The sequence below is a fragment of the Viridibacillus sp. FSL R5-0888 genome, from assembly GCF_038009105.1.
GTDB classification, from domain to species: Bacteria; Bacillota; Bacilli; order Bacillales_A; family Planococcaceae; genus Viridibacillus; species Viridibacillus arenosi.
This window is the reverse complement of sequence record NZ_JBBPAU010000001.1, coordinates 2,768,233-3,229,605: the sequence shown is the minus strand read 5'-3', so window position 1 is coordinate 3,229,605 and position 461,373 is coordinate 2,768,233. Positions and strand designations below refer to the sequence as shown.

Genomic DNA, 461,373 nt, shown 5'->3' with positions numbered 1-461,373 from the left:
TGTTCGGTTGATTACACCTGGGACAATTATGGAAGGCAAAGCGTTGGATGGAAAAACAAATCACTTCATAGCAGCTGCAGAGCAAATAAACCCTATAGTATATGCTTTTTGTTATTTAGATTTATCAACTGGTGAGGCAACTGTTACTTATGTCGAAGGCGATGGTCTGGTCTTATTACAACAACTCCAATCATTTGGTATTCGAGAAATGGTTGTTTCAGAGCAATTATTTGCAGAGCTGACTGAACAGGCAGAAGCATTATCCATTGTCTTATCAATTGAAGAAGAGGTAATGGATGAAGCTAAAAGTACACAGTATTTAGAAGAGGCACCAAGTAATTTGCATGGTGCTGGACGAAAGCTTCTGCACTATATTGAACGTACTCAAATGCGCTCACTTTCTCATATTCAACCATTCCAATACAATGAAAACAAAAATTATCTAAATATAGATACAAACTCAAAACGTAATTTAGAACTCATTCAATCACTACGTGGTGGTGACCAAAAAGGAACACTATTATGGTTACTAGACGAAACTGTTACTGCAATGGGTGGTCGAAAATTAAAACAGTGGTTACATCAACCGTTAGCAAACCGTCAACATATTGAAAATCGCTTGAGCATCGTTACAGATTTGTTGGAAGAATATTTTGTTCGAGCAGAATTACAGGAATTATTCAAACAAGTGTATGACTTAGAACGCCTAGCAGGGCGTGTTGCATTTGGAAGTGTTGGGGGACGTGATTTAGCCCAATTAAGAGAATCATTACGTCAAGTGCCTGTCATTCAAGAGCAACTACTAAACTCTTCAAAAGCAAATCTACAAAATTTAGGGAAAGCACTTGATTTATGTAGTGATGTAGAAAGTTATTTAAGTCATGCGATTACAGATCACCCACCAATCTCTATTAAAGAGGGCGATGTTATCCGCGGTGGCTATAATGCGAAATTAGACGAGCTTCGTTATGCCTCTCGCAACGGTAAAGACTGGATTGCAGCACTTGAACAACAAGAGCGTGAAAAAACAGGAATTAAGAATTTGAAAATTGGTTATAACCGAGTGTTTGGATATTACATCGAAATCACGAAATCGTATATCCATTTAGCTGATTTAGAAAGATATGAACGTAAACAGACGCTAGCTAATGCAGAGCGTTACATTACAGATGAACTAAAGGAAAAAGAAGCTATCATACTAAATGCTGAAGAAGAAAGTTTGGCGCTCGAATATACTTTATTTACTCAAATTCGTGAAGAATTAAAGCAATATATCCCGAGATTACAAGGACTTGCTTCTGCTATCAGTGAATTAGATGTCTACGTAGGTTTTGCAACTGTTACGGAAAAGTATCGTTTCACAAAACCGGTCTTCCATGAAGGTCGTTCACTTAAAATTGTTAATGGTCGTCATCCGGTTGTCGAGAAAATGATGAATCAGCAATTATATGTGCCAAATGATTGTATATTGACTGATGATCGAAATATGATGCTAATTACAGGACCGAATATGTCTGGTAAAAGTACGTATATGAGACAAGTGGCGCTTATTACAATTCTTGCACAAATGGGCTGCTATGTACCAGCAGATGAAGCGGAATTACCAATAACGGATCAAATTTTCACACGTATTGGTGCAGCAGATGATTTAGCAGCAGGACAAAGTACATTTATGGTAGAGATGTTGGAATCACAACATGCCATTACAAATGCTACCGAGAAGAGCTTATTGCTCTTTGATGAAATTGGTCGTGGTACATCAACTTATGATGGTATGGCATTAGCACAATCTATGATGGAGTTTATCCACAATAAAATAGGCGCTAATACATTATTCTCTACTCATTATCATGAATTAACAGATTTAGAAAATGACTTAAATCGCTTGCAAAATGTCCATGTATCAGCAATGGAACAAGATGGGAAGGTGGTCTTTTTACACAAAGTTAAAAAAGGCCCGGCAGATAAAAGTTACGGTATTCATGTAGCAGAGTTAGCAGAATTACCGGCAGAAATTATTTCTAGAGCGCGCATTTTATTGGAAGAATTTGAGGCAACTAATGCAGTCTCAGCTGCAACGGTTACAAAAGCAGAATCAGCACTTAATGTTAAAGATGAACAAGTAGACATTATGAAGGACGAATCAGCACAACTTTCTCTATTTGCAGAAGAAGAGCCGAAAGAAGTAATTCAATTAGCTGTTTCTAAATTAGAACAAGAAGTACTTGAGCAAATTCGATCAGTAAATGTATCTGGCACAACGCCGATGGATGCATTGCAACTTGTTTACGCATTGCAACAATCTTTAATAAAAAAGTAGGAGGTGCAACAGATGGGTCATATTCATATAATGGATGAATTTCTGTCCAATAAAATCGCAGCAGGTGAAGTAGTCGAGCGACCTTCATCTGTTGTGAAAGAACTAGTCGAAAATGCCATTGATGCAGGAAGCACCTCGATTGAAGTAATTTTAGAAGAAGCCGGACTAACTTCCATTCAAGTAATTGATAATGGTAGTGGGATGGACGAAGCTGATGCACTGAAATCTTTTCAACGACATGCTACAAGTAAGATTGAAAATGAACATGATTTATTCCGTATTCGTACACTAGGTTTTCGCGGAGAGGCATTAGCCAGTATCGCTTCAGTATCAAAAATTACCCTGGTCACATCAAACGGGCAAGTGGGTATTGAAGTGCAACTGGAAGGTGGTCATGTTATTGACAAAAAACCAGCGCCATTACGTAAAGGGACGGATATGAAGGTATCCCAACTTTTTTATAATACACCAGCACGATTGAAATACATGAAGACGATTCAAACTGAATTAGGTCACACAATTGATTTGATGAATCGATTGGCTCTTTGTTACCCAGATATCGCATTCAAATTACGTCACCATGACCATATATTATTACAAACGAATGGACGTGGTGATTTACGCCAAGTATTAGCGGCAATTTATGGTATTGCCAATGCGAAAAAAATGGTGCAATTTGAAGGCGAATCACTAGATTATAAAATTTCAGGGTTTGCAACAATTCCTGAAATTACAAGAGCATCTAAAAATTACATGTCTATTTTCGTTAATGGTCGATGGGTGCGTCATTTTACTGTACAAAAAGCAATGATTGATGCATATCATACATTCTTACCGATTGGTCGTTTTCCGATTTCAGTTATTAACATTGAAGGCGATCCATTTTTAACAGATGTTAATGTACATCCGTCAAAGCAACAAATTCGTTTAAGCAAAGAAGCAGAATTAATGGACTTAATTGAAAAAACTTTGCATAAGGTAATTCGTCAGTCAATGCAAGCACCTGAAATTGCAGAAAAGAAGAAAAAAGTTCCGCAAACCGGGGAGCAAATTAATTTTTGGAAATCGATGAATTATAATAACACGAGTATGCCTCAATTTAATGAAAAAACTAAGCAAGAAGAAGGTTCAACTCTTTATTCAGAACCATTTCCACAAGATGATTTAAATTCATCACCCAATTCAGGTTTTGTAAAGGAAGCAACATGGGAACAAGTAAATAGTACACACGATTTGTCGGAATCAGAATTGTCTGCAGAGCAAGCTAAAAACGATGAAGATTATAAAATGCCACTAGAAGAAGTTGACGAGCAAGAAACGAAAGAACCATTTCCTGAACTTGAAGTTGTAGGTCAAATTCATGGGACGTATATTGTCGCACAAAGTGAGGATGGTTTTTATTTAATTGACCAGCATGCTGCACAAGAACGAATTAAATATGAGTTTTTCAAAGATAAAGTAGGAGAGGTCGATCCAAATGAACGACAAACACTACTATTTCCGCTAACATTCCATTATTCTGCTGATGAAGCATTAGTGTTAAGAGAAAATATGGCCTATTTAATAGATGTAGGTGTTATTCTTGAGGAATTTGGCACAAACTCATTTGTAGTTAGAGAACATCCCGCTTGGTTCCCAAAAGATTTTGAAGAGGAAATCATTGAAGAATTAATTGAACAGGTGCTACGTGAACGTAAAACGGATATACGAAAATTACGTGAAGACGCAGCTATAATGATGAGCTGTAAACGTTCGATTAAAGCAAATCACTACTTAAATACTCAACAAATGGAAGTCTTAATACAAGACTTAAAAAAAATGGTCAATCCGTTTACATGCCCACATGGAAGACCTGTAATCGTCCATTTTAAAACGTATGAAATTGAAAAAATGTTTAAGCGAGTTATGTGATTTTTACGAAATAAAGGAGGAAGATAATATGTTTTCATCTGCACAACGTGAAAGTTTTATTGAAACACTGGATGCTTATTCTTTTGATGTGTTGGTAATTGGTGGTGGCATTACAGGTGCAGGAATTGCGCTAGATGCTGTTTCTAGAGGATTATCTGTTGCCCTAATTGATATGCAGGATTTTGCTGCTGGTACTTCTAGTCGCTCAACTAAGCTAGTACATGGTGGTTTGCGTTATTTAAAACAACTACAAGTAGGTGTTGTTGCTGAAGTTGGAAAGGAACGTGCCATCGTTTATGAGAATGGGGTACATATTACAACTCCGCAATGGATGCTACTTCCATTTTACAAAGGAGGATCATTTGGACCTTATTCAACTTCATTAGGCTTAAAAGTGTATGATAAATTAGCTCAAGTTAACAAATCAGAACGACGTAAAATGCTAAATGCTAAAGAGACTTTACTAAAAGAACCTTTACTCAAAAAAGAAGGATTATTGGGTGGGGGATATTATGTAGAATACCGCACTGATGATGCACGTCTAACGATTGAGGTTATTAAGAAAGCTGTTGAACTTGGTGCGGTTTGCTTAAATTATGTAAAAGCAGAAGAATTTAATTATGAAAACGAGAAAATTACAGGAGTAGTCGTTCGCGATCAAATTTCATCTCGCACTTGGACAATTCAATCGAATTCAGTTGTAAATGCTACAGGACCGTGGGTAGATGAAGTACGTAAAAAAGATCAAATTAGTAATAATAAACAATTACGTCTCACTAAAGGTGTACATATTGTGATTGATCAATCCCGTTTCCCACTTCAACAATCTGTTTACTTTGATACACCTGATGGCCGTATGGTCTTTGCAATACCTCGAGATGGAAAAACGTATGTCGGTACCACTGATACATTTTACGAGGAAAATCCCATAAATCCAGTTGCAACTGATGAAGATATTACTTATTTAATAGATACAATTCACTATATTTTCCCGGATGTCCAAATTACTCAAAAAGACGTAGAATCGAGCTGGGCTGGAGTTCGTCCACTTATTTTCAAAGAGGGTAAAGATCCTTCAGAAATTTCTCGTAAAGACGAGATTTGGGAATCTCCGAGTGGATTGTTGACAATTGCAGGTGGGAAATTAACAGGTTATCGTAAAATGGCTGAAAATATAGTCGACAAGATAGTAGAAAAAAAACAATTTAAAAAGTCTGGACCTTGTGTTACAGAGCATTTGTCCCTTTCAGGATCTAAAGGTATAAATCCTATAAATTTTGGCCCTTATGTAAAAAATAAAACATATGAAGGAACGAAATTAGGTTTAACTAAAGAAGAGGCGAATATGCTCGTATCTAAATACGGTACGAATATACAAGCCATATTCAACATTATTCATACGCTGAAAGTCAATAATTCAATTGAGGATTTACCGATTGCTATACATGCGCAGCTACTATATGCTATTCAATACGAATTGGCACAAACACCAACAGATTTTTTTGTTCGCCGTTCAAGTCGATTATTATTTGATATAGATAGTGTCTATAATCATAAGGAAGCAGTAATAAAATTAATGAAAAAATACTTGTCCTATTCAACAGCACAGGAAGAGCAATATCGCTTGGAATTAGACCAAGTTCTATTCGAAGCGTCGCATTTTGCTAAAGAGGGAATTTATGAATAAAAATACACATTTAGTTAAAGTCTCAGATGGTCACCTTATTTCGGTGACTGTCTATTTCCCTAGTGAAGAGCCGAAAGGACATATTCACATTCTTCATGGTATGGCAGAGCATAGTGCAAGATATGAAGATTTTGCAAAATTCCTCATAGGCAATGGTTATGTTGTTTCTATGCACGATCATCGTGGTCATGGGCAAACAGCGTCTGTAAACGAGTCACCTAAAGGTTTTTTTGCTGAACAGCAAGGCTTTGAGCGAGTTGTGTTAGATGTACATGAAGTGCTTGACTTCGTTCGGGTTGATCAACATTTACCTCCTGTTATTTTATTTGGTCATAGCATGGGTTCGTTTATAGCACGACGTTATACAGAGCTTTACAGTGATACTCTATCCAAAGCAATTTTCTGCGGAACAGGTGCTGCAAGTGTGACACATCAAGCTGGCCATGTACTTGCTAAAAGTCTTGCTAAATTAAATGGGAAAACGAAGGAAAGTCCATTATTAGATAAATTGTCGTTCGGAAATTTCAATCGTGCATTTTCAAATACCCAAACTGATTTTGATTGGTTATCATCTGATTCAACTGAAGTCGCTAAATATATTGCAGATGAAGATTGCGGATTTTTAGCGACTAATCAGTTTTATGTTGATTTAACTGGTGGTATTTTAACTTTATCGAAGGAAGAGGAAATAAATAGAATTCGAAAAGATTTACCTATCCTCTTAATAAGTGGAGCGGATGATCCTGTTGGTAGTTTTAGTAAAGGTATTTGGAAGGTGGCAAAAAGCTATCAAAGTTGTGGTTTAACAAATGTTACCGTACAGCTATTTGAAGGAAAACGACATGAAATTTTAAATGAAGTAAATCGACAAGAGGTTTATAACAAAATCATATGGTGGTTAGAAAAAGAATGAGACAACAAGATTTAGAGGTAATCGCCATTGTTGGCCCTACAGCTTCAGGCAAAACTGCTTTAAGTATAGAGCTAGCAAAAAGGTTAAATGGAGAGATTATAAATGGTGACTCCATGCAGATTTATAAAGAATTGAATATTGGAACAGCTAAGATAACAGAAACTGAAATGGAAGGTATACCACATCATCTTCTAAGTATTAAAGAGCCTTCAGAATCTTTTTCAGTTGCTGAATATCAGCAACTCGTGCGTGAACGTATAGACTTTATTCGTGCGAAAGGAAAGTTCCCCATCATAGTTGGCGGCACTGGTCTATATATTCAAGCTGTACTTTTTGACTACCGCTTTACAGATGAAAAAGTTGATGAAGCTGCGAGAGAAGCCTATTATAAAGAACTTAGTGAAATTGGACCTGAGGAAATGCATGCAAAATTAGTAGCGCTTGACCCTAAAACTGCTGAAACGATTCATCCAAATAATACTCGTCGAGTAATCAGAGCACTTGAGATGATTCAGCATGGTGGTGTAGCCAAATCTTCTGATGAGCAAAACCAAGGTGATAAACCACTTTATAACCATATTATCATTGGATTAAATATGGACCGTGAGCTGTTGTATGAAAGAATAAATAAGCGTGTTGATATAATGATGGAACAAGGACTGCTAGCTGAAGTAGAAGCACTTTGGCAAAAGGATATTCGAGGTGTACAATCGGTACAAGCTATTGGATATAAGGAACTTTATGCATATTTTGATGGTAAACAATCACTAGAGAATGCGATAGAGCAGTTAAAACAAAATTCAAGACGATATGCAAAACGTCAATTAACTTATTTCCGTAATAAAATGGACGTTAAATGGTTCAATAGTTTGGACGACACAGAAAAAATAATCAGAGAAATGTTGGAATAATAAAGGGTTTTTCGTAAATGAAATCGAATACATGGTATTGAGGAGATTTATTTAAAACAGAAGAGGGAGTGGCTTTGCATGAAATCTATTAACTTACAAGATGCGTTTCTAAATCAAATGCGTAAAAATGGGGTTTTCGTTACCGTTTTTTTGCTAAATGGTTTTCAACTAAAAGGTCTTATTAAATCTTATGATAATTTCACGGTACTACTGGAATCTGATGGGAAACAGCATTTGATTTATAAACATGCCATTTCGACATTCGCCCCTTCAAAATCCATTAATATCTCACAAGATAACGAAGAGTAAAATGAATTCGGCTAGTATAAAGACTAGCCGAATTTTTTATTTCTAGCTATACTTATAGAGATATTTGATATGTTTAATTGATAATGGAGGATTATAATGATGAAAACTATTACAACAACTGAACTTTTAGAAAAAGTTGACGCAAATGAAGATTTATTCTTAGTAGACGTTCGTGAAAATGAGGAAGTAGCAAATGGTATAATCCCAGGGGCTATCCATATACCACTTGGTTCACTACCTGAAAGAATTGATGAATTAGATAAAACAAAACCTTATATTTTCATCTGTCATGCAGGTGGGCGTAGCGGTAGCGCGTGCTCTTATCTGTCTGGTTTAGGATATGATGTTACGAATATGGAAGGTGGCATGCTCGCTTGGGAAGGTGAGTTGGAATTTTAAGGTAATAAAAAAGACGAATCGTAAATTGATTCGTCTTTTTTATTTGACTGAATTTTGTCCCCCTAATGATTTAAAGGGTAATCGCCAATGTTTCATGTATGATAATACACGAAGAGCGGTCATACTAACGAATAATATGTATAACCATAAATCTTGTTTAAAGATGCCTAGGCCAACAACTATACCGGCAACTGCTGCCCAAACGGCATATACTTCCTCGCGTAAAACAAGAGGCTTACGACCGGCTAGTACATCCCGGATAATACCGCCGCCAGAACCAGTTAATACCGCAGCTACAATAGCAGCGCTAACGGGCAAATCTAACTTTACAGCAAAAAGTGCTCCTTGAATCGCAAATGCTGATAGGCCGATAGCATCAAAGAAATTGCCCCATTTATGCCAATGTTCCAATAACTTTTGCGGGAAAATAAAAACGATAGTAATAGATATAAGTGCAATTTGAAACATCATATCTTGTTCCCAAAGAGCAGAGACAGGAACACCTATTAGTGAGTTTCGAATGGCTCCACCACCAAATGCAGTTACAATCCCGAGTAAATAAACACCAAACAAATCATATTCTTCTTCCATTGCCACAATTGCTCCAGATACAGCAAAGGCAATTGTACCAACAATACTTAATACATCCCACGCCATAATAGATCCTCAACTTTCTCATAACGTCCTTGAATTGTACCAAATATAGTGATAATTACAAGTTTTACTGATTGAGTGATTGACTCTTAAGTTGTTATTGGTAAGATAGTAATGGAAAAATAAAAAGGGAGCCGAAAAAATGACGTATTCTACAACAATTAGTAATGAATTATTAATAAAAGCAAAAGAAATTGAAGCACAAGTTAAACCGTACCATGATCACGTCGATGAAGTGGCTTTCTTCAATCAACAAAAAGTTTTAGCAGCTTTTCGTAATCATCAAGTAAGTGATTTTCATCTACACCCATCAAATGGCTATGGCTATGATGATGAGGGACGCGACAATTTAGAACGCGTTTATGCAGAAGTGTTTGGTGCAGAAGCTTGTATCGTTCGTCCGCAAATTATATCTGGCACACATGCCATTACTTTAAGCCTCTTTGGTGTATTGCGTCCTGGAGACGAACTTATGTATATTACAGGGCAACCATACGACACGTTACAATCAATTGTTGATGGTGGTGACAAAGATACAGGTTCATTAAAAGACTTTAATATTAGCTATCAACATATTGACTTAGAGAATGATAAAGATGTTAACTGGGATGCAGTAACAAAAGCAGTATCTGAAAAAACAAAAGTAATCGCAATTCAACGTTCAAAAGGCTACGCATCACGACCTTCCTTCACAGTAGAACAAATCGCTGACATGATTAACACAATTCGTGAAATTCAACCATCAGCTATTATATTCGTGGATAACTGTTACGGTGAATTTGTTCAAGAAATTGAACCAACAGATGTTGGAGCAGATTTAATGGCTGGCTCATTGATTAAAAATCCGGGTGGTGGCTTAGCTAAAATAGGTGGCTACATTGCTGGACGTGCAGATTTAGTTGAACAATGTGCATTCCGTATGACTTCCCCAGGAATAGGTGCTGAAGCTGGACCGACTTTAAATGCTTTAGCAGACTTTTATCAAGGTTTCTTCTTAGCGCCACATGTTGTTGCGCAAGCTTTAAAAGGTGCGATATTCACATCTGCAATGCTTGAATCAATTGGCATGACGACTTCGCCACATTATTCGGCATCAAGAACTGATTTAATCCAATCTGTATCATTCAAAACGGCAGATCAAATGATTGCGTTTTGCCAAGCTATTCAAGCGAGTTCCCCAATAAACGCTCATTTTGCACCTCAACCAGCCTATATGCCTGGTTATGAAGATGATGTCATTATGGCAGCTGGAACATTTGTACAAGGTGCAAGCATTGAACTATCAGCGGATGGACCAATTCGTCCACCATACACTGCGTATATTCAAGGTGGTTTAACTTATGAACATGTTAAGTATGCAGCTTTAAGTGCTGTACAAAAATTAAAAAAATAATTTACTGAAAATAGTGTGAAAAAACACATAACTAAAACAATGAAAAAGCTTTGAAAACCAGACGGCTCTAAGCTTTTTTCTTTATATAATAGTTCGTGTTAACTTATATAACATGGTATTGACAGAAAATCTAACATGATGTATTATTTGAATTGTAAAGGGGAAGGTGAATGATATGAGTCGTGAAATACGAAGATCAATGCCATTACTTCCAATTAGTATAGTCATGCAACTGACAGACTTAACGGCTCGTCAGATTCGATATTATGAAGAACATAATTTAATCGAACCTGCAAGAACAGAAGGCAATCGTCGGATGTTCTCCTTAAATGATGTCGATTCATTGCTAGAAATTAAAGACTTGTTGGAGCAGGGTATTAATATGGCAGGTATCAAAAAAGTATTTGCTTTAAAAAATGAACCAGCAATCGCGAATTTAGGTAAAAAAGACATTACGGATGCAGATTTACGCCGCATTCTAAGAGAAGAGATGCAGCAAGCACAACGTCTTCAAAAAACATCTATCCGTCAAGGGGATTTATCACGTTTCTTTCAATAAGAAACTGAGTAAAATATAAAATTTATTACATGGAGAGTGAATCGAGTGGGGAAATTTACAAAAGAAGATATTAAGAAATTAGTAGCTGAAAAAGAAGTAAAGTTTATCCGTTTACAATTTACTGACATTTTAGGGACGATTAAAAATGTTGAAATTCCTGTAAGTCAATTAGATAAAGCATTAGATAACAAAATGATGTTCGATGGTTCTTCTATTGAAGGTTTCGTTCGTATTGAAGAATCAGATATGTACTTATATCCTGACCTAAGTACTTTCATGGTATTCCCATGGACTACTGGTAAAGGCACAGTATGTCGCTTCATCTGTGACGTATATAATTCTAATGGTACTCCATTCGCAGGTGACCCACGTAACAATCTACGTCGTATCCTAGGACGCATGGAAAAAATGGGTTTCACAAGCTTCAACTTAGGACCTGAGCCAGAATTCTTCTTATTCAAATTAGATGAAAAAGGCGAACCTACATTAGAATTAAATGACCACGGTGGTTACTTCGACTTAGCGCCAACAGACCTTGGTGAAAATTGCCGTCGAGATATCGTGTTAGAACTTGAAGAAATGGGATTTGAAATCGAAGCTTCTCACCACGAAGTTGCTCCAGGACAACATGAAATTGACTTCAAATACGCTGATGCAATTACTGCATGTGATAACATCCAAACATTCAAATTGGTTGTTAAAACAATTGCTCGTAAGCACGGCTTACATGCGACATTCATGCCAAAACCAATCTTCGGTTTAAGTGGTTCAGGTATGCACTGTAACGTTTCTCTATTTAACGGAAAACAAAACATGTTCTTTGATGAACAAGCTGAAATGCAATTGTCTGAAACAGCTATGCAATTTATGGCTGGTGTTTTAAAACATGTTGAAGGTTTTACAGCAGTAACAAACCCTACAGTAAATTCTTACAAACGTTTAGTACCAGGATACGAAGCACCATGCTACATTGCTTGGTCAGGACAAAATCGCTCACCACTAGTACGTATTCCAGCTTCTCGTGGCTTATCAACTCGTATTGAAGTTCGCTCAGTTGACCCAGCTGCTAATCCGTACTTAGCTATGGCTGTTATTTTAGAATCAGGGTTAAATGGTATAGAACAACAATTAACACCACCACCAGCAGTAGATCGTAACATCTATGTGATGAGTGCAGAAGAACGTGAGGAAGCTGGTATCGGTAACTTACCAGTCAACCTTGATGACGCACTACAAGCATTAGCGAAAGATAAAGTAATTCAAGAAGCACTAGGAACTCATATTTATGAAAACTTCCGTGAAGCAAAAGAAATTGAGTTTGATATGTTCCGCACACAAGTTCACCAATGGGAACGTGACCAATACTTGAAAATGTATTAATAGTTAAAACCGTTGAGGCTCTAAGCTTCAACGGGTTTTTTATTTACCACGATTCATACTCCCGTGGTAACACATTTGAAAAGTTACCACATTTTTACCACGAAATTTTTACGATATATCATTTCACTGATTTTTTCTGCATGTATTCATCGAATTTCTCAATTGATTTATTTTCCATTTTTCTCGTAACGTGAGAATAAATATCTGATGTAATTTGAATAGATCCATGACCTAAACGTTCCTGAACTAGAGTTTGTATTAATCATGTGCATTCTTTTGACAAACGTTTATCGATAAGAATGTATTTTTGATTTTCATAAACTATCGACTGGCTGTTATGTTCAAAAAAGTAGAAATAGCTTTGTTGGCAATGGATAGAGAAATGTTAGGTGCTATCAAACCACGTACTGGAGGGTTAAACGGAACCATACCATTTGTAAATCCAAAAACTAAAATAGTTGTGGGGGCGTGATTTTTGAGATTAAAAAAATTGGAATTTGACTCCCGAAATATACTGAAATTAGATATAATAGGGCTACCAAAGTCGTGTGTCATTGTACTTAGTGAAGGGGAAGTAAAACTTGCTGAATTACCTCCATTCGCTGAAACAAAGATTTATACGTATCAAGGGAAAGTACAGCGTGTTAAGTGGGGGAGACGTTTTGAATATAGATCTTGAAATTGATAAGCTTGTAAAAGTTGTACAAAAACAAGAAGAAATATTCGAAGAAGCAATTGAGGTATTAAAAAGTCGATATAAAATCTTGCCAGATGATACTGTGCAGGTAATTCTATTATTTAGTAAAATAACAGAAAAATTAGATGCCATTTTTATCTTATTAGAAAATGCTTCTGAAAAAATCTGCTGAATCAATTAGTAGAGATTTGTTTGAAAATTTCTTGTATTTTAAATATATCATTGACCCAAATGGAAATAGTGACCAAAGAGCACGTGCTTATCATTATTCGTATTTACAGGATCAATTGCATTTAAGTGAATTACTTCTATCTAAAAAAGAAAAAAACTTAATAAGCAAGTTAATAACACTAGAAGATGAAAAATTATTAGAAGTTATAAGTAAACAAAAGAACATAAAAGATGCTTTAAACAGGGAGTATTTTAAAAATATTCAGGTTGAATGGAATTACAAGGTGAAAAAAGAAGGAATAAGATATCCAAAGTGGTACAATTTGTTCAAAGGACCTAAAAATATAAGAGAACTTGCTAGAAAATATGACTATGAGGCAGAATATGTACTTATTTATAATTTATTTTCACATCAAGTACACACAACAAACGCATTTGGTCAGATTGAAGATGTTAATGGGCTAGGCGGGATAAAGAAATTAAGAATTAGAGAGCATTCAGAAATGATTATACCTTTTGCAAGAACAATAGGTTTTGTAACATTGTTGGAATTTACTAAATTTTTAGATTTAGAATTGCAAGTGGAAATACAAGAATGGTTTGGAAATTTAATCAATTAGTCCCACCGATAACCTGGAGGACAACATTTGATAACGGTTAAGTCCGTGTTATGTGTTGTCCTTTTTTATTTTAGAAATGTGGCTTTGTTATTGATACTTTGGTAATATTTATTAACAAGACTTAGGGTTTATGTATTGTTCGAATGATATATGATAATTATACTATAATTGATTGTGTTAATTGATAATTGAAGGTGGTTTTTTCGTGGAAGAAAATGAGTTAAGCTGGGATAGAAGTAGGTTAGACCAAATAAAAAGAAATACTAAAAATTCTTATCAATACATCCAAAAGGTCGAGAAAGAATATTTAAAAGGAAATACATTAGTTGACAAAAAGAACTATATAGACGATTTTGCAGAAATACATAGTTGGGAAGATGTTGAGTATCTAAGTAGTGATTTACATTCAATAAAAGAAAATAACGTAAGGTTGGTAAAAGGTTTCTTTGATATTTCAATACCAGTATATGCTATATTATTTTCAATATTTATAAGTAGTATAACCATAATACTTACTTTTTCTAAAGATACTCTTTTTAAAAGTTTGGACGAAAGATTATCAGATAAATTAATAAATGATAATTTAATTAACTTTACCAATTTTTTATCAGAAAGTATCTATTTTTTAGCTGGCACTCTATTCCTTTTATTTTTTACTTTACTTGCTTTATTTTTTATTTATAATCTAAAATCTTCAAGATGTGAAAGCTATATTTCTTTTCTAAATTATATTAAAAATAAAGAAGAAAAAAAATAATCAGTCCCACCAGCAATCTGGAGGACAACATTTGATAACAGCAATACGCTGTGTCATTTGTTGTCCTCTTTTTTATTGTCAAAAAAGGAGATGGAGAGAAGGAAGAACTGGGCAGATAAATTATTAGTTGAATATAAAGAAGGTAGAAATGCGCTGAACCAAATGAAAACGAATCTACATGAAGATAACTTTGAGGATGAAACGCAAATCAACAGCATGATTGAGAGCATGACATTTGCTATGGATTGGAAAAAAGCGCTTGCTTATGAGGTTTACTTAAGATATAACGAAGAAGAAGTTTGTATCAGCAACAAAGCGGAGTTTCAACATCTGTATATAATCTGATTCAAATGATAAAAGTAAAAGACTGTTCAATTCCATGTAGGGCAAAAAAATCAAGTTACGTTTTTTCAGATTATGTTTATTCAGATGTTTTTGTGATTGAGCATAACAAAGTTTCAACTTTAACACTTAATACTGAAAACAATAAAACGTTATATGAAAATGACACATTCTTAATTGACGGATCTGCAATTGACACAGATAACGGAAATATCGTAAACATTAAATATTCACTTGATGGCGGAACAGTTCGCGCAATTAAAACCAATATTTCAAATGGATCTACACCGATTCCATTTACCAAGCAATTAACCTTTAAAGGTGGCAAATTTTATGATGGGGATACAGCTATCACTGAGGCTTTGCAAGAAGGTTTTGCACACCAATTAAAAGTTTTTGCCGAAGATGACCAGGGTGGTAAATCAGCAGAACAAACTCGCTCGTTCTTTGTTGTTCCTAACCGTGCACCAGCTATTGTTATAAATCCAATCGAAAAGTCAACCGAAGTAATTGATTCTGATAAATTCCCAATCACAGGAACTTGTAGTGATCCAGACGGCAACAATGTGATTGTGAGTTATAAAATTAATACGAGTCTTGCTACAGAGATTTATCGGGGCAAAGGTGATTGTCGATATTGTCAAGATTGGTAATACGTATCGCTTAAAGACAAAGAGTGGTCTGTACATCACAGCAAAAAATGAATATTGAACAACTGCCCTTAAAACAATATCTCGAATGCACTCTCACAAAGATTTATTTAATAATTATAATAATATATAAATTCAATGCCCTGTTCTTAATTGAAAGGGGCTTTTTTATTGATTGTTTTTAATATGATAAATAGTTTTATATGTGGAAAATAGTTAAAAAGTACTTTTTTATATCATTTCTTATTTCTTGTTAGTAAAAAAGGGCTGTATTTCATAAAAAGGGTTTACTTTGCAAAATAACAATGAGAAGCTATATAAGGATAATATTTCTAAAAATTACAGAAGAGGTGTAGAAATGAAAAAAATAATGTATTTATTATTTATGTCGGTAGTATTTCTAATTGGATCAGTAGGAATTTCGGGATCGGCAAGTGCTGCAAGTACTTCAACATCAATTAAAATGAACAGTGAATTTCCTTGGGGTGGTACAGCAAATATTACAACATCTGAAACTCATTTAAATGTTAATGCTACATTTGAAGCTGCTTACGACTCACATGTTAATGTAAAATTAACGTTACAGCGTAATAATAATGGTACTTGGTCAGATGTTGCTACTAAATCTGGGCTAGCTCGTAATTTATTTATGGATAAATCGAACCTAAATGTTTCATTTACTAATATTTCTAACGTACTTAATAAATCACATCGTATAAAAGTTCAAATTTATAATAGAACTAATGGTAATCATATGCAAACAGCATATTCTAAAACTTGGGTTAGATAGATACAAAAAACTAAAGAACGATAGTGCTGCCTATCGCTCTTTTTTAGTTTCCTCTATAATATAATGTTGAGGATAAAGTACTCAATCATGTATGACGCTGATAATAATTAGAATTTCATTTATTGTAGACATCTCTAAGACAAGACTTACCACGAGCACTCATAAATCCATACCACAAACTTACCACGGTTTAGTGATGGTGCATGATTTTATATGAGTGGATAAATCATTAAAACGTTGATATATCAATGTTTCTTTGGGGTATTAATAAGGCGTTAGTTTATAGCACTTGTTCCGCACACAAGTACACCAATGGGAACGTGACCAATACTTGAAAATGTATTAATAGTTAAAACCGTTGAGGCTCTAGGCTTCAACGGTTTTTTATTTGTCCACCAAATCTCCCCTTGTGGGCAGTAATTATTTATTTGCCCACAATTTGTCTACGCGCTACACAATAGCAAGTTGAAAAGATGTTTGAAGTCGTTAACTACTGTTATTTAAAAAATAAGCCGTTTCTAATTAGTAGTGAGTTAGGATTTGATGAAATGTTTGCGATTAACGAAGGACTCTGTACACGTATTTTTGAAATGTGTCAGGACTACATTGTCACGATCGATAAGGATATTAAGTTAAATCATCGAGTTAAGAAGATGTTTAAAAATGCTTGAACAACTACAAACAGAATACTAAGAGCTGGCGGTGGAATTGCAGCAGTTGCGTATAGATCTTATAAACACATTGGAGGGATTGGAGAATGAGCGAGAAACGCAGATAAGTAAATGTGGACGTTTAAGTGTTAATACTTCTCGCTACAAAAGGAATTACTATACGTCAATTGGAGAAAATAGATGTGAATTAACTAAACGATTCAATCTATTAGGAGTGTAGCATATGACATATGAAGAGCACGAATTTATTATTGCCCAACAAGATGAATATTTCACAAGTATGGAACGCAAGTATGAAAACGGACAGTTATCGAATAAACAATTTGCAAAATTATCGTTGAAAATAGCCGAATGGACACAGCATCTTATTGGATTGGAGGTAATGGAAGATGAGCGAGATTGAAAAAGCAGTAAATCATATTGCAATAGTTATTGGCATCATTAAACGTTTTGGTTATACGGCAGCACTCGAACAACAATTTGAATCACATTTAAACACAATCATGAGCCATACAGGGCTTTGTAGAGATAAGGCAACAGATTTTAGCCATTGAAGTAGCTGGACGGTTAAATATCCAGGGTAAGGAGCTGGTGCCATGATGGATGAAATTAATTGGATTACTGTAATAGTTAGTGTAATCATTTCAACTATTACAGCCATAGTTATCGCAAAATTATTGTTAGATAAAATGCTCTTAGAATTAGAAAAAAGTGACGATAAGTTTTTAATTCAATTAAATATTATAAAAAACCCATCAATATTCTAAATAAATTTTAAACAAGTTGTAAGGAGATTAATCCCAAAATGGGTGATTTGAATTATTCCAGGTTTTATAATAGCTGTAGCTTCAGGATTCTTCGGTGAATAATCTTGAGCTAGTGGACGAAATTCTTCTGTTTTGAAAAGCGACATATTTTGCGCATCCAATGATGATAAATTCTTTATTATTTCCACGAATGAATGATGAGCGTAATTTGATTTACTGCTATCCATTGAAGAGGAAACTAATTTAGCAAACATACTTCTTAGACTATCTTCCTCGAAATAATACTATGAAGCTTCTAAAGCAGGGCCCACAATACTTAAAGGCGGTTCAATTAAATTTTCTTCAGGAATAGCGGATATTTCTTGTACTAATTCATTTTTATAAGATTCTAAAAATTCTTCATGCTTTGCACGTTTTTGGTCTGAAAATAATTGTAATCTTCCAAAGGCAAGATACCAAATATCGTTTAGTGTTTTAATAGTTTCGCTACCTCCCTTAGTGGCGAAACTAGTAATTAACGTAGTACCAATAGTAATTGGATCCAAAAAGATACGGGACAAGTTTCAGAAAGATTCAATAAAAATAAAAATAAATTTAGAGGTGTAGCGATTGGGAGAAAAACAATTTCGAGATGATATGATTGCTGAAGTTAATCTATATGAAGATGCATTATACTTTGTAAGTGATGGACAATTTAAAGCAGTTGATCCACCTCCAACAGGGTTCGGAAAACAGGAGATTAGCTGACAGAATGGGAAACCTACTCATAGTGAGATTAAGTATACTCAAAGGTATTAATTTTGATTTATACAAAAATGATATTGATCACCTCTATGTTTTTCTTAGAGGTGATTTTTTTGTTGGATATTTATGTTAAAATCACTATAAAGATTGTGAAGAAATGTGCTTAAACTAAGGGGTAGTTTAGTGGAAGAAAGAATTTGTTTATAAATAAATTGTACCGGTAATTAAAAGGAGATAGGTTCAACGGGTAGAAATGTGAAATTACTTTATTGTATTTTAGGAAGTGCTGTACTTGCTTTATTAAATAGTCCTATACTTTGTTACGCTAAACTTGGAATGTTCCCTGGAGGTTATGGAGGACATGTATTTGGACATTTGTTAGTTCTAATTGCAGATATATTGTCTTTGGTTGGATTTTTACTTTTAATAATCTTTTCTTTTATCTTAATAATAAATAATATTAATTTAAAGAAAAACTAAATATTTTGAAGTCTAATATTCAACTGACAGGTGATTAAGTAGAAGAAGGACTTTGAGCTGTTCAGACAGCTCTTTTTTTATTCAACTAACAGGGCAGATTAGTTGAACAGTGTTATTTAACTTGTATTCAACAATCGGGCCATAATGTGGAATAATAAAATTTGTCATTAATTTAATGTGTAGTAGACTTAGTAACTACAGTTTTTTCCTTCTATTTACTAGGAATGAATTTTTTTGATTTTTTAAACAAAGAGGAGAGTCAATATGGAAGTAGTATATTTTGCAGGTGGATGTTTATGGGGAGTACAAGCTTTTATAAAAACTTTACCTGGAGTTAAGTTTACAGAAGCAGGAAGAGCTAATGGAACAAGTCATACACTTGAGGGTGAGTATGATGGATACGCCGAATGTGTAAAAACAGGATTTGATCCGACAGTTGTAACAATCAGGGAATTAATGGGGTATTTATTTGAAATCATTGATCCATACAGTTTGAATAAACAAGGACAGGATGTTGGCGAGAAATACAGAACAGGAGTATATAGTGAAAAGCCTGAACACTTAAAAGGGGCGAAGGCGTTTCTTAGTGAGAGAAATGATTATGACCTTATAGTTGTTGAAGTATTACCTCTTACAAACTATATGAGAAGTGCAGAAGAACATCAAGATAGGTTAGCTAGATGTCCAAATGATTATTGTCATATTCCAGAAGAAATATTAAGTAGGTATAAGTAAGGGAGAATATTAAAAGATGGTTTATGGGATCGGGGAACAGAACTGTTTAATCATTTTCAACGATCGGGCCCGATTGTTGAAGAAGCGTTTCTTTTCTTATTGAACTAACGGGGCAGGTTAGTTGAACAAGAAGTACATTTATATGGTAATATTTATGTGAAAAGTATGGAGGGAATTATGAGTAATTCTATTAATTGTAAAATATGGACTGTTTGTATGATTCAAAGTGAAGAGAAGGTTTTACTTCTGGATAGACAACACGACAATTTCAAAGGATTTATTCCACCGGGTGGTAAAGTTGAGTTTCCTGAAAGTATTGTAGAGAGTACTATCAGAGAAGTGAAAGAAGAAACTGGGTTAGAAGTTAAAAACCTTATTTATAAAGGGCTTTATGAATATGTTAATCCAGTCGCTAAAGATAGATATATGATATTTAATTACATAACAAAGGAATTCGAGGGTGAACTCTTGGAAGATGCTCCAGAAGGAAAAGCAGTTTGGGTAGATATAGAGAAAGCATATAAACTTCCTATGCAGACATCAATACGGAGAAGATTTCCTTTGTTTTTTAAAGATGGAACATTTGAAATTCAAGTTGAATGGAACCACGAAGAAAATAAAGAAGGGAAAGTTACTATACGTAACACATAAAACTTCTTCTTCAACTAAAGGGTGCTTTACTTTAATAAGGAGTAGAGCCTTTTTCTTATTGAACTAACGGAGCAGAATAGTTTAATAAGAAAATATAATCTTGAATGATTATCAGCAGTTCAATAAATTGAAAGGAGACTTAAGTTTGATTGATTATTTTGAACGTAAAATTAGATTAAGGGACTTTGAAGTGTGGGATGTTCAAATTGGGGGCCAACATTATGCTTTCGCCATTTTAGATGAATTTCGACCTGCCACATTAGATGATTTTGAAATTCCAGATTTAATTTATGAAGAAGATGACCAGCGTGTAAACTATGTCTCTGCTACATATTTCTCTGATAAACCTGTTAAAGATGAACATAGAGAAATACTCGGGGAATTTGCTCGGATGCTTACAGAACACTTAGCATTGTCACATTGTGAAGTAATTATTAAGATTTATCAAGAGAACCCTGAAAAAGCGATAGAACGAATGATGATAACGAAATACGGCTTCAAAGAATCAGAGATACCTTTAGATAAGTTATTGCATTTTAATCAAGAGTAGAGACCTTAAGCTCTTTTTCAACTAACGGGTGCTTTAGCAATAGATTATAGAGCTGCATAGACAGCTTTTTTTTTATTGAACTAACGGGGCAGGTTAGTTCAATAAGGTTACACGAAAAATTCTAATTAATCTATCTTTTTTGTGGAGTTGATAATATTAATTTAGGAAAACTTAGTGTTTACACGTGTATTTTGTAAAGTTACCATTATTTGAAATGTTAGTTATTTTAATTCGAAGAATAGGGGAGAGAGATGTTAAAACAACAAATAGGGGTTGAATTTAAGCAAATATTTACGTTTAATAGGGTTCTAACTTGGTTTCTTATTATTACTTTACCTGTATGGATACAATACTTAATAATCCAAGATGGCTATTCCTTCACTGACAATATCGATCTCTACGGGCGTTTGCTCAATGGTATAGGTGCAATGATTTTCCCGATTTTAGTATTATTCGTTTTTGCGGATACAATAATTCATGAAAGAAATAATAATTATTTAACATATACCAAGATAAGAATAGATTTTAATACATATTTGAACGCTAAAATCATGGTAAATGCACTTCTTTCATTTGGGGTTTCATTTTTATATGCGTTTTTACCGTTCTTGTTTGCTCAATATATAAACCCTCAAGTTGCATTTATCTCTAATGTTGGGATTAGTGGGAATCCGCATGGTACGGTGACTTTCGATCAATTCTTAGTTTTCGGGCCTTTTGTGTATGGATTTATATACTCCCTCTGGGTAGGAATCAATGGAGTTTTATATGCTACTTTGCCTTTAATCTTATGCCTGATCTTAGATAATTCATTTGTTGCTTTATCAATACCATTTGTATGGTATCAAGGTATGAGCTTTGTCTCTGCGGTGTTAGGTATTTCAAAGTTTGCACCATTATATACAGTTTTCCCGTACTCTATAAGGCAACAAGAATTATGGACTGTATTTGTACCATTTACGATTTTATTAATAACTGTGATAGTGAGTTATGTATATCTTAAGAAAAGGAATTCGACAGAATGGTCATTTTGAGAAGTCTTATTAATGAGTTGCTGCAGTTAAGATGGATTATATTGGGTTTTGTTATTTTTATCTTTTGTTTTGGAATTAGAAAAACAATTATCGAAAGTAATGCATCAGTTAATGCTTGGGATCTGCTAATTACATTATTAAGTGATGTTAACTTGATTATTTATTTCGTTTTACCATTCCTCTTATATTTCAATTTGACTTTTTTAGTAAAGGAATTTGAATATCATTTATTGATCAGATTAGGCTCATATAAAAAGTGGGTACTCATGGTTTCTAAGAAAATTCTAATGTATTTAGCTTTGACGATTATCGTTTGGTTATTAGTTGCATTCATCATGACTATAGGGTTCCCCTTTGCAAACGAATGGAGTTCAGGAAGTAACTTACTTGAACCTACTGCCATTATGAGACAGTATTTTGATTTCCCTGTTCTTGCTCTTACATATCAAATAGGTATGTTCTTTATTACGACATTAATTATTTTAGCTTCGGTTACTACTATATATGTCTTTCTTCAGTCGTGGAGATGGATAAGCTTGGTTGTTGCGATTTTATATATATTTTCTTTTGTTTCCTGGAAGCTTTTCCCTGAGAACTTAGCAAAATTGTCTTTATCAAACTATGTCGCTATGTTTCAAACATTAAATCTTTGGAAAACCACATTCACTATCCCTTTAATCGCAATCTTTTCGCTTGGAATAATCTATTTAGCCTTGCAATTTAAAGATGGAAAACAAATAGTCAGCTTTACTGCTTTTCAGACGGGCATCGCCGTATATCTTTCTGTATTAGTATTAGGAACTTACTTTATGGCAGACAGCCGAAGTAATACTGTAATTGATCTATTTCTCCTTAATTTTTTCGGTACATCATCTGAGGGTTATACTCTCTTGTCGTATATGTATTACATAATAGTATTCTTCGGCTTTTTATATTTGGCACAAGTCTATTTAGCAAGAGAATTTTCAGAGTTGAGCTACTACAAAATTATTCGCTACACCTCTATGTTTAAATGGATGGGCGAATGGTTCCGTAATATTTTATTAATGGCAATAATGTATTTGATTTTTATATTTATTTTGACTTTAACAGTGGCATATTTTAAAGGAATGGAATTTTCTTTACGAGTGACAGTAGTGGAAGATATGAACTTCACTTCTCTGCTATATCACTTTTTTATCAATGGCTTTCTACAAATAAGCATTTACCTTCTGCTGTTGATCACGTTACAAATAGTTTTAAAAAGCAGTTCAACCACTTTGGTTACAATAGGCATCTTTATCGCATTATTATTCCCTGGTTATAAATACATTCCAGTGGGTTTAAATGGGTACAGCCATTTGATATATGGCACATCACCAATGACTATATCATTGTATTTGATCCTCATAGTTTTGGTTGAAGGGATATGTATATTTTATTTACTTAAAAAAAAAATGTATTTGAGGGAGTATGACTATATATGAGCCTTATTGAAGTAAGAAATGTCCAAAAGTCCTATAAGGGCTTAACTATATTTCAAGATATAGATTTAACTATTGAAAAAGGAAAAATATACGGAATTGTAGGTCCTAACGGCTCTGGAAAATCTGTATTATTTAAGTTGATTTGTGGATTTGTTAGACCCGATCACGGTGAAATATTAATCGGAGGAGAATATTTACATAAGGATATTACTTTTCCAAAGAACTTTGGAATCATAATTGATAGGCCAGGATATCTAGGAAATAAAACGGGTTTTGAAAATCTAAAATCTCTGGCCATGATACAGAATAAAATTGATGATGAGCAAATCATTAAAACAATGAACTTAGTTGGACTTCAGCCTACAGCTGAACAGAAAGTACGGAAGTATTCATTAGGTATGAAGCAAAAGCTGGCTTTAGCACAAGCCTTCATGGAAAATCAAGAAGTGTTAATATTAGATGAACCATTTAATGCTTTAGATTTTGAAAGTGTAGAAAAATTACGTAGTCTCTTACTTAATTTTAAAAAGGAAGGGAAAACAATTATTATGACCAGTCATAATCAAGAGGATATCGATCTTCTTTGTGATGAAGTCTATAGAATAAATAAATTTAAGTTAGAAGAGTTGTAATAGTAATCTTATTAAGGATTCTGAAAATTAGTCGAAGGCTGCAATTAGAAGAATTAACTTCTGAAAACTGTATGGAAATAGAGTACCGTTCTCAAATAGCAATTAATTATGAGGGTTTAAAACATGATGAAGATTTTTATGCAGACACTATATGAATTGAAGTCAGACATTGAAGAAGCGTTAAAAGCGGTACTAAATTAAATAACTTAGGATAATGTCTCGTTCAACTAAAGGGGCAGGTTGGTTAAAGAAGAAAAATCTTTATAAAGATAACTGGTGTATAATTGGAAAATATAGGGGGTGGACTGATGGATGATGTAATTGGTTATGTAGTAGTTATCTTATTAATTATCGGTTTCACATACGGCTTATTTAAACAAGTTCAACATACTTTACCTATCCAAAAAACTAATAGACCAGATGTATCTAATTACAGAAGGTTGTTATTCGGCACTTATTTAACGTGTGCTTCATTTTTTGGTTTTCTCGTTTCTTATATATTAAACGTTTTAGTTGCGATGCAACTTATCCAGTTAAATTTACTTACAAGTGATAATACAGGTTTTAGTTGTTTTGTATTTTTACTGATTCTTTTGATTGCTAAATTCGGCATTATTCCTAAAAATTGTAGCCGAAACGAGTTATTAAATTGATAAAAGGTTAAATTATGTTTAATTAATTTGACTCTTAAACTAACAGGGGCTTTAGTTGAAGAAGAGCTACTAAATTTACAAAACTAGATTTAAGTGTGTTAAAATAAATAAAAATAAATAACCGCTTACGAGAACAACTCGGAGCACTGAATTTACGCAATTACTGTGTTTATTTGGTGCTCCTTTTTTATTTATCTAAAAGGGGCGATATATATGGATAACTGGGCTGATAATTTACTTACAGAATCTAAAGAAGGTAGAAATGCGCTGCACTAAATGAAAGCTAATTTACATGAAGCTAACTTTGAAGATGAAACGCAGATCAACAGCATGATTGAAAGCATGACGTTTGCTATGGACTGGATGGAGACGGGAAGACAACCAGATACATACAACGGGGTTGATGAGTGTAATGTGATAGATTAGTAATATGTCTTATTAGCGCTAAAGTGATAGAATAATCTGAAAATAGTCTATATGTAATGACTTTAGGTATTCCCATTTGTGCTATAATTAGCTCTAAGAGAGTTGGGTGCTTATGGAAGAAAATATAAATAAAGCATTGTCAGATGAGCATAATAAGAAGTGTCGAAAATTAATTGAGTTAGCTAAGAAAGAATTGAAGTTAATCGATAATAACGAATTAACCGAATTAGAAAAGATTAGAGAAGAAAAGATTAAACTACAACAAGAAATCAAAATAATAGAACAAATGTTATTTTAAAAACAAAGTCACATCTAACCGGTGTGGCTTTTTTATGTCTGTAAACTTAATAATTTTATCAAATATGCATTACAGACTTGCAGTCTTATCCAACTTATAATTGTTGTGGGTGGTGGTAGAAATGGATGATCAAAAAATGAATGATTTAATTTTAAATGCTGTAGAAGAAAAAGGGGGCATCACAGTAGTATTTTCAGCAGTAACATCATTAGCGGGACTTCTACATGATAAAGGATTAATAAATTACGATGAGTTTGCTATAGCATTTCTAGAAAATTTAGAAGATAAAGGTTGATGAGTTTAAACATCCTTCGGGGTGTTTTTATTTTGCTCTGACACAAACGAATGCCTAGTTGTCCAAATTCCCTTATTGGATGGAGTTCGTTTGTTTGAGGGTGAAGTGCGCCAAATAAAAAAACCACTATAAAGTGGCAAATGATTAAAAACTATTATCTCTAGTATAGTTTTAGTAATCGCATGCCCATGCAGTACCTAACCATACGCAATTTACTCCTAAAGTAGAGGTATCAGTAGTAGTTGCGGACGCAGATGCAGATGTTGCACCGAAAAGTGCTGCAGCAAATAGAAGCATTCCTAGTTTCTTTTTCATATCAATCACCTCCCTTATTAGTATTATACTTAATAATTTAGAAAAATATATAATAAATTGATTATTCTGTTTATTCGTAATATATAGATTACTAAATATGTAATATATTTACTTTTAGTGGTTGTGGGTGGTGAGAAATATGGAATGGATTAAACAGTTGTCAAGCGAATCTGCACTAGCGTTAATTGAAGAAGTGGAAGCGAGCATTCAACACTACTCTCAAGAAACGATTGATGCAGCTCAGAAACAAATTGATTTAGAAACAATAAGGAAAGTCCTTAGTTTTTCTCATGAGAAATGGGTTATTGATGATATGGAAAAATAGGAGGGATTAGTTGAATACTACAGACGAATTCACAAAGGTAAAAACATATATAAAGAAACATCCTGATTACAATGATTCTGATATTCAACGGGTTGATTATGAAAGGTTATATTTACACATATAAATTACTGGTTCAATTGGAGAAAGATAATAATTAAGCAATTAGCATAATAAGGTGAGGCTATTGGGCGTACTTACAATTAAACAACAATCATTTGCAGATTTCTATATTGAGTTAGGAAATGCAACAGAGGCTTATTTAAAGGAGTATCCTAATGTAAAAGAAAAAATTATGAAGTAAGGGGGAGTTTGAAAATGTTTGGACAAATTAAATTAGGAGTAGTTGGAAATTGGTTGATGTGAAGGGAATGAAAAAACGAACACCTTAAGGTGCTCGTTGAGAGGGATTATTTTTCGGTTGCTATATTTCCCATTGCAATAGAAATTCTATTCCAACTGTTGATTTGATTGATGATTAGCACAAGGTCAACGTATTCTCTATCGTTATACAGTTCACGAACTCGCTTATACAGATCTTCAGGAACTCTTTTAGTAGGGATTAAAGTAATATGTTCAGATAGTTCTAGAGCAACTTTTTCTTCAAGTGTATAAAAAGTACATTCATTCCAAGCATTTAAACAATAAATTCGTTGTTCCGTTTCACCCATCTTACGAGCATCGGAAGTATGAGTATCTATACAAAAAGCACAACCGTTAATTTGTGAAACTCTAATTTTGATAAGTTCTCTAGTAGTTCGATTAATAGTAGACTTTTTGGTGTACTTCTCCATATCCATCATGATTTTCAAACCATCAGGTGCAACAGTATAATAGGGAACTCTTTGACTCATAAGACAAAACTCCTTTGATTTTTAAGATACGTCAATTATAACTTTATACGAATATTTGTACTATTAATTAGATTGTATAGTATTCAAATTAATTGGAATTTAAAATGTAATAAGCCTTCTGGCAAAAGTACGAGATCAATCAATAATCAATCAACAAAACGGTTACTGTGGTGAGATGACATGGAACTACGTACAAGATGCAGCCGACCATCGAAGTCGAAGAAATTCGTAGAGAATGGCATTGGTCCTGTAAGCACGGTTCCACCACATTATAAATCGAGCTAAAAATAAAGTTTTAGAACTTATTGGATACTTTTTTGTAATACGTTGTCATCCGAAGCCTGCATTTATGAGGGGATAATAGGGGGCATCTTTAAACCGCACCTACCATTCTTCCTCTCACTTAACCTTTAACCTAAAAGAATAAAAAAACAGACCGACCGACCCAAGAAGATAAATTCCAAACTTATACTTAGCTAAGATGGAATGTGAAATAAAGGTATTTCGTTAGATGGAATGTGCGATTATACAAATAATATATTATGTTTATGTATATAAAAAAAGATTGCAAGAATCAAAAAATTCATTGATTATTGCAATCTGATATTATTGTCATTTATAAAACGTTACGATACAAACCAACTACTTTTCCTAAAATGGAAACTCGATCTACAATAATTGGTTCCATAGAAGAGTTTTCTGGCTGTAAGCGGAAATAAGATTCCTCTTTAAAAAATCGTTTTACAGTTGCTTCATTGTCCTCTGTCATCGCTACAACAATTTCGCCATTACTCGCGGTTGCTTGTTGTTTCACGATTACATAGTCTCCATCTAATATACCAGCTTCGATCATAGATTCACCCATAATTTCAAGCATGAAAATTTGATCTTCAGTTGTTCCATAAGAATCTGGGATAGGGAAGTATTCTTCGATATTCTCAATTGCAGTAATAGGAAGGCCTGCAGTAACTTTACCAACTAGTGGTACATGTACAACACCTTGTTTTGCGATTGTAGAATCTTGTTGATCTAAAATTTCGATTGCACGAGGTTTCGTTGGATCTCGTCGAATCAGTCCTTTGCTCTCAAGTCTAGCAAGATGTCCGTGGACTGTAGAACTTGATGCAAGACCAACTGCTTCACCAATCTCACGGACGGAAGGTGGGTATCCTTTAGTGCGAACTTCCTCTTTGATGAAAGACAATATATCTTCTTGTCTTTTCGATACTTTTTTCAATCCAATCACCTCTTTATCTCATACTATGTAAAAGTTATTAATAGTATAGCATTAGCGAACAAACAATGCAAACATAAGTTCGAAAAAACCGTTGACAAAAACAAACGTTCGGTTTATATTGAGAACATACATTCCGAACAGGTATTCGAAAAAAGGGGAGAATAAGTGTGAGTTGGTTCAAAAAAAATCAATACATTACATTGCTTTTTGGATTTTGCGTAATGTTTACAACAGTTTTAGTGGTTGCAAATAGTGGGAATACATCATATAAAGAAATTAAAGTTCATGATGGAGATACTTTAATTTCTCTTGCAGATAGATATAAAGGTAAAATGGCTGATCATGAATGGATAGCTAAGGTTAAAAATGAAAATAATTTAATTGACGATACTATTTATGCGGGGCATACTCTAATAGTTCCGGAACATGATAATATAAAAGTTCCAAATATAGGAGTAGAAGTGGCGAGTGATAAAAAATGAAACAAAAAATAGCAATACTCTATTGCCGTGTAAGTACCGAAAAAGATACACAAGATACTTCGCTTGAAAGGCAAGAGATTGAGTTAAGGGAATTTGCAACGAGTAAAGGATATGAAGTTGCACAAGTCTTTTCAGATCGACATAGCGGATATGATATTGATCGGGAAGGTTTACTTGATCTACTTGAGTGTGTGAAGGAATATGAACAACCGGCACTATTTGTTCAAGATGAGACGCGCTTAGGGCGTGGAAATGGCCGAATGGCGGTACTTCATTTACTGCAAAAAACGAATACAGATATTTTTACATTAAGTGATGCAGGTCACGTCCGGCTAAATGAGATGGATGCTATGTTGCTAGAAATACTAGCGATAGTTGAAGAGTATCAACGTAAATTACATAATGCGAAAATCCGTAGAGGGATGAGACGAGCTGTACAGAACGGATATAGACCAGAAAAGAATTTAAAAGATCGAGGGAATCCTGAGGGACGAGATCGCATAGATGTCCCGATTGAACAAATTATTCAACTTAGACAAAAAGGTATGACATTTGAAGAAATTACAGATACTTTGAGAGGATTGGGCTTTCAAGTTAGTAAAGCGACAATTCATCGAAGATTTATGGAATTAAAGGAGAAAAATAAAGACTAAAAGCTTGCGCTTGCGGTCTTTTTTGCATACCTTTGTATTAAGGTCTGTATGAAAGGTGAGAAATAAATGTTATCAAAAGAAAAATTACAACGTATAAGTGAACTTTCGAAAAAATCAAAGTCACAAGGTTTAACTGTAGAAGAAGCAAAAGAACAAACAACACTTCGTAAAGAGTATTTAGACACATTCCGATCTTCGATGCGTGAGACGATTGAAAATGTCCGTGTTTTCGACCCGGAGGGAAATGAAGTAACGCCTGAAAAGTTACGTCAAAAACAAAATAAGAATAATCGATTAAATTAAACACATATTTATAGAGAAAACATTGTTTTATATAAGAATGTTGACTAAAATATAATAGTACACTATTTAGCTTAAGAAAGGATGTCTATTAAAATGACTCAACAAGCAGATCAGCTTGCAATTAACACTATTCGAACTTTGTCAATTGATGCTATTGAAAAAGCTAATTCAGGTCACCCAGGATTACCGATGGGGGCTGCTCCAATGGCTTATACTCTTTGGACAAAACAACTTCGTCACAATCCTTCAAACCCTAAATGGTTTAACCGCGATCGCTTTATTTTATCAGCAGGTCATGGCTCTATGCTTTTGTATAGCCTATTACACTTAGGTGGATATGATTTACCAATGGAAGAAATCAAAAGTTTCCGTCAATGGGATTCAAAAACACCTGGTCACCCAGAATATGGTCATACAGCTGGAGTTGAAGCAACAACTGGACCACTAGGCCAAGGTATTGCAATGGCTGTCGGTATGGCAATGGCGGAAAGTCACCTTGCAGGCGTTTATAACAAGCCGGAACATGAAGTAGTAGATCATTATACATTTGCACTTTGTGGTGATGGAGATTTGATGGAAGGTGTTGCTGCTGAGGCAATTTCTTTAGCTGGTCACTTACAACTTGAAAAACTGATAGTGCTATATGATAGCAATGACATTTCGTTAGATGGCGATTTAAATAAATCATTCTCTGAAAATATTCAAAAACGTTTTGGATCATATAACTGGAACTACATTCATGTAGCTGATGGTAATGATATTGAAGCAATAAATACGGCTATTGAACAAGCCAAAGCACATAAAGGCCAACCTACTATTATTGAAGTAAAAACAGTTATTGGCTACGGTTCACCAAACAAATCAGGTAAATCTGACTCACACGGTTCGCCACTAGGTGCTGATGAAGTGAAACTTACTAAAGAACACTACTCATGGCCTCATGATCCATTCCATGTACCAGAAGAGGTATATGCGACATTCGAACAAGCAGCTGAAGTTCAAGGAACACTTGCAGAAGCTACTTGGAATGAACAATTTGAAACATACAAAAAAGCATATCCTGCTCTTGCAGAACAGTTTGTAAATGCGATGAATGGGGAACTTCCTGAAGATTTCGCATCTGCAGTACCTGTTTATGAAGCAGGTAAATCTATTGCTACACGTTCGTCTTCTGGTGAAGTAATCAATGCACTTGCAAAAAACACCCCTTCATTCTTCGGAGGAAGTGCGGATTTAGCTGGATCAAATAAAACATACATGAAAGATGCTGGCGATTTCACAGCAGAAACTCCAGAAGGTCGTAACATTTGGTTCGGTGTTCGTGAATTTGCTATGGGTGCAGCTCTAAATGGAATGGCACTTCATGGTGGTGTAAACGTCTTTGGTGGTACATTCTTCGTCTTCAGTGACTATGTACGTCCAGCAATTCGTCTATCTGCATTAATGGGACTACCTGTAACGTATGTATTTACGCATGACAGTATCGCTGTTGGTGAAGATGGTCCAACGCATGAACCTGTTGAACATTTAGCTGCATTACGTTCTATGCCAAATCTTTCTGTTATTCGTCCTGCTGATGCAAACGAATCTGCTGAAGCTTGGAAATTAGCCGTTTCGTCTAAAAACCAACCAACAGTATTAGTACTTTCTCGTCAAAACTTACCAGTGTCTGAACACTCAGCTTCACTTGCAGCTGAAGGTGTTTCAAAAGGCGCTTATGTTGTTTCAAAAGCAACTAAAGAAGTAGCGGATGCACTAATTTTAGCAACTGGCTCAGAAGTTAGCCTTGCTATAGAAGCTCAAAAGCAACTAGCAGCTGAAGGTATCGATGTATCGGTTGTTTCTATGCCATCATTCGATCGTTTTGAAGCTCAAGATGCAGCATATAAAGAAGCGGTATTACCAAAAACAATTACAAAACGTTTAGCAATTGAAATGGGTTCATCATTCGGCTGGCATAAATATACTGGCTTCGAAGGTGATGTTCTAGCAATTGATAAATTTGGTGCAAGTGCGCCAGGTGAAATTGTTATGAAAGAATATGGCTTTACTGTAGAAAATGTTGTTTCAAAAGTAAAAGCATTATTTGCTTAAAAAAATAGCGATAATATTGAAAAGTAGAGGATTTTTTCCTCTACTTTTTCTTTTTTGACAAATAAAGTGCTTTAAATCGGACGTCAATTGACAAAATGTTCTTGCAATCTTTGCTATACTGTTTACAAGAGAGGAGTGGTAATCTTGCGAATGTACTCAATCTTTCATGTGAAAAAGAAACATCAGGCTTTTGTTTATGGTAGAGAACGTTTACTATTCGATTTAATTCAATCCTCAAATTCGTATGAGCATGCAATACATCCGACGCAAGAGATCTCCTATTTATGTGAGCCTTTGGATATGATGGAAATTGAACTAATCATTCAACAACAATTAGGTAATAGCTTTTCAGGCATTCAAACGAAGGATCACCAAATCTTTTTGATGAATGAATTTAAAGGGGAAATCCAAATTGATATTTTTCCTTATTACATAGCTGTTGTCTGTGTTGGGTCACGCATGCTAGAGTTAGACTTATTTGCAACATTGTCAAAATTAAGTGATTGCTTTATCGGATTTAATAAAGATGAAATGGAATGTGGTTGGTTAAAACCACTTAAATTCCATTCTCACGAAAGACGATAAATCTTGTCAAACAGTAGTATGTAGTGGTTTTTTATTGTATAATCCTTGTTGGAGATAGTTTTCTCGCATAAGAAACTTGGAGGAGGAAAACCAGTGAATACTACGTTATGGATTATACTTGTTATCGTGGCATTAATAGCAGGAGTAGCTATCGGTTTCTTTGTTGCCCGTCAATATATGATGAAATACTTAAAAGACAACCCACCTATTAACGAACAGATGCTACGAGTAATGATGTCTCAAATGGGACGTAAACCGTCTGAAAAACAAATCAAACAAATGATGAACTCAATGAATAAATTAAGCGGTAAATAAAAAATAGCACTCAATTGAGTGCTATTTTTTTGTCTTTGTCTTTAAAGACAAACTCTTTTAAAAAGTCTGCGACCAACATTTCATAGGCTTCAGGGTTCATATTAAAGGATTGTGCATGAGGACCTACATCAAAAAGCTTTAACTTTTTAGGGCCAGGCTTTAAGCTATACATTTCAATTGTCATTTCAGGTAAGATGAAGTCATCTGGAAGGCTATGAATAAACAGTACTGGCTTTTCAATTTTAGTTACAGCCTCTTTAGGTGAAATGCTCTTTAAAGAGTATCCATCACGCATCCTTAAGAAGATACCAGCAAGTTTAATTGCTATGCTGTTACGTAGTGGTGTTTGTTTCATCATTAAGTAGTATAATTGCTCTGAAAAATCGGAAAAGGCGCAATCGGAAATGTAGAAGTCGGCTTCGTCTTCTAATGTACCTGCGTATAATAATGTAGTAGCAGCGCCCATAGATTCTCCTTGTACACCAATTATACCTTCACCACCTAGCTTCTGCTTTAAAGTTTTCATAACTGCTTGTAAATCATATTTTTCGTAATATCCGTAACTTGTTGTTTTGCCACCAGAGTCACCATGTCTACGATGATCATAAACGACTGAGTTAAAGCCTAAGCGCTCGAAAAGACGAGCGTATTTTACGGAATTAATTTTATTTTCCGTAACACCATGGCAAATAATAATCGTATTATTTGTTTGCAAAGGCTGGAAGTGGATGGCTTTAATTGAATAGCCATTCGGGGAATCAACCCACATCTCTTCCTTATTTACATGCTCAAACCAAACTTCGTCAAAACGCTTTGCTTCCTTTTCTCGTTGTAATATGAAGGCTGCATCTTTGTTCTTCATATACATAATTCGACTTGAAAACAAGTATCCGAGAATGGCTGTAATGGCGCCAAGTGTACCCGAAATAAGCCCGAAAATCCAAAGCACACGTTTTTTCATGATCATCACTCCTCTACTTTTGCTTAAAGAGCCGGAATTGACCACTATCAATTGTTCCGGATATTAAAGGTTCGACAATTTTTGCTGCTTCGCAAATTTTTTCGACATCAATCCCTGTGTGAACTCCTATACTTTCTAGCATATGTACAACATCTTCTGTTGCAACATTTCCTGTAGCACCTTTTGCAAAAGGACAACCTCCAAGACCACCCGCTGATGTATCAAATCGGTCCACACCAGCTTGTAATGCAGCATATATATTTGCTAGAGCCATTTTTCGCGTATCGTGAAAATGGGCAGTCAAAAGTAAGTTAGGTAATTCTTCTTTCAAAAGCTTAAATAGGGTATAACTTTCTACCGGATTAGCCATGCCAATAGTATCTGCAACACTTAGCTCATCCACACCCCAACTCGCAAATACTTTACATAAAGAAATTGTGTCTTTAACTTCAATTTTCCCTTCATATGGACAATAAAAAGCTGTTGAAATACATGCGCGTACAAATTTTCCTTGCTCTTTCAGTTTTGCCACGACAGGTGCTAAACTATCCATGGCTTCGTCAGTATTTTTATTAATATTTTTTTTATTAAATGTATGACTAACACCAACAAAAACGGCAATGGCATCTGCACCGTTCTCCATCGCACGCTCCACACCTGTAGCATTCGGTGCTAAGACAAATTGTCTACCTACTTTAGCAGTGTTCTTAATAATATTTTCTGCATCAGCCATTTGTGGCACCCATTTAGGTGAGACAAAAGAAGTTAACTCCATTTCTGTAATGCCGGCATCTTGCAAGCATTTAATGAATTTGAGTTTCTCATTAGTCTCAATTAAGTTTTTTTCATTTTGTAATCCATCTCTTGGACCTACCTCGATAATTGTCGCATTATTTGGTAAACTGAACATAACATCCCCTCCTATATTCCATTGTAAGGAAGGGATGTACATATTAGCAAATAAATTCGTACTTAAACATGGGGGAATAATTATGACAACTGAAGTTGTTATTGTAAGTGCTGTACGTACAGCAATTGGGAGTTTCCAAGGAGCGTTAAAGGATGTACCTGCAACAAAACTTGGTGCAATTGTTATAAAAGAAGCGCTGTCAAAGGTAGGGGTGCCTTTTGAACAAGTAGATGAAGTGATTATGGGTAATGTATTACAAGCTGGTCTAGGTCAAAATCCAGCTCGTCAAGCAGCTATATTTGCAGGCCTTCCAAAAGAGGTACCTGCCTTAACTATAAATAAAGTTTGTGGATCAGGTCTTAAAGCTGTTCATTTAGCAACACAAGCCATTATTGCAGGCGATGCAGATATCATTGTCGCAGGCGGGATGGAAAATATGAGCCAAGCACCATATTTATTGAATAACGCACGTGATGGCTTCCGTATGGGCGATCAGAAGGTGATTGATAGTATGATTACTGATGGCTTATGGTGTGCATTTAATGACTATCATATGGGAATTACAGCTGAAAATTTATGTGACCAATATGCAATTTCTCGTGAAGAGCAAGACAGCTTCTCAGCTCGTTCCCAAGAAAGAGCGACAACAGCAAAAGAAGCGGGGAAATTTAAAGAAGAGATTGTTGCAGTAGAAATTCCTCAACGTAAGGGTGAACCAGTCGTATTTGATACAGATGAATATGTAAAGCCGGGAACTTCAGCTGAAAAGTTAGGAAAGCTACGACCTGCATTTAAAAAAGAAGGATCTGTGACAGCGGGAAATGCTTCTGGTATTAATGACGGTGCAGCCGCACTTGTAGTAATGTCAAAAGCTAAAGCCGATGAGTTGGGCATTAATTCAATTGCAACAGTTGTTTCAAACGCATGTGTAGGTGTAGATCCAGCTGTAATGGGAAGTGGTCCTGTTAGGGCGGTGCAAAAAGTCTTAACGAAAGGGCAACTAGAGTTAGGACAAATTGACTTGATTGAAGCGAATGAAGCATTCGCAGCTCAGTCAATTGCAGTTGATCGAGAATTGCATTTTGACCATGAGAAGTTAAATGTCAATGGGGGTGCAATTGCTTTAGGTCACCCAATTGGTGCAAGTGGTGCTAGAATACTAGTAACACTACTTCACGAAATGGAGAAGCGAGATGTTAAAACGGGTCTTGCTACACTCTGTATAGGTGGAGGGCAAGGTGTTGCAACAATCGTAAAAAGAACGTAAGAAGGAGATTGACCATGGCTAAAAAGAAAAAACAACAAAGACAACAACCAGCACAACAACAATCCGCAAAAAGTGAGGCACTAACATTAAAAGACCAACTTAATGGTGATGTGTTAGAGAAACTAAAACTTGCTAAAAAAGACCTTGTTGCAAAAGAACAAGCAGCACAGGATGAACGCGAGGCAAAGTTAGCATTTGAACGTAAACAACGTGAGAAGAACAAATCGTTTGCAGAGTTATTGAATGAGTACGGAGATAAGGGCTCAAAGTTTAATAGTTAACAAAAGACATAGTTGGATTGCTTAAAGCGGCATTGTACAAATGAATTATGGAAGTTTCATAATTTAACTATATAAAAAGGTCATTGTAGTGCGTTATAGAAGGTAGTTTTGAAAGATTTCTTTCAGAGCTACCTTTTATTCTGTACCAACATATGGTGAAATTTCACACTAAATGTTTAGTATAATAATTCTTTTTTTTTACATTGATAACTTATAAATAGCTTCAGAATAATAGGGGTGAAGTATGGAAGTTTCTAAAATTAAATTACTTATATGGATTTTTCCTCTTGTTTTTTTAATTCATGATTTGGAGGAAATCGCAACCATTGAAAATTTCACTATGAAATTCCCCTTTTCCGTTTCTACTGAGGAATTTATTATCGCATTTATTTTATTATGGATTATCGTAGTGATTGGCTGTGTGAAAGCGGCTAATAATAAACGATTTATCGGAATACTGCCCATAAAATTCTTTGCCTTATTAGTCGCTGGTGTATTCCTTGCGAATGGAATAGGGCATGTTGTGCAAAGTATAATCTTAAAAAAATATGTACCTGGTGTCATTACCGCTGTTGCCATCTTAATACCATTTTGTCTATTTAGTATTAGAAAGCTATTATTAGAAAATTTAATCACACCTAAGCAGGTGGGAGTGTATTTACTAGTTGGTTTCATATTACAGACCCCATTTGCACTAATCGCGCTACTAATTGCAAAATTCATAGTATAAGTTTATAAGGATTGTTAAAAATAAGTAAAATATATAGTTAGTGTCATTTTGTTGTAAAAAAAGAAGGATTCGTGATGTTGAATCCTTCTAGTAAAATTATCGATGTGCGTTATACGTATCTATTTTTGTTAGTTTCTCTAGTTCTTTAGCATAAATCGGTGCTGCATTATTGTAAGCTGAAATTGTTGCTTCCAATTGTTCTTTTGAACTTGCTCCAATCACTGCAGATGCTACAATAGGTGATTGTAATACATAAGCAAGTGCTGCTGCATGTACATCTTTTGTATTGTTTGCTACTTCTTCTAGAGTAGCTTGAAGTTCATATTGACTATAAGTTTGGTACCCATCTAATTTTGCTAAGCGGTCTGACCATTCATTTGTTAGTAAACCTTTTGCTAAAGAGCCACGTGTCACAATAGATGCGTTATTAACTTTTAGCACATCAAACCATTCTTCAGGTCTGCGGTCTAGCAAGCTATATTGCATCATGACAGATACTGCATCGCTTTTTGGTAAAAATTCCTTAATAACATTTGGGCGGATTGATGAAATACCGTATGCCCGAATGATACCTTCTTTTTTTAATTGATCAAATGCTTCGGTTATTTCATCCCAAGGGTCACCAATTGTTCCACCGTGTAGTTGGTATAAGTCAATATAATCTGTTTGTAAGCGACGCAAACTTTCTTTTACTTGATGTTCGATATTTTTCTTTGAAGGGTCCCAGTGCCATCCTTCTCCGTCCTTGTCCCAAACATTGCCCACTTTAGTAGCTAGTATAATATCTTGTCGTTTTCCATTTAGTGCCTTACCGACAAGTTCCTCATTGATGCCCTTATCATATAGATCCGCGGTATCAAAATAGGTAATACCATGATCTACCGCCGAATCTACTATCCATTTAGCAGTTTTTTCATCAGTTGGTAGAGACATACAACCAAGGCCGATTTCTGAAATAATTAAATCACTATTACCTAATTTTCTACTCTTCAAAAATATCACTCCTCATATGATAATGGTACAATGATTAATAACAAAAGCACAACGGAGAGGGTTATAATCATGAAAAAATTTGAAGAAAAAACGACTAGTTCTAAAAAAATTTTTGAGGGTCGAGTTATTTCAGTCAAAGTGGATGAAGTCATATTACCAAATGGCAACACATCAACTAGAGAATTAGTAACTCATCCAGGAGCAGTAGCAATTATTCCTATAACAAACGAAGGTAAAATTGTTCTTGTGGAGCAATATCGTAAACCTTTAGAGCGTAGTATTATCGAAATTCCCGCTGGTAAATTAGAAAAAGGTGAGAAACCTGAGTATACAGCTATCCGCGAGTTAGAAGAAGAAACAGGGTATGGCTCGAAAAACTTCACGTTTGTTCAATCTTTTGCCACATCTCCAGGCTTTGCAGATGAAGTTATTCATATATATGTTGCGAGAGATTTATATAGAATTGAGAATCCTGCTGGTCTAGATGAGGATGAATTTGTCGAATTATTAGAAGTTACGTTAGAAGAAGCTGAACAAATGATTCGTGAAGAAAGAATTTATGATGCTAAAACAGTGTTTGCAATTATGTGGATGAAAAATATCTTGTAAAATAAGTTATGAAATAGGTCGGGACAAGCATAGGTTGTACGAAGTAAAGGAAGGTGACCTATATGAACCGATCATTTCAAATTATTTACTTTTTCTTAATTATTGCAATTGGCTTTATCGGAGGAATTTTACTGTTGCAACTTTCTACTGTTGAACAAGCAGAATGGCTCATTCGTAAAATGGATAGTAGGGTACTCCTACAAGGGAAGCCGTCAATTTGGCAATCTTTATTGCCAGTTGTCATTCCATTTGCTATTGTTTCGTTGCTCGCATCTCATAATTATTTAAGACATGTGGCGAGGGTTGTTGTTGTATTAAAATCGGCATTTTTTGGATACAGTGCAGGTTATTTAATAGACACACAAAACGCATTTTGGTCATATGCTGCATGGTGGTTTCCTTTTCAATTGCTTTACAGTATAGTATTAATGGTATTTTGCATAGTACTTGTACCTGAACCAGTTTATGCTGTCAGGAAGAAGTTACCGATTTTACCCCGTGTAATAGTAGTTCTCATAGCCACTCTAGTAATTTTAGGGGGCGAATTGCTTGCAATTCACTTTATCTATAAATTAAAATAACTATCAAATAATAATTATTATAATTATAATCAATTCAATCTTGTAATGAGAATTGACTTTTTGGTATAATGAAAGAAGTTTAGGGGGGCGTCGTATGGAAAGCCGTATTGATCGAATAAAAAAACAATTACATGGTGCGAGCTACAAACTGACGCCGCAGCGTGAAGCGACAGTAAGAGTGCTTTTAGAGAATGAGGAAGATCACCTGAGTGCTGAGGATGTTTATTTACTCGTTAAAGAAAAAGCACCAGAAATCGGACTTGCAACAGTGTATCGAACATTGGAGCTTTTAACGGAGCTTAAAATCGTCGATAAAATCAATTTCGGCGATGGTGTATCTCGTTATGATTTACGTCAAGAAGGAGCTGCTCACTTTCATCATCACCTCGTTTGTATCGAATGTGGTGCTGTTGATGAAATTCAAGAGGATTTACTTGAAGACGTTGAAGCAGTCGTTGAAAAAAGATGGAATTTTATTATTAAAGACCATAGATTAACATTTCACGGTATTTGCTGGCGCTGTCATGTTAAAGAGTCAGATAACAATAGCAATCAATCATAAGTTTATAGCTTACAAACAAAGGATGGCGGAGGTGCTGTCCTTTTTTATTTACCTATTTTTAAGGAGGGAACCAAAATGAACCAAGATGTACTAGATGCAATCCAAGATTATTTACACTTTTTACGCGTTGAACGCCAGCTTTCTGATAATACATTACAATCATATAAAAGAGATATCACTGCTTATACTAAGAATATTTTTGTAAGTCAAGGTGTACATTATTTTGATGATATAGACAGAGTGAATATATTACATCATTTGCAAATGTTAAAAACATCAGGGAAGTCTGCACGAACTATTTCAAGACATATTTCATCAATCCGTTCATTCCATCAATTTTTGTTAAGAGAAAAAAGAGCTAGTGGGGATCCGACAGTGCATTTAGAAATGCCGAAGTTAGAGAAAAAATTACCAAAAATTTTATCGATTGAAGAAATTGATAACTTAATAGCCATGCCCAATCTTGCAAAACCTCAAGGAATTCGCGATCAAACGATGCTTGAGTTGTTATATGCAAGTGGTATGCGAATAAGTGAGTGTATTGCACTGAATTTAGAAGATGTTCATACTACAATGGGCTTCGTACGAGTCTTTGGTAAAGGTGGTAAAGAACGTATTATTCCACTTGGACGAAAAGCTTTAGAAGCATGCTTGGCATATTTAGAAAAGGGAAGACCAATACTAGAAGATAAGCTACATAAATCAGAGGCTTTTTTTATCAACCAAAGGGGAGATCGCTTAACACGACAATTTTGTTGGAAATTAATGAAGGATTATGCAGAGAAAGCGGGTATAGATAAAGAAATCACACCACATATTTTACGTCATTCTTTTGCGACGCATTTAATTGAAAATGGTGCTGATTTACGTGCAGTTCAAGAACTGCTTGGACATGCTGATATTTCAACAACTCAAATTTACACACATATTAGTAAGACGCGATTATCGGAAGTATATAAGCAGTTCCACCCACGTGCATAAAAAAAAATTTTAAATGTCAGAGGTCTGACATTTATTTTTTCGTATAGTTTGGTAAAATGAATGTAAAGATAAAGGAGGAACACAAATGAACACAAAACCATTTAAACGCATTCACTTAATCGTTATGGATTCAGTAGGTATTGGAGAAGCACCTGATGCTGAAAAGTTCGGTGATGTAGGTGCAGATACATTAGGTCATATTGCAGAAAAAATGAATGGCTTAACTATGCCCAATATGGGGGAATTAGGTTTATCAAATATCCGTGAGTTACCTGGTATTACTCCAGTCGAAAAACCTGCAGCTTATTTCGGCAAAATGCAAGAAGCTTCAGTTGGGAAAGATACAATGACAGGACACTGGGAAATTATGGGTTTAAATATTGATAAACCGTTCAAAGTGTATCCTGAAGGCTTCCCACAAACTTTAATCGAGCAATTAGAAGAACGTACTGGTCGCAAAGTACTTTGTAACAAGCCAGCAAGTGGTACGCAAGTGATTGACGATTACGGTAAAGAGCATATGGAAACCGGCGCTATTATCGTCTATACATCTGCTGATCCAGTATTACAAATCGCGGCACATGAAGAAATTGTTCCATTAGATGAATTGTATAAAATATGTGAAATCGCTCGCGAATTGACTTTACAACCTGAATATTTAGTAGGCCGTGTAATTGCTCGTCCTTTCATTGGAACTCCAGGTAACTTTGAACGTACATCGAATCGTCATGATTATGCGTTAAAACCATTTGGACGTACAGTGATGAATGAATTAAAAGATGCTAGTTTTGATGTCATTGCTTTAGGTAAAATTTCAGATATCTTTAACAATGAAGGTGTAACAGAAGCAATCCGTACAAAGGATAATACAGATGGTATGGACAAGGTATCACAAGTTGTACGTAAGGATTTCCATGGTTTATCATTTTTAAACTTAGTTGACTTTGATGCAGCTTATGGTCACCGTAGAGATCCAATTGGATATGGTGAAGCGTTAGAAGAATTTGACCGTCGTTTACCAGAAGTTTTGGAAGCGTTATCGGAAGATGATCTGTTAATAATAACAGCTGACCATGGAAATGATCCAACTTTCCCTGGAAGTGATCATACACGTGAATATGTGCCATTAATCGCTTATTCACCACGCTTTAAAGAAGGTCATGAATTACCATTAAGACTTACATTTGCTGATATTGGTGCAACAGTTGCAGAAAACTTCAATGTGAAATTACCGGAATTTGGCACAAGCTTCTTATCAAATTTAAAATAAGTGAGGGAGTAATAAAATGCGAATAGTTGATATTATTGAAAAAAAACGTGATGGTGGAGAATTAACTACGGAAGAGATTCGCTTTTTCGTAGAAGGATATACAAACGGTTCAATTCCAGATTATCAAGCAAGTAGTTTATTGATGGCTATTTATTTTAAAGATATGAACGATCGTGAACGTGCAGATTTAACAATGGCAATGGTTGAATCAGGAGATCAGATTGATCTATCTAAAATCGAAGGTATTAAAGTTGATAAGCATTCGACTGGTGGCGTTGGTGACACAACAACGTTAGTATTAGGCCCTTTAGTAGCAGCTGTCGGTGTTCCTGTTGCTAAAATGAGTGGACGAGGTTTAGGGCATACAGGAGGCACTATTGATAAATTAGAGGCTATTGAAGGCTTCCATGTTGAATTGACGACAGAGCAATTTATTGAGCAAGTAAATGACATTAAATTAGCCGTTATTGGTCAAACTGGTAACTTAACACCTGCTGACAAAAAACTATACGCTCTAAGAGATGTGACAGCAACAGTAAGTAGCATCCCTTTAATCGCGAGCTCAATTATGAGTAAAAAAATTGCCGCAGGTGCAGATGCTATTGTACTTGATGTAAAAACGGGTGAAGGTGCCTTCATGAAGACTGTTGAGGATGCTAAGAATTTAGCACATGCAATGGTCCAAATCGGCAATAATGTCGGTCGTAACACAATGGCTATTATTTCTGATATGAGCCAACCGCTTGGTTTTGCGATTGGTAATGCATTAGAAGTAAAAGAAGCAATTGATACTTTAAGAGGAGAAGGTCCGGAAGATTTAACGGAGCTTTGCTTAACACTTGGTAGTCAAATGGTGGTTCTAGGTGGTCACGCGAAAACAATTGAAGAAGCGCGTGAACAATTACTTGAAGTTATCAAAAATGGTAGCGCATTAGAAATCTTCAAACAATTTATTGAAGGTCAAGGTGGTAACCCTGCAGTTGTGGATGATACTTCATTGTTGCCTCAAGCTCAATATACTTTCGAAGTACCAGCAAAAGAAGATGGCTTTGTATCATTTATCGAAGCTGATGAAGTTGGAACAGCTGCAATGATTTTAGGCGCAGGTCGTGCTACGAAAGAATCAACTATCGACTTAGCTGTTGGTTTAATGCTACGCAAAAAAGTTGGCGATAAAGTAACGAAAGGTGAGTCTCTCGTAACAATTTATGCAAACCAAGAAGATGTCTCTTCAGTGATTGATAAAATCTATTCACATATTAAAATTTCCAAAGAAGCACCTCAAGCACCGAAATTAATCGAGGCTATCATAACAGAATAATTTTTTAAGAGCTGGTACTCATTTAATTGAGTACCAGCTTTTTTTGTTGATTAAATGTTGAAAAAAATAAATTTTGTGGTGGTGGAAGAATGCGTTTACTGAAAGAATAACTAGGCTGTTTTCTCTAAGGGTATTGTTAATCAAATCATAAGGTTCAAAATAAAAAAATAGATAATCTACAAGATGTGAACTGCCATTATCTATTTGACAGAGTGCAGTCCACTTTTGTCTTATAATTTTCATTTATTCTATTGAAAAAAATTTACATTTCATTCAATGTAAATTTTTCTAAGAACATGTATGCCATCTTGTTTTTCTTTTTGATATCCTTGCTCCAGTCTTTCAACTTTGCAACATGTACAATATCAGTTTTGTTAATTAGACATCAAATTATTCTCTCAAAATATTATTCTGCTATGTTCAATGATTCACAAGCGCATATCAGGTATTGGCCGTGAAACTTACAAATCAATATTAGATGCATACACACAAACTAAAAACATCTTTATTAACACGAAAGAAGATGTAGATGGGTTGTACTAAATAACGAATGTTAGCTAAGATCATTAGATTCCTTGCTAAATAAATAGGATTTTAGTGCAACAAAATATTAAATTAGGACTACACATTTATCTATATGTGTAGTCCTTTTAATATCAACTATTAAAATCATCTAACCTAAATATAATCATCTCGTATATTAACTTTTTTATGTTTTAACAGAAATAACAATCTTTTAGAAAACAGCCAAAAACTAAAATACTGTGAAATGAGATCTATATTAAAAAAGATCACATTACTTGTTGACCTAATTTCTTGATTTTCTCCATTTTCCACCATTCAATTTTGTTTTTATAAAAATAGAGATTTTTTTTGATTAAAATTTCCTCGAATCTCCAATACTTATGGATAAAGATGACATCCATTTACTGTCGATTTAGTTCTAAATTTAGAAGGTTTCTTCTTAAATTGTCATGCAGAAGGATAACGCAAAACAAATGTGGAATATGCTTGTGAAAAGGAGGTATGACTATGCAACAACTAATTCAACTGACAGTGGATGGCATTGCCGTTATTCGTTTACAAGGTGATTTAGACCATCACGCTGCAAACCGTATTCGAGAAGACATTTCACAAGCAATATACCAAGGTAGCGTTCACGCAATTGTTTGGAACTTAGGTGACCTACAGTTTATGGATAGCGCTGGCATTGGTTTAATTTTAGGAAGAATGCGTGATTTAGCGCCAATCAATGGACAAACAGTCATCTTAAATCCGTCTGCTACAATGCAGAAAATATTCCAGTTTTCAGGATTGTCCAAATATATTTGGCAAGGTACAGAAGATGAAGTAATTCGAACTTTAGGGGGGATTTTGAATGGATAATGAAATGACTTTATCGTTTTTAGCGGTCAGTGAAAATGAAGCACTAGCGCGTATGGCGATGACGAGTTTCATGACAGTGCTAGATCCAACGATTGAGGAATTGTCTGAGGTAAAAACTGTCATTTCAGAAGCGGTTACAAATGCAATTATTCATGGCTATGAGGAAAATCGCACAGGCATTGTAACTGTTTATGCTACTCGTGTTGATAGAGAAGTAACAGTGACGATTTCAGATCAAGGATGTGGAATTGAAGACGTACAGCAAGCAATGGAACCTTTATATACGACAAAGCAACAAATGGATCGCTCTGGCATGGGCTTTACAATTATGGAAAGCTTCACGGATCAGTTATCTGTTAAGTCCGAACGCGGGAAAGGGACAACGGTCACCTTCAAGAAGCAATTTCAACCAGTAGGTTCACCGTTTGCCGCTAGGTGAGAAAATGACATCTAAACCACAAGCCTCTTCTATATTACTGACACAGGAGAAAATGCGAGAACTCATACTGCAGTCTCAAGCTGGCGATGCAAACGCTAGAAAGGAGATGGTAGAGGGGAATACGCGTCTTGTTTGGTCAATCGTACAGCGTTTTGCTTCACGCGGGGCAGATTTAGAGGATCTTTTTCAAATAGGCTGTATTGGCTTAATGAAGTCGATTGACAAATTTGATCTGTCATACCAAGTGAAATTTTCAACGTACGCAGTACCTATGATAATTGGTGAAATTCAACGTTTTTTAAGAGATGACGGTATGGTTAAAGTAAGCCGATCTATTAGAGAGCTTAACTATAAAATTCGGCATGCCACAGATGATTTTCTTAAAATCAATGAAAGACCCCCTACGATGAAGGAATTGGCCGATTTGTTGGAAGTCACAACTGATGAAATAGCAATGGCTTCGGATGCTCTAAGGGACCCTGCATCACTACATGAACAATTATTTGAAAGTGATGGTGATCCAATTACGTTAATGGACCAAATGAGAGATGCTACCTCTGAAAGGCCGTTTGAGCATATACCACTTCGAGATATTTTAACAAGACTTGGTAAAAGGGAACAATCTGTTATTTATTTACGCTATTACTTAGATTGTACTCAAAGTGAAATTGCTGAAAGACTTGGCATTTCACAAGTACAAGTATCGCGACTAGAAAAACGAATCTTATCACAGTTGAAAATTTGGCTAGCACCAGGTCAATTGAAAGGATTAGAAAAGGCGGCAAAAAAATGACTGAAGAACAAAAACCTATTTTCGCAAGTATAGAAGAAGCAGAAAAGTTTATGATTTCAAAATTCGGTGAAAGCGAAAGCTTTGATATAGGAATGAAACATTTGCATTTATACAAAATGCCGGTGTTCTCTATTTATATTAATGGGCTCGTTGATAGTGCCAACTTCACAGAAATTCTTGTCAATATTCAACCGACTCAAGAGGTGGAAGGATATACACCTGAAACTGAGCCGGAATTTTTCCAATTTTGCTTCCCGTATTTTGCTTGGGAGCCGATGACGAATCAGGAACAGCTATTAACTGCGATATTAGGGGGCCAGGTGGCGTTTATAACTCCATCTGGCTATGCTTTTATAGCGGATTTAAGGGCTTATCCTGGTAGACAACCTGAGGAACCTGATAATGAAAAAGTTATTAGGGGGTCACGTGATGGATTTACAGAAAATATTGTACAAAATTCAGGGCTTATAAGAAGGCGAATTCGAGATGCATCCTTGCGGTTTGAATTGCATCAAATCTCTGATAAAGGCAAGACAGATACAGCAATCGTATTTATGAAGGGTATTGCCAATGAGGACCATCTCAATTATATACGCCAGCGTATGAAGAAAATCCATCATGATGGTTTAACAATGGCGGATAAATCAATAGAGGAATGGTTATTTAAACAAGGTTTCCATCCACTACCTTTTGTACGCTACACTGAGCGACCTGATATTACCGCCGCTCATTTATTGGAAGGTCATATCGCGATAATTGTCGATACGTCACCTTCAATTATTTTAGTACCCGTAACATTTTTTCATCATTTACAACATGCAGAGGAATATCGTCAGGCCCCTTTTATTGGAACAGCTGTCCGCTTCTTACGCTTCTTCGGGACTTTTTTAAGCCTCATAGTATTACCTTTTTGGTATTTATTAATCAAGCATCATGAATTGATTCCTACGTTTTTAGATTTCGTCGGAATAGATAAGAAGTCCGCCATACCGATATTACTCCAAATATTAATAGCAGATGCAGGGATAGAATACTTGCGGCTTGCCTCCATTCATACACCAACTCCACTTTCCACTGCGATGGGATTAATTGCAGGTGTTATTATCGGGAATATTGCAATTGATGTTGGACTTTTTTCACCTGAAGTTGTGTTATATACAGCAATTACTGCCATTTTCACATTTGTAATTCCTTCGTATGAATTGAGTATCACCATTAAAGTATTTAGGATCTTTTTGTTACTCATAACCGCATGGCTCGGAGTTAATGGATTCTTCCTAGGTATATTAGGGCTTTTCTTATATATTTGTTCGTTACGACCAATGAAAGTACCTTATATGTGGCCAGTTGTTCCGTTCTTCCCACAAGCTTTTTTACGTATATTCATACGATTCCCTATGACGAGCGATGCTTTAAGACCGTATATTGTTGGTGCAAAACAGCGAAAACGTTCATGATATGCCATTGCATACATTTCTCATTCTATGATAAAGTTCAATTAGTTATAGAAAAATTCCGTGAATTCTTTTGGGTGATACGGATAAAGGGAGAGATTTGATGCATTTATATGGTACTCAAAACGTAACTGAAAATGGTCATTTAACAATTGGACAAGTAGACGCTATTGATTTAACAAAAACATATGGTACACCTTTATTCGTTTACGATACAGCCCTTTTTCGAGAGCGAGCGCAAGGATTTATTAATACTTTTAAAAATGCAGGGGTGCAAGCACAAGTTGCTTATGCTAGTAAGGCGTTTTCAAGCGTTGCAATCTATCAATTAGCGGCTGAAGAAGGACTATCAGTCGATGTTGTTTCTGGTGGGGAGCTTTATACCGCTTTAAAAGCAGGTTTCCCAAGTGAACGCATCCATTTCCATGGTAATAATAAAAGCTACGATGAATTAAATCTTGCTTTCGATTCGAAAATTGGATGTATTGTAATTGATAATTTTGATGAAATTGATGCCTTGAAACAACTATCTGAAGCACGTCAACAAAAAATGCACGTCCTAATCCGTGTAACTCCAGGAGTAGAGGCACATACGCATGACTTTATAACAACAGGTCAAGCAGATTCTAAATTTGGTTTTGACTTAAATAATGGACAAGCGGACCGTGCATTTATGCTATTGCAAAATCACCCATATTTAGAATTACAAGGAATGCATTGTCATATTGGCTCACAAATCTTCGATACAGCGGCTTTCAGCTTAGCAGCAAAAAAAATAAGTGATAAAATGGGCGAATGGTATAAAGAATCCGGCTTCATTAGCCAAGTATTAAATTTAGGTGGAGGATTCGGAATTCGTTATACAGAAGAGGACACACCACTTCAACCAGCAGTTTATGTAGATGATATGATCAAAGCAGTACAACAAGAGATGGCTGTTTTTTCAATGCCGATGCCTGAAATTTGGATTGAACCAGGTCGTTCGTTAGTTGGAGACGCTGGTACAACACTTTATACAGTCGGTTCTCAAAAAGAAGTTCCTAATACGAGGAATTATCTTGCGGTTGATGGTGGGATGTCTGATAATATACGTCCAGCTCTTTACGACGCAAAATACGAGGGTGTCATTGCCAATAAAATGAATGACGAATTAGTTAACACATATACGATTGCTGGTAAGTTATGCGAGTCTGGTGATAAACTGATTGAGGATATCAAGTTGCCAAAAGCAGAATCAGGGGATATTTTGGCTGTGTTCTGTACAGGTGCGTATGGTTATTCAATGGCGAGTAACTATAATCGTATTCCAAGGCCTGCTGTCGTTTTTGCGGAAAAAGGCGCACATCAATTAGTTGTAAAGCGCGAAAGTTATGAAGATCTTGTGAAGCTTGACCTTCCTCTAACGATTGGGAAGGAGGTAAATCGTTAATTGAAGAAAAGTAATATTTTATTACTTCTGTTATTCCTAATATTAACAACAGCATGGGGCGTTATTTATTGGCTTTATATTGCTCCATCAAATATAGGTAAATAATGTGAATCTATTTGCGTAATTTTTGCTTTTCGTGTAGGATGTTGAAAGATACTTAAAGGCAAAAAGAGGGATCATATAAATGTTATGTCGTTATAAGAAAGCATTCGAAAAAATTGCGATGGGGCTCTTGTCTTTTATGCCAGATCAAAAAGATCTGAAATTACTACAAGAAACGATTCGACAATACGATACAGATCCAAACTGGCAACTGTTTTTATGGAAACAAGAGGACGACTTTATTGGTTTAGTTGGCGTAGAGATTGCTGATGACGAATGGATTGTTAGACATATATCGGTTGACCCTTCACATAGAGGTGAGGGACTCGGTAAAGAGATGGTTAAACAGCTTTCTAAAATGGATATGGATTGTGTGATCGCAGCTTGTGATCAAACTGCACCGTTCATACAGAAATGTAAAGCGATGCTAGAAGAAGCAGACAAAGAAATTTAATGTCTGCTTCTTCTTTTTTCGTCTCTCGCCAGGAGAATATCCGAGCGGTCACGTAGCATATGCTTATGTTGTAGGTAATGAGCATCTGTTTCTTTCAATAAGGCAATTGATGTGAAAACTTGGTTCTCTAGGGTTACTGAGGTAATTGGTAGAATAAATTTTTGGAAAGGCTCTTTTTTTTCTACTGCATGTTGAATTTTCTGCATAGAGTGTAAAATTGCAATACCGTCCACTTCTTCCATAAATGAAGAATTGACGGACTGCTCTAAAGTAATATATGCTTTTTTTAAGATTGTTTTGGCTCCACTAAAATTTTCTCGGCGCCAATGGTATAGGCCGGTTGCTAGTTGAATCCATCCTGTTAAGGGGTGAGTTTTATCTCTTGGAGCTATTTCTTTCCAATACTCCTCTAACACTTCGTGACATTCAAAGTAATCTTGATTGCCATTGAAATATGTTAGAAACTGGACAAATAATGGGTGGTACATCGGATGCATTTCGAACACCATTCCTCTATACTGTATTTTGAACATAAACTGTCAGGTGGTTGACTATGTCATATGAAGTAAAACTCGAGGCCTTTGAAGGACCTCTCGATCTATTATTACATTTAATTCATCGCTTGGAAATTGATATATATGATATTCCAATGGCGGAGCTTACGGCTCAGTATATGGAGCATATTCGTGCAATGCAAGTACTTGAATTGAATGAAGCAAGTGAATATTTAGTTATGGCGGCATCTTTACTAGCGATTAAGAGTAAAATGCTCTTACCAATCCATGAAGGGGAGTTAGATGAAACGGAATTCGACATGGATGAGCCCGATCCACGTGAAGAGCTCGTTGCCCGATTAATTGAATATAGAAAATTTAAAGATGCCGCAGTGAATTTAAAAGACTTAGAGTCGTCTCGTGCGCAATATTTTACAAGACCGCCAGCGGATCTTTCAGCATTCGCTCCAGCAGAGCAATTAGCATTATTTGAAACGTCTGTGAATGTGTTTGATATGGTCGGTGCTTTTCAAAAAATGCTTAGACGAAAACATCTAAAAGCGCCATTAACGACTAAAATTACTAGGCACGATGTTTCCATAAAGGATCAAATGAAAACTATGATGGGTGTGCTAAAATTAGCAGGTGGACGCTCAAGCTTTTTCGATCTATTCCCTTATGAAGATAAATCAACTTTGGTTATTACATTTTTATCATTACTAGAATTGATGAAACGCCAAATAATAGCAGTAGAGCAGAATAATAACTTTGAAGATTTAACGGTAATATTACGGAAGGAAGATTTGAACGATGAACAACTTGAATCAATTGATGAGCAAAATTGAAAGCTTACTTTTCGTAATTGGTGAAGATGGTTTAACTATCAGACAACTAAGTTTCTTAACAGAGGAGCAAGAAGAGAAGGTAGCACAAGCTTTGGAACAATTAGCTCATCATTACAACACAGAAGAAGGGCGTGGCATTACACTGAAAGAATTAGCTGGTACCTACCAGCTTACTTCAAAACCTGCCCTTGCAGATACGATTCAGCGACTTGTTGAAAACCCGCCTAGTCAATCATTATCACAAGCCTCACTAGAAGTCCTTGCCATTGTTGCATACAAACAACCCATTACTAGAGTAGAAATTGAAGATTTACGTGGTGTAAAAAGTGAACGACCGCTACATACTTTAAGCTCAAAAGGTTTAGTACAGGAAGTAGGTCGAGCTGAAGGAACTGGCCGAGCAATATTATATGGCACAACAAAGGAGTTCTTAAACTACTTTGGCTTGAAAGATTTAAACGAATTACCAGATTTACCTATGGGTGAAACTGATTCATCTAATGAAAACCCAGATTTATTCATGTCTAAGTTCCAAGAAGCTTTCCAAGATTCAGATTCAGAATAGAAGAAAGGTGTGGGCGATTGCTTCGCCGATATATAATCGGATTATTGATGGTAGTTTTACTACTAATTACTACGACGCCTAGTTCCGCTGCATCAAGTTCATATGCAGTCATTGATGCAGAGACAGGGAGATTACTAGCGGGGTCTAACGAAAATGTACCCTTACCAATTGCTAGTTTGACGAAAATGTGGACTGCGCTTGTTGCAATAGAGAATTTGGATTTAAAAACACCAGTTACCATTTCTCAAAGAGCAGCAACGAGTGAAGGGTCTTCCATTTATTTAACTGCTGGAGAAGAGACAACATTAGAAACATTACTCTATGGACTATTGTTACGTTCAGGTAATGATGCAGCTGCGGCAATAGCAGAAGCTGCAGGTGGATCTCTAGAAGGTTTTTCTAAAATGATGAATGATACCGCACTCTTTTATGGTTTGGAAAATACGCATTTTGAAAATCCGTCAGGACTCCACAATGAAAAGCACTTAGCTTCTGCATATGACACAGCTCAAATGTTACGAATTGCCATGAAAAATGAAAAATTTGAGAAGATAGCTTCTACAAAATATTTTAAAGGTACTACAGGGAACGGGACACTATGGGAAAATAAGCATAAGCTCGTTCGTAATAACAAATTTGCGATAGCTGGTAAAACAGGCTATACAAAAGTAGCAGGACGAACACTTGCTACTTATTTTGAAAAAGATGGAAAAAAGGTAATTGTAGTAACGATCAATGAGGGTAATGATTGGGTTGTCCATAGTAATTTTGCTGATTACGTGTTTAAACATTATACGAATGAAGTAATAGCAAAAGAAGGTACGTATTCTGTACAATCAGATATTAATATTAAATTAACAGAGCCACAGCACTTACTTCTGACGAAGAAAGAAGTAAAAAAGGTAAAACATATCTTACAGTTACCTAGGTCCAAAACTAAAGACTCGATAGGTAGATGGTCATTTTATATAGATGACCAACCAGTTAAGGATGCTATTGTTGATGTACAGTGGAAATAAATGGTTGAGTAGAGAAAAGGCTGCTTATATTAGCAGCCTTTTTCGATTTTATATAAAAAAGTGATATAAAAAGCAGATAAACTGTTTACAAACATATTAGTTAAGGACTTAATTAAGGTACTAATACTTTTCTTATAGTAGAAAGTGTGCCATAATTTTGGACAGGCTAATAGTATTTAACTTATGAGGTGAACGAATGGAAAGACTACAAAAAGTAATAGCGTATGCAGGTATTGCATCACGTAGAAAAGCAGAAGAAATGATTAAGCAAGGCTTAGTTAAAGTCAATGGACAGGTAGTTAGAGAGCTTGGCACAAAAGTCTCTCCTTCTGATTCAGTAGAAGTAGAAGGAGTTAAATTAGAAAAAGAACGTAAAGTATATCATCTTCTATATAAACCAAGAGGTATTATTTCAGCTGTAACAGACGATAAAGGTCGTAAAACAGTAACAGATTTATTCCCCGAAGTTGAACAACGCATTTTCCCTGTTGGTCGTTTAGATTATGAAACTTCAGGCTTGCTACTTTTAACAAATGATGGTGAATTTTCTTACCAACTTACACATCCAAAATTCAAAATTGATAAAACATATGTAGCACGTGTAAAAGGAATTCCTACAAGAGAAGCATTAAGACAATTAGAGCGTGGCGTTATGCTTGAGGATGGAAAGACTGCACCAGCACGCGTGAGACTAATGTCTTCAGATAGCAAATCAGGCAAGGCGATTGTAGCAATAACAATTCATGAAGGCCGTAATCGTCAAGTGCGCCGCATGTTTGAAGCAGTAGGTTACCCAGTACAAAAATTAAAACGTGAACAGTTTGCTTTTTTAACATTGCATGGATTGAATGCAGGTGAGTCAAGAGAATTGACACATCATGAAGTGAAACAATTAAGAGTATTAGCTGAGACAGGTAAGATAGGTTAAACCTAATGTATGTCAATAACCGTTAACATTCCAAAATAGGTACAAGGCGTTTAGTTAGTATTTTCTAGACGTCTTAACCAATTTTACATAGCATAAAACAACACGAGGCAACCTACAAAAAAATGATATAAAAACACTATGCTCAGAATGGAAACGTTCACAAACACTTCAAATATTCAAAATTTCGTCATTCAAAACTTTGCTATAATTAGGTAGATTGTTTCGGATGTTTTTTAGGAGGTCTACTTCGAGTATGGATAAAAAGAAAAAGAGATTTTATGTAAGAACGCTGATTTTAGCAATTCTTGTAGTAGCAATTGGTTATACCATATATACAACAGCTACGAAGGATGAAGTTCGATTATTAAAAGTTGGGGCAGAAGCACCAGATTTTTCTCTAGTGGATTTAAATGGTCAAACACATCGCTTATCTGATTATAAAGGTAAGGGTGTCATGTTGAATTTCTGGGGTACTTGGTGTAAACCTTGTAAAAAAGAAATGCCAGCAATGAACAATCAGTATAAGGTGTTTAAAGACCAAGGTATAGAAGTATTATCTATTAACCAAGCACAAACAGTTTTTGAAGTAGAAAATTTCATTTCTGACTTCGATTTAAAATTCCCAGTTGTAATCGATAAAACAAAAAGTGTCACAAGGGCTTATAATGTAAATAACTTACCAGCTTCTATATTTATTGATCCAACAGGTAAAGTTGTTCGAGTACATGAAGGCGAATTGACAGAAGAAATGTTAGCTGAATTCTTTTCAAGTATCAAGCCAGAGTAAGGAGTTCTAGAAGATGAAAAAAATTATTTGTGAATGCGGTCACGAGAACCCAGAAGGCACAACTTTATGCGAGAAATGTGGTAGCCCACTTACTGAAGAAGAAAAGAGCAGAAAATTAGCAGATATGCGTTATGAAGGAACCGCGATTCGTTCAAAAACGTATAACACAACGATTATTGATAAAATTTGGAACTTCTTTTCAAGTGTAAAAGTTGGAGTTGCAATTATTATTATCACGTTAGTTGCCGCGGGCATTGGTACATTTCTACCTCAAGTGATTTATGTATCTCTTACAGAATATCAAGACGCTGCTGCTGCATATAAAGCTGCTTATGGTACTTTCGGATCGATTTACTATAAATTAGGATTAGCAGATATTTATAGTTCATGGTGGTTCCAGACGTTAATCGGCATGCTTGGTATTTCGATTATTGTTGCCAGTCTTGACCGAGGAATTCCACTATACAAATCTCTAAAAAATCAACGAGTAAAACGTCATGAAAACTTCTTGAAACGACAACGTATTTTTGCTTCTGGTGAAATGTCATCAGAAGAAGCTGATAAAGCATTTGATCTAACAGAAGCGAAAATGAAAGAAATGAAATACAATGTTCGTCGTGAAGATGGCGCGTTATTAGCTGAAAAAGGTCGTTTTGCTAGATGGGGTCCATATATCAACCATGTTGGTTTAATCATTTTCCTATTTGGTGTTATGCTTCGCTTAATGCCAGGTTTTTACATTGATAAAACACTTTGGATCCGTGAAGGCGAAACAATGGCTATTCCAGGAATGGAAGGCTTTTATTTAGAAAGTAAAAAATTCACTTTTGAAACGTATTCAAAAGATGAACAAAAAGAAGAATTTAATGAATCTAAAAAAGCGGTCAACGCTGTTGCGAAAAACTATCAAACAGATGTTAAGTTATATAAAGCACCAGAAGACTCAGTTCCTGGTGATACATCTAATTTAACTCTAGTGAAAGAAATGCCGATAATCGTAAATAAGCCGTTGAAATATGATGGTTATGCACTTTATCAAATGGATTTCCGCTTGAATGAGTTAAAGACGATGCACTTTGATTTAATTGATAAAAAGTCGGAGAAATCCCTAGGATCAGTAGCAATTGATTTAACTAATCCTGAAAAAGAATATAAAGTTGGAAAAGATAGTAAAGTTGTCTTGAAAAAATACTTCCCAGACTTTGCAGGTTTTGAAGACGGAGAACCACAAACAGCTTCACCATTACCAAATAATCCAGCATTTATTTTTGATATGTATACACCTGAAACACCAAAAGGCGAAACAAGCTTTGTAGCTATTAAACAAACACTTGAGCCATTAGGTGAAACTAAGTATAAAATGAAATTTAGTGCTGTTGATACACGTAACGTATCAGGCTTAACAGTCCGTAAAGATAAAACACTTATGATACTAATGTTAGGTGGCATAATCTTTATGTTAGGTGTCACAATCGGTTCTTATTGGAGCCACCGTCGCTTATGGCTATTAAAAACAAAAGATGGTCGTTTATTAATGGCATCGCATACAAACAAAAACTGGTTCAGTATGAAAAAAGATTTGGATGCAGTTACGGAGTACGCTCATCTTCCGGTTTATGTAGATCAACATGATGAAGATCAAAAAGCAGAGGATGCTGAGAAGAAATTGAAAGACAAAGAAAAGGAAGGTGACAACATCTAATGAGTTTAATTGACTTAAGCGGAAATCTACTATTTGTAGCGTTCGTCGCATACCTAATAGCTACTTTACTTTTTGGTGGTGCAGTCAAAGGTGGTTCAAAAGACGAATCAGCTGATGCAGGAAAAAAATGGGGTTCATTAGCGATTATCATTACGCTAGTTGGCTTCATAGCAAATCTAGGTTATTTCATTACTAGATGGGTGTATGCTGGACATGCACCTGTTAGTAATATGTTTGAATTCACGACAGCATTCGGCATGTTCGTTGTAGGAGCATTTATCTTAATTTACTTTATCTATAAAGTGCCGGCACTTGGACTCTTTGCCTTACCTATCGCAATTATTATTATTGCTTACGCTAGTATGTTCCCTCGTGAAGTAAACCCATTAATTCCAGCGTTAAAAAGTTACTGGTTATATATTCACGTAATTACAGCAGCAATTGGAGAATCTATTCTAGCAATAAGTGCTGTTGCAGGTTTAATTTACTTACTAAAAAATATTGACTTAACAAAAAAATCTAAACAAAGTTTCTGGATAGAAGTTGTTATGTACGCCTTAGTACTAGTACTAGGTTTCGTAGCAGTTACAACGACATTTAACGTAACAGGCTATGAAGCGGAATTTAGCTACGTAGATAAAGATGGTAATACTAAAGAAATTACGTATAACACACCGGCGCTGTTCGGGATGCATCAATCTGAATTATTAACCGCAGATAAAATGCAACCAATTGCAGACGTACCAGCAATTGTTAATGCAAAAAAATTGACAACAGTAGTTTGGTCAATCCTAATTGGTACGCTTTTATACGGTTTAATTCGTTTAATCATTCGTAAACCAATTGCGGTTATTATGCAACCGTTCGCAAAACGTGCAAACTCACAATTGATGGATGAAATTGGTTATCGTTCGGTATTAATTGGCTTCCCAGTATTTACGCTTGGTGCATTAATCTTCGCGATGATTTGGGCACAAGAAGCATGGTCTCGTTTCTGGGGCTGGGATCCTAAAGAGGTTTGGGCACTTATCACATGGTTATTCTATGCAGCATTCTTACACTTACGCCTTTCAAAAGGATGGCAAGGTGGGAAGTCAGCTTGGTTAGCAGTAATTGGTTTTGTTATCATTATGTTCAACCTAGTTGCTGTTAATTTAATCATAGCAGGTCTTCACTCTTACGCTGGTTAATAATCAGCTTGGGATTGTTGCAAAGCTAAAGCCTTTTCCTTTATAGGGAAGGGCTTTTCTTTTCATTTCGATAGGCTGATTGTACAATAGACATATAGATGGTTTTGGGAGGAATAGTTGTGAATGAACAAATTTCAATTTTAGTAGTAGACGATGAGGATAGAATCCGCCGTTTGTTAAGAATGTATTTAGAACGTGAAGGGTATGTAGTAGAAGAAGCTGAAGACGGAGAAGAAGCAGTGGAAAAGGCATTAGCAAATGAGTACCATTGTATTCTCCTTGATATAATGATGCCTGAAAAAGATGGCTTACAAGTATGTGAAGAAATTCGTGATAAAAAAACAACGCCAATTATTCTATTAACGGCAAAAGGTGAAGAGGCAAACCGAGTATCAGGTTTCGAACTAGGAGCTGATGATTATATTGTAAAACCATTTAGCCCACGTGAAGTGGTTTTACGTGTAAAAGCTATTTTACGTCGTTCTGCAGCATTCTCACCAATTACAACAACTTCTGCATCAAAAGATTTAGTCGTCTTCCCACATTTAACAATCGATCATGACGCACACCGAGTTTCTGCTGATGGTGTAGAAGTCAATTTAACACCAAAAGAATACGAATTATTGTACTTTTTAGCAAAATCACCAGATAAAGTATTCGACAGAGAGCAATTATTAAAAGAAGTATGGCATTATGATTTTTTTGGAGATTTACGTACAGTTGATACACATGTGAAACGTTTACGTGAAAAACTAAACCGTGTTTCTGAAAATGCGGCAAAAATGATTGTAACGGTATGGGGCGTTGGCTATAAATTTGAGGTAGTCAATGAATAGAATGTGGAACAGCGTTGTCGGGAAGCTATGGGTAACCATATTGCTTCTCGTTTCTTTTGTATTGTTTGTTTTCACTGTACTAATGCTCGAATTTTTATCAAACTACCATACTAAACAAACAGAGTCCTCATTACGTCAAGAAGCTTCCACAATTGCTCGTATTATCAATGACCGTGAAACAACGGACTCTACAAAGGCTATTATTTCAGATGTTCTGAGTGATGAAACAAATGCATTAATCGCCGAGAAACCAGGTAAAGTTTCTTTTTCATTACAAGAGGGACTTAATCAAGAGGGAATTAAACAACAAATTCTTAATGAAAAAGCATTTGATAAAGTATTTACATCGAATGCACCAGTTGTAAAAGAAATGATGCTTCCTTCAACAACGAAAAAAGAACATATGGAGTCTTACATCGTTTTAGCTTTTCCTATAGATGTTGAAAGCGAACTACACGGAGCCATATTTATTTATCAAAGCCCAGACGCTATACATAGGACGACAGAAGAAACGACTAAAATTGTCTTTCTAGCGGCGGCAATTGCTTTGATGTTGACAACTTTCTTTGCGTTTTTCTTATCAACTCGAATTACGTCTCCTCTTCGTAAAATGAGAGAAGCAGCATTTGAATTAGCAAAAGGTAATTTTGAAACAAAAGTACCTGTTTTACAAAATGATGAAATTGGTCAATTAGCGACTGCTTTCAATCAAATGGGCAAACAACTTAAACACCACTTAGAAGTAATTAACCAAGAGAAAGAACAGCTATCAAGTATATTGACATCGATGACAGACGCAGTAATTACGTTTAATCGTGACCGTACCATTTTGGTCAGCAATCCACCTGCGGAACTTTTACTACAAAAATGGTTTATCAATAAGAGTGCCAATAGTGATAAACCTATTCCTGCTGAAATTTATCATATGCTTGACCACGTTTTAGACTTGGAAGAAGAGCTGGAAGTAGAGCTTGAAATTGAAAGATCCTATTATGCGATTTCAATTAGCCCGTTATATAGTGGAAATTCCGTGCGCGGTGCAGTAGCTGTGTTACGAGATAAAACGGAAGAGCATCGTTTAGATAAATTACGTTCAGACTTTATAGCGAATGTCTCACATGAATTACGAACTCCAATAGCGATGCTTCAAGGCTATAGTGAAGCGATTATGGATGATGTCGTCTCAAGTGAAGAAGAACGTAAAGAAATGATTAAAATCATCTATGATGAGTCGCAACGAATGGGGCGTTTAGTCACAGACTTGCTTGACTTAGCTCGTATGGAATCAGGACATATGCGTTTATATAAAGATTCTGTTCCAATATCACCTGTTATTGAAAGAATTACGCAAAAATTTGTTCAAGTAGCAAAAGAGAAACACGTAAATCTGACATTTAATACAACAATCGAAGATACACTTCACTTAGAAATGGATGAAGACCGTATAGAACAAGTATTAACAAACTTAATTGACAATGCCATACGTCATACACTAGTCGAAGGAAGTGTAGAAGTTATTGTAGACCGTCAGCTATCCTTTGCACGCATTCAAGTAAAAGATAACGGTGCAGGGATACCTGCCGATGATTTGCAGTATGTATTTGAGCGTTTCTATAAAGCTGATAAAGCTAGAACACGTGGTAAGGGTGGGACTGGTCTAGGTCTTGCCATTGCCAAAAATATTGTTGAAGCACATAAGGGTAGAATTACAGTGGAAAGTGAAGTTGATAAAGGAACTACATTCACATTCTATTTACCAATTGAAAAAATGTAAATTAAATGTAAAACACGGATTGTAAGTTAGAAGACTTTACAATTCGTGTTTTTTTGCATATAGTTATAGTGTATTACAATTAAATTATGGTTCATCTTCGGGGCAGGGTGAAATTCCCGATCGGCGGTATTAGAGAACTAAGCAATACTCTTGAGCCCGCGAGCCGCAAGGCAGGATTTGGTTAAATTCCAAAGCCGACAGTATAGTCTGGATGGGAGAAGGTGAAGGTACGGTCGTCTTTCAATTTGAGTATCAATAAGACGCTTATTTGACTATGCCTAAATTCTCCCTTAAGTACACTATGTGCTTAAGGGTATTTTTTTGCATAGCAACAACGACTATACCTTTCCTCTTTTTGAAGTGGATCTACAAAAGGAGAGAAAAGTATTATGAAGAACATGAAGTTGCAGAAGAGGATTGCAATTGCAATGTTAAGTAGTATTTCTTTTGTTTTAATGCTATTTAACTTCCCTCTACCACCGTTTCCGGCATTTTTGGAAGTGGACTTTAGTGATGTGCCAGCCTTAATCGCAGCAATCACCATGGGGCCACTAGCAGGTATTCTAGTTGAGTTATTTAAGAACGTGTTAGATTGGATTTTCTCAGGGAGTCCTACAGGTATGCCAGTTGGCCATATTGCAAACTTTACAACAGGTGTATTATTTATCATGCCGGTATATTTTGTTTATAAACGACTTTCAAGTACAAAGGGCCTAACTACTGGGTTTGTCATTGGTACACTATCGATGGCAGTAGGTATGAGTTTACTGAACTATGTACTATTCTTACCTATGTATACGTACTTTTTAAATGTCCCAGCTACAACTGGAACAGCATTAACGAAAATGATTGTACTAGGTGTTTTACCTTTTAATATTATAAAAGGATTCATTGTCATGATTATATTCATGCTATTGTTTAATAGCATGAAAAAATGGATTGAAAAACAACGAATGCATTATTTAAATTAAACCTTCAGCCGATGTTTGTAAAAAGACATCGGCTTTTATAATTGAATAAAACGTTGAATGAATGTATAATACTGTTAATAAATAGAATATTCAGTACATTGAGTAAGATAATGATGTAAAAACGAGAATATATAACTTGTGATTTTACAATGTTATATAATTTATTCGATATATCGAGATTAACTTCCATAAAAGAAAGGATGTATGTGAATGGCTGAACGAAAATTATTAAGCTCCTTTTTTACATCAATAATTGCCTTTTTTACATTACCTTTATTATTTATGCAAACAGATGAACATTTTCTACACAGTGCATTTGCATTAACCGTATATGTCGTTCCAATTATTTTTACATACGGTTTATTAGCTTCGTATATAGCAGATCGAATAGCAGAGCGTAAAATGAATGTGAGAGGTTACTCTCTACTATTGCATATGGCTTTCGGAACAGGAATTGTCATTCCGATTACAGTTGCATATTACTCACAAGGTGGAGTTTGGTCACTTCAAATAATAACAGCTGCTACTGCTGGCTTCATTTTAGGAAGCGTTTTCTTTTTCGTAGATTTAATGTTACGTAAAGTCGCTATTCGTATGACGCAATATTCTTATGAAGAGCAGAATATTTGAATTTAACATCAATTAGCAATGAGGCCCTATATCTCATTGCTTTTTTTATGATAACAATAAAGTGAAAAAAAGCTAAAGAAACAGGATTACTAATAGCTGTAGGAAGAAAAAGAAGTGCCGATATAAATTGTTCGGTTATACTTTGAGAGCATATTTTGACAACAATAATCAATTTATGCTCTTATCATTATCTATTCATTAATTCTTTTAATAACACGTTGTAACTTTATTATCCGCTCACTTATCATTATATTTTCAAGGGAAAAGGTGGGAAAAGAATTTAGTGATTCTCTTACATTTATATTAAACAAAGAAAAGAAAAAAACCTGAGCATAACGCTCAGGCTTTCATCATTCTTTATGAGTTAAGGTCATTATGAAACTTACTATTAAAATTAATATAATTGAACCAAGTAAAGCTGGTAGGATATAGAAATCGCTTAAGGCTGGTCCCCATTGACCAAATAAATTACCACCTATCCAAGCTCCAATAATACCTGCAATAATATTGCCAATAATTCCTCCGGGGATGTCTTTACCTATAATTAGGCTTGCTAACCACCCCAAAATTCCTCCAATAATCAAAAACCAAATAAAACTAAACATATGTAAACCTCCCTATAATCTTAAGGTACTAATTCCCTGTAGACTAAATATGAAACCTGTAAAAGCCAATTAATACTGTGGTGTAAATTTGAGCAAGTGATAAAGAATTACTATATTCAAATGTAGCACTGTGTAATAAAGTGAAATTAGGCCTCCTTGGATTAGAATATGCTAAAGAGCGGTAGCTACGCTATATTATTTAATTAACAACCCTGTTTCCATTATTCCTTCAAAAGTCCCTCAATCGTCTCCCAACAAAAAACAGAATAATGATGTATAATGATAGAGGTGCTCTTTTTGAAAAGTACTATTAAACAACAAATGCAAGAATAATGCTATACATTAAAACCCTATAACTATATCTTGCAAATATACTCGATAGGTGGAAACAACATTGAATTACCGCGTTTTACTTTATTACTTTTACACAACGATTGAAGACCCAGAGGCATTTGCTGTAGAGCATTTAGCATACTGTAAATCAATTGAGTTAAAAGGTCGTATTTTAGTCGCTTCAGAAGGTATTAATGGAACAGTCTCAGGAAATGTGGAACAAACAGATGCTTACATGGCTCATATGAAAGCTGATCCTCGCTTTGACGGTATCGTTTTCAAAATTGATGAATCAGAGCAACATGCTTTCAAGAAAATGCATGTACGTCCAAGACCTGAACTTGTAAATTTAAGCCTAGAAGACGATGTTAACCCGCATGAAATTACAGGTAATTACTTAGAGCCAGCAGAATTCTTAGAGAAGATGCAAGAAGAGAATACAGTAATCGTTGATGCACGTAATACGTACGAATTTGATGTAGGCCACTTCAAAGGCGCGATTCGCCCAGATATCGAAACGTTCCGCGATTTACCAGACTGGATTCGCGACAACAAAGAACTACTAGAAGGTAAGCAAATTTTAACTTACTGTACGGGTGGAATTCGTTGCGAAAAATTCTCAGGTTGGTTAAAACGTGAAGGTTTTGAAGATGTGAGTCAATTACACGGTGGTATCGTTACTTACGGAAAAGACCCTGTAGCTAAAGGTCAGCTTTGGGACGGTCAATGTTACGTTTTCGACGAACGTTTAACTGTACCCGTGAATCAAGTAGAGCATGTAATCGTAGGTCGTGATCATTTTGATGGCGAACCTTGTGAACGTTATATTAATTGTTCAAACCCTGAATGTAACAAGCAAATTATCGCTTCAAAAGAAAATGAAGATAAGCATTTAGGTGGCTGTACTCATGAATGTCGTGTACATCCTCGTAATCGCTATATCCCTCGTAATGGTTTAACTGAGGTTGAAGTAAAAGAACGTTTAGCACAAATTGGCGAAGTAATCGCTTAAACAAATTTATAGAAGGCTGCCATATGTCGGGATCTCCCATACACTGGCAGCCTTTTATCCGTTTAATATGCCAAAAAAGCAGAAAGGAATTTACTATGCCGACTTTAAAAGGAACAATTATTATTCAAAAAATGAAAGGACCCAATATCCTTTACATAGATAAAACTGCGCTCGCAAAATACTTTATTGATTTTGATGGGGAAGACGTACAAATGAACCTACATTTGCAAAAGTCTCAATTACAAGAATATAGAGGTACAGCTGAAATCTTCTGCTTTGAAGGAAAAGATGGTTATGGTGGCATTAAATTTGCCAATGATTTTTATATAGATGATCATGACATCTTGGAATTATTAGAAGAACATGAAGGAGAAATAGTTGAACTAGCAGTTGAGTTAGAATAATAGATATTATTGAAGTTAAATCTATCTTTATACCAAAGTAAAAGCAGCAAAAGGGCCTATTTATGCTCTTTTGCTGCTTTTTTTCGTGCCTCAAAGAAATCCAGTATGAATTTTTGAAATTGCTTTGCAGCAGGGGATAAATAGCGCCCCTCTGCCCAGGCCATGCCAATAATACGTTCACATTTCACATCACTGATATGAATTTTAGCAATTTTCCTAGGATTAATTTCCTCACCGTCCGGTAACAATGAAAAGCCAAGTCCATTTGCTACAAACCCTGCAACAGTCCCTACCTCATCACCTACAAAAGTGATTTTAGGTGTAATTCCGACCTTCTCAAAAATTTCATCAACCGTAATACGTAAAGCGTACCCTTTTTTTAACAAAATAAATGATTCATCAGCTAGTTCTTTAAGTGTAATACTCTTCTTCATAGCTAGTGGGTGATAAATCGGCACAATCAGATACAACTCATCTCTCCATAATTCAGTCCATTGGATAGGTTTTTCGACTTCCATCGCTGCTAGCAAAGATAAATCAAGCTCGCCTGATTTTAGTTGTTTTAATTGTGTATGTGTATGATTTTGAATAAGTTGAAAATGGATATCAGGGAATTCTTTGCGGAATAGCCGTATTAAATCAGGTACTACATTTGTACCTAGTGTATGTAAAAAGCCAAGTGAAACTTCACCTTGATTTGGGTCGACGAGCTCTTGAATCTCATGTAAACCATCCTGATATTCCTGCATAATATTATTTACACGTTTTAAAAACATAGCGCCGTAACGATTTAAAATAATAGAACGTCCTTGTCTTTCAAATAATGGTACTCCTAACTCATCTTCAAGTCGTGCAATAGAGCGACTAAGTGCAGGTTGTGATATAGATAAAAGCTCAGCTGCGCGGGTCATATGTTGAATGTTAGCTAGTTTTTGGAAGTATTCGAGTTGTTGCCATTCCATGAAAAGACCACCTTTTTTATAGTGAATCAATTGATACCTTTTATGCATGATAATGATAAGAATTATAAATTATACATTATTAATCGTCAATGTTAATATGAGGTAGACATAAAATAGACACAACAAAAATATTGACATTTTTAAGGGGATATTTTATTGCGAAAGTCTGTTTTTAAATAGAAATGAAAACATTTCTAATACTCTATAGAGTTTTTAAAGAAAATTAAATTAAATATGTTTTACATAAACGGAATGGCGAAAGCCAAAAATTAATTACTTGTCGATTACAAAGGAGATAGTCAAAATGAAACTAGTCGCACCTAAATCTTTTACACTTGAAGGAGGAAGTAAAGCAGTATTATTACTTCATGGCTTTACAGGAAGTACAAAGGATGTAAAAAGATTAGGAAAATATTTGCAAGATCGAGGATATACAGTTCATGCACCGATGTATAAAGGTCATGGTGGATCACCTGAAGAATTACTTGAAACAGGTCCTGAAGACTGGTGGAATGATGTTGTTGCAGGCTATAACCATTTAAAAGACCAAGGGTACGAAGATATTGCAGTAGTTGGTATTTCACTTGGTGCAGTATTCTCATTACGCGTAGGTGAAGAGTTCCCAGTAAAAGGCGTAGTATCAATGTGTGCACCAATCAAACGTGAAAATACTGATGGGCTTTTTGATCGCCTATATGACTATGCTAAAATATATAAATCATTTGAAGGTAAAACAAGAGAACAAATCATTGCTGAACTTGAAAGTTTAAAAGCAACGCCAAAAGGCTCTTTAAATGATATTCAAAAAATCACAGAAGAAACTTGTGAAGACTTACATGAAATTACAGCACCGACATTAGTTATGCAAGGTGCTCTAGATGCGCCGATTTACCAAGAAAGTGCACCTTTTATCTATGAACAAGTTGATGCTGAAGAAAAAGATATCATCTGGTATAAAGAATCAGGACACATCATTACAACAGGTAAAGAACGCGATAAAGTGTGTGAAGATGTAACGGATTTCCTTGATCAAATTGATTGGTCTATCGCCAACTAATAATTTCTAACCTAAGAGAAGTACTCGAGTTATTATACTAACTCGAGTGCTTTTTCATTTGTTTTGCTTTCATAAATGTAACAGTTCGCGCTGTTGAATCATATAGACACCATTCTCTAGAACCTATTACAGCACCAACATTAACCCCGTATTTTTTTTGCTTCAATTGAATAGGTTTACCATAAGTAAAAGATTTTCTTTTACCTTTTTTATAAAATGCGGAATCATGGCTATGACCAAAAAAGAAGACGGATTGTTTAGCATCTGTTAACAGGGGTTTCCAATCTAACGACCACTTAAATTGATGTCCATGTATAATGTGCGCACCGTCAATTTTTAGAATCTCCGGAAGTTCATGAAAAGTTCGGAGACCCGTTACTTGCATAATGCGTTCCTCCTGATTTCCTCGAACAGAAGGGAACTGTAGCAAATTGCTAAAGTGCTCTGAATGCTCAGCAGCCTCGTCAAATGCTAGTCCCCTAATGTTTTTTGCTCTTTTTTTACCTATTTTACATTCAAATAAATCACCTAAACCAATGATTGTGGCATCTTCAGCCGTTTGATTTATATGCTGTAAAACTGCGTTAGTATCTTCAAAACACGAGTGCAAATCTCCAATCAATGCATACTTCATTTAGGTAATCATCCTTTCAAAAATATAGTAGAAATAATAGCATACATTAAATTGCTGGTAAAATAATTATTAACAGTTAAAAATAGTATAGCTACTTGTCGATAAATGTAATCACTTTATAAAGCATTTATTAAACACATGTGTAAGGTACCGATATTAGTAAGGTGACAAAATTACCTAATTGTTACAAAAACATGACACGAATTACGCTTTTATTAAGGTTGGGATATTCAGTGCCCATTTTTTTCAAGTCATGGTAGAATAAATGAGTGAGAAAATTGGGATATGAAATAAAGATTAGAGAAATGAGTTGACTAAGTTTGAAGATGAATACGAAATGGGGCCGCACAGCGGTTATGACATTAGCGTTAACAAGCGGCTTTATGTACACCGCGCAACCTCTACAAGCAGATGCAGCAACATCACAAGAAATGACACAAAAAAAAGTAAAGATAGATAAGAAAATTAAAAAGCTAGATAATGAGATTAAAGATTTAAAGAAGAAATTACAAAAAAAGACGGAAGACTACAAAGTAACTCAAAAAGACTTGAAAAAAGTTAATGCATCTATTGTGGAAACTGAAGAGCGTATAGAAAATCGTTCAGAAATAATCGACGATCGACTTAAAGCCTATCAAAAAAATGATAGCACAGTTAGCCCATACATAGAGGCAGTGCTTGGATCTGACAGTATTACAGACTTAGTCAGTAGAGCAATGAGTGTTAAAACAATTATTGATGCAGATCAAAACTTGTTAGAAGAACAGGAAGCTGATAAACAAGAATTGGCTGATCAAAAAGATGATTTAGAAAAAACACAAGCAAAATTGCAAAAACAATTCCAACAAATGCAAGAGGAAGAAAGCGCACTTGAAACAAAAAAGGCTGAAAATAAAGTTAAATCATTAGAGCTAAAAAGACAAATTGCCTCTAAAAAAGAGGAAGAACGTATTGCAAAAGAGCTCAAAGAAAAAGAAGAAGAAGCTCAGAAGTTAAAAGACCTTCAGAATACACGATTTGTAAGTGATGATAATAATGTTGGTAATGGAAATAACTCTGGGAATGGCAGTAATGGTGGTAGTCCAAATGACAGCAATCAATCTAAACCAAATGTTTCAGGTTCAAAAGCTGCAACAGAAGCCATTGCAGAAGCTAGTAAATATTTAGGTACTTCTTATGTATGGGGTGGGAGCAATCCAACTTCAGGGTTTGATTGTTCAGGTTTAACACAATGGTCATTCAAGCAAGCAGGATACTCTCTTCCAAGAACAGCAGCACAGCAGTATCTAGCAACTGAAAAAATTGATCGTAGCAGTGCGAAAGCTGGGGATTTAGTATTCTTTAGTTACGGTTCAGGTGTTGCACACGTTGGAATATACTTAGGAAATAATAGAATGCTAGATGCACAAAATAATGGTGTAGTTGTTGAATCTTTAGATTGGTGGAACCAATATTTAGTAGGATTTGGCCGTGTCTCTGGTGTAAACTAAACAATTCTAAAAGCTCTTTGTTCATAAAAGAGCTTTTTTTATGAGAAAAGTAATAAAATAAAGTGATTTTTTGTTTATCTGGATATGTAAAATAGACTTCACTAATCGTACGTGCATATCCGTGGCCAGCACTTCATAGCTAAAATGATCAATAATTAATTTTTCCTGAAATTTGTTATGAATGAAAAGGTTTCTTATTGGCTTTGGCTAAATTTTAGTAGCTGAGAAAAGAACTTGACGCAAAATGGTTGAGGACTTTGGTTTATTAATAAAATAATAGGGTATATGACTAGGGGAAAATAGATTTCTTTTAGCGAAATGATCATTGAGTTTAAAAATCAAATATTATATTTAGGTATCACGAAAATACCATCTTTTGATTCAAGATATATAGTATCATGTGGTGATTGGCTAATGCGAGGAAATTAATCGTTATCCAATATTGGATAATGATTAGATTTTTTAGGTATTAAGACATACTAGGTGTGAGTTTAATAGTTTATAAAATTATAAACATGCTATTGTAGCTATAATATTATTTTACTTATTAATCAAATAGGAGGATAAAAAGTACTTTGGATATGTATTAATTTGTCGATTATTTAAGAGATTTTCGCTATACTAGTAATTGTAAATATTCAATAGAGAAAGTAGTGAACGATTATGGCAACAGCGTCACATGCAGTAGAAATTCCATTACCAGCAACTGAAGTTTGGGACTTTGTAAGCAATATGGAGAAATGGGCAACACTTGTACCTGGATATAGAGAACATGAAATCATCAATGATCGTCAATCTACTTGGACATTTGCTGGAAATGTCGGTGTCTTGAAAAAAACTGTGAAAGTACAAATAGATATTATTGATTGGATAGAGCCAACTAAAATTACATTTAACCTTATTGGTTTAACAGATAAATTTACTGGAAACGGATATTTTGAAGCAACAGCATTAGAAGCTGAAAAAACCGAGATGGTCGGTTTCTTAGAAGTAAATGCTGGTGGTTTAGTAGCACCAGTCCTAAATCCAGTATTCAAAGCGGTACTACCAAAAGCAACAACTATGCTAACTGAACGTGTAGCTAATAAAATCAGATTAGTTCAAGTTTAATAGCTAAAACCGTCAAAAAGTCTCTCCATTTGGAGAGGCTTTTTTAGATTTCTGCTTTCAGCACTTTTTCTGAAAAATAGCTGTTAGTAGTCCGTCTATACCAAAAACGGGTTCATTTGATTCGGCTACTCTCATATTTCGTACTTCAATACACTCAAAGTCTTGAAAAACCCTTCTTAGCTTTTCTTCTGTAAATCCTAAGCCGCCCTGTAAACTTTTTATCCTATACACTTCCCAATCTGAAATACTAGAACCTCCAATAGGTCCATCTTCGATAAAACAGTTAATAGCAAAGTATCCGTTTTGCTTAAGCGATTTTTTAATTAAATCTATGTAATCCATTCTCCTATGTGGTGCAATATGATGAAAACAACCTGAATCATAAACTAGATCATATTTTGAATCCTCTATATATAAATCAAAAATATTATGATTAATAAAATTGATTGTAATATTTTTTTCAATCATTCTATCCCTAGCCCATTTCAATGATTCTACAGATAAGTCTACTGCATCTACCTTATAGCCTTTTTCAGTTAGGTAAATTGCATTTCTACCAGGTCCACATCCTAACTCTAATGCATGACCAGAGTTTAAAAGTTTTCGATCAAAATAACTGACTAGGTTTTCATCTGGTTTATTTTCAAAGAAGGGAATCCTCTTTTCACGATTTGAATAAAACTCATCCCAAAATTGTTCGGGTTCTCGTAGTAAACTGTCTAACATATTTTTTAAATCATCATAATTCTTAATGTTCTCCATACTTTCTCCCCTTTCAATTGGTTTATCTTGCTAATTTATCTTATCAACAATTGGGTGTATTATGGTTACAAATACATTAATTGTATATTAAAAGTAAAGGGTGTTAACTGTAGAGAGTACAACTAAAAGCTCTTTAAATAATCATAGGGTATCATGAATGCTACTCAACAGAAAGTATAGATGGATTGTACGATGGTTTTATAAAACTAAAATAGAACATGTTTAAATGGGTTTTAGGTGGTTTCCTCTTAATTAACAAGAAAATATTTTTACAATTATTACAATAGTATTTCAGCGGAAGTTCTAAAATATTTTAAGTATTCGAAATGATACATGGACATATACTCTTTTGTCTTTTTAGAGAAATCTCCAAAAACAACAAGAGAATTTCATGTTTTACACTATATCAATATCACTTATTATTCATTATCATTTAAATATTCAGAAAAAGGGGGTTTTTGATGACGAAAACGATGAACGAAAAGCCAAAAAAGAAGATAATTGAACGATTTTTAGATGGAGTAGAGAAAGCGGGAAATAAATTACCTGATCCTGTGACGCTCTTTGTTATAATGGCGTTTTTGATCTTGGGATTGTCATGGATAATGGCTAAGTTCAATGTTTCGGCTGTGAAACCCGGAACAGATGAGAGTATTGCCGTTATCAATTTACTTAATCAAGAAGGATTAATACGTATTTTAGGTGAAATGCAGTCAAATTTCACATCATTTCCACCTCTTGGAATGGTTATTGTTTCAATGCTTGGTATCGGTTTAGCAGAGCAAACAGGTTTAATCGCAGCATTGATGAAAAAATCTGTGATGAGTGCTCCACAGAAACTGATTATTCCATTTTTAATATTAACAGGATTGGTTGGAAACTTAGCAGCAGATGCAGCATTCATAGTTTTACCACCAATTGCTGCTTTAATCTTTATGAGTATTGGACGAAATCCACTTGTTGGTTTAGTCGTTACATATGCCGCAATTGCGGGTGGCTTTAGTGCTAACTTGTTAATTAGTTCTCTTGATGTTCTGTTACTTGGAATCACAGAATCTGCAGCACATCTAGTAGATCCTGAATATACTGGTCGTGCAACAATGAACTATTATTTCCTAATTGCTTCAACATTTGTTTTAGTAGGTTTAGGAACATTTGTAGCACATAAATTTACGATACCACGTTTTGGAGAATTTAACGGTGAGTTGGAAAAACTTGAACCTATTACTCCTATTGAAAATAAAGGCTTAAAATGGGCAGGTATCGTAACCGCAATATATGTTATTATTCTATTAATTACGGTTGTACCATCTAATGGTATTTTACGTGATCCTGAAACAGGTGGTTTCTTATCTTCTCCATTTATGACGGGTATTGTACCAATCATGTTATTTTTCTTCCTGTTACCAGCTTTAGCTTATGGGATTGTCACAAAGAATATTAAGAGTGACAAAGATGTTGCAGAGAAAATGTTTAAATCTGTTGCAGATATGGCTTCATTTATTGTATTAGCTTTTGTAGCAGCCCAAATGATTGCTTATTTTGGATGGAGTAATATAGGTCCAATTTTAGCGATTAAAGGTGCTGAAGTATTACAAGCGATGGATTTTACAGGTTTACCAATGATAATTGGCTTTATCGTAATATGTGCAAGTATAAACATGCTAATTGCAAGTGCTTCAGCTAAATGGGCATTATTAGCACCAATCTTTGTTCCAATGTTCATGTACTTAGATTATAGTCCAGCATTAACACAGGCAGTTTATCGTGTAGGGGATTCGATAACGAATCCTATAACACCAATGCTTGCATACTTTGCAATTCTTTTAGCCTTTGCTAAAAAATACGATAAAAATATCGGTATTGGAACATTGATTTCCGCTTTACTACCATACTCAGTTATCTTTGCGATTGGATGGATTTTGTTGTTTAGTATTTGGTTCTTATTAGGATTGCCACTTGGACCTGGTGATTCAATTTACTTAAAGTGAGGGAAATTATATGGAAAAATTATATGATTTATTGAAAGAGAATTATGGAGAAATGATAGAAATTAGACGTTTCCTACATGAAAATCCAGAGTTATCATTTGAAGAAGTAAATACACCGAAATATATTGCTGAATATCATCGTAACCTTGGACATGAAGTGACTGAAGGCGTCGGTGGACGAGGTGTAGTTGCTAAATTGCATGGTGCAAAACCAGGTAAAACTGTAGCACTTCGAGCAGACTTTGATGCCTTAGCGATTCAAGAACTAAATGATATCCCTTATAAATCCAAAGTAGATGGCGTTATGCATGCATGTGGACATGATGGACATACAGCAACACTTTTAGTATTAGCTAAAGTGTTAAACAAGCTTCAAGATGAGTTGGAAGGAACAATCGTTTTTATCCACCAACACGCTGAAGAACTTGCTCCTGGTGGGGCAATTGCAATGATAGAAGATGGTTGTTTAGACGGAGTAGACGTTATATTTGGTACACATTTATGGGCCCCTGAACCATTAGGGAATTTAATGATAAAAGATGGTCCTTTAATGGCAGCAGCTGATGGAATCTATATTACTGTAAAAGGAAAGGGCGGACATGGTTCTGATCCAAGTAATACAAAGGATTCGATCGTTATTGCTGCTCAATTTATCACAAATATACAGCAACTAGTAGCTCGCCGTGTAGACCCGATTAAACCAGCTGTAGTATCAATAGGACATATCGAAGCACTAAATCCCTTTAATGTAATTGCAGATTCTGTTTATATGAAAGGTACGGTTCGTACATTTGATGAGGATACACGTGATTTATTGGAAAAAGAAATTGAAGAAGTTTTAAAAGCTTCATGCTATTTAACAAAAGCAGATTATGAATATAACTTTGTACGTGGGTATCCTGCGGTTGTTAATCATACGAAAGAAACGGAATTCATTATGGACCTAGCAACACAAGTTCCAGGTGTGGATGAACTTCGTGTATGTGAGCCAGTAATGGGTGGTGAAGACTTTGCCTATTATCTAAATCATGTACCGGGTACTTTCTTCTTTACAGGTGCGAAAGATCCGAATTGGGAAGAGGTTTACCCTCATCATCATCCTAGATTTAATATTGACGAGCGTTCTATGTTAATAGCTGCAAATACTTTAGGTGCTGCAACACTGAAATATTTGCTTGAAAACAAGAACAACTAATAGAATATATAGAAATGACAATCCACGAGAGTTTTAGTCTCGTGGATTTATTATGGTTGCTGGTTATATAAAAATAAAGCAGCTTGTATATTCATGGCATGTTGAATATCGTTTAAATCGAGTTGGAGTTTTTCTTCTATTTGTTGGATTCTATAATAGACTGTATTTTGGTGCATATGCATTCGTTCTGCAGTTTGAGCAACATTTTTATGACAATGAAAATAATTAATAAGTGTATCTAATAAGTCGTTTTTAGTACGTTGGTTATCTTGAGAGGGTAAAATAGGATTCAATATTTCTTCAACAAAATATTGTTTTTCTATGGAAGACATGGATAGTAGATAACGATATATTCCAAGTTTTTTATATGAAATAATTGTTCCATCTATTAAGTGTTGAGTATTTTGTAAAAGTTCTAGATCCTGATAAGACGCAAATATCCCTTCAATATTTGCGATAACTCGACCAATTAAAATTCGTTCATTATTTTGTAGAGTAATATATTTATTAAGGGAGCTTTCGATATTCTCGTGTTGATCTCTTAAGGCAATTAAAATGATTAAAGAATCTTTATGTGGGAAAAATATGCAGTTCCCAATTGGTCGGAATTTATTTTGATATTGTGACTCTAGATTTAATGTGTTTGCATAATTCGCCTCGTTAAAACCTTCCTGCTTATAAGAAAGTAAGCAGTACGCTTGAAAGTATGTATCATCAAACATCGTATTTAATGTTTGATCTGATTGAGAAATCAGTAATTGTTGAAAGAGTGCCATTCTTTCTTGGACTTTTGATTCTAAAAATTTTTGCTCCTTCATTTGTTCAATAGCCATTATTGCAGTGCCATGAGATAGTGTTAATTTTGAATAGACATCTAGTGAATTTGCTGGGCAAATAACTAGAAGATAACCGGTTATACCATATAAAGAGGATATTTTAAAAATGTATCCAGTCAATTCATTTGGCAAAGAAACTTGAAAATACTGTTTTTTTGATGGGAATTGATAAAGTGATAGTTCTATCCAATCTATTATCGTCGGGAGATTCATATTAGTACTACTATGGCTACCAAACAAATAGTGACCCTCTGCATCAAAATACAGAAGTTCTTTGTCAATCATACTAGCTAATGATAAAATAATCTGTTTTGTATCACGTGCATTTAAAATAATTTCATTTAAACTATGGTGAGATGCTAAAGTTGAGCTCAAAGTTTGTGCACGTTTTTCTTTTTCCTCAAGATTTTGGCTAAGGATGAAGACTATTGCAATTTGAGTAGCAATTGCTTCAACAAACCCTATTTCTTCTTCAGTGAAATAATCATTAGAGAAAAAATTATCTAAAGTTAAGACACCTATTTTTTTATCCTTATAAGTAATAGGTACTGAAAGGCAGCTTTTTGGTGGGACCTGCTGAACGGAAGACTTTAAGTAATATTGATAGTTAGGTTCTTTCATATTACTCATTGCTTTCTTTACTGCGCTTTCACCATGGATAACTAACGTTTTTCCAGTTTTAAACACAGTGCCAGATATCCCTTCTCCAGAAGCGAGCCTGCTCTGAATATAATATTCTTCTTTAAAATTAACAGCAGCTTCAATAATGAGAGTTTCTTGTGTTGCATCCCATAAAAGTAGGAATCCTCCGTCTGCTTTATCGATTGTGTCGATAACGACTTCAATTATTTTTTGAACATCTGTAGTGTTTTCGATGTTTTTGGTGATTTCTATAAAGGCTTGCCATTGCTTTATTAATCCATTTTCTCTAACATGCATATTATGAACTCCATTTATGTAATTAGTTTATTTATAAGACGCTGAAATAGATTTAAAAAGTAGGAACATCTTATGAATGAAATGAGATTTCCTAAGACACTTTAAACTGATAGACTGTTTAAGAATATTGATTTACAACCAGAGATATACCTTGAAAATAAGTTGAATATATATGAATTCTCCAGCTTCGTTTTCACAATAATTCAATGGATGTAGCTTCCAAGAGCTCAAATTTAATATAATACCTAGAATATCCAAGAATATAGCTTGTATTTATTATTTTATCATAATTATTCCGATAATTTAGAAAATAATTGAAAAAGGTTACTGAAAATGACTAAGATAGTGATTCCAGCAATGTTAGTTTTCCTGATAAAATATAAATCTTGGAATTAGGGGGGATGAATAAGAGAAGATGTAGAAAACCACTTGAATTTCTATTGTCTTGAATAAAATCTTCAAAAATCCTTAATAATTTCCTTTATTTCGCCTTTATAAGTAAAGAAGTTTGAAAGATTTACAAGTTCGCCTTCAGGAAGAAATAGTGTAGTTTTGATACATAAAAATAGTGAATATCAGCTGTAGAAGAAAAAAATATTTTTGCTATGAGGATGGATAAATAACACCCCCTATGGGGAATAGGGGGTGTTATTTTTTTCTATTATATTGTATAAAATATCAAGAGAAAGAAACGACAAACAAATTAAAAGTAATAGAAAATGGAGACATTTAATACTCTAAAAAAACAAAATATAAACCTATACCGGTAATGATACAACTAAATATCTCCCTTGAAATTAATTTTTTCACATTTTAGCCTTCTTATAAATCCAAGGTCATATCTTCGATGTAATAAAATAAAAATCTGCTAATTAGCAATCTAAACAAAAAAAGGAATTGAAGTAAAGATTAATCCTCAAACAACTCTTCCATCAAATCAGCTACTTCTTTTCCCAATTGTTCTTTTCCTTCTGAATCAATTGTGATCTCTCCATTTTCAAACAGTAGTACATCTCCAGCTTGAACACCTTTAGGTAATTGAGTAAGTGAAAAATCTTCCAGACTATTTTCAAATTCAACAACAGCAATGTCCCCTTCAAAACGATCAATGATTCCTCTTTTCATGCTGAGCCACTCCTTAAAAATAGAATAAAAACAAAATAACTTTAGGGCTTATTTTTGATAATCGATAAAGTAAGTATCATAAGATTCTTTAAAAATGTATCCGAGCTTTTGAGCTAATTTAACAGATTCTATATTAGCACCATCCCAACTAGGATAAATTCCTCTGTTAAGACAATCTAATATCAAGGCAGAAGCTGTTATTGTTGCTAAGCCTTTTCTTATATGATCAGGGTGTGTAGCAACTTCAATCTCAATCCCATCATCATAAATACTATATGATGTGGCCCCACACACAGCTTTCCCTTCAATTAAAATAGCAAAACCAACACCTCTATCTAAAAAATCTTCTATAGAATTAAACTGACTTATAAAGTCTTCAGAAAGCTCATGAAAAGATGGTTCATTCACTATAGTTTTATCTATTTTTTTTAGTTCATAACCTTCTGGTAGTGTAGATAATAAGTTCTTTATATAGCTCACATCTAGATGTTCAGGAACCTTTTCAAATCTATATCGTTGGAATTTTTCTGTAGATCCTTTATGTACTTTTTCAATTAGTAGTTTCCATTCATCATTATTAACAATTGCAAGTGTATAATCAGGTAGATTGAATAATAGTTCTTCTGCTTCCTTTGTATTAGGATTTCCAGCATAAAATACAAAAATCCCCACAGTTACTTGTGCTACTTTAGGATTTTCAAGGTTGTCAACCCAAGCGGTTCCCATATGTCCTTGTAGACATGAGAGAACAATAGTACTATCCATATTTTCGAACATAGGTACTAACTTTTTTCTTACATTGATATCAGCTTCATAAATCATTGAATTCCTACTTTCTCTACAAAATATTGTAAATAACTCTTTTATCGATATTACCATTATTTTTCCAATTTGTATAATTGAATTTATTTTTTTATATGATGATTACAAGTACATATTAAAAAATAAAAATATATCGTATTGCATTTTCAACTAAAATTGTAGAGAAAATGAATAATAAAATGTAATTTTAGCTGAGAATTGTAAAGGACATATAAATGATAAAGTATTGACAGTTCGTTATAATAAATTTGATGGAAAGCCATACAGAAAGAATGTGATGATATGAATCGCAAAATAGTAGGGTCCATTATATTATTCATCGGTATACTAACTATAGCAGGGAAATTTTTCTTTCGTAATTTTGAGTACAGTGAAGCGTTATCTTGGGGGGGATTAGCGCTGACGATATTAGGTGCGTTAGTAATAAGTGAGAAAAAAACATAAAGGGGAGTCAGTAATGGAATCTTTGTTTGTTCAAAATATTTTAGGGATAGATAAACCAATCTTACAAGCACCAATGGCTGGAGTGACGACGCCTGAATTTGTAGCAGCAAGTGCAAATGCGGGTATTTTAGGTTCTATTGGTGCAGGGTATTTAAATGCGGAAGCGACTAGAAATAGTATTCGAGAAGTAAAAACTTTGACTGACAAATCATTCTCAGTAAATTTGTTTGTCCCAGAACAGGTTGAGGCAACTGATGAACAGATTGCACAAGCGTACGAGGCATTAAAGCCATTTCAACAAGAACTTGGGTTGTCGGAAGAAAAGGTTGTTTTATCTTTCAGTGAGTTCGCCGAGCAGGTAAAAGTAGTCGTTGATGAGGGTGTGAAAATTTGCTCTTTTACTTTTGGAATACCAGATCAAGAAACAATATCCTATTTACACAAACATGAGACTTATTGCATTGGCACTGCTACGACTGTAGAAGAAGCAATTGCGGTGGAACAAGCTGGATTAGACGCTGTAGTTTTACAAGGTGGAGAAGCAGGTGGCCACCGTGGGACGTTTTTAGAGCCTCTTACGTTAATTCCAACAATGGAGCTACTTAAAAACACGATCGGCAAAATAAAGATCCCCATCATTACTGCTGGGGGTATTATGACAAAAAAGCATATGCTTGAATTACTTAATGAAGGTGCAGAAGCTATTCAGATTGGTACGGCGCTTCTAGCAACTGAAGAAAGTGGCGCACATCCACTACATAAAGAAGCAATTTTAAAATCAGAAAAAGATAAAACAGCTTTGACAACCGCTTTTTCAGGGAAAGCTGCTAGAGGGATTGTAAACGATTTTATGACTTACATGGCAAATCAACCGATTGCTCCTTATCCAGTTCAAAATGATTTAACAAAGGAGTTACGTAAAGTAGCAGGCCAGGAAGGAAAAGCAGAATATCTATCAATGTGGGCTGGAGAAAATATGTATTTAGCTAAGCCCGGGAAGGTAGCGGATATTGTGCATCATTTTATAAGTGAAGACTATTGATTTAGATTAATTATGAGGCGTACTACATTTTTGTAGTGCGCTTTTCGTTTAATGAATTGTTGTATTTTCATAGAAAACTAGAATAGTTATTGGTTGAACTTTACGTTAACGTCAATGATATACTGCTTCTAAGTTCTTGTTAGGATGGTGGCGCTATTGAGGACAATTACAGATATTGCAAAAGAATTCGATGTAACGACACGGACAATTCGCTATTACGAGGAACTTGGTTTATTGTCTCCACAACGGACAAATGCAAAAAAAAGAATGTACACAAATTCAGATTATGCAAAGCTAAAACTGATTTTCAGAGGTAAGAGATACGGGTTTTCACTCGAGGAAATCAAAGAAATGGTTTTACTATTTGACAAGGATAGAACAGGTAAAAAACAACTTGAAAGAACCGTTGCATATGGAAAATTAAAAATGGCTGAAATCGATGAGAAAATGCGGGAGTTACAGGAAATTCGAGATGAGTTGGAAACTCTACATCTTGATTTTACTGAAAAGTTAAATAGTTTAAAAGGAGGCAGTTATATTGAATAGTTCACAATTATTAACGCGCAATGCAAGAAAGTATCCACATGGGGAAGCTATTGTAAGTCAAGGCAAGCGAATCAATTTCAAAGAGTTAAATCAACTAGTTAATCAATTTGCTAATGCTTTACAAGAAAAGCAAATTAAACAGGGGGATAAAGTTGTCTTATATATGCCGAATGTTGTGGAATTTATGATTAGCTATTTTGCCGTACAGCGTCTAGGAGCTGTAATTGTTCCAATCAATGCAAAGTTTTCAATAAAAGAAGTGGAATATATTGTTGAACATTCAGATGCAATCGCTTTCATAACTCATGAGCTTTTATTTCCTGTAGTCGAAAAATTACAAAATCCAGGTTTACTAATTAAAACAGGTGCTGAAGAAGATGGATGGTTAAGTTTCGAGCATTTAGTAGCTACTAGTAAAGATAAAGAAATAAATTGTTCTTTAAAAGAAGATGATGAATCAACTATTCTCTATACTTCTGGTACGACTGGTAATCCAAAGGGTGTACTATTTAGTTATCGAAATATATTAACAGTTGCCCAGATGATTTGTGTAGAAATGGAGATGAAGCCAGAGAGCAGATTACTCCTTATGATGCCACTTAGTCACTCTGCTCCCTTACACTTATTTTTAATGGCTGGAATGATTGTTGGAGCAACCGCGGTATTAACACCAACTTTCACACCAGATCTTTTCATCGATACGGTTATTGAAGAGAAGACGACGCATTTCTTTGGAGCTCCGGTAGCCTATCTATTAACAGCACAAAGTCCAAAGTTAAGTGATGCTGACCTTTCTTCAATGAAATGGTGGGTATATGGTGGTGCACCAGTATCTAAAAAAGAAGTAGAGTTCATACAACACGCTTTTAAAACTGACAATTTGGTATGTGTTTATGGTTTAACAGAAGCAGGGCCAAGTGGTTCGATTTTAATGGCACATGAACATGAAAATAAGGCAGGGAGCATAGGGCACCGTGCACCACTCCATACAGAACTACGTATAGTTAACGATATTGGTGAGGATGTAGCAGGAGGAGAAGTAGGGGAAATTGTTCTATTAGGTGAAGGTAATATGCTAGGTTACTATAAAAATGAAGAGGCGACTAAAGCAGCATTTATAGGTGAATGGTTGAAAACTGGTGACTTAGCTAAGTTTGATGAAGACGGGTACATTTGGGTTGTTGATAGAAAAAAAGATTTAATTATTTCAGGTGGGGTTAATATCTATCCAAAAGAGATTGAAGAACAAATATTGCAATATGTTGGTATTCATGAAGTTGCAGTAGTAGGAGTCCCTCATCCTGAATGGGGGGAAACTGTAAAAGCTGTATATGCTTCAGCTGAACAAGTCGATGTAGAGGAGTTGAAGTCTTATTTAACTGAGCATTTAGCGAAATTTAAAGTGCCAAGGCTATTTGAACAAGTCGAAGCACTACCAAGAAATGCATCAGGAAAAATATTGAAACAACCTCTAAGAAATGTAGGTGTAGTTCAATGAAAGTATTACAGGATGTAACTGAGCAAACAGCACGAAACTTCTTTCATGATAACCAAACTTTACAACTTATACTAGAAAAAACATTAGATGCAGATTTTTTAGATTATGCTAATCGAGAATTGAGCGTTTTTGGTGAATTATGTGCTAACGAAATCAACTTACGTGCAAAACATACTGATCGTGAAGGCGAACCGAAATTGAAACGATATGATAAATATGGGGAAGAAGTTTCTGAAGTATGGGTTAATGATGGCTATAAAAAAACTATACAGGAGACTTATGATACGGGGATTGTGGGCTATGTGCATAAGGAGATTCCTGCGCTTGGTGTGAAAGGGAATTACACATATAGCTTTGCACAAGGATATTTATTATCCCATGCTGAGCCGGGCTTTTATTGTCCTGTCACTTTAACTATGGCTACAGCTTATTTATTAGACCATTATGCAGATGAGTCATTAAAAGAGCGTTTTTTAACACCTGTTTGTTCTACAGGGGAAGGTCCATTATTTGAAGGGGCTACGTTTTTAACAGAAAGACAAGGTGGTTCAGACGTTGGTGCCAATGTTGTAAAAGCAATAAAAGAAGGCAACAACTACCGATTATATGGTGAAAAATATTTCGCATCGAACGCAGGAATGTGCGGAGTTGCAATGGTGCTTGCCCGTATTGAAGGGGCCTCAGGAGGTTCAAAAGGATTAACATTATTTGCAGTACCTTGGCGTAAGGAGAACGGAGAAGTCAATCATTTACGTGTGCGCCGTTTGAAAGATAAACTAGGTGTTAGGGCAGTACCTTCAGGTGAAGTAGAATTTGATGGAGCTGAAGCTTTTGTTGTGGGAGATCCTACTAGAGGATTTTACTATATGATGGAAGCTTTAAATCTCTCACGGATTTGTAATGCGGTTGCATCTATTGGCATTATGCGCAGAGCATTACTTGAGGCAAAAGACTATGCAACCCGTAGAAATGCATTTGGCAAGAGATTGGCCGATTTTCCTATGGTACGAGATACATTAGGTAAGCTTGCAGCAACACTTCATGTGGAAGTAGCAACCGTATTTGATTTGATTGGACTTTATGAAAGAGTGACAGCGGGTGAAGCTACGGAAAAAGAAGTGATATTGAACCGCTTGTATATCGCTATTATGAAAAAGGAAACAGCTGAGCAAGCAATTCATTTTGCACATGAAGCAATTGAAATGCATGGTGGAAATGGCTATATTGAGGATTTTGTGACACCAAGATTATTACGTGATGCCCAAGTTCTTACGGTTTGGGAAGGGACTGCGAATATTCTAGGATTAGAATTAATCCGTCTAGTAAATAAATACTCAGCACATACTGTATTCACGGATGTTATGCAAAAACGTCTACAGCAAATTACAAATAATGAGCAAAAACAAATTGTCGTTATTCAGCTAAAATTATTAACAGAAGAACTTTCTAAATTCGCGGGTTTAGATGCCGATTTACAAAGTTTTGAGGCGAAAAAATTAGCAAAGAAAATGGCGCATGTTTATGAAAGTGTAGTAGCGATCGAATGGGCAGTAAAACATGGTGGACGATATGAGAAACTTGCTGAAGTGTATTTAGATGAGGTGTGGTCCTTAAGGGAAATAGGGGACCCGATGAAAACAGTGCAATATTTTGAAGAGATTGTATAAGGGAAAACTGCGAGGAGTACTCTCGCAGTTTTTTTGTTCATATTTACTAATATCAAAAAAAGCGCCTCAAATAGAAAATTAGCAGCAGTATTTTTAGAATGTTAATGTGGTAATTTTGAAAATATGGGACAATAAAAAAATGGAAGATTATTAGGGGGAAATTTACATAAGTACTGGTAGATTGATGAATCAAAAAGATAAAAGGAGATATTAAATTATGTCAATAAAACACAATACAGAAGAATATGATAATCCAGTATTATACGATAAGGAAAATAACCGTTACACAGATGATATTCCATTTCTACAAAAATGGGCGTCAAAGGCTGAAGGTCCAATTCTTGATATTGCATGTGGAACTGGCAGGGCAACGATACCTCTAGCCAAAAGTAGTCATAAGATAGTAGGAATAGATTCACATGAAGGTATGCTAAATGAAGCGAAGAAGAAAGCTAGTAAAATGAAATTACCAATAAAATGGATTTAGCAAGACTGTACGAAGTTAGAATTAAATTTTAAAACCGACTTTGCATTCTCTGTTGGGAATTCTTTTCAACATTTTCTAAAGAATGAAGATCAAGATGGCTTATTTTCATCGGTTAATAGACATCTTTTTCAAAATGGCATTTTCATCTTTAATACGAGATTTCCAAGTGCTGAAGAATTATTACAGCCAGAAACAGAAGAACACTGGTATACGTATATTGATATTGACACGCAACATAAAGTGGATGTATCTACAATTGCAAAATATGATGCGCTCAATCAATTGCAATATTATACAACAATTCGAAAATATAAAGATGAAACAAATCATATAGTAAATGAAGTGAGTACTAATATTACATTAAGGTATGTTTACCCAAAGGAGATGGAACGAATGCTTGCGAATCATGGGTTTGAAGTTATTCAAATATATCAAGATTGGCAAGAAAACCTAATAACGAATGATAGTTATTCAATGATTTTTGTGTGTAAGAAAGTTAGTGAATCATGTAAGTGAAGTGATTATATTTTATCAGTAACAAATAACATTATAGAGGAGAGAATATGTGTCTGTTATTCCTTACTATCATTATTTCGCTCTATTGATTGTGTTCATTTCAAGCTTTATTGGGGTTTTTAAACACAAAAGTATCTTTTATTCATCTGTCGTTACAATAATATTATTAGTAGTTCCTAATATTTTACCGATTTTCGAAGTTTACGAAAAGAAAGAGTCTGTTGTGTATGCTATTTTTTATGCTATTAATGCAGTAGTTCTTTCACTAGTTTTATTACAATTGCAAAGAGGTTTTTTGAGTAGCCATGAAAAAAATCTGGAATTATGAAGCTCAATTGAAATAAAAGTTCGCAATAAACATTTAGGGGTGAGAGTAATTGCAAATATTTAATATAACTAAAAGAAGGATGAATGCGTTTGATTCGGATTTTCAACTATCGCATATTTGCCAAACTTCAACATCAACGAATATTAGTTTAATGACTTTAGAAGAGGATGGTGTGATAGGTAACCATCAAACAGTAACGAATCAATTGCTTATAGTATTAAACGGAGCAGGTAATGTTGCTGGTAAAGAAGGCGGAAAAACGGTAGGTCCCGGTGATGTTGTGTTTTGGGACAAGGGTGAATGGCATGAAACTACTAGTGAATGTGGTATGCAAGTGATGGTTATAGAGAGTGATGAATTGAGAGCATCTGATATGCTCTCATTAAAAGGATGGACGATTTGAGTATTTTCAAGATGAAATGAAATTTAATATAAAAAGGACTAGCCTAGAAATTCAGCTAGTCCTTTTTATATGCCTATTTTGTATTTATTAAACTTTAGTTTCCGATATTTAGAAAATAGCGAAGAGGTATCAAATAGGAGCAACTTTACTTTCTCATTATTTTCACTTAATTATGGTGTAGTCCTAACCATATTTTAAAGCTAAGATTTTGGAATAATTGTTACTGCGACTGTACGTGTAGGGATATTTTGGTTGTTAATTTTTTTATTGTAATACTTGATCATTAAACTATTTAATTCTTGCTGGAAATTATCAAAATGTTCATCGTCAATTTTTAACTCTAAAAGTGAAAAGGTTGCCTTGTCTTCTTTAGATCCGTCTAGTTCTAATCCTGATAAATAACTTTCATATTGAGTCATTAAAGATAATTGATAATAAGATAAATAATTAACCTTTTCTTCTTTGGATAATTTTTGCCATTCTTCTGAGTCAAGTCGAGCAGCTTCCTCGTTTAGTGAATAGTATTTCTCAAATACAGATCTGACTTTTTTCTCTTTTATAATTTGGATAATACCAGCATCTAATAGCACTTGAATATGTCTATATAGAGTGGCTTGTGGCACATCTTCTATAATCTTCACCATTTCAAGTGGAGTGAGACCAGTTTCTTTATTTCTCATAAGAGCTTGAGATATTTTCATTCTTACAGGGTGAATTAAAACTTCAGCTTTATTATTCATTATTTCTCCTTTGAAAAAAATTTTCATTATCCATATTGATAATATTATCAACATGAATTATAAAAATTACAAGTACAATATTTATATTATTTTTAATTCACAAAAATTGGTTGAAATAAAAATAATTTGAGAAAAGTCTATACAAATGTACTACAATTATATTATCATTATCGATAATGATAATGAATAATAAATTCAAGAGAGGGGATATAAAATGCAATTACATTATAATCTGGAAGATTTAAAGGATATAGATTGGATGGGAGTTTTACCAATCATATTACCTTTTATGGCAGTAGGATTTATTTTAATTTTGATTGCTTTATTAGATTTATATCGTAATCGTAAGACTAGGGAAAATGTATTTATTTGGACACTTGTTATTTTATTTTGCAATACAATAGGTCCTATTTTATATTTCGTAATAGGAAGAAAGGATAGTAGAGCATAATGAAACTAGAAATTAAAAATGTAACAAAAAAATTTAAGGAAAAGAAAGCGGTTAGTCAATTTTCAATGGTATTAGAAACGGGTCAATGCGTAGGATTAATAGGACCTAATGGAGCGGGAAAATCGACATTAATTAAGATAATTGCTGATATCCTTCATACAGACGAAGGTGAAGTACTTTTAGAAGGTAAAAACATCTCGAAAATGAAGCGTGAAATAGGTTACCTACCTCAGTATCCAAATTTTTATGAATGGATGACGGCGAAAGAAACACTTTTTTTTATGGGGCAACTGTCGGGTATTTCAAAAAAAGAATTGAATAGAGATGTACCGATAATATTAGCTAAAGTGGGGCTTTCAGATGAAGAGGATGCCAAAGTTCGAACTTTCTCAGGTGGTATGAAGCAAAGACTTGGTATAGCACAGGCGTTGTTACATAAACCAGCTTTTATCGTAATGGATGAACCGGTCTCGGCCTTAGACCCGATAGGTAGAAGAGAGGTTCTAAATTTGATTCAAGAAATTAAGCAAGAAACAACAATATTATTATCAACCCATATTTTAAGTGACGCAGAGGAAATTTGTGAAAGATTCGTTGTCATTAAAAATGGTATAAAAATTGAAGATACAACAATGCTTGACCTGATAAGTCGTAATAGTAAACCTGTTGTATATTTAGAAATCACACATAATGATAAATCTTGGGTAGATACAGTGAAAATGCTCCCGTATGTAAAAGATGCAGAAATGACTGGCCATAAAGTAAAAGTTACATTAGATGATGTTGTAAAATATAAAAATTCTCTTATCCAGAATGCATTAGAAAATAATGTTGATATTATACGTTTTGAAATTGATGAACACGAAACCCTTGAAGAAATATTTTTGAAATTGGTGGTGGGTACATGAATTCTTTAGCTGTACTAATGAAAAAAGAATATAGTCAAGTGTTGAATGATTTCAAATTAATCTGGTTGCCCCTTGTTTTTATCTTTTTAGGCGCGACGCAGCCAATCATGACATATTACTTACCCTCAATTTTAGAAGCACTTGGTGGTACACAAGGAATTTCAATTGATCCATCTATGACTGAACAGACAGGAGGGCAGGTTCTTGCAGCAACGTTGGGCTCACAATTCGATCAACTTGGCATAATGATAATTGTCATTGCTATGATGGGGTTAATTCAATCAGATAAATCGAGTGGAATGTTAGCATTTATTTTAACAAGGCCAGTTACTGTTAGCTCTTATATTGGTGGAAAGCTCCTTTCTAATTATTTATTAGTCTCAATAAGTGTGGGGATTGGTTATGTCGTTTCTTTGTTATACATTCATTTCCTGTTTACCGGTATAGAGTTATCACTAATGATTACTGCGCTTTTTTGTTATTTATTGTGGATCCTTTTTAGCTTATCGTTCACTACAATGCTAAGCGCAGTGTTAAATAGCCAAGCGTTAATTGCATTAATAGGTATTATTACGTTACTAATTTGTAGAATGTTAGTAGGGCTTCATCCAGTCTTAGATGTGGTAAATCCAGCTGGAATGAGCAAACATGCGATGAATTTGCTTATAACTGGCTCAGTGGGGGCAAACTTTTCTATTAATCTATTTGCAACAATTCTTTGGGTAATTCTAACAGTCACATTTACGTATCATTGGATCGTGAAAAAAAAGTTCCAACCTAATTAGATTAAGAAAGTGTTAGAAGTTTGGAAATATAAAAACGATAAATTAACGAATTTTAACTGGAGAGGTAACATACTATGACTTGTATAGATGACAGTAAGATGTTGCAATTTATTGCACTCGGAGGTGGCAACTTTTCAACAAATATAGATAATCCATTACAAGAACAATATATATTACAGCAAGCAGTAAATATAAAACCTAGCATTTGTTTTATAGCAACAGCGAGTGAGGATAATGAAAGGTATATTAAAGATTTTTATAAAGTTTTTTCTATTAAGAAATGTAAGCCTACACATATTACGATTTCTGACATGAATGAAAAATGTCTGAATTCCATAATAGAGAAACAAGACATTCTTTATATTGGTGATGGTAACTTGAATTTTATGATCAATATATGGAGAAAATTTAAGATGGAAGAGAAACTTAAAGAAGCCTATCATAAAGGAAAAATCATAGTTGGAGCAGGTACGAGCGCAATATACTTGTTTGAAGAAGGGGTATGGAAGGACGAATCCTTAGTATACAAAATTTCCGCAGGCTTAGGTTTAATAAAAGGAGTTTTATGCCCTTACTACAATGATGAAGAGAGTAAACAAGCACTATTTAAGCTTATAAGTAATGGAAGAATTTCATCTGGATTAGCAGTAGATGATGGCGCTGTTGTCCACTTTAAAAATGGTGAATTAGCAAAATGTGTTGTTTCAAAGATAAATTCATCAGCATATTCGCTGTCAACAGATATCAAATTTACGAAAGAACATATGGAAGTTGTTATGCTCGGTTAGCTTGTTAAGTTTAGGAAATGTAAGTATCTAAAGTCAACATCATTTCTCTTAATTAATACTCTTATTGTTTATAAAAAGTATGTTGAACATATTCACTCTAATATTTTTTTGAATTAGATGGTTTTGATAAAAGGAAAAAGACTAGCTGAAATTAGTTAGTCTTTTTTATATTAGATGTAATTATTTTGAATATATAGGATAATGATGTATAGATGTTAGAGAGAAGTGAAAAGGGGGTTTTTATGGACAACAAAATGAAAAGGATGCTGTGGATAATTCCTAATATATGTTTTTATTTAACAGTAATCTTTTTAAGCATTTGGGTGGTCATCAATATGGAGGCCCTAGATGAAATAAATAGATTAGATATATTTAGAATCTTGATTATTTTGATACTTGGCGTTTCGATATCGGGATCATATCGGATAGTTTTTTGGATTAGATCCGGACAGTTATAGGAAGAGTTGATGAAATCTGGTTGCTATTTAAATTGAATGCTAGGCGAAGAAATCAATAAAATTTATATGGAGAGGGGCAATAAACGATGGTGATTTATTATGAAGTAATCTGTGGTTTGTGTAAAGAACCTTATAAATTGATAGAAGGTACGAAGCATTACAAGCTATATAAAGAGAGAAAAGCAAAAAACTTTCATTGTGTAAGTTGTACAAAGAAATTAGAGCATGTGGCAAAACGGAAGAGATACTAATAAATGTTATCTTTGTAGAGTTAGAAAAATGGGTTATTAGTCCATCGTATATTAGGGAGTGAGCCGATTTATGCAGAGACTAGAAAAGGTTTTACAACTACGAGAGAAAAATTTATTAAGAGATTCTAATCAATTAATGATGGATATTCATCGGGATTACCCGGAAGATGGATTAGTAAATTATCAAACTGCATGGAGCTTAGATGTTCTAGGTCTTGAAAATGAAGCCATACTTTACTATGAAAAAGCTATTTTACTAGGATTAAATAATCAAGATGAACCTAATGCTTATCTAGGTTTAGGTAGCACGTATCGAACAATTGGGGAGTATCAGAAGTCAGAAAAAGTATTTCAAGAAGGTATCACAAAATATCCGAATTTTAAAGCGCTCCAAGTATTTTACGCGATGACTTTGTTCAATTTGAAAAAGCACGAAGATTCTATTGGGCAATTACTTGATGTGATTATCTCGTCTACTAAAGATGAAAGTATTAAGGAATACGAGCGCGCTATTCATTTTTATAAAGATAAACTTCACCTAGTTTGGTAGTGAAAGGAGTTATAGAACAGTGTTTTTCATTCAAATGTCTGGATTTCCTGGATCAGGTAAATCCACACTTGCGCAAGCTATTGCAAAGCGTACTGGTGCGATTATAGTAGATCATGACATTATCAAATCAGCCTTATTAGCGAGTTGTAAAGAAATATTAGATAGAAAAACATCAGGTTCTATTTCTTATGAAATGGATTGGCAGCTAATAGATTATTATCTTGGGCTAGGCAATAGTGTGATTTTTGATAGTCCATGCTTATATGATGAAATGATTGATAGAGGTCTTTCACTACAGAAAAAGCATAATGTAACTTATAAGTATGTGGAGTGCTTACTAAATGATTTTGAAGAAATTAATCATCGGTTAGCTTCAAGAAATCGTAAGATGAGTCAGATCGCTTCTATAAATTCAAAAGAGGATTTTTTATATACAATTCAAAATAGTAAGAAGCCAGAAGAAATAAACTGTTTAAAGATAGATACTTCATACCCTTTAGAATCTTATATTGATCAGGTAATCGATTATATTCAGAATGATCATATTGAAATCTTTTGAATAAGAGTGAGATATAAGTGATTTTAAATGGAAGATATGGTGTGCTTTCGTTATGGATTGCTTCTTGGATAGTAAGTTTTTGGTTAGGTATTAAAGGTGTAAAATCAAAAGAAAGTGGACCCTTAAAATATTTTGGTATGAGTACTATTTCAATTGTTGTGCTAGGTTGTTTATTAATCATTGTATTAGTGGGCATTCGCGGTTTTGGTGCATAAATTATTTGAGGGTAAGTATTGACTATTTTGACAGGATGAAAAAGTAACGTAATAACGAGAAAAACGCACCCCTAAGAGTGCGTAATATTATTAAATTCCCATAATATTATAGCCACCATCAATATAAATCGTTTCGCCAGTGACGCCACGAGATAAATGACTAAGCATAACAATTGTCATATCAGCTACTTCAGCTTGTGTAACATTACGTTTTAACGGTGCGCTTTCTTCAATACGGTTTAAAATTTTGTTGAATGAAGGTACGCCTTTTGCTGCTAAAGTTTTAATCGCACCAGCTGAAATCGCATTAACACGAATATTATCAGCACCGATATCCGCTGCTAAATATCTTACAGATGCTTCTAGGGCAGCTTTAGCTACACCCATAACATTGTATCCTTCTAAGACACGTTCAGCTCCAAGATAACTCATTGTTACAATTGAACCGCCTTCAGTCATATAAGGATGTGCAGCTTTTGCAGCTGCAATTAGTGAATAGGCACTTGTGTCTTGTGCAAAAGCATAGCCATCACGGGAAGTTTCAAGGAAACGGTTTTTTAAATCCTCTGCGTTTGCAAATGCAACTGAATGTACGATACCATGAATTGTACCAACTTTAGCACCAATTGTATCGAAAGCAGCTTTAATACTTTCATCACTATTCACATCACATTGGATGAAAGTAGCCTCTTGGTCTTCATAACCTGCCATTAACTTTTCCAATTTCATTAAAGAGCGTTCTTTTCGATAAGTAAAGATGACGTTAGCGCCGACGTCGAAAAGAGATTTTGCGATTCCCCATGCAATGCTACGATCATTTGCCACGCCCATTACGACGATATTTTTATTTTTTAATTGTAGTAAGTTCTCCATAATAGCCTCCTGTATATAGTTACTATTAGTACCTGATACTAAAATTCTACCTTAAATTAGTAGTTAATGCAACTAGTGATTTAGCTACTTTGTATAACCACATAGTTGACAATCAAACCATTCCAATATATAGTAAATGTAGCTATTTTGTAATACAAAATAGTGTTTTATTTATATAGCTATCTTGTCATGCAATGTACTGTACTGAGGGGTGTTGAATAGGGTGTCTATAAGAAGTCAATTGCTAAAAGGCATATTAGATGGCTGCGTATTGGCAGTAATTGAAAATGAAGTTGTCTATGGCTACGAGCTATCAAAAAAGCTACAAACAATAGGCTTATCTGATGTCAGTGAAGGCACAATTTATCCAGTTCTTCTACGGCTTCAAAAGAATGAATTAATTACAGGAGAAATGAGACCTTCAGATTATGGCCCTAATCGTAAATATTATAAACTTACAACAGCGGGCAAAGAAGCATTAGATGATATTCGATCTGAATGGCTTGGTATTTCTGATGCTGTAGGAAAACTAATGAAAGAGAAGGGTTAGTAAGTAAGGATTAATTCTATATCTTATAAAATTCTAAGTGGTGTGAACGACTACCGAGAGGGGATAAGCGGAAATGGTTATAGTGAAGAAGTTAATAGCAGATAATAATGAAAAACGTAAGCTATTAACGAAAGAAAATGAAATCTATTTTGATAAATTAATTGTCTATATTAGAGCGCATTTATTACTCTCTGAACGTCAATCAGAGGAAGTATTAACAGAGATCCTCGACCATTTATTATTAGCTCAAGCGGAAGGGAAAACAGCAAGTGATGTGTTTGGTTCTAATCCAAAATTGTACGCTGAAGAAATAGTGGAGGCATTGCCGAAAGAAAAGAAGGGAAGTCTTGTTACTTTCGGTGTCGAAATTTTATGTGACATAATTGGTTGGTTCATTATTATTGGAGCTATTGGTCGCTATTTAACAAAATCAGATCAGATTTATTTATATTCATCTATAATAAATGTCGTTGCAGTTGTTGCAATAGGCTCAGGCTTACTTTATCTAATATTGAAGCAGTTAAAACAAAGTGCATTTGAAGAAAAAATGTCGAAAAGAACTATCGTTAAATCAGGAGTTTTGGGAGTAGTAACTTTTGGCTTGTTTATAGCTATTCTTTACCTTACTGATGAGCTAGGTCCCCTTGTTAATATTACTTGGTTTACTCAGCTAGGTGCAGGATCTGCATTATTACTTATTAGTTATTTAATGAAACGTGATCGGACGAAAAGTTATTAAAAAAACTGCAGAAGCAATTCTGCAGTTTTTTCTCTATTCGTAATGAAATACATTTATAAGCAATTCAGATGATAACATACCTAACATAATAGCTATAAAGATGAATATGATTTCGCTCACATCGTAATCAAATGACATTAGAGGACCAGCCTCTGAAAATATCTTAATATATACAAAGATAAAAAAGGTGGATAGTGCAAATTTTATCAGTCCTATGAGTAAGTTTTTCAAAGTATCAGCCCCTTGAACTTAAATAGTTTTAATATAAATTATTATTTGTCAAAAAATAAACATAATAAATTATAATTCGAATAATGGCAGGACAACTTTTACTCAATATACGGATAAGTTGTGCAACATATGACTACAACAAAAAAAGACTATTTCCACTTAGTGAAAATAGTCTCTGTACTTTAATACTATTCGTATTTTAATGCATCGCCTTCGAATGACTCGTCAGCTACTTTAATTGAATCAGTAGGACATCCTTCGAATGCATCTTGCATATCTTCCATTAGATCATCTGGAACTTCTTCAGTTCCCATGTTATCATCTAGAATAACGAAGGCAATACCCTCGTCGTCATAATCATAAATATCTGGTGCAGCAGCGCCGCAAGCACCACATGCAATACATGTATCTTTATCAACAATGGTAAATTTCGCCATGCTTCTCTCTCCTTTTTACAATCGCTCCTAATTAGCTTCCTTTTCATTCTAAAGTGCTTTTCAACACATTTCAACCAAAATTACTTATTCATGGGGGAAATCGCATTGTACATACAACAAATTTTGTTACAGATTTTTCATAAATTTGGAGGTGAACGCTCCGTTTCAGCGGGTTTTCATTTGCTAAAAGGAAAACGTTCAGGACAAACAATTCAAGATGTAGGAAATTTTAATCTCCATTCTTTTTTCGGCTTAACACCTAAACTCACAAAAGAAATATATATGGAGTATGCAGAACAACTAATTGACTTAGGCTATGCTACATATAGAGATGAACAGTATTTTATACTAACAAATACCGGTTTAGAGGTACTTGGAAAAAGTAAACCTATGTATTTTAATGGCTGGTATTATCGAGGGAATGAGCATATCTTTTTCAAAAGATTATCATTAGTCGTACAATCATTGTCATATTCAGTACAGGAAATAAAATCGTTTGCTCCAATCCAAAAAGATGAAGATATTCAATTATGGGTAAAAAAATTTTTAGTAAAAAATAATTATAAATCAGACATGTTTTATCATGCTATGAGAGTTGAAATCTCAGATTCTCTTAATAAGTTGGATGTTGAAGATTCCTCATTAAATCTTTTACTCTATCGTTTAAGTGGATTTAATACACCTGGCTGGACGTGGCAACAGCTTGCTAGGGAACAAAATCGTTCTTTGTTAGATATTCAACTAGCTTATATAGAAGCACTGCATATGTGGTTAGATACTTTATATGAAGAGCCCAAGCACTATTTGTCACAACTTGCTGAAGGAGTCCGTATTGAACAACTCTTAACAGAGTCATCTCAAAAGACTGCAAACTTATTTCAACAAGGTTTTACGTTAGAACAAATTGCTACGATGCGTCGTTTGAAAGAAAGTACGATTGAAGATCATTTCGTAGAGATGGCGATGACTATGTCGCAGTTTCCACTTGAACAATTTGTTGAGTCTCAAAATGTTGAGGCAATTGTACATGCTGTAAAACAAGTAAATAGTAAAAAATTAAAAGTATTGCGTGATGTTGTTCCTGAACTTTCTTATTTCCAAATCAGGCTCATTCTTGCGGCGAAAGGAGAAATGTGAAATGACAAATTTGGAGAAGCTATTACAACAACATTTTGGTTATTCAACATTTCGCTCTGGTCAAAAGGAAGTAATAGAAGCACTCATTGAAAGTCAAGATGTGATTGCTCTATTACCAACTGGAATGGGAAAGTCGCTCTGTTATCAATTACCTGGTTATATATTAAATAAACCGATATTAATCATTTCTCCATTGTTATCGTTAATGCAAGATCAAGTAGAGCAATTAAAACGATATGGAGAAAAGCGTGTTGTAGCATTAAATTCATTTTTGCAAATGTCTGAGAAACGAAATGTATTACAGCATTTACAGCAATATCGATTCATTTTTACATCACCGGAAATGTTGATGAATCCACAAGTACAAGGCGCACTTCGTGAAATGCAGTTAGGACTAATTGTTGTAGATGAAGCGCATTGTATTTCACAATGGGGGTTTGATTTTAGACCAGATTATTTAAAAATTACTGACTGGCTAGATGATACGAAACGCCCACCGATTTTAGCATTAAGTGCTACTGCAACAGAGCAAGTTGTAAAAGATATGAAGAATTATTTGCATATGAGAGAGCCATTTGAATATATTCATTCTGTGGACCGTTTCAATTTACACTATGATGTAGTACAACTTGAAAACACCGCTGAAAAAGCCCCATGGATAGTGGATCATGTCTTAAAAACTTGTGGTCCAGGGATCATATATACACAGTCCCGAAAAAAAACGGGTGTCTATGCTGAGCAACTTTTAGCAAATGGTATTCGAGCAGCAGCATATCATGCGGGGATGGAGGCAGAAGATCGACAATTTATCCAACAGCAATTTTTGGCTGGGCAGCTCGAATGGATTTGTGCAACTAACGCTTTTGGTATGGGAGTTCACAAAGATAATGTTCGTCAAATCATTCACGATCATATACCATCTACTGTAGCCAACTATATGCAAGAGGTAGGGCGTGCAGGACGTGATGGACAGGAAGCACTGTCAATATTGCTTTATGTTCCAAATGATGAGGATATGACGAAATTTATCGTCACAGAAGATTTACCTCAGCAACGCCATGTCGAACAGTATGTAGCATACATGCAGCAAGGTGGAAACCCAGCAATTATGCTAGATCAACATCAAATAAGTGAAACTGGGTTTCGTGTACTTTCTTATTGGATGCAAAGTTTGATGCCAGAAGAAGTGCAACAAAAGCTTACTGCAATTCGTTTTAGTAAAGTTCATCAAGTAGATGAAATGAAGGAACTTGTAACAGCAGAGAAATGTATACGTGAGCAGCTACTACATTATTTCGGGCAGTCATTAGAAGAAAAACCTGCTCATTGCTGCCATTATTGTGGAATTGAAATTTCTTCAATTTTAAAAAGAAGGAAGCATTTAGAAATGAAGGGAAATATAGGTTCGTGGAAAGAGAGGTTGACTGCTTTATTGCCGAATCTTTAACAGAACGTACATTTACTTTTATGTTTTATTTCGTCATAATATAGAATAGTACTAGTGAAAAAGGAGTGGTTAAGATGGCTCAAAAGGATTATCGCGAAAAAATAGAAGAGCATCGTCAAACCATTAAGTTAAAGCTCGATTCTGAGAATAACGAAAACCCTTCGAGAATGACCCGTAGTCAGCTTCATGGTAATAATAATAAGAAAAAGAAACGACGTATTAATCCGTTACCAACGATTTTAGCCGTTATCTTTATATCAATTCCTATATCCATCCTTATTTATGTTGGTTTTTTCTATGACAAGGGTGGTAATGAAGAAACGGAATTAGAAAAAGACCATGTGAAATTTGAAACCAATACAAAAGCAAATACACAAGCAAAAGCTGAAGAAAAAGCGGAAGACAAGAAGGAAAAAGAAAAAGTTAAAGAAGAAAAGACAGCAACTAAAGAAAAAGTGGATACATCCACAAAGAAGGATGACAATGCAGCGGTAGAACCTCCAAAGGATACTGTTACAACGACTCCAAATAATAACGGACAGACTAATGAAACCAATACAACCTCTCCTAATGAAGCCTATCAACAAGCGCAGGTGAGTGGTCGTTTACATACTGTTCAAACAGGGGATACACTTTATAACATAGCCATGAAGTATTACGGTAGTATAGATGGCATTGCGAAGATTAAACAAGCAAATGGCTTGACTAGTGATAATGTTGTAGTTGGATCGAGCTTGGCGATCCCTCAATAACTATGGTTATAAAATTGAATAGATATCTGAAAAAGATTGGTAAAGTGGAATGATTCTAAAGAATACTAGTACTCTTACCTTCCTAACATTGTGGTTGTTTCATTATTCACCAACATTCTATTGCAGACAGTGACGTTTTAATCATTGTCTGCTTTTTTTGTCGAATGCTATATTCGTATTTTAGTAAAGCAGGTATATTTGGAAGCGTGTCGAATCAATTAAGTATGAAATTTATTTATTTGATAAATGTAGGTCAAATGAAAGTGACTCGAAAGTAATGAATAATTGAGGGATATTTAATTTACAAATAGCCAGGTTTTGAATAAGGAGGCTAGAGATGTTAAGGCTTATAGATGACTTAGCTGGTGCTATCTATGATTTCTTTAAGTTTATTTTAACAAGCATTTCTTATATTGTTACAGGTATGTTGATTGTTGGAATACCACTTTATATAATTGCATCAGTACTTGAATGGTTTCTTTAACTGGTTGCTTTTCTATAATCAAATGGATACGCTTTTTCTTACTTCAAGTTGTGGTGACTATCATTAAATCTAATCTGGTCTTTTGGGATACTTAAATCAGATTATAATAATAAAGTAACATATGAAGGGACAGATCACATTTTTCATTGCTACTTTAAAGCAACTTGAGCGAGGGCGGTTTCCCGAGTGAGCATATGGAGCGGAAAGGCGTTGACAATTCGAATAACCAACAGTAAAACTGAGCTGATTCTACCTATTTGTAGAGCCAGCTCTATTTTTGTAGAAAAAAGCAGTTAAATTTAACATAACCTTGTCGAAAAAAGTGCAAGAACCAAGAAATATTTAATGGATGAGCGTATAATAGAGATGATAAAAGAGTATACAGTGTCACATCTCCATGTTTATAGGAGATGTTTATTTATGAGGAGTGAAGGTTCATGCGTCAAATAGATGCAATTATCGTAGGTGGCGGCCCATGTGGTTTAGCAGCAGCGATTTCATTACAAGAAATTGGGTTACAACCAATAGTGATTGAAAAAGGAAATATTGTAAATGCCATTTACAATTATCCAACACATCAAACATTCTTTAGTTCAAGTGAAAAGTTGGCCATTGGAGATGTACCATTTATCATTGAACAGCCTAAACCGAAACGAAATCAGGCTTTAGTATACTACCGTGAAGTAGTAAAACGTAAAAACATTCAAATTAATCGCTTTGAAACGGTTCTTAATGTAACACCAAACAACGGTACATTCGAAGTTAACACAGATAAAGATCAATATATAACTCCATATGTCATTATCGCAACGGGTTATTATGATCATCCAAATTACATGGGGATTGAAGGGGAAGAACTACCTAAAGTCCATCACTATTTTAAAGAAGCTCACCCCTATTTTGATACAGATGTATTAGTAGTTGGTGGGAAAAACTCTTCAATTGATGCTGCATTAGCTCTTCATAAAGCGGGTGCTCATGTAACAGTTGTTTACAGAGGTGCAGAATACTCACCAAGTATTAAACCGTGGGTACTGCCAGACTTCGACGCCCTTGTGCGTAATGGTGAAATAGAAATGATGTTTGAGACTAATGTTATTGCCTTCAAGGAAGATGAAGTTATCCTATCAAAAGAAGGCAAAGAATTTGCAGTAAAAAACGATTTTGTCTTTGCTATGACAGGTTACCATCCAGATCATGATTTCATTCGAGCAATGGGCGTTACAGTTGACAGTGAAACAGGACGCCCAACATTTAATCCAGAGACAATGGAAACGAATGTTCCTGGCCTATTTATCGCAGGTGTTATTGCTGCAGGTAATAATGCAAATGAAATCTTTATAGAAAATGGTCGCTTCCACGGTGACCAAATTGCCAGCTATATAAAAGAGAAATAAAAAAAGCTGTCTCACTAGTCTTTTTGACTTAGAGACAGCTTTTACTATATTTGGTATATGGAATTCGTAATTAGGTTTAAAGGTAATATTTTTGAGGAGAAAATAAGAAAATCAATACCTTCAGTTATTACAATAATTACTCTGAAAAAGAGCCAGTCAAACTATTAAAGAAGGAGACTGGCTCTTTTTATATGGCTTTTTCCTCTAGAGCTAACCTCACCCCAATAAAGACGAGCATTACACCTGTTGTTTTGTTAAATATATTTTGAACGACTGGTTTCATAAACCATTTTCGAATAATGTTTAATACATAGACAACAATGATAAACCATACAATTGCTAAAGCCATTAATATTGCTGCAAGAATACATAATTGAAAAATAATATTACCATTCGTATTTATAAATTGAGGCATTAGTGTCATATATACAATTAAGGTTTTTGGATTGAGTAAATCAGTTAGTATTCCTTGGTAAAAACATGATTTATGCGCCTTATTGGAATACTCAGTAGTTCCAACTTCATTTTCTTTACCAGATAACTCAATTGGTGAGGAGCCTTTTGATAGCCAAGCTTTGATTCCCATCCATACTAAATAAGCAGCCCCTAAATACTTAATTAAATTAAATAAAAATAATGATTTCGCTACAATCGCAGCTAAGCCTAATACAGCGATTAGTGTCCAAACAAATAAGGCTGCTACAATACCTAATGTCGTAAAATGACCTGCTTTTTTACCGTATAAAATAGTGTTTTTGATAACCAATAATAAATCTACTCCTGGGACCATTACTAATAACGCAGATATAAGAACGAACATGAAGATGTTTTCCATATGACCCCCCTTTGTATAAATATGAAATATATATCATGTTAGCATTACTAATCTACCGCTGCAAAGTATAGTTTTTTTAAATAGTGGAGCTGAGGATTGGAGAATGATCGCAAAAAGCTCTTGGAAGCAACTTATTAATAGGCTGTAAATCAAAAAACTAAGTATAGTAAAGAGCAACTAGTTCTTAAGTAAGACAAAAATAAAAGCGTTTTCAAAATGTTTATTAATGTTAGTGTATAATTTCGCACAATTTCATCTCAAAAATATAAAAATAATTAAGAGAATATATTTTAGTAAGTAAAAAATATAAAAGGATGTGTATTAAGGTGGATAGCAAAAACATTATTCAAGAGTTTGATAAAACACAGACCCAGTTAAAAATAATTCAAGAGATAAATGGAATTAGTTTAGCCCTTAATAATAATTTATGGTTAAGAGGGGGGTGGGCTATAGATTTTTTACTTGGGAGGATTATTCGACCACACTCTGATATTGATTTTGTTACATGGATACAATATCGAGAACAGTTAGAAAAAGCCCTTGAACATGCGGGCTTTCAGATAATCTCAGTTAGCGAGTTTCAAACTGATTTTATAAAAAATGATGTTGATGTGAGTATAGTATTCGTAAAGCGTTCAGAAGATGGGGACATTATAGCAAATGGTTTTCCAGATTGGGTATGGAGGTCTGATGCTTTATCTACTAAATTTTATAAATTACAGGGTGTATCAGTTTGTGTGTTGAGTCCACACCAATTACTTGAAGAAAAGAAAATTCATGAATTAGGAACAGGAAGAAAACTTAGACAAAAAGATATCGAGAGTATGAAAATAATTCAACAGATTATAAATGAAGTAAATTAAAGGGAATTGAAAGTTAGTTCATCAAAATTAGAACTAATAATATTGAGAAAGCTTTAAAAAATATATGGTCTATCCAAAGGGTTATATCATCCAAAAAGAACTAAATGAAAAATCAAGAATGCTGTTAAATCAACATTCTTGATTTTCAAAAGGGATCGTCAATGAGTAGAAATCAGATTTATTAGTCAGCTCGCTTTTATTTAAATATTTTCGTTAAAGATAAAAGTGAAAAATTCATTAAAAGAAATGTGCAACTTCAATAGGGGAATGCACTTGATTTAAGCCGATTAAAAGTTTAAGACGAGCTTTTTGGCCACTAATCCCTGGAGCATAAATGACACCCATATCCTCAAGCATTTTGCCGCCACCTTCATAACCATAAACGCCTTGTGCAATGCCGTTAAAACAGCGTGAAACTAAAACAACTGGGATTTGATGATCGAGCAGTGCTTTAATGCCAGTTACGACAGCGGGTGGAACGTTTCCTTGGCCTAAGCCTTCTAATACAACACCATGGTAACCACTATCTATTGACGACAATAAAAGGTCAGCTTCCATTCCTGCATAAACTTTGAATAAGGCGACCTTTTTTTCAATTGAAGAAACTTCTACATATTGTTTTTGCAAAGGAGCATGGTGAAAATGAATCATTGTTTTAGTAATAAGTCCAAGTGGCCCATACTGTGGACTTTGGAAAGTACCAACATTCGAAGTAGAAGTTTTTGTAACATTAGCAGCTGCATGAATTTCATCATTCATAACAACTAGTACACCTTTATTTTTTGCATCCTCGGAAACGGCTACTCTCATTGCTTCAACTAAATTATAAACCCCGTCAGCCCCTAATTCATTAGAAGAGCGCATAGCTCCTGTTAAGACAATAGGAATTTCTAAATTCGTTGTTAAATCAAGAAAATAAGCTGTTTCCTCTAAAGTATCAGTACCGTGAGTAATGACAACACCATTAATTTCTTGCTTACTGATTGCTTCTAAAATGAGATTTTTCAATTTGAGCATTTCTATAGGCGTCATATGTGGAGAAGGTAAATTAAAAGCATCTAATTCTATAATATCAGCATACTGTCTTAGTTTTTTACTTTCTACGATTAATGGATTAGTTTCTTTTGGAACAACAGCACCTGACTCTTCGTTTACATGCATTGATATCGTTCCACCAGTATGTATTAATAAAATTGTTTTTTTCATGACAAATCCTCCTTGGATTACTTTTGCTATGTGTTATGAATGGTATAATAAATAGACATAGATTGAAAGGAGCAACTACATGTTTATCCTATTAACAGTGGCGATTGCTCCTGGCCTCGCGCTGTTTAGCTTTTTTTACCTACGCAATCAGATGGCTACGGAGCCTCGGAGAACATTGTTCCATACATTTATATATGGCGCAATCTTAACGTTCCCTATTCTATTTTTACAGTATGTTTTTCAAGAAGAGCAGATTTTTTCGAATCCGATCTTGGAAAATGTCGTCTTTACTGGAGTCGTTGAAGAATTTTTTAAATGGTTGATATTAATGATTGCCATTTACCATCATGTAGAGTTTGATGACCCATATGATGGGGTTTTATATGGAGTCGCCATTTCATTAGGTTTTGCGACAGTAGAAAATATTTTATACTTACTTTCATACGGTGTAAACACGGCATTTTTACGTGCGTTAATGCCAGTTTCTAGCCATGCATTATTTGGTGTCGTTATGGGTTACTATTTAGGGAAATCAAAGTTTTCTAAGAAAGAACAAGTAAATGAATATATCGTAGTTGCATTATGTGCACCTATTATACTTCACAATGCATACAATTTAATCTTCTTTTTACAAGATCATTGGTCTTATTTAATGATTCCTTTTATGTTGTTTTTATGGTGGTTTGGACTAAGAAAAGTAAAACAAGCACACAATCACTTAATTCAACACCTATATGCTCAAAAAAAAATATAAATGCCGAGAGAAATCTTCTACTTCTCTTGGCATTTTTTTATGGGGTTTTGTATAAAAAACGTAGATTGAGACATTCTACGAAAAAGGAGGCTCACAATCAATGAGACTTTTTAAAGTACTTCTCATCATACTTATGACTTTCACTATTTTCGCAATGAACGATGTGCATCGCGGAGAAGCATTTTCTAATCAAGTGATTGCAAGGGGAGCAAATGGCGATGATGTAATTGAATTGCAAGCAAGATTGCAATATATCGGTTTTTATACCGGGAAAATTGATGGTAAGTTTGGTTATGGTACGTATTGGGCATTAAGAAACTTCCAAGAAAAGTATGGGTTGAAAGTAGATGGTGTCGCTGGTACAACCACGAAGAAAAAATTAGCTGCAGCTTCAAATTATAATAAAGAATTTGTAATGGAGCAGTTAAATAAGGGGAATCGATTTACACATTATGGTGGTAAACCACTAGATCAGCAAGTTCAACAGGGAACAGGTACACAATCTAATACACAACTACCAACTAAATATTCAGATCAAGATTTGAAACTAATGGCAAATGCGGTTTACGGTGAAGCCAGAGGTGAGCCATACGAAGGTCAAGTTGCTGTAGCAGCTGTTATTTTAAATCGATTAGATAGTCCAGAATTTCCAAACACGATTTCAGGTATTATTTTCCAACCTAGAGCTTTTACTGCAGTTGCTGATGGTCAGATTTGGCTGACACCTAATGATCGTGCAATGGAAGCAGTAATTGATGCGATGAACGGTTGGGATCCTACTGAAAATGCGCTCTATTATTTTAATCCAAAAACAGCTACTAGTGAATGGATTTGGACAAGGCAGCAAATCAAAACAATAGGTCAGCATATTTTTTGCTTATAGGAGGTGCTTGATTGAAAAAGTTAACATTCTTTCTTGTCTATGCTGTTATAGTTCTTTCGGTATTTAGTTATACTTCGGCCAAGGAAAAAACAAATTTAAAACAGTTATTACATGCTCAATATACAAATCAGATGTCAGATGCTTCTAGCCAATTAAATGAGCTACAAAAATCAGTGCAACAATCACTACTTTTTAGTGACCCTACTGCATTAAATGATTCTTTACAAGATGTTTGGCGTTTATCTTCGGATATTCGACAAACAATTGGAGGATTACCTCTAGATCGTGAATTTACAACACAATGGATGAATTATTTAGGGCGTTTAGGTAATCAAGCAAAACTAACAATGACTTCTGAAGAATCGAAAACAAATTGGAATAAAAGTGTTTCCAATGTAGCTTCAAATTTAAGTTCATTCTCAAGTGAGTGGGACGTTGCCACAGCACATTTATTACAAGAAGATAAGCACTATAATCAATGGCTCAATCAACTATCCAATAAGGATGTAAAAAATAATTTTTCGAACCTATCTGCAACAGTAAAATCTTACGCAGAAAGTGATTTTCCGTTAACATCAAGTGAAACGGATAATCAAAAGAAAAAAGATCTAATAGCATTAAAAGATAAAGTAATTTCAGAAAAAGAAGCTTTAGCACGTTTTAAAGAAATGTTCCCACAATATGAAAAAGCAACAATTCGTATTGAACAAAGTGAAAAAACAGCTCCATATCCTTTCTATCACATTACTTTCCATGAAGGAATTAGATTAGGTTATGCAGATATTACGAAAAAGGGCGGACACTTACTATCGTTTTTAGTGGAACGACCAGTTGATAAAAGTACTTTAAGCCAAGAAGAACTTATTAACAAGGCTAATAAACAGATGAAAGAACTAGGCTTCGATGATCTTGAAATTGAAGCATCTAGAGAAAATACAATGGCATGGCATTTAAATTATGTACGTATTAATCCATCTAATAAAGCAAAGGTATATGCTGATGGCGTACAAGTGAAGATTGCAAAAGACAACGGTGAAATCATTGGAATTAATGGTATGGAGTATATTCAAAAAGAAACATTAAAAGATCAACCAATGAAAAAGATTGATTGGAAAACGTTTTTTGATAAAAATGTTGAAATTGTAGAAGAAGCTTTATCTTATAGTGAAAATGATAAAATGGAAGAACGTTTATGCTACGAGTTGACAGTTGTTTATTACAATAAGAATGTTCCACATACATTCAGAGTATTGGTAGATACAGAAACGGGCGAAATCATCAAGAATGAAAAATTATAGACCAAGTGCTGGGCATATTGTATTGTCTCTAGCATATTTTAACAATCCATGTCATAATTGAACCATTACTAAAGTGGCATAAAGGGAGATTGACATGGAACTTAAAATAGGTACATTAATCACGTTAGAACCCATCAATTCAGAATCTATGGAACGTTTTAAATGTAAAGTTGTGGAACAAAAGGATGGTAATATTTATATTGACTATCCAGTAAGCACAACAACTAATAAGACTTCGTTTTTGTCTAGGGGCAGTCAATTCCATGCATCTTTTATTGATGAAGAGAAGATAGCCCACGCTTTCAAAACAGAAGTACTTGGAAGGGTAAAAGCTAATATTCCAATGATTATGCTGTCCTTTCCAACCGACGAGGAAATTTATAAAATACAACGTAGAGAATTCGTTCGTGTCTTAACACCTGTTGATGTCGCTATACGCTTCAAAGATGAATATTATCAATTTGTCACAGAAGACATTAGCGCTGGAGGTTTAGCAATCATTTTAAATCAAAAAGTATCATTTAAAGCAAATGATGAATTTGATATGACGATTGCTTTACCTTTTTCAAATAAGGATGTTAAGTATATACAAACGAGAGCATCAGTCATTCGAATTATTGAAAGAGACGATTGTGTCATTGCACCGTTACATTTTACTGACACAGATGAACTAGATCGTCAATACTTAGTGCGCTTCTGTTTTGAGCGTCAACTCTTAATTCGGAAAAAGGAAACAGCTTTTTAATTATCAAAGAGTCCTCTGATTTTTAGAGGACTTTTTATTTTAATAGGGAATATGTCAAATAGCAGACTTTAAGTAAAACTATTAAAAAGGAGACACTATCTTTGCTAATTTTAAATAGCAGCAATACAAGTAGCATAGCGTTATGATAGTGATTATTTTAAGTGCTGAAAGTTAGAACAAGAATTTGGTTTTTAAGCACTACATGATTCGTAGTTAAACGAGTCGCCTCAGCATTTCGGTTGTGATACAATATTACGGAAAGAAGGGGTTGAAACCGTGAAAAAGAATATTCAAATCGCAATTGACGGCCCTGCTGGAGCAGGTAAAAGTACAATTGCTAAAATTGCAGCAGAGGCTCTAGGTTATACATACATTGACACAGGTGCTATGTATCGAGCTCTTACATTAAAAGCATTGAAAGAAAATATAAATTTAGAAGATGCGGAAAGTGTAACAAATTTATTAGGAATGACTGACATTACATTAAAACCTTCAGAAAATGGACAGCTGGTATTTTTAGATGGTCAAGATGTTTCTCAAGAAATTCGTTCAAATGAAGTAACCAGTAATGTTTCTAAAGTAGCAGCACATGCAGCTATGCGTGAAATTATGGTTCAACGCCAACAAGAAATGGCGAAATTAGGCGGGGTTGTTATGGACGGTCGTGATATCGGAACAGCTGTTTTAACAGAGGCCGAATTAAAATTATACATGTCTGCAACCGTTGAGGAACGTGCACGTCGTCGTTTTGAAGATAATAAACAACGAGGTATTGTTTCTACTATTGAGCAATTACAAGAAGAGATTGCACTACGTGATAAATTAGATAGTGAAAGAGAAGCTTCACCACTTGTTCAAGCACAAGATGCCATTTTCTTAGATACAACTGAGCTGTCTATTCAACAAGCAGCAGATGCTATTTTAAAATTAGTGCGTGAAAGGATGGCATAAGATGGACTTTTACCAATTTGCTAAATCTGTTGTCTTTACCGCTTTAAAACCGATTTACCGCATGGAAGTGATTGGGCTTGAGAACTTCCCGAAAGAGGGAGGCATTTTACTATGTTCCAATCATATAGATGCACTTGATCCACCTGTTGTAGGAATTACTTCTCCTAGACCAGTGAATTTTATGGCAAAGGAAGAGCTTTTTAAATTACCTATTTTGAAAAGTATTTTGCCAAGTGTTCATGCATTTCCAGTTAAACGTGGATTAAGCGACCGCCAAGCGTTACGCACTGCTCTTGACTTATTGAAACAAGGTCAAGTGGTTGGTATTTTCCCAGAAGGTACAAGAAACAAAACAGGTACTCTTGGAAAAGGTTTTTCAGGCGCAGGATTTTTCGCATTAAAAGGCGAAGCAAATGTAATGCCATGTGCCATTATTGGACCGTACAAGCCATTCAGACGCTTAAAAGTGGTCTATGGTAAACCAATTGATATCGCACCTTATAGAGAACGTCGAGCAAAAGCAGAAGAAGTAACAGAGGTCATTATGGCGAGTATTCAAGAGATACTCGATGAACATTATAAGAAAATTTAAAAAACTTCCAATAAAAAAGAGATAATTTTTGTTTTTGTAAGAGAATTGGAATAAAATAGAGATGGAACGTTGTGAAGGAGGATTACATATGTCTGAAGAAATGAACTTGAATCAAGGTCAAGAATTCCGTGAGGGAGATATCGTCAAAGGTATCGTTGCTCAAGTTGAAGAAAAGGCAGTAACCGTATCAATTGAAGGTGCACCATTTGATGGTGTCGTACCAATCAGTGAGCTTTCAAGCTTGCATGTTGATAAAGCTTCCGACGCAGTCTCAGTCGGCGACGAATTTGAATTAATCATTACAAAAGTAGAAGAAGAGAACTATGTGCTTTCAAAACGTAGAGTAGATGCTATTCATGCGTGGAAAGTGTTAACAACCAAGTTTGAAAATGGTGAAGTAATCGAATCAGAAGTAAAAGATGTCGTGAAGGGCGGCCTAGTGGTAGATTTAGGTGTACGTGGCTTCGTACCAGCCTCTCTTGTAGAAGATCATTTTGTTGAATCATTTGAAGATTACAAAGGTAGAACTATGGCCTTTAAAATTGTTGAAATGGATCAACAGAAAAACCGATTAATCTTATCCCATCGAGCGATCGTAGAAGGTGAAAAAGCTTCTAAAAAAGAGCAATTATTAGGCGGTATCAATGAGGGTGACGTAATAGAAGGCACTGTTCAACGATTAGCTTCATTTGGTGCATTTATCGATCTTGGTGGAGTAGATGGTTTAGTCCATATTTCACAAGTGTCTCATGGACATGTGGAAAATGTGTCAGACGTACTTTCGGAAGGTCAAAAAGTAACTGTTAAAGTATTGTCAGTAGACAAAGACAACGAACGCATTTCCCTATCTATCAAAGACACTTTACCTGGACCATGGGAAGAAGTCGAAGTGAAAGCACAAAAAGGCGCTGTATTAACAGGTACTGTTAAACGACTAGTAAACTTCGGAGCTTTTGTTGAAGTATTCCCAGGTGTCGAAGGTTTAGTGCATATATCTCAAATTGCTCATAAACATATTACAACACCACATGAAGTACTAAAAGAAGGTCAAGAAGTTGAAGTAAAAGTGCTCGATGTCAATAAAAATGAAAGCCGCTTATCATTGAGTATTAAAGCGTTGCTTGAAAATGCTGAAGAGGAAGATTATACTGACTACGAACTACCTGAAGAAACTTCAGGATTCTCTTTTGCGGATGTTATTGGTGACAAATTAAAAAATTTCTCTGAATAAAAAACGTTAAATGCAACAAATAACTATATGGAGCAGGCGGGTTCTTCTCACATCCGCCTGTTTTTTTCTTGTAATGCCCTGTGTATCATTGTAATATATACATATATGATGACTTGAATTGTTGGTGATGGGGAACTTATAAGGTACCATCGCCTTTTTTGTTGTATAATATGTACTATTAGAAGTTGGAAGGATGAATAAATTATGACGAAACCGGTCGTAGCGATCGTAGGCCGTCCGAATGTCGGGAAATCGACTATTTTTAACAGAATCGTAGGTGAGCGTGTATCTATCGTGGAAGATATTCCAGGAGTAACACGTGACCGTATATATAGTTCTGCGGATTGGTTAACACATGAATTTAATATTATTGACACTGGCGGAATTGATATTGGAGAAGAGCCTTTCTTAGATCAAATTCGTCACCAAGCAGAGATTGCCATGGATGAAGCAGATGTTATCATTCTTATGACAAATGGTCGTGAAGGCGTAACTTTAGCTGATGAACACGTTGCGAGAATTTTATATAAAACAAAAAAGCCAGTTGTTTTAGCTGTTAATAAAATTGATAATCCAGATATGCGTGAAATGATGTATGATTTCTACTCATTAGGATTTGGCGAACCTTTTCCAATCTCAGGTTCACATGGCCTTGGATTAGGGGACTTACTTGACGAAGTGGCAAAACACTTCCCAGAAGATGATGAAGAGCAATATGGTGACGATGTCATAAAATTCTCTTTAATCGGCCGTCCGAATGTTGGTAAATCATCTTTAGTAAATGCGTTTTTAGGTGATGAACGTGTCATCGTAAGTGATATTGCTGGTACAACACGTGATGCAATTGACTCACCATATGAATTTGATGGACAGGAATACGTAATAATTGATACTGCAGGTATGCGTAAAAAAGGAAAAGTGTACGAAACTACTGAAAAATACAGTGTACTTCGAGCACTAAGAGCTATTGAACGCTCAGACGTTGTCTTAGTCGTTTTAAACGGCGAAGAAGGTATCCAAGAACAAGATAAGAAAATTGCTGGTTACGCTCATGAAGCTGGTAAAGCAGTCATTATCGTAGTAAATAAATGGGATGCCGTTGAAAAAGATGAAAAAACGATGAATCATACAACAAAGGTGATTCGCGAGCAATTCCAATACCTGGATTATGCGCCAATCGTATTCGTATCAGCGAAAACGAAAAAACGTGTTCATTCATTATTGCCAGTTGTTAACCGAGCAAATGAAAATCACTCTATGCGTATTCAATCAAGTATATTAAATGAAGTTATCGCAGATGCTGTTGCAAGAAACCCTGCTCCTACTGATAAAGGTCGCAGATTACGTATTTACTACGTTACTCAAGTTGCAATTAAGCCACCAACATTTGTTGTCTTTGTAAATGAACCAGAACTTATGCACTTCTCTTATGAACGTTTCTTAGAAAATCGTATTCGTGAAACATTCGACTTCGAAGGCACGCCAATTCGTTTGATTACACGTGCCCGAGGATAATAGTTAAATCTAGGTGGGGGGATCCAAACATGGATAAAGTAACAGTTCTAGGTGCGGGCTCATGGGGCACGTCACTAGCAATAGTATTAGCTGAAAATGGTCATGATTGTTTACTTTGGTCACATCGAGAAGATCAGGCTAAAGAAATTAATGAGCAACACACAAATGCGAAGTATTTGCCAAGCGTACAACTACCAACTACATTAAGAGCGACACATATATTAGATGATGCGGTTGCACATGCTGACGTTATTGTCATGGCTGTACCTACAAAGGGTATTCGCGAAACTTGTCAAAAAATGATGAAGACTTTAGATCGTAAAATTTTATTTGTCCATGTTTCAAAAGGAATCGAACCCGATTCATTATTACGCATTTCTGAGATTATGAGAGAAGAAATAGATGAAGCATTCATTGAAGACATCGTTGTTCTTTCTGGTCCAAGTCATGCTGAGGAAGTAGTTTTACATCATCCAACTACTGTTGCTGCAGCTTGTGAAAACTTGGCATCTGCCGAGCGTGTACAAGATCTGTTTATGAATCAGTATTTCCGCATATATACGAATACAGATGTTATTGGTGTTGAAATGGGTGGTGCGTTGAAAAACGTTATTGCTTTAGCTGCAGGTGTAACTGATGGTTTAGGATATGGTGATAATGCTAAGGCAGCGCTTATTACACGAGGTTTAGCAGAAATATCACGCTTAGGTGTGAAAATGGGTGCAGAGCCTTTAACATTCTCAGGGCTTGCTGGTATGGGCGATTTAATCGTTACATGTACAAGTGTTCACTCACGTAACTGGCGTGCAGGAAATATGCTTGGAAAAGGTATGACGTTACAGGAAGTACTGGACCAAATGGGCATGGTTGTGGAAGGTGTCCGTACAACAAAAGGGGCACATCAACTTGCTGAGAAATACGATGTAATAATGCCAATCACTTCAGCGTTGTATGAGGTGTTATTTGAAGAACAAAATGCTACTGAAGGTGTCGAAAAACTTATGCAACGTATGAAAACACACGAAATGGCAGGATTCTTTGAATAATTGTGACATTTGTCACAAAATTGTACGATAAACAAAACTGATATAAAAGTGTTTGAAATGCAGTAATATCAAGCTCTATTATTAATATGGACAAGAGGTGATGCTTCCTCACCTCTTGTTTTTTTGTGATATAATTTCATCTGTGAGAATGGAAACGGTTTCTAGAAATGAAAGGTGGTTGGTCTGTTGTCAAGCTTAGTCCTACTAAATGGTACTCCTTTTTCTCCAATGGATATGATGTGGATATCTTTCTATTCTATTGGTTTTATGTTAGTAGCGATGGGGTTAATTTACTTAAGTCGTCATAAAATCAAAAATGCAATAGTGAGTTCAATTATAGCGTTGATCTCATATTTATTTTTATTCATAGGTTTCTTGACGATGATGTTTGTCGTCTTCACATGGTAATCCTAAGAAAATGAGGTAAGTATATGAAAAAAACGAGAATGTTATTGTTGATGGCTGTAATAGCTACTCTTTTATCTGGGTGTATGTATCCGCAATCTGAACGTGCTGAGAATCAAGTTCCAGATGAAGCACAACTAATAGTTGTCCAAAAGGCGATAGATTCATTTAGAGATTCTTCAGGCGGATTACTACCAATCGAAAATCGTGATGAGAAAGTAGATCAATATATAAAGTACCCCATTAAATTCGAAAAATTACTAAATGGTCATTTAGACAAGATTCCTGGGAATGCCTATGAAAAGGGTGGAATTTATCAATATGTCATTTGGAATGCAGAGAGTAAAAAACCACTTGTTAAACTAGTAGATTTACGTGGTGCAGAAATAATTCGTGAATTGAACATAAAAAAAGGTGTGAATGGTTTCGTCCCAATCTCTGATAAAATTATTGGTGATATTTATCAAATGGATTATGTGAAGATGGGTTACAAAAAATCACCTTCAGTCCCAAGTCCTTATTCGAGTGTAAATCTGCCTTTAGTTGTAAAAGGTAGTGGAGAAATTTGTATTGATTATTCTATTGAATTACAACGTATATTAGATGAAGATAATCCAAAAGTAAAATCAGGCGATGACATCCGTTATTTGTTATCTGATAAATACTCTATTTTACCAGCCTATTCTTTACCGTACACAGTAAACGATAAGAATGAAGTCATTTTCTTAACCGATAAAAAATAACCTTCTAAAACGTTTGATGCTTTTAGCATGAAACGTTTTTTTCATGCATAGAATAGATTGCGTAGAATAGGAGGGATTCACATTTCAGAACAATTATATGAGCAAATTGTGGAGCGCACAAACGGTGATGTATATATTGGGGTAGTAGGGCCAGTACGAGTAGGGAAATCAACGTTTACAAAGCGTGTAATGGAAGTTATGGTATTGCCAAACATCACAGATGAAGCAGAACGATTAAGAGCACAGGACGAGCTGCCTCAAAGCTCTCCAGGCCCTGTTATAATGACTGCCGAACCTAAATTCGTCCCAGCTAAAGGAACACAAATTGCAGTAGGAGAAGGGCCCCTTACGATGCAAATTAGACTAGCTGATTGTGTGGGTTATATTATTGACGGTGTGAAAGGGTATGAGGATGAAAATGGTCCGAAATTAGTACACACGCCGTGGCATAATGAGCCAATTCCTTTCCAGGAAGCGGCTAGAATTGGAACAGATAAAGTCATCCGTGATCATTCAAATATTGGTATTGTTGTTACTACAGATGGCTCTGTTAATGGTATACCAAGGCAGGCAGCTGAAAAAGCAGAAATTGAAATAATTGAGCAACTTCAGTCAATTGGTAAGCCATTTGTTGTGGTAATAAATAGTAAAATGCCTGCGCATAAAGATACTGTGGCGCTGAAAAATGAGCTATCTGATCGCTATCAGGTACCAGTAATTAGTACTTCTGCGGATCAAATGAGTGTGCAAGAAGTAAATGAAATTTTGAAAGAAGCACTTTACGAATTTCCAATTACATCGATCGAAGTGGAACGCCCTGACTGGATGGAGGTCATTGGAGATACGAATACAATTAACGTCTCTTTAAATGACGCCATCACTACATGGAGTGATTCTGTAACGAAAATTCGAGATGTCAAACATATTGCAACAAAACTAGGTGAAGAAGATTATATTTCCAATGCAGAAGTAACCGATGTCAATCCAGGTATGGGTAGTGCGAGAATTACTATTCAAGTAAAAAATGATATATATCAAGCTATTTGTGAACAATTTTTGGATGAACCAGTAGTTACTAAAAAGGAATGGCTGTTATTTATTAAAGAATCACAGGAAGCTAGACAGGCTCATAAACGCTTCCATGAAGCCATTGAAAAAGCGAAAAAAGATGGTTATGGAGTTACTCTGCCTAATATGCAAGAACTTGAACCAACACCACCAGAAATCATTAAACAAAATAATTTCTTTGGTGTACGCATGAAGGCAAATGCGCCGTCGTATCATATTTTACGTATTGATATGGAAGCGGAATTTGCTCCATTAATAGGGTCTGAGTTTCATAGTCAGCAGCTATTAAAAGATTTGAAACACGGATATTATCATGATAGAGATGCACTTTGGAATACCCAATTATTTGGTACACCGCTTTATGAGGTCATGAAGGAAAGTATAGCTTATAAAACAAATGCTGTGCCAGCTCATGCAAAAACGAGAATGCGTCAAACGATTGAACGGATGGTAAACCAAGGTGATCGTGGTATGGTAACTTTCATTTTATAATTACCAAATTACCTATAAAATAAGAAAAAAAAGCCTTTTTGTGACTGTGCAAAAAGGTTTTTTTGCGTTTTATAAGGATTATATTTGCTTAAACTAGGCAAAAGGAGTATAAATATTGTTGCATAGGGTTTTCGGTTGTGATAATCTTTTTACATGATTGAGTCAATGCCCCTTGAGAGGAGGTGAATGGTGTGAATAAAACAGAATTAGTTAACTCTGTTGCTGAAGCTGCAGGTCTTTCTAAAAAAGACGCTTCTAAAGCAGTTGAAGCAGTATTTGATACAATTCAAGAAGCTCTTACAACGGGTGATAAAGTACAATTAATCGGTTTTGGTAACTTTGAAGTACGTGAACGTGCGGCTCGTAAAGGTCGTAACCCACAATCAGGTGAAGAAATCGAAATCGCTGCTAGCAAAGTGCCTGCTTTCAAACCAGGTAAAGCGCTTAAAGATGCTGTCAAATAATAGTATCTAGGGTACATAGAACAGCTTTCTTCGGAAAGCTGTTCTTTTTGTTTGCTATTAGCTAGACTTTTTTAAATGAATTAGACACTAGAAATGAACAAGAAATTTATTATTCTTGTTCATTTCTAGTGTGAGGAGCAGGGAATTGTAATAATTCATGCTGTAATTTATCGATTAAGATACTATTTGTTTTAGAATTATTCACTTTTTTAGTTTCGTATGTTATATAGTTATATAGCTTTTAATTGTAAAACGGAAAAATAAATAAGTTCTAGAATTAGTGGGTATTTAAGCGTACAGAGATATTCTCTACAAAACCTGCTATCTAGAATGGATGGATTAGGGATTACAACGAAAAGTGAATACATATGAAATTGCCTATTGAGTTAAGTAAATCAAAAAATTTAAAACTAATATGGTTTTGATAAAAAAGGTAATGGATAAATCACCAAAAATACCCGCTCTAATATTAGGCAAGGCATTTTGCATTTTGCTTTGATTGTGCTAACATCACAAGGTAACTAGTAATGTAGATATAATGGGGGATTAATGTTGACTACTACGGATTTAAATAAAATAGAACAAGCGATTAAAATGATTCTTGAAGCAGTTGGAGAAGATCCAAATCGTGAAGGGCTTTTAGATACACCAAAGCGTGTTGCAAAAATGTATCAAGAAATGTTCTCAGGATTGCATGAAGATCCAAAAAAATATTTTGAAACAGTTTTCCATGAAGGTCATGATGAGGTTGTCCTTGTGAAGGATATCCCGTTCTACTCAATGTGTGAACATCACTTAGTACCATTTTATGGTAAAGCGCATATTGCATACATACCAAAAGATGGCGTTGTAGCAGGTTTAAGTAAATTAGCAAGAACTGTTGAAACAGTATCGCATCGTCCGCAATTACAAGAACGAATTACTGCAACAATTGCTGATACCTTGATGGAAATGCTTAAGCCACAAGGTGTTTATGTAGTTGTTGAAGCAGAGCATATGTGCATGACAATGCGAGGAATTAAAAAGCCTGGAGCTAAGACTATCACATCTGTATCAAAAGGAATCTTTGAAGAAGACGACATAAAACGTTCAGAAATACTATCATTCATTCAAATGTCTTAAAATAGCCTTTTATTTGTGATATGATGAACAAAGGAAATAATGTAGCAAGGAGAATGTTGATATGTCTCAGAATGACTATATAGTAATCCGTGCAGAAGAAGATGGCGTTCACGTAATCGGTTTAACTCGCGGTACAGATACAAAGTTTCATCACTCCGAAAAATTAGATAGCGGAGAAATTATGATTGCACAATTTACAGAGCATACATCAGCTATGAAAATTCGCGGTAAAGCAGAAATTCATACAGCTTATGGCGTCGTAAACAGTGAAGCAAAAAAATAATCATAAACTTAATTTTTAAAAAAACTAGTATTGCACGAAAATAATATAAATGTTCGTAAAGTATATGACAACAGGAAATGAACTGAAATGGAGAAAAGTTTATGAATGCAACTATCATTGATAACAAAATACAAGAACTACAAAACAATATTTTAATGCAATTGCATCATAGAACGCTCCTCAAATATACAGGTCAGCCAATCGTTGAAAATGAGACATTGTTTTATCTATTGTTGCCATTTTTGAATGGTGAAATATGGACTAATGAGCAAGATGAAGTATCTACAACAATTGGTATTATCTACACTGCACTTCATGCTCATGACCAAATCGATGAAGTAGACGCTACATCGAAGGATCAACAATTAACGGTTTTGGCAGGAGATTTTTATAGTGGCATATATTATCAACTATTGTCTAAAATACCTAATATCGCTTTGATTCGCTCATTATCGGATGGTATCGTTGACATTAGTGAAAAGAAGACAGCTATCTATGAACCAACTATTCGACCTATAACAGATTGGTTGCATGCATTAACTGTCATCGAATCGAAGTCTATTGAACAATTTATGAAGCATTATTATTTTGACCAATATATACCACTAATGCAGCAAGGCTTATTATTAAATAGACTATCTTATGAATTGCGTAACTTACAAGAAACACATATGAAGACTCGCATAGTGGCAGCCATTGAGAAAAGTGAGCAGTTTACTTCTACGAAGAGATCAGCAGAGCGAATTTTAGAAGAGTTAGTATCAGAGCTTTCATCTACATTTACTCGAAGTATTTCAACTTCTCCATTTCTTCAAGATGAAGTGAAAACGCTCATTGTAAATCGCATGCCAAGAATTGCATGTGAACATCAAACGACGAGAGAAGGTTGAAAACAGTGTCGCAATCTAAAGAAGAACGCGTACATGAAGTGTTTGAGAATATCTCTGATAGCTACGACAAAATGAACTCTGTCATTAGCTTTCAATTACACAAAAAATGGCGCAAAGATACGATGAATCGTATGCAAGTGAAACCAGGCTCAAAAGCTTTAGACGTTTGCTGTGGCACGGCAGACTGGACGATTACTATGGCAGAAGCTGTTGGCGAAACTGGACAAGCAACAGGTCTGGATTTTAGTCAAAACATGTTAAATGTGGGCATTGAGAAAACAAAATCTTATCCTCAAATCAATCTTTTGCAAGGGAATGCCATGGAATTACCTTTCCCAGATAATTCATTTGATTATGTAACAATTGGTTTTGGGCTTCGAAATGTACCGGATTATATGCAAGTGTTGAGTGAGATAAATCGAGTATTAAAGCCTGGTGGTATGGCAGTTTGTTTAGAAACATCACAATCAGAAATTCCTGGTTACCGTCAATTATTTAGATTATACTTCAAATACATTATGCCGATTTTTGGTAAGCTATTTGCTAAAAGTTATAAAGAATATTCATGGTTACAAGAATCTGCGGATGAATTCCCAGGTATGAAACAATTGAAGAAAATGTTCGAGCAAGTAGGATTCGAAAATGTGAAATATAAAGCATATAGTGGCGGAGCTGCTGCTATGCATATGGGCTTCAAAAAAGAAAACTAGGTGGGAGAAGGTTTATTCACGTGGAAAAGATGAAGTTAAAACTACTCTATTCTGATTTGAAATCAGATATAGAAATCATCGAAAAAGAATTAGAAACAGCGTTGAATTCGTCTTCTCACTTCTTGAATGATGCTTCTCTTCACTTGTTAAAAGCTGGAGGGAAAAGAATTCGTCCCGTTTTCGTTTTACTTGCTGCTAAATTTGGTCAGTATGATATTGAAATGATAAAAAAAGTAGCAGTATCATTGGAGTTAATTCATATGGCTTCACTCGTTCATGATGATGTTATTGATGATTCGGAAATGAGAAGAGGAAGACCTACAGTTAAATCTCAATGGAATAACAGAGTGGCAATGTACACTGGCGACTTTATTTTTGCACGAGCACTGCAATATATTACTGATATCGATAATCCGAAAGCGCATCAAATTTTATCAGAAACGATGGTAGAAATTTGTGTTGGAGAGGTTATCCAAATCGAAGATAAAATGCAACTCGATCAAAATATGCGTGACTATTTTAGAAGGATTAAACGTAAAACCGCATTACTTATAGCATCTAGTTGCCATCTAGGTGCTGTTGTTGCGGGCGCAGACGAACGCGTTGCAAGCCATTTAAAGAGATTCGGTTATTTTGTCGGCATGTCTTTCCAGATTATCGACGATATTCTTGATTTGACATCAACAGACAAACAACTCGGTAAGCCGGCAGGAAGTGATTTACTACAAGGTAATATTACTTTGCCCGTTTTGTTAGTGAAAGATGACCCTACTATGCGTCCTCTCATTGAAAAAGCATTGGCTGGTACAATGACCGAAGATGAAAGACAAGAGTTTTTGGGGAAGATTCGTGAATCAGAAGCAATTAAGAAGGCGAAAAAGATAAGCGACACATATTTGCAAAAAGCATTACGTGAAGTTGAAGCTCTTCCGCAAAATTCGATCAAAAAATCCTTGCGTGATATCGCATTATATATGGGTAAGCGCAAATTTTAATACTATATGTTGAACTATCTGTCGGACAATGATAATATTTTACGGTGGGTATAAAACCTGTAAACATTTCTTAAGGAGTTGTATTTTAACAATGGCTATTCAAAAAACATTTCTAATGGTTAAACCTGATGGCGTTAAACGTCAATTAGTAGGTGAAATCGTAGATCGTTTCGAACGTAAAGGTTTCGAACTTAAAGGCGCTAAATTAATGCAAATTACTGAAGAGCTTGCAAAAAAACACTACGCAGAACATGCTGAACGTCCATTCTTCGGTGAATTAGTAGAATTCATCACTTCTGGTCCTGTATTCGCAATGGTATGGGAAGGCGAAAACGTAATCTCTGTAGCACGTTTAATGATGGGCGCTACAAACCCTGCTGAATCAGCTCCAGGAACAATTCGTGGAGATTACTCTACTACTGTTTCTCACAATGTTATTCACGGTTCAGATTCTTTAGCTGCAGCTGAACGTGAAATCGGTTTATTCTTCAACGAAAACGAATTAGTATAATTCATATTTTCAAAGCTGTTCGCAATTTTGCGGACAGCTTTTTTTCTCTGTTATTTTATAAGTTTAAAAATTCGAATAGATTTGTTTAAATTGTCAAACAAGTCTGCATTTCTACTATTTAAGTAATGACTTATATCCATTATAATAGAATTAGGTTGAAGGAGAGGGAAGATAAGCTTATGACGGATTACGAACAATTTGTAGAAAGTATTAAGAGAAAAACAAGTATTGACCTAGCTTTATACAAAGAGGCTCAAATGAAAAGGCGTTTAACATCTTTGTATGAAAAAAAAGGCTATAAAAGCTTCATCGATTTTTATAATGCTTTAGACAAAGATCGTGCACTATTAGATGAATTTTTGGATCGTATGACTATTAATGTTTCCGAATTTTATCGTAACGGCAAGAGATGGGAAGTTCTTCAAAACAAAATATTCCCTCGTCTATTACAGCAAAATAAGAAATTAAAAATTTGGAGTGCCGCTTGTTCTACAGGTGAAGAACCATATTCTTTAGCGATGACGTTATCAAATCATGTGCCATTATCCCAAATCTCTATTACAGCAACAGATTTAGACGAAAATGCCATTGCAAAAGCAAAAGCGGGTGTTTATCCTGAACGCTCTTTAGCAGAAGTACCAAATGATATCAAAGAGAAGTATTTTGATAATGATGGCTCTTTTTATAAGGTTAAAAACGAAATAAAAAAAACAGTCACATTTAAAAAGCATAACCTATTAAAAGATACATATGATCAAAACTATGATTTAATTGTTTGCCGTAATGTGATGATATATTTCACTGAAGAAGCAAAGGATCAAATTTACGATAACTTTAGTAAGTCACTTCGTTCAGGTGGCGTATTATTTGTAGGTTCAACAGAACAAATTTTTAATCCTTCTAGATATCAATTAGATATTGAGGATACGTTTTTTTATAGAAAGCTGTAAATGTGTTTATATATATAGGTTAACGAAAGGACGCTTTTCGCAATGAATGCGAAAGGCGATTTTTTCTAAAATAGGTAGAAAATCCAAATTAATAAGAGTTTGCAAAAGTTCAGTTTATTCACTGTTTTTTTGATTAAAATATGTTATAGTGAAAAACATATACTTTAGCGAGTTGAAGGGAGAAAGTGTTATGCGATATTTAACAGCAGGAGAGTCACACGGACCGCAATTAACAACAATCATTGAAGGGTTACCATCTCTATTGCCAATTACGGCAGAGTTAATAAATAAAGAATTAAAAAGACGTCAAGGTGGGCACGGTAGAGGTCGCCGTATGCAGATTGAAACGGATACAGTTGAAATCTTATCAGGCGTCCGCCATGGCAGTACTTTAGGCTCTCCAGTAGCGCTAGTTGTTACAAATGATGATTGGAAACACTGGACGAAAATCATGGGTGCAGAACCATTAGCAGAGGATGTTAATCCTGAAGAAATTAAACGTCAAATTTCTCGCCCTCGCCCTGGACATGCTGATCTAGTTGGTGGTATGAAATATGGTCATCGTGATTTACGAAATGTATTAGAGCGTTCTTCGGCTCGTGAAACAACCGTTCGAGTAGCGGTTGGTGCTGTAGCAAAAGCCCTTTTAGCAGAGTTAGGAATTTCAATTGTTTCTCATGTTACTGAAATTGGTGGAATTATTGCAAATCCTGAATCTACTGCTGGAAAATCGGTCGCTGAAATCCGCGCAATAATCGAAGAAGACGCATGCTATTGTGCAGATGCAGAAGCATCTCTAAAAATGGTTGAAGCAATTGATGAGGCTAAAAAAGCGGGTGATTCAATTGGTGGAGTTGTAGAGGTAATCGTAGAAGGTTTACCTGCTGGTATCGGTTCATACGTACATTATGATCGTAAATTAGATGCAAAACTAGCAGCTGCTATGTTAAGTATTAATGCATTTAAAGGGGTAGAGTTCGGTCTAGGCTTTGAAATGGCTCATCGCAAAGGTAGCGAAGTGCATGATGAGATTATTTGGTCTGAGGAAGACGGTTACACTAGAAGTTCAAATCGTCTAGGCGGTTTAGAAGGTGGTATGACAACAGGTATGCCAATTGTTGTCCGTGGAGTTATGAAGCCAATTCCTACTTTGTATAAACCGTTACAAAGTGTTGATATTGAAACAAAAGAACCATTTAAAGCAAGTGTTGAGCGCTCTGATAGTTGTGCAGTTCCTGCGGCTTCTGTTGTAGCAGAGCATGTTATTGCCTGGGAAATAGCAAATGCAGTAATGGAGCATTTCCATAGTGATCAATTACCACAGCTAAAGGAACAGCTTGCAGCGCATAAACAATATACGAAGGAGTTTTAACAATGAATATTCCAGTTAAAGCGAAATCCCATGCGTATGAAGTACAAATAAGTGCAAATAGTCTAACTGAAGCAGTTAAATCATTTGATCAACAACTCTCTAAGGCTGATAAAATTATTGTCTTTACAGATGAAAATGTATGGAAATTACATAGTGAACGCTTTACAGCGGAATTTCCATACCCATTTAAAGTGAATATATTAGCAGCGGGAGAAGATTGTAAAACATTTGAAAGCTTCTTTGCAGCACAATCATTTTTATTAGAACAAAAATGCACCCGAAAAACATTTGTTTTCGCATTTGGCGGAGGAGCAGTTGGTGACTTAACGGGGTTTGTTGCATCCACATTTATGCGTGGTATTCCATTTATTCAAATTCCTACGACGATATTAGCGCATGATAGTGCAGTTGGTGGTAAAACAGCTATTAATCATCCTCTAGGGAAGAATATGATTGGGGCATTTTATCAGCCCCAAGGAGTTTTATATGATATTTCATATTTAAAAACTTTACCAGAAAAAGAAGTGCGTTCTGGGATGGCAGAAGTGATTAAGCATGCACTTATTTCAGATGAAAAGTGGTTAGCGGAATTAATGGCTACAAACTCTATTTTGGATTTCAGTCAAGCTGACCTTGCTATGCACCTTGAGCAAGGTATTCGTGTTAAAGCTGGTATTGTTGCAGTAGATGAGGAAGAACATTCTGTTCGAAAGTTTTTAAACTTTGGTCATACATATGGCCATGCTATTGAGGCAGCCTCAGGTTTTGGTAAATTAGCACATGGTGAGGCAGTTATGATCGGGATGGTCTATGCACTTATTTTAAGTGAGCGATACGGTACAATACCTGCAACGGTTACTCGCTCCTTCATCGAATTTGCAATACGTAACGGCTACTCATTTGATGCAGTTAATCAGTTTACATTTGAACAACTACTAGACTATTTAATGAAAGATAAAAAAGCAGAATATGGCATCTTACAATTTGTTTTATTAAAGAAAATTGGTGAGCCGTTTGTTCAACAAATATCAATAGAAGAATGTCAAGAAATTGATGGTCTTCTTCGTGTGTTAATAAAGGAGGTGCTCGCGTGATTCGAGGAGTACGTGGAGCCATAACGGTGCAGTCTGATCAGGCGGCAATCGTTTTAGCAGAGACAGAGAAATTAATAGAAGAAATCGTAAAAGCTAATAATATTGTTGCAGACGATGTTGCATCAGTTGTCATTTCTACGACACCTGATATAGTTTCAGCATTCCCGGCAAAAGCAGTACGTACTATGGAAGGCTGGAGTTATGTGCCGGTTATGTGTATGCACGAGATGAATGTTCCTGATGCGTTGCCATTATGTATTCGAGTACTTTTGCACGTGAATACGGAAATTAGTCAGCAAGCGATTCGTCACATTTATTTAAATGACGCAGTTAAATTAAGACCCGATTTAGCAAAGTAATCAACTACTAAGGAAGAGGCGAACGTTCGATGAAATGGAAAGAACAAATCACAGGTATGAAAGCATATCAACCTGGAAAATCAATAGATGCAGTGAAAAAAGAATTTGGCTTAGATGAAATTGTTAAATTAGCATCAAATGAAAATCCATTTGGTAGCTCACCAAAAGTACGTGAATTTTTAGCAAATGAATCATTTAACTTCGCGTTGTATCCTGATGGTTATGCAACGAACTTACGTGCAGCGGTGGCTACTAAACTAGGCGTAGAAGAAAATGAATTAATTTTTGGTAACGGTTCTGACGAATTAATCAGTATTATTACACGTGCATTATTATATCCAGGTGTTAATACTGTTATGGCAAAACCAACATTTTCTCAATACGGCCTTAACGCAAAAATCGAAGGTGCTGAAATTCGTGAAGTACCTTTAGTAGATGGTAATCATGATTTAGATGCAATGCTTGAAGCAATTGATGACAATACAGCTGTTGTGTGGGTATGTAGCCCGAATAATCCAACAGGTGTAGTGGTAGAAGATGCACCATTACAAGCATTCCTGAAGAAAGTTCCGTCTGATGTATTGGTTGTGTTAGATGAAGCGTATTTTGAATATGTTACAAACGCTAGACATAAAGATACAATCCCTTATATTCAAGACTATCCAAATGTCATTATTTTAAGAACGTTCTCTAAAGCATATGGTCTTGCTGCTTTCCGCGTAGGATATGGTATTGCCAATAAAGAATTAATTGCAAAATTGGATCCAGTTCGTGGTCCTTTTAATAACACAGTTTTAAGCCAAGCGATCGCACAAGTCGCATTAGAAGATGATGCATATATCGAAAAATGTCGCGATGAAAACAATAAAGGTAAAAAACAAATCGAAGAATTTTGCGAAAAAAATAATTTACATTTTTTTACAACTGATACGAATTTCATTCTAATGGAAGTGAAAGTTGACAGTGATGTTGTTTTCCAAGAATTGATGAAACGGGGTTTCATTATCCGTAGTGGTAATGCACTAGGTACACCAGGTTATATTCGTGTGACAATTGGTACACAAGCTCAAAATGAGGGTTTCTTAACACAATTAGAAGTAGTATTACAGGAGCAAGGAGTTTTTTCATGAAACAAACTGTTCTTGTTGTAGGGCTTGGCCTAATAGGTGGATCGATAGCATTAGCTCTACAAAAATCACCGAATGTCCGAGTGATTGGCTTTGATGCCAATTCAGACACATTACAAAGTGCAAAAGTACTTGGCGTCGTCCAAGATGTTACGAAAAATCCTGAAGAAACAGCAAAAAAAGTAGATATTATTATTTTTGCAACACCTGTAAATGCTACGCTAGAATGGATGGAGTCTCTTAAATCTTGGGAACTTCCAACTGCTACAATTGTGACAGATACAGGTAGTACAAAGTCATTAATTATGGAAAAAGCATTTGAGCTTCGCGAAAACGGCATTACATTTATCGGAGGCCACCCTATGGCAGGGTCCCATAAAAGTGGTGTATTAGCGGCCAAGCCATATCTATTTGAAAATGCGTATTATATGCTCACACCTTTAGAAGGTGAGGACGAAGAAAAGATTAATATACTGCAGAATTTACTGCAATATACTAGCGCTAAATTAATGCGTGTTTCAGCTTCTGAACATGATCATATGACGTCCGTAGTAAGTCATTTTCCACACATAGTGGCAGCTTCTTTAGTTCATCAATTACATGCTGAGGGAGCTGATAACCCTATAACAAAAATGTTAGCAGCAGGGGGCTTTCGAGATTTGACACGAATTGCGTCTTCTAATCCTATTCTATGGCGCGATATAACGATGCAAAATCGTCAACAAATTGCAGGGCAATTGGCTGAGTGGCAAGCTGAAATGAAACGTGTAGAGGACCTTCTGATTACGGGAGAGGCAACTCAGATTGAGGATTATTTTGCAAAAGCTAAATCGGTGCGTGATGAGTTACCGATTAGTTCACAAGGTGCAATGTACATGACCTATGATTTATATGTAGATGTACCTGATTATCCTGGTAGTATTGCTGAAATTACAGCTTATCTAGCTGAGGAACAAATAAGTATTACGAATATTCGTATCGTGGAAACGCGAGAAGATGTCTTCGGTATTTTAGTTGTTAGTTTCCAAAATGCAGAAGATCGTGAACGTGCTGCTGCTTGTATACAAAAGCGCAGTCCATACGAAATTTATATTTCATAAAGGGTAGGTGAATAGAATGGTGAAGAGTAAATCTTTAGATTACAATAAGCCAACATTACGTGGGAAAATAACGGTTCCAGGTGATAAGTCAGTATCTCATCGTTCTATTATGTTCGGCGGAATTGCGAAAGGGCGCACGACGGTAAGTGGTTTTTTACTTGGTGATGATTGTTTAAATACAATTGCTTGTTTCCGTAAATTAGGTGTACAGATTGAACTTGATGGTACAAATGTCGTAATCGAGAGTAATGGCATGGCTACTTGGCAGGAACCAACTGATATTTTATATACCGGAAATTCTGGTACAACAACCCGCTTAATGCTCGGTTTACTGGCGGGCTCTAATGTCCATACAGTTTTAAATGGCGACGAGTCCATTGCTAAGCGTCCGATGAAACGTGTTATAAATCCATTACGAGAAATGGGTGCTAAAATAACAGGGCGTATGGATGGTCAATTTACGCCTCTTGCAATTCAAGGTACGAAGCTACAGGCAATAGACTATACAATGCCAGTGGCAAGTGCACAAGTGAAGTCAGCGATTTTATTAGCTGGTATTAATGCAGAAGGAACGACAGTTATTCGCGAGAAGGAAGTTTCACGTGACCATACAGAGCGTATGCTTCGTCAATTTGGTGCAGAAATTACTAATGAAGATGGCATTGTGTCACTAAAAGGTGGTCAACAATTGACTGCTACTCATGTCGCAGTACCTGGCGATATTTCTTCTGCAGCGTTTTTCCTTGTTGCGGGAACGATTGCTAAAAATAGTGAAATAACGTTAGAGAACGTTGGTTTAAATCATACACGCACAGGTATTATTGAAGTATTGCAAGAAATGAATGCCAATATGTCGATTGAAATCGATGATGAATCATCTTCTGAACCAACTGGAACTATCACTGTTTCGACTTCTGAATTGCAAGGTACGACAATTGGTGGCGACGTTATTCCTCGACTTATCGATGAAATCCCGATTCTTGCATTATTAGCAACACAGGCTAATGGACAAACTGTTATTAAAGATGCAGAAGAGCTGAAGGTAAAAGAAACAGACCGTATAACAGCAGTTGTGGATGAATTGAAAAAGCTTGGCGCAGATATAGTGGCGACAGATGATGGTATGATTATTAATGGACCAACACCTTTAACTGGTAGTACTATTCGAACATATGGAGATCACCGTATTGGCATGATGGGAGCAATTGCCGCACTTATTACTAAAGGTGCAATAGAGTTAGATGATGCTGATTGTATTGCAGTCTCTTACCCAACATTCTTTGAAGATGTACAAGCTGTAATTAATTGAATAAAATAAAAGCGAAAACTCTCCGCAAAATAGGAGGGTTTTTCCTTGTACATAAAGAATTTGTCATGTAGCATAATGATTGAAATTAATGAGAATAGGTGAAGCATTTGGATATTCAAAACAAAATGATAGAAGTAATTGAGCAAGGAAATTTAGAAGGTATACAAGATTTAATGGAACAGCTTAAAATGCAGGCTGATCCAAATGTACAGTATGAAATTGCTGAGCTGTTAGTAAATTACGGTTTTTTAACTGAAGCAGATCAATTATTTGGGCATTTGCAATTTTTGTTCCCTGAAGAAACACAATTAAAAATTGACCGTGCTGTGTTGCTAATGGACATTGGAAATGAGGACGAGGCATTAGAAATGTTTATGTCTGTGCGTCCAGACGAACCAGAATATCCTCAAGTTTTATTAGCATTGGCGGATTATTATCAAATGCAAGGACTATATGAGGTCGCTGAACAACGTATTAACGAGGCATTAGAATTACTACCTACTGAACCTTTATTGCGTTTTGCAAAGGCAGAGCTCCTTTTAGAGCTAGGTCGTTTAGCTGAAGCAGCACGTCTTTATGGTGAGCTATACGAGGAACAAGAAGAGATTGCGGGTATCAGATTAGTTGAACGTCTTGCAGAAGTTCATCGCACGGGTGCGGCGTTTGAAGAAGCATTAACATATTATTTGAAAGCCCTTGATTATCATGTCGCACCTGATCTTTTATTTGGAGCAGCTTATTCGGCGTTCCAAACCCAAATGTATGAAACTGCAATAAAACATTTAGAAGAGTTAAAAGAAGTAGATCCAGATTATTTTGCAGCTTATTTATTATTAGCAGAGAGTTATGCAATGCAAGAAGAAAATAAAAAAGCATTGGAAATAATTCAAGAAGGCATCAAACGTGATGAATATGACAAAGAATTATATTTATTTGCCGGAAAGATGGCTTTGAAGAATAGTTTACCAAAAGAGGCTGAACAATATTTACGCGAAGCGGTTGCTCTTGATGGAGAATATATGGAAGCCATTTTAACGCTCGTTTCACTGTTAGCGCAAGATGAACGTGATGAAGAGGTTGTTGAATTAATCGAAATATTACGTAACGATGACTTCGATTGGTCTACATTATCTGCTTTTGCGGCACAATCTTATGACCGCCTAGAAGATTATAATCGTGCATACGAATTTTATACTTTGGCATATAATGACCATAAGGAAGATCCAGCATTTTTAGAAAAGTACGCGTATTTCTTAATCGAAGATGGCAAACGTGGGGAAGCTCACGAAGTCGTAAAACGATTAGTAGCATTACAGCCTGATGAGCCGACTTGGTTGGATCTCTTACAAACTTTCGAGTGAGAGGGGGAATCGGTATGACCGCTTCCGTTTCTGTGATGGATAAAAAGGTTTTCGTTCATTGGTTTTTAAAACGTTATCAGTTAAAGCGACGTGAATGTGTCTGGATTTTAAATTATTTACTTGGCCATGATGAATTGCTAGAGCATGTACATTTTGTTGAGGAAGCACATTATTGTCCACGAGCAATGGTCATGTCAACGACTGAATCATCTGGTATTCCATTTCGATTTTATAAAGGAAATATTATGACAGCAGACGCTGAGAAATCATTCCACGATTTGAGGATGCACCCAGAAGAAGAAATGTATATTCAACTTAATTTCCCTAAATTACCACCAAGTAGCGAATACTTAGCGGTTCTTGAAGAGAACCCTCATATGCCAAAGTATTTGCACATTAGTGAAAAGGACCGCATGTTAGCAGAGGAAATATTGAACGATAGCATGAAGTCTTTTAGGGAAGAAACAATTTTAAAGCAAATCGATGAAGCCTTAGATAATAATGATAAAGAGAAGTTTTATGAATTATCAGCATTACTTAATGTCTTAAAAAATGTGAATGAATAGAAAAAACTTCATCCTTTAGATGAAGTTTTTTCTCGGGAGGAAATAAAAATGTTTTGGATTGGCAAAGATGTAGAAGTATTCGCAGCGCAAAAGGAATTTATAGACACAGCAATCGTGCCACTAACAGTTATTGATGGATCGTCAACGGGAATGAAGCAAAGCGCATCAGCAGCAGAATTTTTAATGTCGTTAACAGCTTTTGTTGAACAACAATTTAAAGGACGAGTTATGGTAATGCCACCATTTACCTATACGAATAGCATGGTAAAGAAGGATTATATTCAGTCAATAGACCAAGAATTAAAATTGGCTGGTTTTAAATATATCTTTTATATGACTTCAGATCATAGTTGGACAAGCGAAGTGCCTGAGCTATCTGTGTTGTGGCTACCATCTATTCCACTTGGTGATATGGATCAATCAGTAAAACAGTCAGTACTAAGTGATCAGATTCGACAAGTAGTACCAATGCTATCAGCTAAATGGTCTGAGCTGTAAGTTTCTTTCATGAAATGTTCACAAATCATGACAAAAGTGTCGAATGCGTTATTGACCTTCCATTTTGATTGATATATCATAGATATGTCCTAGTATTACTATTTTGTATAAGTTTGTCCGTTGGACTTACCTTTAAAGTTAGAGGGGGGAAAAGTATGAGTAACAATCGTGTAACAAGACGTCAATTTCTAAACTACACACTAACAGGTGTTGGTGGCTTCATGGCTGCTGGTATGTTAATGCCAATGGTTCGCTTTGCAGTTGACCCGGTATTACAGAAAAAAGAAGGCGGAGATTTCGTATTAACTAAGCAAAAAATCTCTGAATTAACAGAAACTCCTGTTAAAGTTGACTTTACTTTTGAACAAGTTGACGCTTGGTACAAATCTGATGTTACAAGTACAGCGTGGGTTTACAAAGAAGGCGACAAAGTTATCGCTCTTTCACCTGTATGTAAGCATTTAGGATGTACTGTAAACTGGGAAGGTGACCCAGCACACAAAAACCAATTCTTCTGCCCTTGTCACGCTGGCCGATATGAGAAAACTGGTGAGAACATCAAAGGTACACCACCACTTGGGCCGTTAGATGAGTTCGAAGTAAAAGCAAAAGACGGTCTATTAATGATCGGAAAAACAAGACCAAATACTTTAGTTTAAATGTAAGGGGGTACGACATCAGTGCTAAATAAAATCTATGATTGGGTCGATGAACGCTTAGATATCACACCAATTTGGCGCGATATAGCTGACCACGAAGTGCCAGAGCACGTTAACCCTGCACATCATTTTTCTGCATTCGTATATTGTTTTGGGGGCTTAACGTTCTTCGTTACAGTTATTCAAATCCTTTCAGGTATGTTTTTAACAATGTACTATGTTCCGGATATTGAAAATGCATGGAAATCTGTTTACTACCTTCAAAATGAAGTAGCATTCGGTGAGATTGTGCGTGGTATGCATCACTGGGGAGCTTCACTCGTAATTGTTATGATGTTCCTACATACATTACGTGTATTCTTCACAGGTTCATACAAAAAACCTCGTGAACTTAACTGGATTGTTGGGGTTCTAATTTTCGCAGTAATGTTAGGTCTTGGCTTTACAGGTTACTTACTTCCTTGGGATATGAAAGCATTATTCGCAACAAAAGTAGGTATTGAAATTGCTGCATCTGTACCATTTATTGGTCAAGCAATAAAAGTTTTACTTGCCGGAGATGCAACTATCCTCGGAGCACAAACATTAACAAGATTCTTTGCGATTCATGTATTCTTCTTACCAGCTGCTTTGCTTGGGTTGCTTGCAGCACACTTTGTAATGATTCGCAGACAAGGTATTTCAGGTCCATTATAAAATTTTAATGAACTTGAAGAATTACTAAAGGAGGGGACACAATGCATCGCGGAAAAGGAATGAAATTCGTAGGGGATTCTCGTGTGCCTTATAAGGCAAACAGAACTAAAACTCCACCAGACTATTCCGAATATCCGGGAAAAACAGAACCATTCTGGCCAGACTTTTTACTAAAAGAATGGATGGTTGGTGCTGTATTCCTAATTGGTTATTTAATCTTGACTGTTGCTCACCCGTCTCCACTTGAGGCGCAGGCTGATCCAACAAACACAGGTTATATACCTTTACCGGACTGGTATTTCTTATTCTTATACCAATTATTAAAATATGAATACGCTTCAGGTCCATATAACATTATCGGAGCTATGGTAATACCGGGTATCGCTTTCGGAGCCCTATTATTAGCACCATTCTTAGATAGAGGTCCAGAACGTCGCCCAATGAAACGCCCACTTCCAGTAGCGTTTATGTTATTAGCAATTGCTTCTATGATTTTCTTAACTTGGGAATCAGTAGTTAACCATGACTGGAAAGCAGCTGCAAAACAAGGTGCGATTGTTGAAACAGTCGAATTCGATAAAGAGTCTGATGGCTATAAAGTTTATGCTGGACAATCTTGTATTAACTGTCATGGTGAAAACCTTGAGGGTGGTGCAGGTCCATCATTAATGAACACAGGCTTAACTGCTGATGAAGTTGTTAAAATCGCTCATGATGGTATTGGTGGTATGCCTCCAGGCCAATATAAGGGTTCTGATGAAGATCTTCAAAAGCTTGCTGAGTTTATTGAAAGCTTAAAAGCTGAATAATACGTAATCAATTAAAAGAGTCAGGTAACTGGCTCTTTTTTAATTTTCAGTTGTATTGTCATAAGGTATATTTAAAATGATTATCATATGCATAACCGCAAATATCACTTATACTATTTATATACAAGTGAATGATACTAATTTACTTGTAAATACTAAATAATACATATTTCATATTGAAAAAGGAGTTATAATATGCCTACTATTGTTTCGAAATGTTGGGTCATACTAACACATCGTTCGTTTTTATGGCTTTTATTAATTATCAATGTGGTCGGTACAATTTGGGGCTATGATTGGTATGGCTGGCAATTAGAAATGACTAAACCAATATTTCTTATTTTTGTGCCAGATAGTCCTACTGCAAGCCTCTTTTTTAGTATAGCAATTGTCGGATGGTTGCTTGGACGACATTGGAAATTAATCGAGGCACTCGCTTTAATTACGCTTGTTAAGTATGGTCTGTGGGCTGTTGTGATGAACATTTGGGCACTTTTTGAAGACGGTTCAATTGGCTGGATGGGATGGATGTTAATCTTTTCTCATTTCATGATGGCTGTTCAAGGGATTCTGTATTTACCTGCTTACCGCTTCTCATTTATCCATGTATGGGTTGCGGCGATTTGGACTTTGCATAATGATGTCATTGATTATGTTTTTGGCCAAATGCCAATTTATCATATGTTGTCGGATTATGTTCAAACTATAGGTTACTTCACATTTTGGTTGTCAATTTGTTGTATATCACTGGCATTTTGGACAGCTAAAAAAAGCTTTTCATTTGCTCAAAGGTCATAGACACTTTAAAATAATAGTAAGCTAGTATTAGGAGGATGGTTAGTTTGTCAACTGCGATGTATATCGTGTATTTTATCGTATTATTACTGTTACCGATTTACGCTCAAATGAAAGTAAAAAGAACGTACAAACGGTACTCACAAGTTCGTTCAACTTCTGGAATGACAGGTGCAGAAGTTGCAAGATTAATCTTAGATCAGAACGGGTTAAGTAATGTCCGCGTAGTAGAGCAACAAGGTTTTTTATCTGATCACTATAATCCAGCAACAAAAACAGTTGCTTTATCTACTCATAACTATCATGAAGCATCTGTAGCAGGAACTGCTGTTGCTGCCCATGAATGTGGACACGCAATTCAACATAAAGAAGCGTATTCATTTTTGACTTTGCGCTCTAAATTAGTTCCTGTAGCAAATATTTCTTCAAATGCATCATGGATTTTCATTATGATTGGTTTAATTGCAACTATTCAACCTTTGTTACTAGTAGGGATCGTATTACTTGCAGCGGGAGTTGTATTCCAATTAGTTACATTACCAGTTGAATTTGATGCTTCAAAACGTGCGATGAATCAAATTGTTGAACATGGTATTATTCGGAACGAAGAAGAACCATATGCAAGAAAAGTTTTAAGTGCAGCAGCATTAACTTATGTTGCAGCGGCTGCGACAGCTGTAATGGAATTACTACGTCTAGTGTTAATTTATACGGGTATGAATAACGAAGACTAAAATTAACTGTACTACTACAAAATGGAAGACCTTTGAACTGAGAAATCAGTCAAAGGTCTTTTTTGTTATAATAATGGGAAAAAATGAGATTTAAAATACATAAAATCAAAATTATGTTATAAAACTCTGTTTCTTTGTAGTCAAACTGTAATATATCTGTAATTGAAATAGCGTTGTTTATTACAAAAAATTTCTGTAAAGTAAGTCTTGTAGAAAAAAACAGTTACTAAATTACAAAAATAAATCAACCTATAATAGTTTGAATAAATATTGGAGAGTTTAAATCAATGAAAAAGAAAAATCTATTTACAGCAATTACAGCAGGTACATTAGCTTTAACGATTTCATTTACAGGGTTAACAAATGGTCAACAAAATACAGCTTCTGCAGAATCATTAACAACTACTAATAATGAAGTACATAAATCAAATGCAATTACAATGGTTGCTAGTTCAAAAGCTACTAAAATTAGTGGAAAATACAAAACAACAGCAGCATTAAATATGCGTACTAGCGCAAAAACAACTTCGAAAGTTCTTTTAACTGCTAAAAAAGGTGCTGTCGTTAAAGCATCTTATAAGAAAAAAGTTAATGGTACAACTTGGTATAAAGTTTCATATAACGGTAAAACAGGTTGGATGTCTTCAGCATATTTAAAGAAATATAAAAAAGTAAGCAAAGTTTCAAATAGTGCTACTGGATCAGATATTATTGATGCTGGTAGAAAATACTTAGGAGTTCCTTATGTATGGGGAGGCACTTCACCTTCTGGATTCGATTGCAGTGGTTTCACACAATATGCGTATAAACAAGCTGGACAAGGTAGTATTCCTCGTAACAGCCGTGCGCAGCGTGCAGCAGCGGCATATACAAGTAATCCTCAAGTTGGAGATTTAATATTCTTCTCTGCAAATCCCGGTGGAGATTACATTACACACGTAGGATTATATGCAGGTAATGGTCAAGTTTTACATGCTGCAGGTAACAAAGTTCAATATCAAAGTATTGCAAAAGGCAGTTACTGGGGTCCGCGTATCATGAGTTATGGTACTTTCCGTTAATATAAAGTCAAAGCCCGCAACAGTGGAAAAATTCCAGTGTTGCGGGCTTTTTTCTATGATTTTAGATTGTGTGTTTTACTTCTTATGAATTTTGAAATTCAATATAAAAAAGCAGATATAGTTGTACTATCTGCTTTAGAAAAAATAATTAATCGATTGGTTGCTTCTTATCGTCTAATGTAAAACCCTCACCAATTACATCATGAACTTCTGAGACAGAAACAAATGCATGAGGATCAACGGATTGTATAATACTTTTTAACCTAAATAATTCGTTTTTTGCAACGACACAGTAGATAACTTCACGATCTTCTTTAGTGTAATGACCATAACCTTTTAAAATCGTGACGCCTCGTTCCATTTGTTTAGTTATACGGTCAGCAATTTCATCTTGTTTTACGGAAATAATAATTGCTCCTCGTGCAGCATACGCACCATCTTGTACGAAGTCAATTACTCGAGCACTGACGAAGACAGCTACCAGTGTATACATCATTGAACGGGAATTAAGAAAAGTTGTCCATGACAGTACAATAACAACAGCGTCAAACATGAACATTGTTTTTCCCATCGGCCATCCGATATATTTATTAACTAGACGTGCAATAATATCAACACCTCCAGTAGTACCGCCATATCGGAATATAATACCGAGTCCAGCGCCTAGGAAAACACCTGCGAATAATGCAACTAAAAACATATCGTCTTTCAAACCAATATCAACCTGATAAATTTGGAAGATTTTCATGAAAACAGAGACTGATACTGTTCCAATCAATGTATAAACAAACATTTTACGTCCTAGTAATTTCCAACCGAGTATAAACATCGGTACATTTAGTACTAAGTTCATCAATGCTGGATCCCATTTAAAAACGAAGTACAAAATTAAAGTAATCCCTGTAAAGCCGCCTTCTCCTAGTTCATTTTGAACGTTAAAATTAATAAATCCAAAACTGAAGATAGCTGCACCAAGAATGATAAAGAGTACATTTTTAATTTTAATATTTGGCATTTAATTTTTCACCTCATTTTTGGTTAGTAGACTGTATAATAGAAAGGGCTAAAAGAAAAACTGATTAAGTAGTTAATCCATTAACTATTTGATTTACAATAGTGAGAGGTCTTTGACGATCGCTCTTGAGAAATCATATGGAAGAGTTTACATATTTTCTTTTATAGAAATATATTATCATGTATTTTCGACATTTTGACAACAACAAGTATTATTGATTACGATAGATAGAGGAGAGTTGTATATATGAGCAAGGAAGTAACAATGCAACAAATGCAAAAACAAGTAGATGATTATATAGGACAGTTTAAAGAAGGCTACTTTCCGCCATTTGAATTATTAGCACGATTGACGGAGGAACTTGGCGAATTATCAAGAGAAGTGCAAAATGTCTATGGCATGAAAAAGAAAAAGCCTACAGAAGCAGCAAAATCATTAGAAGAAGAATTTGGAGACTTTTTATTTGTCCTCATTTGCTTTGCTAATGCAGAGAATATTAATATGGCTGATGCTTTACAAAGAGTTTTACATAAATTTGAAACGCGCGATAAAGATCGCTGGACTAGAAAGGAAGAGAATTAATGACAATTCGTGTTGCAATAGCTGGGCCAAGAGGTAAAATGGGATCCGAAGCTGTACATACAGTAATGAAGAGCGATCAAATGGAATTAGTAGCGGTACTAGACCATAGAGAAATTGCAAATTCACTGGAGAATTATACAGAATTCCCTAATACTTATCATGTACCTGTTTTTAGAAATTTAGAAGATTTATTTAGAACGTCGAAACCAGATGTTTTTGTGGATTTAACGGCGCCTGAAGCTGTGTATAAGCATACGAAAGTAGCACTACAAAATGGTGTTCGTCCAGTTATTGGTACGACTGGTTTTACAGATGAACAATTAGAAGAATTAACAGAACTATCCGCTAATTTACAACTTGGTGCCATCATTGCACCAAATTTTGCAATAGGTGCAGTTTTAATGATGAAATTTTCACAAATGGCAGCAGCTTATTTACCAGAAGTCGAAATAATTGAAATGCATCATGATAGAAAATTAGATGCTCCTTCAGGTACGGCGATTAAAACTGCCCAGTTGATACAAGAAAATAGAAGAAGTCACAAACAAGGACATCCAGATGAAGTAGAAACACTTCCAGGTGCTAGAGGTGCTGATTTTGAAGGTTTACGAATTCATAGCGTACGTCTTCCTGGACTTGTAGCTCATCAGCAAGTACTATTTGGTGGAGAAGGACAATTACTCACTCTACGCCACGATTCATTTAACCGTAACTCATTTATGTCAGGTGTAAAGTTTTCAATTGAAAAAGTAATGGAACTAGATGAATTAGTATACGGCTTAGAAAATATTTTATAAGAATGGAATGAGCTCTGTGAAAATAACTTTAATCGCGCATGATAATAAAAAGGATAGTTTAATCCAATTCGTAACAGCATATCGTGATATTTTAGCCGAACATAGCTTATATGCGACAGGAACGACAGGACAGCGTGTAATTGATGAAACGGGTTTACCAGTTACAAGATTCCGTTCAGGGCCTCTTGGAGGAGATCAACAAATTGGTAGTATGATTGCTGACAATGACATGGATATGATTATTTTCTTCCGAGACCCATTAACAGCACAACCACATGAGCCAGATGTTTCAGCTTTAATTCGCTTATGTGATGTCTATCAAATTCCTTTAGCAACAAATATGGGGACTGCTGAGGTCTTACTTAAAGGTCTACAAGAAGGTTTTATAGATTGGCGTTTAATAGAAGAACGAAGAAATTAATGCCTTCACCAATGACTAACTGTTAAAATGAATTAATTCCCGCGAGTATTTAAATAAATATTCTATAAAAATAGATGCAAGTAAGAAAGGAAGTGGTCGGGTGCGTAAAATGAAAATTGGTATAACTTGTTATCCGACCGTTGGAGGCTCGGGTGTTATCGCTACTGAGCTTGGTAAGATGCTGGCTGAGAAAGGTCATGAAATTCATTTCATCACTTCTAGTATGCCTTTTCGCTTAAATAAAATTTATCCAACTATTTTTTATCATGAAGTTGAAGTAAATAGTTATTCCGTATTTCAACATTCTCCGTATGATATTGCGTTAGCAAGTAAAATGGCAGATGTTATTAAAAGTGAGAAACTAGATGTGCTGCATGTGCATTATGCTATTCCACACGCTGTATGTGCTGTGTTGGGACGAGATATGGCTGGTGAAGATGTCGGTATAGTTACAACGCTCCACGGTACTGATATTACGGTATTAGGATATGATTCATCACTTACTGGCGCAATCCGCTATGGTATTGAAAAATCTGATATTGTAACAGCAGTTTCGGATTCCTTGAAGAGTCAAACTTATGAACTAATCGAAACAAAAAAACCAATCGAAACAATTTATAATTTTGTTGATGAACGGGAATATACACCAAAAGATGGCACACAATTAAAGCGAGATTTTGGCATATTGGATAATGAACGGGTACTAATACATGTATCGAATTTCCGAAAAGTAAAGCATATTCCAGATATTATAAAAACATTTATTCAAGTGAGAACGCAAATGCCTGCCAAATTACTACTTGTTGGAGATGGACCTGAAAAGCATCGAATTATGGAAGAAATAAAGAAATGTCCATTTGTAAATGATATTTTGTTTTTAGGAAAACAAGATAATTTATCTGAGCTTTATGCGATGAGTGATTTGAAATTACTCATGTCTGAAAAAGAATCGTTTGGCCTTGTTTTATTAGAGGCAATGGCTTGTGGAGTACCTGGTATTGGTACGAATGTTGGCGGTATACCAGAAGTGATTGAACATGGTCAGAATGGTTATATAGTAGAGTTAGGTGATACAAATCAAGCAGCTACATATGCTATCGATCTACTACAAGACGAAAACAAATTACAATCTTTCCGTGAAGCGGCAATTTATAGAGCAAATCATTGCTTCCATTCCTCAAAAATAGTGGAACAATACGAGGCTCTCTATGCGAAGGTGGCGCGGAAAAATGAAGTTAGATGAGAATTGGCAAGCTGCTTTTGAAATCGTACAATCCTTAGAGAAGTTTGGTTATGAAGCGGTTATTGTTGGAGGCGCAGTAAGAGATTATTTACGAGGCCAATTAGCCAATGACGTCGATATTGCAACGAGTGCTTTACCTGAAGAGGTGAAGACTGTTTTTTCCCGTACTGCAGATGTCGGTATCGCACATGGAACAGTATTAGTTATTCATCCTCTTAGTCCTGTAGAAGTCACAACATATCGAACAGAAGGAGAGTATGCAGATCATCGTCGTCCTAATGATGTGCAATTTGTACGTTCCTTAGAAGAAGATTTAAAACGTCGTGATTTCACTATTAATGCTATGGCTATGCGTGGGTCTAAAGAAATAGTAGATCTATTTGGTGGACAAAGTGATTTATCATCTCAAATAATACGAGCTGTGGGAAATGCTAGTAGTCGTTTTAGTGAGGATGCACTGCGAATGCTTCGCGCAATTCGATTTAGTGCTCAACTCGGCTTTGCTATTGAAGAAGAAACTTTCAAAGCGATCCGTAATCAAGCAATAGATATAAGCTTTATTGCAAAAGAACGAATAAAAATAGAATTTGACAAAGTGTGGACAAGTTCAAATGCGCAAAAAGCGATTCGTTACCTAAATGATACGAGGCTTGTCGACCATTTACCTGGGGATTTTTCGAAGAATGTGGAGTATTGGAGTACTTTCGAAAGCTTTGGAAATCCAGTTAATGGATGGGCGTTTTTCATTCTATTACAGCAGGATGAAAATGCTGTCCAACTTTTAAATACATTTAATTGTTCAAACAAAGAAAAAAATTATGTGAAACAAGTATTACAAGCTTATGAAATTAGGACTACTACTGGATGGACTTCGAGTGACTATTTTGAGTTTGACTTTCCAATATTAGAAATTGCAAATGATTTTGCGATAAAATTCTACCATACTAATGACAATTTAAAACGATCCGAAATTGTACAGAAAAAGAATGCACTAGCAATTCAATCTCGTTCTGAAATTGTCGTCAATGGACGAGACTTGATTGAGTGGAGCGGTAAAAAAAGTGGACCGTGGTTAAAAATGGTGATTGATAAAATGGTTGATGAAATACTATTAAATAAACTTGTAAATGATCGACAAAAAATAAAAGATTGGTTTTTGAATGAGTATACGAGTTAGGATCCAAAACGCTTCTATACAAGCATTCTAAGCTCAATTAATTTATTGAATTCCGAACAGGTGACTAAAAAGCGACCAAATTAAAAAACGTCGTCTATTAAGTCACCTGTTTTTGCTTTGTCTTTTTTGGTCAAATGAATATAAGTATTTAATGTTTCCTGAATGAAGGAGTGCCCTAATTGTTCCTGAATAATTTAACAGTTTACATTTTGAATTACCATGTATTGTGTCCAAGAGTACTATAATCCACGGATTTAATTTTTCAGATTCATTTATTAATTCATTTTTAAGTAATAAGAATAAGTAGTTCTTATACCTACTTCAATATGTGCAGCGATTGTTTCGATTTTTGAATTATATAATTATTCTCCATTTACCTCGCCAAAGGAATATTGTCCTTTTACTCCAAAGTAATCAGTTAAAATTATTACAGAATCTAATTTAGGATCTACATCCCCATTTTCCAAAAGACTAATAGAACTTTTACTTAATTTTGTATTATATTCCATATGCCGATAAGTTCGGCTACTAAGGAATTAAGAGAACAAGAATGAAAAGAGAAAGATCTGACAACTCCGTTAAAAGTGTTGTCCCTATTTTTCAAATCTAGCGAACTATATCAATTATCAGGAATAATCTTTAGGGTAAAAGCATCTATTGATAGAAACATAGTTTTAGTACATCACAAAAGTTCGTAAAGCATTATTAAGTGTTATAAGTGTGTATAAACAGGGTAAAGTAGAATGTTTAGAGTCATTCATATATATAGTAATTACGGGTGTCACACGCAGTATCAAAGTGAATTTAATAATGGAAGAGGCTTGGGAAATCTAAACCATAGGGGTGTATGGCCATGAAGATTTTGTTAAGTATTTACTATTGTTTTGTAGATGAAGATATTGCACCTGAAGATGTAGCGATAGAGGAATGGATGTGGATAGCTTTATTGCCTGTTGCGGGAATAATAAGTTTGTTATTGGTACTTTCATAGTCCAGTTTCCGTCAGCAGTTATGTTGAAGTAGTATACACCACTGTCTTCATCCTTTTGTATTGTAGACCCTTTATATGAACCAATTTCATTTACCAATATGTTAATATCGTTTGCCTTTACAGCAAAACATATTTTTTGAGTGACCAAAAAGTGACAAAATGTTAAGATTGATTAAGATTTAGATTTATTTTGCGATGAATAGTGATACTATTGATTCTAATTAACAGCTCAAAATAAACATTTAAAAACAAAATGTTATATTTTGATACGACATTTAGATAAAGGATTGGTTCAGTCATGAAAGCAACACTGAAAAATGAAATTATTAAGCGACTAGTTGAGGCTAATGGAGAACCAATTTCCGGACAACAGCTAGCAGATGAATTTGGCATCTCTAGGACGGCAATTTGGAAGCATATGAAGCAACTTCAGGAAAAGGGATATGCCTTTGAAACTGTAAAGAAAAGAGGCTATGTTTTAACGGCAACGCCTGATACAGTCGATGATGCGAATATTTCAATGGCTCTTGAAACGAAAAAATTCGGCAGCCGTATTATATATGAACAGTCAATGACTTCTACGCAAGCAATTGCACATAATAAAGCACAAGAAGGAGCGCCAGAAGGTACTGTTATCATTTGCGAGGAGCAGACAGCGGGACGTGGCCGTATGATGCGTGAATGGAAGTCGATGAAAGGTAAAGGGATTTGGATGAGTGTCATCCTTCGACCAGAGATAGCTCCTTATGAAGCACCTCAATTTACTTTAGTAGCTGCAGTGGCATTGACTAAAGCTATAGCTGACATGACAGGTGTACAACCAGAAATTAAATGGCCAAATGATTTATTGATAGATGGTAAGAAATGTACTGGGATTTTAACAGAATTACAAGCAGATCCTGACCGCGTAAATGCAATTATTATGGGAATCGGTATAAACGTAAATCATCAACCAAATGATTTCGAAGAAGAAATAAAAGACATCGCAACATCCCTTAAAATAGCTAGTGGCAAACATATAGATCGTGCAACTTTAGTTGCTAAAATACTTTATTACTTAGAAATTTACAGTTCACAATATATAAAAGAAGGTTTTGAACCGATTAAGTCTCAATGGGAAAGTTTTTCTTGTACTATTGGAAATCGTATTCGAGCAACAACCTTGCAAGAAGTATTCATTGGTAAAGCCATCGGAATAACAAATGATGGTGTTTTACAATTGCAATTAGATGATGGCACGATAAAAGGTATCTATTCGGCTGATATTACACTCGAAAAATAAAGATTGGAATGTATCGACAAACTTGTTATAGTTAAAATATAGGACAGTATCAATTTGATTGAACTGTACCTCGCCATAAAAATTATAACTAAAGAGATTCGCCTTGATCTAGTAATAGACAGGGACGGAAGAAAACGATGCAATTCAATGAATACGCAACCCTTCTGTCCATTTTTAGACAGAGGGGTTTTTTGTTTTCTTCCTAAAAAGAGGAGGAAGCGTTTTGAAAACAACGACTCATTTTTTGAAAATGAAAGAACAAAGCGACAAAATTGTTATGCTTACTGCATATGATTACCCATCTGCAAGACTAGCTGAAGAAGCTGGAGTAGATATGATATTAGTAGGTGATTCCCTTGGTATGGTCGTGCTTGGCTACGATTCAACTGTTCCTGTGACAGTCGCAGATATGGTCCATCATGCAAAAGCTGTAAAAAGAGGAGCAAAGGATTCTTTTATCGTAGTTGATATGCCGTTTGGTTCATATCACGGAAGTATTGACCAAACACTGCAAACTGGGATTCATATGTTCCAACAGACAGGTGCTAGTGCCTTAAAAGTCGAAGGGGCAGAGACTGTTGTCAATGTCATATCCTCTTTAGTAAATACGGGGATTCCAGTAGTAGCACATTTAGGTTTACTACCACAATCTGCGGCAGTTCTTGGGGGGTATAAAGTGCAGGGAAAAACAGCCGTTGCTGCAGAAAAATTATTGCAAGATGCAAAAAAAGTCGAAGAGGCAGGAGCATGTGCGCTTGTTCTTGAATGTATTCCATATCAGCTAGCAGCAGAGATTACAAAGGCACTTAAAATCCCCGTAATAGGAATAGGAGCGGGAGCAGATGTTGATGGACAAGTACTCGTTTACCATGATGTTCTTGCATATGGAACCCACCATGTGCCGAAATTTGTTGAAAAGTTTGCACCCGCAGGAGAATTGATGTTAAAAGGTATCGAAAGTTATACAAAAGCAGTTAAGCAAGGTTCTTTTCCAAAAGTAGAGCATCGCTTCACGATGACAGATCAGCAACTTGAACAGCTATACGGAGGCATAAGAAAATGAAAATCGTTTCAACTATCAAAGAATTAACTGCACACATTACTACAGCAAAAAAAGCTGATAAAACAATCGGTCTCGTTCCGACAATGGGCTATTTACATGAAGGTCATATGGCACTAGCAACGGCTGCACGTAAAGAAAATGACATTGTTGTCATGAGCCTTTTCGTCAATCCTGCGCAATTTGGACCCAACGAAGATTATGAAAGTTATCCAAGAGATTTAAATCGTGATTCGAAGATTGCAGAAAAAGTAGGCGTTGACTTTTTATTCGCTCCTTCTGCCAGTGAAATGTACCCGACTAATGGTGGTATTCAAATATTGGCTGGTCCACAATCTAAAATTCTTTGTGGTGCAACAAGACCTGGACATTTCGATGGGGTATTAAAAATTGTGACAAAACTTTTCCACATAACTCAGCCAACAAAGGCTTATTTTGGACAAAAAGATGCACAACAGCTAGCGCTTATCGAAACTTTGGTGCGTGACTTTAATTTTCCTTTAGAAATTAGAAGTGTGCCAATTGTTCGAGAAGAAGATGGTCTAGCGAAAAGCTCCCGAAATGTATTTTTAACGGAACAACAACGTAAAGAAGCGGTAGTAATTCATCAAGCGTTGATTCTTGCTAAAAACCATTATTTCGAATCTGATAATAATATTGAGGCAACAAATCTTGCAAAAGAGTATATTGAAGCCAATTCAAATGGTCAAATTGATTATTTGCAAATGCTAAGTTATCCAGATCTTACTGAAGTGACAGAGCAAACTAAAAAAGTTTTACTTGCGACAGCGGTTTACTTTAGTAACACGCGCCTAATCGACAATATTATTTTTCAAGAAAAAGGGGAATAAATGATGCTTAGAATGATGATGAATGCGAAAATCCATCGTGCGGTTGTTACGCAAGCGGACTTAAATTATATAGGTAGCATTACCATTGATGAGGATTTACTCGATGCAGTTGGTATGCTACAAAATGAAAAAGTACATGTTGTTGATAATAATAATGGCGCACGTTTTGAGACATATATTATTGCTGGAGAGCGCGGTAGCGGTGTTATTTGTGTAAATGGGGCGGCAGCTCGTCTAGTGCAAAAAGGTGATGTCGTCATTATTATGTCTTATGCCTATGTTAATGACGAAGAAGCGAAAAATCATAAACCAACTGTAGCAATTATGCAGCAGGGTAATACGATAAAAGAACTCATCCAATATGAACCAGAAGCGACAGTTATGTAATAGGAGAGGCATCCATTTTTGGGTGCTTTTATTGTGTTTTAAAGCTAAATAACAAAGTATCTAATCAATGCAACAAATGAATGAGTTAGTGCAACAAACAGCTAAATTAGCACAACAAACAATAGAAATGACCCAACAATCATGCAACTTACCAAAACAATCTGTAAAATCCATATTTCTGCACATCGACTTCAGCTATTCTGCTCAAAATGTGATAGAATTTTGAATATAAACCGATCGGAAAGTTGTGAAGTAAATGATGGACAGTCAAACATATGCAATCGTAGATTTAGAAACGACAGGTCACTCATCTCAAAATGGGGACCGCATCATTCAAATAGCGATTGTTTTAATGAAAGATTGGGAAGTGCAGTCAACTTTCACCACTTTCATTCACCCAGGGAAGAAAATTCCTCGTTTTATTCAAGACTTGACGAATATAACGGACAATGATGTCAAAGATGCGCAACCATTTGAAGCGCATGCTGAAAAAATTTATAACATTATACAAGATTGTGTTTTTGTAGCGCACAACACTGATTTTGATTTGCCTTTTTTACAAGCTGAATTTAAAAGAGCTGGTTTACCAAAATGGTTTGGAAAACAAATGGATACAGTTGAATTATCGAAAATATTATTCCCAACAGCCTTTAGCTATAAGCTACAAGATATAGCTATGGAGTTGAATATTTCATTGAAACAAGCACATCGTGCAGATGATGATGCCTATGCAACCGCATTATTATTAAAACGTGGTTGGGAAGAGCTCTTAACTCTCCCGCTTTCAACAATTGAACAATTGCATCAGCGTTCTTTCAGATTAAAATCAGATTTATCGCAATTATTCTTTGATGCGATTCAGATAAAAAGAGCTGTATCTAAACAATCAGAGCTTCACTTCTATTATAAAAATATAGCTTTAAGGGGAGCAGTTATTGAGGCTAAGTCAGAGAGTACTTTAACATATCCACAATCTGTTGCTGAAAAAGAAGCATTATTTACTAGAGCTTTCAAAGATTTTGAAGTGCGGCCTGATCAATTTAAGATGATGGACCAAGTCTGGCATGCCCTGAAAACAAAACAGGAAGTATTGACTGAAGCATCGACTGGAATTGGTAAAACATTAGCTTACTTAATTCCTGCAATTATTTATGCCAAACATACAAATAGTAAAGTAGGGATTAGCTCATATACTTCGCATCTTCTTGACCAACTATTAGCAGAAGAACTACCAAAAGCGGAAGCGATTCTTCAAACTTCTATTAATGTGACCTTATTAAAAGGAATGGAACATTATATAGATGTAGATCGTTTTGCAGAGCTTTTTGTTGCTGAAGACGCTTCCTATGATGAATCATTTACAATGATGCAACTACTCGTCTGGCTTGCGAATACAACGACAGGCGATTTAAATGAAATTACTTTGTCTGGCGGTGGACAATTACTATTAGACAAAGTACGACGTTCATCGGCTACAACTATTTCTCGTGGTAAAGGTTACTTTGACTTTTATGAAAATGCCATTAAAAAAAGCAAAACGGCAGATCTAATTATTACAAATCATGCTATGTTGCTATCTGATTTAACACGAGTTGAGCCAGTTCTAGCATCGGTTGATGGTTGGATACTAGATGAAGCGCATCAATTTATTCAAGCAGCCACATTAAGAGATGAAAAAGCACTCTCGTATACACAGTGGAAATACATTTTTGGTCAACTTGGGTCAGTTGATGACCATCAGTTAATTCATAATTACTTTAAATTGATGGCTGATAGTGGGAAAATCCCGATTAGGCAATTATCAAAGTTAGAAATAAAATACTGTGAGATGGTGCAAATCTTTGATACATCAATTTATCAACTGATTAATCAATTAAACATTCAAAAGTCAGCTTCACGTCATAATAAGCGTACTTATCCATTAAATTCGCTCTTGATTAAGCAACCTTTATTTGAAAAAGTGAGTCTTAGTATACAAGAATGGGTGCAACTTGCTCAGGAACTAAGTGATATATTCCAGCAAAATCCTGATGATTTATCACCTACGCAGCAAACGATATTATCAGACTGGTATTACTGGTTACGTGAATTAACGATCAAAGTGGCTGAATGGGATTCCATCTTTTTATCCCATGAAGTAGATTGTTCAGCTTGGATTGAGTTAGACCAACGTAGTATTCCAGGTAGTCTACATGTATATAAACGCCCAATACACGTCGCACAATCTGTCACAGCTGTTTTAGACAGTTTCCGTACACGAGCAGGGATCATTTGGGCTTCTGGTACATTAACTGTACCAAACAATCGCCGCTTTATCGCGGATCAATTAGGCCTTCAAAGCTCTGTGCCACTATTTCAATTCCAGGCACCCTCATCATACTACGATGGTGCGAGTCTTTACATTGTTGATGATATGCCTGAAATTCAACAAGTTTCACAAACAGAATATGTGGAAGCAGTAGCAGATGCCATTGTTCAAACTGTACTGGTTACTGAAGGTCGTTGTTTCGTACTATTTACGTCTCAAGATATGCTTAGAAAAACAGTTGAGTTAATACAAGAAACGGAAGCATTAAGTGATTATATGCTCTTTGCTCAAGGTATGTCTTCAGGTAGTCGAATGCGATTACTGAAGCTATTCCAGAAGTTTAATCATTCCGTATTATTTGGTACGAATAGCTTTTGGGAGGGTGTGGATGTGCCAGGTGATGCATTGTCAGCAGTCATTGTTGTACGTTTACCATTTTCAGCTCCAGAAGAACCGATTTTCAGAGCCAGGGCGGAAGCATTAAACGAGCAAGGATTGAATTCATTTTATAAGTTAGCACTACCTGAAGCCATTTTACGCTTCAAGCAAGGTTTTGGTCGTCTAATCCGATCGTCGCAAGATAAGGGTGTTTTTATCGTTTTAGATCGAAGAATTGAGACGAAATCATATGGTAAGGAATTCATACGTGCTCTTCCAGCAATACCGGTGAAAAAAGTATCCCTACAACATATGGTCTTAGAATTAGAACATTGGTATAATAAAAAAGTATGAGGATAGAAAGCAGGTCGATCATATGGAAAGACAATTTGAAGTACGATCAGCTAGTAAGATATGTTTTCAGCCGAGCTTCAATCAACTAGAAAATGCGTTATGTAAAGCCATTTCGATGTCAGAGTCACCGCATTTAATAGAAAGCAATATGAAGCCTATCTTCACGATAAATGAAACGTAAGGTGATATAATGAAAAATTGGATCAAGTTCTTTACGATATTTTTGTTAATCCTGTCGTTATCAATTGTCGTTATAGTTGCTTGGAAATCTTATTCACCGTTTTACAGTTCGGAGAAAGACGCTAAGCAATTTGTGATTGATGCAGATAAGCTTGTGACTGTCACCGATACATATGTATATAACGGTAAGAAACCGTATGTTACGGTAATAGGAACAGATAAGGCAGGAAAGAAAAAAGCTGTGTTTGTTCCAAAAGATGATGGTAAGGCAAAGCTAGAAGAAGTTTTAATGGAGGATGGCACTTCTGAAAAAGAAGCACTTTCTGTAGTGTCGAAAAAGGATAACGTGAAAGAAATCCTTCATACCAAACTAGGTATAGAAGAGCCCGGCGTTGTATGGGAAATTACGTATCTTAATCAAGAGGATAAACTAAATTATGTTTACATTATGTTCGAAAACGGACAGTGGTGGAAGCGTATTTTGAACTTGTAAAAAAAGGGGAAGATTAACTTGAAACAGCATTTAGCAGACCGTGTAAAAACATTAACACCTTCAACAACTCTAGCAATTACAGCTAAAGCAAAAGAATTGAAGGATCAAGGAATTGATGTTATTGGATTAGGCGCGGGTGAGCCTGATTTTAACACACCAAAAAACATTTTAGATGCAGCTGCAGACTCTATGATGAAAGGCTTCACAAAATATACACCTGCTGGCGGTCTACCAGCATTAAAACAAGCTATTATTGCTAAGTTAGAAAGAGACAATAATCTTACTTATGCACCAAACGAAGTTATGGTTGGTGTGGGTGCGAAACATGTCCTTTATACACTGTTCCAAGTGTTATTAAACCCTGGAGATGAAGTAATTATCCCAATTCCTTATTGGGTAAGTTATCCAGAACAAGTGAAGTTAGCTGGCGGTGTACCTGTACATTTAGAAGCTACATCAGAACAACAATACAAAGTTACAGCTGAACAACTTCGCGGTGCTATTACTGATAAAACACGTGCACTTATTTTAAACTCACCAAGTAACCCTACTGGTATGGTTTATACAAAAGAAGAATTAGCTGAAATTGCTGCAGTTTGTGAAGAAGCAGACATTCTAATCGTGTCAGACGAAATTTATGAAAAACTTGTATATAATGGAGTTAAACATTTCTCAATCGCACAACTTTCAGATAGTGTAAAAGCACGTACAATGGTCATTAACGGTGTAGCAAAATCTCACTCTATGACAGGATGGCGTATTGGTTATGCAGCAGGTAATGCTGAAATCATTAAAGCAATGACTGACTTAGCTAGTCACTCAACTTCTAATGCAACGACTACAGCACAATATGCAACTATTGAAGCTTATAATGGGCCACAAGATGCAGTAGAAGAAATGCGTCAAGCTTTTGAATCACGTTTAACAGAAATTTATCCAAAATTAAATGCAATCCCTGGCTTCCACGTGTTGAAACCAGAAGGCGCATTCTACTTACTACCAGATGTATCAGAAGCGGCAGCTAAAACAGGTTATGAATCTGTTGATGCATTTGCTAAAGCTTTATTAGAAGAAGCAAATGTTGCTGTAATTCCTGGTTCTGGCTTTGGAGCTGAAAAAACAGTTCGCCTTTCGTATGCAACTTCTTTAGAAGCATTAGAAGAAGCTGTTTCAAGAATGGATAAATTTGTTAAATCTAAATGGCAAGATTAATACTCTAACAATTAAGCAGATTGTCTATATATAGGCAGTCTGCAAAATTGTTTAAATTGCAGGAGGTCTATATGAAGAAAATTCGAATTCAAGACATGTCAAATCACGTTGGCGAAACAGTTAAATTAGGTGTTTGGCTTGCAAATAAACGTTCAAGCGGTAAGATTGCATTTTTACAATTACGTGATGGTTCAGGATTTGTCCAAGGCGTAGTAGTAAAAGCTGAAGTACCTGAAGAAGTATTTGTAACTGCTAAAGGCTTACATCAAGAATCATCTCTTTATGTAGTCGGTGAAGTAACAAAAGACGAACGCTCGGCATTTGGATATGAGCTACAAGTAAAAGAGATTGAAGTAATTTCTGAAGCAAATAATTACCCAATCACACCTAAAGAGCACGGTATTGAGTTCCTAATGGACAACCGTCACTTATGGTTACGTTCTCGTAAACAACACGCAATTATGAAAGTTCGTAATGAAATCATCCGTGCAACATATGAATTCTTTAACGATAATGGTTTTACAAAAGTTGACCCACCGATTTTAACTGGATCAGCTCCTGAAGGAACATCAGAACTGTTCCATACAAAATATTTCGATCAAGATGCATATCTTTCTCAATCTGGCCAGTTGTATATGGAAGCAGCTGCAATGGCATTAGGAAAAGTATTCTCATTTGGTCCAACATTCCGTGCAGAGAAATCCAAAACTCGTCGTCACTTAATCGAGTTCTGGATGATTGAGCCGGAAATGGCTTTTGTTGAACACGATGAAAGCTTAGAAGTGCAAGAACAATATGTTTCTTACATCGTACAATCAGTTCTTAAAAACTGTAAAATTGAATTAGAACGTTTAGGTCGCGATACATCTAAATTAGAACATATTCAAGCACCTTTCCCACGTATTTCTTATGATGATGCAATCAAGCTTTTACATGAAAAAGGTTTCGATGATATCGAGTGGGGAGAAGATTTTGGTGCCCCTCACGAAACAGCAATTGCTGAACATTATGATAAACCGGTCTTTATCACATGCTACCCAGTAGGGATTAAACCGTTCTATATGCAACCACATCCAGACCGTGATGACGTTGTATTATGTGCTGATTTAATTGCACCAGAAGGCTACGGTGAAATCATCGGTGGCTCTGAACGTGTACATGATTTTGAGTTAATGAAACAACGTTTAAAAGAACATGATTTAGATGAAAGTGCATATGCTTGGTACCTAGACCTACGTGAACAAGGATCAGTACCACACTCAGGTTTCGGTCTTGGCTTAGAAAGAACAGTAGCATGGATTACAGGAGCAGAACACGTACGTGAATCAATCCCATTCCCACGTTTACTAAATAGACTATATCCTTGATTAATTGCTAAAGTGGACAATTTAGCCGCGACAAGTAACGAAATCAATTAATAACACCTAACAAGAAGAACCGCAATTTATTGCGATTCTTCTTGTTAATTTTCAGACAAAAAAGGGGAGTTCGATAATGACGAACGAAGCTGATCGACTCCGAATTTGGATAGAGCAGGGAAATGTTACTATTTCTCAGCTTTTTTTTAAGTTTTATAAGGAGTTAGGCATCCAAGATTTAGACGCCATGCTTATTATGCATTTAACTGCATTTCATGAAGAAGGGAATACGTTTCCAACACCAACAGATATAGCAAATCGCATGCAATTAACTGAGGATGAAATAGCCTCCAGTTTACAAAGAATGATGCAAAAAGGTTTTATAGAAATTTTACAAAAAGTGGACGAGCACGGTGTATTATTTGAAACATTTAATTTACAGCCATTATGGGCGCGTTTAGTCGACTGTATGACGGAAAAAACAGTGAAAAAGGTAGAAGTGAGCTCGAAGTTAAAAGAAGGCGAGTTGTTCAATTTATTTGAACAAGAATTTGGACGATTTCTTTCACCGATGGAATCTGAAACAATTTCAATGTGGCTAGATCAAGATGGTCATTCTCCAGAAGTGATTCGCAAAGCATTAATTGAAGCTGTCTTATCACAAAAGCTAAGCTTACGTTATGTGGACAGGATACTATTCGAATGGAAAAAGAAAAATGTCAAAACACCAAAAGATGCCGAAAAACTAGCACAAAATTTCCGGCAAAATACGTTACCCTCACGACCACAACCAACACATGTTGAACCACAACCAACAAAAAAAGTGCCATTTTACAATTGGCTAGAAGAACGCGAATAAGGGAGGTACACATGTTAACGAAGAAACAATGGGATTATTGCTTAGAGGAAATGGAAAAGATGTTTCCGGATGCTCATTGTGAGCTAGTACATGATAATCCTTTCGAATTAACGATAGCCACATTACTATCTGCGCAATGCACGGATGTTTTAGTTAATAAAGTTACAGCAAAGTTGTTTCGAAAATATAAAACACCAGAAGATTATTTAGCAGTACCTTTAGAAGAATTAGAGCAAGATATTCGCTCTATTGGATTGTTCCGTAGTAAGGCTAAAAATATTCAAAAGCTGTGCCATATTCTATTAACGGAATTTAACGGTGAAATCCCTGCCAATAGGGAGCTGCTTGTTACATTACCAGGAGTTGGGCGAAAAACAGCGAACGTTGTCTTGTCTGTTGCATTTGACGTTCCAGCACTCGCAGTAGATACCCATGTCGAAAGAGTCGCAAAACGATTAGGTTTATGTCGTTGGAAAGACTCAGTGTTGCAAGTTGAAGAAACGGTGATGAAAAAAACTCCAATTGAAAAATGGTCAAAAACACATCATCAGTTAATTTTTTTTGGACGTTATCACTGTAAATCACAAAATCCGCAATGCCAAGTATGCCCACTTTTTGACGTTTGTAGAGAAGGGCAAAAACGCGATAAGAAAGGTCTTGTTAAGAGATGATAGTATGCCGAAAAGAGGCTATATCAAAAGAACAAGTTGACCAATGGCTAGCTGACTGGGAGATATTACGTGCAGAAATCCATAGTTCACATGCAGCCCGTGATGGCAAAGCAAAAGATATTATGCAAAAAGGAATCTATTTATATGAATCGTTTATCATAAATGCCTCTAATGTTACAACGGAGAGTATACAACTATCCGATGAATATGAAGCTTTACCGATTAATGGTGCTGAGCGTTTGCAATTTATTAAACGAAGACCTGGTCAGTATGCTTGTTATCGTCAACTAGATGAATTGTTTATTGAAACGAAAAAGAGAATGGCTCGTTTACGCCTTAAAAAGGATTGACAGGTAAATATATAAAAGAAAGAGCAGCAATCTCTATTGGAGGTTGCTGCTCTTTTCATATTGTTAATATTGATCGTTACTGTTTATTGCTTGTTTATTGTCATTACTATTGTCATCGTTCGTGCCACTCGTATCGACTTCTTCTTCATCTTCATCAGGTTTTATTCCATCGTTATTATCTACAGGTGGTGTACCGTTATCAGGGTTGTTATTACCATTATCATCTTCAGTAGGTTCCTCTGGTACAACAGGTATTTCAGGCACTTCAGGCTGTTCATTTTCTTCTGGAGGCGTTACTTCCTCTTCAGGAGGTGCCGTCTTAATCTGAATGGATGTCGAGGCAGCCGCACTCTTCTCATCATCTGCAATCGCTATTACTGAGAAGACATATGTTTTACCATCTTGAGGTGTGCTATAAGTGTACGCCTTATCACTCGTTTGAGTTAGTTTTTGTTCACCACCACCATCTACCGACACTGAAACTTCGAAGCTAACGCTCTTATCTTTAGGTTCTTTATGCGCCCAAGATAAGTTAATTGCATTTGCCTCTTCGTCGAACGTTGCTTTTAAGTCAGTAGGTGCTTCCAACTTTTCAACTTCTTCTACAGGAGCAGTATTTGTAGGGACCGTTCCTTTAACGAATAATTCAGTTGAAGTTCTATCTGCTGGTGTACTAGAACTTGCTAATTGCAACGGTTTTGAACCTTTCACAATTTTAGCTTCTACAACTGAATTTGGTTTTTTAAAGTTTGGTGTTGTTGTATTCGCTGAAATTTGGCTCATTACTGTTTTAAATAATCTTTGTGGCAATAATCGTTCATCTGTTGTAGTAATTGGATCTTTACGGTTTGTATATCCACTCCATACAGAAATGGAATACTTACTTGAATATCCTGCGAACCAAGAATCTGGAACTGCCGATTCAGGTAGGTTATATTTTTGGAATTCATCTGCACCGTAGTTTGTAGTACCTGTTTTACCCGCAATATCTAAGCCTGGAATAGCTGCCGCAGTTCCAGATGCACCGTATTTTGGACCAACTACATCACGTAGCATATCAGTTACCATATATGCAGTGTAATCATTCATAGCAGGTGTTGGGTCTGGTGTATATGATTTTGCAGTTTTTCCATCACGATAGACAATTTTCTTAATAGAATGTGGAGTAGTGTAAATACCGTTATTCCCAAATGCAGCATATGCTCCTGCCATTTCAATAGGAGATAAGCTGATTTTACCGCCACCGATAGCATCAGATTCATAAATTTCGTCTGCTTCAATACCAAGATTATTGATAAATTTCTTCGCTTTATCTGTTCCCACTTCTTTTAAAAGTTTCACAGCTGGTACATTACGAGAAGTATAAAGTGCTTCGCGAAGGGTCATATCACCTTTATACATTTTATCAAAGTTATTAATTTGTTTAGAAGAACCTGTGTAGAACATTTTTTCATCGGTAATAGTTTGTCCTGTCGAATATTTTAAATTTTCGATTGCAGGACCATAGTCCATAATTGGTTTCATTGTCGAACCCGGTTGATTTTTAATAGCCTCAGCATAGTTTAAACCACGTTCAGGACCATAATCACGTCCACCGCCGATAGCTACTATCGCTCCGGTCTCAGTATCAACTACTGCCATCCCAGATTGAATCTCTTTTGTAGGGAATATATCTGAATTCATAGTAGTCTCGACAATTTTTTGAGCAGAAGAATCTAATGTTGTATAGACATTAATACCTTCCTCCAATAATTTCCCATCACCATTTTCAGCTAGTTCTTTTAAGACCACGTCGATATACGCGTCATATTTTGACGTTGATGCAGTTTTACGTTTGTTTTCAGGTAATAGTCCAACTTCAACATCGACTTTTTTTGCTGCTTCCATTTGTTCTTTTGTAATCTTTTTGTGTTGATACATTAATCCTAAAACTGTATTACGACGTTTTTCAGCATATTCTGGATATTTGAATGGATTATATGCGTTCGGTAACTGCGACATACCTGCTAGAAGAGCCATTTCTTCTAATTTTAGATTCTTTAACTCTTTCCCATAGAAGTATTTAGAGGCAGTTCCGTATCCATAAATACGGCCGGACATTAATACTTTGTTGAAATACATTTCGAAAATTTCTTCTTTAGAGTACTCACGCTCTAATTGGATAGCTAAATAAGCTTCTTGTGCTTTACGCTTAAGTGTTTTTTCATTTTGTAAAAATGAGTTTTTAATAACTTGTTGTGTTAATGTACTCGCACCTTGTGCACCAAAACCATGTCGTAAATTGGCTAGAATAGCACCGCCAAGGCGATAAAAATCAATTCCGTGGTGACTAAAGAAGCGAACATCTTCCGTCGCCAAAATAGCGTCGCGCATTTCTGTCGGGATGTCTTCGTAAGCTACGTGTTCTCGCTTTTCTAATCCCATCGTATAAAATACTTTCCCGTCAGAATCATAGAATTGAGATGATACAGGATCCTTTAATAATTCTTCATCCAAGTCAGGTGCGGTAGCTGCATAATATGCAAATAATGTAGCGCCTGCAATAAATAAAACAATACCAACTGATACTATTGCTATTAAAAGACGTTTAAGCCAAACTTTCATTGGTTTTTTTTGCTTCTTTTGTTGTTGTTCTCGCATTTTTCTTCTTTGTTCTCGAGAATTAATTTCTTGCCCCATTAAATTCTCCTCACTTTCTAACAAACATTCATAATTTATGGCAGCATTTTACGTACTGCTTGTAAATAATCGATACGTGGACTATAAGTTGGTTTTACTTCAATTGCTTGTTCCTCAAATTCTACTAAAGAAATTGATTTACGACCACCCGTAAGCATCCTAGTCCAAGCATTTTGCAGCATTTCTAAAGGTACTACAAAATAACGTTCCATGGAAGAAAAACGTATTAATAGAAAGCAAATACCTCGCTGCTTTGCAACAACCGTCATATGTTCAACCTGATGTGGATGCACGTTTTTTAAAGGGAAAGATGTTTTACTTTCCGTTTCCTTGGCATCAAAGTCGATATGGTAACCTTCATATATACCATTGTAGTCCGTCGTAGAAGGTGTTCTAAAATATGCTTCCCGTATAACAGCTGCACTTCTCGAAGGATACTCTACTTTGACGATTTGTATCGGAACAGGTTTCTTATGAATGACTGCTATTTGTCGTTGTAAATAAAAATCATTTGCTTCATCAATTTCATCTTCTAAAGTTTTGCCCCGATTACTATAGGAATAATCCTTTATACTCCTTTTTTTTACTTCAGAATTTGGTGGAGTATACTTTTTTCCGTTTGGATAGCGAATTGCCATTTGACCACCTCATCAACAATAATAATAACATATTTTTATAAACAAAAATCGTAGCAGAAAAGACAGAGATTTTTTCTATTTATATCGAACTCGCACTTGTTTTGTCTTGTGGAAAGGATTATTTCAATTTATAAGGAAATCATAAAGCTAGGAGGCGATTATGATGCAAAGAATATCTCATTTACTTACTCAACTTGAATTAATCGATCAGTTACTACAAGCACAAATGTCTGTGGAACGTCACACCGAAATTCAAAAACATATGAATGACATTGCAACAGTTCAACAACGCCTAAGCAATCTTGAAAAACAATCGAAAGGAATATTCGTTCGTGCATAAGTAGTTTCTTTTACGATATTTTGATACACTGAAATTAAATGAATACTTAATATTAAATTGAAAATGGAGGTGTGTGTAAATGCTATTATCTACCACAGAAAAATTATTAGAAGAATGCGATGCATGTTGGCAACGATTTTTACGTATGCGAGAAGAAGACACATCTCCGGATTTCTTTCTTGAAGTGAAACCACATGCTGATACTTGGCATGCTATATTAGTAACTTGGCAGTCAGAGTCTGAGAAATGGATTCTATTAAATAAACCCAAATATATGCACAATACACAAATTGATAATGCGCTAGATGCGATGGATCAATTTGTGGTGCAATCTTTTTATAAAGCAACGAGTAAAAAACGATTTTATCAATCAATACAATCGGTGAAATATACATTAGAGACTTTTTTGCGCTATTTGCGTGAGGATGGTGAACAATATGCTTCAGAAAAAAACGATTGATGAGCTTTTAGCAGAATGGCAACAGTATCCAGAAATGATGGAGAGAATTGAGCATCAACATACAATTGATGCAATGCCAGCAAAGCTCGTCCCTTTTCCCGATAAATTACACCCTTCTTTAATCAAAGCTTTACAAAAGCGTGGTATTAGTCAGCTTTACTCGCATCAAAGACAAGCATTCGATTATGCGACTAATGGGCAATCTTTTACGGCCGTCACACCAACTGCCTCTGGAAAATCCCTCTGCTATCATTTACCCGTTTTACAAGCTATTTTAGAAAATAAAGCCTCACGTGCCCTATACCTATTCCCGACAAAAGCTCTTGCACAAGATCAAAAAAGTGATTTGAATGAGTTAATAGAGCAAAGTGGAGAGGAAGTTTTAAGCTACACATATGATGGTGATACTTCACCTGGTATTCGTCAGAAGGTGCGTAAGGCTGGTCATATTGTTATGACTAATCCCGATATGTTACATTCAGGGATTTTGCCACATCATACAAAATGGGTTTCGTTATTTGAGAATTTACAGTATATTGTCTTGGATGAGTTGCATACATATAAAGGAGTATTTGGTAGCCATGTTGCTCACGTTATTCGACGTTTGCAACGTATTTGCCGTTTTTATGGAAGTGATCCAATCTTTATATGTACATCAGCGACAATCAAAAATCCGAAAGAGCTGGCAGAGAATTTAACGAATACAACACATCAACTAATTGCAGATAACGGAGCACCAGTAGGGAAAAAAACATTCCTATTTTATAATCCACCAATTATTCATCCTACTTTTGGTGTTCGAAGAAGCGCCATTTTAGAAGTGAGAGATTTAGCTAGAAAGCTATATGAAGCACAAATTCAAACAATCATTTTTGCTAAAAGTCGTGTGCGAGTGGAAATGCTTGTTACGTATATGAAGGAATTGACGAAAAAGAAAATCCAAGATGAATCAATTCGAGGTTATCGAGGAGGTTATTTACCTTCGGAGCGGCGATCGATTGAAAAAGGTTTACGTGATGGCACAATCCAAACAGTTGTGAGTACGAATGCATTAGAGCTCGGAGTTGATATTGGTCAATTACAAGCTTGTATAATGACGGGATATCCAGGCAATATTGCGAGTGCATGGCAACAAGCAGGACGCGCTGGTAGAAGGCAAGATGCAGCGCTAATTATTTATGTGGCACAATCTACTGCATTGGATCAATACATTATAAATCATCCTAATTATTTATTAGGAAGTTCTCCAGAAGAAGCCCGTATTTATCCAGATAATATGCTCATTTTAATGGATCATTTAAAATGTGCTTCTTTTGAGTTGCCTTTTAAAACGACTGATATGTACGGAGAGTTTGAGATTCAAGAGTTATTGGAATATCTACAGCAAGAGGACGTTCTTTTAAAAACGTCTGAACAATGGCATTGGATGAGCGATAGTTTCCCAGCACACGAAATTAGTTTGCGTTCAGCATCGCAAGAAAATGTTGTCATCATTGATCAATCTATTCCTGCAAATACTCGTGTTATTGGGGAAATGGATCGATATAGTGCGCTTACGTTACTTCATGAAGAAGCTATCTATTTACATCAAGGTGTACAATTTCAAGTAGAAAAACTTGATTGGGAAGAGAAGAAAGCTTATGTTCGTGAAGTGGATGTTGATTATTTTACGGATGCTAATCTAGCTGTTGAATTAAAAGTTATGAGTGAAGATAAGCAAAAGCATCTTGGCCAAGCAGAAGCAGCATTTGGTGATGTTATGATTTTGGCGACTGCTACTATATTTAAAAAAATTAGATTTGATTCACATGATAATATCGGTTCTGGTCCAATACATTTACCACCAGAAGAACTGCATACGAGTTCTACATGGTTATCATTTGAGCAGCCAGTAAACTGGTCAGAAGATGATTTAACAAGTGCTATGACAGGTGTGGCGTTTGCGATGAACAGTTTTATTCCATTATTCATTCAAAGTGACCGCAGCGATGTCCATGTCATACCTCAAGTGAAGGCGGTACATTCAGAGAAACCAACATTCTTTGTTTACGATCGTTATCCAGGTGGTATTGGATTGAGCGAGCGGGTGTATGATATTTGGGAACCACTTATTCAGCATGTATTTGAACATGTTGATGCATGTCCATGTCAAAATGGTTGTCCTTCTTGTATAGGCGCACAAGATTTAAGTGACAAAGGTAAGAAACAAGTATTGAATTTTTTGAAATCATTTCTATTAGAAGAGTTGGATGATTAATATGTCATATGAAAATAAAATACTTCAAATGAAAAAACTACTGAAGAAAAATAATACACAACAAGTAATAGAAAAAGAACCCTTTCTAAAGCCGGACGTCCCTAATTATGCTGGGATGTGGCAAGATGCTGGTCTAGAAATGATAGAAAATGATTTTGGTGTAGTCTTTTTATTAGAGAAGCATTATCCTCTTGAGTATAAACACGGTGGTATTTATTTAGGAGAGTTATATGATGCTTTTGAAAAGTGGCAACAAACTCGAAATTCACATCCTATATCTTTAACGGATGCTAATAATATTATATTCTATGATACAGAAACGACTGGATTAAAAGGAGTAGGTACTCATATTTTTCTGAATGGTTTACTTGAAGAGTCTGAGGATGGCTTTACATTAAAGCAGTACGTATTAGCTGATCCGAGTAATGAGGTTGCATTCTTGTTTGAATCGAAATTTTGGCAAGGAAAGAAAACCGTTATTACGTATAATGGTAAAAGTTTCGATTGGCCACAGTTACAAACTCGCTGGACATTAAATAAAAAAGACCTACCACCATTAAAAGAGCATAATCATCTCGATTTATTTCATGGTTCAAAACGTATTTGGAAAAATGACATGGCACGTATGAAACTTACCCAAGTAGAAGAAGAAAAATTGGGCTTCACTCGTCTTGACGATGTGCCTGGTTATTTAGCACCGATTATTTATTTAGACGCGGTCAAAAGTGGGCAGCCGGATGCTTTGCTAAAAGTGCTGCAACATAATGAATGGGATTTATTATCATTATTGACGCTGTATGTTCAAGCAACCAATTTACTCTGTGAAGGAATTGCAGAAGAATCAGCTACAACGTATACAAACATTGGTAAATGGTACGCTGATTTAAGAGAAATAGATCGCAGTGAGGAACTTTTACAGCAAGTAACGCATCAATATTCGAGTGATGAATCAGCAAATGCTTATTTCCATCTAGGGTTTCAACAAAAAAAACAGCAGAATTATATAGAGGCACGTAAGTCATTCCAACAAGCTTTGCCGTATTTACAAGGAAGACAGCAAATTACTGCGCTCATTGAGTTAGCGAAAATTTTTGAACACCGTGATAAAAACTATGAGTTTGCATTAGACATGACAAATCAAGCGTTGAAACTTGTTACGGAAAGTTCACTGTGGTCTAAGGAATCTAAAATTTCAAGACTGGCGGATATGCAAAAACGGAAGAATAGGCTTGAAAGGAAGAAATAATTTCCTGGGCAATCGCAGTTTTCGACAAAAAAACGTTGGGAAATGGCTGTGATTAAGCATTGCCCTTAAGAAATATGCTATACTAAGAACACTTATGTTGCGATGGAAGGGCGATGTATATGGATACAAAATTAACAGCGAAAAAGATTTTAGATAAAGATTTTAAAACAGGTTTAAGAGGTTATAGTCAAGATGATGTAGACCAATTTTTAGATGAAATTATTCAAGATTATGAGAACTTTGAAAAAGTTTTAGCTAAAAAGCAAGAAGAGATAAACATGCTAAAACAAGAACTTGAAGTTGCCCAGAGTGCTAAGCGTCACAATCCGGCACCAGTTCAACCACAACAACCACAATATACTGCAAATACAAATTTCGATATTTTGAAAAGAATCTCTAATTTAGAAAAACATGTTTTTGGAGATAAACTGTACGATTGAATATAGGTCTTTGGTTCTATTGGGTTAGATATGTTTTTATATTATAATAAAAAACATCATCATGAATTTTCGGGTAATCGCTGCAATGCTTGACATTGTCGAGGAAAGTCCATGCTCGCACGGTTCTGAGATGACCGTAGTGTTCGTGCTTAGTGAATAAATAAGCTAAGGCAGTCTTTTGGCTGACGGCGGGAGGAAAACCTAAGTCTTTTATAGGATATGGTTGAAACTCTCTGAAAGTGCCACAGTGACGAAGCTGGTGCGGAAACGTAACAGGTGGAACGAGGTAAACCCCACGAGTGAGAAACCCAAATTATGGTAGGGGCACTCTCCTGAAGGAAATGAATGGATGGAGAGACGTGAATGCTTGCATCTCACGTAGATAGATGATTACTACCCGGTTGTACGAGATGTAAATCGTTTGAGTACTCGGGCACAAAACATGGCTTATTGAACTTTCAATGATGTTAAACATGAACAGTCAGGCTCTCCAGTTCCTGGAGGGCCTTTCTTTTGGGAATATGGTGAAAAATATGGAAAAAATATCTATTAAAAAGATTATTAACCAAAACACTATTTCTAGCTATTCTGACGAATTAATACAAAAAGTATTTGAAACAATTTCTGAAGGAATCATGATAACTGATCCAAAAAAGAAAATAATAAATGTGAATCCAGCTTTTGAGTTTGTTACGGGCTACAAAAAAGAAGAAGTTGTTGGACATAGCCCTGCTATCTTACAATCGGGCATTCATGACAGTGATTTTTATAAAAGCATGTGGAACGAGCTATACTCAAAAGGTGAATGGCAAGGTGAAATATGTAATCGCCGTAAAACCGGTGATGTCTATCCAGAATGGCTATCAATCATGGAAGTTCGTAATGAGCAAGGTGAAGTTACGAACTACTGCGGTGTTTTCTCCGACCTAACAGAACAAAAGGACGTTGAAGACGAACTTGAAAAGCGTGCAATGACAGATTCATTAACCGGTGTTTCAAATAGATTTGCCTATACTGAGCGAATGAAAGTTTTACTAGAATCATCCTCTACACGCTTATATCAACATGCTGTTTTATTTTTAGATTTAGATCGCTTTAAGCAAATAAATGATACACTTGGTCATGCAGTTGGTGACAATTTGTTAGTAGAAGTAGTACAAAGAATACAATCACTATTGAAAAATAAAGATATTTTAGCTAGATATGGTGGTGATGAATTTGTTATTACATTAACGAATATCCATCACCCTAGAGAAGCTGTACATTTGGCTGAAATGATCATCCAATTATTAGAACAACCCTTTAAGGTTGAAGATCAGAATTTATATGTGTCCACTAGTATAGGAATTAGCATTTATCCGCATGATGGAGATGATACGGAAGTATTATTAACCAAAGCTGATAAGGCAATGTATTTTGCAAAGCAGAATGGCAGAGGTCAATTTTCTTTTTACTTTGACGAACTACAAACAGATAGCAAACGTGTGTTGCTCCTAGATAACGAGTTACGAAAAGCTATAGAAAATGACAGCTTCGAATTACATTATCAACCCAAAGTTTCCGTTACAACTGGTGCAATCGTAGGAGTGGAAGCTTTAGTACGCTGGCAAAATGAAAAATTAGGCTTCGTCTCACCAGGTGAATTTATCCCTTATGCGGAGGAAACAGGTTTAATAATTCCGATTAGTGAATGTATTATTAATCGTGCATGCCAGGACTATCTAAAACTAAAATCAAAAAATATAAAAAATATGCCAATAGCATTGAATATATCGAGTATTCACTTTCATCAAAGTAATTTCATTGAATCCATAATGCAAATATTAGAGAGAAATAATTGCCCTGCGCATTATTTTGAAATTGAGCTAACTGAGCGTACGGTTATGAACAGTGAAAAAGAAACGATTCGAAAATTAGTACTCTTAAAGCAATTAGGTTTTAAACTGTCAATAGATGATTTTGGAACAGGCTATTCTTCTCTTAGCTATTTAGTGCAGTTTCCATTAAATTATTTAAAAATTGATCGTAGTTTTATACAACATATATGTTCGTTAGATGATAAACAAGCAGTAGTAGATGCCATTATTCAGATGGCGCATCGTTTACATATGAAGGTAATTGCTGAGGGAGTAGAGCAAAGAGAACAGGTTCAGCTATTACGTAAAATGGGCTGTGATATGATTCAAGGATACTATTACTCAAAGCCATTACCTTTAGATGAATTTATCGAATTCCTAGAATTTTGGGAATTAGAACAGTTAGAAGGGAAATAACAATGACAACATTTCGATTAGTAGCAACCGCAGCAATGGGGTTAGAAGGAATTGTCGCACAAGAGCTTCAGGACCTAGGATTTGAAACAACAACAGAAAACGGGAAAGTTTACTTTGAAGGTGACGAGAAGGCAATCGCAAAAACGAATCTTTGGTTACGCGTAGCGGACCGAGTGAAAATTATTGCAGGTGAGTTTCCAGCTCGCACATTTGATGAATTGTTTGAGGGAGTAAAAGCGATCAATTGGGAGAAATTTTTACCGGTAGATGCAGAATTCCCTGTAACAGGTAAATCCGTTAAATCTAAATTATTTAGTGTACCTGATTGCCAAGCGATTACAAAAAAAGCAATCGTTGAACGAATGAAATACCACTATAAACGTCTAGGTTTCTTAGAAGAAACTGGACCGAAATTTAAAATTGAAATTTCAATTTTAAAAGATGTGGCTACACTTACAATTGATACTAGTGGAGCAGGCCTACACAAACGTGGGTATAGACTAGATCAAGGTGAAGCACCATTAAAAGAAACGTTAGCAGCAGCGCTTGTTCAAATTTCTAAATGGAATCCAAATCGTCCATTTGTAGATCCTTTCTGTGGTTCAGGTACAATTGCACTTGAAGCTGCAATGATTGGGCAAAATATGGCTCCTGGTTACAACCGTGAGTTCATTTCAGAAGCATGGCCTTGGATGAAACAACAAATCTGGGATGATATTCGTATGGAAGCAGAAGATGTTGCAAACTACGATCAGCCTTTAGAAATTATTGGATCAGACATTGACCATCGTATGGTTCAAATTGCAAAAAGTAATGCTGTTGAAGCTGGTTTTGCAGACCTGATTACTTGGAAACAAATGCAAGTAAAAGACTTTACTACATTATCAACTGATGGCGTAATGATTGGTAACCCGCCTTATGGTGAACGTATTGGTGATATAGAAATGGTTGAACAAATGATTCGTGAGATGGGTGACAATATGGCGAAGTATCCATCTTGGTCAGTCTACATGCTATCATCAATGGAAAACTTTGAAACACTTTATGGCAGAAAAGCGACAAAAAAACGCAAATTATTCAACGGGTTTATCAGAACTGATTTTTATCAATTCTGGGGTCAACGTACACCGAGAAACTAAATTTTAAACGGAATGGGATATCCCATTCCGTTTTTTTAGGTTTGATTTTGGAAAAAAGCAAACTCGTATCTGGGCATGTCAGTAATTAACTCAATTCGGTTATAACTAAATAATATTCCATGAAAATCTAATTTAAATAAATATTCTTCTTGTTGCAATAAATTTTATGGTTTAATATGGAATATAATGTTTAGAAAAGGGGGAGGATTCATGGAGCTTTTATCTGGAACTATAGCTCTTTGTGTATCGTTTATGTTATTTGTTTTTTTGGGTGTTACCAATTATGAATCGGAATATTTCATGTTTCCAGTTATTTTGTTGATGTTCGCAATAACTTTATTCTTAGCAGAATTTAATCAATATGCAAAATCTAAAACCTCGCAAATGGATAACAAAAAAGGGGTAATTTAAGGCTATTTATGTTGTAGATCGAGTTTAAATTAGCTGAAGTTATTAGACACCTCTAAGCGGGTGTTTTTTTATAACATGAATTTATATCTTCTTAAATAATTATACAAAAACGTAAATCGAAAACTAGAATGCTTGAACTGCACACTTTTTCCCTCCGAATAATTTCACACTTTTACTACTAATATAAGATAATGCTAAATCCCATTGGAAAGAGATGGAGTTAGAATGAAAAACGTTTTCTTCGCAATGTTGATGCCACATCATTTCCACATATTTTCTCTAGCCCCCAAATTAAGATCACTTTCTATACCTAAGAGTTATATGATATGTATTTAATTTTAAATTGTAGAATAATTGCTAACAATAACCAATATAATTTTTTGTTAAGTAAATAAAGAACATTGTCTCATTCTTTATATTATTGAAAATAGAAGGCTGTTTTGTTAACCAATTTCATATAAATTTAACAGAGTTTCTTCTATTATATTAGGTGCACCAATTTCCGGGTGTTTAATTTCCTTTTTTCTGGGTAACACTATGATAACCGTGATATGACCACAAATTGAACACATAAACTGAAAAAAAATTAAATCATATACATGCATTTAACAAGGTAGTTAAGAATAATGCTATAATAACAAAGGTTTCAATTACCGTTTAGTTGAATATAATTTTATTTTCGTTGACGTACGAGGGGGAACAAGATGAGACAAGCAATACCATTTGCTCTATCAAAAGAAAAATCATTCTTCGACTCGTTGGGTGATTGGATGGGCGATATGCTTTATGATGAATTACCTGAAAAGGGTCTAGAATGTCGTGATGAGCAAATCTTTATGGCTTATCAAATTGAAAAAGTTTTACGTGAAAAATCAGTGCTATTTGCTGAAGCAGGTGTAGGTACTGGGAAAACAATTGCATACTTATTACCAGCTATTTCTTATGCGCGTTATACTGGACGTCCAGCATTGATTGCATGTGCAGATGAAACTTTAATCGACCAGCTCGTTAAAGATGGTGGCGATATTCATAAATTACAGCAATATCTTGATTTAAATATTGATGTGCGTTTAGCAAAATCACGTGATCAATACCTATGTTTAAAACGCTTTGAAGAGGCTGAAAAGTTTCATGACGGTGAATATATAGATGATATCGTAGAAACGATACCAGATGGCGTCTTTGGCCAGGGACCATTATCTTTATATGGTCAACGTAGTGACTATCCAAATGTTAGCGATGTTGATTGGCAAAAAGTCAACTACAACTCGATTCAACAGTGTTCGGTTTGTGATCTTCGCAACCGCTGTGGGCAAACGCTACATCGTGCAGATTACCGTAAAGCAACGGATTTAATCATCTGTTCACAAGATTTCTTGATGGAGCATATTGCTACAAAAGATTCACGTGAACGTGAAGGACAATTAGCACTTCTACCGGAAGTATCCATGATTGTACTTGATGAAGGCCACTTACTTGAGTACGCTGCACAAAAGGCGATGACTTACAAAGTGCAAGATTATACAATCGTAAAGCTTCTAGATATGTTAATGGTTGATGGATTACGAGAAAAAACGCTTTATACAATGGAAAAATTGCAAGATGGTCATGAATTATTCTTTGACCAACTACGTGATGATGTCATTGAATCGGATGAAGATCGTAAACGAATTAATAAATCTCCTTTACTTCTAAAGCTTGGTCAAAAAGTGATTGATACAGTAGAATCTTTACTTGAAGAGTTTGTTTTCGAATCAGAAATGTATGTCATTCCTGAATATGAGCTACGTATGGTAGAGGAGTTCTTAGAGCAATACGAAGCTGCAATGCGTATATTTATCGCGCAAGGAGATGCTGTAGACTGGTTAGAGGAAACAGATGGTGAAGAGACACTTGTCATCATGCCTAGACTTATTACAGAAGTACTCGAGGAAAAATTGTTCTCGAAAAAAATACCTTATGTATTCTCATCAGCAACTCTATCAATCAATAAAGATTTCTCATATATCGCAAACAGTTTAGGGATTAACAAATTCCAATCATTCTCTGTCTCTTCTCCATTTGAATATGAAGAAGTTATGAAGATTCAATTGCACAAAGTAGCTCAAGAAGAGAAACTTTCGTCTGTTGAAAAGTTATTACAAGATGATGAAAAAACATTAATCTTATTTAAATCAAAACAAGCGATGCAGAAATTTAAAGGGCAATTGGCTGAGGAACTACGTGCAGATGTTGCGTTTGAAGGGGATCGCGAACTATCGTCACTTATCCGTGATTTCCAAGCGGACGAAGTAAAAGTACTATGCTCATATCATTTATGGGAAGGCTTAGACTTACCCGAGGAATCATTAACGCGTGTGATAATTTTCGATTTACCTTTCCCACCAAATGATCCATTATTTGATGCAAAGCGTTCATTTGCTACCGATGCTTTTGAAGAGGTTGATTTACCATTCATGCTGTTACGACTACAGCAGGGTATGGGGCGATTAATCCGTACTTCAAAAGACCACGGAGACATTCATATTTTATTGAATGAAGAAGAATACAAACATAAAGAGAAAATACAACCGATTTTCGCAGTCGAAGCTACAGAAGTCTAATAAGAAAAAGTCAGCTCAAAATATAATGAGCTGGCTTTTTTGAATGTGAGAAGAATTATTAGCACTTTTTAGGGTGTAATGACGTGAATATTCTGCTAAATAACAAACAGAATTTTTCAACTGATTTACTTCGGTTTTCGTGATAAAATAGAAGGAACATAAGGGGGTAATAAAATGTCAGTAGAACAACGCTTTTTAAATTACATAAAAAAAATCGATAATTATGAAGAAGCTCTTTCAGTAATCTATTGGGATATGCGCACTGGAGCACCAAAAAAGGGGCTAGAGCAACGAGCAGAAGTTGTAGGTACTATTTCGTCAGAACTATTCCGATTACAAACATCCGATGAATTAGCTGAAATACTTCAAGAGCTTTCGACAAAAAAAGAAGAACTATCAGAAATTGTCCGTCGTTCATATGAAGAAACGCAAAAAGCTTTTGATTTAAATAAGAAAATCCCAGCAGATGAATATAAAGCATATGTCGTACTCCAATCAAAAGCAGAAGCTGTTTGGGAACAAGCAAAAGAAAAATCAGACTTCAGTCTATTCTTACCGTATTTAAAAGGCATTATTGAAGCGCAACAAAAGTTCGTTACTTATTGGGGAATCAAGGACAATAATCCATACAACACATTATTGGACCAATATGAACCTGATATGACAACGGATATATTGGACCGCGTATTTGGAGAATTGAAGGAAACTATTCTCCCATTAGTTCAAAAAATTGTCGCATCACCTAATCAACCAGATACGAGTTTCATATTTGACTTCTTTCCAAAAGAAGGGCAAAAGGCAGCTTGTTTAGAAATTTTACAACAACTTGATTACGACTTTGAAGCAGGTCGTTTAGATGAAACAGTTCATCCGTTTATGATCGGTTTAAACCGAGGTGATATTCGCGTAACTACAAAATATGATGAACATGATTTCCGATCTGCACTTCTTGGTACAGTGCATGAATGTGGACACGCTTTATATGAACAAAATATAATGCCAGAATTAGATGGTTTACCACTAAGCACAGGAACTTCAATGGGCATTCATGAATCTCAGTCATTGTTTTTTGAAAATTTTGTAGGACGCAATAAAAACTTTTGGTCTCATAATTTTGAGATGTTGAAAAAACACTCTCCGAAACAATTTGAAAATGTTTCATTAGAAATGTTTTTACGTGCAATTAACGCAGCGCAACCTTCTTTAATTCGAATTGAAGCTGATGAATTAACATATCCACTTCACATTATGATTCGATATGAAATTGAAAAAGAATTATTCAATGGAAACTTACAGGTTGAGGACCTACCAAAAGTATGGAATGCAAAATACGAAGAGTATTTGGGTATTGCACCAGAAAATGATGCAGAAGGAATCTTACAAGATATGCATTGGTCTGGTGGTAGTTTTGGATATTTCCCATCTTATGCACTTGGTTTTATGTATGCAGCTCAATTTAAACATGCGATAGATCAAGATATTCCAAACTTTGATGAACTTTTGGCAGAAGGTAATCTCACTCCAATTCGCGAATGGTTAACAGAAAAAGTACATCAATATGGTGCACTTAAAAAACCTTTTGAACTATTAAAAGGAGCTACTGGTGAAGGTTTAAATGCCAAGTATTTAGCCGATTATTTAATAGAAAAATATACGCGAATATATAACTTATAAAACGGTCTACACACCAATCAATTTAATATTAACAAAAGCCAAAGAGCGCTTATATAAACTGCTCTTTGGCTTTTTGATTATCTATTATGAGTATAATGCCCTGGATTTGGTACAGCACCAATTGTACTTACCCAACGATTTGTAAAATTAAAGAATCCAGCAATAAATGAAGCTTCCAAAATTTCATGGTCGCTAAAGCCAGCTAAACGTAACAGGTCTACTTGTTGTCGAGTTGTCTCTTGAGGATAAGTAGTAACATAATATGCATAATCGCATAGTGCGCGTTGTTTCTTTGTTAATATTGCAGATCGATAGTTAAAAGTGAGTTGATCAACCCAATTAGCATCTCCTGTTAAACCCCGTAATGCATCACTGTGTGTTGTTAAACAATAAGCGCAGCTATTAGTAGAGGATACAACCAAGCCCATCATTTCCTTATCTAAATTACTCAAATAGCATGTGTTTTCATCAAACATAGTATTTTTGAAATCTAAAAAACCTTTATATTGCAGTGGGTTTAATGGAAGTATTTTGAATAAATTATTGATAAAGCCCCAATTCTCTTGTTGAAAATCTACATGTTTGTCAAACTCTATTTGCAATTCAACTGGAATATTCTTTTCATCAGGTTTTTGTAAATATGAGAGTTGTTCTGTATATTTTGACATCATAATAACACTCCTTTTATTTGTTGGAAAAATCAATTAATTCATATTCATAACATTACAACTTTTTTGACTGAAATAAAAGACCTAAACAATTTAATAATATTCATAAAAATGTATAATCGAAAGTTTTATTGTTTAAGACTTATACTTTCTGGCAAAAAAGTATTTGTGATATAAGTTATAATCAAACCAAGAAAGTAGATATTTGGCATTATATGCATTAACATTCTATTAAATTAGAAAATATTAGAAGGAAATTTTTAAAACTATTGTAATAGACTTTTAATCTATCTATGAACTAAAAAAATGATAAAATAATAATAGAGATATTTTGAGGACTATGCTAGAATTCGACAGCTATTTTTTCAGTAGCTTCCAGCTTCCTTAATTTGAATAAAAGGGGGAAGAGAATATGAGTTTTAAGAAAAGGCAAATTATAGGTTTTGGTTTAATATTGCTTTTTTTAATTGTTTTATTATCAATAATGGTATTTACTTTAAATAAATTAAAAGCAAATATGACTGAAATTGTAGAGGATCGCTATTATAAAGTGCAAACTGTGATGGATATCCGTCAGTTATTTTCACGGTCTGACAGAGAAATTTTATATGCAGCAATCGATGCTGATAATAAGGATATTAAGACAAGTTTACAAACGATTAATGACAATCATGCTTCTATTTCAGAAAATATTATTAAATTGTCTACTAGTGCAAATCAAACACAGTCACAACAACTATTAAAAAAATTAGATAAGCAATATACATCCTATACCGATACAGAGTCTAAAATCATTCAACTGATTAAGGCAAACGGTTCGAGTGCAGATTTAAATGAATTGATGGAAGAACAAAGAACTAAGAGATTAGAAGTGTTATCTACACTTGATGATTTTAAGGAATATCAAGAGGGTATTATGAATGATACTTTGAAAAGTTCTCAACAAACGTACAATGATATGATTAAATTTACTATATTTGCTGTATTTTTTAGTATTTTAATAATTTCTACTATACTTAGTTGGATGATTAGAAGCACATCCAAGGAACTTCAATCTATTACAAAAGTAATTCAAAAGATAAATTTTAAAAATTTATCTTCTATTCCAAGAATCACGATTCAGACGAAAGATGAAATTGGAGAAATTGCCAGTTCTTTCAACGAAATGGCCGGATCATTAGAAGAGTATAATCAGAAAGAAAAAGATTTCACTCAAAAAATTAGTGAACAGAACTGGATGCAAACGGGTCTTGCAGAAATTGCAACGATGTATCAACGTATAGTGGACATAGAAGAGTTAGGTAAACGATTAATTACAAGACTAGCACCTATGGTCGGCGCATCCTTTGGTGTATTTTATATCCGCCGTGGTCAAGGAGAAGATACACGTTTTGTTAAAACTGCTTCCTTCGCTGGTGAAGGCAATGATGCTGGTAGAAGCGAGTTTCAAATTGGTGAAGGTTTAATTGGACAATGTGCTATAGGAAAAAAATCACAGATTATCACTGATATACCGGATAATTATCAATTTATTACAACTGGATTAGGTAATGTGAATCCTAAAAGTATTATTATAACGCCAGTCATTTTTGAAGATGAAGTCGTAGGTATATTGGAAATGGCAAGTCTAGAACCATTCACTAACCTACAGCAAAACTTCTTACAACGTGTTTTAGAGACACTAGGTATTACTATCAATAGTGTGCAAGGTCGAATGGAAATTGAGCGATTATTAAAAGAATCACAAGCTCAAACAGAGGAGCTTCAAGCACAGTCAGAAGAATTACAATCGCAGTCAGAAGAGTTACAAGCACAATCAGAAGAATTGCAATCTCAAGCAGAAGAATTGCGAATGATTAATGAACAGTTATCTGAGAGAACTCACGATGCTGAAGAAAAATCACGGGAACTTGAAGAAGCAAAAATCAACCTAGAGGAACATGCTGAAGAACTAAGAAAAAGTTCAAAATACAAATCAGAATTCATGGCTAATATGTCGCATGAGTTAAGAACGCCATTAAATAGTATTTTAATTTTATCTGAGATGTTAGAAACCCCAGATGAAAATGGCTTGGCTGAAGAACAACAAGAGTTTGCTAGAATCATTCACTCATCAGGACAAGACCTATTGAAGTTAATCAATGATATATTGGATTTATCAAAAGTTGAAGTAGGAAAATTAAAAGTCCAATTTGATGAAATGAATATGAGTGAAGTTCCAGAATTATTACATCAGAATTTTGATCATGTAGCACTCAAAAAGGGTTTGAATTTTACTGTAGAAAAGGATGGAAATGTACCAAATATATTCTTTACTGACCAACAACGTTTTCAACAGATTTTGAAAAACTTATTATCCAATGCCTTTAAATTTACGCATGAAGGTGCTATTTCAGTTCAAATTAAAAATGCTGAAAAAGAAAATATTACGAAGTTGGCACATACCGAAATTACGGACGAATGGGTTGAAATTAGTGTAAAAGATACTGGAATAGGTATTACTAATGAAAAACAAAAAATAATTTTTGAAGCATTTCAACAAGGTGATGGAGCAACCGAGAGAAAATATGGCGGGACTGGCTTAGGCTTATCTATCAGTCAGGAATTCGCTAAATTACTTGGAGGATGGGTTTTTGTCGATAGTGAAGAAGGCAAAGGAAGTGTCTTTACTTTATTATTACCAAACCTACCTAGTGGTATTGACGTACCTTATGATGAAGAAGTGGATTCATCAGTGTTAACTGTAGCAACAAATGATAATGTTATTACAGAAAAAATAGAACCAGATCAAATAAATCCGGAAAAACAGCAACTAACACAAGCGAACAAGAATATGTTATCAAATAAGACGGTACTTATTGTGGATGATGATCACCGAAATATTTTTGCACTAAGAAATGCTTTAGAATCTCAAGGGATGGAGATTATTTCAGCTGAAAATGGATTTGAATGTTTAGAAATTCTTAAAGAAAATAATTCTGTAGATGCTGTATTAATGGATATAATGATGCCTGTTATGGATGGTTATGAAACGATGCGCAATATTCGTAGCCAAGAAATTTATCAAGAGCTTCCAATCATCGCTCTTACTGCAAAAGCGATGAAAGGCGATAGGGAAAAATGCTTAAAAGCCGGCGCATCAGATTACATCAGTAAGCCATTAAAAATTGATCAGTTATTATCAGTTCTTCGTGTATGGTTGGCTAAGTAATTAATCGAGCAGGCTAGAAGGGGATTATTGTGAAAGACTTATTAACTAATGAAGAAAAAGAGAATATTGAAATTGATTTGTTACTTCAAGCTGTTTATAGTGTTTCGGGCTTTGACTTTCAAAAGTATATGCGTTCTTCGATTAAAAGAAGAATTATTAATCGAATGAGACAAGAGAAGATGGAGAAAATTAGCTCTTTGATAGAAAAAGTTTTATATGAAAAAGGGTTTGTCGAAAAGTTAATAGATGACTTTTCCATACATGTTACGGAAATGTTTCGTGATCCAGAATTTTTCAAGGCTTTCCGATTAAAAGTTGTGCCACTGCTTAAAGAATTTCCTACAATACGTATATGGCATGCAGGTTGTTCAACTGGTGAAGAAGTTTTTTCCATGGCCATATTACTAAAAGAGGAAGGGCTTTATGATCAGACGAAAATATATGCAACAGACATAAATGAAAAAGTACTATTACAAGCTAAAGAAGGTATTTTACCATTAAATCAGATGCAATCATATACCAAAAATTATTTGGCTGCAGGTGGTAAACAAGAGTTTTCAGAGTATTATTCGACTGATTATCAAAATGCCTACTTAGATGCAGCTTTATTGAAAAATATTGTATTCTTTCAACATAATTTGGTGACAGACGGCTCATTTAATGAGTTTCATGTTATTATTTGCCGTAACGTCATGATTTATTTTACAGGTGAATTACAAAATAGTGTAAATCAGTTGTTCTATGATAGCCTTTGTCACGATGGTATTATCGGTATAGGTAGTAAAGAAACATTACGTTCATCTGTTTTCTCCGAAAAATATAAGGAGATTGCAAGTCAAGAGAATATTTATCGAAAAATATAACAACTCAGGGTCGCATAAGCGGCCCTTGTTTGTTTAGAAAATGTTTAGCGGAGCCGTATAAAAGGTAATGGATAGTATAATTAAAACAACTGATTATAAGTACACAAAAATAGAAGCTCCCCCAAACAATAGCAAGATTTAGATTAATATATATCATGAATTTTTAAGTACTTATGGGCGGAGTAGGATTCATAAGCTAAAGGGGACTAAAAGTATGACGATTTTAATCGTAGATGATAACCAAGTAAACCTTTTCTTAGTTGAAAATATACTAAAACGCGCAGGGTATAACGATTTCCATTCACTTTCATCAGCCCATGAAATGTTTGACTATTTAGGGGCTGGTCAAGAATATCCAAAAGAAACCAATGTAGACATTATACTTCTTGATATTATGATGCCGGAAATGGATGGTATTGAAGCATGCCGACGCTTGCAGAATATTCCCCATTTGAAGGACATCCCTGTGATTTTTGTGACGGCATTGGAAGACTCGAATAAGGTAGCTGAGGCACTTGATGTAGGTGGAATAGATTACATAATGAAGCCCATCAATAAAATAGATTTACTTGCTAGAATTCGAGTAGGTCTACGTTTAAAGTATGAAAAAGATTGGCATAAAGAACAAGATAAAAAGCTCAGAGACGAACTAGATTTATCGATGCAAGTACAAAGTAGTTTATTAAGTGAGCCCATCATCAATGAACAACTAATGATAAAGGCTTCATATTTTCCCGCAAACAAACTAGCAGGTGATATGTATTATTGGCAACGCATAGATGAAAATCGATACGGGGTAATTATTTTAGATATGATGGGACATGGTATCTCAGCTTCTCTAGTATGTATGTATATTTCTTCTGTATTGCGAGATGCCATTCGGAAGAATACTGATCCAGAAGCAATTATCGTTGAGTTAAACAGGTGGATGAACATACTAAATAAAAAAGAAAATCCTGTACATTATTATTTTACTGCCATTTATATGATTATTGACACGAAGAGAAAAACAGTAGAGTACGTTAACGCAGGACACCCACCTGGTTTTGCCTATGTTGATGATGAAAAAGTCGTATCCCTTTCGAAAGGATCTTGTCCAGTTGGTTTTTTTAATGAAATGAAAATAAGTAAAGACATTGTTCATTACAATGAGAGAATTCAGCTTCTGATTTTTACGGATGGTGTGATGGAATCTCTTGATAATGAAGAGACTGACGGGTTGGATGCAATAAAAGAAGCCATTTCGGAGCGCTGGGTAGATTGTGAAGTAATAGAACCTATTGATATCGTAATGCCTCAAGCATTACAACATGACCAACCTGATGATATGTGTGTTGTTTTAGTTCAGGCAGGTTGTCCGTTATGTTAAATTGGTTGTAGAAAAAATTGATATTTATTACTTTACTAAGTAAAACTAGATTTGTATAACGCTGATTTTATGGATGCACAATATATAAGATCTATTTGTTTATTTGTTGATAAGAAAATAGAGACCCCCGTAAAGTGGACTAAAAGGGTTCACTTTACGGGGGTATTTTTTATCTTCAGAGTGGGTCTTGGGATTTATATATTTACCAAAGCTTATATCCCTTAGACCCCAACGGAGCATTTGTAATAATATCAAAGATTGGGAAGGTGTATGCGATTAATACTAGTGCAACAAGAATCACAATCCAAAGTTTGAAGTTTTCTAAAATTGCAGGTGTTTTTTCTGCGTTAGGAGCAACCTCTGCTATCGGGAATTCTTCTTGACCTTTTGGTGCGAACCAGCAAAGCTTCACAAAAATATAAAGGAATAACAGAATACCGATGAATAGAAGAGTGCCACCAACAGCTTGTGCAATTTGATAAGAAACCCATGTGCTAGCAATTTCAGCACCGCCATAATCAGAGAATGCAGAACGTCGTGGTGCGCCAAGTAAACCAGCTACGTGCATTGCACTTGACATGATACCCATACCAATTACCCAAACGATTGCTTGAATAATACCTAACTTATTCATTTCTTTAGTTAATGTACGACCCGTTAAGTGAGGTACTAACCAATAACAAGCGCCAAAGAAGGTTAATACGACGGCTGTAGCAACTGTTAAATGGAAGTGACCTGTTACCCAAATTGTATTGTGGATTAACTGGTTCATCTGGTAAGAAGCATTAACGATACCACCTGCTCCACCTGGGATGAATACTAACATACCTAGGAAAGGTACAAAGAATCGCGCATCTCCCCAAGGTAATTGTTTTAACCAACCGAATACGCCTTTACCGCCTAAAGATCTACCACGAATTTCAAATGTAGCGAATAGAGAAAAAGCAGTTAATAGAGAAGGGATGACAACCATCATAGTTAAAATAACCTGTAAGAATTTCCATGATCCGTCAACACCAGGTTCCGTTAATTGGTGATGAAGACCTACAGGAACTGAGAACAATACGAACATAATAAATGACAATCGAGATAATGCATCAGAGAAGATTTTACCACCAATTACTTTAGGAACTACTACATACCAAATCATATAGGCTGGTAATAACCAGAAGTAAACGAGTGCGTGACCAAATGACCAGAATAGAGTGCGAGATAAGAGAATATCAACACGTTCTACTAAACCTAATGACCATGGAAGTAGTTGGAATAGTACTTCTGAAGCTACACCAATTGTTGCCACGAACCACATTAGATTATTACAAACGACCATAAATGATAGTAAAGGAGAAGTTTGACCTTTATTTTCTTTTCTCCATTGCATCCATCGTAGTGCTTGGCCCAAACCACCAATCCAAGAACCAACAACTACTAATGTTAAGCCTAAATAGAAAATCCAGTGAGCTTGCAACGGAGCATAGAACGTATAAAGAACGGATGCCTCATTTAATAACACCATAGCGGATGCCATTGCAGTACCAGCAGTCATAGTCCAGAAGCCAATCCAGCAAAGTAGACGTTGTTTTGCTGATAATGCACCTGAAGTACGACTAACTGCAGCAATTTGGAATCCATAAATGAAGAATGTCGTTAATATTAAGCCCAATAAAACACCGTGGACAGTTAGAACTTGGTAATAACCAATGCCCCATGGCAATTTAAATTCGCCAGAACGAACAAGTACTTGTAAAAGACCCGCAGTTCCACCTAATAAAAGGGCAATCATAGCTACATAAATATGAGCCATCGCTACTTTAGAATCTTTACGATCTACTTGCATTAAATCATTAACTTTATTGGAAACCTTCCCAACAATGTTTTGTTTATTTCCATCTACTTTAGATTTATTAGCTAATGCTTGACTCATTTTGGTTCCACCACCTTAAGCATAGAATGCATTTGAGCATGACCTACACCACAATACTCATTACAAACGATTAAATATTCGCCAACTTTATCAACTGTTGTTACATATTCTGAAATGTATCCAGGTTCTAACATCATATTAATATTTGTACCAGCAACCTCGAAACCATGAACAACATCTTTTGAAGTTGCGATGAATTTAACTTTAGCACCTACAGGTACTTCTAAAGTGGGAGGATCATAGTAAAATGCAGAAGCAACTACAACGGCTTCATAATCCCAGTCTTTTCCTTCCACTTTATGGACACCAGGTTTATTGAATGGAGTGATTTCATCCACTTTTTCGTAGTTAATCGTATTTTTAGCACTTGGTGGGTGGCTACCGTTATGAAAGGCCATGATACCAGTAATTAATAAGAATACTATAAGTGAGCCAACACCGAATGCAAGCCAATACTTTTCGTATTTATGAAGATGCATAATTTTCCCTTCCTTCTTTCAGTTTAAAAGCGATCAAGAAATAGTCCAAAACAAAGACCCCAAACTACAACTATAAAGACCCCTAATGCCATAACTAAGTAAAAAGTTCCTTTTAAGTCGCCGTCGGAATGATTTTTGTTAGCCATATTGAACCCTCCCTTATTAATTGAGTAAATCTTTAATTCCGTGTGTTCATCATATAAAAATAAGCTTTAGTGGGATGTGATAAATATCACACTAAAGCACATGAAATGTGAATGAAGTGTGAAAAGACATAAAATTTTGTGGAAATTTTGAAGGGAAAATGGGTATGCTAATATATTGGGGCAAAAAAAAAGCGTCTAGCTCAATACATTGAACAAGACACTCAAATACTATTCATTTGTATCTATAGTTAATAAGATGATTAGTTTACCAGTGTTATCAATTGTTACAGGTAGTTTAAAAGCATGTTGGAAACCGTATAATTTTGTATGCCCGACCATTACAGTTGGGGGTGTAATATCTAAATCCAATTCTTTTTCTGCAGCAAAGGTACATAGGTTTCCAGCAATCATATTACCGAATTCACCTGTAAAGGATTCTAACATGGCTCCTTCTAATGTCATGCCATACATACCTGCACCGATTGCACTAAACGTATCAGGTGTTGAATCAATAATGATCCGCCCTTTCAAATCGCCAACCATGCCAATTAGCACACCGATTTCATTTTGTTCATAAGGGTCTGATGTAATAGTTGGAGGTGATACTTGAATATCATATGGAATAACTGACTTTAGTGCGTTTATAGTACCGTTCAAGACGGCTTGTATTTGAATAGAAGTACTCATTTAAACACTCCCGATACGTGACTTTATTTCTATAATAACATGCGAGTTTAAAAAATTGAATTAATACTTGACGAAGAGGATGATTTTCATTATCATTAAGGTAGATGAGAATGATTTTCATATTCATTACATATACTTAACGATCAAATAAAAGGGAGCGGTCAAAGTGATTTTTGCATTTATTGGAGCTACAGTATTAATCTACGGTGCAGTTAGTAAATATGTGTTCACTCAAACAACCGCACATTTAAAATAACGACAAAATCCTCCTGAAATTGGGAGGATTTTTTTGTTTGTCGTTTTCCTTCTACATGTTAGAATGAGTTTATTACATATAAAAGGAGTTAAAGCCTTTCATGACAGTATTTGATCAGCAACTTCAACAATTATTAAAGCAAACAGCAATGCAATATTTGATTTACAAAGATAACGCAGATGAGGAGCGTTTGCAAAAAACGACTCTTTTTGCCAATAAACTATTAAATAAGGAATATATGATTGGCTTTGCTGGCCATTTCTCTGCAGGGAAATCGAGCATGATTAACGCATTAACTGGTGATCAGCTATTACCCTCTAGTCCAATACCTACGAGTGCAAACGTTGTTAAAGTACATAAATCTGAAAGCGATTACGCAATTGCCTATTTAACAGGACAAGATCCAGTGAAATTCACTGGTGATTATGATATTAAAACAGTCAAGGCCTTCGCTAAAAACGGAGCGCTCGTATCGCAAATTGAAATCGGTCATTCAAAATCAGTGCTACCTGATGGCGTAACAGTAATGGATACTCCAGGAGTAGACTCGACGGATGATGCTCATCGCATGTCAACTGAATCAGCACTTCATTTAGCGGATATTGTATTTTACGTCATGGATTATAATCATGTTCAATCTGAGTTGAATTTTCAATTTACAAAACAATTAATGAAATTTAATCCAAATGTTTATCTAATCGTCAATCAAATTGATAAACATAAAGATAATGAACTTGATTTTACTGAATTTGAGCAGTCTGTTCATACTTCATTTGCAAATTGGGGAGTTGTTCCAAAAGGTATCTTCTTTACTTCTCTACGTGAACTAGAGCATCCACATAATGATTTCCAAACAGTCAAGGAAATTGTCATGAGTAGCATGGATGGGTGGCAAGATCAGTTAGTTGAGACAGCTAAAAAAACTTTACAACAATTGAATAAAGAGCATGAAGAATATTTAAAAGCGACAAAACAAGAAATTTTCGATACAAATGAAGAAATTCTACCATTTTCAGATTGGGAAAATCGCCAAGAGTTAAAAGATCAATACGCCAATATCCAGCGTCAATTAGAGCTTTACTCTGTTGAAAAATGGAAAAAATCCTTTGAACAACAACGTGAAGAGTTACTAAATAATGCTGGTATTATGCCTTATGAGCTACGTGATAAGCTAAAACTTTACTTAGAAAGTATGCAAGAAGACTTTAAGGTAGGGATGTTCTTCTCCGCAAAGAAAACTGCTGCTGAAAAAGAATTACGTAAAGAAGAGCTTTACAAACTTTATCAGTCGATTATTACATCACAAATATCAGGTCATATGCTGTCATTGATGAAAAATTCATTGAAGGATGTTGGTGCACTAACTGATGATGTATCTCTTGAAATTGATACAATTGAATTCAAGGTACCTTTTGAGACAATTCAAGATCAAGTGAAAAAAGATGCTTTGGCGACTGGTGATGGGTTGTTGAATTTTGCTAACCGTGTATCAGAAGCAACAAAGCGTTGGTTTATTAGAACAACTGATGAATGGAAAGACGACAAGGCATCTTTTGTAGAGCAATTATCTTTTGGCTCTGTTGAACCGTTGAAGAAAAAACAAGAAGTACTTTCTGAAAAAGTATCAGTTATTAAAGAAATCGAGCATGTTGAAGAACAGGAGCAGTTTTATGCGAAGAAAGCAGCAGCTGCTACAACAGTATTAAATAAGGATGCAGATAATTATGTTGCAATGTGGACAAAAGAGCATGCAGAAGCTTTTGAGCAAATACGATTATTCGACCCTACGATGTTACAACAAGAGGAAGATATTCTAATAGAAGAAAAACCTACCGAAAATGCTGAAGATGTGGAGACTATACAAACTGCTATCGCAGTCAAGCAAGCATTACATACAGCTAATGCTGTAGCGAATGTACAAGGATTTAAAGAGGTATCAACTTATCTCAAAAATAAAGTAGAACGTCTTCAGAAAAAGGATTTCACAATTGCGTTGTTTGGAGCATTTAGTGCTGGTAAATCATCATTTTCTAATGCGCTAATGGGTCAACAAGTTTTACCTGTTTCACCAAATCCAACGACAGCAGCAATTAACAAAATTCGACCTGTCTCACCAGAACATCCTCATGAAACGGCTGATGTTCGATTAAAAACAACTGACCAATTACAAGATGACATCATCTCGTCTTATGAGGCGATTGGTATGCATGTGACAACTTTAGAAGAAGCATTCAATAAAGCTGCTGAAGGATTGCAAATGGAATTAGTAGATGAGAGATTACATGTCCATAAGTCTTTCATCCGTGCCTTCGCACAAGGATATGAAGAATTTAAAGAGCAGTTAGGAACGACTTTACGCACAAATCGAGAGGATTTTGAAAAATTTGTCGCCGAAGAAAAACGTAGTTGTTTTGTCGATTCCATTGATTTCTATTTTGATTGTGAATTAACAAGAATGGGTGTCACATTAGTAGATACCCCGGGAGCAGACTCTATTAACGCCCGTCATACAGGTGTTGCATTTGATTACATTAGAAATGCTGATGCGATTCTATTTATTACTTATTATAATCATGCATTCGCTCGAGCAGATCGTGAATTCTTGATTCAATTAGGTCGTGTAAAAGATGCCTTTGAGCTTGATAAGATGTTCTTCATCGTAAATGCTATTGATCTTGCATCAAATAAGGAAGAAGAGGGAGAAGTTAAAACCTATGTACAGCAAGAATTGCAACGCTTCGGTATTCGAAAACCTCGATTATTTGGTGTCTCTAGTTTACTCGCATTAAAAGAAAAAGTAGAAAAAAGTAATTTCGAATCAGGAATGCAGCCGTTTGAAGATGCATTCCACCATTTCCTATCTGAAGAGTTGAGCTCTTTAGCAGTTCAAGCTTTAGTAGAAGAAACGGATAAAACCCAAAACCGTCTCGCTTCACTTATTAAGCAAACTGAGGACAATATGCTACGTAAAGATGAACGCCTAGTGGAACTGACGAAACTTGAGCAATTTATTCATACTCGTTTTGAAAAATCAGGTGCAGCCGTTATTAAAAAAGATGTTGAGCAGGAATTATCAGAGCTAATGTACTATGTTTTACAGCGAGTTTACTATCGTTTTGCAGATTTTTATAATGAAGCGTATAATCCAGCAACATTTGCAGGTAAATCATCAACAACGGCATTACAATTAGCATTAAAAGAATTATTACAAAGCTTAAGTTTTGATTTAGAACAAGAAATGCGTGTTACAAACTTCCGTATTGCGAAGTTTATCCATAAAAAGATGACTGAGCGTTATATTGAAGATGTAAGAAAATTAAAAGATGTAAATGATAGTTTCTCATTCACGCCATTTGAAACAGAAGAGCCAGCAATACTAGAATTTGTAGGGCCATTTGAACAAACTGCACCGTATGAATCTGTTAAATCTCATTTTAAAAATAATAAAGCATTTTTTGAAAAAGGCGATCGCTTAAAATTAAGAGAAGCATTAGAACAATTGACAAAACCAGATGCACAACAGTATTTGAACACGGAAGCAAAACGTTTAAACAATTGGTCTGAATCGCTTATTAATACTGAAGCAGAAAGTTTACGTCATCATCTAAGTGCCCAAGCAACAGAGCAAATTGCAACAGAACGTGAGCTTTTACAAGAAGAAAGCAAGCTTGTTGAATGGAAAAAAATCTACTCATCTTTATTTGAAGGAGTTGTGAAGTAATGGTGAACGTATTTATTTCAATCAAAGATTTAGACGTGAATAATACTATCTGGATTGATGCGCGTTATAATCTGCAAAATGCAGAAGAAGGACGAAACCTTTATAATCAGGAACATTTTAAAGGAGCAGTATACTGGGATTTAGAAAAAGACCTTTCAGATATGACAAAAGATGAGGGACGTCATCCAATGCCCGACAAAGATCAATTACAGGCGTTGTTTGAAAGAAGTGGTTTACATTATGATACGGACAAAACAATTGCTGTCTACGATCAAGGTGCTTCACCCTTTGCAACACGTGCATGGTGGATGCTACAATATGGTGGTTTTAAAAATGCCAAAATAGTAAAAGAGGGCTACAGTGCCATAAAGGAAGCGGGTATTGCTGTTCAATCAGGAGAACAATCAGTGACAAATACTGCTCTTAAACCAAGATGGCAAGACGATCTTTATGTAAATCGTACAGGTGTCAAAGAGATAGTTGATGGGAAAGTAAAAAAAGTGCTACTAGATGCGCGTGCTGAAGCGAGATATTTAGGGGAAATAGAGCCGCTAGATAAGGTGGCAGGTCATATTCCAGGAGCACGAAATTTTGATTGGGAGCAATTAAAGTCAGATGGAGTTTTAACAACAAATCAAAAATTGCGTGATGTTGTTCGACAAGATGAGCAAATAGTAGTTTATTGCGGTAGTGGTGTAACAGCATCACCATTATTCGCTATTTTAAAAGAAGAAGGATATTCAAATGTACAACTGTACACAGGTAGTTATAGTGATTGGATTACAGCGTATGCACCTGAAAAAGGATCTTCAAAGAAATAATTGATTCAATTGAAAGCAAAATAGAACTAAAAAAGCGAGCAAAGTTATGATTTTGCTCGCTTTTTTGCGCATTCATAACATAATTATCGCCATTTTCACATAAAATAGAGTCTGTCCAGAGTTTTTACTTTCCATTTATTTATATAAGAGTAGAATAGTAAAGGATATCTAACTAGAAAGAAGGAGATTAAATGGATGCAGCCTTTATAACAAAGATCTTATCCATTATTTTACTAGACATTGTATTAAGTGGAGATAATGCTGTAGTCATAGCGCTAGCATGTCGTAACTTACCAAAAAGACAACGGAAAAAAGCCATATTCATCGGTACTGCAGGAGCCATTATTTTACGCGTGTTACTTACATTCGTTGCAGTCTGGTTATTACAAATTCCATTAGTTAAATTAGTTGGTGGTTTATTATTATTCTATATTGCATTTGATTTATTAAAATCTGACGGTGAAGACCCTGATTTGAAAAGCAGTAGTTCACTATTTGCAGCTATCCGTACGATTATCATAGCTGACTTCGTTATGAGTTTAGATAATGTACTAGCAGTAGCTGGAGTTGCAGATGGACATATGGGCCTAGTTATACTTGGACTTGCTGTAAGTATTCCACTCATTGTATTTGGTAGTCAGTTAATCATTAAATTAATGGAAAAATTCCCGATTCTTATTTGGATAGGTGCTTTAATGATTGCTTATACAGCGGGGCATATGATTGTAGCAGACAAGTACGGAGAGCGATTTGTTGAACAAACATTCCCACAAATGGCTTATGTCATTCCTGCTGTTAGTATGATTCTATTGGTGGTATTGGGTGTTTGGGTAAAAAATCGACAAACAAAATATATTTCTAGATAAGCCTGTATAATAAAATAATTACATAGGCAATAGACGCGACTTTATAATTTTTATTATTAAGTCGCGTTTTTATTTGCAGAAATATACTCTGGAAATTTCAATTTCTCTTCCCCTATATCCTCTCAAGTTCACAAGAATGCTCATTTATCCTCCGAAATAGACAGTATCCAGTTTTGAAAGTGCCCTTTGCAACGACCAAAAGTTTGTGTTGACTAGATTATCTACAGTTTCATAGTTTTTTTGAAACGGCATTTAGGAACTCCTCCTTAAAAAAGCTAAAGAACAAGCTATGTAAATATCTATTTATGAGTAACCATCTTCAATTTTATATTCGACATATTATGTAATAATCCTGCAAATAAATTAGAATATTAGGATAAAAAAACTTCCGAAAGACAGTTTTTACTGCCAATCAGAAGTTGAATGGTGAAGAGATTATTTATCTATAACTGTTGCGTTTAGTTCCTCCGTTAGTACTTCTAATTGGTCGATTAAACCACCGATATAAGCAATGGTATTTAAAAGTGGTTCATCAGTCGTAATATCCACTCCGGCCATTTGAGCAAGCTCTACAGGCGTCTTCGTTCCACCAGCTTGTAATACTTTTAACCAGTCTTCAACAGCAGGTTGACCTTCATTTAAAATACGTTGAGATACCTGTGTAGAGATAGTTAATCCTGCACTATAAGTATATGGATATAAGCCCATATAATAGTGAGGTTGGCGCATCCAAGTTAGTTCTGCTCCTTCAGTGATTTCGACTGCATCACCCCAGAAATCTTCCAATACTTCACGTTTTAATCGATTTAATACATTTGCATTTACACTTTCACCTGCGTCAACTTTGTCATACACTTTACGTTGATATGCAGCTTCTAATAAATGTGTAACAAAATTATGGTAATAAGTACGTGAGATAATTGATGCAGTGACCCAACGTTTAAATCGAGTATCTTCTGCTGTTTTCAATAAGTAATTTGCCATCAACATCTCATTCATCGTAGAAGGAGCCTCGATAAAATAAGTTGACGGACGACTGTTGAATAATGATTGCTTCTTATGTGCATTGACAAAGTGTCCTGCATGGCCAAGTTCATGAGCTAAAACAAATACTTCGTTCATACGACTAGTCCAAGAGATTAAAATATAAGGATGGAAACCATAAGGACTTGAGCAAAATGCTCCTGTTGATTTCCCTTCATTTTGGGCAAAGTCAATCCAGCGTTCACTGTATGACTTCTCAACCATTTCCATATACTCATCACCCATAATTTGAAGAGCATTTTCAATATAATTCTTTGATTCTTCCACTGTAATCATAGGCTCAAATTCTGGATCTAATGGAATTTTCAAATCAGCAAACGTCATTTTTTCTAAACCATGGACTTTTTGTAACAGCTTTGCATAACGGCGCATATGAGGTGCTAATTCTGTAGTAATTAAATCAATTTGTCGGTTATATAATGTACGGTCGACCTCTTGATCAAATAGTAAGTAATCTGTTACAGATTCATATCCTCGCAAATCCGAAAGGGTTTTTTCAGTCGTGACATGCGTATTATACGTTTTGGCAGTTGTATGTTGATACTCGCGAAGTTTTTTTGAAAAAGATTCAAAAGCTGCACGACGAATATTAACGTCAGATTCTAATTCCCAGTCTCCTTCAAATAAGCTGTAGTTTAATGGGAAAGATTCTCCATTCGCTGTAAAGTTGTCGAATTTCATATCAACAAGTTTTGTCGTGTTATATAGCTCATATGGGGCATCTAAAGAAGAGCTAAGTGCTGCTAATGTTTTTTCGACTTCAGGGTGTAACTGATATGCTTTTTTCTTGATTATCTGTTTGAGATAATTTTCAAATTGTGGAGCAATTGTAGCAGCTTCTTCTAAAATTTCAGTAGATAGCGCTGAAAGATCACTATGTACGAATGATAATTGACTACCGATTTTTGAAGCTATTGATCCAAACTTACTTGCACGCATCTGTGCATCATCATTCGTTTGATCTACTTCTAATGAAAGGCTAGCATAAGCACCAAAAGGAACGAATTGTTCATTTAGTTTCTCATAGTCTGTCAATACTTGTACGACAGATGAAGAATCAATAATATTACCAGTGTATTTTTGATTAAATAAAAGTGCGTCTTTTTCAATTTGAGCAATTCCAGCATTGTATGTCTCAATAGAATCAATAAGAGGTGATAAGTCCCAAGTTTGTTCAACAGGTATTAAATTACGTGGTGCAAAACTCTTTTTCATTATTAATCTCTCCTTTAAAATTACGAATCTCGAATTATCTTCATTATATTGAAAATATTTAGTAAAGTAAAATAATTCACTATAAATAGTTTATTCCCTGTAAAAAAAAGCTAGCCAATATATCGGCTAGCTTTGAGGACTGCTTATTTTGAAAGCATAATTTTTTCAAGTTCAAGTGGTTCAATATAGTCTGAACCTTTGTAAGCGCGCATATTTCCACCAGAAATTTCATCGATTAATAAAATTTCGCCAGTTTTAGCATCGCGACCAAATTCTAATTTTATATCATAAAGTTCCAAACCTTTTTTAGCTAGTTCCGCTTTAACGAAGTTTGAAATTTCTACAGTACGTTGTTTTAAAGTTTCATATTCTTCAAGAGAAAGAATTTGAAGTTCAGCTAATGCATCAGCCGAGATAGGTGGATCTAAACGATCATCATCTTTAATCGTAACTTCAACGAAAGACTCTAGTTTTTGTCCTTCTTCTACATAAGCGCCGTAGCGTCGTAAAAAGCTACCAACAGCACGGAATCGGCAAATAACTTCAAGTCCTTTACCAAAGACAGTTGCTGGCTTTACAGTCATTGTCGCATTTTCTATATCAGAAGAAATGAAATGAGTAGGGACTTCAATTGCATTTAACTTTTTATAAAAGAATGTAGTGAGACTTAAACCTGCACGACCTGCACCATCAATTGTTAAGCCAACAGTATTCGCACCCGGATCAAACACACCGTTTTCACCAGTTACATCATCTTTGAATTTTAATAATAGAGGACCATCCTCTAATTGATACACATCTTTAGTTTTCCCTTGATATTTAAGTTCCATACATTCAGCCTCCGTTTCATAGTTATTGTAAGTTATTTAGAGTATAAATGATAGTTTTTTTCATAATAAAGGGGAATCTATGTAAAAAAGACGAATATTTATCTAAAAAGCAGTAAACCCATTCGGATTTACTGCTTTGAAGATTAACTATAGGAAGTGTTAAAATTAAATAACACCTTGAGCAATCATTGCATCTGCTACTTTTAAGAAACCTGCGATATTCGCACCAATTAGTAAATTACCTTCATAACCATATTCTTTTGCAGCATCTACGCTGTTACTATAAATTGACTTCATAATATCATGTAATTTTTCGTCGACTTCTTCAAAAGTCCAGAATATACGCATGCTATTTTGAGCCATTTCAAGAGCTGAAACCGCAACACCGCCTGCATTTGCTGCTTTAGCAGGTGCAAAAAGAACTTTGTTTTCTAGATAAATTTGAATTGCTTTCAGAGTTGAAGGCATGTTCGCACCTTCACCGATTGCTTTTACTCCGTTTGTAACGAGTGTTTTAGCGGATTCTTCATCAATTTCATTTTGAGTAGCGCACGGTAGAGCAATGTCACATGGAATAGTCCAAATACCAGAACAACCTTCACTAAAAGTAGCCTCAGGATGACGTTCCACATATTCCTTAATGCGGCCTTGTTCAACTTCTTTAATTTGTTTAACAGTATCTAAGTTAATACCATTTGGATCAAAGATATAGCCGTTTGAGTCGCTACATGCTACAACTTTTGCACCTAGTTGTTGTGCTTTCTCAATAGCGTATACTGAAACATTACCAGAACCAGAAACTACAACTGTTGCATCTTGGAATGTAGTATCAATTTCTTTTAGCATTTCTTGAACGAAATAAACTGTACCATAGCCAGTTGCTTCTTTACGTGCTAAACTACCACCAAAGCGTGGCAATTTACCCGTAATAACACCTGCTTCATAAGCACCACGAATGCGGTTGTACTGACCAAAAAGGAAGCCGATTTCACGGGCTCCTACGCCGATATCACCAGCAGGTACATCAACATCTGGTCCAATATATTTGTGTAATTCTGTCATAAAAGCTTGACAGAAGCGCATGATTTCAGCATCTGATTTCCCTTTAGGGTCGAAGTCTGAACCACCTTTTGCACCCCCGATAGGTTGGCCAGTTAACGAGTTTTTGAAAATTTGTTCAAAACCTAGGAATTTAATAATACTTTCGTTTACCGATGGATGGAAACGAAGTCCGCCTTTGTAAGGTCCAATTGCACTGCTGTATTGTACACGATAACCACGGTTAACTTGTACCTTACCACTATCGTCTACCCATGAAACACGGAATTTTACTACACGTTCTGGTTCGATGATGCGTTCTAATAAACTTGCATCCATTAATTCAGGACGTTTAGCAAAAACAGGAGTTAATGAATAAATGATTTCTTTAACAGCTTGTAAAAACTCAGGCTCATGTGAGTGGTGTTTTTTCAAATTGTTAAACACATCATCGATATACTGTGTTGCAATTTGCTTTGATTCTGTTGTAATTGTGACCATTGTGAATACCCCCAGTAATATTTGACCTATTAGAACATAGTAGCGCTCTTTTTCCAATAATTCAATATTGTAATATTTATGAATATACAATTAAAATGAATATATATGCACGATAACGGTGTCAAAAGTAATGATTTTGAAATATCATACAAGTGTAAATGATAAGTAAATAAAATGTAAATGAGGTTATAAATATGACTGAAATTTTGATAGATGCAGATGGCTGTCCTGTTGTTGATTTAATAATAAAAATAGCTCAGGAATTCCAATTGAAAGTAACCATTTTTTGTGATACTGCCCATCAAATTGAGCGCGAAGGTGCGGATACGGTTACGGTTTCAAAAGGGAGCGATGCTGTTGATTTTGTACTAGTTAACCGCTTACAAAAGGGTGACATAGTAGTTACTCAAGATTATGGTTTGGCAGCTATGGTATTGGCTAAATCTGGTTATGCTATTGATCAAAACGGAAGAAATTACACATCGGATAATATAGAACAATTACTTTTTACAAGACATCTAGGTCAGAAAATAAGGCAAGCTGGTGGTAGAACGAAGGGGCCAAAAAAACGTTCAAAAGAGGCTAATTTGGAATTTGCCGAAGCTTTCCGCCGTTTATGCAAAGAAATTTTGACGAAATCGTGAACTTGGATGAAATAACTTTGATTTCAATTGATTTTAATAATTTGGTTAATGCTTTTCCACAATTAAAGAGGGTAAAACTCCTAAAGAAATACTTTGGTTAAACGAAAAATTCAGCCCATATTCTGAGTTGAGTAATACTAATAATGAAATAGGGCGAGAAGCTATTGATAACGCAGTAGAGAGACTGCTGCGTTTTGCTCGTTTTATAGAAAATGCTTTTCCTGAAACAACTAGTTCAAAGGGAATTATTGAATCGAAGATTGTAAAAATAGCTGAAATAAAGAGCCTTTTAAATAGTTATTACCAAGTAACTGATGAGAGGGAAACACTTATTAAAATGCGATAATACATTGCCTGTCTCAGGCTCGATTAAAGCGCGTCGTGGCATTTAGGAAGTTCTAAAACATGTAGAAAAATAGCATTAGAAGACGATTTACTGACGATAGTAGATTCATATGAATTCCTTGCTTCTAAAGAGGTACATACTCTGTTTTCAAAATATTCTATTTCCTTTGGATCAACGAACAATTTAGGGTTGAATTTGGAATAATGAGTGCAAAACTTGGCTTTCAAGTAACTGTACATATGTCTGCAGATACAAAAGACTGGAAAAAGAAGTTACGAAGAGAAAAAGGCGTAGAAGTTGTAGATTATGAATCGGATTATAGCTTAGCTATCACGAATGGCAAATACAATGCATATTATTTGGGCCACTAGTGTTAACATGGTGCCTGAAGAGTTAAGAAGAGATTATTTAAAAAAGTAAATTAAAATAGATAATTAAATAGAAAATAATACCAAAATATTTCTATTTATGGTAGTTTGAAGTGAGAAGATTTTAATAGACTAATTCTGCTGCGCAGGGGGAATCACATATGAAACTAGAAAATCTGTTAAGGAAGATAGAGTCTGTTCAACAAAAGATTCAATTTTCAGGTACCATTTTTACGAAGCAGGGAACTGATTCACTAGCTAGTATAAGTTTCGGCTACTCAAATCGAAGTGAAAAAATTGAAAATGAAGTAAATACAAAATACGGCATCGCCTCTGGTTGTAAAGTTTTCACAGCTATCGCCATTTGTCAGCTTATCGAAAAAGGAGAGCTCTCCTTTGAGTCGAAATTACAAAATTGTTTACCATTTGAATTTCCGCATTTTGATGAAAATATTACAGTTCACCATTTGCTTACGCATACTTCTGGTATTCCGGATTATTTTGATGAAGAAGTAATGAATGATTTTGAAGAACTATGGATTAAGACACCTATGTACCGTATAAGAAACTTACAAGATTTCTTACCATTGTTTAAAAATGAGGAAATGAAATATCCTGCAGGTGCAAAATTTCAATATAATAATTCGGGATATATTTTGCTTGGTTTAATTATCGAACAAATAACTGGTATGAGCTTTAGCGAATATGTTGAAACGAATATTTTCCAACGAGCAGGAATGCTTGACTCTGGATATTTTGAAATGGATGCTTTGCCTGCAAAAACAGCGATTGGATATATTGATTTTTCTGATGGTACATGGAAAACGAATATATACTCTCTACCTGTAAAGGGAGGGTCTGATGGCGGAGCTTATGTTACTGCAACAGATATGATGAAGCTATGGGAATCGTTAACAAACTATAAACTTTTGAGTGAAAGCATAACCAAACAAATGTTAACGCCTCATGCTCATGAAGTTGAAGGGCTATCATATGGTTACGGAATTTGGATTAAAAAAAACGATGAAGAAGTATCTAAGTATTTGTTAATGGGTTATGATCCAGGAGTTAATTTCCATGCTGCATTTTACCCTAAGCGAGATCTCAAAATTGTCGTCTGTGTAAATACTTCTAAAGGCGCGTATGATATGATTTCAGGGATTGAGGAAGTACTTGCTTTATCTAATTCTTAAATATTTTGTAATAGAAAAGCCGAAGTAGATTAATTTTTCTACTCGGCCCATTTTTTTGTATTGTGTATTTCTTTTAGTATAATATTATAGGTTAATCTGCCTTCGTTACTTCCTCAACAGTTTGTTCAACCTCTTGACGTGTCATTTTCTCATGACCGTTAAGCATAGCTTGTAATGTTTTATGTGCAAGTGCCAAAGGAATTTTACAGAACATTAAGATGCTACGTTTTTTAATGCTTTTATTATACAAATCACCTTTAGCCAAGTTTTCCTCAGCGTATTTGAATAGATCATCGCGTGTCCAACCATCTGGCATGAAGCTTACACCACGTTCATCGTCCTCTTCTTGGTTACGTAAAATGTTCACCGCTTGTAAACCACGTCCGTAACCGATTGCTAATTCACGGTCTGTTTCGATGCCAGCACCCCAGCGCCAAATATCAGATAGCATCGTCCCAACAAGACCTGCTACGTAGTATGTGTAGTCGTCTAAATCTTCTCTTGTTTTAACAACCCAATTTTTGTCTGCCCACTTAGCCATACCTTCAGCCATTTCACTTGTAGAAGCAGCGATTGTCTCGCGAATATCTTCAGGACATAGTGCCAGCCAATCACCAAGTCGGATTGTTACTTCAGGCAGTATATTTTCATATGGTTTAAGTAATAATAAGTAAGCTTCATTATCAAATGGTTTTAATAACATAGTACTTACTTGGCGTAAAAGATCGCTTTTAACGGCGATATCTAAATCCTCATGGTCTTCAATTTCATCAATAGCTCGCATGCATAAATATGCTGTTGCAACAGTTGTTTTCAATTCTTTTTGCAAAAATGTAATAGGAATAAAAAAAGTGCGACTTGTTGCTTTTAAAACGCTCATCGCTTCTTTATAGAGTGCTTTTTGTTCTGACATTTTGTCTTCCTCCGTTCAATCAAAAAATCTTCCATACTATCGTATATCAAATAGTGAAAAAGATACAACTAAATCCGTATAAACAAATAAATCTTATAGAAATAAAATAAATGTTTTGTGTTAAATATTTAAACGTGATAATATTTAGTTGTCTAATAAATTTAGTTTCACATAAATCCTTAGACATCTAAATATTTTCTATAAAAGGAGTTTTTATAATGGGTAGATTAGATAATAAAGTAACAATCATAACAGGTGGAGCATCAGGTATTGGAGCAAAAATGGTAGAATTATTTGCTCAAGAAGGCGCAATTGTTATTGCAGCTGATATTAACGATGCTGCAATCGCTGCAATCGACAACGGAAAAAACATTTTCGGAATGAAATTAAATGTTATGGATGATGCAAACTGGAAAGAACTAGTTGAAAATATCGTTGAAAAATTTGGTAAAATTGATATCCTTGTTAATAACGCTGGAATTTCATCAGAAAAACCAATGGATGCTATTACAGTTGATGACTGGTCATTAATGCACAATATTAACGCATTCGGACCTTTCTTAGGTATGAAACACGTTTCTGCAGTAATGAAAGAAAATGGAAAGGGTTCAATCGTTAACATTTCTTCATTCACAGCTCAAATTGGCATGGGCTTAAATGCATACTCTGCTTCTAAAGGTTCTGTTCGTGCTATTTCTAAAGCTGCTGCAACTGCATTCGGTAAATTTGGCGTACGTGTAAACGCAGTATTCCCAGGAATTATCGAAACACCAATGACTGCTGTATTAAAAGATTCTGCTGCATACGTAGAATCTATGGTTAAAGCGACTCCACTTTCTCGTCTTGGACAACCAGCTGATATTGCAAACGCTGCAATCTTTTTAGCATCTGATGAAGCTTCATTTATTACTGGTTCTGAACTTGTAATCGATGGTGGATTCTCAGCACAATAATTTTGTATATGGAGTTGGATGCCATTGAAAAATAATCCTACCCTATTTGACCTTGTCCATGTACTTGATAAAGCAAATGAGAACATGATTTTAGCTTGGAAAAAGTTATTTAAAGTTAATATAGGGATATCACATATATTAGTATTGAGCTATTTAAAAGAACATGGTAAAAGTAAACCTTCGGATATTGCAAAATACCTTGAGTTTGCACCGCCTTCTTTAACACATTTAGCAGAAAAACTAATTCACAATCAATATTGTGTTCGATGTCAGGATTCATATGATAGAAGAATTTCTTATATTCAAATTACACCACTAGGGTTAGAAATCTTAGAGGAAGCTAGTTTGTTAGGTGCTGAAATGCGACAAGAATATTTCAAAATTCTTTCAGAAGATGAAATCCAAAAACTTTTCTCAATATATACAAAATTAACAAGTCAATAATTAATGTTGAATTGTGGTAAGAAGGGCGAACTTTGTTCGTCCTTCTTTTTTTGTGTAATAAAAACCTAAGCATAAATTACGAATTTTCCCTTTATTATATCTTTTATAAACTTTGTAGAGATTACTTGGGGAAAGAGTCGTGTTTATTTTTATACATTTAATAGAAAGTGGAGTTTAGTAAAAGAAAATACAATCAGTCAATTAAGTTTTATTAAATAATAATGAGAATTGACGTCTAGATTACCTACCTTATCAATGCGTCCTTTTTGTTCAAAATGATATAATAAGAATATTTCGAAAAACTTATTTAGAGGAAGGACAGGGGAAATGGGACAATTATGGTTTGGTGGTACAATTTACACGATGCAACATGATGGGGATACAGTCGAAGCGGTACTTGTTGAGAGTGGTAAGGTTAAAAAAGTAGGAACGTACGAAGAGCTAAAAACCCAAGCAGAAGAGGTTATTGATTTGCAAGGAGCCGTGATGTATCCAGGGTTTGTTGATAGTCATTTACATATGATTGGCTATGGAGAAAAACTGTTGCGACTGGATTTAACAAATGTGAAATCTTCTGATGAGTTGCTAGATGTAATTAAACAAGCAGCTGCTAATTGTTCTAGTGAAGAATGGTTAATCGCTGAAGGTTGGGATGAAAATCAATTTAATGATATTCGCATTCCAACTGTTCAAGAATTGGATGCTATTCGTCAAGAACCGATCGTCCTAAAACGTATATGCAGACATGTCGTTCTTGCGAATACTTCAGCAATGGCTGCTAGTAATATTACTCAAGAAACGCCAAATCCAGAAGGTGGTGAAATTGGTCGAGATGAAAATGGATTATTAACGGGACTATTATATGATCAAGCGCTTTACAAAGTATTAGATCAAATACCTGTAGAGCAAGAATATTCTTTAACAAATACATTAGAGTTAGCCGTAAATCATTTGCTGTCACTTGGTTTAACTGGTGGACATACTGAAGATATGAGTTATTATGGGCATTTTTCCAATCCGCTGAATGCTTTTAATGAAATTATAGGTAAAAGGAAAAATTTTAGAGCACATTTATTAAGGCATCATCTTGCGTTCGAACAAATGATGACCTCAAACGCAACTTTTACTGAGCCATTTGTAGAACCCGGTGCGATGAAGATTTTCTCTGATGGTGCACTTGGTGGTGCAACAGCTGCATTACTTGAACCATATGAAAATCAGCCACAAAATAAAGGGTTATTCATCCATACCTCTAAACAACTTGATCAACTTGTAAAATTGGCACGTTCTTATGGTGAAGCTGTGGCAGTCCATATAATTGGTGATGCCGCTCTTGAACAAGTATTGACAGCAATCGAAGCTAATCCTATAACGAATGGAAAAAAAGATAGGCTTATTCATTGCAGTGTTGTTAATGACTTACTGATTGAACGAATGAGTAAATTGCCCGTTATTTTAGATATTCAACCACAATTTATCCTTTCTGATTTCCCATGGGTTGTTGATAAAATCGGTCCAAAGCGAGCTGAATTGACCTATCCATTTAAACGTTTTTTAGATAAAGGATTGATATGTGCAGGAGGTTCCGATGCACCGATTGAAGATGCGAATCCTTTGCTTGGTATTCATGCTGCAATCGCTCGCAAAAAGCATGAGGAAAGCCATGAAGGATATATCCCAACAGAAAAACTTACACGTTTTGAGGCAATTTCCCTCTATACAACTGGTAGCGCCAAGGTAATTAGCAAGGAACAGGTAAGGGGTACCATTCAACCGGGATATGATGCGGACTTTTCTATTTTCGACAAAGACTTATTTGTTTGCGAATTAGATGAAATTCCAAACGCTATTGCACTTAAGACAGTTGTTGCAGGGAATATAGTTTTTTCAAAATAAGTGATTAGAATTTTAGAAAAAATGATAACATCGTAGGAAATCATTGCACAAAACTGCACATAGCAGTAAAGTTTAGATTGGGCGATCACAAAGGAGAATGGTATGACTAAGGCAATTGGAATAGACGCAGGGGGTACACTAACAAAATTAGCTTATGAAAATGAATTTGGCGAGCTAGTGTTAGAGCATTTCCCTTCGAATCACTTACAAGCTGTAACGGACTGGATTAGCAATCACCCTGAAATAGAAGAGATTGGCTTAACAGGCGGAAGAGCAGAGCAAGTTAAACATTTACTAAAAGAAGTAAAATCCATCCATTACATAGTTGAATTTGAAGCTACATTAAAAGGGGTTCGATATCAACTAATTCAGCATGGTCATCAATTTGACCGCAGCATCATTACAAATGTTGGTACAGGTACATCCATTCATTTTATGGATGGTGAAACACATAATCGTGTTGGTGGTACTGGTATTGGTGGAGGAACACTAGTCGGACTGGCAGCATTAACGACAGGAATATACGACTATCATGAAATTATTAAAAAGGCACAGTATGGTGAAAGACAAGAAATTGATCTTCTAGTACAAGATATTTATCAAGGGATGGATACTCCGATTGCAGGTACTTTAACGGCAAGTAACTTTGGTAAAATGGGAATTGATGAAACGAAGAATCACCCTATTGAAAATATTTTAGCAACAGTGCAAGGCCTAGTAGGGGAAGTCATCACAACATTAAGTATCCAGCTAGCAGAACAAAATCAAGTCGAACATATTATATATATTGGTACAACTCTAAACGAAAACGAAGCATTAAAAAAAGTTATCGCCAACTACACAATTTTAAAAAAGAAAACGCCTATCTTCTTAGAAGACCATGGTTTTAGTGGTGCAATAGGCGCCTTTTTAAATATAACAGTCAATCAAAAGAGCTGAAAAAACTTAGAGTTAATTTGTTAGACAAAAACTTAAATTTGAAAACTAAGTTATCTATAGTAAACCGTAAGAGTGAAATTGCTCTTACGGTTTTTTGTTGAAGTAGTGATTAATATGTTTGATATAAAGTAATTTTTATTAATTATTTGGGTAAAATGGAAATTAAAGGTATTATAAAGATAGGCTAATAAAGGAGGTATTAAATGTCTAAAAAGTATTTTATAAAAATGTTCTTATTGATAAGTTTACCTCTATTCACCTGTTTATATTTAGATGATAGGATTGGGTTTATTCCTTCTACTATTGCTGGGTTTGTTTTACTTATTGTTTTAAGTCTCCTGTTGTTTTCAAGAAAAGAAAAAGTATAAGAAATGGATGGAATCGGGGAATCATTTAACTTTCTCTTTACTTCATCACATTATAGAATGGGTATTGGATTAAATTAATAATTTTAATAATATGAGGGGCAATTCTGCGTTGGGAAATCAACATAAGAGTAGCCTCTTTTTTAATTATGAATATAAATCCCTCTTTACAAACGATATTAGTAGGAATAAAATTAAATTATTATTTACTTAGGTAAATAAAATGTGGAGGTATACAAATGAATCCTTTATTTCATGAAATCTTTCAAACTACTCGAGATATTACAAATAAATTAAACAGTTGTTTAAAAGAGCATGACCTTTATAGCAGTCAGTGGACGATTCTCTATACGATTAATAAAAATGGACCGATGTCATTAACAGACATCTGGAAGTACTTAAAGGTTGAGGCACCTACTGTGACACGAACTGTTGCAAGACTAGAGCAGCTTGATTGGATTGTGCGAACAGAAGGGGAAGATCGTCGAGAAAAAATAGTATCCTTTTCCGAAGAAGGTAAGAAAAAATTCCCTGATGTTTTAGCTTCAGTATTGCAATTTGAGGAGGGTTTGATAGAAACGTTTAATGATGAGGAACAACAGCAGCTGCTAGATCTGATATGTAAGTTGAAAGGAAGAGCGAATCATTGGAAAAGTTAGAAAAAATTTGGACGAAACGGTTTATTAGTCTTTTCTGTACGAATATGGCCGTGTTTTTTGTTTTTTACGGATTAGTTTCCGTGTTACCACTTTATGCAACTGAAGATTTAAACCGTTCTGATAGTGATGCCGGTTTATTATTATCTATCTTCCTACTATCTGCAATTATTACACGCCCATTTACGGGGAAAGTTTTAGAGCATTTTGGAAAGCGTAAACTGCTTTATATTAGTTTAATCGGTTACTTTGTATGTACCGTACTATACTTATTCTTTAAGCCGTTTGCACTTTTATTATTACTGCGCTTTATACAAGGGATTTTCTTTAGCATATTAACGACAGCAAATAATTCTATAGCTGCAGATATCGTTCCACCATCTCGGAAGGGTGCGGGACTTGGATATTTTACAATGTCACTAAACTTAGCGGTAGTACTTGGACCTTTTGTTGGTCTTTTGGTCATTCAGTATTTAAATTTCGAAATTTTGTTCATTATTATGAGTGCAGTTATTTTAATAGGAGGTATTGCAGCGCTATCGATTAAATTAGATGATATTCCACAGGGCACTAAACAACAAAAATTTTCGATATCCTTTTCAGATTTATTCGAGAAGAAGGCATTACCTACAGCTGCTTTAGCATGTTTTGTTGCAATTGCTTATGCTAGTGTATTATCTTTCTTATCTGTTTACGCAAAACAAAAGGGTTTGATGGAAGTTGCTAGTTTATTTTATGCAGTTTACGCAGCAGCCATGCTGTTAACCCGTCCACTTACAGGACGCTTGTATGATCAAAAAGGACCTAAATTTGTTATTATTCCAGGTTTTATCCTTTTTATCTTAGGATTAATTACGCTAGCTTATGTCAATGGGCCAGTGTTATTCATGCTCGCGGGAGTATTAATTGGACTTGGTTACGGAGCACTTGTACCAAGTTTCCAATCAATGACGATTCAATCCACCGATCCTAGACGTACTGGCTATGCTACTGCTACATTCTTTACACTATTTGATGTAGGGATTGCCTTAGGGTCATGGCTTCTTGGTATTATCGCCACACATTATGGTTATGTAGAAGTTTATCTTGCTGCAGCATTTGTTGTTGCGATTGGAGCAATAGCATTTATGTTGACGCAATTGAAAAAGCAATTAACTGAAGTGAAATAGCAAAAAGCAAACTCCATTAACGAGTTTGCTTTTTTTGATATGAACGCAATGCTTCTCTTGCAAGTGTATCTGCTGCACGATTTTCAGAACTAGGAATCCATTTAATGAAAAATAAATCGAATTTTTTTGAAAGCTCAAGCGCTTCTTCTAAATATGGTTTATATGCTTCATTTTTTACATATTCCTTTTCAATAGATGCGACAACTATTTTAGAATCAGAACGAACAGAGATCATACCCGTAGATAATTTTAACGCTTCTGTTAATCCGCGAACAAGTGCGATGAATTCTGTAGTGTGATTATCATTTTCCCCTATAGATTCACCAATTTTAATTAATTGACCTTCACCTTTAATGAATATTCCTATTGCGCTAGGACCAGGGTTTCCAGCAGTTGCTGCATCAATATATAATTCAATCATTTAGTCACCTGCTACATCATATTTATTACTTAAGTATATTTGATGTAGAGAAATATGAAAAGGTGCAGAAAAGGAATAGGACTAGTTTGGATAGCGTAAACTAAAAAGCAATTGTAGAAAGCTAATAATTGTAACTAAATGCTCCAAGTAGTAAAATAAAAATTATTGAAATTTAGAGGTGAATCGATTTGATGGACAAAGTAACCGTCATAAAAGAAATTGACGAAATGATGGAAAATTATTGTGAAGGTTGCTTCGTTAAAAATCAACTTCGTAAAGACCGAGGGAAGTCTGGTGCCCACCGATTTTGTATCGAGTCATGTACGATTGGGGAGCAATTACACTTTTTAGGCGAAGAACTTTTAAAAGTTTATACAAAATAACCTACTTCAATGTTAAAACACCTTGAGATTAGTCTCTTGGTGTTTTTTATTGTTGAAATAACAGACGGATGCTAGTAACATGTTGATAACAATAACTGAATAATGATAATAATTGTTCAATTGCAACAATTCTTTGTATAGAGTTGTAAAAATTTATTGACTACTTCAGTTAGTGTTTGTACACTGTGAATATACAAATGTTTTTATTGAGAATACAAATGAGTAAATAAACAATGTAAGGATATGATTAAATGAAAGTATGTAAATTTGGTGGAACATCTGTTGCAAGTGCAGAACAAATCAAAAAGGTAGCGGCAATCGTACAATCAGATCCTACAAGACGTCTGATTGTCGTTTCAGCACCGGGTAAACGGTTTAATGATGACATAAAAGTAACAGATTTATTAATTGAGTTGGCGAATGCTGCATTGCAACAAGATGCGGTAGAAGAAAAACTAAAAAATGTTATAAAGCGCTATGAAAGCAATGCAAATGGACTGGGTTTAGATCATGTCATTTGTGAAGTCATTGAGTCAGACTTACGAACACGTATTGCAGAAGCAGGTTCGGTTGCGGATGAACAGTTGATGGATAGCTTAAAGGCGAGTGGAGAAGACAATAATGCGAAAATGATTGCAGCTTACTTCGATAGTATTGGACTAAAAGCAAAATACATGAGTCCCCTTGAAGCTGGCTTAATCGTAAATGATCTGCCTGCTCGAGCACAGGCGTTGCCAAAAGCATACGATAATTTGAGTGTCTTAAAAGATTCTCAAGAAATCGTCGTGTTCCCTGGATTCTTTGGTTATACAGAAGAGGGCGTACTACGTACATTTGAACGTGGAGGTTCTGATATTACAGGGTCAATTTTAGCCGCAGCGGTAAAAGCTGAGTTATATGAAAACTTTACTGATGTCGATTCCGTATTCTGTGCAAATCCTAAAGTCGTAAATTGTCCAGTTGAAATACAAGAGATTACATATCGTGAAATGCGTGAATTATCATATGCGGGTTTCTCGGTTTTCCATGATGAAGCACTAATGCCGGTGTATAAAATTGGTATTCCAGTTTGTATCAAAAATACAAATAATCCATCAGCACCGGGAACGAGAATAGTGTCTGTTCGTGAATCAAATCATAGCCCAGTAACTGGTATTTCAGCTGATAGTGGATTCTCGATTTTATACGTTAGTAAATATTTGATGAACCGGGAAATTGGTTTTGGTCGTAAATTACTTCAAATATTAGAAGATGAGAATATATCATATGAGCATACACCATCAGGTTTAGATGATATTTCTGTTATTATTCGAAGTCACCAGTTAACTTCTGAAAAAGAAGATCGTATCGTAAAACGTGTTGAAACAGAATTGCAGGCAGACGACGTGCATTTCCGCCATGATTTTTCAATGATTGTAATCGTTGGAGAAGGCATGAATAACAATACAGGTCTAGCAGCGCGTGCGGCAACAGCCATTTCAAAAACAGGAGCAAATATTGAAATGATCAATCAAGGGTCATCAGAAGTCAGCCTTGTATTTGGTGTTCGTAAAGAATTTGAAAACAAAATTTTACAAGCATTATACAATGAATTTTTCGCATTATCAGCAACAAACTTAAAATGATAATTAATTGAAGTAGCGCCTTTAAGTCGATCAAACGATTTAAAGGAGCTCTTTTTTTTACATTATGACTTAAAAACATTCAAATAACTTTACGCCCTAGGTAAACAGCATCTTCTCAATAAAATATTTAAAGAAAAGGATAATCCGATATCATATCAGTACGATAGAATGATTTTTTTAAAAGACTATGATAAATTAAATATTTTAAGATAATAATGAAAGTTTTGAGTTTACCAGATGAAAAAATTCTGTATTTTAAAAAAAAAAAATAAAAAAAGTTCAGATAAATGAAAAAATTTTAAAAATAATCATCTTCTTAATTGCAATTTACATATACTTTCATATAGATTAGTAATAGTAACTTATTTTACAGGAGGTGAATTCTTTATTCTGAATCTGAAATAAGGATCAGATCAGATATAAAGAACATGATTGGACAATGATATAGCCATTAAGTTAGTTGTTTTCGTAATACTAATTGCACTTACTGCGTTTTTCGTAGCAGCGGAATTTGCGATAGTAAAGGTGAGATCAACTAGAATTGACCAGCTTGTCCTTGAAGGGAATAAAAAGGCTTTAAGAGCAAAAAAGGTCACGAATAATTTAGATGAATATTTATCAGCTTGCCAGCTTGGCATTACGATTACGGCATTAGGGCTTGGATGGTTGGGGAAACCTACTATTGAAGCTATACTGAAACCATTGTTTGAGATATTCAGCTTAGATGCTCGTATTTCTTCCGTGGTGTCATTTATTATTGCGTTCTCAATCGTAACTTTTTTGCATGTTGTAGTCGGAGAGCTTGCACCAAAAACATTAGCAATTCAACAAGCTGAAACCGTTACACTGCAAACAGCTGGATCACTTATTTTATTCCACAATATTATGTATCCAGTCATTAAACTTTTAAATGGTTCTGCAAGAGGTTTGACCGCATTATTTGGTTTGAAAATGCAGTCAGAATCGGAAGTTGCTCATAGTGAAGAAGAGTTGCGGATGATTTTGTCAGATAGTTATAAAAGTGGTGAGATTAATCGCTCTGAGTATAGTTTTGTGAACCGTATTTTTGAATTCGATGATCGTATTGCAAAAGAAATTATGGTTCCTAGAACGGAAATTGTTAGCCTTGATCAACATTTAACGCTTAAGGAAGTATTTGATGTGATTAATGTAGAACAATATACGCGTTATCCTGTCGTCGACGGGGATAAGGATCATATTGTTGGTATTGTTAATATGAAACAGCTGTTAACAGCTTTTATTTTAGATGAAAAAAATGCTTTAAAACAGATAACACACTTTATGCAACCTGTTATTCGTATTATTGAAACGGTTCCGATTAGTGATTTATTACTTAAATTTCAATTAAAGCGCATTCATATGGCAATTCTTATGGATGAGTATGGTGGTACATCTGGCCTTGTAACAATTGAAGATATAATTGAAGAAATTGTCGGTGATATCAAGGATGAATTTGACTATGATGAGTTACCTGAAGTGCAGAAAATAGCAGAAAATCATTATAATCTTGATGCAAAGCTGAGACTGGAAGAAGTAGAGGCACTCTTAAATATCGATATTAATGACGAAGATATCGATACAATTGGAGGCTGGTTCATGACAAATCATGATCGCATCTTGAAGGGTGAGAAGCATGAAGCTGAAGGTTATGAATTTACCATTCAAGACACCAATATGCATCAAATTGTAAGACTCGAAGTGAAAAAAGTAGCTTTATAATTTGAAGGCGTTTCTAAAGTTTTTTTAGACTTTGATACGCCTTTTTATTTTTCCTACAGATTATACTTTAATATAGCATTTGGTTTTCACATTTTTAAAGAACAATGTTGATATTTAGATTAGTTTTGAAATTACAATCAATTTATTATTCTATTTTATATAAAACTGGCAAAAAAATTTTGATGAAATAAATATTAAATTCAAACTTTATGAATGCTATAAAAGATGTTCTTAAATTACACACAATAAAAAAAGCTATTCTCAAGTTAAACTTGTAGAATAGCTGTACTCACTATATTTTATTTACGTTTGCTGCTTGTGGACCTCGATTACCTTCAATAATTTCGAAGCTAACATCTTGTCCCTCTTCTAAAGTGCGGAAACCTTCCTCTTGGATGCCTGTGAAATGGACGAATACATCTTCACCATCATTGTACTCAATAAAACCATAACCTTTTTCGTTATTGAACCATTTTACTTTTCCTTGTTGCATGTAGGTTCCTCCCAAATGAAACAGAATGTCAAGCATGAAATCCATCACATATTATATGCGGAATGATGGAAGAGTATTCATTAAACCCTGATATGACAAGGTTTTTAAGAATATTACTAAAGTATTGATGCCATCATGATGCCTAAAATAAAAATTATTATGAAGTTTCTAGATTTCTCATCAATTCATTGAATTTTTTTGAAGCCACTTTCTTTGTAGTTTCAACAGATTCATGCCCTAATCGAGCCATTATTAGTTCGAGTGGAACATTTGCCTCAGCTAATAAAGAAGAGCAAGTATGTCTAAAAGAATGTGTTGTTAAATGCTTTTCAATCGTATTCATTTTTCTAAGTATTGATTTCTAGTATTCACGGTTTTCAAATGATAAGGATAACTAAAGTATGGTAGATCTATCCTAGTGACCAAAAAAACTAATTCGTAGTAATTATCCCCAATTGTCGATATCAAGGTATTTGCACTTCATAATACTAATTAAGTAACACAATAAGTTCTTGCTCAATGTCGATAACTCGTATATTGGTGTCGTAATTTCATACTTAAGAGTATTTCCGTTCGGATTATACAGAGTTTTCGCAATACTTATTGTAGCATTATTATAATCGATATCGGACCATTTTAAAACTAATAACTCACATTAACGCATTCCAGTACATGTAAGCAAGTTGAAAATGAAGCGATTTTCAGCTTTTCCAAAAGGTAATAAAGCATCCAAAAATCCTCTTAACTCGTCTTTCTCGAAATAATCATATGCTACAACTTCATTTTCTAATTCTTCAACTGTTTTTTTTGTTTTTGGTGTATTAGCGAATTCTGTTGAATCCGTATGAATTATTCCTAAATCGCTACAAACTAACTGGAATAAAACAAAACACTTTACGTTTAAGTTTTTACGATTATACAATGGCAAATACTTTTTTATGTACGGTTGATAGCCTACGCTAAAATAAATTCCGATGATTCTCTGGTTAATTAGAAAGGCCTCTTTCATAAAGAAAGAGACCACTTATTACTTATTAAGCTGCTTCAATTCGAATAGCTTGAATTTCTTCGCAGTCTACGATTAGTGTTGAACCAGGTTCAGTTGTTGGATCAGTAAAGATTGCGCAACAATTTTTCCGGTCTAAGCTAATAAAAACGACATCTTCTAATACTGTACCACCTCTTAAGAAAACATCTACTTCAGTCGCCGTTTGTAATCGTCTTAATTGATCACATACACAACCGTTACAACGATGTTCTTCTTTCTCATGGTGATGTTGATTATCACACTTACAAACATCTCTCATATTACTCATTTTCAAGACCTCCTTTCCAATTTGAATGCCTTACATTGATAACATATGGTTTAAAATGAAAAGAAGTTGTGCAATTTGTCCAATAAAAGAAAAATTTAATTTTAAGGTTAATACTCTTGATTTTTTAGGAAAGTATCCTCTTGGTGTTTACAAAAAACTTTTGTGATGAGCCTTTGACAGAGGAATATAACCGAACAGTGGGGGAAGTGGATTGAACAAAATCACATTTGAAATTGTCGGAGACGTACAATCTCAACAAAAACCAAAGTTTTCACGGTTCGGCAAGGTATTAGAGCATGTGATCAACCTAGGTCAAAAAGTAGCCCCATTTACACAATTGTACACCGTAAACGATACAAATAGCGTCGACTTGCAGGTTGACCGTCGTGTTATTAAAATTGGCGATAGTGGCGAAGGATATAATCGCTGTGAGTTATTCGTTGATGCTAAGGACGTAGAAGAAAAGATGCAAAAGGACGGAACAGATGAAGAAGGAAATTAAACAACCGAAGTAGATTCACATCCAGTTGGAGTTATTATAAAAGAGCTGACTGATTGTGGCGAAGAAAAGCTCGCCTCCACCCACACCGCTAATTACAGGAATAATAAAGCCTATTTTAAAGTAGAAAATATTAGTGTAATATAATAATATTCTACTTTTAAACCCTGTATCAATAAATATCTAATATAAATAGGTGATGTGAAATGAAAAAGAAAAGAAAAATAGGGCGATATGTTTTTAAATATTTCTGTTTCATATTTTTAATTGTATTGTTAATCTTTGTCCTAAAGAGTTGTGCTGAAGATATGCAGAGAATTAATGAGGAAAAAGCGGGCGAATTTATCTCTAAATGTGAAAATGCCTATGCATTTTGGCAAGGTGTTGATGGAAAAAGCTGTGATGATGCAAGAAAAACATATTATAAATATACCGAGGAAGAGTGGAAAGAAGAAAAGAGAAAATTAATCGAATTTGGGGAAGTAACTGAAGAAGATTATTTATATGATGAAATAAAAGAAGATATAAAAAGTGAGGGGAAAAAGTACTAGTTTCGCTCATAAAGCGCCGTGACGAATTGTAATTTATACTGTTATGTTTATAAAAAAGCAGGGAATTATTAATTATTCCACTTCTTACGATTTGTATAATTGTCGTAGGAGGTTGATTGAATTGGAACAAATAAATCTATCACTTGAGGCTATAGAACAGGAATTGGTTTATTGTCGAGATTTAATTAGCTAATTTATTACTAAATTAGGAAATTTACAAGGGAAAACTAAGCAACTAACTGATCACATTGAAGTATTGCGAGCTATCGAAGAAAATTTATCGGAAAATGGTGCAAAACAATCGCACAAGAAAATAGAAAATGAAATCGAATAATTGTATTAAATACTAAGGCACATCCAATTGGTTGTGTTTTTTATTTTATAGAAAAAGTAGGTGGATGAATGGAGTTGGCAGCAGAAGTAGCTAAAGCCAAGCGGTAAGTTTTTACCCCTTTGGGCGAAAAAAAATGATGAATCCGAAAAATAACGCACTAAACAACCAATACCACCAATTTTCCATCATAAATTTGCCCCTTAATAATTTTTCTTCAAAATTTAATCGAGGATTTTTTATGATAATGTTTAAATAAAACGGAACATCCTCGCTTTTTTTTTTTTTTTTGAAAAAACTGAATATAAAGAAAAGTATGATATATTTATGGTATCCAATCAGAGATGGGGAAAAGAAAAATGGGAGATCAAACAATTAAACATAAGGAACTAACGATTTTTCAACACATTGGAAACACAATTGTAACAGAAGATAGAGAAATCCAAATTATTTCAAGATTAGAAGAGCCTCTTATTGTCGTGTTAGCAAATGTATTAAGTAATGAAGAATGTGAAGAGCTGATTGAAATATCTGAAAATAAAATGAAGCGTTCTAAAATTGGAGTTTCGCGCAAAATAAATAACATTCGGACAAGTAGTGGTACGTTTTTAGAAGAAAGTGAGGCCGTTACTAGAATCGAAAGACGAATCGCTTCAATCATGAATGTTCCTGTTGAACATGGAGAAGGGTTACATATTTTAAAGTATACAGTCGGCCAAGAATATAAAGCACATTATGATTTTTTTGCAGAAAACAGTGAAGCAGCAAATAATAATCGTATTAGTACCCTTGTCATGTACCTAAATGATGTAGAAGAAGGAGGAGAGACTTTCTTTCCAAAACTCAACCTTTCTGTATCGCCGAAAAGAGGAATGGCGGTATATTTCGAATATTTTTATCAGGATGCATCATTAAATGAGCTCACTCTACATGGTAGTGAACCTGTTATCAAAGGTGAAAAATGGGTTGCGACGCAATGGATAAGAAGAAGAGGTTCGTATTAAGATAACAATTTATTGAGAGTTTTTTAGCGTTTTCGACTTCTTGTTTATTTAAGAAAAGGGCGCAATTGAGGAGACATACATGTAGAAAATGAACAAACTTTTTACAAAAATTGTATAATAATTCACGAGGAATGATTCCATTCTTGATCAATCTTTTTTCAGAATGGATTCTTTTTATTTGTCGTAAAATGTGGGTTTGCGAGGTGTTTTTGGTCAAACTTTATTTTAAACCTATAAGAAGAGCTGCTAAAGAATAATCAAAGTTTTTGAAAAAACTGTATCCTAAATTACTAAAAAAAGTATTTTTTAAATATGCTTTCTTTTCAACTTTTCATTTACTATAAAACATGCCTTTTAGAATTCTTTTTCTTGGAGATCAACACAATTAAATTATATCAAAATTTTGTTCATTTACTTTGGTGTAGTTTTTCTCTTAGAGGTGATTTTTTATTGGATATGTATGTTAATAACACTATAAAGATTGTGAAGAAATATACTTAACTAACGGGGCAGGTTTGTAAAAAAATGCAGGTACAAGGATTTTACTGAAACTGAAAAAATAAAATCTTGAGGGGGAGTAAAATGAAAGATATTCATGATGAAAGCACATGGCCGGTTTGGGCTAATGAGAGAATAGACATTGTCGAACCAAATCCCAAGTGGATAGAAAAAGGTACTCAGGAAAAAGCACTTCTTCTTAATCTGCTTTCAACTTTCGGCATAACGGAAATTCAACATTATGGAAGTACATCAATTCCTAATTTACCAGCTAAACCAATCATTGATTTAATGGCTAAAATTGATTCATTTCAAAAAATTAAAGAAATATCTTCATGGTTAGCTAATCACGACTGGCATTATGTACCACCTAACTTAGACAATCGACCTTGGCAAAGATTTTTTGTGAAAGTAATTAACGATAAAAGAGTAGTACATTTACATATTTTACTTGAGGGAGAAGAACGGTGGGATAATCAGCTACTTTTTCGTGATTTATTACGGACTAATCGGCAGTTTATTGATGAATACGCTATTCTTAAAAGAAATTTAGCAAAAAAATATAACAATGATCGTGAAGCGTACACTAGAGCAAAAGCAGAATTTATCAATTATGTTCTTAACTCTTAGTTGCGAACTAATATGAGTTTGTGAAAAAATGTACTTCAACTAAAGGGTGCTTTAGTTGAAGTGCGTAGAGCTGTTTAGACAGCTCTTTTTTTATTCAACTAACGTAAAGAGAGTGAGGGAGTTGATCTATTCCTCACTTTCTTTATTTGATTAAAGTTAGAAATTTATCAACAGTAAATGTGCTGTAAATGAGGAAAGAGACTATAAAAAGGGTCACTCGTTGGCAAGTGACCCTCGGTGAGAGAAAAGAGATGTGTAAGGCTAAAATACCTTAACATTACAATTATTATTATGGGCTAGCTACAAAAAAAGGCTGTAGATTAATGCAGGAAGCTAGCGCCGACAATAATTAGAAGAATGAATAGGACAACGATTAAAACGAATGATGAATTGTTACGGTTACCATAGTTATTACCATAGTTGTTACCATAATTTTGATATCCCATAATAAATTCCCTCCTTTCTAAACCTATAATATGTATTGTTATAGAAAGGACAGGTGATATTCATCTAATTAATCATTCTTTTTGATTTAAGGTGAAAATTTATCTACGGTACGATTCGAGACTTTCAGATAGTGGTCATTTATTGTCTTTATCGACTTATGTCATGTTTGCTTTGCTATTGTAGCAAAATCAGCTAAACGCTCATGCATATCTGAAACTAATGCCTTACGGAAATTGTATGCTGTTATACCAGTCCAGTTTTTAAAATCGTTAAGGTAGGCTCTTGTTGATATATCTTTACTTACATATTTCTCGTGATTACCATTATTTAAGGATGTTTTCTCAAGGATGTTTGTTCTTCAACTAACGGGGCAGTTTAGTTAAATAAGAATCAGAAATAATAATCGTCACCTATTTGTTCGAATCCTCTTTGGCAGGAGATTATTAATCAAATAATAAAACTACAGAATATTGAAGAAAAACACCTTATAGTGTAAAATTACACAATAAGGTGTTTTTCCTTAGGCTGTTTTCGAAAAGACTGTTGCTATTCAACTATCGAAGAAGTTTACTTCAACAAGTAATACTTAGTTAATCGATTTGATTAAAAGGAGGGATATTATGAGATTGATAGACCCTTTTCTGATGCAGTTGTTTATTGTTCCCTTGATAGTCATTGGATTAGGTGTTATAGCATCTGCTCTTGCTAAAAAGGTTTTTATTGCACCTTTAATAACATTGTTCCTGAATGCTCTATACGAAATTTGGTATATGAAACACTATTATCCTGAATTAGAAATCAGTTTCACATCTTGTTTTACATCTTGGAATATTATTTTCCCACTAATGTCATTAGCGGTTTCTATCGTAGTAGTACCGTTTCTAAAACAAAAAAATAAACAAAATTAGACACCTAATTATAGGAGTCTTTTTTTATGAGGAGTTTCCTCAAAATGATGCTATTCAACTAACGGGTGCTTTACTTGAATTGTTGCACTACAGGGGTGTTAGTTCTATTAAGAAGAAAACAACTTTATTATCGCTATACATATAAAACAAAAAATCGGATGTATCACTAGTTGTGATCTTCCGATTTTTTGTATAACTATTAAGATAACTAGCTACACCAAGCATCCATAAAAGAATACCTTATGATAATTGTTGCATTTACTTATTTTGCACTTTGTGCATGAATATGCCTCACTGTATGAGCAGTTGTATCTGATAATTCCATTGCAAAACCCCAACTATCACGATGCAGTGAAGAACGACATCTGGGCACACACCAAATTCTGTCTTTGCCTTTTGAAGTAATTTCTGCAATACCATATCCTTATTCTCTTCGGTGCAATTGGCACATAAATAATTACCCTCTGGTAGTATTGTTAACCTCTCTATTGAAGGATATTTTAAGCAAATGGTAAACAACCGCGTTTTTTCTGGTGTTGTAAACATTCCTGCCATATCTTCGAACAAAAATTGTGGTTGCAACTCTTCTTCAATTTGCTTATAAAAATGATTGTGATAATTCCATAAATTTTTTATCGTAGGGTATTCCAATTTATCAGAAAGCATGATTACCCTTTCTGATAGATGTTTGACAAAGAATTCCCCATTTTGGTTATCTACGCTGTTTAACTTATTTTCATAATTTGTATAGGCACGTTTAATTCTTGATTTTGCGTATTGCAGGCGAGCGATTTTCTCATCTGCCTTTTTTTCTGCCTGTTTTAAAAGTGCAATAATTCTGGGGATTTCATTCTGCTGCAAAATGTCTTTTATCTCCATCAAATTTAAATCCATTGTTTTGAGCAGTTCAATTGTTTGAAGTTGTACGAGCTCCTGATCAGAATAGTACCGATATCCAGTTTGTTCATCTTTATGACATGGCTTTACTAAACCTATTCGATCATAATGCCTCAAGGTTTCACTAGTCATGCTTACTTTTTCTGCTGCTTGTTTAATTGTGTATAAAATAGCCATAAACCCCCTCTTGACCTTTTTGTAACACAAAGGTTTATAGTGAAATTATATCATGTACTGAAAAAATCGCAATTTCATGAAAAAGTAAAATAAGAGAGGAAGCAAGCTATGATTGAATTAAATCAAGTATCAAAACAATATCAAAGTGCAACTGTCCTAAAAAATTTAACATTAACTATAGATGATAATGGAATATATTGTCTTTTAGGGCGAAACGGAGCGGGAAAAACAACGCTATTAAAATCTATTGCAGGTTATCAGAATATTTCAACTGGAACCATACGTGTTAACGGGCACTATATTAGCACTGCAACGATGGATACTGGTGTTAGTTATATTGAAAATTTTGCCAAACATTTTAATCTTCCAGTAAAAAAACTAATTAGTGTTGCTGGAGATTTAAATCCACGCTTTGATTATGAATTTGCAATGGAAATGATGGAGCGGTTTGAGTTTGATGCAGGTAAAAAATTTAATACGCTTTCGTTAGGTATGAAAACAATGGTTTCCACCATCATCTGCCTTGCGAGTAACAAATCAGTTGTTCTTTTAGACGAGCCGGTGCTGGGGTTTGATGCAATTATGCGTAAGGAGTTTTACGATTTGCTAGTAGAGAGTTTTTCAAGGAATCCACGTATTATTATTGTTTCCACCCATATCGTTGATGAAATTGCAAAGGTCATGCAAAAGCTGATCATCATTGACAAGGGTACCCTGCGTTTTTATGATACCTTACAGGAAATTGAGACAAAGGCATATAGCGTAAGTGGATTAAAACAGGAAGTAGAGAAAGTCACAAAAGATCTGCATACAATTGGAGAGATACAAGCTGGAGGTTTATTAACACGCTTTATTTTTGATTTACCAATCAGTCAAAGAGATCATCTCGAAATTGAAAAATTGTCCCTTCAAGATTTCTTCATTCGTATGGTTGAGAAGAAGGGCGGGAAATTGTCATGAAACCAGTTCTAACTGTTATAAAACGAAACTTTGCAAGTAATTTAATAGCACTTATTATTACGATTTTAGTCGTTCTTTTGTCTACCATATCTTCGGATGCAAGCATATCCATAAGCCGAGGAAACTACACTTATCTTTATATGCTCATGATGCCATTTTTCATTGTGTATTTTAACTTTAGTAAGCTAATTCATTTAAACGCAACGAAAAAAGATTACTTTTGGGGTGGTATCCTTACCTATATCATTGCCGCAGCGTCAATATCAATGGTTAATACTTTTATCCATCTAGTAATAGACCCAATGAATCAAACACAAATCGTGATTAATTTGTTGGAGCTATGCGGTTGGTGGGAAAATGGTGTATTCGTTGCATTTTTTCAGCAGTTTGCTTTTTTATTGATGGTGGCGGTGTTCTTACATGTGCTGCTTTCTATGCAATCGTATTGGTACGGTTGGCTGACGGACGCTGTTCTAGTGGCGATCATCTGTGTGTTTGTTCCAATCCAGCCTTTGCGACAAATTTTGGTAGGCTTTTTCAAGCTCATTATGTTTAATGGAAACGCTTTGTTGCACATCAGTGTTTGTCTTTCCATCAGTATGGTATTGGCGCTTGTAGGGTTAGCTGTATTAAAAAGAAGATCGATTTAAAAAAGGAGAGTTTAAAAATGATAAATGCTATAAAAAAACTTGCTATGAGTGTACTAATTACATTCTCAGTAATACTAGCTGGCTGTTCCTCTGAACCTATAACATATGAGGAAAAAAGTTATGTCACTTCAGCTGCAGAAGTTGATACTATTACAATTGACGTTAAAGATAGAAAAATAGAAATTTTTCAGTCTGAAGATGAAAAAATTCATATTTCTTATAATGAAAGTGAAAAAGAGTTTTATAAAATTGATTTATCTGACGGAAAAGAATTATCCATGGTGTATGCAAGTCATAAAGATTGGGACGATTATATTGGTGGGAAATCTGCTCAAGAAAACAGGAATATTCAGGTATGGATACCTGATGCGTCTATAGAAAATCTGATTTTAAAAACATCAAACGAAGAGATTGAATTGCCCCCACTTTCATTTGCTGGTGATGTGAATATTAAGATAAACAACGGTAATATCCAACTGGACAAGTTGAACGCAGGTACTACAGTAACTTTAGAAACAAAAAATGGCGATATTAGTGGCTCAATTGTAGGTTCTTATGAGGATTTCGCTATATTAAGCGAGGCAAAAAAAGGAGAGAGTAATTTGCCTGCAAATAAAAGTAGAGGAGATAAGACATTAAACGTCAGCACTAATAATGGTAATATAAACCTCGAATTTGTTGATTAATCTTTTCCGCTTGAATGGTTAATCTCTAATATACTTTTAGTTGATGAAATAATGCCAAGGCTTAAGCCAACAAAATGATGGGTCATATCCAAAACATGTACTTGACTTAAAATACTCCCCTATATGTACACGCATGGTACTAAAAGCGTCCACCTAAGATTCAAGAAAAATTGATGCTTGTTTTCTTAAACTTATTGAACTAACAAGGCAGCATTCCTGTAATATCTGAAAGGATATCTAGAGTTTGTGAAATAATGCACTTAAACTAACGGGTGCTTTTCTTGAAAATCATTGAATTGCAAATGCAGCTCTTTTTTCTTTATTGAACTAACGGGGAAGGTTAGTTGAATAAGAAGGGATATTTATAAGAATGTTGAAGTAGTGTATAGGATATCGTTCATCTAAGAAGAGTTTAACTAAATTATTTAATGACAGAAAATGTCTAGTTGATAAGGGGGAGCAATATGAGGAACAAAATGATTATGTTGATTTCTTTGCTATTCTTAATGACACTTGTCGGTTGTAACAATACTGATACGAACGAAACGCGGGAGGTTAGTCCTACTTTTTCATTACCCGTTACTTTTGGCGATGGGACAAAAGGTGAGTTTTTGTTGATTTGTGAAGAAGGGAAAGTTGGTTTCTTGGTTGGCTCGGGTAAAAAAGGTGAAGCAGTAGAAGAAAAGATTATTGCTAATAAAGTAAATAAGGATATGTGGCATTTTTGGGGAGACAAAGATAGTATCAGTGGTGATTTTAAAGTAGTTGGAACTGACAAAGAAGGGAAAGAACATCCCGTGTTGGTATCTGGCAATGATACAGTATGGCAATATTCCAATACTTCCATTAAAGGGTGAAGGTTTTTTTATTTGTATAAAATCACCTATTTTCGAAATATAATTAGATATCTTGAATTAATACTACCAGGATTCTTCATTATGCCAATTCAATTGACACAATTTTGCAAAACATCCTATTTATTTCAGGGTTATATTCACTTATATTAAGAGTAAGCCAAGAAAGAATCAGGCCTAAAATACATTGGTTAGGAGATGAAAAAATGGTATCGAAAAGATTTTCAAAGGTCCTTAGTGCTTTATTTGCTTTTGCTTGTATTTTCATTATCGCAAATAATAAAGCATCAGCAGCTGAAGCTTTAACTCAAGGGCAAAAAGAGGCGTTACATGAACAATATGTAGAGATTTTAAATGAAGTAAAATCTACTGTTGAATGGGGAAACAGCCTTGTAGGGATCGAAGTTGCTCCAATTGGTGAATTTAAGGAAGATGAATGGGTTTCGCCAGAAGTATTTAAACAACGGGCAGTTGATGCTACACAAGCTAATGCTGTAGGAGTCCCAAACTCTGGTATTACACCATTCTCTACATCTTCAGCTTCACATAAGATAAATATTAGTCATGGTTCATCTAGTGTCTCTATGACAGTAAAAGCTACATTTACTACAACATTATCCAATGGTCGCCAGGTATTTACTAACTACTCTGGTCTTGGCGTAAGTGCTTCATCTGGTACTTGGAAAACAACTGGAGTCGATGCACGAATCATTGATGGAGGTAGAACTTACACATTCACTATTGGTGGTCAATTGACTTATGTAGGTCTTGTTAGTTCTCACACTTTAAATACAGACTTTCTTTGCAGTTCAAGTGGTGTAGTTTCATAACATCCTTAAAAGCATGTCCCTTTATAATTTGGGACATGCTTTTTTATTGTCAAATTCTTATGTTGTTATTAGTGTTTCCCGTCAATCGGTAAATCATCTGATTTAATAATATTAGTATTAGTAGACGAGGGATTGTGAATATTAAAGTTACTTGAGAAATTAACAATTAAACCAAATGTAAGTAGGAGTGATACTATTACTTTCCTTATTTTCATTTTTTTGTTTCCCCTCCTTTTTATGTACGACTAACTTCATAATAATGTAATATAAACTTATAAGAAATAGGATGTTTTGCATAATTGTGTCATTAAGGAGGAATAGATAGTGGATAAATTAGGGGAAAAAGTGTCATATTTTAGAAGATCTAAAGGACTCACAATAAAGGAGTTAGCTGAAAATATATGTGATGATTCCACGATATATAGACTGGAAAAAGGAAAACAATTACCAAGAATTGAAATCTTAAATGACATCTGTATGAAATTAGAAATTCCGTTAAAAGCTCTATTTCCTTTTAATGCAGAAGTGCAAAATCTAAAAAAACTTTGCAGAGAATTCACTTATACAGAAGACTATTTGGCATTAGAATTAGTACTAGAGGAATGTAACAAGGTGAAAGAAGAACTTAGTAGTACATTTAGTAAAAAAGAGTTTAAAAAGCATATAGACTGGCATAAATCTATACTTCTGCATAAAAAAGAGAATAAACTAGATGATGCATTGAATATATTAAAAAGCCTTGTAAACTTAGAGAACTGTACATCTGAACTAGATATTAATATATTGAATTCTACTGGACTAATATATTTATCGTATAACAATGTGGATGACGCCTATAATATTTATAAAGTTATATACAGAAAAATTAAAACTCAACATTTTTTAGAAGATCCTACTCTACTTCCTAGAGTAGGATATAACCTTGCAAATTGTATGTATAGATTAAAATTATATGATGAATCATTAAAAGTATGCCAAGAAATTCTTTACTACATTGAGTCTAATCAATTGATATATTCGCTAGGTGAAATTTATCATATGATAGGAATGCTCTCAAAGAAAAAAGGAAATTATACCGAATCCAAAGAAGCATTCAATAATGCCATAATAATATTCACATTAAATAAAAATGAAACAAATTTAAATAGAGCAAAATTAGATTTATCTTATCTAAATGTTCTTCTCAAATACCACTAATGATTTACTTAGCCTTTTGATTAGTTCAAATTATTGCGACTTTTATTTAGCCACACCTTTTTAAAAATTCAATAAAATTATTCATTTTTACAAATTTCAAATAAAATGAATTTAACAATACATATGAAAGGTTGTTTATTATGTTTGAAAAATACCCTAGAGCAAATCAATTAATAGAAGAACTTAATTATCATGAACATTTACAAAAGACACATTGGATAAGAATAGGGAGGGAAGAAGCAGCAATCTCATTAGCTAAAGCAGTCTTAACTCAAAGATCTTACAAGTTGTTAATTATTCTCCAGCTATATTATCGATACTATAGTATAAAAAAGTAGTATTTTATTGAAGAAAAATAGGTTTTTTAAACTAAAACGTGATACAATACTACTATATTGCGAAGCACGCACTATCCTAAGGGATAATGCGTGCTTTTTTGTTGGTTTAATATTCTTGAATTAAAATAGTGTTATCTAAAAATACAAACTATCCAAAGGAGTAATGGAAATGGCAACTAAAACGAAATGTTTTAATCAATTTGATCAAGTTCAATTAAAAGAAATGGGTTTAGATGAAGATTATATCTTTCAAACATTAGCTTATATGGGAAACGCAGCACATCAAATGGCCTGGGCTACTATGACTTTACATAAAGCTTATGATATACCGGTAGAAATCAAAAATGAAATGTTGAAAATGATTCAGAACATATCAGATGTACAAGAACTATTGAGAGAAAATCGAAAAAGAATTGTAGAAGAGAAAGCTTTTGATAAGATTTATTTTAATCAGCTTGATCAAGTAAAAAATGAAATTGTTAGATGCTAATAATACTTTATATATTAAGCAAAGTTAACTAGATTATCTAATAATTAATGTTTAGGAGACATCATGCAATTAAAAAACTATTTTCATTTTGAACAATGTTTATTATACCTTTTTGGTATAGCACTATCGTTTTTTACCATCAATTGTTTACAGCAGCCAACTACATTAATATTAACCAAGTTTTTATCATTTATATTATTCTTTATCTCTTATTTATATTGGATTAGATTCCTGGGTATAAGAAATAGAATCGATATAATGCTATTAGAAGGAAACAAATTTTTAAAAAGTAAAACAACAATTAATCGAGAAGGTCATATATATAGAAGAATACAAGGTCTTACTAATGGGGGAACCACATTAATGTTGGGTATTTTGTTGTTACATCCTGCCCTCTATTATAATAAAGCTTTTTTTGTTGCCGGTATTTTCTTATTTAGTATGGCTGTATTCACTCAAATGAAAATATGGAGATAAATAAATATTTTAGATTAAAAAGAGGGAGTAAATTGAAAAGTATAGCCAATAGGTTAAGAATATTACGTGAAAACGCTGAATTATCGTTAGACGTATTAGCTAGAGATATTAATTATCCTGATATTCAAATCAAAGCATGGGAAACTGATCAAATTCTACCACAAATTGAAGCAATCAAACTGCTTGCAATATACTTTGATGTTGCTGTGGATTGGATTTTAACAGGTGAGCAGATCTAGAAACCTTGGCCAATTTGTAAGCAATTGATAGTAGGTGATTATTATTTATGGTCACTACATTCTATGCTTTTACAAACTATATTCTACCTTTCTAAACACTTACAACAAAATAAGAAAAATAGCAAAAAAGCGTTTACTCAAAAACAATAATTAGAGTAAACGCTTTTTTAGTTACGAGGTTTTTGCATAATCCTTGTCACATTGATAACCCGTTTTCTTATTTGGAACAGCAATGGATGTTACTCATAAGGTACATAATGCTTTAATTTAGATTCATCAATATCTATTTTTTTCGCCTCTTCTGTAAGAATATAATCGAATTGCTTTACTCTGCCTTCGTTGTGAGCGAAATAGCAATATTTAACAAAAGGCTCATCTTCAAAAATTACTATTGTATAGAATGGAGGCATTTTAAAGTTATATTTTGTTTTAATAGATTTAATTTCTTTCTTTTCATAGCCCTGTTCATTCAAGAGATAACTATTCACTCTCTCTTCGTAAGTAGTTCTAATATTTTGGATTTTTAAAGCAGAAACAAGGATAAGTACAAGTAGAACAATCGCTATAATTTTTTTTATTTTACGCAAATGTGTCACCTCCTTATAAAAAAGTAAATAATATCCAATTTTATAATATATTTGTAATGCGGTTAATATATGCTATTATATGGTAATAGATAAAAAATAACTAGGGGGCTACTTTATGAGAAAAATATTATTACTAATTTCTGCATTATTTGTCTTTTTTATTGTTTTTTCGGGGTTATCAAATTCAGTTCAGGCAGCAGAACACGAAACCCAAAATGTAGAAAATGAAATTGAATCTGAACAAGAAAAAGAAAAAGAACCTCTTAGTGTTGGGAATCCTCTTTATCCTAATTCTACCTTAGAAATGTACCCAGGTGATGTTTTATATACTTCCAAAGGATGGTCAACCGGCTTAGTTGGTCATACTGTAATAATTGGTACTGATTTCAAGGTTAAGGAAGTTCTAACTGGAACTCCAGCAGGTAGATCAACAATTACTAAAGAATTTTTTGATAGACATCCTACAGGTAATACAATAACAGTTCTAAGACCAACTAGTGGTGCTAGTGGTGCTGCAACCTGGGCAACAAAAAATATTAGTAGTGCTCAATCGTATAATCTTTTGAGTCATAACATCGATAACATAGGATCAAATTATTGTTCAAAGTTTGTTACTCAAGCATTTTATCATGGTTCAAATGTCTCTTTAGTTTCCAGTATTAATAGTTTAATACTTCCTAGCGAAATAAAAAGTTCGTCTAAATTAAGAGTAATTGCTACAATTACCGCAAAATAAGTATTGACTCTATTAAGGAAAATAACCTAAGCATCAGTGCTATTAAGTAACAGGAAAATAGAAAAAAAAGCGAACCACTCAACTAAGTCGAGTGATTCGTTTTTTTTATTAAGAGGTTTTTGCTTTTGCAGTTTTCTTTTTTCGAGTTGGTTTCTTCTTAGTTTTATCCAGTGAGGCTTGTAAAGCAGTCATTAAATCCATAACATTATCGGGCATTGGGTTTTGTCTATCACTTGCAGTTACGGTACTACTATTTTTCTTTTCTTCAATCAATTCCATCAATGAAGTTCGATACTCGTCTGTGTATTTTGTGGGTTCAAATACGGTTGTTAATTGTTTAACCAGCAATAGAGCAGTATCCAATTCTTTTTTAACTACTGTTTGTTCGCTTGGTATGTTCGGTACATCGACAACATTTCGTACTTCATCTGGAAAAAGAATTGTTTCCATTACCAGAGAATCTTTATAAACACGTACAATCGCTAACTGTTCTTTTGATCTAATAACAATTTTTGCTACACCTATTTTTCCAGATTCCTCTAAAGTCTTTCTTAATAGTGAATAAGCCTTGCTACCAGTTGCATCAGGAGACAAAAAATATGAACGGTCAAAATAAATTGGATCAATCTCTTCTATTTTCACGAAATCAATTATTTCAACCGCTTTATCTTCATTTTCTTTTCTTAAGTTTTCTAATTCTTCAGCATCTAAAACTACAAACTTATTTTTTGCATATTCGTAAGCCTTTACTATATCCTCATCTTTCACTTCTTTATTGCATCCTTCGCAAACTTTCTTATAACTGATTGGTGTATTACAGTCTTTATGAAGCTGTCTAAGCTTAATATCTTTGTTTTCAGTGGCCGTATGGAGTTTAACCGGTATATTAACTAAACCAAAACTAATACTACCTTTCCAAACTGTATGCATGATTTCACCTTCTTTTTTTTCTACTATGTAATATTTCAACTACATTTATGTATCAATAAACCAAAAAGTCAAAAGATAAAAACGAATAGAATCGAAAGTAGGTTGGTAATAATTTGAAGCCTATGCTACTAACAGCTGCAGAAGAAATACCAACATCGACTGAATGGTTATATGAAACGAAATATGATGGTTTTAGGTGCGGATTGGAGTGGGTGGACGAACCTATATTAAAGAGCCGGCACGGAAACATTCTAAATTCTAAATTTCCGGAGATCATTAGCTTTTGTAATGATATAAGAGAACGCATCAAACCGTTTTTACCTCTTAGTTTAGACGGGGAGTTAGTATATCTAACGAATAACTTTCAAAGTATTTTTTCTGTCGTTCAGACCAGGGGCCGAATGAGGAGTCAAAATACGATTGTACAGCATGCAAATTCATTCCCTTGTCATAATGTAGTTTTTGATTACATGACTGAAAAAGGAGAGAATATCTCTAACATACAATACACCGAAAGAAAACAAAAACTAAGTGAACTCTTTAAACGATTAAACTTTCCACTTACTTTAAATTATCTCGATAAAAGCCGCTAGCAAATAATAGAGGTTTTTGATGACAGTCGAAAAATATGGAACTTAGTTAAGGATTATAACGGTGAGGGTATCGTTGCGAAGAAGAAACAAAGTCCGTGGAAGAGTGATACAGGATCGTCAAATTGGGTGAAAATCAAAAACTATAAATACGTTACCATCATACTGACCAAATTTAATAAGCATAATGGCTTTTTTCATGGTGCTGTCTATAAGAACAATGCACTTATAGAAATTGCATCTTTTCGCCACGGACTAAGCGAAGAAGAGTTTTCTACGTTAGTAGAGCTATTTCACAAGAATGGAAAGAGAACAGCTAAAGATATTTTAAGTATTGATCCCTCCATTTGTTTAGAGGTTGCCTGTATTGATTTTGCCTTTGAAAAATTGAGAGAACCAAGATAATCTCTATTTTTGATAGGCTTAAAACGGTTAAACTTTCTTCAAAATGGTGCGACTTTTTCAAAACAGTTCAACTTTGATTTAAACCGACATAAAGAGCTGCTATCAAAATAGCTCCAACAAGCAGTAAATTCAAAAATACCTCTCGAGAGATCGAGGGGTGTTTTTGAATGGTTTTAATACTGAAGTCTTTCTGATCAATTGTTAATGCTTTATTTTTTTACCTCATTTATTATTTCTTTAGCCTATTTTTTTTTTGATAACACCATGCAAAAAATCGTGAGCTTATATATTTACATATCGTAATATTGTGATATGATGATGTATATAAAAATGATAGTGAGGTGAAGTCGTGACGAAAATTCAATTTAATCAGGTTGATTTATTTAATGCATTATCTAATGAAGCGAGACTGAAGATATTATACTGCTTAAAAGAACCTACAAAGCATTTTGATACAAAGCGACAAGGGTTGTAGCGCCTGAGTTATAACGGATATCCGGTTCACCAATGGGTTTACTAACACAACTGTAAATCGCGTCAAGTTTTACACCATTCGATGATAAAATCATCGAGATTAGCAACAAAAATGAAAACAAATCTAATAGGTTGGAAGTAGGTGAACGATGGATCATTTAGTACTTGAAGTCGGTTTGGCAATTGTACTTATCGCGGCAGCCGGATTGATTTCCTCTAAACTGCGGTTTTCCGTCATCCCTTTCTATATTTTGATTGGTATGGCGGTAGGACCGCCAGATATGGCATTTCGATTTTCGTTTTATTGAGAGCGACCCCTTTATCTCATTCCTTGGTCGCATAGGTGTACTTTTCCTTCTCTTCTATCTAGGCTTGAATTTTCAGTCGGAAGGTTGATTAAATCAGGAAAATCTATTGTGGTTGGTGGAAGTATTTATTTAGGTATTAACTTTACGCTTGGACTCTTGTTGGGTTTTATGTCAGATTTCCCGGTCACAGAAGCACTAATTATTGCGGGAATTACTACCATTTCGTCTAGTGCCATTGTAGCGAAAGTATTGGTTGATCTGAAAAGAACCGCTAATCCTGAAACGGAAATGATTCTTGGAATTATTATGTTTGAAGATGTATTCCTCGCTGTATACATTTCGATTCTTTCAGGATTTGTTCTCAGTGATTCCTCTTCGGTTGGCGGTGTCATTGTAAGTGCACTGATTGCACTTGGTTATATGCTCGTTGTGATTATTGTAGGACGCAAACTGGTACCTTTGCTCAATAAATTGCTTAACATTCGTAACAATGAGTTGTTTGGCCTCGTTATTTTTGGTTCTTTGTTCCTCGTAGCAGGGTTCTCTGAAACGATTCACGTTGCTGAAGCAATCGGTGCACTTCTCGCGGACTGGTTCTTGCAGAAACAACTCACGCGAATCGAATCGAGCATTTAATTATGCCATTCAAAGATTTCTTTGGTGCCATATTCTTTTTCAGCTTCGGATTATCTATTGATCCTTTGGCGCTCGGTGGAGAAGCCGTTTGGCTAGCCCTAATTGCCGTAGTCGTTACTCTCATAGGTAACTTTATAGCCGGAATGCTTGCCGGACGAAGTGCGGGACTTTCGACGAAAGCCTCTTCTAATATCGGTCTTACCATCGTCTCCCGAGGTGAATTTTCCATTATTCTAGCTAACATGGCTCAAGCTGGCGGACTCATGATGATTATCCAGCCTTTCGCTGCTGTTTACGTCTTGATTCTGGCTATTTTGGGACCTCTGCTTACGAAAGAATCTAAACATATCTATCGTGGACTTAATAAAGTATTTAAGTTTGAAGATCTAAAGGAAAAACCAAAACCTGAGGTATTAAAGGAAGAAAAAACTACGAGCTCACATGTTTATATATCGATATATTGTGATATAATGATATGTATAAAGAAACAGTGAGGTGAATTCATGACGAAAAATCAATTTGATCAGGTTGATTTATTTAAAGCATTATCTAATGAAGCGAGACTGAAGATATTATACTGGTTAAAAGATCCTACAACGCATTTTGATACAAAGCGACAAGCGATAGAGGAAATGGATGAAGTAGGGGTCTGTGTAAGCCTGATTAGAGATAAGCTTGAGATGAATCAGTCTACTACATCTCAATATTTATCAACTTTACAGCGTGCAGGTCTGGTCGAAGCAAGACGCATCGGAAAGTGGACATACTATAAACGCAATGAGCAACTGATACATGAGTTAGCAAACTTTATAGAAACGAATCTATAGGATTTAGAAAAAATCTCAAAATTTGAAAAGAGGTAATAAAAATGAAAATTGAAATATGGTCAGATTATGCATGTCCCTTCTGTTATATTGGAGAAGCAAGATTGGAAAAAGCAATGAATGAGCTAGGAATTAAAGATCAAGTAAATATTGAAATGAGAAGTTTCGAATTAGATCCTAACACTAGTTACGAAGTCGTATCCAATACAGAAGATCGTTTCGCAAAAAAATATGGTCTATCTAATAGTATGGCGGCAGAAAGAATTAGACAAATAGAGCAGTATGGTAAAAACGAAGGTATTGATTTCAAATATTATACTACACGATATACAAACACAATGGATGCTCATCGCTTAACACACTATGCAGCAAAACAGGGAAACAAAACGATTGCAAAAGATTTATTCAAAGCCTATTTCACTGATAATTTAGAGTTGAGCGATAAAAATGTACTAAAAGAAATTGCTGTGAAAAATGGACTAGGTGAAAATGAAGTAGAAAAAGTTTTGAATTCTAATGAATTTGAAAGTGATGTACGTAAAGATGAAACGCAGGCATATTCAATGGGAGTCCGAGGTGTACCTTACTTCTTGATTAATGGAGAAATCAATTTGAGTGGTGCTCAGAATGTCGAAACATTTAAAACGGCGTTAAAACAAGCAATGCAGGATGATAGTCAGAATAATGATTTATCAGGAATGAGCTGTGGTATTGATGGATGTAATTAATAATCGAAGCGTTGTACATCAATTAACAGTAAAAGATGTATTTTATGCAAATGCATTTTTATATATTGATCAGGATACGAAACATGGGTTTTTATTTGATCCCGGTGCAGAAGCAGAGAAAATATTACATGTGATAGAATCCAATGGTTATCATATCGAAAAAATATTATTAACACATGGACATTTTGATCACATAGGTGCAGTCGATAAAATTAGAAATAAATTAAATATCCCTGTTTATATGCACGAACTCGGGCGGGAATATGTGCAAAATGCGAGAATGAACTTATCAGCTTTATGCAATAGACATATCATAGTTGATGATGTGCGCTATGTACAATCAGGTGAAACGTTTGAACTGTCAGCTAATTCGAATTTTAAAGTAACGATGACACATACTCCCGGTCATTCAATGGATCAAGTTATGTATTATAATGCACAGGATAAAATAGCGTTTGTTGGTGATACCATCTTTAAAGGTAGTATTGGATCCACTCAATATGAAGGTGGAAATGAACAGGACCTGATACGAAGTTTAAATTTGATTCTATCATTGCCAGATGACGTTGTTTTATATAATGGTCATAGTGGTAAAACAACTGTAGGTGATGAGAAGAAAAGACTCAGCATATAAAGGGTAAGTGACATATTTTCTGTTGAGTACAGGAAATATGTCATTTTATTATTGTTTATTGTAAAAAAGTAGGAACAGAATATAATGTCCATGTTTTAGAGGTCAATTGCTGTTGTTTAGATATTTTTGCACCAAAACCTTTAAAAGTGACTCATGCTATAAATTATAAGCAAAATTAATGAAGAGAATAGAGATGAAATAAGATGATAAATAACTTAGGGCGTATTAATGAATTAGCGAAAAAACAGCGTGAAGAAGGTTTGACAAGTGCTGAACGGATTGAGCAACAAGTATTACGCAAAGACTACTTACGCGAAATTCGCGGACAAGTTCGCGAAACTTTTTCAAAAATGACTGTACTCGATTCACTAGGAAATGATGTAACACCGGATAAATTGCGTAGAGAAAAGGAAATAGATTCACGGGAAGTATAAGCTTAGAAGAAGCACTTACATTCCACGTTAATGGTGATACGCAAATGTGTAGCCGCATGCATTCAATGTAAGCTTTGCAGGATGTGTTGAATCGTTTTTAGTAAATCTTAATATGGCGGGTAATTGTGCATCAAGTGGATCGTCGTGCACAGAAGCTTCGATTGGCCCGTTACTTGTCTTGATGGCAATGTGTGGACATGGTGCTGAAAAATTACGTAATTGAATTCGTTTTAGCTTCGGTTAAGGCTTGACAGAAGAAGATATAAAACAGGCAGTGGAAAAAAAGCTATTGTGAAAAGATTGGTGAATTAAGAAAAGAAAAGGTGACCTTAATGAAAGAAACAAAAGACCCCTCGCAAATACGTGTCGTTGTTGGCATGTCGGGTGGGGTGGATTCTTCGGTTGCTGCGTACCTGTTAAAACAACAAGGCTATGAAGTAATCGGGATTTTTATGAAAAACTGGGATGATACAGACGAAAATGGTGTTTGTACAGCTACAGAAGACTATGATGATGTTATTAAAGTGTGTAACCAAATTGGTATTCCATATTATGCAGTTAATTTTGAAAAGCAATACTGGGATAAAGTTTTCACATACTTTTTAGAAGAATATAAAGCAGGCCGCACACCAAATCCAGACGTTATGTGCAATAAGGAAATTAAGTTTAAAGCTTTCCTCGAACATGCGATGAGTCTTGGTGCTGATTATCTGGCAACGGGCCACTATGCACGTATTGATCGGAGTGGTGATGGCGAAGTATTAATGTTTCGTGGTGTCGATGAAAATAAAGACCAAACGTATTTCCTAAATCAATTAACACAGGAGCAGCTTAAACATGTTATGTTCCCAATTGGTGATATTGAGAAAAAAGAAGTGCGTAAAATTGCTGAAGAGGCAGGTCTTGCAACAGCGAAAAAGAAAGATTCAACAGGCATTTGCTTCATTGGCGAACGTAACTTTAAAGAGTTCCTAAGTAAATTCCTACCAGCACAACCTGGAAAAATGGAGACAATGGACGGCGTGGTAATGGGACAACATGACGGGCTAATGTACTATACACTTGGTCAACGTCACGGGCTTGGTATTGGTGGCGACGGTGAGCCATGGTTTGTTCTTGGAAAAGACCTAGAGCGTAATGTATTGCTTGTTGGCCAAGGTTTTCACCATGATGCATTGTATTCTACTTCATTAACAGCAGTGAAAATGAGCTATACTTCGACAAAAAAATTACCTCGTAAATTTTTTTGCACAGCGAAATTCCGTTATCGTCAAACAGATACTCCGGTTGAAGTCGAGATTTTAGAAGATGGCAGTACACAAATTACATTTGAAGAACCGGTTCGTGCCATTACACCGGGACAAGCAGTTGTTTTATATGACGGCGAGGTATGTCTTGGTGGCGGTACAATTGATGAAGTGTTTAAAAACAACGAAAAACTAACATATGTAGGATAAACTTGTGAGAAGACTGCTTAGGCAGTCTTTCGCTACGTAGAGGTGTGGAATTGGATATGGATTTTGGTAGGAAAATCCATATTCAAAGTAAGCTTCATTTCTTCGGTATCTTCATCTAGCTCCAGTTGAAATCAGGTGGAGTGCATAATCTGTGCGAACTATCATTTTTTGACGTCGTATTCACTTACTAAAAATAATAAATACTCGCTATTGTAAAAGACAAGGAAGAAGTCTTTTTGGACGTCAAGTTGGGGGCATTATCAGCGGGCGTACCTTTACGGGACATGCTCATGATATTATTGTGTGCAAAAATTAAATACCTTAGCAATTTAAATCAAGCCACACATAAACACCATTATATATCTATTTAAAGGGATATTCTCTTAACATAGGAGGTATAACTAATTGGTTATGAATATAAATTTGAATAACCTTCAAATATTTTTGAAAGTCGCAGAAAAAATGAATATTACAGAGGCGTCTAAAGAGTTATTTATTTCACAGCCAGCAGTCAGTAAGGCGGTAAAAAATTTAGAGGAATCCCTGAATATTAAATTGTTTAATAGGGATAAGAAAAATGGACTAACGCTCACTGAAGTGGGAAAAGAAATTCTTATATTAGCGAGACAATTGAAAGGTATTGAGAATAAAATATATCAAGTTGCTAATCGGGAAAATAAACTTCTCAGTGGTAAGGTTAAGATTGGCTCTGTTCCTGCTGCATCAACAAATATTCTACCTGAGCCCATCGCATTATTCATGTCGAAATATCCACTTGTAAATATAGAATTAGCAGAAGGAACCTCAAATCAAATAAAAGAATGGGTGAAGGATCGAACTGTTGATATAGGGATTAGTATATCTCCCTTTGATCCATATGAATTTGAAATACTCTACCATGATTATATGGTCGCAATACTTCCTCATAATCATCAATTAAGTCAAGAAAAAAACGTTGATCTGGTAAAATATTGTAATGAAATTATTTTTTGCAAAGGAGGACATGAAACCGCTATATCAAACATGTTTCAAAAAAATAATATTGAATTTAAAGAGAATCTAACAGTCCAAAATGTCGAAACTTTAATTACTATGGTCAAAAATAATTTAGGTATAGGTGTTACTTCAAACTTTACACTTTCTTCTGTAGCTCATAATTTACTCGTAAAGGATATTAATCCAAAGATAACTCGTGATGTCGGTATAATTGCACACTCATTTGATGAAGTAACACCTGCTACAAAAGAATTTATAAACATCATGAATCAATTTCATAAATCTGAAACTTTTTCTGATCAAGATATTAACTAAAAAGTAAAAATGCAACAAACAGGAAAGGGTTTTAACGAAGGAAATCATGGAAACCCACGCGTTTTCTTCTTTGAACACCTTTCCACAGATTCCTATTTAGACCTTTCCTTGTAATCAGGCGAAGGAACCCCACAAGACCCCGGGGACGGCTCCGTTATTCCAAGGTTCGATTGGCAGCGAGTCTCCGCTCCCTCACTCTATTCACGCTCGATTTTCACTTCGAAAAAGCAGTTAAAATCCGCATCAAACTTGATCGGATTGAGGGAATTAGTTTTACCGAAGGGAGCACACTTATACATAGGCCAATGTTCCATGCGACGACCTCCGGTTGTGGTTCTTGTTTCGCGGAAATTTGTGTTTTCTCCGGCTGCAAAATAACTGGAGGGTACTTCTGTACCTCCCCAGGTCATTTTTTCCTCCGCGAGCCTTAGATTTGTAAATGGTTTGTTTGTCAAATTTTTTTTGCTCCCAAACCTTGGAAAGTTACTCCTTAACTTTAAGTATAATTTTCCCAATATTCTGATTCTCTTCCATATGCGTGTGAGCTTTTCCTACCGTTTCGATAGAAAACGTCGTGTCAATAATAGGCCTTATTTCTCCGCGTTCTAAATAAGGTGTTACGATTTCAGCAAAGTCATGGGTTAAAAGAGCTTTGTATTCATCACTTCTTGGGGTTAGTAATGTCCCTGTTAATTGGATGCACTTTGACATCAAGGTAAATAGGTCTATCTTTTCCAATTCACTTCCGCCCAGTATACCAATAAGGACCCACCGACCTTCTACTTTAATGCTTGCGAGGTTTTTCTCCCAATAATCAGCGCCGATAAAGTCTAAAATCAAGTCTACACCCCTACCATTAGTGGCTTTTAGTATCTCTTCGACGAATGACTGCTCCTTGTAATTTATAAGTACATCAGCACCAAGTTCTTGGCAGAAGGCAAGCTTTCTTTTAGAACCAGCAGTAACGATAATCTTCGCGTCGCAAAGTTTTTTTGCCAGTTGAATAGCTGCTGTCCCAACTCCACTTGCACCTGCATGAATTAGGACGGTTTCTTGTTTTTGAAGCTTACCGATCCAAAATAACGTTTGGTAAGCAGTTAGGAATACTTCAGGAATGGCGGCCGCTTCTTCAAACGATAAAGACTTAGGAATTTTCATAGCCCGATTAGCTGGCATGACTACATACTCACCGTAACCACCGCCGTTGACGAGACCCATTACCCTATCACCTATAGAAAATGAACTCTCACCGTTGACTTGGACCACTGTACCAGCAATTTCAATGCCTAAGATAGGATTTGTTAAATATCCCATTTTCCCTTCACGCGTTAATATATCTGTGCGATTTACCGCTGCTGCATGAACTCTTATAAGCAATTCTCCCTCTCCAGGTTGGGGATTTGGTAGGTCAACAAGTTCAAGTTGATTTGGACCACCTGCTTTTTTTACTATAACACCTTTCATATTAACATCTCCCTATAGCTCTTGAATTAAGCGATTTTTAGTTCTTGTTTTCACTTTATCTACCCATTTATCTTTCCCTTCTTCAATTCGAATTGAAATTTTAAAAGTAAGAATTTATATATATATTAGTAATGTGTGGTGATAGCTAACATTTTCAAGACACTTTTTTTAGTTTTTTTATTGAAGTTCTTTTAAACCTATAGGTATTCATAAAAATGCTAGTACATATAAAAAATGCTCCGATAATAATATTAAATGTTATCTTCTCCCCAAGTTGTAGCCATCCGAATATAAGACCTAAAATAGGAACAAACATTAATGCCATAGATGCTTTCGAAGCATCCATTTTATTTAGTACCCAATACCAAACTACAAATGTAAAGGCAGTAGAAAATAAACCATTAAATAATGTTGATAAAATTGCTTCATTAGACCACTGTATTGAAGGGTTTGGTTCTAATATTAAAGAGAGAATGAATAAAAATATTGCTCCCATAATAAGTTGCCAGGCAGTCATATGAATGATGTCTTTATTTTTGGAGTTTAGTTTGTTATAAACATTTGCTGATGCCCAACTAAAAGCCGAAATTAATAATAATAACTCTCCAAATACTACTTTTTTATCGAAATTAATAAATTCTATTCCTAAAATAAATAAAAGGCCGATTAGACCAAATATCAATCCAATCATTTTATACATATTAATTTTATCATTTAATTTAAAATGACTAATAATGGTGACAAATATAGGCATTGTGTACACCAAAACAGAAGATTTCCCTGAATCTACAAATTGCATACCATAAGTCATTATTCCCATATAGCCTAAAGGCATTAATAAGCTCATTACCAGATAGGTTTTAAAATTACCTTTACCTATAGAGAGCCTTTTTCTTTGTACTAGGAGGATGATAAATAAAGCAATCGCCCCTATTAATAAACGCAAAGAGGTAAATAAAAATGGGGGTATGTCACTTATGGCTATTTTCATTGTAACCCATGTATATCCCCAAATGAGAGTAACAGAAGTAATGCCTAACAGAACTTTAATCATAATAAAAGCCTCCGCGTTATTATTTTTAATATGTCATTAATAGTATGTTACATCCGTTCATTACTGAAATATATTTTTCACATAAGGTATATAACTAAATGGTTATGACGTATCTCAAATAGGAATAGAAGGGTATCATTATCAATAAAAACTTTTAATTAGCCCATTAAATGCTTTAATGATGTATATTGGGTACAAAAATGAGAGTCAAATGGAAAAGGCTTTACTCAAAATAGATAAATAAGAAAAGGACCAGGAGAGCATTCAGCTATCTTGGTCCTTGTTTGTTCTCTTCTTTTTATTTTTAGTTATAGTAGGAAATCCATACTTCTCTGATTCAGCACGAACGCCTTCTAGTAGTTTCTTTTTCTTTTCATCTGTCATAGTATTTTAATCATTGTAAGGTAACCTTTCATAAAAGAATGTTATTCAATAATATGGCCCGATTGTGGAATAAGAAAACAGCATTCCATACAGGTTTTTTATCAAACTTAATTATAAATTATCAATCTTTATTAAAAGACCACAAAAAAATACATCCATTATCTCAATAAAGATTTAATGAATGTATTTTTATATACAATAAAAGTTTGATTATAAAGTTTGATTATATATAATCAAACTTAAACCCTCTAAATATAAGGTTTTATTTTATTTTATTATACTATTTACCCTATATTCAGTTCTCTACTATGTAATATTTCGCCTTCTTTTATGTATCAATAACTGAAATAGTCAAAAGATACGAATGAATATGATCGAAAGAGGTTGGTAATTTGAAGCCTATGTTACTTACAGCAGCAGATGAAATTCCAATATCGACTGAATGGCGCTTCGAAGGAAAATATGATGGTTTCCGATGCGTATTAGAATGGGTGGACGAACCTATCTTAAAGAGCAGAAACGGAAACATACTAAACGCTAAATTCCCTGAAATCATAAGCTTTTGTAATGAGATAAGTGATCGTATCAAACCGTATTTACCATTAATGCTGGATGGGGAGCTAGTTTATTTAATGAATAACTTCCAAAGTAATTTTTCTGTTGTTCAAACCAGGGGAAGAATGAGGAGTCAAAGTACGATAAAACAGCATGCAAGCTCATTTCCTTGTCATTATGTAGTTTTTGATTACATGAAAGAAAAGGGAGACAGCATCACAAATCAAGAATATACGGATAGAAAAGAAAAATTAAGTAATCTCTTTAAAGGATTAGAACTTCCTCTCACTACAAATTATGTCGATAAATGTCGAATGCAACTGGTTGAGGTTTTTGAAGATAGTCAAAAGTTATGGAATTTAGTGAAGGATTATAACGGTGAGGGAATAGTGGCCAAGAGGGAGTTAAGTCAGTGGAAGAGTGATACACGGTCACCCAATTGGGTCAAAATTAAAAATTGGAGATACGTTAGTGTCATACTTACAAAATATAATAAGGAAAATGTTTTTTTTCATGGAGCAGTCTATAAAAACGATGTCCTTATAGAAGTTGTATCTTTCCGTCACGGGCTCAGTGAAGAAGAGTTTAATACGCTAGTAACGCTCTTTATTAAGAATGGAAAGAAAATAACTGAAGATATTTTAAGCATTGATGCAAGTATTTGTGTAGAGGTGGCTTGTATAGATTTTGCTTTTGGTAAATTGAGAGAACCTCGATTCTATAAGTTCAACTTTGATAAACAACCGGAGGATTGCAGCTGGCAGAACATGCAACGACAATTAAATCCGCTTCCTCATACATTAGAGGTAACACATCCAGATAAACCAATTTGGCCAGCAAGTAACATACAAAAGGATGATTACTTATTATATCTACAACATGTAGCGCCATATATGCTGCCATTTCTACGCGATCGTTTACTTACAGTTATCCGTTACCCGCATGGAGTACCTGGAGAGAGTTTTTATCAAAAAAATAGTCCTGACTACGTTCCTGATTTTGTGACTACAAAACAAATTCGCGGTAAGAATTATATTATTTGCAATGACCTTGAAACACTATTATGGCTTGGAAATCAACTAGCTATAGAGTTTCACATACCTTTTAATACGATTAATACAAATAAACCTACGGAAATTGTCTTTGATTTAGATCCACCTTCTTTAAATGAGTTCTCTATAGCAACAGAAGCCGCACTACGCTTAAAAACTATATTCAATCAGCTTGGACTTCAGTCATTCCCAAAAACTTCAGGAGGGAAGGGTATACACGTTTATATACCATTACCCTTTGATATGTTTACTTATGATGATACACACATTTTTTCCGAGTTTATATGTAAGTTTTTATGTGAGCAAGAGCCACGATGGTATACCACTGAACGACTAAAGAAGAATCGGAATAACAGATTATATCTCGACTATGTTCAGCATAAAACGGGTAATACGTTAGCCGCTCCTTATTCTCCTAGAGGGAATGAAAAAGGATTAATCTCAACACCGCTAGATTGGGAAGAAGTCAATGATTCGTTAACACCAACAATGTTTACTATTCCTGCGGTTATAGAGCGTATTCAGGGGCAGGGTAATCCGTTTAATAACTTCATCCGAGCAGAGAATTCAAAACAATTTGCAAATGTCCTAAGCCAATTAAAGAAGAAGTAAGTTTGTACAATTAAATTTCATAATATCATAAATAAAGTTATAATTTGACATAAAACAACTAGAATGGTATCTTTTTTGAATTTACTGAAAATTCTGGGAGGGATACTTATGAAGAAAATATTTGGTAGTTTAATAGTTTGTTGTTTGGTTTTAATCGCTTCATCCGGTGTGACATTAGCCGCTAATGGCCATACATTCACACCTACTAATTTGGAGGAAAAAGCAACGAGCACAGTAGCACATTCTAAATATGTGAAGGTAGATATTACAATTAAAGATCTTTCAAAACCATATTCTACTTTTTATTATGACCGGTTAGGTTGGAAGGGCACGTTGAATTTTAAATATTGGGTTCTTGGGGGCAACCCACAGTATCTTGCACGCTACGAAGGATATGTATACTGCTCTGGCAACTGTGCTATGCAAGACTAATGTAACAATGAATCTAAAGATAAAATAATCTAGAAAAAGTAGTACAAGCGTTTATTCAACCAGTTGTCGGTATTGTACCGGCGACTGGTTGTTTAGTTTCACTTGTACAATGAATTCACCAATCAAGTCTCTTCATTTCTTTTATGTACTCCATAACTTGTATCGTTAACAATATCCCAAATACCTTTTAACTTCATAATGTTTTGTGGTGTAGATTGCGACAATTCTTCTACAAACCAAAGACGTAGCTCCTTGTTAAGTAAATTATCTAAAAAGAACTGTTCTTCTAATGCAAATGGATAAGGAACATCCGATGCACATAATAAAAAGTCAGTAGATACATTAAAGAATTTTGCCAACTTTACTGTAGCACTGTGGGAGGTTTCGATTTTACCATTTTCTATGCTGTTATAATTCTGTCGAGTTGTTTCTAACAATTCAGCCATTTCTCGTTGAGTTAAATCTTTTTTTAATCTCAACTCTCGCAATCGTTCACTGAAAGTCATTAATTTTTCCTCCCCTCATGATATTAATAAAACTCTGCGTCTATTTTAAAAAAATTTTAAAATTACAAATAAAATATTTCAAGTATATAGTATACAGCAATAAAATCACTTTAGGACTTAAAGAATAAAAAAGAAGCTACAATTTGGTGGGGTTTACGCAACAATTGATTAAAGATAGCAATGAAATTGAAAAGGAACTATCGAATTTTTTCTTCTATCATATTACATCTACATAAACAATTCATTGCCACGGCACAGGGCACATATAGACCCTTTCTGTATAACTTTCCGACGAGATGAAGATTCGAGTATTAAAACAGTATTATGTAGCTTTTGAATAAAGTTTGATTAAATTAACTTAATAAACCTTGATAAAAGAGCGAATAGAAAAAGCGTGTTTTGAAAAAAAGACTGAACAAAACACGCTTTTTCTATATTAAATTGAATCATCCTTTTTAAAAAAAGTTTGATAATTTTTGTGAACCTTACTCAATTAAAGCGCCCGACTGTGGTAGATACATTATCCTCAATTACTTCTTTGAATTAAAAAAAGTTCATAATTAACCTCCTCGCATTATTTTTCTTTTAATATTGAATACTTTCGATAAGTTTTATAGAAACTGATACCACAGAAAACAATCATAAGGGTGGGAAGCGACCTCAAAAGGGCAAATGGAGTTTCAAATAAAAATGCTTTCCAAAATAATGCACCTGTCATACTCCAAAGACCTTCAGCTAAATATAAACCTGAATCCTTGTAAAACATATAAGAAAAAGGCAATAACAGTATACCTAAGCCAGATGAATAAACCAGCAATCTTTTATAATAATTGCTCTTTGATTGGCGATCCGAGAAGATTTCATTTTGATCATCATCTTCTTTTTGCCAATATCGAGTTCCACCAAGCCAGGAGTCATTTATATAATTCCAACCGAAGTCTTCGTATATCCCTTTGTAATCTTTAAGCTTTTTCTTTGATAAATAATCTTGATAATCCAGTCGCATCACATATCTCTTGTCGGTTTTTTCGAAAGTGTATATTCCTAATTCACTAATATTTGTACAACGATAGCCTTTTTGTAATTGCTCATTCAGCCATCGCTCCTCTTTTTCGATATCAAAAAATATTTTAAATTTCTTCATTCGATTCACTTCCTTCGTACAGGGATAAAATATGCAATAACCTGTTTTGTTCCATTTTCAAAATGGCGCTTCCTTCCGCAGTTATCATTTGGAGTCGATAAGCTTTCAATGTCTGTGGGGAAAAACCTTCAATTCGTTTGTCAGATTCAAATGCTTCCCATGCTTTTGACAGTATCATTTTTTCTACCTCCTAAAAGTTATTAATAAAGGGATTATTGCCAACTCTATTGAAATATAGACATATTGATATTTTACTAACGAGGCAGGTTAGTGAAAGGAGGAAATAGAATATTATTCGCTATGCCCAAAGCAATGGAGGGAAGTAGTATGTTTATAGTTAGAACGGCTATTTTATGGATTATTATATCAACTATCATTAATGCATATTTAATGACATTACCCTTACCTGTTTTACGAAAAAGAGATTATATGGCTAACTATCTAATTAAACGAAATAATAGGATAGATATACAAAACAAAAGGGAATGTGCAGCATTTTCAACAGCATATGTGTTGCGTCATTTTGGAATGGAGGCCGATGGTGAAGAGTTATATACTAATTTCCCTAGTAAAATGAGTTCAGGCAATGTATATCCAAAGGGAATCCGTAGGGTATTAAGAAAAAAGGGATTTAAAACAAACTATTATAAAGGGAATTTAAATACATTAAAGTATGAAGTTAGTAAAGGAACTCCCGTAATTGTTTTTATTAAAGTACATAAGGATCGTAATAATTTGCATTTTGTCCCAGTCGTAGGATATGACAAGGAGTATTTCTACCTTTCAGAATCATTAAGGCATCTGGTGAATTGTAATGATGATAACAATAGCTATAATCGAAAAGTTCCAATTAATGAATTTAAGGAATTGTGGAATGTAAAAAATATTAATATGCTTCTTTATAGCAATACTTATATAACCGTACACACCATACAGAGCTAATATTAATGACGAAGAATTTTATCTGGACACAAAGAAAAAATACAAAACGTTGATGGAGTCTTATTAGTTTTCAATAATCTGGAACTTTTGTTGAAGGTATTTTTACTCTGTCTAGTTGTGCTAACGGAGGCTTTAGTAAGATTGTAGAGCTGTTCAGATAGCTCTGTTTTTCTTATTCAACTAAAGAGGTAGGTTAATACAATGTGCTGTTGCTAAAAAAATCGTTGCCTTTTTACTACTTTTGTAATAATTACCTGCTAAGATCGTAGTATAAAAAGGAGTTATTTGAAATTTCAGTAATATGGGGGCGAATAAATGTTTAGTAAAGACTCAGAGAAGAATAAAGGCTCAAAGAAGAGATTTGAAGAAATCCTTTCAGAAAATGGCGTGGCTAATGGAAACAGAATAATAGTAGATAGGGAAACAGGAATTCACTATTTATTTAGTTGGAGCGGATATGCAGGGGGAATTACCCCACTATTAGATAGTAATGGGAAACCGGTGATAAAACCAAATAATGAATAACACTCTTTATCTTGTTCAACTATAGGGTGCTTTACTTGAAGATCATTGAGTTGCATAGGCAGCTCTTTTTTCTTATTGAACTAACGGGGCAGGTTAGTTGAAGAGTGTTATTTATCTTGTGTTCAACTTTCGGGCCATATTGCGGAATAGTTGAAAACTTACATATAACAATTGTTTTGTTATATGTAAGTTTATTCTTTATATTCAAGAAGATCACCAGGCTGACAATTTAATGTCTGACAGATTTTTTCTAATGTGGCAAAGCGAATACCACGCGCTTTACCTGTTTTTAGTATTGATAAGTTAACTTGGGTAATACCAATTTTTTCTGCTAACGCTTTTGAAGAAATTTTTCTTTCTAGCATTACTCGATCTAGATTAATTTTTATCATTAGGAGCGCACCTAAATCACATTGTTAGAATCGTCTTGTAAAGATATGCCGTATTTTAAAACCACATAAAGCGTATAAACGATGGATAATAAAAGAATGTTTCCTATTAAACTTGGCCAAGAATCTGAAAAAATATTACTGACATTGTACGCATGTACTTGCGCAAATAACAGCTGACTAATGAAGTCCAAAACGGTAAAGCTAGTGATCGAGATTAAGATTAGTTTTAGGTATTTAAGATTTCGAGAAACAAAGAAGTGTTGCTCGTAAATATTACCAATTATTTTACGTAGAGCGTACAGAATGATAAACAAACAAGCAATGATTGCTAGCGCGACTAAGCAAGAAAGTACTAAAAACCATACTGATAGGTTTGTGTTTGAGTTTAAATCTACATACTGTAGCAATTGTTTTTTGACTCCGTTTGGTACTAACAATAAAGCTACAGACGCAAATAATAGCATTAATCCAGCAAACGCACATAAAACTTGACCAATTAGCGAGATAACTGATAAAAATTTTAGTACGGTCTTGGTAAAAAGATTCACTAGTAAAAACCTCCTTATTTTACATATTATTCTAAAACAATAAAGTATTATCGTCAAACAATAATTTTTTTCAAGGATATTCCTGAAGTATAACTCCTAACGGGTCTTTAGTAGAAGATCTTGGAGTTGTTTTTTCTTATTCAACTAAATGGGCAGGGTAGTTAAGAAAAATTCTGGTTAATTGGATTAGGTAACTCTTTTTCTTATTGAACTATACTGTATATATCGTAACGCGATGCAGTATACTCCGAAACGACGTTCTAACGGTATCGATTATATAAAGAAGAATACCTTGTAAAAAATAAATTTATAAAAAGATGCCTAATCATTAAGCTACTCGTTAAAGGAAATTAGAGAAATCATGAAAATGCAAAGTAATACTTTAAATGGCATTGTAAATATAATAATAAAATTGAAAGGAAAACTTTAAGCCTCCGTTCAATTTAAGACCTTCTATCTAACTTGTTACAGACTTCTGATAAAGAGACACACGGCTATTATAAATCATTCCGTGTTATGAAACAGGATGAACAGTAAAAATGTTTAAAGGAGAGAAAAAAATGAGTGTAGAAATTTTTAACGGAGAACGTTCTGAAGAAAGTGTTCAATTTGAAAAATGGTTAATTTCCCAAAGTAATAAAAAAAGTTTTTCTAGTATTGAAAATACCAAACGGTTCGTTAAGCAAAGGGGAACTGAAAATATTCAGCGCTATGTTATTGGGGATGATATTAAATTTTTAAGTGATGTGAAGGAGGAGGCATTCGAAGGAATACAGGTTTTCTCTTTAAATGACCAAAAGTCTTTGAAACAAAAAGTTATTTTCTATATACATGGTGGTGCTTGGACGAATCAACCTTTAAATTTACACTGGTTGTTCATGGATAAAATGGCACAATCTTTAAATGCAAAAATTATTGCTCCCATTTATCCTAAAGTACCTCATTTTAACTATAAAGATACCTACCCAAAAATCCTCAACCTATATAAAGCAATTCTTGGAACCATTGAAAGTTCTAATCAATTGACCATCATGGGAGATTCGGCAGGAGGAAATATAACACTTGGTCTGGCCCACCTTTTAAAGATGAACCATTTGCCTCAACCGAAAGATATTATTTTATTATCTGCATGTGTTGATATGGGTTTTAAAAATCCTCTTATACCTGAATATGAAGAAAAAGACCCGATGTTAGCTAGTGAAGGAATGGAGGTAATTACAAAGCTATGGGCAGCTGATAAAAATTTAAATGACCCATTGATTAGTCCAATTTACGGTGACTTTAAAGGACTTGGGAAAATTACTCATTTTATTGGAACACACGAAAGTTTATATCCAGATGCAATAAAATTAGATGAGAAACTAATAGAACAAGGAATTGAAATCAATACCTTTGTTTATCCTAAAATGAATCATGTGTTTGTTGTTATGCCAATCCCTGAAGCCAAAGATGCTCAACAGAAAATTATTAATATAATTAGTAACTAAGTGTTGTTTTATATTTTAATAGGGAAGGTTAGCAGGATTGTGAAGAATTGTACTTAAACTAAAGGGTGCTTTAGTAAAAATCGTTGAGCTGTTCATACAGCTCTTTTTTTATTCAACTAAAGGGGCAGTTTATTTGGAGAAGGTAATGTGAGTTTTTATGTCGCATTTGACACATAATGCGATTCGGATTTTAAACCTATAAAGTCGAAGGCGATTTGGTTTGTGAGTTTTATGGAGTGAATGGGAAAATGTAAAAATTCAAGTTGAGGACTGAAACGAATCAAAAGATTGCTAATACACAGCTTAATTTTTGTTATATTTAAAATAATTTCGTATCGCTACATTCTATATTATAATATGGAATATTATGTAATGGTTATACAGGGTTTATTGAGATTTTTAGAATACGATTCTTATATAAAAAGGAAATGGTTTACTTGAATTATTTTATGTACATAGCATGTATGCTTATATGGGGATTGAATTTTATAGCCGTTAAAATTCAAGGAACAGAAGTTCCGTTAGAAGCCTCATTATTATACAGATCAATTATTGCATTTGTTCTTTTCTACATATTGTTGAAGATAAAGAAAATAAAGATTCTAAAAGCAAATGTTAACTTTTTAACAGTTATTGGCTTCGGCGTCTGTAACTTTGCAATAAGTTATTTATTACTGTACTACGGTACGATTTATAGTACGGCTGCTTTAGTAACGTTAATCTTTTCTTTAAAAGCTATTATCACACCCATTTTTCTAAGCATCGTTTTTAAAACAAAACTAGAACGTAAAATATACCTAGGAGGTTCGCTAGGCTTACTAAGCGTAATCATTATTTTATATTCAGATATTCATACTATTTCTTCAAACTTTATTTTAGGAATTATTTTGGCTTTCGTTGGAACGGTTATCACGTCAGTTGGTGATACCTTGTCTTATTATAATAATAAAAAGCAAATTGAGCCGATTACAGCTAACACCATTGGAATGTTTTCAGCAATTATTTTAATAACACTGATAACGTTAGTAAGTGGAAAAGACATTAGTTTACCAAGTTCTTTAAATTATTGGATTGGATTACTCTATTTAGCTATTTTAGCTTCATTTGTAGCGTGGTTATTTTATTTATATTTGATTAAAAATATGGGTGCTGCTGAAAGTAGTTATATGGTCGCAATGTTCCCAGCAATTGGAGGCTTTGCAAGCGTTATGATGGGAGAATCAACTCTTTCTATTAATCTGATTATAGGAATAATACTAGCAATGTTAGGGGCTTATATTGCATTGGCAAAAAAAGTAACCCGTGAACCTTAGAATTTTCAGTTCTATTTTTATCAAACAGCACAAAGCCAAGCTTCCCAAAGCGAGATTGGGGAAGCTTTTAATAGACATTGTAAATCCGCATAAATCTGACGAGACTCCTAATAAGTGGAATTAGGGGGAAACAAGATGTGCGTTTTTAAAGTGAAATCTATAACATATAGTCCAGTTCCTAAATCCATCAAGAAATTGGGTAGATATGAAAAAGTTTAACCGTTCTTATTCAACTAACGGGTGCTCTAGTTCGATAAGAACTTACACAACAACAACCAGTCAATTTAAAGTGATAGAGTTTGTTACAGCGAATCTCAACATAATTGAAAACAATGCTATCATTACTATTCCATTTTTCAATATTGTTTACGAAGCAATAGATCAAAAAGAATTGCTTCTACTTTGCCTCTAGGGACAGCTTTGCAGGTAGTGTCCCTAATACACAAAATCTCGGTAAATCCTTAGCGTATAGGATAGCGGTATTTTTTCTTCAGTATGTTGCTTAGCTTATATTTTCGTTTATATATTTGCGGTTGTAGTTATGTGAAAAAGTTTGATTTTTTATGGGTTATTTATATAGATATCGCTATAAAGATTGTGAAGAAATATATTTAAATTAACGGGGCAGGTTAGTTGAATAAGAAGGAATATTAAGTTATTTTAAACAGATATACAAAGTGGAATTTTATATTTCATCACTATATTGAATGAATATTTAAAAGATATTGTGCAGTAAGAGAGGTGAAAGTAGAGAGAGGAAAGGAAAAAGGCCACTTACAAATAGAAAGGGACCTATGTACCAAAAAAGGTGGGTAGTAAAGTTAAATTACTTCACACTATAAAGTATGATGTAAAAGTAGTTTTGATTAGCCAAATGCCTTCGATATAGCATTGGAAAATATTTTTATTTCATCTTCCTTTTGAATTGTTTTAACTCATATATTATATAGTCTATCTGCTGTTGCATGTTGTCTAACTGTTTTGATTGTTCATCCGAATTTTGAGAACCTTGATTACTTGATTTTTCTAAAGCTTCTAGTGCAAGACCAGCAGCAACAGCTTGTAAACCATCACCTAATGTAGAAATAGAGGCCCCAATAAATGCAAGTCTAGCAATCTGAATATCTTGTGAGTCAGAGGATTGTTTTAAATTATTTTTATTTTCATTCATTTTTTATCCCCCTTACCATCATTGTAAAAAAGTGAATTGTCTTAACTGCATCATATGTATCTTTTTTAATAAAGGTGAGGGCGTTGAAAAAAATAATTTTGTTTATAATTAAGTTCAAATAAAAAAGAGTAGTGTATACAGACGCTTCTGTACAAAGACTTACTGAACACTTTGAGGTAATTATTATATAAGGTAATCCACTATTTATTACGAGTGTTTAAGAATTTGTAGAGAATCATACTTTAACTAACGAGGTGCTTTAGTAAAAGATCTTTGAGCTGTTAAGACAGCTCTTTTTTTCTTCAACTAACGGGGCAGTTTAGTTGAAGAAAGGAGCTTAAATGACTTCACTATTATACGGGATAATCTCCGTGTAACTCGCTTAGCTGATGAACTATAACTAAAATAAAAAGACAACTTAAGAAGAACACCAATTAAACGAATTTACTATATACAGTACAGATAATTGTGTGCTAATTCAAGCGACAGTAACCCCTTTACCACATGGAAAGAGGGTTTTGTAAGATGATGCAACAACTTAATTTAATGAATATAATTTCCCTCTTATATATTTCGCCCGTGCTTCAATAAAATTCAATATATACTCTGGTTCCTTATCAAATAAATGGATATCGTCTTTTTTATAAGGATCTTTTTGAATATAAGGTCTTATTAAATCATGCATACCTTGTATTTTCGGTTTCAAATAGTCTACATTAAATTGGTTGTTTAAAATAACTTCTAGCAAGTTTTTGTATTGACGTCGAAATGTTTTTACGTCTAGTATTCTTGCGGTAAGCGTATTAAATCCTTCGATTCGTAAATAGTCTTCCTCCATCACTTTCCCGTTTACATCCCTTCCCCAAGTTGCATCGTAATCCCACGGGATGACTTCGAATAGCCTAGTTTCGCTATTTTGGTATAATGCGTAATTATGAACAAAACCATCAAAATTTTGGGTGAGAACAACGCCAGCCAACCAGCTAAGATACTGATTAACATTGAGGTATTTCATAATTTCATTTTCAAATTCAGCTTTTGAAATGGTATTAATTTCAATAATCATTTTTTGCAAATGAAATTCATCTTGTTCTGTCCCATATTTTAGTTCATAGCCAACCTTAAGTGATTTCTTTATATCTTTATCAAGATCACTCATCAACGAAAAGTTAGCATCGCCATCAACCGCATAGAATATTGGTCCTTGCGGTAGTTGTCGATTCTTAAGGAAATGCTCATCCACTGATTCTAATTCCAAATAAAGCCCCTCATTTTTCCCATTCAATTTCAAATTTACAAATTGGGACTTTGGCGATAAGCACCCTATTTCATTGAAAAAATCGAGCGATAGTTTATTTCTTAATAGAGAAGGATCTTTAAATTCTGCGTTGATATGAATTTCTTTGGTATTTCTATACGTACTTGGCTTATTAAACGAAATGTGATACGACTTCTTTCGAAAATCCCGGATATGGGAGCCACGATAAGCGATATCAATATCATACTTTCTTTTGTTAATCGTTAGCTTGGCAGAGATAGGATCGTCACACCATATATCTTCCCTAAGTTCACTTAAATCTAAAGGATGAATAAAAAGCTGATATTCAGGTATTATTATGCCATTATCCACGCGAATTCTTTCCTTTCCTTTATAAATTATTCGTATAAAACGAAAATGTAAGATTCCACAAAAAGATATAGAGTTTATATTTCGTAAACTATGCGATTGTCTCTAACATCTTTAGAACAACCTCATATATTACGATTAGGGAAAGAAAAGTGCAGAGGCATGGGTTTGATTCTTTTTTTAAAGGAATCTACCTTCTTTCTCTAATAAAGATGAAAGGAGGTTTGAATATGTCACTTATACAGAATGCAGTAGAAATGGCTAACAACTCAGGGTTAGGTCACTTCATGTACCAGGATCCTATTAGTAACCAGCGACGCACGAGCAGGGTACGTCGAACTTCACGAAAACAACGACGCACGAGCAGGGTACGTCGAACTTCACGAAAACAACAATGCACGAGCAGAGTACGTCGAACTTCACGAAAACAGCGACGCACGAGCAGAGTACGTCGAACTTCACGAAAACAACGACGCACGAGCAGGGTACGTCGAACTTCACGAAAACAACGATGCACGAGTAGGGTACGTCGAACTTCACGAAACCAACGATGCACGAGCAGGGTACGTCGAACTTCACGAAAACAGCGACGCACGAGCAGAGTACGTCGAACTTCACGAAAACAGCGACGCACGAGCAGGGTACGTCGAACTTCACGAAACCAACGACGCAAGAGCGGTAACTCCATTTGGAATGACTTATTATTTTAAAAACTTCAGGCGATTTTTCGCTATCTGAAGAGTGTGTCACTTAATGTTATTCAATGGACTATTGAGTGCGTCTGTATATAAAGTTAACTAGTTTATACTAGTTAACTTTATCTGTGTTATTCCTATCGAAGTCCAAGGTTGAAAGAATAGTGAATGGTCAGCTGGGGGTGGGTTCAGTCTGATCTTTTCATTTATGTATATTCTTCTGGATGAATTGTTATCGTTGTGTATTACATAGCATCTATCAGAATTGTTTAAATCACTGTAGCCTATCCACTTTTCTCGTTCAAACCAGAAATTTTAAAAAGGATTTCTTGAACGGCTTGAACCGTCACGGGATCCTCCTATTCCATTGTATCTAGGCAAAACTAGGAAACCTTCCGTTTTCAAAACGAGGAAAAAATTGGGGTCTAAAACCGTGAAACAGTTGATGTCCTACAATAAAGTGCATTGGATTTAACACTTTTCACCTCCCTTCTTAGGGTATAGTAAAGGATATGTTTAATTAATGAAGAGGCTTAGACTAAGACCCATATTTGAGATTTTTGCATGGAACGATTTTGGAATGTTCCGCAAATCGCCACCTATACAACTACTCTCCAATTGGCATCTAGAACCAAGTATTCATTACCATGTCTGTTGTCATGTAAACTAAAAATGTATACGATTTCGATTGTAGTTGAAAATTCTTCCTGAAATAAGGGGCAGCATTCCTGTAATAAATAAAACTAAGGAAGGTATGCATATAGAAGAAATAAATATTAAGATTGTGAATTATTACACTTAAACTAACGCGGCAGTTTAGTAAAAGAAGAAAATTAAATTTTAAATTGTTATGGATATTATGGGACTGACCCCCGTATATAAGGCAGAGGTAAAAAAGCATTTATCCAACCAGTTGTCTTTATTGTACCGGAGACTGGTTGTTAAGTTTGGTTTGAATTTGGATATAGTTATAATACTTTATATAGACTTTTAGACAGTTTGTTCTACGATTGCCGTCGTAGAATAAACTGTCTAAGTAGAATGTTTCAGACTTTAATGCAAAATGAAACGATTCGACGGGGGCATTATCAGCGGGCGTACCTTTACAGGACATGCACATGATAATGCCTTTTCCTTTAACAGCATGTTGATAGCCATAAGATATGTAAACCAAACCTTGGTCACTGTGCAGGGTACACCTTTCGGGCAAAGGATCTAGTTGAGATAAGGTATTCTTCAAAATGAAATCAGTATCTGACAATCACCAATCGAATAGGCGATAATCTCTCTATTATATAAATCTTGAATACTTGAAAGATACAATTGTATCTGACCAAATGGCAAGTAAGTTATATCGGTTACGAGCTTTTGTAAAGGTACAGTTGCCTTAAGGTTCAATAAATTAGCTGCGATATAGTAGAGTTGTCCAGTTTGTTTCCGTTTTTTCACCTTCACTCGACATTGCCAACCGTATTTTTGCATAATACGCTGTACGACTTTATGAATCACTCGTATTTCTTTAAAACAATAGCTGCATTATGACCTCCGAAACCAAATGAGTTAGAAAGCCCCGTATTTATTTTCACTTGGCGAGCAACAGATGGTACATAATCTAGATCACATAATGGATCAGGATTTTCTAAGTTAATTGTTGGAGGAACTATCCCTTCCTTTAAACTTATCGCTAAAGCAATTGCTTCAACTCCACCAGCTGCCCCTAACATATGACCAAGCATAGATTTATTAGCTGTAACTGGTATTTGATAAGCTTGTTTTCCAAACAACTGCTTAATAGCCATCGTTTCAGAGATGTCCCCCACTTTTGTACTTGTTGCATGAGCACTTATAACATCAATTTCTTCAGGCGATATATTGGCATTTTTTAAAGCTGTTCTCATTGCAAGATAGGCACCTTTACCTTCCGGATGTGTAGCCACGATATGGTGTGCGTCAGAACTTGCACCATATCCAATAACTTCTGCATATATCTTTGCCTCTCTACATAAAGCATGAGATAAAGATTCTAAGATTAGAATTCCAGCTCCTTCTGACATGACAAATCCATCTCGATTCTCATCAAATGGACGACTAGCTATAGTGGGATCATCGTTTCTTGTTGATAATGCTGTAGCATTACCAAAGCTTGCTATTGATAAGTCTGTTATAGCTGCCTCTGTTCCACCCGCAAACATAACGTCAACTTCTCCAGAACGAATTAGTCTAAAGGCTTCTCCGATAGCTGTATTTCCGATTGCACAAGCAGAAACAGGCGACATTGAAGGGCCCATCGCTTTCCACTTGATACTAATTTGTGCTGCTGCAGCATTAGAAATCATAGCAGGTACTAGAGTTGGGCTGACTCTTCTTGGCCCTTTCTGCCTAAGCGCATCAATATTTTCAATCAAGGTTTCAATTCCTCCTATCCCTGAACCTACGTATACGCCTAGCCTTTCTACATCTATAAGATCGAGGTCTAACTTAGAATCTGCCCAAGCTTGTTCAGCTGCAACCAAAGCAAATTGAGAAAAACGATCTAAGCGTATTGCTTCTTTCTTTCCTAAAACTTCGTCTGCATTAAAATCTTGTACGATACCTGCAATTTTTGTTTTATGATCAGTAACATCAAATGTATTAATAGAGGATATACCAGATTCCCCGTTAATCAGATTGTTCCAAAATGTTTTGATGTTGTTTCCTATAGGAGAAACAACGCCCATACCGGTAATTACAACTCTTTCCAATTTTCATTCCTCCAAGTCAATAATATACTTGTATTTTACATCCTTATTATCCTATTACAAGTGATTGTTTATCCTGGTATAATGAATACTAGGTTAAATTGATAAGATGAGGAGTTTTAAAAATGAATGATAAAACTAGGCTTTTAGCTTTGTCGACATTCTTAAAAGCTAAGCGAGCCCAAATTAAGCCAGAGTCTATTGGTTTACCTGCCGGAACCCGGAGAAGGACACCTGGGTTACGAAGAGAAGAGGTTGCACAATTAGCAGGTGTAAGTACCACTTGGTATACATGGCTAGAGCAAGGAAGAGATATAAAAGTCTCTTCAAGCGTACTTGATTGTATTTCTACAGCTTTGCAATTAAGTATTGATGAAAAAGACTACTTATACGATTTGGCATTAGAAGTAAAATCGGAAATTACAAACCTAAAAAAGAATCAATCAGAGCTTAGCCCTTCTTTAAAACGAATATTAGCTGAATTAACATATTGTCCGACTATCATTACCGACCGACATTGCCATATTGTGGGTTGGAATCCTGCAGCTGCTCATGTTTTTTTAGATTTTGAACAAATACCGAATAATCAAAGAAATTTGATTCGTTTAGTGTTCACTAGAAAAGAATTTAAAGCATTGGCCGTCAATTGGGAACATTTTGCGAAAGGTTTTCTAGCTATTTTCCGTACCTATTATGGACACTATTTAGGCGATGAATGGTACAACCAATTTATTGAAGAAATGAATCACTTACATTCGGAATTCCAGGATTTATGGCAAGAAAGTCAAGTGAGTAAGGCTCCAGAAATGATAATTGAATTCAGACATGCAAAGGCAGGCAAAATGTTGTTTAATTTAACTTCTCTTCAAGTTCAAGGTGAAATGGATTTACGGTGCAGTATCTATACACCAGTAGAGGAAACAGAAACAGAAAATAAATTAAAGCGTTTAATGAAGAGGGTTTCCGCTGAATAATACTAAAGTAATTTCATTTCTACAGCAAAATGATACTCATTACTGAACGAAGTGATTATTCCTTGGGAAAAAGAGTTAACTTTATCACAAAAAATCAAGAAGAACTTCAAGAAGAGTTTACCAAAGCCAATGTCAAAATAGTACGTTCAATAGATAATACTGATTACAATAATAAAGAATTTGTAATTGAAGATATAGATGGGAGATGGATTGGATTCGGGATTAAAGTCAATTAAAATAGAAAAGTTAAGTTTGTGAAAGAATGTACTTAAACTAACGGGCGCTTTAGTTTAAGGTCAATGAACTGCATAGACGACGCTTTTTATATAACGCAGTAGTTTAGTACTTAAACCATAATGAGTAAAAACAATAAGGGGGAAACTAATATGACAACGAGAAATAAGGATTTGTCACTAGAACAATGTGAGGAACTACTCAGAACTTTGAAAGCCCGTTTTGAGAAAAACATGAAACGCCATAAAGGTCTTGAATGGGCTAAAGTACAAGAAAAGCTCGAAGCTTCTACAGAAAAACTGTGGTCGCTTAATGAAATGGAAGAAACTGGCGGTGAACCGGATGTTGTTGGCCATGATAAAAAGACGGGCGAATACATTTTTTCTGATTGTTCAGCGGAAAGTCCTAAAGGTCGCAGAAGTGTTTGTTACGACCGTGAAGCACTGGAGTCAAGAAAAAAACACAAACCAGAAAATAACGCTATTGATATGGCAACTGCCATGGGTATTGAACTTTTAACGGAAGAAAAATACCGAGAGCTGCAGAAACTTGAAAATTTCGATATGAAAACGTCGAGCTGGGTGCAAACACCTGCTAATATTAGAAAACTCGGCGGGGCAATCTTTTGTGATCATCGCTACGATACTGTCTTTGTGTACCACAATGGAGCAGAATCCTACTATGCTGCAAGGGGTTTCCGTGGCTCGCTAAGAGTGTAAATTTTGCATAGACAGCTATAATTGAACTTGAGAATGGATAACCTGGGGAAAGGCTTTAATTTTATTCTTCAACTACTGTGTACTTTTGTTAAAAATTCGATTTACAAATATCAAAACAAAAAACAGAGTAGAATCTACACATTTTGTAGATTAACTCTGTTTCTATGTTGGAACAGCTGTAGCTTTGTAAAAAAGATTGATCGTTTATAATAAAGTTTGATAGAAATCACCTCTTAAGTTATTCTTTGAGGTGATTTTTTTATGGATATTTATGTTGAAATTAATGTTAAGCTTGTGAAGAAATGTACTTCAACTAACAGGGAAGGTTAATGAAATACTATAAATGAACGTGTATTATTGAATGGATTTTTAATAACCTTGGCTGTATTAATCTTATTTGTGGATTACAAAGTAAATTTTCATTTTGACGGTGGTTATACAACAGAGTATGTACCCGTTTACGATTACATCGTTTCTATACTTCGTTACAGTATAATGGGTGCCTTGGTAGGAATGTTTGTAGGTTGGGCGTTAACGAACAATAAAGTTGTTACATTTTTAAAAAAGCAGTTCAAAAATGATTAAGTCGTAAAAAAACAAAATAAATACATAATACATTTTTTGTAAGGAAGATATGAGCCGAAGATTAGGCATGAGGGTATTGGAAGGTACAAAAGATATTGACGAATATTTTATTGCGTATACTGTTAAAACTTGAGGAAATGATTAGGAACTACGTTACTCTAAAGTGGCTTTATGCAATAAAGTGAATGACGAAGTAAAATGCGACTAGGGTAGAAAATAATAAAGAGCGATAGCCAAATGATAAACAATGGCCGTCGCTCTTTTTGTATTATTTGGGTTTTTATCTTTGAAATTTGTGATGGCATTTTGATGCCTTAATTAAGATAAACAAGCTGTGCGACCTTCCTTCACTTCTACTAATGTTAGTATGTTTTTAATATTAATAAACTTACTTGACATAACTAGATAATTAAAATATACTAAGTTACGAAAAGTAAGCAAAAGAGATATGGAGGATTTAAATTATGCAACAGATTGGACAAGTTTTTTTACGAGTGATTTTAGGCGGGTTATTTGCCATCCATGGTTTTATGAAATTCCAAGGAGGCATTTCAAATATAGTCGGATACTTTGATAGCTTAAGTATTCCAGGCTTTATAGCATATTTTGTTGCAATCGTTGAACTCGTTGGGGGAGTAGCCATGATATTGGGCCTAGGTAGCAGAATTATCGGGGCATTATTTGCATTCATTATGTTAGGTGCCATCATGACAGCAAAATGGTCTTTAGGCTTGTTAGGAGCTGATGGTATCGCTGGCTATGAATTTGAGTTAGCTTTACTGGCAATGTCAGTGTACTTTGTTTTTGCAACACCAACACAACTTTCTGTGGATGCTTTATTGAAATCTAAAAAATAATAAGATGAGGTATTCAAATGATAAAGAGTGATAGCCGATGATGGCCGTCACTCTTTTTGTTTTACACTTTAGGGTTTTTATCTTAAACAATTGTGGTGCCGAAAATAAATGTACTTAGAATTATTACAATATATTTTTTAGCAAATATTACGGTAAAGATAAGTTTGACGCGTGATCAAATTATATCCAAACACCACAAATTATATTATGTGTTACATGAAATGATGGGTGAACTATACATGATAAGATAAAATTGTCAATTGATTGTCGAATAAGCAAATGTTTTGTTGGGGAAAGTACATTATAATAGTATTAGATAGAAAATTATAAAGATTGCATCTCATTACCTTCAACACTAGAAAATGAATAATATAAACGAAAGAGGGATCTGCTGTGTCTAAAACCACTCAACCTTTATCAGATTTAGAAATTTCACAAAATGCTACAATGCGTCCTATTACGGAGATTGCAGAAATAGCAGGTATTCCACAAGAAGCACTGGAACTTTACGGAAACTATAAAGCTAAAATCAATCCATTAAAACTGAACAATACCGCATCTTCAGCAAAAGTCGTTCTCGTAACAGCGATCAGCCCTACACCTGCTGGCGAAGGTAAATCAACTGTGACCGTAGGACTTGCTGATGCACTTAACCAACTAAATGAAAAAGTCATCGTTGCATTACGAGAACCTTCACTAGGACCGATTATGGGTATGAAAGGCGGGGCAACTGGTGGTGGCTACGCTCAAGTATTGCCAATGGATGATATCAATCTTCATTTCACTGGGGACATCCATGCAATTACTACTGCAAATAATGCCCTTGCTGCATTAATAGATAATCATATCCAGCAAGGTAACGTGTTGCAAATAGACCCACGACGTATTATTTGGAAAAGATGCTTAGATATGAATGATCGAGCACTTCGTAATATTGTTATTGGTTTAGGTGGTCCTGTGCAAGGAACACCACGAGAAGATGGCTTTGATATTACTGTAGCTTCAGAAATTATGGCTATCTTCTGTTTAGCAAAAGATTTACAAGATTTAAAAAAACGTATTTCTGATATTGTCATTGGTTACACATATCAGCGTGAACCAGTGTTTGTTCGCGATTTAGGAGTAGAGGGTGCACTAACACTATTGTTAAGAGATGCGTTTAAACCTAATTTGGTTCAAACAATAGAAGGGACCCCAGCTATTATTCATGGTGGTCCATTTGCTAATATTGCACATGGATGTAATTCGATAGCAGCAACAAATACAGCACGTAAGTTAGCGGATATCGTTGTGACGGAAGCGGGATTTGGCGCAGATTTAGGTGCTGAGAAATTTATGAATATTAAAGCAATGCAAGGTGGATTCAAACCTAGTACGGTTGTAATTGTTGCGACAGCTCGCGCATTGAAAATGCACGGAGGAGCACTGAAAACCGAATTGAAAGCAGAAAATGTAGAAGCTATTACTAAAGGAATTGAAAATTTAGCTAAGCATGTGGATACAATTCGTAACTTCGGTGTTGAACCTATCATCGCATTAAATCGCTTCATCACAGATACCGAAGAAGAGCTTTCTGCTATTTTAAATTGGTGTAGAGAAAATAATGTGAAAATAGCCCTTACGAATGTCTGGGAAGAAGGCGGTAAAGGTGGTATTGAATTAGCTAAACGAGTACTATCTGTTATTAACGAAGAAAATAACTTTACTCCACTTTACGATGTCTCAGCTCCAATTGAAGAAAAAGTCCGCACAATTGTTCAAAAGGTATACGGGGGAATGGATGTTCACTTTACAGATAAAGCACTAAAACAAATAGCACAAATCGAAAAATTCGGTTGGGATGCTCTACCGATTTGTATGGCAAAAACACAGTATTCTTTATCTGACCAACCAACCTTATTAGGTCGTCCAGAAAACTTTACAGTAACAGTAAGAGAGATTATCCCTAAACTAGGTGCTAAGTTCCTCGTTTGTTTAACAGGAGATATTATGACTATGCCTGGTTTACCAAAATCTCCAGCAGCATTGAAAATGGATGTCGATGCAGAAGGTAATGCTGTTGGACTATTTTAAGTATTGAATTGAATGAAGAGTTGTCTAATTTTTGATTTAAAATCAACTTTAGATAACTCTTTTTTATTTGTGTTCCATTAAAAAAAGTTTTCACCAATAAGCTTAGTGAGTCATATAGTGGAGAAAAGTGTTATGACTTATTAAAAAGTCAAACTAAAACTAAATACCAAGTATTTATATAAGAATAATAAAGGTAGGGGGCTGTAAGAATGGGGAGGGAGTTTATTTATCTTTTCGATGAATGGGCGAAGTCATATGAAGCATCAGTAACTGGTCAGCATAAGGAATATCGTGATGTTTTCGAAGGATATGAAAGTATATTAGATAAAGTTGCAAACGCTTCAACAGGTACAGTAATTGAATTTGGAACGGGCACAGGAAATTTGACGCTTAAGTTGGAGGCTGCTGGAAGAAAAGTCATTGGCATTGAACCACATGAGACTATGCTTGATATTACGAGGAAAAGATGTCCCAATGTTCAGCTTATCAACGGTGATTTACAAAACTTCGAAATAGAAATTAAACATATAGATTCAATTGTAAGCACCTACGTGTTTCATCATTTAACGGATGAGGAAAAACTAGAAGCTTTAATAACCTATTCCAAGTTATTACAACCTGGGGGGAAAATAATTTTTGCAGATACAGCATTTGCAACTGAAGAGCATAAACAAGCAATGATAACTAAGGAGAGAGCTCGTGGCTTTCATGAAGTCGCTGATGATCTAGAACGTGAGTATTATACAACAATTCCAAAACTAGAAATAATGTTTCAACAAGCAAGTTTTGAAGTTAAGTTTGAACAATTAAACGATTATGTTTGGTATATGGAAGCAATTAAGACAAGTAAAAAATGATTTATAAATAGTGTTTAAAAGGTGGATTAAATATGGCTTTGTATAATAATGTTCGACAATTAATAGGCAATACACCATTAATGGAGATTACACATATTAAAATCCCTAATAATTGTCGAATATTTGCGAAATTAGAGTATTTAAATCCTGGTGGAAGTGTCAAAGATCGTCTTGGTATTTCATTATTGGAGGACGCGGAGAATCGGGGTGTAATACGCCAAGGCAGTACGATAATTGAGGCGACTGCTGGCAATACGGGAATCGGTTTAGCACTTGCAGCAATAGGAAAAAATTATCATGTAAAATTCGTTGTTCCTGAAAAATTCAGTCAAGAAAAACAAACATTAATGAAAGCTTTAGGTGCAGAAATAATCAATACACCAACTGCATTTGGAATGCATGGTGCTATAAAAAAGGTAAATGAACTTCTTGAAGAAATTCCTGATTCTTTTTCACCGTCACAGTTCTCCAATCCTGTAAATCCTGCAACATATGAATATACACTTGGTCCTGAGATTTGGAAAGATTTAGAGGGGAACCTTGATGTGTTTGTAGCAGGGGCAGGTTCTGGTGGGACTTTCATGGGAACGGCTCGTTACTTAAAAAGCCAAAAAGCCACGTTAAAAACAGTAATTGTAGAACCAGTTGGCTCCATTTTAAATGGGGGAAAGGCAGCATCCCATGTTACGGAAGGTATTGGAATGGAGTTTTTACCGGATTATATGGAAAAATCATATTTTGATGCCATCCATACTATACAAGATAAAGATGCTTTCCACGCATTAAAAGAGTTAGCTAAGAAAGAAGGTCTGCTTGTAGGGAGTTCTGCTGGAGCCGCTTTCCACGCCGCTCTACTTGAAGCTCAAGTGGCAAAACCAAGAAGTAATATTGTTACCATTTTTGCTGATTCGAGTGAACGCTATTTAAGTCAATCAATATACGAATTATTTGAAGAGGGGTCTGTTTAAATGAGAGCAAAAACAAAATTCATTCATGCTGGTATTGTTGGCGATGAAACAACTGGTGCAGTATCAACCCCTATTTATCAAGTAAGCACTTATAAACAAGATGCTGTTGGTAAATTTCGTGGGTATGAATACTCTCGAACAGGAAATCCAACACGCCATGCATTAGAAGTTTTAATTAGTGAACTTGAAAATGGACATGCCGGATTTGCTTTTAGTTCAGGAATGGCTGCTATAAGCTCAGTAGTTATGCTCTTAAAACAAGGTGATCATATTATTGTTACTGATGATGTCTACGGAGGGACTTTTAGAGTTTTTACAAAAGTTTTAAATCGATTTGGTATTGAGGCAACTTTTGTTGATACAGCTAATAATCAGGCTGTAGAAGATGCAATACAATCTAATACAAAAGCTATCTATATTGAAACTCCAACAAACCCATTGTTGAAAATAACAGATATAAAGCAGATAAGTACTTTAGCAAAACAGTACCAACTACTAACAATTGTCGATAACACTTTTTTAACCCCTTATTTGCAACAGCCAATTACACTTGGAGCGGATATTGTTCTGCATAGTGCAACAAAGTATATTGGTGGACATAGTGATGTAATAGCAGGTCTTGTCGTTGTAAATAATGCAGAATTAGCAGAACAATTACATTTTGTTCAAAACTCTGTAGGTGCAATTTTAGGACCTCAGGATTCTTGGTTACTAATGCGAGGAATAAAAACTTTGCCAATTCGAGTAGAAGAAGTAAATTCAAATACACAGAGGATCGCAGAATTTTTGGAACAAAACAGTAAGGTAGGAAAAGTATATTACCCAGGATTAAAAAATCACCCAGGTCATGAATTACAAAAGACACAAGCAACTGGCTTTGGCGGTATGATTTCTTTTGATGTAGGAAGTGAAAAAAAAGCAGAAGAAATGCTCTCGAAGTTACGTTATTTTACATTAGCAGAAAGTCTTGGCGCAGTAGAAAGCTTGATATCCATCCCAGCTCGTATGACCCATGCTTCTATTCCTGCAAAACGTCGTGCAGAACTTGGGATAGTAGATGGACTTGTACGTATTTCAATAGGTATTGAAGATGTAGAAGATTTACTAGAAGACTTAGAACAAGCATTATAATAAAATAAATAGAAACAAAGTGATTGGCTACCTTTATAATAGAGGGTAGCTGTTTTATTTAGGAGGAACAAAATTGAAAATAGTAGAACAATGTGAGCAAATGGTAAAAGATATTTATAATCAGTTTGATGCAAGTCATGATTGGCAACATATTGAACGGGTAATGCAAAATGCAAAAGCAATTTTACAAACGGAACCCTCAGCAGATACTGAAATAGTAGAACTCGCAGTTTTATTACATGATGTAAGTGATTCGAAATATACAGATTCAAAAGAAAATGAACAACGAATTTTACAACAGCTTAATATATCTGAAAAAAAACAACAAATAATTCGAGAAATCATTGCTTCAGTTTCTTACAATGGAGGCAACCAATTAGAAGCTACATCCATTGAAGCGCTAATCGTGCGTGATGCAGATCGCTTAGATGCCATTGGAGCGGTTGGTATTGCAAGAACATTTGCATTCGGAGGAGCGAAAGGTCGCAAACTCTATGATGATCAAGAAGAAGCACGCCATGATATGTCGGTTGAAGACTATCGCAATAAACAAACAGCTTCTGTTACACACTTTTATGAAAAGCTATTGTTACTTAAAGATTTAATGACAACAGAAAAAGGCAAGCAGATGGCTAAAGAACGGCATGAATTTATGGTATGCTTTTTAAAACAGCTTAAAAATGAAAGAGACGGGGAATTATGAGCCATTTAATTATATCTAACTTAACAAAGACGGTCGGAGATAAAACTCTATTTAAAAATATTGACTTCACTATTTATAGCGGTGAACGTGCAGGTTTAATTGGCATCAACGGCACCGGTAAATCTACCCTGATGTCTATACTGGCTGGAGATTTAGATGCAGACCAAATTGACAAAGATCATCCAAACAAATACCGCATCGCACATTTACCCCAAAATCCAGAATTTGCTCAAGATGAAACAGTATTACAAGCTGTCTTCTCAGGCGATTCACCGATTTTAAAATTAAACCGTGATTATGAAGATACACTCTCTTTGCTCGGAAAAAATCCAGAATCATCACAATTACAGACGCAACTATTCCGTTTGCAGCAAGAAATGGATACACAGCAAGCATGGGATGTTAATGCATTAGCGAAAACAGCTCTGACAAAGCTTGGCATTGAAATGTTTGATGAACAAGTAACCAATCTATCTGGTGGTCAACAAAAGCGTGTAGCTTTAGCGAAAGTACTAATTGAACCTGCAGATTTATATTTATTAGACGAGCCAACTAACCATTTGGATGTGCAATCAACTGAATGGCTACAAGAGATGGTACTACGTTTAAAAGGTGCAGTCATTTTTATCACCCATGATCGTTATTTCCTTGATGAAATTTCGACGCATATATATGAACTCGCAGATCAAACATTGTACAAGCATAAAGGTAATTATGGTGACTATTTAGAATCCAAAGCGATTCGTGAAGAAATGGCTGTTGCTACTCAAGCGAAAATGCGCAACCGTTATCGCTCAGAGTTAAAATGGATTCGTCGTGGAGCACAAGCCCGTTCAACTAAGCAAAAAGCCCGTATCCAGCGCTTTGAAGAACTATCTGATAATATTGATCGCAATTCAGATGATGGTGGTCTGGAGCTTGGTTTAGCAACATCAAGACTAGGGAAAAAAGTGTTGGAGGCAGAGAGTGTCACAAAATCTTTTGGTGAACGTCATATAATTAAAGACTTTTCATTCCTTTTACAGCAAGGTGATCGCATTGGTATTATCGGTGCAAATGGAGCAGGGAAAAGTACACTATTGAAAATGCTTGCTGGTGAAATCACACCTGATCAAGGTCGAATCGAAGTAGGTTCAACGGTCCGTATTGCTCATTTTACACAACAATTACCACAAATGAATGATAATCAACGTATGATTGAGTATATACGTGAGTCAGCTAATGATATTCAAGATTCAGAAGGAGAACATCATTCGGCTGCATCGATGTTAGAACGTTTTTTATTCCCATTGCATACACATGGAACGCCAATTGGAAAGCTTTCTGGTGGAGAACGTAAACGTCTTTATCTATTGAAATTATTAATGGAACAACCTAATGTACTTTTACTAGATGAACCTACAAATGATTTAGATATTGAAACGCTTTCTGTTTTAGAAGACTTTATTGAACAATTTCCAGGTGTTGTAGTAACTATCTCCCATGACCGTTTCTTCTTAGATCGTATTGCGAAAAAGCTATGGATATTAGATGGACAAGGTGGAGTTGACGAAAGTCTCGATATCTACAGTGAATATTTAGCTGCACTTGGAGCTACACCGGCACCTGTGAAAGAAGAAAAAGTTGATAAACCAAAAGAACAAAAAGTGAAAACTCAAAAGAAAAAACTTTCATTCAAAGAACAAAAAGAATGGGAAACAATAGAAGCTGATATTGCGAAATTAGAAGAAGCGATTATGGATGCAGAAGAAGGTGTATCTAAAGCAGGTTCGGACTTCACAAAACTTCAACAATTAACTGCTGAACTGGAAGAACTAAATGCAAACTATGAGCACCTTATTGAACGATGGGAATACTTACAGGACATTGTGAACCAATAAGAGGGGGATATTAAATGAAAATTTTAACTATAGAACCAACACCTAGTCCAAATACAATGAAAATCGTTCTAGATCATGAATTACCATTTGGGAAAGCACATAATTATAACGAAGCCAATAAAACGGATGCGTCAAAAGAAATACAGGACATACTAGCAATCGAAGGCGTCAAAGGGGTCTATCACGTAGCAGATTTCCTAGCAGTAGAACGTATTGCAAAGTATGATTGGGAAAGTATATTAGCAGCTGTTCGCATTGCATTTGGTGAAGATGAACAAACAAAGAAAAGTGAACAGCAAATGGATGAACATTTTGGAGAAGTATACGTACATGTTCAAATGTTTAAAGGTATCCCTTTACAAGTCAAAGTTTTCGATAGTATTGCAGAAAATCGTTTTGGACTAGCAGCACGATTTATTAATGCTTTTAATGAGGCGATGAGTACAGATGAAAACTACATTTATGAACGTAAATGGGTAGACTATGGTGTCCGTTACGGTGACAAACAGGAGATAGGTGATAGCGTTGTTGCAGAACTTGAAGCTTCTTTCCCTCAACAACGTATTGATGAATTGATCTTGGCAAGTAAAGAGAAAAAAGACGTTGTTGAAACGCGTAAACGAAAAGTTTCTTTAGAAGAATTTTTAGTAGATGATTGGGAAATTCGATTCCAACTGTTAGATCAAATGGCAGATCCGGAAATTGAAGATTTACCCTTACTTGAAAAAGCGTTACAAGATGAAAAGATGTCTATTCGTCGTCTAGCAACTATTTATTTAGGTATGATCGAAGATGTGGCAGTTGTACCTTTGTTAGTACAAGCTTTAAATGATAAGAGCTCTTCAGTACGCCGAACTGCAGGGGATTGCATCAGTGATCTAGGTTTTGTAGAGTTTGAATCTGCAATGATGGAGTCTCTTAAAGACCGCAACAAGCTTGTACGTTGGCGTGCTGCAATGTACTTGTATGAAACGGGTACAGAAGCCTCTCTTAAAGCTCTTGAAGAAGCAAGTGATGACAGTGAGTTTGAAGTTAAACTACAAGTGAAAATGGCTATTGCTCGTATTTCACAAGGCGAAGAAGCAAAGGGTTCTGTTTGGAAACAGATGACAGAAGCGCGTGCTACAAAAAGAGGTTGAAAATATAATAAAAAGACAGCTGGGATTAAAATCCTATGCTGTCTTTTTATTAACTATGAGAAGAATAGTTATCGATTTTTAAAAAGATAATTGAAAAATACAAAGAAAGTTATTATTATCAACAATAATTCCTGAAAAGTAGTTCCTTTATATTTTGTTTAATAATTATAGTGTGACTTTTGTCTCTCTATAGTATAATGAATTAGTTATGTAATAAGAAGTAGAAAAACGATTGATAGATTACTGAGTAGTAGAATTAAGAACAGGAGAGATTGTATGATTTGTGGAAAATGCGATTGTGAAAAAAAAACAGCTTTAGTTGTGCAAAGTTTCAAACTTAACAGTGGAGAACTACATATTCAAAATATACCAGCATCCCTTTGTGACTGCGATGTATGGATAGCGCCTTCTATTAGAATGGAGCTGCAACGATATGCAACAGAAAACAATCATTTACAAGGTATACATAATATTTCATTTGAAGAGATTTAATAAAAGAATTCATATGTAAATGTAAAAGGACTTCTGAAACTGGAAGTCCTTTTAGTGTTAATGATTTTTAGTTTAGTACATTTCGTTTTTTATGTTCAATTGCTGAGAATATCCGCAAGCTTCGATAGATAAATTGTATACACAACAGAAATAAGATAACTCTAACAACAGAACTTTGAATAGGTGCTACGATAGAAAATATAAAAAGGGAAATGCCTAGAACAATGAAGAAGACAGCTGTATTGAGATCTTTCATCAAGAAAACTCCTTTTAGATACAGAATCTGATTCTTAATGTATTTTTCTCATATCGCAATATTTCTATACACGAACTATGAAAAATTAATTGTCGAAATCTTAATGAACAAAAGGAAAGTCTTTTTTCAAATCCTACAAGAAGAATTGGGAAACCTTTAAAGTCCCAATCTAATGATCAACGGAAAATGTTTTTCGGAATATCAATAGAAATTCGAAAAAAATATTGAAATATTTGTGAACATTTGTTTATAATTGTACTAATAAAAAATGTATAGCATAAATGATAAAAGAATTCTCTCAGCTAGCTCTATTTAAGAATAATTGTAAATATAACAAATCAAATATATGTAGAAAGGAGATCGTCTATGGACAAAATTAAACTTGTACCTCATGATGTCCGGTATGCTGATAAAATATCATCATTAATCAGTTCGGAATTAGTGAAAAATGCACTAGGTATGGATGATTGTCAAACATCAGTTAATGGAGTACTCAATTTTATACGTGGCATGCAACTTGCTGAAAGAGAAAATCAACAATTATCTCGTGTTATAATAAATTCTGCTTTTGAAATTATAGGTGTTACAACACTAAAAGAAATTGACCATGAAAAGAAGTTATGTCATATAGGTACGTGGATTGCGGATCCTTTTTGGGGGCTGGGGTATAATGAGCAAGCAAAAGAAAAGATATTATTAATAGCGTTTAATCAGTTCGATTTAGATTATGTATTTGCTGGTGCTAGAGTAGAAAACATTCGCTCTCAAAAAGCCCAAGCCAAACTTCCTTATATGTCATTGTCAGTTGAAGAAGAATTTCCGGAAGAACTAATAAAAATGGAGCGTCAAGAAAAAACACCATGTGTCTTAAATGTCATTAAGCGAGACGATTTCTTAAAATGGTTCCAAAAGGATTATTACGGTAAAGTTGCGAATAGCTAAAAAACGAACCCTAAAAGCAGGAGTCGTTTTTTTTATTTAAAAAAGATATAGAATAAGAATATTAAGCGACGATTAGACTTTTTTGAAACTAATACTTCATATCACCCATAGAATAATTAAAGAAGGGTGGTGAGTCGAATGTATTATCCATCAAAAAAAGATGTTTGGATAGGTATTATCAATTGGGGTGTTATATTTTCTTGTTTTCTACCATTAATCATTAAAAAAGATTATGAAGCTCTATTTTTTACTATTCCACTAGCATTGTTTCTAGGATGGAGTTGGTTTACTACGGGATATAGTATCTCTAATGATCTACTTATATTCCAAAGTGGACTGCTAAAAAAGAAGATTCCAATAAAGGATATTAAAAAAATATCCAGAACAAAGAATCCATTAGCTTCTTCCGCATTGTCATTAGACCGAATTGAATTTAGTTATGGAGAGCACTATGACATGGCACTTGTTTCTCCCAAGGATAACAGTGGACTTATAACGTACTTAAAAAATATTAATCCTCAAATAGAGTTAGAGAAAAGATTAAAATAGGTGATGTTAAAGTGATTTTTTGAAACACTTAAACCGCATCTTTTTACACAAATCTTATTTATTTAAGCGTTTTTGAATGTCCTCTAATGTCGGTAGAGCAGCAAATGCTCCTTTTTTAGTAGTCGTTAAAGCTCCACAATGATTGGCAAAGGATAGTAATTCGTCAGCGAACTCTATACAATAATTAACTAATTCATTCAACTCAACGTTACTTGTTAATAGTTGATATAAGAATGCACCAATAAAAGCATCACCAGCCCCAGTGGTATCTTGTACGTTAATATCACAACCAGGAACGCTGAAGGATGCATTCTTTGTGAAAAGAGTAGCACCACTAGCACCTCTTGTATAAATCACGATTTTTACATAACCTGTAAACAAAGATGCAATTGCAGTTTCTACTTCTTCTATACCAGTGATGAAAGCTAATTCTTCATCTGAAATTTTCACTATATCTGTATGAGGTAAAAATTTTAATATAGTTTCTCTACAATTTTCTTTTGAATCCCATAAAGGCAGTCGAACATTTGGATCAAAACTAATCAAAGTAGCATTTTCACGTGCAATGGAAATCGCTTTTTTATGTGCCTCTTTCATTGGACTTTCAACTAAATCGACCGAACAAAAATGCAATATATCACCTTGTGTGAACCATTCTGATTTTATGTATTCTTCTTTATATAACAAATCTGCAGAAGGATTTCTATAAAAGGAAAAATCTCGTTCCCCATCGGTAGTTAAAGACACAAATGCAAGAGCTGTGTTTGCCTCTTTTGTTATTTTTATTAATCTTGTGTTTACCTCTAATTGCTGTAATTCTTGGATTAAGAATTGACCGAAAGCATCTGCTCCTACTTGGCTAATTAAAGATGCATTTCCCCCGAGTTTTGCTGCAGTAGCTGCTACATTTGCTGGGGCCCCACCTGCCATTCTTTCAAATGTCCCAACGTCTTTTAACATGATTCCTTGCTGTTGTGGGATGAAATCTATTAAAACTTCTCCAATTGTATAAAGTGTTCTCATATAGGTTCCTCACCTTCAATACGTCTTTATTCACTTTATTTTACATTGAAATGAATTACAATGTTTAAGTTGATTTCTAATAGGTATAGAATAGCAGGTATATGTGTTTTTATTCTAGTTACTAATAATGTTCTAGTCTAAATAAATTCCTATTTCACAATAGCATAGATGTATAAAATGCGTCTTATGAATAAAATCCACTGTTAATAGTAAAAAGTGTGGAAATTTAGTATGATTAACTATGTAAAATACAGCTATTATAATGCTACATTTATTCGATTCATACATAGCAAAACAGGAGGTCCCAATGAAAAAGCAGTTGATCATAGCCATCACGAGTTTAATTGTGATTGGTGTAGGGCTATATGCATTTCTTCATGTGTCGGCCACGAATCAAAAGAAGTCCATATTCATCAAACAACAAACAATGGAAGAACCAAAATTCTTAGCAGATAAAAGAGCCATTCTTTATGCATCATCACCAACAGAACAGCTAGAAAAAGAAACTGGAAAAAGTATGGCGATATTTATCGATAAAAAAGGATCTGCCACTGCAATGGAAATGGACGGAATGGAATTTGGAGCGAGTAAGTACAATGGTGAGCAATTGTACTTGGATGCTAAGAAAAGTGTTTATCTATTAGGTAAAAACGCACAGCAGTTTCCGATGAAACGTGATGAAATTCGTAATACGTTATCTGGATACCTTTCTTCAGAAGCAATCTTTTTTAGCTTGTATAACACCGGTTTTAGTGAAAATAAAGATTATGACACTGGTGTGCGATATGGCAATACATCAGGCTTTAAAACAGCTTCTTTACCGTTTTATGTAGCAACAGCAGGTACGATGAAAAATCAAATAATTGTTTTAACTCAAGATCTAGTCAAAGGAAGCTTTGATTTGAAATCTGTTACTTTAAAAAACAAGGTCAATATAAAACAATTAGCATCAGTACCGTTACCACACGCTGAGGAATTGGATCCAATCTCATCCATCTTAGAAGATAAGGAAAATTATTATTTTGTTTTATCATATTTTGAAAACGATGCCAAAGAAGACATTTTGCTCGCTACTATAAATAAACTAACATTTACTTTAGATGTTAAAAACCTCGCTGAGTATCGTAGTGAAGAAATTGTATCGGATTCTTTGCCTTACAACTTTGATAATTCGACCCATCTTCATAATAAGGAATTATATTATATTAACGGGTTAGGGGAAGTATATTCATACAATACATCAAATGATGTCATCCAAAAAAAGTTCCGACTTAATCGACCTAATGGTAAATTTCATCCGGAATTTGAGCAAGTAGATTTTAGAGGACAAGCACTATTTTATTTAAATAACCGGAAAAAAGACGTTTATTTTTTAGAAAAATACGATCTTATAACTGGTGAAATGATAGAAGAGCAAAAGGTAGAAAACTTGAATAAAATATTAAAATCAGATGATAAAGATCTTACCGTATATAATTTAGAGTTATTGCATTCATAAGAAAAACCAGATGCTTCCTTGCATCTGGTTTTTTTTTACGAAAAAACGCTTTCTTTAAGTTTATAAAGACTATGTAACAAGTAAAGGAGGATAATGCTACATCGTGACTTATCATGCTGACGAAATGTCTGGACTATGAAATATGCTTTACAATGGCATCTATCTAGGTTGTAACCTGTTTTATTCAGTATGTTTTCTATCATGATGTGAAAAATAGGCTTTAAACTCATATTTTTCACAAAAGTAGTAGGTTCAGCATTTATTAGTTAGTAATGACACTGTTATTGAGTTTTTATTAAGGACAAGAATAGGTATAGAAGGAGGTGAAAAACAAGTGGTCAAAATTAGAAAACACTTAGTTTCACAATCAATCACGAATAAAGTAACAAGTGGGACAGGAAACGGTCGCAAATGGATTACTATCCACGAGACAGATAATACAAGAAAAACCGCTAGTGCAAATGCACATGCTCGTTTACAAGCAATGGGAAATAGCCGTGCTGCTTCTTGGCACTGGACAGTAGACGATAAGGAAGCTGTACAATCATTTAATCATAGCGTAAAGTGTTGGGCTGCGGGGGATGGAAATGGCGATGGTAATGCAAACTCTATTCACATTGAAATTTGTGTGAATGAAGATGGAAATTACAAAAAAGCAGTAGAAAATACTGCCATTTTAGTAGCTAAAATTATGAAAGATGAAAAGATTCCTATTAGTAATGTTGTTCAACACAATCATTGGAGTGGTAAAAACTGTCCATCTAAAATGAGAAGTGGTAAAGCGGCTTTTACTTGGTCTACATTCCGTAAATTAGTTACAACAATCAAAATTACTACAGTTTCAAAGCCAAAAACAAACAAGACTTTCCAGATTCAAGTATTAGCAAACGTATTGAATTACTACGATGGCCCACGGTGGTCAAAACCCACTGGTACAGTAAAAAAAGGAGAAAGGTTAACTATTGAAAAAAAAGTACTTGTAGATGGTTCTGCGATGTATAAGACTGTTAGCGGAACATATGTGACAGCGAGCTCCAAATATGTGAAAAAACTTTAATCCCTCAAATGAAAAGCTAATTGATTTTAAATGCCTCATCTTGGTTCGAAGGGAGGTAAATTTAATGGCATTTAATAATCCAAGTTGGAGAAGGTTCATAAGTGCTCACTTACTCAAACACGTAGAACCTATTGCAGGTAGTATAGTCTATTGTAAATTACTAGGACTGCCCAATACAATAATTGGTTCTCCAGATCATACTGGCATATATGTTGGTAATAGAAGAATAATAGAATTAAATGGTAACGAAAAAATTATCGAAGTAGGTTACTATAATTTTTTAAATGGTTCATCTGTACGCTCTGGAACAGAACTATATGTAGCTTGCGATATGAATGGTAATGTTTTGCATGACCCAGCAATTGCTAAAAGAGCGATAGCAGCAAGAAATACGCACAATGGTTATCATCTTATTAGAAACAATTGCCATATGTTCACATCACGTTGTATAAAAGGCACTAATAATGATCCACTTGATGCAACATTTTTGAACGTCGAAAGAAATATAAAAAGACATTTTGGCGTTCCAGCAATTAGTTGGAGGACAGTAAAACAGTGATTTCATATAATCTAATCTATAGAATAAACTGAAGCAGAAAATTTAATTAGATTTTAATAGATAGTAAAAATTGTCAAGCTGGTTTTAATTCATGCTTGGCTTTTTTTATTCAAGTTTAAGTGATAAATGTAAACCGTTATCTTCTATCAATTTTTCGTTCTATTCTAGCTAATTGATCTACGATAAAATCTAGTTGCTTTTGCATGTTTTTTAATTGGCGATTATTATTTGATTGGTTCTTTGTGTTTAACTGTTCTTCTGCTTGAATTTCATTTATCTCCTCTACAATGGCTAGAGCGGATAAAGCATCCGCTATTATTGTAACAGTAGCTGCAAGAACCTCAATTTTGGCGGAATTTTTTGTTCCGGGTAATGCAGAACTTAATTCATCTAAATCTATATTCACGTTATTCTTCTTCAATGCTTTACCCTCCTTCAGATAAAACAATAGTTCCAATAAAATAAATTAACGAGATATCAATTATTGTAGATTTTAAATAGTAAAATAACTTCATCTTTTCGTTTGTAATTTCTTATTTCTCTGGATTCCTGTAACTAATAAGAGTACATTTTAAAGCAGCATAATTTCCTACAGCTGCATATCCGTAAAACCAGCCCATAAATATACCAGCGAAAAAATCGTGTCGGTGGCTAATGAAAATTGAAATAAATAATCCAAAGAATAATGAGATTGTAGGAACAAATTTTGAAGGGGTATGATAAATGATTTTAAATAGTTGAGTAATAATCATAATAATTGGAATGGCAATAACAGCATCCCAAAAATTTGTATGGATAATAGGGAAATTCATGCACACACCACTTTCAACTAGTTTGAATATATTTTCGCCTTAAATAAAGGAATTATTCAATTAGTTATTTTGCGGTATGAGTGACATGCTAATAATGAATGTATAATATCGAAGAAAAGGTAAGTTTATAAAAAAATTAGATTTGAATGTTTACATATTAATTTTTCCTACTCTTATATTTAATATTAATTTTAAACGATGCATACAACATATCATTTTTAATTAAATTATCTAAAAAAAATAAAGACCAATCATCATAAGTACACAACGAATGCTCTTTTAAAATTTAAATTCTTTATATAGTGTATGATAATCTTATGCAGGTGTAACTTGTCCAAAATGCACTGTAAATAAAGAGTGTAGAAGAAAATGGTGTAGGCTTTACTTCATGCGGAATTTAACTTAAATATGAGTTAGTATCAAATGGTCTACCTATTATTGGTGAAGTGAATTTATTGGATTTTGTTTTGTTTAATTTTGGTGAAAGTTCAATTGAGTTCATTTGCATAATCACGTATGACGGCATATCATGAAAATGGAGATAATTGTTTCATGATTTAAAGATTGTCTTATGGTCAATCGGTTAAGGAGGTTTATGGGATGGACGCAATTGATGTATTAACAAACCTAGAGAAGTTGAAAGCGCACTTCCAACCCATTTTTAGTGCAGACGAACATGTTGTTATTGCATATGAAGTCTCTGGCAAGCTTATAGACAATGAAGAGCTTATTAGTTTAAATACATTCGCCTACGATGATGATATTCCAGAAGAGTATCGAGTGGAAGTGGAGCATAAAATTTTGCATTTAGCTCTTGCCCAACTAGCGAAGGAATCTAAGGATTTCGATATTTACTTACCATGCAATGCAAACTTGTTAGTACTTGACTATGGGGAAAGTTTTTTCGAAATAATAAAAAAATATATCCCCGAGGAAGAGCTAAGTCGAATTGTTCTTGTAATTTCAGAGCATAATTTTAATGGTGAATTCAGACAGCTTAATAATATCATTCGTTATTTCCAAACATATGGTATGAAGATTGCAATTAATCAAGTCGGTTCTGAAAGTCATTGGGATTATATTAAAACATTGTCTCCTAATATTTTGAAGTTGGATATAGGGCAATTGAGTTATCAATCTTGGGGTGAGCAAAATGATTTGTTCACATCACTTGGTAAATTAGCTCGTAAAATTGGTGCAAATATGTTATTTGAAGGTATTGATAAAGAATATAAACTTCAATTTGCGTGGAAAAATGGAGGACGTTATTATCAAGGGAAATATCTAGCTGATGTACATACAGGAACAATTCCACGAGATCAACTGAAAAAAAGTTTTAAAGAACGCTGTCAGCAGTTTATCTTAACAGAAAAGCGATTGTTGGAGGATAATTACAATGCATTGAAAACTTTGCAAAATGCATTAGAGAAATCCGTACAACGAATGAAGCCTTCAAGCAATAATACGGACCAACTTCTAGCGCTTGCTAAAGAACTCGATGCATATTCCTTCCGACTTTATATATGTGATGGTGAGGGATTTCAAACATCACCTAATATCATGTGTATCGATAAGAAATGGCATATACAAGAAGAAGCAGTTAATAAAAACTGGAGCTGGCGTCCATACTTCTTAAAAACGATTATTGAAATGCGTAATGACCAAAGTGGTGTGTTATCTGACCTATATAGCGATATCGACACAGGGGAAATGACACGTACATTCTCTATACCTGTCAGTGTGAATGAATACCTATTTATTGATATTTCCTACGATTATTTATACAACCATAATATTTTTAGATGAAAAGGGGTACTGCTAAGGGAGAGATTTTCTCTTTCTTGCAGTACTTTTTTCTTTTTGTATTTAGTTTGAAAAATTTTTATTTACAGCTATTTTTTATCAGAAGAAAAGTTTTTTGAAGCTCGATTTATTTTTCACTAATTAAACTGCAACCACTAGCGTATTCACTGACATTACACCTTTTTTATATTTCATTTCTGCGCAATAAAATGTCTCCAATTTAATCAGAATAAGAATATAATTTTTCTCAATCTAAATTATCTTTTGCAATTCCATTAATGTAGTTTCTGATTCGTTTTAGAATTAGCGTGTGTGGGTATGTTAATTGGGTAAGCTTATATGGATGTAAAACTTAAGGAGGTTACTGAATTTATGTCAATAAGTAAAGAGCTTAATGCCCTAAAAGAATTTCAATGTAACGATCGTTGTGTGTTGAGTGTGTATTTAAATACAAATCCAGCTGATCCGGACCAGCTGAAAGGTGCATGGAAAATTCATTTGAAAAGTGGTTTAAAGCGAATGGAAGAGTATATAACTGCTTCTAAAAATGAAGATGAACTAAAAGCATTTAAAAAAGTGAAAGATAAAGTCGTTAAAGAAATAGATGACCATTCGAATGAGTTACGAAAAGGAGTCGTTATTTTTGCTTCGGACAATCCAAGTTTGTGGTCGGTCCACTATGTCCAAGTACAGGTGAAAACGAGCTTCCACTGGGAGAATCATCCAGTACTTGAAGAAATGGAATACATGTATAAGGCTTACCCAGATGCAGGAATTATTTTACCGAGCTTTGGGGAGGTACGTATTCTAGATACAGCAATGGGCTTCTTGAATGATGAACTTATTTACGATTTCGAACCGAATCTGGAAGAATGGGGCAATCGAAAAAAAGTGACGCCTGACAATCATCCGGGCATTGGAAGCAGCAATGCGGGTGCTTTAGAGCCTCGGCTGAAAGAAAATTTGGGCCGATTCTTTAAAGGAATGGGCGAGATTGTTGAGCGATTGAAGAAAGAGCGTGGCTGGAAGGAGATACATGTGGCCGGAGAAATTGAAATGGCAAAGGCTTTCGCTGAAACCTTACGCGAAAAACCAGCTAGCTGCATTCACAAAAACCTAAATAACAGCAGTGCAAACGAAGTGCTCCACGAAATTTTTGAAAAATAACGATGTACCAAAAAAAACTAACTGACTCAATGAGCCAGTTAGTTTTTTTGAGTTCTAGATTATGACAAATGACAAACTTTTTATAGTAGGAAGAATTGCGTTGGTAAGATTATGAGTAAGCTTACCTAAACTACCTAAACATTTACTTAGGTTACTTTTCATTGCTCAACCAATTATCTACTAAAGAAGAGAGAAGAATATTGGCATTTATTATACCAATTAGGTATGATGCTTGAATACAAGTTGGAACAATAAGTAAAATTGCAATGGGTGCTGTACGTAAAAAAGGAAGTATTCAAATGACTGGCGCCGTATTGCGTATATGGTGCTAAGTACAATCAGTTTCCTATGGGATTTCTATTTGAAAGAAATATTTATATAAAAAAATATTGGCTGGAGAATTTGACCTAACGAAAATCATTATACAGATATACATAAATTACCACTTAAGTAAAAAAGTGAAGCTTATAAATTATTATTAACGAATATAAGATGAATGTATTAAAATTATAATGAAAACTTAAATAAAAATAACAAGAAAAGGGACCTTCTAATAGGTCCCTTTACCATTCAAATTACAGTTACGTTATTATTCCGGCACATCTGTGTGAAGAGGTGGTGGAACAATCCATCCTTTTTCTTTGTTTAGTTTTAAAAGTTTCGCTCCAAATAGTGCCCATTCTGTATGGAATTTACCAAACATCCTTGCAATATCCTCACGTAAACATTGCCCCATTACTTGGCTACAAGAAACTAAACCCTGTCCAACATTTACAGCAACTGTGGCACTAATTTCGATATCCTCAAATCTTGCACCAACAGGAATATCTTCAGTCGTTGCTTTCGGGCGACTTGGTAATGCAGGTGGAGGAACAATACCGTTATTTTTTAATAGTTCCACAACCTCTTTATTATGCGATTGCATCATTTCTATAACTTGTGTGAGTAGCTTTTTCAAGTCTTTATCTCCAACATGATTAACAAATGTCTCATACCCACTTATTAGTCCATTGTTTGCTGCAACAAATGACCAGGAACCCATTACTTCACCATAATGCATAGGTTCTTTTTTTGAATTATTATCCATAACGCCCATTAATCAACACACTCCTTAAGGTATTATTTATTCCTTCATATTTTGTATTACTAATAATTTTTAATACATTAAATAATGGTTATGGAGATTTTACCAATTCTATATATGAAATTTTTTAGTATATAAAAGAGAGGTTGAAACAACATAAAAATGAATAAATAGTTAAAGCGTTGTTTTTTGGGACAATGACTTATTTTACAGTGAGGATAATAAATATATCTCGGCTACGTCTGTAAATAGTGGAAAAGGAATAGAAGTACTTCCATATTTGTTCTGTTATACATTACAGATAGTTAAAATTATTTAAGTGGGACTTGCTGATTAATTTGAACAAATATCAATACCTATTAAAGGTAAATATTTGTCATAAGTTAATTCGAATATTTCTCCTTTTATTACTCATGCTATATAGAGTGATAAGATTGAATAGTGTAGGAGGAATATACATGTACTACTACAAAGAAGAATTAATAAACATAATAACACCGGATAAACCAGACCCAGAAGCTGCACGTGTTTTACAAGAAATATTAGGCGGTCATTATGGTGAAATGAGAACAATGATGCAATATTTTTTCCAAAGCTCAAATTTCCGGGGGAAAGAGACACAATATCGGGATTTACTTCGTGGAGTATTCCTTGAAGAAATTGCGCATGTTGAACTAGCGCAAAATACAATTAATCAATTATTAAATGACTCTGGCGAATCATTAGAGCCTGGAAATGGCGGAGAGGATCATGCACCCTTAGATGACGTAATAAAACATGCCAATCCCCATCACTATATAATTGGTGCTCAAGCTTCATTACCAGTTGATGCAGCAGGTAACCCATGGAATGGATCTTGGGTTTATGCACATGGAAATTTAGTAGCTGATTTGCTCAATAATTTAGTCCTTGAATCAACTGGAGTTCTTCAAAAAACGCGTCTTTATGAAATGAGCTCAAATAAAACTTTCCGAGAAACACTCGGTTTCTTAATTGTTCGTGATAATGCACATCAAAATGCTTTTGCTAAAGCATTAGAAACTTTAGGAGTTGATTGGGGTAAACTCTTCCCAGTCCCCAATTACGATATTAACAAATACCCTGAATGTCGAAAATTTATTGATTTAGGATATCATAATGCACAGTTTAATTTTAGACTAGACCCAACTAGAATAGGCGAGATTTTCCAAGGTACAACGCCTAGCAGAAATCAAGGAAACCTTGAGGTAACAGAACCACCAAAGGGTTTCCCAGTTCCTCAGTTACCTGATATGCCCAATGAGCATAGTCCTGGATTATATGATTTAAATAATTAATCTGATTTGATATTAATCATGAGTTCTTACATAGGACTCATACTCATTAAATTTGAAGCGAATTACGCGTTTTACTTTTAGTTATTTAGGTAACATTATATCAAGTTTAGAAAGGAGGTTTTGTCATGTTTAGTTTTCTTTGGTTCCTAATAATAGGTGGTATTCTAGGATGGGTAGCGAGCATGATTATAGGTAAGGACATCCCTGGTGGAATTATAGGTAATATTATTGCAGGTATTATTGGAGCCTGGATAGGCGGAAAATTATTGGGTCAGTGGGGCCCAACGTTAAGTGATTTCTATATATTCCCTGCCTTACTTGGTTCGATAATATTGATACTCATCGTTAGTTTTATTTTGAAGTTAATGAATAAAGATTAGAACCTGAGCATTTGCTCAGGTTTTTTTGTTACTAAATATAGATTCTAAACTGACTATTACAAGCACAGGCTCATATGTGGCGCGATTTGAGATTCTCTTTATGTTAAATCTCATTTGGTTGACACTCATTTTATTAGTATGTCTTTCAGAAAGAATGAACGTTTTAACTTTCCTTCAATATTTTTTACGAAAAGATAAATTTCTTGACTTATAAAATGTAGATTTGATATATTAATAAACAGACCGGTCGGTTTGGAGGTTAAGACTATTATGGGATTAGATAAAAAAGAATTGATAGTTCAAACTGCGACAAATCTTTTTCGAAAAAAAGGCTATTTAGGTGTTGGGATAAGCGAAATCTTAACAGAATGTAATCTTTCAAAAGGTGGGTTTTATCACCACTTTCCAAATGGAAAAGAAGAATTACTCATCACCTGTCTAAATTCGATGAATGAAGTTATTACGCAGGATATAAAAGAAATTTTTGGACGTTATCAAACTACACAAGCAGCTATTCAGGCAATGCTGGAAGAATTAATAATTCAATTTGATAGGGACGAAACAATTATTGGTTATACATTTAACAGTATTGTTAGTGAAATAGGATCAGTGAGTGAGCGAGTTAGAGAAGCTTGCGAGGACTCTTTTACAAAGATTCAAGAAATTTATTCGGCTAAATTAATGGCAGATGGTTATTCGAAAGAAGAAGCTAATTCATTTGCTCTTATGATGACTGCCACAATTGAAGGTGGTATAATGCTTTGTTTAACGAAAAAAACAAGTGAACCACTTCAAACAATCGCAAGTTTATTACCAAATACATTAAAAGTAGTTTAATTTAATCAGCATCACTTTTGAAAGGAAGAGACTATGCAACAAGTAGTAGCTATGCAAAATGAAAAAATGCAATATGAAACAAGATTACCTAGGAATGCTAAAGAAGGACTATTGTACGGTACGATTATCTCTACATTGACAGTTATTTTAATGACATCTATCAATATTATATTAAATGTGCCAGAAGATTTAAGTAGTGGACAAGTATTTTTGCAAATTATTAAAGCCTTACCGATTATGTGGGTTATCGTTATGATAATTGAACCTGCTGTAATAGGCCGTATTGCTGAAAACCTAGTGTCCAAATTTACACTGCCAACAGATAGCTTTAATTCTAAAATTTTATTCCGAATTATCTTCACTGTATTTGGTATGTCCATCGCTATGACATTAATCGGTGATATTGTAGGAAATGGTTTTAGTACTGAAATTTTCAGCCGTTTTTTATCAAACTGGCCAAGAAACTTAGTTATTGTATTAATCGCTGAGAGTTTAGTAATTCAACCCATTGCACGATTTGCGATGGTTAAATTACACGCCACGCAAGATCGTAAGAATGTTGAATCAAACTGAATTAAATAAGACACTTTAGAAATAAAGAGGATCGATTACGATCCTTTTAATTTTGGCTATATTTGTTCTGCCATCCAATATTATTAATTGATTTCCATCACACAAAACTTAAACTATTCTTTTGTTTGCGGAATGAAATAAAAATTTGAAACTTATTAATTGTAGTATTCGTATAGTATTTGTAAATAATTTGATGTAGGGGGATTTATTGATGTCATTTTTTAATAAAATACTAGCGAGTTTTGGAGTAGGCGGAGCAAAGGTTGATACGAAGCTGGAAAAAGCGGAGTATGTCGCTGGTGAAATAATGCGAGGAGAAGTTGAAGTGTATGGAGGGAATCTGGAGCAACAAATTGATTCCATTTATTTGACTGTAAATACTACTTATATCCGAGAGTCTGATGATAAAAAGTATACAGATTCTGCGACAGTGAAACAGTATAAAATCACTGCTCCGTTTACTATTGGAGTTAATGAAACAAAAGTAATTCCATTTGAAATCAATCTCCCAACTGATACGCCAATAACATATGGAAATACACAAGTTTGGGTTAGTACAGGATTAGATATTAAAAATAGTGTAGATCCTACAGATAAGGATTTTATAGCTATTCGTCCAACTAGACTTGTGGTGCAAATTTTAGAGGCGATAGATCAACTAGGATTCAAACTACGCAAAGTGGAATGTGAGCAAGCTTCTTCTAAAATTCGTAGTAATTATCCGTTTGTGCAAGAATTTGAGTTTATTCCAACAAACGGAGTTTATAGAGGAAAGCTAGATGAACTAGAAATTTTATTCCTTACACAAACTGAACAATCTGCGGAAATTCTTATGCAAGTGGATCGAAAAGCAAGAGGTTTTGGAGGATTTTTAGCAGAAGCAATGGAAATGGATGAAAGTCATATTAGACTATCAATCACGGTACAAGATTTACCTAAATTACAAGAGAAGTTAAAACAAATTATTTCTAACCATGTTTGATGAAATTATCTAAGCTAATAATAGAGGGGTACATTGGCAATTACAATGTGTATCTGAATTTTACCATTATTAAAAACCAATAATCAAAATAGCAAGCCTTACCTCATTAATTATCGAGGTAAGGCTCAATTATTTTTTAAGTAGTACCTTAATCTGGTCTTACACTAAAGTCTAAAGCACTATCTCAATATTTATTGTGCGATTAACCTTTGACTATCAAATAAGATAATGAATAGTAATTTGAGAACCTAAGTGTAGAAAACTCTTCTTAAGACAGAATTAATATAATCAATTAACAATTTCACCATTAATAAATACTTTTTCAACCTTACTGTTAAGATCGAATGGGTTACCACTCCAGATAACAAAGTCAGCATCTTTATTCGGTAAAATCGACCCGACGCGATCGTCAACTCCAAGATGCTTAGCAGCGTTTAATGTAATAGCTTGCAAGGCTTGTTGTTCGGTTATTCCGTTTTTAATTGCATGTATAGCACTTGTTACTAGATATTCAATACCAACGACTGGATGATCTGTAGTAATAGAACATGGAACTCCTGCATCTAAAAGTGTTTTGATTGTAGACCATTTTTTATCTTTTAACTCCACTTTTGAACGTGTGGACATAGTTGGTCCTACAGAAACTCGCACATCGTGTTTTGCAATATAATCAGCAATATGATGCCCTTCAGTACAATGCTCGATCGTCACATTAATATCAAATTCACGTTTAATGCGAAGTATTGTTAAAATATCATCTGCTCTATGTGCATGAACGCGCAAAGGAATCTCTTTATTTAAAACTTTAGCCATATTTTCTAAATCTAGCTTTCTATCCTTTTTCTCAGAGTTGATATAATTTTGTGCCTCAATTAATTTCTCGCGTATTAAGGCAGCAACACCCATTCTAGTAACAGGCATTTTCCCCTTAGCTCCATGAAATCTTTTAGGATTTTCCCCAGTTGCTGCTTTCATACCAGAAGGTGATTTAATAACCATCTCATCGACAATGGTACCAGCTGTTTTTAAAACAACCATCTCTCCTCCGATTACATTAGCACTTCCAGGCATTACTTGAACTGTTGTTACCCCAGCTTTACGAGCATCTGCAAATCCAATTTCCATAGGATTAATACCATCTAAAGCACGTATTTGTGGTGTTACCGGATGACTAGTTTCATTGAAATCAGCTCCTTCAATACCAACACCCTCTTCAGAAACTCCAAGATGAGTATGTACATCTATTAAACCAGGTGTAATTATTTTTCCTTTTGCATCAATTACTGCATAGGCTTCTGTTATTTTCTCCTCAGACTCAATTCTTTCAAAAACGCCATTTTTTACGAAAATGACGTGATTTTCTAGAGACTCACCATTACCATTCCAAATTATTGCATTCTTAATTGCTATCATTCCAAAACCCCCAATTTTTATAAAAAAAGGTTTGCAATATAAAAATAGTTAATATAAACTAATCTCTAATATTCCTTTTTCAGATAATATAATTTTTTCTGAATATTGTAAAGCGGTATAAAACGCTAAAATAATCCTGATTCCAGTAGTGAAGAGAAAAAGAAAGAGAGAAGGGATCACTTGAAATATGAAGTCGATGAGTTAGATCACGGCATTATTAAGCATCTATCTAAAGACGGTCGTTTATCCTTTACTGAATTATCGATACGTCTGCAAGTGACAGAAAAAACTATTCGTCTACGCTATAAGAATTTATTAGACAAAGGGTTCCTTGAAGTAGTAGGAGTAGTAAATCCTTTAGCAGTAGGACTTAAAGCGGGAGCGATTATTCAAGTCAAGGTGAAAGCAAATTCAATCTCAAAGGTAATTGAAGATTTAAAGGAGATTAGAGAAATTCGTTTTATCACTGTGACGTCGGGGGAATATCCAATTCTTTTTCAAATAACGGTGAAAGATCAAATAAGAATCACGGAAATCCTACGTGAAGTCAATAAAATCGAATGCATTACTGAAGTCAATACGATCATTCAGCTTGAGGTACACAAAAATACATTTGAATATATTTTCTAAAAATCTGAATAAATTTTTCAGAATAATCAGTATTTTATGATGTGAGAATAATAAAGCTTCGGCTTTTTTATAGAACAATGTAAGGGGGTAGGCAATAATGAAAATTTTTATTTCGGCTGATATGGAAGGGATTTCAGGTGTAGCGACTAACCAACAATTGAAAACTCCTTTTGAATATCAACGTTTTCGAAAGTTGATGACAGCAGATGTAAATGCAGCGATTGAAGGAGCCATTAATGGAGGAGCTACAGAAGTAGTAGTAGCAGATGGCCACGGTAACATGTCCAATATCCTAATAGAACACTTAGACATACGGGCTAGATTGATCTCTGGAAACAACAGAGTAATGTGCCAGTTAGAAGGTTTGGATGACTCTTTCGATGGTATTTTGTTTGTCGGACATCATGGACGTGAAGGGGGCTCTGATGTAGCAGTTATTAGCCATACACTAGCAGGGATTTGTGTGAATGAAATGACAATTAATGGTCAGGTAGTCGGTGAAACAGAGATGAATACTTATGTAGCAGGTGCATTTGGTGTTCCACCTTTGTTCATTAGTGGAGATGACGCGTATGTGAACGAGGTACTAGAAACATTACCTAATGTTGAAGCAGCTATTACTAAACGTGCAGTAGATCGCTTTGCTGCAGAGTTAATTCATCCTGAGATAGCGCGTCAACAGATTCGACAACAAGTCGAAGTGGCAGTAAAAAATTCTGCTGACCAAAAACCAGTTGTATTATCGGGACCTATTACATTTGAAATCGAATTTAAAGGGTCACAGCAAGCAAAAATGACAACAACTATTCCTAGTGTGGAATTAATTGGATCAAAGAAAATACGCTTTACTTGTGATGACATGATTACAGCTTATAAACATATGTGGGGCTGTGTAATTATTGCGATGGCGGCAACAAACGGAGTTTTAGGAAGTGTCAATACATAATAAGTTGACGTATTTAGAACGGGGGTGTAGATAGGTATGTATATTGTAAAAAGATTTATGACAATGATTCTTACCATCTGGGTCATAGCTTCATTAACATTTTTTATCATGAATATGATTCCTGGAGATCCATTTGCATCAGATGCTGATGTACTACCTAAAGAGGTAGTAGAAAATATGAGAGCTAAATATAACTTAGACGAACCGGTACCGGTGCAATATGTCTTGTATTTAAAAAATTTAGTTATGTTGGATTTAGGACCATCTATTAAATCAGAATCCCGTACCGTAAATGACATTATAACTTCAGGGTTTCCAGCCTCTGCAACGCTCGGAATTCAAGCGATAATTGTAGCGCTCGTCTTTGGGCTCTTACTAGGGATCGTTGCTGCATTAAATCATAATAGATTACTCGATAATGCGGCTATGATTTTTGCCATCATTGGTATATCGGTACCTAGTTTTATATTATCGCCATTACTGATCAATATCTTTGCAGTGAAATTTGGAATACTTCCTGTAGCTTCTTGGGGAACATGGCAACATTCTGTCCTACCTACTTTAGCACTTGCAACTACACCGTTAGCGGTTGTTGCTAGATATATGCGTTCTAGTATGCTGGAGGTTATGAATCAGAACTATATTAAAACGGCGGATGCAAAAGGGTTATCTACCTTTAAAATTGTGCTAAATCACGGAGTTCGAAATGCGATTTTACCGGTTGTATCCTTCATTGGTCCACTATTCGTCTCGCTAATTACAGGTACATTTGTTATCGAAAAAATATTCGCAGTACCAGGTATAGGTAAATACTTCGTGGATAGTATATTTAATCGTGATTATCCCGTCATCATGGGGACAACCGTGTTCTTCAGTACAATCTTAGTTGTCACTTTATTTTTAATCGATATTTCTTACCGTTTTATTGATCCAAGAATTAAGCTGACTAGCAAGGGGGATTAGCAGATGGTAAAAGTATTGAACGATTCTATGTTTCGTCCAGTAGATCCAAGTAAGCTGCAGACAGATGAAATCCAACGTCCTAGCTTAGGAGTTTTTAAAGAAACTCTTCTTAGTATCCTTAAAAACAAATTAGCTATAATAGGACTTTTCCTTTTAGTTGTAATTATCTTTTTAGCAATTTTTGGACCATCGATGGTTCCATATAGTGGCTCCCAACAAAATCTAACGAATGTCAATAAAGCACCGTCAGGAGAACATTGGTTTGGAACAGATAACTTAGGTCGTGATATGTGGAGTCGTACATGGCAAGGTGCACGTGTATCTTTAACTATTGGCTTTATAGCAGCGATTGTAGATTTAGTTTTAGGAGTAGTAGTCGGTGGTATATCTGGATACATGGCAGGAAGAGGTAAATTAGGAGACCGCGTTGATAGTTTGCTAATGAGAATTGTAGAAATTCTATACGGAATCCCTTATTTGCTAGTAGTAATTCTATTAATGGTTATCATGGAGCCAGGTATAACTACAATAATAATAGCTTTATCTATTACTGGTTGGGTTGGAATGGCGAGAATTATAAGAGGACAAATTTTACTTCTAAAATCTCAGGAGTATGTTTTAGCTGCTGAAAAACTAGGTACTTCTCATGTCAAAATTATTACACGTCACTTATTACCAAATACAATGGGGATTATCATTATTAATTTAACATTTACGATTCCTACAGCTATTTTCTCAGAGGCCTTTTTGAGCTTCTTAGGTCTTGGGGTACAAGCTCCATTTGCAAGTTGGGGAACGATGGCTAATGATTCACTTGGTGTTATTTTAAGTGGACATTGGTGGAGATTGTTTTTCCCTGGATTCATGATCGCACTGACGATGTTTGCATTTAACGCCTTTGGTGATGGAATACAAGATGCACTCGATCCAAGAGCTCGTAAGTAGGAGGTACAAAACAATGAATCATTTACTAGAAGTTAATAATTTAGAGATAAATTTCAAAACATACGGCGGGGAAGTAAAGGCAGTAAGAGACGTCTCCTTCCATGTTGATAAAGGGGAAGTAGTTGCCATTGTTGGTGAAAGTGGCAGTGGAAAAAGTGTCACTGTCCAATCTATTATGGGGCTAATTCCAACTCCTCCAGGCATTATTAAAGGCGGCAGTATTAAATTCCAAGGAAAAGAACTACTAAGGGCTTCAAAAAGGGAAATGCGAAAAGTAAAAGGGTCTAAAATCGGCATGATATTTCAAGATCCGATGACGTCATTAAATCCAACAATGATCGTTGGTAAGCAAATTGCTGAAGGACTCATCACTCATCAAAAATTATCTAAACAAGAAGCCAAAAAGAAAGCGATAGAAATGATTAAGCAGGTAGGAATTCCAAATCCAGAGGAGCGTTACAACCAATTCCCACACGAGTTTAGTGGGGGGATGAGACAACGTGTAATGATTGCAATCGCACTTGCTTGTAATCCGGAATTACTTATTGCAGATGAACCCACCACAGCCCTAGATGTTACTATACAAGCACAAGTCTTAGAGTTAATGAAGAAATTGCAAAAGGACACTCAAACAGCGATTATTCTCATTACTCATGATTTAGGTGTTGTAGCAGAAACTGCTCAACGAGTAATGGTGATGTATGGAGGTATCATGGTTGAAAGTGCAACCGTTTTCGATTTATTTGAAAATCCAAAACACCCGTATACATGGGGATTGTTGAACTCGATTCCGAACTTAGAAGGAACAGAAAAGAAACAATTAATACCTATTGAAGGCTCTCCACCTGATCTTTTTTCTCCACCTAAGGGTTGCCCATTTGCACCGCGATGCAAGTATGCAATGGATATATGTTTAGAAGAAATGCCAGGAGACTATCAAATTGATGAATCGCATTCTGCACGATGCTGGCTAAATGATACTCGAGCACCTAAAATGGAAATGCCTTTTGCATTAGAAAAGGATAAAACAGTTACAGTTGGGGGTGAGAGTATTGACTAAGAATTTAGTAGAAATCCAATCTTTAAAAAAATATTTTAAAATTAAATCCGATGTTACTGTTAAATCAGTTGATGATATCTCATTCTACATTCGAAAAGGGGAAACGTTTGGTCTTGTTGGAGAAAGTGGGAGTGGGAAGTCTACTTTAGGGAAAACGCTCGTTGGACTCCAAGCGGCATCGGATGGAGATATAATATACGATGGTCAGAATATTAAACAATTAAATAAAGAAATGAAAAGAAATGTGAATAAAGAAATGCAGATTATTTTCCAAGATCCACATGCATCACTGAATCCTAGAATGCGAGTGGGCGACATTATCGCTGAAGGAATCGATGCCTATAAGCTATTTAGTGGCAAAGAGCGTACCAATCGAATTTATGAATTATTAGAGCGTGTTGGTTTGAGTCCACAACATGCTAAACGCTATCCTCATGAATTTAGCGGTGGGCAAAGACAAAGAATTGGCATAGCACGTGCATTGGCAGTAGAACCAAAATTTATCGTTGCGGACGAGCCTATTTCAGCACTAGATGTATCTATTCAAGCACAGGTTATTAATCTATTGGAAGATTTAAAGACATCTGAAGATTTAACGTACCTATTTATCGCACATGACCTTGGAATGGTAAAACATATTAGTGATCGAATCGGTGTGATGTACTTAGGTAAGATGATGGAATTAAGTAATAGTGATGACATGTTCACGAATCCATTACATCCATATACCCAGGCATTATTATCAGCTATACCGAAAACAAATCCACGTGATGCAAAAAGAGAACGAATTGTCCTTGCTGGTGATCCACCAAGCCCGACCAATCCACCAAGTGGTTGTCGATTCCGAACGAGATGCCCTCATGCAATGGAGGTATGCGCATTGCAAGAGCCTCAGTGGAAAGAGGTAGAGAAAGAGCATTGGACGGCTTGTCACTTATATTAATATGAATAGAAAGAAGGGGGAAATAAAATGAAAAAATGGTTATTGTCATTACTTTTAGTGCTAGTAACAGGCTCTGCTTTGGCAGGATGTTATGGTGGAGGAGAAGATGAATCATCCAAAGGAGATAAAACGGACAAAGGTAACATTAAACAAGAGATTGTCGTAAATGCGAGTAGTGAACCTCCAGCAATTGACCCTGCTAAGGCAACAGATACAACTTCTGGTTGGGTACTAGATCATATTTTTGAAGGTCTATATACTCGTGATAAGGATGGGAAGCCGGTTTTAGGTGCAGCTAAAGATGTGAAGACATCTGATGATGGAAAAACTTATACATTTACTCTTCGTGACGACGTAAAATGGTCTGATGGGTCTCAAGTTACTGCGGGTGACTTTGAATATGCATGGAAAAGGGTATTAAATCCCGAAACTGGAAGTGCGTTTTCATTTTACCTTTACTATATTAAAGGTGCAGAAGAATACAACAAAGGTAAAGGTAAAGTGGAGGATGTTGGGGTAACTGCTGTAGATGATAAAACACTTGAAGTTCAATTGAATGCGCCATTAGGTTACTTTGATAGCTTACTTACATTGTGGACATTCTATCCAGTTCAACAAAAGCTGGTTGAAAGTAATGAGAACTGGGCTGCAGATGCAAACACATATATTAGTAATGGTCCATTTAAGATGACGGAATGGAAGCATGAAAGTAATGTAGTGATTGAAAAGAACAATGAATACTACGATAAAGACGTAGTGAAATTAGATAAAGTGACTTTCAAAATAGTAAATGAAGCTACAACTTATTATCAAATGTTCAAAACAGGAGAATTAGATTTAATCAGTACATTACCAAGTGATGTTCTTGCAACTGAAAAAGATAATGAAGATTATCGTGAAGAACCTTACTACGGAACATATATGTACATGTTCAATGTTAAGAAAGAACCATTTACAAATGCAAAAGTTCGTAAAGCTTTCGCAATGTCAATTGACCGTAAAGCATTGACAGAAAATGTAACGTTAGGTGGAGAAACACCAGCATATGCAATGGTTCCTGAAGGCGCAGAAACACCAGAAGGAGATTTCCGTAAAGTTGGTGGCGATTACTTTGAAGAAAATGCTAAGGAAGCCAAAAAGCTGTTAGCAGAAGGTATGGCCGAAGAGGGCTGGAGCAAGCTTCCAGAAGTAACATTACTTTATAACACGGCTGAAAATCATAAAAAAATTGCAGAAGCAGTACAAGAAATGATTGATCAAAACTTAGGTGTCAAACTTAAACTAAGTAACCAAGAGTGGGGTACTTATCTAGAAACAACAAAACAAGGAAACTTCCAAATGGCTCGTATGGGATGGATTGGTATTTTTGTTGATCCTGTTGTTAATCTTGACTACTACCTAGGTGATAGTCCTAACAACCGTACAGGATGGGTAAATAAAGAATATGATTCTATTATTGCTAAGTCTAAAGTAGAGCAAGATGTAAATAAACGCTATGAGCTTTTGCATCAAGCGGAGAAAATTTTGATGACGGATATGCCGTTTATGCCTGTGAATTTCTATAAATATAATTACTTAACAAATCCTGATTTTGAAAACATCGCTTATTATGTGAATCGTTTCCCTCAATTTAAATGGGCAGAAAAAACGAAATAAAACGTTTTATTCATAAATTGTGAGTTGTAAATTGATAAAGTCCCTTGGCCAGCAGTTTACCGAAGAGAGCGTAAGCTTTTCTAAGAAGACATGGAATTGTAAGGGGCTTTATCTTTTTTACTTATAGCTATAACTGATTCAAATTAATAAGAGGTGATAGAATGAAAAGATTTTTTTTACTTACAAGTGCTCTGGCCATGCTTTGGGTAGGCATCATGCTGCTCTTAAATTGGACACTAGTTGAATGGATTAACTACACATTTCTTTTCGGTTTAACCGCTGCAATAATATCTGCTTGTATTAATATTTGGCAAACTAGATTTTTCAGTGTGTTTACTAGAGGATTTCGATCACTAGGGCATTTTATCATTCCTATGAACAAGTCTAGATCACTAGAACGTGCAAATCAGCAGCTCGCTAATGATGCAAATTTAAATCAATTTAAACAAAAGATAGCCCAAGTATTGTTTTTCTCGATTTCTAGTTTAGCTGCTTCTTCAATTTTTGTAAGTATTATTGGATTAATATTTTACTATTAGTAGAAATACATAAATGTAGATACTATCTATTAAAAGGAGACTGAAAATAATGATAAATTCGGATCAAGTTTTATCTGAGTACTTAAATGTACGTGGGGGATTCCAGCCACAAGTGATCCCAAATCAACAAGCTATTACTTTTATTTCTAAAGAAACTGGTATTCCACAAGTTTGGAAGTGGGATGTAACAACAGCTGAAATTCAACAATACTCTGACCTGCCAGACCGAGTTCTAGCTGTATACCATTCTCCATCAGGAAAGCAAATGATTGTAGGAATAGATGAAAAAGGAAATGAAAAACAGCAATTTCACTTATTGAGAGAAAAAGATTCGTATGCAAAGGAACTTGTAGTATCAAAAGAACATTTTCACCAATTTGGCGGATGGTCTTCAGACGAAAGTAAAATTGCATTCACAAGTAATCGTCGTCATCCGGGTTACTTCGATATATTTATCCTAGATGTGGAAACAAAAACAGAGGAAGTTGTTTATCAGGTAGATGGCAATTGTACTCCTATTGGTTGGACAAAAGATGGAGAGCATTTAATCATTAGCATGCCTGAAACAAATATTGATCAATCTTACTACATACTAAACTTAAACAAGAAAGAGCTTTGTAAATTATTCGAAGGAAATCCTTTATCTAGATATCAGTCACTTCAGCAGAGTAATAATGGAGAGAGTGGATTCATCCTGACTGATGTTGGTCAAGATACTTTAGGCATCCATAAATTTAATTTTAAAGAATCTTCTCAACTACAGGAACTACTTACATTCGACAAATGGGATATTGAAGAAATTAAATTATCTCCAGACAATTCTATCCTAGCATTTACTACAAACGAGGGTGGAGTCTCTCTTCTTGGAATTTATGATTTAATAAAACAGAAGCATCATTATATCGAAGGTGTTCCAAGCGGGGTAGTGGAATCTCTAACTTGGCTAAATGATAATGAACTTTACTTTGGACTAAAAAGCCCCATACTTCCTGGTGATATTTGGAGAGTATCTTTGAATGACAACAAAGTAGAACGTGTCACATTCATAGGCGAGGCTAAGGAAGTACAACACTTGTGGCAGCAACCAGAGCTTTGTACATTTTCTTCTTTTGATGGTTTGGAAGTACCTTACTTTCTATATGGTAAAAAGGAAGAAGCTCAGCCGGTAGTAGTGTATGTTCACGGTGGACCCGAGTATCAACTACGAGCTGAGTATAACCCTGTGATTCAGTATCTAGCAGCGAATGGCTTTGCAGTAGCGGCACCGAATGTGCGAGGAAGTATGGGGTATGGACGAAAATACGTGAAATTGGATGATGTACGAAAGCGTATGGATTCTGTAGCTGATTTAAAATGGCTAGCAAATGATTTAGTACATACGCATGGAGCCGACTCCGAACGAATCGGTATTATGGGACGTAGCTATGGTGGATTTATGGTTTTAGCTGCCCTAACACATTATGCTGATATATGGGCGGCAGGAGTGGATATTGTAGGGATATCCCATTTCAAATCATTCTTAGAAAATACAGGGGCATGGCGCAGAAAATTACGTGAATATGAATATGGATCATTAAAAGATGATGTTGATTTCTTTGAAGAAATCGCACCATTAAATCATTCCGATAAAATAAAAGTACCTTTACTTATTTTCCACGGCAGAAACGATACACGAGTCCCTGTTAGTGAAGCCGAACAGCTAACGGCAGATTTAAAAGAGCAAGGAAAGCAAGTAGATCTTATTATTTTTGAGGACGAAGGTCACCAAACGGAAAAAATCGAAAATCATATTAAAATGAATACGGAAATAGTTCAATTCATGCAAAAGTTTTTAAAGGTACAGGAAGTCAATTTTAAGTCTTAATAACACAAATATTAGATAGTCGTGTTGCAGATATGTTTTTTCTGTTTTCTTTTTTTCAACAGTTTGTCTAGTAAGACAAGTATCTAATTATTAATCTAAGGAGTGTGTTTTATGAAACTATTTACAACTACTTCAAATTTAATTGAACAAATGGTTGCGTGGAGAAGAGATTTCCATCAGTACCCTGAGACAGGCTGGACGGAATTTCGTACAGCTTCAATAATCGCACATGAATTGCACAAATTAGGTTTACATGTACAAATAGGAAAAGAGGTTGTGTCAGAAGAAAGGATGGGCGTCCCCTCTGATGACGAGTTAGCAGTTTACTATGAGAATGCAAAAAGTAACGGTGGCTACGTAAAATATATGGAAAAGATGGTTGGGGGATATACAGGTGTTGTTGCTACAATTAAAGGAAAAAAAACAGGACCTTCCATTGCTTTCCGTTTTGATATGGATGCGCTAGATATACTTGAAAATGATGAAATTACACATTTTCCGAAACAATTTGATTTTCGCTCAAAATATGCAGGGAAAATGCATGCTTGTGGACATGATGCCCATAGCGCAATTGGTTTAGGCTTAGCACAAGTCCTTGCAAATAATGTGGATCAAATTGAAGGTACTATTAAAATTATTTTTCAACCAGCTGAAGAAGGTGTTCGCGGAGCAAAGTCAATGGTCGCTGCTGGAGTTGTAGATGATGTGGATTATTTTTTAGGTATGCATGTAGGAATAAATGTACCATTGGGTACAGTAATAGCTGGTGCAGATGGGTTTTTAGCTACAACTAAAATAGATGCAAAATTTACTGGGAAAGCTGCACATGCAGGGGCTGAACCTGAAAAGGGGAAAAATGCTTTACTTGCTGCAGCTTCGGCAATATTGGGTCTTCATACAATTACACAACATAGTGATGGTGCATCACGTATCAATGTTGGAACTTGTATATCAGGAGATGGACGTAATATTGTACCAGCTCATGCCTCATTAAAATTAGAAACACGTGGTGAAAATAACTCGGTACATACTTATGTACATGAGCAAGCACTATCTGTTTTAGAAGGAGCCTCTAAAATGTATGGAACAGAGCTTACTTATGAAATAGTTGGTGAAGCTAAAACGTGTGCTTCTTCAGAGGAATTAATAGATTTAGTTGGCCTTGCAGCAAAAGATATTAATGGTGTAGAGGAAGTACTATTGAGAAGTAAGTTTGCGGGTGGTTCAGAAGATGCAACTTATATGATGGACCAAGTTCAGCGACAAGGGGGACTTGCCACATATGCAATTTTTGGTACAACGTTAGCAGCTGGTCATCATCATGAAAAATTTGATATTGATGAAGCTGTATTTCCAATCATTCTAAACACGTGGTTAGAAACAATTGAACGAATTTATCAATATCAATATAATTAATTTTATATTGATAATAGGATAAATTATTTTTCTTAGTTATTAGTAGCTTATAATTAAAAGTCCTAAATAAGTTACTTTCATTCATAAAAAAGAAAAGCTAAATTAGTCAAATTACTAAACGCAATAATCTATAACTCTTGTACAAGAGGAGAAGTCAAAGCCATTAAAATATTTAAGTATAAATTTCAATATAGATTCGGTAAAAGTTCTAGTGCTAAGTATGGCATTAGAACTTTTTTTATTGAATTAAGTACGGAGTCAATATTTTAACAATAGAATGTGATAATTTTTTAGATTTAGGGAATTACTATTTCAAGTCAGTTTCTAAAGAGGAACAATTATTTTGAATGGTTAAAAAAGAATGAAAATATAGAATAATATTTCAATTTACATCCTTAGTGCTATTTGTTAAGATGCTCTAAGGTTGTCTGTTGTCAGATGTCTAATTAAGGGATTTGATAAAAGGGATTGTTTTTCTACTACATACAAAGAAGGTGTCTAATATGAACGTATTATGGGGGATTTGCGGTATAATAGCTATTCTTGGTATAGCTTTTTTATTGTCAAGTTCCAAAAAATCAATCAATTTGCGAACAGTTGTTGGAGGATTAGTAATTCAAATTTTGTTTGCTTTTATCGTTTTAAAATGGGAAACAGGGCGTGAAGGTCTCCTAGCTTTTTCAAATGGTATACAAAATTTAATCTCTTATGCAAGTGAAGGGATTTCCTTCGTATTTGGTCCTGCAGCGGATACTAAAAATTTCGGTTTTGTTTTTGCTTTTCAAGTATTGACCGTTATCATTTTCTTCTCTTCTCTAATTTCTGTTTTATATTATTTAGGAATTATGCAGTTCTTTATTCGAATTCTTGGTGGAGCTCTTTCAAAGCTTTTGGGAACAAGTAAGGCAGAATCTGTTTCGGCTGCTGCAAATATTTTTGTAGGACAGACGGAGGCACCTCTTGTTATACGACCATTTATTGCGAATATGACAAAATCAGAGCTTTTTGCTATTATGACCGGAGGACTTGCTTCGGTTTCAGGGTCAGTTTTAGTAGGGTATGCATTATTAGGAGTTCCATTAGAATATTTGGTTGCTGCAAGCTTTATGGCTGCTCCAGCAGGATTAATTTTAGCTAAAATTATGATTCCTGAAACGGAAGTCGTGAATGAAGAAAACTTCACTATGGAAAAAGATGATTCATCTGTCAACGTAGTTGATGCAGCTGCACGTGGTGCTAGTGATGGATTAAAACTTGCGTTAAATGTAGGTGCGATGCTACTTGCATTTATTGCAATTATCGCACTTCTTAATGGACTACTAGGTGGAATAGGAAGTATTTTTGGATTTAAGGAGTTAACACTTGAGGGGATTTTAGGATTTGTTTTTTCACCACTTGCATTTGTTATAGGAGTTCCTTGGTCAGAAGCAGTCCAGGCAGGATCTTTTATAGGTCAAAAGTTAGTGCTAAACGAATTCGTTGCTTATTCTGCTTTTGCACCTGAAATTGCATCATTATCTCCAAAAACAGTAATTGTAGTAAGCTTCGCATTATGTGGATTTGCAAACTTAAGCTCGATGGCGATGTTGTTAGGCGGTTTAGGTTCGATGGCACCAAGCCGTCGCGAAGATGTTGCACGCTTAGGATTTAGAGCTGTCGCCTCAGGGATGTTGGCTTCATTATTAAGCGCTGCCATAGCAGGCATGTTTTTATAATTGGGCAGATTAAAAACGTAACTAAGAATTTTAGATAGATTATATATACTGGTATGAGAGACCTTATCCAATAATGGGTAAGGTCATATTTGTTTTTAATGATGATTTAATCAAACTCATGATACTGCAACTTTTCAATTATCCTTCTCTTTCTGTATAGCATTTTGCTCGCTTCCGCTATATCATGGACTGCTGACCGATTAATGAATGCACCGAATAAGAGACCAGCAATCGGAATCATTTGAAACAGTTTCTTCCAGCCAAATTGATCTCGGTAAGAATACACGACTTCACGCCAACCTTGCATTTCGGATATAACCTCTCGTTTTACTGTCTCATCTTGGTTATCAAACATGGATAATTGGGAAAGGATTGCTTCCTTACCGATAATGTCAGAGGAGATAAATTGAAGACATTTTACGATAAATAAACGTTCTTTTTTTTCATTTGGGTCATAGCCATAGCAAATTGCAATGTCCTGTATAGTTTTTAACTGTAACCCTAAAAGGAGAGGGATATCGATTGATAATGTAAATATACCTCCGATTCCGGTACCAGCGCCTTGTAGTGTTGCTAAATTTTTTCTGTTTTTAGTCAGCCCATCAACTGCATGATCCATCTTAGAGACAGGCAGCATTTTCACATCCTCAATTGTTTGTACTTCAAGCTTAGGATAATACGAAGGGATTTTAGATACTGAACTTAGATAGTTTCCACCTGTTTGAACGTATTGGCCAAGCTCGTCCAGTAGAATGCCGATTTTATCTTGAATGAACTTAGGTGTCCATTTATCGATGATTTTAAATGGCAACCGCCCAATTTTCTCGAAAAACCATAGATCATTTTGATCCTTTTCCCATGCTTCTACCTTGTTAAATTCTTCTGTTAACCATTCCTTAGAATCATTCACTCATTTTATCTCCTCATTCTTTGAATACTAGTAATACGAATATGTGAATGCAAAGTTTCACTTCTAGTGATAGTCACAAAAAAGTATCAGTCTATGAATCTCTTCTTAGCCTGATACCTCACATTATTATTAAGTTCATTTTGGCTATTTGTTACTTTGTTATATGTTCTTCTTTATTGTTATTTATAGTATAGTCGTTTACAAATTTATCTCCAAAGGCGATACATAGCTCTGCAACTAGGGCACAACGTTTTGCAAACATATCGAATTGAATATGTTCATGTCTTGCATGTGCTCCATCTCCTGGAATACCTAGTCCATCAATAGTTGGAATACCTAAAGCAGAAGTGAAGTTGCCATCACTTGCTCCTCCTACACTAGATTCATTAACTTCAATGTTCAGTTTTTTACCTGCTTCTTGAGCAATTTTAAATAATTGTTGATTGGCTTCGCTTCTCTCAAGCGGTGGTCGATTCAACTCACCAGTTATGCTCAGTTTAGCCAATGGATTTTTCGGAGTAAGTTGTTCGATTGCTTGCATAATTCTTTCCGCTTCAAGCAATGTAGAAATTCGAAAGTCTACGTCAATAGATGCGTATTCTGGCACTACATTTATCGTTGTACCACCACGAATCACACCTACGTTCACTGTTGTCCCTTTACCATAATCAGTTAGCTCTTGGAGTTGTTGTACTAGGTAAGATATCTCTAATATAGCGTTGACACCATCTTCATGGTTATTTCCAGCGTGTGTACTTATTCCTTGTACTTCTAATTGATACATTCCCATACCTTTTCTAGCTGTTTTCAGGTTACTCGTTTGGGCCTCAGGGGGCTCCATCACAAAAACCGCCTCACATGTTTTTGCCACCTCTTCAATCAATTCTCTAGAGGATATACTACCGATTTCTTCATCTGAAGTAAGTAAAAATACAGGAGATATTGGTAACGTTTCTAAAGTGTTTTCTAATGAAGAAATCGCCCAAATAGATGACAATAATCCTGCTTTCATATCAAACACTCCCGGGCCATAAAACTCGTCATTTTCAAAATGAATTGGTAATTCACCTTTTGGCCAAACAGTGTCAAAGTGGCAAAGGAATAGGACACGAGGTTTTGCGGAATGTTCTTTCTCGAACAGGAGGTGATTTCCATATTGGTTGTTCATATATTCCGTACAGATGTAATCTTTACCAAGACGTTTTTGGATAATAACCTTAATCAGATTTCCTGTTAAATCTACGAGATTCTTATCATAACTGGGTGACTCAGCTTGTACGAGATTTAAAAGATCTTCTTTAATAGTTTGTTGATGATGCAATAAAAAGTCGTAATTAACTGTCATACAGGCAACACATCTCCCTATATTCTAATTTGTAACTTAATAATAACCTTTAACATTTGTGTAAATCAAAGTATTTTTAATATTTAAAATATAATAAATAAAAGAACTGTTAAAGCTTAATGTTGATTTGTAGTTGATAAGCTAACGGGCAGATTAATTGAATAAAGAAAAAATCTGTAAATTAAATACAGGGTTATTGTGAATTTATGTAGAATATATATGTCTTATTCTATATGAAATCAGGAGGCTCTTATGAAAACATGGATGAAACTTGAAGACCCCAATAATAAGTACGGTGCCAAGTTTACTTTGGGCGATAGAAATATTATGTTGCCGCCAGGTGCAGTGATATCTGTAACAAGAGGAGAACTGTTCAATATTCCACGCTTGATCATAAATGGGATGCTAAATCAATTCATAATGAAAGCACTGACAAAAAATGAAAACCTACTATATGCTGAGCTGACTGGACAAATACAAGGAGGAATAGGGCAAACGATAACAGTTTGGAGAGATGGTAACCGTATGAATGAATTTAAGAAGAGTGGCTCCCACAACTTTGCACGAAGATTTTTTAGTTGGGTATTTTATAGTGGGAAAGTACAGTCCTATTTTTTAACGTGGGGACACATTGGACACCTTTCTTCAACAGATGAAATAACTACATTTGTAAAAAAATATGGTCGTCATTTTGATGGAGGTAAATTAGTAAAGAATGCGAATCCACCAAAAACAACAATAAAGACTAACAAAGTCTAAATAAAATAAAAAAAGTAGATATATAAAATCGTTAAAGCTTTGGGAAATTAATAGAATTACTTGCTCATTTCTAATACCAACAATTAAAAACATGATTTTGCCCGTATTGGGGAAGAATATTCTTATAGATTTTTTCAAAAAGAATAATGTTCGTTGCCGATTTTTATCTGTATCTGTGCTTAGCTAATCTTAATAAAGCTTTAACATAGAAATCTGTTCTATCTTTGTCGTTTTAGATTACACTTATTGTAGGACGAACTGAACAAGGGAGTGAACGACATAGCAAAAAAATGGGGAATATCAGCTCTATTGATATTTGGTGTGTATGCTTTAGCGATGTATTTTTATATTTTTCATAGTGGTGGTGGGACTATACCAGCTGCTTTAAAGGGAACTGTCGCTGATCCAGCGATGTTTATGTCCGAGCACGAATTACTATTAAGTGGAGAGTACTCGAAAATTAGGAATTTCCTCTTTTTTGTAGCGACTCCGTTTGAATGGCTCGTCTACTTCTTAATATTGCTTGTAGGGCTATCTTTTATGTTAGAAAAATGGTCAGCAGCACTTTCCAAATGGACAATCGTAAAAAATGTAATCTATCTATTTTTGTTATCACTACTTACGTATATTGTATTATTTCCAATGGACTATTATAGCTTTACCTTAAGTAAAAAGTATGGAATTAGTACCCAAAGCTTTTCTTCTTGGATGAGGGATGGTGTGATAGACTTTTGGGTTAACTTAGGCATGACTGTAATAGTTGTGTTGGTTCTTTATTGGCTCATAAAAAAAAGTACCAAGAGATGGTGGCTATATGCCTGGCTATTAACAATCCCTTTCTCTATTTTTATCATGTTTATCCAACCGGTAGTAATTGCCCCGTTATATAACGATTTTTACCCGTTGAAAAATAAAGAATTAGAGACAAAGATTTTGTCGTTAGCCGAACAGGCAAATATTCCAGCTGAGCATGTGTTTGAAGTGAACATGGCGGAAAAGACGAATGCTCTAAATGCTTATGTTACTGGTGTTGGTAGTAATTCGAGGATTGTGCTTTGGGATACTACATTAAATCGTTTATCAGATAAAGAAATTTTATTCATAATGGCACATGAAATGGGACATTATGTAGAGAAACATATTTATTTTGGCCTGGTTGGTTATATCTTCATGACGCTTATTGGACTTTGGTTAACGTCGAGGATTATGACTTGGATTATTGCAAGACATGGAAGGGTATTAAAACTAAAGAAGATTAGTGACATTAGTTCGCTCCCATTGTTTTTACTAATTACTTCGATGTTATTATTCGCTTCAAGTCCAATCTCGAATTATGTCTCTAGATATCAGGAATCAAGAGCTGACCAGTATGCAATAGAGTTAATGGGGGATAAAGAGGCAGCGGTGACGGCGTTTCAAAAACTCACAAAATCTGGATTAAGTGAAGTAAATCCGCCTTTACTTGTGAAATGGTTCCGATATACGCATCCTCCAATGTTAGAAAGAATTTATAAAGTTGCCGATCAAACAAGTGTAGAAGAGTAATGAAGGCTATACATGAATTGTTCATATATTTATATTTGTGAATAATTCATGTTGTTACTGCTGGGTTATAGTTATTCCTATTTTTCAGAAAAAACTATTAAATTTTTTAATCGTTAAAACTCAACTATAATATAATTCAATTGTGCTTATGACATGGTCACCGAGTTAAGATTCGGAAGCGTTAGTATGAGATGTTGTGTGAATTTTTAAAAAAGAATAAAAAAATAGTAGCACAGGATTATTTGGTAGGGAGAGTAGCTATGCGCAATATTTTTATAATTACAATAGGTTCTATTTTAGTGGGATTTGCTTATAACTTTTTGTTGATTCCTCATGAAATTCTTAGCAGTGGATTAAGTGGAATTGCTATCATGCTTGGTCTAGTAACGCCTTTCAATACAGGTATTTTAAACTTTTTATTAAATCTTCCTTTACTTATTATAGGTGTAATGAAATTAGGTAAACGGTTTATTGGATATACGATTCTTTCAGTACTAGTACTTTCAGTTAGTTTGTATGTAATTCCTGTTTATCAAGTAACACATGAGCCCCTTCTTGCATCACTGTTTGGTGGAGTTATTACAGGAATTGGTATTGGGATAATTTTTAAAGCTTCAGGATCATCAGGTGGCTTTGATATTATTGCGATGCTTCTAAATAAGAAAAGAGATTTTCCTCTTGGGGCGATGATTTCTGCGATGAACGCGATCGTTGTAGTGATTTCTGGCTTTGTATTTAGCTGGGATGCAGCTTTATACACGCTTGTAGCGATTTATGCGACGGGTAAAGTTATTGATACGATTCATACGAATCACATTAAACTAACTCTGATGATTATTACGGGTAAAGGTGACGAAGTGAAAGAGAAATTACTTGCGAATCTATATCGCGGAGTTACAATTATGGATGGTGAGGGAGCTTATACTGGTGAAGGTAGAAAAGTCCTTATTACTGTTATCACTCGTTATCAATTATCAGAAGTTAAAGAAATGATTACTGAAGTTGATCCAAATGCGTTTGTGAACATCACAGAGACAAAAGAAGTTATAGGGATGTTCCACCGTGGATAAGAGTTATTAAATATAGAAGCAATTATCTCAGTGAATCATTTAAAATGATAAGAGGTAATTGCTTTTAATTTTTGAATAGAGGAAAAAATACAGACGTGTTAAATTTTAATGCCAGCAATATTATTAAACATCTGTATTCTTCAGGAAAACCTCGCGATGTAATTGAACATGATAAATTAAAGTGTCTTTAGAAGGAAGGTCATTCCTTTTATAGACACTTTTTTTATGAATACGTTCAATTTTTTATTTTATTTAGCCGTAAATCTCTATTTCAAATGAAACCTTGAATGCATTGTATGTTTTAAGATGGATGAAGATAAATTTGTATACGATTGAAATAAATCATTTCTAAATCAATGGGTAAATTAATTTATAATTTTCGGAATTTATTGTAATTTTAATTGAAAAGAAGAATAAACTTCATTATGATGAAAAAAAAGGAAATCCTTCGAGAAACAGGAGATAGATAAATGGATGAATTAAAGTCTAAGGTTCAATCAAAATATGATGAATTTTCAAAAGGTTTAAAGATGGTAGCAAAGCATTTTCTTGCAAATCCAGAGGCGTTTGCGATGAACTCAGGTGTTCAAGTAGGACAGGAGATTAATGTCAGTGAAACTACGGTTATTCGATTTTGTCACGCACTTGGATATAGTGGATACAGCGCTTTGCAAAAGGATGTTCAAGAACAACTGCTCAATAAAAAAAGTAGTTTATTTGAATTCCACTTTATGAAAAATTCCACTAAGATGGATCAAGAATTTTCAAAGAAAATGATGATAAAAGATGCTGAGTTGATATTGCAAACAGCTGAAAGGCTAAATGTAGGTGATTTTACAAAAGTAGTTGACCATTTAGCTCAATCAGAAAGAGTTCTTGTATCAGGTGTTCGATCATCTCATGCAATGGCACAGTGGTTTTCGTTTACTCTCGATTTAATGCGTGGAAATGTAAGATTATTCCGACCTGATACAGATGATATTATGTTACGTATTAGTGAAATGAATGAGAGAAGCACGTTTGTTGCATTTTCATTTCATCGTTATGCTTTGGAAACAATCAATATGGCGAAAGAAGCAAAGCGTCAAGGTGCGTTTGTAATTGGTATTACTGATTCAGAGGTTGCCCCAATTCGAGAACATGCGGATATCTTATTTACTGTACAACTACCAATTAAATCTACATTAGATGTCGCACCGGCAGTGTTTTCGCTGATGAACGCTATAGTTGGTGCTGTAGCAGTGAAAAATTCAGAACAGTTTGCAAAAAGAACTAAAGTATACGAAGAGCTACAATTAAACCGTTTTTTTGGAGAATGATATAAAACTTTGCTGGTGTTTATATAGAAAAATAGGTGAGGTGTAGAATGTTACAGATTAAGAGATTAGTAGATATCGAAGAGATAAGAGCCACACAGCAAATTGAAGAGAAGGTTTGGAAAATGCCAGTTATACCAATACACCAAACGTATACAGCATCGAAGAATGGTGGAATGATCCTAGGCGCTTATGATAATGATGAATTAGTAGGCTATCAATATAGCTTCCCAGGATTTAAGAATGGCAAAGCATATTTATGCTCTCATATGCTCGGTGTTTTACCTACTTATCAAAAAGGTGGATTAGGAGAAAAACTAAAAGCTGCTCAGAAGGAATGGGCACTTGAAATGGGCTATTCATTAATTGTTTGGACATACGACCCTCTAGAAAGCGTGAATGCTTACTTGAATCTACATAAGTTAAAAGGGATTGCAGCCTCCTATTTGGAAAATCATTACGGAATGATGGAAGATCCTCTTAATAAAGGAATTCCTACTGACAGATTTTTAGTAGAGTGGTGGATTCGTAGTGATCACATCCAGGGTGAACAAAAGAATGATGAAGTCCAAAGCTATGAACCGTTGATTGAAACAGAGCTCAAAAAGAGGCAGTTTCCGATTATTAGCTCTGAGATAGAGCCAATAAAAAATAAAAAGAAAGATATAATCTTAATTCCAATACCAGAGAATTTCCAACAAATGAAGCAACAACAGCCAAGTCTTGCATTGGATTGGCGCTATAAAACGAGAAAATGGTTTCAAGAATTGTGTTTGAATGACTACGTAGCAGTGGATGTAAAACGTAATTCAAAAGAAAAGGTGAGTTATTATGTGTTTCGAAAACGTAATAGTTTATCTTTAGTGGGAAATGAGGAGGGAAAATTATGATCTATAGTCCAATTGATATTCAAGAAGTTTGCCTACATCGACTTGTAATGAAATTAAAGGAACCATTTACCACAAGCTTTGGTACATTTCAGGAGAGAGAATTTTTTGTCATCGAAATGGTTGATGAACATGGCCTCTCTGGTTTTGGTGAATCCGTCGCTTTTGCAAGTCCTTGGTATAGTGAGGAGACTGTAAAAACAAATGAACACATGATGAGAGATATTCTAATTCCCTTGCTATTTAAGGATCCTATCGCTCATCCAGATGAAGTATCAGAGAGGTTTGGGGCTATTCGAAGAAATAATATGGCGAAATCTGCATTAGAGGGAGCGGTTTGGGATTTATTTGCGAAACGTAGCAATCTAACATTGGCAAATGCCCTTGGTGGAGAAAAGAAGCAGATAGAAGTTGGAATCAGTATAGGCATTCAATCCTCTGTAAAAGAGCTTTTAGAAATTATAAGTAATCATGTAGATGAAGGTTATAAACGAATCAAAATTAAAATAAAGCCTGGTTGGGATTACGACGTTTTGAAAGAAGTTAGAAAACATTTTCCTGATTTAGATATGATGGCAGATGCAAATTCAGCTTATACGCTGAAGGATATGGAACTGTTAAAAAGACTTGATGAATTAGATTTAATGATGATTGAACAGCCGTTAGAGCATGATGACATTATCGATCATGCAAAATTACAATCGCAGTTATCCACTCCTATTTGTTTGGATGAAAGTATTCATTCATTAGAGGATGCTAGAAAAGCTATAGAGTTAGGTAGTTGTAAGATTATTAATATTAAAATCGGCCGTGTTGGAGGATTAACTGAATCGTTAAAAATTCACAACTATTGTCTTGAGAAAGGAATCCCTGTTTGGTGTGGAGGAATGCTTGAATCTGGTATTGGCCGGGCCCATAATATTGCGCTAACAAGTCTATCTCAATTTGTTTTACCAGGTGATACAGCATCTTCAGATAGATATTGGGAAAAGGATATCATTGAGCCAGAAGTCATCGTCGAAAATGGCATGATCACGATACCAGATAGGCCAGGTATAGGCTATGAATTAAATCGTGAAGTTCTTGAATCGTACCGGGTAGAAAAGAAAATAGTTACGAAAAGCAATAAGGTTTCGTTGAAGTCATAAATCATTGATGTCGGGCTGTAATCCCCCAAAACAACAATTTTGCAAATAGTTGTAGGATATACCTCTCGTCATTTAAAACAAAATAAATATGTTTATTCTCATTATGCTTTTTAAAAAGTAAAGAACTTATGACAAGATTCGATAGTTCTAAATCAATACATTAATCAGAAAACAACAGAAATATAATTTACTGTAAATGAATCAATGATTATTGGGGGGTGAGAAAAATGGAGAATCAATTTTTTGTGCAAAAAAATCAGAATAGTCCGTTAGTTGTTGATGGACATTCTGATTTATTATCTGATGTACAGATTCAACGTGAAAAAGGTAGAAGAAAGGTTATTGAAACGGATTATTATGAACGTTTAGCAGCGGGTGGAGTAAATATCATTGTAGCTGCTCTATATGTTGACAGTAGTTTTCTTCCAGAAATGGGCCTTCGAAAAGCACTGGGGCAGATAAGTTATTTATATGAAGAGGTGCAAGAATCTCCAGAAAAATTGATGATTTGCTATAACGGAGAGGATATGGAACGAGCTAAACAAATGGGGAAAATCGGTTTCTTATTGTCTATTGAAGGGGCAGAGCCAATAGGAACGGATCTTAGTCTATTAAGAGTATTTTACGAATTAGGTGTACGGAATCTCGGGTTAGTTTGGAGTAGAAGAAATGCCGTTGGGGATGGGAGTTTCTTTCAGCCAATTCGTGAAGGAAGAAAAGGAGGCATCACAAGTTTTGGAGTTAAGGTGATTGAAGAAGCAGAAAAACTAGGTATAACAATTGATGTATCACATTTAAATGATGAAGGATTCTGGGATGTGATGGAAATAAGCAAAAAACCAATCATTGCATCACATTCAAATGCTCGCTCACTTTGTTCGACGATGCGAAATCTAACGGACGAACAGATTCTAGCTATAGCCTCAAAAAATGGTGTGATTGGAGTAAATGCAGCTAGCTTACTAGTTGCTGATGAGGATACCAATTGTAATATAGAGTATCTCATCAATCATGTCGATCATCTAGTAAAAGTTGCAGGTATTCAGCATGTTGGAATCGGGTTAGATCTTTGTGAAGATTTAATTAAATATATGTCACCAGCTGATTTGGCGAATATACCACGTAAGCCATTCGATGTCATTTCAGGTCATCAAGAGATTCCTCTATTTATCGAAGGACTTATAGATCGAGGCTATAAAGGAAATGAGATTGAAGCATTATTAGGAGGGAATTTCCTTCGAATCTTTAAAGGATAAAACGAATGATTAGATTTAAGTATTGCAATTATTCTTAAGATAAATTTTAATAGATATATTTTTTAGTTTTAAAAATCAGGAAATTCAGAAATGGAGAGATGGACGATATGAAACAAGAAACAATGATGAAGGAATTCAATCAGTATGCAGGTGAAATTACGAAGAAATATCAAATTCCAGGCTTTGCAATGGGCTTAGCGAAAGAGGGTCAATTATTTTATGAAAATGATTTTGGTTATCGAAATATAGAAAAAGAGCTTCCTCTATCATCTGATACTGTATTTGGAATTGGTTCAGTAACGAAATCATTTACATGCGTGGCTATTCTCCAGCTACAAGAGGCTGGAAAGCTGTCTGTTCACGATGCTGTTGTGCAATATTTACCAGAATTTAAAACTAATAATGAAGAATATACGAAACAAATGACGATTCATCACTTTATGACTCATTCTGCAGGAATACCACCTTTAGCCGCATTAATAGGTGCAATGCGTACGAGTATGTTGCTGGATCCAACATTTGAAGAAGAGGGAAAGCCAGCAATGGATTTATCAAAGATACCTTCTATTGAAACATATGAGGAACTAATGAAAGATATCGCGAATGCAGATTTTACACTACTAGGTGCTCCAGGTACAGAGTTTAGCTATTCAAATGATTGTTATGCCCTTTTAGGTACTATTATCGAACGAGTCAGTGGAATCAGTTACGAACAGTATATGAAAGAATATATTTTAGGCCCGGCAGGTATGCACCGAAGTGTATTTCATTATGAAGAATTAAAAGGACACGAGGATGTTGCTACCATTTATAATTCACGAAAAAAAGAAGAAGAAACGATTGTGTTTGAATCTAATAATCCTTGGGATGCGCCGGCTATGCGTGCCGCAGGATTCTTGAAATCTACTATAAACGATATGATTAAATATTCTGAAATTTTTAGAAACAATGGAAAAGTAGGTTCAGTACAAATACTGACTCCAAAGAGCGTTGAATTAATGACAACACCTTATATCCAATGTGATCATGAGAAATATTACGGATACGGTTTAATGATAACACCTGACTATTTTGGCTATCGATTGATAGAACATGGAGGCTCCATTAAAGGAGTAGCAGCTCAATTGAATATGATTCCAGAATTAGGTTTAGCAGGAGTATCATTTACTAACTTAGCAGGAGTGCCTTCTACGCAACTATTATATAGTGCATTTGCAGAACAACTAGGTAGATCTATACATGATTGTCATTTTAGCTTGAAAGAAATTGACGTATCAGCTGAAAAGTTAAATGAATTTGAGGGTGAATTTGTATCAGGTGAAGGTTCGAAAGTGAAACTTCATATTGAAGAAGGAAAACTTCATATAAATGTAGATGGAATTCAAACAATAATAAAATTAATTGCTGAAGATACCTTTTTAGTACACATAAAAGACTCGAATATGATACTGCGTTTTAAAAGAGATGAAGAAGGAACAATTGTAAGGATTAAATGCGGATATAGACAAATTCCAAAGGTGGACTAAGGGGGGAGAAATTTGATTGTTAAACATCTAAAGAAATCGTATCTATTAATTACATTTTTTATTCTGTCTGTGTTTATATTGGTTGCTTGTAGTTCGGATAAGGAGTCTACCAAAGATCAAAGTGATGATTTAAACCAATCTACCTCGAGATTAAAATCAATGATTAAATTAATTAATACTCGTCGATTAGAACCGATTACAGCTGGTGCTCTTACAAATCAAAGAGAAAGTTAAATCAATTTAAGAAAAAAATTAAAAAGTGTCTTGAATAGTAGTTGTTACGGAACTGACCCAGTATATAAGACTGAAATATAAAAGCATTCACCCAACCAGTTGTCGGTATTGTACCGGCGACTGGTTGTTTAGTTTCTGATATATTCGAATGATTTTTGATAGTTTTTTCCTAAATGGAGCAGTTAAACAACCTTTAAGAAAAAATAATACTAATACTACTTAGCGAATTATTAAACTACTAATTTAAAAAAGAGCTGCAATTTGGTATCTTATGTTTGAACTTATATGAACAAAGTTGTCATATTAAAAGTCATATTTTATAGAAAAATGTAAATTTGATAAAAATTTAAGAATATTATGTATTTTAGGTAACAGAATTATATGAATTTATATATAATGATAGAAGGTAGAGTCATCTATTTTGGATTGCACAAAACCAATATAAGGATAATTTAAGGGGATGTTTAAATGGAAAAACGTAATTATAAGTTTGTAAAACCGGCTGCATCATTAATATTAGGAGCAACAGTTTTAATAGGATCTCTTGCTACGTCGGAATCAGTAGATGCTGCGTCTTCAAAATATCAAGTTTCTAATAGTAAATTAGTAGTCAAGAAAACAGGTAAAACTGTAAAAGGGTATAAGCAATTTAATAGTAAACTCTACAAAGATGGCAAACTTTATACAGGATTAAAAGGCGGTATTTATTATAAAAACGGAAAGAAGGGCACTGCTAAATATAAAGGTGTCTATTATTCAAAGGGGAAGGCTTTTACAGGGGTGAAAAGCAATACCTATTATAAAAATGGGAAAGTAGCGACAGGATGGTATGGAAAAGATAGTGCTCACATCTATTATGTGAAAGGAAAACCATTTACAGGAATCGGTGCCAATACAGGTCGATACTTTAAAAATGGTAAACTCAGCACAGGTTGGTATGGTGATGGAGCAAAACGTTCTTATTATGTAAAAGGAAAAGCGTTTACAGGTATCTCAGAAAAAACAGGTCGTTACTTTGTAAAAGGTAAGTTAAATGTGGGTTTAGCACTTTATAATGGAAAATTATTCAACGGTGAAAAGTTAAATGCAGGGGTCATTCAATACAATAACGTTTGGTACAAAGATTCTACAATTGCGAACGGTAAAATCACAACTCCGGATGGCAAAGAAATTAATGTAGTTGATGGCGTAGAGAAGAATTTTGCATTATCAATCATGCACACGAATGATACGCATGCTCATTTAGACAATGCGGCAAAAAGAACAACAGCTATCAAAAATATTAGAGCAAAAAATCCAGATGCATTATTACTAGACGCAGGTGATGTATTTAGTGGAACTCTATATTTCAATGAATTCAGAGGACAAGCAGACTTAAAACTGATGAATTTAATGGGCTATGATGCTATGACTTTTGGAAATCACGAGTTCGATTTAGGTTCAAGTCCAGAAGGGCATCAAGCTTTAGCAGATTTTATTAAAGGAGCAAACTTCCCATTCATTAGTGCCAATGTAAATTTCTCAGCAGATGCGCGTTTTACAGGTCTATTTACAGATTTAATTTCAAGTGAACCTGAAAAAGGAAAGATTTACAATGGTATTGTTAAAGTAATAAATGGCGAAAAAGTCGGCATTTTTGGATTAACAACTGAAGAAACAGTAGATATTGCGAGTCCAGGAAGTATAGCGTTTGAAAATTATATTACAGAGGCTGAAAAAGCAGTAAAAGCCTTTGAAGGTCAAGGCGTTGATAAAGTTATTGCGCTTTCACATATTGGATATGATGATAATGCAGCGGTAGACAATGATTTAACATTAGCTGCAACTGTAAAAGGCATTGACGTTATCGTTGGTGGACATAGCCATACAGAATTAAAGAAACCAGTTATTGTAGACCAAGATAGCAACAAGCAGAAAAAAGATCCAACTGTTATCGTCCAAGCATACCAATATAGCGATTTTTTAGGTACGTTGGATGTAGAGTTTGATACTAAAGGTACAGTAGTGAAATCTGATGGCGAGCTTATTGCATTAAAAACTTTAACAGATGATCCAGAAGCGGTTGCTATATTAAAACCATATTCTGATAAAGTTGCAGAAGTAAACAGTAAAGCTATCGGAGCAGTAGCAAAAAGTGCACTAGAAAACCCAAGAAAAGATAATTCAGCAACTGATAAGATTAGTGTACGTAGCAATGAAACTGCACTTGGTAACATCATTACTGACGGTATGCTAAGTAAAGCTAAGACTAAGAATAAAGATGTTATTATGGCGCTTCAAAACGGTGGTGGTATTCGAGCTGGTATTGATGCAGGTGAAATTACTGTCGGCGAAGTGATTACAGTACTACCATTTGGTAATACATTAGCAACAATGACTTTAACAGGTGCAGATTTAAAACTAGGATTCGAAACGAGTTTTAAAGAATATCCAGCAGAAAGTGGCGGCTTCCTTCATGTATCTGGTGCTAAAGTAGAATTTGACTCAAGCAAGCCAGTTGGTCAACGTGTAGTTTCCATTAAATACAAAGATGCAAGCGGCAATTACATTGCAATTCAAGACGGTGAAAACTACACTGTAGCAACTAATGCCTTTACTGCCAAAGGTGGAGACGGCTACGACATTTTTGCCAAAGCATATGCAGAAGGTCGAGTAACAGACCTAGGTCTTTCGGATTGGGAAAACTTAGCGGAGCAGTTAACATCACTAAAAGAAATTAACCCAACTACAGAAGGACGAATTGTAGATATTGCAAAGTGATTTAATACCAATCGGCAAAATTATGAATTTCATGTTAGGTTAACCAATTAATATAATGTATCCCCCTGATAGCTATAAATTGGGGGGATACTTCTTAAGCTATAACTATCTTAATAAATTACAATCAATATAGTTAGCTTAGAGATCATGTCTATTAGCGCACAATCTCAATAGCTTACATATTCACTTTGTATGAATAACTCACTTTTGTGATCATAGAAAAAGCACCTCCGAAATGAATTTTGGTATCTATACCTGAATTCAATCGAAGATGCTTTTTTATTTGTCTATATCTTAGGGACAGTCTCTATCCCTCTAAGACACTTTTATGGCATTGAACTTTAATTGAAATATGAAAAAATATGCTGTATAACGGGTTATATCTCTTCTAATTTAGGTTGATGTTTTTTCAACATGATGACGAATAAACTAGCTAACACACACATACTACCAGCTAAAATAAAAGCCCATTGATAGGAACCAAATACTTTGAAAATAACTCCACCACCAAATGCTGCAACCCCTGCGCCAACTTGATGAGCAGCCATGATCCAGCCATACATTAAGGTGCTTTTCTTAAGACCAAATTCCCGTCTTGCCAATCCAATAGTAGGTGGGACAGTGGCAATCCAATCTAAACCATAGAAAATAGAAAAAATAACTAGCCATAAGTAAGAACCTTGAGCTAAAGCAAACGGTAAAAACAGTAGGGATATTCCACGAAGCACGTAATACCAAAATAGCAGCCAACGATTATCAATTCGATCAGATAACCAGCCAGATAAGGTTGTTCCCACTAAGTCGAATACCCCCATAAATGAGAGCATTGCCGCGGCTGTTACAACAGGGATTCCAAACCCTATGCAATAGGAGATGAAATGAGTTCCAATTAAACCGCTAGTAGATAAACCACATATGAAGAAACTTCCTGCAAGTAGCCAAAATTCTTTTAGTCTCAAGCCTTCCATAAGTGTACCTAGTGCTAATTTAAATGGATTTTGCCTAAGAATAGGTTGTTCAGCAGATTGATCATTACCCTCCTGCCCATACGGTAGAAGTCCCTTGTCTTGGGGGAAGTCCTTCATAAACAGAAGGATTAATAATAAGATTAATAGACTAAGAATAAAGATAAGTCCTGTGGCGTAACGCCAAGAATATTGGTCAATGATTGTAGCTAATACAGGTAATAATATTAATTGTCCAGTTGCTGTACTTGCCGTTAAAATGCCAACTGCGAGACCACGGTGTTTCACAAACCAGCGATTTGCAATTTGTGTACTGAGTACGGTTAAGAATAATCCAGAACCAATACCGATCATGACACCCCAAATCAGTATTAATTGCCATTGTGATTGCATAACTAAAGTCAATGCAAGACCAGTTGACAATGTTAGCATTGAATAGAGCATCATTCGTTTTAAACCAAAAACCTCTACAAACGCTGCCATAAAAGGTCCCGAGAAGCCATATAAAAATAAGCTCACTGCGAAGGCAAAGGAAATGGCAGGGCGACTCCAGCCAAACTCAAGCTCAAAAGGATCTATAAAAACACCTGATGAGGATCTAATGATACCTGCAACAATAATAGATAAGAATGTAACTGGTAGAATAATCCAGCTATAGTGAACCTTTTTCATTAAGAACTTCAACTCATTTCTAGTTAATAACCATAGAATTATCAGTTTTATATAAAAAAATATGAAATGCTACATAAAGACAGTGATGAGATTAGTATGCTAAATAATACGAATTGTCTGATATAATGTCAATAGGTTGGACTAAGTTAAATTGGTTAATATCAGTTTAAAATGTTAAGTTCATTAACAAACCATGGTATAGAGCATGTTGAGCTTATACTTATCATATTGAAAATGATGAATTCCGCAATGAAAGTATTGTGTTTTTTATCTTAGAAATAGAATAGATAGTTTTGGTAAATTCAAAAATTATTGAGAAGCAGATCTATGAAATGCACAACTGAGAGGTTTTTCTAAATACTAGAACTATCTAGTAGTATATTAATTAAAACTGACATTTATTATAACTAAGGGGTGATCATACTTTGAATCAAACGATTTATTTACTCCGACATGGAGAAACTGTCTTTAATTCGCAAGGTAGGTATCAAGGTGAACTGGATTCACCATTAACAGATGATGGAATTGCCCAAGTAAATAGTATTGCTAGATTGTTAAAGATGTATATTGGAGATCCAAAAAAGTGGGCTATTATATCGAGCCCTTTAGGTAGAGCTATGCAAAGTTCTGAGATTATCTGTAATACATTAGGATTTGATGTAACTAAGGTAGAGAAGGATAATCGCTTAAGGGAGGTATCTGTTGGCTCTTGGGCGGGCTTAACAATGAAAGAAATTGAAGAAAAATGGCCGAAACTTCTAAAACATACAGATCACTACAATTGGTTTTTTAATTCACCTAATGGAGAAAGTTATACTTCTGTTGAGGAAAGAGTAGCAGATTGGCTAAAAAGTATTGAAGGTCGTGAGAAAATTATCGCTGTATCACATGGGTTAACAGGTAGAATATTAAGAGGAGTATACACCAATTTAGAAAAAACCCAAGCTTTAAAATTAGAAGTATCTCAAGATATATTCTTTAAATTAGAAAATCATAATGTTGAGAGATTTAGTATAGAATATGATGAGTATTAATTGTATATCGATTCTAATTGGCCATTTGATAGGGACTATTCAAATGGTCTTTTTTCTACTACTTAAGTGATTAGTATTTTCTTTTAGATTAAAAGATTTCTTGAGTGAAGTGAAATTGTTAATTATGTCTACCTTTTACTGTAGCATTAAAAAATATAATAGAACCTACTTCAAGTTATCTATTTGAATTCGATTAACAAGTTTTCAATGTACAAAGCATAGGATTAATAATATGAACAAAACGGAAGGTGGAATTCAGTGTTTAATCCAAATGCTCATCAACTATCATGTAACTCATTTCGTGTTATAACAGTCACGGGTAACGGGAAAGTTGCCGTTCAACCAAGTTATGTGGAACTTCAAATAGAAGTGATCACAGAAGGAAAAGATGTAAGTAAAGCGCAACAGGAAAATGCAAATATCATGAATCGTGTAATACAATCTATTTTGTCACTTAACATTCCAAGGGAGAATATTCAAACTGCTGCCTATAATATTGTGCCAAACTATGATTACATCGAAGGAAAACAGGTTTTTAGAGGTTATGAAGTGACTAATGCTCTTAATGTTAAAGTAAAAGATACAAGTCAAGTGGGCACTGTCATTGATACAGCTGTAAAAAATGGTGCAAATCGCGTTTCAGGAATTCAGTTTAAAATTGAAAATGGAGAATTTTATTATCAACAAGCGCTAAGTATAGCTCTCCATGATGCCCAAATGAAAGCAAAAACAATAGCCGAGACCATGCGATTACCAATGCTTCCACAACCGATAGAGATTGTAGAAGAGAGTAATGCGGGCCCTGTATTATATAAAACTGTTGCCATGGCTGAGCAGAATATCTCCACCCCAATCGAACAAGGGCAAATTACAATAAGTGCGTCATTAAGAGTCAAATTTCAGTATTAGTTTATAGGTGAATTTTCTAGCAAATTGAATAGGGAATAATGCAAAAATATAATCTTTTAATATAAATTGATTGGTAATAAAAAAGTAGATCACTAACAGTCTTAATAAAAAAACAACCCCAGATGAGTATAAATACTCGTCTGGGGTTATATATGATTAGCCTATATTAAAAATTAAATTCATCTGGGTTTGGACCACAGCGGAAATTCTCATTTAATCCATCAATTTGAGCCATTTCTTCAGTAGTTAGTTCAAAGTCAAAGACATTAATATTTTCTTCCATACGTGACTCAGTCATTGTTTTTGGAATTGTTACAACTTGATGTTGTATATCCCATTTTAAGACGATTTGAGCAGCTGTTTTATTATGTTTAGCAGCAATACTTTGTATAGTTTCATCTTTTAACAGTTCTCCGTTCATTAGTGGAGACCATGCTTCAACTTGGATATCGTGCTCCATGCAATAATTACGCACCTCTTGTTGTGTAAGACGTGGGTGGAATTCAATTTGATTGATAACTGGTTTGATTTCTGTTTCTTTAAGTAGATTTTCTAAGTGGTGAACTTGGAAGTTACTTACGCCGATTGAACGAACTCGACCCTCTTTATAGATCGTTTCAAGTGCTTTATATGCATCCAAATATTGATCATGACCAGGCCAGTGGATTAAGTATAAATCTAAATAATCTAATCCCATTTTTGATAAACTGTCATCGTATGCAGCAAGTGCAGCTTCATAATTTAAGCCAGCATTCCAAACTTTTGATGTGATAAATAATTCCTCACGAGTAACTAAACCCTCAGCAATTGCCTCTTTAATACCTTGTCCTACCATTTCTTCATTGCCATAAATTTGTGCAGTATCAATACTACGGTAGCCTTTTTTTATAGCTGTTTTAACAGCTTCTGCAAGTTCTGCACCATTTTCTACACGGAAAACACCGTAGCCTAAGACTGGCATTTTGATTCCATTATTTAATGTTGTTGTTTGTAAGTTCATTTTGAACACTCTCCTCAGTTTTTTCTTGTTTGACACAGATTGCTGCTAAAATGACAGCTCCTGTTACCATAATTCCTGCAATCCATGTTGTATGGATTAATCCCATTGACTTGGCGATAACGCCTCCTGCATATGATCCAATCGCAATTCCAGCATTGAAAGCAGCAATATTAATAGCAGAAGCGACATCTACAGCGCTAGGGACAAAACGCTCAGCCAATATCACGACATAAGTTTGAAGCCCTGGGACATTCATAAATGCAAAGAGCCCCATAAATAAAATCGTAATTAGACCAGCTATTTTAAATGGTACGGTAAAGTAAAGAACAAATAACACAATCGCTTGAATCACGAACATATAAAATAATGCACGAATTGGATTGTTATTAGCTAGTTTACCACCAATAGTATTACCAATGGCAACTGTAACACCATAGAATAAAATAATTAGAGTCACGGTTTTTGCCGAAAAACCACTCACTTCTTGCAATAATGGTGATAGATACGTAAAGACGACAAATGTACCACCGTAACCTAGTGCAGTAATGATGAACACTAGCAATAATCGGCCGTTTTTTACTAGCTTAAGTTGTTCACCAAAACCGATTTTGGTACCTTTTTGGATAGAAGAAGGTATTAAAACCATATTGGCAATTAGTGCGAGAATACCAATAACGACTATAAATGCAAATGCCATGCGCCATCCGAATTGTTGTCCAATTAATGTACCGAAAGGAACACCTGTTATTGTAGCTACAGTTAATCCAGTGAACATAATCGCTATCGCACTTGCTCGACGATTTGCTGGTACAAGACTAGCAGCAATTGTAGATCCAATTGACATAAATACACCATGAGCTAAAGCAGAAACTAGTCTCGCTACAAGTAATATGCCGATAGTTGTAGAAAACATGGCTATACTATTGCCAATGATGAAAATTAGCATAATCCCTAGTAAAAGTTTCTTTCGAGGAATATGGGCTAGTAGAGATGTCAGTACAGGCGCCCCGATCATTACACCAATCGCATAAATAGACACGGTCAAACCAGTTACTTGAAGTGAAGTTTGTAAATCGGCTGCAATCATTGGTAGTAAACCAACGCTTATAAATTCTGTTGTCCCAATGGCAAAAGCAGTCACTGCCAGTGCAAGCAGAGCCTTTGTATTATTTTGTTGCTGTTCTTTCATAGAATCTCCTTCTTTTAATCAGTGTGCAATTACTTGCCAAATGTTCCGGAACAAATGTTATTATGGAGCATGCAGAACAGAAAGGGAAGTACGTACTTTTTTGTTATATAGGAACCTTTTAGTAACTGCGAACAAATGTTCTTTTAAATGAAAAGAGGTTATTAATGATGGAAACGAAGAAAAAATACAATATATCAGTTGAAGCAACACTTGAAGTTATCGGAGGAAAATGGAAATGTGTGATTTTATGTCATCTCACTCATGGAAAAAAACGTACAAGTGAATTGAAACGACTGATGCCAAATATTTCGCAAAAAATGTTAACTCAGCAATTACGTGAATTAGAAAATGATGGTGTCATTAACCGTATTCTATATCATGAACTACCACCAAAAGTAGAATATGAGCTAAGCGATTACGGTAAAAGTTTAGAACCTATACTGACTTCACTTTGTAATTGGGGCGAGGAACATATTGTCAAAGTGTATGGTAGTAAAGAGGGTTACTTAGAGGATAATGGATTAAATGATTAGTTATAATGAAAAATACGGTTAATATCCAAAAAAAGGATTATTATATTAAAACGTTCGTGTTTTGTATAATTAATAATATAAATGTTGAATAACGTTCGTGATTTAATGGTAATTACATTTATTTCATAATAAAATATGTTGTATTATTCGTGTGTTAGCGATAAAATAATGGATATTCCAATCTATATGTAACTGGCGTAGCATGGATTACCATGAGGGAGCATATAGAAATTCGTCGTACGTCTGGGCAGGTATTTAGTAAGCGGAATTTTACTGAATACCTTTTTTGTTGGAAATTTTTATCGGAAAAGGTGAAAAAAGTGGATTTTATGAAGGATATTCTAGCAGCATTAGGTGTGTTGCTAAACGGTTTACCGCAAGGATTACTTGCATTATCATTTGGTTTTGCATCTGTACCAACAGCCTTGGCATTCTTTATCGGAGCAATTGGTAACTCGGCTACAGGCTCTATTCCAGTAATATCTTATCAGGCAGAGACGATTACTGTAGCTGGAACTATGGGGAAAAATATGCGCGAGCGCTTATCGATGATCTTCTTCGGAGCAGCTTTAATGACTGTTATTGGATTATTTGGTTTTCTAGAAAAAATTGTTGATTTTATCGGACCAGTTATAACAAATGGTATGATGGCTGGTGTTGGCATCATGCTCGTGAAAGTATCCCTTGATATGACGAAAAATCATAAAGCAGTTGGGATCTCTTCTTTTGTCGTTGCAATCATTACATATATGGTTACAAAAGATCTAGTCTATACCATTCTTTTCTCAGTTATTATTTCAAGTGTTGTTGGTCATTTTACGCAACAGGAAAAGACAACACAACAACCAGTGAAAGAAAAATTCGTTTTACAAAAGTTAACGCTTAATGTTTCAGTTATTCGCGGAGCACTTGCGATGGTTACGTTAAATATTGGTGCCAATATCGCATTTGGTAAAATTAATGGTGCATTAGCAAATCAAGAGGTTAATGTCGATCATTTAACGGTTATTAGTAGCGTTGCAGATATGGTATCTGCCTTATTTGGCGGGGCACCAGTTGAAGTTGTAATTTCTGCTACTGCAAGTGCGCCACATGCGGTGTTTGCAGGTGTTTTGATGATGGTTATGATGGGTGTTATTTTATTATGTGGTCTACTGCCGAAAATTGGCCGTTTTATTCCGAGTTCAACAATTGCTGGCTTTTTATTCGTTCTAGGTGCAATTGTCACTTTACCAGGTAATGCGACAGCTGCATTTGCTGGTGGCGGGGATTCTGCTATTGTTGGTGGTATGACGATGGTTGTTACAGCCATATCTGATCCGTTTTTAGGTATGCTTTCAGGATTGATTATTGAATTTTTATTATCTATATTTTAATATAAGGAGCTATTAAAATGACGAACACATACACTTTACAAGTAGCAGGTTTAGAAAGAGATTTACCAATCATTCGATTAACAGAAAATTTAAGTATTGCTAGCTTTGTTATTTTAGGTGATGCAGAACTTTTAAGAGAAGCTTCACCATTATTAGTAGACAAGCTTCCTGAGGTGGATGTTATTGTAACAGCTGAAGCAAAGGGGATTCCATTAGCTTATGAAGTTACTAATCAATTAGGATTATCAGCTTATTATGTTGCACGAAAAACAGTTAAACCATATATGCAAAATCCATTGATGAATGAAGTGCATTCGATTACAACACAAGCAAAACAAACATTGTGCTTTGATCAAAAAGACGCGCTAGAGATTAAGGGAAAACGCGTTGCGATTATTGATGATGTGATTAGCACCGGGGAGTCTTTAAGAGCATTAGAAGAACTTGTTGAATTAGCTGGAGGAAATGTAGTAGCAAAAGCGGCCATCTTAGCAGAAGGAGATGCGGCTAAACGCGAGGATATTATTTTCTTAGAAGAATTACCACTTTTTGATTAAATAACCGATGGATTTTATTGAAAAATTCGTGAAAAATAAATAAATTTCTATTGACTAATGGGAAATAATACTATATAGTGGTAAAAATTATAATAATGAATGCAATGACAAGGATATGAGTATTTCATAACGGTTTATAGAGAGGGAAGGCTAGGCTGGAAACTTCCTAATACGGATGAATTATTTACCACCTTGGAGCAGTATTGGTGAAAAAAGAGTAATCAGTACCGTAGAAGCAACGATAATGCTTACACAAAGCCATCAATATGTAACTTATTGAGTTATGAGATGGAAATTTGGGTGGAACCACGGGTATTATACACACTCGTCCCTTCATGAGGGATGAGTGTGTTTTTTGTTTTTTAAAAAAAATATAGAATGCAATGATAAGGACACGAGTAATTCTAACCGCTTTACAGAGAGGGAAGGCAAGGCTGAAAACTTCCTAATGCGGATGAATTATTTACCACCTTGGAGCAGTATTGGTGAAAAAGAGTAATCAGTACCGTAGAAGCAACGATAAAGCTTACACAAAGCCATCAATATGTAACTTATTGAGTTATGAGATGGGAATTTGGGTGGAACCACGGGTATATGACACGCACTCGTCCCTTTATATAGGGATGTGTGCGTGTTTTTATTTTATAAAAAAATAGGAGTGAAGTGTTATGAGTCAAAAGGAAGTTTTGATTAAGTTTCCAGATGGACATCAAAAGCAGTATGTGCAGGGAGTATCATTAGGTGAAATTGCTAGTTCTATTAGTTCTAGTCTAAAAAAGAAATCGGTGGCGGGAGAAGTCAATGGCACACGATATGATTTGAATCGTAATATTACACATGATGCAGAAGTGGAGTTATTTGATTTAGAGTCAACAGCTGGTATAGAGATTATGAGGCATACTTCAGCTCATGTATTAGCTCAAGCAATTAGACGATTGTATGGTGATGTGAACTTAGGAGTAGGGCCAGTGATTGACAATGGTTTTTATTATGATGTTGATATGGAATGTATTATTACAGTGCAGGATTTAGCGAAAATAGAGAAAGAAATGTCTAAAATAATCGCTGAAAACATAGAGATTGCACGTGTTGAATTGTCACGTGAAGAGGCGAAAAAACTTTTTCAAAAAGATCCATTAAAGCTAGAGCTATTAGAAGACATTCCTCAAGATGAAATAGTAACAGTATATCGCCAAGGAGAATTTGTAGATTTGTGTCGAGGTCCGCATTTACCAGCAACTCGATTTATTAAAGCATTTAAATTAACACATATTTCAGGGGCATATTGGCGAGGGGATAGTAACAATAAAGTACTACAACGTATATATGGTGTGGCCTTTGCTACAAAAGAAAAGATGGAAGAATATTTTCATTTTGTAGAGGAAGCGCAAAAAAGAAATCATCGTAAACTAGGGAATGAATTAGAGTTATTTATGTTCTCTGAGGAAGCACCAGGTATGCCATTTTACCTTGCTAATGGGCAAATTATTCGAAATGAATTAGAAGTGTTTTTACGTAAGCTTCAGCATCAATATGATTATCAAGAAGTACGCACGCCATTTATGATGAATAAAAGATTATGGGAGCAATCCGGACATTGGGATCATTACAAAGAAAACATGTATTTTACAGAGGTAGATGATCAAGAATTTGCTTTGAAACCAATGAATTGTCCGGGACATATGCTGATTTTCAAAGATAAACGTCGGTCATATCGTGAACTTCCGATTCGAATGGCTGAATTTGGTCAAGTGCATCGACATGAATTTAGTGGAGCATTAAATGGTTTATTACGTGTTCGAACATTCTGCCAAGATGATGCACATATTTTTGTCAGACCGGATCAAATTGAAAATGAAATTTTACTAGCCTTACGTTTAATTGATCGTGTATACAAAACATTTGGTTTTGAATATGACATTGAATTATCAACACGTCCAGAAGATTTTATGGGAAGTGTGCAATTATGGGATCAGGCAGAAGCATCTCTTGAAAGAGTATTAAAAAACCTTGGCTATCCATACAAAATCAATGAGGGAGACGGTGCGTTTTATGGACCTAAGATTGATATTCATATTAAAGATGCGATTAAACGTAGCCATCAATGTGCAACAGTTCAACTTGATTTCCAACTACCAGAGAAGTTTGATTTAACATATATTGATGAACAAAATCAGAAGGTAAGGCCAGTCGTGATTCACCGAGCAGTATTTGGATCAATTGATCGTTTCCTTGGAATATTGATTGAACACTTTGGTGGTGCATTCCCTATTTGGCTATCACCTATTCAAGTTCAAGTGATACCCGTATCAAACTCAATGCATAAAGAGTATGTTGAAGAAGTTACTAGGCGCTTAAAACAAGAGGAAATCAGAGTCAATCTTGATTTACGTGAAGAAAAATTAGGGTATAAAATACGTGAAGCTCAAATGAAGAAAATTCCATTTATACTTATTGTGGGGGATAATGAGATGGAAAATAAATCTGTTAACTTAAGACAATATGGTCAGGAGAATTCATTGGAAGTCCAGCTTGATGATTTTATTTCTAAAATTAAGAATTGCATTGAAAACAAATCTTTGAATAATAGTGAGTATGACCTTGGGTAACTAATTTCAATTTATTCAAGTGTCATAAGCAAAACCAACGAGTATCATTAGTTTTTTATAAATTTAATTTATACCTCTCCTTCTTTACAATAATAATAAAGGAGGAGAGGGAATGAAAATATTTAAGCAAAATTATACTGCATTACGCGAAAGGCTACTAAATTTTTAATAAATCGCCTGTCAATGAACCTTTAATCTAACAGTGTTTGTAATATAATAGTAACATCTAATTTTTTAAAATATATAAAAGAGTACAAAGTTGATTTTAAGGATAGCTGAGTATGAAAGGAGAAATCATGGAGGGGAACAATAAGTCTAATTCAATTGATGAATACATTTTACAATTTCCTCATGAGGTTCAGGAAAAACTAAAAACGATAAGAAAAGTTATAAAAGATGCAGTACCGGAGGCAGAAGAAAAAATTAGTTATCAAATGCCTACCTTTGCTTTACATGGCAATCTGGTACATTTTGCTGCCTATAAAAAACATATAGGATTTTATCCAACTTCTAGCGGGATTGTTGCTTTTGAACATGAATTATCGGATTATAAAAGTTCAAAGGGAGCAGTGCAGTTTCCACTAGAAAAGCCGATTCCTTATGAATTAGTAAGTGAGATAGTTAAATTCAGAGCTGCTGAGAATAAAAAGAAAGCTGATGGCAAATTAAAAAAGAAATAATAAACTCATTCAATTTAAAAGAAAAGAGTATGTTTTAAGTGAAATTTAAAACATACTCTTTTTGTTTGTTCATTAATTAAGGCGTTTAGTATTGTTTTTATAATTATTGATGGAAAGCACTAATACTGACACGCTTTAAGTCATTACGGATCAATTAAAGTGAAATTTTGTTGAGTGAAAATTATATTGATAGAAGTATTACGGTATTTATGAAAGAGCAAGCAGTATTTCAGTTTTGAATATATAAGTTACGGAATATTCAATTGTAAAGCTTGCTTTACAATATAATGATGGGTATTATGGTTAATATAACCAATTTTTTATTAGCAATTGCATTAAACATTGAGAATCCCAATAGACTTTAATTTTAAATTGGAAGGAATGAAGACGAATGAAACAAACACAGATGGGCTATATCATTATGGGCATTATATTTGGTGTTCTGGCTTTATTTATGAATGGTGTTTCATTAAGTGTAAATAAATTTCCATCTTCACTAATGTTAATTGCTATTAGCATTATGTGTTTCTGCTTAGCTTTCTTAGTGCAACATCTTGCTGCAAAAGATGAACGAGCACAAAAAATAAGAGAGCGATCCATTTATGTGAATTATTTTATCCTTATAGCAGTAGTTGTAATATTAATGATAGTCTTTAATCCAGTTAGTAACTTACAAATAGAAGCATACAATCTACTCTCAATCATGATGACGGTATATATATCATCCGTATTTTTAACTATGGTTTACTATGCGAAGAGATATTAATGTTAGATGATAAATCGATTGAAGTATAAGATAGTTGATAAAGAATAATGATAAGGCAATGGAAATATAGGAGTGATAGACTTGGGATATATTATGGATTTGAGAAAGATAGTAGGCACTAGGCCACTATTAATGGTAGGCGCCAGTGTACTGGTCGTAAATAAAGATAAACAACTATTACTTCAACTAAGAACAGATAACCAATGTTGGGGATTACCTGGCGGGTCATTAGAATTAGGAGAAAAATTAGAAGATGCAGCAAGACGGGAATTAGCAGAAGAAACAGGACTAATTACAAAAAAACTGCAATTATTTAATGTTTATTCTGGAGAAAATCTTTACTATAAATATCCGCATGGTGACGAGGTTTATAATGTTACTAGTACATATATTTGTGATGAATATAGTGGTGAATTAAAAGAAGATCTATCGGAAGTTATGGAATTGAAATTTTTTAAAATGGATTCATTACCTTCAGTGATTAGTCCTCCGGATAAACAAGTTATTGCAGATTTTAAACGGTGCACTTCAATAAATAAAGAGGGAATTGATAAAATTTTACCGTGGTCAACACCATCTAGTTCTAGTTGCAAGGTACCGAAAAAAAGTGAAGCTAACAAATAATAACTCCAAAATCAACTTTTATTGTTGATTTTGGAGTTATATTATTTTTACTCTATGTTTGTTTCTAAAGTTAAATCTGTATAGGAATAATCCTCACCTTTATTTAAGATGACTTCACATTGACGTAATCTTAATTCAAAGAGCGTTATAGGATCATGATAAACTTCAGGATTTGATTTCATTTTATGCAGTGTATCTTGTTTTTCTTGTATTTCTATATGAGTGTTTTCTACAGCTTGTTCCAACTCGCCAAATGGACTTCTAAAGAATATATTAATATCCCGCGCTTGAGCGTTTTCAAATAGCTCAAATTGCAAGAAAAATTTGTTCATAATAGAATCCGTTACATCAGTATAATCTTCATTTTCTAAATACTGTTTGTATTTGTTATATAACATAGCTTTATTTTTAGGAAGAACGCCAAACAATTTACCGGCACTTTTCAGTAAAAATTGTGCTGGTGTAAATCTGCGCAAGATATTTACTTCTTCCATTTGTATTCTAGTTGTCATTCTATCGGTATCTCTCCGCCAGTCATCAAGCACTTTAAAGTCACATTCTAGCTGTATTCGATTTTCTCCATATAAAGAATTAAGTTCTTCACTGATTTCTTCTAAGTACGATTGACTTTGAAGGAACTCATTATTAGAAGTTGCAATCCAATTTTGCATAGAGCGAGCAAGATTAGGTAACACAGTTTTTTCTAGATATTTTTGAACTCTTTCGTTCATCGCTGTATTTAGTTCAATGTCAATGTGCCCAAAATCGCTTTCTTCACTAATTAAATCAGAACAACTCTGTAATAGTTTCGGAATATGTTCTGTAAGATCATTAGCAATTTCGTATTTCATTGTCCGATATGATTCTGTAATTAAATGAATTTTTTCCTTCTCAAAAGCAGTAAGGTTATTAATAAAACCATTTAGTTTAACTAACATATCTTCATTCCAATTAATAGAATCCACTAGGTTATTTTCCATCTCGATGCGTTTATCCAAAAGATATGAAATTGTTTTTCGAATGAAAAACAATAGCTTTTCAGTACGTTCTGCATCGATATTTTTATGGTTAAAGTTAGAATGAATAAACTCAGATAATTTGTTTAGTTGTTGACTATTTGTATATAACGAAGAGTAAGGGAAAATTCGCGCATGCGGGAAATATGCGTTTATTCTCACTTGCGTATCATCTAAAACTCTTTTTGCTTCTGCTTCACTGTAAATGTTATCGATTTTATTTAATAAGAAATGAATTTGTAGATTTGGTGTATGTTCTTGAATACTTAATAGAATATCACGTTCTTTGTCAGTAAAAGGTGAATCCGCATTCAATACGAATAATAATTCGTCTACAGAATTTAAATATTCAAATGTCTCATCTCTAGTGTCGTTGTTCCTATTAAAGCTTGGTGTAACAACCAAAGTAAGTTTATTTTTACTTAAAAATCTGCATGGTAATTTAAATTCAACATATGCTCTATCTCTATCTGATTGAGGGTGCAGAGACATCATGTTATGGTAATCTGAGAAATTCTCAGTTGTTGTAATTGCTGAATCTGATATCGCGTTAATTTCTGTATGAGCTTCATTATTAAAGACAACTACATTTGAGACTGAGTTTTCTAATATATTTTCACCAAGTATAGAGTTAATAAATGAAGCTTTTCCGTTTCCTGAAGTTCCAGTCACTAAAAGGCGATTTGTTCTTAAATCTGCAAGCTCGCTAACTAACCATCTAAATCGATGACCTATTTCTAAATCATGTTTTTGTGCCCACTGTGTAATAGATTCAAAAAGATGTAAACTATACTCTAAGCCATTCACATGATTAATAGAATATGACAGTAGGTTTTCCGCATGTTTTATATTTGCTGAATCTATTTCGGAAGGGAAAATCTCATCCCATGCCAAAACTGCAGCAGATGGAAATACAGAATGAGACGGATTGGCTACCTTTAACCAATTTGTTAAAAGATTTGGAATGATATCGTGTAATTCTCTGAGCATATATTGACCTTGGATTAATTCAAAGTACGTTTCTTCGTAAAGAGAAGAAATGTTGTCCCATATATCGGAAGAATGGATTTCGATTAGTAAGAAAAATTCATTTATTGTTTTGAGCCATAATAAGTAATTTTGTTCATTTTTATAGCTGTGCCAAAGTGATGAAACAATTTGGGTAAATTGTACTTGATCAACATTATTTAATGTAACTAATACTTCATAAAAATAGTCTGGTGAAATATTTTTAGTAAATCCATTATTGATATATTCTTTTAGAACCTCAAACCAAGGAGAAGATTCTGTTCGAATTAACTCATTCACAGCAAGCTCTACTGCACTGTCAAAATCTCGCTGTTCTTCATAAAAGGAACGTGCAATTTTTGTAACATTTGGATAATCGGGATTTAAAGAAACCGCTTCTTTAATAGCAGCGAAAGCTGAATCAAGATTATTTTGCTCGATGTAAAGAGATAGTAATTGCAGTACAATTTCAGTCATAAGTATTTTGTTATCAGTAGTAATGGAGGTATAAACATTTTCAGCAACTGATAATTGGTTAAGTTCGAAGTAAGCATCCGCAATATTCTTTTGTGCCCATGGTGCTAATTCATTACTAACTTTCTCCCATTTAAAAATAGCTGATTCAAAATCTTGATGGTGATAATAAAATTCACCTTGTGCAAAACGAATATAAGATCCATCGGAAATCTCATTTTTTTGTTCGTTTAAATAAGCTTCCCCAAGTACTTGAAGAGGTGGATGTGTTTCATTGTCTATTAGGAATGTTTCATAATATATCTTTTTGATTAATTGTTTTTCTAATCTCATTTTTTCCTCCACTATATCTTGAAGAATACATTTTTCTCCATGTGACAACACTTTTTAGTATTGTTGCTTTTTATTTTAACAAAGAATTTCTTTTGGGAAATTTCATTTATCTTTCATTTTTTAAGTAAGATTGAAATTCAATGAGAAAAGTTTCATTTTTTTATCAATTTCCTTTCCAAGTGGTGTGAAAACAGAAAATGTTTCTAATAACTTAATATGAATATAATATTCTACATTAAGTTGTAACATTCCATGTAGAGTTCGTATAAAAAACAATGTATAGTGAATACGTATTGGAATAGGGTGATAAGAGGTTTTGCAAAAAAGTATATGAAAATCTGTCCATATTATTATCATTTTTTGAGAAGGAGAATTTTACAACATGATTATGCAATTAAAGAGAATGGGCTCATTATTGGCTGCTACTGTGTTGATGCTGAGTATTTGGATAGGGGTTACACCTAATTCTGTAGAAGCTGCCACAAAGAGTGTTTATACAATTTCACCAAAAACAGTACCTGTAGATAAAAAGATGTTGAAATACACTACATATAATAGTAATACTAAGCATTATTATGTTCTACGTTCCTATCTAGAGAAATTGGAGAAAAAAGGTGGCGGAACGCTCGTATTAAAAAAAGGAACTTACATAATTAGTAATACGCTATATGTTCCATCGAATGTAACAATAAAAATGAAGGATGGCGTAAGTATTGTTAAAGGTCAGAAAACGGGTACAAGCAAATTTAAAGCTTCAAAATCAATTTTTCAATTAATCAAACCATCAAAAGCCAATAAATCGGGTGTATATGGCAAATATAATGGTGAAAAGAATATTTCCTTTATAGGTGAAGGTAAAGTAACAATTGATATGAATTACGAGAAAGATAGCATTGCCTTGATCATGGGGCATAACCAAAATGTAAAAGTGGAAAATATTCAATTTAAGAATATGTATTCTGGACATTTTATCGAACTAGATGCTTCTAAGAATGTTGTTATACGAAAAAATACGTTTACAAATTCCAAAGCATCAGCAAACAAGAACAAAGAAGCCATTAATATTGATACACCGGATAAAACGACAGCAGGGTGGAGTCAAAAATGGAGCAAGTATGATAAAACGCCAAATCAAAATATAACAATTGAAAACAATAAATTTAAGAATCTTGATCGAGCTATAGGTACCCATAAATATTCAGGTAAAATGTATCATGATAAAGTTATCATTCGTAATAATCAAATTGACAAAACACGCTTGGATGCTATTCGTGTCATGAATTGGACGAATTCTGTTATTGAAAAAAATTTAATCCGGAATGTAGCGAATGGTAATGCTAGTACTCGTGGGATTTTAGCTAGTGGCGCAATTAACCCAACATTTAAAAACAATACTTTTGTTACTGTGGGGAGAACGATTCAGTTTATGGCTTGGAAAAACAGTGGTCCAGGCTCACAATACGATATTACGTACAATAAGCTAAGTGAAGCTAACAAAAAAGCACTTCTAACAAACAAAGCAGTTAATACTTCTGAAACGATTATTCGAATTAATAATACCTACAATGAGTTCATACAAAACACTGAAAAAATTCAACTTGCGTCAAAGTGATTTACATGGGGAAAAGAGACCTTCTACTCTGTAACACTAAAGACAAGTAATTGTACATGATAATTCATTCATAATATGTTACACATATTATGAATGAATTACATTACTAAGTAATTTCAGTTGCATACATTTTTTTATTTTTGGCTATTTTACTGTTGATTTTCTATAACTTAATAAAATGGGCGTATTCGAAAATCAGCACCTCCTATTAATTAACAATAAAAAGAAAATAATTAATCATTATAGTGATATTTAACAAACTGCTAGCGTATATATTTAAGGTTGTGATGGGGGAAGAATATTAAAAAAGCTTGTTATTAGTTGGAGGATTTTCTTGTTGATTTGTCCTATTCTGTTGTTTGCGATTGGGAAGATTGATATGTTCGTTTGCTCTGCTTTTATTTGTGGAATTATAATCTCTGTTGGTGGTGGATGGCTATTTAAGAAAAAGCTTAATTAATAACATAGTAGTGTTCTTATGCCTTCTTCTCATTTACCTCATGCGAAGCTACGGGAACAAGTAAAGCATTTTCATGTATAGTTTTATGTATTCTCGCAAATTCCTAAACCCCCCTTTTAAATCTCACTGTCCTTTTATTGAATAACATATAACCAATCTTGCTCACGTCTCCGTAAGTGTGCCAAAAAACTAAACATAAATACTACGTACTCTTGCAAAGAATTTATTAGTGTAGGCTTTTAGTAATTACTGTACAATTAATATAAGAATATTCGGTTTTCGAATACTTTACTAAATGGAAATATATTGAAAGGTATGATGTTATATGAAAAATTCGCCAAACATTTTAGAGGTATATCAATTTTGAGTAAACGTATCACCCCTCTATAAACTACGTAAGCTCAATGAAGGAGCAAAATTTGGTTAAAGTATGCATTGGAAGCAATAAATTATTATTAGAGTTAAGAGAATATCATGATTTTAATTGGCTTAAAGCAGTAAAAGTATTTACTATTTTTGATCAGCAGGATTCAGGAAACATTTGTTTTGGAATTATAGAAAATGACGAACGTTATTTCATTAAATATGCAGGTGCAAGAAATTTAGAATATACTGGAGATATAAAGTCAGCGATTAAACGCCTAAAAGAAGCAAAGAAAGTTTATCAACATATTGATCACCCCTTATTAATTCAATGCATAGGGACATTTCAGACAGAAAATGGTTACGGATTGAAATTTAAATGGGTAGAAGGAGAATGTATGCATAATCATTGGGATTTTACGCCTTTTGAAAAGTACAATTCTCCTGATTCTCCTTTTGTGAAATTAAGGAGTTTATCTTTAAAAGAACGTATTTCGATATTGAACCAAATATATGAATTTGCGGTTTTTGTAGAAGATAAAGGATATGTGATGGTTGATTTCTATGATGGTAGCATACTATATAATTTCAAAAATAATAAATTGCATATTTGCGACATTGATTTTTTTAAAAAAGCACCTGTCTTTAATGATATTGGTGAGGATTTTTGGGGTTCTAGTCGGTATAAAGCACCTGAAGAATATCGATTAAACGCTGAAATTACAAGTGCTACAAATGTATATACTTTAGCAGGTTTAGCATATGCGTTTATAGGAGGACGAAGTGATAAAAGTTTCGAAATGTGGGAGGCTTCAATAGATCTATATAATATTTGCTCAAAAGCATTAGAAAATAATCCCTCACATCGTTTTGAAACGATTAGTGTGTTTTATCATCAATGGAGTAAAGCACTTTTAATATAGAAATGTAAATCAATGAGAATGAGAAAGGGGTACAATATGGAAGACAACATATTGATATCTAAGCTTATTCCACCAGAACCTGCTATACATTATATGAGACGAGCAAAGGTCATGAAAAAGTTAGCACGAAGTCATCATACAAAGCTTACTATTTTACATGGTGGAGCAGGTTTTGGTAAAAGTTCCGCATTGGCACAATTTTTAGCAGATCAATCCAATGCTTTCTCTTGGTATCAAGTGACAGAAGATGATGACGATGTTTTGCCATTTTTACGTCACTTGTTTTATAGTGTGCGGAAAGTATATCCTTCTTTTGGAGAAACAATGATTGGTTGGGATCAGCTTTCAATGTTTCCTAAAGTTGAAGAGTTAAATAAGCTTTTTACTATGTTTGTAAATGAGTTTTGCAAGATGCGAGAACCATTTTTTGTAATATTAGATGATTACTATTTAGTGGATCATATTTTTCATATTCATTACATCATGGAGAAACTGATATTACATTTACCACCAAATGTTCATCTAATTATTTCTTCAAGAACATATCCTTCTTGGGGGTGTATACGGAATTTAAGGTTAAATCATCAATTGGTTGAATGTGTAGAAGAAGATTTTGTCTTTTCTGCAGAAGAAATCCAGGTATTCTTTGAAGATTACTTTCAACATTATATAACAAAGGAACAAGTGGCCAAGATTCTCCGGACAACAGAAGGTTGGGCTATTGCTATTTTATTTCTCGCCACTCAATCTATTGATTTAGAGAAATCTATAGATAAATTACAGAATCTTTCGTCAAATGACTTTTTCACTTATTTATCGTATGAAGTATTTGAGGGGCTAAATGATTTCGAACAGGATGCAATTATGAAATTTAGCATTTTTGAAACATTTTCGTATGAATTAATAGAAGTATTCTACGGGGAGGTTTTTGAAGAGCAGCTTAAAATTCTAGTCAATAAACATGTTTTTATCCAGCCATTAAGTGGATACACAGAGTTTCGATATCATGTGTTATTTCAGCAATTTTTAGAATTGAAACTGATGGAACAGGATTTAGATACTTATCACTCGTTGCATTTAAAGGCTACAAAATATTTTACTCAACAAAGAAACCCTGTAAAAACCGTTCATCATGCGATGAAAACAAAAAATGAAGATTTGATTGCATCTACTTTAGCTTATTTTGCAAATCAGTTTATAGAAGAAGGAAAATTCGATTGGTTTATCGAACGTATTCGTGAACTATCAGCTAGTACAATGGCAAACCATTTTCAACTTTATTATTATGAAGGTGAAAGTCAAAGATATCGTGCACAGTATGAAAAAGCAAAAAAAGCGTATGAAAAATGTATTATATGCGCAAAAGAATGCTTGTCTTATGATTATTTATTAAGAGCCAAGGCTGGGATTGCACATATCTATTTGGATACTATTCAACCGTCACTTGCTGAAACTTATTTACAAGAAGCACTTGAATTGGTGGAACAAGCGAAGTTAGAAGAAGATTATCTGCAATTTATACAAAAACAATATGCAGAAAATCTAGTGAACTTAGGCAAACCGTATGAAGCAGAAAAGTGGGTTTCGGATGTGGGTCTTTCTTCTCGTGTAGTTAGGCAAGGAAATTTGGATGCAAGAATATTATTAAGGCAAGGCAAACTTCAGGAAGCAAGAAGCTTATTAGAAAATCGTTTAGATTCATATAGTCTTATTTCAGATACTTATCGTGAGACCGATGTTTTATATTCATTTATTTTAATCTTATTAGGTGATTATGTAACAGCACTAGAATCAGCAAATAAAAGCATCTTGAAAAAGGAAAATGAACATGCACAGTACATTCTAGCAGTAGCCTATCTTCGTAAAGGACATACATTATTGGTTTTGAATCCGGCAGATATTGCTGAAGCGGAACAATATTATGAAAAGACCATCGAAATAATGGATAGTATGGATGTGAAACGTGCAAAAGCCGAGTCCTATATGGGACTAGCAATTGTAAAAAGTAGACAGCAACAACTTGAGCAAGCACTTTTCAATATAAAATTAGGGTTAAAAGAAACGGAAAAAGTGCATGATCATTGGGTTTCGGCTTTACTTTATGTAGCCTTATCAATAGTTTATGTGGAACATGCACATTACCTAGAGGCAAAAGAAGCTATTAAGAGCGCAGAAAGTAAGTTTAAAAACTCAAAAGATTATTTTGGACTGACAATTGTTAGCTTTTGGCGTGCTTATATCGCTTATATGCAAAATGATGAAGTTGAATTTACTTCAAATTTTGAATTATGTATGGCAACTATTGTAGAGAAAAAATATGATTTCTTTGTAAGAGACCAACATATCTTTGGTCCTCAACATAATTTAGTATGGTGGCAAATGATGCATCATTGGAATACATTAAAAAAATCAGCTGTTAAAACAAAACACTTTTATAAATTGATAGAAATAGATGCTGATATACCTGTACCAGCGCATATGTATACTATTCAGCTATTTGGAGCTATAACTCTATATCGCGATGGTGAAGTAATAGTAGAAAAAGAGTGGCAACGAGAAAAGGCAAAGGAATTATTCATTTACCTATATCTAAATCGTACGAGATTTGTTTCCAAAGAAGAAATAATTAATGTACTATGGCCAAAAGCTACTGAGGAAACGATGACAAGAGATTTCAAAGTTGCCTATAATGCATTATTAAAAGTGCTAGAACCAAATCGTCTTCCCAGAATAGAAAGTGCATACGTTGTTCGAAAGCAATCAATGTACAAGCTCATTACACAGCAGTGTATGAAAAGTGATTTATATTTTTTCAGACAATTTATATCTTTGGGCATGCAACAGAAAAATCCTAATCTTTCGAATGAATGGCTTTTAAGAGGAATCCGAATATACACAGGTGATTTTATCGCGGATAAGAAACAATCAGAATGGCTTCAAGATATACGAGAAGAATTGAAATATATTTATATGGAAGGAATTGAACGCTTAGCACAGAATTATGTCCGATTAAAAGAATTTAGCAAAACAGTGTATTGGGCAGAGCACTTGTTGAAGCAAGATAATACTTGGGAAGAAGGATATCGCCTAATCATGTATGGATATTTTCAACTTCAAAATCGTACTCAGGCTGTCAGATGGTTTGAAAAATGTGAACAAGTATTAAAAGACGAATTGAATATTGAACCAATGGAAACAACCATACAGATGTATGAGATGATTTTAAAATGACCTTATGTGAAAACGGAGGGCACTGAAAAACTTACGTTTTTAAAATGTAATGTTCTTCAATAGTAAACACCGGCACTTTTTGTTCGATTTTGAACAGAAAGCCGGTGTTTTTTTGGTATTTCCTTATTCTTCATTTAATAGCTTCCAGATACGTTTCAAATTCACTGCAAATATTGTTGTAGCTCCTTGGACTTCCAGGCCAAATAAACCCGCCGATTTTGCCGTATTGTAGACATGCGGATTTTAACTCACTATTCTTCGCTTCAATTTTATAGCGCTTTTTTGCTAAGTCTTTGAATCTTTCGGTTTCTTGAAAAGCTGCTTGCTCTTCATGTTCGGTTGATTTTATGGAAACTGATTCCGTTTGCTTTTGGCACCGTCTTTATAACAGCCATCTTGTAATGGACAAACCTTACATTTTTCTATGTCAAAGTAATACGTTTGTGTTTGATTTTTACCTACGTCTTTTTTATTCGTTCTCGCTTTTCGAAGCTCCATAAGCTAGTTGATTGGAGTGCATGCCCTCTGTGAAAACGTAGGGTCCTTTTTCTTTGTAACTAATTTGTAACTAGGATTAGTTATGATACTTCTACAGCAAGATGAAAGCGCTTTAAAAAATAAGAGGGAGGTATTTAAATGAAAAAATGGTTGGCGATTCTATTAGTAGCAGTAACGCTTTTACTCGCTGCATGTGGAAGTGACAAGAAAACAAGTGGATCCTCTTCGGAAAAGGGTGAAAAAGAAGGAGGGACAATTAAAGTTGGTGTATTGGCCTCTTTATCTGGTGCATTAGAGTCTTATGGAAAACAAACAAAAAAAGGCTTTGAACTAGGGCTAGATTATGCAACAAATGGCAAGATGGAAGTTGCAGGTAAGAAAATTGAAGTTGTTTGGGAGGATACTGAAACTAAACCAGAAGTAGCAGTGCAAAAAGCAACAAAGTTATTAGAAGATGATGGGGTAGATTTCTTAGTAGGTTCATCTAGTTCTGGAGATACATTAGCTGTCTTACCACTAGCTGAAGAATACGAGAAAATTATGATTGTAGAACCAGCTGTTGCAGATAGTATTACTGGCGCTGAGTTCAACCCATTTATCTTCCGTACAGCAAGAAATTCTTCTCAAGACGCTTATGCAGCAGCAGCGGCGATTGCTAAAAAAGGAACAAAAATTGCAACATTTGCACCGGATTATTCTTTCGGTTGGGATGGAGTTAAGGCTTTTAAAGCAGCAGCAGAAAAGTTAGGAGCAGAAGTTGTTTTAGAAGAATATGCTGATCCAGCTGCAACAGATTTCACATCTAACTTACAGAAAGTTGTGAAGGCAAAACCTGAATATCTATTTGTTGTATGGGCTGGTACAAATTCACCTTGGAATCAAATTGCAGATCTTAAGTTAACAGAAAAAGGTATAAAAATTTCGACAGGTGCACCTGACATTACCGCTCTTCAATTGATGAAGCCCCTTGTAGGCATGGAAGGATTCTCAGTATATTATCATACATTACCAAAAAACAAAGTGAATGATTGGTTAGTAGAAGAGCATAAAAAACGTTTTAACAATGAAGTGCCAGACTTATTTACACCAGGTGGATTTTCATCTGCTGTATCTATTGTTGAGGCGTTAAAAAAATCAGATGGTAATGCAGATGGTAATACGCTTATTCCATTAATGGAAGGTATGTCTTTTGAGACACCGAAAGGAAAAATGACGTTCCGTAAAGAGGATCACCAAGCATTACAGCCTATGTATTCTATTAAACTTGAAGAACAAAAAGGTGTTGACTACCCTGTTCCGGTATTAATTCGTGAACTAACACCTGACGAAACAGCTCCGCCAATTCAAAATAAAAAATAAATATACGAGAGTTCAGACCATAAATTTGGCCTGGCTCTCTTAAAAACTTTTTACATAAGAAGTTTTTAAGAGAGCTAGACTTAGGAGGAATGAGGATGGAACCTATCATTAGGACAGAAAATTTAAGTATTCAATTTGGGGGGCATCGTGCAGTTGATGGCGTGAATTTTCAAATGCAGGCAAAGCATTTCAAATCAATTATTGGTCCAAATGGTGCAGGAAAGACTACTTTTTTCAACCTACTAAGTGGTGAATTGAAACCAACAGAGGGAGAAATTTTTTTGAAAGGGGAATCGTTAGCAGATGATTCGTCTATCGAACGTACACGAAAAGGACTTGGTCGCTCTTTTCAAATCACAAATGTCTTTCCAAATCTTACAGTCTTGGAGAATGTTAGACTTGCAGTGCAATCTCGTGAAAAGGTAAGGTTTAATTTTTATAAACACTATTTGCAGTATAAATCGATTACCAACGAAGCAGTAGAAATATTGGGTCAAGTATTGCTTGATAACAAAGTGAATGCAGTTGCAAGTCAACTATCTCATGGTGAAAAACGTAAACTAGAAATTGCAATGTTACTAGCTCTAAATACTGAAATTTTACTATTGGATGAACCAACTGCTGGTATGTCTTTAGAAGAAGTACCGGCTATCTTAGAGGTAATACGTTCAATAAAAGAACAAGGAGACAAAACCATACTGCTCATTGAGCATAAGATGGATATGATTTTAGATCTTTCAGATTCAATCATGGTGCTCTTTAATGGGAAGCTTTTAGCAGATGGAACGCCTTCAGAAATTATGGACAATGAAACTGTACAAAACGCGTATTTAGGAGGGCTATATGATGAACAGCTTATTAAACCTTGATCAGCTTCAAACACATATTGGACAATATCATATTTTACAAGGGATTCAATTTGAAGCAATAGAAGGGAAAGTATCGGTATTGCTTGGTAGAAATGGAGCGGGTAAAACAACTACTTTAAAAACCATAATGGGTTTGACACCTGCTTCCCACGGAAAAGTTATTTATGATGGGCAAGACATTACAAAACGAAAGCCTTATGATATTGCCAATCTAGGTATTGGTTATGTTCCAGAAGATCAAGGTATTTTTAAGGACTTAACAGTGGAAGAAAATATGAAAGTTGCAATCCGTAAAGAGACAGATGAAGTATATGAAAAACAGGCATATATATTAGAGTTATTTCCCGATTTGAAAAAGTTTTGGAAAAAGGCTGGGGGGCATTTATCTGGGGGGCAGAAGCAAATGCTGTCTATGGCAAGAGCATTTGTAAATGACAGTAAACTCTTATTGATAGATGAGCCTTCAAAGGGATTAGCTCCAATCGTTGTAGAAAAAGTAATGGAAGCTATTACAGAAATGAAAAAGAAAACAACGATTATTCTTGTTGAACAAAATTTTATTATGGCCAGTCGGATTGGTGATACCTATACATTAATAGATGATGGAAAAACTGTTCATTCAGGATCTATGGCTGAATTGATTGGAGATGAAGAATTGAAACGGAAATACTTAGGAATTGGTTAGGGGGAATCGAGTATGGATTTATTTATCAGTTTATTTATAAATGGTTTAGCCACAGGTATGTTGATTTTTTTATTAGCGGCTGGATTGACACTTATTTTCGGATTAATGGACGTCTTGAACTTTGCCCATGGGGGACTTTTTGTTTGGGGAGCTTATTCTGGAATCTTCGTTTATACATGGTCAGGCAGTTTTATAGTCGGAATACTAGGTGCGATTGTAACAGGGTTTGTCCTAGGGTGGATCACGGAAAAATTAATCATCACACCCGTATATGGCAATCATGTACAACAAATTTTAATAACGCTTGGATTTATGTTAGTACTATCAGAATGTATTAAGGTTGTTTTTGGACCTAATAGTATTCCTGTAGATGTACCTTCATATTTAGCAGGTAGCTGGGAAATCGGTGAAGTAATTGTGATTAAATATCGTATTTTTATTATCGTTATTGGGCTTATTATTTTCGGAATATTTCAATATGTATTAAAGAAAACAAAAATCGGTTTAATCGTACGTGCTGGTGTGATGGATAAAGAAATGGTGCAAGTATTGGGTATTAATATTAAACGTGTTTTTTTATTCGTTTTCATGACCGGTTCAGCAATGGCAGCATTCGGCGGAATGCTTATGGCTCCGTACTCGGGCGTAATATACGCAGAGATGGGAATGGAATATGCCATTTTAGGATTTATCGTAGTAGTAATAGGTGGGATGGGAAGTTTCTCTGGTTCATTAATGGCAGCAATTTTAGTGGGGCTTGCGGGTAGTTTCATGGCGTACTATGTTCCATATTTATCATTAGCGGTCAATATGATTTTGATGGCTATTGTATTAATCTTCCGTCCACAAGGCTTATTCACAAATGCGAAGGAGGGCTAAAAATGAGACATGAAAAATACTTTTCTCTTAAAAATTTGACATTTTTGATAATTATAATAGCACTCATTTTCTTTCCCTATGTTGCAGATTCTAGAACGTTAACGATACTAATGACCCAAATATTTATTTTCAGTATATTAGCCATGAGTTATGATATTTTACTCGGTTATACAGGAATTGTGTCGTTTGGGCATGCTATGTTTTTTGGAATAGGCGCATATACAACGGCCATTTTACTTAGTACTTATAACAATACTATGATGATTTTCCTCATTTCGATTATTGTAGGTATGATTTTTGCTGGTATTGTTAGTTTCCTAGTTGGGCTCCTGACACTGCGTTTAAAGAGCCATTTCTTTGCCATGTTGACATTGGCGATTTCAGGTTTGTTTTTAGTTGTAGCGGAGAAATGGCGTACTGTTACAAAAGGGAATGACGGCTTTACTTTCAGAGCTCCGGATGTATTCAGAGATCGTGTTATCTTTTATTTCTTCGTCTTAGTCTGTCTTGTTGTCGTATTCCTTGTACTTAGACGATTTGTAAATTCTCCATTAGGAAAAGTACTAATTGCAGTTCGTGAAAACGAACAAAGGACACGATCACTAGGATTTAGAACATTACACTATAAGGTAACGGCTTCAGTTGTAGCTGGTGTTGTTGCTAGTCTGTCAGGATCACTCTATGCAATATCTCTCCGCTTCGTCAATACAAGTGTAATGTCAATGGATATAACATTAGATGCATTGTTAATGACGATAATTGGTGGTGTTGGCACACTTATCGGGCCAATTGTTGGCAGTCTAGTGATTGAAACTGCTCAACATTATCTATCAGGTTTAGCTAATGACTACCCAATTTTTGAACGCTGGATTATCTTCTTTGGGATGCTCTATATTTTAGCAGTCATCTTCTTCCCAAAAGGCATTGTTGGTACTGTATATGTGAAATATTTGACTTGGAAATCGAAGAAAGCCAAACCCCAACTGCCTACGCAATCTGTACCTTTGGTCAAGGATAAGGAGCGATTTGAATGAATATAGGGATTGTAAGTACCGGAATCTATTTACCTAAAAATCGTATGACCTTTGAAGAGATTAGTCAAAAATCGAATATTCCAGTTGATATTGTTAAAACAAAATTGGGGATTATTGAAAAGACGATTGCTGGACACGAAGATCATACAGTGCAAATGGCAGTTTGGGCTGCCAAAAGAGCCTTAGAAAAGACAAATTTATCCCCTCGAGATATTGATGTCATTATTTATATCGGTGAGGAGCATAAAGAATATCCACTGTGGACAGCAGCTATTAAAATCCAAGAAGAAATTGGTGCTTTAAATGCATGGTCATTTGATGTACAGCTTCGATGTGGAACGACGATAATGGCGATGAAAGTTGCAAAAAGCTTAATGCTAGCTAATGAAGATATTCGTACTATCTTACTTGCAGGAGGATATAGAAATCATGATTTCATCGATTATACAAATGATCGAACACGGTTCATGTATAACTTAGGCGCTGGTGGAGGAGCTATGATTCTACAAAAAGATGTGAAAGAAAATATCGTTCTTGAAAGTGATTTGATAACGGACGGATCTTTTTCAGAAGATGTAGTTGTACCGGTTGGTGGAACAAAAAAACCATTGACCCCTGAATTACTACAAGCAGGTGCATATAAATTAGATGTGCTAGATCCTGAAGGCATGAAGACACGTCTTGAGCAAAAGTCATTGAGTAACTTTTTAAAGGTAATCCGCCAATCTTTATCGAAGAGTGGATATGACGAATCTCAATTGGATTATATTGCTATGCTTCATATGAAAAAGTCAGCACATGATTATGTACTTCATTCACTAGGGCTAGACGAATCACAGTCAATTTATTTATCACATTACGGACATATTGGTCAGATTGATCAAATTTTATCATTAGAGTTAGCTTTAGAAAAAGGGATAATAAAAAACGGAGATATTATCACGCTTGTTAGCGCAGGTATTGGTTATGCATGGGGGGCAGTAACAATTCAATGGGGAACTCATGAGGAGGAGATTGTATGACATTGCAACAAGACGTATTAAAAAAAGTGCTGTTATCTAACGGAGAAACGATAGCTTATCGTGAAAGAGCTGGTGGAGATGAGCTTATAATTCTTGTTCACGGCAATATGACATCTTCAAAACATTGGGATGTACTAATGGAAGAACTTGATGGACGATTTACAATTCTATCACCAGATTTAAGAGGATTCGGTCAATCATCTTATAATAAACGAGTGTCACATATTCGTGACTTTAGCGAAGACTTAAATCTATGGGTAGATGCTCTCGGGTTAAAAGATTTTACTTTAGTAGGTTGGTCTACTGGGGGGGCTGTTGCAATGCAATTTTGTGCAGATTATCTCGGATTATGTAATAAATTAGTCCTACTTGCTTCCGCTTCAACAAGAGGTTATGCATTTTATGCGTCGAATCCGGATGGTTCACCTAATCTATTAAAGAGATTACTTACTCTAGAAGAAGTTGAAAAAGATTCTGTAAAAACTGTACCTATGCAAAATTTATATGATAGTGGGAATCGTGAGGGATTAAAAGCAGTTTGGAATGCGCTTATTTATACGCATAAGCAACCATCAGAACTGCAGTATGAAGCCTATATAGATGATATGTTGACACAGCGTAATCTTGCAGATGTATATCATGTGTTAAATACGTTCAATATTAGTTCTAAGAAGAATGAAGTAAGTCATGGACAAAACGAAGTAGCGAAAATCCAAATACCTACACTAATTATTTATGGTGATCGTGATTACGTAGTACCTGAGACTATGACAAAAGAGATAATAGAAGATTTTGAGGGACGTGCAAAAGTAGTAAAACTGAACGACAGTGGTCATTCACCATTAATAGATGATTTAACACAACTAGTTAATCAGATTGAACTATTTATATAATGGAGGAATTGGAATGAGATTACAAAATAAAGTGGCAATGATTACGGGTGGAGCTAGTGGAATTGGTTTAGCAGCAGTAAAACGATTTGCAGAAGAAGGAGCAATAGTTATTATTGCGGATTACAACGAAGAAGCCGGATATAAAGTTGAAGCCAAATACCTTGAAAATGACTATGATGTAGCTTTCTATCCTATCAATGTAACTAAACGTGAGAGTGTCAATAATGTAATTGCAAAAGTGATTAACAAATATAATAAGATTGATATTTTAGTAAATAATGCGGGTATTACAAATGATGCAATGCTTTCAAAAATGACGGAAGAACAGTTTGATCAAGTAATCGATGTAAATTTAAAAGGTGTTTTCAATTGTACTCAAGCAGTTACGCCATCTATGGTAGCACAAGGCTATGGGAAAATTATTAACACATCATCTGTCAGCGGTGTCTACGGCAATGTTGGTCAAACAAATTATGCAGCTACAAAAGCAGCTATTGTTGGGATGACTAAAACTTGGGCAAAAGAACTAGGTAGAAAAGGAATTAATGTCAATGCAGTTGCACCAGGTTTTACTAGAACACCAATGGTTGAAAAAATGCCATCTAAAGTATTAGAGAAAATGGAATCCATCGTTTCTTTACAACGTTTAGCGGCTCCAGAAGATATTGCCAATGCTTACCTATTTTTAGCTTCAGAAGAAGCAAGCTATATTACAGGCCATGTATTACAGGTTGATGGTGGAATTATGATGTAAGGGGGGAGAAGTTATGCATAGTGAGCAATCATGGATATTAAAAAGAGCTGCCATTACCCCCAAAAAAACATCGTTGATTGATATTGCTACCAACAGAAGCTGGTCCTATAAACAATTGGGCTATGAAGTGACAAAGTGGGTTATGTTTCTAAAAAGCTGCAGTCTACAAAAAGGTGATCGGGTCGCCGTGATTGCGGAAAATAGAATTGATCTATTTGCCATTCTTTTTGCATGTGCCATCGGTGGTTACATCTATGTTCCCTTAAACTGGAGATTAAGTCATTCAGAACTTGACTATATTCTTGACGATTGTACACCAGCCTTAATACTATATGAAGATCAATTTATGAAGCTTATTGCTAATAACCCACATATGAAAGCATACCCAATTACAATAGAGATTTTAGCAGAGCACTTCGATGTACCAACAAATAATTGGAATTCGAAAGACGCATGGTTAATGATATATACTGGTGGGACAACTGGAAAGCCAAAGGGTGTAATCTTATCATATGATGCGGTAAATTGGAATGCCTTCAATACTATTATTAGTTGGAATATTAGTAGTGATGATTGCACATTAAATTATATGCCATTATTTCATACGGGAGGCTTGAATGCATTATCAATTCCGATATTAATGGCTGGAGGTACAGTTGTAATAGGAAATAAATTCAATCCTCAAGAAGCAATCCAGTCATTGAATACTTACAGCACAACAATTTCGTTATTTGTCCCGACAATGTATCAATCTATGATTGATACAGAAGAATTCAAGAAAACAAGTTTTCCTAGTATAAAAGTATTTTTATCAGGTGGAGCTCCATGTCCCATCACTGTGCATAAAACCTTCTTACAAAAGGGAGTACCATTTAAAGAGGGTTATGGATTAACCGAAGCTGGTCCCAATAATTTTGTTATTCAACCAGAGGAGGCCGCAATAAAACTAGGATCTGTTGGAAAGTGTATGCAATTTAATGAAGTTAAAATTCAAGCTCCGAATGGTAGAGAATGCGGACGTGATGAAGTAGGAGAACTATATATTAAAGGAAAGCATATGTTCAGCGAATATTGGAAGAATCCACAAGAGACAGCTAAAACTATTATTAATGGATGGCTTCGTACTGGTGATTTAGCGAAGATGGATCTGGACGGAGATATTTATATCGTAGGACGAGTAAAAGAAATGATTATTTCAGGGGGGGAAAATGTCTATCCTCAAGAGGTGGAACAATGTATTATTACTCATCCAAAGGTGAAAGAGGTCGCAGTTATAGGAATTGCTGATTGTCACTGGGGTGAAATCGTTACGGCTTTTATCGTATCAGATGATGCATTTAATAATGTTAAAGAAATTCAAGACCTTTGTAGAAGTCATCTAGGTAGTTATAAAATCCCTCGGAATATTTATTTTATCCCTGAACTACCAAAAACACATGTAGGGAAAATTGATAAAAAGAAACTTCAAACGATTCAAATGTAAACGGTCTGTTGGGTTATTAACGGGTTCGGAATTGAGGAGCAAAAATGTAAATAACCATTAAAAAAGGGGTGCAATTAGCACCTCTTTATCATCTGTTTTAGCGATTAAATTAGACCTAAATTGGTTATCTTTTGATAATCTCATTATTGCACTGAATTGTCTTTAATGCTTCCTGAAGTTTTTCCACTACCCTTGATAAAGCTAATATTGAATTTGTTGTATCGAATTCTTCAATATCCAAGGAATGATTTGCATTTTGGACAATCTCTATCTTTAAATTTGAGTTACTTAATTTTTCAATTTTATTTGAATTGAAATGATAAAATAAACGAAGTGCTAATTTCACTTTAATAGAAATCGGCACTTCGTTTATTCGCTATACGTTATCGTGTCACTTTTGAATCCAAAATTGATACTCTAATTAGTTTTAGTACTCTAAAAGCGAACCAGTTATTTATAATCAGGTTATTTTTTATTGTTAAGCATAAATTTGGAATTTTTCACTTTAGGTGTAAGGCAATGTAACGTTTACAACCAGCAACGATATAAAAAAAAACGTGCAAATTTTTGTGGTAAAACTTTTGTATAAAATTAAGTCTTTAAATTGATATAGCTTTAAGTAGTAATAACGAATATACTTTATATTAGGAAAACTTTTTTTATTTCCACAAAAAAATTACATATAGTATTGGAATAGGTGTGTTCGTTTAATAGCGAATACTTAATAGGGAAGTCGGTGAAAATCCGACATGGTCCCGCCGCTGTAAGGGTGAGCCTCATGCAAATAAGTCACTGGAATATCCGGGAAGACGCATTGGAGCGATGAACCTAAGTCAGAAGACCTGCCTGTTCTAAAAATGCTGTTAACCTACGGGAGATAGGGAGGTGTTGGAGTGCTAGGAGATAAATTTGATCTAAAACTATGAGCATTTCTAACCTTTTTAATTGGGTTAGGAATGCTTTTTTTGTATTTCAGTATTTTTAATAGTTTAAATTCTAAAAATGAAGGTGATTAAACATGTTTATTAAACAAAGTAAGATACTACGGAATTTTCTTGTTCTACTAGTAATTTTCGCGAGTTTTATTACTGGGTGTAGTAACAAAGCAAAAGAACAAGATAATGCGTCTGTTAAAGATCAATCAAAAGTTGTTACATTTTCCATGACTGGAGATATAGGCGACTTAAATCCACATACATATTTTCCAAATGAGTTTTTCTCCCAAGCTATGGTATATGAATCACTTGTTTACTACGGGAAGGGAGGGGGAATTCAACCTTGGTTAGCAGAAAGCTGGGATATTTCGAAAGATGGCAAAGAATATGTATTCCATCTGAGAAAAGATGTTGAGTTTTCTGATGGTTCGAAGTTTAATGCAGCAATTGTAAAGAAAAACTTCGATACAATTTTAGATAATCGCAAACAACATGAATGGGTAGAGTTAATCAACCAAATCAAAAACACAGAAGCATTGGATGAATATACTTTTAAACTTACATTGAACAATTCTTATTATCCAACGCTTCAAGAATTAACTTACATAAGACCTTTGAGGTTTGTTGGAGAAGCTGCTTTTCCTGACAGCCAAGACACATTTAAAGATGGACTTAAATCTCAGATTGGTACAGGTCCGTGGGTACTTAGCGAATATAAGAAGAATGAGTATGCGGTTTTTAAAAGAAATGAAAAGTATTGGGGTACTAAACCTAAAGTAGAAAAGGTAGTTGTCAAAGTCATTACAGACGGAGAATCTAGAGTATTAGCTTTTGAGAAAAACGAACTTGATTTTATTTTTGGTAATGGAGTCATTAGTCAGGATTCTTTCCAGTTTTTAAAGGATTCAGGGAAATATGAAACTAAATTATCAGAGCCTACTGCTACAAGAACGTTACTATTTAACACAAACAAAGAAGCAACTAAAGATCATAAAGTGCGTTTAGCACTCAATTATGCTTTCAATAAACAGGCAGTAATCGATAATATTTTTTATGGTATGGAAAAAAAGGCAGATACACTGTTCCCACCTGTATTGGATTACACAAAGATTGATATAAATCCATATGACTATGATATTGCGAAAGCAGAACAGTTATTAGATGAAGCAGGCTGGAAAAAAGTAGAGGGTAAAGCATTTAGAGAAAAAGATGGAAAAGAGCTGCAACTGGAATTCTTATTTAATAGTACTGATAACATCCAAAAGTCGATTGCTGAATTTGTACAAGGTGATTTTAGAAAACTAGGAATTGATATTAAGTTAACTAGTCAGGAAACGAATACTTTCTGGACAACTGCATTCCAAGGTAATTACGATATATTATTTACATCAACATGGGCCGTACCTTTTGACCCGCATTCTTATTTAGCCTCAATTACTACAGATTCGGAAAATGGTGGTCCAGATTATACTGCATTATTGGGATTACCAGAAAAGAAGGAAATAGACGAGAAGATTAAAAAAGTACTTTTAACTACAGATGAAAAAGAAAGAAAAATGATGTATACAGATATTTTATCAACATTACATGATCAAGCAGTATACTTACCGATATCGTACCAATCAAATGTAGCTGTATATCACAAGAATATTAGCGGATTAGATTTTTTACCTCAAGAAGCTGAGGTACCTTTAACTACAATTGATGTTAAATGAAGCAAGAATTATTAATAATAACTTAAGGAGTGCTACATGAGTTGGTTTATAGTTAAACGTCTCTCAAGTCTAATTCCAATATTATTAGGAATCTCCATTATTACTTTTATTTTATTGCACTTAATTCCTGGAGACCCAGCAGTAGCTTATTTAAGATTGTCGAATATTCCCCCAACCGACGTGGCTGTGACTGACTTGCGACTCGAACTCGGATTAGATAACCCTTTATATATTCAGTATTTTGATTGGTTGGTAAAGGTGATTCAACTGGATTTGGGGATCTCTTATCTGTCCAAAAATGCAGTCTCGGACGAAATTTTGTTGCATCTAGTACCTACAATTCAGCTAACAGTTACTGCGCTTTTCTTTATTGTAGTTATTAGCTTACCAATTGGAGTGCTTTCGGCTATCTACAAAGGAAAATGGATAGATCAATTTAGTAGAATAATAGCTTTTGTTAGTGTTTCAATGCCTACATTTTGGTTTGGTTTTCTCTTGATTTATTTTTTATCCGTAAAGTTAGACTTTTTCCCTGTTTTGGGTAGGGGGACACTAGCTCATTTAGTCCTTCCTTCCTTAACACTCGCTTTTGGCTATATCGGCACGTATATACGATTACTTCGAGCTAGTATGCTAGAAAATTTGAATGAGCCGTTTGTTGTATATGCTAGAGCGAGAGGTTTGCGGCAAAGGCAAATTATTAGTAGGCATGTTTTAAAAAAATCCATCCTACCTGTAGTAACCGCACTTGGTATGAGTTTTGGGAATATGTTAGGCGGAGCAGTAATTGTTGAAACGATTTTCGCTTGGCCAGGCATGGGACAATTGTTCGTCTCCTCTATTTTAAATCAGGATTATCCTATGATTCAGGGCTGTGTATTGTTTATGAGTGTAATTTTCGTGTTCTGTAATCTCCTTGTGGATGTTACTTATTCCTTCCTGGATCCACGTATACGATTGGAGGAAGGGAAATGAAATTAAATATAAAGATGCAACGAACGCTACTAAATCATAAGCTCATGATAATTAGTAGTATCATTATTTTAGGTATGATTGGGGTTGCACTCTTTGCTTCTTTTTTGGCTCCTAATGACCCAAACCTTGTTGATATCGCTCAAAAACTACATGGTCCTTCATCTCAGTTTCCCTTAGGAACGGATCATCTAGGGAGATGTATATTATCGCGATTAATCTTTGGAACTCAGACCTCTCTGGGTACAGCTATCCTTGTTATGGGATTCATGATGATTATTAGTGTTCCACTTGGCATAATTGCGGGCTTTATAGGTGGTAAGGTAGATTATCTATTTATGAGAATCTGTGACATTCTAATGGCATTCCCAAGTTTTCTGCTTTCATTGGCATTAGTAGGGATTTTGGGACCAGGTCTTTTTAATTTGATCTTAGCAATGGTTCTTGTTCAATGGGTTTTTTATGCTCGTGTCATTCGAGGAATGGTACTCAGTGTTAGGGAACAAAACTATATAGTAGCAGCCAAAATATGCGGTACACCAAAGTTTGTTATTATAATGAAACATATTTTACCCGCTATCATTTCTCAAGTTGTTGTTTTAGTTTTTATGGACATTGGAGGAGTTATTTTAGCTATTTCTAGTCTTTCATTTTTAGGTCTTGGAATTCAACCACCAGAGGCAGAGTGGGGCATGATGATTAATGATAGTAAGTCATTTTTTAGAAATTATCCTTCCTTGATGTTGTACCCTGGGATAATGATCTTCATTGTAGTTATTGCCTTTAATTTGTTTGGTGAAGCTTTGAAAGATGCTTTAGACATGAAAAGGGCTGGAGGGGGCGTAGAATGAGGCATCAACCGATTTTGACTGTAAATAATTTGAATATATCTGTTTCAACACCTCTTGAAGTGGTTCATCCGGTACGTGATGTTAATTTTGCGCTCCAGTCCGGGAAAGTGTTAGGTATTGTTGGAGAAAGTGGATCAGGGAAAACGTTAACGTGTATGTCTTTATTAAGACTTTTACCTGAAAATGTAAAAGTTGAGTTTGGAAGTATTAATTATAGAAATCAAAACCTTTTAGAATGTTCAGCAGAAGACATTAGGAAAGTACGGGGAAATGATATTGCTATGATCATGCAAAATCCTATGATCGCCTTTAATCCTGTAAGAACAATTGAAAGTCATTTTATTGAAACAATTAGAACGCATTTACCTATTACAAAGCGACTAGCGAGAAAAGTAGCTGTAGAATATCTTGAAAAAACGGACCTTCCTAATCCAAAGGCAGTATTAAAGCAATATCCATTTCAGTTAAGTGGTGGAATGCTGCAACGAGTAATGATTGCGATTACCATGTCTTTAAAACCATCTATCCTCATTGCAGATGAACCGACTACTGCCTTAGATGCGACAAATCAACTTCAAGTTTTGAAACAATTGGATAAGTTAAAGAAAGAATATAATACAGGTATTTTATTAGTAACCCACGATTTAGGGGTGATTGCTCAATTGGCCGATGAAGTAGCTGTGATGTATGGTGGCTATATCGTTGAGAAGGCACCAGTGTTGAAGTTATTCAATCAACCAATGCACCCATATACTCGAGTCTTGTTAGAGTCAAGGCTTGGATTAACACGAAAAAAGATACAAAGTGTTAGCCCTTTAAGTACATATTCAAAAAATAACGATAAAAAATGTCCATTTCTAGATAGGTGTGAAGAAGCAAATCATTCGTGTACAAGTTACAATCTTGAGTATAGAGAGTATGAAAAAGATCATTTTGTACGCTGTGTAAAGATACATGAAAGTGTAGGTAATTGAAGAATGAGTTTACTAGTATTGAAAAATATAAAAAAATCATTCTTTCTCAAGAACTCGGTTTTTGAGAAACGTAGATCGATAGAAGCGGTTAAGGATATCTCACTTACTTTGGAACAGGGAGTTTGCTTAGGAATTGTCGGAGAAAGCGGGTCAGGCAAAAGTACATTAGGAAAGATTATTTTAGGACTTGAAAAGCCGGATCAGGGAGAAGTCTGTTTTTTAGGGAAGAATCTACATAATTTGAACTCAAAAGAATTAAAAGAGTTACGCCAAAATCTCCAAGTGGTCTTTCAGGATTGTTATAGTGCGGTTAATCCAAGACTTACTATAGGTGAAAGTATTGCTGAGCCATTAAGAAATTACAAAAGGCTCTCGTCGGCAGAAGAGGAAAAGCAAGTGCTGGAGCTTTTGAAGAAGGTCGGGTTAAGGCGGGAAGACATACATAAATACCCTTCTCAGTTCAGCGGAGGGCAGCTACAAAGAATCAATATTGCTAGAGCAATTGCCCTTAAACCAAAGTTAATCATACTTGATGAGGCTGTAAGTGCATTAGATGCCCTCGTTCAAATACAGATATTAAATCTTTTGGCACAATTAAAGGAAGAATTTCAACTTTCATATCTTTTTATTTCTCATGATTTACAGGCGGTCAATTACATAGCTGACTGTTTAGTTGTGATGCATCAAGGCGAGATTGTTGAAAGGCTAGATGATATGGAGCAGCTTGAACAATTAGCAAATCCTGTTTCTAAAAAGTTGTTATCCTCTGTTCTACCTCCGTTTCCTGGGTATATGAAATGTGAGGAAATATAATTATTAATACATTTAACTAAAAAGTTAATAGTAGATAATGAAAAAGACTAAGCCAAAATGGTTTAGTCTTTACTATTTGCATTCAGTTGATATTTTTTTAATTAGTAGCAACCTGTTTGTAATACTTTAGTCGTATGAAGTCGAGGGTAGGTACTAACAAAACCAAGTAAAAACGTAGCAAGATAGGATAGAAAACATACCTATCTTGCTACGTTTTTTTGATGAAATAAGCGATAAAATGGAACTTGTATGAATAAAGCTACCTGATTTTACTTATTCTTGCTTTTTAAAGTCTGGCTTAACGTTCATAAAAAGAGTAAATCCATCATTCACTTGTACTTGCTTTCGTAACTCGTTGAACTTATCCGTTAACTCTTGACCGGTATAACCTGCTTTTGTCAGTTGCTCCATAATGAGCGTTTTATATTTCTCGAAAACAGGATCAATAATGGGCGTAATTATTAGTGCACCATTCACCTTAGAAATTTGAACCTCATCAATTAATGAAAATTCTTCATAAAACTCTTCAGGAATTCTAATCTCGCGATCTGTAGAAATTTTTACTTTTTTCGACTGGGCATCATATCCCAACTCATTCACCCCCATATTATGATATTCTAATAATAGGGCTAAATAGAATATTTTTACTAAAATTTAATGGAGGTTAATATGAGACTTTTTCATGTAAGTGAAGAAAGAAGTATCGGAGTTTTTGAGCCTAGAATACCTTCCCGTCAGGATTTAGATCAGACAAAAGGGCTCGTTTGGGCAATTAATGAAAAATGTCTACCAAATTTCTTGACGCCAAGGAATTGCCCCCGTGTTTGTTTTCATATTAATGCAGAAACAACAAAAGAAGATAAAACTCGATATCTTTCATCTAGCTCCAGCAATCATGTAGTAGTTGTTGAAAACAAATGGCTACAAAAAATGAGAGATACAAAGCTATATTTATATGAATTTGATTCAATGGAATTTAACTTACTTGATGAAAATGCAGGATATTATGTTAGCGAAAAGAAACAAGTTCCGATTAACTGTATGGAAATAACCGATTTGATTGAAGCGCTTTCTAAACGAAATGTAGAACTAAAAACGGCAGAAAGTCTGTGGGAACTTCATGATGAAATTCTACATTCGACATTAAGTTTCTCAATGTGCAGGATGAAATTTGCTACCCCTAGAGGTTACTAACAATAGTTGAAAGGAGGATGAAAACTATGAAACAGATAATTGCACTTGGGGGCGGCGGATTTTCAATGGAGCCTGAAAACCCATTATTAGATTCTTATATTCTTAGTCAGTCGAAAGAGGATAATCCGAATATTTGCTTTATACCTACAGCAAGTGGTGATGCTGACAATTACATAGCAAGGTTTTATGATTTTTTTAAAACTCAAAATTGCAAACCAACTCATTTATCTTTGTTTAATCCACCAACTAGAGATTTAGAAGACTTCATATTAAAGCAAGATATTATTTACGTAGGTGGAGGAAATACAAAAAACCTATTGGTTCTATGGAGAGAATGGGGTCTAGATAAAATCTTAAAAAAAGCATGGGAAAAGGGTATTGTTCTTGCTGGTATTAGTGCAGGAGCTATTTGCTGGTTTGAAGAAAGCATTACAGATTCGTATGGAGATGGCCTTGAACCAATTCAATGTTTAGGATTTTTAAATGGAAGTCATTGCCCACATTATGATGGAGAAAAAGATAGAAGACCATCTTACCATCATTTAATTAAATCACAACTCATCAAAGCAGGCATAGCAGCTGATGACGGTGTGGCGATACATTACATTGATGACGAAATAGCTAAAATTGTTAGCTCAAGACCTAAAGCAAAAGCGTATCAAGTCATACTTGAAAATAAAGTTGTAGAGAAACAATTGCCAACCGAATTCCTAGGTAAACTTTAAAGAGTTATAGTATCTCAATAATATAGGAGGCTCCTATGAAGACAGTTATAGTTTATTGGAACGGTCATAGAGTGAAACTCACATGGAAACCAAATTTTCAACTAGATGAGTTGTGCATCGTAACTAGTGTCCATGCAATCTGTTTCCAAGATAACAAAGTGCTACTTTCTAAAATTAAAGACAGAGGATTTAGCTATCCAGGTGGTCATATTGAAAGTGGCGAATCTACTGAAGAAGCGATACATCGTGAAGTGTATGAAGAAGCTTATGTTAAAGGTGATATTACATACCTAGGTGCAATTGAAGTCAATCATGACGAGAACCAATCATTTGTCCCGGGTGGTAAATACCCAATGATAGGCTATCAATCTTTTTACAGAATGAATGTTAAAGAATGCTATCCATTTTTACGTGAAAATGAAGGTATTGCACGTATATGGGTAGAGCCATCTGAAATTCCTTATATCATTGATGATCATGAATTGGCTACGATGATATTGGGTGAGGCAATTCATTTTGTGAGCTCCAGCAATACTTAGATGGAAATATTTTTTATGGAGATGAGTGCAATAGAATCAAAAAAATTGATTTTGAACCACTATGAAAATTCAATCCAGTATATTGCGAAATTAACAAGGTTAACTGATGATTGTTGGCTTACACCTATTGCAGAAAGTAAATGGTCAGTTTGTGAAATTGTAGGGCATTTAGTGCCATGGGACAAGTTCGTAATGGAAAAAAGATTACCTTACTTGCTAAATCTAAAACAAGAATTAGAAAGCCCAAATGTTCTAGAGATGAATCAAATTGCAGCGTTAGAGAGTCTGAATATATCTAAAGATGAAGGTATTAAAAAATGTATACTGACAAGATTAAAATTAGTAAATGAGATAATAAAGATTCCTGCAAGTGAAATTAATAAAGAATTGAATATAGGCACAAGTATATTAACTGTTACTGCATATTTTAAAGGTCTGATAGTACATGATTTACATCACTTTCAACAAATTGATGAGTTTTTAAATAAATGTGATAAGAAGCAACATTGCAGTCATGTACCTTGTCAAAAAGGAGTGATTACTTGAACTCTGTTACCACAGCAAATTTAGAAAATATAGAGGGAATAGTAAAGCTCGATTGCGAAATCATAGGCAATATGAGTAGAAGGAAACATATCGAAAAAATCGTAGGAGAAGGCCGTTGCTTAATTATTAAAGAGGAAGACGAAGTTCAAGCGTTTTTACTATTTGATACAAATTTTTTTGAATGTAGTTTTATATCGTTAATCATTGTTTCTAAGTCGGCAAGAAGAAAGGGATATGCAACAGCTTTAATCAGCTCTTTTGAAAACATTGCACCAACTCAAAAAATATTTTCCTCAACAAACCAATCAAATACCAATATGCAAAAGGTGTTTGAATTTAATGGATTTGTACGTAGTGGCTACGTTGAAAATTTAGATGATGGGGATCCTGAGATTATTTATTTCAAGTTAATTTAGCGAATATACTAATTAGTAATGAATGGTTCAAATTATACTTTGAAGCAAGATAGAAGGGGATAGGGATGACAATTTATATTGCTTTTTTAAGAGGTATTAATGTAGGTGGCCACAATAAGATTAAAATGGCGGAACTAAAGCAAATGTTTGAGAAAATGGGATTCAAACGAGTAAAAACGTATATACAAAGTGGCAATGTCCTTTTCGAATCGGATGAGAAAGAACAATTTATACACGAGCACATTGAGCATGAAATTAAGGCGGTTTTTGGGTTTGCAATTAGTGTTGTTTTAAGGACTTTCAGCGAGTTGGAACGGATTACTGAGGAATGTCCTTTTTCGAAAGAAGCGATTATGGCTGCGGAAGCATCGTCAGAAGGGGAGAGTCTTTATGTTGCTTTACTACTCGAAGTTCCTTCACAGGAAAAAATTGAAAGGCTGAGTGCCTTTAGAACCGAATATGAAGACTTTCAAGTTGAAGGCCGTGAAGTGTATCTCTTATTAAGAAAAAGCATTCGTAATTCCAAGCTGGCGATCAATGTGCAAAAGCTTGGTGTTCCAGTAACAATACGTAATTGGAAAACGATGAACAAGTTGACGGCTTTAGCGAAAGAAATTGAGGCATAATTTTTGATATGAGTTGTATAAGAATGATTGATAGATAACGGCGAAATAAATTATAAATTATTCACTTGTAAAACAACCAAAAAATAAAGGGGCTGTCTAATAAATCCGATTTTGACTCAAGAATAATGAATGATATTAAGGTACAGTCAAATGAAGAATCTCAACTAAATTTATATTTCCAAATAGAAGCGATATTAAAAAGGGAAAATGTATTGAAGTTTTTGACTCATCGAAAGCATTGGCTGTACGTTTCTGATGATAGTCCATTTACAAATATCCATATGGATGCTCAAGGGAAGCTAGATTATTAGATTATCGACGTATTTATAAGAAAACTGAAGTGAATACAGTAATTGAGGATGAATAAGGGGGAATATCAATGAAAAGAGTAGATGTTGTATATGCCGCAATCTGTAAAGAGGAAACCGATGAAATATTAATGGTACAAAATGAAAATATGATATGGACATTACCAGGTGGTGCAGTTGAACAAAACGAAACACTTGAGCAGGCACTAATTCGTGAAGTAAATGAAGAAACGAATCTACAGGTTGAAATGGGTACACTCATCGATGTAAGAGAAAAGTTTTTTGAAGATCGGAATCATCATGCATTGTTATTTACGTTTAAAGTAAAAGCATATAGCGGGGAGATAGTGGTGAATTTTCCAGATGAGATACAACAAATTAAATGGATGTCTTTTGAAGAAGCAGATCAACATATGACTTATTATCTAAACGGCATAGCATCTACTTTAGATTTTGATGGGCTATATATTTCTCAATGAGAATAGTAAGTCATTTTTATTGAAATTTGCACAAATGGTATTATATGTTATATCGAATTGGTGTTTTAATGGTAGGACTTATAATTGTATCCATGTAATTTAGATTATATGGATAAAATGCGAGACGATTGTGAGAAAAGTATGAATTAGAGAAATAATAAAACGAGGTAATGTAATGATAAAAAAGATTGATATTACTAATCTGAAAATTGCGTGAACATTCAAATCCCTTCGTACAAGGTAGAGGCTGAAATTATTGACTACTATGATAGACCAGGGGGGATGAAGCCCCCAAAATGATGATATAGGCATAAAAATGTTAAGAAGTAAAAAAGACCGGGTGCATGAAAGTAGCTTAAAAACTATCTAATTTGAGTACGTGAAAAAAATTCATCAATATACAAAAATCTAAATATGATGATATAATTTTTAAGGAAGGAGTTGGTTTTTTTGGGAATAATAAAAAATGCTAAAGGAATAAAATTACTAGCATGTTTATTAGTTAGTTTATGCACTATTAATTATTCATTTATTTCCTCCGCGGAAACACTAACAGATAATTCAGCTGATGCAACAAAAAATCCTAGTGGTATTGATACTGGAATAGCGAATCTAAAGTACAATAATCAAGAGGTTTTAGCAGTAAATGGTGATAAAGTAGAGAGTTTTGTTCCGAAAGAAAGTATCAATTCAAATGGTAAATTTGTAGTTGTTGAACGTGAGAAAAAATCACTTACAACTTCACCAGTCGATATTTCGATTATTGATTCTGTGGCTAATCGCACTTATCCAGGAGCCGTACAACTTGCAAATAAAGCTTTTGCAGATAATCAGCCTAGTTTATTAGTGGCTAAGAGAAAACCTTTGATTATTAGTATAGACTTACCTGGCATGAGAAAAGAAAATACAGTAACTGTCCAAAATCCGACATACGGCAATGTGGCTGGAGCAGTAGATGATTTAGTATCTACTTGGAATGAAAAGTATGCATCAACACATTCGTTACCTGCAAGAATGCAGTATACAGAATCTATGGTGTATAGTAAATCACAAATCGCAAGTGCTCTTAATGTTAACGCTAAATATCTTGATAATGGGCTGAACATTGATTTTAATGCGGTTGCAAATGGAGAGAAAAAAGTGATGGTTGCGGCATATAAGCAAATATTTTATACCGTAAGTGCTGAACTACCTAACAATCCATCCGATCTTTTTGATAATAGTGTTACTTTTGATGAGTTAACTCGTAAAGGGGTAAGTAATGTGGCCCCGCCTGTTATGGTGTCAAATGTAGCGTATGGTAGAACAATTTATGTGAAATTAGAAACAACGTCTAAGAGCAAAGATGTACAAGCTGCCTTTAAAGCTTTACTTAAGAATAATAGCGTCGAAACGAGTGGACAGTATAAAGATATTTTTGAAGAAAGTACCTTTACTGCTGTAGTATTAGGCGGAGATGCGAAAGAGCATAACAAGGTTGTTACAAAAGATTTTGATGAAATCCGAAATATCATTAAAGATAATGCGGAATTAAGTCTTAAAAATCCAGCATACCCAATTTCATATACAAGCACTTTCTTAAAAGATAATGCAACGGCTGCCGTTCATAACAATACAGATTATATTGAGACTACAACTACAGAATATTCAAGTGCTAAAATGACGCTTGATCATTACGGTGCATATGTTGCTCAATTTGATGTATCTTGGGATGAATTCTCATATGATGAAAACGGGAAAGAAGTACTAACACATAAAACATGGGATGGAAGCGGCAAAGACAAAACGGCTCATTACTCTACCGTTATACCGCTTCCACCGAATTCAAAAAATGTAAAAGTCGTAGCGAGAGAATGTACTGGTCTTGCATGGGAATGGTGGAGAACAATTATTAATGAACAAAACGTTCCATTAACAAATGAAATAAAGGTTTCAATTGGAGGAACAACGTTATACCCAACTGCTAATATTAGTCATTAGATAAAAATGAAGCGCCCTGTTTAAAGGGCGCTTTTCTCGTATGGTGTTGCCAAAAATCTTTATTGCAGATTTAACGGTAGTACCTAATACATGCATAATAGATGACTTAAATGGATATTCATCGATTAATAGTACACCCTAAATATTTTAGAAAAGGCATTGTCAAGATGTTATTGGATTTCATTGAATGCAATATAGAAGGTATCAAAACAATAATCGTGACAACGGGTTCTAAAAATTTCCCAACCGTAAATTTCTATGAAAAAAAAATTCTCTAAAATTGGAGAAATAAAGGTATATGAACGTTTATCATTGATACTAACTTTAAAAAGCAACTTTGAAGAACAGATACTTGTAAATGTATTAAATTGCAGCTCTTAATTAAAAGGTCAAAAAAGGAGAGAAAAAATTGATTATTGTACCTTCAAATGAAATTTTACAGCAGTGGGTTGAAGATTATGTACCTAAAAAAGACTTATTCTTTATAGCAGAAGGTGATACTGAGAAACTCCTAGGACATTTGCGAAATGTACTTATTATGCCATCAACAGAATTTTTCAATCATACGTCATATACACAAATTGAATTAATGAATAGCTATGAATATTGGAACATAAAAAATGCATCACACGTGATTGTGGCACAACCAGACTGGATTGTTGGGGTGGCTGAAGAAATTAGGACGTTCTTGTTACAGTGTCAAGTTAAAATAGAACGAGGTATGGTGCTGCCAAAAACCTTTATTGCAGATTTAACGGTAGTGCCTGAAGCTTACATAATAGATGACTTAGTTGTTTTACAACGTAGTATGTGGGAAGGCATGTCTCAAAGCAATAAGAAAATGATAATTAAAAAAGTTGCTGAGTGGTGGGAGGATGGTGCTTGCGAAGAAGTGCCAGAAGATCTACCGCCGCATTTAATGCCTTATGCTAATACATATGCGACAACTGCAGGTGCCAATTGTTTAGCGGCTGCATTATATGCAGTATGTGATAAAGAAAGTGAATGGTTATTGCAAGAATGGGTCCACCAGCAAGCCTTTTTAAATGGATTGGAGCAGCTTGGCTATACGGTGTATGAACAGGATGAAACGCTAATTGCGGGTGATGTAGTCGCATGGGTCGATATAGACGAAGTAATCCAACATGCATCGTACTATGTTGGCAATAACCTATTTTTCAATAAACAAGGACAAACCATTTTCAATGCTTGGAAAATCAAGAAGGAAGCAGATTTAATGAAAGACTGGTCAAGTATGCAAATGAAGATCTATCGTAATTTTGATAAAAAAAGTAATAAAATTTAAAGTAGATGCTTAGCAGAGCAATCTTCTTTTATTTTATTTCTTGATTAATAATAGCTTAAAGAGAGAGAGGTAATATATGAAAATCATTGGATTAATAGGCGGCATGAGTTGGGAATCGTCAGCAGAATATTATAGGCTCATTAATGAAGAAGTAAAGAATCAATTAGGTGGTTTACATTCAGCGAAATGTATATTATTTAGTGTTGATTTTGAGGAAATAGAGAGGTATCAATCAATAGGGGATTGGAAAAGTGCGGGGCTTGTTTTAGCAAATGCAGCAATCTCTTTAGAGAAGGTAGGAGCTGACTTTATTGTTATATGTACGAATACAATGCATAAAGTCATTGATTTGATAGAAGAAAAGATTCAAATACCAATTTTACATATTGCAGATACAACTGCAATTCAGATTAAAGCAAATAGTATTCAAAAAGTTGGTCTACTTGGTACCAAATTTACGATGGAACAGGATTTTTATAAGTCACGTGTGGAGACATATAATATTCAGGTCATTGTACCAGAAGAAGAAGAACGGGCTATTGTCCATCAAATTATATATGATGAATTATGTTTAGGGATTTTAAAAGAATCCTCAAAGAAAAAGTATTTAGATATCATCGATCGACTTGTCCAAGAAGGAGCAAAAGGCATTATTTTGGGCTGTACAGAAGTAGGTCTACTCATAAAACAACAGGATACTAAGATACCTTTGTTTGATACTACTAATATTCATGCAATTGAGTCAGTCAAACGGGCATTGCAATAAGAGTATGCAATTTGAGACTATACTGTAATAAAAAAACGCTTAGCACATGAATGAAATTAAGGAGAAATCGACTGGAAAATAAAGCTTTTATTCTTGAAACCGAAAGATTATATGCGAGGGAACTAGTACAAAATGATTTTCAAGATTTAGCGGATATTTTACAAGATGAGAGAGTCATGTATGCATATGAACATACATTTAATGATCAAGATACTCAAAATTGGCTGGTTAGACAGCAATCAAGATATCAAGAAAATGGATTTGGATTATGGGCGATTTTATTAAAAGGAACAGATACAGTGATTGGACAAGCTGGATTAACTATGCAACAAGTTGGAAATAGAGAAGTGTTAGAAATTGGTTATTTATTTAAACATGATTTTTGGAATAAAGGGTATGCAACTGAAATGGCAGATGCTTGTAGAAAATATGCTTTTAATATTTTAAAAGCTCCAGAAGTATATTCAATAATAAAAGATGATAATATTGCTTCTCAAAAAGTAGCTATGAGAATTGGCATGCACATTGAAGAAGAGTTTATTAAGCAATATTACAATGGCGATATGGTGCATTATCTTTATAAAGTTGAAAATAAGTTGTGACTCCTAATTTGTAGATTAGGAGTTTTTCTATTTTTGTATAAAAATGTTTAAAAAGGTATAACTTCGTGACTATAAATATGATATGATAGCTTTTCTCGGTAAAAGGAACCTATCTTTTGAACGATAGTGATAAGCCTCAAATACCTAGTAAAACAAAGATTTAATTTGAAAGGATGTTAAATATGCAATTACATCATAGACTAAAAGTATTTAACTTTTTGTTCTTTGGAATGCTTGCGCTATTTGTTCCGTTTTTACCAGTTTATCTAGGTGAGAGAGGTTTATCGCCAAGTGAGATAGGGCTTGTGGTAGGTACGGGTGGATTTGTAACAATATTTACGCAGCCATTATGGGGATTCATCAGTGATAAGACGAAGACGATTAGAAAAATATTATTATTGTTATTATTTTTAGCTAGTTTATTTGGCTATTTCTTGTTTAGCGTTGATGGATTCTTGCTATTAGTCGTATTTGCGATGTTCGTCTACTTCTTCTTAATGCCGATCGACCCGTTAATGGAAAGTTTGAATTTTACAGTAGCAGAAGCAGCAAAAATTAGTTACGGTTCAATTCGTACATATGGAGCATTAGGTTATGCGGTATTAGCACTTGTTACCGGATATATTATGTCTTACTTTGGCAATAACAGTGTCGGTATCCTTTTTGTTATATTAGGGATTATTGGATTCCTTATTATATGGAAAATGCCCGATGCTCCAACTTCTTCTAAACCAGTTACCATTGCAGGTTTGAAGAGTTTTTTAAGTAATAAACAAACATTATCGTTTTTATTATTAGTATTTATCTGTTCGGTACCTGCTCGTATGAATGAAACGTTTTTAGGCGTACATATTCTGTCATTAGGTGGAAGTACAAAACTAGTTGGACAAGCATTTTTCATCTCTGCGGCAAGTGAAATTATCATCTTTGCTCTTAGCTTTTGGTGGCTTCGTAGTGGAAAAGAACTACTAATAATAACGATAGCAGCATTTTTCTTTTTTGTACGATTCTTTGTATCAGCGTGGATTACAGACCCGCAAATGTTAGCACTTGTACAATTACTACAAATGCTTACTTTCCCAATTTTTTATACAGCAGCGATTCAGTATTTATATCGTATTGTACCGGTAGAGTGGAGAGCGACAGGGCAAACGGTTTTGGCACTATTATTCTTCGGAATATCAAGTATCGTCTCATCATATGCAGGTGGCTTCCTATATAACTCTCTAACAGGTCAACATTACTATCTAGTGATCTCAGGGATTTCTCTGATAGGTACAATATATGGGTTAGTGTCGTTATTTGTTAATCGTAAAAAGATAACGGTTGATTAGTGAAGTGAAAACCTCCTTTTATCTTTTGATGAAGGGAGGTATATTGTTGAGGAAATTAATATAATTGATGTGGTAGTAGAAAACACATTATTTACAATCTTTATAAGCCAATGTTACTTATTTTTGGCAGGTACTAGTTCTATCATTCATGAAGTAATTAAGAACCGAATTTAAATATATGTTCAAATGAATGAGAGTATTCAGAGAGGTACTGCTATAACTATATACCGATAAAATAAAATTGAGGAATATTATTGATTTGAAAAACGAAGTAGCTACACTTCACGCTGAAGCACAACGAGAAAGGGAGTATCCAAAAAAAGTTGTAAAAGTAGGCTAAAGTGATTTGGTCTACTAACCGAACAATCAAGTGTTCTTTTAATACATAAAATAGGTTTTTTTCTCTCTGAAACTTTAAAAAGCATTGCCGAAATAGTGAATATTGTGGTATCTTCAGTATCTACGACTGATATTGTACGTCAATCATACATAGGGGAAAATGGAGTTTTTAAAATTTGGAAAAAAGGTTCCATTATTATTGATATGAGTACAACAGATGCAGAAACTGCAATCGATTTGGCAATACCAGCTGATGAATTAGGTTTATTATTGTCAGACTATTGGCGAAACTGCTGGTGCAGATAACGGTACACTTACTATTATGTTAGGTGATAATATTCAAAAATGAGAGAAAATTCGTTCAATATTAGAAGTGTTAGGTGAAGAAATTTTTACATAGGTGAAAACAGTTATGGGTAAATTGCGAAATTTGTCTTAATATGGAGAATCCTTCGGAGGAAGATAGTTTAGTAGAAGCTTAGATTATTACTAAACAGTTTGAGTCGAACAAGGAAAAGTAGCGAAAGTGTTAATAATAGGCACAGCTAACCGTGTATTAAATATTCCAGGGAGATATTTGAACAACAAATATTATAATGTTTTATTTGTTTTTGACCAATACACAAGTATAACTGGTTAACTACAAGAAAAACACTATTTTAGGAGTACTATCGTTTATTGGATCTATCGGCTTTCAAATAAATGAATCTGCTAAAACAACAGTAAAAAGAAATCTAGATGCAACAGCTGCTTGTCAAACATTGAAAGAATTAGCATCGGTGGCTATCAGTAGTGGAGATTCAAAGGTGATAAAAGAGAAATAGAGGTGGATAACTTGAAAAAATTATTAAGTTGGAAAATACAGTTAATCGTATTAGCACTTGTAGTTGTAGCTGAATTTATTGGGATTAAGAACTTTGACATTGGTATTGGAGTAGTTGCACTTTTCCCTATGCTTTATGCATTAATAATCGGTGCAGTTATTAGTTTACCTAAATTGAAGTTGTTAAGCGAAAAAGATATGAATATCGCAGCTAACATTTTAGGTATTTCATTTATGTTATTCGTGGCTAAACTTGGAACTTTGATGGGACCTTCATTGCCACAACTAATGGATGCTGGATTGTCGTTAACTCTACAAGAAGTAGGGCATTTCTTTGGGACAATCGTGTTTGGTTTACCAATTGCATTGTTAATGGGGATGAAACGTGAAGCGGTAGGTGCTACCTTCTCAATTGACCGTGAACCAAACCTTGCAATTATTGCTGAAAAATATGGTGCTGATTCTCCTGAAGGTCGTGGAGCATTAGGTGTTTATGTGTGTGGTACATTATTTGGTGCCATTTATTTAACGATTTTAGCTAGTGTTCTAGCTAATTCTGGCTGGTTCCATCCAATTTCACTAGCAATGGGTGCCGGTGTAGGTTCAGGAAGTATGATGGCTGCAATGACTGGTGCACTTGCTATTATATTCCCAGAATCCGCTAATGATATTGCGCTATTTGCTGGTGCTGCAAACTTAATTACAACAATTGTTGGAACTTATGTATGTATCTTCTTTTCACTACCGGTTACTAATTACCTATACAGAAAATTGGAACCAATTTTGGGTAGAAGATCTAGAAAAGCTGAAAACAAAGCTTAAGTTCTTTAGAAGTGGGGGAACGGACATTCATGTTAGATAAAATATATACATTTATTATCATCGGTGCAATTGCAATTATAGGAAACTGGGTAGGCTATGATGTATCACCTATTGATGCCTTACCTGGTATGCTTATTATTGTTGCAATTACGGTTTGTGGTTTTGCAATTGAAAAAATATTACCAATTAAATTGCCAGTAGTTATTTGGGTTTCATTTCTTGCCTTGTTAGTGACTTCACCAATTTTTCCGGGAAATGAAACAATTGTAAAAGCAACAAGTCAAATTAATTTCATGGCATTAGCAACACCAATCCTAGCTTATGCTGGTTTGTCTTTCGGTAAAGACTTGAAAGAGTTTAAACAGCTTGGTTGGAGAATCGTTGTTATTTCTTTAGTTGTTTATACTGGAACATTCTTATTAGCTACTTTAGTTGCTGAAATCGGCTTTAGAGTTACAGGGAAGTTTCATTAGTAGAAAAAGACCTTTCAATTATCGATTAATCGATAATATGAAAGGTCTTTTTTTGTTATGAACTAGTAAAAAAGAAAATAGTCATACAAAGATAGAGATTTTGTTTATAGAAATATATACCAATTATTGTTACTATTTGATTGGGAGGGGTAGAGATGAGCGTTTATTTAGAAAGATATAGCGATAGATATATGTCACAAATTGAGTGTTATCAATTAACTGATGAACAATTACAATTTACAGGATCACCAGTAGAATCTATCTTCGTAGCAAAAAGTGATGAGGATCGTTATCCGATTTTAGTTTTAGATGATGAAGAAATAGTGTCGTACTTTGTTCTACATATGAATGAAGGGGTCACGCCTTATTCTAATAATCAAAAAGCTATATTACTTAGAACATTTTCTACAGATTATCGCTACCAAGGAAGAGGCTATGCGAAACAGTCATTATTAGAACTACCAAGGTTTGTGAAAATGAATTTTCCGGAAATAACAGAGGTTGTTTTGGCTGTAAATGTAAAGAATATTGCCGCTCAAAGCTTATATCTAAAATGTGGATTTGTTGATGAAGGGGATAGAATCATGGGAAGCCATGGTGAGTTAATCATTATGAGTAATAGAGTAATATAACTTCAAAGATTGTTGTCTTATTTCAATTACATTTCTTCTTTTTTTATTGGCTCCATTTAATGACATTGTTGATATTTGACTATCTATAACCAAAAATACTATTGATAGAGTTTGTTTAATAATTTTCTGTGATAAAAGAAGAACCGCTTGCTCTTAGTTAAGAAAAAAGCAGAAAGAGGAATTCGTGTGAAAAAAATAATCGTTGGTCTTGGTTTAGTATTGCTCATAGCGTATATTAGTCGTGAATTATATGCCACATTCCTAACCAAGTCATTGTATGAAGTCACAGATTCAACATTCAACACTGGAATTATAGACGAACAATCGCTAGATTACATGTTACTAGTGGAGTATCCAACATTGGATTTATTTGAAACAAGGGATAAACAGCAAGTACAGCAATTTTTAGAACAATTATTACAAATGGAAGTTAGAGCTGCTGTGCTAGACATAAAAGAAACGGAAAAACATTACAAACTTGTCTTCAGAAGTGATGAAAACGATGAAATCATGACGTTTATTTTATATGATAATAAATATGCAGAAATGCGGAATCAAATGGGCGTCATCGGAAGTACGGCGTATATTCGAACGGTAGATAATACATTTTTCGAACAATTTTATCCGTTACTATCTAAATAAGAACCATTACAAATCGAGGGATATGCTTTCTTATTCGCTAATAGAAAAAATAAGAGTTAAAAAAAGTTTGGGTAACTATTGATACCATAGACGCTTTCATCGAGTTGTTAGCCACTGCCATCAACAAATGCGTTTTACCAACACCGGGTTGACCAATTAATGCAATGCTGTTTTGGCGAATGCCTTTGATATCAAGGCTATCAAACACAATCAAATTCCGACAGGCTTAACAAGTCGTTCGATGGGGTCACAAAATTTTTAGAGAAAAAGACAAACCAAATTGAGGTTTGTCCTTTTTTGTGTTATATCATGAACCATCTATAACAATATGTTGATAAGATAGCTTTCAGCCAAAATTAAATCATGTACAACATAATATCTTCATAAGTTCAAGAACGAATTAATCCCTAAACTCTTTAGAATTGCATAGTAAACAGTTCGAAATTGCACAGACTCGTAAAGCCTTAAATTAATTATCCTAAAAAGAGTTCCTCACCATACCACTTCTCCATAGCTGTGGTTGAAATTATCCATTCGCCACGTTTTCCTTCAGGTTTAACGAAATACTTTAATAGACCTTCATTAATAAATGCCTGTATTTCTTCTTCATTTCGTCTACTATCTTTAAATCGTTCTTGTAAGGTGTTATAAGATATGCCCCAACGATAAGCAGCTTCAGTTGGAGTCATATAATTGTTAATATCCATTATCTTTCCTTACAACCTCATAAACAGAATACAGCTAAAGTGATAAAAGAGAGGTTATATAATCATTGTATATTTACTTTGTGGGAAAACAATTATTGAAGTAAAATTGTAATATCCAATAACAAATGATTTACAACGAAAAGATAGAAGAGAGGAATTATGATTATGGATTATTATGATTTTGTTCTTTTTCCAATAGAAAAAGACCCTGAAGAAGTATTAAATGAAACATTAGAAGTTTTACATAGTGGGGTTTTAGAGGGCTCGATGAATTATTTTAAAATTGCAGATGAACTAGTTGATTATTATGGTGAACATTTATTAGCTAGGGTACCAGCAGCGAGTTATCCTAGTGATACTTTAGAGGCGGATACACATTATTTTTGTGCTGGTGTTAATATTTTTGTGAAAGAGTCTGTGCCTTTGTTAAATGATACATTGGAAAAATGGCGACAATCAATTGAAAAGGAAGAGGAACCCATTCGTTTTGATAAATGGGGAGAAATAAATGATAAACAAGAGATTTTGTTTAATTTACAAAAAGGATTAGAGTGTATTGAAAAACTAAAAACAGGTAAATACCTTTTATTTTTCATAGGTTTATAGGTATAAGAATTTACTGATAAGTGTGTGGATTATGTAAAATGTTCTAATTTCACTATTTTTAACGCTTTTTTATTATATAAATAGTAATATAAAGCTTTGGAGGTGGAATTATTGAATAAAAGTAAAATTAATACTTTTTGTAAGTTTTTTGTTGTATTCACTATGTTCTTATTATTTTATCTTATTCCGAATAATTTAGGTGTATCTGCAAAAGAATTAGTAGAAGAAAAGGATATAAACATAAAAGTACATAATGGTGATGAAGCAAAATTATTGAAGACTTCGTCTTCAAAAGCATATTTATTGACAGTAGATAGTTATCCCTTGGCTGGAGGGATTTCAATAGGAGTTTCAACAAAAGGTTCCGCTATGCAACAAGTGACTGTAAAAATTACCGCTTATGGAACTAACGGAAGTATTGATTCAAAAACCGGGAAAGTTTCATATCAAGGGATAACGAAGAAAGTGAAAACATTTTATAATGTTCAACCTTGGACAAATAAACAAATTGCCTTTGTTGATTTACCTGTACGATCTTTAAATACAAAATATAAATTTGAAATTACAGCAAGAACTAAAAAGGGTGATTTAAACAAAGGTAGTTCAACAGGGTATTATCATGTTAAAAAAAATAAATATTCTAACTGGAATAAAGGAACATTCGTTTCTACACCAGCTTCTATCGAGTTTCATTATAAAAAACATGGTAAAGATAAGTATGTACAAGCAGTAAACATTGAAGATTATTTAAATAAAGCGAAAGCTTTTCATTCAAAAGTAAAAAAGCTGAAAAAAAGTTCCAAGAATTATAAATTAACGGTCACAAAAGGTGGCAATTCTAAAGGGAAAAAAGTTCTTCCTTCTAAAAAAGTAACTCAAAGAAATCCTAAAGGCAAATATGCTCTTATGCATAATAGTAGTAAAGATAGTTATAGATTATTGAGTTTTGGTGGAAATTAATATGAACCACAAATTGCCGGCGATGCTAATACACCAAAAGTAAGTTTTGATTTTGTTGCTTACACTGTTGAAATTCGAGGAAACGATAAAGAATTGCGTTACTCTAAAGTGGCTTTACTTAATAAAGTGAATGAGGAAGTAAAAATGCGACTAGGGTTAGAATATAATAAAGAGCGATAGCCTAGAGGCCATCGCTCTTTTTAAATATATTTTTAGAGTTGTATACGCGCCTGCCAGCTTTGTATTTACCAACCCCTTATAATTTTAGGGGTCCCCCAAATAGTCCCCCAAGTCCCCCACTAGCAATGAGCGGTAATGAAAGAGATAGCCATACAGAAAATATCATTCATCATTGATATATAGCTTTTCATGATTTAACGTGAAGGGCGTTGAAGTAAGACAACTATTCTGTTACAGGAAAGGCGCTCTTTCTTTATTTAAAGGATTGGTTTAAATGTGTACCAAGCGGAACAATTACTCAACCATTGTTCCATTTTTAGCGTAGTTGACGTACCAAGAAAATACTTTTTCTAAATTATGAGGTGTTTGGCTATTACCTGTTTTTTTTACAGCATCATTATAATACGCCCATAGTTGTTCTTTGTAATCGGGATGTGCACAGTTTTCAATGATTAAAGGCACGCGTTCTTTCGGAGCTAAACCGCGTAGATCAGCTACACCTTGCTCAGTAATCAAAACATCTACATCATGTTCGGTATGATCTACGTGTGAGACCATGGGAACAATTGATGAGATAGTGCCACCTTTAGCATAAGACTTTGTTACGAAAATACCTAATCTTGCATTTCTGGCAAAGTCACCGGATCCGCCAATTCCATTCATCATTCGTGTACCAGAAACATGTGTTGAATTGACATTCCCATAAATATCAGCCTCTAGTGCCGCATTGACTGAGATTAAACCTAAACGACGAATTATTTCAGGTTGGTTAGTTATTTCTTGTGGTCGTAAGCACAGTTTATCAGCGTACTTGTCCATATTTTCAAATACTTCTTTACCTAATTCCTCAGATAATGTAATCGAAGTAGCAGATGCAAATGTTACTTTTCCAGCATCAATTAGATGGAAGACAGCATCTTGTAGAACTTCAGAATAAATTTCTAAATCTTCAAATTCTGAATCTTGGAATCCTTGTAAGACAGCATTTGCTACTGAGCCAACACCAGATTGAATTGGAGCAAGTTTAGAAGTTAATCTACCTGCCTTAATTTCATCTCGTAAGAAATTAAGTAGATTATTGGCCATAATATCTGTTTCCTCATCAGGAGGCACAATTAAAGAAGGGGCATCCGTGTTTTCTGAAATGACAATAGCTTTGATTTTTTTAGGATCAATTTTAATGCCAATTTCTCCAATACGATCAGTAGCGCTTACTACTGGGATTGGACCACGATCACCTTGCTTTTCAGGCACATAAATATCATGAATACCAATGAAAGATTCTGAGCATGAAATGTTTAGTTCAACAATAATATTTTCTGCAAAATCTGCAAGGATTGGTGAGTTTCCAACCGAATTTGTAGGAATTAAATAACCATCTTTCGTAATAGCGCATGCCTCAATGATAGCGAATTTAATAGGTCCATAAATATTTTGTCGGACTAATTCAGCAACATGAGAAAGGTGACCGTCTACATATAGAACTTCACCCTTATTAATGAGATTTCGTAATGCAGGTTCACCTTGATATGGTCCACGCTTACGAATAACGCCAGCTTCAGCTAAATAACGGTCTACTTCAGGGCCAAGAGAAGCACCTGTATAAACATCGATTTGGAATTTTTCGTTTTTGGCACGTTCTACTAGTGCTAATGGCACAACTTTCGCGTCTCCTGCACGAGTAAATCCACTCATCCCAACTACATCTCCATCTGAAATTAGTGCTGCAGCTTCTTCGGCAGAAACAACTTTGTCCGCTAATTCCTTCAAACCTAAACGTTTCTCAATCGTTGCTTTCATCTTAACTCCTCCTAAGTGCTTCATTTTCTACAGTCTTTATCCATAGCAAGGATGATTCAAAAACCACCATATGATTCATATATTCGAGACAAAGGGAAAATATGACTAAAAATAAAGAAATTATTTATTTTTTTTTAAAAAAAATATAATTCTTTGTTTGAGTGAGAGACTTACTTTTGATGAAAATATAGGGAGTATTATATGAGATAATAATATAAAGATTATTGAAATAGTTTATGATTAGCTCACAAATACTATACTGTAAAGGAAGTGGAAAAGATTACAATAGATTTGGATGAATCTTCTGAGCTGCTATAGTTCACTTTTAATTGATTATTTGATTAATAAAATTTCACGTTGTTACGGATATCATTTTTTTATTACATACATCAAGTGTCTTTTCAATGTATGATTTAGTTTGGTGTCATTAAAAAGTACATTGTTAAATAAAATTTAAAAGGAGGTAGTTTTAATTGCCTCGAATAAAAAACTATTTCATATCTCTTATTTTTATAACGGTAGTATTAATTGTTCAATCGCTTTATTATGGTAAATTCAATTTTGAATTGTTTATTTTAATGGTGTTTGGTTGGACTGCTGGATATCTTTTTTCTTTCTATATTAATAAGAAAAGAAAAGCGAAAACGGTATAAACTAACCATCTAAACGTAAAAAGTAGTCAAGGCTTGATTATGGTGCTTTTCTTATAGACATGAATATTCGGGAGAGAATAAAAACCTGAGCAATGAGCCCAGGTCTTTATTTTTATTTATTCATTAATCTAATGATGAAACTTACGAAGAAAATTAATATGATAGACCCAATTAAAGCTGGGATAATATAGAAGTCACTTAATGTTGGACCCCATTGTCCTAATAATGTTCCTCCTATCCAGGCACCAATAATACCTGCGATAATATTACCTATAACTCCTCCTGGAATATCCTTACCAAGAATTAAACCTGCTAACCAACCTAAAATCCCACCAATAATAAGATACCAAATAAAACTAAACATATGTAAACCTCCCTATAATCATGCTGTACTTATTCCCGATAAAATAAATATGAAACATAAATTGTAATAGTAAAATAAGTTTCAGAATTAACTCTGCTTTCTGTATGGGGAGGGGAGGATTTTTGATCTGAGTGTATTAATGCTTGTGTCCTTACAAAGCATCTACAAGTTTATCAATTGTTCGATTTGCAATATTCATTGTTAAATTCATAGATAGGCCATATGCGACTATTTCTCATCTTGAAACATCTTTTCGCATTCTCCACAGATACATAAAATATTATCTTTTGAACCATTTTCCTCCAGCTACTTTACTATTCTGCAACCTTATAATACTCACACCAAAACTTCACAAGTGTAGAGTATTTTCCACTTGCTTTTCTTTATTTAATTTGCTAGTATAACTAACGACCGTTCGTTAGGTAATTAATTGAGGTGACATTATTGAAAAGTGATGAAATTAAGGATGCAGCTCTAAAATATTTCACAATTCATGGTTATGAAGGAGCTTCCCTTTCTCTAATAGCTGAAGAAGTTGGTATGAAAAAACAATCCATTTATTCCCATTTTAAAGGGAAAGATGATCTTTTTCTGCAAGTTTTACATGATGCGAAAGAGACAGAGCTATCTTCAAAACTCCAATATTTCAGTAAAGTTGATAAAAAAAATCCTGAAAAAGTATTGTACGGATTTCTACAATTGATCATAGATCTTTTCCAAAAAAATGAGCAGTTAAAGTTTTGGCTTCGTATGTCTTTTTTTCCACCAGCCCATCTTGAAAAAGTAATCGAACAAGAAGTCATAGATATTGAGGGAAAGGTGCAGACGATACTGGAAAGAAAATTTCAGGATTGGATCAATGATAAATTAATCGTTGGAGAGTCAGCTGTAACGCCGACTTATGCTTTCTTAGGAGTTGTCGATTCCATTTTGCTGGAACTTGTTTACGGCAATGATGAAAAACGGCTAAAGGATAAATTAGAAGCCTCTTGGACAGTATTTTGGAGGGGAGTATCACATCATTGAATCATACAGAAAGAGGTGTTAATACATGAAGAAACCAATAAAAGATCAAAAAGCAGTATTATTAATTCTGCTTAGCAATATATTCATTCCATTTCTAGGAATAGGGCTTATCATCCCGGTTATGCCGTCCTTTATGAATATCATGCATTTATCAGGAAGTACGATGGGCTATCTTATTGCTGTATTTGCGGTAGCACAACTGATTATGTCACCATTTGCAGGGCGTTGGGTTGACCGTTATGGCAGAAAGAAAATCATTACACTCGGTTTATTCCTTTTTGGTATTTCAGAACTTATCTTTGGTGTAGGTACTCACGTATCGGTACTTTATTTATCAAGGATCCTAGGGGGTATTAGTGCCGCCTTTATTATGCCAGGTGTTACTGCATATGTTGCAGATATTACATCAGTTCAGGAACGACCAAAAGCAATGGGCTATATCTCTGCTGCCATTAGTACTGGTTTTATTATAGGACCTGGTATTGGTGGTTTCATCGCTGAATATGGTATACGCTTGCCATTCTTCTTTGCGGCCGGCATTGCTTTTTTAGCATGCATTTCATCAATGTTTATTTTGAAAGAGCCGTTAACAAAAGAACAACTTGCTGAAAACTTCGCTAATAATAAGCAAACAAACTTTATAGGCGATTTAAAAAAATCACTTAATCCGGTTTTCTTTATTGCATTTATCATTGTATTTGTGCTGGCGTTCGGTTTATCAGCATATGAAACAGTTTTTAGCCTTTTTTCTGATCATAAATTTGGCTTCACGCCGAAGGACATTGCAGCTATTATTACTATAAGCTCAATCTTCGGAGTTGTTGTACAAGTATTTATGTTCGGAAAATTAGTAGATATTCTTGGTGAAAAGAAACTAATCCAATTATGTCTAATTGTAGGTGCAATACTGGCGGTGGGTTCTACCATGATCTCTAGCTATTTGGCAGTATTGACGGTTACTTGCTTTATCTTCTTAGCATTTGACTTGCTTCGCCCAGCATTGACGACATTTTTATCAAAAGCAGGCGGAAAAGAGCAAGGATTTGTTGCTGGAATGAACTCAACCTATACGAGCTTAGGTAATATTGTAGGACCAGCTATGGCCGGAATACTATTTGACGTAAATATAAACTATCCATATCTTTTTGCAGCTGTCATTTTGGTCATCGGCCTTGGTTTTACATTCATTTGGAAAGAAAATAAAATGGCAGAAAGCTTTGCAGAATAATTAGAAAAGCATTAGATGTCTTCTGAAGAAATATATTGTTTCTATGTGAACTGAACCCCGAATATTGGACACTTGAAAAGTGATCCAATTCGGGGTTTAGTTTATGTCTTTTTATTTACTTATAAAGGACAAATTATAATATGGTTTTTTCGAAAAAATCGCATAAGAAGTGAAATATGGTGAAATTATACGAAAGTACATATACAATAGTTACTCAAAATTTAAAGTATCTGAAAGAACTGTAGCTAATAGATTGGATAGGGCTTTTTTATTTGTACAAAAAAATTCCGTACTTAAATCTAATAAGGAAAGGAAAATAATTATTTTTCTGTAGGTTCGTCACCTTAAAAAGTGTAGTACAAACAACTGAGTGGAAGCTAGAAGATGGAACCAAACATATCGAATTACGAGTTAGAAATTCTAAGACTAGAGTCTTAGAATTTTGTCAGTCTGCTACTGTATATACGGGCTATTAAATCTTTGATACGCTTGTAATAGGTAATATTTTCAAATTGAAAGGGGAAATCAAAATGAAAAAGAAAATGATTATTGGGTTAGGTGTAGTATTTTCAGTAACTATCATGGCAAGTTTAGTATTGAACTTTGGATTATCAGATGAAAAAGAATATAAAATGTGCTTACAAACACAAAAGATATCTAACACATTCGCTAAAGTATTCGGTGATGAGCCAACTAATGCATGTAATGAATAAAAGGGGATCGAAGTCAGGTTTGATTAATTAAACTGGTACAAATTAGTGCAATAAGTTAATAAAAAAATCCCGTCCCTAAACATAATAAGGACGGGAAATTAATTACTTTTCTGCTGGTTCTACCATTTTTACATAACAGTGGTTGATATTATCAATTCACCCATCATCAAGCGGCTTTACGCATTAATGACATAATAAAGCTTACTATTAAAATTAATATAATAGAACCAAGTAAAGCAGGGAAGATATAAAAATCACTTAAGGCTGGTCCCCATTGTCCAAACAAACTTCCTCCTATCCAAGCGCCAATAATACCTGCAATAATATTACCAATAATTCCGCCTGGGATATCCTTACCTATAATTAAGCTCGCTAACCAACCTAGAATACCACCTATAATAAGAAACCAAAGAAAACTAAACATATTTATACCTCCTATAAAATTGATATTTTTTTCCCTTTTAACTGAAAGTGAAACATGTATTGTTAAGGATTGTTCATTTCCTAAAAACTGTTTAAGAAGTCTTTTTTGTAACTTTCTTTCTCGTAGTTGTTTTTTTCTTAGTAGTCTTAGTCTTATCTAACGAAGCTTGAAGTGCCGTCATTAAATCAGTAACATTATTGGGTACTGGCTGTTTATCGCTTGCAGTTACAGTACTGCTAGTTTTCTTTTCTTCAATTAATTCCATCAATGCCGTTCTATACTCGTCAGTGTATTTTGTCGGTTCAAATACAGTTGTTAGTTGATCCACTAACAGTAGAGCTGTATCAAGCTCCTTCTGAACTACTATTTGTTCACTCGGAATATTAGGTACATCAGCAACACTCCTAACTTCATCAGGGAAATGAATGGTTTCCATAACTAACGAATCCTTATATACACGTACTATTGCCAATTGTTCTTTAGATCTTATAATGATTTTAGCAACACCTATCTTACCGGATTCTTCTAAGGTTTTTCTTAAAAGAGAATATGCTTTACTGCCTGTGGTATCTGGAGATAAAAAATAAGAACGGTCAAAATAGATGGGATCAATTTCTTCTATCCTTACAAAATCTATTATTTCTACTGCCTTATCTTCATTTTCTTTTCTTAAATTTTCAAGTTCATCAGCATCTAATACTACAAACTTATTTTTTGCATATTCATATGCTTTCACAATATCCTCGTCTTTAACTTCTTTATTACAACCCTCACATACCTTTTTATAACTGATTGGTGTATTACATTCCTTGTGTAGTTGTCTCAGCTTAATATCTTTATTTTCAGTTGCAGTATGGAGTTTAACTGGTATGTTAACCAATCCAAAACTAATGCTACCTTTCCAAACTGTGTGCATTACTTTCACCTCGTTTTCTTCTTACTATGCAATTATTCGCCTTTTTTATGTATCAATAGCAGAAATAATCGAAAACTAAATGTATTCCATTCGAAAGTAGGAGAGAAATTGAAACCAATGCTCTTAACGGCTTCAACTGAAATTCCAATAGGAGAAGATTGGTTGTATGAAGCAAAGTATGACGGATTCAGATGTATGCTTATTTGGGATGAAGAACCTACACTTATAAGTAGAAATGGGAATATACTTAATCATAATTTCCCTGAGATAATTGATTTTTGCCTTGAAATTAAAGAACAGATTAAATCGTTTATACCATTAACTTTAGATGGTGAAATTGTTTTTTTAACAAATAATTTTCATAGTAATTTTTCTGTAGTACAAACAAGAGGTCGAATGCGTAGTCAAAATACTATAAAGAAGCATGTAGAAAAATTCTCATGTCATTTTGTCGTGTTTGACTGTTTGGAAAATAAAGGGAAGTGCCAGACAAACTCATATTTTATTAAGCGGAAAGAGGTCTTACAAAAATTATTTGAAACGCTCAGACTTCCACCTACAATAAATTATGAAGACATTAATCGATTACAAGCAATAGACGTTTTTAGTGATAGTAATGAATTGTGGAAGAAAATACTAGTCAGTAATGGAGAGGGGATTATTGCAAAACGAAAGACTAGTAAATGGATTAGCGAAAAGAGAACGACTAACTGGTTAAAAATAAAAAATTGGAGATATGTTACTACCATTCTTACGAAATACAATAAAAGTAATGGCTTTTTTCATGGTGCTATTTATCAAGATAAGCATCTTGTGGAAGTAGTAACGTTTAAACACGGTCTTAAAGAAGAAGAGACCAATACTTTAATTGCACTATTTCAATCAAATGGGGTAAAAATTTCAGAAAGCATTTGGGAACTGGAACCATCTATATGTGTAGAAATAGCGTGCATTGATTTTATGGGAGAAACATTAAGAGAACCAAGATTCAATTCCTTTAAGTTGGAGATGAGTCCTGATGAATGTCATTGGCAGCAAATGCAACGTCAACTTCATCCAATTCCTGAATCAGTTCAGGTTACAAATCCGGATAAGCCTATATGGCCTCCAAGCAATATTTTAAAGGATGATTACTTATTGTATCTACAAAATGTGTCTCCTTATATGCTACCGTTTTTACGTGACCGAAATTTAACGCTTATTCGTTATCCCCACGGGGTACCAGGAGAAAGCTTTTATCAGAAAAGTAGTCCAGATAATGTACCTGATTTTGTTACAACGACACAAGTAGGAGATACAAACTTCATTATTTGTAATAACATCGAAAGCTTATTGTGGTTAGGAAACCAACTCGCTATAGAGTTTCATATACCATTTCAACCTATTCACACAAATAGACCAACTGAAATTGTATTTGACTTGGATCCACCATCTGTAAATGAATTTCATTTAGCAGTCGAAGCTGCATTGCATATGAAAGCTATCTTTGATCAATTCGAATTAATTTCTTTTGTAAAGACCTCTGGAGGAAAGGGAATGCAGATATATATTCCATTACCTTTAGATAAATTTTCATATGAAGAGACTGGTATATTCACTAAGTTTGTTTGTGACTTTTTAACTGAACAAAATCCACAATGGTTTACGACTGAACGCTTAAAGAAAAATAGAAATAATAAATTGTACCTGGATTATGTACAACATCGTGAGGGGAAGACAATAATTGCCCCATATTCACCGAGGGGAAATGAAAAAGGATTCATTGCGACGCCGTTATTCTGGGATGAAGTAAACGAGACTTTAAATCCGAGTATGTTTACTATCTCTGCTGTTTTAGAACGTATCAATAAAGTAGGGAATCCTTTCCGCAATTTTAGGGAAAGTGAAAATGATAAAGAATTTACAACTGTACTTAAACAATTAAAAGGATTGTTAGAAAAATAAAAATTGAAAAAACATCATAAACTATCATTCACCTTTTATTGCAAATAACGTATTATCCAATATGAAGGGGGAATATAAGCCTTCTAGTAAGATTAGGTACTTGTTAGAACATGATAAAGAGCGATAGCCAATTGGCAGTCGCTCTTTATCGTTTTTCGTTGCATATTATGCACGAATTTGTATTGTGATCTTTTTCGAAAAAATCACAAAAAAATCACATAAGAAGTGAAAAAGGGTGAAATTATACGAAAGTACATATACAATAAGAAGGTAAAAACCCTTATAAATCAAGGAATATAAATAGATACGAAAGAGGATGAAAATATGAATGCTTACGAAGAATATATGTTAGGTATTGTTAAACCAATGCGCGAGGAGCTAGTTAATGTTGGATTTACAGAGCTATTAACTCCAGATGATGTTGCTGATCATGTTCAAGAATCTAAAGGTACTTCACTTGTAGTGATTAACTCAGTTTGTGGTTGTGCTGCAGGTTTAGCAAGACCGGCTGTTGCTGCAGCTCTTGAGGCTGCTGAACATAAACCAGATCATTTAGTGACAGTATTTGCTGGACAAGATAAGGAAGCAACTGCACAAATGCGTAGTTATTTTGAGGAAGTGTTACCAAGCTCTCCTTCTATTGCACTATTAAAAGATGGTCAGTTAGCTTATTTCATCCCACGTGAACAAATCGAGGGATTCGCGATGGAGCAAGTACGTGATCATTTAGCAGGTGTGTTAGATCAAGTATGTGCGAAATAACAACGATTGTTACCACTGCAGCAAGACCAGATGCATTATCAAAGCAACTTGCCGAACGAGCATGTAGCACGTTAAATGTACGTTTTGTTGAGCGAAAAAAGCGTGGTATTGCGAAAATGGCAACATTTTATAATGCAAATGTAATTGTTGCGGGAAAAAACCGCTATGAATATCATGCGTTAGGGGCAGATGCTCCTTTCTTCTTCCACCCAAGTTCTGCAGCATTCCGTTTGAAACGTGCAGCTAGGGGGGAAATAGATACCTTTTTAGCTGCATGCCAGTTGAATGAGGGCGATACCTTTCTTGATTGTACATTAGGTATGGCAACAGATAGTATGATGGCGGCTTTTGCGGTCGGTGAATCAGGTAAAGTAATTGGCTGTGAGGGTAATGCCAATGTTGCATTCATCGTAAGCGAAGGGATGAAGCGCTACGATATAACGGATTTACCACTTCTTTCTTGTATGGAACAGATTGAAGTCGTTCATTCAGTAGCATTAGATTATTTGAAATTACAACCTGACAATAGTTTTGAAGTAGTCTATATGGACCCAATGTTCGAAGAAACGATTGAAGAGTCTACTAGCTTTCAACCACTTCGAAAAGCAGGCCTTCATGAAGGGTTATCGGATGAATGGATGGTACAAGCAGAACGTGTTGCTAAGAAAAGAGTAGTATTAAAAGCGCACTTCCGCTCTGATTTATTTGAGCAATATGGCTTTGTTCGAGATACCCGTCTGTCGTCAAAATTTCACTATGGAATTAAGGAAGTAACATAAAAAAAAACTGTTATTCACGGTATCAAAATCGGTGAATAGCAGTTTTTTTATAATAAAATATGTCTAATAATTACCTATTAATCATGATTTATTTAAAGAGAAATGTTATTTTTTATATACTAAATGCCTATTAAATAATAAAATGTAAATAGGGAATGGCACTAAAAAATCACCGAAATATACTTTTTTGGTATTTATTTCAATTAAAATCAAAAAACAATATTTTCTTAGAAATGACTAGCTCTTTGTGAAGTGGGGGAGAAAGATTTGAAGCTTGGCAATAGAATTAAACGAATCAGACTTTTAAAGGGGTTAAAACAGGCAGATATTTGTCACGGAATCATCTCGCCAACCCATTACAGCAATATTGAGAATTGCAGATATACCCCTTCTATTGATACACTCAAGTTACTAGCCGGTAGACTTGAAGTGCCGGAAAGATATTTTCATAATATTTATGAAGATACAACTGAAATGCAAAATATCTTATCCACCCTGGAAACTAAAATTGAAAAGGAGAGTGTTGAAGAGGTCCGGCAATTTTTGGACTTACATCAAGTTCAATTTCAATATATACCTTCCGTTCGACAAGAATATTACTTTATGCTTCTTAAGTTTTTAGCATTAGTAAAGATGGAACAAGATAATCTGGCAATTGAATTATATGAAAATGAAATTGCAAAAGTAGAAATTGATGAATCTCAATTATTTGTTTCTACAAGGTATCAATATCTTTATGTCACCGCGGTATATCATTACTATGTTGGAGATTATAAGATAAGTGGAGAAATGTTCAAGAGGCTTCTTTTGACTAGTGAAGATCAATTACTAAAAGCTCGTATCTCATATAATATTGCAATGTCACATTATCATCAATGCCAATTTGAATATGCACTATCTTATGCTATAGAAGCTAAGGATTTATATTTAAAGTTACATGAATGGATGAAGGCTGGAGACAGTTATAATTTAATTTCAATTTTATTAATAGAGAAAAATGAATTTAAACAAGCAATAGAGTTTATCGAAAGAGGGCTTAATATCTGTCGTCCGGAATTTCATAATTTAAAGGCATTATTGCATCATAATTATGCATTTATCTTATTTCAGACAAATCAATTAGATGAAGCTTTATCACAAATAGATTTTGCTATCAAATATAAAAAAACAGTTAGCTATGCTGACAAATTTGTTTCTAATAGACTAAGGTTAGAAATATTATTGAAACTAAATCAGTTAGAAACTCTTGAATGTGAGATGGATATTTTAGAAGATAGTATCTTAACAAATAAACAGAGAGCTGGATATTATTTTTTAGTAGCAAAGGTAGAATATGAAAAAGGTAACTTTGTAAAATATGAAGAATTTATTCAACAAAGTATCGAAATATTTAAAGAACATATTGATTTAAAAGAATTAAAGCTAGCTTCTGAGCATTACGCAACCTATTTAGCAAAGAATAAAAAATATAAAAAAGCATTTGAAATGCAATTACTTTGCACTGAATGCTTAAAAAAATATGTAGGGGAGAATTAACTATGAAAAAAACTAAAATCGCTGTAATAAGTCTTTTATCATTATTATCATTTGTGGGGGCTTCTATTACTACTTTCTCAATGGCTGAACCAGGACGTCTACACTTCATCACAGCATTTTTAAACAGTTTCTAATATTAAACCACGCCTTATTGTTCAATCAATAAGGCGGTCTCTTATCTATTACTTGAAGGAAGTGAGCAAGGACATGGTCAAAGTTTATATGTTTGAAGTGAGAAAAAGTGGCCATACGGGTAAGTCAAATATCGGGGTTGTTTTTGACGGGAATTCACTTACAGCTTCTGAAATGCAAGAAGTGGCAATGAAAACTGGATTCACGCAAACAATTTTTATCGTTAAGTCTAAGTTAGCTGATATAAGACTTCGGTACTTTACGCCAATTAGAGAAGTGAATGCAGGAATTGATGGTACGATGGCAATTGTTCATGCGTTAGAGAAATCTCCATTTTCTAATAATAAAGAAGTCATTACCACTGAAACAAATGTTGGTATTTTCCCTTTACAGTTATTTAAGCAAGCTAAAAAGGAGAAAAATGCTAAACAACTAGCTTCACATTCATTCAATGAATGTAAAAGTGCATCGTATTCTTATGGTGCAAGTCGTGACCCGGTTTTACAGGTATTGAATGGCTGTGCAGTAGATGGCGTAACAGAATCTGGGCTCCCGACGTGGAATTTAGTTCAAAGTCATGAAAAAGTTTATCCTGCTGTGGATCAGTCTGTCCATTATTTAAATATAAAAGAGGCAAAAGTTTCTAATAGCCTTTTTGCATCATCATTTTTCTTAATCACGGCTAATAATATTAGACGCTTTAAAAATGAGATGTTCACTGAAAAACTTAATATGAAAGCGGAATGTAGACTGAGAAATGAAAATGTCTCAATCATCCGCATATTAATGAATGCCCCCCACATTGCTCGTCCTATTGAAACAGAAGGAATGACGTTTTATTTAGGACAGCGTTTAATACCAATATGTAATTAACAAAAAACACGAGTACTTATTGTACTTGTGTTTTTTGCATACAAGGAAGAATATCATTAAAAAATTTATATATTTTGTAATGAAAAACCGCCTTGTTCAAATAGAACAAGGCGGCTTAGTAAATATTAGTCCGTGAAACATAGAGAGCATAAGTATCCTAATAAACATAAAAATCCAATACCAATAGCAATTGAAGACATAATTTTTGTCCCTCCTTTATTACAAAAAGCGAACATGTTTATTCATTATTATTGTACAATGAATAAAGTAAAAAATCTATACAATTCCTTATACATCAAGGATTTGTGAACAAATTTTTACAAATACGTACATATATCTGCTGTAAATGATGATAGTTTATTTCAAGCATATCAATATACTAGTGAGACATAAAATCTGTGGAGTGTCTTAATTATGTGTCTAAATGTACTTACAATAAACATAGATTTTCTGAAGATACTTCAGTAATAATGTTTTAGTTCAATACCTATAGTGTAAAGTAATAGTGTGAACTATAAAATAAATCAGTTAGCTATGAATTGGATTTAATTGTAATAGTTTATATATTCCTAATAGTATCTTTATTATTGTAGTTTTTGTACAATTAAACTATGAATGTTGAAACTTTTACTAGTGAGATTCGTATATATAATATAGATATTAAAAGATTTAAAAATGTTCGAAAGTAGGTAATGATTATGCAAAAATGGATTCAAAAATTCCTTGTTGCATCCGTAGCGGTAATCACATTAGGTTTAATTACGCCGAGTCATGCAATATGGGAAGGTTTACTAGATCACAGTTCCAATGTTAAAGCACAATTTTCAGGAGATACTACTAGTCAACTAACGAAATACATAGAAACGCAGAATGAGTCAGTTATTTCAACAGAAGAGGAACAGACTTTTGAAGAGTATGCCTTTGTAGCAGCAAAGGAACAAGCCTATTTAAAATTTGGCTCACGAGTAGGTCCACAGATTAGTGATGAATTTGATGATGTCATTTTACCTAAAATGCAAGAAGCAATTGAAATGACAGTAAATCGTCTTGATAACGAAACAACAAAGTCATTGGCAATTACTGAAAATCCAAGTGGTGATTATGCAGAGAAGATTTTCCATGTATATAACACAGGAACTAAACAAGATGTCATACGCTTCCATGTACGTACTGAAAATCGGCCATTTGATGGCTATTACTACAATTTCCATTACCACACGTATGAAGATCAATTCACAGCTCATTATGACCTAGGTGAAATCTACTGGTCTAAAAATACTCCCCCTAAATGGTTGTCTTGATTTTAGTTTACCTAAAAGGACTGATCAAATTAGTTGGATAAGCAAATTAAAAATTTCAAACAACTGATAAAGTAGACTCTTCCGCTTAGAAAAGTGCGGGGGAGTCTTTTATTTATTTTCAGGAAATATTTAATGAGATAGTGCAAGAATATTTGAGGATATGTTTGTAGACTGTAGGTTGTTGGAAGGAGATGCATTAACATAGACATTATCTATTATTCCCTACAACATGAAATATCTGAATATTACCCAGGAAATATTCAGATATTTATGGGCGTAATTGTAATTATTTCTTTCATCTTTTTAACTATTTTCCGTAAGCTATTAAGATAATAAAGGGGAATAATATGATATAGTTAAAACTATATAAATTTCTAGGAGGCAGTTCCGTGCTACAATATTTACAACTTTGCCAACATATTTTAGACGAAGGAAATGATAAAGGGGATCGTACAGGAACAGGTACGCGCAGTGTGTTTGGTTATCAAATGAGATTTGACTTACAAAAGGGTTTTCCTTTATTAACAACAAAAAGAACTGCTTTCCGTCTTATTGCGACTGAATTACTGTGGTTTTTAAAAGGCGATACAAATGTACGTACACTTATTGCACAGAATAATCATATTTGGGATGAATGGGCTTTTGAAAAATGGGTAAAAAGCGACCAATATGAAGGACCTGATATGACGAATTTCGGTTTGCGTGCCAATGAGGATCCTGAATTTAAAGTTCAATACGAAGAGCAAATGACTATTTTCCAAGAGAAAGTATTAAATGATGAAGATTTTGCTCAAGCATTTGGCGATCTTGGACCAGTATACGGTAAACAATGGCGTTCATGGCCAGCAGATAATGGGGAAACAATTGATCAAGTGAAAAATGTCATTGAATCAATTAAAAACAATCCTAATTCACGTCGCCATATTGTCAGTGCTTGGAATCCTGCAGAAGTAGATGATATGGCTTTGCCACCATGCCATACACTATTCCAATTTTATGTAGCAGATGGGAAACTCTCTTGCCAGCTTTATCAGCGTAGTGCAGATGTATTCCTAGGTGTACCATTCAATATCGCTTCATATGCGTTATTAACGCATCTTATCGCGAAAGAATGTGGCTTAGAAGTGGGGGATTTTGTCCATACTTTAGGTGATGCACATCTATATAGTAACCACTTTGATCAAGTAAAAGAGCAGCTATCACGATCACCACGTGAATTGCCACAGCTTATTATTAAAACTGAAAAAGAATCCATTTTTGAGTATGAAATAGAGGATTTAGCAATTGATGGATATGATCCTTATCCACGCATTAAAGCGCCAATTGCTGTATAAGGGGGTTTGTAAATGATTTCATTAATCGTTGCTCATGATGAAAATAACGTTATTGGCTTAAATAATGCAATGCCATGGCATTTACCAGGGGACTTAGCTTATTTTAAACGTACAACGATGGGAAAACCGATGATTATGGGGCGCAAAACGTTCGAGTCTATCGGGAAGCCTCTACCAGGTCGTACGAATATCGTTATTACACGTGATGAAAAGTATGTAAGAGAAGGTATTGTTATAGTGCATTCACTAGAAGAAGCATTAGCCCAAGCTAAAAAAGAATCAGAGGAAATAATGATTATTGGTGGCGAGCAAATTTTCCGTATTACATTGCCAATGGCAGATCGTCTTTACGTTACGAAGATTGAAAAACAATACGAAGGCGATACATTTTTCCCATCATATGATGAAGAATGGCAAGTTGTTTCCCAGTCTGAAGTGAATGAAACAGACGATGGTTTGAAGTTTACGTATTTGGTATATGAGCGTAAATAAGTAAATGAAAAGGTTGCCACTGGTAAGTAACTAGTGGCAACCTTTTATTTGAATTGACTATATTATAGTTAAATAAGTGACAAACTAATAATGGAAATAAGAAAGTCAATTATACATAAAACAATATACATGAGTACATCATGGCACTACCTGCAATGACAAATAAGTGCCAGATCGCATGATTATAAGGTATTTTTCGATAAGCGTAGAAAAAAGCACCTATCGTATATAAAATCCCGCCACTTAAAAGTAGAGAGAAGCCTGCACCAGTAATATGTGCATATAATGGCTTAATAGCGATAATAATAAGCCATCCCATTAGAATGTAGAAGATCACTGAAACAAATTCAAAACGGTGGATAAAGAAACATTTAAAAAGAATACCAAGTAACGCTAACGCCCAAATGATACCAAATAAAGTCCATCCTAGTGCTCCGTTTAATGCAATCAACAGAAAAGGTGTATATGTACCTGCAATTAAAATGTAGATAGATGAGTGGTCTAATATAGCAAAGATTTTTTTATATTTTTCAGGCATGCTGTGAAGTAAAGTTGAAGCTAAAAATAGAATTAACATTGAAACGCCAAAAACGATGAAGCTAACAACATATAGTGTAGAGCCTTTATCAACTGCTTTCATAATGAGTAAGACAAGCGCTGGAATACATAATAAGAAAGCGATGCCATGTGTTATGGCATTCCATATTTCTTCTTTCGTGTTTTTATAATCAAAAGCCTGTTGCATATGAATTGCCTCCTTGTTGCGGAAAGTTTTTTTGTATATTTCTATTATGCGACTGATTTTAATGCATTTGAACTGACAAATGTCACGTGTATCGTGTGACAAAAGCTAGTAAAATAGAATAAATAGCTAACGGTTTACAATGACCTTGCTTTAAATTTATAATAAGAACAATGAAATAAAGGATGTGTCAATGTGAGACGAATTCATATAGTAACGGATTCAACAGCGGATTTAACAAAAGAAGAAATTGAAAAACACGAAATACATATCGTTCCACTATCAATTCATATTGAAGGTCAAACATATACTGATGGTGTCGATATTACTCCAATCGAATTCCTTGATCAAATGAGTAAAGCGAAGGAATTACCAAAAAGTTCTCAACCTGCTGCAGGTGTATTTAAAGAATTATTTGATGAACTAGGAAAAGATGGCGACGAGATTATTGCAATCATGATGACTGGCGGTATGAGTGGTACTGTAAAATCAGCAGAAGCTGCTGCAAGTATGACGGATTCAAAAGTAACCGTTATTGATTCACGTTTTACTTCATTTGGCTTAGGGTTCCAAGTACTTGAAGCTTGCCAATTAGCTGACCAAGGTAAATCAGTTGAAGAAATCGTTGAAAGATTAAATATAGTTCGTGAAAATACAAATTTATACGTCGTTGTTGACGTTTTAGATAATTTAATTAAAGGTGGCCGTATTGGTAAAGGGAAAGGTATGATTGGTTCTTTACTTAATATTAAACCAATTGCTTCACTTGAAGGTGGAGCATACAACCCAGTGGCAAAAGTACGAAGCCATAAACAAGTAGTTAAATATTTATTTAATCAGTTTAAAGAAGATACACAAGGGAAAGTTATAAAAGGAGTGGGTCTTTCGCATGCTGAAGGGTTAGCAATGGCAGAGCCACTTAAAAAACAACTTGAAGAATCAGGTTATATGGATACGAAATTTGCCTATACTTCACCAATTATTAGTACACATACAGGCCCAGGTGCAATTGGCTTTATGTACTATACCGATTAATATGATGAGCAGGGGATGATTTCATTCCCTGCTTTCTTTCATTAGACGTACTTAACGAAAGGAAGAAATGGAACGTGAAGAAATTAATAATTTTCATGCTTGCACTTCTTTTATTAAGTGCTTGCAGCAAAGAAATAAAAATGCCAGTTATTGAAGAAGTCATCCCTAAAGACATTATTTACGTTGCTTTAGGTGATTCTTTAACAGAAGGTGTTGGCGATGAGTTAAATCAGCAAGGTTATGTCGGTAGATTATCGGATCAGATGCTTGGCTGGGAAGGCGTTAAATACGTCGAAGTTGAAAATACAGCAAAAAAAGGTCGACGAAGTGATCAACTCGTAGCACAGCTTGAGAGCGGTAAAATTGACGAACAATTAAAAAAAGCTGATTTTATATCGCTCACTATGGGTGGAAATGACTTGATGAAAATTGTCAGACGTGATTTGATGAATTTAAATAAAGAAGCATTTGATTCGGAACGCATCGAATTTCAAAAACGTTATGGTAAAATTATGGAGTTAATTCGAAAAAAAAATAAATCTGCGCCCATAATTTTAATAAGCGTTTATAATCCTCTTTCTATCTTTACGAAGGAAAAATCGGACCTAAATACGATTTTGTATGAATGGAATACAGATATTCAAGATTTTGCAGAGGCAGATAAAAATGCATGTTTTGTAAATGTAGAGGATTTATTCGATTCGAACGAGAATATGGTTTATCATACGGACTTTTTCCATCCTAATGCAAGAGGCTACGATGAAATGACGGATCGCATAATAGGGTCAATCAAGTCATGCGGTTTAAAAAAATTAACCAACGGGGAAATGGACTTCAAGGAGTGATGTGACGGTGAATAAGTGGAAAATAGCTTTTTTCTTTTTAACTGCATTAATGTTATCAGTAATGATTGGATTGTTTGTGTTCATTACGAAACCGGCAACTGATGCGCCAATACCAGAAACAACAGCAATGCCTGAAGGTAGTAAACTATCAGTTCAAACAACACCAGCGGATTTTGAAGCCATTGCAAACAAGTACATTCAGGACGCGATGAAAGCTAAATCCATCCCTGTACATATGTACATCAATGAAGAAGTGTCTTTAGTAAGTGAGCTTAGTGTTTTTGGTATGGAGCTGCCTATTACGATGAAATTTGATCCAACAATTGATGAAGAAGGCAATCTTATATTAAAACAAACAAATGTAGAAGTTGGAATGTTGAATATCCCTCCAAGCACGGCATTGAAATTATTAAATGACTCAGTAGATTTACCTTCTTGGATGGTTATTCGTCCAAACAAAGAGGAAGTATATATGGGTTTAACAGAAATAGAAGTACTTTCAGGTTCTCGCATGCAAGCAAAAGAATTTAATTTAAAAGAAGGTAAGATTATACTGGAAGTAACAGTACCCGTTCAAGAATAGGAGGAGTAGCACATGGCATTAGCAACATTTGCAGGTGGATGCTTTTGGTGTATGGTAAAACCATTCGATCAGCAAGAGGGCATTGAGTCCGTCATATCTGGTTACACTGGGGGACATACAGAAAATCCGACTTATGAGGAAGTTTGTAGTGAAACAACGGGACATTTTGAAGCTGTACAAATTACTTTTGACCCAGCGATTTATTCTTATGAAAAGTTAGTTGATCTTTACTGGACTTTAATCGATCCAACAGATGCTGGTGGTCAATTTTATGACCGTGGACAGTCTTATATGACAGCCATTTTCTACCATGATGAAGATCAGCGTAACAAAGCTGAAGCATCAAAAAAGGCATTACAAGAATCAGGTAAATTTAAAGCTCCAATCGCTGTACAAATTCTACCAGCAACAACGTTTTACCCAGCAGAAACTTATCATCAACATTATTACAAAAAGAATCCAGCACATTACGAGCGCTATTCAATTGGCTCAGGACGAGTTACATTCCAACAACAGCATTGGGGGACAAAATCATGAACAAAGAAGAAAAGTTGAAAACATTAACACCGATGCAATATCATGTCACGCAAGAGCATGGGACAGAGCCACCATTCCAAAACGAATATGATAGTCATTTTGAAGAAGGTCTATACGTTGATATCGTATCTGGGGAACCCTTATTTCACTCAAAAGACAAATTCAATGCAGGTTGCGGATGGCCAAGCTTTAGCAAGCCGGTGGAAGGTGCTAGTATACAAGAAAACTTCGATACAAGCTTTGGTATGCGTCGCACTGAAGTGCGTAGTGGAGAAGCTGATTCACATTTAGGACATGTTTTCCCAGATGGTCCTCAGCCAACAGGGTTACGTTATTGTATTAACTCTGCTGCCTTGAAATTTATACCTAAAGATAAATTACAAGAAGAAGGCTATGGTGAATATTTAAAATATTTTGATTGAAAATGAAAAAGGCAATCCACATTTTGTGGGTTGCCTTTTTTTGTGTAGAACTCAGAGAATAGACTACAAAGTGTAGTTTACTACTGAATTAAATATAAAGAGAGCGACAAACAATATTATGGTTGTTATGCTCATTGGAAGATCGGGATGTAAATTTATTAAGTATTTATTCGTGCGTCAATAGTTCTCTAGAGGTTCTTTTGAATTTTCATTGCTTTTATGATATAAGATTACGGTGATCAGTATAATTCCAGCTGCTATCCAGATGGAAGTTTTTCCTAGATACGTACTAAAGAAGGTCCCAATTAAAGCACCACTTATAAAGGAAAGAATAATAGCAGTAAAATCATTAAATTTCCGCATCGATTCTGAATCATGTTTCACGAATGCAGCATAAGAAGCTTGAGCTGCGGTTCTTAGATTCCCTGTTGTTATGGTTGAATTGTAACTCCATTTTTCCAGTTTGTTGAAGGTGGCAATTTGTAAGGAAGACACAAACGCAATGCACATGGTGATAAGCATATTTGGCACACTAGTAGGTAACCATCCGACTATAAATAAAATCGCGAATTCCAAAAGTAAAACAGCTCGTTTGTGGCTAGTATGTTTATCTTTTATATATTCTGCTACCAAGACTCCAGCTATAAAAGCCAAAAAGGGCGGTATATTAAGAATGGCACCGTTATATTCCGTACTTGCAGCTCTCACCGCAAATAATACCATATTCCCTGTTTGTGCCGTCGCAAACACTGCGTCCCTCGTAATATACGTATAAGCATCTAAAAATCCTCCAACTAAAGCTAATATCATGCCCATAATCAATGAATTAGGTGATAAAGCGAGTAAGTTTTTCGTTTTATTTCCCATTTGGTTTATCTCCTTATCAAAGATGTCCTGTTTTCCCAATATGAAAATTCGTTTTCTTTTTTTGTAAAAGAAAAGTCGCATGAATAATTATAGCTTTACCTCACAATTTTCATTTATTCTGTTTCAGAAATATTTTCGATTTAACTGCTGAGTACCATTGCAGACGATCTAAGTTTTTCAATAGGAAGCTTTTTCTGATGAAACTATAGCTGAATTTTGGAATTACTGTAATGAATAAACTGCATTTAAATAGAAAAAAACGCTCCACCAAGTTAGTGGAGCGACTCATACAATCATCTATTTATTGCCTACAACAGTAAGTTCTTTCGCTTTTACAAATGCTTGCTCAAAATCAGCAATTAAATCGTCGATATTTTCAAGGCCTACAGAGAAGCGTAAAAGACCGTCTGTAATACCACGTTTTTCGCGTTCCTCTTTAGGAATAGCTGCGTGACTCATTGTGGCTGGATATGAGAGAATTGATTCTACGCCACCAAGACTAACTGCGAAAATCGGAATTTGAACATGTTCAACAAACGCTTTAGTGATTTCGCGATTAGGTAATTTAAATGACAATACAGCTCCAGCACTTTTTGCCTGTTTTGCATGGATGTCATGACCTGGATGCGATTTCAAGCCAGGGAAATGAACTTCTTCTACTAATTCGTGAGCTTCTAAATAATTTGCAAGTTTTGATGCGGATGCTGTCGATTGTGTTAAACGTGCATTTAACGTTTTAATACCTTGAATTAATGAGAAGGAGTCTTGTGCGCCTAAAATGGCACCGAATGAGTTTTGCATGAAGTAGATTCGGTTACCAAGCTCTACGTCCTTTGTTACCGCAAGCCCTGCAATAATATCGCTATGTCCTCCTAAAAACTTAGTGGCACTGTGTAACACTACATCTACACCAAGGTCTAATGGACGTTGGTATAAAGGTGTCATAAATGTGTTATCTAAAAATGTTAGAGCACCATTTGCCTTTGCAATAGCTACAACCCCTTCAATATCTGTAATACCTAGAAGCGGGTTAGCTGGAGTTTCTATATATAACACCTTTGTATTTGGACGTATAGCCGCTTCTACTGATGTTAAATCAGAGAAGTCAGCAAATGTATGCTCAACGCCAAATTTCGTTAACACTTGTGTCACAAAACGGTATGTTCCACCGTACACTTCAGATGTCACAACAATATGGTCGCCAGCTTCTAATATCATAAATGCAGACGCGATGGCCGCAATACCGGAAGAGAATGCAAATCCGCGTGCCCCTCCTTCAAGTTCAGCAATCGTTTTCTCTAATGCATCACGAGTTGGATTACCAGAGCGACTATAATCATATGGACCAAACGAATCGAAATGCTCTTGATCAAAAGTAGATGATAAATATATTGGAACATTAACTGCACCTGTTTTTTGCTCGTAATCACCGCGAGTAGAAGCAGTGATTAAACTTGTTTCAATGTTTTCATTAATTGAACTCATATGATGACACCTCTTTTTCTAAGATAGAAAAAACTTGTTGTAAATCCGCGATTAAATCTTCTGCTTCCTCAATACCAACTGAGAAACGAAGTAAGGAGTCATCAACACCGCGAGCAATTCGTTCTGCTTCAGGAATATCCGCATGTGTTTGTGTAGTAGGATATGTGATAAAGCTTTCAACACCACCCAGGCTTTCAGCGAAGACGATTAACTTCAAGTTTTCTAAAAACTTACCAACCCATTCACCTTTTTGTAAACGGAAGGAAATCATTCCACCTTTACCAGCAAACAGAACGTCTTTTACTAAAGGTTCTTGTTCTAAATAAGCCGCGATGTGCTTAGCATTTTCAGTATGTTGTTTCATGCGAAGGTGTAATGTTTTTAATCCACGTAGCAGTAACCATGAGTCAATTGGAGCAAGCGTTGCACCTGCAGCATTATGGTTTGTGAATAGTTTTTCGCTAAGCTCTTTACCCTTACTTACAACAAGACCCGCTAGAACATCATTATGACCACCGATGTATTTAGTTGCACTATGTATAACAATATCCGCACCTAGCTCGATTGGGCGTTGATAGTAAGGTGTTAAGAAAGTATTATCAACAATTAATAATAAACTATGCTTTCTTGCAAGCTTAGCATAAAGTTCAATATCAAACTCCTGCATTAATGGATTGGTTGGTGTTTCAATGAAAATAGCACGTGTATTTTCATTTATTAAACCTTCAACCTCTGATACAGAAGAGAATTTTGCATAATGAGATTTGATTGCATATTGTTCTTGGTATTGACCGAGTAAACGGTATGTACCACCGTAGATATCCTCAGGTAAAATAATTTCGTCACCCGATTTAAATAGGGATAGAACTAATTGAACAGCTGCCATCCCGCTACTACAGGCGAAGCCAGCGTCTCCAGATTCTAATTTAGCAAAACCTTCTTCTAAAACGGTACGTGTTGGATTTTTTGTACGTGTATAGTCATAACCAGTTGATTGGCCAAGCCCATCATGAGTATAGGCGGTAGAAAGATAGATTGGTGTGTTCACAGCACCTGTTTTGGAATCGGTATGATTTCCCAGCTGAACTAATTGTGTCGCAATGTTTTTGTTTGTCATCATGTCATCATCCTTTATAAAAAAGTAAAAGGCCCTCTAAGGAAGAGGGCCTTCAAAATATGAAGTCAATCTCCTTATCTACAAGACTACGTCTACTGGAATTAGCACCTTGCCGCATTTAGGGTGGTTGCTGAGATATCGACGGGCCAAGTCCCTCCATCTCTCTTGATAAGTAAATATATTCAATTGTTTGAAAGTTAATAATAATGAAATTTTACCATGTGAATATGATAATATCAACCTTATTATGAAGCAAATCTAATTTGAAAAGTTTATAAATTTCTATAAGTGGTACAATTTTTATATGAATATGCTATTATTGCATAGTTGAATTGGAAGGTGACAAGATGAATTTAAATGACATAGCTGTTAATCAGTTATTACTAGAATTTAAATTTGAAGAAGCTCAAATGATGCTAGAGCAAGCAGTAATGGAAAAGAGAGATATACAATCGCTCCATAACTTAGCATGTTTTTATATAAGAGACACAGAAGAATATTATAAAACTTTACCCCTTTTAGCTGAAGCAATTGAAAAACAGCCAAAGCATTATTTTCCTTTTGCTTTACTAGGTGAAATTTATTTGCGAATGGAAAAATACATTTCAGCCATCAGGATTTTAGAATATGCATTAAAAATGAAAGATACTGAAGTAGTCCATGCGAACTTAGCAGCAGCATATTTTAATATGAACAATTTTGAAAAGGCAGCAGAACATTATAAAAAGTCCGCAACTGATGGCGATTTTTTGAAATATGCGGAAATGGTTTCATACTTACAGTTAGATGATCACGATTCTGTACTTAAAACACTGAGAAAAGTTAATGAAAATGATGAAAATTATATGGGTGGAGTAAACGTGGCTGAACTTTTTGCTCAAATCAACTATTTTGATGAAGCAATCCCGTTATTTGAAATGGGATGGAGAGAAATAGTTAGATCATATGAATGGGTAGAACATTATGTCTACTCACTCATTCAATTAGGTAGAGTAGAAGAAACCGCAGATATTATAGACCAGATGAAGACAGAAACGACTGATGAAATTGTAGAAAGCAAAGTAAGGGCGATGGATGGAGAATTCATAGAGGGGAATATTGAAGAAACCATTATGGACTTGCAACATACAAATGAAAAATATAATACACTGATTGGTCGTATTTTGAATGGCTACCGTCCTAAAATTTTCTTCGAGCCATATTATGTTTCTCAATGTTATCTTTACGGATGCAAAGTACATGGTAATAAAACGTATGATGAATATGTAAATATGTAAGTGGCCGAGAGAAATGATAATATCTCTGGCCATTTTTGTTTATATAGAGCCTATAACTGAAGTGTATTCATTAATATTACTATAAAAGGTTGTCTTGAAAAGGTGTAGGGTAGGAGGGATATAGTATGAACTTAGTAAATTTTTATAAAGCGAAATCAATAGTGGGAAATAAAAAAACTTGCAATCTCATTAGAGTTTGCAAGTCATTTAGTGGAAAAGTTATACTTTGAATTCCCCAACCACTTTTCGTAACTCATCTGCCTGATGAGATAGTTCAATCGCTGATGCTGTAATTTCTTGCATTGAAGCAGAGCCTTCTTCTGCAGAAGCTGCTGAACGCTCTGTACTCATAGCTGTATTTTCAGCAATTTGATTTACTTCTATAAAGGATACAGCCACTTCTTGGCTATAGCTTAAAGTTTGCTCAATTTGAACTACCATTTTGTTAATAATGGCTACAGTTTCGTTTGTTTGTTTAATAATTTTATCTAAGGAAGCATTTGTTTCATTTGTCACTTCAACACCGCGTATGACGTTTTGTACACCATCATGGTTTTGTGAGACAATAGCTTGTACTTCTGATTGAATTGACGAAACAATCCCGGTTACTTCACGTGCTGCTTTTTGAGATTGCTCTGCTAACTTTCGAACCTCATTTGCAACGACAGCGAATCCTTTACCATGCTCACCAGCTCTGGCAGCTTCAATGGCTGCATTAAGGGCAAGTAAGTTTGTTTGTTCCGAGATTTCAGTAATTGTACGAATAATGGAAGTAATTTCGGATGATTTCTTACCAAGTGCTTCAACGGTTTCTGTCGTATTGGCCATAGTTTCTTCTATTAACATCATAACATTTGATGACTGTTCGACAGTTTTTCCACCAAGCTCAGCAGCGACTTTCATCTGATCTGTTGCTGTTTTCACATGTTCTGCATCTGTACTTAAATAACGAGCCGCCTCTTCTAATAAATTCATCTTTTGAACTGCGTTATTCATCCGTAGCATTGTTTGTTCGCTACCTTCAGCGATTTCGCCTGTTGAATCAGCAATTGATTGAATAATATTCGAATTTTCATCTGCTGAAGCCATTAATTGTTGGCCACTGGCTGAGACGTTCTCCGCTAGTGTACTCACACGTTTTACTAATGCCGAAATGGATGTGATTAACACATTTGTACTATTTGCGATTTCTGCAAATTCATCTTTTGTCTTGACTTTAACCCGTTTTGTCAAGTCACCATTAGCTTGTGCGATATCTAGAATAGATGTATTAATTGCAGCTGTATTACGTTTAATTGAACGGAACAGGATAGTACCAGTTATTATAGTTAAAATAATAGATGATATTGTTAAAATTAAGAAAATTATCATTGCGATTTCTGTTTGTTGTTCAAGTGATTTGATTTGCTCGTTGTTTTTCTTGGTTAGTACGTCATTAATCATTTCAATATGCACATCTATATAACTCATAGCTGTCTTGCCATTTCCAGCGAGAACAAGTTTTTGAGCATTTTCAAGGCCTGAATTTTGGCGTGTATCTATCAGTCGCTTCGAATACTGAATATAATTGTCATAAAATTGGTCAATGGAAGTAATTCGATCTAGCTCTTCTTTACGATCAGAGAATATTTTTTGTAAATCTAATAAATTTGCTTCAATTCGGTCTTTATCTTGACTATACTGTCTTAAGAAATTATCTTTTCCTGTAATAATATAACTTTGTTCAGAGTTTGACAGTTTCGCAATATCCGCAGCTAAACTATTTACTTTCATCTGCTCTACTAGATTTTTCCCTGTGAACACCTTTAATTCATTTTGGAGGTTAGACATATTTGAATAGGAAACAACAAGCATTGCTGATAGAATAATGATGAGTATAAAGAAGTTAATAATGATACGGCCACGAATCATTTTGAAAAAGTTCGATTGAATAGGTCCATGAACTTCAATGTTTTTTTTCTTCTTTTTCATTTTGAAAAATGAAGCTTTTGAAACTGATGACTTGTTAGTGCTTTGATTATCACTTCTCTTAACAATTTCACTACTTCTTTTTGATTTTTTAACCAATTTGTCACCAACTTTCCATATTTCTATTGAATAATGTTCATTTTACTTCTTTGTGAAAGAATATTCTATACTTTTCGAAAAATAAATCATTACTATGTAACTATTAGGAGGGAGATATTTATGAATCATTCGTTCTACAGTTATGTTCAATCATTTCGTGGTGGTGGAAAATATGATGAGAAATCTACGTTTGCAGAAGCGGCTTTTCACGATCATAGCTTTCCTAAACAATCAACAGATTTTCATCTACTTTCGAGATATGTCGAAGAAAAAGCAGATGAAGAAATGAGTGCGCGCGTTTTTGATGAGCTTTGGTATTTATATGAGTTAAAATATAAATAAAATAAGTAATAATTTAATAAAAATTGGATATATTGAAAAATGTAAGTTTTTTATAGCTTATTTAAGATAATAATTGTCAGAGGTCAGACTTTCTTGGTACAATGCTTGTAGCATCATAGCCAAATTATAGAAATATGATGAATAACAATACTATTGAAAAGAGTGATACTAATGAGTATTCATATTAATGCAAAACAAGGCGATATCGCAGACATTGTACTACTTCCTGGTGATCCACTTCGTGCAAAGTACATTGCAGAAACTTATTTAGAAGATGTTATACCTTATAATGAAGTACGTAATATGTTAGGGTTTACAGGTACATATAAAGGTAAACGTGTATCGGTACAAGGTACAGGTATGGGTGTGCCGTCAATTTCTATTTATGTAAACGAATTAATGCAAGAATACGGTGTTCAAAAGTTAATCCGTGTAGGTACTTGTGGAGCAATCCAAAAAGATGTTAAAGTTCGTGACGTCATTATTGCTCAAAGTGCTTCTACTGATTCTAAAATGAATGAAATCATTTTCAATGGTTTAGATTTTGCTCCAACAGGTGATTTTGATTTACTTTTAAAAGCATATAATGCTGGGAAAGAAGCTGGCCTTAATTTAAAAGTGGGTAACATCTTTACTGCTGATATGTTCTATAGTGAAGAAAACCAAAATGAAAAGTTAGCTCGTTACGGTGTTTTAGCAATTGAGATGGAATCTGCAGCACTTTATACTTTAGCAGCTAAATATGGCCGTCAAGCACTTTCAATCCTAACAGTAAGTGACCATATCATTACTGGTGAAGTAACAACATCTGAAGAACGTCAATTAACATTTAATGACATGATGGTTGTAGCATTAGAAGCAGCTATTCAAGACTAGTCGTATCAAGAGTTTGCGTATTTACAATTTTTAATAAGTGACCAAAAGTGACCATTTCAAAAAAGGTGGTCATGATTGGTCACTTTTTTATTTGTTTAATTCATTAAATAATTGTGTTGCTTGTTATTTTTGAGATATATCAATATGGGAATACGTATCAAGAGTTTCACGTATATTTTTTTGTCCTAGCTGTTTTAAACCAATACTGGACGGATATTTATTTTCATTTAAAAATTTGTTAATTCTATTCTTTCAGTAACAAAAGAACTTCAAACAAATACAGTTAATTTAGAATTGATAGCTCCTTCTTTGAAAGAACAAACAGCAACTATGGAACAAATAAATACCGTGGCTTTAAATCTAAGTATGGATGCGTAAGTGTTACAACTGAAAGTGTATTTAATACGCGTTAATAAAAACGAGCATATGACATAACAGCCTCCATGCAGGGTATATACTCCTAGCATGGAGGCTTTTTCATTAGAAAACCACATTAGTATAAGTATTTTTGTTGGCAGTTGTTAACCTTCTATTTCCTATTATTTATCTATAACTTACTTTGAAGGAGAATATAGTAAATATATTGTGTATGTATTCATTCATCATATGCTCTCTTTATACTCGTTTACTTATTATAAATAAAAAACTAAAAAAAGTGTCTAATCTATGTTTTTGAGATATTTGCTGAAATCATAACGGACTACAGAAAGAGGCATTTAACTTGAGTATTGCAAAAAAATTAAACACTATTTTTATAGGAATGATTATATTAATTTGTATTATCGTGAAGGTATTTTATAGTAGATTATATTTTGAATGAAGAAAATAAAAATAGAAACTCGGTTAATCAATCTTAAACCATACAGAATCTATAATAACGTTCTTACAGCGGCCATCGGTATCTAAAAAACAAAGTAATCTTTGTTAACTCAATGTTTTCTTTTGCTTCTATCTAGATTTCATTATTATTAATTCGAGGTAGGCCTCATTTAAGTTAGGACTTTGATCTAATTTAGATGTATGATTATATTTAGTGAATTCTGAAAAATAGAACTACTGAATAGTTTATGAACTACATAGTTATATAATCGTGAAGACACAAAACTAGACTGATGGAGGTATTAGGAATGAATATTAAAGATCGAGTAGCCCTGTTAAGAAAAAAAATGTTAGAACATCAAATAGATGCGTATATCGTCCCGAGTTTTGATGCTCATCTAGGTGAGTATGTAGCAGATCATTGGAAATCTAGAGAATGGATTTCTGGTTTTACAGGTTCAGCGGGTACGGTAGTAATTACTTTAGATGATGCTGGTCTATGGACAGATGGTAGATACTATATTCAAGCTGTGAGCCAATTAGCGGACTCTGGAATCAGATTGTTTAGAATGGCTGATCCTGGTGTACCAGCGTACTCAGAGTGGCTTGCGGACGTTCTAAATAAAGGAAATACAGTAGGCTTTGATGGCACTGTATTCTCTATTAATATGGTTAGAAAAATGGAAGCTGATTTTAAAGCGAAAAATATCGAATTAAAAATGAAGCAAGATTTAGTAGGAGACTTATGGGAAGACAGACCAGAAATTCCTAAAGGCGCAATTTTCATGCATGATGTGAAATTTGCCGGTAAAACTCAAATAGAAAAATTAACTGAAGTTCGAAGTGAAATGGCGAAAAAAGATGCAAACTATTATATCTTATCGTCACTTGATGATATTGCATGGCTGTTAAATATAAGAGGCGTAGATGTCCCAAACAATCCAGTAGCCATTGCGAATGTAATTGTAACGGATAAAGATTGTTTCTTATTCATTGAAACGAGCAAAGTATCTCCAGAGGTTAAAGCAGAACTTGAGGCGCAAGGAATTCAAGTGAAAGCAACGGAAGAAATCCATGCAGTACTAGGTGAACTTGCAAGCGAAGATACAATTATTTTAGATGCGAATAAAACAAATAGTAGCCTCTACTATGCCATTAACACCGCTACTAAAAAAGTTGAATGTACAGATATTACAACAGATTTAAAATCTATTAAAAATGATATTGAAATCGAGAACATGAAATGGTCTCAAATTAAAGATGGTGTAGCGATCGTTAGATTTATTAAATGGTTAAAATCTGCGGTTAGTACTGGTGAGGTAACAGAAATTGCTGCAGAGGAAAAACTAGAAGCATTCAGAAGTGAGCAAGAGGGCTTTGTTGGACCGAGCTTTGATACGATTGCAGGTTATAAAGAACATGCAGCGATGATGCACTATAAAGCGGCTGAAGAAACACAGTTTACGCTTGAAAATGAAGGGCTGTTCTTAATCGATTCAGGTGGCCAGTACTATGATGGAACAACTGATATTACGAGAACGATTGTTTTAGGTAAGCTTACAGACGTACAAAAAAGAGATTTCACATTAGTATTAAAAGGATTTATTGCATTGAGTGCAGTGAAGTTCCTACATGGCTCTTCAGGTGCTAATCTAGACGTTTTAGCGAGACAACCAATATGGCAACATGGTATCGATTATAAATGCGGTACAGGACATGGTGTAGGCTTTTTCTTAAATGTTCATGAAGGACCACATAGCATCCGAAATACGAATCATGTTCGTTTAGATAGAGGCATGATTATTACGAACGAACCAGGTATTTATCTTGAAGGTGAATATGGTATTCGTACGGAGAACTTATTAGTCGTTGTTGAAGACGAAAAAACAGAGTTCGGTCAATTTATGAAATTTGATACGATCACATATTGCCCAATCGATTTAGCGGGTGTTAACACAGAACTGTTAGTTGAGAGCGAAAAACAATGGTTAAATGATTACCATGAAGAAGTATATGCGAAACTGTCACCTTACTTAAATGAAGAAGAGTGTGCGTGGCTAAAAGAAGAAACAAAAGTAATCTAAATTAGTTCATATTATGAGGAGGCTTTAACATGGAATTAACAGTCTACTTAGCTGGAGAAATTCATTCTAATTGGCGCCAGGAGTTAAAGGAAAAAGCGAAAGTATTAGGTACTCCTCTAAACTTCGTCGGTCCTATGGAAAATCATGATCGTTCTGATTTTATTGGAGAAGAAATATTAGGTGAACAGCCGAATGCGATTTATCGAGATGAAGCTGCATCTAAGATTAATAACTTTAGAACGCAGATTTTAATACGAAAATCGGATGTCGTAATCGCCTTGTTTGGAGAGAAGTATAAGCAATGGAATACAGCGATGGATGCAAGTGCAGCTGTTGCTCTAGACAAACCCTTAATCGTGATTCGCCCAGAGAATCTGCATCATCCATTAAAAGAGCTGTCGAATAAAGCCAATGTTACGGTTGAAACGGTTGATCAAGCAGTAAAAGTATTAGCTTATATTTTTGATGAAAAATAAATAAATCTAAACTGAACCCCGAAATATTTCAATTTTGGGGTTTTTATATTAAATAGAAGACAATCAATTTGTATAACATCTGCTGGACATAATCACTTGTTACGATAAATTACAACAAATGATTAAGGGAGCATGATGGATGAAACTAAAAATGGGTATTGTTATTGGTCTTTTGAGCGCGATTATATTAGAGGTAGGCACGATTATTATTTAGGTGGCAGTGGCTTAATTTATCGTTCAATTAGGATGATATAGTTTCTTTTTCAAAGTAGAATCCCATTTAAGTGGCTAGATGGTTATTTATTACAAATGTGGAATTAGAAATAAAGAAAAAAAGCAAGTAACCTTAAAATGACCATTAAAAAAAGGTATTGAAAAGGTCTCTTGCTTTTTTTTATTTAAATCAGTAAATTGAACATAAGTAATTTTAGGAGTAGGACCATATGATAAATTGATGGTCTTTTGTTTAATATGTAGAATCCACTATTTAAATCATAATATTTTCGTAGATTGACCATATTATAAGAATCTACTTAATTGCATAATAGGAAACTGGAAAAATCGGAGGAATTGAAAATGGACCCAATTAGAGAAATTGTAGCAGAGCGAAGAACTTATACTTCAATTCAAGAAAAGCATTCCCATCGTTATGCACAGTTAATCCTCCCTCTTCAAGGAGAACTTTCTATACAAACTGAGTCGAAAAGTCTTTTACTTGGTCCTGAAACAATATTCTTTCTTCCACCTAAATGTAATCATACATTTCATTCAGTTGAACGTAATGAGTTTTTGGTATTAGATATCCCTCATTTTATGCTTAACGAGAGGCAATTACAAAATAGGGAATTATCCTATAAGCTGAATAATCAATGGAAAGGGATCCGATATCTTTTACTAAATGAACTTGAACAACAGTCATGGAGTGGATCTGCTGTTAAAGAACTGTATCCTTTTATTTCTAGGTGTTTAATCCAAGAACAACTACCTAAATCCATTACATATATCCATGAACATTATAATGAAAATATTACAGTACATGATCTTGCCTCCCTTGAACATTACAACCGTTCATATTATTCGGATTGGTTTCTAAAAGAAACTGGTAAATTACCTACAGCATATATACAAGACGTACGTTTGAAAAAGGCTAAAGAATTACTGAGAGATACAGAGTTACCTATTTTACATATTGCTATTCAAGTTGGTTTAGGACATCAATCTTCCTTTACGCGATTATTCCAAAAACATGAAGGAATAACACCAAGTCAGTATCGAAAAAATCAGAGATAAAAAATAAAAATGTAGTAGAAAAAAATAAAAAACGCTCAAAATACGACATCTGGTAAAAATAATCTGATATTCAGAAAAAATCGCTCATCAAATGTATGCGAAACTTAGTTATGGTCTTAATTTAAGTTCATTTCATAGATTATTTGTTTTAAGGAGCGAGAAGATGAAAACGGCAGTGGGCTTATTTTTTACACTTTTATGGTCGTCTGCAGCGATTGCTACAAAATTTGGTTTATATTCTACTACCCCAATGTTACTAGCTACCAGTCGATTTTTAATCGCAGGCATAATACTATTTCTTTTTGTTTACTTAATTAGCAAAAAGTATCCTTGGCCAAAGAAACAGGAATGGAAACCCTTAATTGTTTTAGGACTATTGAATACTACAATTTATTTAGGTGCATCCTTCTGGGCGTTAAATCATGTATCTGCAGGTTTATTTAATTTGTTTGTTACTACTAATCCTTTTATCGTTGCTTTTCTGTCCTACATTTGGCTAAAAAGAACAGTTTCTTTACAAGAATGGATAGGGATGATTGTTGCTGCTGTTGGTTTATTAATAGCCATTTGGCCATCAATCTCAAACAGTGAAGTTAAAGGAGTTGGCTTACTTATTCTAGGGGTGGGGATGATATCAATGGCAATTGGGAGTGTTTATTTTAAAAAAGCTAATTTAAACCTACCGAATATTGTTATTAATACTTGGCAAGTGCTAATAGGGGGAGTGGTATTAATTCCAATAACATTTATACTAGAAAAGGATACATACTTTTTGAAATGGGATTATTATTTAGTAGGATCGTTAATATGGTTAGTGTTAGTAATATCAATCGCTACGATGTTGCTATGGTTTTACTTGTTGAAGCAGGATGCAGTTAGGGCAAATAATTGGTTATTTATGACTCCGATTTTTGGCTATGTACTGTCTGCCATCTTTCTAAATGAAACTATTACATTTTATGATATTATTGCAACGGTACTAGTACTATCAGGCTTATTACTTTCGGGTAATATTGAAATCAAATCTATCAAAAACATTAATTAGCATGTAATCAGACCACCTTTTGAAGGTGGTCTTTGTAATTTACTGTCCTCTATGAAGGATATTATAGGCATTTAACCAATTTCCATTAGAATCTTTTAATCCATAGCCACCAAATGCACCATGTAATTTCAAAGTATCGTTCAAATAAGTTAATTGAGGTAATACAAATAGTGATATTTTTATCTATATGGAAGGGCTTGTTTGACGTTGAAAGAACCGTACTATATTATGGTATTAGTGTTTAAAACACTTGAAGATTGAAAGTGGTGAAATGAATGGACGAGAACAAAGTGGAACCAGAAAAAAACGAACAACCTACCGATGAACAAGAAAACTTAGAAGATGTAAAGCCTGCTGGTAAATACATACGTATTAAACCTTTTGCGTTAATCATGATGGTAATTGTTTTAATATTATTTACTTCTGGTTTGACAATCTTTGCGCTAACATTTGGAGAGAAAAAAGTTGTAGAAGTTCGTACGCCGACTCATACAGAATTCCAAAAACTATTTAACGCATTTGATGAATTAAAAGCAAACTATTACAAAGACATTGATACAGAAGAAGCAGTAAACGGTGCGATCAACGGTATGATTGAGGCACTTGGAGATCCTTATTCAGATTATATGAATGTTGAGGAAGCTTCCAATTTCAATGAAAGTATCTCTTCTAGCTTCCAAGGTATTGGGGCTGAAATCCAAGAGCAAAGTGGCAATATCGTAGTTGTTTCACCTATTAAAAACTCACCAGCTGAAAAAGCAGGGATTTTACCAAACGATATCATTGCTACAGTTGATGGTAAAAGTATTTCAGGGATGACATCTTCTGAAGCTGTATTATTAATTCGTGGTGAAAAAGGAACATCTGTAACACTTGAAATTGTTCGTGGTGATAGTGAGAAAAAAGTTAAGATGAAAATTGTCCGTGACGATATTCCGATTGAAACAGTTTATAGTGAAATGTTAAGCGGAAAAGTTGCGCATATTCAAATTACAACCTTCTCTGATAACACATATAAAGAACTATTAACAGCACTTGATGATATGGAAGCTAAAGGAATGAAATCACTTGTAGTTGATGTGCGTCAAAATCCTGGTGGTTTACTTGATTCTGCTGTTAATATCGCTAGTTTATTTGTTAAAACAGGGGAACCTGTTATGCAAATAGAGGACAAAACTGGCAAAAAAGAAGTAATTGAAGCTCAAGGTGGACGAAAAGTAACAGTACCAGTGTCATTATTAATAGATGGTGGTAGTGCCTCTGCTTCTGAAATTTTAGCTGGAGCACTTAGTGAATCTGCTAATATCCCAATAATTGGTGAGAAGTCATTTGGTAAAGGAACAGTTCAAACTGCTAGTAACTTAAAAGATGGATCAAACTTGAAATTTACAACAGCTAAGTGGTTAACACCTGAAGGTAACTGGATTCATGAAAAAGGTATTAAACCAACTGTTAAAGTAGATTATCCTTCTTATGCTTCATTACCGTATCTAGATCCTGAAAAAGTCATGAAAGAGGGTTCTTTATCAGATCAAGTGAAAGCTGCTGAGAAAATGTTGAAGGCAGTAGGTTACAAACCAGGAAAAGTTGATGGACTGTTTGATGCTTCAACAAAAGCTGCAGTAATGGCATTCCAAAAAGACCAAAAACTTAAAGAAACTGGCGTTTTAAAAGGCCAAACAACTTACGCATTAATGGAAGAGCTTCGTCTGAAAATCAAAAAAGATGATCCACAGTTATTAAAAGCTAAGCAATTAATGAAACAAGAGAGCCGTTCAAAATAATATAAAATCACATTTAGTGATAAAAAGAAAATGAATGAAGAGCTGACCGTCTTAGGAGGTCAGCTTTTTCATGCATTTATATAGAAGAAAGGATGATTTACATGGTTGATGTATATCTATTTAGTGGATTTTTAGGAAGCGGTAAAACATCTATGATGACAGATGTAATCCGTCAATTGAAAGAACAAAATATTAAACCAGCAATTATTATGAATGAGCTAGGCAAATTAAATTTCGATTCACAAGCAGTGGAAGAGGATGTTCCTTTGAAAGAAATGCTCAATGGTTGTATATGTTGCTCAGGATCAGAAAAAACAGAAGCGCAAATACAAACATTATTAGCAGAATCAGAGTTTGATGTACTCATTATTGAGACAACAGGGGCAGCGCATCCAGTGGAGGCATTAGATGCTGTATATTCGCCTCTTTTTGCTGATCAATTGAATATAAAGGGAATCGTTACAGTGGCAGATAGTAAACGCTGGCTAGAACGAAATCAATTATCACCTCAAGTACGATCACTGTTTTTAGAACAAATCCGACATGCGCATCTTATCTTAGCTAATAAATCAGATTTACTAACAGAAGAAGAACGAGCAAAAGTAACGTTTGAAATTCAATCTTTAAATCCACATGCGCAGTTATTACAAACAACTAATGGCCGGGTACCTTTAAAGTATTTACAGAGCCTACATGCAACAGCTCGCCCAAATAACATTGAATCAGCCCCAATAAGTCATTTGCATTTAAGTTCTCGCTTAGTAACATTCACTGAACCAGTAGAACAAGAAGTTTTTGAAGCGTGGCTTCGAACAATTCCTTCAACTATTTATCGTATGAAAGGGTATGTTCCTATTAAAGGTATGAAAAATCCAATGCTCTTTCAATATGCATACGGTTTAACTCAATGGATGCCTGAATATATGCAGATGCCTCCTAATATTGTTATCATCGGTGAAAATGTTAATGAACTCGAGGTTGTTGGTACTTTGTAACATAACAAGCCGTTTTTTTGGGTGTCAACCCAATCCTCCTAGTAATAAAACGATAGATTGCTAAATTTGCACAATTTCATAGCCTATTCGTGATTGAAATCAAGGCGTTGTTAATCTTAATTGGACAAAGTAGCAATAATTGGACACTTTATTACAAAAATCCCGCGTTACGATATTTGCAGACAAGGAGGAATAAAACATGAAAAAATGGTTATTACCAATGAGTCTCGTTATGCTAATGGGCGTACAGGCGGGAACGGCGGAAGCTTCAGCTTCTACAAACTCAACCGACACGGTGAAGCAAACGCAAACAACATATAAAGGGGCTAAGCCTTGTAAGGTAACTTATAAGTTTAATAGCAAAACAAATAAATACACTTATAAGTATAATTGCAATACAAGTAAACCTTCAGGTGGCAATACTTCAAAACCAGAGAACAAACCATCAAATGGTAACTCAAATAATTCAGGCAACAATTCGTCAAATGGCAACACAGGTAACTCAGGCAACAGTTCGTCAAATGGCAATACAGGTAATTCAGGTAGCAATTCATCAAATTCGAATAACTCTACATCATCGACTGTAGATCAATTCGAACAAAAAGTTATTGAGTTAACTAATGTTGAACGTCAAAAAGCTGGATTAGCTGCTCTTAAATCAGATAAAGCTTTGATGGGTGCAGCACGTGAGAAATCACTTGATATGCAAAAAAATAAATATTTCTCACATACAAGCCCAACTTTTGGTTCACCATTTGATCGTATGAAAGCACTAGGTATTAAATACAGTGCTGCTGGAGAAAATATTGCTATGGGTCAAAAAACACCAGAAGAAGTTGTAAAAGGTTGGATGAATTCACCAGGTCACCGTGCAAATATTATGAGTACATCATTTACTCATATTGGTGTAGGTTATGCTGCTAATGGTAACTACTGGACACAACAATTTATTAAAGCAAAATAAAGAATACTATATATAGTAAACCAGCTCTCAATTTTGAGAGCTGGTTTTTTGTTATATACCTTAAAAGGTCAATTAAATTTATTTGAACTTTCCTATACTAATCCAAAAAGGGGGAGACTTAATGCAGCAAATTGAAACATTTATATCACAACTACAAAAGACCTATTATAACTCAGCTGATTTTGTAGCTCGCGAAATCGATTGGCCAGGTGAGCCATTCGCTGTTATTTGCTATTATGGTTCCTTACTCAATAAAAAAGAAGTACAAGAACAGTTGGATGTTTCGTCAGCAACCATACATATAAATTAAAAATTAAATGTAAATATTGAGGAGTTCCCTCATAATAGATTATATGAAGATAAAATAAGGAGAGAGTTGCAAGGGTTTTTGACGAAAAAGGTTCAGGAAGACGTTGAAAAATTGTTAGTTAAACTTCAAGATGCACCATCAGATGCATTAGGAATTGGGCGAAAGATACGTGCGTTCCATCCAAAAGTATGGGATGAAAAATGGGGAGAAAAGTTTGCTTCATTAACATTAAAGCCTAAAATTACAATTACAAGAACTGGGATATTAGAGTAGTTGTAATTTTAGAGGAATAAAAACTCCTCTATTAAGCAATAGAGGAGTTTTCTTGTGACTCTTTTTTCGCTTTCCGCTGAACAATAAGGAGACGGAAACTTAGGGTTACAGCACCAGCTGTAAGACCACTAATAAGACCAATCCAGTAACCGAAAGGTCCTAAATCTGTATAATTTGCAATAACATAGCCAAGAGGTAATCCAATTACCCAATACGATATCATAGCCATTATGAAAGTAATAGTCACATCCTTATACCCGCGTAATGCTCCTTGGACCGGTGCTTGTATGGCGTCCGACAATTGGAAGAAAGCAGCGTAAATTAGAAACTGGGTTGCTAAAGCTAGTACTTGTGGATCAGTTGAATACACACCGGCTATTTGTTCTCTGAAAATGATTAAAATAGTTGCAGAAATAAAACTGAAAATAACGGCTGTCACGACTGATATGTAGCTATAAATACGTGCATCTTTGAATCGTTTAGCACCAACTTCAAAGCCTATTAAAATAGTTGCACCCATTGCTATACTCAAAGGCATCATATAGGTAAGACTTGCAAAGTTCATCGCAATTTGATGGGCACCAATAACAGCGGTACTGTAATTACTCATCATTATTGCAACAATTGAGAATATGCTTGTTTCTGCAAAAATAGATAAGCCAATAGGTACCCCGATTTTGCAAATTTCTAGCCATTTTGCAAAGTGGATTTTTGGCCAACTTGCATACAATTTAAAGTTTTTAAATGGTTGACCCTTCATAGTAATGACAATAGCCACAGCACAAATAATCCAATAAGTTATGGCTGAAGCCACCCCGGAGCCCACTCCTCCAAGCTCAGGAAAGCCAAATTTACCGAAAATTAATAAGTAGTTAAAGAAAATATTGACCGGTGTAGCTAGTAAAGTTACGAACATAGATATTCTAGTTTTTCCAAGAGCATCGATGAAACATCGTAGAACACTATAAACAAATAAAGGAATTAAGCCAAAACTCATAGCGATCAAATAATCATGTGCAATGCGTTGTACTTCAGGTTCTAAAGTCATCGCATTTAATAAGGGATTAATGCCTGCCATTAATAGTCCGAAAATAATAATTGCTAATACAATTGCGACATAAAATCCTTGTTGAACTGAAAATGTCGCTTCTTTCTGCCTTTTTGCACCGACAAATTGTGCTACAATAGGTGTTATGGACAAAAGAATTCCTGATAAACCTGTATAAACAGGCAACCAAATCGAAGAACCAATGGAAACACCTGCTAAGTCAGCAGTGCTATATTTACTTGACATTAAGACATCGAAAAACGACATTAAATATAAAGCAATTTGGGTGATTAAGATCGGAAACACAATTTTTAGCATGACTGTCCATTTTGCTCTCATCGTAGATGTTTCATGCATATAATTCGCCTCCAAGTATTAATTGACATCTTTTCTATTGTGATTTCGTATAGTAAAATAAGTAGCTGTTCTAATAAATCCAAAGCAGTTCATACATTGTTCTAGCAGAATAGGAGAATAATAATGACGAACCAAACAATAATATTAACTGGTGGGGGTACAGCTGGCCATGTTTCACTCAATCAGGCTATAATACCATCTTTCCTTAAAAAAGGCTATGAGGTGCACTATATCGGCTCAAAAGAGGGCATTGAAAAAGAAATTATAGGCCAGGCATTCCCTGACCTCCAATATCATGCAATTTCAAGCGGTAAATTAAGACGTTATTTTTCAATGAAAAATTTTACAGACCCGTTCAGAGTTTTAGCAGGTGTTGCACAAGCAATAACGATTATTCGTAAATTAAAACCTGTAGCGATTTTTTCTAAAGGTGGCTTTGTATCAGTACCTGTTGTTATGGCAGCAAAAATGGCTGGAGTTCCAGTTATTGCGCATGAATCTGATGTTACACCAGGTCTTGCCAATAAATTATCATTACCATTTGCTTCGCATATTTTCACAGTATTCAAGCAAACACTTAAGCATTTACCAGCAGAAAAGGCGTCTTGCACGGGATCAATTATTCGACCAGCATTATTTGAAGGACGAAAAGCAACAGGCTTAGCATTATGTGAATTTAAAGAAAGAAAAGAAGTAATCCTGATTATGGGTGGTAGCCAAGGTTCTAAATTTATTAACGATGCAGTACGCGCTAATATTGTGCAACTTTTAGAAAATCACAACGTTATTCATCTTTGCGGAAAAGGGCATATAGATGAAGCTTTAGTAAATATGCCTGGCTATAAGCAGTTTGAATATGTAACGACAGAATTGCCAGACCTATTACACGCTTCTGATCTAATCGTATCTAGAGCGGGTTCAAACTCTATTTTTGAGTTTTTAGCTTTAGAAAAACCAATGTTACTAATTCCGTTATCTCTACAAAAATCACGTGGTGATCAAATTTTGAATGCTAAGCTATTTTTTGAACAAGGTTTAGCTGAAGTTTTACAAGAAGATGATTTAACGAATAAAACATTTATGGAAGCACTACTTAGCTTGGAGCAACATAAAGAAGGTTTGATCAAGCAAATGCGAGAAACAGAATCTCCTAAAACACCAGATGAAATGGTAGAGTTGATATTAAATTATGCTAAATAACAAAAGTATCTCTAACTGAGATAGCTTAATATGAAGGACATTAACTTTAAATATAGTTAATGTCCTTTTTTGTATAAATATAAGAGGGATTTGTAAGTTCGATTGCGTATGAACTTTTTAAGGGAAAGGCTCTGTTAAAGGTAAATGTTGATATTTGATACCTCTCCGAATACTTGTTAAAATCATAATAAGAACAAGTATTCGATTATTTAAGGTGAGCAAAGCATTTAGCAACTTATTAAAGTATATCGACAAGATACCACATGCCAAAAAGGAACAAGCCTATCAATGGTTTATACTGTATGTTGAACTTTCATCCTCAGTTGTATTTGAAATGACAGATACTTATAATAGCCGACGATTATCTAAATTCGTTGTGTAATCCTTATTCAACGGGCAAATTATTTTAGTAATTTTTTACATGCTATCAATAATGAATTATTGAATATCGGGGCAGAAGAAACAATATCTGAAATGATAAAAGGAGAAAGAGATATGTCTAATAACGTAAAACAGAGAAGAATAATTTTAGATTTAGCAGTTACTTTAGATGGTTTTATTGAAGGGAAAAATGGAGAAGTTGATTGGTGCATTATGGAACCTGATATGGGGTTCACTAATTTCTTGAATCAAATTGATACTATTTTATATGGTAGAAAAAGCTACGATTTATGGGGACAATATATTCCGAAAACTAAAGATTCTGATAGCGAAAAAGAAATTTGGGGATTGGTTCATAGTAAAGAAAAATATGTATTTTCCAGAACACAAAAAGAGGCAGATAATCGAGCAATATTTATAAATGAAAATATTCTTGAAGAAGTAAATAAATTGAAGAATAAGCCTGGTAAAGACATCTGGCTATATGGCGGAGCAAGTCTCATTACAACTTTTATAAATTTAGGGCTTGTTGATGAATTTAGATTATCTATCCACCCTGTTATTTTGGGAGAAGGAAAACCGATGTTTATTGATATAAAACAGAGGTTAAATTTAAAAGTGGTTAATACAAAAACTTTCTCTTCTGGCGTTGTACAACTAATCTATCATTGTAATAGTAATTAATAATATCGATCATTACAATGATGAATTCTAATGAATATCAAAAGGTAATACTCAATAGAAGTTGTTACTTATTCTACTAATGGCTAGAGTTATTGCAATAAGGATGAGCAACTCTTATATAATGGGTTTCTTTTAATATTATTAAATTATCAACATTAAATTTTAACAGAGCCAAGAGAAAAAAAGCTTTCACTTTTGTGAAGGCTTCTTTTAATGAAAATACCGTTATGTGGTTGAACGAGCGATAGGGAATGGAAGTGTCCCAAAGTAGAATGCCTAGCTTCAGGCGCTAGACTCTCGGGTCGTTTCGGTCTCTCGGCACAAGACAAAAAGCGTCTTGTGTTCGAGCCCTCCAACGGCTGTCGAGTCTGAGCGAGCGCCCTCAGCATTTAGTTAGATATCCAGCTTCAGCGGCCAGCCTCTCGAGGTCACTTCAGTCTCTCGGTCAAAAGCTGAAGTGATGCTTTTGATTCGAGCCTTCCAGTGCTTGTCGAGGCTAAACGGGCCGCTTCAGCATTTAAGATTACATCGCTTGTTCTTCTTCTTCTTTTTTCTGACTAGCTGTATATAAATAAAAGTAGTCTTTTTGGATTTTCATTAGTTCAAAGTGCTTGTCACCTTGGTTGATTTGCTCATATAGGGATGGATGGCTTTCTTTAGCATCCATTATATAGCCAATTTTCTCGGCAGCACGAAGGGATTTGGCGTTTTCAGAGCGAATTCGTAAGAAAACGGTATGGAACTCCAGTTCAAAGAACAGTTCATGTAAGAAGAGTTCTTTTGCTTTCTGGTTGTATCCTTTTCCTTGGTGTGGGGTACCGATCCAGGTGCCTAAAAAGCCAGCGCCGTCTTGCACATCATAGACGGTAATTGTGCCGATGGGTTGTCCCCAGTCATCGGTTATCGTACGAGAAACGGCTTTACCGTTCTCCTCGTCTTCCATTAGTTGGCTAGTCAAAAACCAGTACTCATCGGCACTATTAGCTTTCTGACGCACAAAAGGGAAGACAGATGGGTGTTTTAGTAACTCATAAAGATCGTTACATTCGTGTAATTCACGTCGCTTAATCAAGCGAAACGCCTCCTTTACGGGGGTGAACGTCCAAATAAATGGCAGGTCCTAGCCCCCTCGAAATTTTTCATATAATGTTGCATAAAAAATTTCGGGGTGGGAATCGAACCCACTAGAACCAGCATGACTACTGGTGGCGCACCATTTGCCTTCCCTATTGACTCTATAAAAAATAGGAATCATTTTATGAAATTATTTTGCAATTTAACTATACTAAGTTTTACCTGATTTGCAAAGAAAAAAACATGAAAAAATAAATTTGTAATATTTACAAGCCTTAATTGGAACATATACAGTTGTATGCTTGACAAAATAGAATTATGATATATATAGATAATACGGGGGGATGTATATGTTAATGCAGTTACATAAAGTTCACGGTTCAGGCAATACCTTTTACATATTTGAAACAACTGACGAAAAAAGTATGGATTGGTCTAAACTTGGCGTTTGGCTTTGTCAAAAAGACAATCTTGGGGGAGCAGATGGCCTATTGCTTGTTGCACCATCTAAAAAAGGACTTGCAAAAATGCGTGTCATTAATGCTGACGGATCTGAGGCATCTATGTGTGGCAACGGTTTACGTTGCGTCGCTCGCTATATTTGTGAAAAATACAATGTTTCAAAGGCATATATTGAAACAATGAAAGCCGTCTTAATGGTACAAAAAGAACCATCAATTTTCGAGGGCATTCCAACATATTCTGTTGAAATTGCACCAGTATCTTTTGACCTTGTTTCTTTACCAATGCTTTACAAAAACAAACAACAAATTCGTAATGAAGTAATTGAGGAATTTGCTGATGACATTTCATTTACAGCTGTTTCAGTTCCTAATCCACATTTAATCGGAATTGTTCGGTCTGATAAAATAGCCAATACACATCATCAAGAAAGTTTATCTAGCACATTAAATGGTGATAATGAGTATTGTCAAGACGGTGTAAATGTGAGCTATGTGTATCCGATGGATGAGGACTCAATTTACGTCCGTACATATGAACGTGGAGTAGGCTTTACTAATGCTTGTGGTACGGCGATGACAGCATCTGCATTAGTTTCTTCTATAGAGGGAGTAGTTTCAGCTAGTAAAGTAACAGTCTATAACCCTGGTGGCTTTGTTCAATGTCATGTGCATCATAATGCAGGTAATTATGTTTTAAAACTGATTGGTAATGCAACATTTGTAGCTGAATTAGAGTTGAGCACTGAAAAAGAATGGTTGTGGCAATCTGTTAAGGAAACAGACGAACAAAAAGCTTATGAATCTCTAATAACTTATGCAGAGACTAAAACAGCATATCTATTTATTTAACTTCTTGAAGAGGTGGCAATATTGAATGGCAATCTGATTACTAAAGAGCAGTTTGATGCGCTTTATCAAAATTGTTTAGATTTTGTTTTTTTAATGGAAAAAGTCAGTAATGAATATCTATACGTATACATAAATCGTGTAGCTGAAGATGTTTTTGACGAGTCGCCAATAGGCAAAAGTCTTTCTGCTTGTTTAGAAACAGAAATCGTTGAGATGATAGTTAAATATTACAATGAATCCATCGAGAAACAGCAACTTCTTCAATACCGAGATTTCTATTTGTTCTCTGACACTGAGCGCACGAATGAAACAACCGTTACGCCAATTTTTTATGGTGGAAAGCAATATATACTTGCCGTTACGAAAGAAATTTCACAGCAAAAAGTGATAGAGGAAAAAAACTTATTTCTACAATCACTTTTTGACATGAAAATGGACCCAACAATTGTATTAGCTAATGATTTAACCTTTTTTGATGGTAATCCGAAATTTGAGCAGTACTTTAACTGCAAGATTGAAGACTGGAAAGGTAGAATGTTTTTTGATTTTCATCTTGTTTCACCAGAAGATCATGAATCATTCACAGAGCATCTCCAAGACGCTTTAAATGGAAGAGGGAATCCTTCCGTTTTGTATACACATAAAAAAGCGGATGGCAATGATAGCCAATTCCTTGTCAGTTTTTCGCCAATCACTACTAATAACCAAGTTGTAGCTATTTATATTCAATGGTTAGAATTAACGAAAAATATTCAATTAAAAGAAGATTTACGTCAAGTAAATCATATGCTTAATAGTTATAAAGGAGCTCTGAATTCAGCGGCAAATATTTGTATTACAGATAAAAATGGCATCATTAAATTTGTAAATGAGCGCTATGCGCAATCAAGTCAATATAGTGCAGATGAGCTAATCGGAAAATCGAATAAGATATTAAATTCACGGACTCAGTCTTCTTCATTTTATGAAGAAATGTGGAAAACGTTACTAAATGGTCAAATTTGGCGCGGAGAAATTTGCAACCATTCTAAATATGGGAACCGATACTGGATGGATACTACAATTGTTCCGATATTCAGTAATTATGGTGAAATTGAGAGTTTTCTTTCTGTTTGTTTCGATGTATCTGATAAAAAAATTATGATGACCAACCTTCGGAATATTGAAAAAACTTTCCGACTTATTACCGAAAATACAAATGATTTGATTGTCATTACGAACGATGATGGCATAATCATTTATGTTTCCCCAAACCATATTAAACAACTTGGCTTTGAAAAGGACGAGCTACTTGGGCGTTTCTATTTTGATATGATGTCTGATGATAGTAAGGAATTGTTAAAGGGTGAATTTTCATCGACACTATTGGAAAAAGGGGACGTACAGATTGATTTACAGATTAAAACGAAAAATGGAGAAACTTTTTGGACTGAAACCTATCTAACAGCAGTTAAGGATGCTGAACGTGATGAAGTGTTCCAATATGTAAGTGTCGCTAGGGAAATTACCCATCGTAAGAAAAGGGAAGATCAATTGCGCTTTATGGCCTATCATGATAGTTTAACGCTGCTACCAAATCGACGCTACTTATTAATGGAATTTACTAAGTTAGTTAAAGAAGCGATTGCTCTAGATTACGCTATCACATTGCTCTATATTGATGGGGATGATTTTAAAAAAGTGAACGATGATTTCGGTCATGATGTAGGGGATGACTTTATCCGTAATTTTGGACTGGCGCTTGTTGCCAGTGTTCGTGATTTAGATATAGTTAGTCGAATAGGTGGAGACGAATTTATTGTTGTTTTAACTAATATGTCAAAAGACCAATGCACCCGTAAGCAGCAAGTGAAAAATACTATTAAACGTATTCAACAAACACTAAAAGATGGCTGGACAATTAACGAACAACACTTTTCACCTACATCGTCTATTGGGATCGCTTCATTCCCTGAGAATGGTCAATCAATAGAAGACTTGCTAGATAAAGCTGATGAAGCACTATATATTGCGAAAAAAACAAAAGGGAAAAACTCGTATCATTTTTCAAGTTAAAGATGGAAGGTGTTTTCAATGCAAAAGCATATTCTATTAGTAGAAGATGAAAAAAACATTGCACGATTTATTGAACTAGAACTGAAGCATGAACAATTTGGAGTGACAGTTTGTTCAAACGGCCGTATTGGTTTAGAGACGGCTCTAGAGCAAGAATTCGATGTCATTTTACTCGATGTTATGCTTCCAGAATTAAATGGAATTGAAGTATGTAGACGCATTAGAGCCATTTCGGATGTACCTATTATTTTAATAACCGCTCGAGATGCTGTAATTGACCGTGTAGCTGGTCTAGATGCGGGAGCTGATGATTACATTGTAAAACCTTTTGCTATTGAAGAATTATTAGCAAGAATTCGCTCAATTTTAAGGCGATATACTTCGATTGAGTCAACAGGACAACAATTAGTATTTAAAAATATTACTATTGATTCTCCGGCATACACTGCCTATGTCAATGAGGAAATACTTAGTTTGACTAAAACAGAATTTGATCTACTCAGCTTATTAATTGAAAATAAGAATCGTGTTTGTACCCGTGATCAAATTTTAGAGCAGGTATGGGGTTATCAATCTGATGTGGAAACAAATGTCGTAGACGTATATATCCGTCACCTGCGCTCAAAACTACCAAAATTAGAAAGTAGCTACATTGAAACAGTGCGTGGAGTTGGGTATGTGATGCGAGAATGAATAAAATCCAACATTATTTATCAAACCAGTCGTTAAAAGGGAAATGGGCACTTACATCTGCTGTCGTCATTTTCGTTAGCTTTGCTGTCATTTGTTCTGTCCTTTACATTGCTATCCACTCATGGCTGTTAAATGAGCAGGAGCAGTCAGTAAAGCGTACAATGGATGACTTAACAGTGTTCTTTGAATCTCAAGGCAATTTCTTAACCATACATGATATTCAGTCAAATAAGGGGCTTATGAATTCTATTGTAGATAAGAATCAAACAGTCCGTATACTAAATCAAGATAAAGTAGAAATATTACGTATTAATGATTCGACGAAAATAATGCCTTCAGTACCAGAAGGTTTACCAAACCACGGTTATGCTATTTCGAAAGAAAAGGTAGAGAATGTAGATACGTTTTTGGCTGCATCGACAATCAGAATTGGTCCTTTTTCAGGCTATATACAATTGACGCACCCCTTGACTTCGTTTCTATCACTTATGCGATATATTTTAACGGCTATGTGTATTTTAGGGTTAGGGGCCCTCATAGCATCTGCAGGAATAGGCTATATTTTGGCGACTACATTATTGAAACCACTAGACGACCTGAGACTTGAGATGACGGAAGTGGCAGAACAGGGATTTAAGGCGCCCATTAAACTTCAATACGATGCCAAGGATGAAATTGGTGACTTATTGACCGTATATCGATCGATGATGGGGGAACTAGAGCAATCATTCCTTAGCCAACAACAATTCATTTCTGATGCCTCTCATGAGCTGAGAACCCCTATTCAAGTAGTAGAAGGACACTTATCGTTAATTAAAAGGTGGGGGAAAGACGATCCAGCTGTTTTGGAAGAATCATTAAATACTTCCTTACTAGAAATTACACGTATGAAAAAGCTTATAGAAGAGATGTTAGAACTTGCAAGAAGAGAACAGAACGATTTACAAAACAATGCTGATATTCTTATGATTACTGCCGATATTATGGAGGAAATAAAAGTACTATCCCCAGATGCAACGATTGAATTAGAAGTTGATTCAGAAAATAGTTACAGGGCAATTATTTCTGACAATGCTTATGGTCAGATTTTACGCAATCTTTTGCAAAACGCTATACGTTATTCTGAAAATAGTCCAAGGATTAAAATCCGACTTTCAAAACAGCATGAAAATGTGCAAATTGAAGTATCAGATCAAGGTATTGGTATTGCAGAGGAAGACCAAGCACGGATATTTGACCGATTTTATAGAGTCGACTCATCTCGTTCCCGAGATGGTGGGGGCACAGGATTAGGATTGAGTATTGTAAATATGCTGGTAAATAAATACTGTGGAACGATAAAAGTGAAGAGTAAACTCCATTTCGGTAGCACTTTTTCTATAGAATTGCCAGCTGAAAAATGACGTTTTTATCAAAGTTTATTCTATTATTAGTTCGTTCAAGAAAAAAATTGCTAAATTTGTTGAAAACGATTGTATTTTTTGTGAAGAGTAGTAAGATTGAAGGGGAAAAATGTTCTTCTTGATTTATTAATACAGTTGTTTCACTTAAGCAGGAAGAATGGTAAGATAGTTAGTGGATTTTCAAATTATTAATTAAATTAATTAATGGAACTGCCACTTGGCAAAAAAGTTGGAGGTAATTCTACATGTCAAACAATGTTTCACCTGTAAGCTCACCATGGGCAGCTTTTTCAGGTCCCAACCTTGGCTATGTGATGGAAATGTACGATTTGTATTTAACATCACCAGAAGAAGTTGATCCAGAACTTGTATCATTATTCGAACAATACGGAGCACCAGTTCAAACTAGTGAAGTATCAAACGCTACAAGCGTTGAACCAGGTAACTTTGCAAAAGTTTTAGCTGCCGTTCAATATGCGGATGCCATTCGTGTATATGGTCACTTAGGAGCAGACATTTATCCTTTAAAAGACCATCCACGTGACACTACTCGAATCGAAGCAAAAACTTACGGTTTATCTGATCAAGATCTAATCGAAATACCTGCTTCGTTATTATTAAAAGACATTCCTGCAAGCGTTAACAATGGATTAGATGCAATTAATTACCTAAAAGCGATTTATACAAGTAAAATTGCTGTAGAAATTGCACACGTTGTTAACAGAGAAGAGAGTGTGTGGCTACAATCTAAAATTGAAAGTGGCGTATTAAACGCAGGTCTTTCAAATGATGAGAGAAAAGCAGTTTTAAACCAACTAACAAAGGTTGAAGGATTTGAGAAATTCATCCACAAAACATTTGTAGGACAAAAACGTTTTTCTATCGAAGGTTTAGATGCATTAGTTGTTCTTATGGATGAAATCGTTCACCGTTCAGAAGACAAAGGTGTAAAAAATGTTATGATCGGTATGGCTCACCGTGGTCGCTTAAATGTGTTAACGCATGTATTACACAAACCATATGATATGATGTTTGCTGATTTTGCGCACGTTCCAAATGAGTTATTTATTCCGAAAGACGGTTCTTTAGAAGTAACTAAAGGATGGTTTGGCGATGTTAAATATCATATGGGTGCTACATATAACAGCAAAAAAGGTGCAACAATCAAATTAGCCTATAACCCATCTCATTTAGAAGTAGTAAGTCCGGTTGTTACAGGTCAAGCTCGTGCAGCTCAAGATAACACTTCTAAAGCAGGTGCTCCAACTCAAGATGCTAAATCTGCTCTAGCGATTTTAGTTCATGGTGACGCAGCGTTTGCTGGTCAAGGTGTTGTAACTGAAACGATGAACTACTCACGCACAAAAGGATTTAACACAGGTGGTTCAGTTCATATTATTGCTAATAATATGATTGGATTTACTACTGAGCATTATGATTCACGTTCAACTGTTTATTCTTCAGACCCTGCAAAAGGTTATGAAATTCCAATATTACACGTTAATGCGGATGATCCAGAAGCAGTTGTACAAGTGGCTCGTTTTGCAGTAGAATATCGTGAACAATTTGGTAAGGATATTTTAGTAGACTTAGTTGGTTACCGCCGATATGGTCATAATGAAATGGACGAACCAATGATCACAAACCCAACAATGTACACAGGTGTTCATGGACACGATACAGTACGTGCATTGTACGGTAAAGCACTTGCAGGTCAAGGTATTGTAACAGCAGAAGAAGTTGCTACTTTAGATGCTGATACACAAAAAGAAATGCAAGCAGCATATGATCATGTGAAAGAAGTTGGCGAAGGGCAACATGTTGAAAACGAAATGCCAGAAGCTGTGAAAAACGGTTATGATATCGTAGAAACTGGTGTTGAGCGCGAACGTCTAGAAAAAATGAACAAAGAATTATTAACATGGCCACAAGACTTCAATGTCTTCAAAAAACTAGGCAAAATCCTTAGCCGTCGTGAAGATGCATTCGTAGGTAAAGGTAAAATTGACTGGGGTCATGCTGAAACGTTAGCTTTCGGAACAATTACACAAGAAGGTAATTCAATCCGTTTAACAGGTCAAGATGCACAACGTGGTACATTCGCACACCGTCACCTTGTGTTACATGACGAAAAAACAGGTGCAGAATTAACACCATTACACCATATTACTGGTGCAGACTCTTCATTTGTAGTGTATAACAGCCCATTATCTGAAGCTGCTATCGTAGGCTATGAATATGGCTATAATTTAGAAAATGAGAAAAATCTAACTATCTGGGAAGCGCAATACGGTGACTTCGCAAACATGGCTCAAGTAATGTTTGATAACTTCATTTCTGCATCTCGCTCTAAATGGGGTCAAAAATCAGGTCTTGTTATGTTATTACCGCATGCTGCTGAAGGTCAAGGTTCAGAACATACAAGTGCTCGTTTAGAACGTTTCTTACAATTAGCTGGTGAAAACAACTGGACTGTTGCAAACCTATCAAGCGCTGCAAACTACTTCCATTTATTACGCCGTCAAGCTAAGATGTTAGGTACAGAAGCAATTCGTCCATTAGTTCTTGTATCACCAAAATCACTATTACGTAATCAAATCGTAGCTGCAGATGTAGAGGAATTAGCAACTGGTCATTTTGAAACAGTTATTGAACACCCGACAACTGGTTCAGCTACGAAAAAAGTAGAGCGTATTCTATTTGCTTCAGGTAAAGTAGCTATTGATATTGCAGAAAAAGTTGGAGATGGTAAAGATTTCGATCACGTACACTTAGTACGCGTTGAACAACTGTACCCATTCCCATCTGAGAAAATTGCTGCAATTATTAAACGTTTCCCTAACGCAAAAGAACTTGCATGGGTACAAGAAGAACCTCAAAACATGGGGTCATGGACATTTGCAGATCCTTATATGCGTGAAGTAGCAGAAGACAAAGACGTTCGTTACATCGGTCGTATCGTACGTTCATCTCCTGCTGAAGGTGATGCAGATTCATACAAAGCTGAACAAGCACGTATTATTGAAGAAGCTGTAACTCGCTAATAGCGAATATTTTGAAGGAGGAAATTATTGTGGCTGAAATTATTGTCCCGGAATTAGCAGAATCTATCACAGAAGGTACGATCGCACAGTGGGTGAAAAAACCTGGTGATAAAGTAGAAAAAGGTGAGTTCATCGTTGAACTTGAAACTGATAAAGTAAACGCTGAAATTATCTCTGAAGAAGCTGGTATTTTGAAAGAAATCCTTGCTGAAGAAGGCGATACTGTATTAGTAGGTGCTGTAATTGCAATCGTTGAAGCAGGTGATGCTGCTGCAACTCCAGCAACTCCAGCACCAACACCAGCAGCTGAAGAGGCTGCACCGGCACCAGCTGTAGAAGCACCAAAAGCTGCACCAGCACCTGTAGTTGTAGAAGAATCATCTTCAACTGAGCGTGTAATTGCTAGCCCAGCTGCTCGCAAATTAGCTCGTGAAAAAGGAATCGACTTAGCATCTGTATCTCCAGTAGATCCTCAAGGTCGAGTTCGCGTACAAGATGTGGCTGCACATGGTACAGCGCCAGCTGCTCCTGCTGCAAAACCAGCTGAAGCACCGAAAGCTGCTACTCCTGCAGTTGACGAATCTCGCGTGACAGTTGAAAAAATGTCTCGTCGTCGTCAAACAATCGCAACTCGTTTACTTGAAGTAAAACAAAGTACGGCAATGCTTACTACTTTCAACGAAATCGATATGACAAACGTTATGGCACTTCGTAGCCGTAAAAAAGATCAATTCCAAGAAAAGCATGATGGAACTCGTCTTGGTTTCATGTCATTCTTTACAAAAGCAGTAGTTGCTGCACTTAAAAAATATCCATACGTTAATGCTCAAATCGTAGGTAATGAAATCCACCTTAATAACTTCTATGATGTTGGTGTTGCTGTATCTACTGACGATGGATTAGTAGTACCAGTTGTTCGCGATTGCGACCGTAAAAACTTCGCTGAAATCGAAGATGCAATCGGTGGTCTTGCTAAAAAAGCACGCGACAAAAAATTACAAATCGCTGACTTACAAGGTGGTTCATTCACAATCACTAATGGTGGTGTATTTGGATCATTAATGTCTACACCAATCATGAATGGTACTCAAGCTGCTATCTTAGGTATGCATACAATCCAAAAACGTCCAATCGCTGTTGGTGATGAAGTACAAATTCGTCCAATGATGTACGTTGCACTATCTTATGACCACCGTATTATTGATGGTAAAGATTCTGTAGGATTCTTAAAAACTGTAAAAGAATTACTTGAAAACCCTGAAGACCTATTATTAGAATCTTGATTTATAGCCTAAACCTTTTGTAAGAAAGTAATAAGCCCTACACACCTTTTGAGAGTGTGTAGGGCTTATTTTTATTAGGTGTAAAGAGAAGTAGTAACGGACGAAAAATAACCTAATGCGGAAGCTTAAATTAAGTTATATTAACATTCGTTTTTATTGTTGAGCAATGTTGCTTTTGTGAACATGCGTAGATTGATAAAGTAGATAATACTGTTTCCTTTGAAGCAGTACTAAGTAGTTCGGTCGCTATACGTTGTAGTTGATAGGTTTCAATAGTCGTCAATTTTTGTGGATTTAACTGTCGTTCCATGCGCTTCACCTCTTATATTCATTATAAGAACATTCGTTCCTTTATTCAAGGGGAATATGACAACAAAATCGGACAAATTTGAAATGTTTTTAAGAAGAAAAGAAATAAAAATGAATTTAGAGCAAGATAGAGAAGTTAATGGAGGGTATATAATTAGCTCATTGATTATAAAGCATTCAATGAGCTAAATCGTATTGCTATCTAAAAACTCATGGAGTGAAAAAATTCATCGTAATGTTTCTTTCATTAATTGCCCCATTTGATTGCTGAGTAATCCTAGCTCTTCAATAATTGAGCTGAAGTCTTGTACTAGCTCAGCTTGTTCATTAGAAGCAGAATTGATCTGACTCATACTGCCCATTAAGCCTTGTAAATTTTGCGTGATATTTTTCAGTGAATCTTCAATCTTTTCGGTAGCCGACTTTGTTTCTAGAGATAGTTTTCGAACTTCTTGAGCAACAATATTAAATCCAGCACCATGTTGACCTGCTCGTGCAGCTTCAATTGAGGCGTTTAACCCAAGCAAATTCGTTTGTTGAGAGATTGATTTGATAAAATCTGTAACGCTATGAGAAGCTTCTGAATCAGCAAGAGCTAGACGAGATTGTTCGGTAATTTCAGTACTTGTTGCTGCTAGCTCCTCTGAATGAGAGGCAACAAGATGTACTTTATCCTGTAAACCTAGGACAGCATTTTGTAGATGATCCATATAAGATTGTAATTTCTCTTGTTTCTCCATTGAAAATACTAAACTAAAAGCTCCAATTACATGACCATTTTCTTTAATTGGATATATGTTAGTGTGAAGTAAGACTCCGTAAAATTCGGCTGGTATATCTCTTTTAACGTTTTTCCCCGTAAAGGCTTGTCGTAATTCTTCAGTATCTTCCATCGTGTCACCAGTCTTTACTCCTAGATCAACTTTAGTTCCTGGAGACGCAAAGTAAACCTTGTTTTGACCACGCTCAACAATACTCACAAAGATTTCATTATTGAATGCCATTTGTATGTAAGGTGTAGCTTGTTTTAAGACTTCTAATAAACTCAAACAAAAAACCTCTCTTCTATATACTAGTCATCTGATATAAGTGCTTTGTATCTACAATTATTTCGTGTATAGATAAAATTGACTATATTTATAATAGCGTATATTAGATATAGAGTAAATATTTCGATTATTCGAAAGGGGGAAATTGTGAAAAAATACTTAGTATCGACAAAAATTAAAGGGAGAAATGAGACTACTTCTAAAAAAATCTCAATTTCAATTCGTGTAACAAAAAAATCCTTTTATAAGTAAGTGTTAATACTGATAGAGTATTGAGCAATTAAAAAATAAAAAGGTCGTCTTTTAAGACAACCTTTTTATTTTGATTATCTTCTTTTTTTTAAATCAGTAGTCGGTTCATCTGTAGACTTAATCATGGTCTTACCAAGAGTCAATAAAGTAAGAAACATAACTCCAACACCAACTGCTAAATAAAACATCGTAAATACTTTACCCAGATTTGTAGTTGGTGTGAGCGAAGTATCTACACCACTCGGAATCAGACTGACAACACAAAAGTATATGGCATCAAGTATAGACCATCCTTCTACTTTTGTATAAAACATCGTTCCTGACAAAAGGATAAAAAATAAGGTTGTAAACAATGAAATAAATAACGGTTGCTTAAAAGCACGGATTAAAGCCTTTAAAAGACGTTTTGTAGTTAATATAAATGAAATCATACATTCTCTCTTTCTATTGCTATATGAAACTAGTATACAACAGATGGAATATATATGAACAGTTTTAAAGAGTAGGTCTAAGTATCTGCGAAAGGTTGAAAAATTAATAATATAAAACTATTTTTGGTCTTTGAGACCATAAATATTTGATAATATGATATAGTGATTAAAAATTGTAGTCTATACGATTCTTTTTTAATTGATATTAATAAAACGACTATATTTAATGTGGAACTCTCCGAAAAAACTATTGAGAGTGTTGCTTACATTGAAAATATACCGTTTTAAAAATTAGATTCGGAGGAATTAAGTTGAAGAAAATGCTAAAAAAACTAAGCGTCCTTTTCATGGCGATAATCTTTTTAGGCAGTTTAGCAAGTCCAATTTATGCTAAAGCAAGTACGCCAAAAACAAAAAAAGTAACACTAACTGAAAAGAGTAGATTGTTTACTAAGCAAGGCGGATATGGAAGAAAATCAACAGTAGCTGCAAAAAAGAAAGTAACGATTATAAAAACAACTAAAGATAAATGGATGCAAACAAAAGATAAAAAGTGGATAAAAGACGGTTTTACTGGTGATTATATCTATCTATCGAAAAAAACAACGACTTATAAAAAAGAAAAAGGATCGAAATCAGCAAAGAAACTTGCAGCTGGAATTTATAAAGTGAGTGTTGCAAATACAAATGGTTGGATCAAAGTCAAAAAAGGTAGCAAGACATACTGGATTAAATCTGGTAAATTTGTCGACAGTTACATTGATTTAGGAAATAAAAAAATGCAAGATCAAATAGTTACTATTTTAAATAAAGAACGTGCAAAAAAGAAACTGAAACCTTTAAAACAAGATCCTAAGCTTACAAAGCTAGCGATCATTCGTTCATTAGATATGGAGAAAAATCGCTATTTTAGTCATACAAGTCCAACTTATGGAAGCTGGTCTAACCTCCTGAAAGGGTCAGGTTATAACACATATGCATCAGGTGAGAATATTGCAGCAGGTTATTCTACTGCAACAAGCTTTATGAATGGTTGGATGAATTCCCCTGGTCACAGAGCAAATATACTATCACCTAATTATCAAAAAGTTGGAATAGGTATTGTTGTTTCAGGTAAAAACGCTCAATATCCAACATATGGAACTCAAATTTTTGCAAAATAGCTATAACCCCCCCTCTTGTCTAACCACATGAGGGGTTTTCTATTTGGAGAACTTCTTAACAATTTTCTCACTCTCAACCTCTTGTTTAGTGAATATTCAGTTATAATGAAATGAATATCTATAAAGGGGTTTTTGAAATGGTATTACATATGAAAGAGGTATGTTTGAAACGAGAAGGGCAATGGATTCTAGAAAATATTAATTGGCAAATAGAAAAAGGGGAGCATTGGGTATTGTACGGTTTAAATGGAGCCGGCAAATCAGCTTTGTTGAATATGCTATGTTCTTATTATTTTCCGACAAAGGGTGATTTAAAGGTAGTAGGAAGAACATTTGGGAAATCCGTTTTAGGAGAAGAGCTTAGAAGGAAGATTGGCCTCGTATCATCAGGACTTCAACAAAAATTAAATCCCAATGATAGTGCATTTGAAATCGTTCTTTCAGGTGCTTTTGCTTCGATTGGTCTATATGAAAAGCCAACACCGGTTATTCGGGAAAAGGCAATAAGTATATTGAAAAAACTAGGGAGTATTGAATACGCCGATCGTGATTATCAAACTTTATCGCAAGGAGAAAAGCAAAGAATATTGATTGGTCGTGCCTTAATGGATGATCCAGAGTTACTCATATTAGACGAGCCTGCTACTGGGTTTGACTTCATAGCTAGAGAACAATTGTTAAAAACAATTGGTGAAATTGCAGCTTTAGAAAGCGGACCAACAATAATCTATGTCACACATCATATTGAAGAAATTCTACCGGTTTTTCAGAAAACATTATTATTAAAAAAGGGCCAAGTATTTGCTTCTGGAAGTACAATCGATATGCTAACAAGTGAAAAGCTTTCTTCATTTTTCGATATTCCAGTAGAAGTTATTTGGTACAATAATCGTCCATTATTATCAAAGCGGGATTAAATGAACTTAAAAACTAACTGTTGAATTTAGTATTAGATACAACAGCTAGTTTTGTATTTTGAATAATAATTATTTAGACTGCTTTTCCAATAACATGATAATCTTATCCAATTTTTCATTTAGTTCGGTAGATTCATTCTTAGGAGTTGTATTTATAATGATTCTTCTAATAAATAGCATAAAAGAAATCGTACCTAATATCATTAAAGCAATGACAATAATTATTAGCATATCTCCAACATTAAACAATTCATCCCTCCTTCAACCATACATGCTTTTAAAAAGGATATTAATTCAATTTTAACATGTGTAACAGGAATTATGTGATTAACATATTAAAAGATTCATCGATAAATACAATTTTGAAATAAATACACATACGTTTCTTTCTTTATTTGTATAATTATTTGATGTGTTATGAGTAAAATATCAAAAACTAATCATAATGCGATAGATTAATTTCCAATATTATGATAAGTTTATATTAAGTGAATATTGTATGCCAGAATTAGATGTAGTACATACATAAAAGGGAATTCGGTGAAATGCCGAAGCTGTATCCGCAACTGTAAATGCTGATGAAATAAGGAAATACCACTGTTTTATACGGGAAGGTCCTTAAAGTAAATTGATGCATAAGCCAGGAGACCTATCTAATTCATAGCGTATATCTACTCTTCGGAATAAAGTGAGATTACGGCAAAACAATCTATATTAGACAATACTGTTGTCCTATATTTCTTTGTATTTATGCTATTTCTCTATGGAGAAATAGCTTTTTTCATTGTTAAGAACTTTTAATTTCCAACATTTAATATATGAGTAAGAGTTAAATAGTCGACTAGCATGAAAAAGCCGAATTCCGAATCCAACAAATCTAAATAAAATCGGAGGAATTCAAATGTTAAAACGTTCATCTAGTATGGTGTTAGCTTTTGTTATGCTACTATCACTATTATCGCCGTTTACAGCTCAAGCTGAAAATAATATGGTAGTAAACAATGAAGACCATACTTCTCAAACAACATCACCACAAGTAATCAAAGAAAAACTAGTGAACTCTTTAGAGAAGGCAAAACAATATTATATTATAAACAACCAAACTATTAGTTCTAGAGTAATCAGTTCCCACAGTGGCTACTGGTCATTATCCGCAATGTATGCACTAGGCATGGATATTAAAAACTACAAGTGGGCAGAGGGCTCAGAAGTTACTAGTGAACAATCTTATTGGATGAAACCAAAAGCGGCTACTTCAAGCACTTCAAATGAAGACGCAGGTACTATTATTGGTGCATATATTCTAGGATTAGATCCAACAAATCTTGGACAACGCAACATTGTTGAAGATTTACAAAACAAACAAAAGGCTGATGGTAGTTTTTTCACAGCATACGGTGAATCTTGGGCATCAATTGCGCTAGGCTTAGCAAATGCAGACTATGATAAAGCCAAACATTTAGAAGTAATTTTAAAGAAACAAAATAATTCAGGATTATTCTCTGGATTTGGTTCATCTGATGACTTAGATGTAACAGGTTGGAATTTAACTGCATTAACGTTATTAAATAATACTGATAAGTCCAATGAAACAATTAACGAGTCTATTAAAAAAGCAGTAGATGGTATTCATGCAAAATATCAAAAAGATGGTTTTGTAGATAATTCAAACTCAATGGCAAGTATTATTATGGGACTAGCTACAGCTGGAGAAGATTTAACAGCTGACAAATGGAGCTATGAAAAAGACGGTAAAAAAGTTAACATTCTTGAAAAAATGATTGATGATTATCAATTAGAAGATGGTTCGTTTAAATGGATGATTAAAGATTCTAAAACAAACTTAATGGCTACTGAACAAGTAATCATTGCGTTAGCAGACGCATTGAATGGAAAATCAACATTTGCGAGATTAGCAGCTGGTGAAATACCAGATACTAATCCACCAGTGGAAAATCCAGATACTGAGGGCCCAACTGAACTTACAGTGGGAACAATTTCAAACAAAACAACATCAGTAACAGGAACAACAGAAGCATATGCAACAGTCTCAATATACAATGGAACTAAACCTCTAACATCAACAAAAGCTAACAATAAAGGAACTTTCGCGTTAAAGATTCCTGCACAAAAGGCGAATGTGAAATTAGTAGTAAAGACTACAGATGAGACTGGCAATGCTGGTGTAACAAAAACAATTACTGTACTAGATAAAATTGGACCAACAAAACTTATAGTAGGAACAATTTCAAACAAAGCAACTACTGTAAAAGGGACTACAGAAGCTAAAGCAACAGTTTCTATTTATAAAGGCTCTAAACTACTTACATCAACAAAGGCAAGTAGCAAAGGTAACTATACGCTGAAGATTACAAAACAAAAAGCAAACGTAAAATTAGTCGTAAAAACGAAAGATACAGTAGGTAATAAAGGCGTATCAAAAACAATTATTGTAAAAGATAAAATTGCACCAAAAAAACCAACAGTATCTAAAATCACATCGAAAACTACAAAAGTAAAAGGTATAACTGAAGCAAAAGCAACAATTACAATCTACAATAGTAAACATAAAAAAATTGGCTCAGCTAAAGCATCAAGCAAAGGAAATTTCAGTGTGAAAATCAAAAAACAAAAAGCAAATACTAAACTATCAATTTATGCGAAGGATCTAGCAGGAAATAAAAGTAGCAAACTTAGCGTGAAAGTGAAGTAACGGTAGTATGAAAAGGGGCTGTCCAGAAAGTCGGTGAATACCGGCCTTTGAGGGTAGCCCTATTTCTTTATAATTGAATCTGTTTAACTTGATTGTTGTTTTTGGCTAATTAAGAAGCATATTCAACTTAAAGCTTATTTGGCTTGATCTCTATAGATAATGAGAAATTGATCGCAACGAAATATCTTCGAAATTATTAAAGTGATACAATTGCATTTGATACAGATGAACAAAGCCTAAAAATGTTTTTGATTGAAAGAAGTTTAAATTACCTAAATATAAAGGTTTTTGAAAAATTTTATAGAATAGTTCTCTTAGTGCAATACCTAAAAGGAGTTGAGTATTTGATTACCATTTTAGAGAACATTATGGAATTAGCTTTCTTATTAATATTCATTTCTAGCGCAATTTATTGTAGGCATCTTAAATTAACTAAGTGGAAAAGAAGACTTTCTAAAGGCGAAATGACAATGTATATAATTACTTCAATTGCACTTCCAATGTACGCAATTACTTATTTTATTCTCCTTCTTGGAACATAAAATATGCTGTACGATCTTATTCGTTAATTTAACAAAAGAACGAGTTTATTTAAACATTCAAATCACGATAAAAGGTATAGATATCGGAGTTGGCCAATATATTAGGTACAACTCTATTTTTTATGTAAAAACAACAATGAATTTTAACATATGTTGATAAAACTAAAGAAAAGCGGATGAAAAGAAATTTGAATCCAAGCATTAATATACTGTTTTAGCTTTTTTCTAGATGCAAGTGATATGATAAAATAATAATAGAAATATAGTGAAAGAGTGATTTAATGCAGGTCAATGTGAAGGATACAAGTTTAGTACTTGAGGGCGGAACATTCCGTACGTTATTTACGTCAGGTGTCCTCGATGCTTTTTTAGATGAAGAGATTATGATGCCACATGTTGTCGGTATTTCAGCAGGGGCTATTAATGCCTGTTCTTATGTGTCAGAGCAAAAAGAGCGTTCACTTCGCGTCCTTGTTAATTATCGTCATGACAAACGCTATATAGGCGTTCGTAATTTTTTGCGAGAAAGAAGTTTATTTGGATTAAACTTTGCTTACAATATAATTCCAAACGAGCTAGATAAATTTGATTGGGATAGATTCCAACAATTCGAGGGAACAGTAAAGTTTGGTGTAACAAATGCGTATACAGGGGATATAGAGTATAAGGACGCACTTGATATGGATAAGGAATGTACGTTACTGCGCGCTACCTGTGCAATCCCTGTATTGTTTCCAGAGATTAAAATAAATGATACACCATACTATGATGGGGGATTAGCAGATCCAATTCCTATTCAGCATTTAGTAGATGAAGGTTTTGAAAAGCATGTGCTTGTGTTAACCCGACCTAAAGGCTATAGAAAAGTAAAAGATCGTCAAAGTAAATTAGTTATGAAGCTCCTTCGTAAACGATATCCCAATTTAGTAAAAAGCATGGAACAGCGTGTGGATCATTACAATGCCTCGCTCGATTATTGCGAACGATTGGAAAAAGAAGGAAGAGTCTTTATCTTCAGACCAGATGCACCCTTAAATAGTTTCGAAAAAGATTTAACCCAAATGCGAGCAAATTATGATATGGGCTATCAGCAAGCCGCGAAACAAATGGATGAATTAAAGGCTTTTTTAAATATATAAATGAGCAAAAAAACAGATTCTCATATTCGAGAGTCTGTTTTTGCTTTATTAGAAAGAAGTATTATGAGCCTAAAGTATAGTTGGCTTGTCGTATTAATAATCTACAATGAGCATATGAAAGAATTGAAAAAAACATAAAATCATTGAATTTATTTATCGTTGTTTTTTTCTTCAGTCAATACAAACTCGATTCCAGCCATTTCTACTCCATTAATGACAATGGCTATTCGATGTTCACCTGGATAGTGTTTTCTAGTAGATAACTGTTTAAAAGAATGACTTCTAGTATAAGTATATTCTCCAGGTAGATACGTATTTTCTGTTATCTTAAAGAGCTTTCTTCTTGTTATACCATTTGCTTTCATAAAATCAATGCCATATTCGATCCGAAGTTTTGCTGCATCTATAGTGGGGTTGGCAAAAGTGAACTTAAATGTTAATGATTCACCAATAGCTAGTTGATCTGTTGAAAGGTCAAACTCATTTATTTTAACAATAGGATTGTTATGGAATCCAAACAATGTGAGTGTAGTCGGGTCTGCTTGTCTAAGTAGGGTTCTACAAGCATGTTTGATAATCCAATCTGTTTTAGGGTTATGACCCATCCAACTCTTACCTAAGGACTTCACTAATTCAGGATGATCCTTTGTTATATCATTTAAATTATTTGCCACACTTTTACGGACATATTCACTTTCATCTGCTTTTAATAACTCTAAAATAGGGATAATTGGTGTCGGGTCTTTTTTAAACATCTTCAAAGCAGGACCCCACGGAAGACGCGGTCGACACCCTTCACTCGCCAATCTACGCACATGCTCATTTTCATCTCTTGCCCATTTTTCCATAATAGACATCATTTTCTTCGGATCTTTTTCAATAAATGGGCGTACAGCAAATTCGGAGCTAGATGTAAGTGTAAAGAGTTTTAATGCTTCAATAGAAGTTTCCCAATCTGATAAGCCATAAGCTTCTATAAAATCAGGGAAAAATAAGTACTCAAAACCTTTGCAATCAGGAACAAGTTGACTTAGTACAGCAATGGCATCCGGATAAGAAGTGGGTAAGGTAGCTCTTAGTGTATGAGTAATATGTCGAGTTCGTTGTTTTAACTCACGTTGTTCCCATTCTTCATCAAATAATAGAGTCATGAACTGCTGTTCGTTAAATTCTGGATAGACGCTTGTTACCTTCTTACCAAATTGTTCAAAAAACGCTTTATTATAAACATCTTTTAGTAGTTCTGCCATAATTCTTTTTACTCCTTTAAAAAAGATAATACTTTCTATAAAAAAATAAACTTCTGACTCATTACTGAATTAGAAGTTTAAGTATACCTTATTTTGAAAAGTGGTATAAAGTAGTGATTCCTTTAATAATAGATCACTCATACTGCCTAATCTGATTTCGTCCATTTTCTTTTGCATTATATAAAGCGATATCGGCATTTTTGAAGATCTCGTGGAAAGAATTTATTTCGCCTTTTAGGTTTGTTGCCATGCCCATACTAACTGTAAATGTTAGTATAGTATCTTCTATAGGTATCTTCATTGCAGCCAATGTATGATTAAGAGTATTTGCAAATTTCATTACCTCAGTTGATGTTAGGTGACGGAGTAAAATAACAAATTCATCACCACCAAAACGAGCTGCGAAGGTTGTTTCTAGATTGGACAATTCTTTGCAAGTGTTTGCGACTAGCTTGATGACATCATCGCCAATTAAATGTCCGTATTGATCGTTAATTGATTTGAATTTATCGATATCAAATACTAGACAAGTAACATTCGTTTTTTCATTTGCTGCTTCTAATAACCACTTTGCTGCTACATTTTCTAAATGATAACGATTGTAAATATTCGTTAAGCCATCTAAGTTTGACCGTTCTTGAATAGCTGCCACACGATGTTGAATTTCTAGCTGGAGGGTTGTTTTATAGATAGCGGCTTGTTTCAGTTCTTGTAAAATATCAACATATTCTTTGTAATAATAATAACCGTCTTCAAAGTGATTTAACCGTTCACAAAGCTCTATTAGCAGTGAGATAATTCTTATTTTAGAAGCTAAATTCCCTGCTTTGGACGTTAGTTCTTTGCAAGTAGTTGCTGCTTTATAACTTACTTCGAATTGACCTTTCAAATAATACAACTCTCCGACATATTGATAATAAAGGATTTGCCACTTAATAGAGTTAGAATCATCCAAACAAGCTGATAATGTACTTAAATACTTGGTAGCATCATTTAGTAGATTAAGTTTTAACGATGCCTCAACAAGGTTACATAATGCCTGGAACGTAAGCTGGGGAATATCGGCATGTTTTGATAATGCTAAATCCAACCCATGCAAAGCAAATTCATGTGCTTCGTCAAATTTTTGCTCCGCAATAGCTACCTTGCTTAAATTACAAAAACAATTGCACATCATATCAGTAGCATTTTTTTTTTTGGATAGGTCCATATTTAAAATTATTGTTTCTCTTGCTTTTTCCCAGTTTTCATTATATTCATAAAGAAAAAATAGAAGAAGATAAAGGTTCTCTTTTTCTTGATCACTCAAATCCTCTTTGTTTTGTTGACAGTACTCATCGTATAAAAAGATATAGTGGAATGCGTTTTTTAAATCAGCTAATGCATGGTATGAAATTGCAAGGTACATATAGCCAGAACGAATACTAATCCTATCTTGTTGTAACATAGCTTTTTCAACTAGCTCATGCCCAAATTTAATAGTCTCTTGGAGGTTTCCGGATAAATAAGTAGCGTGCGTTGTATTTTTTAATTCGTCAATTGTTAACAGCATTTACACAACCACCTTTATATTAATTCTTTATAAAAATAGAACAAAGGTCAGGAGAAAAGGTACTTAAGAACTATTTTAACCTATATGTTTACAAAATGTTAGCTAATACCAAAAAATTGCAACAAATAGAGAAAATAATAAATGAACAATGATTGAATAGTTATTATGATAATGGGAATATACTATCAAATAAGAAGTTTTTACAATTGGTATAGTTTTACATATATAAAGGAGTGCGCTTATATGGATAAACTAGCTGGTCAATCTTTTCATACGGTACAGCACAATATTGAAAAAATGAAAGAGCTTTTTCCGGAAATTTGTACAGAAAACAAAATAGATTTTGCTAAGCTTCAATTGATATTAGGTGAACAGATAGAAACTGAAAAAGAACGGTTTGATTTTACATGGAATGGTAAAACAGAGGCGATACAATCAGCCCAAAAGCAAACGACAGGAACCTTAAGACCTGATATTGCAGGGAGTTTAGATTGGGAAACAACGAAAAACCTTTATATTGAAGGGGATAACTTAGAAGTATTGCGAGTACTTCAAAATAGTTATCATAATCGAGTAAAGCTTATCTATATTGATCCTCCATACAATACTGGAAATAATTTTGTTTATAAAGATAACTTCCGTGGCCCGATGAAAAACTATAAAGAACATACGAATGAAAGTTTAGAATCGAATGCAGTGACTAGCGGAAGAGTTCATACAGAATGGTTAAATATGATGTATCCGAGATTGAAAATCGCCCGTAACTTATTGTCAGATGAAGGGGTAATCTTTATCTCCATCGACGATAATGAAGTGGATAATTTAAAACGTATTTGCAATGAGATATTTGGGGAAGAGAATTTTGTCACGACCATTGTTGTCAAGATGTCTGAACCAACAGGTGTAAAAATGACGCATGTTAAAAGAAAAATTCCTAAATTAAAGGAATATGTACTTTGCTATAAAAAAAGAGATGCTACATTTGAAAAAATAAGAATCCCTAAAAGTACATGGGATAATGAATATAAAACAATTCTCACAAATATAAATAAAAAAGAAATAGAAGAATTAAAAGAGATTCGTGATAATGAAGATCGAACTATAGAGGACATTAAAAGAAGTGATGTCATTTTAGCAAACATTCAATTAGTCCCTGTTTTTGAATTTGCAAAAAGGAACAACATTGAAAAAAAAGATTTTGAAGGATTCTTGTTTTCTAATGCTTGGAGAATAATTAGAACCGTTTCAGTAGCGGCTAGTGTCAAAGCTATTGCTGATGAAAAGAGAAAAACAAATCGAAATCAAGCATTTGTTATGACCACGCCAAATAACAAGCTGTATTTTATTAATAATCACTATAATACAGCTGTGGATTCACCACGTATTAAAATACTTTTTGCTGATGATTATTTGACCGTACATCCATGTGATTTCTGGGCAGATATTAAAACAACCGGTTTAGATAAAGAGGGATTTGTGGATTATCGAAACGGTAAAAAACCTTTAAAATTAATAAAAAGATTATTAAGTATGGTCGCTTTAAAAGACGATGATATAGTGATGGATTTTTTCGCTGGATCAGGGACGTTTGGCGAAGCGACTGTTCGATACAATATTGAAAGTAATCTATCACTCCGTTATATACTGGTGCAAATTAATGAAAACCTTGAGCAAATACAAGAGAAATTATCAAGTGAAGCTAAAAAAGATACAAAGAAACTAATTGATTATTTAAAAAGTGTTGGTAGAAAGCCGTTATTATCAGAACTTGGAAAAGAGCGTTTGGTATGTATGAAAAGGGAGGTACAACATTCCACTCATCATGATTTAGGTTTTAAAAATTTCAAACTAGATACGACGAATTTAAAAATATGGGAAGAATACCTATCAAATGTAGAACAGATGCCTTTAAATTTAGCTCAACCTGTGAAACAGGGAAGAAATGAAGAGGACGTTTTATTTGAAATACTTCTCAAGCAAGGAATAGATATAGCACTACCAATTGAACGATTCATACTAGGGGGATGTACCGTTTTTTCAGTCAATGGAGGTACAGTATTCATTTGTCTTGAAGAGGACCTATCACTAGACCAAATTAATATCTTAGCAAGTAAAAAACCTAGTCGTATGATATTCTACGAAGATTGTTTTCATAATGAAGCAATACGCAACAAGGCACAGCAAATATTAAAGCAAAATGGTGTAGAAAAAGTTCTAGTAATATAGTTAGGTGTTATTCTGAAACCAACAATCCTTTTTATCCGTATAAATAGTAATAAAAAAAGAAAGCCGTGATAAATAATGGATAATCAATATGTAGTCGGTTGGGGTACTCTTATGCTCATAAATGCAGGTATTGCGCAGGGGAAGAATCGTTCAGGATTCAACTGGTTTCTACTATCTTTATTTTTAGGTCCAATAGCTACCCTTGTATTAGTTCTTGTTGATAAAAAATAAAAGAAAAAACAAACTGAATAGTTAATTTTCATGTTTAATATGGTATAGATTTTTTTAGAAAGTACATCACAATTCTAGTTGTGGTGTGCTTTTTTGTACTCTAAAAATCTTTCAATGAATATAAAATCGAAAAATTAAAACTAATCTCTATGTTAAAATACAAAAAGTAATACTTGGAAAATAAATAATAGAATATAGGAGGATAAATAGGTGAGTGAATTAGTTATAAAGCCTTTTGAAGAAAGTGACTTTACAGCTATCAGTAAATACTGTTTACCTGAAGAGCAAGCAATTTATACTTCGTTACCTATTAACGTTATTGCTGCATTTAAGAAGGATCAATATAATCAGCCATTCGTTGTAATTTATGATGGAAATTTGGTGGGCTGTTTTGCCCTATATACGAATAAAAGTGAAAATATATATACAAATAATGAGAATAGTATTATTTTCAAATCGTTCTCCATTGACTCACGGTTCCAGAGAAAAGGATTTGCTCTTACTGTGTTAAAATTATTGCCGAAAATAACAAAGCAACACTTCCCTGAAAAGAATGAGATTATATTAACTGTTCATCATACGAATATCGCAGCAATTAATTTATACATAAAAGCTGGATTCATAGAACAAGAATTTAGATTTGTGGGTGATTACGGAGAGGAAATAATATTCCTTTTTGATTTGGCTGTTGAAAATAGTAAGAAACTTTATGTCTAAACAGTACTTATAGATTCAAATAATGTCAGCTTTATTATAAAAAGGATGGATAAAGGTTCTTTGCTTTATCTATCCTTTCTTTACTTCTAGTATAAATTACAAATTTTACTTTGTGTATGGATACAATAACATAAGTTTTTACTTTTATTGATATTAGTGATTTAAAACTTTTGATAAGAATGTCTTTGCACGTTCAGATTCAGGGGCAGTGAAAAACTTATCAGGTGAATTGACTTCAACAATTTTTCCTTCAGCCATAAAAACAATTTTGTCACATATTTCGCGTGCAAATCCCATTTCATGCGTCACAACAATCATCGTCATCCCTTCTTTTGCAAGCTTCCGAATGGCATCCAATACTTCTTTAACCATTTCAGGGTCAAGTGCAGAAGTAGGCTCATCGAAGAGCATGATTTGCGGGTCCATCGCCAAAGCTCGTGCAATGGCGACACGTTGTTGTTGTCCACCTGAAAGATGAGAGGGATGGACGTGTATTTTGTCAGCTAATCCAAGGGAACTAAGTAACACAATACCCATTTTTTCTGCTTCAGCCTTCGTCATTCCTTTTACTTTAATAGGGGCTATTGTGACATTTTCAAGCGCAGTTAGAAATGGGTACAAATTAAAGCTTTGAAATACGAAACCGATATTTGTACGGGCTTTATTGATATCCGTTTTTTTATCATGAATTGACGTCCCATCTACTATAATTTCCCCGTTATCAATTTCTTCAAGTGCATTGATCACTCGAATGAGCGTGGATTTTCCTGCACCGCTTGGTCCGATTAATGCAATTACATTTGATTTTTCTACCTCTAAATTGATATCTACTAAAACTTGATTGTTGCCAAAGCTTTTATTGACACTGTTAATGGAAATCATGCAATCAGCCCTTTCTTAATACTCGCTTTTTAACCAATGTTTTTCAAACTGTCGTATGATTAGTGATAATGTAAATGTCATTGCAAAATATAACAGAGCAACGAATGTCCATATTTCAATATAACGATAAGAGATAGCAGCTAGATTTGTCGCCTTTAATGTTAAGTCTACAGCTGAAATGGTTGAAACAAGTGATGAGTCTTTAATAAGAATGATGAATTGTGATGCCATAGGAGGTAATGTTTTTCTAAAAGCTTGAGGCAGTATGATCAAACGCATAGCTTGAAAATTGGACATGCCAGATGAACGAGCAGCTTCCATTTGACCTTTCGGAACAGATTGGATTCCCCCACGAACAATTTCCGCGATAAATGAACCAGAGAATATAGCCAGAGAAACAATCGATCCCCAATAAGCACCAAGCTTTAAAAACTGACCAAGAACGAGATGAATCCAAATCAATATAACGAGCAGGGGAACACCACGCATAACTTCAACATACACGGAAGAGATAAAACGAATGATAGGGTTTTTTGATATTCGACCAACTCCAAAAAGAATCCCAATCGGTATAGCAAATAGTAAAGATAATGCTGAAATTTCGAGCGTCAAATACATCCCTTTAAAAAAGATATCGAGATTATTTGTGATAACGCTCCAATCAGGTTGATATCTCATAATGTAGGAACTCCTCCATTGAAATGACTTATATAAGGGCATTAAAATGATTGAAGACCTTATACGTACAATCCAAAAATAAGATCTTCAAAGTATTCTACCTAACTGATCATTCTGCTTCTACTTTTGTATTAATATCTCCGTACCAATCATCACTTTCAAACCAGTAAGAACGTGAAGCTAATTCCTGTGGTCCACCTAAATAACTATAAAGGAATGAATTTAGCCATTGGACTGTTACTAAATCATTGTGAGCCACGGCAATACCCAAATTTTCAGCAGAAATATTCTCATCTAAGATATGAGATTTTCCATTTTGCTTTTGCCAAATACGTACTGAAGACTCGTCATAGATAACAGCATCTAACTGACCTGATAACATCGCTAAAGCCGCAGCGGGCATTTCTCTGTAATCTTTGAATTCTGCATTTTTAAAGTTTGCTTTTGCAAAAATTTGACCAGTTGTTCCTATAATAGTTGCAATTTTCTTTCCTTTCTGATCCAGTTCTTTCCAAGATTTTGTCGTCTTATCTGTATCAGGTAATAACATTACTTGTTTTGTTTGATAATAAGGATTAGGGAAACTAACAGACAATGCTCGGGGACCAGTAATTGTCATACCTGAAACGATCATATCAATTTCACCAACTTGCAAGGCAGCTATTAATCCATCAAATGAATATTCTTTAAATTCTACCTTTACATCTAAGGCCTTTCCTATTGCTTTCGCGGTATCAATATCGTAGCCGACAAACTCCTCTTTCAAATTGACCATTTCAAAAGGTGCATATCCTGTAGCTGTACCAACAACCAATTTTCCAGCCTTCTTTACACGATCAATTGTGGATTCACCTGCATTACCAGCCTTATCACTCTCACCTCCACCACATGCTGTTAAAATCATACTCATCAACAATAGCAATACTAGTAAACTCTTTTTCACCCTTTCTCCTCCTTTCAATTAAATAGCTATAACTAGTAAATCTTTAAACTTAATATATGGAGAGTAAGGTAGTAAATATACCAATATAAATAGTGAATTTAATAGTTGGTTGAAAATTCTGTTTATTTAAGGTTTAAAAAAATGATTAAATTGGATATTTTCGGGTACTTAGTTTTATATAATGGTTTGTATGGAATTAATAGGTTTTTGATCTAAATAGGAGGAGTGTCCAAAATGAAGCGATATAGATATATACTTGTTATTGTAATCTTAATTAGTAGTGTGAGTTTCATTAACCAGCCGAAGATAGAAGCAAAAACGAGTTTAATGACACAATATGTACAAGCAGATGTATTAAACATTCGTATGAAAGCTACAACAAATTCAAAAAAATTGGGTCAATTAAAGAAAAATGAGAAAGTGAAAGTGATTAGCACATCAAAAGGCTGGTCAAAAATTCAATATAAAAAAGGAACAGCTTATGTTTCTTCCACCTATCTAAACTCAAAAAAAGCTGTACAAAAAGTGACGGGGAATTTGCTACCTAAAATAGGGAAGTATACTTACAAAAATTATGAAGAAGACATTTATTATGGAAATAGTACCGAATCTTATGTAAAAATAAAAGGAGGTGTTAAAGCAAAGTCTAAAAATGGAGTGGAAACATCTTATTTGGAAAATAGCAAGCATTTCACCTATTTATCCCCAACAGGGCATACAAGTTTTCGACTGAACTACCCATTAACAAAGGGGAAAAAATGGAAAAATGAGCAAGATGAGATTCAAATCCAAGATGTAAATATGTCAGTTAAAACTGCAGCGGGCTCTATTAATGAAGTTGTCAAAGTTCGAATAGATCACAATATCTATAATACGTATTCCCATTATTACATTGCACCAGGGAAAGGTATTGTTATGTGGAAACTAAACGGTAAGAAAAAATTCCAATTGGCGAAGTATACAAAGTGAAGAATGTACAAAAAAGCTCAAGCCACGTTTGCGTGGCTTGAGCTTTTAATCTATTATCTGAGCTTGAAAAAACGTACGACAAAAAAAATGATTGTACCAAATAGGATGGCAAGGAAAAGTGGCATCTCATAGACTCCAAGTAAACTTTCACCACCACGAGCTATATGCACATCATTCCAAATATTAAAGGCGAAAAACAATAGAATTTCATTTTTTACAAAATTTAATAGTAACATTGAATTCTTATAAAGCCTTTCGGTATTGTCAGCTGTTAATGTACTATAGTTATGCAAATGTGGTTTTTGCTCCAGTACATGACAGAATAACCATAATACTACTCCTATAATTGGTGGTAAAAAGAACATCCATCTCGGGCCCCAGTCATCTGGTACACCCAATGCATTATAATGTGTTGGAACTTCAGAAGGTAGACTAGACCATTGTGTAATTCCATAAATAATTGCTACTACAAATATTCCGATAGCCAAAATATCAAATGTCGTTCTCACAGCAGAACGGGGAATAACTAACTTAGGTTGATTGAACATGTGATAACCCCCTTTATTTGTTTACGAGCGAAGAAAGAGAAAGTTTCATAATAATTACTAAAATACTCAATTTTTAACATTAGTAATTATTGTTGCAAGTATATTTATGGTATAAATATAAAAAGGTTACTACAGAACAATTAGGAGGTATCTTGATGAATCCCCAAATAACTAGTAGGCAACGCAGAATTTTATGTTCACAGAAGAAAGTAAAAGCTGATTTTATATTACGAAATGCTCAGGTAGCTGATGTATTCAACTTACAATGGAGAATGGCTGATGTTGTTGTCTCAGAAGAATACATTGTGGCAATTGATCCTGATGGTCAATTTGAAGCAGAGTATGAAGAAGATGCGCAAGGAAGATATGTTATTCCAGGCCTTATTGACGGTCATATCCATATTGAATCATCGATGTTAACGCCATCAGAATTTAGCCGTATTTTACTACCACATGGAATTACGACGGTGATTACAGATCCACATGAAATTGCTAACGTCTCTGGGGTAAATGGGATTCAATACATGTTAGATAATGCTGAAAATGCAGCGATGGATATTCATGTAATGCTACCATCGAGTGTCCCTTCAACATCATTTGAAAATTCTGGAGCAGTGTTAGAAGCTAAGAATTTAGCGCCATTCTTAACTCATCCAGATGTACTTGGTTTAGCTGAAGTTATGGATTTTCCAGCCGTATTAGAAGCTAATGAAAAGATGCTTGCGAAAATTGAACAAACTGAATCTACTAAGAGAATTATTGATGGCCATGGTGCGGGATTATCCCCTCAGCAAATTCGGGGATATCGTGCCGCTGGTATTCAAACCGATCATGAATGCGTAACGGCAGATGAGGCTAGAAATCGTGTGAAGCAAGGTATGTATGTACTCATTCGTGAAGGTTCTGCAGCCAAAAATCTTCGTGCATTACTACCTGCAGTAACACCGACAAATGCACATCGCTTCCTATTTTGTACAGATGATAAACATCTTGACGAACTCATGCAAGAGGGGAGTATTAATTATGACATTGCACTCGCAATTGAAGAGGGAATGGAACCGCTACAAGCAATCCAATTAGCCACACTTAATGCAGCCAATTGCTATCAACTACTACATAAGGGTGCTTTAGCGGAAGGATTTATTGCAGACTTTATTCTACTCGAAGATCTCAATAGTTGTGAGCCAAAAACTGTATGGAAAAATGGCGAAAAGGTTGCCGAACATGGTCAGATACTACAAAAGAAGCAAAGAGAAAATTATGTTCCAACTGCTATTATGCAATCTGTGAATATTCCCGCATTGACTGAATCCGATCTGGCGATTCCTTTTATAAAAGGCTCAAAAGCGAATGTTATTGAAATTCAACCAAATCAGATTATGACGACGAAGTTGATAGCTGATGTTACTGTTGAAGATGGTGTTTTCATACCCTCAGTAGAAAATGATATGTTGAAATTGGCTGTTATTGAACGTCATCATCAACTTGGGAATATTGGTCTTGGTATCACACATGGCTTTGGACTTCGAAAGGGAGCTGTTGCGACTACTGTTGCTCACGATTCTCACAATGCACTTGTGCTAGGAACAAATGACGAGGACATGTTACTTGCTGTTGAAGCATTGCAGAATATGCAAGGGGGCTATGTTGTTGTAGCAGAAGGACAAATATTAAGTGCTCTTCCTTTGCCAGTTGCAGGGCTAATGACAGATCAACCAGCTCCTATTGCAAAAAAACAACTGTACGAATTGCATGAAGCATTATTACAGCTCAATCCAGATTTAGACTTTCATCTATTTCTGACATTATCGTTCATTAGCTTACCTGTAATACCAGACATAAAACTAACAGATACCGGATTATTTGATGTAGTAAATTTCAAACACATTGCTGTTGAAGTAGAGTAGACTATCAAAAAAGCTAGTTTGAATAATAATTTGTTTTATTACATGAGTAGTTGATTGGAGCGTAGCGACGAAGCGACTTGGCGCACGCCCGCGGAAAGCGTCCACCGTAGCGGAAATCAACGGTCTTATATATTTATATTTATTTAAAATAAAAAAGCTATAGATAAATCTAGATTTTTTCGAGTTTGTCTACAGTAAATAATTAAACTGGGGGCTGCTGCCAATAATAAATACCTATTTATAATTTTGCTTTAGAGTCAATATAAGTGACATGAAAATTATGATAGGAGTGGAAGAATGGTTGAATTAAATACAGAAAGACTAAAACTAATACCATTAAATCTAGAAAACTTGAAGTTACTAATTCATAATCAAAGAGAAGTAGAAATAAAGTTATCTTTAAATGCATCAGATGAATTCTTGAATGAAGAGCTTAAACTAGCTCTGAAATTCAGGCTATCAAAAGTAAGGGAGAATCAGCAAGATTATATATGGTGCACCAATTGGCTAATTATATCGAGAGATAAAAACTGTACAGTTGGTGGTATCATGTTAAAAGGTCGCCCAAATGAAGATGGTGAAGTAATTATTGGTTATTACACTCTTCCTCAATATCAGGGAAAAGGCTATATGACTGAAGCCGTTAATAATATTAAAAGTTGGTTGTTAAATCAGCCTGAGGTTAAGTTTGTTATAGCAGATACTGATAAAAACAATATTGCATCGCATAGGGTGTTAGAAAAATCAGGAGCAGAAATCTATAAGGAAACGGAATACTGCTACTTCTGGAGATTTTTCTGAAATATATTACAAAATCAAAAAGCTAAGAGCCAGCATTTTAATGTTGGCTCTTTTATGTCTGGAAAATAACATATATCTCGTTCGTTAGATTGGATTTGTACAGTAGTGCTTATTCCAAACTCTATTTCAATTTATCAATAAAAAGTTCTTCATGCATAAGCTGAATCGAGTGTCCTGTAGCAATTAGTTGTTCAGCTTTCAGAAATTTACTACTTTTATGACCGGACTCAGAGCGTTCAATACTATTGCGACTAATGACTAAATAATCGGTCTGTTTAGATACTACATTGCTAAAGATACCCCCTACTTGCCGTAATTTTTGCGCAGCAGAGGAACGAGTCATGCCTTGTAAGCCACCAGTAAAGACAACCGTTTTTCCTTTGAAAAAAGGCCCCTTTATACTTGAAGTTACATTTTGACTATTCTCGATAGAAAGATTGAATAAGCTATTTATATGTTGAATATTTTTCATCTTACTAATTGTAAGTACAATGCTAGCAATCAAGTCAGCATTCTCCATAGATAATGGGATTGATAAATTAGATGCAACAGAGGTTAATTTATAATTTGGTAAATCTGGAAAAGATTTTTGAGCTAATTCGAATGAACATCCGTATTGACAATAAGGGGGAAGTTGTTGAATACTCTCGCATGATTCTTGAATGACATTTTCATCATATTTAACATAATGCGCAACAACATATTGATTGTTTAGCCAACGACATAATGTTGGATAGAATTCTTTAAAGGTCGGCGCAAGTTGTACCATTTCAGTTGTTAAACCATGTTGATGTGTATGATACTCATCAAATGGTTGTTCTGGATTGATATATGTATATAGGGTGTCTTGGATTTCTCCGTTCACCACTTTTACTAATCCGATCGAACAAATACTATCGCGCCATTGGTTGGCTGTTTCAATATCAATGGCTACAAAATCCATATGAAATCCTCCTAAGTTGAAAAAATATTAATCTATTATAACAATTATTTTTTAAAAAATGGGTACTGTGCAGTAATAATACTGGATGATCTTTCTCGTTAAATTGCAATGAAAATGAAATCCCGCCAACTAATATATTGGCGGGATTTTCTTATGAATAAGTTAAATTATGTTCACTACGAATCTTTTCAAGTAATGCGTGGCAACCTTCAGTAACAAGGTCATATGTCTCCTGGAAGTCGCCAGTAAAATATGGGTCAGGGACATCTTTTTTATGATCTGTTAGATCGAGTAGACGCAGGATTTTCGGATGATTAGGTTGACCCGTCATTTCGTAAATATTCATGATATTACTATTATCCATACCTACTATATATTCAAATTGCTCAAAATCTTCTTTTTTCAATTGACGACCAGCCATACCAGCAGAAGAAATATTATTTTTCTCTAAAATTGCAAGCGTACCTTCGTGCGGAGGTTCTCCAATATGCCATGATCCTGTAGCTGCAGAATCAACTGTCACTTTGTCATCTAAGTTTTGTTTCTTTAATAAGTCTCGGAATAATGCTTCGGCCATAGGTGAGCGGCAAATGTTCCCGAGGCAGACAAATAAAACGTTAATCATATCTATATCTCCTATACGAAAGAATATTTTTGATACTTCGAGTGCTTATGGGCTTATATAATCAATTTTACGACGATTATGGATTGAAGACAAGTTTATAGTTTATTTTTAGTTAAAAAGGTGATAATTGTTCTTAAATTAATTATAGTTCAAAGGTACTAATTTTATAGTGTGCTAGAAGGGGGTTTATGGTATCATATTAATGTTGATTGAAAAGTTAAATCAATTATTTAAAAGAGTATTTAATAAATCAATTAATTAATAAAGTGAAACGAAATGCAAATAAATTATTGCTTTGTTATTGAAGAATCAGTATTTTTTATATGAATAATGGTGTCGTATAAACACCTAATTTAGCTAAAAATAATATTTGTGCATTCGTTTTTTTGCAGTTATTTATAAAAGGGGTAGTAAATATGCTTCAATCGATTTTATCGAATCTATCGATTATTTTATTAATGCATTTAATCATCCAGGCACTTAATAATTACAAAAAACACTTACCGAATATGCTATATCTTTTTTTACTCGTTATGACAGTTTCAGCATCAGTTATCACAATGTTTTATTTACCAATCGAATTTGAGGGGTATCGAGTAGATTTAAGAATGATTCCGTTAATTTTTTTAGCTTATTTTGGTAATTGGAGATTGACACTTCCCATCTTATTGATTGTATGTGTTTGGCGTGTTTTGATAGGGGGGGTGGGTACTATACCGGGTATCTTATTTGGTATGATTGGTCCTACCTTATTAACATTAGCTGTCTATAAAAACAACAAATTTTCTAGTAGTTATTTAGATAAGATTCTTCTTTTTACGGCATGTTGGTTTATCTCAGATTTTCCTATTATTTTTATTATTCCAAACGGCCTAGAAATATTTAAAAGCATATTTTTTTTACGATATACTTCATTGCTAGGAGCAGCATCTGTTTTGTATTATTTTGTTTTGATGGAACGAAAACGATACAATTTGAATAATCAACTAGAATTTATAGCTTGGCATGACTCATTAACGAAGTTATTAAATCGAAATAAGTTCTTTGAAATTGTAGAAGAAAAGAGAAAAGCAACAAATGAAAATCACTATTTAGCGATGGTTGATCTTGATTATTTTAAGAAGTTAAATGATACATATGGTCATGTAGTAGGTGATCAAATTTTAAGTGAGATTGGAAGCATATTTAAAAACTATGAAAATGAGTATGTAAAGGTTGGGAGATATGGTGGCGAAGAATTTATCATATACCAAGGACATACTAATTTTGATCAGGCTGTTCAGTACCTTGAGGCAATTCAAAAAGAGATACGTACTACCCCATTTTATATTGATGAGGATTTATCAACATATGTAACGGTCTCTATTGGTATTGCGGAATTGAAGAAAGGTATGAATTTACAAGAAGCAGTGAAACGAGCAGATCAGAACTTGTATATCGCAAAGGAAAAAGGGAGAGATCAAATCGAAGCATTAGAGGTTCAAACTAAACGCATTTCGATAACTGTAGGTGCGGAATAGAGTATTTATTGAGAGGGGAAACTAAAATTATGTCACCTATTCAACGAGGGGATAAAGTAAATGAAAGAAAAATACGGTATGACTCTACAGTTGTAGAGTATAGTTGTATCCTGTTAAAAGCTCAAAATCAAAATTTTGTACTTTTTCATGAAATAATGGATTCCTTCACGATGATAGCAAACCAAACAAAGTTAACCATTTCTAAAGGTAGTTATACAATTGCATATTACTGGAAAAATCGTCCGTATAATCTATATATATGGAGAGATAATAAAGGGAATTATATAGGTTCCTATTTTAATATCGTGAAAAATACATATATGATAGATAATTTGGTATCGTTTGAAGACTTGATTATTGATATTTTGGTACTTCCGAATGGAGACTATTTTATTTTAGATGAAGATGAGTTACCTGAGCCGTTAAATCAATTTGAAGATGGATCTGTCCAACAAACTCTGAACTCATTAACAGAGTCACTTGATATGCTTCTTTCTCAAATTATTTCAGAAACTGAGAATCTCTATAAACATGAAGAACTCCTTCCTTTGTTGAACAACAGAAAATATTAAAACGTTTGTTTTTTTGATTTGAACTTTCAAAAACTGGTGAATTAGTTGATTAGCGAATACAAAATGATCAATATTTTTTATAAAAGAACAATCCTAGTAAATAGGATAGGGTATGTTTTGATTCTTCTTTTTTTAAATCATGCTCTTTCTATGTTTCAAAGCTACAACTTCTTAGAAAATTTAAAGGTATATTTCTTTCTTATTCATCATAAATATAAAATTATATTTCCTATTAATTAATTTACTATTCAGAAATTAAGTGATAGAATATAGTAATATTAAAAACTAAAATTATCCGCTAGCCTTATTGAAATCATTTTAGAAGATAAAAATTCTGAATATGAAGTCATGTACATGCAAGCGGATTTTTTTGTATTTTCTAGAAGCCAGCAAATGAATCTACACAAATTCGAGCTAGTGAAAGGAATGATGCAGATGGAATTAATGAAAAAGGATATTGGTAAATGGGTGATTTCTCAAAATCTTGATGGTTATATTTTATCTATTGATGCAGAGGGAAAAGCTGCAGTTGTTAAATTTTTTGATGGTGTACAACAAAAAGATCGCATTGTTCAATTCGAAAATTTAAAACTAAATGACGAAGACAAATTGCAACTACAAGATTTACTAGCGCTACAAGAATTAGCGTTAGATACTAATGACAAAAAGTGGTTCGATGAATTAAGCAGACAAATAGCGAAATATAAAGTAGAGTTTTAGATGAATAGCTTAAGCAAAAGATATTTAATAATGAAGATTAGTATACTAGAAAACATCTGCCTAAAAGTAAACAAATATAAACTAATAAAGAAGCAGGGCTGCAACTAAAATTGCAAACCTGCTTTTTATAATCTTATCCTTCTAATTTCACCAAATAATCAATGATTCCCATAGCAGAAACTGCCGTATCTAGCGGTATCACTTTGAAAACAGGGTGATTAAGCATTAAACCATGTTGTAACACATAATCATTTACAACTGCATTCAAACGTTTTTCTAAATCTCGTGATCTCGCATAAAACTCCTCTTTTGCCGCCATTGCTTTTTTACCTTCTTCTAAGAAAATCGGTAACCAGTAACGAACTTGTTCATATGCCATATTAGGCTCATAGTAAACACCATAATGGCCAAAGTATAGCTGACTTGGCGCAAGCTTTTCATATAACTGAATTGACTGCTCCATTGCATCAGGGTCGAATTGATTTGGTGACGTAGAAGGAAGGATTAAGTCGAAGTCTTCTTCCAAAAGTTCCGGATAATATACTCCAGTAGTATCTCCAACAAAAATCCCCTTGCTCTTACTATCATGGATAGAGATATGGTGATTAGCATGACCTTTTGTATGATAGAAAGTCAAAGTTGTTTCACCGAGTACTAGTTGATCTCCATCTTCAACAGACCGCATTCGTGCTTCTTCTACAGGTAAAATAGGGTCAAATAGAGTATCAAATTGATCACCGTAAACAGATTGTGCACTGGCAATGAGGCGACTAGGATCTACTAAATGACGTACTCCTTTTGGATGCACAATCAGTTCTGCATTTTTGCATTTCTCCATAAATAACCCAGCACCACCTGCATGATCTAAATGGATATGTGTCAATATCAAATAGTCTACATCTTCAGGAGCCACGCCTAGCGCCTGAAGTCCTTGCATGATATAAGGTACAGAAGGACTTGCAGATGTTTCGATTAATGCAATTTTTTTATCCTTTAACAAATAAGAACTCGTCCGATTTGGTCGTCCTAAATCATACGTATCGATGCAAAATAACCCTTCGCTAATCTGTTCAATCTTTTCCATCAGACTCGCCTCCAATATATGTAGTTTATATTAAGTGTAAATAGATTGAGAGAAAATGTAAAAGGAAAAGATTGATGCTAAAGAATTAGGGGAGTTATAGGAACATTTAATTTGCCTACTAAGACGTATGTATTCATGTAAATTACAATAAAGTGGGCTTGAGTATAAGGCTTTAAGCTATTAATGTAGTATTAGCAAATATCAAAAAAGCCCATGGGAAATTTTGATTTCCATGGGCTCTAATATCACAACTTAAATTGCTGAATTTCTTTTTGAAGTGATATCGATTTTGCATTTAAATCTTGTGCAATGCTATGGACTTCTTGCATTGAAGCTACTTGCTCTTCGATTGAGCTAGATACCGCCTCAATTTGAACTGAAGTACCATCTGAATGGTTTGCTATTTCTGATATTGAAGCTGCAACTTCTTCGGCGCTAGCGGAAATTTCTTCAGAAGCGGCAGAAATTTCTTCAATTTGGGATGTCATTGAACGTACAGCACCTGTGATGGAGCGGAATGAAACATCAGCTTGCTCAATAATCTTGACACCTTCTTCAACAGTCATCAATCCTTGTGAGACACCATTTTCAACATTTTTTGTATCTCGTTGAATAGTGGCTGTTAAGTTAACGATCTTGTTGGCTGATAATTTTGATTCCTCTGCCAGTTTTCGAACCTCATCTGCTACAACAGCAAAGCCTTTACCATGTTCTCCAGCACGTGCGGCTTCAATCGCTGCGTTTAAAGCTAGTAAATTCGTTTGCTCAGTTATTCCTGTTATTACTTTTGTAATATTTTCAATTTCCACAGTTTGTAATCCGAGTTGTTTTGTTAATTCTGTTACCAGTACAGTTGCATCGTAAATATTTTGCATTTGTTCTTTTGCATCAATTAGTTTATTCTGACCTTCTTCTGCAACAGTCAGAGTATCAATTGCGGTTGTGTGTAAAGTTTGCGTTGATTCAGTAATACGTAGAACTCCAGAAGCTGTTTCGTCCATAGCAATAACACTTTCTTTAGCAGCTGCCGATGACATAGAAGCATTTAAAGAGGTTGTTTCAATGCTAGTCGAAACATTCTCTGAAGATTGTGATACTTCTTCTGTACTTGCCGATAATTCTGCTGCAGAAGTAGATAAATGTTCTGCACTATTATTCGTTGCAAGTATTAAATTACGTAAATTCTGCTTCATTTCGTTAAAGGAATCTGCTAGTTCACGAAGTTCATCCTTAGTGCGAATTGTGATCTCAGGCTGTGATAAATCGCCTTTTGCTATTAGCTTAACTCCTTCATTTAACCTACGAACAGGGGTAGAAATCATTCGTGTAATAGTGATACAGATGATTGTCGCAACAACTAGATTTACTATGAAATTAATAATAGCCGAAAGAGTTGCGTAACTTGTTTTATCTTTTGCATCAAGTTGAATTTTCTCTAATTGTTCGTTTTGGTATGTAAGCATATCTTCAGCATTGGTTAAAACTCTGTCATTTATAGGCTGTATTTGTTCATTCATCAATTGGGTTGCTTTAGTGACATTACCGGTTTGATGTACATAAATTGTTTCTTTTGTATAACGATCAAACTCTTGTTTAGCAGCGATTGAATCTGCAACTAATTCTTTCATCGTATCAGATCGGACCATTGTTTCTAGTTCGGCTAATTTTTCATCAAAAATGGCTTGATGATCTCGTAATGATTCCAAAGATTTACTATGTTTTTGCAATAAATATCCACGTAAATAAGACCCTTGTAGAGCCATTTCATATTGAATATCATCCACTAATCTAATTTGAACAAATCGTCTATCTACCAATTCATCGAAACTTTTATCAATTTCACGAGTATGTTTTACCGTAAAAATCGAGGAGATACCTATGAGAATAACCATCAACGTAAATCCTAATAATATTTTTTTCCCTATCTTCAATAATATCACTACTTTCTATTGTATTTAGTGAAAACAATTGACTATAATACTTTTAACTTACATCTCTTTACATATTATAAGGAATATTGATATAAATTTCACCTAATTTATTTCGGTTTATGAATCTTTTTACCTGAACTATTGTAACTACTCATATGGAATATACCATCTATTACGAGGATATGATAATTCTAAAAAATAAAATGAAGTGATTTAATGTTGATTAATAAGCGAGATTACAAGATTTATAAGGTTTCTATAGAGAATATTGAAAGTGTAATTAGTTTGTGTTTAGCTTTATTAAAGGAATTAGGTGAAATCAAATCTTATGAAGAGGAGCTTATAATTGTAAATTCTACAAGAGAGTATAATGAGATGGAGTTATTTTTATAAATAAGCCTTCTTAAATAATTTATAGGGTAAAGAAAAAAGAAGATGATCCACATAATTCGGGATCATCTTCTTTTAATATTGGAAAATTTCTAACTTTTGTCCAGCTTCAATAGTTTCTGTGTTTAATTTATTCCATTGCTTTATGGAAGTAACTTTAACATTATAGGTTTCTGCAATATGATTCAGTGAGTCGCCGTCTCCTACTTTAATGGTAGTTTTATTTTTTACTGGTTTGTCATATTGAGTGAGGTCATATTCAGCGATGAGTTTGTTTAGTTTTTTGTTATATTTTGAATCGGTCGCGTAAGATCCTGTTAAATGCTTTGTGGCATCTTTAAAGGATTTTGTATTACTTTTGAAAACACCTGTGTAAAACTTTTTATTCCAAGAAAGACCATTACGTAGTAAACGTACATAATCCTCCAAAGATTCTTCGTAGGAAGGGTATTTGCGGAAATCAGCCATTACTGTTGTCATATTACCTTTGCCATCATCTTCAGACGTTTCAAGTTTCACTGAGTCGTTTTTATATTTTCCCTTAATGCCAAATAAATTATTGTTAGGCGAGGAACCGAGGCCGCTTTGTCCATACTGGCTCTCTAAAGTTGCTTGAGCAATCATTACAGAAGCGTATAGGTCATTTTCTGCTGCAAGTGTCCGAGCAGTTTCCGAAATGGAACCGATAAACTCTTCGACACTTTTTGTTTCTTCAACGTATTCTTGTTCAGAAGTATTGGCTTCGTTACGTGAATTTTCAAATTGCTGCACTAGTACATAAATCCCTATGCCGATAATTGCGAAAAATACGATCATACCTGTTAGTAATTTTGCTAGTAGTTTCATTCATTTAATGGTATTGCAAATCTGCAAAACCTTCCTCCTTCCATATATTATCGAAAAATATTAAAGTCTTACTATTCCTAACTATTGTAAAGCAATTAGATAAAGGAAAGCAAAGATATCTTTCCATAGAGCATGTAATTAATAGGACGTGTTCGAAAGTGAGATAGTTCCTTATTTCAATTCCATTTCCCATTTTAGATTTAAGTAAACATTATTATCAAATGAGATTGGAATGGATAACATAAAGAAAGCGACCAACTCTAAATAGAGTCGCTCGCTAATACTAGTATTATTTTCTTCCAATAACTGCACCCAACTTGAACATTAATAACTGAATCTATTAAACATCAATATAGATAGACTGAAATAATGGAAGAGGAGATTCAATCACTATCCTATTTTTCTTTTACTTATACTTCTCTGTTTGCCATTGGCTAAACTATTTACAACCATTCCGACTATTACAAGAATCATGCCGAACAATGAAAGACCTTTCGGAAAAGATCCATTTAGTAATATCACTTCACCTATAACAGTGAAAATCATTGCACCAGCCTGCGTTGATTCAACAGCTGCAAGTAGACCCATATTGTTTTTTGCCATATCTGTAGCTAAGAAGAAAAGAAGACTTGCAATCACACCGGAAGATAAAGCTAATAGTAGTGCTTGTCCAAATTGTGAGCCGGTCGGTAATCCAACTGTAACAGTTCCATAAATACCAAATATAATAGCAACTGGTAAACTACTAATGGCCATTCCTAATGTACGTTGGAAAGTATCGATTCTTCCTTGACACATCTCCATCATTTTACGATTGCCTAATGGATATAAAAAGGCGGCAATGACAACAGGTATAAACCCTAAAATAAATGCTTTAACACTTATATGCCCCGCTTGATTTACTTGCATTAAAATTACTCCAATTAAAATAATGACAGATACACGTAAACTTTTAAAAGGAATCTTTTGTCGGACTTTTTTATCTCCATCAACGTTCGGTACCGTTACAAAGAACAACGGAGAAAGTAATGCACCTGCTAAAATAGTAACTTGCCAAGTACCGGATGTTAACCACGATGGACCATAAACGGCTGCAAAACTTAATAATGAATAAAAACCTACTCCACCGAGTGTTCCCCATAATAACCATTGAAAAGGGTTTTTTCTCATTTCACGAAATAATTGTCCTAAATTTTTTCTGAATGCTACGATGAGAAGAAGGAATGGAATGGCCAATATAAATCGTAAAGAAGCTGTCCATGCCCAACTTGTTCCATCAAGATTCATTGCTCGATTTATTATAAATGTAGCTGAAAAAAATAGGGAAGACAAAATCCCAACTACTACTGCTTTCATAATTTATCACCTCTATTTAAATTCTTTCACGGTGATAAATAATATACCTTTTTTGAAATAAAGTAAAGTATAATATACTATAATATAGTTTATTTTGACTCGAAAAGGTATGCTATAATTTATTGAATATTATAAAAGTTAAGTATAAATATAAAAGGAGTGAATAAATATGAGTTCAAATAAGGATGAAACACAACAATTGATTCAATTTGTGGGAACGAAACTTCGTGAACTAAGAAAGGAACAAAAATTAAGTTTAGAGGACTTGGCAGCTAAAACAGGAGTAAGTAAATTAACACTAGGTAACATTGAACGTGGTGAAACAAACCCTACATTAGGAATGATATGGAAAGTTGCGAATGGTCTTTCAGTACCTTTAATGGCGCTATTAAAACCGGAGAATAATATCAATATTTTACGTGCGGGACAAGGACCAAAATTATTTGGAAATGATCAGGAGTGGGTAATTGAGCCCTTATTTAATGACGTTAGAGGAAGTACGGAAATGTATCGTGCATACTTAAAACCTCGTTGTAAGTATGAACCTGAAGCCCATCATCCAGGAGCTATAGAAATTGCGACGGTTATGGCAGGAGAAGTCGAAATAACGATAAGAGAGTCATCCTATACACTTAATAAGTTTGACTCAATTCAATTTGTTGCGAGCGAAAAGCACTCATACACAAACTTAACAGATGAACAGGCTGTACTCCATTTAGCGATAAATTATAAATGATTGATGTACATAATTGTATAGATAAAATTGGCTGTATGAATATCATCGTAAAAATAAATAAGGGTATACTGTTAATACATTAACCGTGAGAGGCTGTGACGTATGAAAAGATCACTTACTATGGTGTGTAGTTTACTAATTGCGATGGTACTAATATTTACATTGAGTCCTTTAACAATGCATGCTGAAACGAAAAAAGCAGTGACGGTAAAGACTCACAAATTTATGTTTAATAACAATATAAAATACCCGCAAATAAGTGGTATGAAGAATAAAAAACGACAAAAACAAATCAATTTAAACTTCAAAAAATTAGCTAAGCAAGATTATAAAGAACGAAAGAAGATACTAAAAAGATACGACAAAGATCGAAAAGAACTTGGGTTATCAAAAAAAGAGTATGCTCCATATGAGTACAAAACTTTTTTTACAGTCAAATACAATCAGAATAACAAAGTTAGTATCGTGAAAACAAAGTATTACTATACTGGCGGTGCGCATGGTGAGTATTACAGTGAAAGCTATAATTATAATACGAACTCTGGTAAAGAAGTGACACTGAAACAAAATTTCAAAACCACTGCTGCATATAAAAAAGCGGCTACTTGCACAGTGAAGAAAATCCTTACCGATAAAGAAAAATACCCATTAGCTGATAAAAATTTGAATTTAACTTTGACGCCTTATTATTGGACGAATTCAAAATCAGGGATTAATCTCATTTTCCAAATATACGAAATCGCTCCTTATTCATCTGGTCAAATAGAATTACCAATGGAAACAACATGTGAATAGGAGTTAGTAAATTTATATTGATGTTGAATTATTTAAAACTAAAAGCCATTTAATCACTGTATATGATTAAAGGGCTTTTAAAATTATTTTTTTCAATAAATGCACATTATATCTTTTCTTGGAGCAATTTTATAAATTTACTCACTGCTGGAGACATATAACGATTCTTCATATGAACAATACCTAATTGGATAAAAGAAAAGTTTGCAATATTCAAATCAATTGTAACCATAGAAGATTCAATCATTCCACCATGATCTTGAAAAGAGTAATCCAAGCCAAATGTTAGTGCACCGTCTTTAACAGCATTATGAATTGCAACGGTATTATTCGTATTAAAGAGGACATCAGGTTTACCATAGCGGGCAATGATGTTGTTTAAGTACCATAAGATAAAATCATCGCGATAAACAACGAGTGGATATTGAAGCAGCTGTTCAGGGGTGATGCTTTTTTGCATTGCTAATGGTGAATCAGAAGAAACACCTACGACCAATTTACAATCACGAAGCTTTTCAATGGTAAGACCATTTAGTTTATCGAGTACTTTTTCATACAAAATGAGGACGCCAATATCAATTCGATCTTGTAGTAAATCTGAGAGAATATCCTTTGAACCACCTTCGAAAATATCTATGTCTACTTTTGGGTACACCTTCTTAAAATCAGAAACAGCACTTACAAATAGGTGCATAGGGCTTGGAATTGTCGCAATACGCAATTGTCCGGTAAGCTCATTTTGTAGATTTTCCACTTCTGATTCCATTTCTTTCATAAGCTGAATAATTTGATTTGCTTTTTCTAGTATCTTCTTTCCTTCCTCAGTCGGGACAGTACCTTGGCGAGAACGGTGGAAAATAGTAATTTGTAGCTCATTTTCTAATGTAGATAACGACTGACTAACAGCAGAAAGCGTCACATGTAGTTTCTCTGAAGCCTTTGTCAAAGATCCACAGTTCGCAATTTCAACTATGTACTCCAATTGCTCTAATTTCAAATTCTGCACATCCTTAAGAATTATTAAAGTTAGATTAAATATAATTAAATTTTACTAAAACAATAGGAGTGTTACAATAATGCCATATTACACAAGTACTAATTGAGGAAGAGGGTAAAAACAATGAAATTAGAAAATAAAGTAGCAGTAGTAACTGGTGGAGCAAGTGGTATTGGTGAAGCAACTGTCCGTTTATTTGCACAAGAAGGCTCAAAAGTAGTCATTGCCGATTTCTCTGAACGTGGCGAAGAAGTAGTTGCGGATTTAAAAGCACAAGGATTTGAAGCTTTATTTGTAAAAACAGATGTGACAAGTGAAGAAGACGTCAAAAACATGGTAGCTAAAACAGTTGAAACTTTTGGATCATTAGATGTCATGTATGCAAATGCGGGAATTGCTCAGGATGGACCGATTCACGAACTATCAGTAGAAAAATGGCAAAAAACAATCGACATCAACTTATCTGGTATTTTCTTAAGTGATAAATTTGCTATTGAACAAATGCTAAAACAAGAAAATCGAGGCGTAATCGTTAACTGTGGATCGATTCATAGCCATGCAGGTAAAGCGGGCGTAACTGCTTACGCATCAGCAAAAGGTGGCGTTAAACTGTTAACCCAATCTCTTAGCCTAGATTACGCTAAAGAAGGTATCCGCGTAAATGCAGTATGCCCAGGTTACATCGATACACCACTTATTAAAGGACGAAACGAAGCAACTAACCAACATTTAATCGCTCTACATCCAATGGGCCGCCTTGGCACACCAGAAGAAGTAGCAAAAGCAGTACTATTCCTAGCAAGTGAAGATTCTTCATTTGTAACAGGTACGACATTATTAGTTGATGGTGGATATACTGCACAATAACAATCGATGATATAAATATTAAAAACGTAGTTAAAAAGACAGGAATGAATGTCTTTTTGACTACGTTTTTTTGTGTGCATATATGAAAATGGATAGCCTCTTTTTGTTATACGTACTCACTTTAGCCTTTGCTATAAAAAATAAATGGGAAAAGTTTGATCGTTTTTAATATAGTTAGAAAAAAATCACCTCTTTAGTTTTTTATAGAGGTGATTTTTTGTTGGATATATATGTTAAAATTGGTATGAAGATAGTGAAGGGATTTACTTAAACTAACTAACGAACCACTTTTGTTTAATAAGAAAACATTCTTTTGTGAATTGACCATAACCAAAGTGAAAAAAAGGAAGTGATTAATTGGCATTACATAATCGGTATCAAGAAAAGTACATCCAGCAGCTAACACCTAGACCTTCTAAAAGAATATTGTCTAAGGGAGAAAGTGTTCTCCGTGCCATAATAATCTTAATTTCATTATTGTCAGTTACGAACTCATTAGGCTTGAAGCGAAACAAAAAATTTGTGAAAGTAGTGTCTGGACAATGAAAAGAAAATTTCGATTTCAATGGGGAGCTTTTCTAATGCTAATCGTTTACGGTGGCCTCTTTTTTGCCATGTTTTTCCGTATATTTTTTATTCAAGCTTCAGGTCAGGTAGAGGGGCAAGCTTTGGCGGCAAAAGCGGCAGCAAAATACGAAAGATCAAAAGTAATTACAGCTAATAGAGGGACCATTCTTGATCGGCAAGGACAAGTTATTGCAGAAGATACTATTAACTATCGCTTAGTAGCTGTAATTAGTCCTAAAGCATCTGAAGGAACTAAAACTCTTATGCACGTTGCAGATAAAGAGAAGACTGCTAATATATTAGCAAAATATCTTCCTGTTAGCGAAAAAGATATATTTGATAAATTAAATACAAAGGCGAAGAATGCACAAGGTAATGAAATTCGCCAAGTAGAATTTGGTGCTGCGGGTCGTAATATTAGTCATTTAGTAATGGAGAACATTAGTAGTGAAAAGCTACCAGGTATCATTTTCATGGAAGAAACAAAGCGATTTTATCCAAACGGTATCTTTGCATCGAATTTAATAGGCTTAGCTCAAAGGGATACTCAAGAAGACGGACAATCTAGAACGGTAGGGAAAATGGGATTAGAATCCATCTATAACAAAGAATTATCCGGTACTGATGGAAGGGTTCAATATAAGAGTGATTTATGGGGGTATTTGCTACCTAATAGCAATAAGATGGTAGAACCTGCGAAAGATGGTGCGGATGTATATCTCACGATTGATAAGACTATACAAAACTTTTTAGAAGATTCTATGTCCAAAGTTTACAAAAAATATAATCCTGAATCGATGGTAGCAGTCGTTGCCAATCCGAAAACCGGAGAAATACTTGCTGTGTCGCAAAGACCTACATACAACCCACAAGACGGTACTGGACTTGAAAATAGTTGGTTAAACCAACTGACCGAGTTGACGATAGAGCCAGGTTCAACAATGAAAACTTTTACATTAGCAGCTGCTATAGAAGAAGGAAAATGGTTTCCAAACGCGAAGTTTCAGTCTGGTCAATACATGGTAGGAAATGTACCAATTGGAGATCATAATAACAGACAAGGTTGGGGGCCGATCACCTATTTAGAAGGAATTCAGCGCTCATCCAATGTAGGAATGGCTCATCTTTTAAAACTAATAGGAGATGATAAATTCATTTCTTATGTAAACAAATTTGGTTTTGGTGAAAAAACAGGAATAGATTTACCAAATGAAGCTACAGGACAAATCTTAGATAAATATCCTATTAACCGTGTAACAACAACTTATGGACAAGGTTCTACAGTCACACCTATACAATTAATACAAGCTGTTTCAGCCATTGCGAACGATGGGAAAATGATGCAACCGTATGTAATTGAGAAAATTGTAAATCCGAATACGAAGGAAATCGTCAAAGAAAACAAGCCGACTATTAAAGGTAAACCAATTTCTAAGAAAACGTCAAAAGAAGTTAGAAAGATTTTGAGTACTACTATTACTTCTGAAAATGGAACCGCTAAAGATTTTGCAAGTCAGGAATATGAAGTATCAGGTAAAACAGGGACTGCGCAAATGCCAGACCCATCAACGGGTAAATACGATGAAAGGGGAAAAAATTATTTTCTGTATTCGTTTTTAGGCATGGCTCCTGTAGATGATCCTCAGTTAGTTATGTACATTGCCGTGGGAAAACCGAAACTTGGGCCAACAGAAGTGGGCTCTGAGCCAACATCAATAGTGTTTAATACAGTGATGGGAAGTAGTTTAAAGTACTTAAATATTAAGCCTCAAAAAATTAAGAAAACGAAATCTCAAACGATGGTAAACTTAAAAGGCCAACTTGTTGAGGATGTTGAAAAAGAATTTGGAAAAAATGGAATCGAAACAGTCATTATAGGTAATGGTGATAAAATTACGGATCAATATCCTACAGAAAAATCAGAAGTCTTATCTGGTGGTTTGGTATTTTTGAAGACAGATGGGGATTCAGTTGTACCTGATTTTACAGATTGGTCACTCCGCAACGTTTTAACGTATCAAACAATGGCTGGTGCTAATATAGAAATTAACGGCGAAGGCTATGTACAAAAACAAAGTGTTAAAGCTGGTAGTGTATTAAATGGAAACAAAAAGATTATTCTGAAAATGAAAAAACCGGAGGAACATTACAAGTAGTTAAAAAATTATTGAGAATAAGACGACTACGAAGTTTGTTAAGAACTAAATCAATGATTAACGTACAACTATTTATATTTCAAAAATTAAACTCTCTTCCAGTTATTTATAACAAATAACTGGAAGAGGTTTTTTATTTTAGTTAAAATTAGCGAATTGATTGATGACTTTAAAATGAATCAGCAAATTTAAGGTCGTAAAGATAAGTATAATGAATACCATTTGGCTATGAATTATTTTACTAAGTTTTTACTGATATATGCAAGGTTAGGCAGTATACTAATAAAGTAAAAAGGTTTACTTCAGTAAAATAATGTATATTATATTTGTTGAATAGATTCTCTTTAAAGACAAGAAAAGTAGGTGAACAAAGTGGGGAAATATCAATTGGATACCAAAGGTCAGGTGGCTGTGGCAAAGTATCATGAAAAACTTAAGCCTGCCAAATTTGATAAAAAGCAGCAACTTGAAAAAATACGTGCGGAGTATTTGAAAAAAAAGCAAAAACAAACAGATAAATAATATGAATGAAAACATAGGAAGACTAAAACCTCCCTATGTTTTTCTTATTCGAAGTTCTTTTTTTCAATTGATGAAAGAGTTTATTATTCTCCTAAATTGCAGATTCGGTGACAAAAAACTCATCATCAGATATCCATTCCTCACTAATTGATTTTGACATTTATGCTTTACGTCACACAATAATAATTGCATTTATAACAGTTTTAAATATGGAGACGGAGGGAGTCGAACCCTCGTCCAGAAACTCCAATACTCAAGCTTCTACGCGAGTATCTTGCCTATTTAGGATTCACACATCATTAGCCAGTAAGCAGGCGTCCTGTACACTAACCTAAAAATCTCTTGCCGGGGACTCAGGTGGCTTACTCGTAATATCATACAGTACGCGGTTAACCATTTATATATAAGGGTTTTACGCTTTTTATCAAAACAGAAAAATCCGTTCAAATCATGTAATTCTTGTCTTGAATTGTAGCTGGTGAACCCCCTGTTTACAACGTTATTATTTTGAATAATGGCTATGTCATTTCAATGTGGTTCTTATAAGAAAATGTGTATTGAATTTTAAAGTGGAAGGTTAATTACAAGTAAAATTTATATTAGTATTAATTTTTTTATCTTTAATGGCAATGCTAAAAGATAAATGGAAAATTTTAAGTAAGTTTAATAGAAATTGTGAGGTGAGTATATATGGATTGGAAACCTGATAGAAAAGCAAAAAAAGCTATCTATAAACAACTCGCAGATTATATTGAAAAGGGAATTGCAGATGGGACATTCCCACCTGATAAACCATTGCCATCTGAGAGGAATTTAGCAAATATTTTAGAAATAAATAGAAGTACTGTGGTAAATGCATATGACGAATTAGAATCGAATGGGCTAATTGAAAGAAATAGAGGAAGTGGTACTACCATTAGTAAAGATATATGGGGTATAACAAAAAAACGAATTCCTAGCTGGAATAGGTATATTGGGGCAGGTTCTTTTCTCCCTAATCTACCTGTGACACAAAAAATAAGAAAAGAAGCTGTTGAACATAATTTAATAAATTTAGCTACAGGTGAATTGTCAGAAGAACTTTTCCCAAAAAGCTTTTTAAGGGAGATAACCTCTACACGTTCTTTTATTGGAAGCCTAGGATACGATCATCCACAGGGGAGTGAAATCCTAAGAAAAACTCTTACAAAACATATAAAAAAAAGTCGGGGAATCGAAACTAATCCTTCTTCAATACTTATAACATCAGGAGCGCAACAAGCATTACATTTAATTGTACAATGTTTGTTAAAGCCTGGAGATTCAATAGCAATAGAAGATCCTTCTTACAATTATAATCTTCCGATTTTTAAATCAGCAGGTATACAAATACATTATCTACCTGTCGATAGGGATGGAATTAACCCTGAAGATTTGCAGTCATTATATAAAAAACACCGTATTAAAATGATTTTTTTAAATCCAGATTTTCAAAATCCAACGGGTTCCTTAATGCATGTAAAAAAAAGAGAAGCTATTTTAGATATATCCTCAAAGCTTGGGATTCCAGTAGTAGAAGACGATCCTTATAGTTTAACAGCTTTTTCAGGAGATAAAATACCTACCCTTAAATCAATAGATAAGAACGGAAACGTATTATACATTAGTTCTTTGTCCAAAATTGTTGCCTCAGGATTAAGAATAGGGTGGATTATTGGCCCAACATCGGTGATTGAAAGATTATCCGATGCAAAGCAACAAATTGACTTTGGACATTCTAGCTATACACAATGGATAGCAAATGATTTTTTAGAATCAGAAAATTTCAATTTTCATATAAACCGTTTAATTAAGGAATTAGAAAAAAGGAGAGATAAAATTATAAAAAGCCTTGATATATATTTAAAAGACCAGGTGGAATATTCTATTCCTCAAGGTGGTATTCATATTTGGTGTAAAATCCTTAAAAGTTTTAATGAAATCCAATTACTTGAAGAATCAATTAAAAAAGGCGTCATTTATGTTCCTGGTTCTACAATGGGATCTAAAAATGGATTTGTTCGTTTTACTTTCGCAAGAGAAGATGAAGATTCGATTGATGAAGGAATCAAAAGGTTTGCAGAAGCTCTTAATTGTTTGTAAACATTTCCTTCTGGAGAAGCATCTCGTATATTTTAAGGAAATTTGTTATTAACATTTATTTTAAATTTAATTCTTAAGATAAGTGGATGGTCAAAAAATAATCCAATTGGATGGTTAATAAAAATATAAATCCTTTATCATTGAGTGGTAGTTGATGAAACATCCATATAGGCTAATTAAAAATTATTTGTGGCTATGTGAGTGAATTGATTTTCATTTAACATTTGTATACAAAGGGATATCGGACGTTTTTAGCGCCCGATTTGAGGGTTGTAATGGTGTCTTATTAAAAATAGCCCTTGTTTGCAAATTACTATTTTGTGATAGTATATTATTTACTATTAAAATGTTGGCCTATAGTAACCAGATATTATTATTGAAGGAGTTGATATAATATGACATGGACAGTTGCTATTATGATAGTGATTGGAATTATTTTTAAATTGTTAATGAGTCCTCCAAATGCACTTGTGGCATGGTTTTTAGATAAATTTGAACTTCATCAAAAACTTGATTCAGAAGATGTTACTGTAACATTTAATGGAAAGCATTTAGAAGAGGAAGAAAAAATTAGATTTATTGAGTATTTTAATGAAGCTAACTTTTTAAAAAAACATTATATATTTCCAGGCAATGAAAAATTATTCCTACATCCAGAGACTAATGTAACTCCATTTGTCATCAACTTAAAAAGGGGCAAAAAAGATGTTAATTACTTTGTTTATAATCCCGAAAATAACGTTGATGTAGTTAAGCAGTGGAAGAAGAAAGTTGTTTCTTATAGTCTTAGATCTGATGATCTACAAAAATTTAATATGTCAACTAATAGAACTGTGGAGTAAGTATACTTTTAAAGATGTTTACAATAACTTCATGAATTGTATTTTCCAAATTGAGGTCGCCATATAATGAAATTAAATCACTTCTTTGGTATTGCTTGAACGATAATATAAAGTAAAGCGTTAAGTTGTTTTTGATTTCCGAAACGCCCTCATATTGCAATTCCAATGACAACGGACACCATATACTATGAAGGTTTTTAACTGACTTTCATTGAAGAAGCATATCATTATTTATTACGAGTACATTAAAGGAGCTAATTATGTTCAATGATAAAGATTTACTTAGTGTAGATGTAGCAAAGATGTATTACGATTTAGATAAGACTCAAGGTGAAATCGCTAAAGCTCTCGATCTGTCTAGACCTACTGTTTCGAAGTTATTGAAGAACGCCAAAGAAAAAAATTACGTGAACATCGTTATTAACGATCCTAGAGATTAGTCTTTAACCTTGAATTAGCACTACAAGAAAAATATCAATTGAATGCTGTCCCCATAGCATTCCCTCCAATAGATGGAGAACAGCAAATTAAAAAGTACATTGGTAAAACAACAGCTAAATAACATCTCGACTTTATTTCAAACAGTACAAATTGGCTTTAAGACCGTAAAGTGATAATAAATTTATTTGATTTTGATATAAAAATATAAAAGCCTTACTACACTTTATTGTAGTAAGGCTTTTATAAGTTGTTTAATTCTTATTTAACTAACGTACCTGTTAGTTGAAAAAGGCTATTTTACCTCTTCCCCTTTTGTTATAAAACGAAAGTTCATTCTTTATCATAGATTATACTACTAATTTCCAGTGGAAATAATTTATTTGATTACAGTTCAGATATCCGCCCTCACTGTAGAGCAGATTTACAAGGTAATCCTATACCAAAGGAACAATAAATAAGTAATAGAGCTACACACTATTCTAGAAAAATATGGATTTTTTAATATTACAAAATATGGAATTTAAAATGCATAAGGAGGGGGGCATTTTTCGTATGTAAACTAAGAAAAAATTCTTGTAATTCTAGTTCGACAAAAAATGACAAGTAATATATAATGTTGTAGTAATATATGAGCATGAGATTAGTACTATTTATAAAAATTGAAAAAGGCAAACTTATTGAAAGGTAAGGACGCAAAGCTACGAATCTAAAATCCTCTTGGATAATGATAGTCGGGTTGCCAAGAATAATAACGATTATTTGGCTATCTTATCTATATCTGGGATAGCTTTTTTTATTACACTCCTACGAGAAGAACGTGCAAATGTTAACAATGTAGTATAGCAGATCATAAAGAAGAAGGGAATTAAAAGATGATAGTCGTAGATAAAAAGAAATATAAAATGGCAATTCATGAGGTTTCGAAGGAAGTTCATGTACAGGTGCATGGATTAATGAAAGAGGAAGATGCAGAAGGTTATATGATAGATTTACAGGATACGATTAATAAAGTATCAAGAAAAGACTATACGTTTGTTGTCGATGGGACTCACCAAACAACTGTTCCATCAAAGGTTGTACCACAGTTGGAGCAAACGATGCAATTTTATTCTAGCTTAGGTTTTAAGGATATCCTTGTAGTAAAACCTTCATCTAAAATTGCTCAAGTGCAAATTAGGAATGCACTTGAAAGAATTGAGTTCACAGGTACATTTATCGATAAAGTACCTCATTCTATGTAAAGTTAGGTCCAATAGAAAAGAAATTTTTATTTTATAATTCGGAAGGAAGATCAATAAGTGCAAACAACACAAGAGTTGTATACATATGAGATTATAACGAAGGAACAAACAGCTTTAATTCAGAAAGCAGCTGAATGCCTGGCTCGCTCATTTATTGGAGTGGACGTTTCAGGAAAATGGGTTCAGGAACCGATGGTAGGTCAATTAAATATAGGTTATGAAGATTTCTATATGTTTACCAAGGAATATTTAGACTCTACAATAGAGCAGGGATATTGCGCAGTCGCTCTGGATATTAATAATAATGTTGTTGGTGTGCTTGCTGGAGATACAAATGCACCAGAGATTATCGGAGAAGATATATTTGAAGGTTCTTTTTATGATATGAATGTAATTCTGCGTGTTCTGGAAGATGTGGATAAACGTTTCATGGAAGATTATAAAAAACGAAACGGAAAAGAAATTGAAGATGGAGAGTTATTACACCTATTCATGTTAGGAGTGACAGCTGAACATGAACGTCACGAAATTATTCAACAATTAGGAAATGAATTGCTAACAAAGGCATCATCACAAGGGGTGAAGGCCGTTTTAGGTGAAGCGACAAATCCGAAGTCGATACGTGTAATGGAAAAATATCATAATATGAAAAAATATAAAGATATAGACGGAAATTATATTGTTCATAAATATCTGGATAATAGTAAGTTGAATGGTATTCCTGCAAATGTAGCGGATGGAACATATATCCTTATAAAGGAGCTTTAAAATAATCATAATTGAGTCTTATTCAATAATTAATAGGAGTTAGGAGATATATTTATCATGGAAGCTGTTATGCTAGGAATAATTGTTATCTTAATGGTGGTAGCGGTGTATTTTGCTTACCGATATTTTTCACTAAAACATCATCTTCATATTAATAAAGAAATAATAAATGGAATGAAAGAAATATCAGCAGGTAATATCGCAAGTAAAGTTGATGAAAAAAGTTCTAATCATGCTGTATTTAATCAACTAATTGAGTTTTTCAGCAGTACAAGGGAAAAAAAATATTTATTTTCAAAAAATGTACATGAAAAAGGAGAAAATCTCGCTGAAATTGGAGAATATGCTTCTGAAAAAGGGGATATTGTTAGAGCGGCAATCGATGAGGTAGGTAGAGGATTACAGAAACAATTAGTAGCTACAGAAGAAAGTGCCGAATCTATGGAAGAAATGGCACAGGCTATCGAAGATCTATCAGTGAGATCAAATCAAATTTCATTTCAATCAAATACTACTTTAGAATTGACGCAAGAAGGAAACGAGAAGCTCAAGGATTCCTTAGGGAAAATGGATCAGTTTAATCAAACGATAAATGGAACATTTGATGCAATAAATAAACTCGGAGAAAAATCTCACGAAATTGGCACTATTGTAAAAGTGATTTCAGGGATTGCAGAACAAATAAATTTATTGGCATTAAATGCGGCAATAGAAGCTGCCCGTGCGGGTGAACATGGTAAAGGATTTGCGGTTGTTGCTGATGAGGTTCGAAAATTAGCCGAACAATCACGCCAGTCTTCTTCTGAAGTATCAAATATTGTAAAGAATATTCAAGAAGAAACTGAAATAGTTGTCAAGTCAATGCAACAGGGAACTGAAGAATTTAAAGATACAAATACGAACATTGTAGAGGTTGGAACCATGTTTGAAGAGATTCTATCTACTACAAAGGTCATTGCAGAAAATAATGAATATTCTTCTGCAAGTACAGAAGAGTTATCTTCTGCTTCTCATCAGATAATGACAACAATTGTTGAGATAGCTTCTATCTCTCGAGAATCTGTTGAAATGTTTGAGGAACTAATAGAAATTAGTGATGATGAACTAAATACAATGCAAAAACTTGTTTTGGAAGCTGAGAGTCTTGTAGAGTTAAAAGATGATGTAAACAAATTATAATTTACATGGAATCATGGTTTTGAAGCTGCGGAAACTAAAGTGGGTTAAGATGCTGAAAATAAGGTCAGTTTAGCAGTATAAAGATTTTCACCTTGCTCTCTGATAAATATAAAAGTGCTTCTCATAGGTTGATTCAACTTGTGGAAAGCTTCTTTTTTATGTTGGGCAAAAACTGATAAAAAGTGCAAAAGGGGCAAGGTGTGGCTGCAGTTACTAAAAATGATTCGATTAAGCGCATGAAAGCCATTTGGCTTATTGATATTCTCATTTTTATAGTTGAAGTCCCATCCTGTCTTTCGTATGGTGCGCTAACAGATGTCCAACAGATCATCTTTGACCTGATGGATTATGCAGTCAGCGATATCTCGATGCCTTTAGGTAGGTGCATTATTGATCGCGATTTTTGTATCCTGGAATATTTCAAAAGAAGATTTGTTTGCCGAAATTAAAACAAGGATCGAATGTTAAGATACATATTCTTTTACAGTTGTTATTTTCTCTTAAAATATATAGTTCCAATTGCCATCATCATCGTTCTTAATGCAGCAGGTCTATCAGATGGGATTTAAATTTTTTAAAAATAAAACTACTTTTAGTAAAACATCAAGGAGCTAAAACAATGAAGAAAGTACAAAAATTGTTTCCTAGTATGGACGGGAATGACTTTCAAAGAGAGGAAATATTGTCTTACTTTAGGACAATTTTAACGAAAATAGATGAATTAAAGGACCCTAACAAACTAACGCTAGGAGAAATGCCCGAGTACACAGAGGATTACTATAATCGTGTTATTCAAAAGGCTGATGTTCCGAAAACGGGTGTGTCGATGGAGGAAGTGATTCAGAAGCTTCTCAAATTGGTAGAAGGACACCGGTATGTCAATAGAAATTATGTAGCTAATGCAGCGCCTCTTCCGAATATTGCTAGTATTATCGGGAATTTAGTAATGGTGCTTGTCAATGGGAACAATATTTGGGATGTAGAAGGCCCAGCAGCGGCTACAGCAGAAATTGAAGTAACTAGTATGCTATCCAAACTTATAGGATACGATGAAAGCATCAGTGCAGGATATACAACTTGGGGAGGACAAGGGGCTGTCTTTAACTCTTTACGTCTTGCCATTGCCCGTTACGCGCCGTCCTCTAATCAAAGTGGTGTACCGCAAAATCTCTATTGTTTCTGTTCAGAGCTATCACACTACAGTTTGTATAAATCTGTAGAAGCAACTGGGATTGGCGTAGAAAACATGATACGCGTGAAAGTCAATGCTGATCATTCTATGAATCTAGAAGATTTAAAAGAAAAAATGGAGCATGTTATTGCAAAAGGCGGCATTCCACTTTATGTCCTTGCCACAATGGGAACTACTGATACATTTGGGGTTGATGACATTGAGGGAATTAAGCGGATAGCAGAAGAATTGGAACGCACTAATGGCATATATCCAATCTATATCCATGCAGACTCTGCTATGGGTGGCATGTATACTTTCTTTAATAATTACGACTTTGAAAGTAATCCTCTGCGATTTGAAAACAACGTTAATGAGGTATTGAAATCCTATCAACAGAAGTTTAAACATATCAAGCTTGCAGATAGTATGGTCTTTGATTTCCATAAGCTTGGACAAACGCCATATATCACGAGTTTGTTTTTAATCAAAAACAGAGAGTATCTTAAGTATGTTGATTTAGATGCAGAGGAAACGCCGTATGTTGGGAATCGCAGTTATGGTAGCTATCATACTGGCTACACGCTCGAGTGTTCGCGAATGGGAAGTGCTTTGACGATTTATGCGTCTTTATTGGCATTTGGAATCGAAGGCTATCAAGAGCTTTTAGCCAACTATATTCGTGTCAATATTACATTTAGAGAGACGTTAATAAAAGAAGTTTCGAATGTGGTGATCACGAATGAAGTTTCGCCGATTACAACATTCCGTTTTTATCCTGAAAAGACAATATGGAATGATGAATTGAACGGACTTTTAACCGTAGAAGAAATAACAGAAAACAATCAATTTAATGACGAGTTTGCAGAGGTAATTGGTGCCGAACGAGATACTGTCTTCTTTGGAAATACAAAAAAGCAACGTCTCGTGGAAGTAGCAAACTCAAGCAAGCGGATATCCGTATATGCACATAAATTTTTTGCAATCTCGCCATACACAACAATAGAAGAGGTCGAACGTTATGTTGGATTTCTAAAAGAACACCTAGAATTTTTTCTTAAAACAAGAAGTAGTGAAAATGTAATTATAAGATCGTAAAGAGGTAATAAAAGAATAATCAATAGATTAGATACTTTTTTTAGGTAACATTGTTGATTGATGATGGAAACTTCTCCTAAAAAAGTCGAATGTTTAGTTTCGTTTGAATACGGATAATATAATAATAAGTAATGTATTCTTCGATAATCTGTATCACACATGTGTTCGGTGTGAGATAGATATTGTCGAGATTGAACGTTTCGATTGGGGATTATCAGCTGGCGTGCCTTTCCGTGACATGCTCATGGTAATTCCCTTTTCTTTGACTGCTTTTTGATAATCATAGGATGTATAAACTGAACCTTGGTCATTATGTAGAATACGACCCTCTGGTAGCTTAGATAACTGTAGCTGCACAATATACACTGTGGATTTGAAACCTTTTTTTATGCAAGTTCTATTTAATAATAATGTTTGGTAATAATTTTCCCATTGTTTCTGGAGTAGGTCTAACCTCTTTATAGTGATATTTTCTTTCTTCATTTGTTCTCGTAAATTCAGAAAATAGGTAAGTTTAAGTATTTAAAATTGTTGCTATATCAGTATTAGTAATTGAAATTATTTCTTCATTGCAAAACATAGAAGGAGTGATCAAAAGTGCCCACATACAACAAACTAGTAAGAGATTTAATCCCGCAAATAATTGAGGAGACCGGGAAAGAATACTCAACTAGAGTTTTAGCACCAAAAGAGTATTTATTAGAATTGAAATTAAAAATGACAGAAGAAGCACTTGAATTTAATGAAGCAGAAGTACAAAAAGACGCAGTTGAGGAGCTTGCAGATATATTAGAGTTAGTTCATGCGTCATTGGCTGTTTATGGGGTTTCTTACGAGGAGCTGGAACAGATTCGTTTATCGAAAAAAGAAAAACGAGGTGGATTCTCAGACGGGATCTATTTAATAGAAGTAGAGGATGAATAAGTTACAAGTGTTTTTCTTAAATGTAGTTGAATAATAAATAAAATCCAATGTAATTATTCTATTAAGTGTGGAAGGTTTACAACTAAAAGTAGAATTATGATATCAAGACATAGTTAGTTGTTTTTTGGAAAATTACGCAAAAGTGTAAGAAATAAATTAACGATTCAAATCTTTTTGCAGTCACTCGCATTCTTGTCTGTAAACTAATCGATATTCTTTAGTCATTAATCAGACACAACATACTTTCTTTTTAAACAAACAATATTGTACGGTACTGTAAAATTCGATAAGCTAGAAGTACCTTCGGATTTTATCGTGGTAAATTGTTTGTAGGAGAGAAATTATGCTAAAAAACCCTGTTGGTCAGCTGAGATTAGCTGGCTATTTTGATGGCATTTCGCTATTAATATTATTATTTATAGCGATGCCTATGAAGTATATGTTAGATATTCCGATGGCTGTTCGTATTGCTGGCGCAGCACATGGATTCATTTTCGTCGCTTACGTTTTAGTTATATTATATGTAACAATTCGTGTTCGTTGGAATATTGTTTGGTCATTGCTAGCATTTGCAGTAGCATTTATACCATTTGGAAATTTCATATATGATATCAAATTAAAAAAGCTTGAACAGCGTTATTAAAAAGCCTGACAATTAATTGTCAGGCTTTTTTGTAGTTGTTTTTAAATTGAGAGACTTATATAAAACTTAAGCGAAATGTCTTCTATAGAATAGTAAGTATGCTTATTTCCTTGTTAACGCAATTGTGTAAAAAAAGGGAAGCCAAAGGTTTAGTTCTAGAATTAAATTTTATAAAAAACCAAGTTGTTGTGAAATTCTCGTTGTAGTTTGCAACAATTCCTGTTTTAAAAATTCAATACGTTCCTCTGTAAGTGTAAATTGTAGAACGCCTATACTTACTGCGCCTAGTACTTCACCATTTCTTTGGCGGATCGGTGCTGCGATGGAAGCTGTACCTTCTGTTTTCTCCTCATAGCTGATTGCATAACCATTAGCCTGAATTACTAACAACTTTTCAAACAATTCTTCCATTTCCTTTGGTGCCAGTGCTTTCTTTACACAGTCATGTATTTGAGATTTTGACATACAGGCGAGCATCGATTTATTTGCGGCCCCAATATGCATCGGTATTCTCATACCCAATTGATCGACAATTCGTATTCGATTATTTGGCGCATCAATACGTTCAATCACCATAGCTTCAGTCCCAATTGGTTTACTTAAATACACGCTTTCATTGACAATATTGGCCAATCGATCTAATTCAGGACGAATGGACGCTACATAATCGAAACGGTCATAAAGTTGAAGACCGAACTCTAGCCAAATATTTCCTAGTTGGTATTTTTTTGTTTCGTTATCTTGAACTATTAGTCTATGTTCAATTAGTGAAGTGAGCATACGGTGCAAAGTCGCAAGTGGTAATTTTGTTTGTTGTGTTAATTCGGTAATGGTAATGCCTTCTTCTTTTACATTGGAAACAATTCCAATTACTTGCATTATACGATCGATTGTTTGCATAAAATTCACCTCTAGTATTATTTTCAGATTCATTAAAATATATTGACATTATAATATATTTTTCATATATTCTAAATATATAGTTTCCTTTTGACGGAAAAATTTTCCGTTCATCGGAAAGAAGGAGGGGGAAGTATGTTTTGTGATTCAATGTATGCACCTTTGAAACGTGTCATTGTGAAAAGTCCCGATGCTGCGTTTATTAACCAACAGCATCTTCAAGGGAATTGGGAGAAATATTTTTATCTTAGTGAGCCGAATTTTAAAGAAGCTATAAATGAGTACGAATCGTTTCTAGATATTTTAAGAAAGCATGTTGAAAAGATAGATTTCTTGCCACAAAACGAAACTGTAGGTTTGGATTCTTTATATGCACATGATCCAGTGAAATTTACACCGCACGGAGCTATCATCTTATGTTCAGGAAAAGAATTGCGACAACCTGAAGCAGATGTGTTTAATGAGTTTTTGACAGAAAAGAATATACCAATCATCGGTAGCTTAAAAGGGGAAGCTATTTCAGATGGTGGAGATATTGTCTGGTTAAATGAGCGGACAGTAGCGATAGGGAGAGGCTACCGTACGAATGATGAAGCGATTCGTCAACTTAAAGAAATCTTCAAACCTTTTGTAGATGAAGTGATGATTGTTCCTTTACCACATGATTTAGGTGAAGAAGCTTGCTTGCATTTAATGTCTTTCATCAGCATAGTGGACAAGGATTTAGCGGTTGTACATTCAAGACTAATGCCAGTCTTCATGCGCCAATGGCTTTTAGAAAAAGGCTTTACTCTACTTGAGGTGCCAAATGATGAATACGATTCACTTGGTTGTAATGTTTTAGCGCTAGCACCAAGAGTATGTGTTTTACCTGCTGGAAATCCAGTTACAGAACAACTATTGAAAGAGGCAGGAGCAACAGTTTATACGTATAAAGGCGATGAAATCACAGTAAAAGGGACAGGCGGGCCAACGTGTTTAACTTGCCCAGTCGAAAGATACTAAGGGGGATAATAAAATGTTTTCAAATGTTATTGTAAAAAAACCAGGTAAAAGTTATGTAGAGGGGTTAACAACTTCTGATTTAGGTACACCAAATTACGAAGGGTTATTAGTACAACATGAAGCTTATGTTGAAGCGTTAAAAACTTGTGGAGTAGAGGTTACTTATTTAGAAGCAGATGAAGCATTCCCAGATTCTACTTTTGTAGAAGATACTGCAGTATTAACAAAAGATTTTGCAGTCGTATCAAACCCAGGTGCAGCTAGTCGTAATGGTGAAATTGTCGAAATGGAACAAGTATTAAAAGGTTTATTTGAAAAAATCTATTACATCGAAAATCCTGGCACATTAGATGGTGGCGATGTATTGCAAGCAGATAATACTTTTTACATTGGTATTTCAGAGCGTACAAATCAACAAGGTGCTGAACAATTAAAAGCTATTTTAGAAAAAGAAGATTACGTGGCTCATATTGTACCACTTAAAGAGTTCTTCCATTTGAAAACAGGAATTGCTTATTTAGGTGACAACAAAATGGTTTTAGCTGGTGAATTTGTTGAAGACGAACTATTTTCTTCATACGACAAAATCGTTATTCCGAAAGAAGATGAATATTCAGCGAACTGTATTTTAGTCAATGATTTTGTCATTATTCCTGCAGGTTACCCAGCGACAAAACAAAAAATAGAACAAGCTGGATATAGCGTTATTGAATTACCGATGAGTGAATTCCAAAAACAAGATGGCGGCTTAAGCTGCTTGTCACTTCGCTTTTAAAAACATACATGGGGTGGGATGGGTATGAACGATCAACAAGGGGTGAATGAGTCAAACCAATTAAAGAGATCCATGAAAAGCCGTCACTTATTGATGCTTTCACTTGGGGGAGTGATTGGTACAGGCTTGTTTTTAAACGTTGGTTATACGATTAATCAAGCAGGTGCTGGTGGTGCCATTATTGGTTATTTAATTGGTGGATTTATTTTGTATATGGTGATGACTTGTTTGGGTGAGCTTGCCGTGCATATGCCTGTAACAGGCTCATTCCAAACGTATGCAACAAAATATATACATCCATCTGCAGGTTTTTCCCTTGGCTGGATGTACTTTGTAGGTTCAGCTGCAACCGCAGGTGTTGAATTTACAGCTGCTGGAATATTGATGCAACATTGGTTTCCAGATGTAGCAGTTTGGATATGGTGTGCACTCTTTATGTTACTTCTGTTTTCTTTAAACGCCTTGTCTACAAGAGGATTTGCTGAAACAGAATTTTGGTTCTCAGGTATTAAAGTAGTAGCAGTTGTGATTTTTATTATTATTGGTATTGCTGTCATCATCGGCTGGGTTCCGATTGCAGATCGTCCAGCTCCGCATTTAACAAATTTAGCGCCAACACAGTTATTCCCAGCTGGGATTGCTATTATTTTTGTCACGATGATGAACGTAATATTCTCATATCAAGGTTCTGAATTAGTAGGTATTGCAGCAGGGGAAACGGAAAACCCTCAAAAGAATATTCCGAGAGCTATTCGTACGATTTTAGTTCGTATTATACTTTTCTATATTGCTTCTATTATTGTTCTATCTGCTATTTTCCCATCTAGTGAACTTGGTCTATTAGAGAGTCCATTTGTAACGCTGTTAGATTTAGTAGGAATTCCATTTGCAGCGGATATTATGAATTTCATTATATTAACAGCTATTTTATCCGTTGGAAATTCATGTCTCTATGCATCAACTCGGTTATTATGGGCGATGTCAAATGAAGGAATGGCACCGAGAATTTTCGGAAAAGTCAATAAAAACAAAATTCCTTTTAATGCTCTTGTATTTACAATGGTATTTTCATTGTTGTCACTTTTAACGAGTGTTATGGAAGCAGATACTGTGTTTGTATTGCTCATGTCTATTGCTGGAATTTCAGTTACGATTTCATGGATGGGTATTGCACTATCGCAGTTAATGTTTAGAAAGCATTATTTAAAAAACGGTGGGCAACTAAAGGATTTAGGTTATCGAGTAAAGTACTATCCATTTATTCCTCTTTTTTGTATCGCATTTTGCGCCTTGATTTTAGGGTTTCTTGCATGGGATTCCACGCAAAGAGTTGGTTTAGCTTACGGGGTAGGGTTTTTCATAGCTTGTTTAATCTTTTATCAAGTGAGGCTAAAGGGGAAGTCCTTTGCACCTGAAGATCAAAAAGTGATTATTGAAAAGGGGAGCGAGACATAATGTGGGGTACATCCAAGCAGTTACGAGAATTAATATGTGAACTAGTCAGTTGGGAAAGCCAGACATTGACTACTGGTGAACAACAATTTTCAAGGAAGTTACAAGCTAAATTACAACAGCTACCTTATTTTGAACAGCATCCAGAGAATATTGAATTATGTGATGTTGATAAAGGGCGCCAAGTTGTATCTGCTTTATATAAGCATCCTGAAGTACAAGAAACGGTAGTTTTAATCAGCCATTTTGATACGGTACAGATTGAAGAGTACGGTTCATTAATGCCACTTGCAACGATGCCTGAAGAGCTAACAAAAGCCTTTTTAGCAAATCCAAGTTTATTACCTAAATCAGCACAAAAGGATTTACAATCAGGTGATTATTTATTTGGTCGAGGCGTAATGGATATGAAGATGGGACTGGCACTTCATATGCAATTGATGGAGCGTGCAATTGAAGAACAATGGAAATTGAATTTACTGTTAATAACTGTACCAGATGAGGAAGTGAACTCTGCTGGTATGCGTCAGGCGGTAAAACATATTACACATTTACAAGAAAAAGAGAATCTAGAATTAGTCTTATTTTTAAATAGCGAGCCATCATTTTCACAAGGACCGGCAGATTTACAGGAATATATTTATTCTGGAACGATTGGTAAAATCATGCCTTCAGCCCTTTTCTATGGTAAAGAGACACATGTTGGAGAACCACTAAAAGGTATTACAGCTCCTTATATGAGTTCTTTCTTAACACAGGAAATGGAATGGAATGAACGATTCTGTGAAGAAGATTACGGTGAAAAAACACCACTTCCTGTTTCGCTACAGCTAAAAGATTTAAAAACACAATATTCAACGCAAACACCTTATCGTGCAGTAGCAATGTATAACGTCTTCTTATTGAAACGTAGTGCGGGTGAAATTATGTCGATCTTTGAATCTGTTGCAAATGAAGCGATGGCAAAATGCCAGAAGCGATACGATGAACTTTGTCAAAAACAGGCTATTGACGGTGTAGGTAACATTCGAGTTATCAAATTTGAGGAATTGCAAAGCCATGCACTTGAAAAGCTGGGTGAAGCAAAAGTGACTTCAATAATCGATGAAGTAATTGGTCAAGAAGAGTGGGATGATCGTGAGAAATCATTGCGCATTGCAGACCAATTAATGATTCACTGTCAAGAATTAGCACCAGCAGTTGTATTGCTGTTTGCACCACCATATTATCCGCCGGCGAATTCTTCTGAAAATCCGTTGATTAATGGAGCAATTTCATTATTGTTAGGAGAAGCTAAGAAATATGATATTCCATTAGAACATATTCATTATTTCAATGGAATTTGTGACCTGAGTTATTGTCAATTTACAGCAGATAAAGATTGGAAAACGTATGAAAAAAATACGCCAGTTTGGGGACAAACATATTCAATACCATTTAAAGAAATGGAACAATTCACAGCACCAGTGTTAAATGTAGGGCCGTTTGGAAAAGATGCACATCAAATATCAGAGCGTCTACATGTGAAAAGTGCTTTTGAAGAAATGCCAGAATTGTTATACAAATTATTACAGTATGTAAGTTCAAGCAACAAGATAAATAGTTAAATAATCCAATTAGATACATTAATTTGGAAATAGGTTTTGTTGCCGATTTTGAAGGCGTTGCATCACTGCTATTTATAGTTGTCAATAACGAGGCATTGGGTGAAGCGTATCCATTGCATCACTCTAAATTTAAAGTCGATGAAAAAGCGCTAATTTATGGCGTGCAGTATTTTGAGGAACTTGCAAATCGCTTTTCTCATTAAAGCAATAGCGTAATGAAAGATACGTCTCATCATCAGAAAATTGATGTATGAGACGTTTTTTTGTGGTTAATATATATGAACATCATGTAGTGAAAAGTTGAAAGCCAATGCATTTTAGTAGTCATGCAAAGTAATAGAGTCAGAAATTTATATTGATACATTTAGATGTTTTGCTATATAACAATAATACAGTTATAAGTAAAAATGCGAAGACCAGACTAAAAAGTATCGTAATAAAATAGAGATATAGAATAAAAGAAAAACCATCTAGAACTATAGTAAACATGCCGATATTCTAGGAGAAAATATGTTTGTGGAAGCACAAAGGGAATCAATATGTATTTGTTATTTTAATATACCTTAAAAATTAAATATTCTAACATATTATTTAAGTGTTGACGGATAAAT

465 protein-coding genes, 1 other RNA gene, 12 pseudogenes, 6 riboswitches and 1 other annotated feature (1 of these 485 only partly in view) are annotated in these 461,373 nt (G+C 34.6%); of the genes and pseudogenes, 376 read left to right on the top strand and 102 right to left on the bottom strand.

Translation table 11 applies throughout. The features are described 5' to 3' along the window. The 7 genes from mutS to MKY02_RS16170 all read left to right on the top strand — a co-directional run. On the top strand, nucleotides 1-2,320 hold the 3' portion of the coding sequence (gene mutS, locus MKY02_RS16200) for a DNA mismatch repair protein MutS (protein WP_340711545.1). Its footprint begins 311 nt before the window's first position; only the last 2,320 of its 2,631 coding nucleotides appear in the window; the start codon falls outside the window, past its left edge; its stop codon occupies nucleotides 2,318-2,320. 12 nt (nucleotides 2,321-2,332) lie between these two features. Further along, entirely contained in the window at nucleotides 2,333-4,231 is a 1,899-nt protein-coding gene (gene mutL / locus MKY02_RS16195; protein WP_076065410.1) for a DNA mismatch repair endonuclease MutL, read from the top strand. 28 nt (nucleotides 4,232-4,259) lie between these two features. Then, nucleotides 4,260-5,918, top strand: a complete 1,659-nt coding sequence (locus MKY02_RS16190) for a glycerol-3-phosphate dehydrogenase/oxidase (RefSeq protein WP_076065409.1) — start codon at nucleotides 4,260-4,262, stop codon at nucleotides 5,916-5,918. Further along, entirely contained in the window at nucleotides 5,911-6,831 is a 921-nt protein-coding gene (locus tag MKY02_RS16185) for an alpha/beta hydrolase (protein ID WP_076033990.1), read from the top strand. Before MKY02_RS16190 ends, MKY02_RS16185 begins: the two co-directional genes overlap by 8 nt. Further along, complete coding sequence (gene miaA, locus MKY02_RS16180) at nucleotides 6,828-7,742, top strand: tRNA (adenosine(37)-N6)-dimethylallyltransferase MiaA (RefSeq protein ID WP_340711543.1); 915 nt, start codon at nucleotides 6,828-6,830, stop codon at nucleotides 7,740-7,742. The genes MKY02_RS16185 and miaA overlap by 4 nt, the downstream gene beginning before the upstream one ends. Nucleotides 7,743-7,820: 78 nt before the next feature. Further along, the gene (gene hfq / locus MKY02_RS16175; RefSeq protein WP_038184348.1) at nucleotides 7,821-8,051 is read left to right on the top strand and encodes an RNA chaperone Hfq; all 231 of its coding nucleotides are present in this window, start codon (nucleotides 7,821-7,823) and stop codon (nucleotides 8,049-8,051) included. Nucleotides 8,052-8,150: 99 nt separating this feature from the next. Then, nucleotides 8,151-8,450 carry a rhodanese-like domain-containing protein gene (locus tag MKY02_RS16170; RefSeq protein ID WP_340711698.1) on the top strand — a complete coding sequence of 100 codons (300 nt, stop codon included), beginning with the start codon at nucleotides 8,151-8,153 and terminating at the stop codon, nucleotides 8,448-8,450. Between the two features lie 39 nt (nucleotides 8,451-8,489). Here the strand turns inward: MKY02_RS16170 and MKY02_RS16165 are convergent, their stop codons facing one another. Beyond that, nucleotides 8,490-9,107: a trimeric intracellular cation channel family protein gene (locus tag MKY02_RS16165; protein WP_038184358.1), complete on the bottom strand. Its 618-nt coding sequence runs from the start codon at nucleotides 9,105-9,107 to the stop codon at nucleotides 8,490-8,492. Nucleotides 9,108-9,246: 139 nt separating this feature from the next. On the opposite strand from MKY02_RS16165, the gene MKY02_RS16160 reads away from it, so the two are divergent. From MKY02_RS16160 to MKY02_RS16100, 13 genes are all read left to right on the top strand, one after another. Further along, nucleotides 9,247-10,497: a methionine gamma-lyase family protein gene (locus tag MKY02_RS16160; protein ID WP_038184362.1), complete on the top strand. Its 1,251-nt coding sequence runs from the start codon at nucleotides 9,247-9,249 to the stop codon at nucleotides 10,495-10,497. 175 nt (nucleotides 10,498-10,672) lie between these two features. Beyond that, nucleotides 10,673-11,056 carry a MerR family transcriptional regulator gene (locus MKY02_RS16155; RefSeq protein WP_038184365.1) on the top strand — a complete coding sequence of 128 codons (384 nt, stop codon included), beginning with the start codon at nucleotides 10,673-10,675 and terminating at the stop codon, nucleotides 11,054-11,056. A 45-nt stretch (nucleotides 11,057-11,101) separates the two neighbouring features. After that, a complete protein-coding gene (gene glnA / locus MKY02_RS16150; protein WP_038184368.1) occupies nucleotides 11,102-12,436 on the top strand; it encodes a type I glutamate--ammonia ligase in 1,335 nt (444 codons plus the stop codon). A 475-nt stretch (nucleotides 12,437-12,911) separates the two neighbouring features. Continuing rightward, nucleotides 12,912-13,115 (top strand): XtrA/YqaO family protein, encoded by a 204-nt coding sequence (locus MKY02_RS16145; RefSeq protein WP_340711542.1) that lies wholly within the window; start codon nucleotides 12,912-12,914, stop codon nucleotides 13,113-13,115. After that, nucleotides 13,099-13,305 (top strand): hypothetical protein, encoded by a 207-nt coding sequence (locus MKY02_RS16140; protein ID WP_076033987.1) that lies wholly within the window; start codon nucleotides 13,099-13,101, stop codon nucleotides 13,303-13,305. Before MKY02_RS16145 ends, MKY02_RS16140 begins: the two co-directional genes overlap by 17 nt. Nucleotides 13,306-13,321: 16 nt before the next feature. Further along, nucleotides 13,322-13,924 (top strand): DUF5677 domain-containing protein, encoded by a 603-nt coding sequence (locus MKY02_RS16135; protein WP_143691498.1) that lies wholly within the window; start codon nucleotides 13,322-13,324, stop codon nucleotides 13,922-13,924. A 205-nt stretch (nucleotides 13,925-14,129) separates the two neighbouring features. After that, complete coding sequence (locus tag MKY02_RS16130; protein ID WP_076033985.1) at nucleotides 14,130-14,681, top strand: hypothetical protein; 552 nt, start codon at nucleotides 14,130-14,132, stop codon at nucleotides 14,679-14,681. A gap of 90 nt (nucleotides 14,682-14,771) precedes the next feature. Beyond that, the gene (locus tag MKY02_RS16125; protein WP_143691497.1) at nucleotides 14,772-15,026 is read left to right on the top strand and encodes a hypothetical protein; all 255 of its coding nucleotides are present in this window, start codon (nucleotides 14,772-14,774) and stop codon (nucleotides 15,024-15,026) included. Then, a complete protein-coding gene (locus MKY02_RS16120) occupies nucleotides 14,981-15,676 on the top strand; it encodes a hypothetical protein (RefSeq protein ID WP_340711539.1) in 696 nt (231 codons plus the stop codon). The genes MKY02_RS16125 and MKY02_RS16120 overlap by 46 nt, the downstream gene beginning before the upstream one ends. Before the next feature lie 355 nt (nucleotides 15,677-16,031). Continuing rightward, entirely contained in the window at nucleotides 16,032-16,463 is a 432-nt protein-coding gene (locus tag MKY02_RS16115; RefSeq protein WP_076033982.1) for a hypothetical protein, read from the top strand. Nucleotides 16,464-17,357: 894 nt separating this feature from the next. Beyond that, nucleotides 17,358-17,537 carry a hypothetical protein gene (locus MKY02_RS16110; protein ID WP_076033980.1) on the top strand — a complete coding sequence of 60 codons (180 nt, stop codon included), beginning with the start codon at nucleotides 17,358-17,360 and terminating at the stop codon, nucleotides 17,535-17,537. Beyond that, the gene (locus tag MKY02_RS16105; protein WP_168170712.1) at nucleotides 17,524-17,688 is read left to right on the top strand and encodes a hypothetical protein; all 165 of its coding nucleotides are present in this window, start codon (nucleotides 17,524-17,526) and stop codon (nucleotides 17,686-17,688) included. The genes MKY02_RS16110 and MKY02_RS16105 overlap by 14 nt, the downstream gene beginning before the upstream one ends. A 42-nt stretch (nucleotides 17,689-17,730) precedes the next feature. Further along, nucleotides 17,731-17,901: a hypothetical protein gene (locus tag MKY02_RS16100; RefSeq protein ID WP_340711537.1), complete on the top strand. Its 171-nt coding sequence runs from the start codon at nucleotides 17,731-17,733 to the stop codon at nucleotides 17,899-17,901. Here the strand turns inward: MKY02_RS16100 and MKY02_RS16095 are convergent. Beyond that, a pseudogene (locus tag MKY02_RS16095) lies at nucleotides 17,898-18,173 on the bottom strand (Abi-alpha family protein); the annotation flags it as partial. The gene MKY02_RS16100 and the pseudogene MKY02_RS16095 overlap by 4 nt on opposite strands. A 12-nt stretch (nucleotides 18,174-18,185) precedes the next feature. Further along, on the bottom strand, nucleotides 18,186-18,446 hold the full coding sequence (locus MKY02_RS16090) for an Abi-alpha family protein (protein WP_340711536.1): 261 nt from the start codon (nucleotides 18,444-18,446) through the stop codon (nucleotides 18,186-18,188). Nucleotides 18,447-18,510: 64 nt separating this feature from the next. Here MKY02_RS16090 and MKY02_RS16085 point away from each other — a divergent pair, with 64 nt between their 5' ends. The 10 genes from MKY02_RS16085 (at nucleotide 18,511) to MKY02_RS16040 (ending at nucleotide 25,865) form a co-directional block, all read left to right on the top strand. After that, nucleotides 18,511-18,648, top strand: coding sequence for a hypothetical protein (locus MKY02_RS16085; RefSeq protein WP_168171811.1), 138 nt, complete (start codon nucleotides 18,511-18,513; stop codon nucleotides 18,646-18,648). 741 nt (nucleotides 18,649-19,389) lie between these two features. After that, nucleotides 19,390-19,860: a peptide-methionine (S)-S-oxide reductase gene (locus MKY02_RS16080; protein ID WP_076033976.1), complete on the top strand. Its 471-nt coding sequence runs from the start codon at nucleotides 19,390-19,392 to the stop codon at nucleotides 19,858-19,860. A gap of 177 nt (nucleotides 19,861-20,037) precedes the next feature. Beyond that, on the top strand, nucleotides 20,038-20,511 hold the full coding sequence (locus MKY02_RS16075) for an 8-oxo-dGTP diphosphatase (RefSeq protein ID WP_076033975.1): 474 nt from the start codon (nucleotides 20,038-20,040) through the stop codon (nucleotides 20,509-20,511). A gap of 145 nt (nucleotides 20,512-20,656) precedes the next feature. After that, the gene (locus MKY02_RS16070; protein ID WP_340711534.1) at nucleotides 20,657-21,061 is read left to right on the top strand and encodes a hypothetical protein; all 405 of its coding nucleotides are present in this window, start codon (nucleotides 20,657-20,659) and stop codon (nucleotides 21,059-21,061) included. A 251-nt stretch (nucleotides 21,062-21,312) separates the two neighbouring features. Continuing rightward, nucleotides 21,313-22,095 (top strand): ABC transporter permease, encoded by a 783-nt coding sequence (locus MKY02_RS16065; RefSeq protein WP_340711532.1) that lies wholly within the window; start codon nucleotides 21,313-21,315, stop codon nucleotides 22,093-22,095. Then, complete coding sequence (locus MKY02_RS16060; RefSeq protein ID WP_340711530.1) at nucleotides 22,083-23,561, top strand: hypothetical protein; 1,479 nt, start codon at nucleotides 22,083-22,085, stop codon at nucleotides 23,559-23,561. The genes MKY02_RS16065 and MKY02_RS16060 overlap by 13 nt, the downstream gene beginning before the upstream one ends. Beyond that, nucleotides 23,558-24,193, top strand: coding sequence for an ABC transporter ATP-binding protein (locus MKY02_RS16055; protein ID WP_340711529.1), 636 nt, complete (start codon nucleotides 23,558-23,560; stop codon nucleotides 24,191-24,193). Before MKY02_RS16060 ends, MKY02_RS16055 begins: the two co-directional genes overlap by 4 nt. A gap of 308 nt (nucleotides 24,194-24,501) precedes the next feature. Beyond that, nucleotides 24,502-24,846, top strand: coding sequence for a hypothetical protein (locus MKY02_RS16050; RefSeq protein ID WP_340711528.1), 345 nt, complete (start codon nucleotides 24,502-24,504; stop codon nucleotides 24,844-24,846). Nucleotides 24,847-25,384: 538 nt separating this feature from the next. Then, nucleotides 25,385-25,570, top strand: coding sequence for a hypothetical protein (locus MKY02_RS16045; RefSeq protein ID WP_038191038.1), 186 nt, complete (start codon nucleotides 25,385-25,387; stop codon nucleotides 25,568-25,570). A 121-nt stretch (nucleotides 25,571-25,691) separates the two neighbouring features. Beyond that, nucleotides 25,692-25,865 carry a hypothetical protein gene (locus tag MKY02_RS16040; protein ID WP_155981215.1) on the top strand — a complete coding sequence of 58 codons (174 nt, stop codon included), beginning with the start codon at nucleotides 25,692-25,694 and terminating at the stop codon, nucleotides 25,863-25,865. Between the two features lie 171 nt (nucleotides 25,866-26,036). Here the strand turns inward: MKY02_RS16040 and MKY02_RS16035 are convergent, their stop codons facing one another. Further along, entirely contained in the window at nucleotides 26,037-26,180 is a 144-nt protein-coding gene (locus tag MKY02_RS16035) for a hypothetical protein (RefSeq protein WP_155981214.1), read from the bottom strand. A 139-nt stretch (nucleotides 26,181-26,319) separates the two neighbouring features. On the opposite strand from MKY02_RS16035, the gene MKY02_RS16030 reads away from it, so the two are divergent. Both MKY02_RS16030 and MKY02_RS16025 read left to right on the top strand, forming a co-directional pair. Next, a complete protein-coding gene (locus MKY02_RS16030) occupies nucleotides 26,320-26,505 on the top strand; it encodes a hypothetical protein (protein WP_076033970.1) in 186 nt (61 codons plus the stop codon). A 184-nt stretch (nucleotides 26,506-26,689) separates the two neighbouring features. Further along, a complete protein-coding gene (locus tag MKY02_RS16025; protein WP_143690974.1) occupies nucleotides 26,690-26,806 on the top strand; it encodes a terminase small subunit in 117 nt (38 codons plus the stop codon). 106 nt (nucleotides 26,807-26,912) lie between these two features. On the opposite strand, the gene MKY02_RS16020 is transcribed toward MKY02_RS16025, so the two are convergent. Next, on the bottom strand, nucleotides 26,913-27,356 hold the full coding sequence (locus MKY02_RS16020; protein ID WP_038191034.1) for a carboxymuconolactone decarboxylase family protein: 444 nt from the start codon (nucleotides 27,354-27,356) through the stop codon (nucleotides 26,913-26,915). A 616-nt stretch (nucleotides 27,357-27,972) separates the two neighbouring features. Then, nucleotides 27,973-28,593 carry a transcriptional repressor LexA gene (gene lexA, locus MKY02_RS16015; RefSeq protein WP_038191032.1) on the bottom strand — a complete coding sequence of 207 codons (621 nt, stop codon included), beginning with the start codon at nucleotides 28,591-28,593 and terminating at the stop codon, nucleotides 27,973-27,975. A 167-nt stretch (nucleotides 28,594-28,760) separates the two neighbouring features. Between lexA and yneA the strand changes: the two genes are divergently transcribed. The 6 genes from yneA (at nucleotide 28,761) to MKY02_RS15985 (ending at nucleotide 33,025) form a co-directional block, all read left to right on the top strand. After that, the gene (yneA, locus tag MKY02_RS16010) at nucleotides 28,761-29,075 is read left to right on the top strand and encodes a cell division suppressor protein YneA (protein ID WP_038191020.1); all 315 of its coding nucleotides are present in this window, start codon (nucleotides 28,761-28,763) and stop codon (nucleotides 29,073-29,075) included. Beyond that, on the top strand, nucleotides 29,072-29,728 hold the full coding sequence (locus tag MKY02_RS16005; RefSeq protein WP_038191017.1) for a YneB family resolvase-like protein: 657 nt from the start codon (nucleotides 29,072-29,074) through the stop codon (nucleotides 29,726-29,728). The genes yneA and MKY02_RS16005 overlap by 4 nt, the downstream gene beginning before the upstream one ends. A 66-nt stretch (nucleotides 29,729-29,794) precedes the next feature. Continuing rightward, nucleotides 29,795-30,031: a DUF896 domain-containing protein gene (locus MKY02_RS16000; RefSeq protein WP_038191014.1), complete on the top strand. Its 237-nt coding sequence runs from the start codon at nucleotides 29,795-29,797 to the stop codon at nucleotides 30,029-30,031. Nucleotides 30,032-30,124: 93 nt separating this feature from the next. Beyond that, a complete protein-coding gene (gene tkt, locus MKY02_RS15995; protein ID WP_340711525.1) occupies nucleotides 30,125-32,125 on the top strand; it encodes a transketolase in 2,001 nt (666 codons plus the stop codon). Between the two features lie 150 nt (nucleotides 32,126-32,275). After that, nucleotides 32,276-32,710 (top strand): sporulation inhibitor of replication protein SirA, encoded by a 435-nt coding sequence (gene sirA / locus MKY02_RS15990; RefSeq protein WP_235175786.1) that lies wholly within the window; start codon nucleotides 32,276-32,278, stop codon nucleotides 32,708-32,710. A 93-nt stretch (nucleotides 32,711-32,803) separates the two neighbouring features. Beyond that, on the top strand, nucleotides 32,804-33,025 hold the full coding sequence (locus MKY02_RS15985; protein WP_038191006.1) for a YneF family protein: 222 nt from the start codon (nucleotides 32,804-32,806) through the stop codon (nucleotides 33,023-33,025). A 10-nt stretch (nucleotides 33,026-33,035) separates the two neighbouring features. Here the strand turns inward: MKY02_RS15985 and MKY02_RS15980 are convergent, their stop codons facing one another. Together MKY02_RS15980 and MKY02_RS15975 are read right to left on the bottom strand one after the other, a co-directional pair. Next, nucleotides 33,036-33,986, bottom strand: a complete 951-nt coding sequence (locus MKY02_RS15980; RefSeq protein WP_340711522.1) for an alpha/beta hydrolase — start codon at nucleotides 33,984-33,986, stop codon at nucleotides 33,036-33,038. Nucleotides 33,987-33,999: 13 nt separating this feature from the next. Next, a complete protein-coding gene (locus MKY02_RS15975) occupies nucleotides 34,000-34,896 on the bottom strand; it encodes a hydroxymethylglutaryl-CoA lyase (RefSeq protein ID WP_340711520.1) in 897 nt (298 codons plus the stop codon). An 82-nt stretch (nucleotides 34,897-34,978) separates the two neighbouring features. On the opposite strand from MKY02_RS15975, the gene MKY02_RS15970 reads away from it, so the two are divergent. From MKY02_RS15970 to MKY02_RS15960, 3 genes are all read left to right on the top strand, one after another. Beyond that, nucleotides 34,979-36,163 carry an acetyl-CoA C-acetyltransferase gene (locus MKY02_RS15970; protein ID WP_038190988.1) on the top strand — a complete coding sequence of 395 codons (1,185 nt, stop codon included), beginning with the start codon at nucleotides 34,979-34,981 and terminating at the stop codon, nucleotides 36,161-36,163. A gap of 14 nt (nucleotides 36,164-36,177) precedes the next feature. Beyond that, a complete protein-coding gene (locus MKY02_RS15965) occupies nucleotides 36,178-36,444 on the top strand; it encodes a YqkE family protein (RefSeq protein ID WP_038190985.1) in 267 nt (88 codons plus the stop codon). 244 nt (nucleotides 36,445-36,688) lie between these two features. Next, a complete protein-coding gene (locus tag MKY02_RS15960; RefSeq protein ID WP_038190981.1) occupies nucleotides 36,689-37,174 on the top strand; it encodes an HXXEE domain-containing protein in 486 nt (161 codons plus the stop codon). Nucleotides 37,175-37,270: 96 nt separating this feature from the next. Here the strand turns inward: MKY02_RS15960 and MKY02_RS15955 are convergent, their stop codons facing one another. Then, the gene (locus MKY02_RS15955; RefSeq protein WP_038190979.1) at nucleotides 37,271-38,167 is read right to left on the bottom strand and encodes an aldo/keto reductase; all 897 of its coding nucleotides are present in this window, start codon (nucleotides 38,165-38,167) and stop codon (nucleotides 37,271-37,273) included. Nucleotides 38,168-38,236: 69 nt separating this feature from the next. Between MKY02_RS15955 and MKY02_RS15950 the strand changes: the two genes are divergently transcribed. The 13 genes and pseudogenes from MKY02_RS15950 to MKY02_RS15895 all read left to right on the top strand — a co-directional run bounded on the left by MKY02_RS15950 (nucleotide 38,237) and on the right by MKY02_RS15895 (nucleotide 49,548). Beyond that, nucleotides 38,237-38,776, top strand: coding sequence for an NUDIX domain-containing protein (locus MKY02_RS15950; protein WP_038190976.1), 540 nt, complete (start codon nucleotides 38,237-38,239; stop codon nucleotides 38,774-38,776). Nucleotides 38,777-38,838: 62 nt separating this feature from the next. Next, entirely contained in the window at nucleotides 38,839-39,357 is a 519-nt protein-coding gene (locus tag MKY02_RS15945; RefSeq protein ID WP_038190973.1) for a hypothetical protein, read from the top strand. A 94-nt stretch (nucleotides 39,358-39,451) separates the two neighbouring features. Beyond that, nucleotides 39,452-39,919, top strand: a complete 468-nt coding sequence (fur, locus tag MKY02_RS15940) for a ferric iron uptake transcriptional regulator (RefSeq protein WP_038190970.1) — start codon at nucleotides 39,452-39,454, stop codon at nucleotides 39,917-39,919. Nucleotides 39,920-39,994: 75 nt separating this feature from the next. Next, complete coding sequence (xerD, locus tag MKY02_RS15935; RefSeq protein ID WP_340711518.1) at nucleotides 39,995-40,900, top strand: site-specific tyrosine recombinase XerD; 906 nt, start codon at nucleotides 39,995-39,997, stop codon at nucleotides 40,898-40,900. Nucleotides 40,901-40,985: 85 nt separating this feature from the next. Beyond that, nucleotides 40,986-42,170: a phosphopentomutase gene (deoB, locus tag MKY02_RS15930; RefSeq protein WP_038190965.1), complete on the top strand. Its 1,185-nt coding sequence runs from the start codon at nucleotides 40,986-40,988 to the stop codon at nucleotides 42,168-42,170. A 16-nt stretch (nucleotides 42,171-42,186) separates the two neighbouring features. Beyond that, the gene (locus MKY02_RS15925; RefSeq protein ID WP_038190962.1) at nucleotides 42,187-43,491 is read left to right on the top strand and encodes a pyrimidine-nucleoside phosphorylase; all 1,305 of its coding nucleotides are present in this window, start codon (nucleotides 42,187-42,189) and stop codon (nucleotides 43,489-43,491) included. 441 nt (nucleotides 43,492-43,932) lie between these two features. Then, nucleotides 43,933-44,034: pseudogene (locus MKY02_RS22070) on the top strand (hypothetical protein); the annotation flags it as partial. 489 nt (nucleotides 44,035-44,523) lie between these two features. After that, nucleotides 44,524-44,877: an STAS domain-containing protein gene (locus MKY02_RS15920; protein ID WP_053417375.1), complete on the top strand. Its 354-nt coding sequence runs from the start codon at nucleotides 44,524-44,526 to the stop codon at nucleotides 44,875-44,877. Next, nucleotides 44,870-45,316, top strand: a complete 447-nt coding sequence (spoIIAB, locus tag MKY02_RS15915; RefSeq protein ID WP_038190956.1) for an anti-sigma F factor — start codon at nucleotides 44,870-44,872, stop codon at nucleotides 45,314-45,316. The genes MKY02_RS15920 and spoIIAB overlap by 8 nt, the downstream gene beginning before the upstream one ends. Before the next feature lie 4 nt (nucleotides 45,317-45,320). After that, complete coding sequence (locus MKY02_RS15910) at nucleotides 45,321-46,109, top strand: SigF/SigG family RNA polymerase sporulation sigma factor (protein ID WP_038191206.1); 789 nt, start codon at nucleotides 45,321-45,323, stop codon at nucleotides 46,107-46,109. Next, entirely contained in the window at nucleotides 46,106-47,566 is a 1,461-nt protein-coding gene (locus MKY02_RS15905) for a spore germination protein (RefSeq protein ID WP_038190953.1), read from the top strand. The genes MKY02_RS15910 and MKY02_RS15905 overlap by 4 nt, the downstream gene beginning before the upstream one ends. A 100-nt stretch (nucleotides 47,567-47,666) precedes the next feature. Then, a complete protein-coding gene (gene lysA, locus MKY02_RS15900; protein ID WP_038190941.1) occupies nucleotides 47,667-48,992 on the top strand; it encodes a diaminopimelate decarboxylase in 1,326 nt (441 codons plus the stop codon). A gap of 184 nt (nucleotides 48,993-49,176) precedes the next feature. After that, nucleotides 49,177-49,548 carry a GNAT family N-acetyltransferase gene (locus tag MKY02_RS15895; protein WP_038190938.1) on the top strand — a complete coding sequence of 124 codons (372 nt, stop codon included), beginning with the start codon at nucleotides 49,177-49,179 and terminating at the stop codon, nucleotides 49,546-49,548. Here the strand turns inward: MKY02_RS15895 and MKY02_RS15890 are convergent. Beyond that, entirely contained in the window at nucleotides 49,545-50,045 is a 501-nt protein-coding gene (locus MKY02_RS15890) for a DUF309 domain-containing protein (RefSeq protein WP_038191205.1), read from the bottom strand. The genes MKY02_RS15895 and MKY02_RS15890 overlap by 4 nt on opposite strands. Nucleotides 50,046-50,101: 56 nt before the next feature. Here MKY02_RS15890 and MKY02_RS15885 point away from each other — a divergent pair, with 56 nt between their 5' ends. The 11 genes from MKY02_RS15885 to MKY02_RS15835 all read left to right on the top strand — a co-directional run bounded on the left by MKY02_RS15885 (nucleotide 50,102) and on the right by MKY02_RS15835 (nucleotide 61,289). After that, nucleotides 50,102-50,887 (top strand): segregation/condensation protein A, encoded by a 786-nt coding sequence (locus MKY02_RS15885; protein ID WP_038190937.1) that lies wholly within the window; start codon nucleotides 50,102-50,104, stop codon nucleotides 50,885-50,887. Beyond that, nucleotides 50,853-51,452 carry an SMC-Scp complex subunit ScpB gene (gene scpB, locus MKY02_RS15880; protein WP_038190934.1) on the top strand — a complete coding sequence of 200 codons (600 nt, stop codon included), beginning with the start codon at nucleotides 50,853-50,855 and terminating at the stop codon, nucleotides 51,450-51,452. The genes MKY02_RS15885 and scpB overlap by 35 nt, the downstream gene beginning before the upstream one ends. Before the next feature lie 17 nt (nucleotides 51,453-51,469). Continuing rightward, nucleotides 51,470-52,471: a D-alanyl-D-alanine carboxypeptidase family protein gene (locus tag MKY02_RS15875; protein ID WP_235175779.1), complete on the top strand. Its 1,002-nt coding sequence runs from the start codon at nucleotides 51,470-51,472 to the stop codon at nucleotides 52,469-52,471. A 196-nt stretch (nucleotides 52,472-52,667) separates the two neighbouring features. Next, nucleotides 52,668-53,399, top strand: coding sequence for a pseudouridine synthase (locus MKY02_RS15870; protein WP_038190931.1), 732 nt, complete (start codon nucleotides 52,668-52,670; stop codon nucleotides 53,397-53,399). A gap of 253 nt (nucleotides 53,400-53,652) precedes the next feature. After that, on the top strand, nucleotides 53,653-54,186 hold the full coding sequence (gene resA / locus MKY02_RS15865) for a thiol-disulfide oxidoreductase ResA (RefSeq protein ID WP_038190928.1): 534 nt from the start codon (nucleotides 53,653-53,655) through the stop codon (nucleotides 54,184-54,186). Nucleotides 54,187-54,199: 13 nt separating this feature from the next. Then, on the top strand, nucleotides 54,200-55,888 hold the full coding sequence (locus MKY02_RS15860) for a cytochrome c biogenesis protein ResB (protein WP_038190925.1): 1,689 nt from the start codon (nucleotides 54,200-54,202) through the stop codon (nucleotides 55,886-55,888). Continuing rightward, nucleotides 55,888-57,078, top strand: coding sequence for a c-type cytochrome biogenesis protein CcsB (gene ccsB / locus MKY02_RS15855; protein WP_038190921.1), 1,191 nt, complete (start codon nucleotides 55,888-55,890; stop codon nucleotides 57,076-57,078). Before MKY02_RS15860 ends, ccsB begins: the two co-directional genes overlap by 1 nt. Nucleotides 57,079-57,197: 119 nt before the next feature. Further along, the gene (locus tag MKY02_RS15850) at nucleotides 57,198-57,914 is read left to right on the top strand and encodes a response regulator transcription factor (RefSeq protein ID WP_038190918.1); all 717 of its coding nucleotides are present in this window, start codon (nucleotides 57,198-57,200) and stop codon (nucleotides 57,912-57,914) included. Further along, on the top strand, nucleotides 57,907-59,688 hold the full coding sequence (locus tag MKY02_RS15845) for an ATP-binding protein (RefSeq protein WP_038190915.1): 1,782 nt from the start codon (nucleotides 57,907-57,909) through the stop codon (nucleotides 59,686-59,688). Before MKY02_RS15850 ends, MKY02_RS15845 begins: the two co-directional genes overlap by 8 nt. Before the next feature lie 89 nt (nucleotides 59,689-59,777). Further along, nucleotides 59,778-59,915: riboswitch (FMN riboswitch) on the top strand. A gap of 162 nt (nucleotides 59,916-60,077) precedes the next feature. Next, nucleotides 60,078-60,659, top strand: coding sequence for an ECF transporter S component (locus MKY02_RS15840; RefSeq protein WP_038190912.1), 582 nt, complete (start codon nucleotides 60,078-60,080; stop codon nucleotides 60,657-60,659). Nucleotides 60,660-60,869: 210 nt separating this feature from the next. Then, complete coding sequence (locus tag MKY02_RS15835; protein WP_038190910.1) at nucleotides 60,870-61,289, top strand: hypothetical protein; 420 nt, start codon at nucleotides 60,870-60,872, stop codon at nucleotides 61,287-61,289. Between the two features lie 350 nt (nucleotides 61,290-61,639). Here the strand turns inward: MKY02_RS15835 and MKY02_RS15830 are convergent, their stop codons facing one another. Further along, a complete protein-coding gene (locus tag MKY02_RS15830) occupies nucleotides 61,640-61,894 on the bottom strand; it encodes a GlsB/YeaQ/YmgE family stress response membrane protein (RefSeq protein WP_038190907.1) in 255 nt (84 codons plus the stop codon). 382 nt (nucleotides 61,895-62,276) lie between these two features. Between MKY02_RS15830 and trhO the strand changes: the two genes are divergently transcribed. Continuing rightward, entirely contained in the window at nucleotides 62,277-63,239 is a 963-nt protein-coding gene (gene trhO / locus MKY02_RS15825; RefSeq protein ID WP_340711514.1) for an oxygen-dependent tRNA uridine(34) hydroxylase TrhO, read from the top strand. Between the two features lie 95 nt (nucleotides 63,240-63,334). Continuing rightward, nucleotides 63,335-63,643 carry a hypothetical protein gene (locus tag MKY02_RS15820; RefSeq protein WP_076065222.1) on the top strand — a complete coding sequence of 103 codons (309 nt, stop codon included), beginning with the start codon at nucleotides 63,335-63,337 and terminating at the stop codon, nucleotides 63,641-63,643. A 56-nt stretch (nucleotides 63,644-63,699) separates the two neighbouring features. On the opposite strand, the gene MKY02_RS15815 is transcribed toward MKY02_RS15820, so the two are convergent. Further along, entirely contained in the window at nucleotides 63,700-64,605 is a 906-nt protein-coding gene (locus tag MKY02_RS15815; RefSeq protein WP_076065221.1) for a LysR family transcriptional regulator, read from the bottom strand. 304 nt (nucleotides 64,606-64,909) lie between these two features. On the opposite strand from MKY02_RS15815, the gene MKY02_RS15810 reads away from it, so the two are divergent. Further along, entirely contained in the window at nucleotides 64,910-65,662 is a 753-nt protein-coding gene (locus MKY02_RS15810) for an alpha/beta hydrolase (RefSeq protein WP_038190897.1), read from the top strand. Nucleotides 65,663-65,699: 37 nt separating this feature from the next. Here the strand turns inward: MKY02_RS15810 and MKY02_RS15805 are convergent, their stop codons facing one another. After that, nucleotides 65,700-66,296 (bottom strand): metallophosphoesterase family protein, encoded by a 597-nt coding sequence (locus MKY02_RS15805; RefSeq protein ID WP_340711513.1) that lies wholly within the window; start codon nucleotides 66,294-66,296, stop codon nucleotides 65,700-65,702. A gap of 326 nt (nucleotides 66,297-66,622) precedes the next feature. Here MKY02_RS15805 and MKY02_RS15800 point away from each other — a divergent pair, with 326 nt between their 5' ends. Continuing rightward, complete coding sequence (locus tag MKY02_RS15800) at nucleotides 66,623-67,786, top strand: C40 family peptidase (RefSeq protein WP_076065252.1); 1,164 nt, start codon at nucleotides 66,623-66,625, stop codon at nucleotides 67,784-67,786. A 663-nt stretch (nucleotides 67,787-68,449) separates the two neighbouring features. Next, nucleotides 68,450-68,896, top strand: a complete 447-nt coding sequence (locus tag MKY02_RS15795; protein ID WP_038190892.1) for a CoxG family protein — start codon at nucleotides 68,450-68,452, stop codon at nucleotides 68,894-68,896. A gap of 57 nt (nucleotides 68,897-68,953) precedes the next feature. On the opposite strand, the gene MKY02_RS15790 is transcribed toward MKY02_RS15795, so the two are convergent. Further along, nucleotides 68,954-69,658, bottom strand: a complete 705-nt coding sequence (locus MKY02_RS15790) for a class I SAM-dependent methyltransferase (RefSeq protein ID WP_340711511.1) — start codon at nucleotides 69,656-69,658, stop codon at nucleotides 68,954-68,956. Nucleotides 69,659-70,119: 461 nt separating this feature from the next. On the opposite strand from MKY02_RS15790, the gene MKY02_RS15785 reads away from it, so the two are divergent. Together MKY02_RS15785 and MKY02_RS15780 are read left to right on the top strand one after the other, a co-directional pair. After that, nucleotides 70,120-71,649: an AbgT family transporter gene (locus MKY02_RS15785; RefSeq protein ID WP_340711510.1), complete on the top strand. Its 1,530-nt coding sequence runs from the start codon at nucleotides 70,120-70,122 to the stop codon at nucleotides 71,647-71,649. A gap of 10 nt (nucleotides 71,650-71,659) precedes the next feature. Then, nucleotides 71,660-72,844: a M20 metallopeptidase family protein gene (locus MKY02_RS15780; RefSeq protein ID WP_340711509.1), complete on the top strand. Its 1,185-nt coding sequence runs from the start codon at nucleotides 71,660-71,662 to the stop codon at nucleotides 72,842-72,844. 50 nt (nucleotides 72,845-72,894) lie between these two features. Here MKY02_RS15780 and MKY02_RS15775 read toward each other — a convergent pair whose 3' ends face one another. The 3 genes from MKY02_RS15775 to MKY02_RS15765 all read right to left on the bottom strand — a co-directional run bounded on the left by MKY02_RS15775 (nucleotide 72,895) and on the right by MKY02_RS15765 (nucleotide 76,566). Next, the gene (locus MKY02_RS15775) at nucleotides 72,895-74,619 is read right to left on the bottom strand and encodes a helix-turn-helix domain-containing protein (RefSeq protein ID WP_038190883.1); all 1,725 of its coding nucleotides are present in this window, start codon (nucleotides 74,617-74,619) and stop codon (nucleotides 72,895-72,897) included. Between the two features lie 909 nt (nucleotides 74,620-75,528). Next, nucleotides 75,529-75,744, bottom strand: coding sequence for a DUF3006 domain-containing protein (locus MKY02_RS15770; RefSeq protein WP_038190881.1), 216 nt, complete (start codon nucleotides 75,742-75,744; stop codon nucleotides 75,529-75,531). Between the two features lie 48 nt (nucleotides 75,745-75,792). Then, on the bottom strand, nucleotides 75,793-76,566 hold the full coding sequence (locus tag MKY02_RS15765) for a GNAT family N-acetyltransferase (protein WP_038190877.1): 774 nt from the start codon (nucleotides 76,564-76,566) through the stop codon (nucleotides 75,793-75,795). A gap of 282 nt (nucleotides 76,567-76,848) precedes the next feature. Between MKY02_RS15765 and MKY02_RS15760 the strand changes: the two genes are divergently transcribed. The 8 genes from MKY02_RS15760 to MKY02_RS15725 all read left to right on the top strand — a co-directional run bounded on the left by MKY02_RS15760 (nucleotide 76,849) and on the right by MKY02_RS15725 (nucleotide 83,497). Then, nucleotides 76,849-77,010, top strand: coding sequence for a hypothetical protein (locus tag MKY02_RS15760; RefSeq protein WP_155981212.1), 162 nt, complete (start codon nucleotides 76,849-76,851; stop codon nucleotides 77,008-77,010). 13 nt (nucleotides 77,011-77,023) lie between these two features. Next, nucleotides 77,024-78,052, top strand: coding sequence for an NAD(P)H-dependent flavin oxidoreductase (locus MKY02_RS15755; RefSeq protein ID WP_076065215.1), 1,029 nt, complete (start codon nucleotides 77,024-77,026; stop codon nucleotides 78,050-78,052). A gap of 156 nt (nucleotides 78,053-78,208) precedes the next feature. Next, complete coding sequence (locus MKY02_RS15750) at nucleotides 78,209-78,598, top strand: MerR family transcriptional regulator (RefSeq protein ID WP_235175777.1); 390 nt, start codon at nucleotides 78,209-78,211, stop codon at nucleotides 78,596-78,598. Beyond that, nucleotides 78,591-80,096 (top strand): class I adenylate-forming enzyme family protein, encoded by a 1,506-nt coding sequence (locus MKY02_RS15745; RefSeq protein WP_340711507.1) that lies wholly within the window; start codon nucleotides 78,591-78,593, stop codon nucleotides 80,094-80,096. The genes MKY02_RS15750 and MKY02_RS15745 overlap by 8 nt, the downstream gene beginning before the upstream one ends. Next, nucleotides 80,093-81,763 carry an acyl-CoA dehydrogenase family protein gene (locus MKY02_RS15740; protein ID WP_340711506.1) on the top strand — a complete coding sequence of 557 codons (1,671 nt, stop codon included), beginning with the start codon at nucleotides 80,093-80,095 and terminating at the stop codon, nucleotides 81,761-81,763. Before MKY02_RS15745 ends, MKY02_RS15740 begins: the two co-directional genes overlap by 4 nt. A gap of 217 nt (nucleotides 81,764-81,980) precedes the next feature. Further along, nucleotides 81,981-82,250: a class I SAM-dependent methyltransferase gene (locus MKY02_RS15735; RefSeq protein WP_340711505.1), complete on the top strand. Its 270-nt coding sequence runs from the start codon at nucleotides 81,981-81,983 to the stop codon at nucleotides 82,248-82,250. Between the two features lie 565 nt (nucleotides 82,251-82,815). After that, nucleotides 82,816-83,094, top strand: a complete 279-nt coding sequence (locus tag MKY02_RS15730) for a hypothetical protein (RefSeq protein ID WP_038190851.1) — start codon at nucleotides 82,816-82,818, stop codon at nucleotides 83,092-83,094. 49 nt (nucleotides 83,095-83,143) lie between these two features. After that, nucleotides 83,144-83,497, top strand: a complete 354-nt coding sequence (locus tag MKY02_RS15725; RefSeq protein ID WP_038190844.1) for a cupin domain-containing protein — start codon at nucleotides 83,144-83,146, stop codon at nucleotides 83,495-83,497. A gap of 200 nt (nucleotides 83,498-83,697) precedes the next feature. Here the strand turns inward: MKY02_RS15725 and MKY02_RS15720 are convergent, their stop codons facing one another. Further along, nucleotides 83,698-84,237: a helix-turn-helix domain-containing protein gene (locus MKY02_RS15720; RefSeq protein WP_038190842.1), complete on the bottom strand. Its 540-nt coding sequence runs from the start codon at nucleotides 84,235-84,237 to the stop codon at nucleotides 83,698-83,700. Between the two features lie 214 nt (nucleotides 84,238-84,451). Here MKY02_RS15720 and MKY02_RS15715 point away from each other — a divergent pair, with 214 nt between their 5' ends. The 8 genes from MKY02_RS15715 (at nucleotide 84,452) to MKY02_RS15680 (ending at nucleotide 89,202) form a co-directional block, all read left to right on the top strand. Continuing rightward, nucleotides 84,452-84,688, top strand: a complete 237-nt coding sequence (locus MKY02_RS15715; protein ID WP_038190841.1) for a PLD nuclease N-terminal domain-containing protein — start codon at nucleotides 84,452-84,454, stop codon at nucleotides 84,686-84,688. Then, nucleotides 84,688-85,596, top strand: coding sequence for an ABC transporter ATP-binding protein (locus MKY02_RS15710; protein WP_038190838.1), 909 nt, complete (start codon nucleotides 84,688-84,690; stop codon nucleotides 85,594-85,596). The genes MKY02_RS15715 and MKY02_RS15710 overlap by 1 nt, the downstream gene beginning before the upstream one ends. Beyond that, nucleotides 85,593-86,381, top strand: coding sequence for an ABC transporter permease (locus MKY02_RS15705; RefSeq protein ID WP_038190835.1), 789 nt, complete (start codon nucleotides 85,593-85,595; stop codon nucleotides 86,379-86,381). The genes MKY02_RS15710 and MKY02_RS15705 overlap by 4 nt, the downstream gene beginning before the upstream one ends. Before the next feature lie 74 nt (nucleotides 86,382-86,455). After that, nucleotides 86,456-87,169 carry a Type 1 glutamine amidotransferase-like domain-containing protein gene (locus MKY02_RS15700; protein WP_051448853.1) on the top strand — a complete coding sequence of 238 codons (714 nt, stop codon included), beginning with the start codon at nucleotides 86,456-86,458 and terminating at the stop codon, nucleotides 87,167-87,169. Nucleotides 87,170-87,713: 544 nt separating this feature from the next. Continuing rightward, nucleotides 87,714-87,878, top strand: coding sequence for a DUF2197 domain-containing protein (locus MKY02_RS15695; protein WP_340707535.1), 165 nt, complete (start codon nucleotides 87,714-87,716; stop codon nucleotides 87,876-87,878). Between the two features lie 70 nt (nucleotides 87,879-87,948). Continuing rightward, nucleotides 87,949-88,428 carry a tetratricopeptide repeat protein gene (locus MKY02_RS15690; RefSeq protein ID WP_038190819.1) on the top strand — a complete coding sequence of 160 codons (480 nt, stop codon included), beginning with the start codon at nucleotides 87,949-87,951 and terminating at the stop codon, nucleotides 88,426-88,428. 19 nt (nucleotides 88,429-88,447) lie between these two features. Continuing rightward, a complete protein-coding gene (locus tag MKY02_RS15685) occupies nucleotides 88,448-88,987 on the top strand; it encodes an AAA family ATPase (protein WP_038190817.1) in 540 nt (179 codons plus the stop codon). 41 nt (nucleotides 88,988-89,028) lie between these two features. Next, nucleotides 89,029-89,202 carry a hypothetical protein gene (locus MKY02_RS15680; RefSeq protein ID WP_155981211.1) on the top strand — a complete coding sequence of 58 codons (174 nt, stop codon included), beginning with the start codon at nucleotides 89,029-89,031 and terminating at the stop codon, nucleotides 89,200-89,202. A gap of 90 nt (nucleotides 89,203-89,292) precedes the next feature. On the opposite strand, the gene fabI is transcribed toward MKY02_RS15680, so the two are convergent. Then, nucleotides 89,293-90,075 carry an enoyl-ACP reductase FabI gene (fabI, locus tag MKY02_RS15675; RefSeq protein WP_076065205.1) on the bottom strand — a complete coding sequence of 261 codons (783 nt, stop codon included), beginning with the start codon at nucleotides 90,073-90,075 and terminating at the stop codon, nucleotides 89,293-89,295. 223 nt (nucleotides 90,076-90,298) lie between these two features. On the opposite strand from fabI, the gene MKY02_RS15670 reads away from it, so the two are divergent. Both MKY02_RS15670 and MKY02_RS15665 read left to right on the top strand, forming a co-directional pair. Continuing rightward, entirely contained in the window at nucleotides 90,299-90,625 is a 327-nt protein-coding gene (locus MKY02_RS15670; protein ID WP_038190809.1) for a PadR family transcriptional regulator, read from the top strand. Between the two features lie 73 nt (nucleotides 90,626-90,698). Continuing rightward, a complete protein-coding gene (locus MKY02_RS15665) occupies nucleotides 90,699-91,364 on the top strand; it encodes a DUF1129 family protein (RefSeq protein ID WP_038190806.1) in 666 nt (221 codons plus the stop codon). 419 nt (nucleotides 91,365-91,783) lie between these two features. Here the strand turns inward: MKY02_RS15665 and MKY02_RS15660 are convergent, their stop codons facing one another. After that, entirely contained in the window at nucleotides 91,784-92,032 is a 249-nt protein-coding gene (locus tag MKY02_RS15660) for a ferredoxin (protein WP_038190800.1), read from the bottom strand. Between the two features lie 105 nt (nucleotides 92,033-92,137). Here MKY02_RS15660 and MKY02_RS15655 point away from each other — a divergent pair, with 105 nt between their 5' ends. The 5 genes from MKY02_RS15655 to MKY02_RS15635 all read left to right on the top strand — a co-directional run bounded on the left by MKY02_RS15655 (nucleotide 92,138) and on the right by MKY02_RS15635 (nucleotide 97,249). After that, nucleotides 92,138-93,169, top strand: a complete 1,032-nt coding sequence (locus MKY02_RS15655) for a helix-turn-helix domain-containing protein (protein ID WP_162148723.1) — start codon at nucleotides 92,138-92,140, stop codon at nucleotides 93,167-93,169. 1 nt (nucleotide 93,170) lies between these two features. After that, nucleotides 93,171-94,616 (top strand): RecQ family ATP-dependent DNA helicase, encoded by a 1,446-nt coding sequence (locus tag MKY02_RS15650; protein WP_038190788.1) that lies wholly within the window; start codon nucleotides 93,171-93,173, stop codon nucleotides 94,614-94,616. A gap of 74 nt (nucleotides 94,617-94,690) precedes the next feature. Next, the gene (locus tag MKY02_RS15645; RefSeq protein ID WP_340711502.1) at nucleotides 94,691-95,368 is read left to right on the top strand and encodes a LysM peptidoglycan-binding domain-containing protein; all 678 of its coding nucleotides are present in this window, start codon (nucleotides 94,691-94,693) and stop codon (nucleotides 95,366-95,368) included. Nucleotides 95,369-95,705: 337 nt separating this feature from the next. Next, nucleotides 95,706-95,852, top strand: a complete 147-nt coding sequence (locus tag MKY02_RS15640) for a hypothetical protein (protein WP_168170708.1) — start codon at nucleotides 95,706-95,708, stop codon at nucleotides 95,850-95,852. Nucleotides 95,853-96,289: 437 nt separating this feature from the next. Continuing rightward, a complete protein-coding gene (locus MKY02_RS15635; RefSeq protein ID WP_038190781.1) occupies nucleotides 96,290-97,249 on the top strand; it encodes a YpdA family putative bacillithiol disulfide reductase in 960 nt (319 codons plus the stop codon). Nucleotides 97,250-97,436: 187 nt separating this feature from the next. Here MKY02_RS15635 and MKY02_RS15630 read toward each other — a convergent pair whose 3' ends face one another. Next, nucleotides 97,437-98,084, bottom strand: a complete 648-nt coding sequence (locus MKY02_RS15630; protein ID WP_076065200.1) for a LysE family translocator — start codon at nucleotides 98,082-98,084, stop codon at nucleotides 97,437-97,439. Nucleotides 98,085-98,410: 326 nt separating this feature from the next. On the opposite strand from MKY02_RS15630, the gene MKY02_RS15625 reads away from it, so the two are divergent. Beyond that, a complete protein-coding gene (locus MKY02_RS15625) occupies nucleotides 98,411-98,947 on the top strand; it encodes a nucleotidyltransferase domain-containing protein (protein ID WP_081730156.1) in 537 nt (178 codons plus the stop codon). A 237-nt stretch (nucleotides 98,948-99,184) separates the two neighbouring features. On the opposite strand, the gene MKY02_RS15620 is transcribed toward MKY02_RS15625, so the two are convergent. Beyond that, nucleotides 99,185-100,153 carry an asparaginase gene (locus MKY02_RS15620; RefSeq protein WP_038190776.1) on the bottom strand — a complete coding sequence of 323 codons (969 nt, stop codon included), beginning with the start codon at nucleotides 100,151-100,153 and terminating at the stop codon, nucleotides 99,185-99,187. A 79-nt stretch (nucleotides 100,154-100,232) separates the two neighbouring features. On the opposite strand from MKY02_RS15620, the gene prsW reads away from it, so the two are divergent. From prsW to MKY02_RS15445, 35 genes are all read left to right on the top strand, one after another. After that, nucleotides 100,233-100,907 carry a glutamic-type intramembrane protease PrsW gene (prsW, locus tag MKY02_RS15615; protein WP_038190769.1) on the top strand — a complete coding sequence of 225 codons (675 nt, stop codon included), beginning with the start codon at nucleotides 100,233-100,235 and terminating at the stop codon, nucleotides 100,905-100,907. A gap of 100 nt (nucleotides 100,908-101,007) precedes the next feature. Then, the gene (gene sleB / locus MKY02_RS15610; RefSeq protein ID WP_038190765.1) at nucleotides 101,008-101,790 is read left to right on the top strand and encodes a spore cortex-lytic enzyme; all 783 of its coding nucleotides are present in this window, start codon (nucleotides 101,008-101,010) and stop codon (nucleotides 101,788-101,790) included. 11 nt (nucleotides 101,791-101,801) lie between these two features. Continuing rightward, nucleotides 101,802-103,088: a PepSY1/2 domain-containing protein gene (locus MKY02_RS15605; RefSeq protein WP_038190762.1), complete on the top strand. Its 1,287-nt coding sequence runs from the start codon at nucleotides 101,802-101,804 to the stop codon at nucleotides 103,086-103,088. Nucleotides 103,089-103,182: 94 nt separating this feature from the next. Then, a complete protein-coding gene (locus MKY02_RS15600) occupies nucleotides 103,183-103,833 on the top strand; it encodes a flagellar brake protein (protein WP_038190748.1) in 651 nt (216 codons plus the stop codon). Between the two features lie 276 nt (nucleotides 103,834-104,109). Continuing rightward, a complete protein-coding gene (gene cmk, locus MKY02_RS15595; protein WP_340711498.1) occupies nucleotides 104,110-104,784 on the top strand; it encodes a (d)CMP kinase in 675 nt (224 codons plus the stop codon). A 1-nt stretch (nucleotide 104,785) separates the two neighbouring features. Beyond that, nucleotides 104,786-105,376: a lysophospholipid acyltransferase family protein gene (locus MKY02_RS15590; RefSeq protein WP_038190746.1), complete on the top strand. Its 591-nt coding sequence runs from the start codon at nucleotides 104,786-104,788 to the stop codon at nucleotides 105,374-105,376. An 88-nt stretch (nucleotides 105,377-105,464) separates the two neighbouring features. Continuing rightward, a complete protein-coding gene (gene rpsA / locus MKY02_RS15585) occupies nucleotides 105,465-106,607 on the top strand; it encodes a 30S ribosomal protein S1 (protein WP_038190745.1) in 1,143 nt (380 codons plus the stop codon). 204 nt (nucleotides 106,608-106,811) lie between these two features. Then, a complete protein-coding gene (gene der, locus MKY02_RS15580) occupies nucleotides 106,812-108,122 on the top strand; it encodes a ribosome biogenesis GTPase Der (RefSeq protein WP_038190744.1) in 1,311 nt (436 codons plus the stop codon). A 29-nt stretch (nucleotides 108,123-108,151) separates the two neighbouring features. Beyond that, on the top strand, nucleotides 108,152-109,168 hold the full coding sequence (locus tag MKY02_RS15575; RefSeq protein ID WP_038190742.1) for an NAD(P)H-dependent glycerol-3-phosphate dehydrogenase: 1,017 nt from the start codon (nucleotides 108,152-108,154) through the stop codon (nucleotides 109,166-109,168). Nucleotides 109,169-109,354: 186 nt separating this feature from the next. Then, nucleotides 109,355-109,576, top strand: a complete 222-nt coding sequence (locus MKY02_RS15570; RefSeq protein WP_227752011.1) for a DUF2768 domain-containing protein — start codon at nucleotides 109,355-109,357, stop codon at nucleotides 109,574-109,576. 23 nt (nucleotides 109,577-109,599) lie between these two features. After that, complete coding sequence (locus tag MKY02_RS15565) at nucleotides 109,600-110,316, top strand: hypothetical protein (protein WP_038190740.1); 717 nt, start codon at nucleotides 109,600-109,602, stop codon at nucleotides 110,314-110,316. Nucleotides 110,317-110,373: 57 nt separating this feature from the next. After that, entirely contained in the window at nucleotides 110,374-111,876 is a 1,503-nt protein-coding gene (spoIVA, locus tag MKY02_RS15560) for a stage IV sporulation protein A (protein WP_327192377.1), read from the top strand. Between the two features lie 191 nt (nucleotides 111,877-112,067). After that, nucleotides 112,068-112,340, top strand: coding sequence for an HU family DNA-binding protein (locus tag MKY02_RS15555; RefSeq protein WP_038190738.1), 273 nt, complete (start codon nucleotides 112,068-112,070; stop codon nucleotides 112,338-112,340). 552 nt (nucleotides 112,341-112,892) lie between these two features. Continuing rightward, nucleotides 112,893-113,462, top strand: coding sequence for a GTP cyclohydrolase I FolE (gene folE / locus MKY02_RS15550; RefSeq protein WP_081730155.1), 570 nt, complete (start codon nucleotides 112,893-112,895; stop codon nucleotides 113,460-113,462). Nucleotides 113,463-113,523: 61 nt separating this feature from the next. Next, a complete protein-coding gene (gene mtrB / locus MKY02_RS15545; RefSeq protein WP_038190686.1) occupies nucleotides 113,524-113,745 on the top strand; it encodes a trp RNA-binding attenuation protein MtrB in 222 nt (73 codons plus the stop codon). Nucleotides 113,746-113,846: 101 nt separating this feature from the next. Beyond that, on the top strand, nucleotides 113,847-114,635 hold the full coding sequence (locus tag MKY02_RS15540) for a heptaprenyl diphosphate synthase component 1 (protein WP_340711496.1): 789 nt from the start codon (nucleotides 113,847-113,849) through the stop codon (nucleotides 114,633-114,635). Between the two features lie 5 nt (nucleotides 114,636-114,640). Further along, nucleotides 114,641-115,345, top strand: coding sequence for a demethylmenaquinone methyltransferase (locus MKY02_RS15535; RefSeq protein WP_038190684.1), 705 nt, complete (start codon nucleotides 114,641-114,643; stop codon nucleotides 115,343-115,345). Nucleotides 115,346-115,365: 20 nt separating this feature from the next. Next, on the top strand, nucleotides 115,366-116,340 hold the full coding sequence (hepT, locus tag MKY02_RS15530) for a heptaprenyl diphosphate synthase component II (protein WP_038190681.1): 975 nt from the start codon (nucleotides 115,366-115,368) through the stop codon (nucleotides 116,338-116,340). A gap of 91 nt (nucleotides 116,341-116,431) precedes the next feature. Further along, nucleotides 116,432-116,851: a nucleoside-diphosphate kinase gene (gene ndk / locus MKY02_RS15525; RefSeq protein ID WP_038190677.1), complete on the top strand. Its 420-nt coding sequence runs from the start codon at nucleotides 116,432-116,434 to the stop codon at nucleotides 116,849-116,851. 179 nt (nucleotides 116,852-117,030) lie between these two features. Further along, nucleotides 117,031-117,801: a CheR family methyltransferase gene (locus tag MKY02_RS15520; RefSeq protein WP_038190675.1), complete on the top strand. Its 771-nt coding sequence runs from the start codon at nucleotides 117,031-117,033 to the stop codon at nucleotides 117,799-117,801. A gap of 190 nt (nucleotides 117,802-117,991) precedes the next feature. After that, nucleotides 117,992-119,173, top strand: a complete 1,182-nt coding sequence (aroC, locus tag MKY02_RS15515) for a chorismate synthase (protein WP_038190673.1) — start codon at nucleotides 117,992-117,994, stop codon at nucleotides 119,171-119,173. 2 nt (nucleotides 119,174-119,175) lie between these two features. After that, nucleotides 119,176-120,267, top strand: coding sequence for a 3-dehydroquinate synthase (aroB, locus tag MKY02_RS15510; protein ID WP_340711494.1), 1,092 nt, complete (start codon nucleotides 119,176-119,178; stop codon nucleotides 120,265-120,267). Continuing rightward, nucleotides 120,264-120,626 (top strand): chorismate mutase, encoded by a 363-nt coding sequence (gene aroH, locus MKY02_RS15505; protein WP_038190663.1) that lies wholly within the window; start codon nucleotides 120,264-120,266, stop codon nucleotides 120,624-120,626. The genes aroB and aroH overlap by 4 nt, the downstream gene beginning before the upstream one ends. 29 nt (nucleotides 120,627-120,655) lie before the next feature. After that, entirely contained in the window at nucleotides 120,656-121,756 is a 1,101-nt protein-coding gene (gene hisC / locus MKY02_RS15500) for a histidinol-phosphate transaminase (protein WP_340711492.1), read from the top strand. Then, on the top strand, nucleotides 121,753-122,853 hold the full coding sequence (locus MKY02_RS15495; protein ID WP_038190661.1) for a prephenate dehydrogenase: 1,101 nt from the start codon (nucleotides 121,753-121,755) through the stop codon (nucleotides 122,851-122,853). Before hisC ends, MKY02_RS15495 begins: the two co-directional genes overlap by 4 nt. Nucleotides 122,854-122,869: 16 nt before the next feature. Further along, nucleotides 122,870-124,162 (top strand): 3-phosphoshikimate 1-carboxyvinyltransferase, encoded by a 1,293-nt coding sequence (gene aroA / locus MKY02_RS15490; protein ID WP_445329613.1) that lies wholly within the window; start codon nucleotides 122,870-122,872, stop codon nucleotides 124,160-124,162. A gap of 125 nt (nucleotides 124,163-124,287) precedes the next feature. Continuing rightward, a complete protein-coding gene (locus MKY02_RS15485; RefSeq protein ID WP_038191192.1) occupies nucleotides 124,288-125,523 on the top strand; it encodes a tetratricopeptide repeat protein in 1,236 nt (411 codons plus the stop codon). Between the two features lie 14 nt (nucleotides 125,524-125,537). Beyond that, nucleotides 125,538-126,089 carry a ReoY family proteolytic degradation factor gene (locus MKY02_RS15480; protein ID WP_038190650.1) on the top strand — a complete coding sequence of 184 codons (552 nt, stop codon included), beginning with the start codon at nucleotides 125,538-125,540 and terminating at the stop codon, nucleotides 126,087-126,089. Between the two features lie 48 nt (nucleotides 126,090-126,137). Continuing rightward, complete coding sequence (locus tag MKY02_RS15475) at nucleotides 126,138-126,587, top strand: YpiF family protein (protein ID WP_038190647.1); 450 nt, start codon at nucleotides 126,138-126,140, stop codon at nucleotides 126,585-126,587. A gap of 155 nt (nucleotides 126,588-126,742) precedes the next feature. After that, complete coding sequence (locus MKY02_RS15470; protein ID WP_038190642.1) at nucleotides 126,743-127,246, top strand: QcrA and Rieske domain-containing protein; 504 nt, start codon at nucleotides 126,743-126,745, stop codon at nucleotides 127,244-127,246. 21 nt (nucleotides 127,247-127,267) lie between these two features. Further along, nucleotides 127,268-127,942 carry a menaquinol-cytochrome c reductase cytochrome b subunit gene (gene qcrB, locus MKY02_RS15465; protein WP_038190639.1) on the top strand — a complete coding sequence of 225 codons (675 nt, stop codon included), beginning with the start codon at nucleotides 127,268-127,270 and terminating at the stop codon, nucleotides 127,940-127,942. A 41-nt stretch (nucleotides 127,943-127,983) separates the two neighbouring features. Further along, on the top strand, nucleotides 127,984-128,751 hold the full coding sequence (locus MKY02_RS15460; protein WP_038190636.1) for a menaquinol-cytochrome c reductase cytochrome b/c subunit: 768 nt from the start codon (nucleotides 127,984-127,986) through the stop codon (nucleotides 128,749-128,751). Nucleotides 128,752-128,946: 195 nt separating this feature from the next. Next, on the top strand, nucleotides 128,947-129,549 hold the full coding sequence (locus MKY02_RS15455) for a DUF1405 domain-containing protein (protein ID WP_038190633.1): 603 nt from the start codon (nucleotides 128,947-128,949) through the stop codon (nucleotides 129,547-129,549). A 56-nt stretch (nucleotides 129,550-129,605) separates the two neighbouring features. Continuing rightward, nucleotides 129,606-130,280 (top strand): zinc metallopeptidase, encoded by a 675-nt coding sequence (locus MKY02_RS15450; protein ID WP_038191191.1) that lies wholly within the window; start codon nucleotides 129,606-129,608, stop codon nucleotides 130,278-130,280. A 287-nt stretch (nucleotides 130,281-130,567) separates the two neighbouring features. After that, the gene (locus MKY02_RS15445; RefSeq protein WP_076065186.1) at nucleotides 130,568-131,341 is read left to right on the top strand and encodes a C40 family peptidase; all 774 of its coding nucleotides are present in this window, start codon (nucleotides 130,568-130,570) and stop codon (nucleotides 131,339-131,341) included. Nucleotides 131,342-131,489: 148 nt separating this feature from the next. Here MKY02_RS15445 and MKY02_RS15440 read toward each other — a convergent pair whose 3' ends face one another. Beyond that, nucleotides 131,490-132,356: a YitT family protein gene (locus tag MKY02_RS15440; protein ID WP_038190618.1), complete on the bottom strand. Its 867-nt coding sequence runs from the start codon at nucleotides 132,354-132,356 to the stop codon at nucleotides 131,490-131,492. A gap of 246 nt (nucleotides 132,357-132,602) precedes the next feature. Between MKY02_RS15440 and MKY02_RS15435 the strand changes: the two genes are divergently transcribed. The 18 genes from MKY02_RS15435 (at nucleotide 132,603) to MKY02_RS15350 (ending at nucleotide 149,310) form a co-directional block, all read left to right on the top strand. Then, the gene (locus MKY02_RS15435) at nucleotides 132,603-132,938 is read left to right on the top strand and encodes a nucleotide pyrophosphohydrolase (protein ID WP_038190615.1); all 336 of its coding nucleotides are present in this window, start codon (nucleotides 132,603-132,605) and stop codon (nucleotides 132,936-132,938) included. Then, complete coding sequence (dapB, locus tag MKY02_RS15430; RefSeq protein WP_038190612.1) at nucleotides 132,938-133,735, top strand: 4-hydroxy-tetrahydrodipicolinate reductase; 798 nt, start codon at nucleotides 132,938-132,940, stop codon at nucleotides 133,733-133,735. Before MKY02_RS15435 ends, dapB begins: the two co-directional genes overlap by 1 nt. 16 nt (nucleotides 133,736-133,751) lie before the next feature. Further along, nucleotides 133,752-134,156, top strand: coding sequence for a methylglyoxal synthase (mgsA, locus tag MKY02_RS15425; protein ID WP_038190609.1), 405 nt, complete (start codon nucleotides 133,752-133,754; stop codon nucleotides 134,154-134,156). 100 nt (nucleotides 134,157-134,256) lie between these two features. Next, complete coding sequence (gene bshA / locus MKY02_RS15420; RefSeq protein WP_340711490.1) at nucleotides 134,257-135,399, top strand: N-acetyl-alpha-D-glucosaminyl L-malate synthase BshA; 1,143 nt, start codon at nucleotides 134,257-134,259, stop codon at nucleotides 135,397-135,399. Further along, complete coding sequence (locus MKY02_RS15415; RefSeq protein ID WP_038190603.1) at nucleotides 135,386-136,576, top strand: CCA tRNA nucleotidyltransferase; 1,191 nt, start codon at nucleotides 135,386-135,388, stop codon at nucleotides 136,574-136,576. Before bshA ends, MKY02_RS15415 begins: the two co-directional genes overlap by 14 nt. 853 nt (nucleotides 136,577-137,429) lie before the next feature. Further along, a complete protein-coding gene (locus tag MKY02_RS15410) occupies nucleotides 137,430-137,567 on the top strand; it encodes a hypothetical protein (RefSeq protein ID WP_155981210.1) in 138 nt (45 codons plus the stop codon). A gap of 298 nt (nucleotides 137,568-137,865) precedes the next feature. Then, nucleotides 137,866-138,849 (top strand): biotin--[acetyl-CoA-carboxylase] ligase, encoded by a 984-nt coding sequence (locus tag MKY02_RS15405; protein ID WP_340711489.1) that lies wholly within the window; start codon nucleotides 137,866-137,868, stop codon nucleotides 138,847-138,849. Nucleotides 138,850-139,072: 223 nt separating this feature from the next. Continuing rightward, complete coding sequence (panB, locus tag MKY02_RS15400) at nucleotides 139,073-139,912, top strand: 3-methyl-2-oxobutanoate hydroxymethyltransferase (protein ID WP_340711488.1); 840 nt, start codon at nucleotides 139,073-139,075, stop codon at nucleotides 139,910-139,912. After that, nucleotides 139,909-140,760, top strand: a complete 852-nt coding sequence (gene panC / locus MKY02_RS15395; protein ID WP_340711487.1) for a pantoate--beta-alanine ligase — start codon at nucleotides 139,909-139,911, stop codon at nucleotides 140,758-140,760. Before panB ends, panC begins: the two co-directional genes overlap by 4 nt. Before the next feature lie 3 nt (nucleotides 140,761-140,763). Further along, nucleotides 140,764-141,147, top strand: a complete 384-nt coding sequence (gene panD, locus MKY02_RS15390; protein ID WP_038191190.1) for an aspartate 1-decarboxylase — start codon at nucleotides 140,764-140,766, stop codon at nucleotides 141,145-141,147. Between the two features lie 256 nt (nucleotides 141,148-141,403). Then, on the top strand, nucleotides 141,404-144,187 hold the full coding sequence (gene dinG, locus MKY02_RS15385; RefSeq protein ID WP_340711486.1) for an ATP-dependent DNA helicase DinG: 2,784 nt from the start codon (nucleotides 141,404-141,406) through the stop codon (nucleotides 144,185-144,187). Between the two features lie 22 nt (nucleotides 144,188-144,209). After that, the gene (locus MKY02_RS15380; protein WP_155981209.1) at nucleotides 144,210-144,368 is read left to right on the top strand and encodes a hypothetical protein; all 159 of its coding nucleotides are present in this window, start codon (nucleotides 144,210-144,212) and stop codon (nucleotides 144,366-144,368) included. Nucleotides 144,369-144,377: 9 nt separating this feature from the next. Then, nucleotides 144,378-144,860 carry a cell wall elongation regulator TseB-like domain-containing protein gene (locus tag MKY02_RS15375; RefSeq protein ID WP_038190588.1) on the top strand — a complete coding sequence of 161 codons (483 nt, stop codon included), beginning with the start codon at nucleotides 144,378-144,380 and terminating at the stop codon, nucleotides 144,858-144,860. 18 nt (nucleotides 144,861-144,878) lie between these two features. Further along, a complete protein-coding gene (locus tag MKY02_RS15370) occupies nucleotides 144,879-146,072 on the top strand; it encodes a pyridoxal phosphate-dependent aminotransferase (RefSeq protein WP_038190586.1) in 1,194 nt (397 codons plus the stop codon). A 71-nt stretch (nucleotides 146,073-146,143) separates the two neighbouring features. Next, the gene (gene asnS / locus MKY02_RS15365; RefSeq protein WP_038190584.1) at nucleotides 146,144-147,439 is read left to right on the top strand and encodes an asparagine--tRNA ligase; all 1,296 of its coding nucleotides are present in this window, start codon (nucleotides 146,144-146,146) and stop codon (nucleotides 147,437-147,439) included. A gap of 127 nt (nucleotides 147,440-147,566) precedes the next feature. Further along, nucleotides 147,567-148,289: a DnaD domain-containing protein gene (locus tag MKY02_RS15360; protein ID WP_038190581.1), complete on the top strand. Its 723-nt coding sequence runs from the start codon at nucleotides 147,567-147,569 to the stop codon at nucleotides 148,287-148,289. Nucleotides 148,290-148,300: 11 nt separating this feature from the next. Further along, nucleotides 148,301-148,960: an endonuclease III gene (gene nth / locus MKY02_RS15355; RefSeq protein WP_038190578.1), complete on the top strand. Its 660-nt coding sequence runs from the start codon at nucleotides 148,301-148,303 to the stop codon at nucleotides 148,958-148,960. Further along, nucleotides 148,957-149,310: a YpoC family protein gene (locus MKY02_RS15350; protein WP_038190575.1), complete on the top strand. Its 354-nt coding sequence runs from the start codon at nucleotides 148,957-148,959 to the stop codon at nucleotides 149,308-149,310. Before nth ends, MKY02_RS15350 begins: the two co-directional genes overlap by 4 nt. Nucleotides 149,311-149,373: 63 nt before the next feature. Here MKY02_RS15350 and MKY02_RS15345 read toward each other — a convergent pair whose 3' ends face one another. Together MKY02_RS15345 and recU are read right to left on the bottom strand one after the other, a co-directional pair. After that, the gene (locus MKY02_RS15345) at nucleotides 149,374-151,989 is read right to left on the bottom strand and encodes a transglycosylase domain-containing protein (RefSeq protein WP_340711485.1); all 2,616 of its coding nucleotides are present in this window, start codon (nucleotides 151,987-151,989) and stop codon (nucleotides 149,374-149,376) included. Between the two features lie 35 nt (nucleotides 151,990-152,024). Further along, entirely contained in the window at nucleotides 152,025-152,627 is a 603-nt protein-coding gene (recU, locus tag MKY02_RS15340) for a Holliday junction resolvase RecU (RefSeq protein WP_038190569.1), read from the bottom strand. 160 nt (nucleotides 152,628-152,787) lie between these two features. Between recU and MKY02_RS15335 the strand changes: the two genes are divergently transcribed. From MKY02_RS15335 to MKY02_RS15285, 11 genes are all read left to right on the top strand, one after another. Next, nucleotides 152,788-152,967: a hypothetical protein gene (locus tag MKY02_RS15335; RefSeq protein WP_143691494.1), complete on the top strand. Its 180-nt coding sequence runs from the start codon at nucleotides 152,788-152,790 to the stop codon at nucleotides 152,965-152,967. Between the two features lie 79 nt (nucleotides 152,968-153,046). Next, nucleotides 153,047-153,427, top strand: a complete 381-nt coding sequence (locus MKY02_RS15330) for a YppE family protein (RefSeq protein ID WP_038190566.1) — start codon at nucleotides 153,047-153,049, stop codon at nucleotides 153,425-153,427. After that, complete coding sequence (locus MKY02_RS15325) at nucleotides 153,405-155,684, top strand: DEAD/DEAH box helicase (RefSeq protein WP_038190563.1); 2,280 nt, start codon at nucleotides 153,405-153,407, stop codon at nucleotides 155,682-155,684. The genes MKY02_RS15330 and MKY02_RS15325 overlap by 23 nt, the downstream gene beginning before the upstream one ends. 1 nt (nucleotide 155,685) lies before the next feature. After that, nucleotides 155,686-156,930 (top strand): ribonuclease H-like domain-containing protein, encoded by a 1,245-nt coding sequence (locus tag MKY02_RS15320; RefSeq protein WP_340711484.1) that lies wholly within the window; start codon nucleotides 155,686-155,688, stop codon nucleotides 156,928-156,930. Nucleotides 156,931-157,049: 119 nt separating this feature from the next. Then, nucleotides 157,050-157,370 (top strand): cell division regulator GpsB, encoded by a 321-nt coding sequence (gpsB, locus tag MKY02_RS15315; RefSeq protein ID WP_081730154.1) that lies wholly within the window; start codon nucleotides 157,050-157,052, stop codon nucleotides 157,368-157,370. Between the two features lie 65 nt (nucleotides 157,371-157,435). Next, nucleotides 157,436-157,825: RNase P RNA component class B (gene rnpB, locus MKY02_RS15310), an RNA gene on the top strand. A 78-nt stretch (nucleotides 157,826-157,903) separates the two neighbouring features. Then, entirely contained in the window at nucleotides 157,904-159,643 is a 1,740-nt protein-coding gene (locus tag MKY02_RS15305; RefSeq protein ID WP_038191187.1) for a sensor domain-containing protein, read from the top strand. A 2-nt stretch (nucleotides 159,644-159,645) separates the two neighbouring features. After that, a complete protein-coding gene (locus tag MKY02_RS15300) occupies nucleotides 159,646-160,782 on the top strand; it encodes a THUMP domain-containing class I SAM-dependent RNA methyltransferase (RefSeq protein ID WP_038190551.1) in 1,137 nt (378 codons plus the stop codon). Nucleotides 160,783-160,992: 210 nt separating this feature from the next. Then, nucleotides 160,993-161,193, top strand: a complete 201-nt coding sequence (locus tag MKY02_RS15295; RefSeq protein ID WP_340711483.1) for a hypothetical protein — start codon at nucleotides 160,993-160,995, stop codon at nucleotides 161,191-161,193. A gap of 704 nt (nucleotides 161,194-161,897) precedes the next feature. Next, entirely contained in the window at nucleotides 161,898-163,796 is a 1,899-nt protein-coding gene (locus MKY02_RS15290; protein ID WP_038190537.1) for an ATP-dependent DNA helicase, read from the top strand. A gap of 174 nt (nucleotides 163,797-163,970) precedes the next feature. Beyond that, nucleotides 163,971-165,470: a carboxypeptidase M32 gene (locus MKY02_RS15285; protein WP_076065181.1), complete on the top strand. Its 1,500-nt coding sequence runs from the start codon at nucleotides 163,971-163,973 to the stop codon at nucleotides 165,468-165,470. A gap of 77 nt (nucleotides 165,471-165,547) precedes the next feature. On the opposite strand, the gene MKY02_RS15280 is transcribed toward MKY02_RS15285, so the two are convergent. Next, nucleotides 165,548-166,138: a peroxidase-related enzyme gene (locus MKY02_RS15280; protein ID WP_076065249.1), complete on the bottom strand. Its 591-nt coding sequence runs from the start codon at nucleotides 166,136-166,138 to the stop codon at nucleotides 165,548-165,550. Nucleotides 166,139-166,550: 412 nt separating this feature from the next. Here MKY02_RS15280 and MKY02_RS15275 point away from each other — a divergent pair, with 412 nt between their 5' ends. From MKY02_RS15275 to MKY02_RS15265, 3 genes are all read left to right on the top strand, one after another. Then, nucleotides 166,551-169,349, top strand: a complete 2,799-nt coding sequence (locus MKY02_RS15275) for a response regulator (RefSeq protein WP_038190523.1) — start codon at nucleotides 166,551-166,553, stop codon at nucleotides 169,347-169,349. A 26-nt stretch (nucleotides 169,350-169,375) separates the two neighbouring features. Then, nucleotides 169,376-170,212 carry a CheR family methyltransferase gene (locus MKY02_RS15270; protein ID WP_051448850.1) on the top strand — a complete coding sequence of 279 codons (837 nt, stop codon included), beginning with the start codon at nucleotides 169,376-169,378 and terminating at the stop codon, nucleotides 170,210-170,212. 214 nt (nucleotides 170,213-170,426) lie between these two features. Then, entirely contained in the window at nucleotides 170,427-171,581 is a 1,155-nt protein-coding gene (locus MKY02_RS15265) for a SpoIIE family protein phosphatase (RefSeq protein WP_076065179.1), read from the top strand. A 202-nt stretch (nucleotides 171,582-171,783) separates the two neighbouring features. Here the strand turns inward: MKY02_RS15265 and MKY02_RS15260 are convergent, their stop codons facing one another. The 4 genes from MKY02_RS15260 to MKY02_RS15245 all read right to left on the bottom strand — a co-directional run bounded on the left by MKY02_RS15260 (nucleotide 171,784) and on the right by MKY02_RS15245 (nucleotide 174,817). Beyond that, a complete protein-coding gene (locus MKY02_RS15260; RefSeq protein ID WP_038191181.1) occupies nucleotides 171,784-173,418 on the bottom strand; it encodes a b(o/a)3-type cytochrome-c oxidase subunit 1 in 1,635 nt (544 codons plus the stop codon). 83 nt (nucleotides 173,419-173,501) lie between these two features. Beyond that, complete coding sequence (locus MKY02_RS15255; protein WP_038190516.1) at nucleotides 173,502-173,984, bottom strand: cytochrome c oxidase subunit II; 483 nt, start codon at nucleotides 173,982-173,984, stop codon at nucleotides 173,502-173,504. A 23-nt stretch (nucleotides 173,985-174,007) separates the two neighbouring features. After that, a complete protein-coding gene (locus tag MKY02_RS15250) occupies nucleotides 174,008-174,130 on the bottom strand; it encodes a hypothetical protein (protein ID WP_268746475.1) in 123 nt (40 codons plus the stop codon). A gap of 228 nt (nucleotides 174,131-174,358) precedes the next feature. Continuing rightward, nucleotides 174,359-174,817: a chemotaxis protein CheX gene (locus MKY02_RS15245; RefSeq protein ID WP_038190515.1), complete on the bottom strand. Its 459-nt coding sequence runs from the start codon at nucleotides 174,815-174,817 to the stop codon at nucleotides 174,359-174,361. 356 nt (nucleotides 174,818-175,173) lie between these two features. Here MKY02_RS15245 and MKY02_RS15240 point away from each other — a divergent pair, with 356 nt between their 5' ends. From MKY02_RS15240 to MKY02_RS15230, 3 genes are all read left to right on the top strand, one after another. Beyond that, the gene (locus tag MKY02_RS15240) at nucleotides 175,174-178,794 is read left to right on the top strand and encodes a dynamin family protein (protein ID WP_038190514.1); all 3,621 of its coding nucleotides are present in this window, start codon (nucleotides 175,174-175,176) and stop codon (nucleotides 178,792-178,794) included. Next, complete coding sequence (locus tag MKY02_RS15235; RefSeq protein WP_038190513.1) at nucleotides 178,794-179,615, top strand: sulfurtransferase; 822 nt, start codon at nucleotides 178,794-178,796, stop codon at nucleotides 179,613-179,615. The genes MKY02_RS15240 and MKY02_RS15235 overlap by 1 nt, the downstream gene beginning before the upstream one ends. 191 nt (nucleotides 179,616-179,806) lie before the next feature. Next, complete coding sequence (locus MKY02_RS15230) at nucleotides 179,807-180,481, top strand: TerC family protein (protein WP_038190512.1); 675 nt, start codon at nucleotides 179,807-179,809, stop codon at nucleotides 180,479-180,481. Nucleotides 180,482-180,916: 435 nt separating this feature from the next. On the opposite strand, the gene pepF is transcribed toward MKY02_RS15230, so the two are convergent. From pepF to gdhA, 3 genes are all read right to left on the bottom strand, one after another. Further along, on the bottom strand, nucleotides 180,917-182,740 hold the full coding sequence (pepF, locus tag MKY02_RS15225) for an oligoendopeptidase F (RefSeq protein WP_076033967.1): 1,824 nt from the start codon (nucleotides 182,738-182,740) through the stop codon (nucleotides 180,917-180,919). Nucleotides 182,741-182,883: 143 nt separating this feature from the next. Beyond that, nucleotides 182,884-183,570, bottom strand: coding sequence for a phosphoribosylaminoimidazolesuccinocarboxamide synthase (locus MKY02_RS15220; RefSeq protein WP_038190505.1), 687 nt, complete (start codon nucleotides 183,568-183,570; stop codon nucleotides 182,884-182,886). A 165-nt stretch (nucleotides 183,571-183,735) separates the two neighbouring features. Further along, nucleotides 183,736-185,109, bottom strand: a complete 1,374-nt coding sequence (gene gdhA / locus MKY02_RS15215) for an NADP-specific glutamate dehydrogenase (RefSeq protein WP_038190501.1) — start codon at nucleotides 185,107-185,109, stop codon at nucleotides 183,736-183,738. Between the two features lie 194 nt (nucleotides 185,110-185,303). Between gdhA and MKY02_RS15210 the strand changes: the two genes are divergently transcribed. From MKY02_RS15210 to MKY02_RS15200, 3 genes are all read left to right on the top strand, one after another. Continuing rightward, nucleotides 185,304-185,753 (top strand): YaiI/YqxD family protein, encoded by a 450-nt coding sequence (locus MKY02_RS15210; RefSeq protein WP_076065174.1) that lies wholly within the window; start codon nucleotides 185,304-185,306, stop codon nucleotides 185,751-185,753. A 549-nt stretch (nucleotides 185,754-186,302) separates the two neighbouring features. Further along, nucleotides 186,303-186,470, top strand: coding sequence for a hypothetical protein (locus MKY02_RS15205; protein WP_155981208.1), 168 nt, complete (start codon nucleotides 186,303-186,305; stop codon nucleotides 186,468-186,470). Nucleotides 186,471-186,628: 158 nt separating this feature from the next. Continuing rightward, nucleotides 186,629-187,660: a serine hydrolase domain-containing protein gene (locus MKY02_RS15200; protein WP_340711479.1), complete on the top strand. Its 1,032-nt coding sequence runs from the start codon at nucleotides 186,629-186,631 to the stop codon at nucleotides 187,658-187,660. A 91-nt stretch (nucleotides 187,661-187,751) separates the two neighbouring features. Here the strand turns inward: MKY02_RS15200 and MKY02_RS15195 are convergent, their stop codons facing one another. Then, complete coding sequence (locus MKY02_RS15195) at nucleotides 187,752-188,573, bottom strand: squalene/phytoene synthase family protein (protein ID WP_038190491.1); 822 nt, start codon at nucleotides 188,571-188,573, stop codon at nucleotides 187,752-187,754. A gap of 218 nt (nucleotides 188,574-188,791) precedes the next feature. On the opposite strand from MKY02_RS15195, the gene MKY02_RS15190 reads away from it, so the two are divergent. The 7 genes from MKY02_RS15190 (at nucleotide 188,792) to MKY02_RS15160 (ending at nucleotide 194,995) form a co-directional block, all read left to right on the top strand. Beyond that, on the top strand, nucleotides 188,792-189,526 hold the full coding sequence (locus tag MKY02_RS15190) for an SDR family NAD(P)-dependent oxidoreductase (protein WP_038190490.1): 735 nt from the start codon (nucleotides 188,792-188,794) through the stop codon (nucleotides 189,524-189,526). A 24-nt stretch (nucleotides 189,527-189,550) separates the two neighbouring features. Continuing rightward, nucleotides 189,551-189,970, top strand: coding sequence for a MarR family winged helix-turn-helix transcriptional regulator (locus MKY02_RS15185; protein WP_235175776.1), 420 nt, complete (start codon nucleotides 189,551-189,553; stop codon nucleotides 189,968-189,970). Between the two features lie 327 nt (nucleotides 189,971-190,297). Continuing rightward, a complete protein-coding gene (locus MKY02_RS15180) occupies nucleotides 190,298-191,866 on the top strand; it encodes an amidohydrolase (RefSeq protein WP_076065171.1) in 1,569 nt (522 codons plus the stop codon). A gap of 102 nt (nucleotides 191,867-191,968) precedes the next feature. Next, nucleotides 191,969-192,805 carry a type II pantothenate kinase gene (gene coaW / locus MKY02_RS15175; RefSeq protein WP_038190476.1) on the top strand — a complete coding sequence of 279 codons (837 nt, stop codon included), beginning with the start codon at nucleotides 191,969-191,971 and terminating at the stop codon, nucleotides 192,803-192,805. A gap of 203 nt (nucleotides 192,806-193,008) precedes the next feature. Beyond that, on the top strand, nucleotides 193,009-193,173 hold the full coding sequence (locus MKY02_RS15170) for a hypothetical protein (RefSeq protein WP_155981207.1): 165 nt from the start codon (nucleotides 193,009-193,011) through the stop codon (nucleotides 193,171-193,173). A gap of 236 nt (nucleotides 193,174-193,409) precedes the next feature. After that, nucleotides 193,410-193,829 carry a MarR family winged helix-turn-helix transcriptional regulator gene (locus tag MKY02_RS15165; RefSeq protein WP_340711478.1) on the top strand — a complete coding sequence of 140 codons (420 nt, stop codon included), beginning with the start codon at nucleotides 193,410-193,412 and terminating at the stop codon, nucleotides 193,827-193,829. After that, nucleotides 193,817-194,995 carry an MFS transporter gene (locus MKY02_RS15160; protein WP_076065170.1) on the top strand — a complete coding sequence of 393 codons (1,179 nt, stop codon included), beginning with the start codon at nucleotides 193,817-193,819 and terminating at the stop codon, nucleotides 194,993-194,995. Before MKY02_RS15165 ends, MKY02_RS15160 begins: the two co-directional genes overlap by 13 nt. A 16-nt stretch (nucleotides 194,996-195,011) precedes the next feature. Here MKY02_RS15160 and MKY02_RS15155 read toward each other — a convergent pair whose 3' ends face one another. After that, the gene (locus tag MKY02_RS15155) at nucleotides 195,012-195,416 is read right to left on the bottom strand and encodes a ribonuclease HI family protein (protein WP_038190466.1); all 405 of its coding nucleotides are present in this window, start codon (nucleotides 195,414-195,416) and stop codon (nucleotides 195,012-195,014) included. Nucleotides 195,417-195,607: 191 nt separating this feature from the next. Here MKY02_RS15155 and MKY02_RS15150 point away from each other — a divergent pair, with 191 nt between their 5' ends. From MKY02_RS15150 to MKY02_RS15140, 3 genes are all read left to right on the top strand, one after another. Beyond that, entirely contained in the window at nucleotides 195,608-195,799 is a 192-nt protein-coding gene (locus tag MKY02_RS15150) for a zinc-finger domain-containing protein (RefSeq protein WP_053417172.1), read from the top strand. A 251-nt stretch (nucleotides 195,800-196,050) separates the two neighbouring features. Then, a complete protein-coding gene (locus MKY02_RS15145; protein WP_340711477.1) occupies nucleotides 196,051-197,424 on the top strand; it encodes an aspartate kinase in 1,374 nt (457 codons plus the stop codon). Between the two features lie 432 nt (nucleotides 197,425-197,856). Further along, entirely contained in the window at nucleotides 197,857-199,164 is a 1,308-nt protein-coding gene (locus tag MKY02_RS15140) for a hemolysin family protein (RefSeq protein ID WP_038190456.1), read from the top strand. 292 nt (nucleotides 199,165-199,456) lie between these two features. Here MKY02_RS15140 and MKY02_RS15135 read toward each other — a convergent pair whose 3' ends face one another. The 4 genes from MKY02_RS15135 to MKY02_RS15125 all read right to left on the bottom strand — a co-directional run bounded on the left by MKY02_RS15135 (nucleotide 199,457) and on the right by MKY02_RS15125 (nucleotide 200,973). Continuing rightward, complete coding sequence (locus MKY02_RS15135) at nucleotides 199,457-199,657, bottom strand: cold-shock protein (protein WP_038190452.1); 201 nt, start codon at nucleotides 199,655-199,657, stop codon at nucleotides 199,457-199,459. A gap of 157 nt (nucleotides 199,658-199,814) precedes the next feature. Beyond that, the gene (locus tag MKY02_RS22065) at nucleotides 199,815-200,000 is read right to left on the bottom strand and encodes a tyrosine-type recombinase/integrase (RefSeq protein WP_076065168.1); all 186 of its coding nucleotides are present in this window, start codon (nucleotides 199,998-200,000) and stop codon (nucleotides 199,815-199,817) included. A 312-nt stretch (nucleotides 200,001-200,312) separates the two neighbouring features. Next, nucleotides 200,313-200,666, bottom strand: coding sequence for a hypothetical protein (locus MKY02_RS15130; RefSeq protein WP_340711476.1), 354 nt, complete (start codon nucleotides 200,664-200,666; stop codon nucleotides 200,313-200,315). Between the two features lie 25 nt (nucleotides 200,667-200,691). Then, nucleotides 200,692-200,973 (bottom strand): hydrolase, encoded by a 282-nt coding sequence (locus tag MKY02_RS15125; RefSeq protein WP_412104703.1) that lies wholly within the window; start codon nucleotides 200,971-200,973, stop codon nucleotides 200,692-200,694. 211 nt (nucleotides 200,974-201,184) lie between these two features. Between MKY02_RS15125 and MKY02_RS15120 the strand changes: the two genes are divergently transcribed. The 4 genes from MKY02_RS15120 to MKY02_RS15105 all read left to right on the top strand — a co-directional run bounded on the left by MKY02_RS15120 (nucleotide 201,185) and on the right by MKY02_RS15105 (nucleotide 204,486). Beyond that, nucleotides 201,185-201,475, top strand: a complete 291-nt coding sequence (locus tag MKY02_RS15120) for a hypothetical protein (protein WP_340711475.1) — start codon at nucleotides 201,185-201,187, stop codon at nucleotides 201,473-201,475. 203 nt (nucleotides 201,476-201,678) lie between these two features. Further along, the gene (locus MKY02_RS15115) at nucleotides 201,679-202,023 is read left to right on the top strand and encodes a hypothetical protein (protein WP_051448849.1); all 345 of its coding nucleotides are present in this window, start codon (nucleotides 201,679-201,681) and stop codon (nucleotides 202,021-202,023) included. A 690-nt stretch (nucleotides 202,024-202,713) separates the two neighbouring features. Continuing rightward, nucleotides 202,714-203,358 (top strand): 2OG-Fe(II) oxygenase, encoded by a 645-nt coding sequence (locus MKY02_RS15110; protein ID WP_340711473.1) that lies wholly within the window; start codon nucleotides 202,714-202,716, stop codon nucleotides 203,356-203,358. Nucleotides 203,359-203,940: 582 nt separating this feature from the next. Then, nucleotides 203,941-204,486 (top strand): GrpB family protein, encoded by a 546-nt coding sequence (locus MKY02_RS15105; protein WP_038190447.1) that lies wholly within the window; start codon nucleotides 203,941-203,943, stop codon nucleotides 204,484-204,486. A 320-nt stretch (nucleotides 204,487-204,806) separates the two neighbouring features. Here MKY02_RS15105 and MKY02_RS22060 read toward each other — a convergent pair. Next, a pseudogene (locus MKY02_RS22060) lies at nucleotides 204,807-204,878 on the bottom strand (YjcZ family sporulation protein); the annotation flags it as partial. Between the two features lie 675 nt (nucleotides 204,879-205,553). On the opposite strand from MKY02_RS22060, the gene MKY02_RS15095 reads away from it, so the two are divergent. After that, nucleotides 205,554-205,841 (top strand): DUF2651 family protein, encoded by a 288-nt coding sequence (locus tag MKY02_RS15095; protein WP_038190446.1) that lies wholly within the window; start codon nucleotides 205,554-205,556, stop codon nucleotides 205,839-205,841. Nucleotides 205,842-206,132: 291 nt separating this feature from the next. On the opposite strand, the gene MKY02_RS15090 is transcribed toward MKY02_RS15095, so the two are convergent. Next, complete coding sequence (locus MKY02_RS15090; RefSeq protein ID WP_340711471.1) at nucleotides 206,133-206,915, bottom strand: MerR family transcriptional regulator; 783 nt, start codon at nucleotides 206,913-206,915, stop codon at nucleotides 206,133-206,135. A 108-nt stretch (nucleotides 206,916-207,023) separates the two neighbouring features. Between MKY02_RS15090 and MKY02_RS15085 the strand changes: the two genes are divergently transcribed. The 5 genes from MKY02_RS15085 (at nucleotide 207,024) to MKY02_RS15065 (ending at nucleotide 210,895) form a co-directional block, all read left to right on the top strand. Further along, nucleotides 207,024-207,875 (top strand): ABC transporter ATP-binding protein, encoded by an 852-nt coding sequence (locus MKY02_RS15085; RefSeq protein ID WP_340711469.1) that lies wholly within the window; start codon nucleotides 207,024-207,026, stop codon nucleotides 207,873-207,875. Further along, on the top strand, nucleotides 207,872-208,525 hold the full coding sequence (locus tag MKY02_RS15080) for a hypothetical protein (RefSeq protein WP_340711467.1): 654 nt from the start codon (nucleotides 207,872-207,874) through the stop codon (nucleotides 208,523-208,525). The genes MKY02_RS15085 and MKY02_RS15080 overlap by 4 nt, the downstream gene beginning before the upstream one ends. Nucleotides 208,526-208,542: 17 nt before the next feature. Continuing rightward, nucleotides 208,543-209,211 (top strand): DUF4097 family beta strand repeat-containing protein, encoded by a 669-nt coding sequence (locus MKY02_RS15075; protein ID WP_340711466.1) that lies wholly within the window; start codon nucleotides 208,543-208,545, stop codon nucleotides 209,209-209,211. A gap of 464 nt (nucleotides 209,212-209,675) precedes the next feature. After that, nucleotides 209,676-210,068, top strand: coding sequence for a hypothetical protein (locus MKY02_RS15070; protein ID WP_340711465.1), 393 nt, complete (start codon nucleotides 209,676-209,678; stop codon nucleotides 210,066-210,068). A gap of 203 nt (nucleotides 210,069-210,271) precedes the next feature. Next, nucleotides 210,272-210,895: a hypothetical protein gene (locus MKY02_RS15065; RefSeq protein ID WP_038190442.1), complete on the top strand. Its 624-nt coding sequence runs from the start codon at nucleotides 210,272-210,274 to the stop codon at nucleotides 210,893-210,895. Nucleotides 210,896-210,963: 68 nt separating this feature from the next. Here the strand turns inward: MKY02_RS15065 and MKY02_RS15060 are convergent, their stop codons facing one another. Continuing rightward, nucleotides 210,964-211,110: a hypothetical protein gene (locus tag MKY02_RS15060; protein WP_155981206.1), complete on the bottom strand. Its 147-nt coding sequence runs from the start codon at nucleotides 211,108-211,110 to the stop codon at nucleotides 210,964-210,966. A gap of 109 nt (nucleotides 211,111-211,219) precedes the next feature. On the opposite strand from MKY02_RS15060, the gene MKY02_RS15055 reads away from it, so the two are divergent. From MKY02_RS15055 to MKY02_RS15040, 4 genes are all read left to right on the top strand, one after another. Continuing rightward, complete coding sequence (locus MKY02_RS15055; RefSeq protein WP_340711464.1) at nucleotides 211,220-212,092, top strand: helix-turn-helix domain-containing protein; 873 nt, start codon at nucleotides 211,220-211,222, stop codon at nucleotides 212,090-212,092. A gap of 507 nt (nucleotides 212,093-212,599) precedes the next feature. After that, entirely contained in the window at nucleotides 212,600-212,920 is a 321-nt protein-coding gene (locus MKY02_RS15050) for a hypothetical protein (protein WP_340711462.1), read from the top strand. Between the two features lie 63 nt (nucleotides 212,921-212,983). Then, complete coding sequence (locus MKY02_RS15045; protein WP_340711461.1) at nucleotides 212,984-213,397, top strand: hypothetical protein; 414 nt, start codon at nucleotides 212,984-212,986, stop codon at nucleotides 213,395-213,397. Between the two features lie 32 nt (nucleotides 213,398-213,429). Further along, complete coding sequence (locus tag MKY02_RS15040) at nucleotides 213,430-213,636, top strand: helix-turn-helix domain-containing protein (RefSeq protein ID WP_038190438.1); 207 nt, start codon at nucleotides 213,430-213,432, stop codon at nucleotides 213,634-213,636. Between the two features lie 239 nt (nucleotides 213,637-213,875). Here MKY02_RS15040 and MKY02_RS15035 read toward each other — a convergent pair whose 3' ends face one another. Then, nucleotides 213,876-214,223, bottom strand: coding sequence for a DUF3139 domain-containing protein (locus tag MKY02_RS15035; protein WP_038190437.1), 348 nt, complete (start codon nucleotides 214,221-214,223; stop codon nucleotides 213,876-213,878). A 115-nt stretch (nucleotides 214,224-214,338) separates the two neighbouring features. Here MKY02_RS15035 and MKY02_RS15030 point away from each other — a divergent pair, with 115 nt between their 5' ends. Then, nucleotides 214,339-214,959 (top strand): hypothetical protein, encoded by a 621-nt coding sequence (locus MKY02_RS15030; protein WP_051448846.1) that lies wholly within the window; start codon nucleotides 214,339-214,341, stop codon nucleotides 214,957-214,959. 108 nt (nucleotides 214,960-215,067) lie between these two features. Here MKY02_RS15030 and ku (MKY02_RS15025) read toward each other — a convergent pair whose 3' ends face one another. Then, nucleotides 215,068-215,889 (bottom strand): non-homologous end joining protein Ku, encoded by an 822-nt coding sequence (gene ku / locus MKY02_RS15025; RefSeq protein ID WP_038190436.1) that lies wholly within the window; start codon nucleotides 215,887-215,889, stop codon nucleotides 215,068-215,070. 122 nt (nucleotides 215,890-216,011) lie between these two features. On the opposite strand from ku (MKY02_RS15025), the gene MKY02_RS22055 reads away from it, so the two are divergent. The 10 genes and pseudogenes from MKY02_RS22055 to MKY02_RS14980 all read left to right on the top strand — a co-directional run bounded on the left by MKY02_RS22055 (nucleotide 216,012) and on the right by MKY02_RS14980 (nucleotide 223,690). Next, the gene (locus tag MKY02_RS22055; RefSeq protein ID WP_445329621.1) at nucleotides 216,012-216,482 is read left to right on the top strand and encodes an ATP-dependent DNA ligase; all 471 of its coding nucleotides are present in this window, start codon (nucleotides 216,012-216,014) and stop codon (nucleotides 216,480-216,482) included. A 126-nt stretch (nucleotides 216,483-216,608) separates the two neighbouring features. After that, the gene (locus MKY02_RS15020) at nucleotides 216,609-216,884 is read left to right on the top strand and encodes a hypothetical protein (protein ID WP_051448844.1); all 276 of its coding nucleotides are present in this window, start codon (nucleotides 216,609-216,611) and stop codon (nucleotides 216,882-216,884) included. 349 nt (nucleotides 216,885-217,233) lie between these two features. After that, a complete protein-coding gene (locus tag MKY02_RS15015; protein WP_268746474.1) occupies nucleotides 217,234-217,359 on the top strand; it encodes a hypothetical protein in 126 nt (41 codons plus the stop codon). Between the two features lie 148 nt (nucleotides 217,360-217,507). Then, a pseudogene (locus MKY02_RS15010) lies at nucleotides 217,508-218,796 on the top strand (cation:proton antiporter). A 9-nt stretch (nucleotides 218,797-218,805) separates the two neighbouring features. Further along, on the top strand, nucleotides 218,806-219,129 hold the full coding sequence (locus MKY02_RS15005) for an ArsR/SmtB family transcription factor (RefSeq protein ID WP_038190435.1): 324 nt from the start codon (nucleotides 218,806-218,808) through the stop codon (nucleotides 219,127-219,129). 41 nt (nucleotides 219,130-219,170) lie between these two features. Then, nucleotides 219,171-219,854, top strand: coding sequence for a DsbA family oxidoreductase (locus tag MKY02_RS15000; RefSeq protein WP_038190427.1), 684 nt, complete (start codon nucleotides 219,171-219,173; stop codon nucleotides 219,852-219,854). After that, a complete protein-coding gene (locus MKY02_RS14995; protein ID WP_038190425.1) occupies nucleotides 219,841-220,488 on the top strand; it encodes an MBL fold metallo-hydrolase in 648 nt (215 codons plus the stop codon). The genes MKY02_RS15000 and MKY02_RS14995 overlap by 14 nt, the downstream gene beginning before the upstream one ends. Nucleotides 220,489-220,691: 203 nt before the next feature. Next, entirely contained in the window at nucleotides 220,692-220,922 is a 231-nt protein-coding gene (locus MKY02_RS14990; protein WP_038190423.1) for a DUF896 domain-containing protein, read from the top strand. Between the two features lie 332 nt (nucleotides 220,923-221,254). Next, nucleotides 221,255-222,379 (top strand): tRNA 2-thiouridine(34) synthase MnmA, encoded by a 1,125-nt coding sequence (gene mnmA / locus MKY02_RS14985; RefSeq protein ID WP_038190421.1) that lies wholly within the window; start codon nucleotides 221,255-221,257, stop codon nucleotides 222,377-222,379. A gap of 411 nt (nucleotides 222,380-222,790) precedes the next feature. Beyond that, a complete protein-coding gene (locus MKY02_RS14980) occupies nucleotides 222,791-223,690 on the top strand; it encodes a LysR family transcriptional regulator (protein ID WP_038191171.1) in 900 nt (299 codons plus the stop codon). 197 nt (nucleotides 223,691-223,887) lie between these two features. Here the strand turns inward: MKY02_RS14980 and MKY02_RS14975 are convergent, their stop codons facing one another. From MKY02_RS14975 to MKY02_RS14965, 3 genes are all read right to left on the bottom strand, one after another. Next, nucleotides 223,888-224,145, bottom strand: coding sequence for a hypothetical protein (locus tag MKY02_RS14975; RefSeq protein ID WP_143690971.1), 258 nt, complete (start codon nucleotides 224,143-224,145; stop codon nucleotides 223,888-223,890). Between the two features lie 28 nt (nucleotides 224,146-224,173). After that, nucleotides 224,174-225,154, bottom strand: a complete 981-nt coding sequence (locus tag MKY02_RS14970; protein ID WP_038190416.1) for an NAD(P)H-quinone oxidoreductase — start codon at nucleotides 225,152-225,154, stop codon at nucleotides 224,174-224,176. A gap of 154 nt (nucleotides 225,155-225,308) precedes the next feature. Further along, a complete protein-coding gene (locus MKY02_RS14965; protein WP_038190414.1) occupies nucleotides 225,309-226,208 on the bottom strand; it encodes a DMT family transporter in 900 nt (299 codons plus the stop codon). 785 nt (nucleotides 226,209-226,993) lie between these two features. On the opposite strand from MKY02_RS14965, the gene MKY02_RS14960 reads away from it, so the two are divergent. Together MKY02_RS14960 and MKY02_RS14955 are read left to right on the top strand one after the other, a co-directional pair. Beyond that, nucleotides 226,994-228,811 carry a DNA ligase D gene (locus MKY02_RS14960; protein WP_340711696.1) on the top strand — a complete coding sequence of 606 codons (1,818 nt, stop codon included), beginning with the start codon at nucleotides 226,994-226,996 and terminating at the stop codon, nucleotides 228,809-228,811. Nucleotides 228,812-228,919: 108 nt separating this feature from the next. Beyond that, nucleotides 228,920-229,243 (top strand): hypothetical protein, encoded by a 324-nt coding sequence (locus MKY02_RS14955; RefSeq protein WP_038190409.1) that lies wholly within the window; start codon nucleotides 228,920-228,922, stop codon nucleotides 229,241-229,243. A gap of 122 nt (nucleotides 229,244-229,365) precedes the next feature. Here the strand turns inward: MKY02_RS14955 and MKY02_RS14950 are convergent, their stop codons facing one another. The 3 genes and pseudogenes from MKY02_RS14950 to MKY02_RS22050 form a co-directional block, all read right to left on the bottom strand. Continuing rightward, complete coding sequence (locus MKY02_RS14950; protein ID WP_076065152.1) at nucleotides 229,366-229,749, bottom strand: helix-turn-helix domain-containing protein; 384 nt, start codon at nucleotides 229,747-229,749, stop codon at nucleotides 229,366-229,368. 574 nt (nucleotides 229,750-230,323) lie between these two features. Continuing rightward, complete coding sequence (locus MKY02_RS14945) at nucleotides 230,324-230,893, bottom strand: DUF2812 domain-containing protein (RefSeq protein ID WP_076065151.1); 570 nt, start codon at nucleotides 230,891-230,893, stop codon at nucleotides 230,324-230,326. Further along, nucleotides 230,880-230,990: pseudogene (locus MKY02_RS22050) on the bottom strand (PadR family transcriptional regulator); the annotation flags it as partial. The gene MKY02_RS14945 and the pseudogene MKY02_RS22050, both read right to left, overlap by 14 nt. 173 nt (nucleotides 230,991-231,163) lie before the next feature. Here MKY02_RS22050 and MKY02_RS14935 point away from each other — a divergent pair. Then, nucleotides 231,164-231,835, top strand: a complete 672-nt coding sequence (locus MKY02_RS14935; protein ID WP_340711459.1) for a cysteine peptidase family C39 domain-containing protein — start codon at nucleotides 231,164-231,166, stop codon at nucleotides 231,833-231,835. 315 nt (nucleotides 231,836-232,150) lie between these two features. Continuing rightward, nucleotides 232,151-232,360, top strand: a complete 210-nt coding sequence (locus tag MKY02_RS14930; RefSeq protein WP_038190406.1) for a DUF6440 family protein — start codon at nucleotides 232,151-232,153, stop codon at nucleotides 232,358-232,360. Nucleotides 232,361-232,551: 191 nt separating this feature from the next. On the opposite strand, the gene MKY02_RS14925 is transcribed toward MKY02_RS14930, so the two are convergent. Continuing rightward, the gene (locus MKY02_RS14925; protein ID WP_038190405.1) at nucleotides 232,552-232,752 is read right to left on the bottom strand and encodes a helix-turn-helix domain-containing protein; all 201 of its coding nucleotides are present in this window, start codon (nucleotides 232,750-232,752) and stop codon (nucleotides 232,552-232,554) included. Nucleotides 232,753-232,763: 11 nt separating this feature from the next. Continuing rightward, nucleotides 232,764-233,300, bottom strand: coding sequence for a DUF2975 domain-containing protein (locus tag MKY02_RS14920; RefSeq protein WP_076065149.1), 537 nt, complete (start codon nucleotides 233,298-233,300; stop codon nucleotides 232,764-232,766). 560 nt (nucleotides 233,301-233,860) lie between these two features. On the opposite strand from MKY02_RS14920, the gene MKY02_RS14915 reads away from it, so the two are divergent. Together MKY02_RS14915 and MKY02_RS14910 are read left to right on the top strand one after the other, a co-directional pair. Then, nucleotides 233,861-234,787 (top strand): alpha/beta hydrolase, encoded by a 927-nt coding sequence (locus MKY02_RS14915; protein WP_340711458.1) that lies wholly within the window; start codon nucleotides 233,861-233,863, stop codon nucleotides 234,785-234,787. Between the two features lie 437 nt (nucleotides 234,788-235,224). After that, nucleotides 235,225-236,100 (top strand): DMT family transporter, encoded by an 876-nt coding sequence (locus MKY02_RS14910; protein ID WP_038190401.1) that lies wholly within the window; start codon nucleotides 235,225-235,227, stop codon nucleotides 236,098-236,100. 904 nt (nucleotides 236,101-237,004) lie between these two features. Here the strand turns inward: MKY02_RS14910 and MKY02_RS14905 are convergent. Then, complete coding sequence (locus tag MKY02_RS14905; RefSeq protein WP_038190398.1) at nucleotides 237,005-237,271, bottom strand: hypothetical protein; 267 nt, start codon at nucleotides 237,269-237,271, stop codon at nucleotides 237,005-237,007. A gap of 538 nt (nucleotides 237,272-237,809) precedes the next feature. Beyond that, a complete protein-coding gene (locus tag MKY02_RS14900) occupies nucleotides 237,810-238,901 on the bottom strand; it encodes a CotH kinase family protein (RefSeq protein WP_340711457.1) in 1,092 nt (363 codons plus the stop codon). 227 nt (nucleotides 238,902-239,128) lie between these two features. Here MKY02_RS14900 and MKY02_RS14895 point away from each other — a divergent pair, with 227 nt between their 5' ends. Next, complete coding sequence (locus MKY02_RS14895; RefSeq protein ID WP_340711455.1) at nucleotides 239,129-239,608, top strand: CotG/ExsB N-terminal domain-containing protein; 480 nt, start codon at nucleotides 239,129-239,131, stop codon at nucleotides 239,606-239,608. A 904-nt stretch (nucleotides 239,609-240,512) separates the two neighbouring features. Here MKY02_RS14895 and MKY02_RS14890 read toward each other — a convergent pair. Beyond that, a pseudogene (locus MKY02_RS14890) lies at nucleotides 240,513-241,114 on the bottom strand (IS3 family transposase); the annotation flags it as partial. Continuing rightward, nucleotides 241,099-242,334: a beta-ketoacyl-ACP synthase II gene (fabF, locus tag MKY02_RS14885; RefSeq protein WP_076065146.1), complete on the bottom strand. Its 1,236-nt coding sequence runs from the start codon at nucleotides 242,332-242,334 to the stop codon at nucleotides 241,099-241,101. The pseudogene MKY02_RS14890 and the gene fabF, both read right to left, overlap by 16 nt. 122 nt (nucleotides 242,335-242,456) lie before the next feature. On the opposite strand from fabF, the gene MKY02_RS14880 reads away from it, so the two are divergent. The 15 genes from MKY02_RS14880 (at nucleotide 242,457) to MKY02_RS14810 (ending at nucleotide 256,690) form a co-directional block, all read left to right on the top strand. Beyond that, nucleotides 242,457-243,305: a helix-turn-helix transcriptional regulator gene (locus tag MKY02_RS14880; protein ID WP_340711452.1), complete on the top strand. Its 849-nt coding sequence runs from the start codon at nucleotides 242,457-242,459 to the stop codon at nucleotides 243,303-243,305. 62 nt (nucleotides 243,306-243,367) lie between these two features. Next, the gene (locus tag MKY02_RS14875) at nucleotides 243,368-243,541 is read left to right on the top strand and encodes a hypothetical protein (RefSeq protein ID WP_340711451.1); all 174 of its coding nucleotides are present in this window, start codon (nucleotides 243,368-243,370) and stop codon (nucleotides 243,539-243,541) included. A 150-nt stretch (nucleotides 243,542-243,691) separates the two neighbouring features. Beyond that, the gene (locus tag MKY02_RS14870; RefSeq protein ID WP_076065145.1) at nucleotides 243,692-244,258 is read left to right on the top strand and encodes a DUF4256 domain-containing protein; all 567 of its coding nucleotides are present in this window, start codon (nucleotides 243,692-243,694) and stop codon (nucleotides 244,256-244,258) included. A gap of 378 nt (nucleotides 244,259-244,636) precedes the next feature. Then, on the top strand, nucleotides 244,637-244,843 hold the full coding sequence (locus MKY02_RS14865) for a hypothetical protein (protein ID WP_340711448.1): 207 nt from the start codon (nucleotides 244,637-244,639) through the stop codon (nucleotides 244,841-244,843). 464 nt (nucleotides 244,844-245,307) lie between these two features. Continuing rightward, a complete protein-coding gene (locus tag MKY02_RS14860) occupies nucleotides 245,308-245,700 on the top strand; it encodes a DoxX family protein (protein WP_038190382.1) in 393 nt (130 codons plus the stop codon). 393 nt (nucleotides 245,701-246,093) lie between these two features. Continuing rightward, nucleotides 246,094-247,773: a formate--tetrahydrofolate ligase gene (locus tag MKY02_RS14855; RefSeq protein WP_340711446.1), complete on the top strand. Its 1,680-nt coding sequence runs from the start codon at nucleotides 246,094-246,096 to the stop codon at nucleotides 247,771-247,773. 209 nt (nucleotides 247,774-247,982) lie between these two features. Next, nucleotides 247,983-248,630: a class I SAM-dependent DNA methyltransferase gene (locus MKY02_RS14850; RefSeq protein WP_038190375.1), complete on the top strand. Its 648-nt coding sequence runs from the start codon at nucleotides 247,983-247,985 to the stop codon at nucleotides 248,628-248,630. A 32-nt stretch (nucleotides 248,631-248,662) separates the two neighbouring features. Then, complete coding sequence (locus MKY02_RS14845; RefSeq protein WP_038190374.1) at nucleotides 248,663-249,598, top strand: PLP-dependent cysteine synthase family protein; 936 nt, start codon at nucleotides 248,663-248,665, stop codon at nucleotides 249,596-249,598. Further along, nucleotides 249,599-250,729, top strand: a complete 1,131-nt coding sequence (locus MKY02_RS14840) for a bifunctional cystathionine gamma-lyase/homocysteine desulfhydrase (protein WP_038190373.1) — start codon at nucleotides 249,599-249,601, stop codon at nucleotides 250,727-250,729. Between the two features lie 100 nt (nucleotides 250,730-250,829). Continuing rightward, nucleotides 250,830-251,432, top strand: a complete 603-nt coding sequence (locus tag MKY02_RS14835; RefSeq protein WP_340711695.1) for an HD domain-containing protein — start codon at nucleotides 250,830-250,832, stop codon at nucleotides 251,430-251,432. Next, nucleotides 251,429-253,312 carry an ABC-F family ATP-binding cassette domain-containing protein gene (locus tag MKY02_RS14830; protein WP_038190371.1) on the top strand — a complete coding sequence of 628 codons (1,884 nt, stop codon included), beginning with the start codon at nucleotides 251,429-251,431 and terminating at the stop codon, nucleotides 253,310-253,312. The genes MKY02_RS14835 and MKY02_RS14830 overlap by 4 nt, the downstream gene beginning before the upstream one ends. A 14-nt stretch (nucleotides 253,313-253,326) precedes the next feature. After that, entirely contained in the window at nucleotides 253,327-254,451 is a 1,125-nt protein-coding gene (locus MKY02_RS14825; RefSeq protein WP_076033951.1) for a conserved virulence factor C family protein, read from the top strand. Nucleotides 254,452-254,727: 276 nt separating this feature from the next. Beyond that, entirely contained in the window at nucleotides 254,728-254,943 is a 216-nt protein-coding gene (locus MKY02_RS14820; RefSeq protein WP_038190365.1) for a hypothetical protein, read from the top strand. 622 nt (nucleotides 254,944-255,565) lie between these two features. Continuing rightward, nucleotides 255,566-256,141 carry a GNAT family N-acetyltransferase gene (locus MKY02_RS14815; protein ID WP_038190358.1) on the top strand — a complete coding sequence of 192 codons (576 nt, stop codon included), beginning with the start codon at nucleotides 255,566-255,568 and terminating at the stop codon, nucleotides 256,139-256,141. Between the two features lie 138 nt (nucleotides 256,142-256,279). After that, nucleotides 256,280-256,690, top strand: a complete 411-nt coding sequence (locus MKY02_RS14810) for a PH domain-containing protein (protein WP_038190344.1) — start codon at nucleotides 256,280-256,282, stop codon at nucleotides 256,688-256,690. Nucleotides 256,691-256,744: 54 nt separating this feature from the next. Here the strand turns inward: MKY02_RS14810 and MKY02_RS14805 are convergent, their stop codons facing one another. Further along, nucleotides 256,745-257,713, bottom strand: coding sequence for a carbohydrate kinase family protein (locus tag MKY02_RS14805; protein WP_038190340.1), 969 nt, complete (start codon nucleotides 257,711-257,713; stop codon nucleotides 256,745-256,747). A gap of 307 nt (nucleotides 257,714-258,020) precedes the next feature. Here MKY02_RS14805 and MKY02_RS14800 point away from each other — a divergent pair, with 307 nt between their 5' ends. From MKY02_RS14800 to MKY02_RS14790, 3 genes are all read left to right on the top strand, one after another. Continuing rightward, nucleotides 258,021-259,211 (top strand): hypothetical protein, encoded by a 1,191-nt coding sequence (locus tag MKY02_RS14800; RefSeq protein WP_038190336.1) that lies wholly within the window; start codon nucleotides 258,021-258,023, stop codon nucleotides 259,209-259,211. Between the two features lie 334 nt (nucleotides 259,212-259,545). Then, on the top strand, nucleotides 259,546-260,268 hold the full coding sequence (locus MKY02_RS14795) for an N-acetylmuramoyl-L-alanine amidase (protein ID WP_051448842.1): 723 nt from the start codon (nucleotides 259,546-259,548) through the stop codon (nucleotides 260,266-260,268). A gap of 64 nt (nucleotides 260,269-260,332) precedes the next feature. Continuing rightward, complete coding sequence (locus MKY02_RS14790; protein ID WP_038190334.1) at nucleotides 260,333-260,827, top strand: hypothetical protein; 495 nt, start codon at nucleotides 260,333-260,335, stop codon at nucleotides 260,825-260,827. A gap of 136 nt (nucleotides 260,828-260,963) precedes the next feature. Here MKY02_RS14790 and MKY02_RS14785 read toward each other — a convergent pair whose 3' ends face one another. After that, entirely contained in the window at nucleotides 260,964-261,248 is a 285-nt protein-coding gene (locus MKY02_RS14785) for a hypothetical protein (protein ID WP_038190332.1), read from the bottom strand. Nucleotides 261,249-261,360: 112 nt separating this feature from the next. Then, nucleotides 261,361-261,639 carry a hypothetical protein gene (locus MKY02_RS14780; protein ID WP_038190329.1) on the bottom strand — a complete coding sequence of 93 codons (279 nt, stop codon included), beginning with the start codon at nucleotides 261,637-261,639 and terminating at the stop codon, nucleotides 261,361-261,363. Nucleotides 261,640-262,239: 600 nt separating this feature from the next. Between MKY02_RS14780 and MKY02_RS14775 the strand changes: the two genes are divergently transcribed. The 3 genes and pseudogenes from MKY02_RS14775 to MKY02_RS22045 all read left to right on the top strand — a co-directional run. Then, on the top strand, nucleotides 262,240-263,445 hold the full coding sequence (locus MKY02_RS14775; protein WP_076033949.1) for an EAL domain-containing protein: 1,206 nt from the start codon (nucleotides 262,240-262,242) through the stop codon (nucleotides 263,443-263,445). 369 nt (nucleotides 263,446-263,814) lie between these two features. Continuing rightward, on the top strand, nucleotides 263,815-264,609 hold the full coding sequence (locus tag MKY02_RS14770; protein ID WP_076033948.1) for a VLRF1 family aeRF1-type release factor: 795 nt from the start codon (nucleotides 263,815-263,817) through the stop codon (nucleotides 264,607-264,609). 236 nt (nucleotides 264,610-264,845) lie between these two features. Then, nucleotides 264,846-264,993 (top strand): annotated as a pseudogene (locus MKY02_RS22045) (glutathione-dependent formaldehyde dehydrogenase); the annotation flags it as partial. A gap of 205 nt (nucleotides 264,994-265,198) precedes the next feature. Here MKY02_RS22045 and MKY02_RS14765 read toward each other — a convergent pair. Further along, on the bottom strand, nucleotides 265,199-265,705 hold the full coding sequence (locus MKY02_RS14765; RefSeq protein WP_038190314.1) for a DUF3231 family protein: 507 nt from the start codon (nucleotides 265,703-265,705) through the stop codon (nucleotides 265,199-265,201). Between the two features lie 446 nt (nucleotides 265,706-266,151). Here MKY02_RS14765 and MKY02_RS14760 point away from each other — a divergent pair, with 446 nt between their 5' ends. The 5 genes from MKY02_RS14760 to MKY02_RS14740 all read left to right on the top strand — a co-directional run bounded on the left by MKY02_RS14760 (nucleotide 266,152) and on the right by MKY02_RS14740 (nucleotide 269,781). Further along, complete coding sequence (locus MKY02_RS14760) at nucleotides 266,152-267,009, top strand: manganese catalase family protein (RefSeq protein WP_038190311.1); 858 nt, start codon at nucleotides 266,152-266,154, stop codon at nucleotides 267,007-267,009. A 125-nt stretch (nucleotides 267,010-267,134) separates the two neighbouring features. After that, on the top strand, nucleotides 267,135-267,389 hold the full coding sequence (locus MKY02_RS14755; RefSeq protein WP_038190308.1) for a GlsB/YeaQ/YmgE family stress response membrane protein: 255 nt from the start codon (nucleotides 267,135-267,137) through the stop codon (nucleotides 267,387-267,389). A gap of 270 nt (nucleotides 267,390-267,659) precedes the next feature. Next, on the top strand, nucleotides 267,660-268,226 hold the full coding sequence (locus tag MKY02_RS14750; RefSeq protein ID WP_340711440.1) for a TetR/AcrR family transcriptional regulator: 567 nt from the start codon (nucleotides 267,660-267,662) through the stop codon (nucleotides 268,224-268,226). 33 nt (nucleotides 268,227-268,259) lie between these two features. Further along, nucleotides 268,260-268,799: a DUF2798 domain-containing protein gene (locus tag MKY02_RS14745; protein ID WP_210402619.1), complete on the top strand. Its 540-nt coding sequence runs from the start codon at nucleotides 268,260-268,262 to the stop codon at nucleotides 268,797-268,799. Nucleotides 268,800-269,010: 211 nt separating this feature from the next. After that, the gene (locus MKY02_RS14740; protein ID WP_038190304.1) at nucleotides 269,011-269,781 is read left to right on the top strand and encodes a sporulation protein; all 771 of its coding nucleotides are present in this window, start codon (nucleotides 269,011-269,013) and stop codon (nucleotides 269,779-269,781) included. A 288-nt stretch (nucleotides 269,782-270,069) separates the two neighbouring features. Here the strand turns inward: MKY02_RS14740 and MKY02_RS14735 are convergent, their stop codons facing one another. Then, complete coding sequence (locus MKY02_RS14735) at nucleotides 270,070-271,194, bottom strand: amidohydrolase (RefSeq protein WP_038190301.1); 1,125 nt, start codon at nucleotides 271,192-271,194, stop codon at nucleotides 270,070-270,072. A 180-nt stretch (nucleotides 271,195-271,374) separates the two neighbouring features. Between MKY02_RS14735 and MKY02_RS14730 the strand changes: the two genes are divergently transcribed. The 11 genes from MKY02_RS14730 to MKY02_RS14680 all read left to right on the top strand — a co-directional run bounded on the left by MKY02_RS14730 (nucleotide 271,375) and on the right by MKY02_RS14680 (nucleotide 283,871). Then, nucleotides 271,375-271,824 (top strand): Lrp/AsnC family transcriptional regulator, encoded by a 450-nt coding sequence (locus tag MKY02_RS14730; protein ID WP_038190298.1) that lies wholly within the window; start codon nucleotides 271,375-271,377, stop codon nucleotides 271,822-271,824. Nucleotides 271,825-271,921: 97 nt separating this feature from the next. Further along, nucleotides 271,922-272,770 carry a M55 family metallopeptidase gene (locus MKY02_RS14725; RefSeq protein WP_340711438.1) on the top strand — a complete coding sequence of 283 codons (849 nt, stop codon included), beginning with the start codon at nucleotides 271,922-271,924 and terminating at the stop codon, nucleotides 272,768-272,770. A 36-nt stretch (nucleotides 272,771-272,806) separates the two neighbouring features. After that, a complete protein-coding gene (locus MKY02_RS14720; RefSeq protein ID WP_038190292.1) occupies nucleotides 272,807-273,733 on the top strand; it encodes an ABC transporter permease in 927 nt (308 codons plus the stop codon). A gap of 3 nt (nucleotides 273,734-273,736) precedes the next feature. After that, the gene (locus tag MKY02_RS14715) at nucleotides 273,737-274,678 is read left to right on the top strand and encodes an ABC transporter permease (protein WP_340711437.1); all 942 of its coding nucleotides are present in this window, start codon (nucleotides 273,737-273,739) and stop codon (nucleotides 274,676-274,678) included. Nucleotides 274,679-274,691: 13 nt separating this feature from the next. Further along, nucleotides 274,692-275,738: an ABC transporter ATP-binding protein gene (locus tag MKY02_RS14710; protein WP_038190287.1), complete on the top strand. Its 1,047-nt coding sequence runs from the start codon at nucleotides 274,692-274,694 to the stop codon at nucleotides 275,736-275,738. Further along, nucleotides 275,731-276,681: an ABC transporter ATP-binding protein gene (locus MKY02_RS14705; protein WP_038190276.1), complete on the top strand. Its 951-nt coding sequence runs from the start codon at nucleotides 275,731-275,733 to the stop codon at nucleotides 276,679-276,681. The genes MKY02_RS14710 and MKY02_RS14705 overlap by 8 nt, the downstream gene beginning before the upstream one ends. Nucleotides 276,682-276,708: 27 nt before the next feature. Then, the gene (locus tag MKY02_RS14700) at nucleotides 276,709-278,337 is read left to right on the top strand and encodes a peptide ABC transporter substrate-binding protein (RefSeq protein ID WP_038190271.1); all 1,629 of its coding nucleotides are present in this window, start codon (nucleotides 276,709-276,711) and stop codon (nucleotides 278,335-278,337) included. A 161-nt stretch (nucleotides 278,338-278,498) separates the two neighbouring features. Continuing rightward, nucleotides 278,499-278,876, top strand: a complete 378-nt coding sequence (locus MKY02_RS14695) for a DUF3899 domain-containing protein (RefSeq protein WP_038190266.1) — start codon at nucleotides 278,499-278,501, stop codon at nucleotides 278,874-278,876. A 49-nt stretch (nucleotides 278,877-278,925) separates the two neighbouring features. Then, nucleotides 278,926-280,740: a S9 family peptidase gene (locus MKY02_RS14690; RefSeq protein ID WP_038190263.1), complete on the top strand. Its 1,815-nt coding sequence runs from the start codon at nucleotides 278,926-278,928 to the stop codon at nucleotides 280,738-280,740. Nucleotides 280,741-280,851: 111 nt separating this feature from the next. Then, nucleotides 280,852-282,156, top strand: coding sequence for an amidohydrolase (locus tag MKY02_RS14685; RefSeq protein ID WP_076033947.1), 1,305 nt, complete (start codon nucleotides 280,852-280,854; stop codon nucleotides 282,154-282,156). A gap of 503 nt (nucleotides 282,157-282,659) precedes the next feature. Beyond that, on the top strand, nucleotides 282,660-283,871 hold the full coding sequence (locus MKY02_RS14680; RefSeq protein ID WP_038190249.1) for a NupC/NupG family nucleoside CNT transporter: 1,212 nt from the start codon (nucleotides 282,660-282,662) through the stop codon (nucleotides 283,869-283,871). 106 nt (nucleotides 283,872-283,977) lie between these two features. On the opposite strand, the gene MKY02_RS14675 is transcribed toward MKY02_RS14680, so the two are convergent. Together MKY02_RS14675 and MKY02_RS14670 are read right to left on the bottom strand one after the other, a co-directional pair. Next, a complete protein-coding gene (locus tag MKY02_RS14675) occupies nucleotides 283,978-284,781 on the bottom strand; it encodes an EcsC family protein (RefSeq protein WP_038190246.1) in 804 nt (267 codons plus the stop codon). 151 nt (nucleotides 284,782-284,932) lie between these two features. Continuing rightward, nucleotides 284,933-286,126 (bottom strand): M20 family metallopeptidase, encoded by a 1,194-nt coding sequence (locus MKY02_RS14670; protein ID WP_076033946.1) that lies wholly within the window; start codon nucleotides 286,124-286,126, stop codon nucleotides 284,933-284,935. A 252-nt stretch (nucleotides 286,127-286,378) separates the two neighbouring features. Here MKY02_RS14670 and MKY02_RS14665 point away from each other — a divergent pair, with 252 nt between their 5' ends. The 10 genes from MKY02_RS14665 to MKY02_RS14620 all read left to right on the top strand — a co-directional run bounded on the left by MKY02_RS14665 (nucleotide 286,379) and on the right by MKY02_RS14620 (nucleotide 298,627). Then, nucleotides 286,379-286,885, top strand: a complete 507-nt coding sequence (locus MKY02_RS14665; RefSeq protein ID WP_076033945.1) for a hypothetical protein — start codon at nucleotides 286,379-286,381, stop codon at nucleotides 286,883-286,885. A gap of 279 nt (nucleotides 286,886-287,164) precedes the next feature. Beyond that, entirely contained in the window at nucleotides 287,165-288,430 is a 1,266-nt protein-coding gene (locus tag MKY02_RS14660; protein WP_038191142.1) for a M48 family metallopeptidase, read from the top strand. Between the two features lie 260 nt (nucleotides 288,431-288,690). Next, nucleotides 288,691-289,500, top strand: a complete 810-nt coding sequence (locus MKY02_RS14655) for a YitT family protein (protein ID WP_038190232.1) — start codon at nucleotides 288,691-288,693, stop codon at nucleotides 289,498-289,500. Nucleotides 289,501-289,970: 470 nt separating this feature from the next. Then, entirely contained in the window at nucleotides 289,971-290,819 is an 849-nt protein-coding gene (locus MKY02_RS14650) for a MurR/RpiR family transcriptional regulator (protein WP_076033944.1), read from the top strand. Nucleotides 290,820-290,866: 47 nt separating this feature from the next. Next, nucleotides 290,867-291,706 carry a GNAT family N-acetyltransferase gene (locus tag MKY02_RS14645; protein WP_076065138.1) on the top strand — a complete coding sequence of 280 codons (840 nt, stop codon included), beginning with the start codon at nucleotides 290,867-290,869 and terminating at the stop codon, nucleotides 291,704-291,706. Beyond that, the gene (gene menC / locus MKY02_RS14640; RefSeq protein ID WP_445329612.1) at nucleotides 291,703-292,851 is read left to right on the top strand and encodes an o-succinylbenzoate synthase; all 1,149 of its coding nucleotides are present in this window, start codon (nucleotides 291,703-291,705) and stop codon (nucleotides 292,849-292,851) included. The genes MKY02_RS14645 and menC overlap by 4 nt, the downstream gene beginning before the upstream one ends. 227 nt (nucleotides 292,852-293,078) lie before the next feature. Beyond that, entirely contained in the window at nucleotides 293,079-294,107 is a 1,029-nt protein-coding gene (locus tag MKY02_RS14635) for a dipeptidase (protein ID WP_340711436.1), read from the top strand. Nucleotides 294,108-294,214: 107 nt separating this feature from the next. Further along, the gene (locus tag MKY02_RS14630; protein WP_076033942.1) at nucleotides 294,215-295,633 is read left to right on the top strand and encodes a serine hydrolase domain-containing protein; all 1,419 of its coding nucleotides are present in this window, start codon (nucleotides 294,215-294,217) and stop codon (nucleotides 295,631-295,633) included. Nucleotides 295,634-295,645: 12 nt separating this feature from the next. After that, complete coding sequence (locus MKY02_RS14625) at nucleotides 295,646-295,867, top strand: hypothetical protein (RefSeq protein ID WP_340711434.1); 222 nt, start codon at nucleotides 295,646-295,648, stop codon at nucleotides 295,865-295,867. Between the two features lie 1,146 nt (nucleotides 295,868-297,013). After that, nucleotides 297,014-298,627, top strand: a complete 1,614-nt coding sequence (locus tag MKY02_RS14620; protein WP_235175784.1) for a bifunctional metallophosphatase/5'-nucleotidase — start codon at nucleotides 297,014-297,016, stop codon at nucleotides 298,625-298,627. Nucleotides 298,628-299,004: 377 nt separating this feature from the next. Here the strand turns inward: MKY02_RS14620 and MKY02_RS14615 are convergent, their stop codons facing one another. Then, complete coding sequence (locus MKY02_RS14615; protein ID WP_076065135.1) at nucleotides 299,005-300,264, bottom strand: MFS transporter; 1,260 nt, start codon at nucleotides 300,262-300,264, stop codon at nucleotides 299,005-299,007. Nucleotides 300,265-300,689: 425 nt separating this feature from the next. Here MKY02_RS14615 and MKY02_RS14610 point away from each other — a divergent pair, with 425 nt between their 5' ends. Then, nucleotides 300,690-301,298, top strand: a complete 609-nt coding sequence (locus MKY02_RS14610) for a histidine phosphatase family protein (protein WP_038190220.1) — start codon at nucleotides 300,690-300,692, stop codon at nucleotides 301,296-301,298. 258 nt (nucleotides 301,299-301,556) lie between these two features. Further along, nucleotides 301,557-302,207, top strand: a complete 651-nt coding sequence (locus tag MKY02_RS14605; RefSeq protein ID WP_038190217.1) for an SIMPL domain-containing protein — start codon at nucleotides 301,557-301,559, stop codon at nucleotides 302,205-302,207. Nucleotides 302,208-302,373: 166 nt separating this feature from the next. On the opposite strand, the gene MKY02_RS14600 is transcribed toward MKY02_RS14605, so the two are convergent. Both MKY02_RS14600 and MKY02_RS14595 read right to left on the bottom strand, forming a co-directional pair. Continuing rightward, complete coding sequence (locus MKY02_RS14600) at nucleotides 302,374-303,207, bottom strand: aldo/keto reductase (RefSeq protein ID WP_076033939.1); 834 nt, start codon at nucleotides 303,205-303,207, stop codon at nucleotides 302,374-302,376. Next, nucleotides 303,179-304,396 (bottom strand): MFS transporter, encoded by a 1,218-nt coding sequence (locus tag MKY02_RS14595; protein ID WP_051448839.1) that lies wholly within the window; start codon nucleotides 304,394-304,396, stop codon nucleotides 303,179-303,181. Before MKY02_RS14595 ends, MKY02_RS14600 begins: the two co-directional genes overlap by 29 nt. A gap of 167 nt (nucleotides 304,397-304,563) precedes the next feature. Here MKY02_RS14595 and MKY02_RS14590 point away from each other — a divergent pair, with 167 nt between their 5' ends. From MKY02_RS14590 to MKY02_RS14560, 7 genes are all read left to right on the top strand, one after another. Further along, nucleotides 304,564-304,929, top strand: a complete 366-nt coding sequence (locus MKY02_RS14590; RefSeq protein ID WP_038191115.1) for a winged helix-turn-helix transcriptional regulator — start codon at nucleotides 304,564-304,566, stop codon at nucleotides 304,927-304,929. Nucleotides 304,930-305,107: 178 nt separating this feature from the next. Further along, nucleotides 305,108-305,185: riboswitch (ZMP/ZTP riboswitch) on the top strand. A 73-nt stretch (nucleotides 305,186-305,258) separates the two neighbouring features. Next, complete coding sequence (locus MKY02_RS14585; RefSeq protein ID WP_038191113.1) at nucleotides 305,259-306,305, top strand: solute carrier family 23 protein; 1,047 nt, start codon at nucleotides 305,259-305,261, stop codon at nucleotides 306,303-306,305. A 17-nt stretch (nucleotides 306,306-306,322) separates the two neighbouring features. Then, entirely contained in the window at nucleotides 306,323-306,862 is a 540-nt protein-coding gene (locus tag MKY02_RS14580; RefSeq protein WP_038190213.1) for a phosphoribosyltransferase family protein, read from the top strand. Between the two features lie 95 nt (nucleotides 306,863-306,957). Then, nucleotides 306,958-307,198: a binding site (T-box leader), on the top strand. A gap of 332 nt (nucleotides 307,199-307,530) precedes the next feature. Further along, complete coding sequence (thrS, locus tag MKY02_RS14575; RefSeq protein WP_076033938.1) at nucleotides 307,531-309,471, top strand: threonine--tRNA ligase; 1,941 nt, start codon at nucleotides 307,531-307,533, stop codon at nucleotides 309,469-309,471. Between the two features lie 296 nt (nucleotides 309,472-309,767). Further along, on the top strand, nucleotides 309,768-310,151 hold the full coding sequence (locus MKY02_RS14570) for an iron chaperone (protein WP_038191111.1): 384 nt from the start codon (nucleotides 309,768-309,770) through the stop codon (nucleotides 310,149-310,151). 391 nt (nucleotides 310,152-310,542) lie between these two features. After that, nucleotides 310,543-310,917: a hypothetical protein gene (locus tag MKY02_RS14565; protein WP_038190204.1), complete on the top strand. Its 375-nt coding sequence runs from the start codon at nucleotides 310,543-310,545 to the stop codon at nucleotides 310,915-310,917. An 81-nt stretch (nucleotides 310,918-310,998) separates the two neighbouring features. Further along, on the top strand, nucleotides 310,999-311,541 hold the full coding sequence (locus MKY02_RS14560; RefSeq protein ID WP_076033937.1) for an NUDIX hydrolase: 543 nt from the start codon (nucleotides 310,999-311,001) through the stop codon (nucleotides 311,539-311,541). Between the two features lie 47 nt (nucleotides 311,542-311,588). On the opposite strand, the gene MKY02_RS14555 is transcribed toward MKY02_RS14560, so the two are convergent. Then, entirely contained in the window at nucleotides 311,589-314,372 is a 2,784-nt protein-coding gene (locus MKY02_RS14555; protein ID WP_038190201.1) for a dynamin family protein, read from the bottom strand. A 382-nt stretch (nucleotides 314,373-314,754) separates the two neighbouring features. Between MKY02_RS14555 and MKY02_RS14550 the strand changes: the two genes are divergently transcribed. The 3 genes from MKY02_RS14550 to MKY02_RS14540 all read left to right on the top strand — a co-directional run bounded on the left by MKY02_RS14550 (nucleotide 314,755) and on the right by MKY02_RS14540 (nucleotide 320,961). Beyond that, on the top strand, nucleotides 314,755-315,984 hold the full coding sequence (locus MKY02_RS14550) for a right-handed parallel beta-helix repeat-containing protein (RefSeq protein WP_081730149.1): 1,230 nt from the start codon (nucleotides 314,755-314,757) through the stop codon (nucleotides 315,982-315,984). Nucleotides 315,985-316,863: 879 nt separating this feature from the next. Continuing rightward, nucleotides 316,864-317,730 carry a serine/threonine protein kinase gene (locus MKY02_RS14545; RefSeq protein ID WP_038190199.1) on the top strand — a complete coding sequence of 289 codons (867 nt, stop codon included), beginning with the start codon at nucleotides 316,864-316,866 and terminating at the stop codon, nucleotides 317,728-317,730. A 36-nt stretch (nucleotides 317,731-317,766) separates the two neighbouring features. Then, the gene (locus MKY02_RS14540; protein WP_340711430.1) at nucleotides 317,767-320,961 is read left to right on the top strand and encodes a BTAD domain-containing putative transcriptional regulator; all 3,195 of its coding nucleotides are present in this window, start codon (nucleotides 317,767-317,769) and stop codon (nucleotides 320,959-320,961) included. Between the two features lie 123 nt (nucleotides 320,962-321,084). Here MKY02_RS14540 and MKY02_RS14535 read toward each other — a convergent pair. Beyond that, nucleotides 321,085-321,459, bottom strand: a pseudogene (locus MKY02_RS14535) (transposase); the annotation flags it as partial. A gap of 138 nt (nucleotides 321,460-321,597) precedes the next feature. On the opposite strand from MKY02_RS14535, the gene MKY02_RS14530 reads away from it, so the two are divergent. From MKY02_RS14530 to MKY02_RS14490, 9 genes are all read left to right on the top strand, one after another. Further along, on the top strand, nucleotides 321,598-322,818 hold the full coding sequence (locus MKY02_RS14530; RefSeq protein ID WP_340711429.1) for a substrate-binding domain-containing protein: 1,221 nt from the start codon (nucleotides 321,598-321,600) through the stop codon (nucleotides 322,816-322,818). A gap of 95 nt (nucleotides 322,819-322,913) precedes the next feature. Continuing rightward, on the top strand, nucleotides 322,914-323,687 hold the full coding sequence (locus MKY02_RS14525) for an ABC transporter ATP-binding protein (RefSeq protein ID WP_038190185.1): 774 nt from the start codon (nucleotides 322,914-322,916) through the stop codon (nucleotides 323,685-323,687). Beyond that, complete coding sequence (locus MKY02_RS14520; RefSeq protein ID WP_076065130.1) at nucleotides 323,665-324,372, top strand: ABC transporter ATP-binding protein; 708 nt, start codon at nucleotides 323,665-323,667, stop codon at nucleotides 324,370-324,372. Before MKY02_RS14525 ends, MKY02_RS14520 begins: the two co-directional genes overlap by 23 nt. A 12-nt stretch (nucleotides 324,373-324,384) precedes the next feature. Beyond that, the gene (locus tag MKY02_RS14515) at nucleotides 324,385-325,251 is read left to right on the top strand and encodes a branched-chain amino acid ABC transporter permease (RefSeq protein ID WP_038190178.1); all 867 of its coding nucleotides are present in this window, start codon (nucleotides 324,385-324,387) and stop codon (nucleotides 325,249-325,251) included. A gap of 2 nt (nucleotides 325,252-325,253) precedes the next feature. Continuing rightward, nucleotides 325,254-326,285, top strand: a complete 1,032-nt coding sequence (locus tag MKY02_RS14510) for a branched-chain amino acid ABC transporter permease (RefSeq protein WP_053417073.1) — start codon at nucleotides 325,254-325,256, stop codon at nucleotides 326,283-326,285. Beyond that, nucleotides 326,282-327,307, top strand: a complete 1,026-nt coding sequence (locus MKY02_RS14505; RefSeq protein ID WP_076065129.1) for a 3-oxoacyl-ACP synthase — start codon at nucleotides 326,282-326,284, stop codon at nucleotides 327,305-327,307. Before MKY02_RS14510 ends, MKY02_RS14505 begins: the two co-directional genes overlap by 4 nt. Further along, nucleotides 327,304-328,200: an intracellular short-chain-length polyhydroxyalkanoate depolymerase gene (phaZ, locus tag MKY02_RS14500; RefSeq protein ID WP_076065128.1), complete on the top strand. Its 897-nt coding sequence runs from the start codon at nucleotides 327,304-327,306 to the stop codon at nucleotides 328,198-328,200. Before MKY02_RS14505 ends, phaZ begins: the two co-directional genes overlap by 4 nt. A 13-nt stretch (nucleotides 328,201-328,213) precedes the next feature. After that, nucleotides 328,214-328,954: a 3-oxoacyl-ACP reductase FabG gene (gene fabG, locus MKY02_RS14495; protein WP_038190166.1), complete on the top strand. Its 741-nt coding sequence runs from the start codon at nucleotides 328,214-328,216 to the stop codon at nucleotides 328,952-328,954. 13 nt (nucleotides 328,955-328,967) lie between these two features. Beyond that, on the top strand, nucleotides 328,968-330,437 hold the full coding sequence (locus MKY02_RS14490; protein WP_340711428.1) for a class I adenylate-forming enzyme family protein: 1,470 nt from the start codon (nucleotides 328,968-328,970) through the stop codon (nucleotides 330,435-330,437). A gap of 124 nt (nucleotides 330,438-330,561) precedes the next feature. Here MKY02_RS14490 and MKY02_RS14485 read toward each other — a convergent pair. Beyond that, nucleotides 330,562-330,759 (bottom strand): annotated as a pseudogene (locus tag MKY02_RS14485) (hypothetical protein); the annotation flags it as partial. Between the two features lie 356 nt (nucleotides 330,760-331,115). Then, a riboswitch (cobalamin riboswitch) is annotated at nucleotides 331,116-331,301 on the top strand. A gap of 154 nt (nucleotides 331,302-331,455) precedes the next feature. On the opposite strand from MKY02_RS14485, the gene nikA reads away from it, so the two are divergent. From nikA to MKY02_RS14460, 5 genes are read left to right on the top strand one after another with little or no spacing between them, the layout of a single operon-like run. Then, nucleotides 331,456-333,087, top strand: coding sequence for a nickel ABC transporter substrate-binding protein (gene nikA / locus MKY02_RS14480; protein WP_038190155.1), 1,632 nt, complete (start codon nucleotides 331,456-331,458; stop codon nucleotides 333,085-333,087). Nucleotides 333,088-333,123: 36 nt separating this feature from the next. Then, on the top strand, nucleotides 333,124-334,062 hold the full coding sequence (gene nikB, locus MKY02_RS14475) for a nickel ABC transporter permease (protein ID WP_038190153.1): 939 nt from the start codon (nucleotides 333,124-333,126) through the stop codon (nucleotides 334,060-334,062). Continuing rightward, entirely contained in the window at nucleotides 334,059-334,910 is an 852-nt protein-coding gene (gene nikC, locus MKY02_RS14470) for a nickel transporter permease (protein ID WP_038190151.1), read from the top strand. Before nikB ends, nikC begins: the two co-directional genes overlap by 4 nt. Beyond that, nucleotides 334,907-335,884, top strand: a complete 978-nt coding sequence (locus tag MKY02_RS14465) for an ABC transporter ATP-binding protein (RefSeq protein ID WP_038190136.1) — start codon at nucleotides 334,907-334,909, stop codon at nucleotides 335,882-335,884. Before nikC ends, MKY02_RS14465 begins: the two co-directional genes overlap by 4 nt. Nucleotides 335,885-335,887: 3 nt before the next feature. Next, the gene (locus MKY02_RS14460; protein ID WP_038190133.1) at nucleotides 335,888-336,697 is read left to right on the top strand and encodes an ABC transporter ATP-binding protein; all 810 of its coding nucleotides are present in this window, start codon (nucleotides 335,888-335,890) and stop codon (nucleotides 336,695-336,697) included. A 273-nt stretch (nucleotides 336,698-336,970) separates the two neighbouring features. Here the strand turns inward: MKY02_RS14460 and MKY02_RS14455 are convergent, their stop codons facing one another. After that, on the bottom strand, nucleotides 336,971-337,288 hold the full coding sequence (locus MKY02_RS14455; RefSeq protein ID WP_038190129.1) for a hypothetical protein: 318 nt from the start codon (nucleotides 337,286-337,288) through the stop codon (nucleotides 336,971-336,973). Nucleotides 337,289-337,366: 78 nt separating this feature from the next. Between MKY02_RS14455 and MKY02_RS14450 the strand changes: the two genes are divergently transcribed. From MKY02_RS14450 to MKY02_RS14365, 18 genes are all read left to right on the top strand, one after another. Further along, on the top strand, nucleotides 337,367-337,891 hold the full coding sequence (locus tag MKY02_RS14450) for a DUF6886 family protein (RefSeq protein ID WP_038190126.1): 525 nt from the start codon (nucleotides 337,367-337,369) through the stop codon (nucleotides 337,889-337,891). A gap of 26 nt (nucleotides 337,892-337,917) precedes the next feature. After that, entirely contained in the window at nucleotides 337,918-338,616 is a 699-nt protein-coding gene (locus MKY02_RS14445; RefSeq protein WP_340711427.1) for a Type 1 glutamine amidotransferase-like domain-containing protein, read from the top strand. Between the two features lie 35 nt (nucleotides 338,617-338,651). Next, nucleotides 338,652-339,155 carry an NUDIX domain-containing protein gene (locus MKY02_RS14440; protein ID WP_038190120.1) on the top strand — a complete coding sequence of 168 codons (504 nt, stop codon included), beginning with the start codon at nucleotides 338,652-338,654 and terminating at the stop codon, nucleotides 339,153-339,155. Nucleotides 339,156-339,170: 15 nt separating this feature from the next. Beyond that, nucleotides 339,171-339,701, top strand: coding sequence for a DinB family protein (locus MKY02_RS14435; RefSeq protein ID WP_143691491.1), 531 nt, complete (start codon nucleotides 339,171-339,173; stop codon nucleotides 339,699-339,701). After that, nucleotides 339,698-340,117 carry a GNAT family N-acetyltransferase gene (locus tag MKY02_RS14430; protein WP_038190117.1) on the top strand — a complete coding sequence of 140 codons (420 nt, stop codon included), beginning with the start codon at nucleotides 339,698-339,700 and terminating at the stop codon, nucleotides 340,115-340,117. Before MKY02_RS14435 ends, MKY02_RS14430 begins: the two co-directional genes overlap by 4 nt. Nucleotides 340,118-340,182: 65 nt before the next feature. Continuing rightward, on the top strand, nucleotides 340,183-340,743 hold the full coding sequence (locus MKY02_RS14425; protein WP_038190114.1) for a DUF1697 domain-containing protein: 561 nt from the start codon (nucleotides 340,183-340,185) through the stop codon (nucleotides 340,741-340,743). A 379-nt stretch (nucleotides 340,744-341,122) separates the two neighbouring features. Beyond that, nucleotides 341,123-341,530, top strand: a complete 408-nt coding sequence (locus tag MKY02_RS14420; RefSeq protein WP_053417053.1) for an NUDIX hydrolase — start codon at nucleotides 341,123-341,125, stop codon at nucleotides 341,528-341,530. 441 nt (nucleotides 341,531-341,971) lie between these two features. Then, nucleotides 341,972-343,510 (top strand): thiol-activated cytolysin family protein, encoded by a 1,539-nt coding sequence (locus MKY02_RS14415; protein ID WP_038190104.1) that lies wholly within the window; start codon nucleotides 341,972-341,974, stop codon nucleotides 343,508-343,510. A 110-nt stretch (nucleotides 343,511-343,620) separates the two neighbouring features. After that, complete coding sequence (locus MKY02_RS14410; protein ID WP_340709226.1) at nucleotides 343,621-343,788, top strand: GNAT family N-acetyltransferase; 168 nt, start codon at nucleotides 343,621-343,623, stop codon at nucleotides 343,786-343,788. Nucleotides 343,789-343,919: 131 nt separating this feature from the next. Continuing rightward, complete coding sequence (locus tag MKY02_RS14405; protein ID WP_340709225.1) at nucleotides 343,920-344,816, top strand: hypothetical protein; 897 nt, start codon at nucleotides 343,920-343,922, stop codon at nucleotides 344,814-344,816. A 76-nt stretch (nucleotides 344,817-344,892) separates the two neighbouring features. Continuing rightward, nucleotides 344,893-345,582 (top strand): aspartate/glutamate racemase family protein, encoded by a 690-nt coding sequence (locus MKY02_RS14400; RefSeq protein WP_038190088.1) that lies wholly within the window; start codon nucleotides 344,893-344,895, stop codon nucleotides 345,580-345,582. Nucleotides 345,583-345,632: 50 nt separating this feature from the next. Beyond that, nucleotides 345,633-346,184 (top strand): GNAT family N-acetyltransferase, encoded by a 552-nt coding sequence (locus MKY02_RS14395; RefSeq protein WP_051448837.1) that lies wholly within the window; start codon nucleotides 345,633-345,635, stop codon nucleotides 346,182-346,184. 182 nt (nucleotides 346,185-346,366) lie between these two features. Continuing rightward, nucleotides 346,367-347,518: an MFS transporter gene (locus MKY02_RS14390; protein ID WP_038190083.1), complete on the top strand. Its 1,152-nt coding sequence runs from the start codon at nucleotides 346,367-346,369 to the stop codon at nucleotides 347,516-347,518. A gap of 381 nt (nucleotides 347,519-347,899) precedes the next feature. Beyond that, the gene (locus MKY02_RS14385; protein WP_081730147.1) at nucleotides 347,900-348,163 is read left to right on the top strand and encodes an NAD(P)-binding domain-containing protein; all 264 of its coding nucleotides are present in this window, start codon (nucleotides 347,900-347,902) and stop codon (nucleotides 348,161-348,163) included. A 529-nt stretch (nucleotides 348,164-348,692) separates the two neighbouring features. Further along, a complete protein-coding gene (locus MKY02_RS14380; protein ID WP_038190064.1) occupies nucleotides 348,693-349,502 on the top strand; it encodes a DUF3100 domain-containing protein in 810 nt (269 codons plus the stop codon). 29 nt (nucleotides 349,503-349,531) lie between these two features. Then, entirely contained in the window at nucleotides 349,532-349,975 is a 444-nt protein-coding gene (locus MKY02_RS14375; protein WP_038191098.1) for a hypothetical protein, read from the top strand. 155 nt (nucleotides 349,976-350,130) lie between these two features. Continuing rightward, entirely contained in the window at nucleotides 350,131-350,607 is a 477-nt protein-coding gene (locus tag MKY02_RS14370) for a GNAT family N-acetyltransferase (protein WP_038190061.1), read from the top strand. Nucleotides 350,608-350,793: 186 nt separating this feature from the next. Then, nucleotides 350,794-351,249: a hypothetical protein gene (locus tag MKY02_RS14365; RefSeq protein WP_076065123.1), complete on the top strand. Its 456-nt coding sequence runs from the start codon at nucleotides 350,794-350,796 to the stop codon at nucleotides 351,247-351,249. A gap of 37 nt (nucleotides 351,250-351,286) precedes the next feature. Here the strand turns inward: MKY02_RS14365 and MKY02_RS14360 are convergent, their stop codons facing one another. Then, nucleotides 351,287-351,457, bottom strand: a complete 171-nt coding sequence (locus MKY02_RS14360) for an AAA family ATPase (RefSeq protein WP_412104701.1) — start codon at nucleotides 351,455-351,457, stop codon at nucleotides 351,287-351,289. A gap of 265 nt (nucleotides 351,458-351,722) precedes the next feature. Continuing rightward, on the bottom strand, nucleotides 351,723-351,956 hold the full coding sequence (locus MKY02_RS14355; protein WP_412104700.1) for a helix-turn-helix domain-containing protein: 234 nt from the start codon (nucleotides 351,954-351,956) through the stop codon (nucleotides 351,723-351,725). A 165-nt stretch (nucleotides 351,957-352,121) separates the two neighbouring features. Between MKY02_RS14355 and MKY02_RS14350 the strand changes: the two genes are divergently transcribed. Next, a complete protein-coding gene (locus MKY02_RS14350) occupies nucleotides 352,122-352,562 on the top strand; it encodes a hypothetical protein (protein ID WP_143690968.1) in 441 nt (146 codons plus the stop codon). Between the two features lie 111 nt (nucleotides 352,563-352,673). After that, nucleotides 352,674-353,522 (top strand): hypothetical protein, encoded by an 849-nt coding sequence (locus MKY02_RS14345; protein ID WP_038190051.1) that lies wholly within the window; start codon nucleotides 352,674-352,676, stop codon nucleotides 353,520-353,522. A 474-nt stretch (nucleotides 353,523-353,996) separates the two neighbouring features. Here MKY02_RS14345 and MKY02_RS14340 read toward each other — a convergent pair whose 3' ends face one another. Further along, nucleotides 353,997-355,502: a succinate CoA transferase gene (locus tag MKY02_RS14340; protein WP_038190047.1), complete on the bottom strand. Its 1,506-nt coding sequence runs from the start codon at nucleotides 355,500-355,502 to the stop codon at nucleotides 353,997-353,999. 473 nt (nucleotides 355,503-355,975) lie between these two features. On the opposite strand from MKY02_RS14340, the gene MKY02_RS14335 reads away from it, so the two are divergent. Then, nucleotides 355,976-356,155, top strand: coding sequence for a hypothetical protein (locus tag MKY02_RS14335; RefSeq protein ID WP_038190043.1), 180 nt, complete (start codon nucleotides 355,976-355,978; stop codon nucleotides 356,153-356,155). Between the two features lie 112 nt (nucleotides 356,156-356,267). Here the strand turns inward: MKY02_RS14335 and MKY02_RS14330 are convergent, their stop codons facing one another. Next, a complete protein-coding gene (locus MKY02_RS14330; RefSeq protein ID WP_038190041.1) occupies nucleotides 356,268-356,519 on the bottom strand; it encodes a GlsB/YeaQ/YmgE family stress response membrane protein in 252 nt (83 codons plus the stop codon). Between the two features lie 444 nt (nucleotides 356,520-356,963). On the opposite strand from MKY02_RS14330, the gene MKY02_RS14325 reads away from it, so the two are divergent. From MKY02_RS14325 to MKY02_RS14315, 3 genes are all read left to right on the top strand, one after another. Further along, complete coding sequence (locus MKY02_RS14325; RefSeq protein WP_038190038.1) at nucleotides 356,964-357,545, top strand: TetR/AcrR family transcriptional regulator; 582 nt, start codon at nucleotides 356,964-356,966, stop codon at nucleotides 357,543-357,545. 25 nt (nucleotides 357,546-357,570) lie between these two features. Continuing rightward, nucleotides 357,571-358,773, top strand: a complete 1,203-nt coding sequence (locus MKY02_RS14320; protein ID WP_038190027.1) for an MFS transporter — start codon at nucleotides 357,571-357,573, stop codon at nucleotides 358,771-358,773. Between the two features lie 530 nt (nucleotides 358,774-359,303). After that, nucleotides 359,304-359,486 (top strand): hypothetical protein, encoded by a 183-nt coding sequence (locus MKY02_RS14315; protein WP_038190024.1) that lies wholly within the window; start codon nucleotides 359,304-359,306, stop codon nucleotides 359,484-359,486. A 166-nt stretch (nucleotides 359,487-359,652) separates the two neighbouring features. Here the strand turns inward: MKY02_RS14315 and MKY02_RS14310 are convergent, their stop codons facing one another. Continuing rightward, a complete protein-coding gene (locus tag MKY02_RS14310; RefSeq protein WP_076033919.1) occupies nucleotides 359,653-359,910 on the bottom strand; it encodes a GlsB/YeaQ/YmgE family stress response membrane protein in 258 nt (85 codons plus the stop codon). A gap of 91 nt (nucleotides 359,911-360,001) precedes the next feature. Further along, entirely contained in the window at nucleotides 360,002-360,826 is an 825-nt protein-coding gene (gene ku, locus MKY02_RS14305; protein ID WP_038190018.1) for a non-homologous end joining protein Ku, read from the bottom strand. Between the two features lie 108 nt (nucleotides 360,827-360,934). Here ku (MKY02_RS14305) and MKY02_RS14300 point away from each other — a divergent pair, with 108 nt between their 5' ends. From MKY02_RS14300 to MKY02_RS14260, 9 genes are all read left to right on the top strand, one after another. Next, entirely contained in the window at nucleotides 360,935-362,770 is a 1,836-nt protein-coding gene (locus tag MKY02_RS14300; protein WP_340711425.1) for a DNA ligase D, read from the top strand. Between the two features lie 324 nt (nucleotides 362,771-363,094). Continuing rightward, nucleotides 363,095-363,532, top strand: coding sequence for a BrxA/BrxB family bacilliredoxin (locus MKY02_RS14295; RefSeq protein WP_038190012.1), 438 nt, complete (start codon nucleotides 363,095-363,097; stop codon nucleotides 363,530-363,532). Further along, a complete protein-coding gene (locus MKY02_RS14290; RefSeq protein ID WP_038190007.1) occupies nucleotides 363,520-364,311 on the top strand; it encodes a class I SAM-dependent methyltransferase in 792 nt (263 codons plus the stop codon). Before MKY02_RS14295 ends, MKY02_RS14290 begins: the two co-directional genes overlap by 13 nt. A 267-nt stretch (nucleotides 364,312-364,578) precedes the next feature. Further along, the gene (locus tag MKY02_RS14285) at nucleotides 364,579-365,847 is read left to right on the top strand and encodes a helix-turn-helix domain-containing protein (protein ID WP_038190005.1); all 1,269 of its coding nucleotides are present in this window, start codon (nucleotides 364,579-364,581) and stop codon (nucleotides 365,845-365,847) included. A 2-nt stretch (nucleotides 365,848-365,849) separates the two neighbouring features. Next, nucleotides 365,850-365,981 carry a hypothetical protein gene (locus MKY02_RS14280; RefSeq protein WP_268746473.1) on the top strand — a complete coding sequence of 44 codons (132 nt, stop codon included), beginning with the start codon at nucleotides 365,850-365,852 and terminating at the stop codon, nucleotides 365,979-365,981. 73 nt (nucleotides 365,982-366,054) lie between these two features. Beyond that, nucleotides 366,055-366,852, top strand: coding sequence for a PhzF family phenazine biosynthesis protein (locus MKY02_RS14275; RefSeq protein ID WP_051448836.1), 798 nt, complete (start codon nucleotides 366,055-366,057; stop codon nucleotides 366,850-366,852). Nucleotides 366,853-367,550: 698 nt separating this feature from the next. Next, nucleotides 367,551-368,153, top strand: coding sequence for a YpjP family protein (locus MKY02_RS14270; protein WP_038190003.1), 603 nt, complete (start codon nucleotides 367,551-367,553; stop codon nucleotides 368,151-368,153). A gap of 389 nt (nucleotides 368,154-368,542) precedes the next feature. Next, nucleotides 368,543-369,487, top strand: a complete 945-nt coding sequence (locus MKY02_RS14265) for a thymidylate synthase (protein WP_038190000.1) — start codon at nucleotides 368,543-368,545, stop codon at nucleotides 369,485-369,487. Nucleotides 369,488-369,499: 12 nt separating this feature from the next. After that, nucleotides 369,500-369,979: a dihydrofolate reductase gene (locus MKY02_RS14260; protein ID WP_076033915.1), complete on the top strand. Its 480-nt coding sequence runs from the start codon at nucleotides 369,500-369,502 to the stop codon at nucleotides 369,977-369,979. Nucleotides 369,980-370,088: 109 nt separating this feature from the next. Here the strand turns inward: MKY02_RS14260 and trhA are convergent, their stop codons facing one another. Next, complete coding sequence (trhA, locus tag MKY02_RS14255) at nucleotides 370,089-370,724, bottom strand: PAQR family membrane homeostasis protein TrhA (protein WP_038189997.1); 636 nt, start codon at nucleotides 370,722-370,724, stop codon at nucleotides 370,089-370,091. 192 nt (nucleotides 370,725-370,916) lie between these two features. Here trhA and MKY02_RS14250 point away from each other — a divergent pair, with 192 nt between their 5' ends. The 5 genes from MKY02_RS14250 (at nucleotide 370,917) to msrB (ending at nucleotide 374,143) form a co-directional block, all read left to right on the top strand. Continuing rightward, nucleotides 370,917-371,756: a DegV family protein gene (locus MKY02_RS14250; RefSeq protein WP_038189996.1), complete on the top strand. Its 840-nt coding sequence runs from the start codon at nucleotides 370,917-370,919 to the stop codon at nucleotides 371,754-371,756. A 74-nt stretch (nucleotides 371,757-371,830) separates the two neighbouring features. Beyond that, nucleotides 371,831-372,601 carry a GDSL-type esterase/lipase family protein gene (locus MKY02_RS14245; RefSeq protein ID WP_038189986.1) on the top strand — a complete coding sequence of 257 codons (771 nt, stop codon included), beginning with the start codon at nucleotides 371,831-371,833 and terminating at the stop codon, nucleotides 372,599-372,601. Between the two features lie 7 nt (nucleotides 372,602-372,608). Further along, on the top strand, nucleotides 372,609-373,184 hold the full coding sequence (locus tag MKY02_RS14240) for a YpmS family protein (RefSeq protein WP_038189965.1): 576 nt from the start codon (nucleotides 372,609-372,611) through the stop codon (nucleotides 373,182-373,184). 12 nt (nucleotides 373,185-373,196) lie between these two features. Then, nucleotides 373,197-373,721 carry a peptide-methionine (S)-S-oxide reductase MsrA gene (msrA, locus tag MKY02_RS14235; protein WP_038189947.1) on the top strand — a complete coding sequence of 175 codons (525 nt, stop codon included), beginning with the start codon at nucleotides 373,197-373,199 and terminating at the stop codon, nucleotides 373,719-373,721. Beyond that, nucleotides 373,718-374,143 carry a peptide-methionine (R)-S-oxide reductase MsrB gene (gene msrB, locus MKY02_RS14230; protein WP_038189943.1) on the top strand — a complete coding sequence of 142 codons (426 nt, stop codon included), beginning with the start codon at nucleotides 373,718-373,720 and terminating at the stop codon, nucleotides 374,141-374,143. Before msrA ends, msrB begins: the two co-directional genes overlap by 4 nt. A 177-nt stretch (nucleotides 374,144-374,320) precedes the next feature. Here msrB and MKY02_RS14225 read toward each other — a convergent pair whose 3' ends face one another. From MKY02_RS14225 to MKY02_RS14215, 3 genes are all read right to left on the bottom strand, one after another. Beyond that, on the bottom strand, nucleotides 374,321-375,010 hold the full coding sequence (locus MKY02_RS14225) for a YoaK family protein (RefSeq protein ID WP_340711423.1): 690 nt from the start codon (nucleotides 375,008-375,010) through the stop codon (nucleotides 374,321-374,323). 297 nt (nucleotides 375,011-375,307) lie between these two features. After that, nucleotides 375,308-376,486 carry an aminotransferase class I/II-fold pyridoxal phosphate-dependent enzyme gene (locus tag MKY02_RS14220; RefSeq protein ID WP_038191081.1) on the bottom strand — a complete coding sequence of 393 codons (1,179 nt, stop codon included), beginning with the start codon at nucleotides 376,484-376,486 and terminating at the stop codon, nucleotides 375,308-375,310. Then, nucleotides 376,482-377,612 carry a methionine biosynthesis PLP-dependent protein gene (locus MKY02_RS14215; protein ID WP_038189938.1) on the bottom strand — a complete coding sequence of 377 codons (1,131 nt, stop codon included), beginning with the start codon at nucleotides 377,610-377,612 and terminating at the stop codon, nucleotides 376,482-376,484. The genes MKY02_RS14220 and MKY02_RS14215 overlap by 5 nt, the downstream gene beginning before the upstream one ends. A gap of 71 nt (nucleotides 377,613-377,683) precedes the next feature. After that, nucleotides 377,684-377,787, bottom strand: a riboswitch (SAM riboswitch). A gap of 172 nt (nucleotides 377,788-377,959) precedes the next feature. Here MKY02_RS14215 and MKY02_RS14210 point away from each other — a divergent pair. Beyond that, nucleotides 377,960-378,889, top strand: coding sequence for a tetratricopeptide repeat protein (locus tag MKY02_RS14210; RefSeq protein ID WP_038189935.1), 930 nt, complete (start codon nucleotides 377,960-377,962; stop codon nucleotides 378,887-378,889). Nucleotides 378,890-379,108: 219 nt separating this feature from the next. Here MKY02_RS14210 and MKY02_RS14205 read toward each other — a convergent pair whose 3' ends face one another. Then, nucleotides 379,109-380,956 (bottom strand): methyl-accepting chemotaxis protein, encoded by a 1,848-nt coding sequence (locus MKY02_RS14205; protein WP_038189931.1) that lies wholly within the window; start codon nucleotides 380,954-380,956, stop codon nucleotides 379,109-379,111. 120 nt (nucleotides 380,957-381,076) lie between these two features. On the opposite strand from MKY02_RS14205, the gene MKY02_RS14200 reads away from it, so the two are divergent. From MKY02_RS14200 to MKY02_RS14150, 11 genes and pseudogenes are all read left to right on the top strand, one after another. Further along, nucleotides 381,077-381,298: a YozE family protein gene (locus MKY02_RS14200; RefSeq protein WP_038189915.1), complete on the top strand. Its 222-nt coding sequence runs from the start codon at nucleotides 381,077-381,079 to the stop codon at nucleotides 381,296-381,298. Between the two features lie 171 nt (nucleotides 381,299-381,469). Further along, on the top strand, nucleotides 381,470-382,174 hold the full coding sequence (gene deoD / locus MKY02_RS14195; protein WP_038189912.1) for a purine-nucleoside phosphorylase: 705 nt from the start codon (nucleotides 381,470-381,472) through the stop codon (nucleotides 382,172-382,174). 1,127 nt (nucleotides 382,175-383,301) lie between these two features. Further along, nucleotides 383,302-385,077: an aminopeptidase P family protein gene (locus MKY02_RS14190; protein ID WP_076033914.1), complete on the top strand. Its 1,776-nt coding sequence runs from the start codon at nucleotides 383,302-383,304 to the stop codon at nucleotides 385,075-385,077. A gap of 29 nt (nucleotides 385,078-385,106) precedes the next feature. Beyond that, a complete protein-coding gene (locus MKY02_RS14185) occupies nucleotides 385,107-385,553 on the top strand; it encodes a YtoQ family protein (RefSeq protein ID WP_038189907.1) in 447 nt (148 codons plus the stop codon). A gap of 576 nt (nucleotides 385,554-386,129) precedes the next feature. Beyond that, nucleotides 386,130-386,843, top strand: a complete 714-nt coding sequence (locus tag MKY02_RS14180; RefSeq protein WP_038189904.1) for an AraC family transcriptional regulator — start codon at nucleotides 386,130-386,132, stop codon at nucleotides 386,841-386,843. A gap of 163 nt (nucleotides 386,844-387,006) precedes the next feature. Next, on the top strand, nucleotides 387,007-387,888 hold the full coding sequence (locus MKY02_RS14175; protein ID WP_038189902.1) for a DMT family transporter: 882 nt from the start codon (nucleotides 387,007-387,009) through the stop codon (nucleotides 387,886-387,888). Nucleotides 387,889-388,163: 275 nt separating this feature from the next. Beyond that, nucleotides 388,164-389,672, top strand: a complete 1,509-nt coding sequence (locus MKY02_RS14170) for a lmo1851 family serine protease (RefSeq protein WP_076033913.1) — start codon at nucleotides 388,164-388,166, stop codon at nucleotides 389,670-389,672. Between the two features lie 101 nt (nucleotides 389,673-389,773). Continuing rightward, a complete protein-coding gene (locus MKY02_RS14165; protein ID WP_038191078.1) occupies nucleotides 389,774-390,667 on the top strand; it encodes a CobW family GTP-binding protein in 894 nt (297 codons plus the stop codon). Nucleotides 390,668-390,866: 199 nt separating this feature from the next. After that, entirely contained in the window at nucleotides 390,867-391,631 is a 765-nt protein-coding gene (locus MKY02_RS14160) for a CAP domain-containing protein (RefSeq protein WP_038189897.1), read from the top strand. Between the two features lie 121 nt (nucleotides 391,632-391,752). Beyond that, a complete protein-coding gene (locus MKY02_RS14155; RefSeq protein WP_076033912.1) occupies nucleotides 391,753-391,941 on the top strand; it encodes a hypothetical protein in 189 nt (62 codons plus the stop codon). A gap of 12 nt (nucleotides 391,942-391,953) precedes the next feature. Next, nucleotides 391,954-392,214 (top strand): annotated as a pseudogene (locus MKY02_RS14150) (Ger(x)C family spore germination C-terminal domain-containing protein); the annotation flags it as partial. A gap of 31 nt (nucleotides 392,215-392,245) precedes the next feature. On the opposite strand, the gene MKY02_RS14145 reads toward MKY02_RS14150, so the two are convergent. Beyond that, complete coding sequence (locus MKY02_RS14145) at nucleotides 392,246-393,619, bottom strand: MATE family efflux transporter (protein ID WP_076033910.1); 1,374 nt, start codon at nucleotides 393,617-393,619, stop codon at nucleotides 392,246-392,248. A gap of 123 nt (nucleotides 393,620-393,742) precedes the next feature. Here MKY02_RS14145 and MKY02_RS14140 point away from each other — a divergent pair, with 123 nt between their 5' ends. From MKY02_RS14140 to MKY02_RS14130, 3 genes and pseudogenes are all read left to right on the top strand, one after another. Continuing rightward, the gene (locus MKY02_RS14140; RefSeq protein WP_038189886.1) at nucleotides 393,743-394,819 is read left to right on the top strand and encodes an undecaprenyldiphospho-muramoylpentapeptide beta-N-acetylglucosaminyltransferase; all 1,077 of its coding nucleotides are present in this window, start codon (nucleotides 393,743-393,745) and stop codon (nucleotides 394,817-394,819) included. A gap of 214 nt (nucleotides 394,820-395,033) precedes the next feature. Then, nucleotides 395,034-395,144: pseudogene (locus MKY02_RS14135) on the top strand (IS1595 family transposase); the annotation flags it as partial. Nucleotides 395,145-395,314: 170 nt separating this feature from the next. Then, nucleotides 395,315-395,884, top strand: a complete 570-nt coding sequence (locus tag MKY02_RS14130; protein ID WP_038189882.1) for a dihydrofolate reductase family protein — start codon at nucleotides 395,315-395,317, stop codon at nucleotides 395,882-395,884. Nucleotides 395,885-396,407: 523 nt separating this feature from the next. On the opposite strand, the gene MKY02_RS14125 is transcribed toward MKY02_RS14130, so the two are convergent. Then, the gene (locus MKY02_RS14125; RefSeq protein ID WP_038189878.1) at nucleotides 396,408-396,956 is read right to left on the bottom strand and encodes a GNAT family N-acetyltransferase; all 549 of its coding nucleotides are present in this window, start codon (nucleotides 396,954-396,956) and stop codon (nucleotides 396,408-396,410) included. A gap of 352 nt (nucleotides 396,957-397,308) precedes the next feature. Between MKY02_RS14125 and dapF the strand changes: the two genes are divergently transcribed. The 6 genes from dapF to odhB all read left to right on the top strand — a co-directional run bounded on the left by dapF (nucleotide 397,309) and on the right by odhB (nucleotide 406,749). Next, entirely contained in the window at nucleotides 397,309-398,271 is a 963-nt protein-coding gene (gene dapF / locus MKY02_RS14120; protein WP_340711419.1) for a diaminopimelate epimerase, read from the top strand. Nucleotides 398,272-398,292: 21 nt separating this feature from the next. Beyond that, nucleotides 398,293-400,326: a sensor domain-containing diguanylate cyclase gene (locus MKY02_RS14115; protein WP_038189872.1), complete on the top strand. Its 2,034-nt coding sequence runs from the start codon at nucleotides 398,293-398,295 to the stop codon at nucleotides 400,324-400,326. Nucleotides 400,327-400,344: 18 nt separating this feature from the next. Beyond that, nucleotides 400,345-401,019 carry a response regulator transcription factor gene (locus MKY02_RS14110; RefSeq protein WP_340711418.1) on the top strand — a complete coding sequence of 225 codons (675 nt, stop codon included), beginning with the start codon at nucleotides 400,345-400,347 and terminating at the stop codon, nucleotides 401,017-401,019. Beyond that, on the top strand, nucleotides 401,016-402,422 hold the full coding sequence (locus MKY02_RS14105; RefSeq protein ID WP_076065952.1) for a HAMP domain-containing sensor histidine kinase: 1,407 nt from the start codon (nucleotides 401,016-401,018) through the stop codon (nucleotides 402,420-402,422). Before MKY02_RS14110 ends, MKY02_RS14105 begins: the two co-directional genes overlap by 4 nt. A gap of 245 nt (nucleotides 402,423-402,667) precedes the next feature. Next, on the top strand, nucleotides 402,668-405,466 hold the full coding sequence (locus MKY02_RS14100; protein ID WP_038189864.1) for a 2-oxoglutarate dehydrogenase E1 component: 2,799 nt from the start codon (nucleotides 402,668-402,670) through the stop codon (nucleotides 405,464-405,466). A 29-nt stretch (nucleotides 405,467-405,495) separates the two neighbouring features. Then, entirely contained in the window at nucleotides 405,496-406,749 is a 1,254-nt protein-coding gene (gene odhB, locus MKY02_RS14095) for a 2-oxoglutarate dehydrogenase complex dihydrolipoyllysine-residue succinyltransferase (protein WP_076065953.1), read from the top strand. A 130-nt stretch (nucleotides 406,750-406,879) separates the two neighbouring features. On the opposite strand, the gene MKY02_RS14090 is transcribed toward odhB, so the two are convergent. The 3 genes from MKY02_RS14090 to MKY02_RS14080 form a co-directional block, all read right to left on the bottom strand. After that, nucleotides 406,880-407,059, bottom strand: a complete 180-nt coding sequence (locus tag MKY02_RS14090; RefSeq protein WP_038189843.1) for a hypothetical protein — start codon at nucleotides 407,057-407,059, stop codon at nucleotides 406,880-406,882. Between the two features lie 226 nt (nucleotides 407,060-407,285). Continuing rightward, nucleotides 407,286-408,107, bottom strand: a complete 822-nt coding sequence (locus tag MKY02_RS14085) for a methyl-accepting chemotaxis protein (RefSeq protein ID WP_076065954.1) — start codon at nucleotides 408,105-408,107, stop codon at nucleotides 407,286-407,288. Between the two features lie 326 nt (nucleotides 408,108-408,433). After that, nucleotides 408,434-408,790, bottom strand: a complete 357-nt coding sequence (locus tag MKY02_RS14080; protein WP_076035413.1) for a potassium channel family protein — start codon at nucleotides 408,788-408,790, stop codon at nucleotides 408,434-408,436. Nucleotides 408,791-409,110: 320 nt separating this feature from the next. Here MKY02_RS14080 and MKY02_RS14075 point away from each other — a divergent pair, with 320 nt between their 5' ends. Together MKY02_RS14075 and MKY02_RS14070 are read left to right on the top strand one after the other, a co-directional pair. Then, the gene (locus tag MKY02_RS14075) at nucleotides 409,111-409,953 is read left to right on the top strand and encodes a CAP domain-containing protein (protein ID WP_235175781.1); all 843 of its coding nucleotides are present in this window, start codon (nucleotides 409,111-409,113) and stop codon (nucleotides 409,951-409,953) included. A 137-nt stretch (nucleotides 409,954-410,090) separates the two neighbouring features. Next, complete coding sequence (locus MKY02_RS14070; RefSeq protein ID WP_076035414.1) at nucleotides 410,091-410,870, top strand: ABC transporter ATP-binding protein; 780 nt, start codon at nucleotides 410,091-410,093, stop codon at nucleotides 410,868-410,870. A 69-nt stretch (nucleotides 410,871-410,939) separates the two neighbouring features. Here MKY02_RS14070 and MKY02_RS14065 read toward each other — a convergent pair whose 3' ends face one another. Next, complete coding sequence (locus tag MKY02_RS14065; RefSeq protein ID WP_051448834.1) at nucleotides 410,940-411,119, bottom strand: DUF4083 family protein; 180 nt, start codon at nucleotides 411,117-411,119, stop codon at nucleotides 410,940-410,942. Between the two features lie 244 nt (nucleotides 411,120-411,363). Beyond that, nucleotides 411,364-411,542, top strand: a riboswitch (cobalamin riboswitch). Nucleotides 411,543-411,771: 229 nt separating this feature from the next. Here MKY02_RS14065 and MKY02_RS14060 point away from each other — a divergent pair. Together MKY02_RS14060 and MKY02_RS14055 are read left to right on the top strand one after the other, a co-directional pair. Then, the gene (locus tag MKY02_RS14060) at nucleotides 411,772-413,583 is read left to right on the top strand and encodes an Ig-like domain-containing protein (protein WP_340711415.1); all 1,812 of its coding nucleotides are present in this window, start codon (nucleotides 411,772-411,774) and stop codon (nucleotides 413,581-413,583) included. A gap of 823 nt (nucleotides 413,584-414,406) precedes the next feature. Next, nucleotides 414,407-415,264, top strand: coding sequence for a patatin-like phospholipase family protein (locus tag MKY02_RS14055; RefSeq protein ID WP_038189825.1), 858 nt, complete (start codon nucleotides 414,407-414,409; stop codon nucleotides 415,262-415,264). Nucleotides 415,265-415,413: 149 nt separating this feature from the next. On the opposite strand, the gene MKY02_RS14050 is transcribed toward MKY02_RS14055, so the two are convergent. Both MKY02_RS14050 and MKY02_RS14045 read right to left on the bottom strand, forming a co-directional pair. Continuing rightward, nucleotides 415,414-416,514 carry a DNA alkylation repair protein gene (locus MKY02_RS14050; protein WP_340711414.1) on the bottom strand — a complete coding sequence of 367 codons (1,101 nt, stop codon included), beginning with the start codon at nucleotides 416,512-416,514 and terminating at the stop codon, nucleotides 415,414-415,416. 133 nt (nucleotides 416,515-416,647) lie between these two features. Beyond that, on the bottom strand, nucleotides 416,648-418,066 hold the full coding sequence (locus tag MKY02_RS14045) for a GGDEF domain-containing protein (protein ID WP_340711413.1): 1,419 nt from the start codon (nucleotides 418,064-418,066) through the stop codon (nucleotides 416,648-416,650). A 171-nt stretch (nucleotides 418,067-418,237) separates the two neighbouring features. Between MKY02_RS14045 and MKY02_RS14040 the strand changes: the two genes are divergently transcribed. The 3 genes from MKY02_RS14040 (at nucleotide 418,238) to MKY02_RS14030 (ending at nucleotide 421,240) form a co-directional block, all read left to right on the top strand. Then, nucleotides 418,238-420,292: a site-specific DNA-methyltransferase gene (locus MKY02_RS14040; RefSeq protein ID WP_340711412.1), complete on the top strand. Its 2,055-nt coding sequence runs from the start codon at nucleotides 418,238-418,240 to the stop codon at nucleotides 420,290-420,292. Nucleotides 420,293-420,367: 75 nt separating this feature from the next. After that, nucleotides 420,368-420,523, top strand: a complete 156-nt coding sequence (locus tag MKY02_RS14035; protein WP_168170736.1) for a hypothetical protein — start codon at nucleotides 420,368-420,370, stop codon at nucleotides 420,521-420,523. Between the two features lie 210 nt (nucleotides 420,524-420,733). Then, nucleotides 420,734-421,240 (top strand): GNAT family N-acetyltransferase, encoded by a 507-nt coding sequence (locus MKY02_RS14030; protein WP_076035420.1) that lies wholly within the window; start codon nucleotides 420,734-420,736, stop codon nucleotides 421,238-421,240. A gap of 153 nt (nucleotides 421,241-421,393) precedes the next feature. On the opposite strand, the gene MKY02_RS14025 is transcribed toward MKY02_RS14030, so the two are convergent. From MKY02_RS14025 to MKY02_RS14015, 3 genes are all read right to left on the bottom strand, one after another. Next, a complete protein-coding gene (locus MKY02_RS14025; RefSeq protein WP_038189811.1) occupies nucleotides 421,394-422,122 on the bottom strand; it encodes an amino acid ABC transporter ATP-binding protein in 729 nt (242 codons plus the stop codon). 15 nt (nucleotides 422,123-422,137) lie between these two features. Then, nucleotides 422,138-422,800, bottom strand: coding sequence for an amino acid ABC transporter permease (locus tag MKY02_RS14020; RefSeq protein ID WP_038189810.1), 663 nt, complete (start codon nucleotides 422,798-422,800; stop codon nucleotides 422,138-422,140). A gap of 109 nt (nucleotides 422,801-422,909) precedes the next feature. Further along, complete coding sequence (locus tag MKY02_RS14015) at nucleotides 422,910-423,743, bottom strand: transporter substrate-binding domain-containing protein (RefSeq protein ID WP_038189807.1); 834 nt, start codon at nucleotides 423,741-423,743, stop codon at nucleotides 422,910-422,912. Nucleotides 423,744-423,977: 234 nt separating this feature from the next. On the opposite strand from MKY02_RS14015, the gene MKY02_RS14010 reads away from it, so the two are divergent. After that, nucleotides 423,978-424,712, top strand: coding sequence for an SH3 domain-containing protein (locus MKY02_RS14010; RefSeq protein WP_340711411.1), 735 nt, complete (start codon nucleotides 423,978-423,980; stop codon nucleotides 424,710-424,712). 53 nt (nucleotides 424,713-424,765) lie between these two features. Here MKY02_RS14010 and MKY02_RS14005 read toward each other — a convergent pair whose 3' ends face one another. Next, the gene (locus MKY02_RS14005; RefSeq protein WP_076065958.1) at nucleotides 424,766-425,260 is read right to left on the bottom strand and encodes a DUF1648 domain-containing protein; all 495 of its coding nucleotides are present in this window, start codon (nucleotides 425,258-425,260) and stop codon (nucleotides 424,766-424,768) included. Between the two features lie 155 nt (nucleotides 425,261-425,415). On the opposite strand from MKY02_RS14005, the gene ade reads away from it, so the two are divergent. Continuing rightward, on the top strand, nucleotides 425,416-427,167 hold the full coding sequence (gene ade, locus MKY02_RS14000) for an adenine deaminase (RefSeq protein WP_076035423.1): 1,752 nt from the start codon (nucleotides 425,416-425,418) through the stop codon (nucleotides 427,165-427,167). A gap of 297 nt (nucleotides 427,168-427,464) precedes the next feature. Further along, complete coding sequence (locus MKY02_RS13995) at nucleotides 427,465-427,968, top strand: GNAT family N-acetyltransferase (RefSeq protein ID WP_076065960.1); 504 nt, start codon at nucleotides 427,465-427,467, stop codon at nucleotides 427,966-427,968. A 121-nt stretch (nucleotides 427,969-428,089) separates the two neighbouring features. Here MKY02_RS13995 and MKY02_RS13990 read toward each other — a convergent pair whose 3' ends face one another. Both MKY02_RS13990 and MKY02_RS13985 read right to left on the bottom strand, forming a co-directional pair. Then, nucleotides 428,090-428,911, bottom strand: a complete 822-nt coding sequence (locus tag MKY02_RS13990; protein WP_038189799.1) for an exonuclease domain-containing protein — start codon at nucleotides 428,909-428,911, stop codon at nucleotides 428,090-428,092. Nucleotides 428,912-429,062: 151 nt separating this feature from the next. After that, complete coding sequence (locus tag MKY02_RS13985; protein ID WP_340711410.1) at nucleotides 429,063-429,536, bottom strand: low molecular weight protein-tyrosine-phosphatase; 474 nt, start codon at nucleotides 429,534-429,536, stop codon at nucleotides 429,063-429,065. Between the two features lie 416 nt (nucleotides 429,537-429,952). On the opposite strand from MKY02_RS13985, the gene MKY02_RS13980 reads away from it, so the two are divergent. From MKY02_RS13980 to MKY02_RS13970, 3 genes are all read left to right on the top strand, one after another. After that, the gene (locus MKY02_RS13980; protein ID WP_340711409.1) at nucleotides 429,953-431,056 is read left to right on the top strand and encodes a diguanylate cyclase; all 1,104 of its coding nucleotides are present in this window, start codon (nucleotides 429,953-429,955) and stop codon (nucleotides 431,054-431,056) included. Between the two features lie 29 nt (nucleotides 431,057-431,085). Then, complete coding sequence (locus MKY02_RS13975) at nucleotides 431,086-431,628, top strand: DUF402 domain-containing protein (protein ID WP_340711408.1); 543 nt, start codon at nucleotides 431,086-431,088, stop codon at nucleotides 431,626-431,628. Nucleotides 431,629-432,021: 393 nt separating this feature from the next. Beyond that, nucleotides 432,022-432,348, top strand: a complete 327-nt coding sequence (locus MKY02_RS13970) for a hypothetical protein (protein WP_143690965.1) — start codon at nucleotides 432,022-432,024, stop codon at nucleotides 432,346-432,348. A 133-nt stretch (nucleotides 432,349-432,481) separates the two neighbouring features. Here the strand turns inward: MKY02_RS13970 and MKY02_RS13965 are convergent, their stop codons facing one another. From MKY02_RS13965 to MKY02_RS13950, 4 genes are all read right to left on the bottom strand, one after another. Continuing rightward, nucleotides 432,482-433,432 (bottom strand): MBL fold metallo-hydrolase, encoded by a 951-nt coding sequence (locus tag MKY02_RS13965; protein ID WP_038189792.1) that lies wholly within the window; start codon nucleotides 433,430-433,432, stop codon nucleotides 432,482-432,484. A 245-nt stretch (nucleotides 433,433-433,677) separates the two neighbouring features. After that, a complete protein-coding gene (locus tag MKY02_RS13960; protein WP_038189790.1) occupies nucleotides 433,678-435,363 on the bottom strand; it encodes a methyl-accepting chemotaxis protein in 1,686 nt (561 codons plus the stop codon). 465 nt (nucleotides 435,364-435,828) lie between these two features. Further along, complete coding sequence (locus MKY02_RS13955; protein WP_038189784.1) at nucleotides 435,829-436,599, bottom strand: glucosaminidase domain-containing protein; 771 nt, start codon at nucleotides 436,597-436,599, stop codon at nucleotides 435,829-435,831. Nucleotides 436,600-436,989: 390 nt separating this feature from the next. After that, nucleotides 436,990-437,955, bottom strand: a complete 966-nt coding sequence (locus MKY02_RS13950) for a DMT family transporter (protein WP_038189782.1) — start codon at nucleotides 437,953-437,955, stop codon at nucleotides 436,990-436,992. Between the two features lie 169 nt (nucleotides 437,956-438,124). Between MKY02_RS13950 and MKY02_RS13945 the strand changes: the two genes are divergently transcribed. Both MKY02_RS13945 and MKY02_RS13940 read left to right on the top strand, forming a co-directional pair. After that, the gene (locus MKY02_RS13945; RefSeq protein WP_340711407.1) at nucleotides 438,125-438,691 is read left to right on the top strand and encodes a helix-turn-helix domain-containing protein; all 567 of its coding nucleotides are present in this window, start codon (nucleotides 438,125-438,127) and stop codon (nucleotides 438,689-438,691) included. A 102-nt stretch (nucleotides 438,692-438,793) separates the two neighbouring features. Next, entirely contained in the window at nucleotides 438,794-439,486 is a 693-nt protein-coding gene (locus tag MKY02_RS13940; RefSeq protein WP_038189778.1) for a DUF3298 and DUF4163 domain-containing protein, read from the top strand. Between the two features lie 106 nt (nucleotides 439,487-439,592). On the opposite strand, the gene MKY02_RS13935 is transcribed toward MKY02_RS13940, so the two are convergent. Beyond that, nucleotides 439,593-440,483 carry a LysR family transcriptional regulator gene (locus MKY02_RS13935; protein WP_076065965.1) on the bottom strand — a complete coding sequence of 297 codons (891 nt, stop codon included), beginning with the start codon at nucleotides 440,481-440,483 and terminating at the stop codon, nucleotides 439,593-439,595. A gap of 123 nt (nucleotides 440,484-440,606) precedes the next feature. Between MKY02_RS13935 and MKY02_RS13930 the strand changes: the two genes are divergently transcribed. The 11 genes from MKY02_RS13930 to MKY02_RS13880 all read left to right on the top strand — a co-directional run bounded on the left by MKY02_RS13930 (nucleotide 440,607) and on the right by MKY02_RS13880 (nucleotide 453,456). Then, a complete protein-coding gene (locus MKY02_RS13930) occupies nucleotides 440,607-441,350 on the top strand; it encodes an SDR family NAD(P)-dependent oxidoreductase (RefSeq protein ID WP_340711406.1) in 744 nt (247 codons plus the stop codon). 581 nt (nucleotides 441,351-441,931) lie between these two features. After that, nucleotides 441,932-444,073 (top strand): penicillin-binding protein, encoded by a 2,142-nt coding sequence (locus tag MKY02_RS13925; protein ID WP_340711405.1) that lies wholly within the window; start codon nucleotides 441,932-441,934, stop codon nucleotides 444,071-444,073. A gap of 372 nt (nucleotides 444,074-444,445) precedes the next feature. Further along, nucleotides 444,446-444,595, top strand: a complete 150-nt coding sequence (locus MKY02_RS13920) for a hypothetical protein (protein WP_038189766.1) — start codon at nucleotides 444,446-444,448, stop codon at nucleotides 444,593-444,595. 690 nt (nucleotides 444,596-445,285) lie between these two features. Further along, entirely contained in the window at nucleotides 445,286-446,716 is a 1,431-nt protein-coding gene (gene pdxR, locus MKY02_RS13915; protein ID WP_038189763.1) for a MocR-like pyridoxine biosynthesis transcription factor PdxR, read from the top strand. 395 nt (nucleotides 446,717-447,111) lie between these two features. Further along, complete coding sequence (locus MKY02_RS13910) at nucleotides 447,112-447,558, top strand: YfmQ family protein (RefSeq protein WP_076035078.1); 447 nt, start codon at nucleotides 447,112-447,114, stop codon at nucleotides 447,556-447,558. Nucleotides 447,559-447,818: 260 nt separating this feature from the next. Then, nucleotides 447,819-447,998, top strand: coding sequence for a MarR family transcriptional regulator (locus MKY02_RS13905; protein WP_076035079.1), 180 nt, complete (start codon nucleotides 447,819-447,821; stop codon nucleotides 447,996-447,998). 658 nt (nucleotides 447,999-448,656) lie between these two features. Next, nucleotides 448,657-448,743, top strand: a riboswitch (cyclic di-GMP riboswitch). A gap of 128 nt (nucleotides 448,744-448,871) precedes the next feature. Next, nucleotides 448,872-449,240, top strand: coding sequence for a hypothetical protein (locus MKY02_RS13900; RefSeq protein ID WP_038189755.1), 369 nt, complete (start codon nucleotides 448,872-448,874; stop codon nucleotides 449,238-449,240). 57 nt (nucleotides 449,241-449,297) lie between these two features. Next, nucleotides 449,298-450,008 (top strand): hypothetical protein, encoded by a 711-nt coding sequence (locus MKY02_RS13895; RefSeq protein WP_038189752.1) that lies wholly within the window; start codon nucleotides 449,298-449,300, stop codon nucleotides 450,006-450,008. A 57-nt stretch (nucleotides 450,009-450,065) separates the two neighbouring features. Continuing rightward, on the top strand, nucleotides 450,066-451,187 hold the full coding sequence (locus MKY02_RS13890; RefSeq protein WP_235175773.1) for a methyl-accepting chemotaxis protein: 1,122 nt from the start codon (nucleotides 450,066-450,068) through the stop codon (nucleotides 451,185-451,187). 200 nt (nucleotides 451,188-451,387) lie between these two features. Then, entirely contained in the window at nucleotides 451,388-451,636 is a 249-nt protein-coding gene (locus tag MKY02_RS13885; protein WP_038189737.1) for a hypothetical protein, read from the top strand. A 170-nt stretch (nucleotides 451,637-451,806) separates the two neighbouring features. Next, entirely contained in the window at nucleotides 451,807-453,456 is a 1,650-nt protein-coding gene (locus tag MKY02_RS13880) for a pyridoxal phosphate-dependent decarboxylase family protein (protein WP_076065970.1), read from the top strand. Between the two features lie 76 nt (nucleotides 453,457-453,532). Here the strand turns inward: MKY02_RS13880 and MKY02_RS13875 are convergent. Further along, nucleotides 453,533-453,780 (bottom strand): annotated as a pseudogene (locus MKY02_RS13875) (IS3 family transposase); the annotation flags it as partial. A gap of 273 nt (nucleotides 453,781-454,053) precedes the next feature. Here MKY02_RS13875 and MKY02_RS13870 point away from each other — a divergent pair. Beyond that, entirely contained in the window at nucleotides 454,054-454,380 is a 327-nt protein-coding gene (locus tag MKY02_RS13870) for a nucleoside triphosphate pyrophosphohydrolase (RefSeq protein ID WP_038189732.1), read from the top strand. Between the two features lie 343 nt (nucleotides 454,381-454,723). Next, entirely contained in the window at nucleotides 454,724-455,023 is a 300-nt protein-coding gene (locus tag MKY02_RS13865; RefSeq protein ID WP_038189729.1) for a DUF3817 domain-containing protein, read from the top strand. 168 nt (nucleotides 455,024-455,191) lie between these two features. On the opposite strand, the gene MKY02_RS13860 is transcribed toward MKY02_RS13865, so the two are convergent. Then, on the bottom strand, nucleotides 455,192-455,923 hold the full coding sequence (locus tag MKY02_RS13860; RefSeq protein ID WP_038189727.1) for an IclR family transcriptional regulator: 732 nt from the start codon (nucleotides 455,921-455,923) through the stop codon (nucleotides 455,192-455,194). A gap of 135 nt (nucleotides 455,924-456,058) precedes the next feature. On the opposite strand from MKY02_RS13860, the gene MKY02_RS13855 reads away from it, so the two are divergent. The 5 genes from MKY02_RS13855 to MKY02_RS13835 are packed head-to-tail and all read left to right on the top strand — an operon-like array spanning nucleotide 456,059 to nucleotide 460,965. Further along, nucleotides 456,059-456,928 carry a dimethylarginine dimethylaminohydrolase family protein gene (locus MKY02_RS13855; protein WP_340711401.1) on the top strand — a complete coding sequence of 290 codons (870 nt, stop codon included), beginning with the start codon at nucleotides 456,059-456,061 and terminating at the stop codon, nucleotides 456,926-456,928. A 13-nt stretch (nucleotides 456,929-456,941) separates the two neighbouring features. Then, nucleotides 456,942-457,703: a dimethylarginine dimethylaminohydrolase family protein gene (locus MKY02_RS13850; protein ID WP_076035082.1), complete on the top strand. Its 762-nt coding sequence runs from the start codon at nucleotides 456,942-456,944 to the stop codon at nucleotides 457,701-457,703. A gap of 24 nt (nucleotides 457,704-457,727) precedes the next feature. Then, the gene (locus MKY02_RS13845) at nucleotides 457,728-459,158 is read left to right on the top strand and encodes an amino acid permease (RefSeq protein WP_076035083.1); all 1,431 of its coding nucleotides are present in this window, start codon (nucleotides 457,728-457,730) and stop codon (nucleotides 459,156-459,158) included. After that, a complete protein-coding gene (locus tag MKY02_RS13840; protein WP_038189716.1) occupies nucleotides 459,158-460,762 on the top strand; it encodes a M20/M25/M40 family metallo-hydrolase in 1,605 nt (534 codons plus the stop codon). Before MKY02_RS13845 ends, MKY02_RS13840 begins: the two co-directional genes overlap by 1 nt. Before the next feature lie 23 nt (nucleotides 460,763-460,785). Continuing rightward, nucleotides 460,786-460,965: a hypothetical protein gene (locus MKY02_RS13835; protein WP_340711396.1), complete on the top strand. Its 180-nt coding sequence runs from the start codon at nucleotides 460,786-460,788 to the stop codon at nucleotides 460,963-460,965. The last annotated feature ends 408 nt before the right edge of the window (nucleotides 460,966-461,373 follow it).

Coding starts and splice junctions, on each gene's coding strand:
- mutL (WP_076065410.1), top strand. CDS start 2,333: ATGGGTCATATTCATATAATGGATGAATTTCTGTCCAATAAAATCGCA.
- MKY02_RS16190 (WP_076065409.1), top strand. CDS start 4,260: ATGTTTTCATCTGCACAACGTGAAAGTTTTATTGAAACACTGGATGCT.
- MKY02_RS16185 (WP_076033990.1), top strand. CDS start 5,911: ATGAATAAAAATACACATTTAGTTAAAGTCTCAGATGGTCACCTTATT.
- miaA (WP_340711543.1), top strand. CDS start 6,828: ATGAGACAACAAGATTTAGAGGTAATCGCCATTGTTGGCCCTACAGCT.
- hfq (WP_038184348.1), top strand. CDS start 7,821: ATGAAATCTATTAACTTACAAGATGCGTTTCTAAATCAAATGCGTAAA.
- MKY02_RS16170 (WP_340711698.1), top strand. CDS start 8,151: ATGAAAACTATTACAACAACTGAACTTTTAGAAAAAGTTGACGCAAAT.
- MKY02_RS16165 (WP_038184358.1), bottom strand. CDS start 9,107: ATGGCGTGGGATGTATTAAGTATTGTTGGTACAATTGCCTTTGCTGTA.
- MKY02_RS16160 (WP_038184362.1), top strand. CDS start 9,247: ATGACGTATTCTACAACAATTAGTAATGAATTATTAATAAAAGCAAAA.
- MKY02_RS16155 (WP_038184365.1), top strand. CDS start 10,673: ATGAGTCGTGAAATACGAAGATCAATGCCATTACTTCCAATTAGTATA.
- MKY02_RS16125 (WP_143691497.1), top strand. CDS start 14,772: ATGGAGAGAAGGAAGAACTGGGCAGATAAATTATTAGTTGAATATAAA.
- MKY02_RS16115 (WP_076033982.1), top strand. CDS start 16,032: ATGAAAAAAATAATGTATTTATTATTTATGTCGGTAGTATTTCTAATT.
- MKY02_RS16110 (WP_076033980.1), top strand. CDS start 17,358: ATGACATATGAAGAGCACGAATTTATTATTGCCCAACAAGATGAATAT.
- MKY02_RS16105 (WP_168170712.1), top strand. CDS start 17,524: ATGAGCGAGATTGAAAAAGCAGTAAATCATATTGCAATAGTTATTGGC.
- MKY02_RS16100 (WP_340711537.1), top strand. CDS start 17,731: ATGATGGATGAAATTAATTGGATTACTGTAATAGTTAGTGTAATCATT.
- MKY02_RS16080 (WP_076033976.1), top strand. CDS start 19,390: ATGGAAGTAGTATATTTTGCAGGTGGATGTTTATGGGGAGTACAAGCT.
- MKY02_RS16075 (WP_076033975.1), top strand. CDS start 20,038: ATGAGTAATTCTATTAATTGTAAAATATGGACTGTTTGTATGATTCAA.
- MKY02_RS16065 (WP_340711532.1), top strand. CDS start 21,313: ATGTTAAAACAACAAATAGGGGTTGAATTTAAGCAAATATTTACGTTT.
- MKY02_RS16060 (WP_340711530.1), top strand. CDS start 22,083: ATGGTCATTTTGAGAAGTCTTATTAATGAGTTGCTGCAGTTAAGATGG.
- MKY02_RS16055 (WP_340711529.1), top strand. CDS start 23,558: ATGAGCCTTATTGAAGTAAGAAATGTCCAAAAGTCCTATAAGGGCTTA.
- MKY02_RS16050 (WP_340711528.1), top strand. CDS start 24,502: ATGGATGATGTAATTGGTTATGTAGTAGTTATCTTATTAATTATCGGT.
- MKY02_RS16045 (WP_038191038.1), top strand. CDS start 25,385: ATGGAAGAAAATATAAATAAAGCATTGTCAGATGAGCATAATAAGAAG.
- MKY02_RS16040 (WP_155981215.1), top strand. CDS start 25,692: ATGGATGATCAAAAAATGAATGATTTAATTTTAAATGCTGTAGAAGAA.
- MKY02_RS16035 (WP_155981214.1), bottom strand. CDS start 26,180: ATGAAAAAGAAACTAGGAATGCTTCTATTTGCTGCAGCACTTTTCGGT.
- MKY02_RS16030 (WP_076033970.1), top strand. CDS start 26,320: ATGGAATGGATTAAACAGTTGTCAAGCGAATCTGCACTAGCGTTAATT.
- MKY02_RS16020 (WP_038191034.1), bottom strand. CDS start 27,356: ATGAGTCAAAGAGTTCCCTATTATACTGTTGCACCTGATGGTTTGAAA.
- MKY02_RS16005 (WP_038191017.1), top strand. CDS start 29,072: ATGAAACAAAAAATAGCAATACTCTATTGCCGTGTAAGTACCGAAAAA.
- MKY02_RS16000 (WP_038191014.1), top strand. CDS start 29,795: ATGTTATCAAAAGAAAAATTACAACGTATAAGTGAACTTTCGAAAAAA.
- tkt (WP_340711525.1), top strand. CDS start 30,125: ATGACTCAACAAGCAGATCAGCTTGCAATTAACACTATTCGAACTTTG.
- sirA (WP_235175786.1), top strand. CDS start 32,276: ATGTACTCAATCTTTCATGTGAAAAAGAAACATCAGGCTTTTGTTTAT.
- MKY02_RS15980 (WP_340711522.1), bottom strand. CDS start 33,986: ATGAAAAAACGTGTGCTTTGGATTTTCGGGCTTATTTCGGGTACACTT.
- MKY02_RS15975 (WP_340711520.1), bottom strand. CDS start 34,896: ATGTTCAGTTTACCAAATAATGCGACAATTATCGAGGTAGGTCCAAGA.
- MKY02_RS15970 (WP_038190988.1), top strand. CDS start 34,979: ATGACAACTGAAGTTGTTATTGTAAGTGCTGTACGTACAGCAATTGGG.
- MKY02_RS15965 (WP_038190985.1), top strand. CDS start 36,178: ATGGCTAAAAAGAAAAAACAACAAAGACAACAACCAGCACAACAACAA.
- MKY02_RS15960 (WP_038190981.1), top strand. CDS start 36,689: ATGGAAGTTTCTAAAATTAAATTACTTATATGGATTTTTCCTCTTGTT.
- MKY02_RS15950 (WP_038190976.1), top strand. CDS start 38,237: ATGAAAAAATTTGAAGAAAAAACGACTAGTTCTAAAAAAATTTTTGAG.
- MKY02_RS15945 (WP_038190973.1), top strand. CDS start 38,839: ATGAACCGATCATTTCAAATTATTTACTTTTTCTTAATTATTGCAATT.
- fur (WP_038190970.1), top strand. CDS start 39,452: ATGGAAAGCCGTATTGATCGAATAAAAAAACAATTACATGGTGCGAGC.
- xerD (WP_340711518.1), top strand. CDS start 39,995: ATGAACCAAGATGTACTAGATGCAATCCAAGATTATTTACACTTTTTA.
- deoB (WP_038190965.1), top strand. CDS start 40,986: ATGAACACAAAACCATTTAAACGCATTCACTTAATCGTTATGGATTCA.
- MKY02_RS15925 (WP_038190962.1), top strand. CDS start 42,187: ATGCGAATAGTTGATATTATTGAAAAAAAACGTGATGGTGGAGAATTA.
- MKY02_RS15920 (WP_053417375.1), top strand. CDS start 44,524: ATGCAACAACTAATTCAACTGACAGTGGATGGCATTGCCGTTATTCGT.
- spoIIAB (WP_038190956.1), top strand. CDS start 44,870: ATGGATAATGAAATGACTTTATCGTTTTTAGCGGTCAGTGAAAATGAA.
- MKY02_RS15910 (WP_038191206.1), top strand. CDS start 45,321: ATGACATCTAAACCACAAGCCTCTTCTATATTACTGACACAGGAGAAA.
- MKY02_RS15905 (WP_038190953.1), top strand. CDS start 46,106: ATGACTGAAGAACAAAAACCTATTTTCGCAAGTATAGAAGAAGCAGAA.
- lysA (WP_038190941.1), top strand. CDS start 47,667: ATGCATTTATATGGTACTCAAAACGTAACTGAAAATGGTCATTTAACA.
- MKY02_RS15895 (WP_038190938.1), top strand. CDS start 49,177: ATGTTATGTCGTTATAAGAAAGCATTCGAAAAAATTGCGATGGGGCTC.
- MKY02_RS15890 (WP_038191205.1), bottom strand. CDS start 50,045: ATGCATCCGATGTACCACCCATTATTTGTCCAGTTTCTAACATATTTC.
- MKY02_RS15885 (WP_038190937.1), top strand. CDS start 50,102: ATGTCATATGAAGTAAAACTCGAGGCCTTTGAAGGACCTCTCGATCTA.
- scpB (WP_038190934.1), top strand. CDS start 50,853: ATGAACAACTTGAATCAATTGATGAGCAAAATTGAAAGCTTACTTTTC.
- MKY02_RS15870 (WP_038190931.1), top strand. CDS start 52,668: ATGGAAAGACTACAAAAAGTAATAGCGTATGCAGGTATTGCATCACGT.
- resA (WP_038190928.1), top strand. CDS start 53,653: ATGGATAAAAAGAAAAAGAGATTTTATGTAAGAACGCTGATTTTAGCA.
- MKY02_RS15860 (WP_038190925.1), top strand. CDS start 54,200: ATGAAAAAAATTATTTGTGAATGCGGTCACGAGAACCCAGAAGGCACA.
- ccsB (WP_038190921.1), top strand. CDS start 55,888: ATGAGTTTAATTGACTTAAGCGGAAATCTACTATTTGTAGCGTTCGTC.
- MKY02_RS15845 (WP_038190915.1), top strand. CDS start 57,907: ATGAATAGAATGTGGAACAGCGTTGTCGGGAAGCTATGGGTAACCATA.
- MKY02_RS15840 (WP_038190912.1), top strand. CDS start 60,078: ATGAAGAACATGAAGTTGCAGAAGAGGATTGCAATTGCAATGTTAAGT.
- MKY02_RS15835 (WP_038190910.1), top strand. CDS start 60,870: ATGGCTGAACGAAAATTATTAAGCTCCTTTTTTACATCAATAATTGCC.
- MKY02_RS15830 (WP_038190907.1), bottom strand. CDS start 61,894: ATGTTTAGTTTTATTTGGTTTTTGATTATTGGAGGAATTTTGGGGTGG.
- MKY02_RS15820 (WP_076065222.1), top strand. CDS start 63,335: ATGCCGACTTTAAAAGGAACAATTATTATTCAAAAAATGAAAGGACCC.
- MKY02_RS15815 (WP_076065221.1), bottom strand. CDS start 64,605: ATGGAATGGCAACAACTCGAATACTTCCAAAAACTAGCTAACATTCAA.
- MKY02_RS15810 (WP_038190897.1), top strand. CDS start 64,910: ATGAAACTAGTCGCACCTAAATCTTTTACACTTGAAGGAGGAAGTAAA.
- MKY02_RS15805 (WP_340711513.1), bottom strand. CDS start 66,296: ATGAAGTATGCATTGATTGGAGATTTGCACTCGTGTTTTGAAGATACT.
- MKY02_RS15800 (WP_076065252.1), top strand. CDS start 66,623: ATGAATACGAAATGGGGCCGCACAGCGGTTATGACATTAGCGTTAACA.
- MKY02_RS15795 (WP_038190892.1), top strand. CDS start 68,450: ATGGCAACAGCGTCACATGCAGTAGAAATTCCATTACCAGCAACTGAA.
- MKY02_RS15790 (WP_340711511.1), bottom strand. CDS start 69,658: ATGGAGAACATTAAGAATTATGATGATTTAAAAAATATGTTAGACAGT.
- MKY02_RS15785 (WP_340711510.1), top strand. CDS start 70,120: ATGACGAAAACGATGAACGAAAAGCCAAAAAAGAAGATAATTGAACGA.
- MKY02_RS15780 (WP_340711509.1), top strand. CDS start 71,660: ATGGAAAAATTATATGATTTATTGAAAGAGAATTATGGAGAAATGATA.
- MKY02_RS15775 (WP_038190883.1), bottom strand. CDS start 74,619: ATGCATGTTAGAGAAAATGGATTAATAAAGCAATGGCAAGCCTTTATA.
- MKY02_RS15770 (WP_038190881.1), bottom strand. CDS start 75,744: ATGAAAAGAGGAATCATTGATCGTTTTGAAGGGGACATTGCTGTTGTT.
- MKY02_RS15765 (WP_038190877.1), bottom strand. CDS start 76,566: ATGATTTATGAAGCTGATATCAATGTAAGAAAAAAGTTAGTACCTATG.
- MKY02_RS15760 (WP_155981212.1), top strand. CDS start 76,849: ATGAATCGCAAAATAGTAGGGTCCATTATATTATTCATCGGTATACTA.
- MKY02_RS15755 (WP_076065215.1), top strand. CDS start 77,024: ATGGAATCTTTGTTTGTTCAAAATATTTTAGGGATAGATAAACCAATC.
- MKY02_RS15740 (WP_340711506.1), top strand. CDS start 80,093: ATGAAAGTATTACAGGATGTAACTGAGCAAACAGCACGAAACTTCTTT.
- MKY02_RS15735 (WP_340711505.1), top strand. CDS start 81,981: ATGTCAATAAAACACAATACAGAAGAATATGATAATCCAGTATTATAC.
- MKY02_RS15720 (WP_038190842.1), bottom strand. CDS start 84,237: ATGAATAATAAAGCTGAAGTTTTAATTCACCCTGTAAGAATGAAAATA.
- MKY02_RS15715 (WP_038190841.1), top strand. CDS start 84,452: ATGCAATTACATTATAATCTGGAAGATTTAAAGGATATAGATTGGATG.
- MKY02_RS15710 (WP_038190838.1), top strand. CDS start 84,688: ATGAAACTAGAAATTAAAAATGTAACAAAAAAATTTAAGGAAAAGAAA.
- MKY02_RS15705 (WP_038190835.1), top strand. CDS start 85,593: ATGAATTCTTTAGCTGTACTAATGAAAAAAGAATATAGTCAAGTGTTG.
- MKY02_RS15700 (WP_051448853.1), top strand. CDS start 86,456: ATGACTTGTATAGATGACAGTAAGATGTTGCAATTTATTGCACTCGGA.
- MKY02_RS15695 (WP_340707535.1), top strand. CDS start 87,714: ATGGTGATTTATTATGAAGTAATCTGTGGTTTGTGTAAAGAACCTTAT.
- MKY02_RS15690 (WP_038190819.1), top strand. CDS start 87,949: ATGCAGAGACTAGAAAAGGTTTTACAACTACGAGAGAAAAATTTATTA.
- fabI (WP_076065205.1), bottom strand. CDS start 90,075: ATGGAGAACTTACTACAATTAAAAAATAAAAATATCGTCGTAATGGGC.
- MKY02_RS15665 (WP_038190806.1), top strand. CDS start 90,699: ATGGTTATAGTGAAGAAGTTAATAGCAGATAATAATGAAAAACGTAAG.
- MKY02_RS15660 (WP_038190800.1), bottom strand. CDS start 92,032: ATGGCGAAATTTACCATTGTTGATAAAGATACATGTATTGCATGTGGT.
- MKY02_RS15650 (WP_038190788.1), top strand. CDS start 93,171: ATGACAAATTTGGAGAAGCTATTACAACAACATTTTGGTTATTCAACA.
- MKY02_RS15645 (WP_340711502.1), top strand. CDS start 94,691: ATGGCTCAAAAGGATTATCGCGAAAAAATAGAAGAGCATCGTCAAACC.
- MKY02_RS15640 (WP_168170708.1), top strand. CDS start 95,706: ATGTTAAGGCTTATAGATGACTTAGCTGGTGCTATCTATGATTTCTTT.
- MKY02_RS15635 (WP_038190781.1), top strand. CDS start 96,290: ATGCGTCAAATAGATGCAATTATCGTAGGTGGCGGCCCATGTGGTTTA.
- MKY02_RS15630 (WP_076065200.1), bottom strand. CDS start 98,084: ATGGAAAACATCTTCATGTTCGTTCTTATATCTGCGTTATTAGTAATG.
- MKY02_RS15620 (WP_038190776.1), bottom strand. CDS start 100,153: ATGAAAAAAACAATTTTATTAATACATACTGGTGGAACGATATCAATG.
- prsW (WP_038190769.1), top strand. CDS start 100,233: ATGTTTATCCTATTAACAGTGGCGATTGCTCCTGGCCTCGCGCTGTTT.
- sleB (WP_038190765.1), top strand. CDS start 101,008: ATGAGACTTTTTAAAGTACTTCTCATCATACTTATGACTTTCACTATT.
- MKY02_RS15600 (WP_038190748.1), top strand. CDS start 103,183: ATGGAACTTAAAATAGGTACATTAATCACGTTAGAACCCATCAATTCA.
- MKY02_RS15590 (WP_038190746.1), top strand. CDS start 104,786: ATGGACTTTTACCAATTTGCTAAATCTGTTGTCTTTACCGCTTTAAAA.
- rpsA (WP_038190745.1), top strand. CDS start 105,465: ATGTCTGAAGAAATGAACTTGAATCAAGGTCAAGAATTCCGTGAGGGA.
- der (WP_038190744.1), top strand. CDS start 106,812: ATGACGAAACCGGTCGTAGCGATCGTAGGCCGTCCGAATGTCGGGAAA.
- MKY02_RS15575 (WP_038190742.1), top strand. CDS start 108,152: ATGGATAAAGTAACAGTTCTAGGTGCGGGCTCATGGGGCACGTCACTA.
- MKY02_RS15565 (WP_038190740.1), top strand. CDS start 109,600: ATGAAAAAAACGAGAATGTTATTGTTGATGGCTGTAATAGCTACTCTT.
- mtrB (WP_038190686.1), top strand. CDS start 113,524: ATGTCTCAGAATGACTATATAGTAATCCGTGCAGAAGAAGATGGCGTT.
- MKY02_RS15540 (WP_340711496.1), top strand. CDS start 113,847: ATGAATGCAACTATCATTGATAACAAAATACAAGAACTACAAAACAAT.
- ndk (WP_038190677.1), top strand. CDS start 116,432: ATGGCTATTCAAAAAACATTTCTAATGGTTAAACCTGATGGCGTTAAA.
- MKY02_RS15520 (WP_038190675.1), top strand. CDS start 117,031: ATGACGGATTACGAACAATTTGTAGAAAGTATTAAGAGAAAAACAAGT.
- aroC (WP_038190673.1), top strand. CDS start 117,992: ATGCGATATTTAACAGCAGGAGAGTCACACGGACCGCAATTAACAACA.
- aroB (WP_340711494.1), top strand. CDS start 119,176: ATGAATATTCCAGTTAAAGCGAAATCCCATGCGTATGAAGTACAAATA.
- hisC (WP_340711492.1), top strand. CDS start 120,656: ATGAAATGGAAAGAACAAATCACAGGTATGAAAGCATATCAACCTGGA.
- MKY02_RS15495 (WP_038190661.1), top strand. CDS start 121,753: ATGAAACAAACTGTTCTTGTTGTAGGGCTTGGCCTAATAGGTGGATCG.
- aroA (WP_445329613.1), top strand. CDS start 122,870: ATGGTGAAGAGTAAATCTTTAGATTACAATAAGCCAACATTACGTGGG.
- MKY02_RS15485 (WP_038191192.1), top strand. CDS start 124,288: ATGATAGAAGTAATTGAGCAAGGAAATTTAGAAGGTATACAAGATTTA.
- MKY02_RS15480 (WP_038190650.1), top strand. CDS start 125,538: ATGACCGCTTCCGTTTCTGTGATGGATAAAAAGGTTTTCGTTCATTGG.
- MKY02_RS15475 (WP_038190647.1), top strand. CDS start 126,138: ATGTTTTGGATTGGCAAAGATGTAGAAGTATTCGCAGCGCAAAAGGAA.
- MKY02_RS15470 (WP_038190642.1), top strand. CDS start 126,743: ATGAGTAACAATCGTGTAACAAGACGTCAATTTCTAAACTACACACTA.
- MKY02_RS15460 (WP_038190636.1), top strand. CDS start 127,984: ATGCATCGCGGAAAAGGAATGAAATTCGTAGGGGATTCTCGTGTGCCT.
- MKY02_RS15455 (WP_038190633.1), top strand. CDS start 128,947: ATGCCTACTATTGTTTCGAAATGTTGGGTCATACTAACACATCGTTCG.
- MKY02_RS15450 (WP_038191191.1), top strand. CDS start 129,606: ATGTATATCGTGTATTTTATCGTATTATTACTGTTACCGATTTACGCT.
- MKY02_RS15445 (WP_076065186.1), top strand. CDS start 130,568: ATGAAAAAGAAAAATCTATTTACAGCAATTACAGCAGGTACATTAGCT.
- MKY02_RS15440 (WP_038190618.1), bottom strand. CDS start 132,356: ATGCCAAATATTAAAATTAAAAATGTACTCTTTATCATTCTTGGTGCA.
- MKY02_RS15435 (WP_038190615.1), top strand. CDS start 132,603: ATGAGCAAGGAAGTAACAATGCAACAAATGCAAAAACAAGTAGATGAT.
- dapB (WP_038190612.1), top strand. CDS start 132,938: ATGACAATTCGTGTTGCAATAGCTGGGCCAAGAGGTAAAATGGGATCC.
- MKY02_RS15415 (WP_038190603.1), top strand. CDS start 135,386: ATGAAGTTAGATGAGAATTGGCAAGCTGCTTTTGAAATCGTACAATCC.
- MKY02_RS15410 (WP_155981210.1), top strand. CDS start 137,430: ATGAAGATTTTGTTAAGTATTTACTATTGTTTTGTAGATGAAGATATT.
- MKY02_RS15405 (WP_340711489.1), top strand. CDS start 137,866: ATGAAAGCAACACTGAAAAATGAAATTATTAAGCGACTAGTTGAGGCT.
- panC (WP_340711487.1), top strand. CDS start 139,909: ATGAAAATCGTTTCAACTATCAAAGAATTAACTGCACACATTACTACA.
- panD (WP_038191190.1), top strand. CDS start 140,764: ATGCTTAGAATGATGATGAATGCGAAAATCCATCGTGCGGTTGTTACG.
- dinG (WP_340711486.1), top strand. CDS start 141,404: ATGATGGACAGTCAAACATATGCAATCGTAGATTTAGAAACGACAGGT.
- MKY02_RS15380 (WP_155981209.1), top strand. CDS start 144,210: ATGGAAAGACAATTTGAAGTACGATCAGCTAGTAAGATATGTTTTCAG.
- MKY02_RS15375 (WP_038190588.1), top strand. CDS start 144,378: ATGAAAAATTGGATCAAGTTCTTTACGATATTTTTGTTAATCCTGTCG.
- asnS (WP_038190584.1), top strand. CDS start 146,144: ATGAAGAAAATTCGAATTCAAGACATGTCAAATCACGTTGGCGAAACA.
- MKY02_RS15360 (WP_038190581.1), top strand. CDS start 147,567: ATGACGAACGAAGCTGATCGACTCCGAATTTGGATAGAGCAGGGAAAT.
- nth (WP_038190578.1), top strand. CDS start 148,301: ATGTTAACGAAGAAACAATGGGATTATTGCTTAGAGGAAATGGAAAAG.
- MKY02_RS15350 (WP_038190575.1), top strand. CDS start 148,957: ATGATAGTATGCCGAAAAGAGGCTATATCAAAAGAACAAGTTGACCAA.
- MKY02_RS15345 (WP_340711485.1), bottom strand. CDS start 151,989: ATGGGGCAAGAAATTAATTCTCGAGAACAAAGAAGAAAAATGCGAGAA.
- recU (WP_038190569.1), bottom strand. CDS start 152,627: ATGGCAATTCGCTATCCAAACGGAAAAAAGTATACTCCACCAAATTCT.
- MKY02_RS15335 (WP_143691494.1), top strand. CDS start 152,788: ATGATGCAAAGAATATCTCATTTACTTACTCAACTTGAATTAATCGAT.
- MKY02_RS15330 (WP_038190566.1), top strand. CDS start 153,047: ATGCTATTATCTACCACAGAAAAATTATTAGAAGAATGCGATGCATGT.
- MKY02_RS15325 (WP_038190563.1), top strand. CDS start 153,405: ATGCTTCAGAAAAAAACGATTGATGAGCTTTTAGCAGAATGGCAACAG.
- MKY02_RS15320 (WP_340711484.1), top strand. CDS start 155,686: ATGTCATATGAAAATAAAATACTTCAAATGAAAAAACTACTGAAGAAA.
- gpsB (WP_081730154.1), top strand. CDS start 157,050: ATGGATACAAAATTAACAGCGAAAAAGATTTTAGATAAAGATTTTAAA.
- MKY02_RS15305 (WP_038191187.1), top strand. CDS start 157,904: ATGGAAAAAATATCTATTAAAAAGATTATTAACCAAAACACTATTTCT.
- MKY02_RS15300 (WP_038190551.1), top strand. CDS start 159,646: ATGACAACATTTCGATTAGTAGCAACCGCAGCAATGGGGTTAGAAGGA.
- MKY02_RS15295 (WP_340711483.1), top strand. CDS start 160,993: ATGGAGCTTTTATCTGGAACTATAGCTCTTTGTGTATCGTTTATGTTA.
- MKY02_RS15290 (WP_038190537.1), top strand. CDS start 161,898: ATGAGACAAGCAATACCATTTGCTCTATCAAAAGAAAAATCATTCTTC.
- MKY02_RS15285 (WP_076065181.1), top strand. CDS start 163,971: ATGTCAGTAGAACAACGCTTTTTAAATTACATAAAAAAAATCGATAAT.
- MKY02_RS15280 (WP_076065249.1), bottom strand. CDS start 166,138: ATGTCAAAATATACAGAACAACTCTCATATTTACAAAAACCTGATGAA.
- MKY02_RS15275 (WP_038190523.1), top strand. CDS start 166,551: ATGAGTTTTAAGAAAAGGCAAATTATAGGTTTTGGTTTAATATTGCTT.
- MKY02_RS15265 (WP_076065179.1), top strand. CDS start 170,427: ATGACGATTTTAATCGTAGATGATAACCAAGTAAACCTTTTCTTAGTT.
- MKY02_RS15260 (WP_038191181.1), bottom strand. CDS start 173,418: ATGCAAGTAGATCGTAAAGATTCTAAAGTAGCGATGGCTCATATTTAT.
- MKY02_RS15255 (WP_038190516.1), bottom strand. CDS start 173,984: ATGCATCTTCATAAATACGAAAAGTATTGGCTTGCATTCGGTGTTGGC.
- MKY02_RS15250 (WP_268746475.1), bottom strand. CDS start 174,130: ATGGCTAACAAAAATCATTCCGACGGCGACTTAAAAGGAACTTTTTAC.
- MKY02_RS15245 (WP_038190515.1), bottom strand. CDS start 174,817: ATGAGTACTTCTATTCAAATACAAGCCGTCTTGAACGGTACTATAAAC.
- MKY02_RS15240 (WP_038190514.1), top strand. CDS start 175,174: ATGACAGTATTTGATCAGCAACTTCAACAATTATTAAAGCAAACAGCA.
- MKY02_RS15235 (WP_038190513.1), top strand. CDS start 178,794: ATGGTGAACGTATTTATTTCAATCAAAGATTTAGACGTGAATAATACT.
- MKY02_RS15230 (WP_038190512.1), top strand. CDS start 179,807: ATGGATGCAGCCTTTATAACAAAGATCTTATCCATTATTTTACTAGAC.
- pepF (WP_076033967.1), bottom strand. CDS start 182,740: ATGAAAAAGAGTTTTGCACCACGTAATTTAATACCTGTTGAACAAACT.
- MKY02_RS15220 (WP_038190505.1), bottom strand. CDS start 183,570: ATGGAACTTAAATATCAAGGGAAAACTAAAGATGTGTATCAATTAGAG.
- gdhA (WP_038190501.1), bottom strand. CDS start 185,109: ATGGTCACAATTACAACAGAATCAAAGCAAATTGCAACACAGTATATC.
- MKY02_RS15210 (WP_076065174.1), top strand. CDS start 185,304: ATGACTGAAATTTTGATAGATGCAGATGGCTGTCCTGTTGTTGATTTA.
- MKY02_RS15205 (WP_155981208.1), top strand. CDS start 186,303: ATGAGTGCAAAACTTGGCTTTCAAGTAACTGTACATATGTCTGCAGAT.
- MKY02_RS15200 (WP_340711479.1), top strand. CDS start 186,629: ATGAAACTAGAAAATCTGTTAAGGAAGATAGAGTCTGTTCAACAAAAG.
- MKY02_RS15195 (WP_038190491.1), bottom strand. CDS start 188,573: ATGTCAGAACAAAAAGCACTCTATAAAGAAGCGATGAGCGTTTTAAAA.
- MKY02_RS15190 (WP_038190490.1), top strand. CDS start 188,792: ATGGGTAGATTAGATAATAAAGTAACAATCATAACAGGTGGAGCATCA.
- MKY02_RS15180 (WP_076065171.1), top strand. CDS start 190,298: ATGGGACAATTATGGTTTGGTGGTACAATTTACACGATGCAACATGAT.
- coaW (WP_038190476.1), top strand. CDS start 191,969: ATGACTAAGGCAATTGGAATAGACGCAGGGGGTACACTAACAAAATTA.
- MKY02_RS15170 (WP_155981207.1), top strand. CDS start 193,009: ATGTCTAAAAAGTATTTTATAAAAATGTTCTTATTGATAAGTTTACCT.
- MKY02_RS15165 (WP_340711478.1), top strand. CDS start 193,410: ATGAATCCTTTATTTCATGAAATCTTTCAAACTACTCGAGATATTACA.
- MKY02_RS15155 (WP_038190466.1), bottom strand. CDS start 195,416: ATGATTGAATTATATATTGATGCAGCAACTGCTGGAAACCCTGGTCCT.
- MKY02_RS15150 (WP_053417172.1), top strand. CDS start 195,608: ATGGACAAAGTAACCGTCATAAAAGAAATTGACGAAATGATGGAAAAT.
- MKY02_RS15145 (WP_340711477.1), top strand. CDS start 196,051: ATGAAAGTATGTAAATTTGGTGGAACATCTGTTGCAAGTGCAGAACAA.
- MKY02_RS15135 (WP_038190452.1), bottom strand. CDS start 199,657: ATGCAACAAGGAAAAGTAAAATGGTTCAATAACGAAAAAGGTTATGGT.
- MKY02_RS22065 (WP_076065168.1), bottom strand. CDS start 200,000: ATGAATACGATTGAAAAGCATTTAACAACACATTCTTTTAGACATACT.
- MKY02_RS15130 (WP_340711476.1), bottom strand. CDS start 200,666: ATGAAAGAGGCCTTTCTAATTAACCAGAGAATCATCGGAATTTATTTT.
- MKY02_RS15125 (WP_412104703.1), bottom strand. CDS start 200,973: ATGAGTAATATGAGAGATGTTTGTAAGTGTGATAATCAACATCACCAT.
- MKY02_RS15115 (WP_051448849.1), top strand. CDS start 201,679: ATGAAAAAGAAAAGAAAAATAGGGCGATATGTTTTTAAATATTTCTGT.
- MKY02_RS15110 (WP_340711473.1), top strand. CDS start 202,714: ATGGGAGATCAAACAATTAAACATAAGGAACTAACGATTTTTCAACAC.
- MKY02_RS15105 (WP_038190447.1), top strand. CDS start 203,941: ATGAAAGATATTCATGATGAAAGCACATGGCCGGTTTGGGCTAATGAG.
- MKY02_RS15095 (WP_038190446.1), top strand. CDS start 205,554: ATGAGATTGATAGACCCTTTTCTGATGCAGTTGTTTATTGTTCCCTTG.
- MKY02_RS15090 (WP_340711471.1), bottom strand. CDS start 206,915: ATGGCTATTTTATACACAATTAAACAAGCAGCAGAAAAAGTAAGCATG.
- MKY02_RS15085 (WP_340711469.1), top strand. CDS start 207,024: ATGATTGAATTAAATCAAGTATCAAAACAATATCAAAGTGCAACTGTC.
- MKY02_RS15080 (WP_340711467.1), top strand. CDS start 207,872: ATGAAACCAGTTCTAACTGTTATAAAACGAAACTTTGCAAGTAATTTA.
- MKY02_RS15075 (WP_340711466.1), top strand. CDS start 208,543: ATGATAAATGCTATAAAAAAACTTGCTATGAGTGTACTAATTACATTC.
- MKY02_RS15070 (WP_340711465.1), top strand. CDS start 209,676: ATGAGGAACAAAATGATTATGTTGATTTCTTTGCTATTCTTAATGACA.
- MKY02_RS15065 (WP_038190442.1), top strand. CDS start 210,272: ATGGTATCGAAAAGATTTTCAAAGGTCCTTAGTGCTTTATTTGCTTTT.
- MKY02_RS15060 (WP_155981206.1), bottom strand. CDS start 211,110: ATGAAAATAAGGAAAGTAATAGTATCACTCCTACTTACATTTGGTTTA.
- MKY02_RS15050 (WP_340711462.1), top strand. CDS start 212,600: ATGGCAACTAAAACGAAATGTTTTAATCAATTTGATCAAGTTCAATTA.
- MKY02_RS15045 (WP_340711461.1), top strand. CDS start 212,984: ATGCAATTAAAAAACTATTTTCATTTTGAACAATGTTTATTATACCTT.
- MKY02_RS15030 (WP_051448846.1), top strand. CDS start 214,339: ATGAGAAAAATATTATTACTAATTTCTGCATTATTTGTCTTTTTTATT.
- ku (WP_038190436.1), bottom strand. CDS start 215,889: ATGCATACAGTTTGGAAAGGTAGTATTAGTTTTGGTTTAGTTAATATA.
- MKY02_RS22055 (WP_445329621.1), top strand. CDS start 216,012: ATGCTACTAACAGCTGCAGAAGAAATACCAACATCGACTGAATGGTTA.
- MKY02_RS15005 (WP_038190435.1), top strand. CDS start 218,806: ATGACGAAAAATCAATTTGATCAGGTTGATTTATTTAAAGCATTATCT.
- MKY02_RS15000 (WP_038190427.1), top strand. CDS start 219,171: ATGAAAATTGAAATATGGTCAGATTATGCATGTCCCTTCTGTTATATT.
- MKY02_RS14995 (WP_038190425.1), top strand. CDS start 219,841: ATGGATGTAATTAATAATCGAAGCGTTGTACATCAATTAACAGTAAAA.
- MKY02_RS14990 (WP_038190423.1), top strand. CDS start 220,692: ATGATAAATAACTTAGGGCGTATTAATGAATTAGCGAAAAAACAGCGT.
- mnmA (WP_038190421.1), top strand. CDS start 221,255: ATGAAAGAAACAAAAGACCCCTCGCAAATACGTGTCGTTGTTGGCATG.
- MKY02_RS14980 (WP_038191171.1), top strand. CDS start 222,791: ATGAATATAAATTTGAATAACCTTCAAATATTTTTGAAAGTCGCAGAA.
- MKY02_RS14970 (WP_038190416.1), bottom strand. CDS start 225,154: ATGAAAGGTGTTATAGTAAAAAAAGCAGGTGGTCCAAATCAACTTGAA.
- MKY02_RS14965 (WP_038190414.1), bottom strand. CDS start 226,208: ATGATTAAAGTTCTGTTAGGCATTACTTCTGTTACTCTCATTTGGGGA.
- MKY02_RS14960 (WP_340711696.1), top strand. CDS start 226,994: ATGTTACTTACAGCAGCAGATGAAATTCCAATATCGACTGAATGGCGC.
- MKY02_RS14955 (WP_038190409.1), top strand. CDS start 228,920: ATGAAGAAAATATTTGGTAGTTTAATAGTTTGTTGTTTGGTTTTAATC.
- MKY02_RS14950 (WP_076065152.1), bottom strand. CDS start 229,749: ATGACTTTCAGTGAACGATTGCGAGAGTTGAGATTAAAAAAAGATTTA.
- MKY02_RS14945 (WP_076065151.1), bottom strand. CDS start 230,893: ATGAAGAAATTTAAAATATTTTTTGATATCGAAAAAGAGGAGCGATGG.
- MKY02_RS14930 (WP_038190406.1), top strand. CDS start 232,151: ATGTTTAGTAAAGACTCAGAGAAGAATAAAGGCTCAAAGAAGAGATTT.
- MKY02_RS14925 (WP_038190405.1), bottom strand. CDS start 232,752: ATGATAAAAATTAATCTAGATCGAGTAATGCTAGAAAGAAAAATTTCT.
- MKY02_RS14915 (WP_340711458.1), top strand. CDS start 233,861: ATGAGTGTAGAAATTTTTAACGGAGAACGTTCTGAAGAAAGTGTTCAA.
- MKY02_RS14905 (WP_038190398.1), bottom strand. CDS start 237,271: ATGAATGAAAATAAAAATAATTTAAAACAATCCTCTGACTCACAAGAT.
- MKY02_RS14895 (WP_340711455.1), top strand. CDS start 239,129: ATGTCACTTATACAGAATGCAGTAGAAATGGCTAACAACTCAGGGTTA.
- MKY02_RS14880 (WP_340711452.1), top strand. CDS start 242,457: ATGAATGATAAAACTAGGCTTTTAGCTTTGTCGACATTCTTAAAAGCT.
- MKY02_RS14870 (WP_076065145.1), top strand. CDS start 243,692: ATGACAACGAGAAATAAGGATTTGTCACTAGAACAATGTGAGGAACTA.
- MKY02_RS14860 (WP_038190382.1), top strand. CDS start 245,308: ATGCAACAGATTGGACAAGTTTTTTTACGAGTGATTTTAGGCGGGTTA.
- MKY02_RS14850 (WP_038190375.1), top strand. CDS start 247,983: ATGGGGAGGGAGTTTATTTATCTTTTCGATGAATGGGCGAAGTCATAT.
- MKY02_RS14845 (WP_038190374.1), top strand. CDS start 248,663: ATGGCTTTGTATAATAATGTTCGACAATTAATAGGCAATACACCATTA.
- MKY02_RS14840 (WP_038190373.1), top strand. CDS start 249,599: ATGAGAGCAAAAACAAAATTCATTCATGCTGGTATTGTTGGCGATGAA.
- MKY02_RS14835 (WP_340711695.1), top strand. CDS start 250,830: ATGGTAAAAGATATTTATAATCAGTTTGATGCAAGTCATGATTGGCAA.
- MKY02_RS14830 (WP_038190371.1), top strand. CDS start 251,429: ATGAGCCATTTAATTATATCTAACTTAACAAAGACGGTCGGAGATAAA.
- MKY02_RS14825 (WP_076033951.1), top strand. CDS start 253,327: ATGAAAATTTTAACTATAGAACCAACACCTAGTCCAAATACAATGAAA.
- MKY02_RS14820 (WP_038190365.1), top strand. CDS start 254,728: ATGATTTGTGGAAAATGCGATTGTGAAAAAAAAACAGCTTTAGTTGTG.
- MKY02_RS14815 (WP_038190358.1), top strand. CDS start 255,566: ATGGACAAAATTAAACTTGTACCTCATGATGTCCGGTATGCTGATAAA.
- MKY02_RS14810 (WP_038190344.1), top strand. CDS start 256,280: ATGTATTATCCATCAAAAAAAGATGTTTGGATAGGTATTATCAATTGG.
- MKY02_RS14805 (WP_038190340.1), bottom strand. CDS start 257,713: ATGAGAACACTTTATACAATTGGAGAAGTTTTAATAGATTTCATCCCA.
- MKY02_RS14800 (WP_038190336.1), top strand. CDS start 258,021: ATGAAAAAGCAGTTGATCATAGCCATCACGAGTTTAATTGTGATTGGT.
- MKY02_RS14790 (WP_038190334.1), top strand. CDS start 260,333: ATGGCATTTAATAATCCAAGTTGGAGAAGGTTCATAAGTGCTCACTTA.
- MKY02_RS14780 (WP_038190329.1), bottom strand. CDS start 261,639: ATGAATTTCCCTATTATCCATACAAATTTTTGGGATGCTGTTATTGCC.
- MKY02_RS14775 (WP_076033949.1), top strand. CDS start 262,240: ATGGACGCAATTGATGTATTAACAAACCTAGAGAAGTTGAAAGCGCAC.
- MKY02_RS14770 (WP_076033948.1), top strand. CDS start 263,815: ATGTCAATAAGTAAAGAGCTTAATGCCCTAAAAGAATTTCAATGTAAC.
- MKY02_RS14765 (WP_038190314.1), bottom strand. CDS start 265,705: ATGGGCGTTATGGATAATAATTCAAAAAAAGAACCTATGCATTATGGT.
- MKY02_RS14760 (WP_038190311.1), top strand. CDS start 266,152: ATGTACTACTACAAAGAAGAATTAATAAACATAATAACACCGGATAAA.
- MKY02_RS14755 (WP_038190308.1), top strand. CDS start 267,135: ATGTTTAGTTTTCTTTGGTTCCTAATAATAGGTGGTATTCTAGGATGG.
- MKY02_RS14750 (WP_340711440.1), top strand. CDS start 267,660: ATGGGATTAGATAAAAAAGAATTGATAGTTCAAACTGCGACAAATCTT.
- MKY02_RS14745 (WP_210402619.1), top strand. CDS start 268,260: ATGCAACAAGTAGTAGCTATGCAAAATGAAAAAATGCAATATGAAACA.
- MKY02_RS14740 (WP_038190304.1), top strand. CDS start 269,011: ATGTCATTTTTTAATAAAATACTAGCGAGTTTTGGAGTAGGCGGAGCA.
- MKY02_RS14735 (WP_038190301.1), bottom strand. CDS start 271,194: ATGATAGCAATTAAGAATGCAATAATTTGGAATGGTAATGGTGAGTCT.
- MKY02_RS14725 (WP_340711438.1), top strand. CDS start 271,922: ATGAAAATTTTTATTTCGGCTGATATGGAAGGGATTTCAGGTGTAGCG.
- MKY02_RS14720 (WP_038190292.1), top strand. CDS start 272,807: ATGTATATTGTAAAAAGATTTATGACAATGATTCTTACCATCTGGGTC.
- MKY02_RS14715 (WP_340711437.1), top strand. CDS start 273,737: ATGGTAAAAGTATTGAACGATTCTATGTTTCGTCCAGTAGATCCAAGT.
- MKY02_RS14710 (WP_038190287.1), top strand. CDS start 274,692: ATGAATCATTTACTAGAAGTTAATAATTTAGAGATAAATTTCAAAACA.
- MKY02_RS14700 (WP_038190271.1), top strand. CDS start 276,709: ATGAAAAAATGGTTATTGTCATTACTTTTAGTGCTAGTAACAGGCTCT.
- MKY02_RS14695 (WP_038190266.1), top strand. CDS start 278,499: ATGAAAAGATTTTTTTTACTTACAAGTGCTCTGGCCATGCTTTGGGTA.
- MKY02_RS14690 (WP_038190263.1), top strand. CDS start 278,926: ATGATAAATTCGGATCAAGTTTTATCTGAGTACTTAAATGTACGTGGG.
- MKY02_RS14685 (WP_076033947.1), top strand. CDS start 280,852: ATGAAACTATTTACAACTACTTCAAATTTAATTGAACAAATGGTTGCG.
- MKY02_RS14680 (WP_038190249.1), top strand. CDS start 282,660: ATGAACGTATTATGGGGGATTTGCGGTATAATAGCTATTCTTGGTATA.
- MKY02_RS14670 (WP_076033946.1), bottom strand. CDS start 286,126: ATGACAGTTAATTACGACTTTTTATTGCATCATCAACAAACTATTAAA.
- MKY02_RS14665 (WP_076033945.1), top strand. CDS start 286,379: ATGAAAACATGGATGAAACTTGAAGACCCCAATAATAAGTACGGTGCC.
- MKY02_RS14655 (WP_038190232.1), top strand. CDS start 288,691: ATGCGCAATATTTTTATAATTACAATAGGTTCTATTTTAGTGGGATTT.
- MKY02_RS14650 (WP_076033944.1), top strand. CDS start 289,971: ATGGATGAATTAAAGTCTAAGGTTCAATCAAAATATGATGAATTTTCA.
- MKY02_RS14645 (WP_076065138.1), top strand. CDS start 290,867: ATGTTACAGATTAAGAGATTAGTAGATATCGAAGAGATAAGAGCCACA.
- menC (WP_445329612.1), top strand. CDS start 291,703: ATGATCTATAGTCCAATTGATATTCAAGAAGTTTGCCTACATCGACTT.
- MKY02_RS14635 (WP_340711436.1), top strand. CDS start 293,079: ATGGAGAATCAATTTTTTGTGCAAAAAAATCAGAATAGTCCGTTAGTT.
- MKY02_RS14630 (WP_076033942.1), top strand. CDS start 294,215: ATGAAACAAGAAACAATGATGAAGGAATTCAATCAGTATGCAGGTGAA.
- MKY02_RS14615 (WP_076065135.1), bottom strand. CDS start 300,264: ATGAAAAAGGTTCACTATAGCTGGATTATTCTACCAGTTACATTCTTA.
- MKY02_RS14600 (WP_076033939.1), bottom strand. CDS start 303,207: ATGAACTTACAAACAACAACATTAAATAATGGAATCAAAATGCCAGTC.
- MKY02_RS14595 (WP_051448839.1), bottom strand. CDS start 304,396: ATGAAAGAACAGCAACAAAATAATACAAAGGCTCTGCTTGCACTGGCA.
- MKY02_RS14590 (WP_038191115.1), top strand. CDS start 304,564: ATGGAAACGAAGAAAAAATACAATATATCAGTTGAAGCAACACTTGAA.
- MKY02_RS14585 (WP_038191113.1), top strand. CDS start 305,259: ATGAAGGATATTCTAGCAGCATTAGGTGTGTTGCTAAACGGTTTACCG.
- MKY02_RS14580 (WP_038190213.1), top strand. CDS start 306,323: ATGACGAACACATACACTTTACAAGTAGCAGGTTTAGAAAGAGATTTA.
- thrS (WP_076033938.1), top strand. CDS start 307,531: ATGAGTCAAAAGGAAGTTTTGATTAAGTTTCCAGATGGACATCAAAAG.
- MKY02_RS14570 (WP_038191111.1), top strand. CDS start 309,768: ATGGAGGGGAACAATAAGTCTAATTCAATTGATGAATACATTTTACAA.
- MKY02_RS14565 (WP_038190204.1), top strand. CDS start 310,543: ATGAAACAAACACAGATGGGCTATATCATTATGGGCATTATATTTGGT.
- MKY02_RS14555 (WP_038190201.1), bottom strand. CDS start 314,372: ATGAGATTAGAAAAACAATTAATCAAAAAGATATATTATGAAACATTC.
- MKY02_RS14550 (WP_081730149.1), top strand. CDS start 314,755: ATGATTATGCAATTAAAGAGAATGGGCTCATTATTGGCTGCTACTGTG.
- MKY02_RS14540 (WP_340711430.1), top strand. CDS start 317,767: ATGGAAGACAACATATTGATATCTAAGCTTATTCCACCAGAACCTGCT.
- MKY02_RS14530 (WP_340711429.1), top strand. CDS start 321,598: ATGAAAAAATGGTTGGCGATTCTATTAGTAGCAGTAACGCTTTTACTC.
- MKY02_RS14525 (WP_038190185.1), top strand. CDS start 322,914: ATGGAACCTATCATTAGGACAGAAAATTTAAGTATTCAATTTGGGGGG.
- MKY02_RS14520 (WP_076065130.1), top strand. CDS start 323,665: ATGAACAGCTTATTAAACCTTGATCAGCTTCAAACACATATTGGACAA.
- MKY02_RS14515 (WP_038190178.1), top strand. CDS start 324,385: ATGGATTTATTTATCAGTTTATTTATAAATGGTTTAGCCACAGGTATG.
- MKY02_RS14510 (WP_053417073.1), top strand. CDS start 325,254: ATGAGACATGAAAAATACTTTTCTCTTAAAAATTTGACATTTTTGATA.
- MKY02_RS14505 (WP_076065129.1), top strand. CDS start 326,282: ATGAATATAGGGATTGTAAGTACCGGAATCTATTTACCTAAAAATCGT.
- phaZ (WP_076065128.1), top strand. CDS start 327,304: ATGACATTGCAACAAGACGTATTAAAAAAAGTGCTGTTATCTAACGGA.
- fabG (WP_038190166.1), top strand. CDS start 328,214: ATGAGATTACAAAATAAAGTGGCAATGATTACGGGTGGAGCTAGTGGA.
- MKY02_RS14490 (WP_340711428.1), top strand. CDS start 328,968: ATGCATAGTGAGCAATCATGGATATTAAAAAGAGCTGCCATTACCCCC.
- nikA (WP_038190155.1), top strand. CDS start 331,456: ATGTTTATTAAACAAAGTAAGATACTACGGAATTTTCTTGTTCTACTA.
- nikB (WP_038190153.1), top strand. CDS start 333,124: ATGAGTTGGTTTATAGTTAAACGTCTCTCAAGTCTAATTCCAATATTA.
- nikC (WP_038190151.1), top strand. CDS start 334,059: ATGAAATTAAATATAAAGATGCAACGAACGCTACTAAATCATAAGCTC.
- MKY02_RS14465 (WP_038190136.1), top strand. CDS start 334,907: ATGAGGCATCAACCGATTTTGACTGTAAATAATTTGAATATATCTGTT.
- MKY02_RS14460 (WP_038190133.1), top strand. CDS start 335,888: ATGAGTTTACTAGTATTGAAAAATATAAAAAAATCATTCTTTCTCAAG.
- MKY02_RS14450 (WP_038190126.1), top strand. CDS start 337,367: ATGAGACTTTTTCATGTAAGTGAAGAAAGAAGTATCGGAGTTTTTGAG.
- MKY02_RS14445 (WP_340711427.1), top strand. CDS start 337,918: ATGAAACAGATAATTGCACTTGGGGGCGGCGGATTTTCAATGGAGCCT.
- MKY02_RS14440 (WP_038190120.1), top strand. CDS start 338,652: ATGAAGACAGTTATAGTTTATTGGAACGGTCATAGAGTGAAACTCACA.
- MKY02_RS14435 (WP_143691491.1), top strand. CDS start 339,171: ATGGAGATGAGTGCAATAGAATCAAAAAAATTGATTTTGAACCACTAT.
- MKY02_RS14425 (WP_038190114.1), top strand. CDS start 340,183: ATGACAATTTATATTGCTTTTTTAAGAGGTATTAATGTAGGTGGCCAC.
- MKY02_RS14420 (WP_053417053.1), top strand. CDS start 341,123: ATGAAAAGAGTAGATGTTGTATATGCCGCAATCTGTAAAGAGGAAACC.
- MKY02_RS14410 (WP_340709226.1), top strand. CDS start 343,621: ATGGATATTCATCGATTAATAGTACACCCTAAATATTTTAGAAAAGGC.
- MKY02_RS14400 (WP_038190088.1), top strand. CDS start 344,893: ATGAAAATCATTGGATTAATAGGCGGCATGAGTTGGGAATCGTCAGCA.
- MKY02_RS14395 (WP_051448837.1), top strand. CDS start 345,633: ATGAAATTAAGGAGAAATCGACTGGAAAATAAAGCTTTTATTCTTGAA.
- MKY02_RS14390 (WP_038190083.1), top strand. CDS start 346,367: ATGCAATTACATCATAGACTAAAAGTATTTAACTTTTTGTTCTTTGGA.
- MKY02_RS14375 (WP_038191098.1), top strand. CDS start 349,532: ATGTTAGATAAAATATATACATTTATTATCATCGGTGCAATTGCAATT.
- MKY02_RS14370 (WP_038190061.1), top strand. CDS start 350,131: ATGAGCGTTTATTTAGAAAGATATAGCGATAGATATATGTCACAAATT.
- MKY02_RS14355 (WP_412104700.1), bottom strand. CDS start 351,956: ATGGATATTAACAATTATATGACTCCAACTGAAGCTGCTTATCGTTGG.
- MKY02_RS14350 (WP_143690968.1), top strand. CDS start 352,122: ATGGATTATTATGATTTTGTTCTTTTTCCAATAGAAAAAGACCCTGAA.
- MKY02_RS14340 (WP_038190047.1), bottom strand. CDS start 355,502: ATGAAAGCAACGATTGAGAAACGTTTAGGTTTGAAGGAATTAGCGGAC.
- MKY02_RS14330 (WP_038190041.1), bottom strand. CDS start 356,519: ATGTTTAGTTTTATTTGGTATCTTATTATTGGTGGGATTTTAGGTTGG.
- MKY02_RS14320 (WP_038190027.1), top strand. CDS start 357,571: ATGAAGAAACCAATAAAAGATCAAAAAGCAGTATTATTAATTCTGCTT.
- MKY02_RS14315 (WP_038190024.1), top strand. CDS start 359,304: ATGAAAAAGAAAATGATTATTGGGTTAGGTGTAGTATTTTCAGTAACT.
- MKY02_RS14310 (WP_076033919.1), bottom strand. CDS start 359,910: ATGTTTAGTTTTCTTTGGTTTCTTATTATAGGTGGTATTCTAGGTTGG.
- ku (WP_038190018.1), bottom strand. CDS start 360,826: ATGCACACAGTTTGGAAAGGTAGCATTAGTTTTGGATTGGTTAACATA.
- MKY02_RS14295 (WP_038190012.1), top strand. CDS start 363,095: ATGAATGCTTACGAAGAATATATGTTAGGTATTGTTAAACCAATGCGC.
- MKY02_RS14290 (WP_038190007.1), top strand. CDS start 363,520: ATGTGCGAAATAACAACGATTGTTACCACTGCAGCAAGACCAGATGCA.
- MKY02_RS14280 (WP_268746473.1), top strand. CDS start 365,850: ATGAAAAAAACTAAAATCGCTGTAATAAGTCTTTTATCATTATTATCA.
- MKY02_RS14275 (WP_051448836.1), top strand. CDS start 366,055: ATGGTCAAAGTTTATATGTTTGAAGTGAGAAAAAGTGGCCATACGGGT.
- MKY02_RS14270 (WP_038190003.1), top strand. CDS start 367,551: ATGCAAAAATGGATTCAAAAATTCCTTGTTGCATCCGTAGCGGTAATC.
- MKY02_RS14260 (WP_076033915.1), top strand. CDS start 369,500: ATGATTTCATTAATCGTTGCTCATGATGAAAATAACGTTATTGGCTTA.
- trhA (WP_038189997.1), bottom strand. CDS start 370,724: ATGCAACAGGCTTTTGATTATAAAAACACGAAAGAAGAAATATGGAAT.
- msrA (WP_038189947.1), top strand. CDS start 373,197: ATGGCATTAGCAACATTTGCAGGTGGATGCTTTTGGTGTATGGTAAAA.
- msrB (WP_038189943.1), top strand. CDS start 373,718: ATGAACAAAGAAGAAAAGTTGAAAACATTAACACCGATGCAATATCAT.
- MKY02_RS14225 (WP_340711423.1), bottom strand. CDS start 375,010: ATGGGAAATAAAACGAAAAACTTACTCGCTTTATCACCTAATTCATTG.
- MKY02_RS14215 (WP_038189938.1), bottom strand. CDS start 377,612: ATGACAAACAAAAACATTGCGACACAATTAGTTCAGCTGGGAAATCAT.
- MKY02_RS14210 (WP_038189935.1), top strand. CDS start 377,960: ATGAATTTAAATGACATAGCTGTTAATCAGTTATTACTAGAATTTAAA.
- MKY02_RS14200 (WP_038189915.1), top strand. CDS start 381,077: ATGAATCATTCGTTCTACAGTTATGTTCAATCATTTCGTGGTGGTGGA.
- deoD (WP_038189912.1), top strand. CDS start 381,470: ATGAGTATTCATATTAATGCAAAACAAGGCGATATCGCAGACATTGTA.
- MKY02_RS14190 (WP_076033914.1), top strand. CDS start 383,302: ATGAATATTAAAGATCGAGTAGCCCTGTTAAGAAAAAAAATGTTAGAA.
- MKY02_RS14185 (WP_038189907.1), top strand. CDS start 385,107: ATGGAATTAACAGTCTACTTAGCTGGAGAAATTCATTCTAATTGGCGC.
- MKY02_RS14180 (WP_038189904.1), top strand. CDS start 386,130: ATGGACCCAATTAGAGAAATTGTAGCAGAGCGAAGAACTTATACTTCA.
- MKY02_RS14175 (WP_038189902.1), top strand. CDS start 387,007: ATGAAAACGGCAGTGGGCTTATTTTTTACACTTTTATGGTCGTCTGCA.
- MKY02_RS14170 (WP_076033913.1), top strand. CDS start 388,164: ATGGACGAGAACAAAGTGGAACCAGAAAAAAACGAACAACCTACCGAT.
- MKY02_RS14165 (WP_038191078.1), top strand. CDS start 389,774: ATGGTTGATGTATATCTATTTAGTGGATTTTTAGGAAGCGGTAAAACA.
- MKY02_RS14160 (WP_038189897.1), top strand. CDS start 390,867: ATGAAAAAATGGTTATTACCAATGAGTCTCGTTATGCTAATGGGCGTA.
- MKY02_RS14155 (WP_076033912.1), top strand. CDS start 391,753: ATGCAGCAAATTGAAACATTTATATCACAACTACAAAAGACCTATTAT.
- MKY02_RS14145 (WP_076033910.1), bottom strand. CDS start 393,619: ATGCATGAAACATCTACGATGAGAGCAAAATGGACAGTCATGCTAAAA.
- MKY02_RS14140 (WP_038189886.1), top strand. CDS start 393,743: ATGACGAACCAAACAATAATATTAACTGGTGGGGGTACAGCTGGCCAT.
- MKY02_RS14130 (WP_038189882.1), top strand. CDS start 395,315: ATGTCTAATAACGTAAAACAGAGAAGAATAATTTTAGATTTAGCAGTT.
- dapF (WP_340711419.1), top strand. CDS start 397,309: ATGTTAATGCAGTTACATAAAGTTCACGGTTCAGGCAATACCTTTTAC.
- MKY02_RS14110 (WP_340711418.1), top strand. CDS start 400,345: ATGCAAAAGCATATTCTATTAGTAGAAGATGAAAAAAACATTGCACGA.
- MKY02_RS14105 (WP_076065952.1), top strand. CDS start 401,016: ATGAATAAAATCCAACATTATTTATCAAACCAGTCGTTAAAAGGGAAA.
- MKY02_RS14100 (WP_038189864.1), top strand. CDS start 402,668: ATGTCAAACAATGTTTCACCTGTAAGCTCACCATGGGCAGCTTTTTCA.
- MKY02_RS14090 (WP_038189843.1), bottom strand. CDS start 407,059: ATGGAACGACAGTTAAATCCACAAAAATTGACGACTATTGAAACCTAT.
- MKY02_RS14080 (WP_076035413.1), bottom strand. CDS start 408,790: ATGATTTCATTTATATTAACTACAAAACGTCTTTTAAAGGCTTTAATC.
- MKY02_RS14075 (WP_235175781.1), top strand. CDS start 409,111: ATGCTAAAAAAACTAAGCGTCCTTTTCATGGCGATAATCTTTTTAGGC.
- MKY02_RS14070 (WP_076035414.1), top strand. CDS start 410,091: ATGGTATTACATATGAAAGAGGTATGTTTGAAACGAGAAGGGCAATGG.
- MKY02_RS14060 (WP_340711415.1), top strand. CDS start 411,772: ATGTTAAAACGTTCATCTAGTATGGTGTTAGCTTTTGTTATGCTACTA.
- MKY02_RS14055 (WP_038189825.1), top strand. CDS start 414,407: ATGCAGGTCAATGTGAAGGATACAAGTTTAGTACTTGAGGGCGGAACA.
- MKY02_RS14050 (WP_340711414.1), bottom strand. CDS start 416,514: ATGGCAGAACTACTAAAAGATGTTTATAATAAAGCGTTTTTTGAACAA.
- MKY02_RS14045 (WP_340711413.1), bottom strand. CDS start 418,066: ATGCTGTTAACAATTGACGAATTAAAAAATACAACGCACGCTACTTAT.
- MKY02_RS14040 (WP_340711412.1), top strand. CDS start 418,238: ATGGGAATATACTATCAAATAAGAAGTTTTTACAATTGGTATAGTTTT.
- MKY02_RS14035 (WP_168170736.1), top strand. CDS start 420,368: ATGGATAATCAATATGTAGTCGGTTGGGGTACTCTTATGCTCATAAAT.
- MKY02_RS14025 (WP_038189811.1), bottom strand. CDS start 422,122: ATGATTTCCATTAACAGTGTCAATAAAAGCTTTGGCAACAATCAAGTT.
- MKY02_RS14020 (WP_038189810.1), bottom strand. CDS start 422,800: ATGAGATATCAACCTGATTGGAGCGTTATCACAAATAATCTCGATATC.
- MKY02_RS14010 (WP_340711411.1), top strand. CDS start 423,978: ATGAAGCGATATAGATATATACTTGTTATTGTAATCTTAATTAGTAGT.
- MKY02_RS14005 (WP_076065958.1), bottom strand. CDS start 425,260: ATGTTCAATCAACCTAAGTTAGTTATTCCCCGTTCTGCTGTGAGAACG.
- ade (WP_076035423.1), top strand. CDS start 425,416: ATGAATCCCCAAATAACTAGTAGGCAACGCAGAATTTTATGTTCACAG.
- MKY02_RS13995 (WP_076065960.1), top strand. CDS start 427,465: ATGGTTGAATTAAATACAGAAAGACTAAAACTAATACCATTAAATCTA.
- MKY02_RS13990 (WP_038189799.1), bottom strand. CDS start 428,911: ATGGATTTTGTAGCCATTGATATTGAAACAGCCAACCAATGGCGCGAT.
- MKY02_RS13985 (WP_340711410.1), bottom strand. CDS start 429,536: ATGATTAACGTTTTATTTGTCTGCCTCGGGAACATTTGCCGCTCACCT.
- MKY02_RS13980 (WP_340711409.1), top strand. CDS start 429,953: ATGCTTCAATCGATTTTATCGAATCTATCGATTATTTTATTAATGCAT.
- MKY02_RS13975 (WP_340711408.1), top strand. CDS start 431,086: ATGTCACCTATTCAACGAGGGGATAAAGTAAATGAAAGAAAAATACGG.
- MKY02_RS13970 (WP_143690965.1), top strand. CDS start 432,022: ATGAATCTACACAAATTCGAGCTAGTGAAAGGAATGATGCAGATGGAA.
- MKY02_RS13965 (WP_038189792.1), bottom strand. CDS start 433,432: ATGGAAAAGATTGAACAGATTAGCGAAGGGTTATTTTGCATCGATACG.
- MKY02_RS13955 (WP_038189784.1), bottom strand. CDS start 436,599: ATGAAACTACTAGCAAAATTACTAACAGGTATGATCGTATTTTTCGCA.
- MKY02_RS13950 (WP_038189782.1), bottom strand. CDS start 437,955: ATGAAAGCAGTAGTAGTTGGGATTTTGTCTTCCCTATTTTTTTCAGCT.
- MKY02_RS13945 (WP_340711407.1), top strand. CDS start 438,125: ATGAGTTCAAATAAGGATGAAACACAACAATTGATTCAATTTGTGGGA.
- MKY02_RS13940 (WP_038189778.1), top strand. CDS start 438,794: ATGAAAAGATCACTTACTATGGTGTGTAGTTTACTAATTGCGATGGTA.
- MKY02_RS13930 (WP_340711406.1), top strand. CDS start 440,607: ATGAAATTAGAAAATAAAGTAGCAGTAGTAACTGGTGGAGCAAGTGGT.
- MKY02_RS13925 (WP_340711405.1), top strand. CDS start 441,932: ATGCTAATCGTTTACGGTGGCCTCTTTTTTGCCATGTTTTTCCGTATA.
- pdxR (WP_038189763.1), top strand. CDS start 445,286: ATGGATTGGAAACCTGATAGAAAAGCAAAAAAAGCTATCTATAAACAA.
- MKY02_RS13910 (WP_076035078.1), top strand. CDS start 447,112: ATGACATGGACAGTTGCTATTATGATAGTGATTGGAATTATTTTTAAA.
- MKY02_RS13905 (WP_076035079.1), top strand. CDS start 447,819: ATGTTCAATGATAAAGATTTACTTAGTGTAGATGTAGCAAAGATGTAT.
- MKY02_RS13900 (WP_038189755.1), top strand. CDS start 448,872: ATGATAGTCGTAGATAAAAAGAAATATAAAATGGCAATTCATGAGGTT.
- MKY02_RS13890 (WP_235175773.1), top strand. CDS start 450,066: ATGGAAGCTGTTATGCTAGGAATAATTGTTATCTTAATGGTGGTAGCG.
- MKY02_RS13880 (WP_076065970.1), top strand. CDS start 451,807: ATGAAGAAAGTACAAAAATTGTTTCCTAGTATGGACGGGAATGACTTT.
- MKY02_RS13865 (WP_038189729.1), top strand. CDS start 454,724: ATGCTAAAAAACCCTGTTGGTCAGCTGAGATTAGCTGGCTATTTTGAT.
- MKY02_RS13860 (WP_038189727.1), bottom strand. CDS start 455,923: ATGCAAACAATCGATCGTATAATGCAAGTAATTGGAATTGTTTCCAAT.
- MKY02_RS13855 (WP_340711401.1), top strand. CDS start 456,059: ATGTTTTGTGATTCAATGTATGCACCTTTGAAACGTGTCATTGTGAAA.
- MKY02_RS13850 (WP_076035082.1), top strand. CDS start 456,942: ATGTTTTCAAATGTTATTGTAAAAAAACCAGGTAAAAGTTATGTAGAG.
- MKY02_RS13845 (WP_076035083.1), top strand. CDS start 457,728: ATGAACGATCAACAAGGGGTGAATGAGTCAAACCAATTAAAGAGATCC.
- MKY02_RS13840 (WP_038189716.1), top strand. CDS start 459,158: ATGTGGGGTACATCCAAGCAGTTACGAGAATTAATATGTGAACTAGTC.